Origin of the sequence: Pedobacter nototheniae, from assembly GCF_032678625.1 — a bacterium.
GTDB lineage: Bacteria > Bacteroidota > Bacteroidia > Sphingobacteriales > Sphingobacteriaceae > Pedobacter > Pedobacter nototheniae_A.
The window spans coordinates 1-461,373 of the sequence record NZ_JAVTSO010000003.1; the positions used below are offsets into that span (position 1 = coordinate 1).

423 protein-coding genes and 10 tRNA genes (1 of these 433 only partly in view) are annotated in these 461,373 nt (G+C 36.6%); 180 read left to right on the plus strand and 253 right to left on the minus strand.

The window, feature by feature from the left end:
- Positions 1 to 326: 326 nt before the first annotated feature.
- Both R2Q77_RS10105 and murA read left to right on the plus strand, forming a co-directional pair.
- Positions 327 to 1,019, plus strand: a complete 693-nt coding sequence (locus tag R2Q77_RS10105) for a DUF4290 domain-containing protein (protein ID WP_316803614.1) — start codon at positions 327 to 329, stop codon at positions 1,017 to 1,019.
- A gap of 77 nt (positions 1,020 to 1,096) precedes the next feature.
- Positions 1,097 to 2,422 (plus strand): UDP-N-acetylglucosamine 1-carboxyvinyltransferase, encoded by a 1,326-nt coding sequence (gene murA / locus R2Q77_RS10110; protein WP_316803615.1) that lies wholly within the window; start codon positions 1,097 to 1,099, stop codon positions 2,420 to 2,422.
- 195 nt (positions 2,423 to 2,617) lie between these two features.
- Here the strand turns inward: murA and R2Q77_RS10115 are convergent, their stop codons facing one another.
- The 7 genes from R2Q77_RS10115 to R2Q77_RS10145 form a co-directional block, all read right to left on the minus strand.
- Positions 2,618 to 3,979 (minus strand): pyridoxal-phosphate dependent enzyme, encoded by a 1,362-nt coding sequence (locus R2Q77_RS10115; RefSeq protein ID WP_316803616.1) that lies wholly within the window; start codon positions 3,977 to 3,979, stop codon positions 2,618 to 2,620.
- Between the two features lie 153 nt (positions 3,980 to 4,132).
- Positions 4,133 to 5,221 (minus strand): DNA-processing protein DprA, encoded by a 1,089-nt coding sequence (gene dprA, locus R2Q77_RS10120; protein WP_316803617.1) that lies wholly within the window; start codon positions 5,219 to 5,221, stop codon positions 4,133 to 4,135.
- Positions 5,222 to 5,278: 57 nt separating this feature from the next.
- The gene (locus R2Q77_RS10125; RefSeq protein WP_316803618.1) at positions 5,279 to 5,545 is read right to left on the minus strand and encodes a hypothetical protein; all 267 of its coding nucleotides are present in this window, start codon (positions 5,543 to 5,545) and stop codon (positions 5,279 to 5,281) included.
- Between the two features lie 145 nt (positions 5,546 to 5,690).
- Complete coding sequence (locus tag R2Q77_RS10130) at positions 5,691 to 7,187, minus strand: S41 family peptidase (RefSeq protein ID WP_316803619.1); 1,497 nt, start codon at positions 7,185 to 7,187, stop codon at positions 5,691 to 5,693.
- A 2-nt stretch (positions 7,188 to 7,189) separates the two neighbouring features.
- Positions 7,190 to 7,798: an HAD family hydrolase gene (locus R2Q77_RS10135; protein WP_316803620.1), complete on the minus strand. Its 609-nt coding sequence runs from the start codon at positions 7,796 to 7,798 to the stop codon at positions 7,190 to 7,192.
- Positions 7,799 to 7,800: 2 nt separating this feature from the next.
- On the minus strand, positions 7,801 to 8,280 hold the full coding sequence (locus tag R2Q77_RS10140) for a hypothetical protein (protein ID WP_316803621.1): 480 nt from the start codon (positions 8,278 to 8,280) through the stop codon (positions 7,801 to 7,803).
- 61 nt (positions 8,281 to 8,341) lie between these two features.
- Positions 8,342 to 8,992 carry an ABC transporter ATP-binding protein gene (locus R2Q77_RS10145; protein WP_316803622.1) on the minus strand — a complete coding sequence of 217 codons (651 nt, stop codon included), beginning with the start codon at positions 8,990 to 8,992 and terminating at the stop codon, positions 8,342 to 8,344.
- Positions 8,993 to 9,309: 317 nt separating this feature from the next.
- On the opposite strand from R2Q77_RS10145, the gene R2Q77_RS10150 reads away from it, so the two are divergent.
- The 8 genes from R2Q77_RS10150 (at position 9,310) to R2Q77_RS10185 (ending at position 18,174) form a co-directional block, all read left to right on the plus strand.
- Complete coding sequence (locus tag R2Q77_RS10150; protein ID WP_316803623.1) at positions 9,310 to 9,945, plus strand: hypothetical protein; 636 nt, start codon at positions 9,310 to 9,312, stop codon at positions 9,943 to 9,945.
- A 1-nt stretch (position 9,946) separates the two neighbouring features.
- Positions 9,947 to 10,243: a transcriptional regulator gene (locus R2Q77_RS10155; protein WP_316803624.1), complete on the plus strand. Its 297-nt coding sequence runs from the start codon at positions 9,947 to 9,949 to the stop codon at positions 10,241 to 10,243.
- Positions 10,244 to 10,615: 372 nt separating this feature from the next.
- Positions 10,616 to 12,184: a DUF4173 domain-containing protein gene (locus R2Q77_RS10160; RefSeq protein WP_316803625.1), complete on the plus strand. Its 1,569-nt coding sequence runs from the start codon at positions 10,616 to 10,618 to the stop codon at positions 12,182 to 12,184.
- A 131-nt stretch (positions 12,185 to 12,315) separates the two neighbouring features.
- Complete coding sequence (locus tag R2Q77_RS10165) at positions 12,316 to 12,624, plus strand: hypothetical protein (RefSeq protein WP_316803626.1); 309 nt, start codon at positions 12,316 to 12,318, stop codon at positions 12,622 to 12,624.
- 174 nt (positions 12,625 to 12,798) lie between these two features.
- On the plus strand, positions 12,799 to 13,998 hold the full coding sequence (gene sucC, locus R2Q77_RS10170) for an ADP-forming succinate--CoA ligase subunit beta (RefSeq protein ID WP_316803627.1): 1,200 nt from the start codon (positions 12,799 to 12,801) through the stop codon (positions 13,996 to 13,998).
- A 709-nt stretch (positions 13,999 to 14,707) separates the two neighbouring features.
- On the plus strand, positions 14,708 to 15,568 hold the full coding sequence (locus R2Q77_RS10175; protein ID WP_010601359.1) for an RNA polymerase sigma factor RpoD/SigA: 861 nt from the start codon (positions 14,708 to 14,710) through the stop codon (positions 15,566 to 15,568).
- 98 nt (positions 15,569 to 15,666) lie between these two features.
- The gene (locus R2Q77_RS10180; RefSeq protein WP_316803628.1) at positions 15,667 to 17,115 is read left to right on the plus strand and encodes a glyceraldehyde-3-phosphate dehydrogenase; all 1,449 of its coding nucleotides are present in this window, start codon (positions 15,667 to 15,669) and stop codon (positions 17,113 to 17,115) included.
- A gap of 405 nt (positions 17,116 to 17,520) precedes the next feature.
- Complete coding sequence (locus R2Q77_RS10185) at positions 17,521 to 18,174, plus strand: ATP-binding cassette domain-containing protein (RefSeq protein ID WP_316803629.1); 654 nt, start codon at positions 17,521 to 17,523, stop codon at positions 18,172 to 18,174.
- A gap of 89 nt (positions 18,175 to 18,263) precedes the next feature.
- Here R2Q77_RS10185 and R2Q77_RS10190 read toward each other — a convergent pair whose 3' ends face one another.
- The 18 genes from R2Q77_RS10190 to R2Q77_RS10275 form a co-directional block, all read right to left on the minus strand.
- Positions 18,264 to 19,127: an AMP nucleosidase gene (locus tag R2Q77_RS10190; RefSeq protein ID WP_316803630.1), complete on the minus strand. Its 864-nt coding sequence runs from the start codon at positions 19,125 to 19,127 to the stop codon at positions 18,264 to 18,266.
- Positions 19,128 to 19,309: 182 nt separating this feature from the next.
- Positions 19,310 to 20,548 (minus strand): ATP-dependent Clp protease ATP-binding subunit ClpX, encoded by a 1,239-nt coding sequence (gene clpX / locus R2Q77_RS10195; RefSeq protein ID WP_316803631.1) that lies wholly within the window; start codon positions 20,546 to 20,548, stop codon positions 19,310 to 19,312.
- Entirely contained in the window at positions 20,532 to 21,239 is a 708-nt protein-coding gene (gene clpP / locus R2Q77_RS10200) for an ATP-dependent Clp endopeptidase proteolytic subunit ClpP (protein WP_316803632.1), read from the minus strand. Before clpP ends, clpX begins: the two co-directional genes overlap by 17 nt.
- Positions 21,240 to 21,580: 341 nt before the next feature.
- The gene (tig, locus tag R2Q77_RS10205; protein WP_316803633.1) at positions 21,581 to 22,927 is read right to left on the minus strand and encodes a trigger factor; all 1,347 of its coding nucleotides are present in this window, start codon (positions 22,925 to 22,927) and stop codon (positions 21,581 to 21,583) included.
- Between the two features lie 173 nt (positions 22,928 to 23,100).
- Positions 23,101 to 23,182: transfer RNA gene (locus R2Q77_RS10210), tRNA-Leu, on the minus strand.
- A 361-nt stretch (positions 23,183 to 23,543) separates the two neighbouring features.
- Positions 23,544 to 23,843 (minus strand): hypothetical protein, encoded by a 300-nt coding sequence (locus R2Q77_RS10215; protein WP_316803634.1) that lies wholly within the window; start codon positions 23,841 to 23,843, stop codon positions 23,544 to 23,546.
- A 62-nt stretch (positions 23,844 to 23,905) separates the two neighbouring features.
- Positions 23,906 to 24,703, minus strand: a complete 798-nt coding sequence (locus tag R2Q77_RS10220; protein ID WP_316803635.1) for a helical backbone metal receptor — start codon at positions 24,701 to 24,703, stop codon at positions 23,906 to 23,908.
- Between the two features lie 37 nt (positions 24,704 to 24,740).
- Positions 24,741 to 27,119, minus strand: a complete 2,379-nt coding sequence (locus R2Q77_RS10225) for an ABC transporter permease (protein WP_316803636.1) — start codon at positions 27,117 to 27,119, stop codon at positions 24,741 to 24,743.
- A gap of 23 nt (positions 27,120 to 27,142) precedes the next feature.
- Positions 27,143 to 27,844 (minus strand): ABC transporter ATP-binding protein, encoded by a 702-nt coding sequence (locus tag R2Q77_RS10230; RefSeq protein WP_316803637.1) that lies wholly within the window; start codon positions 27,842 to 27,844, stop codon positions 27,143 to 27,145.
- Between the two features lie 65 nt (positions 27,845 to 27,909).
- Positions 27,910 to 30,333 (minus strand): ABC transporter permease, encoded by a 2,424-nt coding sequence (locus R2Q77_RS10235; protein ID WP_316803638.1) that lies wholly within the window; start codon positions 30,331 to 30,333, stop codon positions 27,910 to 27,912.
- Positions 30,334 to 30,406: 73 nt separating this feature from the next.
- The gene (locus tag R2Q77_RS10240; protein WP_316803639.1) at positions 30,407 to 32,800 is read right to left on the minus strand and encodes an ABC transporter permease; all 2,394 of its coding nucleotides are present in this window, start codon (positions 32,798 to 32,800) and stop codon (positions 30,407 to 30,409) included.
- Positions 32,801 to 33,145: 345 nt separating this feature from the next.
- Positions 33,146 to 35,518, minus strand: a complete 2,373-nt coding sequence (locus tag R2Q77_RS10245; protein WP_316803640.1) for an ABC transporter permease — start codon at positions 35,516 to 35,518, stop codon at positions 33,146 to 33,148.
- A gap of 63 nt (positions 35,519 to 35,581) precedes the next feature.
- Entirely contained in the window at positions 35,582 to 37,966 is a 2,385-nt protein-coding gene (locus tag R2Q77_RS10250) for an ABC transporter permease (protein ID WP_316803641.1), read from the minus strand.
- A gap of 70 nt (positions 37,967 to 38,036) precedes the next feature.
- Positions 38,037 to 40,409 carry an ABC transporter permease gene (locus tag R2Q77_RS10255; RefSeq protein WP_316803642.1) on the minus strand — a complete coding sequence of 791 codons (2,373 nt, stop codon included), beginning with the start codon at positions 40,407 to 40,409 and terminating at the stop codon, positions 38,037 to 38,039.
- A 67-nt stretch (positions 40,410 to 40,476) separates the two neighbouring features.
- Positions 40,477 to 42,846, minus strand: a complete 2,370-nt coding sequence (locus R2Q77_RS10260) for an ABC transporter permease (RefSeq protein ID WP_316803643.1) — start codon at positions 42,844 to 42,846, stop codon at positions 40,477 to 40,479.
- Positions 42,847 to 42,899: 53 nt separating this feature from the next.
- Entirely contained in the window at positions 42,900 to 45,257 is a 2,358-nt protein-coding gene (locus tag R2Q77_RS10265; protein ID WP_316803644.1) for an ABC transporter permease, read from the minus strand.
- A gap of 334 nt (positions 45,258 to 45,591) precedes the next feature.
- Positions 45,592 to 46,290 (minus strand): ABC transporter ATP-binding protein, encoded by a 699-nt coding sequence (locus R2Q77_RS10270; protein WP_316803645.1) that lies wholly within the window; start codon positions 46,288 to 46,290, stop codon positions 45,592 to 45,594.
- A 93-nt stretch (positions 46,291 to 46,383) separates the two neighbouring features.
- Positions 46,384 to 47,628, minus strand: a complete 1,245-nt coding sequence (locus tag R2Q77_RS10275) for an efflux RND transporter periplasmic adaptor subunit (protein WP_316803646.1) — start codon at positions 47,626 to 47,628, stop codon at positions 46,384 to 46,386.
- Between the two features lie 178 nt (positions 47,629 to 47,806).
- Here R2Q77_RS10275 and R2Q77_RS10280 point away from each other — a divergent pair, with 178 nt between their 5' ends.
- The 3 genes from R2Q77_RS10280 to R2Q77_RS10290 all read left to right on the plus strand — a co-directional run bounded on the left by R2Q77_RS10280 (position 47,807) and on the right by R2Q77_RS10290 (position 52,806).
- Positions 47,807 to 49,177, plus strand: coding sequence for a sigma-54 dependent transcriptional regulator (locus R2Q77_RS10280; protein WP_316803647.1), 1,371 nt, complete (start codon positions 47,807 to 47,809; stop codon positions 49,175 to 49,177).
- A 14-nt stretch (positions 49,178 to 49,191) separates the two neighbouring features.
- Entirely contained in the window at positions 49,192 to 50,553 is a 1,362-nt protein-coding gene (locus tag R2Q77_RS10285; protein ID WP_316803648.1) for a HAMP domain-containing sensor histidine kinase, read from the plus strand.
- 81 nt (positions 50,554 to 50,634) lie between these two features.
- On the plus strand, positions 50,635 to 52,806 hold the full coding sequence (locus R2Q77_RS10290) for a bifunctional alpha,alpha-trehalose-phosphate synthase (UDP-forming)/trehalose-phosphatase (protein WP_316803649.1): 2,172 nt from the start codon (positions 50,635 to 50,637) through the stop codon (positions 52,804 to 52,806).
- Between the two features lie 96 nt (positions 52,807 to 52,902).
- On the opposite strand, the gene R2Q77_RS10295 is transcribed toward R2Q77_RS10290, so the two are convergent.
- The 13 genes from R2Q77_RS10295 to R2Q77_RS10355 form a co-directional block, all read right to left on the minus strand.
- Positions 52,903 to 54,687 carry a glycoside hydrolase family 15 protein gene (locus tag R2Q77_RS10295; RefSeq protein WP_316803650.1) on the minus strand — a complete coding sequence of 595 codons (1,785 nt, stop codon included), beginning with the start codon at positions 54,685 to 54,687 and terminating at the stop codon, positions 52,903 to 52,905.
- A 304-nt stretch (positions 54,688 to 54,991) separates the two neighbouring features.
- Positions 54,992 to 56,260 carry a glucose-1-phosphate adenylyltransferase gene (locus tag R2Q77_RS10300; protein ID WP_316803651.1) on the minus strand — a complete coding sequence of 423 codons (1,269 nt, stop codon included), beginning with the start codon at positions 56,258 to 56,260 and terminating at the stop codon, positions 54,992 to 54,994.
- A gap of 8 nt (positions 56,261 to 56,268) precedes the next feature.
- On the minus strand, positions 56,269 to 57,681 hold the full coding sequence (locus R2Q77_RS10305; protein WP_316803652.1) for a glycogen synthase: 1,413 nt from the start codon (positions 57,679 to 57,681) through the stop codon (positions 56,269 to 56,271).
- A 245-nt stretch (positions 57,682 to 57,926) separates the two neighbouring features.
- Positions 57,927 to 58,721, minus strand: coding sequence for a uroporphyrinogen-III C-methyltransferase (gene cobA, locus R2Q77_RS10310; protein ID WP_316803653.1), 795 nt, complete (start codon positions 58,719 to 58,721; stop codon positions 57,927 to 57,929).
- 1,023 nt (positions 58,722 to 59,744) lie between these two features.
- Positions 59,745 to 60,209, minus strand: a complete 465-nt coding sequence (locus R2Q77_RS10315) for a hypothetical protein (protein ID WP_316803654.1) — start codon at positions 60,207 to 60,209, stop codon at positions 59,745 to 59,747.
- Between the two features lie 230 nt (positions 60,210 to 60,439).
- On the minus strand, positions 60,440 to 61,690 hold the full coding sequence (locus tag R2Q77_RS10320; RefSeq protein WP_316803655.1) for a sulfate adenylyltransferase subunit 1: 1,251 nt from the start codon (positions 61,688 to 61,690) through the stop codon (positions 60,440 to 60,442).
- A gap of 67 nt (positions 61,691 to 61,757) precedes the next feature.
- Positions 61,758 to 62,663: a sulfate adenylyltransferase subunit CysD gene (cysD, locus tag R2Q77_RS10325; protein ID WP_316803656.1), complete on the minus strand. Its 906-nt coding sequence runs from the start codon at positions 62,661 to 62,663 to the stop codon at positions 61,758 to 61,760.
- 159 nt (positions 62,664 to 62,822) lie between these two features.
- Complete coding sequence (locus R2Q77_RS10330) at positions 62,823 to 63,539, minus strand: phosphoadenylyl-sulfate reductase (protein WP_316803657.1); 717 nt, start codon at positions 63,537 to 63,539, stop codon at positions 62,823 to 62,825.
- 3 nt (positions 63,540 to 63,542) lie between these two features.
- Positions 63,543 to 65,054 (minus strand): TSUP family transporter, encoded by a 1,512-nt coding sequence (locus tag R2Q77_RS10335; protein WP_316803658.1) that lies wholly within the window; start codon positions 65,052 to 65,054, stop codon positions 63,543 to 63,545.
- Positions 65,038 to 65,808 carry a uroporphyrinogen-III C-methyltransferase gene (cobA, locus tag R2Q77_RS10340; RefSeq protein ID WP_316803659.1) on the minus strand — a complete coding sequence of 257 codons (771 nt, stop codon included), beginning with the start codon at positions 65,806 to 65,808 and terminating at the stop codon, positions 65,038 to 65,040. Before cobA (R2Q77_RS10340) ends, R2Q77_RS10335 begins: the two co-directional genes overlap by 17 nt.
- Before the next feature lie 91 nt (positions 65,809 to 65,899).
- Entirely contained in the window at positions 65,900 to 67,990 is a 2,091-nt protein-coding gene (locus R2Q77_RS10345) for a HEPN domain-containing protein (protein WP_316803660.1), read from the minus strand.
- A gap of 213 nt (positions 67,991 to 68,203) precedes the next feature.
- Entirely contained in the window at positions 68,204 to 68,641 is a 438-nt protein-coding gene (locus R2Q77_RS10350) for an RrF2 family transcriptional regulator (RefSeq protein ID WP_131536836.1), read from the minus strand.
- Positions 68,642 to 68,940: 299 nt separating this feature from the next.
- Positions 68,941 to 69,147 (minus strand): hypothetical protein, encoded by a 207-nt coding sequence (locus R2Q77_RS10355; protein WP_316803661.1) that lies wholly within the window; start codon positions 69,145 to 69,147, stop codon positions 68,941 to 68,943.
- Between the two features lie 103 nt (positions 69,148 to 69,250).
- Here R2Q77_RS10355 and R2Q77_RS10360 point away from each other — a divergent pair, with 103 nt between their 5' ends.
- Complete coding sequence (locus R2Q77_RS10360) at positions 69,251 to 70,105, plus strand: metallophosphoesterase (RefSeq protein WP_316803662.1); 855 nt, start codon at positions 69,251 to 69,253, stop codon at positions 70,103 to 70,105.
- A gap of 51 nt (positions 70,106 to 70,156) precedes the next feature.
- On the plus strand, positions 70,157 to 70,783 hold the full coding sequence (locus R2Q77_RS10365; protein WP_316803663.1) for a M23 family metallopeptidase: 627 nt from the start codon (positions 70,157 to 70,159) through the stop codon (positions 70,781 to 70,783).
- 54 nt (positions 70,784 to 70,837) lie between these two features.
- On the opposite strand, the gene R2Q77_RS10370 is transcribed toward R2Q77_RS10365, so the two are convergent.
- The 5 genes from R2Q77_RS10370 to R2Q77_RS10390 all read right to left on the minus strand — a co-directional run bounded on the left by R2Q77_RS10370 (position 70,838) and on the right by R2Q77_RS10390 (position 76,343).
- On the minus strand, positions 70,838 to 71,221 hold the full coding sequence (locus R2Q77_RS10370; protein WP_316803664.1) for a hypothetical protein: 384 nt from the start codon (positions 71,219 to 71,221) through the stop codon (positions 70,838 to 70,840).
- A gap of 495 nt (positions 71,222 to 71,716) precedes the next feature.
- Complete coding sequence (locus tag R2Q77_RS10375; RefSeq protein ID WP_316803665.1) at positions 71,717 to 74,191, minus strand: PAS domain-containing protein; 2,475 nt, start codon at positions 74,189 to 74,191, stop codon at positions 71,717 to 71,719.
- A 36-nt stretch (positions 74,192 to 74,227) separates the two neighbouring features.
- Positions 74,228 to 74,593 carry a response regulator transcription factor gene (locus R2Q77_RS10380; protein WP_316803666.1) on the minus strand — a complete coding sequence of 122 codons (366 nt, stop codon included), beginning with the start codon at positions 74,591 to 74,593 and terminating at the stop codon, positions 74,228 to 74,230.
- Between the two features lie 171 nt (positions 74,594 to 74,764).
- Positions 74,765 to 75,064 (minus strand): GNAT family N-acetyltransferase, encoded by a 300-nt coding sequence (locus R2Q77_RS10385; protein WP_316803667.1) that lies wholly within the window; start codon positions 75,062 to 75,064, stop codon positions 74,765 to 74,767.
- 76 nt (positions 75,065 to 75,140) lie between these two features.
- Entirely contained in the window at positions 75,141 to 76,343 is a 1,203-nt protein-coding gene (locus tag R2Q77_RS10390; RefSeq protein WP_316803668.1) for an MFS transporter, read from the minus strand.
- An 85-nt stretch (positions 76,344 to 76,428) separates the two neighbouring features.
- On the opposite strand from R2Q77_RS10390, the gene R2Q77_RS10395 reads away from it, so the two are divergent.
- The 3 genes from R2Q77_RS10395 to R2Q77_RS10405 all read left to right on the plus strand — a co-directional run bounded on the left by R2Q77_RS10395 (position 76,429) and on the right by R2Q77_RS10405 (position 78,847).
- On the plus strand, positions 76,429 to 77,271 hold the full coding sequence (locus tag R2Q77_RS10395; RefSeq protein WP_316803669.1) for an AraC family transcriptional regulator: 843 nt from the start codon (positions 76,429 to 76,431) through the stop codon (positions 77,269 to 77,271).
- Positions 77,272 to 77,399: 128 nt separating this feature from the next.
- Positions 77,400 to 77,471, plus strand: a tRNA-Cys gene (locus R2Q77_RS10400).
- A gap of 173 nt (positions 77,472 to 77,644) precedes the next feature.
- A complete protein-coding gene (locus R2Q77_RS10405) occupies positions 77,645 to 78,847 on the plus strand; it encodes a GAF domain-containing sensor histidine kinase (RefSeq protein WP_316803670.1) in 1,203 nt (400 codons plus the stop codon).
- A 5-nt stretch (positions 78,848 to 78,852) separates the two neighbouring features.
- Here R2Q77_RS10405 and R2Q77_RS10410 read toward each other — a convergent pair whose 3' ends face one another.
- Positions 78,853 to 79,215: a PleD family two-component system response regulator gene (locus R2Q77_RS10410; RefSeq protein WP_316803671.1), complete on the minus strand. Its 363-nt coding sequence runs from the start codon at positions 79,213 to 79,215 to the stop codon at positions 78,853 to 78,855.
- 93 nt (positions 79,216 to 79,308) lie between these two features.
- A complete protein-coding gene (locus tag R2Q77_RS10415; RefSeq protein WP_316803672.1) occupies positions 79,309 to 79,695 on the minus strand; it encodes a hypothetical protein in 387 nt (128 codons plus the stop codon).
- Positions 79,696 to 79,867: 172 nt separating this feature from the next.
- Between R2Q77_RS10415 and R2Q77_RS10420 the strand changes: the two genes are divergently transcribed.
- Both R2Q77_RS10420 and R2Q77_RS10425 read left to right on the plus strand, forming a co-directional pair.
- A complete protein-coding gene (locus R2Q77_RS10420; protein ID WP_316803673.1) occupies positions 79,868 to 80,326 on the plus strand; it encodes a DsrE family protein in 459 nt (152 codons plus the stop codon).
- Positions 80,327 to 80,391: 65 nt separating this feature from the next.
- Complete coding sequence (locus tag R2Q77_RS10425; protein WP_316803674.1) at positions 80,392 to 80,910, plus strand: hypothetical protein; 519 nt, start codon at positions 80,392 to 80,394, stop codon at positions 80,908 to 80,910.
- A gap of 255 nt (positions 80,911 to 81,165) precedes the next feature.
- On the opposite strand, the gene R2Q77_RS10430 is transcribed toward R2Q77_RS10425, so the two are convergent.
- Complete coding sequence (locus R2Q77_RS10430) at positions 81,166 to 81,432, minus strand: hypothetical protein (protein WP_316803675.1); 267 nt, start codon at positions 81,430 to 81,432, stop codon at positions 81,166 to 81,168.
- 262 nt (positions 81,433 to 81,694) lie between these two features.
- On the opposite strand from R2Q77_RS10430, the gene R2Q77_RS10435 reads away from it, so the two are divergent.
- The 6 genes from R2Q77_RS10435 to R2Q77_RS10460 all read left to right on the plus strand — a co-directional run bounded on the left by R2Q77_RS10435 (position 81,695) and on the right by R2Q77_RS10460 (position 86,770).
- Positions 81,695 to 83,332: an alpha/beta fold hydrolase gene (locus R2Q77_RS10435; RefSeq protein ID WP_316803676.1), complete on the plus strand. Its 1,638-nt coding sequence runs from the start codon at positions 81,695 to 81,697 to the stop codon at positions 83,330 to 83,332.
- 186 nt (positions 83,333 to 83,518) lie between these two features.
- Positions 83,519 to 84,097, plus strand: coding sequence for a YdeI/OmpD-associated family protein (locus R2Q77_RS10440; protein ID WP_316803677.1), 579 nt, complete (start codon positions 83,519 to 83,521; stop codon positions 84,095 to 84,097).
- Positions 84,098 to 84,166: 69 nt separating this feature from the next.
- A complete protein-coding gene (locus tag R2Q77_RS10445; RefSeq protein ID WP_316803678.1) occupies positions 84,167 to 84,928 on the plus strand; it encodes an MBL fold metallo-hydrolase in 762 nt (253 codons plus the stop codon).
- A gap of 58 nt (positions 84,929 to 84,986) precedes the next feature.
- Positions 84,987 to 85,580 carry a Crp/Fnr family transcriptional regulator gene (locus R2Q77_RS10450; protein ID WP_316803679.1) on the plus strand — a complete coding sequence of 198 codons (594 nt, stop codon included), beginning with the start codon at positions 84,987 to 84,989 and terminating at the stop codon, positions 85,578 to 85,580.
- A gap of 34 nt (positions 85,581 to 85,614) precedes the next feature.
- Positions 85,615 to 86,337, plus strand: a complete 723-nt coding sequence (locus tag R2Q77_RS10455; RefSeq protein WP_316803680.1) for a DUF4386 domain-containing protein — start codon at positions 85,615 to 85,617, stop codon at positions 86,335 to 86,337.
- Complete coding sequence (locus tag R2Q77_RS10460; protein WP_316803681.1) at positions 86,318 to 86,770, plus strand: DUF6326 family protein; 453 nt, start codon at positions 86,318 to 86,320, stop codon at positions 86,768 to 86,770. Before R2Q77_RS10455 ends, R2Q77_RS10460 begins: the two co-directional genes overlap by 20 nt.
- A gap of 31 nt (positions 86,771 to 86,801) precedes the next feature.
- Here the strand turns inward: R2Q77_RS10460 and R2Q77_RS10465 are convergent, their stop codons facing one another.
- On the minus strand, positions 86,802 to 88,271 hold the full coding sequence (locus R2Q77_RS10465) for a S41 family peptidase (RefSeq protein WP_316803682.1): 1,470 nt from the start codon (positions 88,269 to 88,271) through the stop codon (positions 86,802 to 86,804).
- 184 nt (positions 88,272 to 88,455) lie between these two features.
- Between R2Q77_RS10465 and R2Q77_RS10470 the strand changes: the two genes are divergently transcribed.
- The 4 genes from R2Q77_RS10470 (at position 88,456) to R2Q77_RS10485 (ending at position 94,016) form a co-directional block, all read left to right on the plus strand.
- Positions 88,456 to 89,010, plus strand: coding sequence for an RNA polymerase sigma-70 factor (locus tag R2Q77_RS10470; protein WP_316803683.1), 555 nt, complete (start codon positions 88,456 to 88,458; stop codon positions 89,008 to 89,010).
- Between the two features lie 121 nt (positions 89,011 to 89,131).
- On the plus strand, positions 89,132 to 90,112 hold the full coding sequence (locus tag R2Q77_RS10475) for a FecR family protein (protein WP_316803684.1): 981 nt from the start codon (positions 89,132 to 89,134) through the stop codon (positions 90,110 to 90,112).
- Positions 90,113 to 90,193: 81 nt separating this feature from the next.
- On the plus strand, positions 90,194 to 92,908 hold the full coding sequence (locus tag R2Q77_RS10480) for a TonB-dependent receptor (protein ID WP_316803685.1): 2,715 nt from the start codon (positions 90,194 to 90,196) through the stop codon (positions 92,906 to 92,908).
- Positions 92,889 to 94,016 carry a PepSY-associated TM helix domain-containing protein gene (locus R2Q77_RS10485; protein ID WP_316803686.1) on the plus strand — a complete coding sequence of 376 codons (1,128 nt, stop codon included), beginning with the start codon at positions 92,889 to 92,891 and terminating at the stop codon, positions 94,014 to 94,016. The genes R2Q77_RS10480 and R2Q77_RS10485 overlap by 20 nt, the downstream gene beginning before the upstream one ends.
- Here R2Q77_RS10485 and R2Q77_RS10490 read toward each other — a convergent pair.
- Complete coding sequence (locus R2Q77_RS10490) at positions 94,013 to 94,732, minus strand: M949_RS01915 family surface polysaccharide biosynthesis protein (protein WP_316803687.1); 720 nt, start codon at positions 94,730 to 94,732, stop codon at positions 94,013 to 94,015. The genes R2Q77_RS10485 and R2Q77_RS10490 overlap by 4 nt on opposite strands.
- 351 nt (positions 94,733 to 95,083) lie before the next feature.
- On the opposite strand from R2Q77_RS10490, the gene R2Q77_RS10495 reads away from it, so the two are divergent.
- Together R2Q77_RS10495 and R2Q77_RS10500 are read left to right on the plus strand one after the other, a co-directional pair.
- Positions 95,084 to 95,674, plus strand: a complete 591-nt coding sequence (locus R2Q77_RS10495) for a GIN domain-containing protein (protein WP_316803688.1) — start codon at positions 95,084 to 95,086, stop codon at positions 95,672 to 95,674.
- 319 nt (positions 95,675 to 95,993) lie between these two features.
- Positions 95,994 to 96,713 (plus strand): DUF1080 domain-containing protein, encoded by a 720-nt coding sequence (locus R2Q77_RS10500; RefSeq protein WP_316803689.1) that lies wholly within the window; start codon positions 95,994 to 95,996, stop codon positions 96,711 to 96,713.
- A gap of 127 nt (positions 96,714 to 96,840) precedes the next feature.
- On the opposite strand, the gene R2Q77_RS10505 is transcribed toward R2Q77_RS10500, so the two are convergent.
- On the minus strand, positions 96,841 to 97,590 hold the full coding sequence (locus tag R2Q77_RS10505; RefSeq protein WP_316803690.1) for a DeoR/GlpR family DNA-binding transcription regulator: 750 nt from the start codon (positions 97,588 to 97,590) through the stop codon (positions 96,841 to 96,843).
- Between the two features lie 281 nt (positions 97,591 to 97,871).
- Here R2Q77_RS10505 and R2Q77_RS10510 point away from each other — a divergent pair, with 281 nt between their 5' ends.
- Both R2Q77_RS10510 and R2Q77_RS10515 read left to right on the plus strand, forming a co-directional pair.
- Positions 97,872 to 98,201 (plus strand): hypothetical protein, encoded by a 330-nt coding sequence (locus R2Q77_RS10510; RefSeq protein ID WP_316803691.1) that lies wholly within the window; start codon positions 97,872 to 97,874, stop codon positions 98,199 to 98,201.
- A gap of 403 nt (positions 98,202 to 98,604) precedes the next feature.
- Positions 98,605 to 98,862: a hypothetical protein gene (locus R2Q77_RS10515; RefSeq protein WP_316803692.1), complete on the plus strand. Its 258-nt coding sequence runs from the start codon at positions 98,605 to 98,607 to the stop codon at positions 98,860 to 98,862.
- Between the two features lie 107 nt (positions 98,863 to 98,969).
- On the opposite strand, the gene R2Q77_RS10520 is transcribed toward R2Q77_RS10515, so the two are convergent.
- From R2Q77_RS10520 to R2Q77_RS10555, 8 genes are all read right to left on the minus strand, one after another.
- Complete coding sequence (locus R2Q77_RS10520; RefSeq protein WP_316803693.1) at positions 98,970 to 99,335, minus strand: glyoxalase; 366 nt, start codon at positions 99,333 to 99,335, stop codon at positions 98,970 to 98,972.
- A 74-nt stretch (positions 99,336 to 99,409) separates the two neighbouring features.
- On the minus strand, positions 99,410 to 99,979 hold the full coding sequence (locus R2Q77_RS10525) for a hypothetical protein (RefSeq protein ID WP_316803694.1): 570 nt from the start codon (positions 99,977 to 99,979) through the stop codon (positions 99,410 to 99,412).
- A gap of 182 nt (positions 99,980 to 100,161) precedes the next feature.
- Entirely contained in the window at positions 100,162 to 101,796 is a 1,635-nt protein-coding gene (locus R2Q77_RS10530) for an ABC-F family ATP-binding cassette domain-containing protein (protein ID WP_316803695.1), read from the minus strand.
- Positions 101,797 to 101,930: 134 nt separating this feature from the next.
- Complete coding sequence (locus R2Q77_RS10535) at positions 101,931 to 102,854, minus strand: substrate-binding domain-containing protein (RefSeq protein ID WP_316803696.1); 924 nt, start codon at positions 102,852 to 102,854, stop codon at positions 101,931 to 101,933.
- Positions 102,855 to 102,868: 14 nt separating this feature from the next.
- Positions 102,869 to 103,333: a DsrE family protein gene (locus R2Q77_RS10540; protein ID WP_316803697.1), complete on the minus strand. Its 465-nt coding sequence runs from the start codon at positions 103,331 to 103,333 to the stop codon at positions 102,869 to 102,871.
- 8 nt (positions 103,334 to 103,341) lie between these two features.
- The gene (locus R2Q77_RS10545; protein ID WP_316803698.1) at positions 103,342 to 104,379 is read right to left on the minus strand and encodes a c-type cytochrome; all 1,038 of its coding nucleotides are present in this window, start codon (positions 104,377 to 104,379) and stop codon (positions 103,342 to 103,344) included.
- A gap of 173 nt (positions 104,380 to 104,552) precedes the next feature.
- Complete coding sequence (locus R2Q77_RS10550; protein ID WP_316803699.1) at positions 104,553 to 105,206, minus strand: YceI family protein; 654 nt, start codon at positions 105,204 to 105,206, stop codon at positions 104,553 to 104,555.
- Between the two features lie 55 nt (positions 105,207 to 105,261).
- Positions 105,262 to 106,401 carry a two-component regulator propeller domain-containing protein gene (locus R2Q77_RS10555; RefSeq protein WP_316803700.1) on the minus strand — a complete coding sequence of 380 codons (1,140 nt, stop codon included), beginning with the start codon at positions 106,399 to 106,401 and terminating at the stop codon, positions 105,262 to 105,264.
- 196 nt (positions 106,402 to 106,597) lie between these two features.
- Here R2Q77_RS10555 and R2Q77_RS10560 point away from each other — a divergent pair, with 196 nt between their 5' ends.
- Together R2Q77_RS10560 and R2Q77_RS10565 are read left to right on the plus strand one after the other, a co-directional pair.
- A complete protein-coding gene (locus tag R2Q77_RS10560; RefSeq protein ID WP_316803701.1) occupies positions 106,598 to 107,392 on the plus strand; it encodes a winged helix-turn-helix domain-containing protein in 795 nt (264 codons plus the stop codon).
- A 247-nt stretch (positions 107,393 to 107,639) separates the two neighbouring features.
- On the plus strand, positions 107,640 to 108,824 hold the full coding sequence (locus R2Q77_RS10565) for a hypothetical protein (RefSeq protein WP_316803702.1): 1,185 nt from the start codon (positions 107,640 to 107,642) through the stop codon (positions 108,822 to 108,824).
- A gap of 136 nt (positions 108,825 to 108,960) precedes the next feature.
- Here R2Q77_RS10565 and R2Q77_RS10570 read toward each other — a convergent pair whose 3' ends face one another.
- Entirely contained in the window at positions 108,961 to 110,433 is a 1,473-nt protein-coding gene (locus tag R2Q77_RS10570; protein WP_316803703.1) for a serine hydrolase domain-containing protein, read from the minus strand.
- 342 nt (positions 110,434 to 110,775) lie between these two features.
- Here R2Q77_RS10570 and R2Q77_RS10575 point away from each other — a divergent pair, with 342 nt between their 5' ends.
- Positions 110,776 to 111,546: a carboxypeptidase-like regulatory domain-containing protein gene (locus tag R2Q77_RS10575; RefSeq protein WP_316803704.1), complete on the plus strand. Its 771-nt coding sequence runs from the start codon at positions 110,776 to 110,778 to the stop codon at positions 111,544 to 111,546.
- A gap of 334 nt (positions 111,547 to 111,880) precedes the next feature.
- Here R2Q77_RS10575 and R2Q77_RS10580 read toward each other — a convergent pair whose 3' ends face one another.
- The gene (locus tag R2Q77_RS10580; protein WP_316803705.1) at positions 111,881 to 114,250 is read right to left on the minus strand and encodes an outer membrane beta-barrel family protein; all 2,370 of its coding nucleotides are present in this window, start codon (positions 114,248 to 114,250) and stop codon (positions 111,881 to 111,883) included.
- A 123-nt stretch (positions 114,251 to 114,373) separates the two neighbouring features.
- Between R2Q77_RS10580 and R2Q77_RS10585 the strand changes: the two genes are divergently transcribed.
- Together R2Q77_RS10585 and R2Q77_RS10590 are read left to right on the plus strand one after the other, a co-directional pair.
- Positions 114,374 to 115,693 carry a HAMP domain-containing sensor histidine kinase gene (locus R2Q77_RS10585; RefSeq protein WP_316803706.1) on the plus strand — a complete coding sequence of 440 codons (1,320 nt, stop codon included), beginning with the start codon at positions 114,374 to 114,376 and terminating at the stop codon, positions 115,691 to 115,693.
- A complete protein-coding gene (locus R2Q77_RS10590) occupies positions 115,690 to 116,376 on the plus strand; it encodes a response regulator transcription factor (RefSeq protein ID WP_316803707.1) in 687 nt (228 codons plus the stop codon). Before R2Q77_RS10585 ends, R2Q77_RS10590 begins: the two co-directional genes overlap by 4 nt.
- A 411-nt stretch (positions 116,377 to 116,787) precedes the next feature.
- Here the strand turns inward: R2Q77_RS10590 and moaCB are convergent, their stop codons facing one another.
- The 13 genes from moaCB to R2Q77_RS10655 form a co-directional block, all read right to left on the minus strand.
- Positions 116,788 to 117,726 (minus strand): bifunctional molybdenum cofactor biosynthesis protein MoaC/MoaB, encoded by a 939-nt coding sequence (moaCB, locus tag R2Q77_RS10595; protein WP_316803708.1) that lies wholly within the window; start codon positions 117,724 to 117,726, stop codon positions 116,788 to 116,790.
- Positions 117,695 to 118,138 carry a molybdenum cofactor biosynthesis protein MoaE gene (locus R2Q77_RS10600; protein ID WP_316803709.1) on the minus strand — a complete coding sequence of 148 codons (444 nt, stop codon included), beginning with the start codon at positions 118,136 to 118,138 and terminating at the stop codon, positions 117,695 to 117,697. Before R2Q77_RS10600 ends, moaCB begins: the two co-directional genes overlap by 32 nt.
- Before the next feature lies 1 nt (position 118,139).
- Positions 118,140 to 119,225: a ThiF family adenylyltransferase gene (locus R2Q77_RS10605; RefSeq protein WP_316803710.1), complete on the minus strand. Its 1,086-nt coding sequence runs from the start codon at positions 119,223 to 119,225 to the stop codon at positions 118,140 to 118,142.
- 2 nt (positions 119,226 to 119,227) lie between these two features.
- Positions 119,228 to 119,461, minus strand: a complete 234-nt coding sequence (locus tag R2Q77_RS10610; RefSeq protein ID WP_316803711.1) for a MoaD/ThiS family protein — start codon at positions 119,459 to 119,461, stop codon at positions 119,228 to 119,230.
- 6 nt (positions 119,462 to 119,467) lie between these two features.
- Positions 119,468 to 120,643: a gephyrin-like molybdotransferase Glp gene (gene glp / locus R2Q77_RS10615; RefSeq protein ID WP_316803712.1), complete on the minus strand. Its 1,176-nt coding sequence runs from the start codon at positions 120,641 to 120,643 to the stop codon at positions 119,468 to 119,470.
- A gap of 3 nt (positions 120,644 to 120,646) precedes the next feature.
- On the minus strand, positions 120,647 to 121,627 hold the full coding sequence (gene moaA / locus R2Q77_RS10620) for a GTP 3',8-cyclase MoaA (protein ID WP_316803713.1): 981 nt from the start codon (positions 121,625 to 121,627) through the stop codon (positions 120,647 to 120,649).
- Positions 121,624 to 122,214, minus strand: coding sequence for a nucleotidyltransferase family protein (locus R2Q77_RS10625; RefSeq protein WP_316803714.1), 591 nt, complete (start codon positions 122,212 to 122,214; stop codon positions 121,624 to 121,626). Before R2Q77_RS10625 ends, moaA begins: the two co-directional genes overlap by 4 nt.
- Positions 122,214 to 123,323 (minus strand): XdhC family protein, encoded by a 1,110-nt coding sequence (locus tag R2Q77_RS10630; RefSeq protein WP_316803715.1) that lies wholly within the window; start codon positions 123,321 to 123,323, stop codon positions 122,214 to 122,216. Before R2Q77_RS10630 ends, R2Q77_RS10625 begins: the two co-directional genes overlap by 1 nt.
- Positions 123,324 to 123,538: 215 nt before the next feature.
- Positions 123,539 to 123,937, minus strand: a complete 399-nt coding sequence (locus R2Q77_RS10635; protein WP_316803716.1) for a cupin domain-containing protein — start codon at positions 123,935 to 123,937, stop codon at positions 123,539 to 123,541.
- 103 nt (positions 123,938 to 124,040) lie between these two features.
- The gene (locus R2Q77_RS10640; protein WP_316803717.1) at positions 124,041 to 124,436 is read right to left on the minus strand and encodes a DUF2255 family protein; all 396 of its coding nucleotides are present in this window, start codon (positions 124,434 to 124,436) and stop codon (positions 124,041 to 124,043) included.
- Between the two features lie 95 nt (positions 124,437 to 124,531).
- Positions 124,532 to 125,185, minus strand: a complete 654-nt coding sequence (locus R2Q77_RS10645; RefSeq protein WP_316803718.1) for a carboxymuconolactone decarboxylase family protein — start codon at positions 125,183 to 125,185, stop codon at positions 124,532 to 124,534.
- Between the two features lie 100 nt (positions 125,186 to 125,285).
- On the minus strand, positions 125,286 to 125,783 hold the full coding sequence (locus R2Q77_RS10650; protein ID WP_316803719.1) for a cupin domain-containing protein: 498 nt from the start codon (positions 125,781 to 125,783) through the stop codon (positions 125,286 to 125,288).
- A gap of 6 nt (positions 125,784 to 125,789) precedes the next feature.
- Complete coding sequence (locus R2Q77_RS10655; RefSeq protein WP_316803720.1) at positions 125,790 to 126,359, minus strand: DapH/DapD/GlmU-related protein; 570 nt, start codon at positions 126,357 to 126,359, stop codon at positions 125,790 to 125,792.
- A 110-nt stretch (positions 126,360 to 126,469) separates the two neighbouring features.
- On the opposite strand from R2Q77_RS10655, the gene R2Q77_RS10660 reads away from it, so the two are divergent.
- Positions 126,470 to 127,297, plus strand: coding sequence for a helix-turn-helix domain-containing protein (locus R2Q77_RS10660; protein WP_316803721.1), 828 nt, complete (start codon positions 126,470 to 126,472; stop codon positions 127,295 to 127,297).
- Positions 127,298 to 127,488: 191 nt separating this feature from the next.
- On the opposite strand, the gene R2Q77_RS10665 is transcribed toward R2Q77_RS10660, so the two are convergent.
- From R2Q77_RS10665 to R2Q77_RS10685, 5 genes are read right to left on the minus strand one after another with little or no spacing between them, the layout of a single operon-like run.
- Positions 127,489 to 128,115, minus strand: a complete 627-nt coding sequence (locus tag R2Q77_RS10665; protein ID WP_316803722.1) for an ATP-binding cassette domain-containing protein — start codon at positions 128,113 to 128,115, stop codon at positions 127,489 to 127,491.
- Positions 128,112 to 128,783 (minus strand): molybdate ABC transporter permease subunit, encoded by a 672-nt coding sequence (gene modB, locus R2Q77_RS10670; protein WP_316803723.1) that lies wholly within the window; start codon positions 128,781 to 128,783, stop codon positions 128,112 to 128,114. The genes R2Q77_RS10665 and modB overlap by 4 nt, the downstream gene beginning before the upstream one ends.
- A 13-nt stretch (positions 128,784 to 128,796) precedes the next feature.
- Positions 128,797 to 129,582 carry a molybdate ABC transporter substrate-binding protein gene (gene modA, locus R2Q77_RS10675; RefSeq protein WP_316803724.1) on the minus strand — a complete coding sequence of 262 codons (786 nt, stop codon included), beginning with the start codon at positions 129,580 to 129,582 and terminating at the stop codon, positions 128,797 to 128,799.
- An 11-nt stretch (positions 129,583 to 129,593) separates the two neighbouring features.
- Positions 129,594 to 130,100, minus strand: coding sequence for a molybdopterin-binding protein (locus R2Q77_RS10680; RefSeq protein ID WP_316803725.1), 507 nt, complete (start codon positions 130,098 to 130,100; stop codon positions 129,594 to 129,596).
- 1 nt (position 130,101) lies between these two features.
- Complete coding sequence (locus R2Q77_RS10685) at positions 130,102 to 131,226, minus strand: cytochrome-c peroxidase (protein WP_316803726.1); 1,125 nt, start codon at positions 131,224 to 131,226, stop codon at positions 130,102 to 130,104.
- Positions 131,227 to 131,626: 400 nt separating this feature from the next.
- Here R2Q77_RS10685 and R2Q77_RS21025 point away from each other — a divergent pair, with 400 nt between their 5' ends.
- The 5 genes from R2Q77_RS21025 (at position 131,627) to R2Q77_RS10705 (ending at position 135,457) form a co-directional block, all read left to right on the plus strand.
- A complete protein-coding gene (locus R2Q77_RS21025; RefSeq protein WP_410479277.1) occupies positions 131,627 to 131,725 on the plus strand; it encodes an AraC family transcriptional regulator in 99 nt (32 codons plus the stop codon).
- 28 nt (positions 131,726 to 131,753) lie between these two features.
- Positions 131,754 to 131,891 (plus strand): hypothetical protein, encoded by a 138-nt coding sequence (locus tag R2Q77_RS21030; protein WP_410479266.1) that lies wholly within the window; start codon positions 131,754 to 131,756, stop codon positions 131,889 to 131,891.
- A gap of 270 nt (positions 131,892 to 132,161) precedes the next feature.
- Complete coding sequence (locus tag R2Q77_RS10695) at positions 132,162 to 132,635, plus strand: (2Fe-2S)-binding protein (RefSeq protein WP_316803728.1); 474 nt, start codon at positions 132,162 to 132,164, stop codon at positions 132,633 to 132,635.
- Positions 132,632 to 133,279, plus strand: a complete 648-nt coding sequence (locus tag R2Q77_RS10700) for a hypothetical protein (protein WP_316803729.1) — start codon at positions 132,632 to 132,634, stop codon at positions 133,277 to 133,279. The genes R2Q77_RS10695 and R2Q77_RS10700 overlap by 4 nt, the downstream gene beginning before the upstream one ends.
- A 21-nt stretch (positions 133,280 to 133,300) precedes the next feature.
- On the plus strand, positions 133,301 to 135,457 hold the full coding sequence (locus R2Q77_RS10705; protein WP_316803730.1) for a xanthine dehydrogenase family protein molybdopterin-binding subunit: 2,157 nt from the start codon (positions 133,301 to 133,303) through the stop codon (positions 135,455 to 135,457).
- 284 nt (positions 135,458 to 135,741) lie between these two features.
- Here the strand turns inward: R2Q77_RS10705 and R2Q77_RS10710 are convergent, their stop codons facing one another.
- The gene (locus R2Q77_RS10710) at positions 135,742 to 136,005 is read right to left on the minus strand and encodes a hypothetical protein (RefSeq protein ID WP_316803731.1); all 264 of its coding nucleotides are present in this window, start codon (positions 136,003 to 136,005) and stop codon (positions 135,742 to 135,744) included.
- 114 nt (positions 136,006 to 136,119) lie between these two features.
- Positions 136,120 to 136,272 (minus strand): sigma factor, encoded by a 153-nt coding sequence (locus R2Q77_RS21035; RefSeq protein ID WP_410479267.1) that lies wholly within the window; start codon positions 136,270 to 136,272, stop codon positions 136,120 to 136,122.
- A 193-nt stretch (positions 136,273 to 136,465) separates the two neighbouring features.
- On the opposite strand from R2Q77_RS21035, the gene R2Q77_RS10715 reads away from it, so the two are divergent.
- Genes R2Q77_RS10715 through R2Q77_RS10725 form a run of 3 tightly spaced genes read left to right on the plus strand, consistent with a single transcriptional unit; the run spans position 136,466 to position 138,761 of the window.
- Entirely contained in the window at positions 136,466 to 137,212 is a 747-nt protein-coding gene (locus R2Q77_RS10715; protein ID WP_316803732.1) for a DUF1223 domain-containing protein, read from the plus strand.
- A 57-nt stretch (positions 137,213 to 137,269) separates the two neighbouring features.
- Positions 137,270 to 137,998: a cytochrome b/b6 domain-containing protein gene (locus R2Q77_RS10720; RefSeq protein ID WP_316803733.1), complete on the plus strand. Its 729-nt coding sequence runs from the start codon at positions 137,270 to 137,272 to the stop codon at positions 137,996 to 137,998.
- A complete protein-coding gene (locus tag R2Q77_RS10725) occupies positions 137,970 to 138,761 on the plus strand; it encodes a molybdopterin-dependent oxidoreductase (RefSeq protein WP_316803734.1) in 792 nt (263 codons plus the stop codon). Before R2Q77_RS10720 ends, R2Q77_RS10725 begins: the two co-directional genes overlap by 29 nt.
- Positions 138,762 to 138,792: 31 nt before the next feature.
- Here the strand turns inward: R2Q77_RS10725 and msrA are convergent, their stop codons facing one another.
- Entirely contained in the window at positions 138,793 to 139,455 is a 663-nt protein-coding gene (msrA, locus tag R2Q77_RS10730; RefSeq protein ID WP_316803735.1) for a peptide-methionine (S)-S-oxide reductase MsrA, read from the minus strand.
- A 10-nt stretch (positions 139,456 to 139,465) separates the two neighbouring features.
- On the minus strand, positions 139,466 to 139,966 hold the full coding sequence (msrB, locus tag R2Q77_RS10735) for a peptide-methionine (R)-S-oxide reductase MsrB (protein WP_316803736.1): 501 nt from the start codon (positions 139,964 to 139,966) through the stop codon (positions 139,466 to 139,468).
- A gap of 469 nt (positions 139,967 to 140,435) precedes the next feature.
- Between msrB and R2Q77_RS10740 the strand changes: the two genes are divergently transcribed.
- Positions 140,436 to 140,621, plus strand: coding sequence for a hypothetical protein (locus R2Q77_RS10740; RefSeq protein ID WP_316803737.1), 186 nt, complete (start codon positions 140,436 to 140,438; stop codon positions 140,619 to 140,621).
- Positions 140,622 to 140,960: 339 nt separating this feature from the next.
- Here the strand turns inward: R2Q77_RS10740 and R2Q77_RS10745 are convergent, their stop codons facing one another.
- The 5 genes from R2Q77_RS10745 to R2Q77_RS10765 form a co-directional block, all read right to left on the minus strand.
- A complete protein-coding gene (locus tag R2Q77_RS10745; protein WP_316803738.1) occupies positions 140,961 to 142,220 on the minus strand; it encodes a DUF2264 domain-containing protein in 1,260 nt (419 codons plus the stop codon).
- 7 nt (positions 142,221 to 142,227) lie between these two features.
- Complete coding sequence (locus R2Q77_RS10750) at positions 142,228 to 143,424, minus strand: glycoside hydrolase family 88 protein (protein ID WP_316803739.1); 1,197 nt, start codon at positions 143,422 to 143,424, stop codon at positions 142,228 to 142,230.
- A 151-nt stretch (positions 143,425 to 143,575) separates the two neighbouring features.
- Positions 143,576 to 145,078 carry an alpha-L-fucosidase gene (locus R2Q77_RS10755; RefSeq protein ID WP_316803740.1) on the minus strand — a complete coding sequence of 501 codons (1,503 nt, stop codon included), beginning with the start codon at positions 145,076 to 145,078 and terminating at the stop codon, positions 143,576 to 143,578.
- 63 nt (positions 145,079 to 145,141) lie between these two features.
- Positions 145,142 to 146,923: a RagB/SusD family nutrient uptake outer membrane protein gene (locus tag R2Q77_RS10760; protein ID WP_316803741.1), complete on the minus strand. Its 1,782-nt coding sequence runs from the start codon at positions 146,921 to 146,923 to the stop codon at positions 145,142 to 145,144.
- Positions 146,924 to 146,980: 57 nt separating this feature from the next.
- On the minus strand, positions 146,981 to 150,193 hold the full coding sequence (locus R2Q77_RS10765; RefSeq protein ID WP_316803742.1) for a TonB-dependent receptor: 3,213 nt from the start codon (positions 150,191 to 150,193) through the stop codon (positions 146,981 to 146,983).
- Between the two features lie 262 nt (positions 150,194 to 150,455).
- On the opposite strand from R2Q77_RS10765, the gene R2Q77_RS10770 reads away from it, so the two are divergent.
- Positions 150,456 to 154,517, plus strand: a complete 4,062-nt coding sequence (locus R2Q77_RS10770) for a two-component regulator propeller domain-containing protein (protein ID WP_316803743.1) — start codon at positions 150,456 to 150,458, stop codon at positions 154,515 to 154,517.
- A gap of 386 nt (positions 154,518 to 154,903) precedes the next feature.
- On the opposite strand, the gene R2Q77_RS10775 is transcribed toward R2Q77_RS10770, so the two are convergent.
- The 15 genes from R2Q77_RS10775 to R2Q77_RS10845 form a co-directional block, all read right to left on the minus strand.
- Positions 154,904 to 154,983, minus strand: a tRNA-Leu gene (locus R2Q77_RS10775).
- A gap of 91 nt (positions 154,984 to 155,074) precedes the next feature.
- A complete protein-coding gene (locus R2Q77_RS10780) occupies positions 155,075 to 155,386 on the minus strand; it encodes a DUF3817 domain-containing protein (RefSeq protein ID WP_316803744.1) in 312 nt (103 codons plus the stop codon).
- Positions 155,387 to 155,485: 99 nt separating this feature from the next.
- Positions 155,486 to 156,022, minus strand: a complete 537-nt coding sequence (gene hscB, locus R2Q77_RS10785) for a Fe-S protein assembly co-chaperone HscB (RefSeq protein ID WP_316803745.1) — start codon at positions 156,020 to 156,022, stop codon at positions 155,486 to 155,488.
- Positions 156,023 to 156,100: 78 nt separating this feature from the next.
- On the minus strand, positions 156,101 to 157,417 hold the full coding sequence (rseP, locus tag R2Q77_RS10790; RefSeq protein ID WP_316803746.1) for an RIP metalloprotease RseP: 1,317 nt from the start codon (positions 157,415 to 157,417) through the stop codon (positions 156,101 to 156,103).
- A 29-nt stretch (positions 157,418 to 157,446) separates the two neighbouring features.
- Positions 157,447 to 158,607, minus strand: coding sequence for a 1-deoxy-D-xylulose-5-phosphate reductoisomerase (locus tag R2Q77_RS10795; protein WP_316803747.1), 1,161 nt, complete (start codon positions 158,605 to 158,607; stop codon positions 157,447 to 157,449).
- A gap of 390 nt (positions 158,608 to 158,997) precedes the next feature.
- The gene (locus R2Q77_RS10800) at positions 158,998 to 160,497 is read right to left on the minus strand and encodes a GH3 auxin-responsive promoter family protein (RefSeq protein ID WP_316803748.1); all 1,500 of its coding nucleotides are present in this window, start codon (positions 160,495 to 160,497) and stop codon (positions 158,998 to 159,000) included.
- A gap of 50 nt (positions 160,498 to 160,547) precedes the next feature.
- Positions 160,548 to 161,336 (minus strand): hypothetical protein, encoded by a 789-nt coding sequence (locus tag R2Q77_RS10805; protein WP_316803749.1) that lies wholly within the window; start codon positions 161,334 to 161,336, stop codon positions 160,548 to 160,550.
- Positions 161,333 to 162,301: a glycosyltransferase gene (locus R2Q77_RS10810; protein WP_316803750.1), complete on the minus strand. Its 969-nt coding sequence runs from the start codon at positions 162,299 to 162,301 to the stop codon at positions 161,333 to 161,335. The genes R2Q77_RS10805 and R2Q77_RS10810 overlap by 4 nt, the downstream gene beginning before the upstream one ends.
- A 64-nt stretch (positions 162,302 to 162,365) precedes the next feature.
- Complete coding sequence (locus R2Q77_RS10815; RefSeq protein ID WP_316803751.1) at positions 162,366 to 163,316, minus strand: glycosyltransferase family 2 protein; 951 nt, start codon at positions 163,314 to 163,316, stop codon at positions 162,366 to 162,368.
- 183 nt (positions 163,317 to 163,499) lie between these two features.
- Positions 163,500 to 164,039, minus strand: coding sequence for a DUF4199 domain-containing protein (locus tag R2Q77_RS10820; protein WP_316803752.1), 540 nt, complete (start codon positions 164,037 to 164,039; stop codon positions 163,500 to 163,502).
- A 13-nt stretch (positions 164,040 to 164,052) separates the two neighbouring features.
- A complete protein-coding gene (locus tag R2Q77_RS10825) occupies positions 164,053 to 164,721 on the minus strand; it encodes a hypothetical protein (protein ID WP_316803753.1) in 669 nt (222 codons plus the stop codon).
- A gap of 105 nt (positions 164,722 to 164,826) precedes the next feature.
- Positions 164,827 to 166,086, minus strand: coding sequence for a dihydroorotase (locus R2Q77_RS10830; protein ID WP_316803754.1), 1,260 nt, complete (start codon positions 166,084 to 166,086; stop codon positions 164,827 to 164,829).
- The gene (locus R2Q77_RS10835) at positions 166,083 to 168,122 is read right to left on the minus strand and encodes a BatA and WFA domain-containing protein (protein ID WP_316803755.1); all 2,040 of its coding nucleotides are present in this window, start codon (positions 168,120 to 168,122) and stop codon (positions 166,083 to 166,085) included. The genes R2Q77_RS10830 and R2Q77_RS10835 overlap by 4 nt, the downstream gene beginning before the upstream one ends.
- Positions 168,123 to 168,193: 71 nt before the next feature.
- On the minus strand, positions 168,194 to 168,598 hold the full coding sequence (locus R2Q77_RS10840) for a hypothetical protein (RefSeq protein ID WP_316803756.1): 405 nt from the start codon (positions 168,596 to 168,598) through the stop codon (positions 168,194 to 168,196).
- An 18-nt stretch (positions 168,599 to 168,616) separates the two neighbouring features.
- Positions 168,617 to 170,179: a L,D-transpeptidase family protein gene (locus tag R2Q77_RS10845; protein WP_316803757.1), complete on the minus strand. Its 1,563-nt coding sequence runs from the start codon at positions 170,177 to 170,179 to the stop codon at positions 168,617 to 168,619.
- Positions 170,180 to 170,456: 277 nt separating this feature from the next.
- On the opposite strand from R2Q77_RS10845, the gene hisG reads away from it, so the two are divergent.
- From hisG to R2Q77_RS10890, 9 genes are all read left to right on the plus strand, one after another.
- On the plus strand, positions 170,457 to 171,308 hold the full coding sequence (hisG, locus tag R2Q77_RS10850) for an ATP phosphoribosyltransferase (protein WP_316803758.1): 852 nt from the start codon (positions 170,457 to 170,459) through the stop codon (positions 171,306 to 171,308).
- 48 nt (positions 171,309 to 171,356) lie between these two features.
- On the plus strand, positions 171,357 to 172,640 hold the full coding sequence (gene hisD / locus R2Q77_RS10855; protein ID WP_316803759.1) for a histidinol dehydrogenase: 1,284 nt from the start codon (positions 171,357 to 171,359) through the stop codon (positions 172,638 to 172,640).
- 1 nt (position 172,641) lies between these two features.
- Positions 172,642 to 173,682 carry a histidinol-phosphate transaminase gene (hisC, locus tag R2Q77_RS10860; protein ID WP_316803760.1) on the plus strand — a complete coding sequence of 347 codons (1,041 nt, stop codon included), beginning with the start codon at positions 172,642 to 172,644 and terminating at the stop codon, positions 173,680 to 173,682.
- Positions 173,683 to 174,816, plus strand: coding sequence for a bifunctional histidinol-phosphatase/imidazoleglycerol-phosphate dehydratase HisB (gene hisB / locus R2Q77_RS10865; protein WP_316803761.1), 1,134 nt, complete (start codon positions 173,683 to 173,685; stop codon positions 174,814 to 174,816).
- 253 nt (positions 174,817 to 175,069) lie between these two features.
- Entirely contained in the window at positions 175,070 to 175,663 is a 594-nt protein-coding gene (hisH, locus tag R2Q77_RS10870; protein ID WP_316803762.1) for an imidazole glycerol phosphate synthase subunit HisH, read from the plus strand.
- Position 175,664: 1 nt separating this feature from the next.
- Entirely contained in the window at positions 175,665 to 176,414 is a 750-nt protein-coding gene (gene hisA / locus R2Q77_RS10875; RefSeq protein ID WP_316803763.1) for a 1-(5-phosphoribosyl)-5-[(5-phosphoribosylamino)methylideneamino]imidazole-4-carboxamide isomerase, read from the plus strand.
- A gap of 121 nt (positions 176,415 to 176,535) precedes the next feature.
- Positions 176,536 to 177,291, plus strand: a complete 756-nt coding sequence (gene hisF, locus R2Q77_RS10880; RefSeq protein WP_316803764.1) for an imidazole glycerol phosphate synthase subunit HisF — start codon at positions 176,536 to 176,538, stop codon at positions 177,289 to 177,291.
- Positions 177,292 to 177,343: 52 nt separating this feature from the next.
- Positions 177,344 to 177,946: a bifunctional phosphoribosyl-AMP cyclohydrolase/phosphoribosyl-ATP diphosphatase HisIE gene (gene hisIE / locus R2Q77_RS10885; RefSeq protein WP_316803765.1), complete on the plus strand. Its 603-nt coding sequence runs from the start codon at positions 177,344 to 177,346 to the stop codon at positions 177,944 to 177,946.
- A 463-nt stretch (positions 177,947 to 178,409) separates the two neighbouring features.
- Positions 178,410 to 179,309: a WD40 repeat domain-containing protein gene (locus tag R2Q77_RS10890; RefSeq protein WP_316803766.1), complete on the plus strand. Its 900-nt coding sequence runs from the start codon at positions 178,410 to 178,412 to the stop codon at positions 179,307 to 179,309.
- Here the strand turns inward: R2Q77_RS10890 and R2Q77_RS10895 are convergent.
- Together R2Q77_RS10895 and R2Q77_RS10900 are read right to left on the minus strand one after the other, a co-directional pair.
- Positions 179,302 to 180,036, minus strand: a complete 735-nt coding sequence (locus R2Q77_RS10895; RefSeq protein WP_316803767.1) for a carboxypeptidase-like regulatory domain-containing protein — start codon at positions 180,034 to 180,036, stop codon at positions 179,302 to 179,304. The genes R2Q77_RS10890 and R2Q77_RS10895 overlap by 8 nt on opposite strands.
- A gap of 32 nt (positions 180,037 to 180,068) precedes the next feature.
- Positions 180,069 to 180,848: a C40 family peptidase gene (locus R2Q77_RS10900; RefSeq protein WP_316803768.1), complete on the minus strand. Its 780-nt coding sequence runs from the start codon at positions 180,846 to 180,848 to the stop codon at positions 180,069 to 180,071.
- A gap of 109 nt (positions 180,849 to 180,957) precedes the next feature.
- Here R2Q77_RS10900 and R2Q77_RS10905 point away from each other — a divergent pair, with 109 nt between their 5' ends.
- Complete coding sequence (locus tag R2Q77_RS10905) at positions 180,958 to 181,410, plus strand: universal stress protein (RefSeq protein ID WP_316803769.1); 453 nt, start codon at positions 180,958 to 180,960, stop codon at positions 181,408 to 181,410.
- Between the two features lie 118 nt (positions 181,411 to 181,528).
- Here R2Q77_RS10905 and R2Q77_RS10910 read toward each other — a convergent pair whose 3' ends face one another.
- Positions 181,529 to 181,879 carry a 4Fe-4S dicluster domain-containing protein gene (locus R2Q77_RS10910; protein ID WP_131536894.1) on the minus strand — a complete coding sequence of 117 codons (351 nt, stop codon included), beginning with the start codon at positions 181,877 to 181,879 and terminating at the stop codon, positions 181,529 to 181,531.
- A 78-nt stretch (positions 181,880 to 181,957) separates the two neighbouring features.
- Between R2Q77_RS10910 and R2Q77_RS10915 the strand changes: the two genes are divergently transcribed.
- The 5 genes from R2Q77_RS10915 (at position 181,958) to dnaJ (ending at position 185,911) form a co-directional block, all read left to right on the plus strand.
- On the plus strand, positions 181,958 to 182,974 hold the full coding sequence (locus tag R2Q77_RS10915) for an acyl-CoA reductase (protein WP_316803770.1): 1,017 nt from the start codon (positions 181,958 to 181,960) through the stop codon (positions 182,972 to 182,974).
- Between the two features lie 78 nt (positions 182,975 to 183,052).
- Positions 183,053 to 183,256, plus strand: a complete 204-nt coding sequence (locus tag R2Q77_RS10920; RefSeq protein WP_131536896.1) for a fructose-6-phosphate aldolase — start codon at positions 183,053 to 183,055, stop codon at positions 183,254 to 183,256.
- Position 183,257: 1 nt separating this feature from the next.
- Complete coding sequence (locus R2Q77_RS10925) at positions 183,258 to 183,941, plus strand: cell division ATP-binding protein FtsE (protein WP_316803771.1); 684 nt, start codon at positions 183,258 to 183,260, stop codon at positions 183,939 to 183,941.
- A gap of 127 nt (positions 183,942 to 184,068) precedes the next feature.
- A complete protein-coding gene (locus R2Q77_RS10930) occupies positions 184,069 to 184,653 on the plus strand; it encodes a nucleotide exchange factor GrpE (protein WP_316803772.1) in 585 nt (194 codons plus the stop codon).
- Positions 184,654 to 184,744: 91 nt separating this feature from the next.
- On the plus strand, positions 184,745 to 185,911 hold the full coding sequence (gene dnaJ / locus R2Q77_RS10935) for a molecular chaperone DnaJ (RefSeq protein ID WP_316803773.1): 1,167 nt from the start codon (positions 184,745 to 184,747) through the stop codon (positions 185,909 to 185,911).
- A 69-nt stretch (positions 185,912 to 185,980) separates the two neighbouring features.
- Here the strand turns inward: dnaJ and R2Q77_RS10940 are convergent, their stop codons facing one another.
- Entirely contained in the window at positions 185,981 to 186,931 is a 951-nt protein-coding gene (locus R2Q77_RS10940; protein ID WP_316803774.1) for a DUF3829 domain-containing protein, read from the minus strand.
- 104 nt (positions 186,932 to 187,035) lie between these two features.
- Here R2Q77_RS10940 and R2Q77_RS10945 point away from each other — a divergent pair, with 104 nt between their 5' ends.
- The 3 genes from R2Q77_RS10945 (at position 187,036) to R2Q77_RS10955 (ending at position 190,369) form a co-directional block, all read left to right on the plus strand.
- Positions 187,036 to 187,932 (plus strand): ABC transporter ATP-binding protein, encoded by an 897-nt coding sequence (locus R2Q77_RS10945; protein WP_316803775.1) that lies wholly within the window; start codon positions 187,036 to 187,038, stop codon positions 187,930 to 187,932.
- Between the two features lie 3 nt (positions 187,933 to 187,935).
- Positions 187,936 to 189,273: an ABC transporter permease gene (locus tag R2Q77_RS10950; RefSeq protein ID WP_316803776.1), complete on the plus strand. Its 1,338-nt coding sequence runs from the start codon at positions 187,936 to 187,938 to the stop codon at positions 189,271 to 189,273.
- A 181-nt stretch (positions 189,274 to 189,454) separates the two neighbouring features.
- Complete coding sequence (locus tag R2Q77_RS10955) at positions 189,455 to 190,369, plus strand: exopolyphosphatase (protein ID WP_316803777.1); 915 nt, start codon at positions 189,455 to 189,457, stop codon at positions 190,367 to 190,369.
- Positions 190,370 to 190,420: 51 nt separating this feature from the next.
- On the opposite strand, the gene R2Q77_RS10960 is transcribed toward R2Q77_RS10955, so the two are convergent.
- The 12 genes from R2Q77_RS10960 to R2Q77_RS11015 form a co-directional block, all read right to left on the minus strand.
- Positions 190,421 to 190,879: a GNAT family N-acetyltransferase gene (locus R2Q77_RS10960; protein ID WP_316803778.1), complete on the minus strand. Its 459-nt coding sequence runs from the start codon at positions 190,877 to 190,879 to the stop codon at positions 190,421 to 190,423.
- Between the two features lie 218 nt (positions 190,880 to 191,097).
- Entirely contained in the window at positions 191,098 to 191,880 is a 783-nt protein-coding gene (locus tag R2Q77_RS10965) for an SDR family oxidoreductase (RefSeq protein WP_316803779.1), read from the minus strand.
- Between the two features lie 5 nt (positions 191,881 to 191,885).
- Complete coding sequence (locus R2Q77_RS10970) at positions 191,886 to 192,710, minus strand: amidohydrolase family protein (protein ID WP_316803780.1); 825 nt, start codon at positions 192,708 to 192,710, stop codon at positions 191,886 to 191,888.
- A 138-nt stretch (positions 192,711 to 192,848) separates the two neighbouring features.
- On the minus strand, positions 192,849 to 193,178 hold the full coding sequence (locus R2Q77_RS10975; RefSeq protein WP_316803781.1) for an L-rhamnose mutarotase: 330 nt from the start codon (positions 193,176 to 193,178) through the stop codon (positions 192,849 to 192,851).
- 3 nt (positions 193,179 to 193,181) lie between these two features.
- A complete protein-coding gene (locus tag R2Q77_RS10980; protein WP_316803782.1) occupies positions 193,182 to 194,030 on the minus strand; it encodes a fumarylacetoacetate hydrolase family protein in 849 nt (282 codons plus the stop codon).
- Between the two features lie 5 nt (positions 194,031 to 194,035).
- On the minus strand, positions 194,036 to 196,381 hold the full coding sequence (locus R2Q77_RS10985) for a glycoside hydrolase family 95 protein (protein WP_316803783.1): 2,346 nt from the start codon (positions 196,379 to 196,381) through the stop codon (positions 194,036 to 194,038).
- Positions 196,381 to 197,145, minus strand: a complete 765-nt coding sequence (locus R2Q77_RS10990; protein ID WP_316803784.1) for an SDR family oxidoreductase — start codon at positions 197,143 to 197,145, stop codon at positions 196,381 to 196,383. Before R2Q77_RS10990 ends, R2Q77_RS10985 begins: the two co-directional genes overlap by 1 nt.
- A 16-nt stretch (positions 197,146 to 197,161) precedes the next feature.
- Entirely contained in the window at positions 197,162 to 198,799 is a 1,638-nt protein-coding gene (locus R2Q77_RS10995; protein WP_316803785.1) for an altronate dehydratase family protein, read from the minus strand.
- A gap of 6 nt (positions 198,800 to 198,805) precedes the next feature.
- On the minus strand, positions 198,806 to 200,089 hold the full coding sequence (gene fucP / locus R2Q77_RS11000; protein ID WP_316803786.1) for an L-fucose:H+ symporter permease: 1,284 nt from the start codon (positions 200,087 to 200,089) through the stop codon (positions 198,806 to 198,808).
- 19 nt (positions 200,090 to 200,108) lie between these two features.
- Positions 200,109 to 200,711: a lactate utilization protein C gene (locus tag R2Q77_RS11005; RefSeq protein WP_316803787.1), complete on the minus strand. Its 603-nt coding sequence runs from the start codon at positions 200,709 to 200,711 to the stop codon at positions 200,109 to 200,111.
- A complete protein-coding gene (locus R2Q77_RS11010; protein ID WP_316803788.1) occupies positions 200,701 to 202,074 on the minus strand; it encodes a lactate utilization protein B in 1,374 nt (457 codons plus the stop codon). Before R2Q77_RS11010 ends, R2Q77_RS11005 begins: the two co-directional genes overlap by 11 nt.
- Position 202,075: 1 nt before the next feature.
- Positions 202,076 to 202,810, minus strand: a complete 735-nt coding sequence (locus R2Q77_RS11015; RefSeq protein WP_316803789.1) for a (Fe-S)-binding protein — start codon at positions 202,808 to 202,810, stop codon at positions 202,076 to 202,078.
- A gap of 165 nt (positions 202,811 to 202,975) precedes the next feature.
- Here R2Q77_RS11015 and R2Q77_RS11020 point away from each other — a divergent pair, with 165 nt between their 5' ends.
- On the plus strand, positions 202,976 to 203,839 hold the full coding sequence (locus R2Q77_RS11020) for an AraC family transcriptional regulator (RefSeq protein WP_316803790.1): 864 nt from the start codon (positions 202,976 to 202,978) through the stop codon (positions 203,837 to 203,839).
- On the opposite strand, the gene R2Q77_RS11025 is transcribed toward R2Q77_RS11020, so the two are convergent.
- The 11 genes from R2Q77_RS11025 to R2Q77_RS11075 all read right to left on the minus strand — a co-directional run bounded on the left by R2Q77_RS11025 (position 203,832) and on the right by R2Q77_RS11075 (position 212,314).
- Complete coding sequence (locus tag R2Q77_RS11025) at positions 203,832 to 204,515, minus strand: hypothetical protein (protein ID WP_316803791.1); 684 nt, start codon at positions 204,513 to 204,515, stop codon at positions 203,832 to 203,834. The genes R2Q77_RS11020 and R2Q77_RS11025 overlap by 8 nt on opposite strands.
- A gap of 55 nt (positions 204,516 to 204,570) precedes the next feature.
- Complete coding sequence (locus tag R2Q77_RS11030) at positions 204,571 to 205,146, minus strand: hypothetical protein (RefSeq protein ID WP_316803792.1); 576 nt, start codon at positions 205,144 to 205,146, stop codon at positions 204,571 to 204,573.
- Positions 205,147 to 205,209: 63 nt separating this feature from the next.
- Positions 205,210 to 205,779: a Maf family protein gene (locus tag R2Q77_RS11035; protein WP_316803793.1), complete on the minus strand. Its 570-nt coding sequence runs from the start codon at positions 205,777 to 205,779 to the stop codon at positions 205,210 to 205,212.
- Between the two features lie 75 nt (positions 205,780 to 205,854).
- Positions 205,855 to 206,244: a hypothetical protein gene (locus R2Q77_RS11040; protein ID WP_316803794.1), complete on the minus strand. Its 390-nt coding sequence runs from the start codon at positions 206,242 to 206,244 to the stop codon at positions 205,855 to 205,857.
- 103 nt (positions 206,245 to 206,347) lie between these two features.
- Entirely contained in the window at positions 206,348 to 207,178 is an 831-nt protein-coding gene (locus R2Q77_RS11045; protein ID WP_316803795.1) for a universal stress protein, read from the minus strand.
- A gap of 141 nt (positions 207,179 to 207,319) precedes the next feature.
- Positions 207,320 to 207,847, minus strand: coding sequence for an HAD-IIIA family hydrolase (locus tag R2Q77_RS11050; protein WP_316803796.1), 528 nt, complete (start codon positions 207,845 to 207,847; stop codon positions 207,320 to 207,322).
- 77 nt (positions 207,848 to 207,924) lie between these two features.
- Positions 207,925 to 208,167, minus strand: coding sequence for a Fe-S cluster assembly protein IscX (gene iscX, locus R2Q77_RS11055; RefSeq protein ID WP_316803797.1), 243 nt, complete (start codon positions 208,165 to 208,167; stop codon positions 207,925 to 207,927).
- Positions 208,168 to 208,264: 97 nt separating this feature from the next.
- Positions 208,265 to 208,597 (minus strand): 2Fe-2S iron-sulfur cluster-binding protein, encoded by a 333-nt coding sequence (locus tag R2Q77_RS11060; protein ID WP_316803798.1) that lies wholly within the window; start codon positions 208,595 to 208,597, stop codon positions 208,265 to 208,267.
- 39 nt (positions 208,598 to 208,636) lie between these two features.
- Positions 208,637 to 209,401, minus strand: a complete 765-nt coding sequence (locus R2Q77_RS11065) for a Rossmann-like and DUF2520 domain-containing protein (RefSeq protein ID WP_316803799.1) — start codon at positions 209,399 to 209,401, stop codon at positions 208,637 to 208,639.
- 1 nt (position 209,402) lies between these two features.
- Positions 209,403 to 211,871: a heme lyase CcmF/NrfE family subunit gene (locus R2Q77_RS11070; protein WP_316803800.1), complete on the minus strand. Its 2,469-nt coding sequence runs from the start codon at positions 211,869 to 211,871 to the stop codon at positions 209,403 to 209,405.
- A 5-nt stretch (positions 211,872 to 211,876) separates the two neighbouring features.
- Complete coding sequence (locus R2Q77_RS11075; RefSeq protein WP_316803801.1) at positions 211,877 to 212,314, minus strand: cytochrome c maturation protein CcmE; 438 nt, start codon at positions 212,312 to 212,314, stop codon at positions 211,877 to 211,879.
- Positions 212,315 to 212,628: 314 nt separating this feature from the next.
- Between R2Q77_RS11075 and R2Q77_RS11080 the strand changes: the two genes are divergently transcribed.
- The 4 genes from R2Q77_RS11080 (at position 212,629) to R2Q77_RS11095 (ending at position 217,767) form a co-directional block, all read left to right on the plus strand.
- Positions 212,629 to 213,309 carry a hypothetical protein gene (locus R2Q77_RS11080; protein ID WP_316803802.1) on the plus strand — a complete coding sequence of 227 codons (681 nt, stop codon included), beginning with the start codon at positions 212,629 to 212,631 and terminating at the stop codon, positions 213,307 to 213,309.
- Between the two features lie 49 nt (positions 213,310 to 213,358).
- Positions 213,359 to 215,434, plus strand: coding sequence for a hypothetical protein (locus tag R2Q77_RS11085; protein WP_316803803.1), 2,076 nt, complete (start codon positions 213,359 to 213,361; stop codon positions 215,432 to 215,434).
- Positions 215,435 to 215,485: 51 nt separating this feature from the next.
- Positions 215,486 to 216,835, plus strand: a complete 1,350-nt coding sequence (locus R2Q77_RS11090; protein WP_316803804.1) for a hypothetical protein — start codon at positions 215,486 to 215,488, stop codon at positions 216,833 to 216,835.
- Between the two features lie 632 nt (positions 216,836 to 217,467).
- Positions 217,468 to 217,767, plus strand: coding sequence for a GIY-YIG nuclease family protein (locus tag R2Q77_RS11095; RefSeq protein ID WP_316803805.1), 300 nt, complete (start codon positions 217,468 to 217,470; stop codon positions 217,765 to 217,767).
- A gap of 860 nt (positions 217,768 to 218,627) precedes the next feature.
- On the opposite strand, the gene R2Q77_RS11100 is transcribed toward R2Q77_RS11095, so the two are convergent.
- From R2Q77_RS11100 to R2Q77_RS11115, 4 genes are all read right to left on the minus strand, one after another.
- The gene (locus R2Q77_RS11100) at positions 218,628 to 220,049 is read right to left on the minus strand and encodes a Glu/Leu/Phe/Val dehydrogenase (RefSeq protein ID WP_316803806.1); all 1,422 of its coding nucleotides are present in this window, start codon (positions 220,047 to 220,049) and stop codon (positions 218,628 to 218,630) included.
- 133 nt (positions 220,050 to 220,182) lie between these two features.
- Positions 220,183 to 220,401, minus strand: coding sequence for a CcmD family protein (locus R2Q77_RS11105; protein WP_316803807.1), 219 nt, complete (start codon positions 220,399 to 220,401; stop codon positions 220,183 to 220,185).
- A 54-nt stretch (positions 220,402 to 220,455) separates the two neighbouring features.
- A complete protein-coding gene (ccsA, locus tag R2Q77_RS11110) occupies positions 220,456 to 221,118 on the minus strand; it encodes a cytochrome c biogenesis protein CcsA (RefSeq protein WP_316803808.1) in 663 nt (220 codons plus the stop codon).
- A 155-nt stretch (positions 221,119 to 221,273) separates the two neighbouring features.
- Positions 221,274 to 221,939: a heme exporter protein CcmB gene (locus tag R2Q77_RS11115; RefSeq protein WP_316803809.1), complete on the minus strand. Its 666-nt coding sequence runs from the start codon at positions 221,937 to 221,939 to the stop codon at positions 221,274 to 221,276.
- A 256-nt stretch (positions 221,940 to 222,195) separates the two neighbouring features.
- Between R2Q77_RS11115 and R2Q77_RS11120 the strand changes: the two genes are divergently transcribed.
- The 4 genes from R2Q77_RS11120 to R2Q77_RS11135 all read left to right on the plus strand — a co-directional run bounded on the left by R2Q77_RS11120 (position 222,196) and on the right by R2Q77_RS11135 (position 224,282).
- Positions 222,196 to 222,681 (plus strand): methylated-DNA--[protein]-cysteine S-methyltransferase, encoded by a 486-nt coding sequence (locus tag R2Q77_RS11120; protein ID WP_316803810.1) that lies wholly within the window; start codon positions 222,196 to 222,198, stop codon positions 222,679 to 222,681.
- Between the two features lie 3 nt (positions 222,682 to 222,684).
- Positions 222,685 to 223,200 (plus strand): DUF421 domain-containing protein, encoded by a 516-nt coding sequence (locus R2Q77_RS11125; protein ID WP_316803811.1) that lies wholly within the window; start codon positions 222,685 to 222,687, stop codon positions 223,198 to 223,200.
- 44 nt (positions 223,201 to 223,244) lie between these two features.
- Positions 223,245 to 223,619, plus strand: a complete 375-nt coding sequence (locus R2Q77_RS11130) for a hypothetical protein (RefSeq protein ID WP_316803812.1) — start codon at positions 223,245 to 223,247, stop codon at positions 223,617 to 223,619.
- Between the two features lie 159 nt (positions 223,620 to 223,778).
- Complete coding sequence (locus tag R2Q77_RS11135; RefSeq protein ID WP_316803813.1) at positions 223,779 to 224,282, plus strand: lipocalin family protein; 504 nt, start codon at positions 223,779 to 223,781, stop codon at positions 224,280 to 224,282.
- Between the two features lie 19 nt (positions 224,283 to 224,301).
- Here the strand turns inward: R2Q77_RS11135 and R2Q77_RS11140 are convergent, their stop codons facing one another.
- From R2Q77_RS11140 to R2Q77_RS11160, 5 genes are all read right to left on the minus strand, one after another.
- A complete protein-coding gene (locus tag R2Q77_RS11140; protein ID WP_316803814.1) occupies positions 224,302 to 225,339 on the minus strand; it encodes an aldo/keto reductase in 1,038 nt (345 codons plus the stop codon).
- Between the two features lie 255 nt (positions 225,340 to 225,594).
- Positions 225,595 to 226,002: a hypothetical protein gene (locus tag R2Q77_RS11145; RefSeq protein ID WP_316803815.1), complete on the minus strand. Its 408-nt coding sequence runs from the start codon at positions 226,000 to 226,002 to the stop codon at positions 225,595 to 225,597.
- An 86-nt stretch (positions 226,003 to 226,088) separates the two neighbouring features.
- Complete coding sequence (gene gldC, locus R2Q77_RS11150; RefSeq protein WP_316803816.1) at positions 226,089 to 226,424, minus strand: gliding motility protein GldC; 336 nt, start codon at positions 226,422 to 226,424, stop codon at positions 226,089 to 226,091.
- Between the two features lie 93 nt (positions 226,425 to 226,517).
- Positions 226,518 to 226,790 carry a hypothetical protein gene (locus R2Q77_RS11155; protein ID WP_316803817.1) on the minus strand — a complete coding sequence of 91 codons (273 nt, stop codon included), beginning with the start codon at positions 226,788 to 226,790 and terminating at the stop codon, positions 226,518 to 226,520.
- Complete coding sequence (locus tag R2Q77_RS11160; protein WP_316803818.1) at positions 226,790 to 228,136, minus strand: DEAD/DEAH box helicase; 1,347 nt, start codon at positions 228,134 to 228,136, stop codon at positions 226,790 to 226,792. The genes R2Q77_RS11155 and R2Q77_RS11160 overlap by 1 nt, the downstream gene beginning before the upstream one ends.
- Positions 228,137 to 228,390: 254 nt before the next feature.
- Between R2Q77_RS11160 and R2Q77_RS11165 the strand changes: the two genes are divergently transcribed.
- Both R2Q77_RS11165 and R2Q77_RS11170 read left to right on the plus strand, forming a co-directional pair.
- Positions 228,391 to 229,725, plus strand: a complete 1,335-nt coding sequence (locus tag R2Q77_RS11165) for a dihydroorotase (protein ID WP_316803819.1) — start codon at positions 228,391 to 228,393, stop codon at positions 229,723 to 229,725.
- On the plus strand, positions 229,725 to 230,819 hold the full coding sequence (locus R2Q77_RS11170) for a DUF3810 domain-containing protein (RefSeq protein WP_316803820.1): 1,095 nt from the start codon (positions 229,725 to 229,727) through the stop codon (positions 230,817 to 230,819). Before R2Q77_RS11165 ends, R2Q77_RS11170 begins: the two co-directional genes overlap by 1 nt.
- A 41-nt stretch (positions 230,820 to 230,860) precedes the next feature.
- Here the strand turns inward: R2Q77_RS11170 and R2Q77_RS11175 are convergent, their stop codons facing one another.
- Positions 230,861 to 231,442 (minus strand): tRNA-(ms[2]io[6]A)-hydroxylase, encoded by a 582-nt coding sequence (locus tag R2Q77_RS11175; protein WP_316803821.1) that lies wholly within the window; start codon positions 231,440 to 231,442, stop codon positions 230,861 to 230,863.
- A gap of 94 nt (positions 231,443 to 231,536) precedes the next feature.
- On the opposite strand from R2Q77_RS11175, the gene R2Q77_RS11180 reads away from it, so the two are divergent.
- The 14 genes from R2Q77_RS11180 to R2Q77_RS11245 all read left to right on the plus strand — a co-directional run bounded on the left by R2Q77_RS11180 (position 231,537) and on the right by R2Q77_RS11245 (position 244,717).
- A complete protein-coding gene (locus tag R2Q77_RS11180) occupies positions 231,537 to 232,763 on the plus strand; it encodes a glycosyltransferase (RefSeq protein WP_316803822.1) in 1,227 nt (408 codons plus the stop codon).
- Between the two features lie 83 nt (positions 232,764 to 232,846).
- On the plus strand, positions 232,847 to 234,703 hold the full coding sequence (gene hscA, locus R2Q77_RS11185) for a Fe-S protein assembly chaperone HscA (protein ID WP_316803823.1): 1,857 nt from the start codon (positions 232,847 to 232,849) through the stop codon (positions 234,701 to 234,703).
- 182 nt (positions 234,704 to 234,885) lie between these two features.
- Positions 234,886 to 235,734, plus strand: coding sequence for a bifunctional helix-turn-helix domain-containing protein/methylated-DNA--[protein]-cysteine S-methyltransferase (locus R2Q77_RS11190; RefSeq protein ID WP_316803824.1), 849 nt, complete (start codon positions 234,886 to 234,888; stop codon positions 235,732 to 235,734).
- 3 nt (positions 235,735 to 235,737) lie between these two features.
- Positions 235,738 to 235,986, plus strand: a complete 249-nt coding sequence (locus R2Q77_RS11195; protein WP_316803825.1) for an Ada metal-binding domain-containing protein — start codon at positions 235,738 to 235,740, stop codon at positions 235,984 to 235,986.
- Positions 235,970 to 236,578, plus strand: a complete 609-nt coding sequence (locus R2Q77_RS11200; RefSeq protein WP_316803826.1) for an alpha-ketoglutarate-dependent dioxygenase AlkB family protein — start codon at positions 235,970 to 235,972, stop codon at positions 236,576 to 236,578. Before R2Q77_RS11195 ends, R2Q77_RS11200 begins: the two co-directional genes overlap by 17 nt.
- Before the next feature lie 66 nt (positions 236,579 to 236,644).
- Positions 236,645 to 237,208, plus strand: coding sequence for a YdcF family protein (locus R2Q77_RS11205; protein WP_316803827.1), 564 nt, complete (start codon positions 236,645 to 236,647; stop codon positions 237,206 to 237,208).
- Between the two features lie 3 nt (positions 237,209 to 237,211).
- A complete protein-coding gene (locus R2Q77_RS11210; RefSeq protein ID WP_316803828.1) occupies positions 237,212 to 237,844 on the plus strand; it encodes a hypothetical protein in 633 nt (210 codons plus the stop codon).
- Positions 237,845 to 237,856: 12 nt separating this feature from the next.
- Positions 237,857 to 238,414 (plus strand): GNAT family N-acetyltransferase, encoded by a 558-nt coding sequence (locus tag R2Q77_RS11215; protein WP_316803829.1) that lies wholly within the window; start codon positions 237,857 to 237,859, stop codon positions 238,412 to 238,414.
- A 179-nt stretch (positions 238,415 to 238,593) separates the two neighbouring features.
- Positions 238,594 to 240,984, plus strand: a complete 2,391-nt coding sequence (locus R2Q77_RS11220) for a DUF2339 domain-containing protein (protein WP_316803830.1) — start codon at positions 238,594 to 238,596, stop codon at positions 240,982 to 240,984.
- The gene (locus tag R2Q77_RS11225) at positions 240,962 to 242,197 is read left to right on the plus strand and encodes a DUF3999 family protein (RefSeq protein ID WP_316803831.1); all 1,236 of its coding nucleotides are present in this window, start codon (positions 240,962 to 240,964) and stop codon (positions 242,195 to 242,197) included. The genes R2Q77_RS11220 and R2Q77_RS11225 overlap by 23 nt, the downstream gene beginning before the upstream one ends.
- 87 nt (positions 242,198 to 242,284) lie before the next feature.
- On the plus strand, positions 242,285 to 242,737 hold the full coding sequence (locus R2Q77_RS11230) for a DUF1569 domain-containing protein (RefSeq protein WP_316803832.1): 453 nt from the start codon (positions 242,285 to 242,287) through the stop codon (positions 242,735 to 242,737).
- Positions 242,738 to 242,833: 96 nt separating this feature from the next.
- Complete coding sequence (locus R2Q77_RS11235) at positions 242,834 to 243,145, plus strand: hypothetical protein (protein WP_316803833.1); 312 nt, start codon at positions 242,834 to 242,836, stop codon at positions 243,143 to 243,145.
- Between the two features lie 116 nt (positions 243,146 to 243,261).
- Positions 243,262 to 243,687, plus strand: coding sequence for a VOC family protein (locus R2Q77_RS11240; protein WP_316803834.1), 426 nt, complete (start codon positions 243,262 to 243,264; stop codon positions 243,685 to 243,687).
- A 73-nt stretch (positions 243,688 to 243,760) separates the two neighbouring features.
- Entirely contained in the window at positions 243,761 to 244,717 is a 957-nt protein-coding gene (locus R2Q77_RS11245; RefSeq protein WP_316803835.1) for a zinc dependent phospholipase C family protein, read from the plus strand.
- 93 nt (positions 244,718 to 244,810) lie between these two features.
- On the opposite strand, the gene R2Q77_RS11250 is transcribed toward R2Q77_RS11245, so the two are convergent.
- The 10 genes from R2Q77_RS11250 to R2Q77_RS11295 all read right to left on the minus strand — a co-directional run bounded on the left by R2Q77_RS11250 (position 244,811) and on the right by R2Q77_RS11295 (position 254,107).
- A complete protein-coding gene (locus tag R2Q77_RS11250) occupies positions 244,811 to 245,488 on the minus strand; it encodes a DedA family protein (RefSeq protein ID WP_316803836.1) in 678 nt (225 codons plus the stop codon).
- A 69-nt stretch (positions 245,489 to 245,557) separates the two neighbouring features.
- Positions 245,558 to 246,268 (minus strand): DUF4397 domain-containing protein, encoded by a 711-nt coding sequence (locus tag R2Q77_RS11255; protein WP_316803837.1) that lies wholly within the window; start codon positions 246,266 to 246,268, stop codon positions 245,558 to 245,560.
- A gap of 61 nt (positions 246,269 to 246,329) precedes the next feature.
- Positions 246,330 to 247,010, minus strand: a complete 681-nt coding sequence (locus tag R2Q77_RS11260; RefSeq protein ID WP_316803838.1) for a DUF4397 domain-containing protein — start codon at positions 247,008 to 247,010, stop codon at positions 246,330 to 246,332.
- Between the two features lie 83 nt (positions 247,011 to 247,093).
- The gene (gene dnaN, locus R2Q77_RS11265) at positions 247,094 to 248,218 is read right to left on the minus strand and encodes a DNA polymerase III subunit beta (protein WP_131539864.1); all 1,125 of its coding nucleotides are present in this window, start codon (positions 248,216 to 248,218) and stop codon (positions 247,094 to 247,096) included.
- A gap of 33 nt (positions 248,219 to 248,251) precedes the next feature.
- A complete protein-coding gene (gene gldG / locus R2Q77_RS11270; RefSeq protein ID WP_316803839.1) occupies positions 248,252 to 249,934 on the minus strand; it encodes a gliding motility-associated ABC transporter substrate-binding protein GldG in 1,683 nt (560 codons plus the stop codon).
- On the minus strand, positions 249,934 to 250,659 hold the full coding sequence (gene gldF / locus R2Q77_RS11275; RefSeq protein ID WP_316803840.1) for a gliding motility-associated ABC transporter permease subunit GldF: 726 nt from the start codon (positions 250,657 to 250,659) through the stop codon (positions 249,934 to 249,936). The genes gldG and gldF overlap by 1 nt, the downstream gene beginning before the upstream one ends.
- Before the next feature lie 137 nt (positions 250,660 to 250,796).
- Positions 250,797 to 251,453, minus strand: a complete 657-nt coding sequence (locus R2Q77_RS11280) for a porin family protein (protein ID WP_316803841.1) — start codon at positions 251,451 to 251,453, stop codon at positions 250,797 to 250,799.
- 237 nt (positions 251,454 to 251,690) lie between these two features.
- On the minus strand, positions 251,691 to 252,398 hold the full coding sequence (locus tag R2Q77_RS11285) for an ATP-binding cassette domain-containing protein (RefSeq protein ID WP_316804132.1): 708 nt from the start codon (positions 252,396 to 252,398) through the stop codon (positions 251,691 to 251,693).
- Between the two features lie 83 nt (positions 252,399 to 252,481).
- Positions 252,482 to 253,063 carry a hypothetical protein gene (locus R2Q77_RS11290; RefSeq protein WP_316803842.1) on the minus strand — a complete coding sequence of 194 codons (582 nt, stop codon included), beginning with the start codon at positions 253,061 to 253,063 and terminating at the stop codon, positions 252,482 to 252,484.
- A gap of 126 nt (positions 253,064 to 253,189) precedes the next feature.
- A complete protein-coding gene (locus tag R2Q77_RS11295) occupies positions 253,190 to 254,107 on the minus strand; it encodes a glycerophosphodiester phosphodiesterase family protein (RefSeq protein WP_316803843.1) in 918 nt (305 codons plus the stop codon).
- Between the two features lie 285 nt (positions 254,108 to 254,392).
- On the opposite strand from R2Q77_RS11295, the gene R2Q77_RS11300 reads away from it, so the two are divergent.
- The 6 genes from R2Q77_RS11300 (at position 254,393) to R2Q77_RS11325 (ending at position 259,210) form a co-directional block, all read left to right on the plus strand.
- Positions 254,393 to 255,874 (plus strand): glycine--tRNA ligase, encoded by a 1,482-nt coding sequence (locus tag R2Q77_RS11300; protein WP_316803844.1) that lies wholly within the window; start codon positions 254,393 to 254,395, stop codon positions 255,872 to 255,874.
- A 20-nt stretch (positions 255,875 to 255,894) separates the two neighbouring features.
- Complete coding sequence (locus R2Q77_RS11305; RefSeq protein WP_316803845.1) at positions 255,895 to 256,383, plus strand: DUF6252 family protein; 489 nt, start codon at positions 255,895 to 255,897, stop codon at positions 256,381 to 256,383.
- A gap of 101 nt (positions 256,384 to 256,484) precedes the next feature.
- A complete protein-coding gene (locus R2Q77_RS11310; protein WP_316803846.1) occupies positions 256,485 to 256,973 on the plus strand; it encodes a DUF6252 family protein in 489 nt (162 codons plus the stop codon).
- Between the two features lie 22 nt (positions 256,974 to 256,995).
- Entirely contained in the window at positions 256,996 to 257,847 is an 852-nt protein-coding gene (locus R2Q77_RS11315; protein ID WP_316803847.1) for a ThuA domain-containing protein, read from the plus strand.
- A 104-nt stretch (positions 257,848 to 257,951) separates the two neighbouring features.
- Positions 257,952 to 258,359, plus strand: a complete 408-nt coding sequence (locus R2Q77_RS11320; protein ID WP_316803848.1) for an AraC family transcriptional regulator — start codon at positions 257,952 to 257,954, stop codon at positions 258,357 to 258,359.
- A gap of 86 nt (positions 258,360 to 258,445) precedes the next feature.
- On the plus strand, positions 258,446 to 259,210 hold the full coding sequence (locus R2Q77_RS11325; RefSeq protein WP_316803849.1) for an SDR family NAD(P)-dependent oxidoreductase: 765 nt from the start codon (positions 258,446 to 258,448) through the stop codon (positions 259,208 to 259,210).
- 76 nt (positions 259,211 to 259,286) lie between these two features.
- Here the strand turns inward: R2Q77_RS11325 and R2Q77_RS11330 are convergent, their stop codons facing one another.
- Positions 259,287 to 260,489: an SH3 domain-containing C40 family peptidase gene (locus tag R2Q77_RS11330; protein WP_316803850.1), complete on the minus strand. Its 1,203-nt coding sequence runs from the start codon at positions 260,487 to 260,489 to the stop codon at positions 259,287 to 259,289.
- Between the two features lie 139 nt (positions 260,490 to 260,628).
- Here R2Q77_RS11330 and R2Q77_RS11335 point away from each other — a divergent pair, with 139 nt between their 5' ends.
- The 8 genes from R2Q77_RS11335 to R2Q77_RS11370 all read left to right on the plus strand — a co-directional run bounded on the left by R2Q77_RS11335 (position 260,629) and on the right by R2Q77_RS11370 (position 268,346).
- The gene (locus R2Q77_RS11335) at positions 260,629 to 261,315 is read left to right on the plus strand and encodes a CAP domain-containing protein (protein WP_316803851.1); all 687 of its coding nucleotides are present in this window, start codon (positions 260,629 to 260,631) and stop codon (positions 261,313 to 261,315) included.
- Between the two features lie 134 nt (positions 261,316 to 261,449).
- Positions 261,450 to 262,970 carry a catalase gene (locus R2Q77_RS11340; protein WP_316803852.1) on the plus strand — a complete coding sequence of 507 codons (1,521 nt, stop codon included), beginning with the start codon at positions 261,450 to 261,452 and terminating at the stop codon, positions 262,968 to 262,970.
- 494 nt (positions 262,971 to 263,464) lie between these two features.
- Entirely contained in the window at positions 263,465 to 263,851 is a 387-nt protein-coding gene (locus R2Q77_RS11345; RefSeq protein WP_316803853.1) for a GreA/GreB family elongation factor, read from the plus strand.
- Positions 263,852 to 264,011: 160 nt separating this feature from the next.
- Positions 264,012 to 264,521: a GtrA family protein gene (locus R2Q77_RS11350; protein ID WP_316803854.1), complete on the plus strand. Its 510-nt coding sequence runs from the start codon at positions 264,012 to 264,014 to the stop codon at positions 264,519 to 264,521.
- Between the two features lie 185 nt (positions 264,522 to 264,706).
- Positions 264,707 to 266,491: an aromatic amino acid hydroxylase gene (locus R2Q77_RS11355; protein ID WP_316803855.1), complete on the plus strand. Its 1,785-nt coding sequence runs from the start codon at positions 264,707 to 264,709 to the stop codon at positions 266,489 to 266,491.
- 33 nt (positions 266,492 to 266,524) lie between these two features.
- Positions 266,525 to 267,226 (plus strand): SDR family oxidoreductase, encoded by a 702-nt coding sequence (locus R2Q77_RS11360; protein WP_316803856.1) that lies wholly within the window; start codon positions 266,525 to 266,527, stop codon positions 267,224 to 267,226.
- 91 nt (positions 267,227 to 267,317) lie between these two features.
- Entirely contained in the window at positions 267,318 to 267,680 is a 363-nt protein-coding gene (locus R2Q77_RS11365) for a DUF4870 domain-containing protein (protein ID WP_316803857.1), read from the plus strand.
- A gap of 114 nt (positions 267,681 to 267,794) precedes the next feature.
- Positions 267,795 to 268,346: a C40 family peptidase gene (locus tag R2Q77_RS11370; RefSeq protein WP_316803858.1), complete on the plus strand. Its 552-nt coding sequence runs from the start codon at positions 267,795 to 267,797 to the stop codon at positions 268,344 to 268,346.
- Positions 268,347 to 270,419: 2,073 nt separating this feature from the next.
- On the opposite strand, the gene R2Q77_RS11375 is transcribed toward R2Q77_RS11370, so the two are convergent.
- The 4 genes from R2Q77_RS11375 to R2Q77_RS11390 all read right to left on the minus strand — a co-directional run bounded on the left by R2Q77_RS11375 (position 270,420) and on the right by R2Q77_RS11390 (position 274,210).
- The gene (locus R2Q77_RS11375; protein ID WP_316803859.1) at positions 270,420 to 271,022 is read right to left on the minus strand and encodes a YdeI/OmpD-associated family protein; all 603 of its coding nucleotides are present in this window, start codon (positions 271,020 to 271,022) and stop codon (positions 270,420 to 270,422) included.
- Between the two features lie 498 nt (positions 271,023 to 271,520).
- Complete coding sequence (locus R2Q77_RS11380) at positions 271,521 to 271,910, minus strand: hypothetical protein (RefSeq protein WP_316803860.1); 390 nt, start codon at positions 271,908 to 271,910, stop codon at positions 271,521 to 271,523.
- 283 nt (positions 271,911 to 272,193) lie between these two features.
- Entirely contained in the window at positions 272,194 to 273,081 is an 888-nt protein-coding gene (locus R2Q77_RS11385; protein WP_316803861.1) for a flavin reductase family protein, read from the minus strand.
- 130 nt (positions 273,082 to 273,211) lie between these two features.
- A complete protein-coding gene (locus R2Q77_RS11390; protein ID WP_316803862.1) occupies positions 273,212 to 274,210 on the minus strand; it encodes a fumarylacetoacetate hydrolase family protein in 999 nt (332 codons plus the stop codon).
- Positions 274,211 to 274,526: 316 nt separating this feature from the next.
- On the opposite strand from R2Q77_RS11390, the gene R2Q77_RS11395 reads away from it, so the two are divergent.
- Entirely contained in the window at positions 274,527 to 275,693 is a 1,167-nt protein-coding gene (locus R2Q77_RS11395; protein ID WP_316803863.1) for a homogentisate 1,2-dioxygenase, read from the plus strand.
- A gap of 61 nt (positions 275,694 to 275,754) precedes the next feature.
- Positions 275,755 to 276,885 carry a 4-hydroxyphenylpyruvate dioxygenase gene (gene hppD / locus R2Q77_RS11400; RefSeq protein ID WP_316803864.1) on the plus strand — a complete coding sequence of 377 codons (1,131 nt, stop codon included), beginning with the start codon at positions 275,755 to 275,757 and terminating at the stop codon, positions 276,883 to 276,885.
- A 139-nt stretch (positions 276,886 to 277,024) separates the two neighbouring features.
- Here the strand turns inward: hppD and R2Q77_RS11405 are convergent, their stop codons facing one another.
- Both R2Q77_RS11405 and R2Q77_RS11410 read right to left on the minus strand, forming a co-directional pair.
- A complete protein-coding gene (locus R2Q77_RS11405) occupies positions 277,025 to 278,761 on the minus strand; it encodes a thiamine pyrophosphate-dependent enzyme (protein ID WP_316803865.1) in 1,737 nt (578 codons plus the stop codon).
- A 95-nt stretch (positions 278,762 to 278,856) separates the two neighbouring features.
- Positions 278,857 to 279,195: a helix-turn-helix domain-containing protein gene (locus R2Q77_RS11410; protein WP_316803866.1), complete on the minus strand. Its 339-nt coding sequence runs from the start codon at positions 279,193 to 279,195 to the stop codon at positions 278,857 to 278,859.
- Between the two features lie 140 nt (positions 279,196 to 279,335).
- Between R2Q77_RS11410 and R2Q77_RS11415 the strand changes: the two genes are divergently transcribed.
- Both R2Q77_RS11415 and R2Q77_RS11420 read left to right on the plus strand, forming a co-directional pair.
- On the plus strand, positions 279,336 to 280,337 hold the full coding sequence (locus R2Q77_RS11415) for an NADP-dependent oxidoreductase (RefSeq protein WP_316803867.1): 1,002 nt from the start codon (positions 279,336 to 279,338) through the stop codon (positions 280,335 to 280,337).
- A gap of 291 nt (positions 280,338 to 280,628) precedes the next feature.
- On the plus strand, positions 280,629 to 281,483 hold the full coding sequence (locus tag R2Q77_RS11420) for a chitinase (protein ID WP_316803868.1): 855 nt from the start codon (positions 280,629 to 280,631) through the stop codon (positions 281,481 to 281,483).
- Between the two features lie 99 nt (positions 281,484 to 281,582).
- Here R2Q77_RS11420 and R2Q77_RS11425 read toward each other — a convergent pair whose 3' ends face one another.
- The 3 genes from R2Q77_RS11425 to R2Q77_RS11435 form a co-directional block, all read right to left on the minus strand.
- Positions 281,583 to 282,098 carry a DsbA family protein gene (locus R2Q77_RS11425; RefSeq protein WP_316803869.1) on the minus strand — a complete coding sequence of 172 codons (516 nt, stop codon included), beginning with the start codon at positions 282,096 to 282,098 and terminating at the stop codon, positions 281,583 to 281,585.
- A gap of 4 nt (positions 282,099 to 282,102) precedes the next feature.
- On the minus strand, positions 282,103 to 282,564 hold the full coding sequence (locus tag R2Q77_RS11430; RefSeq protein WP_316803870.1) for a redoxin domain-containing protein: 462 nt from the start codon (positions 282,562 to 282,564) through the stop codon (positions 282,103 to 282,105).
- Positions 282,565 to 282,646: 82 nt separating this feature from the next.
- Positions 282,647 to 283,564, minus strand: coding sequence for a DUF58 domain-containing protein (locus R2Q77_RS11435; RefSeq protein WP_316803871.1), 918 nt, complete (start codon positions 283,562 to 283,564; stop codon positions 282,647 to 282,649).
- Positions 283,565 to 283,718: 154 nt separating this feature from the next.
- On the opposite strand from R2Q77_RS11435, the gene R2Q77_RS11440 reads away from it, so the two are divergent.
- Together R2Q77_RS11440 and R2Q77_RS11445 are read left to right on the plus strand one after the other, a co-directional pair.
- Complete coding sequence (locus R2Q77_RS11440; RefSeq protein WP_316803872.1) at positions 283,719 to 284,654, plus strand: DUF3078 domain-containing protein; 936 nt, start codon at positions 283,719 to 283,721, stop codon at positions 284,652 to 284,654.
- Between the two features lie 126 nt (positions 284,655 to 284,780).
- A complete protein-coding gene (locus tag R2Q77_RS11445) occupies positions 284,781 to 285,245 on the plus strand; it encodes a hypothetical protein (RefSeq protein ID WP_316803873.1) in 465 nt (154 codons plus the stop codon).
- A 5-nt stretch (positions 285,246 to 285,250) separates the two neighbouring features.
- On the opposite strand, the gene R2Q77_RS11450 is transcribed toward R2Q77_RS11445, so the two are convergent.
- The 3 genes from R2Q77_RS11450 to dnaE all read right to left on the minus strand — a co-directional run bounded on the left by R2Q77_RS11450 (position 285,251) and on the right by dnaE (position 291,483).
- Positions 285,251 to 286,450, minus strand: a complete 1,200-nt coding sequence (locus R2Q77_RS11450) for a PQQ-dependent sugar dehydrogenase (RefSeq protein WP_316803874.1) — start codon at positions 286,448 to 286,450, stop codon at positions 285,251 to 285,253.
- Between the two features lie 130 nt (positions 286,451 to 286,580).
- Complete coding sequence (gene trxA, locus R2Q77_RS11455) at positions 286,581 to 286,901, minus strand: thioredoxin (protein ID WP_109923776.1); 321 nt, start codon at positions 286,899 to 286,901, stop codon at positions 286,581 to 286,583.
- A gap of 148 nt (positions 286,902 to 287,049) precedes the next feature.
- Positions 287,050 to 291,483 carry a DNA polymerase III subunit alpha gene (gene dnaE / locus R2Q77_RS11460; RefSeq protein ID WP_316803875.1) on the minus strand — a complete coding sequence of 1,478 codons (4,434 nt, stop codon included), beginning with the start codon at positions 291,481 to 291,483 and terminating at the stop codon, positions 287,050 to 287,052.
- Between the two features lie 199 nt (positions 291,484 to 291,682).
- On the opposite strand from dnaE, the gene R2Q77_RS11465 reads away from it, so the two are divergent.
- Positions 291,683 to 292,372 (plus strand): DUF6624 domain-containing protein, encoded by a 690-nt coding sequence (locus R2Q77_RS11465; protein ID WP_316803876.1) that lies wholly within the window; start codon positions 291,683 to 291,685, stop codon positions 292,370 to 292,372.
- 5 nt (positions 292,373 to 292,377) lie between these two features.
- On the opposite strand, the gene R2Q77_RS11470 is transcribed toward R2Q77_RS11465, so the two are convergent.
- Both R2Q77_RS11470 and R2Q77_RS11475 read right to left on the minus strand, forming a co-directional pair.
- A complete protein-coding gene (locus tag R2Q77_RS11470; RefSeq protein WP_316803877.1) occupies positions 292,378 to 292,827 on the minus strand; it encodes a lipocalin family protein in 450 nt (149 codons plus the stop codon).
- A gap of 5 nt (positions 292,828 to 292,832) precedes the next feature.
- Positions 292,833 to 293,300: a lipocalin family protein gene (locus R2Q77_RS11475; RefSeq protein WP_316803878.1), complete on the minus strand. Its 468-nt coding sequence runs from the start codon at positions 293,298 to 293,300 to the stop codon at positions 292,833 to 292,835.
- A gap of 154 nt (positions 293,301 to 293,454) precedes the next feature.
- On the opposite strand from R2Q77_RS11475, the gene mdh reads away from it, so the two are divergent.
- The 9 genes from mdh to R2Q77_RS11520 all read left to right on the plus strand — a co-directional run bounded on the left by mdh (position 293,455) and on the right by R2Q77_RS11520 (position 300,193).
- Positions 293,455 to 294,393 (plus strand): malate dehydrogenase, encoded by a 939-nt coding sequence (gene mdh / locus R2Q77_RS11480; RefSeq protein WP_316803879.1) that lies wholly within the window; start codon positions 293,455 to 293,457, stop codon positions 294,391 to 294,393.
- Between the two features lie 83 nt (positions 294,394 to 294,476).
- Positions 294,477 to 294,902, plus strand: coding sequence for an aspartyl protease family protein (locus tag R2Q77_RS11485; RefSeq protein ID WP_316803880.1), 426 nt, complete (start codon positions 294,477 to 294,479; stop codon positions 294,900 to 294,902).
- A gap of 65 nt (positions 294,903 to 294,967) precedes the next feature.
- Positions 294,968 to 295,411 carry a hypothetical protein gene (locus R2Q77_RS11490; protein WP_316803881.1) on the plus strand — a complete coding sequence of 148 codons (444 nt, stop codon included), beginning with the start codon at positions 294,968 to 294,970 and terminating at the stop codon, positions 295,409 to 295,411.
- Complete coding sequence (locus tag R2Q77_RS11495; RefSeq protein ID WP_316803882.1) at positions 295,392 to 295,793, plus strand: group III truncated hemoglobin; 402 nt, start codon at positions 295,392 to 295,394, stop codon at positions 295,791 to 295,793. The genes R2Q77_RS11490 and R2Q77_RS11495 overlap by 20 nt, the downstream gene beginning before the upstream one ends.
- A 57-nt stretch (positions 295,794 to 295,850) precedes the next feature.
- A complete protein-coding gene (locus R2Q77_RS11500) occupies positions 295,851 to 296,387 on the plus strand; it encodes an SRPBCC family protein (protein ID WP_316803883.1) in 537 nt (178 codons plus the stop codon).
- Between the two features lie 215 nt (positions 296,388 to 296,602).
- Entirely contained in the window at positions 296,603 to 297,280 is a 678-nt protein-coding gene (locus tag R2Q77_RS11505; protein WP_316803884.1) for a response regulator transcription factor, read from the plus strand.
- A complete protein-coding gene (locus R2Q77_RS11510; RefSeq protein ID WP_316803885.1) occupies positions 297,280 to 298,638 on the plus strand; it encodes a HAMP domain-containing sensor histidine kinase in 1,359 nt (452 codons plus the stop codon). Before R2Q77_RS11505 ends, R2Q77_RS11510 begins: the two co-directional genes overlap by 1 nt.
- Positions 298,639 to 298,734: 96 nt before the next feature.
- Positions 298,735 to 299,241, plus strand: coding sequence for a hypothetical protein (locus tag R2Q77_RS11515; RefSeq protein WP_316803886.1), 507 nt, complete (start codon positions 298,735 to 298,737; stop codon positions 299,239 to 299,241).
- Positions 299,242 to 299,266: 25 nt separating this feature from the next.
- A complete protein-coding gene (locus R2Q77_RS11520; RefSeq protein ID WP_316803887.1) occupies positions 299,267 to 300,193 on the plus strand; it encodes a bestrophin family protein in 927 nt (308 codons plus the stop codon).
- A gap of 50 nt (positions 300,194 to 300,243) precedes the next feature.
- Here R2Q77_RS11520 and R2Q77_RS11525 read toward each other — a convergent pair whose 3' ends face one another.
- The 4 genes from R2Q77_RS11525 to gyrB all read right to left on the minus strand — a co-directional run bounded on the left by R2Q77_RS11525 (position 300,244) and on the right by gyrB (position 304,093).
- The gene (locus tag R2Q77_RS11525; protein WP_316803888.1) at positions 300,244 to 300,927 is read right to left on the minus strand and encodes a hypothetical protein; all 684 of its coding nucleotides are present in this window, start codon (positions 300,925 to 300,927) and stop codon (positions 300,244 to 300,246) included.
- A gap of 1 nt (position 300,928) precedes the next feature.
- The gene (locus tag R2Q77_RS11530; RefSeq protein ID WP_316803889.1) at positions 300,929 to 301,591 is read right to left on the minus strand and encodes a hypothetical protein; all 663 of its coding nucleotides are present in this window, start codon (positions 301,589 to 301,591) and stop codon (positions 300,929 to 300,931) included.
- Positions 301,592 to 301,930, minus strand: a complete 339-nt coding sequence (locus R2Q77_RS11535; RefSeq protein ID WP_316803890.1) for a PadR family transcriptional regulator — start codon at positions 301,928 to 301,930, stop codon at positions 301,592 to 301,594.
- Between the two features lie 204 nt (positions 301,931 to 302,134).
- Positions 302,135 to 304,093, minus strand: coding sequence for a DNA topoisomerase (ATP-hydrolyzing) subunit B (gene gyrB / locus R2Q77_RS11540; RefSeq protein WP_316803891.1), 1,959 nt, complete (start codon positions 304,091 to 304,093; stop codon positions 302,135 to 302,137).
- A 401-nt stretch (positions 304,094 to 304,494) separates the two neighbouring features.
- Here gyrB and R2Q77_RS11545 point away from each other — a divergent pair, with 401 nt between their 5' ends.
- The 4 genes from R2Q77_RS11545 to R2Q77_RS11560 all read left to right on the plus strand — a co-directional run bounded on the left by R2Q77_RS11545 (position 304,495) and on the right by R2Q77_RS11560 (position 306,860).
- Positions 304,495 to 305,097, plus strand: a complete 603-nt coding sequence (locus R2Q77_RS11545) for an OmpH family outer membrane protein (protein ID WP_316803892.1) — start codon at positions 304,495 to 304,497, stop codon at positions 305,095 to 305,097.
- Positions 305,098 to 305,173: 76 nt separating this feature from the next.
- Complete coding sequence (locus R2Q77_RS11550; RefSeq protein WP_316803893.1) at positions 305,174 to 305,656, plus strand: nucleoside deaminase; 483 nt, start codon at positions 305,174 to 305,176, stop codon at positions 305,654 to 305,656.
- 91 nt (positions 305,657 to 305,747) lie between these two features.
- The gene (locus R2Q77_RS11555; RefSeq protein ID WP_316803894.1) at positions 305,748 to 305,951 is read left to right on the plus strand and encodes a hypothetical protein; all 204 of its coding nucleotides are present in this window, start codon (positions 305,748 to 305,750) and stop codon (positions 305,949 to 305,951) included.
- A gap of 141 nt (positions 305,952 to 306,092) precedes the next feature.
- Entirely contained in the window at positions 306,093 to 306,860 is a 768-nt protein-coding gene (locus R2Q77_RS11560) for an EcsC family protein (RefSeq protein WP_316803895.1), read from the plus strand.
- Here R2Q77_RS11560 and R2Q77_RS11565 read toward each other — a convergent pair.
- Positions 306,857 to 307,255 carry an RNA-binding S4 domain-containing protein gene (locus tag R2Q77_RS11565; RefSeq protein ID WP_316803896.1) on the minus strand — a complete coding sequence of 133 codons (399 nt, stop codon included), beginning with the start codon at positions 307,253 to 307,255 and terminating at the stop codon, positions 306,857 to 306,859. The genes R2Q77_RS11560 and R2Q77_RS11565 overlap by 4 nt on opposite strands.
- A gap of 178 nt (positions 307,256 to 307,433) precedes the next feature.
- Between R2Q77_RS11565 and R2Q77_RS11570 the strand changes: the two genes are divergently transcribed.
- On the plus strand, positions 307,434 to 308,252 hold the full coding sequence (locus R2Q77_RS11570) for a 2,3,4,5-tetrahydropyridine-2,6-dicarboxylate N-succinyltransferase (RefSeq protein WP_316803897.1): 819 nt from the start codon (positions 307,434 to 307,436) through the stop codon (positions 308,250 to 308,252).
- 80 nt (positions 308,253 to 308,332) lie between these two features.
- Positions 308,333 to 309,451 (plus strand): glycosyltransferase family 1 protein, encoded by a 1,119-nt coding sequence (locus R2Q77_RS11575; RefSeq protein WP_316803898.1) that lies wholly within the window; start codon positions 308,333 to 308,335, stop codon positions 309,449 to 309,451.
- Here R2Q77_RS11575 and R2Q77_RS11580 read toward each other — a convergent pair.
- From R2Q77_RS11580 to R2Q77_RS11590, 3 genes are all read right to left on the minus strand, one after another.
- Positions 309,448 to 310,005 carry a DUF4136 domain-containing protein gene (locus R2Q77_RS11580; protein WP_316803899.1) on the minus strand — a complete coding sequence of 186 codons (558 nt, stop codon included), beginning with the start codon at positions 310,003 to 310,005 and terminating at the stop codon, positions 309,448 to 309,450. The genes R2Q77_RS11575 and R2Q77_RS11580 overlap by 4 nt on opposite strands.
- A 207-nt stretch (positions 310,006 to 310,212) precedes the next feature.
- Positions 310,213 to 311,673 (minus strand): SusD/RagB family nutrient-binding outer membrane lipoprotein, encoded by a 1,461-nt coding sequence (locus R2Q77_RS11585; protein ID WP_316803900.1) that lies wholly within the window; start codon positions 311,671 to 311,673, stop codon positions 310,213 to 310,215.
- Positions 311,674 to 311,683: 10 nt separating this feature from the next.
- Complete coding sequence (locus tag R2Q77_RS11590) at positions 311,684 to 314,932, minus strand: SusC/RagA family TonB-linked outer membrane protein (protein ID WP_316803901.1); 3,249 nt, start codon at positions 314,930 to 314,932, stop codon at positions 311,684 to 311,686.
- A 133-nt stretch (positions 314,933 to 315,065) separates the two neighbouring features.
- Between R2Q77_RS11590 and R2Q77_RS11595 the strand changes: the two genes are divergently transcribed.
- The 4 genes from R2Q77_RS11595 to miaA all read left to right on the plus strand — a co-directional run bounded on the left by R2Q77_RS11595 (position 315,066) and on the right by miaA (position 318,941).
- Positions 315,066 to 315,632 (plus strand): L-threonylcarbamoyladenylate synthase, encoded by a 567-nt coding sequence (locus R2Q77_RS11595; protein WP_316803902.1) that lies wholly within the window; start codon positions 315,066 to 315,068, stop codon positions 315,630 to 315,632.
- A 102-nt stretch (positions 315,633 to 315,734) separates the two neighbouring features.
- A complete protein-coding gene (locus tag R2Q77_RS11600; RefSeq protein WP_316803903.1) occupies positions 315,735 to 317,141 on the plus strand; it encodes a CCA tRNA nucleotidyltransferase in 1,407 nt (468 codons plus the stop codon).
- 109 nt (positions 317,142 to 317,250) lie between these two features.
- Positions 317,251 to 317,898, plus strand: coding sequence for an IS1096 element passenger TnpR family protein (locus R2Q77_RS11605; RefSeq protein WP_316803904.1), 648 nt, complete (start codon positions 317,251 to 317,253; stop codon positions 317,896 to 317,898).
- A 113-nt stretch (positions 317,899 to 318,011) separates the two neighbouring features.
- Positions 318,012 to 318,941, plus strand: a complete 930-nt coding sequence (miaA, locus tag R2Q77_RS11610) for a tRNA (adenosine(37)-N6)-dimethylallyltransferase MiaA (protein WP_316803905.1) — start codon at positions 318,012 to 318,014, stop codon at positions 318,939 to 318,941.
- A gap of 123 nt (positions 318,942 to 319,064) precedes the next feature.
- Here the strand turns inward: miaA and R2Q77_RS11615 are convergent, their stop codons facing one another.
- The 26 genes from R2Q77_RS11615 to rpsU form a co-directional block, all read right to left on the minus strand.
- Positions 319,065 to 319,685: a hypothetical protein gene (locus R2Q77_RS11615; protein ID WP_316803906.1), complete on the minus strand. Its 621-nt coding sequence runs from the start codon at positions 319,683 to 319,685 to the stop codon at positions 319,065 to 319,067.
- A gap of 417 nt (positions 319,686 to 320,102) precedes the next feature.
- Positions 320,103 to 321,383 (minus strand): SGNH/GDSL hydrolase family protein, encoded by a 1,281-nt coding sequence (locus R2Q77_RS11620; protein WP_316803907.1) that lies wholly within the window; start codon positions 321,381 to 321,383, stop codon positions 320,103 to 320,105.
- Between the two features lie 11 nt (positions 321,384 to 321,394).
- A complete protein-coding gene (locus tag R2Q77_RS11625) occupies positions 321,395 to 322,621 on the minus strand; it encodes an OmpP1/FadL family transporter (protein ID WP_316803908.1) in 1,227 nt (408 codons plus the stop codon).
- Between the two features lie 320 nt (positions 322,622 to 322,941).
- Positions 322,942 to 323,253, minus strand: coding sequence for a DUF3467 domain-containing protein (locus R2Q77_RS11630; protein ID WP_269427621.1), 312 nt, complete (start codon positions 323,251 to 323,253; stop codon positions 322,942 to 322,944).
- A gap of 80 nt (positions 323,254 to 323,333) precedes the next feature.
- Positions 323,334 to 324,935, minus strand: a complete 1,602-nt coding sequence (locus R2Q77_RS11635) for a sulfatase (RefSeq protein ID WP_316803909.1) — start codon at positions 324,933 to 324,935, stop codon at positions 323,334 to 323,336.
- 127 nt (positions 324,936 to 325,062) lie between these two features.
- Complete coding sequence (locus R2Q77_RS11640; protein WP_316803910.1) at positions 325,063 to 325,854, minus strand: glycoside hydrolase family 16 protein; 792 nt, start codon at positions 325,852 to 325,854, stop codon at positions 325,063 to 325,065.
- A 5-nt stretch (positions 325,855 to 325,859) separates the two neighbouring features.
- A complete protein-coding gene (locus R2Q77_RS11645) occupies positions 325,860 to 327,593 on the minus strand; it encodes a DUF4091 domain-containing protein (RefSeq protein WP_316803911.1) in 1,734 nt (577 codons plus the stop codon).
- A gap of 237 nt (positions 327,594 to 327,830) precedes the next feature.
- Positions 327,831 to 332,117, minus strand: coding sequence for a DNA-directed RNA polymerase subunit beta' (gene rpoC, locus R2Q77_RS11650; RefSeq protein WP_316803912.1), 4,287 nt, complete (start codon positions 332,115 to 332,117; stop codon positions 327,831 to 327,833).
- A gap of 93 nt (positions 332,118 to 332,210) precedes the next feature.
- On the minus strand, positions 332,211 to 336,014 hold the full coding sequence (gene rpoB / locus R2Q77_RS11655; protein ID WP_316803913.1) for a DNA-directed RNA polymerase subunit beta: 3,804 nt from the start codon (positions 336,012 to 336,014) through the stop codon (positions 332,211 to 332,213).
- A gap of 155 nt (positions 336,015 to 336,169) precedes the next feature.
- Complete coding sequence (gene rplL, locus R2Q77_RS11660) at positions 336,170 to 336,547, minus strand: 50S ribosomal protein L7/L12 (protein WP_316803914.1); 378 nt, start codon at positions 336,545 to 336,547, stop codon at positions 336,170 to 336,172.
- Positions 336,548 to 336,611: 64 nt separating this feature from the next.
- Complete coding sequence (rplJ, locus tag R2Q77_RS11665; protein WP_131539011.1) at positions 336,612 to 337,133, minus strand: 50S ribosomal protein L10; 522 nt, start codon at positions 337,131 to 337,133, stop codon at positions 336,612 to 336,614.
- Between the two features lie 2 nt (positions 337,134 to 337,135).
- Positions 337,136 to 337,834 carry a 50S ribosomal protein L1 gene (gene rplA / locus R2Q77_RS11670; RefSeq protein WP_316803915.1) on the minus strand — a complete coding sequence of 233 codons (699 nt, stop codon included), beginning with the start codon at positions 337,832 to 337,834 and terminating at the stop codon, positions 337,136 to 337,138.
- A gap of 20 nt (positions 337,835 to 337,854) precedes the next feature.
- Positions 337,855 to 338,298, minus strand: a complete 444-nt coding sequence (gene rplK / locus R2Q77_RS11675; protein WP_010601094.1) for a 50S ribosomal protein L11 — start codon at positions 338,296 to 338,298, stop codon at positions 337,855 to 337,857.
- Between the two features lie 210 nt (positions 338,299 to 338,508).
- Positions 338,509 to 339,027: a hypothetical protein gene (locus R2Q77_RS11680; RefSeq protein ID WP_316803916.1), complete on the minus strand. Its 519-nt coding sequence runs from the start codon at positions 339,025 to 339,027 to the stop codon at positions 338,509 to 338,511.
- A gap of 2 nt (positions 339,028 to 339,029) precedes the next feature.
- Positions 339,030 to 339,746 carry a M15 family metallopeptidase gene (locus tag R2Q77_RS11685; RefSeq protein WP_316803917.1) on the minus strand — a complete coding sequence of 239 codons (717 nt, stop codon included), beginning with the start codon at positions 339,744 to 339,746 and terminating at the stop codon, positions 339,030 to 339,032.
- Between the two features lie 220 nt (positions 339,747 to 339,966).
- Positions 339,967 to 340,506: a transcription termination/antitermination protein NusG gene (nusG, locus tag R2Q77_RS11690; RefSeq protein WP_131539009.1), complete on the minus strand. Its 540-nt coding sequence runs from the start codon at positions 340,504 to 340,506 to the stop codon at positions 339,967 to 339,969.
- Between the two features lie 11 nt (positions 340,507 to 340,517).
- Positions 340,518 to 340,715 (minus strand): preprotein translocase subunit SecE, encoded by a 198-nt coding sequence (gene secE, locus R2Q77_RS11695; protein ID WP_131539008.1) that lies wholly within the window; start codon positions 340,713 to 340,715, stop codon positions 340,518 to 340,520.
- Positions 340,716 to 340,808: 93 nt separating this feature from the next.
- Positions 340,809 to 340,882, minus strand: a tRNA-Trp gene (locus tag R2Q77_RS11700).
- A gap of 84 nt (positions 340,883 to 340,966) precedes the next feature.
- Entirely contained in the window at positions 340,967 to 342,154 is a 1,188-nt protein-coding gene (gene tuf / locus R2Q77_RS11705) for an elongation factor Tu (protein WP_123205454.1), read from the minus strand.
- A 127-nt stretch (positions 342,155 to 342,281) separates the two neighbouring features.
- Positions 342,282 to 342,353: transfer RNA gene (locus R2Q77_RS11710), tRNA-Thr, on the minus strand.
- Between the two features lie 77 nt (positions 342,354 to 342,430).
- Positions 342,431 to 342,503: transfer RNA gene (locus R2Q77_RS11715), tRNA-Gly, on the minus strand.
- Positions 342,504 to 342,589: 86 nt separating this feature from the next.
- Positions 342,590 to 342,672 (minus strand) — tRNA-Tyr (locus tag R2Q77_RS11720).
- A gap of 34 nt (positions 342,673 to 342,706) precedes the next feature.
- A tRNA-Thr gene (locus tag R2Q77_RS11725) sits at positions 342,707 to 342,779 on the minus strand.
- 505 nt (positions 342,780 to 343,284) lie between these two features.
- On the minus strand, positions 343,285 to 343,632 hold the full coding sequence (hpf, locus tag R2Q77_RS11730) for a ribosome hibernation-promoting factor, HPF/YfiA family (RefSeq protein WP_131539006.1): 348 nt from the start codon (positions 343,630 to 343,632) through the stop codon (positions 343,285 to 343,287).
- Between the two features lie 14 nt (positions 343,633 to 343,646).
- Entirely contained in the window at positions 343,647 to 344,531 is an 885-nt protein-coding gene (locus R2Q77_RS11735) for a tyrosine-type recombinase/integrase (RefSeq protein WP_316803918.1), read from the minus strand.
- Between the two features lie 136 nt (positions 344,532 to 344,667).
- Positions 344,668 to 344,862 (minus strand): 30S ribosomal protein S21, encoded by a 195-nt coding sequence (rpsU, locus tag R2Q77_RS11740; protein WP_056871296.1) that lies wholly within the window; start codon positions 344,860 to 344,862, stop codon positions 344,668 to 344,670.
- Positions 344,863 to 345,042: 180 nt separating this feature from the next.
- On the opposite strand from rpsU, the gene R2Q77_RS11745 reads away from it, so the two are divergent.
- A complete protein-coding gene (locus tag R2Q77_RS11745) occupies positions 345,043 to 345,429 on the plus strand; it encodes a hypothetical protein (protein ID WP_316803919.1) in 387 nt (128 codons plus the stop codon).
- Between the two features lie 80 nt (positions 345,430 to 345,509).
- Here the strand turns inward: R2Q77_RS11745 and R2Q77_RS11750 are convergent, their stop codons facing one another.
- The 3 genes from R2Q77_RS11750 to R2Q77_RS11760 all read right to left on the minus strand — a co-directional run bounded on the left by R2Q77_RS11750 (position 345,510) and on the right by R2Q77_RS11760 (position 348,205).
- Entirely contained in the window at positions 345,510 to 345,686 is a 177-nt protein-coding gene (locus R2Q77_RS11750) for a DUF6496 domain-containing protein (RefSeq protein WP_316803920.1), read from the minus strand.
- A 158-nt stretch (positions 345,687 to 345,844) separates the two neighbouring features.
- Positions 345,845 to 346,996, minus strand: a complete 1,152-nt coding sequence (locus tag R2Q77_RS11755) for an acyl-CoA dehydrogenase (protein ID WP_316803921.1) — start codon at positions 346,994 to 346,996, stop codon at positions 345,845 to 345,847.
- A 309-nt stretch (positions 346,997 to 347,305) separates the two neighbouring features.
- The gene (locus R2Q77_RS11760) at positions 347,306 to 348,205 is read right to left on the minus strand and encodes a helix-hairpin-helix domain-containing protein (protein WP_316803922.1); all 900 of its coding nucleotides are present in this window, start codon (positions 348,203 to 348,205) and stop codon (positions 347,306 to 347,308) included.
- 98 nt (positions 348,206 to 348,303) lie between these two features.
- Here R2Q77_RS11760 and R2Q77_RS11765 point away from each other — a divergent pair, with 98 nt between their 5' ends.
- The 5 genes from R2Q77_RS11765 to R2Q77_RS11785 all read left to right on the plus strand — a co-directional run bounded on the left by R2Q77_RS11765 (position 348,304) and on the right by R2Q77_RS11785 (position 354,178).
- The gene (locus tag R2Q77_RS11765; protein WP_316803923.1) at positions 348,304 to 350,055 is read left to right on the plus strand and encodes a lysophospholipid acyltransferase family protein; all 1,752 of its coding nucleotides are present in this window, start codon (positions 348,304 to 348,306) and stop codon (positions 350,053 to 350,055) included.
- Positions 350,056 to 350,378: 323 nt separating this feature from the next.
- The gene (locus R2Q77_RS11770; protein WP_316803924.1) at positions 350,379 to 351,200 is read left to right on the plus strand and encodes a lysophospholipid acyltransferase family protein; all 822 of its coding nucleotides are present in this window, start codon (positions 350,379 to 350,381) and stop codon (positions 351,198 to 351,200) included.
- Positions 351,201 to 351,370: 170 nt separating this feature from the next.
- A complete protein-coding gene (locus R2Q77_RS11775) occupies positions 351,371 to 352,522 on the plus strand; it encodes a hypothetical protein (protein ID WP_316803925.1) in 1,152 nt (383 codons plus the stop codon).
- A gap of 117 nt (positions 352,523 to 352,639) precedes the next feature.
- Positions 352,640 to 352,915, plus strand: coding sequence for a hypothetical protein (locus R2Q77_RS11780; RefSeq protein ID WP_316803926.1), 276 nt, complete (start codon positions 352,640 to 352,642; stop codon positions 352,913 to 352,915).
- Positions 352,916 to 353,875: 960 nt separating this feature from the next.
- Positions 353,876 to 354,178 (plus strand): hypothetical protein, encoded by a 303-nt coding sequence (locus R2Q77_RS11785; RefSeq protein WP_316803927.1) that lies wholly within the window; start codon positions 353,876 to 353,878, stop codon positions 354,176 to 354,178.
- A gap of 173 nt (positions 354,179 to 354,351) precedes the next feature.
- Here R2Q77_RS11785 and R2Q77_RS11790 read toward each other — a convergent pair whose 3' ends face one another.
- From R2Q77_RS11790 to R2Q77_RS11845, 12 genes are all read right to left on the minus strand, one after another.
- Positions 354,352 to 357,603: a carboxypeptidase regulatory-like domain-containing protein gene (locus R2Q77_RS11790; protein ID WP_316803928.1), complete on the minus strand. Its 3,252-nt coding sequence runs from the start codon at positions 357,601 to 357,603 to the stop codon at positions 354,352 to 354,354.
- Between the two features lie 403 nt (positions 357,604 to 358,006).
- The gene (locus R2Q77_RS11795; RefSeq protein WP_316803929.1) at positions 358,007 to 359,509 is read right to left on the minus strand and encodes a hypothetical protein; all 1,503 of its coding nucleotides are present in this window, start codon (positions 359,507 to 359,509) and stop codon (positions 358,007 to 358,009) included.
- Positions 359,510 to 359,531: 22 nt separating this feature from the next.
- A complete protein-coding gene (locus R2Q77_RS11800; protein ID WP_316803930.1) occupies positions 359,532 to 362,339 on the minus strand; it encodes a TonB-dependent receptor in 2,808 nt (935 codons plus the stop codon).
- A 112-nt stretch (positions 362,340 to 362,451) separates the two neighbouring features.
- Positions 362,452 to 362,967, minus strand: coding sequence for a DUF962 domain-containing protein (locus R2Q77_RS11805; protein ID WP_316803931.1), 516 nt, complete (start codon positions 362,965 to 362,967; stop codon positions 362,452 to 362,454).
- A 965-nt stretch (positions 362,968 to 363,932) separates the two neighbouring features.
- Positions 363,933 to 365,504 carry a ribonuclease Y gene (gene rny, locus R2Q77_RS11810; protein WP_316803932.1) on the minus strand — a complete coding sequence of 524 codons (1,572 nt, stop codon included), beginning with the start codon at positions 365,502 to 365,504 and terminating at the stop codon, positions 363,933 to 363,935.
- A gap of 338 nt (positions 365,505 to 365,842) precedes the next feature.
- Positions 365,843 to 366,133, minus strand: coding sequence for a cell division protein ZapA (locus tag R2Q77_RS11815; RefSeq protein ID WP_131535801.1), 291 nt, complete (start codon positions 366,131 to 366,133; stop codon positions 365,843 to 365,845).
- Between the two features lie 33 nt (positions 366,134 to 366,166).
- A complete protein-coding gene (locus tag R2Q77_RS11820) occupies positions 366,167 to 366,457 on the minus strand; it encodes a hypothetical protein (RefSeq protein ID WP_316803933.1) in 291 nt (96 codons plus the stop codon).
- Positions 366,458 to 366,488: 31 nt separating this feature from the next.
- Entirely contained in the window at positions 366,489 to 368,888 is a 2,400-nt protein-coding gene (pheT, locus tag R2Q77_RS11825; protein WP_316803934.1) for a phenylalanine--tRNA ligase subunit beta, read from the minus strand.
- A 130-nt stretch (positions 368,889 to 369,018) separates the two neighbouring features.
- Positions 369,019 to 369,858, minus strand: coding sequence for an endonuclease/exonuclease/phosphatase family protein (locus tag R2Q77_RS11830; protein ID WP_316803935.1), 840 nt, complete (start codon positions 369,856 to 369,858; stop codon positions 369,019 to 369,021).
- A gap of 100 nt (positions 369,859 to 369,958) precedes the next feature.
- Complete coding sequence (gene radC, locus R2Q77_RS11835; RefSeq protein ID WP_316803936.1) at positions 369,959 to 370,660, minus strand: RadC family protein; 702 nt, start codon at positions 370,658 to 370,660, stop codon at positions 369,959 to 369,961.
- 71 nt (positions 370,661 to 370,731) lie between these two features.
- Entirely contained in the window at positions 370,732 to 370,986 is a 255-nt protein-coding gene (gene rpsT, locus R2Q77_RS11840) for a 30S ribosomal protein S20 (protein ID WP_131535806.1), read from the minus strand.
- A 129-nt stretch (positions 370,987 to 371,115) separates the two neighbouring features.
- Positions 371,116 to 372,216 carry an AI-2E family transporter gene (locus R2Q77_RS11845; RefSeq protein WP_316803937.1) on the minus strand — a complete coding sequence of 367 codons (1,101 nt, stop codon included), beginning with the start codon at positions 372,214 to 372,216 and terminating at the stop codon, positions 371,116 to 371,118.
- 139 nt (positions 372,217 to 372,355) lie between these two features.
- On the opposite strand from R2Q77_RS11845, the gene R2Q77_RS11850 reads away from it, so the two are divergent.
- The gene (locus tag R2Q77_RS11850) at positions 372,356 to 372,934 is read left to right on the plus strand and encodes a phosphoribosylglycinamide formyltransferase (RefSeq protein WP_316803938.1); all 579 of its coding nucleotides are present in this window, start codon (positions 372,356 to 372,358) and stop codon (positions 372,932 to 372,934) included.
- A gap of 71 nt (positions 372,935 to 373,005) precedes the next feature.
- Here the strand turns inward: R2Q77_RS11850 and R2Q77_RS11855 are convergent, their stop codons facing one another.
- Complete coding sequence (locus tag R2Q77_RS11855; protein WP_316803939.1) at positions 373,006 to 374,406, minus strand: MFS transporter; 1,401 nt, start codon at positions 374,404 to 374,406, stop codon at positions 373,006 to 373,008.
- 75 nt (positions 374,407 to 374,481) lie between these two features.
- Between R2Q77_RS11855 and R2Q77_RS11860 the strand changes: the two genes are divergently transcribed.
- The 7 genes from R2Q77_RS11860 to rodA all read left to right on the plus strand — a co-directional run bounded on the left by R2Q77_RS11860 (position 374,482) and on the right by rodA (position 382,536).
- Positions 374,482 to 374,853, plus strand: a complete 372-nt coding sequence (locus R2Q77_RS11860) for a helix-turn-helix domain-containing protein (RefSeq protein ID WP_316803940.1) — start codon at positions 374,482 to 374,484, stop codon at positions 374,851 to 374,853.
- A 164-nt stretch (positions 374,854 to 375,017) separates the two neighbouring features.
- Complete coding sequence (purH, locus tag R2Q77_RS11865) at positions 375,018 to 376,544, plus strand: bifunctional phosphoribosylaminoimidazolecarboxamide formyltransferase/IMP cyclohydrolase (RefSeq protein ID WP_316803941.1); 1,527 nt, start codon at positions 375,018 to 375,020, stop codon at positions 376,542 to 376,544.
- Positions 376,545 to 376,813: 269 nt separating this feature from the next.
- On the plus strand, positions 376,814 to 377,836 hold the full coding sequence (locus R2Q77_RS11870; RefSeq protein ID WP_010601761.1) for a rod shape-determining protein: 1,023 nt from the start codon (positions 376,814 to 376,816) through the stop codon (positions 377,834 to 377,836).
- Between the two features lie 81 nt (positions 377,837 to 377,917).
- The gene (mreC, locus tag R2Q77_RS11875; protein ID WP_316803942.1) at positions 377,918 to 378,757 is read left to right on the plus strand and encodes a rod shape-determining protein MreC; all 840 of its coding nucleotides are present in this window, start codon (positions 377,918 to 377,920) and stop codon (positions 378,755 to 378,757) included.
- Positions 378,750 to 379,265 carry a rod shape-determining protein MreD gene (locus R2Q77_RS11880; protein ID WP_316803943.1) on the plus strand — a complete coding sequence of 172 codons (516 nt, stop codon included), beginning with the start codon at positions 378,750 to 378,752 and terminating at the stop codon, positions 379,263 to 379,265. The genes mreC and R2Q77_RS11880 overlap by 8 nt, the downstream gene beginning before the upstream one ends.
- Positions 379,265 to 381,277: a penicillin-binding protein 2 gene (mrdA, locus tag R2Q77_RS11885; protein ID WP_316803944.1), complete on the plus strand. Its 2,013-nt coding sequence runs from the start codon at positions 379,265 to 379,267 to the stop codon at positions 381,275 to 381,277. The genes R2Q77_RS11880 and mrdA overlap by 1 nt, the downstream gene beginning before the upstream one ends.
- A complete protein-coding gene (gene rodA, locus R2Q77_RS11890) occupies positions 381,274 to 382,536 on the plus strand; it encodes a rod shape-determining protein RodA (RefSeq protein ID WP_316803945.1) in 1,263 nt (420 codons plus the stop codon). The genes mrdA and rodA overlap by 4 nt, the downstream gene beginning before the upstream one ends.
- A 973-nt stretch (positions 382,537 to 383,509) precedes the next feature.
- Here the strand turns inward: rodA and R2Q77_RS11895 are convergent.
- Entirely contained in the window at positions 383,510 to 384,733 is a 1,224-nt protein-coding gene (locus tag R2Q77_RS11895) for a hypothetical protein (RefSeq protein ID WP_316803946.1), read from the minus strand.
- A 209-nt stretch (positions 384,734 to 384,942) separates the two neighbouring features.
- Here R2Q77_RS11895 and R2Q77_RS11900 point away from each other — a divergent pair, with 209 nt between their 5' ends.
- The 4 genes from R2Q77_RS11900 (at position 384,943) to R2Q77_RS11915 (ending at position 388,120) form a co-directional block, all read left to right on the plus strand.
- On the plus strand, positions 384,943 to 385,524 hold the full coding sequence (locus R2Q77_RS11900) for a thymidine kinase (protein ID WP_316803947.1): 582 nt from the start codon (positions 384,943 to 384,945) through the stop codon (positions 385,522 to 385,524).
- 48 nt (positions 385,525 to 385,572) lie between these two features.
- On the plus strand, positions 385,573 to 386,172 hold the full coding sequence (locus R2Q77_RS11905; RefSeq protein WP_316803948.1) for a Crp/Fnr family transcriptional regulator: 600 nt from the start codon (positions 385,573 to 385,575) through the stop codon (positions 386,170 to 386,172).
- Positions 386,173 to 386,328: 156 nt separating this feature from the next.
- Positions 386,329 to 387,261, plus strand: coding sequence for an NAD-dependent epimerase/dehydratase family protein (locus R2Q77_RS11910; protein ID WP_316803949.1), 933 nt, complete (start codon positions 386,329 to 386,331; stop codon positions 387,259 to 387,261).
- 37 nt (positions 387,262 to 387,298) lie between these two features.
- Positions 387,299 to 388,120, plus strand: coding sequence for an SDR family oxidoreductase (locus tag R2Q77_RS11915; RefSeq protein WP_316803950.1), 822 nt, complete (start codon positions 387,299 to 387,301; stop codon positions 388,118 to 388,120).
- Positions 388,121 to 388,656: 536 nt separating this feature from the next.
- Here the strand turns inward: R2Q77_RS11915 and R2Q77_RS11920 are convergent.
- From R2Q77_RS11920 to R2Q77_RS11945, 6 genes are all read right to left on the minus strand, one after another.
- Positions 388,657 to 388,959, minus strand: a complete 303-nt coding sequence (locus R2Q77_RS11920) for a GIY-YIG nuclease family protein (RefSeq protein WP_410479271.1) — start codon at positions 388,957 to 388,959, stop codon at positions 388,657 to 388,659.
- A 331-nt stretch (positions 388,960 to 389,290) separates the two neighbouring features.
- A complete protein-coding gene (locus R2Q77_RS11925; RefSeq protein ID WP_316803952.1) occupies positions 389,291 to 392,680 on the minus strand; it encodes a DEAD/DEAH box helicase in 3,390 nt (1,129 codons plus the stop codon).
- Positions 392,681 to 392,785: 105 nt separating this feature from the next.
- A complete protein-coding gene (locus R2Q77_RS11930; protein WP_316803953.1) occupies positions 392,786 to 393,655 on the minus strand; it encodes an alpha/beta hydrolase in 870 nt (289 codons plus the stop codon).
- 45 nt (positions 393,656 to 393,700) lie between these two features.
- Entirely contained in the window at positions 393,701 to 394,168 is a 468-nt protein-coding gene (locus R2Q77_RS11935) for a nucleoside triphosphate pyrophosphohydrolase family protein (protein ID WP_316803954.1), read from the minus strand.
- Positions 394,169 to 394,294: 126 nt separating this feature from the next.
- Positions 394,295 to 395,020 carry a LytTR family DNA-binding domain-containing protein gene (locus R2Q77_RS11940; protein ID WP_316803955.1) on the minus strand — a complete coding sequence of 242 codons (726 nt, stop codon included), beginning with the start codon at positions 395,018 to 395,020 and terminating at the stop codon, positions 394,295 to 394,297.
- Between the two features lie 39 nt (positions 395,021 to 395,059).
- Complete coding sequence (locus R2Q77_RS11945) at positions 395,060 to 396,067, minus strand: sensor histidine kinase (protein WP_316803956.1); 1,008 nt, start codon at positions 396,065 to 396,067, stop codon at positions 395,060 to 395,062.
- 327 nt (positions 396,068 to 396,394) lie between these two features.
- On the opposite strand from R2Q77_RS11945, the gene R2Q77_RS11950 reads away from it, so the two are divergent.
- Complete coding sequence (locus R2Q77_RS11950) at positions 396,395 to 398,803, plus strand: outer membrane beta-barrel family protein (protein ID WP_316803957.1); 2,409 nt, start codon at positions 396,395 to 396,397, stop codon at positions 398,801 to 398,803.
- A gap of 45 nt (positions 398,804 to 398,848) precedes the next feature.
- On the opposite strand, the gene R2Q77_RS11955 is transcribed toward R2Q77_RS11950, so the two are convergent.
- The gene (locus R2Q77_RS11955; RefSeq protein WP_316803958.1) at positions 398,849 to 399,331 is read right to left on the minus strand and encodes a GNAT family N-acetyltransferase; all 483 of its coding nucleotides are present in this window, start codon (positions 399,329 to 399,331) and stop codon (positions 398,849 to 398,851) included.
- Between the two features lie 102 nt (positions 399,332 to 399,433).
- Here R2Q77_RS11955 and R2Q77_RS11960 point away from each other — a divergent pair, with 102 nt between their 5' ends.
- Positions 399,434 to 399,670: a hypothetical protein gene (locus R2Q77_RS11960; RefSeq protein WP_316803959.1), complete on the plus strand. Its 237-nt coding sequence runs from the start codon at positions 399,434 to 399,436 to the stop codon at positions 399,668 to 399,670.
- Positions 399,671 to 399,725: 55 nt separating this feature from the next.
- The gene (locus tag R2Q77_RS11965; protein ID WP_316803960.1) at positions 399,726 to 400,328 is read left to right on the plus strand and encodes a hypothetical protein; all 603 of its coding nucleotides are present in this window, start codon (positions 399,726 to 399,728) and stop codon (positions 400,326 to 400,328) included.
- Positions 400,329 to 400,400: 72 nt separating this feature from the next.
- Here the strand turns inward: R2Q77_RS11965 and R2Q77_RS11970 are convergent, their stop codons facing one another.
- The 4 genes from R2Q77_RS11970 to R2Q77_RS11985 form a co-directional block, all read right to left on the minus strand.
- Positions 400,401 to 401,993, minus strand: a complete 1,593-nt coding sequence (locus tag R2Q77_RS11970) for a S41 family peptidase (protein WP_316803961.1) — start codon at positions 401,991 to 401,993, stop codon at positions 400,401 to 400,403.
- Between the two features lie 213 nt (positions 401,994 to 402,206).
- Positions 402,207 to 402,279 (minus strand) — tRNA-Phe (locus R2Q77_RS11975).
- A gap of 83 nt (positions 402,280 to 402,362) precedes the next feature.
- Positions 402,363 to 402,869, minus strand: coding sequence for a GNAT family N-acetyltransferase (locus R2Q77_RS11980; RefSeq protein WP_316803962.1), 507 nt, complete (start codon positions 402,867 to 402,869; stop codon positions 402,363 to 402,365).
- A 155-nt stretch (positions 402,870 to 403,024) separates the two neighbouring features.
- Positions 403,025 to 403,097, minus strand: a tRNA-Phe gene (locus R2Q77_RS11985).
- Positions 403,098 to 403,343: 246 nt separating this feature from the next.
- Here R2Q77_RS11985 and R2Q77_RS11990 point away from each other — a divergent pair.
- From R2Q77_RS11990 to R2Q77_RS12000, 3 genes are read left to right on the plus strand one after another with little or no spacing between them, the layout of a single operon-like run.
- Entirely contained in the window at positions 403,344 to 404,639 is a 1,296-nt protein-coding gene (locus tag R2Q77_RS11990) for a (Fe-S)-binding protein (protein WP_316803963.1), read from the plus strand.
- A gap of 11 nt (positions 404,640 to 404,650) precedes the next feature.
- On the plus strand, positions 404,651 to 405,211 hold the full coding sequence (locus R2Q77_RS11995; protein ID WP_316803964.1) for a TPM domain-containing protein: 561 nt from the start codon (positions 404,651 to 404,653) through the stop codon (positions 405,209 to 405,211).
- 45 nt (positions 405,212 to 405,256) lie between these two features.
- The gene (locus tag R2Q77_RS12000) at positions 405,257 to 406,045 is read left to right on the plus strand and encodes a (Fe-S)-binding protein (protein ID WP_316803965.1); all 789 of its coding nucleotides are present in this window, start codon (positions 405,257 to 405,259) and stop codon (positions 406,043 to 406,045) included.
- A 2-nt stretch (positions 406,046 to 406,047) separates the two neighbouring features.
- On the opposite strand, the gene R2Q77_RS12005 is transcribed toward R2Q77_RS12000, so the two are convergent.
- Positions 406,048 to 406,530 carry a hypothetical protein gene (locus tag R2Q77_RS12005; RefSeq protein ID WP_316803966.1) on the minus strand — a complete coding sequence of 161 codons (483 nt, stop codon included), beginning with the start codon at positions 406,528 to 406,530 and terminating at the stop codon, positions 406,048 to 406,050.
- A gap of 52 nt (positions 406,531 to 406,582) precedes the next feature.
- Between R2Q77_RS12005 and R2Q77_RS12010 the strand changes: the two genes are divergently transcribed.
- Positions 406,583 to 407,062, plus strand: a complete 480-nt coding sequence (locus R2Q77_RS12010) for an ABC transporter ATPase (RefSeq protein WP_316803967.1) — start codon at positions 406,583 to 406,585, stop codon at positions 407,060 to 407,062.
- A 12-nt stretch (positions 407,063 to 407,074) separates the two neighbouring features.
- Here the strand turns inward: R2Q77_RS12010 and R2Q77_RS12015 are convergent, their stop codons facing one another.
- Positions 407,075 to 407,506, minus strand: coding sequence for an energy transducer TonB (locus R2Q77_RS12015; RefSeq protein WP_316803968.1), 432 nt, complete (start codon positions 407,504 to 407,506; stop codon positions 407,075 to 407,077).
- Positions 407,507 to 407,628: 122 nt separating this feature from the next.
- Here R2Q77_RS12015 and R2Q77_RS12020 point away from each other — a divergent pair, with 122 nt between their 5' ends.
- A complete protein-coding gene (locus R2Q77_RS12020; protein ID WP_316803969.1) occupies positions 407,629 to 410,049 on the plus strand; it encodes an AsmA family protein in 2,421 nt (806 codons plus the stop codon).
- Positions 410,050 to 410,130: 81 nt separating this feature from the next.
- Here R2Q77_RS12020 and mtgA read toward each other — a convergent pair whose 3' ends face one another.
- A complete protein-coding gene (gene mtgA / locus R2Q77_RS12025) occupies positions 410,131 to 410,853 on the minus strand; it encodes a monofunctional biosynthetic peptidoglycan transglycosylase (RefSeq protein ID WP_316803970.1) in 723 nt (240 codons plus the stop codon).
- Positions 410,854 to 410,994: 141 nt separating this feature from the next.
- On the opposite strand from mtgA, the gene R2Q77_RS12030 reads away from it, so the two are divergent.
- Complete coding sequence (locus R2Q77_RS12030) at positions 410,995 to 411,696, plus strand: SDR family oxidoreductase (RefSeq protein ID WP_316803971.1); 702 nt, start codon at positions 410,995 to 410,997, stop codon at positions 411,694 to 411,696.
- A gap of 119 nt (positions 411,697 to 411,815) precedes the next feature.
- On the opposite strand, the gene rplI is transcribed toward R2Q77_RS12030, so the two are convergent.
- The 4 genes from rplI to R2Q77_RS12050 form a co-directional block, all read right to left on the minus strand.
- Positions 411,816 to 412,259 (minus strand): 50S ribosomal protein L9, encoded by a 444-nt coding sequence (gene rplI / locus R2Q77_RS12035; RefSeq protein ID WP_316803972.1) that lies wholly within the window; start codon positions 412,257 to 412,259, stop codon positions 411,816 to 411,818.
- Positions 412,260 to 412,270: 11 nt separating this feature from the next.
- On the minus strand, positions 412,271 to 412,534 hold the full coding sequence (rpsR, locus tag R2Q77_RS12040) for a 30S ribosomal protein S18 (RefSeq protein ID WP_131535835.1): 264 nt from the start codon (positions 412,532 to 412,534) through the stop codon (positions 412,271 to 412,273).
- Entirely contained in the window at positions 412,534 to 412,890 is a 357-nt protein-coding gene (gene rpsF / locus R2Q77_RS12045; protein WP_131535836.1) for a 30S ribosomal protein S6, read from the minus strand. The genes rpsR and rpsF overlap by 1 nt, the downstream gene beginning before the upstream one ends.
- 338 nt (positions 412,891 to 413,228) lie before the next feature.
- Positions 413,229 to 413,975, minus strand: a complete 747-nt coding sequence (locus R2Q77_RS12050) for a hypothetical protein (protein WP_316803973.1) — start codon at positions 413,973 to 413,975, stop codon at positions 413,229 to 413,231.
- Between the two features lie 177 nt (positions 413,976 to 414,152).
- Between R2Q77_RS12050 and R2Q77_RS12055 the strand changes: the two genes are divergently transcribed.
- Positions 414,153 to 416,006, plus strand: coding sequence for a DNA polymerase III subunit gamma/tau (locus R2Q77_RS12055; protein ID WP_316803974.1), 1,854 nt, complete (start codon positions 414,153 to 414,155; stop codon positions 416,004 to 416,006).
- A gap of 233 nt (positions 416,007 to 416,239) precedes the next feature.
- Here R2Q77_RS12055 and R2Q77_RS12060 read toward each other — a convergent pair whose 3' ends face one another.
- The gene (locus tag R2Q77_RS12060; protein WP_316803975.1) at positions 416,240 to 416,647 is read right to left on the minus strand and encodes a hypothetical protein; all 408 of its coding nucleotides are present in this window, start codon (positions 416,645 to 416,647) and stop codon (positions 416,240 to 416,242) included.
- A gap of 160 nt (positions 416,648 to 416,807) precedes the next feature.
- Here R2Q77_RS12060 and R2Q77_RS12065 point away from each other — a divergent pair, with 160 nt between their 5' ends.
- Positions 416,808 to 417,170: a ribosomal protein L7/L12 gene (locus tag R2Q77_RS12065; protein ID WP_316803976.1), complete on the plus strand. Its 363-nt coding sequence runs from the start codon at positions 416,808 to 416,810 to the stop codon at positions 417,168 to 417,170.
- A gap of 176 nt (positions 417,171 to 417,346) precedes the next feature.
- Here R2Q77_RS12065 and R2Q77_RS12070 read toward each other — a convergent pair whose 3' ends face one another.
- Positions 417,347 to 419,566, minus strand: a complete 2,220-nt coding sequence (locus R2Q77_RS12070) for an NADP-dependent isocitrate dehydrogenase (RefSeq protein WP_316803977.1) — start codon at positions 419,564 to 419,566, stop codon at positions 417,347 to 417,349.
- Positions 419,567 to 419,872: 306 nt separating this feature from the next.
- Between R2Q77_RS12070 and R2Q77_RS12075 the strand changes: the two genes are divergently transcribed.
- From R2Q77_RS12075 to R2Q77_RS12105, 7 genes are all read left to right on the plus strand, one after another.
- Positions 419,873 to 421,633, plus strand: a complete 1,761-nt coding sequence (locus tag R2Q77_RS12075) for a S41 family peptidase (RefSeq protein ID WP_316803978.1) — start codon at positions 419,873 to 419,875, stop codon at positions 421,631 to 421,633.
- Positions 421,634 to 421,659: 26 nt separating this feature from the next.
- Positions 421,660 to 422,499: an ABC transporter ATP-binding protein gene (locus R2Q77_RS12080; protein WP_316803979.1), complete on the plus strand. Its 840-nt coding sequence runs from the start codon at positions 421,660 to 421,662 to the stop codon at positions 422,497 to 422,499.
- Positions 422,500 to 422,501: 2 nt separating this feature from the next.
- Entirely contained in the window at positions 422,502 to 423,353 is an 852-nt protein-coding gene (locus R2Q77_RS12085; RefSeq protein WP_316803980.1) for a hypothetical protein, read from the plus strand.
- 5 nt (positions 423,354 to 423,358) lie between these two features.
- Positions 423,359 to 423,736 (plus strand): GntR family transcriptional regulator, encoded by a 378-nt coding sequence (locus R2Q77_RS12090; protein WP_316803981.1) that lies wholly within the window; start codon positions 423,359 to 423,361, stop codon positions 423,734 to 423,736.
- Between the two features lie 5 nt (positions 423,737 to 423,741).
- Entirely contained in the window at positions 423,742 to 424,527 is a 786-nt protein-coding gene (locus R2Q77_RS12095; RefSeq protein ID WP_316803982.1) for a DUF2807 domain-containing protein, read from the plus strand.
- 249 nt (positions 424,528 to 424,776) lie between these two features.
- On the plus strand, positions 424,777 to 426,087 hold the full coding sequence (locus tag R2Q77_RS12100) for a sorbosone dehydrogenase family protein (protein WP_316803983.1): 1,311 nt from the start codon (positions 424,777 to 424,779) through the stop codon (positions 426,085 to 426,087).
- A 72-nt stretch (positions 426,088 to 426,159) separates the two neighbouring features.
- Entirely contained in the window at positions 426,160 to 428,211 is a 2,052-nt protein-coding gene (locus R2Q77_RS12105; RefSeq protein WP_316803984.1) for a TonB-dependent receptor, read from the plus strand.
- A 53-nt stretch (positions 428,212 to 428,264) separates the two neighbouring features.
- Here the strand turns inward: R2Q77_RS12105 and R2Q77_RS12110 are convergent, their stop codons facing one another.
- Complete coding sequence (locus R2Q77_RS12110) at positions 428,265 to 428,609, minus strand: single-stranded DNA-binding protein (RefSeq protein ID WP_316803985.1); 345 nt, start codon at positions 428,607 to 428,609, stop codon at positions 428,265 to 428,267.
- 240 nt (positions 428,610 to 428,849) lie between these two features.
- Here R2Q77_RS12110 and R2Q77_RS12115 point away from each other — a divergent pair, with 240 nt between their 5' ends.
- From R2Q77_RS12115 to R2Q77_RS12135, 5 genes are all read left to right on the plus strand, one after another.
- Positions 428,850 to 429,215, plus strand: coding sequence for a hypothetical protein (locus R2Q77_RS12115; protein WP_316803986.1), 366 nt, complete (start codon positions 428,850 to 428,852; stop codon positions 429,213 to 429,215).
- Between the two features lie 245 nt (positions 429,216 to 429,460).
- Positions 429,461 to 429,985, plus strand: a complete 525-nt coding sequence (locus R2Q77_RS12120; RefSeq protein ID WP_316803987.1) for a GNAT family N-acetyltransferase — start codon at positions 429,461 to 429,463, stop codon at positions 429,983 to 429,985.
- A gap of 46 nt (positions 429,986 to 430,031) precedes the next feature.
- Positions 430,032 to 430,244 (plus strand): alkylphosphonate utilization protein, encoded by a 213-nt coding sequence (locus R2Q77_RS12125; protein ID WP_131535847.1) that lies wholly within the window; start codon positions 430,032 to 430,034, stop codon positions 430,242 to 430,244.
- A gap of 96 nt (positions 430,245 to 430,340) precedes the next feature.
- Entirely contained in the window at positions 430,341 to 430,739 is a 399-nt protein-coding gene (locus tag R2Q77_RS12130) for an META domain-containing protein (protein WP_316803988.1), read from the plus strand.
- Positions 430,740 to 430,811: 72 nt separating this feature from the next.
- The gene (locus R2Q77_RS12135) at positions 430,812 to 431,735 is read left to right on the plus strand and encodes a YihY/virulence factor BrkB family protein (protein WP_316803989.1); all 924 of its coding nucleotides are present in this window, start codon (positions 430,812 to 430,814) and stop codon (positions 431,733 to 431,735) included.
- Positions 431,736 to 431,790: 55 nt separating this feature from the next.
- Here the strand turns inward: R2Q77_RS12135 and R2Q77_RS12140 are convergent, their stop codons facing one another.
- From R2Q77_RS12140 to R2Q77_RS12150, 3 genes are all read right to left on the minus strand, one after another.
- The gene (locus R2Q77_RS12140) at positions 431,791 to 432,066 is read right to left on the minus strand and encodes a hypothetical protein (RefSeq protein WP_316803990.1); all 276 of its coding nucleotides are present in this window, start codon (positions 432,064 to 432,066) and stop codon (positions 431,791 to 431,793) included.
- An 83-nt stretch (positions 432,067 to 432,149) separates the two neighbouring features.
- Positions 432,150 to 432,737, minus strand: coding sequence for a porin family protein (locus tag R2Q77_RS12145; RefSeq protein WP_316803991.1), 588 nt, complete (start codon positions 432,735 to 432,737; stop codon positions 432,150 to 432,152).
- A 25-nt stretch (positions 432,738 to 432,762) separates the two neighbouring features.
- The gene (locus R2Q77_RS12150; RefSeq protein ID WP_131535852.1) at positions 432,763 to 433,059 is read right to left on the minus strand and encodes a hypothetical protein; all 297 of its coding nucleotides are present in this window, start codon (positions 433,057 to 433,059) and stop codon (positions 432,763 to 432,765) included.
- Positions 433,060 to 433,193: 134 nt separating this feature from the next.
- On the opposite strand from R2Q77_RS12150, the gene R2Q77_RS12155 reads away from it, so the two are divergent.
- On the plus strand, positions 433,194 to 434,345 hold the full coding sequence (locus R2Q77_RS12155) for a tetratricopeptide repeat protein (RefSeq protein WP_316803992.1): 1,152 nt from the start codon (positions 433,194 to 433,196) through the stop codon (positions 434,343 to 434,345).
- Here the strand turns inward: R2Q77_RS12155 and R2Q77_RS12160 are convergent.
- The 4 genes from R2Q77_RS12160 to R2Q77_RS12175 all read right to left on the minus strand — a co-directional run bounded on the left by R2Q77_RS12160 (position 434,342) and on the right by R2Q77_RS12175 (position 438,219).
- On the minus strand, positions 434,342 to 434,803 hold the full coding sequence (locus tag R2Q77_RS12160) for a DUF4268 domain-containing protein (protein WP_316803993.1): 462 nt from the start codon (positions 434,801 to 434,803) through the stop codon (positions 434,342 to 434,344). The genes R2Q77_RS12155 and R2Q77_RS12160 overlap by 4 nt on opposite strands.
- A 156-nt stretch (positions 434,804 to 434,959) precedes the next feature.
- Complete coding sequence (locus R2Q77_RS12165) at positions 434,960 to 435,547, minus strand: riboflavin synthase (protein ID WP_316803994.1); 588 nt, start codon at positions 435,545 to 435,547, stop codon at positions 434,960 to 434,962.
- An 85-nt stretch (positions 435,548 to 435,632) separates the two neighbouring features.
- Positions 435,633 to 437,117, minus strand: a complete 1,485-nt coding sequence (accC, locus tag R2Q77_RS12170) for an acetyl-CoA carboxylase biotin carboxylase subunit (protein WP_316803995.1) — start codon at positions 437,115 to 437,117, stop codon at positions 435,633 to 435,635.
- 79 nt (positions 437,118 to 437,196) lie between these two features.
- Positions 437,197 to 438,219, minus strand: coding sequence for a GntG family PLP-dependent aldolase (locus R2Q77_RS12175; RefSeq protein ID WP_316803996.1), 1,023 nt, complete (start codon positions 438,217 to 438,219; stop codon positions 437,197 to 437,199).
- 220 nt (positions 438,220 to 438,439) lie between these two features.
- Between R2Q77_RS12175 and R2Q77_RS12180 the strand changes: the two genes are divergently transcribed.
- Positions 438,440 to 439,300 carry an N-acetylglucosamine kinase gene (locus R2Q77_RS12180; protein WP_316803997.1) on the plus strand — a complete coding sequence of 287 codons (861 nt, stop codon included), beginning with the start codon at positions 438,440 to 438,442 and terminating at the stop codon, positions 439,298 to 439,300.
- A gap of 144 nt (positions 439,301 to 439,444) precedes the next feature.
- Here R2Q77_RS12180 and R2Q77_RS12185 read toward each other — a convergent pair whose 3' ends face one another.
- Positions 439,445 to 440,134: an NUDIX hydrolase gene (locus R2Q77_RS12185; protein WP_199157122.1), complete on the minus strand. Its 690-nt coding sequence runs from the start codon at positions 440,132 to 440,134 to the stop codon at positions 439,445 to 439,447.
- Between the two features lie 111 nt (positions 440,135 to 440,245).
- On the opposite strand from R2Q77_RS12185, the gene pfkA reads away from it, so the two are divergent.
- The 3 genes from pfkA to gap are packed head-to-tail and all read left to right on the plus strand — an operon-like array spanning position 440,246 to position 443,086.
- Positions 440,246 to 441,232, plus strand: coding sequence for a 6-phosphofructokinase (pfkA, locus tag R2Q77_RS12190; protein WP_316803998.1), 987 nt, complete (start codon positions 440,246 to 440,248; stop codon positions 441,230 to 441,232).
- A 1-nt stretch (position 441,233) separates the two neighbouring features.
- Positions 441,234 to 442,076 (plus strand): hypothetical protein, encoded by an 843-nt coding sequence (locus R2Q77_RS12195; protein WP_316803999.1) that lies wholly within the window; start codon positions 441,234 to 441,236, stop codon positions 442,074 to 442,076.
- Positions 442,077 to 442,084: 8 nt separating this feature from the next.
- Positions 442,085 to 443,086, plus strand: a complete 1,002-nt coding sequence (gene gap, locus R2Q77_RS12200; protein ID WP_316804000.1) for a type I glyceraldehyde-3-phosphate dehydrogenase — start codon at positions 442,085 to 442,087, stop codon at positions 443,084 to 443,086.
- Positions 443,087 to 443,786: 700 nt separating this feature from the next.
- On the opposite strand, the gene R2Q77_RS12205 is transcribed toward gap, so the two are convergent.
- From R2Q77_RS12205 to R2Q77_RS12250, 10 genes are all read right to left on the minus strand, one after another.
- A complete protein-coding gene (locus R2Q77_RS12205) occupies positions 443,787 to 444,767 on the minus strand; it encodes a type IX secretion system membrane protein PorP/SprF (protein WP_316804001.1) in 981 nt (326 codons plus the stop codon).
- A gap of 17 nt (positions 444,768 to 444,784) precedes the next feature.
- Positions 444,785 to 445,729 carry a gliding motility-associated C-terminal domain-containing protein gene (locus R2Q77_RS12210; RefSeq protein WP_316804002.1) on the minus strand — a complete coding sequence of 315 codons (945 nt, stop codon included), beginning with the start codon at positions 445,727 to 445,729 and terminating at the stop codon, positions 444,785 to 444,787.
- A 34-nt stretch (positions 445,730 to 445,763) separates the two neighbouring features.
- Positions 445,764 to 446,459, minus strand: a complete 696-nt coding sequence (locus R2Q77_RS12215; protein WP_316804003.1) for a hypothetical protein — start codon at positions 446,457 to 446,459, stop codon at positions 445,764 to 445,766.
- A 28-nt stretch (positions 446,460 to 446,487) separates the two neighbouring features.
- Positions 446,488 to 449,382, minus strand: a complete 2,895-nt coding sequence (locus R2Q77_RS12220; RefSeq protein ID WP_316804004.1) for a hypothetical protein — start codon at positions 449,380 to 449,382, stop codon at positions 446,488 to 446,490.
- A gap of 669 nt (positions 449,383 to 450,051) precedes the next feature.
- Positions 450,052 to 450,630, minus strand: a complete 579-nt coding sequence (locus R2Q77_RS12225; protein ID WP_316804005.1) for an MliC family protein — start codon at positions 450,628 to 450,630, stop codon at positions 450,052 to 450,054.
- Between the two features lie 75 nt (positions 450,631 to 450,705).
- Positions 450,706 to 451,590 (minus strand): lysophospholipid acyltransferase family protein, encoded by an 885-nt coding sequence (locus tag R2Q77_RS12230; RefSeq protein ID WP_316804006.1) that lies wholly within the window; start codon positions 451,588 to 451,590, stop codon positions 450,706 to 450,708.
- A 211-nt stretch (positions 451,591 to 451,801) separates the two neighbouring features.
- Complete coding sequence (locus tag R2Q77_RS12235) at positions 451,802 to 452,110, minus strand: sigma factor (protein ID WP_316804007.1); 309 nt, start codon at positions 452,108 to 452,110, stop codon at positions 451,802 to 451,804.
- 172 nt (positions 452,111 to 452,282) lie between these two features.
- On the minus strand, positions 452,283 to 454,247 hold the full coding sequence (glgB, locus tag R2Q77_RS12240) for a 1,4-alpha-glucan branching protein GlgB (protein WP_316804008.1): 1,965 nt from the start codon (positions 454,245 to 454,247) through the stop codon (positions 452,283 to 452,285).
- A gap of 60 nt (positions 454,248 to 454,307) precedes the next feature.
- Entirely contained in the window at positions 454,308 to 456,770 is a 2,463-nt protein-coding gene (locus R2Q77_RS12245; protein ID WP_316804009.1) for a glycoside hydrolase family 31 protein, read from the minus strand.
- A gap of 159 nt (positions 456,771 to 456,929) precedes the next feature.
- Positions 456,930 to 459,821 carry a TonB-dependent receptor gene (locus tag R2Q77_RS12250; protein WP_316804010.1) on the minus strand — a complete coding sequence of 964 codons (2,892 nt, stop codon included), beginning with the start codon at positions 459,819 to 459,821 and terminating at the stop codon, positions 456,930 to 456,932.
- Between the two features lie 186 nt (positions 459,822 to 460,007).
- Between R2Q77_RS12250 and R2Q77_RS12255 the strand changes: the two genes are divergently transcribed.
- A protein-coding gene (locus R2Q77_RS12255) for a penicillin acylase family protein (protein WP_316804011.1) crosses the window boundary here: on the plus strand, positions 460,008 to 461,373 show its 5' portion. 1,067 nt of this gene lie beyond the right edge of the window; only the first 1,366 of its 2,433 coding nucleotides appear in the window; its start codon is at positions 460,008 to 460,010; the stop codon falls past the right edge of the window.

Sequence of the window (461,373 nt, forward strand, 5' to 3'; positions counted from 1 at the left end):
TGGCAATTTTTTATTTACTGAAGCAATCTTTACAACATAGTTTCCCTACAACAAAGTTTGCTTCCTACACTCGCAAGGACGAAATCTCCAAATAGGTTACAGCAACCCGTCATTGCGAAGGCAATTTTTTATTGGCTGAAGCAATCTTTACAACACAGTTTCCAGGCAATAAAGATTAAGATTATACATATTCAAATATTTCTTTATCTTTGAACATACAAAAACGAAATCTGGCAATAGACATTTCGGTGAATTCATAACCTAAACTCCTCTGGTTATTTCATAATTCGTATCGCCGGATTCATTATCTATTAATTTATCCATACATGAATTTTGATTATAACACTACACGCAGCCACCTGATTTTATCAGAATATGGCCGTAATGTACAAAACATGGTGAAGTATATTTGCGAATTACCCACCATTGAAGAACGTAATAAATATGCACAGGCCGTGATCGACCTAATGGGCTTTTTACAACCTCATTTACGTGATGTGGCCGATTTTAAGCACAAACTTTGGGATCACTTACACATCATCTCCGGCTATCAGATTGATGTGGATAGCCCTTATCCAAAGCCTTTAATTGAAAACGCATACGTTAAGCCAGCACATATCGGTTATCCGCAGCAAAGAATTACCTATAAACATTATGGTAAAACGGTTGAAACACTGATTGAAAAAGCCATGCGCGAAGAAAATCCAGAGCAAAAGAAAGCAATGGTACAGGGAATTGCCAACTTTATGAAAATGGCTTATGTTACCTGGAATAAGGACAATGTATCAGACGAAACCATTTTAAAGGATTTGCATGATTTATCGGGGGGACTTTTACGTTTGGAAGAAAATGTAAATTTAGCTAAGGTCGAATTCAGACAACAAAACCCACGTCAGAACAACAACAATAATAACCGCGGTAGAAACAACAATAACAACAACAACAACGGTAAAAACCGTCAGAACAACAATAATAACAACAACCGCAGACCAAACAACAACAATAAACCTAAATATTAATAAATTTTTAATTGTCCTGTTGAACTTGTTGAAATGCAATCTTCGATAAAACAGACGGACATTTACTTAAAAAATATATGAACGCATTTGAAATAACAGGCGGAATTAAATTAAAAGGCGAAATTACTCCCCAAGGCGCCAAAAATGAAGCTTTACAAATTTTATCAGCTGTATTGCTTACAGAAAAAAAGGTAACGATCAGCAACATTCCTGATATTAAAGATGTAAATAAACTGATTGAATTATTGGGTGATCTTGGTGTTATTGTTGAACGCATTGATAAAGACACCTATACTTTTGAAGCCAAAAACATCGATTTAAACTTTTTTGAATCTGAAACTTTTAAAGCTAAAGGTGGTGGCCTACGTGGATCAATTATGATTGTAGGTCCGTTGTTAGCGCGCTTTGGCAGGGCGGCAATACCAAAACCAGGCGGAGATAAAATTGGCCGCAGAAGGTTGGATACACATTTTATTGGTTTCGAAAAGTTAGGCGCTAAATTTGTTTACGATAGCAAAAAAGCGTTTTTTAATGTAGATGCAACCAATTTACAAGGTGCTTATATTTTATTGGATGAAGCATCAGTAACGGGAACAGCTAATATTGTTATGGCTGCTGTGTTGGCAAAAGGTACAACTACTATTTATAATGCCGCCTGCGAGCCTTATTTGCAGCAACTGTGCAAAATGCTTAACCGCATGGGTGCAAAAATTTCGGGGATTGGATCTAATTTATTAACCATTGAAGGCGTAAAAGTTTTAGGTGGTACCGAACATAGAATGTTACCAGATATGATCGAGATCGGATCTTTTATTGGCCTGGCTGCCATGACTGAATCGGAAATTACGATCAAAAATGTTTGCTATGATGAGCTTGGTGTAATTCCTGAAGTTTTTAAAAAACTGGGGATTAAGTTAGAACGCAGGGGTGATGACATTTACGTGCCATCACAAAAACATTATGAAATTGACACCTTTATTGATGGTTCTATTTTAACCATTGCAGATTCGCCATGGCCTGGCTTTACGCCCGACTTATTGAGCATTGTTCTGGTTGTGGCCACACAAGCAAAAGGAAATGTGTTAATCCATCAGAAAATGTTTGAAAGCCGTTTATTCTTTGTGGATAAACTCATTGATATGGGTGCGCAAATTATTCTTTGTGATCCACACCGTGCAACAGTTAACGGTATCGATAAAAAATATAAACTTCGCGGCATCAGCATGACCTCTCCTGATATCAGGGCCGGAGTTTCTTTATTAATTGCTGCATTGTCTGCAGAGGGCAAATCGACCATTTACAATATAGAACAAATTGAACGTGGTTATCAGGATATTGATACGCGTTTACGTGCATTAGGTGCGCAAATTAAGCGTGTAAACGCTGATGCACCAGGCCACTAAATGTTCAAAAACAATAGTAAGATTTAGATAAATCAACTGTCAGAACAATAAAAAATGCCCGGGTAAAAATTTACCCGGGCATTTTTATATTTTTTACTTGCAATAATCGGATTACTAAACTTTTGCATTTGACGAATAGATTGCTTTGTTCTGATGCAATCTAAACCTCCAGCTTGGAATAGTTGTTATTTGCAATTATCCCGAAATGGCGTTAATAATATCATACTGTGTAATAATTTCGATTTTACCAGATTCAGCTTCAACCAAAACAGCTGAATTTTCCTTGTTAATCATTGAAGATATTTTATCAATAGAAGTATTTAAATCAACGAAAGGAAAAGTTGCCGTCATTATCTCAGCAACGGGTGCTGATTTTAAACCCGGGTTTTCCAATAAAGCCGTTAAAATATCACTTTCCGCAATTTTACCAACAATCATGCCCTGCTGGGTAACCGGAATTTGCGATATATTCATCGATTTGATGGTATTAATTGCCTCCAAAACTGTCTTTTGTGCATTAAGAGTAACAATTTCTGTGGTATCCTTTTTAGCTAAAATAGACTTTGCAGTCAGTTTTTCATCCTGTAAAAATCCTCGCTCACGCAACCAGTCTTCATTGTACATTTTCCCCATGTAGCGGCTTCCATGGTCATGAAAAATTACGACAACAACATCTTCAGGCTTTAGCTTCTCTTTTAGTTGAAGCAATCCGGCAATTGCCGCTCCGGCAGAGTTCCCTACAAATATTCCCTCTTTGCGGGCAATATCGCGGGTCATTAAGGCAGCGTCCTTATCGGTTACTTTTTCAAATAAATCGATTACATCAAAATTAACATTGGCGGGTAAAAAATCTTCGCCAATCCCTTCAGTGATGTAAGGATATATTTCATCTTTATCAAAAATCCCTGTTTCTTTATATTTTTTGAAAACCGATCCATAGGTATCAATTCCCCAAATCTGGATATTCGGATTTTGCTCTTTTAAATATTTTCCTGTTCCCGAAATGGTACCACCCGTACCTACCCCAACTACTAAATGGGTAATTTTACCTTCAGTCTGTTTCCATATTTCTGGGCCGGTTTGCTCATAGTGTGCCTGCGAATTCGCCAAGTTATCATATTGATTAGGTTTCCAGGAATTTGGCACTTCACGCTCTAAGCGAGAAGAAACAGAATAATATGAACGTGGATCTTCAGGCTCTACATTGGTTGGGCAAACAATTACCTCTGCACCAAAAGCACGTAAAGCATCAACCTTTTCTTTTGATTGTTTATCTGTTGTAGTAAAAATACATTTATAGCCTTTTATAATGGCAGCCATTGCAAGGCCCATACCGGTATTTCCGGATGTTCCTTCAATAATGGTACCTCCTGGCTTTAATTTTCCACTCTTCTCTGCATCTTCAATCATTTTAACAGCCATACGGTCTTTAATAGAATTACCAGGATTGGTTGTTTCAATTTTAGCTAAGATTGTAGCAGGAATCGATTTCGTTATTGTATTTAATTTTACCAAAGGCGTGTTGCCAATGGTTTCTAAAATATTATTATACCACATGCCACAAAATTAAGCAATGGCATTAAGTATTTTATAAACTAATATTTATTTGAAACATAATTTTGAAAAAATAGAATAAAAAAAATAAAATTTCATAATCTATTATAATGATAGGCATTATAGATTGTTTATTGGGCAAAATCAATTTTTGGGTTATGCAATTTTATAAATTTTGCCTGGTAGCGAAACAATTATACCTTGCATCTCTAAAGTTAAAATCACTATTGCCAGTTTACTTTGCGGTATATTTAATTCAACCGAAAGTTCATCTATTGCGCGTTGCCCTTTCAACAAGGCATCAACAACCTTTTGTTCATTAACGGTTAAGTCGAGCTGTAAAACAGTTTGAGGCTTTTTTTCCACCACCTGATCATCCCAGCCCAGGTAATAGATTAAATCTTTTGCATGGTTAATCAGCCCCGCTCTGTTTGTTTTAATTAAAAAATTACACCCTTCTGAAAATGGATCATTTGTTCGGCCAGGAAAAGCATAAACATCTTTATTATAGGAATTTGCAATTTCTGCAGTAATTAAGGCGCCACCCTTTATTGATGCCTCAACAATAACCGTTACATCTGCTATGCCTGCAATAATGCGGTTTCTTTGAGGAAAATTCTGCCGATCGGGATTGGTGAGTATAGGAAACTCTGTAAGCAAACCACCGTTAAGCACCATATTTTGGGCAATACTTTTATGAATTTTGGGGTATAAACGGTCTAAACCATGTCCTAAAACACCAACCGTAGGTACTTTAGCATTAACACACTCTTTGTGCACGGCAATATCAATACCATAAGCAAGTCCGCTTATAACCAATACATGGTAAGGTTCTAAAATCTCGATCAATTGCTGGCATAAAGCTTTACCATAAGGCGTTGCGTTGCGAGTACCCACAACACTAACAATACGTTGATGGTTTAAATTTGCTTTACCTTTAAAATACAAAAGAATTGGCGAATCAATGCAGTTTTTTAGCCGTTTAGGGTAATTTTCATCCGAAAAAAATAAAACTTCAATGCCATGTTTCTCCACAAATTTAAGCTCTGCCTCTGCCCTTTCCAGTGCATTTGTTCCTAAAATTGCTTCTACAGTTTTTTCTCCTATCCCAGGTATTTGCAGCAATTGCTTTTTGGTTGCCGAAAATACATTTTCGGCACTGCCGCAATAAGCCAGTAAATTTTTAGCTGTAGCCTGACCAACACTTTTTATAAAAGTTAATGCAATTTTGTGGAGCGTACTCATCAATTTTTAAGTTAAGGTAAATAAATGCATGGGATGATTTATTGCCTTAATAACCACTTAAAAATCGATATCGATTAAGCTTTTAAGTGGAATATGGATATTGTTTTTTAACTGGATATATTTTTCTGATACGGCCCAAACTGTAGTATCTACCCGTTTTGGTCCTATTGTGGTATTAAAGGTTATAACAGCTTTGCCTTTAAACTCGTTGCCTAACCTTTCTACTGTTGCTAATTTATCTTTAAATTCTTCTGAATGATCTTCTTTGGCGTTTATAATATTCAAATAACTGATGTGCTCTTTCTCTATTAATTCTACTGGCATGGTGTCTCTTTAACGATTAATGTTAAACAAGCTTATCAAATTTTAATAAGTTATACAACTTTTAAATACTTTAAATTGTAAAATTTATACAACAAAAAAACCCGGACATTTTTTCTATCCGGGCTAATATCTGTTTATGAATAACTTACTTTTTAAGATTAGGCAAACTGGTTTCTACCATACCTTTAAATTCATGATCAGCTAATTCAATACCTGTTAACTGGGCATTTGATACACCTGATTTACTCCCTAACTTGTTGTTATTCTGAATAACGGAAAACTTACTGTTTACACTGTAATAAAGTGCCTGTGCTAATAAGTTTTCATTGGTATCTCCAAAATCTACAGAAAGATCATCAACAACTGTTTTATCAACAGCCATTCCATTAAAATAATCACCAAAATTAACTGAATTTTTGGTTTGAAACTGTGGAATATATAAATCACTTTTATTAATGCGAATGGAGAAAAACCCAACAGGTTTACCATAAGTAGTACTGCCAATTAACTTCACATCCATTACCGGTTTTAAATTATTAATCAACAGCTCGCTGGCTGAAGCTGTATTATTTGTTACCAGAAAATAAACTCTGGCTAAATTATTTACTTCACCGCGTTTTTTAAACAACTCCTGGTTGCCTGCAGCTTGCGTAGGTTTGTAAGAATTATCGAACATAGAATACATTGTACCCTGGTAATAAAACTTTTGGTTTTCTAAAATCGTAGCTTTTCCATCCTGCATTGTTTGATTAAAGTAGGTGGTATACATTACCTTTCCGTTTTGGGCAGGCGGGGCAATCAGATTTGTAAAAGCATTTGCTGTAGCCACCGAACCGCCGCCGTTGTAGCGTAAATCAACAACCAGTTCAGTAATTCCATCTTTGGCAAATGTTTTAAATGCTGCATCTAACTTAGGTAATGCATTTGTTGTAAAGCTGTTAAAAACAATATAACCTATTTTACCTGAACCTACCGTATAGGTTTTGGCAAACAATACCGGATTAATGGCATAGCTTTCACGGGTTATTGTTACATCGAATGCAGTACCGCCCGTAGGCAAAAGTGTTAGGGATACAGAAGGATTTGATCCGAAAATAGCTCCGTTTAAAAAATCAAGATTGCCCTTATCTCTTGAAACATTAGTGCTTCCGTTAACTTTTGTAATCCTGTAGCCTCTTTTTACATTTTGTTTATCCGCCGGAGATCCTGCGTAAACAAACTTTATCCTTAAAACATCATCGTTATCAAAATTAGCAGAAAAACCATAATCGCCACTTACTCCGCTCAGTTGTCCGGCAACAGCACCATCATCGATAAAAGAATATTTATCCTTTTTACCGTTGCTTTGTAAAGCACGGATAGCGGTTACAACATTTTCATTGGAACTGTATTGACGGGGATTAAAATTATCGTAAGAGGGCATGCCAATATTCCAAAAGTAAGTTTGCTTGGCATACAGGAAAATAGAATCCCTTGTCAAAAGGTTTCTATCCGTTGTTGGTGTTTGAAGGTTATTGGTTTCGGGAGTTGCCGGATTATTATCCTCCGGCTGACTGTTATTTTTCTTACATGATGATGCAAAACCCAGAATGACAACTAAAGCGCACAAATAAATCTTTTGTGCAATAGATTTTCTAAACATATTTACCTGTAAATTTCTTGTGACACAATATACGGCAAATTAATTAATTTAGATTGTTGCTCATCTAAATTATTTGCACCAACAATCAATACCTCTTTTTCAGTTAAATTATTGCTACTCAATATGCTTCCAAATATTTGAGATTTCGGTAAATTTAACTCATCGGCAAAGAAAACCGTTAAATACTGTTCTAATCCGTTCCACTCGGTTTGTTTTATTTTATTGAGCTGTTCTTCAGGATTCCCACGGGTTACAATAAAAATTTTCTTTCGCTCTATAACAAGTTCCTGCAAAAACTCCAGCATATTTTTGTACAAAAGGAGTTTTAATGGTAGCCTGGCATTTTGATGAAGTAAATCAAAATTATTGCGATAAGTTTTATCGAGATCAAACTTAGCTGCTGTTTTTTCAAAAACCCCTTCCTCACCTTCATTTTCATAAGCCAAACGCATAAATGATATAATTTCACCTGCATTTTTCTGCTCTGTATATTCTATAAATTGAGCAAAGAGGTAATAAACCTGCAATAAATAATCTTTTGAAGGAAAAAGCACATCATCCAGTTCAAATATGATAATTTTTTTATCCTCTGCATATTGATATCCATCCATATTTAAATCGTAAATAGTTTAAAATTTTTAGTATCGCTATTAAAACCAAATATTCCATTTAAGTCTGACTGTATATTTTCAGGCATAATTTTGTTGGTTGTAAAGATTAGATCGCCATGAATAAAAACGGCTAAATCACCATATTTTACAGCCTCTTTGTTTGTAAAATCATCCAGTTTTTCAAGAGAAGGCAAAAGGACCTGAATGCCATATTCGCCAAATAAAACGGCCGATTTTGCCAAAGGCTCAATTTCATAATCGTGGAGCGGGATAATCGAATCGATAGATTCTGTGATGCAGAAATTTAATAAAATGTGTGCGATACTTTCTTTGTTAAGCGCGCCCAAAGAAGCAAAACCATATTCTTCAGTTAAAATTCCAGGAACATCACCATAATCTGCCAGCAATACAAAATGATTAGGAAAAGCTTTTAATAGTTTTAGTGTTTTGGCATTGTTACCGCCAGTAATCAGTATTTTCAAAGTAAATGGATGAATTTGAATGAGTGAATGAAATTAAATCTTAGCTGTCCGAAGCCTTATACTATACAATTAATCCGTCTTTCATGCTTACCACCCGATCGCTTGTTTTGGCCAGGTGTTCATTGTGGGTCACAATTACGAAAGTTTGCTTAAAATTATCCCTCAAACTTACGAATAACTGATGCAATGCAGCTGCGTTTTCTGAATCAAGATTGCCCGAAGGTTCATCTGCCAATACAATCGAAGGTTTATTAATCAATGCTCTTGCAATCGCCACACGCTGTTGTTCTCCCCCCGAAAGCTGGTTCGGTTTGTGGTCAGCACGATCCTTTAAGCCAAATAAATCTAAAAGTTCATAAGCCCTTGATTCTGCCTGTTTTTTGTTTGCTTTAGCTATAAACGCCGGAATACAAATATTTTCAACCGCACTAAATTCGGGCAAGAGGTGATGAAACTGGAAAACAAAACCTATATTTTGGTTACGGAAATTACTTAGCAAATTACCATTTAATGTACTTATTGTTGTTCCTTTAAGTTCTACAATACCTTCATCAGGTTTATCAAGTGTACCTAATATATGTAATAGCGTACTTTTGCCTGCGCCAGAAGGCCCGATAATACTTACAATCTCTCCTTCTTCTACTTCAAAATTTACCCCTTTCAAAATGGAAAGATCTCCATATGATTTTCGTATTCCTGTGGCTTTTAGCATGGGTCAAATTTACTAAAAAAGCTTAAAGGTGAAAGACTAAAGCTCAGAAGCCGGAAAGCGAATTAAAGCTTGAAAACCAAAAGTAAAACATTGAAAAAACCTATTTTTCGAATCCAGTCCTGAGACGCTTGATTAACCTCAGTTAGAATAAGTTTTCACTGTTGTTATGCGGAATTTATTTCGGATTCTTTCTGAAAAAAATGGGAATGAAAATACATTCAAGCAAAGACTAAAAGCATAAGCATAGTAGATTATTAACAAAATAATTTGCAAATATCATTTTGTTATTTAACTTTGAAAAACAAAGTACTTTTAAAATGAGCAATACAGAGGAACAATTGAATGCGTTAAAAGACATCAGACAAATGATGGACCGCTCATCCCGTTTTATATCCTTAAGTGGTTTATCTGGTGTTTTTGCCGGGGTTATTGCGCTTATTGGCGCCTATTTCGCTAATGATGAGATAGATAAATTTATAAATAAACGCGGTTATGCTTATGGTGTAGGTGGCGAAATAGATTTAGAATTTAACCTGGTTAAACTGGGTTTAATTGTTTTAATTGTTGCCCTGGCAGGTGGTATTTTATTTACTTACCGAAAAAGCCAGAGAAACAATCTACCCATTTGGGATAAAACCTCCAAAGCACTTCTTTTCAATCTGGCCATTCCTTTAGTAACCGGTGGCTTGTTTATTATCGCTTTGCTAATTAACCACCCCAACACTTATAGCATTATAGCACCTTCTTGCTTAATATTTTATGGTTTGGCATTAATTAATGCCAGCAAATACACCTACAGTGATATTCGTTATTTAGGATTGTGTGAAGTAATATTAGGCCTGATCTGCATATTTTACATTGGCTATGGCTTAATTTTCTGGGCCATTGGTTTTGGTATTCTACACATTGTATATGGACTTTTAATGTATTTCAAATACGAAAGAAGCAAGTAAGATGAAGAATCCGATAGCAGATTTAAATAAGATATTTGATAGCAGAATCAGGTTGGGCGTAATGTCTATGTTAATTGTGAACAACGATATTTCATTTAACGATTTAAAACAAATGCTTGAATTAACTGATGGAAATTTAGCCTCTCACCTGAACACGCTTGAACAGGCTGAATTTATTAAGGTGCATAAAGGTTTTATCGGGCGAAAAACCAGTACCACCTATTCTATTACCGAATTAGGCAAACAGGCTTTTAAATTACATTTAGATGCCCTTGAAAAAATGATTAAAAAATTATAGAATATTTTTTTTAACTATTCACTTTGAAATTCAAAGCACTTTTAAAATGAAAAATACAAACGAACCCATTATGATTTACCTGTGCAAACAGGTCGCAGTTTATTCTACAGCAATAGGTACTTTGATTCTGATCTGCTTTTTAATTAGCCAGGCTCAAGGATTAATAGCTTTAGGTCTGACATACATATTTTTTGCTTTCCTTCTTAATTCAACTTTCCTTTTAATACTCCTGTTCGAATGTTTCAGAAACAAAGAATATTGGCGAAAGATTGTTGCAACTATGCTTTTTATGCTTTGCAACGTTCCTTTAAGCATTTTCTACTGCTGGCTGGCACTTTGTGTAAACCCTACAATTTAAATCCACTTATAACCATGAAAACCAAATCCAATTACCTGCTCCTATCTGCTTTTTTAGGTGGCATTTTATTTAATTATTTATTCTGGACAGAAAGATTAGCCCTTAATCTTTTAATCTACAGTGTTTTTATTTTAACCATAACTTACTTTAATAAAGAGGTAAATAAAGGCATCAAATTTAAAATTTATGGTCTGGCTCATTTCATTGCTGCCTTGCTGGTTGTTATCAATAATTCTGCTTTAACCTTAGTTACTTACTACATCAGCCTGCTCCTCTTTGTCGGTTTTAGCCATTATCCAACCATCAGAACAGTTTTTACAGGCATCTTAGCAGCGGTAATTCAAATTATTACCATTCCTTTCGGCTTTATAAATAAATTATCTTTTGTTCAGATAGGTCGTTTCAAGCTAATGCTTTTATTAAGGCCGCTTAAATATATTATTCTTCCAATCCTTATCCTTGTGGTTTTTGCCGGCATATATAGCGCAGCCAATGATGTATTTGCAAATTACCTGGGCATCTTTTTAACCAATATCTCCAACTTCATCTATAATACTTTCAGTTTTATTTTCAAAGATATTAGCTTACCCCGCCTACTTCACATCCTTTTAGGCATTATTTTAACCGGCGGCCTACTTATTACTTTTTATAGCAAAGGCCTGGAAAATGTCGAAGGCAAATGCACAGAACAACTGCTGAGAATCAGGAAGCATTTACAAAAACCAGGCGTATGGCGAGAGCTGATTCAAATTTTCAGCGGAAACATAACAACACGTAAAACAGCATTAAAAACCGAATACATTATTGGAGTTATTTCTTTTGTGGGACTTAACCTCCTGCTATTATGTGTAAACGCCATTGATATGACGACACTTTGGTTTGGCTATAAACCATCCGGTAATTTTTCATCTGATTTGCACCAGGGTACAAACGCCTTAATTTTTAGCATTGTTATGGCGATGGCTGTAATCTTGTATTTTTTCAGGGGCAACCTTAATTTCTACAGCAAAAGCAAATCGTTAAAAATATTAGCTTATGCCTGGATGGTTCAAAACATGATTCTTATTATTTCAGTTTTTATTCGCGATGGTTATTACATCGAATACCACGGTTTAACACACAAAAGAATTGGTGTGCTGGTATTTGCAATTCTATGTATTATTGGCTTGACTACCGTTTATTTAAAAGTTGCGAAACAAAAAACGTTATTCTACCTGTTTAAAGTAAATGGCAACATTTGGTTTATATTATTGTTGGCCTTTAGTACCATAAACTGGGATGTTTTTATAGTGAAATATAACTTTTCACACGCGGATCGTATTGCGATTGATCAGGATTACATGCTTTCCCTTTCAGAAAAAACACTTCCCACTCTGGATCAGAATCGCAAAAGCCTGACTGCCCATGTTAGTAACAACCGAAGCCAGCAGGAAGTTATTATAACTACGCCCGAAAATCAGTTGCAAGAAATATTAGATAACCGAATTGAATATTTTAAAGAACGTTATAAAAAAACAGGCTGGTTATCGTGGAATTTGCAGGATTGGAATACAGCCGAGTATTTTGGGTTGAATAAAAAATAAACATGGGATTGTCAACGTATTTCAAAATTAACCACTCGCCTCTCCCTTCTTGCTGGATTTTAATTTCTCCCGGTGCTTATGGCATCGGGCGGCAAGCTCCTATTACTATAATTACTTAAAATATTAAAATTATGGAAAATCAAAAAAACGTAAATCATTCTAAACATAGAGTTACAATCATTTTAGTTGTAATTGCAACAATTTTAAGCATACCGCTAATTGCGATGTTTTTTACAAACGAAGTAAACTGGACATTGATAGATTTTATCTCAGCGGGCATATTACTATTAAGCGCAAGCTTAGCTATAGAGCTTGTAATTAGATATGCAAAAACGCCAACTTTAAGAACTGTGTTATTGGTTATCATCTTACTTACACTATTTCTGGTTTGGACAGAACTCGCCGTTGGCATTTTCGGAACACCACTTTCAGGAAGTTAATTAAATTTAAGTCGAGTGCAATTCTGTTTATTTATGATTAACAAATTAAAAAGATGCGCCTGAAGCTGGATCGAAATTCCGGATTAACACAAAACATTCATTTTCTGAAAAAATCGGCAATTGCTATTTGTTTAAAGGCTTTAGAATTGTAGCTTTGGGCAAATTTTGTAGCAAATGAATATTCACGAATACCAGGGTAAACAAATATTAAAAAGTTTCGGTGTTAACGTTCAAGAAGGAATAGTTGCCGATACTCCTGAGCAAGCTGTTGAGGCTGCTAAGCAACTGAAAATTGATTACAATTCTGATTGGGTTGTAATTAAAGCGCAAATCCACGCTGGTGGTCGCGGTAAAGGTGGTGGTGTTAAATTAGCCAAAAACCTTGAAGAAGTTAAACAACGTGCTACCGATATTATTGGTATGCAATTGGTTACTCCTCAAACCGGTCCGGAAGGTAAATTGGTGAGCAAAATTTTAGTTGCTCAGGATGTTTATTATCCAGGTGCTTCTGAAACTAAAGAATTCTACATCTCTGTATTGTTAGACCGTGCAAAGGGCCGTAACATCATTATGTACAGTACTGAAGGTGGTATGGATATTGAAGAAGTTGCTGAACATACGCCACACTTAATTTTTAAAGAAGAAATTGATCCTAAGGTTGGCTTACAAGGCTTCCAGGCACGCAAAATTGCCTTTAACCTGGGTGTTAGCGGAGCTGCACATAAAGAAATGGTTAAATTTGTAACTGCTTTATACAAAGCTTACGAAGCTACAGATTCTTCAATGTTCGAAATCAATCCGGTGTTAAAAACATCTGACGATAAAGTAATTGCAGTTGATGCCAAAGTTAATTTGGATGAAAATGCATTATTCCGTCACCCTGATTATGCAGCAATGCGCGATGTGACTGAAGAAGATCCAATGGAAGTTGAAGCAAGTGCTTCTAACCTAAACTTCGTTAACCTTGATGGTAACGTAGGTTGTATGGTTAACGGTGCGGGTTTAGCAATGGCTACCATGGATATCATTAAATTAGCTGGTGGCGAACCTGCTAACTTCCTTGATGTAGGTGGAACTGCAAATGCACAAACGGTTAAAGCAGCTTTCAACATTATTTTAAAAGATCAAAATGTTAAAGCAATTTTAATCAACATTTTTGGTGGTATTGTTCGTTGCGATCGTGTAGCCCAAGGTGTTATCGATGCTTACAAAGAAATCGGAAATATCCCTGTGCCGATTATTTGCCGTTTACAAGGTACAAATGCCGAAGAAGCTAAAAAATTAATTGATGAGTCTGGATTACAGGTTTACTCTGCAATTGCTTTAAAAGAAGCTGCTGATTTAGTAACTAAAGTATTGGCTGAACAAGCATAGTCTTACAAGCTTAACAATATTATATTTTAAAACCTTTCAGTGCAAACTGGAAGGTTTTTTTTATTAAACAAGTCCTTTCTAATTTGATTATTTGTCATTGATGGTAATTTCTTCTGACAGAATTTAAAATTACACTGAATTCATTACTTAGATTTTTCGCTTAGCCCACGCCTCTGCCTTCCTTCCAATCTTTTTAAAACATTCTCATACTAAAGCATGAAGATCTACTTCATCCGCTCACAGATGCTTCGTGCCTCAGCGTGACAGAAAAATTATGACATGTTCTTATTTTTAAGACTTCTATTACTTCTAAATTCTTAAAAATAAGACACACTGTCTACTTACATTAATGACAAAAATATTATTAACCAAAAACGTTCAATTATTTAAGCCACTGTTTTTTAATTTAGAGATTAGAATTTTCATAAAAGTCATAATTTTCTAATTATTATCTTTTATACTGAAAACATATTTTATTATAAATCGAAATATATTTATTGATAAATAATAAATAATAAACGATAAACAGATAATATGATTAAGATCACTTAAATTATGACAAAAAAGTATTTGGAATGATTTTTGTTGTAAGTAAAACTGTAAAAAAAGTATGCAAACGGTAACATTTTCAGCATTTTATCCTTTCGGATTGCTATACAATTTCGTAACTTTGCAAACTCAATAATTAAAGAGCACACAAAAAGCATAAATGAGACAACTCAAAATAACGCAATCTATCACCAATCGCGAAAGTCAGTCTTTAGACAAATATTTGCATGAAATTGGAAAGGTAGATTTAATAACAGCAGAAGAAGAAGTAATTTTAGCAAGAAAGATTCGTGAAGGTGATCAGGCAGCATTAGAGCGTCTTACCAAAACAAATTTACGTTTCGTGGTTTCTGTTGCAAAACAATATCAAAATCAAGGTTTAACTTTAGGAGATTTAATTAATGAAGGAAACTTAGGTTTAATCAAAGCTGCAAAGCGTTTTGATGAAACTAAAGGTTTTAAATTCATTTCTTATGCTGTTTGGTGGATCCGTCAATCTATTTTGCAAGCAATTGCTGAGCAAAGCCGTATTGTACGTTTGCCTTTAAACCAGGTAGGTTCGTTAAGCAAAATCAGTAAAGCTTTCTCTAAATTAGAGCAGGAATATGAGCGCGAGCCTTCTCCTGAAGAATTGGCAGATATTTTAGAAACTACTGTTGATAAAATCTCTGACACTTTAAGCAATTCTGGCCGTCACGTATCCATGGATGCTCCATTTGTTCAGGGTGAAGAAAATACATTATTAGATGTATTGGAAAATCATGAGCCGAACACGGATAGTTCTTTAATTAACGAATCTTTATCAGAAGAAATTAAACGTTCTTTATCTACTTTAACAGAAAGAGAAAGAGAAATCATCGTTTTATTCTTTGGCTTAGGTTCTAACCACCCATTATCATTAGAAGAAATAGGTGAGAAATTTAATCTTACACGTGAGCGTGTGAGACAAATTAAAGACAAAGCTTTACAACGCTTACGTCATACATCAAGAAGCAAAATCTTAAAATCTTATTTAGGATAACCAGAATAATATAATTTTAGAAATAAAATAGAAAAAGATCGGCATACCGCCGATCTTTTTCTATTTTTGCGGCAATTTCTAACCATATTATTCATTTCATGTTACACAAATACCAGACTGAGTTTCAGAGCTGGATTGACAAAGAGAAGCAGGCAATTGAACTTATCAATATTGTCGGCAAACTTTGGTTCGATCGTTCTATTGAATTACTTCTATTTCGGAAGCCTTTATTCGACGTTGGCGGTAGCCAGGTTTTAGCACATCACCAGTATGCAAAATCAATTAGCGGCAAAGACATTTCTATTTATGAAACACTTGAGCTGGCTAAAGCAATTTTAAATTCCAACCTTGCTCCTTCGCGAATTGATTTGGGCAGATTAACAGCCGAATGGCTTGATGAGCACAATAAGTTCGCCAGCATCAATGATTTTATTATTACTAAGCTATCGGCTTACATTGGTAAGGATAAAAAGAATTTAACACCGAAAGATGTTGTTCTTTTCGGATTTGGCAGAATTGGCAGAATAGCAGCCAGAGAATTGATTACGCAGGCCGGCAAAGGCGAACAATTGAGGTTAAGAGCAATTGTAACCAGAACGTACAGCAATGAAGAACTGAGTAAAAGAGCGGAGCTTTTAAGGACCGATTCGGTACACGGAACTTTTGCAGGTACCATAACCGAAGATTATGAAAATCAGGCGTTAATTATTAACGGACAAATGATTTACATAATTGCTGCACAAACTCCTGAAGAAGTTGATTATACCAAATATGGTATAAATTCGGCTTTATTAATCGATAATACCGGTGTTTTTAGAGATCGAACAGAATTGGGACGCCACTTAAAAGCAAAAGGAATTAGCCAGGTATTGTTAACAGCTCCGGCAAAAGGCGATGTACCTAATATTGTAACTGGCATTAATGAAAGTGAATTTGACTTTAAGAAAGAAACTATTTTTTCTAATGCAAGTTGTACCACCAATGCCATTACCCCGGTATTAAAGATTGTTGATGATGCTTTTGGAATTGAAAAAGGGCACATCGAAACCATACATTCTTATACCAACGATCAGAACCTGCTGGATAATTACCATAAAAAATACCGCAGAGGTCGTTCTGCCGCTTTAAACTTGGTGATTACAGAAACAGGTGCCGATAAAGCTGTGGCCAAAGTACTGCCACATCTTGCCGGAAAATTAACCGGAAATGCCGTACGTGTACCTACACCAAACGTTTCGTTAGCCATTTTAAACTTAACATTATCAAAGAAAACGGATAAGGAAAAAGTAAATGAATTATTGAAGCAGGCTTCTTTATTTGGTGATTTATCTGAACAAATAGAATTCTCCATCTCAAACGAGTTAGTGAGTACAGATATGATTGGCAACAGCCACTCGTCTATTATCGATGGACCGGCTACAATTATTTCTAAAGATGGTAAATCCGTTATTTTATACGCCTGGTATGATAATGAATATGGGTATACCCGACAGGTAATCAGGTTAGCTAAAAAGCTTGGTGATGTTGTTAGATTAACCTATTATTAATTCTTTTACTTTATACTGTTGGGGAGAAGAAAATCCTCAGCAGTATAAATTTATCCAGCCTGTATAAATCAATAAAAAAATGTAATTTCCTGCTATAATGCAAGAGAGAAACATTAGAAGAAAAACTTTGATCGTTTATAAGCCAATTATTGCCTGGAATATCCTGGTTAGCTTAGTGGTTTCTTTATTTTTCGTAATCAATGGCTTTAGCCTTGTCGGCCTATATGTTTTTGTTATTTTCTTAAAGTTAATTGGTTACGGAAGTTCAATCGCCTTTAATCAGTTCTTTTTAACCAGCTCTTCTTATTTCTACAAAAATCTTGGCATTAACTTCCGCCGGATTATGATTAATATTATTATTTACGACATTATTGTTTTCATTGCCATTTTAATAATTGCTTTTTCATGCAGGAACTTCATATTGACAGTGTTACCCAAAGTTTTAATAACAAAACCGTATTAAATGGGGTTTTCCTGAATTGCAGAGTTGGTGAAGTAACAGGTTTACTGGGGAGAAACGGATCAGGAAAATCCACCTTACTCAAGGTTATTTTTGGCGTAATAAATCCTCATTTCAAGTATTTGAGGTTAAATGATAAGATTATTGACAAAGGTTATTTAACTGGAAAAATTGCTTACCTACCGCAGGATAATTTTATACCTGGCCATTTAAGAATATCTAAAGCAATTAACCTTTTTTGTAATCGGTATAAAGATCAGCTACTCAAGATTGAGGCAATTTCCAATTTTTTTAATTCTAAGCTGTACGAATTATCTGGCGGACAGAGAAGATTAATGGAATGCCTGTTAATTATTTACAGTGATGCTGATTTTATTTTGCTCGACGAGCCGTTTTCTCAATTATCGCCTTTATTGGTTGAAGAAATCCAAAAACACCTGTTAATTATTAAAGGAAAGAAGGGCATTATTGTCACCGATCACTATTATCGATCTATTTTAAATATTGCAGATAGGATTGTGCTCTTACACAATGGCTGTAATTATAACATCCAATCGGATGAAGATTTAATTTTACATGGCTATTTACCAAATGTTTAAACCATGTTTAACCACTAAGGCACAAAGAACACAATTTGCTTTTAAAAGCGCTGTAATCTTAGTGACTTGTGGTTTTATTATGCTGATGGTTAGAACAATAAGTGTTTAACGGTTAATCCGTTGTTAATTAATTGTTTTAAGGAATCAATACCAATTCTAAGGTGTTGTTCTACATATTGTGCGGTTACATTGCTATCGCTTTCTGCAGTTTTTACACCTTCTGGTATCATTGGCTGATCAGAAACTAAAAGCAGTGCGCCTGCCGGAATTTTATTAGCAAATGCCGTGGTGAAAATGGTTGCTGTTTCCATATCAACGGCCATTGCTCTAAGTGTTTTTAAATACTTTTTAAATTCCTTATCATGTTCCCAAACCCTGCGGTTGGTGGTATAACAAGTTCCTGTCCAGTAATCCCTTCCATGATCCCGAATGGTTGTAGAAATTGCTTTCTGCAATGCAAAGGCCGGTAATGCAGGCACTTCTGCGGGTAAATAATCATTTGATGTTCCTTCACCTCTGATGGCTGCAATTGGCAAGATTAAATCACCCAATTGGTTTTTCTTTTTCAAGCCACCACATTTACCTAAAAACAATACTGCTTTCGGCTTAATGGCCGTTAGCAAATCCATCATGGTTGCTGCAAGCGGGCTACCCATCCCAAAATTAATAATGGTAATGCCATTTGCAGTTACACTTTGCATAGGCTTATCTAATCCCATAATTGGAGCGTTATCATTCCATTCAGAAAACATGCTTACATATTTACTGAAGTTGGTTAATAGGATATAATCTCCAAATTCTTCTAAAGCGCGACCTGTGTACCGTGGTAACCAGTTTTTAACAATTTCGTCTTTTGATTTCAGTCCTGATTTTACAGGAGACTCTACTTCTTTAATTTTTTTAGATTTTTCTACAATCTTTTCATCTTTTTTTACGTCTTTTTCTTCGTTCATATATTTTTATTCTTCAAATAATATAAGCAATTTTTATCAAAATAACAAATCTAATTTAACGTTTGTATCAACGGCGTTTTATAATACCATTAAATTACGGTTGCAAATCAGGTTATTTAGTTTAAAAGCTTACATTTTAAGTGATACAAAAAATCCTCCCGTTTTGCGGGAGGATTTAATTTTTATGCAGCTTGCAACTTTTTAAAGTCGGCTTTTTCAAATTTCTCTACCGCGTAATCGAGGTTAATGTGCAGTTGCTTCACATCCTTTTGTGTTGGCGTATCAAACATGGCATCTAACATAATGGCTTCGCAAATGGATCTTAATCCACGGGCGCCCAATTTATATTCCATTGCTTTATCCACAATAAAATCCAGTACGTCGTTATCAAAAATTAATTCTACATCTTCATAAGCAAATAATTTAACGTATTGCTTAATTAAAGAGTTTTTAGGCGCTGTTAAAATATTCCTTAGTGTTTCTTTATCTAATGGATTTAAGTGCGAAAGAACAGGTATACGACCAATTAATTCGGGAATTAAACCAAAAGATTTAAGATCCTGCGGTGTAATGTATTTATATAGGTTTTTAAGGTCTAAAATGGTTTCATCTTTTTTAACCTTATAACCTACAGCCTGCGTTTTTAAACGGTTGGCTATTTTACGTTCAATACCATCAAATGCACCACCGCAAATAAATAAAATGTTATTGGTATTTACCGGAATCATTTTCTGATCCGGGTGTTTACGTCCGCCCTGAGGTGGAACATTAACCACTGTACCTTCTAAAATTTTTAATAAAGCTTGCTGTACACCTTCTCCCGATACATCTCTGGTAATGGATGGGTTATCGCTTTTACGTGCAACCTTATCCACTTCATCAATATAAACAATGCCACGTTCTGCTGCAGCAACATCGTAATCTGCAGCCTGCAATAACCTGGTTAAGATGCTTTCCACATCTTCACCAACATAACCTGCTTCGGTTAAAACCGTTGCGTCGCAGATACAAAAAGGCACATGTAAAATTTTGGCAATGGTTTTAGCTAAAAGTGTTTTACCTGTTCCAGTTTCTCCAACGAGCATGATATTGGATTTCTCAATCTCAATTTCATCTGCATCGATCTTTTGGTTTAAACGTTTGTAATGATTGTAAACCGCTACCGATAAAACTTTTTTTGCATCATCCTGACCAATTACATATTGATCAAGGTGTGTTTTAATTTCAAGAGGCTTTAATAAATTAATAGCCTCCTGAATATTTTTAGAACCTTTTGAGCCCAATTCCTGCACAAGCAACTGATTGGCCTGGGTTACACATTTATCGCAGATAAATGCATCCATGCCTTCAATTAGCATTAAAGTTTCATGTTTGCCTGAATGGCAGAATGAGCAACGGGATTCTTTATTTTGTTTCGCCATCTTTTTTTGCGTTTCTCGATAATACTTCGTCAACCATACCAAATCCTTTTGCTTCATCAGCAGTCATCCAGTAATCGCGGTCTGAAGCCTTCTCTACCCAGTCGTAAGTTTGGCCAGAATGCTCTGAAATAATATCGTATAATTCTTTTTTCAATTTCAACATTTCTCTCAAGTTGATCTCCATATCTGAAGCTACACCTTGTGCACCTCCTGATGGCTGGTGAATCATTACTCTGGAGTGAGGTAAAGCTGCACGTTTACCTTTAGCACCTGCAACTAATAAAACCGCACCCATTGATGCTGCAATACCTGTACAAATGGTTGCCACATCTGGCTGAATATATTGCATGGTATCGTAAATACCTAAACCTGCATAAACCGAACCACCAGGTGAGTTGATGTAAATCTGAATGTCTCTATCCGCATCTGTTGATTGCAAAAACAACAACTGAGCCTGGATAATATTAGCATTCTGATCGTAAATGGCATCACCTAAAAAGATAATACGGTCCATCATCAACCTTGAAAAAACATCCATTTGAGCAACGTTCAACTGGCGTTCTTCAATAATATATGGTGTCATCGATTGTGGCGACAGGTTTGCTTGCGCAATAAATTTATCTACATGTAAACCGCCAATACCCTGATGTTTAACGGCAAATTTTCTGAATTCTTGTGAATCTATGTTCATATCTTGATTAGGGTTAATTGATTTAGCCATGACCAAACGCAGCTAAACCAACGATAATTTTAATGAATCTTTCTTTCTGTTGGTTAATTTTCGTGCCAATTTATCTAATTTATCGCTATTGCAAATTGAATTGTATTAGATATGACAATACACGTTTATTAAAAGTTATCAAGTTGTTTACTTCTAATGGCCGAAATATATGCAATACTCAATTAACGAGCAAATTATGCAGAAAATTATTAAAAAATAATCATCAGGGGTTTAGATATACAAAGAGCAGCCCTAATGGACTGCTCTTTAATCGTATCTTCAAATAACTGCCAATTGGTCAGTTATATTGCCTATTTGTTTAAAGCAACAAATTTATCGTAGTCGATATCTTTTTGCTCTAATGTAGCTACAGATTTAATGTATTCGAAAGTTTTTAAAGCTTTTACTTCCTCGAAAGTACGGTTAGCATTTTCTTTTTCCTGTAAGAACTGAACAGCATATTGTGCCAACTGATCTTCTGGAAGTGGGCTTGGGCTATACATTCTGAACTGAGCATCGAGTTTTGCTTTAGCTGCTTGTACCACATCTTCGTATTTAATTTCGATGCTGTTATCTTTAATGATTTTATTTTCGATTAAAGTCCATTTAAGGTTTTTAGCGAAATCGTCATAACCTTCTGCCAATTCTTCATCTGTTAACTTTTCGTTTGTTGCTTTTAACCAACGACGTAAAAATTCATCAGGCAATTCGAAGTTGTGTTTTTCAATTAACTGAAGATAGATATCGTTTGATAATTGACGATCGGCATCTTGCTTAAACATGCTTTCTACTTCTTCCGTAATTTTAGCTCTGAAACCAGCTTCATCAGTTACAGTACCTTCGCCAAACAATTTATCAAAAAACTCCTGGTTTAAGTCTGATTCTTCCAAACGGTTAACATTTTTTACAGTTAGTTTGAAATTAGCTTTTAATTCTGCCGCTTCTTCTTCAGAAATGTTTAAGGCTTTAGCAATAACCGCAGCATCTTCAAAAGCTTTTTGAATATCAATGGTTACAACATCATCTTTCTTTACACCAATTAATGATTTAAGAATCTTTTTGTCTTTAACCTGATCTAAGCGTATAGTTGCTGTGCTTGAAATACCACCTTCTACATCAGAACCATCTTCAGCTAACTGAACAAGATCTGTATATAAAACGTCACCATCGGCAGAAACTTCCGGATTTGTCATTTTACCATAGCTACGGCGGATATTTTTGATACGGCTTTCTAAAGTTTCCTTATCTGCTTTAACTACATATTCAGTAAATTTATCTTTAGAAGAGATGTTTACATCAAAAGCAGGTGCTAAACCTAACTCATAATCAAATTCAAATTCGTCTGTATTATCCCATTTAAATTCATTTTCGTTATCTAACATTGGTAACGGCTGACCTAAAACTTCTAATTTTTGCTCAGCGATATAATTGGTTAAAGTATCGTTTAACAGGTTGTTAATTTCTTCAACCAAAATACTTTTACCGTACATTCTTTTAATGTGGGCAGCAGGCACCATACCCTTACGGAAACCAGGTAATTGTGCTTTTTTAGCTTGCTCTTTAATAGCTTTATCTACTTTTTCAGTATAATCTGCAGGTGCGATTTTGATTTTTACAACAGCGTTTAAGTTGCCTGTTTTTTCCTGTGTGATATTCATTTTTTAGATTTGAGTATTGAGATGTGATCAAGTTTGAATACTGAGATATGAGATTTGAGACAAATAACGTATTTCATTTCAAAAAACTCCACATCGATGTTCAATTTTTCTTTATCAATGTTATTAAAAAATAAAACCGTTCCGATTATCTCGGAACGGCCTTTACCTTAGTGTGCGGAAGAAGGGACTCGAACCCCCACGCCGTGAAGCGCCAGATCCTAAGTCTGGTGCGGCTACCAATTACGCCACTTCCGCTGTTAGGATTTATTAAGGACTGCAAAGATAGAAACAAGATTGAATTATCAAAAGGGAAACGCAAAAAAAGTTAAATATTTTTCAGCGGAATATGCTAAATAACTCAGGATTAACGAGAAAGATTTTACAAAATTTTAAAGAAAAATAATGGTGGAGATTAGCGATTGAGCCTTTCCCACCATTTACACTCGAAATAAATGTAAAAAAAGGTATTTCCAGTGTCCATCAGGCCGGGTATTGAGAAACTTTTTTTAAAAAAAAAGAGAAGAAAATCCAGCGAAATGTGAGTATATAATAAAAAACCGCTTTGGCTTCAATTAAATTGAAACCAAAGCGGTTTACAGGGCATAAAATTATTTAATTAATATTTAATGAGTGTTACTTCGATAAGATCCGGGCCACCATCCAAAGGATAACCAATTACTTTTTTCCCCTTAATGGTTACAGGTTTGTTTAAATATGTGTCTAAATTAATTGTTTCGCTTTTTAAAGCATAAGTTTTATTTTCAGTTTTTAACAGGTGCGTGCCGTACTGAAAAGTTGTCATGCCTAATTTTTCAATTTTTCCACTTAGCGCAAGATAACGGCCAGTGGTATTATTCATTGAGCTGCAGCCAGAAAACACGGCAACAAATAGAGATAATGCAAGTATTTTTTTCATAATAATAAAAACGTAATAATTAGATTTAATGCTACAAATTAGCAAAAAATACTTCTAATAAATTAGTAAAGCTCCTTTTGAAATTCAAAAAAATACTGAACAGCTTTAACCAGTCTGCTACCATACCAGCTAAACATTTCCCCGTCAACCAGTTTAATTTTAGATTGGGGTAAAGCCAGTTGGATTTCCTGAATGTGCTTTTCTCCAAAGGGATAAGGTTCTGATGACAACAAGATAATTTCGGGATTTAAAGCTTGGAGTTGTTCAAGGCTTAGTTGTGGGTAACGTTTTGCAGAAACAACATTTGTCATGCCGTTTGTTACAAGTACATCATCAATAAAAGTATTTTTACCGACCGCCATATATGGTTTGCGCCAGATTAAATAGGCTACTTTTTTATCAATGTGGTTTTGAAGGGCGAGTGTTTTTAAATCGGTAAAACCTGCATTGATTAAATGATTTAAATACGATGCTTCCGGAACGCGATTAACCAGCTCTCCTATTTGGCTTATGGTTTTAATGGCATCATCAAGGGTAAAAATATCGCTCATCCAAACCGGAAAAGAAGCTGCGAGCTCTTCTATATCACTTTGTGTATTCTCTTCTTTATTGCCGATAATTAAATCAGGCTTTAAATCTTTAATTAAATCAATATTAAGTTTTTTTGTTCCGCCAACCTTTGTTCGTGCTGCAAATTTCTCGATTGGGTGAATGCAAAATTTTGTCAAACCGATAATCTCCTGATCGAGCCCCAAATCAAACAATAATTCGGTTTGAGAAGGCACAACAGAGACTATTCTTTTTGGCGGAAAGTTTATGGTGATTTCATTTCCCAGTTGATCGGTGAACGATTTTTGCATAAGGCAAAGATAATTCGTTTCTTACATAAAAAATGATTTATTCGTACTTTAAGGCTTCTGCCGGATTTGTTTTTGCGGCCCGGTAGGCTTGCCAGCTTACCGTAAAAAATGCAATAAGCACTGTAGAAAGGGCCGTAATTACAAACATTTCGGGACCAATTAAAATTCGGTAATCAAATTGCATTAACCATTGGTTCATGACCAGATAGCCTATTGGCAGGGCTATTACAATTGCTATAACTACCGCTTTTACAAAGCTGAGCGAAAGCAAAGCAATTATACCAGATACACTTGCTCCCAGTACCTTTCGGACACCGATTTCTTTTGTTCGCTGTTCGGCAGTAAAGGCCGACAAACCAAATAAACCTAAACAGGAAACAAATATAGAAAGACCACCAAACAGGTTAGACAATGTTGTGAGTGTTTGTTCATGTTCAAATTTTTCTGCCACGAGGTTGTCTACAAATTTAATTTCCACCGGAAAATCAGGATTAATTTCTTTAGTAATTTTTGTGATCTGATCTATACTTTCCTGCGTATTTCTTGTTGTATTTAGCCGCATCGTAATTACATCACTATTAAAGGCATTAAATACAATAACCATAGGGTGCTGTGATTTGGTGGGTTCATCCCAAACTATATCATCAAATACACCTACTACAGGTCTTTTTTTTCCATTAAAAAATACTTGTTGTTCTAAGGGATTTTTTAGGCCCATTTTTTTTACCGCCGTTTCATTCAACATCAATGCTGAAGAATCTGAACTCCGGCCTTTTACAAAATCGCGTCCTGCAACAAGCCTGATGTTGTTGGTTTTGATAAAATCGAATGTGGTTTGAATGATATCGAAAGATATTTTTTCTTCGCCTGGCCTCATCCCCTGCCACTGTAAGCCGGAGGTATTAGAATTTTGCCGGGCAATACTACCTGAGGATTGCGCAACAGCAGTAACTGCACCCGATCGCAACAACCTATCCTTAAAGAGATCAAATTTAGGATAAAGGTTGCCCTCATGGGGCATTTCGACAAGTGCCGTTGTGTCATAGCCCAGCGATCTGTTTTTAAGATGCATGAGTTGCTGATATAAAATCAAAGTAGATAAGATCATCACAACAGCAAAGCCAAACTGTATAATAACCAAAATCTGCCTGAAGTTGAACCCAAATTTACGCTGAGATTTCACAGATTTCTTTAGCGCTTGAACTGGATTAAATGAAGACAGAAAAAATGCGGGATAACCTCCTGCAATCAGCCCGGTAAACAATATAAGCAGCAATACGGCCAACCAGTTTAAAAAACTATTATAATTAATCTGTAAGCTGGTATTAAGCAGGTTATTGAAAGATGGAAGAAAAACTTCAACCATTACAATAGCAAAGGTTACACTTATGACGGTCAGGATTAATGATTCGAGTAAAAATAGCCTAATCAGTGAGCTTCGGCTGGCTCCTATTGTTTTTCTAAGTCCTACCTCCTTTCCTCTTTTCTGAGACCTTGCGGTAGAGAGATTCATAAAATTGATGCAGGCGATTAAAAGGATGCTTAGGGCCAATATGATAAAAATACGCACCTGTTCAATTTGCCCTCCATCGGGTAAACCATTTGTAAAATGCCCAAAAAGATGGTACTTTTCAATTGGATATATAAAAGGTGCTGCATCGAGTGTATTGGTGCCTGTATTTTTGGAAATGAAATTTTTAATTTTTTCATTAAAAGCATTGGGATCAGTACCGGACTTAATGCTCATTACGGTGAAATATGAACAGTTACCCCAGTTTGGCGTAGCTGGCCATTCGTTTAAATTCTCATACAGTTTCCAGGGGCTTAAACACTCAAAACTATAAGTAAAATTGGCAGGCAAATCTTTAATTACTCCCGTAACCTTTAGGTTGACCTGATTTTCAAAACGAATCGTTTTATTCAACACTTCTGTTTTTCCAAAAAGACGCCTTGCAGTACTTTCGGTAAGTATTATAGAATTAGGGTCGTCAAAAGCTTTATCGGGATTGCCACTCAAATAATCAAATCTAAAAATCTTCAGAAAATCAGGATCAGCGTAGCGCCCAGCTATTTTAAAAGAATTTTGTCCATTGGCCAATAAACGGTTACTTTCCCATAAGATCCTACTGATGTTTTCAATTTCAGGATTTTGTTCTTTTAAAAGAGGAGGAAGTACATTTGGTGCCTGCGAACCTGTTGAAATCACATTTTTATTTGCACCATAAAAGTTCAACATCAGGTGGTAGATGTTCTTGGTGTTTCCAAACTGTTTGTCAAAATTCCACTGATACTCTACGTAAAGCAATAAAAGAATGCTTGCTGCAAGTCCAATGGACAATCCGCTAATGTTGATTATTGAATTTGTTTTATGCCTCAACAAATTCCTAAACGCGACCTTAAAATTTAATTTTAACACTTCCCTGTAATTTAAATATGAATTTACATACTGCTTTTAAATGTATCCGATACCTGAATATCTTCCTTTACCACGCCATCGGCAATGTGTAAAATTCGGTTTCCGTACTGTGCATTTTTTTCGGAGTGTGTAACCTGTATAATGGTAATGCCTTCTTCTTTATTCAATTTCCTAAAAAGTTCCATAATTTCTTCTGCTTGTACCGATTGCAGGTTGCCTGTAGGCTCATCGGCCAATATAACCGAAGGTTGTGCAGCCAGCGCCCTTGCAATGCCCACCAGTTGCTGTTGTCCGCCCGAAAGCTGGTTTGGAAACAAATCTTTTTTAGCTACAATGTTAAAACGGTCGAGCAAATCGGCAATGCGGCTTTTACGTTCGGAACCGCCAATTTTTTTATATAATAAAGGTGCTTCAATGTTTTCATAAACGGTCATTTCATCAATCAGGTGGTAGGCCTGAAAAACGAAACCAATATGGTTTCGGTATAGCTCAATCCGTTTACGCTCATTCAAAGAGGTTACGTCTTCACCCATAAACTCATATTGCCCGTATGTAGGCTCTTCAAGCATACCTAAAATGTTCAGCAATGTTGATTTTCCTGCGCCTGAAGGGCCCATGATGGAAACAAATTCGCCTTGTTTGATGCTGGTGGTTACATGGCGTAAAACGTAGTGTTTTACACCTTTTGCCGCATAGTATTTTTCTATATTTTTAAGTTCTATCATTTTTAAATCTGGGTTTAAAATTTATATTTTCAATTTATGAACAGGCTTATCCAAATGGTTTAAACCTATTCATATTTTAATGCTTTTACCGGATTTCCTACAGCAACTTTTCTGGCCTGAATGCTTACCGTTAATACTGCTATGATAATCGAAATTATGGTCGCCATTACAAAAGGGAATACAGGCATTTCTATTCGATAAGCAAATCCCTGCAGCCATTTATTTATTAAAATGTAGGCAATTGGCCAGCTGATCAGGTTTGCTAAAACAACTAAAATAAGAAATGATTTATTTAACAAACTAACAATCTGAACATTGGATGCACCTAAAACTTTTCTTACCGCAATTTCTTTTGTTCTTCTTTTTGCCACAAATGTAGAAAGCGCAAATAAACCCAATAAAGATAAGGAAACCGAAACTACACTGAATAAAATAATCATATTCATAAAGCGGTTATTATCTTCCAAAACCTTTCGAAATGCATTATCAATCGTGGTGTACTTTATAATGTAGTTGGGATACATTGCTTTCCACTCTGCCTCTATTTTTTTAACAATCGTTGTACTGTTTTCGGTATTAAACCTAATTAATAGATTGTTTGTTGCAGACATTCCGCCTAAATGAGTGACTTTATATACTGTTGGCAAAACGGCTTTATCAAAGCCTTCATTGTGGTAATCTTTAATTACACCAATAATCTGAAAAGTATAATTTGTAGCTTCATCTTTAATGTGATAGCTTTTACCTACCGCGTTCTTATCTATTAATCTTGCTGCAGCTTCGTTAATTACGACCGTGTTTATGGTATCCTGTTTATATTCTTTAGAAAAGATTCGTCCCTGTAAAACTTTTACTCCAAGTGCAGGTAAAGCATCCATACTTACGGTTACGGTATTGAGCCCTATTTTATTTCCTTTGTAAATAATTTCTTCCGGTACATTAAATACATTTCCCATTATTTGAGTGCTTGTACCCACATACTGTACACCTGGAATTCGCTTTAACTTTTCAACAAAAGTGCTATTATAATTGGTTCTGATATTGATGAGGTTACTGCGATCAAAACCTAAATCTTTATTGCTTACGTATTGGGTTTGCAAATGCATTACTCCAATAGCAATGATAAAAGTTACCGAGATTATAAATTGAAAAACCACCAGTACATTACGTAAGGCAATCCCTTTTAAACTGTTGCCGTAATTGCCTTTCAATACAGAAACCGGGTTATAGTTTGATAAAATCCAGGCGGGATAAAAACCGGCCAATAGCGTTACTAAAACAAAAAGACCAAGCAGTTGTACCACCATATTTAAAAGATGAGGGTTATGCCAGAAACTTAATTCAACATTAAACTGGGCATTGAAAGAAGGCAATAAAACCTCAATTAATATTATCGATAAAAATAAGGCTATTACACTTTGTAACGCTGCTTCTAATAAAAACTGACCTATTAATTGTTTTTTATAAGAACCCAGAACCTTTTTAACGCCTACTTCTTTAGCTCTTTGAACAGATTGTGCCGTGGCCAGATTAACAAAATTTATAATGGATACCAATAATAGAAATACGCAGATTCCAATTATTGGTTTTAATTTTTCTAACCAGCTTAACCGGAATGAAGGATTGCCATGTGCACTGGCTAATGGAATTGCTTTTAACTGTAAGTAATTGCCGTCTTTAAAATAACTCTTATAATCCGTTCCCACAAGTTTGGCTCTTGCCTTTTTAGCCTCGAGATAAACTTTTTGAATATTCTCATTTAGTATATCTGCATTCCCAGATGGATTCATTTTCACATAAACCTGGCAATAATTATTGTTTGTTGGATTTTCGGGATCTTTATCCTTATCGCCGGTACGCATCATAGCACTAAAGCCTGCGGTTTCGGGTGTTTTTGGATCTTCAACCACGCCGGTTATTGTTAAATCTGTACCTTCATCGCCCTGCCACATCACCACCTTAATTACTTTGCCTAATACCTTTTCAGTACCATAAAGCTTTTGAGCAAGGCTTTGTTTAAGTACTACTGATTTTGGAGCATTTAATGCGCTGCTTTCGTCGCCTTGTAAAAACTTATACTTAAAAACATGAAAGAAATTGCTGTCAGCATCTTTCATCCTGTCTACCGTTATAGGATCAGCATGGTCAATTTTAACTGAATTTCCGGTTTTAAAATCCCAATCCGGATCTACTTTAGTAACGGCCAATACCTGCGGAACTTTTTCACGAATTAAGCTGGCAACTCGGCTATCGTTAGATTCCTGCAAATGTTCTTTATTATCAGGCGTAGAAAAACTATGGCGCTCTCTAATCTGATAAACATGATCTAAATCCGTCGACCATTTGTCGTAACTTTCTTCATGGTTAATGTACAAAAGCAGTAATACAAAAGCGGTTAGGCCCAATGCAAGTCCGCCAATATTAATTGAGCCGTAAATCTTGTTTTTAAACAAGTTCCTTAATGCAATTTTAAGATTTAATTTAAACATGCGAGGTTAACTATATGAGTTGTTAAACTGGTTATTACTATTGGAAGCATAAATGATAGGTTACCAAATAAACTTATTCGTATTTCAAAGCATCAATTGTATTGGCACTTGCTGCTTTGTAAGACCTTACACTTACCGTAATTAAGGTAATTAGCATGGAAGCGATCATCGCTAACACAAATGGCCAGATGCTGAGTTCTATGCGATAGGTGAAGCCTGATAGCCATTTTGAAACAAATAAATACGCTAATGGCCAGGCGACTACATTTGCCAGAAAAACCATTAATAAAAATGAACCGTTGAGCATTTTTACAAGTTCCACTGTTGAAGCGCCTAATACTTTTCTAATGGCTACTTCGCGGGTTCTTTGTGTGGCGACAAAAGAAATCAATCCGAACAAGCCAATAAAGGAGATGAACATAATTATACCCGCAAAAACTTTAAATAAAGTACCCATAATCATTTCTGAACGGTAATAATTACTAATCTGTTCATCAAAAAACGAAGCGCCGTAAACGTATTCAGGAAGCACAGAATTCCATGTTTTTTCAATGGCATCCATATCCTGCATGATCATTTTACTGTCCATCTTTACTGCAATCTGAGTAAAATCTCTTTTCCGGCTAAAAATTGCAATAGGTGCTATTTCTTCGTGCAAACTACCATTATTAAAATCTTTAACCACCCCTACTATGGGCCCTTTCGCCCCGTTTAACTCCATAATTTTACCGATGGCATCATTAGGATTCCTTACGTTTAACCTTTTTAAAAGGGTTTCATTTACCACAAAATCTTTGATGGTATCACTTTTTGAAATTCCTTTCCCGGCAATAAACTGCAAACCAAATGTTTGAAAATAACTTTCGTCTGCATACTTGGTGTTGATTTGAAAATCGGCATCCTTCGAGCTGTTATAACGGAAACTGGTTTCGTTATTATTGCTTGATGAAGGTGCAGCGGCGCAAAAACTAACCGACTTTATACCTGGAATTTGCATAATGCGGTTGCGCAGGGTATTGTAACGCAATCCGGCAATGCTATCGCTGGGCACATCAACCAGTGCAATTGCGCTGGCATCAAAACCCAATGGCTTTTCTCGGATGTATTTCATTTGTTTAAGCACAACCAGGGTTCCGATGATTAGAATGATGGTTATGGCAAACTGCACCACGACCAATATTTTTCTTAAACCTAAGCCCCCGGTATTTGCTGTAATTTTATTTTTTATGGCTAATGCCGGACTAAAGCCAGACATAATCATAGCGGGATAAAATCCTGCAAAGAAGCTCACAAACAAAATCATAAGGAGCATAAAGCCAAATATGCTTGGGTGCTGAAAAATACTGAAAGAAATGCTTTGTTTAAAAAGATTTTGCATGCCTGGTAAAGCAGCTTCGGTAAGTACACAAGCAAAAAGCAGGGCAATTAACGATATGGTAAGTGTTTCTGTTAAAAACTGAACGACAAGCTGTTTCCGGCCGCTTCCCATTACTTTTCTAACCCCAACTTCTTTACTTCGGCTAACGGCTTGTGCGGTTGCAAGATTAATAAAGTTAATACATGCCGTTAACAATAAAAACAAACCGATAATGCCGAGCCCGTAAAGTTGCTTTAATGGCATGGTTGAGTGCGCAAAATTACCGTACCTTTCATTGTAATGTATATCGCTCAGGGGTTGAAAAGAATGACTTTCTTTACCCGGGCCTTTTTCTACATAATATTTAGCAATGAATTTTTGTAATGGTGCGTCTAAATTATTAATATCAAAACCTTTTTTAAGCAAAATATAACACTCTGAACCCGATGAACAAGATCCCCAGCGGGTTAAGTTTCTATTTTTATAACTTTTATAAGAGAATACGATTTTTAAAGGGAATGAACTGTTTTCTGGTACATCATCTAATATACCTGTTACCTTAAAAGTTTCATTATTCTGGAAATTGAGATCCTTACCAACGGCATTTTTCCAGTCACCAAAAAACTTGGTCGCCATTTCCTTTGATAAAACTGCTGTATTTGGGGCCGACAGAGCCTGTTTTGCGTTTCCGGAGAGCCATTTAAAACTGAAAATCTCAAAAAAATCGGGCTCCACATAAAATACATCTTCGGCCGTCTTTAACTTTTCTACGCCTGGTGCACTGTTTATCTTAATAATACCACCACTATTTTGAATGGCAGCCACTTTATCGACCAGCTGAGAAAAATCGTTCCGCATTGCCGGTGGCAAAGGACGTGGTGTACCTTGCGAATAAAATTCATTTCCATCGCTATACTTCCAACCTGAAACTACTCTGTAAATCCTGTCATCATTTTTATATCCCTTATCATAGCTTAATTGATAGCGTGTAAAAATGAAAATCAAAATACAACTGGCCATTCCTATAGAAAGGCCGAGGATGTTAATTAAAGTATAGCCCTTATTTTTCCAAAGGTTTCGCCACGCTATTTTCAGATTTAATTTAAACATAGTGTTATGGTTGAAAGGCAGAGGACTGAGGATTGAGGATTTGGCCATTTTGACCTTCGTCTCGCCACCTTATTCCTTCCACCCTATTCGTATTTCAAAGCATCATAATATTTACCAACGATCAGCTATAAGGCCTTGATTTTTAAAAATTTGACCTGGTTTTATCTGATTTTAATTTTAATATAAATCGTTCGTAAATTTCAACATTGGCATACCAATTTTATACCAACCAAAAATAAAAAAACAACTACCTGAAAATCAAATAGTTGTTTTTGTTAAAAATTTAAACATGTTCATTATCGAACAATAATTGTACGTTATTGAACGAATTAAAATCGCTTTAATCTACTCATATTTTAAAGCATCTACTGGTTTAGCTTTTACCGCTCTTCGGGCTTGTAAACTTACCGTAAAAATGGTTAGGATAATGGTAACCAACGCACTGATTACAAAAGGCAGAATTGGAATTTCTACGCGGTATGCAAAGGTATTTAACCATTTATTTGTTAAAATATAGGCAACAGGCCAGGCAATTAAATTGGCTACTATGGCCATGATCAAAAATGAGGTGTTAATTAATTTCATAATCTGAAGATTGCTGGCCCCTAATATTTTACGCACGGCAATTTCCTTAATTCTGCCATTGGTAATGTATTTGGCAAAAGCAAATAATCCCAACACGGCAATAAAAATGGTCAATAATGCCGCAGCAAAAAATATAGACTCCAGCTGCTCTTGTTTTTTAAAAAGCTTACCATATAATTCGTCCAGAAACTGGTAGCGAAAGTTGTCGCCGTCTTTTTTATTAATTTCTGGCCATTGCGATTTTAATGTAGCCAGCACCTGCGCCATTTTGCTCGCATCTATCTTAAGCATAATTTTATCTTTTGGATTTGAGCAGGATGCTTTAATGCTATAAATGGTGGGCTCAACAGGCTTTTCAAAGCCAAGTGTTTTAAAATTTTTGATTACACCTACAATTGTATAATTATCCCCGCAGCCTCTGATTGTTTTTCCAATCGGATTAATTAGCCCATATTTTGCAACGGTTGCTTCATTTATTATTGCGGAGGTTGCTGTATCGGTTTTAAAATTCTGGGAGAAAGTTCTTCCTTCTTTAATTTTAATCCCTAAAGTTTCAAAATAATCGAAATCTACACTCGTAAAAGTCAAATTTTCCTGTACACCATCAACAGTGTAACCCGTAGTTCCGCTATCAGAACCATCCGGAATTTCTGTTGCAACAGTAACTGATTTTACACCTGGAATTTTCATTATTTTTTCCCGAATGGGTTCAAATGTTTTTGCTTTTGAAAAGTAAGCCAGGTTTTTAATATAAACCACTTGATCTGCCTTAAAACCAACATCCTGCGTGCGCATGTATTTCAACTGTGTATTGATAATTAACAGCCCCGTAATAAAAATTACCGCCACACTAAACTGAAATACCAATAAACTATTTCTTAACCAGTAGCTTTGTTTGCTGGTTTGATAATTTCCTTTTAACACCAAGGCAGGCCTAAAACCAGAAAGTACCAGGGCCGGATAAATCCCTGCAATTAATGTAATAAACAGCAAAATTAAAGGCAGTTGCCAGAATAAGGTATTGTTTGCACTCCAGATAGATAAATCGACCGAAAACAGGTTGTTAAACTTTGGTAAAATAAGTTCGGCTATAATTAATCCTAAAATCGTGGCAAAAAGGCATTGAATAAAAATTTCAATCAGGAATTGTATAGTAAGCTGGAAACGATAGGCACCAAGAACTTTTTTAACGCCTACTTCTTTCCCTCTTTTTGTAGCTTGTGCAATGCTTAAATTGGTAAAGTTGATACAGGCAATAATCAAAATAAGAATACCAAGTACGGATAAGGCAATTAAAACTTTATAATTTGCATTATTTCCTGCTTTGGGCCTTAAATGTTGGTTTTCTAAAGGATCAAGAAATGTGGAGGTTTGTTTGATTTTATTGATTGTAGCTGCGTCGGTTTCTCCTTCTAATAATTCAGTTCTATATAATTTTAATATTTTCTGATCCAGATTAGCCATATCTGTACCCGGACGAACCTGAATATACGTATAGTAATTATTGTACCCATAATTTTCATCTCCACCTATTTTATTCACAATGGAAATGGCATCAAAACTGATCGTAGAATGTGGATCGGCATAAACACTGGATTTAAGCTCGCCCTGCATGCCGGATGATTTGCTTCCCAAAACAATCATCTTTGGCTTTTTATCGGTTTTATCCGGAAAGAGAGTTTCAGCGTTTTCACGGCTTAAATAAAATAGATTTTCGGGTCCATTTGGTTTGTCAATCCCATTATCGGGCCTAATGTTAAACATTTTAGCTGCCGCTGTATCCAAGAACAAACATTTCTTTAAAAATACAACTGCGTTAGCGCTATTAACAGGAATTTCAAAATAACTATACTTCATTGTTCCAACAGAAACCACTTCCGGGAATTTCTCTTTAATGGCCTGGCCTAAGGGTGGCGGGGTATAATTGGTTTTTAAGCCCGGCAATTCACGGCCTACGATGTAGATGTTCTTGTAATTTGGATTTTTCTTATCAAAACCGGTTTCGTATGTAAAATACATCATAACCAGGATAAAAGCAGCAATTGCAATAGCTAACCCACCTACATTGATTAAGGTTATGTTCCTATTTTTCCAAAGGTTACGTAATGCGATTTTTAAGTTTAATTTAAACATAATTTTAAGTTTGAAGATTAAAATGCTGTAAGCTTGAAGATTTGGACGTTCAATCCATCAGCCTTATTCATATTTAAGTGCATCAATGGCATTTGCTTTTGCCACTTTAAGGGTTTGTAAACTCACGGTTAATATGGCAATGATTACCGAGATTAATAGCGCCAGCACAAAAGGCCATAAACTAATGCTTGATTTGTAATCATATTTTTCGAGCCACTTGGAAACTGTAATATAGGCCACAGGGATGGCGATAACATTTGAAATGATAACAAGTTTCATAAAATCTTTATTCAACAAAACCAGTATATCCGACAGGTTTGCGCCTAAAACTTTTCTAATGCTGATTTCCTTGCTGCGTTGCTCTGCCATATATAAAGCCAGGCCAAGTAAACCCAGGCAAGAAATGAAGATTGCAAAACCACCAAACAGGTTAGAAAGTACACTCAGCAATCGCTCATTCTTTAATTTTTCGGCCATGCCCTGGCTTACCATTTCTACTTCTACAGGATAAGCTGGATTGAGTTTCTGGCTTATGGATTTAATGGTTTCGATTGATGAAGTGAGTGATTCTTTAGAATTTAGCTTCAATAACAAAACATCACTTTCTTTTACATTATAATAATAAACTGTTGGTTGTACTTTTCCGCCAAGTGATTCATTAAAATAATCTTGAATCACACCAACCACCTTAAATGGTTTTGAATCACCCCAATGAATTATGGCTCCTACCGGATTTTTTAAATTCATAAATTTAACAGCCGTTTCATTTAACAGTAATGATGTTGCGGTATCGGCTGGAAATGATGCCGAAAAATCTCTGCCTTTTAAAATTTTAACACCCACGGTATGTGAAAAATCATAACCCATACTTCTATAACTAACAATCGATACATCATTTTTCGATTTCCCTGGCCATATAAAGTCACTGGTGATGGAACCACCACTTTGAGTAAAGGAGTTTGCATACTCAACGGCAGAAACAATTGCACCAGCATTTTTGAGTTCTTTTTTTAAGATATCCAATTTACCTGGTTTTCGCAACTCTCCTTCCAGCTGGATTTGGGCCAAGGCATTTTGATCAAATCCTAAAGGCTTATTTTTCAAAAATTGAATTTGGTTGTAAACTACAATTGCCGAAATAATCATACAGATTGACAAAGTAAACTGCACCACAACCAATACTTTTCTAATGGACAGAGAGCCTGCTGACCCTTTAAATCCCTTTAAAACTTTTACAGGAATGAAAGATGACAGGTAAAATGCCGGATAACTTCCAGCCAATAAACCTGTAATTAAAATGAGTGAAATTAGGGTGCCCCAGAATGTATATGAGCTGTATTTGATTTGGATACTAATATCCAGCAGATTATTAAAATAAGGCAAAAAGCTTTCTAACAATACAAAGGCTACAAACATTGCTAAAAAAGAAACTAATAGCGATTCGATCAGAAATTGAGACATTATGGTATTTCTTGTCGAGCCTAATGCTTTACGTACACCAACCTCTCTTGCCCGTTTTTCTGATCGGGCGGTAGAAAGGTTCATGTAATTTATGCAGGCAATAAGTAGCACACAAACAGCCAAAAAACCAAATAACGTCACCTGATCTATTCTTCCACCAACGGGTTTACCATTTTGAAAATCATTATATAAATGAAGCTGTTTGAAAGGGAGAAGAAAAGGTTGATATGCCATCTCCTTTAAATCAGGCTCTTTATTAACAATGAAATTGCTTAAAGTCTTATTTGTTGATTCTAAAAGCCCTTTATCTTTTAATTTGACAATGGTAGCACAGGTTATTGCACCCCAGCCATTCTCTTTCTGTCCAGGGTTTTCTTGTTCGAAAAATGCCCAGGGTTGCAAAATATCAAACTGGATACTTTGATTTTTAGGTAAATCCTCAATAACGGCCGTAACTTTAATGTCTTTTTTATTATCCCACTTAATACTTTGTCCAATTGGGTTCTCATTCCCAAATAATTTTTTGGCTGTTGAGGCAGTGATTAGTGCACTATTTGGATCTTTTAAAGCTGTAATAACATCTCCGTATATAAACTTATAACTCAGTATTTTTAAAAAACCAGGGTCTACCTCATTTAACCTAAGCTTGAAATTATTTTGGTTGTGACTAAATAATTTCAAACTGTTGTACATATTTATTCGTGCCGCTATTTCAACACCTGGAAACTCCTGTATTAATGCATCTGCGAGTTTATTAGGTACAGATTCGGTTGTAAATAAATTCCCATTAGATTTTAGATTTAATTTAGCCATGTAAACCTTCTCTACATCCTCAAACTGCTTATCGTAGCTCAATTCGTAGTTAACATACAAAAGCAACATTAAGCAGCAAGCCATGCCAATGGCTAAACCACCAACATTGATTAATGTAAAACCTTTGTTTTTCCAAAGATTTCTAAAGGCTATTTTTAAGTTTAATCTGAACATAGTTTTAAGTTTAAAAGCTTAAAGGTTGAGGGATTGGGTATTTTTGTCTGGAGCGCCTCACCCTTTTGCCTTATTCGTATTTTAAAGCATTTACAGGATTAGAAGTTGCCGTTTTATAGGCTTGAAAACTCAGTGTTACTAAAGCCAGAATTAATGTACCCGCAGCCGCTAACACAAATACCCACAAGGAAATATCGGTATGGAATTCAAATTTTTGAAGCCAGGCATTCATGGCATACCAGGCAAGCGGTACCGCTATAACAATGGATACGGCAATCATTTTTACAAAAGATAAAGACAATAACTGCATCAGGCTAAGTGCCGAAGCGCCCAATACTTTGCGTACACCAAACTCTTTTGTGCGCTGCTCTGCACTGTAAGCAACCAGTCCAAATAATCCTAAGCAAGAAACAAAGATGGCAAGCCCTCCAAAAAGGTTAGATAAAATACCCAGTGTTTTTTCTGATTTATATTTATCCGTATAAAGCGAATTCAGGAAGTTGATCTCCACAGGATAGGCAGGGTTTATGGCTTTGGTTATACTGGTTATCGTTTCTATATTTTGCTGTAAACTGTTGTCTTTATTTAAACGCATGGTAATTGTTCCGGTGCGCTTAGGATCAAAGAAAACGACCATTGGATTGTTAGATTTGTAAGGAGAATCCCAAACGTAATCATCAAAAACACCAATAATATTATATTTATCACCAAATACGGTTACTGTTTTCCCTATTGGGTTTGTATAGCCAAAAGTTTTAACTGCCGAAGCACTTACCATTACGCCCGCCGAATCTGATGCAAAGTTTTTAGAAAAATCTCTTCCTTCTGTTAATTTTATTCCATTTGTTTTAGTAAAATCGTAAGTGGTAGATACCTGATTAAACATCTGAGTATTATCTGGCTGAATCATCCCTTCCCAGGTAATGCCCATAAAATTATGGCCATGGTGAGACAAACTTACCGATGACTGGGACATTGATGTTACGGCGCCGGATTTTAGCAATTGAGTGCGCAAAACTTCGTATTTAGTTTTCAGTTCTCCATCCTGTGGCATTTCTGCAAGCGCATTTACATCAAATCCTACTGGTTTGTTTTTAATGTATTGTATTTGTTTGTAAATCACCAGGGTAGAGATAATCAATATAATGGCAAAGCAAAACTGCCCTACCACTAAAACTTGTCTTAAGCTAACAGAAAAGAAACTGCCTGATTTTATTTTTCTTTTTAAAGTTTGGATTGGATTAAATGCGGAGAGATAAAATGCGGGATAACTCCCGGCGATAAGTCCTGTACCGAATACAATTCCTAAAATACCTACCCAACTGGAGGTTTCGAAATAAGATATATCAAGTTTTATGTTTAAAAGGTTATTGAAGGTTGGCAGGAAGATTTCTAAAATGGCAATTGAAATAATTAATGAGATAATTGTTAACACCATTGATTCGGTTAAAAACTGCAAAATTAATGAAGCCCGATTTGCACCGATTGTTTTTTTGATGCCTACTTCTTTTGCACGCTTTTCTGATTTAGCGGTAGCCATGTTCATAAAGTTGATGCAGGCAATTAACAGAATACCGAAAGCCAATCCCATAAACAAATAAATTTGCTCAATTGCTCCGCCTATACTTTTTCCATTTTCAAATTTCCCATAAAGATGAAGCTTGCTTAATGGAAATAAGAATTGTGCCTGATGGGTGTCGTTTGTGTTCTTTTTCAGTACCCCGAATATTTTTTGATTAACTGCATCTAAATTAGCACCTGTTTTTAACCTGACTAAGGTTAAAAAGCTATAATTTTCCCAGTTTGGAACTTTTACACTTTTATCAATGGTTTCAAATAAAGACCATGGCATTAAATAATCGAATTTATTTGAGCTGTTATCCGGCTGATCTTTAATTACACCAGTAACGTTTAAATCGAGTTGATCTTTAAAACGAACAGATTTGTTTAATACATCGGTAGTCCCGAACAAGATCTTTGCGGTAGATTCTGTTAATATTACGGCATTAGGTGCATTTAAAGCCGTATTGGCATTACCCTGTATAAATTCGTAATCGTACATTTTAAGGATGGTAGGTTCTGCAAACCTCGACATCCGTTTGTATGAATTTTGGCCGTTGGCAATTAAATCCTTACTTCCATAATCCATTCTGGAAGTGTACATAACTTCAGGGATATCTTCTTTAATAGCAGGGCCTAAAGCCGCGGTAGATCCTTCAAAAGTTACGGATATTACACCATGCTCTCCCGGAACATTAGTCATAGTTGTAAAAACATTTTCAGCGTTTTTACCCTGCTTATCAAAATTCCATTCGTAAGAAACATACAGCAACAACATTAAGCAGGCTGCAAGCCCAATAGCCAAACCTGTAACATTAATTAATGAGGAAGTTTTGTTCTTCCAAATGTTTCGTAAAGCAATTTTTAAGTTTAATCTAAACATATTTTTATAGTTTGGCATTTAGCCGTAAGCGTTTCACATTTAAAACGCTTACCGCCAAAAGCAGGTCTTATTCATATTTAAGTGCATCAATTGGGTTTGCTTTTGCCACTTTTACCGATTGTATGCTTACCGTTAAAACGGCTATTAAAATGGATATTACAATAGCCAGTAAGAATGGTATAAAGGATATGGAAACGTGATACTCAAAAGCAGAAAGCCACTTGCTGATAATAATATAAGCCAACGGAAAAGCAATCAGGTTTGCAATAGCAACCAGTTTTATAAAATCTTTATTTAAAAGGGTTAGGATATTACCTGTACTGGCGCCCAAAACCTTCCGGATACTAATTTCCTTTTTACGCTGCTCGGCCATAAATAAGGCTAATCCAAGCAGGCCTAAACAGGAGATAAAGATGGCAAAGCCGCCAAACCAGTTGGAAAGTGTACCCAAAAGTTTTTCGTTCTGGAATTTAACTTCGAATGATTCATCAACAAATTTACGGCGAACCGGATAGTTAGGCTCCATTTGCTTAACCAGTTCATCTATTTTTTCGAGTGAAGAGCTAATGTTTTGATTGGGGTTTAAACGCACTAAAATTACACCAGCACCATCTTTATAACTTGGATAAAATATCATTGGTGCAACTTTTTGATAGGCACTCTCTACCACAAAATCTTTTACTACACCAACGTTGGTAAGTCTTGTACCACCCCAATTAATAACAGCACCAATAGGGTTTTTAAGCCTCATCATTTTAACTGCGGCTTCGTTTAGCAATACAGTGGCCGTATCGTTTGGAAACTGAGTAGAAAACTCCCTTCCGCTAATCAACTCTGTACCAATGGTCTCTACAAAATCATTTCCAATCCCCCTGTTGTTAAATAAAATTGATTCATTAGGATCTTTACCCTCCCAGGATATAGCCGTTGTATTGTTTCCATTTTCGGTCAGATCTTTACTAAAAAAAGTAACATTTGATGCTGCACCTGACTTTATAAACTGGGTTTTAAGTAATTCTAATTTTTTGTTATCCTGCATTCCGCCCTCAACAGCAATTTGAATCAAATTGGTTTTATTATACCCTATAGGTTTGTTTTTAACATACCGGAGTTGCTGATAGATAACTGATGTGCAAACAATAAGGCAAGCTGCAAAAACAAACTGCACCACCACCAATACTTTTCTAACCGAAACAGAAGAATCTGTTTTAATTTTTAAACCTTTTAATACTTTAATTGGTTCGAAAGAGGATAAATACAGCGCAGGGTAACTTCCGGCTATAAATCCGGTAAAAACCATTAAAGCAAACAGTGTAATCCAAAATCCAATATTGGTATAATCTATTTTCAGCTCAATGTTTAGCAGGTTATTAAAATACGAAAGGCTAACTTCCACTAAAACAAACGCCAAAACAGTTGCAAGAAAAGTTACAAACACCGACTCTAACAGAAACTGGCTTATTAATGATTTACGTGTTGAACCAATTGCCTTACGGATGCCAACTTCTTTTGCCCTACGTTCAGAACGGGCGGTTGATAAATTCATAAAATTTACGCAGGCAATCAGCAAAATACAAAAGGCAAGCATAATGAATATTTTAAGCTGGTCTATTTTCCCGCCAACCATTTTTCCATTTTCAAATTCATCGTACAAATGCCATTTGGTTAACGGATGCAGCGAAGCGACGGAGGTATTGTCTTTTTGGTTGCGTTTGTAAATGCCTTTCATGGCTTCGTTTACTTCGGCAAAGTTTTTATTATCCTGTAACTGAACTATGGTTAAACACATATTGCTGCCCCAGTTTGCTTCTTTGGCCCACGATTCTCTCCTTTCAAATAATGCCCATGGCATTAAAGCTTCAAAAGTTATGCTGTTGTTGGCGGGTATATCCTCAATGATGGCTTCTACTTTTAATACATCCTGATTCTCAAGCTTTACTGTTTTATTAATCGGATCTTCATTACCAAATAATTTTTTAGCAAAAGATTTTGTAAGAATTATGGTATTTATATCTTTTAAAACCTGATTTGGATTGCCTTTAATAAACTTATAATCTAATATTTTAATAAAAGACGGATCAGAAAAGAGTACCCTGCTAGTTAATTTATTCTCGCCAACCGTAATTAGTTTTGGACTCGGGTAAGTAGAATGCGATGAATTTTTAACTCCCGGAATCTTTTCTCTCACTTCATCTGCCATCGCATTGGGTGTCCATGCCCAGCTAAAAATTTTACCGTTTGCAGGCGAATGCTGGTAAACGATATAGGTTTTATCAGAATCTGTAAATTGTTTATCGTAGCTCCACTCGTAAGCAACATACAGCAACAAAATCATGCAGCTGGCCAAACCGATGGCTAAACCTCCAATATTTATTAGAGAGAATCCTTTATTTTTCCAAAGGTTTCTTAAGGCTATTTTTAAGTTTAATCTGAACATAATGAGTTACCTGTATATTTTTTTTAATTGCGCTGTTTTAACTACTGATTGAATTATTCGTGTTTTAATGCATCAATGGGATTGGCTTTTGCCACTTTAAATGATTGTACACTTACTGTTAAAATGGCTATTAAAACGGATAAGCCAATTGCCGCTATAAAGGGTAGTGAAGAAATTGAAACCCGGTATTCATAACCTGAAAGCCATTTATTAACGATAATATATGCAAGCGGAAAAGCAATTATATTGGCTATCGCCACCAGTTTAATAAAATCTTTATTCAGTAATGCAAGGATATTTCCGGTACTGGCGCCCAAAACCTTGCGTATGCTAATTTCCTTTTTGCGTTGCTCTGCCATGTATAAAGCAAGGCCCAATAAACCCAAACAAGAAATAAAAATGGCAAAACCACCAAACCAGTTTGAAAGTGTACCCAACAATTTCTCGTCTCTAAACTTGCTTTCAAATTTTTCATCTACAAATTTCCTGTCGATTGGAAAAGCAGGGTTAATATCTTTGAAAATCCCATCAATGGTATTTAAAGACGAGGTTAAATTTTGATTTGGGTTAAGCCTTAAAATCATATTAGACATGCCACCATTCATTGCCATAATTAATGGTGCCGGTTTTTTGTAGGCCGATTCCATAACATAATCTTTTAGCACGCCAATTATGGTTATAGGTCTTCCCCAGGTAATTTGCTTACCTACCGGATCTTTTAAACCCATAACTTTAATCAACTCTTCATTTACAATTACATTTGCAGTATCAGCAAAAGCTGAAGAAAAATCGCGTCCTCGGACCAAAGTCATTCCAGTTGTTTTAACAAAATCGTAACCTGCCCATCTAAAATTAACTAATACTTTTTCATTCGGATCTTTTCCAGGCCAGCTTACACCATAGCCATTATTACCACCTTCGGTTAAAGAGGCACTATATTCTGTTACATTGGTTACTGCGCCTGATTTTAAAAGCTGATCTTTTAGTAATTTGCGTTTTTCAGCGCTATTTAATACGCCCTGAATGGGCACTTCAATTAAATTGTTTTTATCATATCCAATTGGCTTAACCCTGATATAGTTTAGTTGACGGTAGATAAAACCTGTACATACAATTAAACAAGCAGCAAATACAAATTGGAAAACAACTAAAAATTTCCTTACCGATAAAGAAGAACTTCCGGTTAAAGCAAAGCCCTTAAGTACTTTTATAGGCTGAAAAGAAGACAGATAAAATGCCGGATAACTTCCAGCTACAAAACCTGTAATAATGGTTAAGCCCAGAAAAGTTGACCAGAATTTCCAATCACTATAATTAATCTGAAGGGTGATGTGTAAAAGGTTATTAAAATACGGTAAGCTTACTTCAATCAGTACAAAAGCCAATACCATACTTAACAGGGATAATAAAAAAGATTCGAACAAAAATTGCTTAACTAAGCTGGTTCTCGAGGAGCCGATTGCTTTCCTTACGCCCACTTCTCTCGCTCTTTTTTCTGATTTTGCAGTAGAAAGGTTCATGAAATTTACACATGCAATTAACAATATGCTAAATGCAAGCAGCAAGAAAATCCTTAACTGATCTATTTTCCCTCCTACAGAAATTCCATTTTCGAACTTCCCATACAGGTGCCATTTGTAAAGCGGAAACATAAACGCCTCGTTGTTGCTGGTTTTATCCTGGTTACGAAAAAAATTCCTCAGGATTTTATCAGCCGCATTAAAATTACTGTTGTTTTGCATCTGAATTAGGGTCATACAAAAATTGCTGTCCCAACCCACCGATTTTATAAAAGGGTTTTCATTTTCAAATAAAACCCATGGTAAAATATAATCAAATTGCAGACTACTGTTTTTAGGTGCATCGGCTATTACAGCCTCAACCGTTAAAGGCTGGTTGTTGTTGAGTTTAATAATTTTATTGATCGGATCTTCATTTCCGAATAAACTCTGAGCTAAAGTTTCACTAATTACAATACTATTTGGGTTTTTTAATAAGTGATTCTGGTTACCTTTTAAAATTTTATAATCTATAATTTTAAGAAATTCAGGATCTGCAAAAGTTCCGAATTTTTTAAAGTTGTTGTTGTTATAGGTAATTAGTTTAGATTCACCATAAGATAAACGTGTTACGTTTGAAATTCCTGCAATTTTAGTTTTAACCTCATTTGCTAAAACGCCAGGAGTAGCCCCAAAAGTGAAGGTTGTAGTTGCTGTTTTTTGATTATTAAAGACAACATAGGTATTTTTATAATTGGTAAATTGTTTATCATATCCCCACTCATAAGCTACATACAATAATAAAATCATACAACTGGCCAAACCAATAGCCAAACCACCTAAGTTAATTAAGGTAAATCCTTTATTTTTCCAGAGGTTTCGCAGGGCAATCTTAAAATTTAATTTGAACATTTTATTTGTATGGTTAAGTCAATGTAACTTACTGAAGCTTGATTTTGTTAATGGAGCATTTTGTTGTTTCTTTAGGTCTGCCACGAGCTCAAACCAATAAGTAACCATTTAACTAATGGTGTTGGTCATTAACAACGCAACGACCTAAAATGCAGCCTTATGTTATTTTAGTTAAAAAATTAAAGGGCCAATCCCACTCTTCCCATCCGGGAAGATTTTCGGGCTGGCTATCATTAACTAAAACTAAATTCTTGTTTGAAGTTGAAGGAGCAAGTAGAAGGCAGAAAAATTATGACAATTAAATCCATCACCTTAAAACTTACGCCGCCCTTGCTTATATTAGCTCTTCGTTTCTACTTTTATTTATTTTTTCAGAGATCACATGTCCATCTTTTAAATTGATAATCCGGTTAGAAAAGCTGGCGTCATGGCTGGAGTGTGTAACCATCACAATGGTTGTTCCAGTTTCGTTTAATTCGCAAAGCAATTCCATCACTTCATTTCCATGCGAACTGTCTAAATTTCCGGTAGGCTCATCGGCTAAAACCAATTTTGGTTTGGTTACCAGCGCCCTTGCAACGGCCACACGTTGTTGCTGACCGCCAGACAGTTGCTGAGGAAAGTGCCCGCTTCTGTTTACGATATTCATACGTTCAATAATTTCGTTTACCAACTTCTTTCTTTCAGTTGCGGGCACTTTATTATAGATTAAAGGAAGTTCTATGTTTTCAAAAACCGTTAGTTCATCAATCAGGTTAAAATTTTGGAAAACGAAACCCATATTCCTTTTACGAAAATTAGAGCGTTCCCTATCATTCAAGGTTAAAAGTTCTGTATCGATAAACTTGTAGCTTCCGCTTTCCGGTTTATCCAATAAGCCCATAACATTTAACAAAGTTGATTTACCACAACCTGATGGTCCCATAATGGATACAAATTCTCCAGCAGCAACATGAAGGTTAATTCCATTGAGCGCTGTGGTTTCCACTTCTTCAGTTTTGTAAACTTTTTCCAGATTTTCTATTTTAATCATAATTTTAGTATGAAGTATATTTTAGTATTTAGTATCAAGTATCAAAACCTGATTATTATTTTTTCTGATTGTTTATTTTTAAAAACGCTAAACTTATTTACTAATCTCTACCTGATCGTACTGGTTAAACTGATCGTATGAAGAAGTAATTACCTCATCATTTTTTTGTAAACCATCCAATATTTCATAATAAAGGTAATTTTTGCGTCCAATTTTAACGTTTCTTTTGGTTGCTTTACCGTTGTTTACCACAAATACCCACGAACCTCCGGTACTTTGAAAAAACTGTCCCTGTGCTAAAAGCAACGATTTACTGTTGTCAGATAACGTTAATTTTGTTTGTAAGGATAAACCACGACGTAAACCTTCAGGAGAACCATTTTTAAAAACCATTTCTACCTGAAACTGTCCTGCAGTAACCTCTGGAATCACCTTACTAACGGTTAAGTTGTATGTTTTTCCATTAAACTCGCAACTTGCAGTTTGGCCTTCCTTTACCCTGTTAATATAATACTCATCTACACCCGCCTGCAATTTATAACCTTGTAAAACGTCTATTTTTCCAATCATTTCATTGGAAGTATAAGATTTACCGATTACAGGATCGTAAGAAGATAATTTACCCGAAACCGGGGCCTTTATGGTCATGTTCTCAATGTTTTTACGAATCATTTCCAAACTCTCATTCATTTGGCCCATACTCTGGTCTATTTGAGCCAGTTGCATTTTACGGCTTTGATTTTCCTGCTGAATGGCTTGTCTTACAATTTTACGTTTACCCTGATAATACTCATAATCCTGGTTAGATTTTGTAAATTCCTGTGTTGTAATTACTTTTTTCGAATATAAAGCACTGTCCAAACGATATTGTCTTGCGGCAGTACGTAAATTATTTTCAACGTCCAGTAAATCCTGGTTTAACACCCTTTGGTTCTGTTCTAAATCCAATCTCGATTTACGTAACTGGTTAATTTGTTCAGTTGCTGCCGTTTGGCTTGAAGTATAGCTTAACATAGCGTTGGAATTGGAAATTCTTAAAAGTGGCGCACCCTTAACAACAGAAGATCCATTTTCAGTAAAAATTTCTGCTACAGTTCCCCCTTCAGACGAACTTACGATTACTGAAGTAAGTGGTACAACACTCGCATTTAATAAAACCACATCTTCAAAATCGCCAAATTGTACTTTGCTAATCGTTAACTTGTCAGCATCAGCTTTATATACTTTTTTTAATGATAAGGTATAGCCATAAATTACAACGGCAACAAATGCAATTGCCCCGCCTAATATTAGTAAGGTTTTGGTGCTAAATCTTTTCTTTTCTATTTTCTTATCCATTGTTTGTTGGTACTGTTTTGTTGCTTAATAACCAAGCTTGTGCCAAAAGCATAAAACAAAATAAACAACTAAAAATCAATAACTTATAATTTAATCACGCAACGAAATGTTCATTTCCGGACAGTTTATGTGCGAGATCGAACAGTTTTAGTAAATTCGTATTACCAAATTAAAATTTATGTTAGACGCCACAGTCCTGATTATTGATGACGACGACGATATTCTGCTAAGTGCAAGATTATTTCTTAAGCAACAGGTTAAGCAGGTTGTTACCTGTAAATCGCCAAAAGAGATTAATATTTTATTAAGTAAAAATGAGGTAGATATCGTTTTACTGGATATGAATTATCAGAAAGGGGCCAGTGATGGCCGCGAAGGCCTGTATTGGCTGGAACATATCCTTTCTATTGATAAAGATTATGTAGTGATTTTGATGACTGCTTTTGGAAATGTTGAACTGGCGGTGAAAGCCATTAAGAAAGGGGCTACAGATTTTATTCTTAAGCCATGGGAAAATGAAAAACTTTTTGCTACACTTTCTTCTGCATCTAAACTACGCGAATCGACCAGAAAAGTAAAGAAGCTCGAAAAAATTCATTCTTCTTTACAAAAAGACATGACCCGGGGTTTTGAAAATATTGTTGGCGAAGCCGAAGTTATAAAACAACTGCAAAACACCTTGGTAAAGGTTGCACCAACTGATGCCAACATGTTAATTTTGGGCGAAAACGGAACCGGAAAACAGGTATTTGCCTATGAAATTCACAGGTACTCACAGCGCAAGAACCAGGTTTTTATGCATGTAGATTTAGGCTCTTTAAACGAGAATCTTTTTGAAAGTGAGTTGTTTGGATACGCCAAAGGTGCTTTTACTGATGCGAAAGAAGATAAACCGGGAAGATTTGAACTTGCAGATGGAGGAACGATATTTCTGGATGAGATTGGAAACCTAACGCTACCCTTGCAGGCCAAATTATTAAGTGTTTTACAAAACAGAACCGTTACCCGCCTTGGCGAAAGTAAGGAGCGTAAAATAAACGTACGCTTAATTACGGCTACAAACATGCCTTTAAACGAAATGGTGGCTAAAAATACGTTCAGGCAGGATTTATTGTTCAGGATAAATACTGTTGAATTGTTACTTCCGCCTTTACGTAAACGCGGAAGGGATATTTTATTGCTTGCCAACCATTTTATGCAGGTTTTTAGTTCAAAATACCATAAAGAAACCCGTGCGCTAAGTTCGAAGGTAGAAGATGCATTATTAAATTACAGCTGGCCCGGCAATGTGCGTGAGCTTCAGCATGTTTTGGAAAGGGCTGTAATTATGAGCGATGGCACAACAATATCTGAAGAAGATTTACAATTGAGTCCGCAGCGTTTTTCAAATAATAATGCCTTGCCGGATGAAATGGCCTTGGAAGATATGGAGAAAATGATGGTGCAAAAGGCAATCGATAAGCATAAAGGGAACATCTCAAAAGCAGCAGCCGAACTTGGGTTAACACGTGCAGCTTTATACCGCAGAATAGAAAAATTTGGAATATAGTTTATCCTCTAAAAATGTTTTATAAACGCTTTACCTTTCGTTTAGTATTCCGGCTGCTGATCATTAACCTGCTGGGGTATTTATTATTTTACCTTATTAAAAACACACAACTTTGGTTTACCATCATTGGTTTGGGTTTAATTTTTGTTGGTACCATTATTTCCTTATACCTTTATATTAACGAAATCAGGGCAGATATTAAGCGGTTTATTCTCGCCGTAAAAACCCGCGACCATACTTTAAATTTTAAAAACAAAACAACCAAAGGCAGTTTCCCTGAGCTGTACGAATCTTTCAGTGATATTTTACTTGTACATAAACAAATCAGGCTGGAACAGGAAGCTATGTTTCAATTGATTAAAACCATTTTAGAACAAGTTCCTGTAGGTGTAATTGTGGTTAACAATACCGAAAGGCAGCTGAATGAAAACATGGAAATAGCCTTTTTTAACCAGGCTGCCTCCAACTTGCTTGGTGTGCCTGCCTATAAATACTGGCATCGCTTAAAACAACACTTACCTGTTTTTGCCGATGAAGTTGATCAGATTATTGAAGGTGGCAAACGGTTTTTAGAACTCAAAATCCAGGATAAATTTATCCAGCTTTCTACAGAGGTTATCCCTTTAAATTTATATGGAAATAACTATACCATCATTAGTTTTCAAAATATTAAGGACGAAATAGAGCAGAAGGAAACTGAAGCCTGGAACAGGTTAATTGGTGTAATTTCGCATGAAATATTAAATTCAATTACTCCAATCAGTTCGCTATCTGATACCATAAACAGAATGGTTACCGATAAAGAAAATTTAACGGAGGATGAGATGGATGATTTAAAAACTGCCCTGCAAACCATCCAGAGAAGATCTTCGGGACTTTTAGATTTTGTTAAAGATTACCGCTTAATTGCCGAACTACCTACACCAAACCTTGAATCGCATACCATTGGCGAAATATTAAAACACATTAAAGTGTTGATGCAACCTTTTGCAAAGGTTCGCAATGTAGTACTCGATGTGGAACAAACTTCATCCAGAATTACCGTTCAACTCGATTTAAAATTAGTTGAACAGGTATTAATTAACTTAATTACGAACAGTATTTACGCGGTAGAAGAAATGCCTCACCCGCATATACAGGTGAGTTATCGGTTAGAAAGCAATAAATTATACATCGAGGTGATTGATAACGGGAAAGGTATTGAAGCTGCGGATTTGGAAAAAATATTTGTTCCATTTTATACCACACGTAAAACGGGTTCGGGTATTGGCCTAACCATTAGCCGCAACATTATGAAAATGCATAAGGGAAGTATTGAGGCTGCATCAACGCCTGGAGAAGGCACTACTTTTTCGTTGATATTTAATTATGTTTAATCATTTGAATGTTTTTTAAGATAAAAATTCAAACAAAAACATGTTAAAGGGCTTTATTTAATAGATACATCCCAATTTAGCATGAAAACAGTTATAATATCGAATAGACTACCCGTTAAAATTATTGAAGAAAACAATGAATACACTTTTATTCCGAGTGAAGGCGGACTTGCAACCGGACTTGGCGACGTTTACAAAACAGGCAACTCCATCTGGGTTGGCTGGCCAGGAATCGATGTTCCGGAAGAACGGCAGGAAGAAGTAAAACAAAAATTAGCCGCACTCAATTTATACCCTGTATTTTTAACGCAGGAGGAGATTAACCTCTTTTATGAAGGTTTTTCAAACGAAGTTTTATGGCCAGTATTCCACTACCTCGTTACCTACGCCAATTACGAACAAAGTTACTGGGATTGTTATAAATCTGTTAATGAGAAATTTGCCAGTGCCGCTTTACAAGTATTAGAACAAGAAGATAAAATTTGGATACAAGACTACCAACTCCTTTTATTACCTGGAATTTTAAGAAACCATCTACCTGAAGCCACCATTGGCTTTTTCCAGCACATTCCTTTTCCGTCTTACGAAATTTTCAGGCTTATACCCTGGCGGGAGGAACTGTTAAACGGACTAATCGGCGCTGACCTAATAGGTTTTCATACGTACGATGATGTACGCCATTTTATCAGTACCGCCACCCGATTGCTACCAGTTAATTCTTCGTCAAATGTTTTAAACAGCAACGAAAGACAAATTGTGGTAGAAGCTTTTCCAATGGGAATTGATTTTGATAAATTCTCTGCATTGGCTTCACAACAAATTGTGAAAGATAAAGTAGAATCTTTAAAAGAAGGAAAAGAACAGGTTAAAATTATCCTGTCTATTGATAGGCTGGATTATAGTAAGGGAATTTTAGAACGCTTAAAAGCACTCGAAATATTACTGCAACTACATCCTGAATATGTTGGTAAAATAGAGCTGAATATGATTGTTGTACCCTCTCGCGATACCGTACCCCAGTACCGGGATTTAAAAGAGCAGATAGATCAATTTGTTGGCAATCTAAATGCCCGATACAGATCTTTAAACTGGATTCCGGTAAATTATTTTTACCGGTCGTTTCCGATTGAAACTTTATCGGCTTTTTATTCGGCAGCCGACATTTGTTTGGTTACCCCCATGCGTGACGGAATGAACCTGGTGAGTAAAGAGTATGTGGCAAGTCGCAACCATGAGGATGGTATTCTGATTCTTAGCGAAATGGCAGGTGCATCAAAAGAGTTAACAGAAGCTTTAATTGTAAACCCCAATAATTTGGGCGACATTATGGAAGCCATTGTTACAGCGTTGAAGATGCCTGTTGACGAGCAAAAACAACGCATGAAAGCCATGCGGACTATTGTAGAAAAATTCAATGTTAAACATTGGGTTAATAATTTTATTTTAAGGTTAAACGAAGTGAAAGATTCTCAAAAATCATTAATAACAAAACACGCTGCAAATGCAATTAATGAAGTTATTACAGCAAAATATAAAAATACCAGTAACCGCGTTTTATTTTTAGATTATGACGGAACATTAGTTGGCTTTTCGGGCAATATTGACGATGCTTCTCCTGATGCAGAACTTTATGATCTATTAAAACAATTAACAGCCGATGACTCCAACCATGTGGTTATTATTAGCGGGCGCAGGCACGAAACTTTAGAAAAATGGTTTGGACATGTTAAAGTAGATTTAATTGCAGAACATGGGGCATGGCAAAAAACCTACAATGATAAATGGAACTCCTTACCGCTACTTACCGACCAGTGGAAGCAGGAAATAAGTGCACTTTTAGAAACTTATACAGACCGTACTCCTGGTTCTTTTATTGAAGAAAAAAGTTATTCGCTGGTTTGGCATTACCGCAAAGCAGAGGAAGGATTGGGTGAATTAAGAGCAAATGAAATTGTAAGCCACATGAGGGTTCTAGCCGCCGACAAGGGCCTGCAGTTAATGCCAGGCAATAAAGTAATTGAATTTAAAAACATGGAGGTTAACAAAGGTAAGGCTGCATTAAACTGGCTTTACGATAAAACACCTGATTTTATTCTCGCCCTTGGTGATGACCATACGGATGAAGATATTTTCAGGGCTTTACCTGATGATGCCTTTACGGTTAAAGTAGGCAATAACTTATCTGAAGCAAAATATTACCTCAATGATTTTAACGAGGTAAGGAAATTACTCGGATCTTTGGTTCAGGTTTAGAAATCTCATTAAACAGCAGTCGTTATTCTATAATACATAGCTATATTTAAACAAGAAATGCATCTTAAAGGATGCATTTCCTGTTTAATGACCTTTTTACAAAAATACAGGCCGGTCCAGTTTAATGGCAATCCGGTAAGCGGCATTCATTAAGCCAACATGGCTATAGGCTTGTGGGAAATTCCCCCACTGACTACCCGTTTTAGCATCCACATCTTCACTAAACAATAAAAGGTGGTTACAATATTTTATGATGTTTTCAAATTCTTTAATTGCCTCCTCAACCCGGCCAACACAGGCTAACGCTTCTACATACCAGAATGCACAAATTAAAAATGTTGTTTTTGGCTTTCCAAAATCATCTGCATGCAGGTAACGGTAAAACAAACCGTCTTCCGTTTTAAGTTCATTCTCCAAAGCAATTAAATGGTCTTTGGCTTTTTGAGAAGCTGGATCCAAATAGCCCATCATAATCAACTGTAAAGTACTTGCATCCAAATGGTTGCTTCCAACTGCATTGGTGTATACTTTTCTTACAGGATCGTAACAAGCTTCAATATGTGCAGCAGCTTTATCAATCAAAACCTGCGCCCGGTTTTCAAAATCCTGGTTTCCAATTGTTTTCGCCATTTTAAGTGCTGCATTTGCCCCTGCCCATTGAAATAAATTGCTATAACAATGCACATTTGCAATGTTTCTGAATTCCCATATTCCGGCATCTTTTTCGTCAATTGTCCTTTCAATTTTTGATAAAACGCTTTCTATCCATTTAACAGAATCACTTCTTTCAGAAAAAACAAAACGATGATCGGTGTAAAGAGGCAGCATAGAAATCAGTACCTGTCCATAAATATCATTCTGAATATGCTCGTAAGCCTGGTTGCCAATACGAATTGGCTGCTCGCCTTCATAACCCTCCAAATGGTCTAATGTTGTCTCAGTGATTTCCCGTTCTCCGGTTATTCCATACAGCGGCTGATAGCGCTCATCTTCTGCGAAAGAAATATCAGATAAATAATTAAAGTATCTTTCCATCTCTTCAAAATGACCTATATGGTTTAAAGATGTGAGTACATAAAACGAATCTCTTAACCAACAATAACGGTAATCCCAGTTTCGTGTACTTCCAGGAAATTCGGGCAAACTCGTTGTGCTGGCGGCAATAATTGCCCCCGTATCTTCATACTGATGAATTTTTAAAACTAAAGCAGAACGAATAACAAAAGGTTGATAAAAACCTGCAATAGAAGAGTGTTTTATCCACCTGCGCCAATAAGCCACCGTTTCTCTTAAAAAATTTTCTGCCGTACTTACAATTGGCGCTTCCAGGTTATAACCATAAGTTAAAATCAAGTATTTTGTATCATTTAATACAAAAGCCTTTTCATCCAGAATGTAGTTTAAAGATACATTTGTACTCAGGCGTATATTTTCATCACAGCCTATATAATCAATATGGTTACTCCCCTGGCTAATGTTCATTTTGCTCTTACCATAGTCACAAACTGGCTCACATTTTATAGTTACCCGTGGGTTTCCATGCAGTGGCTCAATCTTCCTGATTAACATTAAAGGTTTAAAATAACGTTCGTACAGGTAAAATCTTGGAGCAAAATCGGTAATTCTGTATTTCCCTTCTTCGGTCGTAATTTCAGTTCTTAAAACATTGGTATTTTCAACATAATATTGATGCGAAGTAAATTCTTTTTCAGGACGAATTGAAAATTCGCCACCTTTCTTTTTATCGAGCAGGCTCCCAAAAACAAATGGGCTGTCGAATCTTGGCCAGCATAACCACGATAGATCTGTGTTTTGATTAACATGTGCAATGAAAGCACAATTTCCTATTATTCCGGTTTGATACAGGTGTTTATCTGTCATAAGCAATTTTGTATTTTATAAGTAACAAGTCAATGCCTTAAATGTTGAATAAAATTATAAGGAATGACCTTTTAACCTTAAAAAACTGCAAGGTTTGATGGTTAAGCTCGTCTTCAGACTGAGCTTAATCATTTTTTTGAAATGAAGGGTTCAGCTTCAATAACCTGCTACCGTTTCATGTCCTCATCTGTACTTATTATAGGTTTTTTCACTTGATCAGCTTTAGAAATAATGGAAACTTAGAGTAATAAAAAAAGCCTGCCCCGAAATTGGGGCAGGCTTGTAGTTCATGATAATTTTTATCTTAAATTACAGTTCCGCTTGGAAGAACTGCACCTTTCTTAATTACAACAATCCCGTCTTTAACCGCATAAAGTTCGTAATCACCATCTTCCAGATGATCACCTCCATTGATTTTAACATCATTACCGATCCTGCAATTTTTATCAATAATTGCATTGTTAATATAACACCGATCGCCAATACCAATTAATGCATTTCCGGAATTGGTTTCATTCTGTATTTCTTCCAGGGTTTGGTACCTGTCGCTTCCCATAATATAAGAATTGGTTACCACGGTATGCTTTCCAATTCGTGAGCGAATGCCTAAAACGGCATGCTCCACCCTGCTGGCTTGTATAATACAACCTTCAGCAATAATGGTTTTTTCTAAAGTAGTACCCGAAATCTTTGAGGGCGGAAGCATCCTCGCCCTTGTAAAAATCGTATGGTTACTATCAAACATATTAAACTTAGGTAATTCATCTGTTAAACCTAAATTGGCTTCAAAGAATGATGAAATATTACCTATATCTGTCCAGTAACCTTCGTACTGATAGCTTAAAACCCGATTGGCCATAATAGCTCTGGGTAAAATTTCTTTACCAAAATCCTTTTCTTCCGGGTTCTCATTTAAGATATTAATTAGAAAATCACGGTTAAATACATAAATACCCATCGAGGCCAGGTAATTTCTTCCTTCGCCCTGCATTTCTTCGCCAGTATCCGAAATCCAATCCTCCAGGCCTGTTTTTGGTTTTTCGATGAAAGAGGTAATCATATTTTCTTCATCAGCCTTAAGAATACCAAAATCGGTTGCATCCTTTGCCGTTACCGGGATTGTTGCAATAGATATTTCGGCATTTGCCTCGATATGTTTTTCAATCATATCTTTAAAATCCATCTGGTACAACTGATCGCCAGATAAAATTAAGATGTAATCAAACTCATGCGAAACAATATGATGCATACACTGCCTCACCGCATCGGCTGTACCTTGAAACCAACCTGAGTTCTGCACAGTTTGTTCAGCCGCTAAAATATCAACAAAAGCCGTACTAAAATGGCTAAAATGATAGGTGTTTTTAATGTGTTTGTTTAGGGATGCTGAATTGAACTGTGTTAACACAAACATGCGGTGTATGCCAGAATTTAGGCAATTAGAAATTGGGATGTCTACCAGCCGATATTTCCCCGCAATAGGAACCGCGGGTTTAGATCGTGTTTGTGTTAATGGCGATAATCTGGATCCCTGGCCACCACCAAGGATAACGCCTAAAACTTTGTCGGTCATGTTTAAGCTTATTTTAATATTTGGTACAATTCTATATATTGTTGTGCTGCATTATCCCAGGAATGATCAATTTGCATCATTGTTTTGCGCACAGCTTTAAATTTCTTCTTATCGTTATAAAGTTCAACAGCCCTGCTTATGGCATGTGTAACATCTCCAATAGTGGTTTGATCGTGGCAAATGCCAAAACCCTGATCCCCTATATCAATTACTGTATCTTTTAATCCTCCAACCCTTCTTACAACCGGTACGGTTCCATACCTCAATGCATATAACTGGTTTAAGCCGCAAGGTTCTACCCTTGATGGCATGATTAAAAAATCTGCACCGGCATAAATCTGGTGCGATAGCTGCTCGTTGTATCCGATATATGCATTATATCTTCCTCCGAAGATTTCTTTTAACTGATTTAACCTGCCTTCTACCCAATTATCACCTGAACCCAATACCAGCACATTAATGTTATCGCCATGCTGCTGCAAAGCGGTATAAAAAATATCGGGCAATAAATCTGCGCCTTTTTCATCAACTAATCTACCGATAAATGTAAACAACGGTTTGGAAGGATCTAAACCAAAAACATTGCAAAGCGATGTTTTGTTTGCCAGTTTACCCGCTTCTACTGTTTTAATTGTGTAACTTTTCTCGAGCATAGGATCAGTTTGTGTATCCCAAACTTCGTTGTCAATCCCGTTTAAAATGCCGACAGATTTTCTTCGTTCTTGTCTTAATAAACTTTCCAGTCCGCGCGCATTATAGCTCATCTCCTCTAAATAGCTTGGCGAAACCGTAGTTACCCTCCATGCACATTTAATTGCTGCTGCCAAAGGATTAATATCTTTATTCCATTCTAACAAACCTGATTTCCATAAATCGAAGCCCGGAATGTAATAAAGTTTATCCCACCCAAACTGCCCCTGGTATTGCGCATTATGAATGGTTAAAACCGTTGGTACCGCACTAATAGGTTGATATTTTATAGAATTGGCTACCATGAAGGGAATTAACCCGGTATGGTGGTCGTGACAGTGGATTACATCTGGGCGGTGTTCCCATTGTACAATCCAATCCAATGCAGCAATCTGAAAAGCCATGAAACGTTCGGTATCATCAAAATAACCGTAAACATTTGGCCTGTCTGTTAATCCCTGAATGTGTATAATGTATAAATCGAAACCCAGTTTATTGGTCTTTTCCTTTAGTATTCGATATTGAAAATGGTTATTTCCATAATTGCCCCAAGCATCATAAATTACCTCAAAATTGTTTTCGCGGATAAATTTTGTATCGTAGGCCGGCACCACAACTTTAGCAATATGGCCAAGTTTATTTTGGTATTTTGGTAATGCCCCTACTACATCGGCTAAACCACCAACTTTTGCAACAGGATAACATTCGGCACTTATATGTATTATTTCCATTAAATATTTGGTGTAGATAACCCCGTTAAGTTACTAATTGTTTTGCTGTTTGCAAATAATGCAAAATTTATTTTAAATTAAATATTTATACTTTTCCAATCCACCTGTTTACTAATAATTTAGAACTTATTTGTCGATAATTTAGTTAGAATCTGTTGGTTTTATTTGCATAAAAAAGCCGCCAGGCTTAGGCCGGCGGCTTTAAAACAAAACAAATATATAATTTAGGTTTAGGCTAAAGTGCCTTAATACTCTTCGGCAATAATTTCATAGAAATCGCGAATTGGCTGAAATTGAGGATGCAGCGAAACCACATCACCAAAAACCAATAAGGCTGGTGCATTAATTTTTTTATCTTCTACTATTTCTGCTATAGTATCTACAATACCTACCGCAATTTTTTCATCTGGTGATGATCCATTTTGGATAACTGCAACCGGAAGCAGATTTTTACTTTCTGCCTGAAAAATAGCGGCAATTTCTTTTACCTTTTCTATTCCGTTTAAAACCACAATAGTTGCTTTGGTTTTAGCCGCAATGTATAAATCTTCAGATATTTCTCCTTTTGAATTTGTACCGGTAACCGCCCAGAAACTTTCGCTCAGGTCTTTATAAATCATAGGGATTTTTTGCAAGCTTGGCGCGCCCGTAGCGCTTGAAATACCTGGAATAATTTCTGTAGGAATGCTGTACGATTCGGCCGCATCTATTTCTTCGTAACCTTTTGCAAAGAAAAATGGATCGCCACTTTTTAAACGCACCACATGACCATAGTTTAAAGCATAATCCACAATAAGTTTGTTTACTGCTTCCTGCGAAAAATCTTCATCGTCGGTACGTTTACCTACATAGACTTTCGGAATACCATCTGGCGCATGACACAATAAAGCTTCGTTCACATTTGCATCGTACAAAACAACATCAGCTGTTTTTAATGCCTTAACACCTTTTAAACTAAACAAATCAGGATCGCCAGGACCTGCACCTATTAAAGTAATTCGTGGTTCAATGTTCGCTTTTTCTACTTTATTTAATATCATAACCGAAAAATTTTATACTTGTTCACATTCAATAATAATACAAATATATAAAGTCTATAGATATTGTAGTAATTTATTTTAAAATAAATTTATTATTACCTTTACCGTGTAATCAATAGGTGTTTAGAGCCTTATGGAAATTCGGCTTTGCAAGGAAGAATGACGAAGTAATCTTCCATGTTATTTCTTCCATGGTTTGTGTCTGCACAAACCATCCACTATATTTCTTAGCCAAAGAGTGGATTAAAAAATCCACAGATCAGACGGTCAGGAAAACATTTCCTGACCAACCGCATCTAACGTTTTGTGCCTTTTCGAGAGAGATTCTTCGTTGCACTCAGAATGACAAAATCTCTATAGAAATTCGTCTTTGCGAGGAAGAATGACGAAGCAGTCTTCCATGTTATTTCTTCCATGGTTTGTGTCCGCACAAACCATCCATTATACTTCTTACTCAAAAAGTGGATTAAAAAACCCACAGATCAGACGGTCAGGAAAACATTTCCTGACCAACCACATCTAACGTTTTGTGCCTTTTCGAGAGAGATTCTTCGTTGCACTCAGAATGACAAAATCTTTATGGAAATTCGTCTTTGCGAGGAAGAATGACGAAGCAATCTTCCATGTTATTTCTTCCATGGTTTGTGTCCGCACAAACCATCCATTATACTTCTTACTCAAAAAGTGGATTAAAAAACCCACAGATCAGACGGTCAGGAAAACATTTCCTGACCAACCGGCACAAAAAAGTCTTAGCATTTTGCCAAGACTTTTTTGTGTTATTGTCTAAAATTATCCTTTCAGCAAGTACGTAATTCTCATTTTTTAAACCATTTAAATAAGGTAAAAAAGATTAAGAAACCGATAAACATAAGAATCACATTGCCAATGGTATGGTCGAAATGTAATCCACGCTTATATTCAACATTAAAGGAATAAGTTATTTTTATAAAAATCAAAATAATGATAATACTGGTAATCACTTTTAGACTTAAGGATTTCATTCTGTTTAAGTATTAAATTTTATTTACAGGGAACCGTTTCAAAAATAAATTTTCCGGCGTCATAATTAATTGGTTTTCCTTTTACGAAATACGACCGGCCCATAGTGGTTTCAATCTGTGCAACCCCCATCACCAGTTTACCATCTTTTTTCAAAAATGCCAACGGATTTGTAAACACAGTAGTGGTATCTTTACCTGTATTAAACCGGTAATCTACATACAAAGTATCGCCGCTAAATTTACCAGCTATCTTACCATTATTTTGGGGTTTATTGGCATATTTAATCAATAACGAGCCAGTTACTTTTCCAGATTCCATGGTTTTAACGATTATCGCTGCACTATCTTTTTCAAACGAAGCAGCATAACAGGTTTGATTAATCACAGAGTCTTTTTTTGCGGTATCCGCTTTTTTTTCAGACTGGTTACAGGCAAAAACAAATGGAATGGCCGCAAAGGTCAGGTACAAAAGATTTCTTTTCATGTTGTTTGTAATTAAGGTTTTTTCTTATAATATGTTAATCAGATGAAAAGTTTTAATTATTTCCATAATTAAGATAATAATTTTAAACGAAAAACGGGGCTACCGTAAAACGATGCCCCGCCGAAATTGCTTTCCCCTTAAATCTTGCAATCTAAGGTCTTCATCTTATATTCGGTTGTGTTTTTCTGAATACATTATCCATCGCACATTCCCTATTTTTACATTTACTACTATTCCACTGCCGCTCTGAACATTAATGCACCAACGGTTAAATTGGTACGGCTATCGACCAAAATAGCTGAGCCATTTGCGCGGTTATCATCATATAAATCAAACGCCAAGGCATCAGCCGTTTTAATAATCACCCGACCAATATCGTTTAGTTTAAACTCCTCAGCAGCATGTTTTTCGAGGGTATTAATATCTACTTTGTGCAAAATCTCGCTTATTTTACAACGGGTTACTTTACTGTTATGCTGAATATTGTACATAATAGAAGTATCGAGTGCGCGTGCATCCATCCAGCAAAGATCGGCTTCAATCAGTTTCGATTCTTGCGGCAAAGTCGAAGCATTTACAATGGTATCGCCACGACTAATATCCACATCATCTTTTAAATGGATAATAACCGACTGACCCGCGTGTGCAGCATCAGGTGTTTGATCGAAAAACTCGATTTTCTCAATCGTAGAGCTTGCTCCCGAAGGCAATACACTTACTTTATCGTTTAAATTAAATGTTCCACTCAATACACGGCCTGTATAACCACGGTAATCGTGCAATTCTTCAGTCTGCGGACGGATAACCCATTGTACCGGCATCCGCGCCAGTTGAGATTTATCTAAATTATCGGTATCTACCTTTTCTAAGAAATGTAACAGGCTTTCTCCTTCGTACCAATCCATGCGTTCAGAAGTTTGCGCAATGTTATCACCCTTTAAAGCACTAACCGGGATGTAGGTTACATCATTTAGCTTAAGTTGCTTGGCCAGGATTTTATATTTCTCGATAATCGATGTATAAACCGTTTCGCTATAATCAACCATATCCATTTTATTGATACAAACCACTACGTGTTTGATTCCCAATAAAGAAACGATGTACGAATGACGGATAGTTTGCTCTACCACACTGTTTCGGGCATCAATTAAAATAATGGCTAAATTAGCTGTCGATGCACCTGTAACCATATTCCTGGTGTATTGAATGTGGCCTGGGGTATCGGCAATAATGAACTTACGTTTTTCTGTCTGAAAGTATTTGTAAGCCACATCTATCGTGATACCTTGCTCGCGCTCAGCTCTTAAACCATCGGTTAAAATAGCCAGGTCAATTGTTCCGTCGTCATTTTTACGGTTAGAGCTCTGTAAAGCCTCCAATTGATCGGCTAAAATGGAATCTGTATCGTATAACAAACGGCCAATAAGGGTACTTTTACCGTCATCTACACTGCCCGCTGTAAAAAATTTTAATATATTCATGTTAAAAAATGATTGAATGAATGGGAATTGAATTAGTGAATAAAGCCTAAAGACTCCGAACTCCCGACTAAAAATACCCTCCTTTTTTTCTGTCTTCCATGGCCGCTTCAGATACTTTATCGTCCATACGTGCACCACGTTCCGAAATTTTTGAAGCACTAATTTCCGAAATAATATCGTCAATTAAAGTGGCTTCGGATTCTACCGCAGCCGTACAAGACATATCACCTACGGTACGGAAGCGTACAGTTTTGTTAATCACAACATCCTCTTCATCCATATTTAAAAAGGGCGATGCAGCCATAAGCTGTCCATTCCTTGTAATGCAATCACGGTTGTGTGCAAAGTAAATGCTTGGCAAATCGATCTTTTCTCTACGTATATAATTCCAAACATCGAGTTCTGTCCAGTTGCTGATTGGAAAAACACGCACATTTTCTCCTTTATGTATTTTTCCATTGTAAATGTTCCAAAGCTCAGGACGCTGGCGTTTTGGATCCCACTGACCAAACTCATCACGCACAGAGAAGATGCGTTCTTTAGCCCTTGCTTTTTCTTCATCCCTCCTGGCACCGCCAATACAGGCATCAAATTCATATTTAGCAATGGTATCTAACAGTGTAACGGTTTGCAAAGCATTCCGGCTTGCATTTTTACCTTTTTGTTCAACAACTTTTCCCTGGTCTATCGATTCCTGTACGGAGCCAACAATTAATTTCTCGCCAATCCGCTCAATCATCTTATCGCGATAGGTAATGGTTTCTTCAAAATTATGACCTGTATCTATATGGACTAAAGGAAAAGGAAATTTACCCGGACGGAAAGCTTTTTCTGCCAAACGAACGAGTGTTATAGAATCTTTGCCTCCCGAAAATAATAGCGCGGGTTTTTCAAATTGCCCTGCTACTTCACGTAAAATGTGAATGGCCTCGGCCTCCAGTTCGTCTAAATAATCAAAATTATATGTACTCATTATAAAATGTTGTAATGTTTGATTGTTGAAAGGTTGGAAGATTGCTGCTCGGCGCTGTTCCTTTTTCAACTCTTTATATTTTTGTTGTTATCCAATTGATTTCCTTGCGGAAAGTTTTTTTAATCTGTATTACAGGCTTTTCGATTTAGTCTTTCAGCTTTAGCCTTCTACTTTTACCTCAGTAGCATGCAAACCACATTCTTTTTTACTTTGGTCTTCCCACCACCATCTTCCTGCTCTAAAATCTTCGCCCGGCTGTACTGCTCTTGTACAAGGGGCACAGCCAATACTTGGAAAACCTTTGTCGTGCAAGGTATTGTAAACTATATTATTTGATTTAATATATTCTTTTACATCTTCTAAGGTCCAGGCAAAAATTGGATGGAATTTAATTAGCTGATTGCCTTCGTCCCATTCCATATCATGCATATCTTCCCGATTGGCGCTTTGATCGGCCCTGATTCCGGTTACCCAGATTTCATTTCCTTTTAATGCTCTTTTTAAGGGCTCTATTTTACGGATGTAACAACATTCCTTCCTGTTTTCTACCGATTCGTAAAAACTGTTTGGCCCTTTAGTATTTACCATATCCTGCAACAGCTCGTTTTTAGGATAATAAGCATGAATGGGCTTATTATAAATTTCCAATGTACGGTTCCAAACATAATAGGTTTCAGGAAATAGCCTTCCTGTTTCTAAAGTAAATACTTTTATCGGAATGTTATTGGCAAAAATTAAGTGTGTAATTACTTGATCTTCCCAACCAAAACTGGTCGAAAATATAATTTTACCAGCATATTGTTCGGCTAAAAATTTTAATTTTTCAATGGTATTTAAGCCTTTTAATTGTTCTTTGATCTCCTCTAAATTCCCCATCCCTTAAAATAATTTTAAAATAAACATAACCACACTGCGCAAGCTTACAACCATTACAATAATTCCTACGGCTACCATAATGGTTTTTGCCGAAATTTTGTTAGAAACCCTTGCTGCAATTGGCGATGCAACTGCACTTCCAATAATCAGTCCCAGTACCGCTTCCCAATGTTTACCACCCAACATGGTAAAAAATGTTAAAGAACTTAATGTGGCTATAAAAAAGCGGCTAATTTTTACTGTTCCTAATGAAAATAAAGGATGCCGGCCTCCGGCAATTAAGCTCGATAAAACGATTGAACCCCATCCGCCACCAAAAGCGGCATCGATAAAACCACCTACAAAGCCTAAAAGTCCTATTTTTTTTATTTTCTGATCTGCTTTCTTTCTTTTAATATTAAAAGCTTTCATTAGGATTACACCGCCCAAAAATAAAGTGTACACGGCAACTATAGGTTTTACATAAGAACTGTAATGTTCTAATGACGACAAAATATAGGCACCTAAAACAGCGCCAATAATAGCCGGAATAATTAATATTTTAAATAGTTTCCAGTTTACATTGCCCATTTTATAGTGCATCCAGCCTGCAATACCATTACTCATTACTTCGGAAATGTGAATGGCCATACTTGCGGATGCCGGTGGTAAACCCATTGCTAAAGAAAATGATGCTGAGGTTACTCCATACGACATGCCTATTGCACCATCAATTAGGGCAAATACAAAACCTGCACCTAAAAACCAGTAAAATAATGGGTCTATATTAATGAAAAAAGTTTGAAAAGCTGGTTCGGTATTCCATAAAGTAACACCTGCACTTGCCAATAATAAAATGGCTGCAATCCAGATTAGCCATTTAATATTAGCTTCAAAAAAATTCTTTCGCGGGTTAACCAAACTTTCGGTAACCTTATTTAGTTTTTTAACCTTTGATGTGAAATCACCGTTTAAGGTGTTTCTTAAAGCACTCATGTTTTGCAAAGTAGCATCCAACTCTGCTGGTAAACCTTCATTTAAAATCTGCTTTAAGCGCTTAGCTATAGTTGGCGATTTACCATTGGTTGAAATGGCAATTTTTAAATCACCTTTCTGTACAATAGATCCCAAATAGAAATCGCAAAGATCGGGTTTGTCGGCAACATTAATTAATAAGCCTTTCTCATGTGTTACCGCCCTGATTTCCTCATTTAAAATCTGATTATTGGTTGCTGCAAAAACAATATCAATATCATCTAAATCGCTAACATCAAAGCTTTTTTGCTTTACTTTAATCTGCGAATAATCTTTAATCACTTCATAAATCTCGGGTAAAATAAACTCGGCAACAATTGTAATTTTTGCCTGATTGCTGTTATTTACAATTGCACGAAGTTTTTCCAGCCCGATATTACCTGCACCAATTAATAATGTATGCAACTTATTCAGTTTTACAAAAACCGGAAACAGCTGATTACCTTTTTCTTCTTCAGAAAAGGCCGATTCATTATTTTGTTGGTTAGGCGATAGCTGCATATTGTTTTACCAGTTTTTTAAATGAAGGATGCAAGGAAACCACTTCACCAAAGATAAGTAAGGCTGGTGCTTTAATGTTTTCTCTGCTAACTAAATTTTCAATATTTTCTACGCTCCCAACAACCAGTTTTTCATCCTCAGCCGATCCGTTCTGAATTACTGCTGCCGGTAAATTACTTTTCCCTGCTGCTTTAAAAATCTCTACAATTTGGGCCAGCTTTTTTAAACCCATTAAAATTACAACGGTAGCGTTCGATGCTGCTGCCTGATAAATATCGGCTGATACCGCTCCAGAAGTTGTTGTGCCTGTAATTACCCAAAAACTTTCGCTTAAACCACGGTGCGTTACAGGGATTTGCTGTAAGCCGGGAACGCCGATAGAACTGGAAATACCCGGAATAACACTTACCGGAATGCTGTAAGAAGCCGCATAATCCAATTCTTCATAACCTCTTCCAAACACAAACGGATCGCCTCCTTTTAAACGTACCACATGGCCATAATTAAGTGCATAATCAATCATGAGTTTGTTAATGGTATCTTGCGGATAAGAATGTTCTCCTGAACGTTTCCCAACATAAACTTTAATTGCATTTGCAGGAGCGTGCTCCAACAAAGCCTCATTGGTTAAGGCATCGTACAAAACTACGTCAGCTGTTTGCAAAGCTTTTACACCTTTTAAAGTTAGTAAATCCGGATCACCCGGACCAGCACCTAAAAGGGTTATTTTTGATTCTTTATTCTGATTAATCATCTTTTACTTTTTAATTAGAGCATAATTGGATTTTGAATGTTTTTTGCTGAGTGTTTACTCTTTTTGCAAATCATTCAGTTTCTCCATTCTGCTATCCTTTTATGGCTGCTCTCTTTTCTTTAATCTGGTTTAAAAATTGATTGGCTTCTTCGAAATATTGCTGCGCAAATTCAGCTGTTGGTTCATTTTTATTAATCTGTAAAACCAAATCAGAAAAATTGCTCGTTAAGCTAAATTCTCCGGTTTCTACATAGTGATTATCAAACTCCCGGATAACGCCAACCTGCGTGCTGCTGTTTACCCCTTTATCCAGCAATAAAGATTTCGCTGCGCTAACAAAAGTGCTGTAGGTATGGTAAATGGCATCGGCGTAGGCTTCTTTTTCTAAGTTTTGCTTTGCCCAATCAAATTTTTCATCGGCCTCCAGCAATAAAGTTGCAACTAAATCAATTACTACACCTGCACATTCGCCCACACCAATTGCCGTAACAAACTGTTCTATATGGCCCCAATCTACAAATTCTTCGGTTTGAAGATTGGTTAAATCAGCCAGTGGTTTTAATAATTGATAAAAATGATCTTTACCTTTTCTGTCATAATATTGGTGGAAGTTTTCATCCTCCAGGTTATTGGCTTTAAAATCATTTAAAATAAAATGCAAAACACTTGTTGCTCTTTTAGAAGGCACTTTAATTACCCTTTCGGCTACCCTTCCGAAACCATTTCCTACGGTTCCGCCACCAAGCATAACCTGTACTGCGGGCACTACTTTCCCTTCGGCTTTTACCGAGCTGCCGTGAAAACCAATTTCGGCAAGACCATGCTGCCCGCAAGAATTCATGCACCCGCTGATCTTAATTTTGATATTTTTCTCGTAAATAAATTCAGGAAAATCGGTATAAATTACATCTTCCAAAACCTCAGCTAAAGTCATAGAATTAGAAATACCTAAATTACAGGTATCTGTTCCCGGACAAGTTGTAATATCGGCCAGGCTATCAAAACCTGCTGTGGTAAAGCCAATTTTATCCAAAGCAGCATATAAGGAAGGCAAAGCTTCTTTTCTTACAAATTTCAAAAGCAAGCCCTGATTTTGGGTAATCCTGATTTCGTCGGCAACATGATTCCTTATGGCATCAACCAAAGCACGTGCTTTATCTGTTTTAATATCACCCACTTGCACTTTGATGTAAACGCCGTAAAAACCACCCTGTTTCTGTTCTATTACGTTTGTGGCCCGCCAGTGTTGATAATGTTTTTCATTTTCTAGATTAACCTCCGCATAGTTTTGCGCTAAAGGCAAAGGTGGCTGAGGAACTGTAGTTAAGTCTATTTTAAAAGTTTTTACTTTATTGGCAATTCGTTCTTCGGCAACCAGACGTAAAACTTCTTCCAGACCCAATTTTTGCACTAAATATTTTAAACGTGCTTTATTTCTATTGGTTCGCTCTCCATAACGATCAAAAACCCGTAGAACGGATTCTGTAAAAGGAATTAACTGATCTTCCGGCAAAAATTCGTGCACTGCATTTGCTAAAAAGGGCTGAGCCCCTAAACCGCCGGCAAACAAAACCTTAAATCCGCGTTCACCTTTTTCGTTTAATTTAGGTATAAAGCCCAAATCGTGGATATAACTGTATGCGGTATCTTTATCGCTTGAGGAAAAGGAAATTTTAATTTTCCTGCCCATTTCCTGGCAAATCGGGTTACGCAAAAAATAAACAAAAACAGCCTGTGCATAAGGCGAAACATCAAAAGGTTCGTCCGGATCAATCCCTGCATTTGGTGATGAGGTTACATTACGAACCGTATTTCCACATGCTTCGCGAAGGGTGATATCATCCTGCTCCAGTTTGGACCAAAGCTCTGGGGTGCGGTCTAAGCTTACATAATGAATCTGAATATCCTGACGGGTAGTTAAGTGTAAATTTCCACTACCATATTCATCAGCAATATCAGCAATACGCAATAACTGCTTAAAAGTAATCTTACCGAAGGGCAATTTTATGCGTACCATTTGTACCCCTGGTTGGCGCTGGCCATAAACACCCCGGGCTAAACGTAAACTTCTAAACTTCTCGTCGTGTATGGTTCCGTCCCGAAAAGCCCTGATCTTCTTTTCCAAATCGATAATATCCTGCTCAATAACTGGGTTTTCGAGTTCTGTTCTGAAACTTTGCATGTTTTGTTGTTTTGCTTTTATTCAAAAAATGCTTCCTTTTTTAGTGGGAAGCATCAAATATTTTTATATAAATTATAAGTATAGATCGCCCCTTATGCTACTGTACAGTAACAACACATCAATTGGTTAGACATAAATTTATGATTTACATTAAATTTCATCTGCCAAATATATAAAGTATATAGGAATAGTAGTAATTTTTTATAAAAAATTTTAAATCAGCGTTTTCAGCTTGTCTTCACGGGCAATAACATCAGCAATACTGGTTTCTGCCAAAACCTTTAAAGTCGCATCTCTTACATCAATAAAGGCGCTTCTGATGCCACAGGTTACCTCATCCGTACATTCATCGCACTTGTGGTAAAAGTTTAAACTCGCACAAGGTACCATTGCAATCGGCCCGTCTGTAATCCGCATAACGTGTACAAGAAAGATTTCTTCTGGTTTTTTGTTCAGACTGTAACCACCACCGGCACCTTTTTTACTATATAAAAAGCCGGCGTTACGTAAATCGAGCAGAATTTGCTCCAGGAATTTTTTAGGAATATGCTCCTCCTCTGCAATTTTTGAAATTTGCATGGGTGGTTTTTCTACATTTTTGCCAAGAGCGACTAAAGCCTTAATGGCATATTTTGTTTTTTTGGATAGCATATTTGCACAAAGCTAATAAAAGAATGTAAAATCTAAAACCCGTTTGCTTATAAATCGGGCTTTAAAACACATCCTTTTCAAATTTAGTGCATTATAGACAAATCTTTTACAATGGGGTTCTTGATATTCGTAGATTAATCAAACAATCGTAAAAATAACGGTTGCGTAAAACTTCAAAGTATTTATCTGCGTTTAAAATCTACTTTTACTAAAATTTATATTGAAACACCATAAATGAGAAGAACATTTAAGCTTTTACCTGTCATCCTGTTCGCCCTGGTTTTTTTATTGCTTAATGCTTATATACTATCTGGCCTTAACACCATATTCCACCTGTCGTGGCTGGCACCAATATTCTGGGTTGCAATAATAGGCCTGTGTGTTGCTTTATTTTTTGCAACTACAAAAATGCGTAACTCTGGTGTAAATAGGTTTTTCCTTATTGTTAGCCATATTTTTTTAATCCTCTTAGCATCAGAACTTGTTTTTGGCCTATTTTTAATCATCGGTGATGTTTATCGACTTATCTTTTCGGCAAATTCTAATTTTACAAATGCCGGATTTCACTGGGTCCAAAGAAATATTTACTGGGCAGATTTTTCACTATTTATGTTTGCTATTACCATCGCCCTGTTTGCTTATGGCATAACATTAGGGAAATATGCCTATCGTGTAATTAAACATACCCTGTATTTTGACGATCTGCCTGAAAATTTTGATGGCTTTACCATTACTCAAATTTCTGATGTGCACGCCGGAAGTTTTACCAATCCTATAGCGGTACAAAAAGGAATTGATATGATTAACGCTCAAAAAAGCGACTTATTTGTGTTTACAGGAGATTTGGTAAATAACGCGGCTTCAGAAATTAAACCATATATAGGACACTTTTCTCAGATTAAAGCCCCTTACGGACAGTTTTCCATTTTAGGCAACCATGATTATGGTGATTATATCAAATGGCCAACGGAGGCCGATAAAATTAGAAATTTACAGCAGTTAAAGGCATACCATAAGGATTTAGGCTTTACGCTTTTGCTCGATGAACACGTAGAAATCGTTAAAAACGGGGAGAAAATTATTTTAGCAGGTGTAGAGAACTGGGGAATTGGTTTTGGAGAACGCGGCGATTTACAAAGGGCTTTACAAAACACCGGTATTAATGATTTTAAAGTACTCCTTTCTCACGATCCTTCTCATTGGGATGCCCAGGTGAAGCAATATCCTTCTAAAATTCAACTTACTTTGGCAGGACATACACATGGAATGCAATTCGGTATTGAAGCATTCGGCATTAAATGGAGCCCTGTTAAATACAGGTATAAACATTGGGCAGGCATTAAAACCGAGAATAACCGTTTCTTAAACATTAACCGTGGCTTTGGTTTTTTGGGTTTTTCGGGGCGCATAGGCATATGGCCGGAGATTACCGTTATAGAATTGAAAAAGAAAATAACTAATTAAATAGTTATCATTAAATAATGATTATCTTGTTCTCGGTTAACCATTTTATATATGAAAATAATATTAATTATTTTGTTTACTATTTTCTTTACAGAAACTCCAACGATAGAAAAAGATAAAGACAGATGGAAACCCTATTATACAGATGCAAGTGCAAATTTAGTTGCCGACAATTGGTTTTTACCTTTTGATGTAAGCAACCGAAAAGACATTAAAAACATAAAGATCATCAGTATATTTGGAGATCACCGTGATAGTTTTTATAAAGGCCATATCCATACGGCTATAGACATTAATCCATCAAAACCAAAATCAAAACTTGTTGCAGTTTATCCAATGGCCAATGGCGTGGTATGCTCTATCCATCTTGGAGAAAACCAGCGTACTGTTGTTGTAAAGCATAAATTAAAAGATGGTAAGATTATGTTTACCACTTATAAACATCTTAAAGAGGTTTACGTATCTAATGGCCAGCAAGTAAATCCAAATACAAAATTGGCCCGGTTATTTACACCAGAAGAGAGTAAAAAATATGGTGGCGATTACCACCACCTACACTTAGAAATACGCAAAAAATTTGACGATTATGGTTGTGCAAGCTGGCTAACCATGAACACTACCCAGTTAAACGACCGGTATTTTAATCCCCAGGTTTTTATTAAGCAATATGTTAAATAACTTTTAACGGTATACAAAACCAACTTAACAATTAAGTTGGTTTTTGTATCAGGGTTAATTTACATTGCAATCATCACTCGATACGGCATCAACAGTTAAAATTTTTACTGCATCCGGTCCTTTTGGGCAGCTTTTAATTTCAATATTATCATCAGAATTATAATGATATTTTACATAAAAAACTTTACCCGCAACCTGATAGCTTTCAGGAACATTAATTAATGCGGCCCTGTATTCTATAATTTTTCCATCGCTATTTTTAATAGGTGTTGCATCCGTGTTTTTAGCACTAAAACGCACTAATATGGAGCCATTCTCTTTACAATAATCAGATAGGTAGTTAACCTGGTAGCATTTTGTCTGTCTTATATCCTTTTCGCAGGAAAAAAGAAGGGTAATCATAGCACACGCTAATACTCGGGAGGAGAGTTTCTTCATTAATTAGTTAGGTTAGTTGGTGTAAAGTTATAAAAAGCTTTAAAGCTTACCAGATTAAAATTACCGATAATCTAAAAACCGTGTTGAGTTATATGTTTTCCGTGCTTAGCTCATTCCACAAAAACTAAATAACTTAATTTTGGCTGCTTATTCAGTTATAAAACGTCAGTCCGAATAAAAACGCTACACCAGAAATGGAAAATAGGTCCCTATTAAATACAAAAAACCATACTTGCATATGGTTTTTGTGGAGAGATTAATAAATACAAAACGATTATAATTGATTCCTTTAAACCAACATTGTTTTAGGTTAATTGTAAAGGACTACTTTAGTCTTAAATTATACTTGCTATCGTTCCAGATAACAATGTAAATATGGCATTCAATTATTAAAGTATGCGACCAAATTATTATTCGCTCATTTGTATTTTTTATTCGCTAATAAATCTTAATTATTCGAGTTGATGTTTTGGCCCGAAACACTAAATTATCGTTTTAACCCCGGGGTAATGTGAACCAAAAAGTACTCCCCTCGTTAAGCTCGGTATCAACACCAATTTCACCACCATGCCGTTTTATAATTTCAGCACTGATGTATAAACCCAATCCTAATCCCGAATATTGGGTACCTCCATAATCGGCCCGATAGTAACGGTCGAAAAGGTGTGGAATTTTTTCCTGCGGAATACCTGGGCCAAAATCCTGTACTGAAACTTTAATCTTATCCTTAAATTCTTCCACAATTAAATTAATATCTCGGCTTAAGGGGGCATATTTTGCAGCGTTATTTACAAAATTAACCACAACCTGATCTATTCTTTGTTCATCGGCAAAAATCGTTATGCCCTCGCCTCCTATTAAATTAAGATCGTGCCTGCCACCTATACGAACGTGATTACAACAGCTGTTGAGCATTTCAGCGATATTAAAATGTGTTTTATTGAGGTGTAACTGCCCTTCATTGGTCCTGGTTGTATTTAGCAAATCGTCTATCAAGCCGGTTATTTTAGCTACACTTCCGTTTGATTGCTCTATAAGCCTTGGTACCACCGGATGGCTAAGGTTTTCTTTATATCGATCTAACAGTTGTAAGGAACCTTTTAAGGTGGTTATGGGTGTTTTTAATTCGTGACTGGCAATACTTAAAAAATCATCTTTACGCTGATCTTCCAATTTGCGTTGCGTAATATCCTGTACGGTACCCGAAAAATTTGAATCCGTCAAATTTCCCGAGTCATACAATTTACCTGTTGCCCTGATCCACCGCAATTGCCTGTCGTGAAATCCGATAATCGAAAATTCCATATCATAACTTTCCCCGGTTGCAATTGCATCCTTAATGGCGCGGCTAACTTTAGCTTTGAATTCTTCGCTAATCTGAGCGGTTACGGCATCATAAGGCATTTCATCACTTTCGTAATAACCAAATATTTCCTTTAACCTGTTTGATGCGGTAAATTCTCTGGTTACAGTATCTACATGCCAGGTGCCCAGTTCAGAAGAATCAATGGCTAAACGTAATTTTGTTTCAGCCTGTTCAACCTGTTGCCTTGAAGTTACTTTATCCGTTACATCAATCACCGTTGCAAGTACACTCCTTTGCTCGCCTTTAGCATCCAAAAGTGCCTGGTAATAATAATCTACATAAAACAACCTGTCGCTTCCGTCAGGTCTTTTAAATTTAACTGGTCTTTCCCTATTTATAATCGGTTCGCCTGTTTCTAAAACTTTTTTCCACAAAGCCGGAAATGGCTGGCTCTTTAGCTCAGGAAATACTTCAAGCATGGGTTTGCCCATGACTTCCGCTCTTGTTTTATTCCAGAAATTTAAAATTGCTGTATTGGTTAAAGAGATTATCTGGTCTGGGCCCCGTAAAACCACAATTGGTGTTGGAAGCTCACTTAAAATCTGGTCTAACCTTCCTTCGCTTAATTTAAGGCTTTCATTAAGGTATTGCAAGCGTTCCTGCGACTCACTAAGTTCTTCGTTTATTACGGTAAGCTCTTCATTTAAAGCTTGTATATTTTGCCTGGAAATTACCTGGTCGGTAATTACATTGGCAGTAAGCATAATACTCCTGGTAATGCCATCTTCATCTTTAAGTGGCTGGTAAACAAAATTGGAATAAACTTCTTCCATTTTGCCATTTTGCTCCAGCAAGGCTTTAATTTCATTGCCATAAAATGGAACACCGGTGAGGTAAACTTCATCCAGAATCTGTAAAAAATCCTGGCCAACCAGCTCAGGTAAAGCTATATGTAAAGGCTTACCAATAACATCGTTTGTTTTACCCCAGGCTTCCAATACTTTTTTATTGGCCGATTCGATGATTAAGGCTCTACCCCTAAAAACGGCGATGGCAACAGGCGCATCGGATAATAAATACCGCAAACGATTCTCGGATTTGGAAAGCGCCTGTGTTCTTTCTAAAACTCTGCTTTCCAGTTCTGCATTTAAAAGATCCAGGCGGTCTTTAACCTTATACATTTCCTCGTTAGATGCAGCCAGCTCTTCGTTTAAGCTTTGTTCACGTTGTAAGGCCGATGCTTGTTGCTCGGCTTGTTTAATCGCTTCCTGCCCCAAAACCCTTTCGGTTACATCGGTTGCGGTGTGTAAAATTGCATAAGTTTTGCCCGTTTCATCTTTAACCGCGATATATTCATAATCGAAATAAAATGTTTGTAACCGTCCGCCTACTTCCAGATCTGCCCGAATGGCTTTTCCAATATCGTCCACACCAGTACGCATTACTGCCTGTAGCATCCCCATAAAGGGCTGTTCTTTAATTTCGGGCAAAGCTACTGCAAGTGACTTTCCAATTACAGACCTATCTTTTCCCCAAAAAGAAATCATGGCATCGTTAGCGCTTTCTATTATAATATCATCGCTTGTATAAATGGCTATTGCATTCTTATACCCCGACAGGATGGAGAGAATTTGTTCGTTATTTAATCTTTTCGCTGTGCTCATCAGCTCACTGATTCTTCGTAAAATAAAAGGAATTATTTATTGCTTGTAAACTTGCTGGTTTACACGTTTAACAAGATCGTTAATATCGAATGGTTTTGAGATGAAATCTTCAGCATCACATTCGTTAGACATTTCGTCCATTTTGGAATTCGCTGTCATAATTAGTACCGGAATATTCCTGGTTTTTTCCTGCGATTTTAAATTGCGGCAAACTTCCAGACCGTTTCCATCTGGCAACATTACGTCGAGTAAAAATACATCAGCATCTACATCAATTGCTTTAGAATTAAATTCGCTTACTGTAGAAAATGAAATTACATCAAATTTCTCTTCTTCTAAAATGAAGCCTATTAATTCGCGGATATCGTCGTTATCTTCCAGAACACAGATTTTTTTACTCATTATAAATTTTTAGGGATGAGATGAGTTACCAGATTAATAAAAAATATAACCTGTAAATAACTGAATTGTTTTATTAATTAAGGGATTTTATAAAATAAAAAATAGAGCAATCTGCATAGAAAGCTCTAATATTATAATGTTAGGGCACAAAGAGTTGATGGGTAGAATAAACTACCTCTCCCCTTTGTTCCAAATATCTTCATACAAATCGGGATGGCGTTTAAATTGTGCATGTACATAAGGACAAAGGGCAATTACTTTTAAATTATGCGCCCTAACATAACTTACCATAGCAGCAAGCAGCTCTCCGGCGTAACCTTTTCCAGCCTGGTCTTCATCTACTTCAGTATGATAAACGGTTAAATCTGCGCCTTTAATTTCAACAATCATCTCACCTATCTTTTGCCCTTCATCATATAAATTAAATGCAGCGGGCTCACCATTACCGGTTTCAAATTTTATATCTGCCATGTTGCTATCTTTTTTGTGAGACTAAGATATGGAATAGGAATTCAATAAACATTAGCAAATGTTTATTTTCTGCTTATTAAACTGCAACTTTTACAGATTTATTCCGTTTGTTTACACGCTCTGAAGCAATAATAATTAATAATGCAATTGCACCCCACAACAGCATTTGAGTGGTAGATAAGCTCCATTTACCTAATTTCCAGGAAAGTAAACCAAAAAAGGTACCAACTGCAGCGCCGATAAAATAAGTCGTCATATAAATGGTATTTAACCGGCTATGTGCATGTTCATCTAAACTATAAATTCTTGTAAAGTTTGTAATTTGAGTAGCCTGCACACCAATATCCAGAAAAAATATAGCGATAATGAGCGCAGGAATTGAAAAGGGAAATATTTTAATTAGCAGTAAACTTGCAATAATCATAGAAACTGTAATTAATAAAGATTTATAGGTATTTCCACCATCAGCCAATTTGCCAAAATAAGGCGCTACCAATGCTCCGCCTATTGCAATAAGCCCAAATAAGCCAATTTTAGCGCTATGAAAATTTAGTGGGGCCGCACTTAAATGAAAGGTTAAAGTTGTCCAGAAGGAGCAAAAAATACCGAAAGTAAATGCACCAAGTAAAGCGGCCTGTCTTAAAACACGGTACTCACCAATTAAAGAAACGGTTGATTTTAACAATTTCCCGTAATTCCCTTTAAATTTTGGTGCAATATCCGGCAGGTAAAGTTTAAGTAAAACAACCATGAGTGTAACCATAATTGCAGATATACCATACACATATCTCCAGCCCAACCATTCAGCAATTACTCCACTAATTACCCGGGCGCCCAAAATACCAACTAAAATACCGCTAAATACTTTACCCACAGTTTTACCCCTGTCTGCCTTCGAAATTGTGGCCGCCATCGGCAAAATAATTTGTGCGGGTACAGAAAACAAACCCACCAAAAAACTTAAAATGCATAATAAAAGAAAGGATGAGGTTATTGAAAACAACAATAAACTGAGGATTAAGAGGCAGCATAGCAGTAAAATCAGTTTTTTTCTCCTTAATTTATCGCCTAAGGGCAATAGAAAAAACATACCTAAACCATAGCCTAATTGCGACAGCATAGAAATGCGGCCAATTTCGCTTTCACTTGCATGAACGGAAAGTGCAATTTCTTTTAAAATTGGTTGATTGTAATAAATATTGGCAACAATTACCCCTGCCGCAACGGCCATTAATGGAATAACAACTGCATTGTCTTTTTTTTGATCCTGATTGTGCATCTTTTTAATAAAATATGACACAAACATAGAACTCGTTTCCTTGTGATAATTGTATTTTTGAACAACATAATTGTATTTAACAACGATGCAGCGATTTATCCAGCATGATGCGCTTTTTATTCGCCATTTCAGTACCATGCAGTGGCCATTTCCCGTTCACAACCATAATCATTTTGAACTGGTTTTTATCCATTCGGGTACTGGAACGCACACCTTAAATGATGTTGAAACGAACTATACAGGACCCGAATTATTTTTACTGGCACCAGCCGATTACCATATTTTTAAAATTAAAGAACAAACCGAGTTTACGGTATTAAAATTTACCAATATTTATTTAAATGGTGTCTCCGTCTCGCAGGTTACTGATGATTGGAATAAACTAATTGACCATTTGTTAGCTTTAACATCCGTTAACCATCAAAGTTTATTGAAAAATGCTGTAGAACTGGGGAAAATCAGCCGTTTGATGTATGTAATTGCTGATGAATGGAAAGCCTCACTTAATCCGGGAAACCAGGTTATTTTTTACCTCATCAGGGCTGTTTTTGCACTCATCAGAAAAAACGTAGCTACTTTGGAAATTCATGATGCCCAAACCAACAGCGATTTGTTAACTGCAATTGCAGATTACATTCACCTGAACATAAAAAACCCAAAACTCATTAAACTTCAGGCGCTGGCAGCAGAATTTAAGTTCTCTCCTAACTACTTAAATACATTGTTTAAAAATGGAATGGGACAAACTGTTAAAACCTATATGGATGCTTACCGCATAAAGTTAATTAAAAACAGGCTTAAATACAGTAACCAATCCATTAAGCACATTAGCGAAGAATTTGCCTTTAGTGATATGAGTCATTTCAACAAGTTTGTAAAAAAGCACGCGGGTGTAAACCCTAAAAAAACAGTACAGAACTCAATTTAAGCTACTTTTTTAAGGAATAATTTAAATTTAAAATAAATACTACCAACCCTATAGGTTATATATAATATATTTCTATATTTGTCCTACTTAATGATGTCTGGGTTTACACCTGAATGAATTAAGAATATAGTCATGTGGCCGAGTGGTTTAGGTACAGGTCTGCAAAACCTTTTACGGCGGTTCGAGTCCGCCCATGACGTCAAATTTAGGATAATTTTGGTTATCATATATTTGTTTTGTTGTTAACAAAGCCATTTGGATAAATGGCTTTGTTGCTTTCTACCCTTATATTAAAATAGCATTCAAAAAATCTCCAATTTAAATTGTAAGAATATTTTTAACTATATTTAGATAATTTAAATTAACATCCCACATGATTATTGCTCCCCTGCCTTCTAATGAAAAGGAAAGGATTTCCGCGTTGGAAACCTATAGCATTATGGGTAGCGCACCTGAAAAGGATTTTGATGATTTAACAACACTTGCGGCAGAAATTTGCCAAACGCCTGTGGCTTTGGTTACTATTCTTGGCGAAGAAAAACAGTGGTTTAAATCAAGATTTGGAACCGAATTTACCGAAACCCCCAAAGATCTTTCTTTTTGTTCTCATACCATTCTGGAAAACGGGGGCATCATGGTAATTAACGATACCAGAAAAGATAGTCGCTTTGCCGATAATCCATTAGTAAGTGGTGATACAAAAGTTATTTTTTATGCCGGCGTACCGCTGGTTAATCCCGAAGGTTATGCACTTGGTACCATCTGCGTAATCGACCATAAAGAAAAAACACTTAATGAAAGCCAGATTAATGCATTGCGTATTCTGGGCAAACAGGCGCTTCACCAGCTGGAACTCAGGAGGAAAATGATCCAACTGGAAAACAGCAACATGGCTTTAAGTGAAGCCAATAGTTTTATAGAAAAATTTGCAAGCCGGGCTGCACATGATATTAAAAATCCTTTGAGCAGCATTATTATTTCGGCAGAATCGCTACAGAAAAAATTGCAGGCCGAGGGCAATGAACGCTCTGTAAGGTTAATTAATATTGCCCTTCGATCTGCCAAAAACCTGGTTACGTATGTAGATGACATGCTTAATTATTCTAAAGCACCATCCAGTTTAATTGCAGCGCAAGAAAATTTTGAGTTGGAAACCCTTTTGGATAAGGTAATACAAATGTTAAATGTACCCGAAGTTTATAGCATTAAAATGCCTCAAAATGCATTGGTAAAAAGTTCGAGAATTGCATTAGAACAAATTTTACTTAATCTTTTAAGTAATGCAATAAGATACAATGATAAAGCCGAGCCAGAAATTATAATTGACTTTAAGGAGAATGCAACACAATACCTTTTTAACATTAGTGATAACGGAATAGGAATTGCAGAGGAAGATTTAAGTAAAATTTTTGAAGCGGGTTATGTTTCTGCAGAAAAAGACCGTTTTAACAAAAACGGCAATGGACTGGGATTAGATTCGGTATTTAGCCTCATCAAAAAGCTTAAAGGTGAAATAAATGTTTCCTCAACGTTAGGTAAGGGAACAAAGGTTTCTTTTGGCATTCCAAAATTATAGCCAGTTTAGGCACTTGCCTGATATGCTACACGTGCTACAAAATCTTCTACATCAAATGGTTTTGGGATAAAATCCTGTGCATCACAGGCACATTCTATTTCTTTTGCCTTATAATTTGCACTCATCATTACAACCGGAATATCCTGAGTTAGCTTATCCGATTTAAGGTTCTGGCAAACATCCAAACCGTTCCCATCCGGAAGCATTACATCCAATAAAAACACATCCGGCTGTACCTGTTTATTGCGGTTTAAAAATTCTTTAACGTTGGCATAAGCCAACACTTCATAATGTTCTTCTTCTAAAATAAAACTGATGATCTCGCGGATCATGTCATTATCTTCCAGTATACAAATTCGCTTTACCATAATTTTATAATTTAAAAAATTATGCTGACTATCAACACCTTAAATACATAACCTTTTATTTTTTGAATTGTTTTATGTATTTGTTGTACCTGCTTAATTAAAATGTGTTTTTAAGTGTAAATAGGCGCCAAACGAAAGGATTACAAAAAATGGAATAGCGAAATCATCAAGGGGCATTTGCATGCACGAGTTATCTGCCGGATTATAAACCACCAAAACGCCATAATTACGGATACCGGCCACATCGCAATAACTAAATGGGCTGAAAATGGTGATTTTATTATCCCGTATGCCACAATTTGGATCCTGATCGTAATACCGGAAAGCAATGTATCCGCTATTTTTATAATAGATGTTGCCGGTTGCAGGATTAGTTGTACCCATGCTATTTGGATATAAACCATTATATGTACTGCAACCAACATTTGCACTTACAATCCCTGAACATAAGCACAATAAAATTAACCAGGCGAATTTCATAATTTTTAAATCTTATGAAACAGATACGCCGGCTTATACCCACTGGATTTCAGCACTTTAAATCTTCACCTGTTCTTCATTAAATAAGGACAGATTGTAAATTAATGGTGATAAATATCACATGCAGCGTATAAATTGACGACATTTAAAAATTCATTTCAACCCGCTAAACATGAAAAAAACAAACCTTTTTTTAGTCTTTTCCTTCCTGATCTTTTTAAGTTGTCAATCTATGTATGCGCAGAATCATCCAAAGACTTTTAAGGGTGCCCAGGCCGACCAGAAAAGCTACAAAGCACTTTATGTATTGAACAGCGGTGATGAAAAACATATTGCCGGCACCCTCAGAAATATCAAAAACGCAATGAATGATCCCAGGTTAAAAGGAAAACTGGAGGTAGAACTTATTGCTTTTGGCGATGGAGTAGCCGTTTATTACCGAAATGGAAAATTTATGGAACAACTGGAAGCCCTCCGGGATCTCGGCGTATTGTTAGCCCAATGTGAAAACACCATAAAAGAGCGTAAAATAGAAAAATCGGAATTGTTTGATTTTATCAGTTACGTGCCCAGTGGAAATGGAGAAATTATCATCAGGCAGCAACAAGGCTGGTCTGTAGTTCACCCTTAATCGTTGTAACAACAAACTTGTAGCGTTTGGTTGTTTTTTACCGTTTAAATAGAAAATAACCAAATATGAAAAAATACGCTTCCTTCTTTGTCTTACTCTTTACAGTGATTTTTTTAAACGCGTGTAAAAAAGATCAAATAGTTTACAAAAGTGATTATGCCAAGAGTTACCAGACCTGGCTGGATTTTAAAGCTGCTACAAATAATTCCTACTGGTATCAGGTTGGCACTTATTCCTGGACAGGTTATAGCACGGAAACCACCATAACCGTACAAAACGGCGTAGTTACAAAACGCGCCTATGTTTCTAAAGCCGTGGATCAGAAAACACATGCTATAGTTGTTTTAATAGAATGGACAGAGGACAAGACCAGCTTGAATACGCATCAGGATGGCGCCACAATAAGAACTTTAGATGAAATATATCTGGAGGCTAAAAATAACTGGCTGTTAAAAAGAAAAGACGCTGAAACTTCTTTCGAAGCTAAAAATAATGGCATGATATCTTCTTGTGGTTATGTAGAAAATGGTTGCCAGGACGATTGCTTTACAGGCATTTCTATAAGTTCTATCGAAAAATTATAGGCAAAGCAAAATTCGATAAAAAAGAATGGAGAGGTTAACCACAACCCCTCCATATAATCAACTAACTATAACCTAACTTTTCAAAAGTAAATATTATTTTAAATAAACGCAACAATATTGCATTTATTTTATTTTGTTTATAAACTTATGTTTTATTTAAAAAAAAGCAGCAGTTGCTTTTTGCCAACTGCTGCCTAAGGAGAAATTAAAAGAAAAATCTTTTGCGCAGCCTTTCCCTACGCTGCTTGCAAACCTTTATTCCTTTTTATTGTCTTTTCCTGTTTTAAAAGTCTGGTAAAATTCTCCTTTTAGCCATTGTACTTTATTAACATCGTACATAGCTGGGGCGATAATGTAATTTCCCGTTTCACTATCCAGAATTACCACAACATGATCGTTTATTTCTGTACGGAATCTTCCCCCATTTTGGTCTTGCCCATTTTTGAAACTGATGGCTGTAAACATTAATCCTGCTCCTAAAATCCCAATTAAAAGAGATTTCGTGTCTAATGTAATTTTCATATTCTTAAGTTTTAATTGTGTGTATAGTGAAGATAGCGAGATTTTAGTAAAAGATTGGTTTACAGCCGAAATTCTTTTGTAAACAATAGAATACAATACCTAAATCCTGATTTAAGGGTATTAATGTTAGAGCTTGAAACTAAAAATACATCAACGCTCTATTAGAAGAATGATGTTAATCAATGTTAAATTTTAGAACCTTATGCAACCGATCCCGAAATCAGTCGTCTTTAAACATAGAAATAAATTAAACCTAAAAACAATGCATAACCTCTTATACGTATTCTTGATTTTAATGGGATGTACGGCCCACGCGCAAATAACAATTGAAGGCACGGTAAAAAACAAGGAACAGCATTTTGTTCCCTATTGTTCTATTGGTATTAAAGGTACCCAAGTTGGTGCCATAACAAATGATAAGGGGTATTACAAACTTCTAATCCCAAATCATTTAATGGAAAAGGAAATTGTTTTCAGTTCTATTGGATATGCCGATCAATATCTTCCGGTAAAGGAGTTGAGGGAAAACAGCAACGTGGTTTTACAACATCAGGAAACAGCACTTGAAGAGGTGGTAATTAGTGCAGCAAAAATGAAGGAGAAAGTTATCGGGCAAAAATCACGTCCCTTTCTTACCTTCTCAAAAATGTTTGATCAAAATGTACGCACAATTGAGCAAGGCAGTATTTTTCCGCTTTATCAAAAAACAAAATTGAAATCTTATAATTTCTACATTATTCCCAGCTCTAAATTTGAACAAATCACCTTAAAACTGAACCTTTACAGCATAAAAAACAATATTCCGGATAAATCTTTACTGAGTGAATATATTATTTTTAAGACTTCGGCAACCGGATGGCAAAACATCGATTTATCTAAAAAGAATTTAACTTTTAAAGGCCTTGATAAAATCGCCATTACGCTACAATTAGTCGATTATCAACCCCTTACAGATACAGAATTTGTATTTGGAATTTCAGCTAAAAAATCAATTTCTAAAAATTTGTTATTTAGATACCAGAGCCAGGAAAATTGGGAAGCAAATGACGGCACTTTTATCTCGAATTTAAATATTGCTTATGATAAAGACAGTAAGGAAGAAAGTATTTCAGCAGATCAGGATACTGAATTTAATGATGATGTTAATACAAAAATTTTAGCTACAGTTTACAAAAGCAGGGAGCAAGCACAGAAAACCAGTTACGGGAAAAGCAAGGATGGAAAGTACATAGATTTAGGAGATGCAAAAATATACTACGAGGAATACGGTAAGGGCGAACCTTTGGTGTTGCTGCATGGAAACAATGGCAGTATTGCTGATTTCTACAAACAAATTCCATTTTTCTCAAAAAATTACCGGGTTATTGCTATAGATACCCGCGGACAAGGAAGAAGTACAGATTTAACAGAACACGATTACAGTTATAAAGAATTTGCCGATGATTTATTTAAGCTTATTCAAAACCTGAAATTAAATAAGGTAACCATTTTAGGCTGGAGCGATGGTGGAAATACCAGTTTAATTTTCAATTATGAGCACCCAGAAATGGTAAAAAAACTAATTACAATCGGTGCAAATTTAAACCCTGCAGGTGTTGAAGAAGAGGTAATTAATGCACTTAAACTTCAGGCTTCAGAAAATAAAGCAGGTACGAATCTAAGATTGGTAAATTTAATGTTAAACCATCCGCACATTTCAACGGAAGCCATTGGTAACATAAAAAATCCGGTATTAATTATGGCAGGGCGTAACGATGTGATTAAGGAAGAACACACCAAATTAATCCATAATGCCATTCAAAATTCTGAATTGCAAATTATTGCCGATGCCACACATTATGTACCTTTTGAACAGGCAGAAAAGCTTAATAACCTGATATTAGATTTCCTGAAAAAATAAAAATCAAAGAAAAAGTTTAAAAAAAACACCTGTCCGCGCTTAATTAATCGGGTTTTTATGATTTAATTTTTATGTTGCTAATCTTATTGAATGAACAGATATTTGTGTACACAGCGATCAAAAAACTTAATGTAATTTGGCTAATAATATCTAACCTATTTAAACCTTCAATAAATGAATGACATCATGAATCCCAAAGTCGATTTTTATTTTACCAAGGAAAAAAAGTGGCAGGAAGAAATTAACCAATTAAGAAGGATTGTTCTTGATTGTGGACTAACAGAAGAATTGAAGTGGGGCTGCCCCTGCTACACGTACCAGCAGAGCAACATTGTTTTAATCCATGTGTTTAAATCGTATTGTGCCCTTTTGTTTTTTAAAGGTGCTTTACTAAATAACGACGATGGCATTTTAATTCAGCAAACTAAAAATGTACAGGCTGCACGCCAAATCAGGTTTATCAATATTAAGGAAATTGTGGATCAGGAAAGCGCGTTAAAAGCCCATGTTTATGAAGCCATTGAAGTAGAAAAAGCTGGCTTGCAGGTCAGTTTAAAAAAAACCAACGAATTTGCTGTTGCTGATGAATTTCAGGAAAAATTAGATGGAATGCCAGAATTAAAAACAGCCTTTGAGGCTTTAACCCCAGGCAGGCAAAGGGCTTACATGCTGCATTTTTCTTCACCTAAACAGTCAAAAACCCGCCAATCGAGGGTTGAAAAGTCGATTCCTCAAATCCTTAATGGCAAAGGCATAAACGATTAGCAAGTTTAACCCGCTAAGGAAATAGAATTGCTTATTTCTACAGCAGATAGAATAATTTAACCAAAAACCATGATAGAATTACATCATTTAAACTGTGTAAAAATTGTTTCGCCCATTAACAGCAATGTTTGCGGGCACTGCTTGTTGCTTAAAGAAAATGAGAAACTTTTATTAATAGATACGGGCATTGGTCTTTTAGATGTTCAGAAACCATTAGAAAGAATTGGCCAGCCTTTAATTGATCTTGTTGGTTATCATTTTGAAGCACATCAAACCGCTGTAAAGCAAATAGAAAATTTAGGCCTTGATGCTAAAAATGTGACCGATTGCATTATTTCACATTTGGATAATGACCATATTGGTGGTCTTGCTGATTTTCCTGAGGCGACGGTACATGTGGCGATTGAAGAATTAGAAAATTTTCTCGCTGAGAACCCCAGGTACCTGAAAACACCATTATCGCATAGGCCAAGCCTAAAAACCTATAAAAAATCGGATGCTGACTGGTTTGGATTGGAGGCCAGGAAAGTACATACCGATTTTACTGCCGAAATTTTTCTTATCCCTCTTTTCGGACATACACTTGGGCATTGTGGCATAGCCCTGAAAAACCAGGATAAATGGTTGTTTTATGTAGCTGATGCTTACTATATGCGGATAGAATTGAGTGATGACCAGCATCCTGTAAACGAACTGGCTAAAATGCGCGCTGATGACAACGATTTAAGGCTAAAAACTTTAAATAAAATCAGAAACTTAGTAAATAAGCATCCTGAAATTGAGGTTTTCAGTTACCACGACATAGAAGAGTTTAAATTTTACCAGAATTAAGCCCGTAATTGAATAAGAATTATGCTCAGGAGGCCTTAATATTATAATGCAAGATAAAATGAACCATTACTACGAAACACTTTTTAGATATATTGAGCAAATAATTATAATGCCTGAGCGTGATAAAAATGAGTGCAGACAATCTTTCAGCCCTATACGTGTGACTAAAGATACCTTACTGGAACGGGCAGGAAGTGTGCCTAACCATCATAACTTTATTGTATCTGGTTATATGCGTAATTTTTACAATGATGAAAAGGGCGAAGAGATAACGGTAGATTTAAATGATGGACCACGATTTTTCACTTCTTACTTTCATTTTATGAACCAAACGGTTTCTAATGAGAACCTTCAATGTATTACAGATTGCGAATTGCTAAGAATTACTTTCGATGACGCACAGGCTACAGTTAAAACCAGTATTACCCAAAAGGATTTCACGATAAAATTATTTCAAAAAATACAGGAAGACGACAAGCAAAGAATGAATGATTTAGCTGCGCTTAGCGCAGAACAGCGATATTTGAAACTGGTAAGTGAAAAACCTAATATTATAAAAAATGTTCCACTCAAATATATTTCATCCTACCTGGGCATAAAACCAGAAAGTTTGAGCAGAATAAGGCGCGAATTATTTCCTAACATATGTTAAGTTGAGATAAGTATGGTTGGGGTACATTTGTTAGATGGATCCAAGAAAAAATACGGCAAGGATAGCTGGTTTCCTCTATTTAATGGTAGTGGTATCTGGAACCCTTTATTTACAGTACATCCCTTCAAAATTCAGATTAAAAGGCAATCCCGAAACAGTAGTCCAGAATATTATAAATGCCCGGTTCCAGTTTCAGATGGGCATTATATATGAATTAATCTGTTGGATTTTCTTTTTAATGCTACCTGTTTTTCTTTATAAATTATTTAAACCTGTTCATGAAACCTGGGCTAAACTTATGGTTGTTTTTGCCATAGTTCAGGTTCCAATTGCATTTATAAATTTACTAAACAAATTTGCCGTTCTTTCTCTCACAAGCGGCTCTACGTACCTCAAAGCATTCACGGTACAAGAATTAAATGCCCAGGTATTGTTCCGTATTCATTTATACAATGATGGAAATTTCATAAACCAAATATTTTGGGGCCTTTGGTTATTTCCTTTTGGCTACTTGGTATTTAAGGCTCCCTTTATGCCAAAAATTTTAGGCATTCTTTTAATGGCTGGTTGTTTTGGTTATTTAATAGATTTTGCAGGAACTTTTCTTTTTAGCCGCTACGATAAGACATTCATTCCAAACTACATTACCTTACCTGCCAGCCTGGGCGAAATCGGAATTTGCCTGTGGTTTATAATTATAGGCATAAAGGATAAACCGATACCTAACTCTATAAAAAATGATAAAAGAAACCAATAACTTACAAGACTTTAAAGTGAATATTAAAGTGAAACTATCTGCATTATGGATTTCAGTTATGTTTTGTTATATCTATGGTGATTTTTTTTCATTGTTTGTGCCAGGGCGAATTCAGAATCTGATAAACGGTAACTCTGGGGCAGGACAAACTACCCCTATTGTATTGCTATTGTATGCTATAGTATTATCAATTCCTCCTTTAATGATATTTTTATCTCTAACCTTAAAACCTAAGGTAAATCGCATAGTCAATATTGTAACAGGCCTATTCTTTACTGTTATTATGCTGTTGGTCGTCAGTAACTCAATTAGCAGGTGGATGAGTTTCTATATTTATTTAGGTGTTATAGAAATTATCCTGACAACTTTAATTACAAAATATGCCTGGTTTTGGCCTAAACACAATTTAGCGCAGGCTTTAACCAAAAATTAGTACATCAAAAATAATCAAGGTTTATCCAGATCTATTTTTTCAGCAGCCAGTCTGTTGCTGATTTTAAAACCAGGTCGTCTTTTGCAGTAGATTTAACTATAACATCGGGTATAATTTTGGAACGGTATTCTTTTTTATTTCGATCTGCTACATAACCAACTGCCAGATATAAATATGAGCCATCTGATAGTTTAAATCCACTGTTTGCTGAGGTGAATCCGCCTGTAGGCTCTCCAAATAATTTTGTATTGGCTTTGCCAATAAAAGAAACGGTGGTCATTTCGCCACTGCTTCCAGTGCTTGACCCTACTAAAACGGCCACTTTAGCATTCACATTTTTTAAAAAATATGGATGTTCAAGATCAATTCCCATAGTTGAATTATTTTTTTTGGTTGCAGAATAAGACCATGGATTCATTTTTTTCTTCTCCCCATTGTCCGAAACAAAATAGCCTAATATGCCTGAGCCGGTTAAAGGGCCTAATCCAGCAATCATTGGATACATATTCCCTCCGGTATTTGTTCTTAAATCCACTACCCAGCCTTCGAGGGCATTTTCAGTGTCCAGTTTTTTTATCTGTTCTTGTATCTCATTGGCAAAATCATTCATCGTTTTTTTATCTAACGAGCCAAAACCAGGAACAGATAAATAACCAATATGGCCATCTAATAACTTCGATTTTACCTTATCTGGATTAACATTACCGCTGGCATAACTTTGTGCATTTGTTTTGGTTTGGAAAAAGGAATGGTTATCGCCAGCATCTCTGAGTTTTTGAAGTATATATGCGGTAATAGGTTTAGTCTCTTCAACCGTTTTAAGCCCCATTGATAAATCCTTAACATCAGCATCAATGCTTGTCCAGTTTAACGAATCCTTGTAAATGGAGTTTTGTTTAATAATTGTACTAAAATCATTAACAAATTTTACCACCTCCTTGCTGGGTGGTATTTTAGAAACCTCAACCTCATTCAGTTTAAAATCATCCATCCAAACCGTTCCCGTTCCGGCCAGATACACCCCAAATAATAATTTTTTTGTGTTTCTGGGAACCGTTAAATTCAGTTGGTATTTTTCCCAGTCGCCGGTACCGTTAATTAATGGCTGTTGGCTTTGAATATTTTGAAATCCAATAATTTTATTATCCTTATCCCATACCTGGCACCAAAATGCCACACTCCCCATCACCTCATTTGTTTTTAGATAACCAGAAACCGCAACCTGCCTCAATCCGGCCGGTTCATAAGTAATAAGCTGAGAAATACTCTGAAAAGCGCCTGGCTTAATGCTCTCTTTACCAATTATTTTAAATGATGATTTGCCGGTATGATAAATTGTATCATCCATACCTGCACTGTAACCTTCAATTAATTTGATACCCCAGGCAGCTGGAAGAGCAGCTGAACTCTCACTTCGGTTTTCAAACGAATCATTTTTGATCTGACTAAAAACTGAAAGAAATAAACAGGAGAACAGAAAGGTTAACAGGAGATTTTTCATAGCGTATTATTCGGTTAGCTTAATTCAGATAATTGAAATCAAATATATCTTTTAGAAATTATATAGCAAAGCTATTCTATCAAAACCATTAGTGGTTTCGGCTCTATTTAATTTAAAATAATCAAATGAATTTTTATTTAGATTGATTCCATATAATATTGTAGATTTGACAAATTTTAAATCGGTGATACAAAAAGACTCTTCTGATTTTGATGAAAATATTGTTCAGAACACAATCAATGAGCAAAATTTCGAATGCCTGTATAAAAGTTATTGGAAGAAGGTTTTCGGAATTGTTTATCATTATACTGAAGACAAAGAAATTTCAGCCGAATTAACGCAGGAACTTTTTGCAACTCTATGGGAAAAAAGAGCATCATTGGTTTTTCAAAAAGACATTAAAGCCTATTTATTTAGGGCTGCCAAACTGGAAGCTTTTGATTACATCCGTACCAGTGTGCGCAGAAAGCAGTTATTAGAAAATTTTCCTCCTGCCTACAGCCAAAATCAAAACAGCACGGAAGATGCCCTTATGTATAATGAACTGCGCAACAGGTTAGATACATTGATAGGCAGACTTCCTCACCGCTGCCAGGAAGTTTATAGTTTAAGTCAGAACGATGGGCTGAACAACAGTACCATTGCGGGTATGCTTTCCATATCAGAGAAAACGGTAGAGTACCATTTATATAAAACCATGTCATTTCTACGCGAATCACTTAGCCTGGAGAAAGCATAAAATATATTACTGAAAACCAGCAAATTAAATCAATTCCTGATTTTTATTTAATTTTTTCTTAGGAAAAAACCTTCGTTGTACATCATGATTAGTGAGCGGGCACCTTGCTCCAATCAAATTAATGGAAATTACTAAAGAATTAATCAGGAGATACCATCTTGACCAATGTACGGAAGCCGAAAAATTAGCAGTTGAAGCCTGGTTAGCATCTGAGGATGCTACGATGAGTTATCCGGAAGATTTTGATCTGGTTAACACCCAAGCAAATGGATGGGAAAAAATTTCGGAAAGATATGGCCTTGGGCAAGATCATACAGCTAAACTTCAGGTACACTCAAAGAAAAAAAACTTCTTAGAACGCTTTTGGTTACCTGCCGCAGCCTGCCTTGCTTTTGTTTTTACGCTGGGGATAACGTATAAATTATTCAATAATGATAAACAAGCATCCGTTGCGCCTGCTTACCAAACCATTCGGGTAAAAAAAGGAGAAAAACGATATGTAGCGCTCACAGATGGTACGCAGGTTTGGCTTAATTCGGAGAGTAGCTTAACCTTCCCGAATGAATTTACCGGAATAAAAAGAACTGTAAACTTTACCGGTGAAGCCTATTTCAGGGTTGCAAAAAACCCAAAAAAACCTTTTATCATCAGTTCGCCACGTACAACTACAAAAGTTCTGGGTACGCGGTTTAACCTTAGGGATTATCAAAATGAAGGACAGAGCGAACTGGTGGTTGAAGAGGGAAAGGTTAGTTTTTCGGGCTTAAAAATAAGCGGCAACCTGATTCTTACGGCCAATCAAAAGGGAATTATAGATGTGAAAAATAAATTAAACTTAACTCAAAACATCGGTCACAGTGCAAAATATACGGATTGGAAAGAAAACAAGCTTGTTCTTGACGACCTCACCCTTGAAGAAATTAAGCCCATTCTGGAAAGATGGTACAACATTACAATTGTAATTAGCAGTAAAGAACTGAACAAAGAGCGCTACAAAGGCAGTTTTAACAACCCAAACATTAAAGAGGTACTAAGCAGCATCTGTTTTGCGACCAGATCAGCATATTCCCAGCAAAATAAAACATTTACCATAGGAAAATAAAAAACCCGGTTTCGGTCTGCAAACTTCACTCCGGGCTATTGCAAATCAATTTATCAATTCATTTAAACAACACACAAAAGTATGCACAAAGCATGTACCCCAAAGAAAAAAATCTCAATTATAGTCTTATTTTTTTGTTCGCTCTGTTTTATATCCTTTTCTTCCCGGGCACAACAGGATTCGCCTTTAAATAAAATCATTACCATACAGGCAAATAATACGCCACTTGGCGATGCATTGAATGCCATTGCAGCAAAGGCTGGCATTTCTTTTTCTTACAGCAGTACGCAGTTAAATGTAAAGAGAAAAGTAAGTTTTAACTTCGAAGATAAATCGGTAAGAGATATTCTTACAGCCTTACTTGGCCGTCAGATAAAGCGACTAAGCACCGAAGGACAAAACATTACCATCCAAACCTCTTCAGCAAAAGGGAGTGTTTCCGGAAATGTAAAAACCAGTGATGGAAAACCTGCTGCCTATGTTACCGTAGAAATTGCCGGCTTAAGAGGCACACAGGCAGATGTTAACGGAAATTACAGCATTAAAGAAATAGAGGAAGGAAATTACACCATTGCCGCCAGTTATGTTGGTTTTAACCCACAACGACAGCAGATTAAAGTAGTTTCTTCTAAAAACACCACAATAGATTTCACCTTAACCGAAAACAGTAATGACCTTAATGAGGTAGAGGTTAATGGTAGAAAAAAGAACAAATTCGCCATCCGCAAAAGCGAAACCGTAGCTAAACTGCCGCTCAACAACCTCGAAAATCCACAGGTATATACCACGATTACCAAATCGCTGCTTAATGAGCAAATTACAACAGATTTAACGGATGTATTAAAAAACACACCAGGCGTATTGAAAATGCAAGGCAGTATTGGGAGAAGTGGCGATGGAGCTGTTTATTATAACCTCCGTGGTTTTCCGACAAGGATTTCGATGATAGATGGAATTGCCGGCCAAACCAATGGAGATATTGACCCTGCAAATGTTGAAAAGATAGAAGTTATAAAAGGCCCTTCGGGTACCCTGTTTGGGGGTTCGCTTACAACCTTTGGCGGACTGATTAATGTAGTTACCAAAAAACCGCTTGATACGCTTGGTGGTGAAATTGGGTATACCACCGGAAACTTTAATCTTAACCGTATTACTGCAGATGTTTACGGGCCGGTTAATAAAGATAAAAGTCTGAAATTTCGTTTAAATGCCGCTTATCATAAACGGAACAGTTTTCAGGACGCAGGATTTAGGAAATCAGTTTTCGTTGCACCTGCTATCTCTTATCGCTTTAATGAAAAACTGGAACTTTTACTGAATGCAGAATTCTATGATTATGAGGGCACAAACCCTTCGATAGTCTTTTTGCACCGTACCCGAAAATACATTGCAACTACACCTGCGGCATTAAATTACGATTGGAACCGTTCTTTTACCTCTAATGACATTACTTTAAAAGCACCCGCATCTAACATACACGGTCAGCTTAATTACAAAATTTCTGATCAATGGCGCTCACAAACTAATTTTTCAAGAAACATCAGAAAAACGGATGGAATATACCAGTATGAATTTATCCGTGGCGCTACAAGCGATGACCTGGTAGAGCGAAATGTACAGTATCAGAATTACGAAGGAACATCGACAGCTGTACAACAAAATTTCAATGCTGACCTTAAAATTGGCGGCATGAGACATCGTTTAGTCGCAGGGCTTGATTACCTTAACCAAACTACTTACAACAATAATTCTCCGATTGTAAAATTTGATACTGTAAGTGCCATTAATGGTGCAACAGCAGTTAAATATGGCAATTTAACCCGGGCAAAGGCAGAAGCAAAGATTGCCGCAGTTACTGGTGTTGGTGCAGCCGGCGCCGTTATTAAAAATTATAACTCGAATAATATATACAGTATTTATGCCTCTGATGCGATAAATGTAACAGACCAGTTGGTGGCCATGTTAAGTTTACGTGTAGATCGTTTTCAAAGCCTTGGAACAACAAACTTAGCCACAAACACGCAACAGGCTAATACAGCTTATAACCAAACAGCAGTATCGCCCAAATTTGGTTTGGTTTACCAGGTTATAAAGGAAAAGGTTTCCATTTTTGGAAATTACATGAATGGATTTAGCAATGTAGCTCCCGTTACCCAGCCTTTGGATGATGTTTCGGGCACTTTTAAACCGCAACAGGCAAACCAGATTGAAGGTGGTGTTAAAACAGACTTATTCGACGGACGCTTGTCTTTTACGGCAAGTTATTATAACATTAAAGTTAAAGATGTAACCAGAGAGGAAGTACTAAACAGGAATGGGATAGATTACAATATTGTTGTACAAAATGGAACCCAAACCAGTAAAGGTGTGGAGTTTGAACTGATTGCGAATCCATTAACCGGACTGAATCTGATTGCTGGTTATAGCCACAATGAAAGCAAACTTACTAAATCATCTGTGGCCCTTGAAGGAAGAAGACCTGCTTCGGCCGGGCCCGAGAACCTGGTTAATTTCTGGGCAAGCTACATGCAGCCAAATGGAAAATTAAAAGGTCTTGGTGCAGGATTTGGAGGCAATTATGCCGGAAAATATCTTTCAGGCAATTCACTTACTACCGGGATTTTCACTTTCCCTGCTTATACCCTGTTTAATGCAAGCATATTTTACGATACGCCTCGTTTTCGCGTAGGGCTTAAAGGAGATAATATCAGTGATGTATTGTATTTTACCGGGCAAGGTGTACTGAGTGCTCAGATGCCAAGAACCCTTTCAGCCAATGTTACGGTTAGATTTTAAGAAAACAATAGCCCTTTTACACCTCTGGCTCGGATTAATTTCCGGGCTGGTGGTTTTTATTTTAGGAATCACAGGTTCTATTTATGCATTTTCGGATGAGTTAAAAGAACTTTTTTATAAAGACCGGCTTTGGGTTGAGGTACCTGCCAACCAAAAGAAACTACCCTTTGAAAAAGTGATTGCAGTTGCTGAAGCTGCACTGGGAAAAGATCATAAAATCTCAAGGGCCGAGCTATCCAATGAGCCGGGAAGAACCTACATGTTCAGGGCATTAAAAGTAAACAAGGATGGTATTGGTTACTGGAATTATTACACCTATTATTATAAGGCTTATATCAATCCGTACACCGGCGAACTTGTTAAATTAGAAAACACAAAACAAGAATTCTTTACCGTAATACTTGCAGCGCACATGAACCTGCTTCTTGGCGATAAAATCGGGCACCAGATTGTGCGGTATTGCGTAATTTGTTTCGTGCTTTTACTTATTTCAGGCCTTATATTATGGTGGCCAAAAAACAGAAAAGCGGCAAAAAATAGCTTGAGTATTAAGTTTAGCGCTAAATTTAAGCGTTTAAATTACGACCTTCATAATGTTCTTGGCTTTTATGCAGCAGCAATGCTGATTATGATTTCTTTAACAGGGTTGGCATGGTCGTTTGGGCTGGTGAGCGAGAAAAAATCAAGGGTACAATCTGACACAACATTTGCATCGGGTAATACGCCACACCAGGAAATTTTCACTAAAACCAATGCCCTATCTCCAAAGGCGGCCTATTTACTTTATAATTTTCCTTCCCAAAAAAGCGGAACAGTTAATATAAGTGCTTATATGAGCAATAAGCACCTCTATGAAAAAACACAGTATAAATATGATCGGTATAGTGGAAAATTATTGGAAAAGGGCGCTCCATTTGCTAAACTAAACCCACTAAGTAAACTCAAAGCCCTTAACTACGACCTTCATACCGGAAGCGCTATTGGATTTCCAGGAAAAATTTTAGCCTGTTTAGCCAGTTTAATCGCAGCCAGCTTACCTATAACGGGATTTTTATTCTATGTATTCAAAAAAAAGCCTTTACAGAAGTCTGCTCGCCGCAATAACTAATCGCCCCGTTCGCTAAAAAATATTTTTTTCTTTTGCATAGCTTTTTGCCAACCGTATGGAAAAATAGCATGTTGGTTGGTTACCAATAAATTCATTTTTTCCTTAATGCTTTCCTGTAACTTTATAGGCAAAGCGTAAAAAGCTTGATCAATTGACGTATCTCGTTCATCATCAAGAACTCCATTTTGATGTCTGATCGCAATTTTCTGACCTTTGTAATAAATGATTATTTTAACACGACCATCATCATAATAATTCATTCCCTGTGTTCCGTACACAATTATAGGCGTTATTAAACCATCATTGTTATAATCATTAAACTGTGCATATTTTGTCCAGAACCATATCGATTCTTCACCATGCATTTTGGGGTTTATGCGATCGTTAATTTCCCAGGTTTTGGTAAGGGAACCATTTTCAGATTTAAAATTTATCGCCTTGATTTTATAATTAGTTACCTTGTTGAACGCATCTTTATCACGATTAACCACATCACGGCTTTCGGTTAGCACACAATAATACTGCCCGCTTCTATCATTATATCCGTAAACCCTAAAAATTGGGAAACTGATCCCCAGTTTTTCTCGGGCAGCAACAGGAAGTAAAGATGATACTTCCTGATCCGTCAGGATTTTGGAAGAGATAGTTGATTTAACTGTTTGTCCAAATACAGGAATGAAAAATAGCACAGCGAGAATTGTGAAGATTGTACGCATTGTTGTAGAGTGTTTAATTTATTTTTCACACGTTTTGGTTTCATTTCTTCACCACCGTGTTATACCATCCTGCAATTTACATTTTTTAAATGCCTGTGAAAGAATTATTGGTTTGTACAATTTCTTAATTATAATCCCTAAAGTTATTTAACGAAAAAGTATCTAACAGAAACTGCTTTTGATTAAACCGACTGTTCGATCACGCACATAAGACTGTTCGAAAACGGACACCTGACACAATTGTAAACAACTGACTATAAGGTATTTAAATTATAAAACTCCCTTTGGCACAAGCTTGGCCTATGGGGGTATAAACAATTGATAATTTTTAATCATTAAATAAAGTACACCATGAGAACTTCAATCAAAATCCAACTTGTTAGTGCATTGCTTTTAGCCATTGCAATTATTCCAGCAAACACATTTGCAAAGGAAAAAACACCGGTAACATTATCCGGCAACTCTTCTATCAGAAAAATCGCTTTAAAAGGAAACATAGAGGTAATATTAGTCCAAAGATCATTCGATGGTGTTTCTTATACCGATGATAATACTGGAACTGCAAAAGTTGTGCGGAAGGGCGATGTACTCCAAATAACCGGAACCAGTAAAGAGCCTGGAAAACTTTTTGTGTATGTACAAGAAATTTACAGAATAGAAGCTGAAGATGATGTTGTTGTTAAAACGGAAGACAGGCTGACTACAAAATTTCTCCAAATATTTCTTAAAGGAAATGCCCAGGCAGATATTAATACAAATACGCAGGGATTATTTACTGTTATGCATGACTATGCGAGTTTAAAGTTAAGCGGATCCAGTAACAACCATACCTTGGTGATGAGTAAAAAACAAAAGCTGACTTCTGACAATTTTGTAGCGCTCAATACCGATATTATAGCGCCAGAAAATTTAACTGTTGATAACGAAATTGCTGCTTTTTAATAATCGAGAAACATAAGGCGCTGTGGTATTGATCATGGAGCCTTATTAATATAGAAATAAACTTAACTTCAGGTATTATTTTCCGATCTACCATCACTCATTTATTTTAAAATAAAATTGCAATATCGAGCAAATTTGCATAATATAGAAAAATTAATTCAACGCGTATTTGAAAGCGCTATACGTAAATTCTTTGTTTTGATCCTATGTTTGGATACAATTCTAAGTAAGATACTTTGTTGAAAGTAGGGTAAATATTGTTTAATGTTATCCTTCTATATTTAGAAATCGAATGCAAATAAAAATAAATCTACATTAAATGAGACTTAAAAACTACATGTTTACTGCACTTATAATCGGCGTTTCGATTGGTTCATGTTTAGCCCAGCAAAAAAAGGAAAATGAACTTTCTGCAACGGAAAAAAAAGAAGGTTATAAATTGCTTTTCGACGGCAATACCCTGAACGGATGGCATTTATACAATCAAGGTAAAATTGTTTCCGGATGGGTTGTTAAAAATGGAGAACTTAGGTGTACACCGGGCACAACAGCGGCGCATGGAGACTTAGTTACTGACAGCAAATACGAAAACTACGAGTTGAAATTCGATTGGAAAATCAGCAAAGAAGGAAATAGTGGTGTTTTTATTAATGTGCTGGAACGCAAAGACATTCCAACGGCATGGGCATCAGGACCAGAGTATCAACTCCTTGAACGTTCTAATCCAGACTATAAAATGGAGATGAAAAGACCTGGATGCCTCTACAGTTTTTCTAAACAATTAAATCCGGTCGAACTCAAACCTTTTGGCCTCTGGAACCATTCAGTGATTAAACAACAAAATGGCAAAGTACAATTTTATTTGAATGGTGTTTTAACTGCTGAACAAGACTTTAAAACGGAAGCATGGAAAACTGCGGTAGCCAATACCAGTTTCAAGAATTTTCCTGAATTCGGAAAATATACGAGTGGACAGATTGCCTTACAGGATTGGAACAAGGGAATTGCTTTTAAAAACATTAAGCTTAAAAGCCTTTAATCATCAAAATCTGGGCGCTTAATTTAATTAGGCGCCTTTGATTAAAACTTCAAATTGCCGGATTCTCTGCAAGCACTGAAATCATGGGAAGCAGCAACGATTAATCTAATTGGGCTGAAGAAAGGCATTAAATAATTTTCATATCCTGATAACGCAGCTCGTCTAATTTACGATCGTTACTTGCCAGTTCCGTAACTACTGCATCAACCTTTTCCAGGTTGCAAACTTTAAAAACCTCGTTTTTCCCAATTTTTTTGCTGCTGCTGAGAATGATTACCCTTTTTGCACCTTTCAGCATCGCCTTTTTCACTTGTCCATCCTCTCTAATGGCTGCAGTAACACCGTATTCCCTTGAAATTGCGCAGGTACCCATCAGGTATAAGTCGGCTACAAATTGCTTTGCATCTTCACAGGTTTTCGTACCCACATTGGTTTGTGTATCTCGGTTGTAGGTTCCGCCCAATACAATCAGTTCGATGCCTTTAAAATTGGATAAAATAGGAACTAAAGCCTGGTTATTGGTAATAATACGGAATGAGGAGTTGCTCGGAAATCTTTCTGCAACTGCACAGATTGTTGTTCCGCCATCCATAAAAATGGTCATTCCTTTTTTTAACAAAGGCTGGATTTTAAAAGCTACGGTTTCTTTTTCTGCCGACTGGAATTGTGTCCTGTCCTGAAAGGCAAGCGGATTTTTGTCTGTAGCAATAGCCCCACCCCTAACCTTTGACAACAAGCCGTTTTGATGCAGATAATCAATATCTCTCCTGATGGTATCTTCAGAAACCTGCAAATCATTAGACATGTCCTGATAGGAAATCTGCCTGGCATCTTTCAGGCTTGCAAGAATGTGTTCAAAGCGCTTTTCCCTAATCATAACTACGGCAAATATAATTAATTTAATTTCACCCGAAACATCATGAACGCTACACCTTAACCTTTCAAAACGATCCCACTTTTTACGTACATTCAATACTGCATAAGTTCTCTATTTGTGATTTCACTTTAAAAACAGCTTAAGAACGGAGTAAATCTATAGTGGAAGAAATTTGAAACAGGCGATAACTTTATGGCAACTAAAATTCTTACCTTGTTCTTATTAACTTACAAAGGTTTACATAAAAATAATTGAAACTTAAGAATTAAATTCCCTCTGTTATGGACAAAACATCAGATAATCCTATGAAATGGAGTCATTTTTTAGCTGGTTTTTTTGCAGGTGTATTTTTAACAAATGCAATTCCGCATTTCGTTAATGGTATTTCAGGAATTCCATTTCCAACGCCATTTAGTGATCCTCCGGGTAAAGGGCTTTCTTCTCCCTTGATAAATGTGTTATGGGCTTTATTTAACATCATTATAGGCTACTTACTGTTTAGGTACAGCAAAATAAACTCTAAAAGCAAATTGGGATTATTAGTGTTTTTTTTGGGTATTGTCGCAATCAGCGTAATGAGCAGCCTTGCTTTTGAGGGTAAGCTAAAATAATTATGTAATAAGAGTTAGTCACACAGGCTGGCCCATGTTAATGCATTTTTTGCGCTTGCTTATCCCGAATTTTGAATGGTTTTCTAAAGTTTTTAAAACCGTTGTTTTTAGGATATCCGGGGCTACCGAAATATCCAAAGGCTTGTTAGATTACTTCTCATGTTGTTCGTTGTTGTATTTTGTTATCGAAAAACTAAATACAAAACCTCCTTATAAGGGTTCGTTTTTGTACGGAAATGATTTGTTTTTGTACTGCAAGGAGGAGTTTATCCTTTTTTCGTTAAAAGTGACGTGGAGTTTTTGTGGCAATAACATAATTGTTAAATTTGGCCCCTTATAAAACAAACGGACGCTCTACTAAAAAAAAGCGATCCATAACATCAAATTAATAAGCATAAAATAAATGGAAGAAAACGATTTTGTTTCGATCTGGTTGGAGGAAAGTGGTAACCCGGCGATTGAAGAGCTGACCAAGGTGAACCGTGAAGTTGCGGATAAAATGACCAGGTATTTATTGGAAAAAGGACTTCGTTCAACCGATCTTTCTGTTGCACTCGACATCAATCATGGTGAAATTACCCGATGGCTCCATGGCTCGCATTCTTTTAGTGTAAAGAAACTAAAGGAAATGTCTGACTCACTGGCAGATTACAACATCTAAATATGCTGTTTGTATTTTTTGCTTTGAGGTAAGGAAATGCGTCTGCGTTTGAAGATTTGTTTTTTAAATCATAACAAACGGTAAACGGATACACGCGGAGAGGATTCTTATTTAAAAAATTCGCCAATATGCCAAAGAATACCTGATGGATCATGCAAAAAGCATTCTCTTCCCCAGTGTTCTACTCTAACAGGAACCAACTTTACTTCTTTGTATCTATCGGTTAAGTTTAGGGCAAGTAAATCATCATAAAACCGATTTACGTTTTCCACTTCCATAAAAACCATTGTATTATCCACCCAGTCCTGAACATAGGCATCCTGAAGATAAAAACCCAATTCTCTGCTTTTGAACAAACTCATTTTGCTGGTAAGCACCACTTCCTGGAATCCCAAATCCAGGTAAAAATTCCTGGATAGTTCAAAATTTTTTGCGCCAATAAAAGGTCTTATCGATATTGATCTGTGTTCCATAAACTCAGCTTATAATTTGGTTAAAGATAAGGGTATTAACCCAGGCTTGCACTTGATTAGGATCAAGAAATAGTTTATAGCCTAACAATTTTTTCCCTTACCCGGCTTAATGTTTCGGGCGTCATTTTCAGGTAAAAGGCAATCATTTTTAAAGGAAAAGCCTGTATTAACTGCGGCTTGTTATCCAAAAGGTGCTGATATTTTTCCAATGGCCTTAGGTTATTCTCAAAAAAAGCAACCCTTGATGCTGCATTTTCCATAATCCTATTAAACTGAAGAAAAGCAATTGAATGCCCAATGAGATAGTGAAGCGATTCGATGCTTAGTTCTAAAACGGTGCCATCCGTAAATGCTGTAATGAAACCATCTGCCGGTTGTTGCGCAATAAAACTTTTATGGCTTATTATCCATTCTCTTTCCAAATGGAGATCTGTTATGTTTGGAACATATTGATCTTTAACATTATACTGATAAAACAAACCTTCAAGATTAAAAAAAACCGACTTTGCCACTTCACCTTTTTGCAGCAATACCTCATTTTTTTTCACATGTTTAAGCTTTACTTCATTTTGAAAGAGTGTTTGTTCCGAATCAGAAAAACTGCCTATGGTGTTTAGTACTTCCGAAAACATAATTCTATCCATAAAATAAAGTATTTCCTGATCCTAAATTGGCTTAACCAAACATTAAAACAAAAATAAACAATAGATTGATTTTTTTTAATTGAAAAAGTCGGATGATATACGTCGTCCGACTTTTTATTTGAGATGACCATATTGCTGACAATCCATGTTGGTTTTCAGCAAGGTATATTTGGAGATTTATCTTAGTTTTTTTCGATTTCCTTTAAGTTATCCATTTTCTTATAAGCCAGGAAGCCTTTAATGTCCTCAAAGTGTTCTCGCACTCTTTTATTACCAAATTCGAATACTTTTTCGACCAGTCCATCTAAGAAATCCCGATCGTGAGATACCAGAATTAAGGTACCATCAAAATCCCGGAGTGCATCCTTAATAATATCTTTAGTTTTCATATCCAAATGGTTGGTTGGCTCATCGAGTATCAGCACATTTACAGGTTCCAACAACAACTTAATCATAGCTAAACGGGTTTTCTCACCGCCAGAAAGGACCTTAACTTTTTTAGTGGTATCATCCCCACTAAACATAAAAGCCCCCAAAAGGTCTTTAATTTTTATTGTATTATCGCTCAGCGGAATCTGGTCAATGGTTTCGAATACGGTTAAAGTCTCGTCAAGCAATGCGGCTTGGTTTTGGGCAAAATAGCCAATCTTAGCATTGTGACCCACTTTTAAACCACCTTCAAAGTCGATTTCGCTCATAATGGCTTTGATCATGGTTGATTTACCTTCACCATTTTTACCTACAAAAGCCACTTTTTCTCCACGCTCAATTACCATATTTGCTTTTTCAAATACAACATGGTCGCCATAAGTTTTCGTTAACTCTTCTACCATTACCGGATACTGACCGGAACGTGGCGATGGTGGAAATTTCAACCGTAATGCTGAAGTATCTACTTCGTCGATCTCAATAACCTCGAGTTTTTCAAGCATCTTTACCCGCGATTGTACCTGCAAAGTTTTGGAATAGGTTCCTCTAAAACGATCTATAAATTCCTGGTTATCGGCAATAAAACGTTGCTGCTCTTCGTAAGCTTTTAACTGATGCAAACGCCTATCGGCACGCAATTGCAAATAGTGGCTGTATTTCGCTTTGTAATCGTATATCCTGCCCATGGTAACCTCAATGGTGCGATTGGTAATGTTATCTACAAAGGCACGGTCGTGAGAAATAACCATTACGGCTTTTGCGGAGTTGATTAAGAAATCTTCCAACCATTGTATACTTTCAATATCCATGTGGTTGGTTGGCTCATCAAGCAAGATAAGATCAGGTTTTTTTAACAGAATTTTAGCCAATTCGATACGCATACGCCATCCACCAGAAAACTCTGAAGTTTGACGGGCAAAATCCTTACGCTCAAAACCCAAACCTTTTAGCACCTTTTCTACCTCTGCATCATAATTGATTTCTTCGATAGAATAAAACTGTTCACTTAATTCCGACACCCGTTCGATTAACTTCATGTAGTCATCACTTTCGTAATCAGTACGAATAGTGAGTTGTTCATTCAGCTCATCAAGTTCTTTTTGCATCTGGTTTACTTCTTCAAAGGCTTTCATCGTTTCCTCAAAAACGGTAACCTTATCCTGGGTAAGCAAATGTTGCGGCAAATAGGCTATTACGGCATCCTTGGGCCCAGTTACATTACCAGAAGTAGGTTTAATTGCATCGGCTATGATCTTTAGGATGGTCGATTTACCTGCGCCATTCTTACCCATCAGAGCAATTTTATCGTTCTCGTTTATGGAAAAAGTTACGTCGCTAAACAGGACAGTTCCGCCAAATGAAACGGAGATGTTATTTACATTAATCACAGTATGAAAATTGAATTTTTGGCAAAGATAATGGAACACACCGGATTATAAAGTTGAAAATATGGTTCCACCATAAAAAAGCCGGAGTAAAAACTTTAAAAAGTCATTACTCCGGTTTCTTCCACCAATATGGGTTAATTCGTAGTGAAGCCGTACTTTCTATAAATTTCTTTTCCTTTTTCACTAACAATGAAATCCATAAAATCCTTTGCTGCTTGCGGATGTGGTGCCTTTTTTAATTGTCCCGCAACGTATGTAGCTTCAATATTTTCTTTGTCAGGAATTTGGATTAACTCAATTGGATGGTTTATCATTTTCTGATAATACGCCTCAGAATACCAAACAGGACCTGCATGTGATTCGCCATAAAGTACCCGCATAGGGGTTTGACGGTGATGAATATAGGTCAGGTAGGTTGACTTATCTTTTACTTTTTCTACCATTACCTTATTTTTAAGCGCTTCTCCGCCCGCTTTCACATAAGCTTCTTCTATTCTTTTACCAATTCCTTCCCATTCGGGGTTTGGCATAGCTACTTTAATATTATCTCTCCCAAGGTCGTTTAAGCTTTTTATCTTTTCCGGATTACCTTTCTGTACCATTATGGCCAATTTATTCTTTGCATAAGCCTCTGTTCTGGAAAACCAATCTGAAAATTCAGTAATTTTTGATTTCCCTGCAGTATACACATCCGGCTGATTGGATATCCGCATATTCCCTATGGTTATGGAACCAGTTTGAATCTGTTTCGCAAGGATTCCAGGAGGAAGGGTTTCAGCAAATACCCTTGAATATTGGGGATAGGTTTTCTTGAACGCGCCCAGCAACTCATCAATTACCATAAACTGGTTTCCGGCAAAAAATATTACCAGTTGCGGATCAGTAATGTCGCCAAATAAATCAGGCACATTATCTATTCCCTTAACTGTAAAATTAAGTCCATCGTTAAATGGTTTATTCCAAGGCGGATCAAATCTATATTCCTGTTCCTGCGCTTGCAAGTTTATTGATATACATGTTATAAGTGCCGAAACGAGCACTAAAATGAATGGTTTCATAAAACGTAGATTATTTATGGATGAATAATTGCCCAGCCTTGTGCCTGGCGAATGATCAGTTCTCCATTACCACTTGGTACATAAGAAATAAAAGGTAACAGTTCATCTTTTGAAATATTTCGTTCTTTCAGGGTATTTTCACATTCTGCAAGAATAACACCTTTATTTTTGAGCTGTAAAAATTGTTCCTGGTACGGTGAATCTTTTTTAAATGATATAACACCACCGCCATGAACAACCAGTTCAATTTCTAATTTCCCTTTAAGTCTTGGGTCTTCTAACGCATTATTGATGTTTTTAATTGTTGCAAGAATTTTCTTATCCTCGTCGGAATTAAGCTGGTAAACAGCTTTATATTTTTTTTGGTCAGCAATTGCACCGTGAAAGACTTTGGCAGCAACTGGTTTTTCCTGAGCGGCAAGGTTAAGACTGAACATGATGGCCACTGTTGCCATCAAAAATTTGATTTGTTTCATCATGTTTATATTTATTTTGTTATTGAGTTTTTTATTGGCTCATAAGGGCCAAATTTATGTTGCATTTCCGTGAACTTGTCTGCATAAGGGCCAAATGGAAAATCAACGGGTTTCTTGGATAAGTCTACCCAATCACGTTGCTGATCTTTATGTGGCCGAGGCTGGTCATTCACAAAGGCTGCAACGTCCCACGCCTCCTCATTGCTTAATATTTGATTTTCATATGAAGCACCAAAGGGCATATTGTTTTTTACATAACCTGCAAAATTCGAAATTCTGAAAAGGCCAGCCGCATCGTTATAACTATTTTGCCCCCATAATGGTGGATAAGTATAGCTTTTTTTGTCTTCCGAAATCAATCCTGCCCCTGCTGCTCCATGACAAGTCGCGCATTTTGACTGGTAAATCAGTTTACCTTTCACCGGATCTGCCGCCCTTTCTAAGTAGGCCAATTTTTCTAACCCCGCTCCTTTTGGTACAATACCCTTTTTTACTTCGGTTCCTAAAAACCTGATGTAAGCCAACATTGCTTTTATTTCTTTACTGGAGCTATCAGGCTTTATTCCATTAAGGCTTCTCTCAAAACAGTCTGAAATACGCTTCACTATACTCTCATTTGTTCCTGATCTGGCTCTGAATTTTGGATAAGTAGAATAAACGGCAGAATAATTATTGCCAAATGGTTTGGTGCCAGCATCCATGTGGCAATTTTGGCAATTCATACCATTCGTTAACTTTCCAACTACCCCTTGCGGACCAAAATATTTTGCTGTATTTGCAATTAAATCTCTCCCATATTCAACCAATTCCTTTTCTTGTTTATTTTTCAATAAACTGATTTCCGGAGCCTTCCAGATTCCCGTATTAGAATCCGTACCTGGTTGTTGAGGCTTTTTATTTTCTTTACCCGGGACTTCTGCTTTAGCAAAAAGAGTGGGTTTTGGAATTATACGCATAAATACCAGTGTAATGCTAAGCCCTAATAGCAATACTGTTAAGATTATAACTACTGTTATACCGCGGCGGATTTGTTTTAATAATTGTTCCATTATTTTAATCTTCCCAACTTTAACCCTGAGGTTTGTATTACAAATATGATTGGAAAAAGAGTAAAATAGAAATTCAATTATGTTATTGTCAATAACAAAAAGTTATTAAGAAGTACGCGGCAGATAACCTATAATATACATAGATATTGTATTTTTAATTGGTATTAAGCTATTTATTTTTTTGCTACGATCTTTACAATAAATTCAATGGAGTCTGATATCGCTTGATTTGCTAAAAGACCGTAGAATTTTCCTGATTTATAGCTGACATTCCATTTTGTTCGATCAATAATCAGCTTACCATCCGCTTTAACAATTCCGTTTTTAACTTCCATTTTAGCTGGAAAAGTAACGGGGTGTGTAATACTCTTAATGGTTAGGTTCCCTGTAATCTCCTTATTATTCTCATTTATCGATGTAATCTTCGTTATTTCGATGGTAGAAAAGGGAAATTTTTCAACCTCAAAAAAATCAGGATTTTTTAAATGTTTAATGAGTCCGTTATTGCTTCTATGTTTTTCATCTTCAATTGTATTCATGTCTATTTCAACTGTACCGCCCGTAAGTTGGCCGTTTTCAATCATCAATTCTCCTTTTGATATATAAACATACCCATTATGAGAATTAGAGCCAATTAAACTAAAACCTTTCCATGCCACAACACTTTCCTTCGTATCTATTGTAATATATTTTTCGTTCCCAGTGTGTAAGGATATGGAACCTGCCGGTGCATTATTCTTATTTTCCTTTTTTACAGGTCCACGGCATCCGAAAGCCAAAAGCGTTACAATTATAATTAAGTGATTGATTGATAGCTTACTGTTCATAATATAGAAATAAAATTGATTAATAATAATTGTTTTTTTAATTGAGCAATACACCTCATTGCTGTCCAGTTTTCCTTTTAAAATCCGTGATGTTTTTTCCATCGTAACGATACACGCCACTTTCAGATCCTAAAGCTCCAAACCAAATACTTCCATCGTTAGCTTCCAAAATCCCACAAAGCATTCCTGTTCCTTTTAAAGCCATTATTTCGGTTAACCTGGGTTCTTTATCGTATAATGACTTTTGATCATAACGCGAGAGTACCCAAACCTTCCCATTAGGAGGACTTACCATGCCAGTAGTCCAGATATTTCCTTTTTTATCCTGGATCATTGCAAAGGCACCTCTCTGCGATACCTTGGTGTAGATACGGCCGTCGTAGCGCCAAAGCCCTTCTTCTACAGTCAAAACAGCACCATTATTTAATATTCTTTTTCGATCTTTTATTATCGACCCACCGAACCAAATATTGCCTTTTTTATCTTCAATTATCGCCCAAACATTGTAAAAGGCTTTACCATCTTTATTTCTGAAAACAGTAAATGTTTTGCCATCATAAAAACAGGCATCGCCCCTGGTGCCAAACCAAAACTTCCCGGTTTTGTCTTCCATAATTGTATTGACACCGTTGTTGGGCAGTCCATCTTTAACTGTAAAATTCCGAAAAGATTTCCCATCGTAACGGCTTGCTCCTCCTCCGGTGGCGAACCAAATATGACCAGCTTTATCTTCATAAATAGCCCCAACGCCATTACTGGCGAGTCCTTCCTTAGTTGTAAAATGTTGAAAGGATTTCCCATCATAACAATAAACACCTGAATCAGTGGAAGAGAACCAAAGGTTTCCTTTTCTATCCTCCAGAACATCCCAAAATCTGCGTGAACCTATTTTCCTGGTGAGATTGGTAAACAATTTTCCATCATATCGGAAAACACCACTAAATGAGGCAGCAATCAAAATGTTTCCCTTTCTATCTTGCTTTACATTCCGCACCATACTATTAGGCCCGTATAAAGTGACTGAATCTTTAGTTCCGAACTTAGTATTCTCTTTTGGCAGATCTCTTTTGTTTTGTTTACAGGAAGTGCAAAAAATTACCATCAAAAACAAAGCATATCGGTATACTTGCTTTATCTTTTTTCTTTTAATTAATTTGATAATCAGGTTAAACAGAACGGTTCTTTTATTTTTCATCTCGTCTAATTGGTTCAGCGAAATTACTTCGATACCTTTCCGTGCAGAGAATTTGAATTGTAAATAAAAATGTAAACTTTGTAAATAAAAACTTTACGCTATGCATCTTAGTCAGAATCTCTTCTCCGGAAAACATAAGTACTTGTGCGGATTGATCCTACTCTTGTTTGGCTGTGCAATCTGCGTGGCTTTCAGTATGGCTGGCACTGACGATTTTAATCATGCCAGAAGGGAGGTTTTGCTCCGTAAGATCGGACACGAACTGCTCTTGCAATCGGGCGACAGTACATCAAGGGTACTCCCGGTAAAAAAGATTACTGAAAATGAATACCAGATCAGGTTTGAGAAAGAGCTTACTTTTAAACCAGATTACCTCGTGAGTACAACCCGGCGCTTGTTGGCTAAAGATCCGCTTGCAAGTGATTATGTTGTTAACGTTTTAAACTGTGGCAACGAGAGCGTAGCCTACGGATATGCTATATCTAAAAATGAAAAAGATGATATTGTAGCCTGTAAAGGAAGAGTACAGCCTAAATCATGTTATAGGATCAATATTAAATTTAAATCAATCGATAGAAATACTGCAAAGAGTGGATATCTTCTGGGTAGTTTGCCATTTTTAGCATTTGTTGGTTTTATGTTTTTGAAATCTGTTCAACCGCAAAGTACTCCATCTAATGAACAGCGCAGCAGGCTATTCCATTTGGCTTCAGTTGTGTTTGATCCGCAGCAAAAGCAACTGAAAATAAATAAAGAAACCATAGACCTCACTGGCACCGAAACGCGCCTTTTGCTTATTTTCGCATTGTCTCCTAACGAGACCATAGAGCGAAGCCGACTGCAAAAAGAAATATGGGAAGATGAAGGTGTTATTGTGGGGCGTAGCCTGGATATGTTCATATCAAAACTCAGAAAAAAATTGGAACTTGATCCGAATACCAAAATTGTTGTTGTTCGCGGCAAAGGATACAAACTTCAAATTAGCACTTAATACATACTTTAATCTGGTAGCAGTAAAAATTATTCTCCTCGCTGTTCGAATTCAAAACCATGCTTTCGAACAGAAAGGCTGCATTAAAATATTCACCAAAAAACAAAACTACTTTCAATATTTAAATGACTTTTTATTACTTATTGAGTTTAATTGTAAAGGATTTGAAAGTAAAGGCTTTATATAAATATTGAATATTTATAAAGATTTTGGCTGTAACTTTCCAAGCTAATGTCGTCTAATTGAAATGAAAAAATTATGTATAGTATTATGTGCGCTTTTAAATCTTTTCTGCACATACCGTTCTTTTGCGCAAGATAGTGTAATCACTAACCTTGCAAAAGCTAATGTATCATCCTTTTTGCCTGAAGGGAATTCGTTTTCCGGTTTAGGTTGGACCAAGATTATGGAGAAGGTAAACGGAAGTAATAATGTGCTCATTGGAGAAGATCACTTTACGAATGAAATCCCGTATTTCACTTCTGCATTAGCTTCACAAGTAAAATTTGATAACTTCTTTTGTGAAATTGATCCCTTTACCGCTGGCATTTTACAGCAGAAGATTAAAAATCTATCAGAGGTTGAATTACAGAAGTATGTAAGTAAATATGGAAATACCTTTTCTTTCTATGCTCTTACTCCTGAATTTGCCCTGCTTAAACAGTTGACTAAATCAAACACCCAGATCCATGGAACTGATCAGATCATGGTAGTTGGTGACAGGGTAATATGCAACGAGCTACAAAAAATCACAAAGAATAAAAAAGCTAAAGAGATATATACCACGATAGAAAATAATTCAAAAGTATACTTTGACAATTTTCTAAAGGATCGAAGTAAGCCTCTTTATCTATTCACAACGGACTTTGAAAAAAATATAGAAGAACTATCATTACTCCAATTAAGCCCAAAAGAAGGACAAATAATTGCTGCTTTGAAGCAAAGTGTAAAAATATATAAGTCTCGAAACCATCATTTGCGAATTCAATTGATGAAAAATCAACTCATGGAAGAATATTCAGACTGGGCTGGCAAGAGAAATCTTTTTAAATATGGTGCAAATCACTTAGCAAAAGGCGAAAGTTTGATGGAGGTTTATGATATTGGAAACTTAGTAAACAATATTGATGATAGTAATTACAAAAATTCTTCGCACATCATGATATTAGGTATGTCAGGAACCCAGGCGTCGCCATTTCAAGGAGATCCTGAAGAAAAAGTTAATGAAAACAGCAGTATACTTAAAACATTAAAACCAATAACAAAAGCAATCGACGGGAACCAATGGTATTGTTTTGATATGCTTCCGCTAAGAAAGGCACTGAATGAGGGAAAGATTAGCATCTCCGATATACAGCTATCCAGGATAATAAAAGGCTATGATTTATTAGTCGTTATTCCGAAGGTTACCGCATCTAAAATTGCTTTATAAATTCAATAGGGATCCCGTTCCGGGATCCCTAAGGAAAATGCCCCATGAGCGGGGGTACTTTGATTTTGGTTAAGCTATTTTAAACTGAGGCTGATTTGTTTAACAGTTTCATTCTTTTTAATTCTTATAGCCTTAATCATTTTTCCGTTAATAACTTCAACCGTTCCTTAGCGTGGACATTATTTGCATTAAGTTCTATTGACCGCTGGTAATTTTTTATTGATTCGCTTTTGTGTCCTGCCCCCTCCAATGCCTCTGCGTAGCTATCAAAGACATTCCAGGATTGAGGAAACTCCGCAGTATTAAGTTTGAAGATTTCTAAAGCTGCGGCTTTCTTGTCCTGCGCTAAAAGATAGTAGCCCAAGGTGTTTAACTCGCTCTCTGCAAGATTAAAATCAAATTTTTCGCTTGCCTGTATTTTCTCTTGTCTATAAAATAAAATGCCTTCTTTAACAGATCCATTCAATATTTTCTTTGCCATTGCCTGCACAATCTCGGGCTTTGGCTTTTCATAATCAAGTCCGTTAATCACTGAATAGATTTTGTTACTCATCGAGGAAAGATCTACATTAGTACTTCCTGGCACCAAATTGCTTAAAATAACAATAACTTGCTGCTCGTGGCTTTCCCTAAGAATTATTGAGCGATACCCATTTATAGCCCCGTTATGTGAAGAAAACTCGGAAGTAAATCGGAGTCCGGGAATTTTCATTTTATTTACCTGTATCCCGTAAGCATATTTTTCCATATTCGGTTTAAACATGAGCTGTAGGTTCTTATTGGACAGTAACTTTTCTGTATACAATGCCCTGTCCCATTTCAGAAGATCACCGACGGTGGAATACATCCCGCCTGCCGAAAAGATGACTGCGTAAAGATTGATATAATCAGGTTTCGTATATATCCCATACTGTAGGTTATAGCCTGATGCCTGTTGACTAACCACTTCTTTTCTCATCTCCATGCCAGAGTTGTTCATTCCAATAACATCCAATATTCTTTCTTTAAGTACCTCACTGTACGGTTTAGACCTCAGTGACTCTATGATTGCCCCGAGGATGTAGTATCCAGAGTTTGAATAGCGATAGCGGACACCAGGTTCGGCCTCAAGGTTCTCGCTGCAATATTTTTCTATAAACTCGCGGGGAGCATATTCCGTTTTGCATATTTCCCAAAAATCGTCCCTACTGCCAAAATCACCAAGTCCGGAAGTATGGCTCAACAACTGGTTAATGGTAACTTTTGTACCAATATCCTTTCTGTAATATGGCAGGTAATCCGAGATATACCCGCCCAGATCAATTTTCCCTTCCTGATAAAGCTGCATAACCAACATGGCGGTAAATTGTTTAGTTAGCGAACCAAGTCTGAACTTCGTTTCGGGAGCATTGGCTACATTCCATTCCTGGTTTGCTAAACCATAGCCTTGGCTAAATACAACTTTACCCTTCTTCGCCACCAGAACTGAGCCACTAAATTGGTTAATATCTACAAAGGCCTTTACCAGTTTGTCGATCTTCTGATTTTCATTATCTGCCTGTGCTTTCAATAAACCTGGTAACACGACAAAGATACATACGTATATAAAATGGAATGGTTTAGCTCTCATCAATTAATATTTCTTTTTTTAGAGGACGCTGAAATCATCCAAATGGTTGCACTAATTCCCTTGTAACTTTCACATACTGATTCTCATTCTAAAATGAAAATCAATCAGGCAAATAAAGAATAAATAAAATTGCTCAAAAACAATCTTGATTACTATATTCACAATGCAAAGCCTTTCGATATTGCTGATTTTATGCCAGAAAAAGATTTAACTGACTTTATAAATGGTTGTAGAGAAATAGTCAATGAGCTATCTCCATATTGTTAACTGAACCATTAATTGCTAAACAACAATATGGCCACTGATAAAACCAAGCATAAATCAGATAATAAGCAAATAATAATGAGAAGAACCTATCTAATTTGGGCAATAATCCTTTTTACAGGCGCCTGCAAAAACAAAGAACACCTGCTTATCGAGCCGATAAAAGGAAGGGTCATATCTTCTTTAGATAAAATCCCGATAAGCAATGTAAAAATATATGTAGAGAAAAATGCATTTAATGCCTTTGATACCATCAACACAAAGAATGATGGCCGCTTTTTTATTGATCAGCTATCGGTTAATGGCTATAAAGATATGCACCTGCAAAAGAATCTCTCCTATAACTTATTCATCGAGAAGGATGGCTATAAAAAAATGGTGATAGATATAAGAAAATATAGAAAACAAAGCGCCCCGAAGGCAGGAGACACCACCGATTTGGGCATTATTTATTTAGATAAGTTATTTGTTGAAGCTGAAAAAACTGCGACTGCCCCTATAGTTCAAAAAAACACTTCAATAAATAATAAATGGGAAGGTACTTACGAAGGGTCGTTTTTAAGAATGGAAGAGGAGTCTGGAGACCCCCGGGCCTGGGGAAGGATTACCATCACTATAATTGCTATCGAAAATAAAGTTGCCACCTTCCACCTCGACACTTATATCGAAAATGTACAAAAAGACTTGAAAATTGTGCATGTAAACGACAAAGAAATACAACTTACTGATGTGGACGGCAAAAACCTGATACTAAATCTGAGTTCAGACAAAACTAAATATCTACTCTCGGGTAATTTAATGGAGAAAATTGTAGGCAAAAAAGAAACATACACGCTCGCAAAGAAATAAATATGAAAAGCTTTTTGAGAAATATGGTATTACTACAGTGAATAAACCAATTTGATTAACCTCATTCTGCCAATTTTAGAAAACCCCGAAACAAACTGGTTATCAAGAAGTAATCAAAACTTTATTTTTAACAAAGAGGGGTCAATTGATTTTGGTTTTTCCACCTATTTGCACTATTCGAAGATTTCAAAATTTAGTTAAACAGTATGAAACTGATTAACAGCATAAAACTTTTCACCAGTGTAAGCAGCGGCTTTGGTTTAACATTTGCAACAATAAAGTCCCCGACATCGAGTGTCGAGGGACTTTATTGTTTAATATAAATCGTTAAACTTTATAACCTGTTCTGCTCATCGGTCTTTTGTTTTTGTTCTTTCCCTTTCAGTCCGGCATTACCTAAATTATATTTAAAGGAAATCCGGAAATTCTGCGTGTCGCCATAATAGGTAAAGTAGTTGTGCTGATCGGCATAATCAGAGGTAACTTTCATTTTCTGGCCTTTGTAAATATCATTGAGGCTCAGCGATACTTCCCCATGGTTGCTAAATAATTTCTTTTTTGCGCCGATGTTCAGGCTGCTCATCCCACTCACGGTTGCGGGGCCTTGTAAACCAGCCGTATTAAAATTAAAGCTGACATTGGCTGTAAAGCCTGCCTTTTTGTTTAAGGTCAGTTGGTTATCTGCCGTACCGTTCATACTGAAAACGTTACGTTTGATAAAACCACCCCCACTCAGGGGGAAACTGCTGATGAGAAAGGCGGCGCCAGGGTTTATATCCAACGACCACCAGCCTGCGAGTTGTAAGTTTGTGCTCAAATCGATGCCGTAATACCGGGAACCGGGAATATTGGTCACTTTCTGGATCAGCGTATGGGTAGCATTGTCCTGGAAAGGGAGCTGTATGGTGGGATGCTGCTCATTTATAAAATATAATTCAGCATTGTACCTGCTTTTGTAGGTATACAACAGGCTGTACTGATCCGTCAGGGCTGGTTTCAGGTTCGCGTCGCCCATCAGGTAAGAGTTAGGGCTGAAATAGGAACGAGAAGGATTTAGATAGTTATAAGGCGGCCGGGTGATCCGTTTACCGTAAGAAAGGCCTAACTGATTATCTGGTGATAATTTATTCTGTAAAAAGACTGTCGGAAAAAGATTGAAGTACCCTTGTGCATTAGTTTGCACGGGGCTTATGGAACTGCTGTTGATGTCTGTATATTCACCGCGGAGCCCGGCCTTAAAACTCCAGGTGCCCCAGTCTTTATTCACGCTAATATAACCTGCGGCTACACTCTCCTGGTAAAGAAAGGTATTACTAAGTGCCGGATCGATCACCAAACCGCTGGTAGTATCACGGCGAAAATCCAGGAAGTTATCTGCTTTTACCCTACTAAACTTTGCGCCTGCCTGGACACTAATCACCTTGCTATCTTTACTGTAATCTGCCTGTGCCGAAAACAGCCGGATATGCTGGCGGGTATCGGTAACAAAGCGGCTATTATGCGGATCAACCACCTGGTAGCTCGTTCTAACATCCTGATCGGTGGTACTCTGGTAATTGGTATAATCTGCTGAAAGGCCAAGTTTTTCGGTTGCCGAAAAGCGATGGTCATAACCGAGATTGATATTGACGTTGGTATTGGGTGTAAGGCGGGTATTTTGTGTATCAAAAGCGGATTGAAATGCACCAGATTGATAGATAGTTGTGGGAACACTATATAACGCGTGATTATTTTTAGCAATATAGCCGTCTGTTCCTGCACTGATGGTATTCAGACTATCGATAGCATAATCAAGATTGAGCCTGTAAGTATGTTCGGCATCGCGATAGTTTTTCCGGCGCAGGATATCCACCCAGGTTTGCTGCTGTCCGGCATAGTTGGTTACCTCTTTTATCTCGTTATAGTAAATACCCCTGCCAAAGTTGTAGCTACCAAAAAGAGCCAGTTTCCCTGTTTTATAATATTGGCTGGTGTTGATGTTTTCCTTGGCATAAATACCCTGTGTATAGCCTGCACCAACCGAGCCTTTGTATCCGGGCGTATGGTTTGCTTTCATTTTGATATTAATGACAGCGCTGCCCGAAGCCTCGTAGCTGGCTGGCGGGTTGGTAATAACCTCTACCGATTTGATATCATTTCCCGCTGTACTTTCCAGAAAAGCTTTTAATTCGTCCCCGCTCAAAGTTACTTTTTTATCGTTGATGGTTACGATAATAGACTGACTGCCACGAATCGCGAGCTGGTCGCCTCCAGACTGGACACCCGGTGCGCGTTTAACGATCTCCCAGGCACTGCTGCTCGAAAGCACGGTATTTTCTACATTGAAATCTACCCGATCGATCTTGCGGGTAATAGTCGGCCTTTTTGCCATTACCATCACTTCATTTAGTTCGTTAAGGTCGTTGGCCAGGATGATCACAGGTAGTTGCAAATCAGTTTGCATCTTTATTTGTTGGTTATACATTTTAAATCCAACAACGGTGACCTTCAGGCGATAATCGCCTGAAGGTAAGTTTTCGAAAACGAAAACACCGTCATTATTGCTGAGTGTACTTTGTTTCTTTGAGGTATCCGCTACGTTTTGAACCTGCACTGTCGCGTACGAGACCGGCTTTTGATCACCGTTTAAGGAACCACTGAGTTTGTAATGCTGGGCTAAGCCTGCAAAAGGGATGAATACGAGTAGGCAAATAAATTTGTACATAGTCTTTTAATTTGCTACAAACCTGCCGGTTTGAACTTCGGCTTTTGGTTAAAGCTTTGTTAATGGTTTGTTAACGTCGGCGGATTGCTGCCTGTAATTCCGGTTTACTGGTATCTTTGTTTCATGAAATTGAAAATAAAATACCTGATTTGGGGTTGTACGCTGGCCATACTGGCGTTAACAGCCATTCAAGGGTATTTCATCTATAATACGTTTATCCTGAAGCAAAGGGAGGCCGAGACAGCCGTCAGGGCAGAGCTGATCAAGATGGAGGAGCATATAAACATTGATAAATTGCGCGATGCCTGGTTCGAACAAGTAGAAAACATGGTACGGGAAAACCGACATTCAGAAATTAACGCGCTTACACGCAATGGTTCAGCGGCTATATCCAGGCAGGTTAGTGACTACATCAACCACAACCAAGTGCTTGATCGATACCATACCGCTTATGAGGTTGTAATCCAAAATGCTATACTGATCGATAAACGTTCCGGCTACAAATTGGTTCTGAAAAACAAACGCTGGTTTAATAACGGGAAACGGCTAAACGAACCGCAGATCATTCATGACCTGACGGCAAGTGACGATGCCGCAGCCGGACCGGTGGTGCGTGACTTTAATACCCGCTCCAGTTTTAGTATTAATGACTGGCAACAAAATATACTGGGCCAAATGATCGGCCTGCTTGTTTTTTCGGCGTTACTGCTGGCTTTTGTTATCTTGCTATTTTATTTTTCTATACGGGCACTTATTACCCAGAAAAAGATCACGGATATGCAAACCGATTTTATTAATAATATTACCCATGAGTTCAATACCCCGCTGGCAACCTTAAGCGTGGCGGTTAGCACGGTTAAAAGCCAGCCGGAACTAAAGACGAACCGTATCATTAGCCATTCAGTTCAGGTAATTGAGCGTCAGCACATCCGGCTTAAAAAACTGATTGACCAGGTTATGACGCATACCGCCGGGCCGCAGCAATTGATATTGAAAAAGGAAATGGTACCGATGGAGCACTTCCTCCAAAAAATCATTAGCGATTTTAAAGCGGCAAATCCGGGAGCGGAACTTATCGAAAGGCTGCAATGCGAACCTGTATCCATAGCCATCGACCAGTTTCATTTGACCACCGCAATTGGCAATATGCTCGAAAATGCCGTAAAATACGGGGGGACGCAATTGACTATTAGTACCGCATCTGAAGGCGCGTTCTATCAGATCGTGATCCAGGATAATGGTATTGGGATGGTTAAAGAAGAACTTGAACATATTTTCGGGAAATTTTACCGGGTAGAAAAGGGTGACATCCATACCGTTAAAGGCCTTGGCCTTGGCCTGTTTTACAGCCAGCAACTCGTTACCGCCCATGGTGGCCGGATCGGTGTACAAAGTGTTTACGGCAAAGGAACTACATTTACCATTACATTACCTTTAACATGAAACATATCCTGTTAGCAGAAGATGACCTGGATTTCGCAGGTATCCTGAAACAATACCTGGAGTTAGCCGGGTTCCGCGTAACGTGGAGGAGTAACGGCCTTGAGGCATTTAAGTTTCTGAATTCAGACCGTGTGGATATCTGTGTGCTTGATGTGATGATGCCGGTGATGGACGGTTTCACATTGGCTGCTGAAATCATTAATATTTACCCGGATATGCCGTTCGTATTCCTCACTGCCCGGAACCAGAAAGAGGATAAGCTAAAAGGGCTGAAGCTTGGAGCTGATGATTATGTGGTAAAACCTTTTGAAGCAGATGAATTGGTTTTGCGGATCAGAAATATCCTGAAGCGTACCGAAACTGCTATTGCCCCTATGCCTGAGGTTATCACAGTCGGTAGTTATACATTAGATCGTAGCCGCCTGTTGTTATTGCACGATTCAGGGAACACTCGCTTAACAGAAAAAGAAGCCGAGTTGCTGCTCTATTTTTGTAAGCACCAGAACCGTGTGCTCAAGCGCGAGGAGGTACTTTTGCAAATATGGAAAAGCGATGATTATTTTTCGGGTAGAAGCCTGGACGTTTTCGTAAGCAAACTGCGTAAATATCTGACGGTAGAGCCACGGATCAGCATCGAAACAATAAGGGGTTCAGGGTTCGAGTTCAAAACCAGCATTGATTAATAATAAAAATCCTTGTGCTATATCATAACCAAATACACGGTTCCCGTTAATATGGCGATTATACTACGATCAAGGATTTCTTAGATCAGGCTGATTTATAACCTCATTTAGGAATCGCAAATAAATCAATATCCTTACCATCTTCAAAAAACCGAAACCGATCCTTTTAAAAATTCTCTTATTAAAGTGGATAAACCTGTGTTTCTAACCCCTTTTCGCCAATTAAACAACAAAATGATTTTTAGGCTTTTAAGGCAAATTTATTTTTGGTGAGAGGGGATCAATCAGCTCTGGTTTTTCCACTCATTAAGCCCAACTTGATTTTTAGGCATAGACCATATAAGTAATCCAAAACTGAAGGATGCGATTACGGTAAACAGAGATTTAATTTATAGTGATTTTTGTGTGTACCTAATGTTTTTGCCCTTTATTTATTTTAAATAGATGTAGGATTTGCGGAAATATCGCATCCATACTTTCTTCAACACCGTTTTTAGAACCTGGAAGTGTAATCACTAAGGCTTCGCCAATAAATCCGGCAACGCCTCTTGATAACATGGCATAAGGCATACGTTCTTGTCCGTATCGTCTAACTGTTTCCATTACGCCATCAATCTTTCTATCCAACAAAGGAGTAATGGCTTCGGGTGTTACATCTCGTGGCGATAATCCTGTTCCGCCCGTTAATATAACGATTTGGTTAGTCTTGCAGAGGCTATTCACAACTTTCCGGATCGCAACAATGTCATCAGGAACTACTTCATAGCTTAATGTTTCAATACCCAGCAGCTTCAGTTTAGACATAGCTGCCTTTCCCGATTTATCTTCTGCTTGTTTTCGGAATACGGAATCGGAACAAACTATAACAGCAGCTTTAATTTCTGGGAATTCTAAGTTTTTAAGACCTGATTTTCCGCCAGATTTTTCCAATAACCTGATGCTGTTTATCTCTATGCCTTTATCAATTGGTTTAAGCATATCGTACATAGTAAGTGCTGTTATAGATGCACCATGCATGGCTTCTACTTCTACGCCAGTTTTGTAAATGGTATGTACTTCTACCATAATAATAATATCAAGCCCGCTGGTATCGAAAGTAATGGAGGTAAACTCGATTGGTAACGGGTGGCAATCAGGAATCATATCACTCGTTCTTTTTACACCAAAAAGCCCAGCCGCTCTTGCAAACTCAAAAACATCACCTTTAGGTACTTTTCTTTGCAAAACAGCATCTATTGTTTCCTGTTTCGAAACGGTTACTGTAGCCGTTGCAATCGCAATTCTTAAGCTATTCGATTTCTTTGTGATGTTTACCATATTAAATATTTTCTTTCCATTGATGCGTTTCATCACCGAATATTTCCTTGCCCCAAATGGGCAATTCTGATTTTATTCTTTCCACAAGTTCATCGCAAGCCTGCATGGCCGGTTTACGGTGTTTAGATGAGGTGAATACAAAAAGACAAATTTCGCCAACATTTATTTTGCCCAAACTGTGGTGAACATGCATACAAGTAAGTGGGTATTTACTAAAGATATCTTCTCTAATTTCGTGCATCTTCGTTAAGGCCAAATCTTCGAAAGTGGTATATTCTATTGCGGAAACAAACTTGCCATCTATTTCATCTTTCCTTACCTGGCCCATAAAAATACTGTGCCCGCCAATATCGGTTTTGCTACTGTGATTGGCAATACTTTTGGTTATAAATTCGGGATCTACAGGGCCGTTAATAAATATATTTTTAACTTTCTTCTCGCTCATTTTATGTAGTTGCAAAATGATTTCTCCATTTAGAAATACCACCTTTTAAACTATAAATAGTTTTGGTATTTCCATATTTCTCATGCAGTAATTCTGCTGCGGCAACACTTCTAATACCATGTTGGCAAATCAGTATAATGTTTTCTTCTTCAATTTCTGATGATACAAAGGTACCAAAATCCGACATCGGAGCCTGCCTGTAAATATTCAAATCTAACCTCGGGAATTCGTGTTTTTCTCTTACATCAACTAAAATAGTTAATGGCGATTTTGCCAATTCCAGCATATTTTCTGCATCAATTTCTAAGTATGTTTTTTCTAAATTTGGTTGCTTTCTGCTGTTCACTTTAGTTATTTTGTATGCACTCGATGGTGTAATTTTTATTTCGTATTGTTCTTGATTAAGCAGGTTATATTGTAGCAATTTATTTGCTAACGTTTTGCCTATTCCTGTAATGTGTTTAATAATTTCACCTGCGGCCATGGTGCCCAATATACCAGGCAGAACACCTAAAACGCCATTTTCGGCACAGTTTGGAATTTCGGTAGCAATGGGTTCTACCGGAAATAGGTCTCGGTAATTTGTGCTAAATCCTTGCTCATCAACTGTGTTAAAAACTGCTAATTGACCTTCAAAGCCCGAAACGGCTGCAAATACCAAAGGCTTTTTCGCTAATGTACAGGCGTCGTTAATGATGTACCTCGATTTAAAATTATCCGTTCCATCTAAAATGATATCGTAGTTGCTAATCACTTCGAAAACGGTTTCTGTATCAATAGCAAAAGGAAACAATACAATTTCGACATCAGGATTCATTTCCTTTAACCTTTTTGCGGCAATTTCTACCTTTAGTTCTCCAATGTTTGTTGAAGTAAAGAGCACTTGTCTTTGTAAGTTTGACAGCTCTATTCGATCATCATCTGCGATACCAATTTTGCCGATACCTGCTGCTACCAAGTATTGTAAAGCTGGGCAGCCAAGTCCACCAGCACCAATTACAAGCACGCTCGCTTGTGCTAATTTTGTTTGCGCTACTTCTCCAAACCCCTTTAAAACCGTTTGCCTTTGATACCGTTCTTTATCCATGCCTATCCTCCAGAAAATGGTGGCATTAAAGCAACCGTATCCATATTTTCAATCTTACTATTCTGTTGAACCAGGTTTTTATTCAAAGCAACTTTATATTTCATGTTGGCAAGTGCCGGATATTTTTTTTCAAAAAAAAGACAAAGTTCATCAGTGTTGCTAATATTTTCTATTTCTATATTTTGCTCAGTTACAAATTCTGCTATTTTTCCAAAACTGATTAATTTAATTTGCATAGCTCATTAATTAGGTAAAAGAATAATAGAAACAGTTTCACCAACTTCAAAAAAATCCTGTATTTCATCTAATACAATAAGGCAATTTGCTTGTGCAAACGAACTCAATCGATAAGATTCTTGTGCGCCAAGCGGTGTTGCTTTTCCATCTTCATAGTTTCCTTTTAAAAAATGGGTTAATCCTTTTGGTTTTTTATAATGGTGTGTAAGCGTTGCTTCTAACTGCACTAAATTATTTTCTTTGTTTGATAATCTTTTTAAGCCCGGAAGTACATAATTATAAAAACAGCTTAGCACTGATGAAGGGTTTCCTGGAAGACCGAATATGAGTTTCTCGCCCTTTTTGCCAAAAAAAAGTGGTTTGCCTGGCTTCTGTTTTATTTTATGGAATAACTGTTTTATGCCACAGTTTTTTGAAGCTTCGATTACATAATCATAATCGCCAACACTTACACCACCCGTTAATAATACCACATCGTTACTGTTTAAGGCTTTTTGAAGTATTTCCGTTAAAGTATCGAGATTATCTTCTGCTTCTAAAATTTCAATATTGAAAATCTGTTCTTTATTTAAGGCCGCAGAAAGCGTGTATGAATTTGATTCGTAAACTTGACCAAAACAAAGCATCAAACCTGGCTGCAGCAATTCATTTCCGGTTAGGATAATTGCTATTCGGGGCATGGGAAAAACTTTTACTTTATTTATTCCAATACCGGCTAAAAAGCCAACTGCTGCTGGGGTAAGTAAGTCTCCATTTTTCATGGCAAGTTCGCCAGATTTAATTTCTGAGCCTATTGCCCGAACATTCAATCCTTTAGTTATATTTTCGCTTTCGAAACGAATTATATTGCCAACACGAGTAGTTTTCTCCTGCATAATAACGGTATCTGCACCGTCAGGAAGTGGTGCTCCGGTAAATATGCGGCTTGTTTTTCCTGCTGTTAAGTTGATTTTTTTTTGCGTTCCGGCAGCCATTTCTCCAACCAGGTTAAGTTCGTTTTTATCGCCGAAAATAATGGCATAACCATCCATAGAAGATTGCTTGAAAGCAGGAATATCATAATGAGCATAGATATCTTGAGCCAAGATATGGCCAGCGGCTTCCCTTAAATTTAAGAGAATTGGAGATAAGGTAGCGATATTCTCGCTTATCAGCTTTTTTGCTTCACCAACACTAATCATTAATTATCCTCCAATGGTTATCATACTTCTATTTTTGATGGCGGCGGTATCCAATTTTTCAAAATGGGTAATTAATTGTCCGCCAAGCTCTTTTTTCTTATCCCAAATAGAAGCCTGAATTAAGGGAAGTACTGCCTCTTTATTTCTTAAGGCAGTCAACAAATCTGTTTCATCAGCAGAGAATAAGCAGTTTTTAAGTTTTCCATCGGCAGTTAGGCGCATACGGTTACAGGTACCGCAAAAAGGTGCTGTCATGGTACTTATAATTGCAAAAGAGCCTTCATAACCTGGAATCATAAAACTTTTAGCGGTGTCGTTTAGTGCAGATTTGACCGGTAATATTGTAAAATCTTGTTCTACAACAGCAAGAATTTCTTCGAGCGAGAACATTTTATTGCTCGTCCATTTATTTCCACTAAAAGGCATAAACTCAATAAAGCGCACCTGTATTGGATTGTGTTTTGTCCAATCGATAAAGTCCTTAATCTCATTATCGTTAAGGCCTTTCATTACCACCATATTTATTTTTACAGCAATTTTATGCTGCAATAATAATTCGATATTACTTCGAACCTGATGGAATACATCGCGACGTGTAATAAGCATGAATTTCTCGGGCTGTAACGTATCTAAGCTAATATTAATGGTTTTTATACCGGCTTTAATTAATACGGGCAGCATTTCTGCAATTCTAGTTCCATTAGTAGTAATTACCAATTCTACAGGAAGCTTACCTAAGGCCAATATAATTTCAGCTGCATCTTTACGAACAAGTGGTTCGCCACCGGTTAAACGTATTTTTTTTACCCCTTCATCTACAAAGGTTTTTGCAAGTTCGAGTACCTCGTTTGGTTGCATTAATCTAGATGCGGGTGTAAAATCATAGTCCTCTTCTGGCATGCAATAAAAGCACCTGAAGTTGCAGTTATCCGTTAAGGATATCCTTAGGTAATCATGTACACGTCCAAACGAATCGGTTATCATTTTAGGTTTATAATTTTATTATAATCAGTTTCTGTATCGATATCAATTGCTCCAGCTTCAAAATTAACAGTAGCTAAATCTTCTGGATGATTTTTAATGATTGTTTTTGCACCACTTTGGCCATCCAAATTTAACAATTCTTCGAAATGTTTTTTATTGAACAATGTTGGTGTGCCCGTTGTTTGCGCGTAAGTACAAGTAACGATGCTCTTACCGTTCGATTGATGCTTAACTACCAATTTTTCTAAAACAGTTGAATCTATATATACCTGATCGGCTACTGTTATAATCACATTTTCGGTCAGGATATCATTTTCGAGAGTTTTAGTCACACCTTTAGCAATGCTTGATGACATGCCTTTCTCCCAGTCTTCGTTAAAAACATAAATAACTTCTAAATGGTGATGTTGTTTTCTAATTTCATCGGCGTAAGCACCAAGCACAACAATTATTGGTCGGCATGAGGTTTTAAGTGCTTGGTTAGTTACCAATTCGAGCAAGGTTTGACCATTAAACTTTAGCAGTTGTTTGGGTTTACCCATCCTGCTCGAGTTGCCTGCGGCTAATATGATAATCGCAGTATTCATCAATTGCTTTTTAAATCGTAAAAGTGAATGGGGCTTTTCTTGTTTTTGAGCATTACTGCTGATGCGCCTGAATAAACGGCCTTGATTTCTGCAATAATGGAAATGGCAATTTCTTCGGCGGTTTCAGCTCCTATATCTAATCCAATTGGTCCATGAACCCGTAATTTTTGTTCTTGCTTATTGAGTTCATTAAGCATTTTTTCTAATTTTTTCTTAGGCCCGAGCGTGCCAATGTAAGTGGCTGGTGTGTTTAAAAGGTGGTCAAGTAGTTCGAGGTCGTAATTGTAATTATGTGTCATTAACACAAAAGCGGTTCGCTTATCTATTTGTACCTGCGGCAAAACTTGTAGCGGTTTAGCCACCAAAATTTGTGTAGCATTCGGGAACCTTTGTGCAGTGGCATGTGTTGGTCTTCCATCAGCAACAATGGTTTCCCATCCTAAAATATTCGCCATTTCGGCTAATGGCTGTGCATCGTTTCCAGCTCCCACAATAACCAATTGAATAGGTGGAGGAATAAACTCTAAATAAGCTTCGACCATTTCATTGCCTACTTCATATTCTTCGAAGCGAGAAATTTTAAGCTTTAAAACATCGAAAGCATCATTTTTAATAGCGCCAGAAATTTCTTCAATCGGTTTTTCTAAATAATCTTTTTCTCTGAACAGCATTATCGAGCCCAATTGATGCTTGGCAATAGAAGAAAAGACAGTAACTATAACTGCATCTTCTCTTTTTTGATTTGCAACCATTAATATTTTAATGGGATTTAGTTCATCATCAGCAAAAATAGGCTCGAATAAAATATGAACGATGCCATTGCAACCTAACTGAACACCAAATTTGGCGTCATCTTCGTCGGTAGTATCATAAGTAACCAATTTGTTTTCTTGTTGATGAATCGCTGAAAGTGCTTTTCGTAAAGCATCGCCTTCCAAGCAGCCACCACTAATGGCGCCAGTTAAAATGCCATCCTCGGTAACCAGCATTCTTGCACCCGGGCGTCGATAAGATGAGCCTTCTACCTTAACAACGGTTGCCAGTGCCGTTTTTTTGTCTTCGTTTAAAGCTTTTTGGTAAGCCTTAAGGATGTCATTAATCTCTTTCATCAGAAAAAATCGCTCTTAAATGGTAATTTAAATAAAATAGACCATAGTTTTTGTAGCATTACGTAAAGATAGGCAAAGTGTTTTTCGTATTAATGTTTTCATTTGGAAAAACTAAACTAATTGACCCCCTCTCTCCAGAAATTAATTTAACTTAAAAGGATTTCGTTACTAAATTGGTTAAGAGAGCTAAATGCATTGATTTATCACCCATCTACTTAATGCACAGATTTATATTCTACATCACTTACCGGTTCTAACCAATTTACCTGTTTTTCATCTTTAAAATTAGTGATGGCAATATGAACCATCTTTGTGGTTGCAGTCGCGCCGTGCCAATGTTCGGTGTTTTCGGGAATGTTTATGACATCGCCTTTCTTTATAGATTGGGCTGTTTTTCCCTTTTCCTGATAAAAACCTTTGCCTTCAATAATCAACAAAACCTGACCTTTGGGATGCGTGTGCCAATTGGTTCTGGCTTCTGGCTCGAAAGTGACACTTCCGGCGGAAAAATCATTGTTTTTATCTTGTCCAACCAATAGCGTAAGAAATGCGTTACCTGTAAACCAATCTTTTGATGTTGGTTCGCCTTTAGGGAATATTTCGTTTGTTTCCATTTTATCTTAGATTTTATTTTTTGTTTGAATTTCAAGGATTGAAAGATATCAGTGCAAGAAGGAATTTAATGTGTTTCCTTTTAATGAATTCTGTCAATGTCCCCTATTCTTGTAATTTATTTTTTAGTAAAATTTTTATGGTTGCGGCCTTAGAATGGTCGCTTATCATTGAAGCTAAATAAGGGCTTTTACTGTATTTTGTTCGATAAGCTTCATCAATATTGTTATTTATACTCGCATCCGCTGTTTCAAAACTCACATCCTTTATCATTCCTGAGGTGTGTATCTGTCCTGTTTTTTGCAGAATTGCCGATTGGTACCAGCGGCTTTTTATACCGTTGTAAGCACGAACATATAAATTATCATTCACCACTACCGACCAAATCCAGGTGGGCGTTCCGTAGGTGATTCCGTCAGCTCGGAATGGTGAAATTTTCAAATCATCAGCATTGTTTATTTGTAGCAGTTCGCCCGCAGTAAATTGTTGGTGTTCTGGCATTTTGAATTTATTATGTCAAATTTCATTTGAATAGACAACAGATATTAGAATTTACAGCACGTTCATGATACCCCCTTGGGGTGCTATAGTGTTTACTATGGAGCGAGTGGTTTTCCTATTATTTTTCTAATGGTATTGGCTTGTGCTTTACTGACGGATTTTTCGATTAATGTTGATATTTCTTCCAGCTGATTTTCTGTAATTCCGATATTTTTTCCAAAGGTAATATGAGATTGTAACTGACTCTCAACGCCAGACATTGAGGCCAATGCAGCAATAGTAACCAATTCTCGCTGCTGAAAACTCAATACGTCGCTGGCAAAAATATCGGCAAATAAATGTTCCTTTAAAAATGCATCAATACGAGGTGCAAATTCGCCAAATCCTGGCGCTGGTTTTGTTTGTGGCGTTTTGGTTAATGTTTCCAATACTTTTCTGCCTTGTTCGTACTTGTCTTCCGGGTTATTTTCTACTACGATTTTCTTTCCTTCTTTATCGGATATTCCTTTTGCTTTGCGTTCGTCTAAAACGGTTTTAAAAGTGTTAATGGCGTTCAAACTTCTCGGGAAACCGCAGTAGGCATAAAGCTGCGTTAATGCTTCTTTAATTTCATTGATGCTTAAACCGTTGTCTAAACCTTCGTTCAATTTAATTTTCAGATTTTCGATATTTCCTGTTGCGGTAAGTGCCGAAATCCTGACTAAACCTTGTTCCTGACTATCTAAAGTCGTTTTATCTTGTGCTTTCATTGTGTAGAAATTTGTGAGTATAACAAAAAGTAATGTCCATTTTAGGTATGTGTAGATGTTCATAATTGATTCTTGAATACAGATTTTTATTTTCCATTTTCTATTTCTTTAAACTGGCTGCCGAATATTGTTCATCAGTCACTGCTTCGCCCCATTTTACGATACCTTTATGGGTATCAGAAATGACATAAAGCTGTTGCAAACCTACATCCGTACTCGCTCCGTGCCAGTGGCGTACATTGGGCGGACATTTTATTACGTCGCCTTTTTTTATAATTTCAATTGGTTTCCCTTCTATCTGGTGGTAACCCAGGCCACTGGTTATTATTAAAATCTGTCCAGATGGATGCGTATGCCAATTACTTCTTGCACCAGGCTCGAAATACACATTTCCGATAAGCGTATTGTAAATACTATCCGCACCAACCAAACGTGTACTATACGCATTTCCAGTAAATAAATCCTTTGAACCTTTTTCTCCTTTTGCGAATATGGCTTGCGCTTCTCGTTTTGTATCTGCATTTTCCTTGCTTTGGTTGCATGCAAAAAGTATTGCTATTGCTATTGTAAAGACGGTAATTTGTGCTGGCTTCATCATTAACTTTTAGATAATTGATTTAATGAATTTTGCAGGGATGCCACCCACTACAACATTGTCAGGTACATCTTTTGAAACTACCGCACCTGCTGCTACCACAGCGTTTTCTCCTATGGCTACCCCAGAAAGTATGGTGGCATTGGCGCCAATCCAAGCATTTTTTTTAATATGAATTTTTCCCGGAACCAAACCACCCCTCTGGTTAGGGTCGAGCGGATGGCCTTCGGAAAGCAGGCTAACTTTCGGTCCAATCAGCACATTATCTTCAATGATAATGCCTCCCAAACCTAAAAAAATACAGTCAAAATTGATAAATACATGTTTTCCGATACTGATATTCTTGCCATAATTAATGTACAACGGTGGAAATACGGCTACACTTTCATCGATTTTGGCATCAGTTATTTCGCTCAGTATTTTGGTAATTTCTAATGCATCAGAACTGTTGTTCAGTTTCTGCAATAATTTAATCGTAGCGTATGAAGCTTCTCTTAACTGAGCGCCATCAGGATGGTTCGGCATAATGGTTTCGCCATTTTTTAAACGCTCAAATATTGTTTTATGTGGATTGCTCATCTTGTTGTTTCCTTTATAAACAAATTTAAACAGAAAACGATTCTCTTTTATGACACGATTGTCGTTGTTAATTTCAAATATTACCTATTTTAGCTAACGCGAGACTAAGAATGAAAAATATGATGTTGCCAAAAGTAGTTTACCTGGAAATTTCCAAAGAAAGTGATTTGCCTGGAAACTTTCAAAAGCGGTATCATACACATTTGTATTGCCAAAGAGGAAGTATTGAGTTTTTATTTAACGACCAGAAGATGGTTTGCAAAAGCGGGCAATTTTTGTTTTGGTTTGCTGAAAGCAGATTGTCTGGGTTGCAGTTGTCAAAGAATTTCAAGGCAACTATATTGTTGGTTGAAAAGGATTTCCTGATGGACAATATTCCTGACCAAGGTTGGTCAATCAATGCGCAATTACATTCGAGAATTTATCCCATAAAAAATATTCAAAATGATACAGAGAAAGATAAAATACTGACCAATTTTAAACGGTTGAATGAACGTTTTTTAGAATCAGGCCACCGTTTTTATGAAGAAGCGTTGAAGTTGCAAATGCAAATATTCATTCTGGAAATGTGGCATACGTTTGCAAACGAATACGAACAGCGAAAACACAGCCTGCAAACCGGAACGCTGTACGAAAGGTTTATGCAATTGCTTCAACAGCATTGTTTAACGCATCGGGAGGTGCAGTTTTACAGTAACGAATTAAATATCACCGCAAAATACCTCAATCACCTTAGTAAAATTCATTCAGGTATAACGGCTTCCGATTGGATACAGCGCCACGCCAAAGAACGAATTATACTTCTTTTGCAAAACAAAAACTTCAACATCTCCGAAATTGCCGACGAAATGGAATTCAGCAGTCGTTCGTTTTTCACAAGATATGTGAAAAAATTATTGGGGGTTACGCCTGGCGAATTTAGAGGAAGATTGGAGTAAAAATATAGAAAAATAAATGTATACAGTTTGAGGCTTAAACCCGAAATCTATCTTTAGCTGACGGAAGAGCAACGCTGAGATCTTAAGGTTAGTCTCTTGATAAACTATGGGCTAAGCGGTTCTTATAAACCTGGCAATAATTAAAGGTAACGGTTATTTTTATGCTGGGTGTTGAGTGTTGTATGATCTATTTATTGAACACTTTTCATTTCGAATTCATCACTAATTACGCCATCCAGCTCATTATCCTGATGGGTAACCAGTAAAACGGTGGCTTGCTGTTCAGCGAACAGTTCAGCAAGATTTTTTATAAACCTATACTTTAATTCTTTGTCCATTGCCGAAAAAGGCTCATCCATCAAAAGCAAGCTGGGCTTGGTAGAAAGCGCACGTAAAATAGCAAGGCGTTGTTGTTGTCCGCCGGAAAGTTCTCTTGGATATCTATTCCCGAAAGATTGCATCTCGCCAAGTTCAAGCAAATCCCGGACATAATCTAAATCATCAGTTCCAAATAGCAGATGCTGCTCAACGCTCATGTTAGGAAATAGTGCATAGTCCTGAAATACAAATCCAACCTTGCGTTCCTGCACTTTTTTTGAATATTTTTTACTTCTATCAAACCATAGCACATCATCCACTTTTATCCTTCCATTATCTGGCAAGATCAGTCCGGCAATCATTTTTAAAAGCGTTGTCTTTCCAACTCCGGAGGGGCCCATTATGCGGGTAATTGAATTCGAATGGAATTTAGTTTCGACACGGAGGTTAAAACCGCCGTATTTATTACCAATTTGTTTTTCAATACTAACATCTATCATTCAAACGGACTTTTTATTGCTTTTCTGTTAATTAAAAAAATACCTGTTACGATTAAAAAGGTAATTGCAAATAAAATAAGTGCATAATAATTTGCCGAATCATAGTCCATTATCTCCACCGAATCGTAAATGGCAATTGAGGCTACTTTAGTTTCGCCTGGAATGTTTCCGCCTATCATTAGTACAACACCAAATTCACCTAAAGTATGAGCAAATGTCATCACAGCGGCAGTAAATATTGAAGGACGAATATTTGGCAAAAGCACATAGAAAAAGGTGTGCAGAGGAGATTTTCCCATTACGTAGGAAGCCTCAGCCATTGAGCGTGGTAAATGAGAAAGTGCTACTTTTATTGGGCTAATCATAAATGGCAGACTGTAAATGACGGAAGCAAATATTAACCCTTTGAAGGAAAAAACCAGTTGCATATCAAATTGATCATGAAGCCATTTACCCAAGGCATTGTTGGGGCTAAAGGCAAGCAATAAATAAAACCCAAGGACCGATGGTGGAAGGACCAAAGGCATAGTAATTAAAGCTTCCAGGATAATTTTAAGAAAATTTTGCTTACGCGATAACCAATAGGCTATGGGAATTCCTATAATCAATAATAAAAGGGTTGTAATAAATGCAAGCTTGAGGCTTAGCCAAATTGGTTCCATATCCATCTATAGCTCAGTATTAATTTGGCAAATGATAGCCACTGGTGGAAATGATTTTTCGGGCAGATGGAGAGGAAAGATAGTCATAAAACCGGGTTGCTTTATCAAGTCCGGATTTCTTTGCGTGGGACAATAAGATAACCCCCTGCTCAATTTTTTTATAGCTCTTCTGATCTACCCTCACCCATTTAAATTTAGATTTGTCAATATGCTCATACAAGAAAGCTTCGGTGGTAAATCCAATGCTTACTACTCCGGTTTGCAAATAAGTATTTATTTGTGAAATACTCTCTCCAAAAACCAGCTTTTTGCTGATTTCATCAGTTAACTTATAATATTTCAAAGATTCCTGAGCAGCTCTACCGTAGGGGGCCGTTTTTGGATTTGCAATGGCTATTTTTTCAACCTGTGGGGTAGCAAGAATGGCCTGCCAGTTTTTGATTTCCAAATCCGTTGCGCCACAAACAATCAGGCTCCCTAAAGCATAAACTTTAGGTTTTTTAACCCCATAACCACCGGCATAAAGTTTATCGGGGAATTCTGTATCTGCTGAAAGAAAGATATCGAAGGGAGCACCGTTCATAATCTGGGTAGTGAGTTTGCCTGAGGCTCCAATGATCACCTCCGTTTCTATACCTGTACGTTTTTTAAAATCAAGCTGTAACCTCTTAATTACGCCCTGAGCATTTGCGGCCACCGCAATTCTTACTGTTTGCGCAAGGCAGATAAAATTTAAATTGAACAGTAAAAAAAGCAAAAAACTTATAGACGCAATTTTTTTAGATTTCACCATTCTTAATTTCATATAGTCCTTATTTACTTTGCAAATCCAATCTTAATACTGACCACTTGTTTGATGCACCTTGCAGGTTTTTTATCGTTCTGGACGATAATCCTGAATGGACCATCAGCAGCGGGTAGTGCAATGCCATCAACTGTATCTGCAAGTATAATCTTTTCTTCAGAAAATTCGCTATCCAGCTCAGCGAGGGAGAAAATCACCTGATAACCATCGCTGGCTTCAATTAGCACAAATTTAGTCAAATTTTCACCTCTAAGGTCTTTGCCCATTGTTGCTCCAGCCTGGCCTAACAAATTGGATAACAAAACGCCTGTATACTGATGATCCTTATTGTCCCTGTCTTTTCTGGAAACATCAACCCGTGGCATTAGCCTCATTTGTTCTAAGGAGAGGGAGAATGGCTTTGTTAATTCTCCGGCAATCTTGACAACTGGCTGGGTGCTTTGCTGGGCATGTGCAAGCGAAAAAGTAAAAACTGACAGCGCTATGAAAACGAAAGTTTTGATTATGTATTTTCTCATTTTAAGGTTTTAAAAAAGGGTTCGAGAATTTAGGATTAGTTAAAAAAGTAGAGTCGGTTAACGTGTTCAGAAAAGCGATTAGATCTTTCTTTTCATCAGGATATAATTTTATTGGTATCGATCCTTTTATGTTCGATTCGTTTTTAAGGAAAGCGCTTAATGCAGGTGAATTTTTGATGTGCTCGCTGTAATGATCAATTACTTGTTCCAGTGTAGCGAATCTCCCATCGTGCATGTAAGGTCCGGTTTGAGCAATGTTGCGTAAGGTTGGCACTTTAAATCGGCCATGGTCAGTCTTAAAACCACTTATAGCTTCAATACCCCTGTCTTTATAAATGCTATCAATACCATTGTTATGAAACAGCTCGAGGTAGTTTTTCGCTCCCCCGTGGCAGTGTGAACAATTTGCGCCACGAATCCCTTTATCCGGATTAGGTGCGGTATTAAAAAGCAACATACCCCGCATCTCGGAAGCCGATAATTTAACTGTGTTGCTAAGGTACTGATCATACCTGGAATTACCGGATATCAGGGTCCGTTCAAATTGAGCAAGTGCCTTAAAAATACGGTCTCCGGTAATCCTGTCATCCTTAAAAACACTTTTAAACAATGCAGGATAATAGCTGGTCGACTGGAGCTTTTTTACGGAGACAGCAATTCGCTGACCCATTTCATGGGGATTTTCCATTGGAAAACTTGCCTGTTGTTCTAAACCAGGCGAACGGCCATCCCAGAAAAACTTTCTGGTCCATAGTAAATTAACCAATGACATGCTATTTCTATCGGTCAGCGCCTGGTTTACGCCTTTACTTAATTTTTCTCCATCCGTAAATGCCTTATTCTGTATGTGACAACTTCCGCAAGAAATGGCATTATTCGCAGAAAGGCGAACTTCATAAAAGAGCCTTCTTCCAAGATATACGCCTTCCTTTGTCGTGGGATTATCTGATGGAATATTAATCCGGTTGCCAAAATAACTTGGATAAGTAAACAGGTAATCTACTTTCACTAATTCATCTTCTTCTTTCTTTAACGAAGAAAGAGAAAACAGCATTAAAAATAGCAAAGGGATACCCGTTATAAACAGGTAACCCCTTTTGCAATTTTGTCTTCTGCGATTCTTCATTTATTTACCGGGTGAAAATGAGGCATTGCATTTATCTAAAAAGGAAAAAAAAACCATAACTGATCTCTTGGATAAGATTTTGAACGAAATAAACCAAAACGTTGACCAACACAGCAAGATACTGATTCTTTCCAATATTGAGCTTTTTTTGAATTATTGTTCGAGATTTTACAACCGCCAATTTATTACGCGAAACCATGTTAATAAAGACATTCTTGTTAGATTCGAAACCCTTATGCTTAATTATTTCAAATCCGGACTTGGTTTGCAGCTTGGACTTCCATCTGTTTCCTATTTTGCTTAAGAATTAAACCGGAAATACAGCATTGGATTACATACAATCAAAAATAATAGAAGAAGCAAAAAAGAGCGTATTTGACCGGTCGAAAACTTTTAATACATCGCTAACAACTTAGGCTTTAAATACCAGCAGCATTTTACCAGATTATTTAAGCAAAAAACAGGCATGACGCCAAGACATTCAACGATAAGGGCGTAAAAAAAACCGTCTGACGGGTGGAGCGCCATTGGTTAGAAAGGATGCTGGCGAGATTATCCTTGCACTTTCTAAACTTCCTGTTGAACTGGTAATTACGACCAATGGAACGCGGGTAGCTGAAGTGCTACCAATCTTGTTAGAATCCGGCCTGAAAAGTTTATGTTGATTACCCGTCGTGATATTTCTCATCAGATTCGGGACAACATTGATTTGCTTCTTGTCTATAATATAAATGTTAAGATAAATATGGCGGTGATGAAGGAATTGCTTATTATATTTATGTGACAGAAAAATTTCGAATAAAAACATCATTTGAAAATTTTAATTAGTATTTTGAGTTTCCTTATGATTTTAGTGCAGTGATAATTAACTTTATTTGGATGCTGTAATCAGATAGCCTATTCCAAAAAACAAACAAAACATAACCCTTCATAATATGATTTCTTTGAACATTAACCAGAAGACATACCATATAGATGCCAGTCTAGATATGCCATTACTTTGGGCGATAAGGGATTTGGCGGGTCTCACTGGTACAAAATTCGGATGCGGTGTTGCTCAATGTGGCGCATGCGTGATTCATCTAAACGGCGAAGCGGTCCGCTCTTGTGTGACCAAGGTTGGAAGGGCAATCGATCAGCAAATCACCACAATTGAGGGCCTTTCAAAAGAGAATGACCATCCATTACAACTGGCTTGGGAGGAAGAAAATGTTCCACAATGTGGCTATTGCCATTCTGGACAGATTATGTCTGCGGCAGTTTTATTGAGGGAAAATGCTAACCCGACCGATGCTGACATTGATTCAGCCATGTCTGGAAACATATGCAGGTGTGGAACCTACCCTCGAATCAGAAAGGCCATTCACGCTGCCGCTGAGCTGCAAAAAAGAAAGGGAGCAGCTAAATGAGTTATAGAAACAATTTAACTAAAAAGGCACTAAGGTCATATAAATCTTTTAGTATTATAACCCTTTTACTTGGTCTGGTTACGCTAATGGCTTTTTCTTTGGAACCTGAATCTGAGCTTAAGGCATCTACCCCAACCAATCCTATCATCAAAAAGGATAGTATTGCCTCAGTAAAAGCATTTAAGCAGGTTTTTGCCGTACTCAAGAGCCCAAGATGTATGAACTGCCATCCATCAGGTGACATCCCCCTTCAGGGAGATGACAGCCATTTACATGCAATGTCTCCTAAAAGAGGTTTGGATGGAAAGGGCCTATATGCGATGAAGTGTGCGAACTGCCATCAATCGACCAATACGCCAGGCCTTCATACGCCTCCTGGAAATCCAAACTGGCATCTTCCACCAGCAAACATGAAAATGGTATTCCAGGGACGCAGCATGAACCAGCTGGCAAAACAGCTAATCAACCCGAAGTTAAACGGAAACAAGAATACCCAGCAATTGATCGAGCACGCGGATGATGGATTAGTATTAGCAGGATTCAATCCTGGAGAGGGAAGGAAACTTCCACCAATGAGCCATGCTGAATTCAAAAAAGCATGGATTACCTGGATTACCACTGGTGCATATGCGCCAGCTAAATAAGGAATTTTAATAGAATGATCGATGAGTAACGAACAAGTATCAAGGAGGAATTTCCTGAGACTATCAGGGTTGGCCGGAACGGCACTTTGTTTGGGATTTTATTTCCCTACCAATGCCAAGGAGTCACAAATAATAAACGCTGCAGAAAATGAAGCTTCAAATATTGAACTGAATGCATGGATTCATATCGACACGAATGGAAAAGTGACCATTTTTAACCACCGGGCGGAAATGGGACAAGGCTCTTATCAATCCGTACCGCAAATCATTGCAGAGGAGCTTGAGGTCGATCTGAAGGAAATTATAGTTGCCTCTGCCCCTGGCAACAATACAAAATTTGGAAATCAGATCACCGGGGGAAGCTCTACAATCAGGGGCGGCTATAAAAACTTATTGAAGCTCAGTGCTTCAGCCAGGATGATGCTGATCTCGGTGGCGGCTAAAAAATGGAATGTAAATGATGAGGCATGTTTTGCCGAAGCGGGTCACGTCATCAATAGGGCTACAGGTAAAAAATTCCATTATGGAGAATTGGTTGAAGAAGCCGCTAAGCTACCTGCGCCAAAAACTGTAGTATTAAAGAAAATATCAGCGTATAAATTGATTCGTCAGCCCTTGCATCGGATGGATACGCCATTGAAGACAAATGGTACTGCCGTTTTTGGTTTGGACAAAAAATTACCAAATATGTTATATGCGGTAGTGGAGCGAAATCCAAGGCTTCGTGGGGTAATCAAGAGCTATGACGATACCGAGGCGCTAAAGGTTCCCGGAGTGAAGCGGGTATTTAAAGTTAAAATGTTGGTATGGAAAAATATGCGGGAGGGCGTTGCTGTAGTTGCGACCTCTACATGGGCTGCTATGCAGGGTAGAAAAGCGTTAAAGGTGGAATGGGACGACACTGGCTTTGAACATATTAATTCGGCTGATGTATATACCAAACAGCTCACAGCGTTAAAAAGTGATGCTGGTTTATTGTTAAAGAAAGTTGGTGATCCTGATGGTGCGATTGTAGGGGCTTCAAAAAAGATCGATGTTGTCTATCAGACACCTTATCAGTCTCATGCACCCATGGAACCATTAAACTGTATTGCCCATTACCAAGAGGACAAAATTGAAATCTGGGCACCAACCCAGGCACCAGACTGGGTACAGAGTACACTCAGCGAGCAGACAGGAATTGCCAAAGAGAAAATCACAGTTCACATGACATTTCTTGGGGGCGGTTTTGGGCGAAAAGCCCTAACGGATTTTCCGCATGAGGCGACCATGATCTCGAAAGAAATCAAAGGGCCTGTTCAGGTTGTTTGGACCAGAGAAGATGAAATGACCCAGGGTCCTTTTCGTCCGGGCATGTCTTACAGGTGTGAAGGCGTTCTTGATCAAGGCGTTGTCAAGGCCTTAAGATTCAGGATGGCGGGTCAGAATACCAATCATTGGATGAGCGGAAAGACCAATCAAGCAAACCCAAGTACTTCCGAAGGATTTTTAAAACCCTACTTCGATTCCATTCCAAATGTAAGTTTTTCGGAGGTGCAGTTTGAAACTCCGGTCCCAGTTACCTTTTGGCGTTCGGTTTATGCTTCCACAAATGGCTTTGCCTATGAGAGCTTTTTAGATGAATTAGCTCATGAAGCAAAAAAAGATCCTTTGGAATTTAGAAAAGAGTACCTGAAGGAGGAAAGGTGTCAAAAACTTATTGATAAACTTGAAGCGGTGTCGGGATGGAACAAAAGGAAGAAAAATGAAGGTTATGGTGTTGCCATTACAGAATGTTTTTCAAGTACGGTTGGTCAGGTTGTGAAAGTTTCCAGAGGGGGAAATGGCAAATTGAAAATTGATAAGGTTTGGGCGGTAATGGACTGTGGATGGTATGTAAATCCCGACATTATAAAGGCACAGGTTGAAGGTAGTATTATAATGGCATTGGGTGCTGCAACAATGCATGAGATTACATTCAAAGATGGACTTGTTCAGCAAAAAAACTTTTATGACTACATTATGCCAAGGATTGCAGATATTCCTGAAATTGAGGTTCACATCATGGACAATGATGCGGATGCAGGTGGTGTAGGTGAACCGGGCTTACCTCCATTCGCTCCTGCTTTGACTAATGCGATTTTCGATTTAACGGGGAAAAGAATACGCAAGCTACCATTTGAGATGGAAAGTATATAAAAATCTAAATTAAACTATATCCCAAACAAAAGCAGCTTTCAAGCCAGTTTTTGTTTGGGATAGCATTAGCAAAAAATATTTGAGAGCTGTATTTCGAAATTTTTGATTTTAATTGACTAAAGATTGGTAAAATCCGAAAAATTATACTTGCAAAACCATCTGCTTAGCCAAACTTGCCAAGCCTTTTTGTGCATTTGCATTAAACCCCAGCACAAAAAATAGTATAATTCTTTTCATTACTTATAAATTTAGGCAGGAAAAGAAAACCCTTTCCTGCCTGTTTTCTACATTTTTCCTTTAGACATTTTACTGCCAGACATTTTTGACTTTTCCATCTTGGCCTTTTTCATCGAGTCCGTCTTCATTTTGGACATTTTACTTTTCTCCATCTTATCCATTTTCTTCTTATCCATTTTATCCTGTTTCATTTTGGACATTTTTTCTTTCTCCTGTTGTGGAGCAGTTGCAAAAGCTGATGCGGAAAGACTTACCATTACCAGGGCAGTAAGAAAAAGCTTACTTGCCGATTTTAAGATGTGATTTTTCATATTATTGTGTTTTTGTTTCCCTCTTAGTCGGCTGACCAGAGAACTCCTTACAATAAAAATCAATTTTTATTCATTTCTTTTTCAATGCGCTCCTGAAGCCTCATCTTAAAGCCATCATCGAGCTCGGGTCAGCCATATTTTTTCACTGCTCTTTCCCTCAAACCTGGAAACCTGCTGCAGTGCTGCCAGAAAAGTATCCTGTACCAAATCTCTTGCGATCTCCTCATCGCGGAGCCTGGAAAAGGCAAAGTGATAGGTAGTTGGCATACTGTTGAACCCAGCTAACCGGATCGTTCTTTAAAGGGCTGTTTCTTGCAGTCTTTTCCTCTTCCATTTTTTTGATTACATTGTATAAATATAGTACTTAAGCATTTAGTTGCTAAAAAATTAATTCCTTACATTTTTTTATTTTTTGTAAGGAATTCACAGGAAAAGCGACTAATGGTAAAAAAATAAGCTTATGTCCAGAAAAACAGTATTGCTCTTCATCTCAATATGCGCTATAAGTCTTGCTTTCACCATTAAGCGCAAGGAACCGGTTCAGAACGGTTTTGCGGTGGTGGAGCTTTTTACCTCAGAAGGCTGCTCGAGCTGTCCACCTGCTGATGCACTGGTTGCCAGGATAGAGAACGAAAACAAAGGCAGGCCTGTTTACATCCTGGCCTATCATGTTGATTATTGGGACCGTTTGGGATGGAAAGATACTTTTAGCGACCGCATATTTTCACAAAGACAGGATCAATATGCTAAATGGTTAAACTTGAGCAGCGTTTACACGCCACAGATCGTAGTCAATGGCAGTAAAGAATTTATCGGTTCTGAAGAAAAAACACTGCGGGGCGCCATTGCATCCGCATGTGCTAAAGCCACCGATACAAAACTTGAGATATCCCTTTCAGAACAGACCAGTAAAAGTTTGACCTTAGCCTACCAGACCAACCAGCCAACCCCGGGTTATCACCTACAGGTTGCGCAGATAACACCCAATGCAAGCAACAAAATTGAACGCGGGGAAAATAAAGGGAGAATACTTTCGCATGTACAGGTTGTGCGCAGCCTGGAAAATTTAAGCCTGAACGGGAAAGAGAAAGGAAGCGTAAATTTTCTTGCTGCAAAAGGGATCCAGAAAGGTAGTGCCGAAATCATTGCCTTATTGCAAAATGACAAAACGGGACAAATAACTGCAGCGGCCAAAATTAAATTTTAAAGCTGGAAGGTCAGATCTTTTACAGGCAGAATTTCGTTAATGATATAAAATATTCCGATGAAAGAAATCAAGGAAAAGCATGCACTTCTGATGCGCTGGACACACTGGGTAAACTTCCCGGTGCTAACGGTAATGATCTGGAGCGGTTTATTTATTTACTGGGCAAATGATGCCTATGGCATTTCTATTTTCGGCTTTACCCTGATCAGATTTTTTCCCGAATGGTTTTATAACTATTTTCACATTCCCCAGCGGCTTGCCGAGGGTATGGCTTTCCATTTTCTTTTTATGTGGTTCTTCTTTCTCAACGGGCTGCTTTACATTAGCTACACTCTATTTTCTGGTGCATGGAGGGAGCTTATCCCTAAAAAAAACTCGTTCAAAGAAGCCTGGCAGGTACTTCTTCATGACCTGCACATCAGAAAAACAGTTCCACCCCAAAAAAAATACAATGCGGCGCAGCGGATCGCCTACAGCGCCATTATATTAATGGGGGTAGGTTCAGTAATCACGGGACTGGCAATTTATAAACCGGTACAGCTTTACTGGCTATGCTGGCTTTGCGGGGGCTATCATTTCGCAAGGATCATTCATTTTGCGCTGACCATTGGCTATGTCCTCTTCTTTCTCATACACATCCTGCAGGTGGTACTCGCCGGATGGAACAATTTCCGTTCTGTCGTCTCTGGATTCGAAGTTGTAGAAACCGGACCACAGATCCGGGAAGAAAAAACACTAACAGCAAACAACACAGAAAATGAAACCAACGGATCAAAAGAAAATTAAAAAACCGCTTACCATAGAGCAAAAAATAAAACGGAGGAATTTTATTTCCTTCGGTGCTTTCTTTGCCCTGGGCGGTAGCGCGGTGACTGGCTGGAAATGGCTGCTTAACTCGCCGGAAGAAAATGCCGGTATTACCGGTGGAGCCAAGGCACCGCTTAGAAGGGCCCTGAACAAGACGGAGCTTTTCTTCCGGAACTTTTTCAGCAATAACCATTTGGTAAAAACCTATCCAATGGAAAGGGCGGCAAATACGGTAAGGGTCAACAGTCTGATTGGCATAGAGGATGATGAGGAATTCGATATCAGAAAATGGAAACTGGAAGTTAAACTCAGTCAGCGCGAATCCTTAAAAATCGGCATTGAAGAAATCAAGGCTTTACCGAAGACTGAAATCATATTCGATTTTAAGTGTGTGGAGGGCTGGGACCAGATCCAGCACTGGGCCGGGGTTAGGTTGAGCGATTTTTTATTGCATTATAAACTGGATAAACTTGCCGAGAAAAACTATATGGGACTGGAAACCCCAAACGGCGAATATTATGTTGGGCTGGAAAGGGACAGCGTCCTCCATCCCCAGACCATTTTAGCCTACGAGATGAACGGGAAACCGATAACTACTGATCATGGTGCGCCTTTGAGGTTGATTATCCCGGTAAAATACGGCATCAAAAACCTTAAGAGAATTGGACTAATGTCCTTCAGCGACCAGCGTCCTAAAGATTACTGGGCAGAACAGGGTTATGACTATTATTCCGGCCTATAAAAAATGAAGACCGGAACAATCCCCCAGTTCATCAGATTTTATCCTTAAACTCCGCCTTGATCATTGAATTCATGCTTTTCCTGAGCTTCAGCACCTTGGGTCTGGAAACCTCCTGGATATAACCATTATCCGGATTTAGCCTATAGTAGTTCTGGTGGTAATTTTCTGCCGGATAGAATACTTTAAAGGGCACTAATTGCGTTACAATTTTATCGCTATAATGATGACTGGCGTTTACCCTGGCCATTACCTTTTCTAATATTTTCTTTTCTTCAGGGTTTCTGTAAAACGCAACAGAACGGTAGTCTTCTCCTTCATCAGGCCCCTGCCGGTTCAGCGTAGTTGGATCATGGGCATTAAAAAAGGCCTCCGTGAGCTGGGCATAGCTGATTACAGATGGATCATAATAAACCTCGACAGACTCGGCATGGCCTGTATTATCTGAACAGACCTCTTGATAGGTCGGATTTTTTACAGTTCCCCCAGAATAGCCTGACACAACTTTATCCACGCCTTTCAGTTCGCTCATGCCCTCGGCCAATGCCCAGAAACACCCACCGGCAAAGGTTGCCACCTTTTGAGTTGCCCTTGGTGTGGGTAAATCTGCAAAGGCCTGCTGATTCTTGCTGGTCTGAGCATCCGTGCATGATGCGAGAAAAACCAGTCCAGCCAGCCATAATCTATATATTTTCATGATTGTTTAATTATTTTGATGGAATAAATTTCAGTGCATAGGAATTCATGCAGTACCGCTGACCGGTCGGTTCCGGGCCGTCATCAAATACATGTCCAAGATGGAGGCCGGTGCTTGCCTCGACAACTTCATCCCTAACCATGCCGTCAGATGTATCACGGACAATTTTAACCGCTTTTGGATCAATAGGTTTAAAAAAACTTGGCCAACCTGTGCCTGATTCAAACTTAGTGTCCGAACTGAAGAGTGGTTTTCCCGTAGCGGCACTTACGTAAATCCCTTTTTTGTGGTTATTCCAAAAGGGGTTTTTGTATGGCGTTTCCGTTGCACTGTTCACCATGATATCATAAGCCTGTGCAGAGAGTACCTGCTTCCAGTAAGCTGATGTTTTTGCTCCGGGATATTTTTTGATATCTCTTGACATTGTTTGTTTATCGGTAGGTTTATTCTGACCACAGGCATTCAATGCCAGTCCCAGAAACAGTATGCTTAATAATTTTAAATTTCTCATATCTCCATTGGTCGTTAGAAAACTTAAATCCTTACAAAAGCCCGCGGAATATTTTTATCTAAGGGGCTCAGGTAATTTAATTTACGCATAAAACGCCCGGCTGGTTCTTCATGGGATTGTAAGTATAAACCATATCCAAGTGGCTCCCTCCTCCGACAATAAATTCCGGATAAAAAGGGAACCAAATTGGTTTTTACAATAAATGCTGAACCCGTTGAATATAATCTGAAATTAAGCATTAGAAATCCCTTAGAATTTCAAAAAGCCTTGAGGCTACGCTTCCAGAAAAAAAATGTTGCCAGAGAAGAAGACCAGAGTTGAGGAGCGGAATATACTATAGGAATATAAAGTTTATTAAACAGGCAATTTAGAATTGCAATGGAAAAGTAGAGACATTTTAGGCAGCTTCTATTTTATTTTTCATCATTACCTTTTCGGCCTGCACTGGGGTTAAATAATCGAGGGCTGAATGCCTTCCTTTTCTATTGCACCAAACCTCGTTTCAAAAATACAAAGAAGAAAAGACAATACTCGAGAGTATTCATTAAGCGGAAATCAACCATCTAAAATCCGAAATGAGGATGAGCTTATTGACCGAATTTTACCAAACCTACGAACCAGTACAAGTGGCTTGGATGCACATTGGAAAATATAATTGGCCATAAGCCACAAGAAAATTAAGACCTGTATCCACAGAACTTTAAAAATATAAACGGTTTATCAAATATGCACTTTACAGGCTGCATACGATAAAATTTATGTTGGAGCAAATAAACAAAGATGAAATGATTTTTCGATAATAGAATGAAATCATCATGTAATACATTTATATTGGATAAGTCGATCTCAATTGATCCAAGTATTAAAATAATCTATCCCTACTGACATTCAAATATACTAACACCTACGGCCACAGCCGCTGGCACTACCCTATCCTCAATATTAAAAAATCATCAAAGTAAGTTTTTTCATAAAAGTTCAATTAAATAAGACCCTAAAAATCAACATGATAATCTTTAGGGAATATTTTAGCTGACCAAGCTTTTTTTGCTGTCCAATCTGCTGGGGCCGTCGACCAGAACTCATCATTAGCTGGAAGTCCTAATGGTAAGAACGATAATGTTGCCATATATAAACTACCCGTGGAAGTGTAATAATCTGCTATTTCAGGTTCATAGCCACAAAATCCCAGTTGAAGCCAGCCCTGTTTATCGAAAGTTCCAGGTGTTTCGTACATATTTTGCTTAACCTTAGTTAATGCCGACCGCACTTGAGCGGGTTTTATCGTTTCGGGTAGTTTTTTCATTAGTGCAACTTGACTAAGTGCCTGAAATGCCCCTGTTCTATAAGTAATTGAACGCCCAATTGGTGGGTAGGTTCCTTCTGGCGAAATCATTCTTTCCAGGCCGATAGCATATCTCTGCATCCGTTCTACGGCTAAATCGTATCTATCCTGCTTAATTAATTTTTTATTTAGCATAACGGCGAGCGAATCAACCATCATTGGATGAATAACAAAGGAATTATAGTAATCAAAAGCTAAATTAGGGCCATCTCCATACCAACCATCTCCTTTATACCATGCTGCAAGCTGATCTACACCTTCATTTAAACGGCTTTCGTCATGTGGTTCATTAATAGATAATAAAAAGGCTTCGGTAATAGAACCAAATAACAACCAATTACTTTTAAAAGGTTTTAGCTTTCTTAAAATCTTAAATGATGCAATAATCTCTTCCTTGGTCTCAGCTTTTAGCGGCTCCCACAGTGCTTTCGGAGCCCTCAAAAATGCTTGAGCCAAATAAGCAGCATCTACAATGGGCTGATAATCTTTGGTAAAATTTAATTTATCGGGGCTATTGGCCGAGAAACAACTATCTAAACCTTTAATTGCCTGTAAACGCATTTGTTTTCTCAATATGCCTTCTTTGCTATTATCATCAGGCAAACTGATCCAGGGTGCAATTCCTGCAAAGGTTCGTCCTACAGCCTCTAAGTAAGATACCGTTGGTGATCTGGAATCAAATGTTGGTGAGGTAATTAATGGCATATTTTTAACTAAAGTACCATTGGCCAAATTTGAAATTACAGGATCAGCAATTTTATATAAAAGCTGGGCCCAGTATTCCCGATCATTCATCTTTAAATTAAGTTCATTAGGAAGTACTACTTCCACCGCTAACAGTTTTTTAGGATTTATTGCGCTGATAATTCCAGTTAGTGACAGTGCACTTAAAAAGTTTCTTCTTTTCATACAATGATTATAAATACCATTTTTTGTATCGCATTAATGCCTCCAAAAAATAATAATCGGCATAAGTTAAGGGTACATCTATTTCAGATTTCAGGGGTAAAGCACCCGTGCTGTGCATAAGTATAAAACCTCCATTTTGGCCATTTTTTGCCCTGTAAGCATCAGAAGATAGAGAAACCATCATCTTTTCGGCGTTGGTTAGATATATTTTTTGTTCCTTTTTTGTTGAATATTGTCCTAATTCTAATAATGCGGAAGCAATAACTGCCGCAGCAGATGCATCACGATAAGTATTCGGAATATTTGCTGCATTAAAATCCCAATACGGAATTCCATCCACAGGTAAATTGGGGTTATTAATTATAAATTCAGCAATATGTTTTGCCTGCTTTAAATATTCCTGATTTTTAGTAAAACGGTACATCATAGTATAACCATATAAAGCCCAACCTTGTCCGCGGCTCCAGGCCGATTCATCAGAAGCACCTTGAGCAGTTCCCCTTTTAAGTACCTTTCCAGTACTCATATCATAATCAACAACGTGATACGAGCTATAATTTGGCCTGAAATGGTTCTTCAGGGTTACATTAGCATGGTTAATTGCAATTTCTTTATACTTTGGATTTCCACCATGATCGCTTACCCAAGCCAATAGTTCCAAGTTCATCAAATTATCAATAATTACAGGCCCTTTCCATTGTTTATTTGCATTCCACGATTGGATAACTTTAGCTGCTGGACGATATCTGCTAATTAGCGATGCCGCTGCCGTATCAATTGTAGGTTTATAAATTGGGTTCTTGGTAATTCTGTAAGCATTTCCAAAACTGCAAAACATCATAAAACCAAGGTCGTGATTTCCTGTATAGTGTTTTTCCTTTTCTAAAATATTGAGGCGTTTTTCTGCCTCTTTTAGTATAGCTGTATCTTTCGTATACTCATAAATATACAACAATGAACCAGGATAAAAACCGCTGCACCACCATTTTGTATCACTTGTTTCAACCTTATTACTTTTTAAATAATAGGTTTTCGGCATTACATCTGCCGGAACATTTTTGGCTAACACTTTATATTGCTCTTGGGCAAATTTAAATTGAGCATCAATTAATTGTTTCATCTGGTTTTTTTTACCATTTGCTTTCTGCCCATTGGCCATTGCTGCTACAACCAGAAAGCATATAGTAAACAATAATTTCTTCATAGTTTTTGTGTATTTAAATCGTCCAATTTAAAATCAACCTTAGTGTTATAAGTTTTTGATTTCTAAATTGAAGCAAAACTGTGTTAGTACTTATTTAAAAAAGAGTAGAATTCTAAAGGAATAGTTAGAAAATTCGATAGAATATTTCCATTTACATCTTCGCTTCCATTAGTTTGGCAGATTTTGATTTAGGCGTAACTAAATTCATTTTAATTACAAATGCACTTGTTATTAGGAAATCTTTTGGAAGTATTACATCATAATAAGTGTTCTTATCTAAATCTAATCCAATATCTGATTGTTTCAGTTCCAATTTCTGGCTATTGATTAAAAGCGCTGCTGTACCAGGAACTTGCTTTGCATTTTTTGGCACCGCAATGCGAACAACATTATTAACAGGTTTATTAAAAACTGTTAAATAAAGATGATCTGCCTTTTGCGTAAAGTAGCCTAATTTAGAAGGGGTTAATGCGGCGTGTTGAACTCCATAAACCGCTTCCGAATTTAATTTCATCCATTGGCCAATTTCTGTTGCTATTTTACTCTCTTCAGGATGCATATTTCCATTACCATCGGGACCAAAATTTAAAACAAAATTACCCCCCATAGATACCGAATGCATTAACATCTCTACTAAATCATCAGTGGTTTTGGTATAAATACCAGACCAATCTTTCATATAGCCCCATCCATTTGGTGGAATTGTCATTACCGCATCCCAGTCATTGCCGTTTAACCATTCAAATTCTGCAGGTAATTTACGCTCCCAACCTTGTTCATAATCGCCCAAAATATTGCCGTTCGAATCAAAATGTCGTGAACCATGTTCATCGTTACGGAAACGTGATCCGATGATTAAACCTGGGTGTTTTTCGCGTAGCTCTTTCTCTAAATTATATGTAAACTCATAAGCGCTTTTCCAAGAAGCATCCCAGGTCCCATCAAACCAGAAACCCTTAATCTGCGGATAGTTTTTCAACAACTCTAATAATTGATTTCGAGTATATTGTAGAAATTTATCAAAGTTTTTCCGCTCTTCCTCCGTTTTTGGTGCCTTACTTACATAGTTAGGATTATTCCATTCCAAAACTGAAAAATATAAATACACGTCAATGCCTTCGGCAGTATATGCATCTACTATTTGCTTAACAATATCCTTTTTGTAAGGAGATTTAGAAATATTATAGTCTGAATATTTTGTAGGCCAAAGCGCAAATCCATCATGGTGTTTAGTTGTAAAGATTACATATTTTGCCCCCATGTCTTTGGCTTGTTTAGCCCAGCGTTTAGCATCAAAATCCTTAGGATTAAACTGTTTATATAGATTATCGTAGGTTTTTGTCCAATCTTTAGGTGCTGTTGGTCCACTCCACGAACGAATCCATTCTGATGCAGCCGCTCCACTTCTGGCGCTTACGCCATTCCATTCGTTACCTGCAATAGAATAAATTCCCCAGTGAATAAATTGTCCTAATCCGTAACCACGAAAAGCTTGCATATTGGCATCGGTACGATGCATTGGAGTTAACGATCCAAATTTAACTTCTACTTGTTCAGAAGGTTTTTTCTTAGGACCCGTCCATTGTGCAGCTGCATTATTTATAGCCGCTAATGCAAAAATCGCTGTTAATGTATATTTTAATATGTTTTTCATCAGAGGACTAATACAACTTTTAAATATTTCATTAATTCTTTGTTCTACAATAGTTCAAAACCCCTACCAATTGGGGTTTTGAACCAGGTTTTTATTAAGCAATAAATCCTCACTTGGAATCGGGAATAAATAAGCTTTGGTTTCATCAAATTTACGCCCTGTAGGGATTGTTTTTGCATAAGGCAAAATATATCCTTCGGTACTTAAATAAATGTCCTTATTTACGACCACCGTTGGAAACTGTGTTTGTACAAACTTAATTCCTTCTACAGGTACATCTATAAGTTTCCCTGTTTTCCAACGCATCAAATCATCCCAGCGTGTATTTTCAAAGGCCATTTCAACACGTCTTTCTCGGCGAATCTCTCTAAGTAATGGCGCAATTGTTTTCCCTAAATAAGTTTGGTAAATGGCATCTAATCTTGGATCCAATGGTTCGTTGCCTACAGTTAAACGTGGCATACCAACACGATCTCTTAATTTATTAATGGTTTGATCAATTACGGTTTGATTGGCTTCTCCGAGCTCATACTTTGCCTCTGCATAATTTAATAATATCTCTGCAAAACGGAAAACTGGTGCTGCCTGTTGGCCACTGGTTACCCTATCCCAATCAATAGGGCTATTATAAAACCATTTAGCTAGGCGATAACCTGTAGGGCATTTATTTCCGCTAAGGCCTGGTATATTTGGTAATGGCGCATTGTTGGCACCTTGTATGGTTGTATTGGCCAGTGCGTAGGTTCCAAAATTACAGATGGTTTGACTCAATCTTGGATCTCTGTTTTGTAACTCCGTTTGAATGGAACCTTTTCCCTGAAACAAAGAACTTGTTGAAATACTTTGTCCATCGGTACATAAATAATCATCTACAAGACTCCGTGTAGCACCAAACTGATGTCTTAGGTTTTGAGCAAAATAACGGCTAAATGCAGCACCATAATTTAATGTTGCAGAATATTCTCTCCAAAGTACCACTTCGGTATTGCTACGGTAGCTTTCGGTTGCAAACAAACTGTTATAGACCGTGTTTTTATCGCCCTGTACTAAACTATATTTATTCAAAAGTGCTTCTGATGCTTCAGTTGAATACTTTAAAAATTTATTAACATCTAACCCTAATTCATTATGGTATTTTCTATATGTCCCTTCGTACAAACCAATTCTTGATTTTAAAAACAGAGCCATATCTTTATTAACACGATTGCTTTCTTCTGCTCCTTTAGCTGGAAGATAGATAATGGCTTTATCTAAAATATTGATAACCGAATCCATAACCTGTGCTCTTGGAGTTCTTGCTGCCGTTAACTCTGGGGAGTTTATGTTAAGCGAATGACTTAACCAAGGCACATCACCAAACAGTTTAACTTTTTCAAAATAATCCCATGCTTTAAAGAAATAAATTTCGCCTAAATATTTATTGGCCACATCGGTTGATACTTCTGCTCTTTTATAATTATCTAAAAAAAAATTGAGCTGCTTAATCCCTTCAAAGTTCCATCCGCCAGAACCACTTCCGCCAGAAAGATAACTGATGTATTCATTTGTGCCCACTTTAGAATAGGTTAGGGGTGCAGCATTATCCGTAATTACATCTCCGTATACCAAAGTATTTACATTTACACCGTAAGGCTGAACTGTTCCGTCGGCATAGTCGGTTCCAAAACCAACAATATACCTTGGATAAAAGCTATTGGCATACAGCTTTAAATCATTTTCATTTTTCCAATAATTTGAGTCAACAATATTATCCAATGGATAACGATCGAGGAAGTCTTTTTTACAGGCAAATAAGGTTAGCATACATAAAATGCCACTTATATATATTTTTAAATTAGTTTTCATTGTTGTAGTTTTTATGAGTTCAATCTTTTATCAATGATCATTTCTTGTGTTATGCCTTTAAAATATAGCTTGTAAACCAAATGCATACGAGCGGATAATTGGATAGGACATACTAACCACTTCTGGATCGAAAGTATCGGGAACATGTTTGAACTCGAATAAGTTATAGGCCGATGCAGTAAGTCTGATTTTTTGAAAGCTTATTTTTTTAACCAGGCTTGTTGGCAAATTATAGCCTACAGCTAAGTTTTTCAAACGTAAATAGGCTCCGTTTGCTAAATACCTGGTTTGTACTTGTCTATTTCTTGGAGCATTTTTATAGGCTGGATAAAAAGCATCAGTTCGCTCTGATGTCCATGAATTATTATAGGTTTCGAAAGTACCCGTAGTTCCTGCACCCCAATACAAGTTATTACCAATCCATAAATCACGTTTTCCAACACCTTGAATAAAAAAGTTCAGGTCAAAGTTTCCATAACGGAAATTTGAATTTATACCGTATTGATATCTTGGCGTGCTATTTCCAATAATTTTTCTATCTCCAGAATTCCCGACAGTATTATTTCCAAAAGCAATCTGGCCATCGCCATTAATATCTTTATAACGCACATCTCCAGGGAACCATAAACCTGATGAAATTAATTTTTGTGATGGCGCAGCAGTAATTTCTTCCTGCGATTGGTAAATACCATAGGTTTCATAACCCCATATTTCGCCCATTTTCTGCCCTTCGTAAAGGGTTGCATCACTAATAAGTTTGTTTGGGTTATTATCAAATTTAACCACCTTCGATTGATAATCGCCTAACGTTAAAGCTACATCGTAACTCAAGCCAAAATCTGTAGAGTTTTTATATTTCATAATCAACTCCCAGCCTTTGGTATCAATTGTACCCGAATTAACCTGTGGCGATGATGCGCCCAAAACTGCAGGATACTTTAAACCATCCGTCAGGATATCAGTTGTTCTTCTTCTGTACCAGTCAAAATTAATTTCGAAATTTTTAAGAGCCACCATGTCAAAACCAAAATCTATGGTGGTTGCGGTTTCCCAGGTAAGATTTGGATCAATTAAATTTGGAGGGGTAATTCCAACCGGCCTTATGCCGTTTAGAAGGTATAGAATTTGAGAAGTAGTGCCGTAATTTGATATATATAGATAATTTCTAACATTTTGATTTCCTAAACTACCATATGAAGCTCTCAGTTTAAAATCATTTACAACAGGTTTCATCCATTGTGCAAAAGATTCTTCACTTACACGCCAACCTGCCGAAAAAGAAGGAAAAAACTTAAAGCGTGTTGATGAAGGGAATTTTGAGGTCCCGTCATAACGTCCATTCGATTCGAAAAGGTATTTACCATTATAATTATAAGTTAAACGATAAAATAACCCCTGTACTGCCCAATGCGATTCACTATCGCCAACCGTACGTTCTCCTTGCGCTTGCCCAAGCGTTGGTACATTAACATTAATGCCATTACGCTGAGCAGATACACTCTGATCAATATACCATTCCTGATTGTAACCTAACAAGCCACTAAAGTTATGCTTACCACCAAAAGTTTTGGTGTAATCAGTATATAAATTCAAGGTGTATTTATCTGAGTTAAAGTTATACCGATATATATAATCTGGATTGGTTTGAACAGTTGTAGTTGAATTTCTCGTCGTTTCTAATCGCTCTAAAGTTGGCAGAATGGTTTTCTGAATAAAACGATTATTTAAATAAGATATGTCTCCCTTTACCGACCAAGATTTACTTAATGTTATCGTTGGCGAAGCGGTTAAAATCATATTTGAAGTTGCCTCCTTATTCGAAGAACCGTAATCCATAAAAGAAAGTATATTATCGGTATACTTTGATTTTACCCCTAACGATGAGGGCACCAACATTGGCATACTTACATTACGCCCAGGCTCTTGCGACATTGCAGTCCACCAGCCACCTTTACCCGATGGATTTACCGGCTCGGTGTAAGTTGAGGTATTGTAACCCGTTTTAAAGTCTATCTTAAACCAATCATTTACCTGTGATGATACATTAAGCAAAGCGTTGTATCGTTTAAGTACATCTGTATTTATTTTGTACAATCCATCCTGGTTTTGGTAGCCAAAAGATCCGTAATAAGAGTTCTTCTCATTTCCTCCAGAAATGGAAAGATTATGTTTCTGCATTGGCGAATAATCAAGTAAAGCTTCTTTATAAGGGTTTACATTTCCTATCCAGATAATATTGTTTTTCTGCAAATCATTATCCGCAAAATAATAAGGATCACGATGGGTTGGATCATCCATGTATTCCTTAATTTTTTGGAGCTTAAGTATCTCATTTGATCCTGCCGATGTGTTTTCTAAAGCAGCAGCTTTAATGATGGCATCCTGAATTGTATAGGCATCCAAAATATCCGGAATTGCTGTTGGTGTACTCCATTGGAAAGAATTGGAATAGTTTACCATCGATTTCCCTTTTTTACCAGATTTGGTTTTGATTAATAAAACACCAAAGGCACCTCTTGCTCCATAAATTGCAGCAGACGCCGCATCTTTTAATAAAGTAACCGATTCGATATCTTCAGGGTTTAAAAGGTTAGGGTCCATTTCTATGCCATCTACCAATATGAAAGGAGAACCAGCAGAAAATTTGATCTTATTTCCATCATTGGCATCTTTAAAGAAAGAAGTTCCACCCCTAACATTATAACTTGGTGTTGCATTGGGGCTACCATTTGAAATGCTAACATTAAAGTTGGGCATTAGGCCTTGGAGTGCTTGCCCAAGATTTCCAGTTGGTCTGTTTTCCAGCATTTTCGAATCAATCTGACTTATTGCCCCCGTAAGGTTTGCTTTTTTCTGTGTACCGTACCCAACAACAACAACCTCACTCAGCGATTTCTGATCAGATTCAAGAATAATGTTTAAAGAAACGCCACTAACTGTCACTTCTTTTGTTAAATAGCCCACACTGCTAATAATTAGTATTGAGCCGTTGGCTTTTACGTTTATAGAGAATTCACCCTGTCCATTTGTAACTGCTCCGCTTTTTGTTCCCTTTTCTACAATACTTACACCTGGAATAGGTAATCCTTCAGAATCCTTAACCACGCCTTTAACTAATACTTGTTTTTTAAATAAGGAATTTAAAGTTATTGTGAAACCTTGCGAGTGGCCAAGTACAGTTACACTTGGGAGCAATAAGCACATTAGTAACAATAACAGCTTTTGGTAGCCCTCCAAAAAGTAACACTTTTGAAGTAGTTGTTTTTTCATAATCATTTAAATTTGTTTAGTGGTTATAAGTCGGCAAGAATAGCCCTACATATAACTGGTTAGTTTATTGATTTTGCATAATCAAGCCTAACTTGATTACACATATTGGTTAAACCAAAGCTGGAATATTAAACACAAAAAAAAGATGAAAATTCTAAAAAATAAGGTAGAAAAATCGATAACATATGGTTAAAAACCAATGATTAGCAGATAAATGAGGATAAATAAAATGATATTTACATATTTGTGTACGGACTTGAATATGAGCTATAATAAACATGCCTTATTGCTATTTTATCTTTTTATTTTCTTTGCTTCTCCTCCCGCAAAGGCTCAGCTTTCCTCATCCAGTCTTACCGTAGAAAATGGCTTATCACAAAATTCTGTAATTTCTGTAGCACAGGATAGTGCTGGGTTTATCTGGCTCGGCACCAGACAAGGACTTAATCGTTACGATGGCCATTACTTTAAAATTTACAAAAGCGCACAAAAAAATTCTTCGAGCATTTCTTCTGGAGAAGTTACATCCTTGTTAACTGATGCCAAAGGAACGCTTTGGGTAGGTACATCAAGTGGTTTAAATCAATACAACAAACAAAAAGATACTTTTTCTCGTATTAAAGAACTCGGCAGTAATAGCATTGAAGTTCTTTATCAAGATGATGCTAAAAATATTTGGGTTGGTACTTTAAATGGATTAAAACTTCTGCTCAACAAAGAAAAAAACTTATTCAAAACCTTTCTGTTTAGCCCAATTGTTACAGACCCGATAAATAGCATTTATGCGCTTTTTAAAGATAAACATGGAAACCTTTGGATTGGCACAGGAAATGGTTTAATTGTTTTAACCAATAAAAACGGCAAATACCAATATAAAAAGATAGATACTTATTTATCGTTACCTTCCAGTTATATTACTTCAATCGCGTCCGATCTTAACGGAAATATTTGGCTCGGTACAGCAAACGGCTTATGTAGGTTCGATTACTCAAACCATACATTTAAAATCTTTCAGCACGACAATAACAATTCAAATTCAGTTATTCATAATGATATTAGGGAAATAAATATAGACAATAAGGGTTTATTATGGATTGGCACTCAGGATGGCTTAAGTATTTTAAATCCCAACAATGAAATCTTCTCCAATTACCAGCATGATCCAGAGATTAATAGCACCATAAGCCATAATTCTATTCATAGCATCTTCACGGATCGGAATCTTAATACCTGGATAGGTACCTATTTTGGTGGCGTAAATATCATTTACCCAATATCGACTAAGTTTAAGATTTATCGCAACAGCAAATTTGTTCCAAGCATAAGTGGAAATGTGTTAAGCTCAGTTTTAGAAGATAAAGAGCATAATTTATGGATTGGAACTGAAGGTGGTGGACTTAACTATTTTAATCGGAAAACGAACTCATTTAAAAGTTACAAAACCAATCCCGCCGATTCTTTTAGCATTAGCTCCAACCTTGTTAAAATTATGCGGAAGGAAGGGCCGGAAAGTGATAATCTTATTATTGGAACGCACCGAGGCGGAATTAATATATTCACCCCATCTACTGGAAAATTCCGACACATTAAAAATGTAAAAGATTCTTTAGGTACAATAGGAACCGCAGAAATTATTGCACTTCAGGTTGATAAAAAGGGTACAATATGGATAGGCTCTGCCAGCGGCCTGACCACCCTAAAGAAAAAGAATGGCAACTATCCAGATAAAACAAGCAAAAGTATTTTAAATCGATACATGCATAACAGAGGTGTTTCAAGCATTTTTGAAGATAGTCAGGAAAACATTTGGATTGGCACATATGCAGGGTTGTATCGATATAACCCGAAAACGACAGAACTCTCCTTATTTAGAAAAAACGAAACAAGCAGCAATACACTTCAATCAGATTATATTAATTGTATAACCGAAACCAGAGCAAAAGAAATCCTAATCGGAACCTATTTTGGTGGCTTAAGTATATACAAACCTAAAACAAATACTTTTAAAACGTATAGAGAGAAAAACGGTTTAATTAATGATAACGTTCTGGGCATAATTGAAGACGAGGACCGCAACTTATGGATCAGTACCACTAACGGTTTATCAGAATTGCATCCAGGCAGCGGCCGATTTAGAAACTATACTAAAAGCGATGGTTTAGCAGGAAATGAATTTAATGCCCGATCGTATTTTGTGGATAGTAAAGGCGAAATATTTTTGGGCGGCATAAACGGGCTAACCTCTTTTTATCCTAAAGATATTCAATTGAACAATTTTATTGCGCCTTTAGTATTCACTGGACTAAAATTATTTAACCAACAAGTAGATATAAATGGTCAGGATGGTTTATTGGCTGAACAACTAAATGAGGGAAAAACGCTAATATTTAATCATGAGCAAAATCAATTTACCCTTGATTTTGCCATTTTAAATTACATAAAGCCTGATAAGAATAAATACGCGTATAAACTTGAGGGCTTTGACAGAGACTGGACTTATACCTCAACACCAAGTGCTACTTATACCAATTTACCTGCTGGCAAATATCAGTTTATAGTTAGGGGTGTTAATAATGATGGTATTCCTGGAGAGAAAACGGCTTCTGTAAAAATTCTTATACGCCCAGCGGTATGGGCCAGTTGGTGGGCTTATTTGCTTTATGCATTATTATTTGTTGCAGCGCTATTCCTTATTATTCGCTATTTGTTTATCCGTGCTTTATTAAAACGTACGGAAGACGTACAAAAAATGAAACTGCAGTTTTTCACCAATATTTCGCACGAAATCAGAACTCCCTTAACCTTAATACTTGGCCCTTTAGAGAGCTTATTAAAAAGCACCAAAAATTTACCTGAAATAAATAAGCAGGTTGCCCCCATAAAACAAAATGCCGATCGCTTAATGCGTTTGATAACTGAACTTATGGATTTTAGAAAAACAGAAACTGGAAACCTAAAACTGCATGTAGAAAAACTGGATATTGTTCAGTTTACGCAAGATATTTTCAATTCTTTTGAACATTTAGCCAAAACCAGAGAAATTGAATACATCTTTAATTACGATGGACAACCTATTGAAATTTGGTTCGATAAAGAACAAATGGAAAAAGTATTCTTTAATCTCCTTTCTAATGCATTTAAATTCACCAATAACAATGGCAAAATTAGTGTTTTAATTGAGGAGGCTAAAAAAGATGTTCGAATACTGATAAGCGATAATGGCATTGGTATCCCCGAAGAAAGTCAAGATAAATTGTTTGTTGATTTCTTTCAGGTAGATACCCCTGATTTTGTTCATATTGGCTCGGGTATTGGCTTGGCTTTATCTAAAAGCATTGTAACTGCACACGCAGGAACAATTCTAATAGAGAGTAGGCCAAAAAATGAAACAATCTCAAGAAATACCTGTTTTACCGTTCTTTTGAAAAAAGATGATACCTGGCTAAACAAGCTGGAACAAAACCCCTTAAACGAAAGTAAATACACAAGCATTGCGTTTTCAGAACCTGTACCAGCCCCAAATGTTTTAGCTCAGGAAATAGTATTTAGTAAAAAGCGTACTGAAACGATACTACTTGTAGAAGATAATCCTGAAATCAGACAAATGCTTAACAGTTCTATTGGATCAGTTTATCAAATCCTTGAAGCTGAAAACGGACAAATAGGTTTAGAAATTGCCACGGAACATTTGCCCGACCTAATCATTTCGGACGTGGTAATGCCAGTAATGAATGGATTAGAGTTATGCAAACAGTTAAAAACAGATGAGCGAACTTCTCATATACCTGTTATCTTATTAACGGCTCGGGCCTCATATCCTCAACAAGTTGATGGATTGGAAACTGGTGCAGACGCATATGTAACCAAACCGTTCGGAATAGAATTACTGATGTTAAACATTAGAAATCTATTGCAATCTCGAGAAAACATAAGAAAAAAGTTCAGTGAGCAACCAAATCTTAAACCTGGCGAAACAACTGTAAATGCTATCGATCATGCCTTTATGCTAAAAGTTATTCAATTCATCGAACAACGAATGGTTGATCAAGATTTTGGGGTACCGGAACTGGCTAAAGAAGTTGGCATGAGTCAACCTATTTTATATAAAAAGATACGGGCAATAACAGATTTATCTGTAAATGATTTTATTAAATCTATCCGTTTAAAAAAGGCTGCCATTCTACTCGAAGATAGAGTGCACAACATCTCTGAGATATCATTTCTAATTGGATTTAATGATCCAAAATATTTTAGCCGCGAGTTTAAAAGACAATATGGTTACACACCAAGGGTTTACCGTAATAATTCTGAAAAAACCAAATAATTTTTTTTGCTTAAAATTTCTTCAACATCTTTTGCAATAAGGTTTTCTGTTGAACTCAATTCATAAATATGCTGATCCACTTGTGAGAAAGCAGGGTTTAATGGAAAAACCAATCCAATTGGTCCCCTCTCCGCCAAAACATTAACATGAAGACAAGCAATAATTTACATTGAATTTATTTCTGATGGGACAGGGTCAGTTTATTATGGTTTATCCAAAAAATTGTCTAATCCTAATTTCTAAATAATATGGTCATTTAATCAATACTATCCAAAATGACGATATTTTGTATTAAAAATAAAAGAGACACTCTAAATTAGGTTAGCATTTCAATAGAACTTAAAACAAAAATCGTTCGTAATCCCTATCGGTGTTACGAACGATTGTACCCAGCGCCGGAGTCGAACCGGCACGGTTTCCCACAGGTGTTTGAGACCAGCGCGTCTACCAATTCCGCCAGCTGGGCATTTGCTTATTCAGCGGGATGCAAATGTATATAACGAAAGGCAAAATCGCAAAATTATTTTAAATTAGATTTAAATAATCTGATAAGCGACTTAAATACTGCCGTTTATGTTTTCAGGACGTTCGTCTTTCAGCTTTCTATCAACCACAAATGGTGCAAATGGCAATAATGAAGCTACAAAAATTAAAACAGCTTTACCAAATTTCCACTTTTGCTCTTGCCAGGCCAATACCAAAGTTGCCACATAAAGCACAAATAATAAGCCGTGCGCCCACCCCGTATATTTAACTGCCAAAGGCATATTGGCAAAGTATTTTAAAGGCATAGCAACAAATAATAAAAGAAGATAGGATATTCCTTCAGCAACGGCTACTTTGCGAAAAATGGAAATTGAACTGTTCATAATCTGATTGTTTTGCTCCGAAAGTAAAACAAAGGTTTTACCAAACAAAAACTAAAAAATGATTTGACAATACAGTGTTTTAGAACTAAAATCTTCTATTTATTTTGGTAAACGTTCTCTTATCCTGCTAATGTATTTCTGACGGTAAAAAATATCTTTAATAGTGCTTAACTGTTGTGCGGCGTCCGGATGGTTTTCACTATATGCACTTGTTAAAGTTAATAAATCAGCATTTAACTTCTGTTCAATGGCATCTACTTCCTTACTCACTTCTAAAAGCTTATTTGCATCAGGTTCAAACTCCAAGTCCATTAATGCTTCATTTACGTCCATCATTTCCATTAAAAACGATTGAGGCAACTGGTAGCCTTCATCGGTCTCTACAATACCTTTTAATTCAAGCACATATTTTAAACGCTTAGCCGGATTGCTTAAAACCTGGTATGCTTTATTATTTAAGGTAGAAAATTCTAAAACTTCCTGCTGTTTTTCCTCACTTTCATTCGCATAAAAATCCGGATGATATTTTTTACTAAACGCATAAAACCTGGCCTTTACAGCATTTAAATCAGGATTAAACTGAACCGGCAATTCATAAAATTCAAAATAATCAGGTAATTCTCTTTTTTCAGTCATGCTTATATTTATTAAAAAAGCCGCAGTTGTACTCATTGAAAGCAATGGAATACAGCTGCGGCCAATATATAAATTTGTTTATTTACCGAAAGATTTTAAGATATCGTTTCCGAAAGCAAATACCATTAAACCAATCAGGATTACGAAGCCAACCATTTGCGCCCTTTCAAGCACTTTTTCGCTTACAGGCTTCCGTTGTACCATTTCAATTAAAAGAAACACAACGTGCCCACCATCTAAGCCTGGGATAGGCAATAAATTCATAAAAGCTAAAGCCATAGAAATTAATCCGGTTAAGGTCCAGAATTTAATCCAGTCGAAGTTACTTCCATAAGCTTTGGCAATACCAACCGGACTGCTGATGTTTCTGGCGCTTACCTTACCTGTAATCATTTTACCAATGCCTTTTGCATTATCTGCAAATGTACTCCAGGCCATATTGGCACCTACCGGAAGTGCCGCAAAGAAACCATAAGTAGTTGTGGTACGTTTAATTTCTTTAAAATTACCTAAATAACCAATTGTACCTGTAGTATCTACATTTACAGTCAATTCCATAGGTTTTCCTGCTCTGATTACAGAAAGTATAGCACTCTTGCCCTTTTTCTTTGCAAGAATTGGCTTTACTTCATCCTGGTAAACAACCGGGATGCCATCTACATTGGTTACCTTATCGCCTATTTTTAAGCCGGCTTTTTCAGCAGCGCTCCCTTTTAAAACCGTATCAACAATATTTTTTACACGAGGTTCAACAAAAAGCGCTTTACCATCTTTTAATTGGTCTAAAAAGTTATCAGGAACTTTAATTTCAAGCGTTTTATCGCCACGGATGATGGTTAGCGTGGTACCGCCCATTAATACTTTAGAGCCTTTAATTTCTTCAAACTTGATTACCTTGGTACCATTAATGGCTAAAATCTTATCGCCATTTTTAAGCCCGATATCTGAAGCCACTTTACCTACCTGAATTCCGTTTACAACGGCACTGTTTGGAGTAAAAGTTTCTCCATATTTAAAGGTAAGCATCCAGAAAATAAGGATACCCACAATAATATTTACAATAATACCGCCCAGCATTACAATTAAGCGTTGCCATGCAGGTTTAGAGCGAAATTCCCATGGTTGCGCGGGCTGAGCCATTTGCTCGGTATCCATACTCTCATCAATCATTCCGGCAATTTTAACATAGCCACCTAAAGGCAGCCATCCCACACCATACTCTACATCACCTTTTTTGAAGCTGACCAATTTAAAACCCCATGCATCAAAAAACAAATAAAATTTTTCTACTTTAATACCAAACGCCCTTGCCGCAAGGAAATGCCCTAATTCGTGTAAGATTACTAATAAAGACAATCCGAGCAAAAGCTGCCCCGCCATAATCAATCCATTCATATTCTCTTATAAAATTTTTATGTTAGATGTTAAACTATACTTTTTGTTACTAATTGTGCCGCTAAGATACGGCTATGTTTGTCAGTTTCTAAATAATCACTCAATTGCGGTTTCTCTAAAAATTCAATTTCTTCCATACACTGCTGTATTACATCACTCATTTCAAGGAAACCTATTTTATCTTTTAAAAATGCTTCGACTACAATTTCATTAGCTGCATTTAAAATACAGGGCATATTACCACCTTTTTTTAGAGATTTAAAGGCTAAATCTAAATTTCTAAAGGTTTGTTGGTCGGCTTTTTGAAAGCTAAAGTTTGGATAATCCAGAAAGTTAAAACGCTTAAAATTGTTTTTTAGCCTGTTTGGATAAGTTAAAGCATATTGAATGGGCAATTTCATATCCGGAACGCCCATTTGCGCCTTCATAGAGCCATCTGTAAATTGAACAATAGAATGTACAATCGACTGTGGATGCACAATTACATCAATTTGCGCTACATCAAGGTTAAAAAGCCATTTGGCTTCGATTACTTCTAACCCTTTATTCATTAGTGAAGCCGAATCAATGGTTATTTTTGCACCCATTACCCAATTAGGATGTTTTAAGGCTTGTTCTTTTTTAACCGTAGCAAGAAAATCCTTGTTTTTCCCTAAAAAAGGGCCTCCTGAGGCAGTAAGGTAAATTTTCTCAATTTCATTCTGCTCCTCTCCTGCCAAACACTGAAAAATAGCCGAATGTTCTGAATCTACCGGAAAGATTTTTACCTGATGTTCTGCCGCCAGTCGGGTTACCAGTTCTCCCGCAACAACTAAGGTTTCTTTATTGGCTAAAGCGATGTTTTTACCAGCCCTGATTGCAGAAATGGTCGGTTTTAAACCTACAGAGCCCATTAAAGCAGTAAGTACAATTTCACCTTTTGGGTAAACTGCAACTTCTGTAAGGGCATCCTCTCCTGCTAAGACTTTAATATCAAAAGAGCTTAAAGCACTTTTAACTTCAAGATATTTGCTTTCATCGCAGATTACGACAACCTCAGGCTTAAATTCTTTTGCCTGTTGGATAAGTAATTCTGAATTTTTTAATGCTGATAATACAGAGACTTTAAAGATTGCAGGGTTATCCCGAACAACATCGAGCGCCTGTGTACCTATGCTACCTGTAGAACCTAATATTATAATGTTTTTCAATTCTTTTTAATAAATGCTCCTTAAAGGAAATAAATTTTAATGTTGGTTTTCTTTATTTCGAAAAGCAAATTAGTGCTTCTCGGCTCCGAAAGTCCCGCTGTACGTTTCAATCTTTTTTAACTACTGTAATGATGAAAATTAAAGCATCTGTTTCATCGTTTGCAGATGCTTCGTGCCTCAGCATGACAATTTATTCATTGGTTTGCTGCAATAAAAAAGTATTTTCACTTCCATCTGGTTTAGCCTGCAAAGCAAACATTCAAATGCTTATTAAAGCCAAACCCCTTAATCATTACATTAAATTTAGGCTTTTCCACCCAACTATGCCTAAGCAATGTTTCTACGTTCTACTTTAATCCGGCCTAATAAATTTTCCGGGCAATGACGTGATTAAACCATATACTTCCCTAATTCATCCGCCAATTTCCGATCATTACTTAACCTTGGTACTTTATTCTGTCCACCCAGTTTACCTTCACTTCTCATATAATTTACGAAAGCATCTTTCTTTAAGGCACGAATAATAAGTGGCTGTAAAATACGCCCCTCAATAAGGTCAAAATAGTAAATATTTTTCTTTTGCAAAGCTTCATCAACCTTTTTACTAAATGCACTTAAATCTTTTGGTAAGGATGAAAACTCTATAAACCACTCGTGGTACGGCAAAGCATCATCTTTAGGGTTAATTTGTGGCGCTACGGTAAACTCTGTAATTTCAATATTTTCATCGTTGGCGACACTTAAAAGTGCATGTTCCACTTCTTCGCCAATAACATGTTCCCCAAAAGCCGAAATAAAGTGTTTAATGCGCCCCGAAACCATAATTTTATATGGATTTTTGGAAACAAATTTAATGGTATCGCCTATGCTGTAACCCCAAAGCCCCGCATTGGTGTTCATAATCAACGCATAATTGGTCTCCAGTTCTATTTCACCCAATGATAACCTTGTTGGATTATCGTTATAATATTCATCTGCAGGTATAAATTCGTAAAAAATACCCGCATCCGCCAGTAAAAGTAAACCCTTATCTTTTTGAGCATCCTGATAAGCAATAAAACCTTCTGAAGCGGGGTAGGTTTCGATAGAGTCGATCTTTTTGCCAATACTCTGTTCTATTTTTGCCCGGTAAGGCTCAAAATTTACACCGCCGTAAATAAACAAACTAAAGTTTTTAAAAATTTCCGAAATCTTCTTCCCTTTGTTTTTTTCAGAAAGCTTATCGAAATACATTTGAACCCATGGAGGAATACCCGAAATTAAGGTCATGTTTTCGTGCATCGTTTCCTCTACAATAGCATCAACCTTTTCTTCCCAATCTTCTATACAATTAGTTTGATAAGATGGCAGGCGGTTTTTTTGCAGATAAGCCGGTACATGATGGGCAACAATTCCTGAAAGACGCCCAATGTTAACCCCATGCTTTTCGGTTAAAATAGGACTACCTTGTAAAAAAATCATTTTCCCATTCACAAATTCCGTTTTACCTGTTTCATGAATATAAGTTAAAATGGCATTTCTGGCAGCCTTAATATGTTCAGGCATGGATTCTTTAGAAAGCGGAATATATTTAACCCCTGAAGTTGTACCGGACGTTTTTGCAAAATAAAGTGGTTTCCCTTTCCATAAAACATTTTCTTCGCCTGCAACCACACGATCTACATAAGGTTTTAAATCCTCGTAATCACGAATAGGAACCTGCTTTTTAAAGTCTGCGTATGTTTTTATGCCCTCAAAATGATGGTCTTTCCCAAATGCAGTTGCTGACGCACTTTTAATTAATTTTTGAAGGATTCTATGCTGAGTTTCAACGGCATTATATTTCCACTTATTAATTTGCCTAACTGCAAATGCTGCAAATGGTTTACTTAATGCTGCTTTTAATCCCATATATTAATAATTAAATTTTAGATCATTGCCTGATAGAATATTATTTTCTATTAAACAATATTATGTAAAATATCCGGATGTTCATCGCCTTTATACTCATCCATTAACTTGCGGTACACAACCGTTAAAGCTACAGATGATAATGGAACAATGATAAATGAACTTAATATGTTTACAATAAAAGCCACCAGCGGCCATTGCAAATAATTTAACAATAGGTAGATCAGGTATCCGCCACCTAAAATTACAAGAAGCAAAAGTATTTTTGTGAAATTTCCTTTTGTAGTGGCTAAACTTAATTTTATAGATTCAAAAGGCTTTGCATTTTTATCAATGATAAAAAAAGGGAAGAACGAAATTCTTAACCAGGTAATAAAAATAGCAATAATACCAACTGAAATGGCAACATTTTTAACGATTTCTAAATTAATGCCGGTGTAAATAAAAGGAAATGCAACCAAAATAACAATCAGGTAAACTCCAAATATGCAACCAATAAAATATAATGTGGCCACTAAAAACCTAATAATTTGTTGTCTTGTTGGTAATGTATCTACAATTTTCACATCACCCTGCTCATCGTCCATCAAATGGAAAATATATTTAAACAATGAAAGGTTGATGGTAAAATACAGCATAATAAAGATAAACACCATTAAAACACTTAATACCTTACTTACGTCTTTAATAAAAAAAGCCATTAAACTTGATGCACTCGCCGTAATAAACATTAAAAAACATAGCGTAGCTATAGAGAAATAATGCTTTTTGGTAATGCCCCAGGCCTTACGAATTACTTCGTTAACGGCAAATGTACTTTCTTTTAGATAACTGATCATTGTTGTTTTAATAGCACTCTTTTAATTAAATCCTGCATAAATCCTAAACCATAAGCGGTTAATTGGATAAATGAAGAAATAATGCTCAAAAATGCAACTTTTAAAGATTTATTTACCGACCAGGAGTGAAAAAATATTAACAAAAAGTAAATAAGGACAAAGAAATTGCAAATAACGGCTAATGGCCAGTAAAACAGGTTACATAGAAGGGTAAATGCAAACCCTAAAGTAAAAGCCGCAGGAAAAAAATGCACAAATTTTAGTTGTGATGGAAAATGTTTATAAATATTGATCCTTGCCCGGCCAAAAAAATGTAATTGCTTATAAAACTGGCTAAAACTTGTTCTCCTTTTATGATATACTTTGGCTTCAGGAATTAAACCAATTTTGAAACCGTTCTCATGGATGCGAATACTGTATTCAATATCTTCGCCCAAACGGGTTAAAATAAAACCACCAACTTTTTCCCAAACCTGGCGTGAAACTCCCATATTAAAACTGCGGGGATGAAACTGGCCAATGTGCTTGGCATTGCCCCTGATTCCTCCAGTTGTAAATGGCGAAGTCATGGCGTAGCTTATGGCTTTTTGTACTGGAGTAAAGCTATCATGTGCGGCATCCGGGCCGCCATAAGCATCCAGGTGATGTTCGTATAAATAGTTTTTTACAGTTTCCAGGTATTCTGACGGAATTAAACAATCGGAGTCGAAAATAACAAAATAATCACCTGTAGCCCTTTCAAAGCCAAAATTGCGGGCAAAACCCTGCCCTGCATTTTCTTTAAAGAAATATTTTATATCAAGCTTATTTGCATAACGTTGCACAATTTCTTTGGCATCGTTTTTTGATCCATCTTCAATCACCAAAACCTCAAACTGTAAATAGGTTTGCTTGGTTAAAGTGTTCAGTAATTCGTCAATTTCCTGTGGACGGTTATAAAGTGGAATTATGATGGAGAAAAACATGTTTTAAAATTGAAGATTGAGGATGATGGCGTTTGGATGAGGCATAAAACCTTAAACCCCTGGCTTATACCCTTTTCTCTATTAAATACTGATTTCTTTCTGGTGCATTTCGGGTAACCAATTCGGCAACAAAACCTGTTAAAAACATTTGCGAGCCAACTACAATGGCAACCAGCGCAATATAAAACAAAGGTTGATCTGTAATTTCTCTTCTATAGGCAATGTGCGCCGCAATATGGTATAGTTTTTCACCAATCATCCAGATGGCTATAAATGTTCCAATCAGGAAGCTTAACACGCCTAATGAACCAAAAAAGTGCATGGGGCGTTTTCCAAATTTACCGACAAAGAAAATAGAAAGTAAATCTAAAAAGCCATTTATAAATCTACTGAACCCAAATTTGGTGGTGCCATATTTACGGGCTCTATGTTCAACAACCTGTTCGGCTATTTTACTAAAACCAGCCCATTTTGCAATTACAGGAATATAACGATGCATTTCGCCATAAACTTCGATGGTTTTAACCACATCGCTTCGGTAAGCTTTTAATCCGCAGTTAAAATCATTTAATTCGATACCGCTCATTTTGCGGGTTGCGGCGTTAAACAATTTTGTTGGAATGGTTTTCGTAATCGGGTCGTAACGTTTCTTTTTCCAACCTGAAATCAGGTCTAACTTTTCTTCTTTAATACGACGGTACAATTCAGGAATCTCGTCAGGACTATCCTGTAAATCAGCATCCATGGTAATTACAACATCTCCTGCTGTGGCTTCAAAACCAACATTTAAAGCCGCCGATTTACCATAATTCCTTCTGAATTTGATTCCTTTTATGGCATTATTTTGTAGTCGAAGGTTTTCAATAACTTCCCAAGAAGCATCTGTACTGCCGTCATCAACCAAAATAATTTCATAACTAAAATTATTTTCGTTCATTACTTTAGCAATCCAGGCCGTTAATTCGGGCAAAGATTCATCTTCGTTATATAAAGGTACTACAACTGATATATCCATTTTTGAGTATTACCGCCGTTGCGGGGAAGAACAATGAGGGAATTTGTAGGGAAAAATTGCTCCCTGCTTGCTTCCCATGTCTTGTTAGCAACAGCATTTTATTAAAAACGTGCAAATTTCATCAAATTAAATGATAAAACCCACACGTTTTAAATTTTATGTTTTTGTTATTAATAACCTGTGTTAGTACAAAGGACGTTCTTTTTTTACAACAGCCGCCGTAATTAAACTGATGATTAAACCAAAAAGGGTGTAGGTAAGGGCCGATCCGAATGCAATCATCAGGGTCATATACTTACTCATCATTTGCACACCTTTTACGGCTTGCTCATTATCTCCGGCAGCTTTAATTTGCATATCAATAATATCCTGAAGCGCAGAAGGATCAATAACTTTATAATAAAGAACCATTAACAAACCAATAAACAAACCTGCATAGGCCGCAACTTTAAAACCAGTAGAAAATGCCCGGGCATAAGTTACATAGCCGCCTAAATCTTGTTTGTGTTTATTTTGCGCGTAATATATAGCAATTATAAAGGTACCATAAGACAAGATCATGGATAATGCCTTTTGCCAGATCGGAGCATCAACACCTTGCGCACCCATACCGATAAGGTTAAGGATAAATATAAGTGCAAGTGTATAAAAAGCAAAAGCTATAGCAACCTGAAAAGCCAATAAATTAGGTTTTTTTTCTTCCTGGATAATTTGTTGTTCCATAATAGGGTTTAATTTAGTTATTAATAGTGGTTATTAATGTATAAGTAGCTACATCGAACGATTTGTTACCACTAAACTGAATTAATTCTTTTGTCGTTTCTGCGCTGCCTTCTACATCAAGGAAAAACACCATAAAGGGAACAAATAATTCCTGCATTTCATCACTGATGTTTAAGGTTGGTGCTGTTTTACAAATTTCTTCCACACTACTTTCTGCCAGTTGCTGGTTGCTGATCAACTCTTCATAAATTTCAAATTCATCCTGAAACTCATCATCCTCAACCAATAAAAATTCTTTTAAGAAATCGCTTAGTTCAGGGTCTAAATCCTCATCATGACACTCTTTAATGTACAATAAAAGGTTTAACAACTCGCTTCCCCTATCGATGGTTTCTTCTTCGATATTTGCCCATTCCTCACTTTCCAGATAATCTTCTTCTAATTTCTGAACATCGCTTGAGAAAAAATTTACCATAAGCAAATCAAAATAAACTTCTCTTAATTCTTCAAATTTTGGATTTGAATCAAATACTTCATCAAAAGCCTCAACTTTATTCATGAATTTTGCATCCAGTTCGAAAGCCGCGATTAATTCTTTTTCGAATGTACCAGATGCAACAGCTGATATTTCAGCATATTTATTGATTGATGCGCTTAGCGCTTTTTTTACTCTATTGTCCATAATTAGGATTTTTATTTACAAACATAATGCTGAAGTATGGAATTACCCCGCATAATTATTTCCATTATTTTATCAGCCGGGGTTTTTGATCCCTTTTGGATGACATTAGTTATTAATTTGATATTGATTGTTGTTGTAAACCAATGTTACTTTACCGCTTAATTCAGTACCCAGCAGTGGCGAATTAGCAGATTTTGAATAGTTATTGGTTGTTGTATATAACCATTTCTGATCTGCTGCAAAGACCGTAAAGTTGGCTTCTGCACCTTCTTCAATTACCGGAACATTTAAATTTAGCAATTTCCGTGGGTTAACCGCTAATTTTTCGGCAATGAGTGATGGATCTAAACCTGCTTTTAAAAGTAATGGTAAAACGGTTTGCAAAGCAATAATGCCATAATGTGCAATTTCAAACTCTACATTTTTAAACTCAATTTCTTCCGGCCGGTGTTGCGAGGTAATGGCATCTATTGTTCCGTCTTTTAAACCAGCAATTAAAGCTTTAACATCGGCTTTGCCCCTTAATGGTGGTTTTACTTTATAATTACTGTCAAAATCGTTTAAAAGCTCTTCGGTAAACACTAAATGATGTGCAGTTACATCACAGGTTATTTTTATGCCATCTTTTTTCGCCTTGCGGATTAATGCAACTGAACCTGCAGTAGAGATGTTGCTGATGTGGATTTTGGTTTCATTATAAGCGGCCAAAAAAATATCGCGGGCAATGTGCATTTCCTCAGCTAAAGCAGGTAAACCCTTCATACCCAAAAGCACGCTGGTTTTACTTTCATTAACCTGGGCTTTGCCTGCAATTGATTTATTTTCGGGATAAACCATCAGCAAAGCATCAAAACCTTTTGCATATTGAAGTGCACGGCTCATAAAGCCATCATCCTGCAAAGCTTTATCTCCATCAGAGAATGCCACTGCTCCTGCTTGTTGCATATCAAATAACTCAGCCAATTCTTTTGCTTCTCGGTTTTGACTAATTGCCCCAATAGGCAAAACATCTACCAGGTTATTTTTAGCTTTATTGAGGATGTATTCTACCTGCGATTTGGATTGTACCACCGGGCTTGCTTGTGGTAAAAGTGCTAAACCGGTAAAACCTCCTGCTTTTGCAGCGGCCGTAAGGGTATATATATCTTCTTTAGTTTCGAAACCCGGATCACCCGCCACACAATTTAAATCAAAAAAACCGGGGGTTAAGAAGGCTCCTGCTGCATCAAATTCAATTTCATTTTTTTCGGCAGTTAAATGGCCAATGCTAACAATTTTACCATCTTTAATTCTAATATCGCTACGTTTTTTATCGAATTTACTTTGCGAATCAATAATATTGGCATTCTTAACTAAGAGATTCATATTGTTTTTTTAGGGTTATTCAAAAATCGGATGAGCAAAATTTCTGCTGCAATAAAAATCAGCGACAAAATTAGACAAAGTTTCCATAAAGATTGTCCGATTTTGTTCTCGCCCGAAATTAATTTAACAGCATCTTTATCGGTATCAAATATTTTCAAATTGTTTTTTCCTGCCATATTCTCCAAATCAGTCTTGCTTAAGTAGTGCATATCTGATTCTGAACGGCTATTGTTAAAACTGTAAACTGATAAGGTAGAGTCTGCCTGCTTCAAATTGTAAAAGCCTGGCGCTTTAACCTGGTCTGCTACATAAATTAGAGTTTTTCCATTGGCCTGGCGCAATTCCGGAATCGCCTCAAAATGAAGGGCAGTAAGTTTTAGGCTTTGGTTTTTTGCCAAGGTAATTTTTTGGCTTTGTAACGCATTATCTTGCCCGATGGTATAATACAAAGGTTGTTCTAAACCTCCGCTGGTTGCCAAACGATACATTAAAGGAACAAAAACAGGATGATGTGCAAAATTGCTGTCTTTAGCGTTTAATCCGGAAGCACATACATAAACCTGCCCCCCGCCAATATTAAATTTTGCAAAAAACAACTTATTCCCAGGGAGCTGGAGAATGTTTTCTTTGTTTTGGCTGTTATTTTCGATAAAGGAGAAATATCGGTTAATTTCAGGCAAATCTAAATTTTTGGGCACTTCTTCAAATACAGTTTTAAATATCGGGTGTTGTAAATCTATTTGATCTACCCGGATGGTATTTGCATTTAAAGCCTGGATTTGAGGTAAAGACAATGCACTTAAAAATAAGTTGTAGTTTTTAATATCAGCGTCCAAATCGGGAAATAAAACCACCGTACCGCCATTGTTTACATAGGTTTTAATTTGTTGCGCCAAACCACTTGAAGGGTCCGTAAGTCCGTTTAATACAATTAAGCCATACCCGCCAAAGTTGTTGTAATTTACATTACTTTCGGTATTTTCGGTTAATTTAAAGTAAGGATCAGCCGTAAATAGCGCCTTAATGTAGTTTCCTTCAACTGCTCCGTTTACAGCAAGCACCGGAAGGTTTTGTTCTACTTTAAAACTAAAAGATAGAGTATCGTCAAAGGTTACCGGAAAATCTTTAATGCTAACTATGCCCTTCTGCCAGCCCGATTTTAAGCCCGAAAAGTTCAAGGTATCTTTTTTTACCTTTCCAGCTGGAATGGTAACTGAACTCAGCCCTTTTTGCTGGTTATTTAAAGTAAGTTTTAAGGGAATATTTTTTGCATCTTCATCAGAATAATTCCGAATCTGAACCACCAATTTCTCGCCCGCTCCGGGCTGGTGGTTGGGAGAAAGTGTCCAGATACTATCTACTGCAACATTTGGTAATGTAGTTGCATTTAATTTCATAAAGGCAAACTGTACATCAGGTTTAGTCTGAAGGTTTTTCTGGCTGGAAATATTTTTTTGAAAATCGGAGATCAGAAAAGCGTATTTATTGATAGGACCAGTTAAAACATTTTGCTGACGGTTGATAATTTGCTGCAGATTTCGGTTAGCGGCCGATATTTTAACATCATCAAGCGCCTTCAAAAACTCTTCAGCATTAAGCAATCGCTGATGTTTCCCTTCAAAATCATTTGTTAAAAGCTGAAAACGATCATTCAATCCAAATCCCTTTACCAGCTCTTTTGCTCTTCTCTTAGCTTCATCGAGCAAATTCCCATCTTTATTGATGGCTTCCATGCTGTAAGAATTATCAACATAAATGCTTACCACATTATTTAGTGTGCTTGTTTTTTTATCGTTAGATGGAATATAAGGCTGGGCAAATGCTAAAACCAAAAACACAATCGCTAATATCCGGCAAAGCAGAATAAGCAGATTTTTTAATTTCTCTTTTGATGAATTTTGTTGTTCTACTTCCTTTAAAAGCTGAACATTGGAGAAATAAACTCTTTTAAATTTCCTGAAATTGAATAAATGGATAATAACCGGAATGGCAACCGTTAGTAGTGCAAAAAGAAAGCCCGGATAAAGGAAATTCATTAAAAACCAAAGATAGAAAAATTATGGAAAGTAGCGAATTTCAATTCAAACAAATCATGATATTCCTACAATCAATACGCAAAACCCGGAAATTCGATATTTACAATCTTCCAGCTACCGTTTTGTAATCCGAAATAAAGTTTGAAAGGTCCGCTTACAATTTTCGATTGTTTTTTCACTACAGCTCTAAAGCCGGCAACGCCTTCTACAAAGCCTATTCCCTTCCCTTCACCATAAATTTCAAAATTTGAATCAATAATATCGAACCGGCCGCCCACATATTCATCGGATTTGCCAAAAATCCCTTTCAATCTGGCGATAATAACATCTCTGCCCATTATTTTGTTTCCAGGAAGAATAAAGAAATCACTTAACTCATCAGTAATTGTTTTAGATTGCTTAAACCACGAATTGATAAATCTAATCGCACTGTTAACAATATCGGCCTGATGATTGAAAGTTGGTTTTTCCTGCATTTTGCAAATCTACGGCTTCTATCTAAATTTCTTCATAGCTACCCACAATTTATCATCCATTCCGTAAACATCAGGGCGATATTGAATTTTATCATCTTGAGACCAGGCAGTTATATACGTAATAATTAATGGAACTGCTTTTTTAGGACCGAACCACGCTGGTTTTAATTGAAATGCATTTAAAGTATCTGCTTTTTGTGCCATGCGTTTTTTATACCACTTCATATGCGTACTGTCAACAGGTGGTAAATCAACTTCAGCCCTTAATTTATCGTAGGTGTATGGATCTTTCACAAGCAGCTCAGCAAATTGTAAAGGTTTTTCTATCCGTACACAACCATGGCTAATGGCACGGTTGGATAAATTGAAGCCATTTTTATTATTGGTATCGTGCAAATAAATACTGGAACTGTTATCAAAAATAAACTTGAATTTGCCCAGTGCATTTCCCCCGCCAGAGCCTTGTTTAAATTTAAAAGGCAATTTATCTCTCGAATATTTATTCCAGTTAATCGTATCTGGTTCGTTAATTAATTTATCCTTGTAGTAAACTTTAATGTTACTGTTTGATAAATAATACGGATCTTTTCTGGCCATCCAATAAATTTCACTTTGTGCAATACTAACCGGAATATTCCATATTGGATTGGCCTGTATAGAATTTATTTTGCTAAAAAGCATTGGCGTTTCATGGTTCTTCGGCTTATCATCCAGGTTCCCCGATTTAGCAAAAGCCTTCATCTTTTCTTCGTAACCTGCCTCGCGTTTTCCACCAACACAAACCTTCATAGAAATTACAGTATCAAGCTTATTTAACCAGGTTAATTTAAAGTCGGGAATGTTTACCTGAACATAACTGTCGCCAGTTTCAGGAAGCTTCCAGCGAAAGCGTTCCATGTTTAACAAAAGAATCCTTTTTTCATCTTCAGCTGTAGCATTTAGATATGCTTTTTGTAATGCTTTGTACTGAATCGATTTTGGTTGAACTGCCTTTAAACTATCTAAAATATTCGCACTGTTTAAGAGCCCTGAAATGGATAAACTATCCGGCCTTTTTACTTTGATATAATACCTCGAAAATATGTTTCTGGGATTTACAATTCCGTAATTTAAGTAGTTAAAATAATTAAGGTAAGCATTAGCAGATAAAAGCTCCAGTTTTGCAATTACCGGATAACTTTCCTCAACTTTCTTAAAGTTATTGGCATTTAATTCGTCGAGTAAACTTTTTATCTCTTCTGTTCCAAATATTTTTGGATTAAAGCCATGTATTTTACTGTTTTGTAAATAGGCTTCTAATGAATCTAATCCACCATTAATATAAAATTTGGTCACCATATGCGGCGTAGAATTATTAGCGGCATAAAAAGCTTTCATCAATTTAGGATTGGCAAAACCAGCAGATAAGCTGTCCATTGTTCTTACAAAAACACTGTCATACGCTACAGTATCAAAGTCTTTATACATTTTATTTTTAAAATGCTCAGATAAGGCTTTACCGATTTCAGGAGGTGTTTTAAACCAGTTACAGGCAGCAAATGTTAAAATAAGAGGTATAATCAGAAAGCGAAAATTTTTCAAGATGTACTATAATTTAGGTGAAAACCGGGATATTATGTTAAAAAATCAATAAAGGGCAAATTAAGTGCCATAATTTTTTGTTTTATCAATTGTATCTTTATATTTGCCCTTGCTTATCAGCTAAAGTATTGATACAGGCACAAATAATTTTATGAACTTAATTTTGAACCATCACTTACATTTACACCATCGCCGATAGGCGATATGATATGTTTGTTTTGTACTTCAAAACTTTTTTTCCGTAAAATAATTTCCTGTTCACTCTATATTCAATACTTTGAAAACACTTAAAATCGCTATCCAGAAATCGGGTAGGCTAAACGAAAAATCTGTAGAAATTTTAAAAAACTGTGGCTTATCTTTCGAGAATTATAAAAGCTCTTTAATATCAACGGTTACCAACTTTCCTTTGGAGATACTTTTTCTTCGGGACGACGACATTCCGGAATACGTTCAGGACGGAATTGCCGACCTTGGAATTGTTGGTGAAAACGTAATTACAGAAGCGCAGGCAGAGGTAGCTTATCTGCAAAAATTAGGCTTCGGAAAATGCACGTTAAAAATCGCTGTCCAGGCCACAAGCAGCATCTCAAAACTGGAAGAATTAAATGGCAAAGCAATCGCTACATCCTATCCGGTAATCTTAGAAAATTTCTTAAAATCAAAAGGGATAAATTCAGACATCAGAACCATTTCCGGGTCCGTAGAAATTGGCCCGGGATTAGGTTTAAGTGATGCCATTTTCGACATCGTTTCCACTGGCGGAACATTGAAAAGCAACGGACTAAAACCCTTTGCAGATGTAATGCAATCTGAAGCTGTTTTGATTGGAAATAAATCCATTTCAGACAATCCGGAAGTTGCCGAATTGCTGCAAAGAATCCGTTCGGTACTCAGCGCAAAATCAAACAAATATGTAGTACTAAACGTATCAAAAGATAACCTCCAAAAAGTTGTCGATTTATTGCCAGGTGTTAAAAGTCCAACCATTGTTCCGCTATTTGAAGAGAACTGGGTTGCTGTACATTCTGTAATTGCAGAGGAAGATTTTTGGGACAAAATCAATAGTCTTAAAGCCGCAGGTGCTGAAGGTATTTTAGTGATGCCAATTGAGAAAATAATCACATAAACGACCTAAAACAACATTAACTATTAGTTAATTTAAAAACATAAAACATTGAAAATCTACAATTATAGAGATTTATCTAAATCAAAAATTGAAGAACTGTGTTCGAGACAAATTGAAGACGATAAACTGATTGAAGAACGTGTTTTTTCGATCATAAATTCGGTTAAAAAAGAGGGAGATAAAGCCCTCTTAAACTTCGCAAGCACATTTGATAAAGTTGATTTAAATAAACTATTTTTAGATGTAGAAGCCCTTAAAGAAATTGCTTCTACAATTCCGGATGATGCAAAAAATGCAATTGATATTGCTTATCAAAACATCAAAACCTTTCATCATGCACAATCTAAAACAGAAGATAAAATTGAGACCATGCCTGGCGTTATGTGCTGGCGGGAGGCTCGTGCCATAGAAAAAGTTGGGCTTTACATTCCCGGAGGAACGGCCGTTTTGCCAAGTACTTTTTTAATGCTTGCAACACCTGCGATTATTGCGGGCTGTACTGAAATTGTGGTCTGTTCTCCGCCGCAAAGCGATGGCAAAACAAATTGCTATTTAGCCTACTGTGCCTTGCTTCTGGGTATCGAAAAAATTTATCTGATTGGTGGTGCGCAAGCCGTAGCTGCAATGGCCTATGGAACAGAGACGGTACCTAAGGTTTATAAAATTTTTGGCCCGGGAAACCGCTACGTAACTACAGCCAAAACAATGGTACAGAATACTACCGCTATAGATATGCCTGCAGGCCCATCGGAGGTTTTAGTTGTAGCAGATGAGACTGCCATTCCGTCATTTGTGGCGGCTGACTTACTTGCGCAAGCAGAACATGGCACTGATAGTCAGGCAATTTTAGTTTCAAACTCTATTAAAACAATAGAAGATACATTAAAAGAGATTGAAAAACAAATAGATAAACTACCCAGAAAAGAGATTGCTGTAAAAGCAATACAAAATTCTTATGCTGTTTTAGTGGATAATTTAGATGCTGCAATGGCTTTTTCCAATGAATACGCCCCTGAGCACTTAATTATGGCAACAAATGATTTTGAAAGCCTTATACCACAAATTGTTAATGCCGGATCTGTGTTTCTGGGCAACTTAACACCTGAAAGTGCAGGGGATTACGCATCAGGAACCAACCACACTTTACCAACAAGTGGCTTTGCAAAGGCCTATTCGGGCGTTTCGCTGGATGCATTTATTAAAAAAATCACCTTTCAGCATTTATCTGGTGCTGGTTTAAAGAATATTGGACCAACAGTAGAAATTCTTGCAGCGGCCGAAGGCTTGCAAGCACATAAAAATGCAATTACGATTAGATTAGAAGAGTTATAAGATGGATATTAACGATTTAGTAAGAGAAAACATTAAGAACCTACGCCCCTACTCTACGGCGAGGGACGAATTTAAAGGCCAGGCATCTGTATTTTTAGATGCAAACGAGAACAGTTATGGCTCTCCTTTGCCTGCAAATTACAACCGCTATCCTGATCCTTTACAATTGGATTTGAAAGATGCAATCAGCAAAATAAAAGGTGTACCGATTGAAAATACTTTTCTTGGAAATGGGAGCGATGAAGCTATAGATTTATTATACCGCGCCTTCTGTAACCCGGGGAAAGACAACGTAATTATTCTGCCGCCAACTTATGGAATGTACGAAGTTTCGGCTAACATAAATGATGTAGAAATCCGCAAAGTAAACCTGCTTCCAAACTTCCAGTTAGACCTTGAAAAAATTGCAGAAACGATAGACAAAAACACCAAAATAATTTTCATTTGCTCGCCAAATAATCCAACCGGAAATTCAATAAACCGCACCGATATTGAAACCATTTTAGCCAACTTTAAAGGCATCGTTGTGATTGATGAAGCCTACATAAATTACGCCAGACAAAAGACCTTTATTCAGGAGTTAACGGAGTACGGAAACCTGGTTATTTTGCAAACTTTTTCTAAAGCCTGGGGGCTTGCGGCTTTACGCCTGGGCATGGCATTTTCATCTACAAAAGTGATCGATGTTTTAAACAAAATAAAGCCACCTTACAACATCAATCAAGCTACGCAAGACTTAGCTTTTGAAGCACTAAAAAATATTGCACAAGTAAACAATTGGATTAAGGAATCTGTAGCCGAACGCGAACGTTTATCTAAAGATTTAACCGCACTTGAAATTGTAAATAAGGTGTACCCATCTGATGCAAATTTTATTTTAACTGAGGTAAAAGATGCACTTAAAATTTACAATGTTTTAGTGGAAAAAGGAATCATCGTTCGCGACCGTTCTAAAGTTACCCTTTGCGAAGGATGCCTGAGAATTACAGTTGGGACCAAAGAAGAAAATGACAAATTATTAAACGTTTTAAGAAATTTATAAATGAAAAAAGTATTATTTATTGATCGTGACGGAACGTTAGATATTGAACCGGAAGATGAGCAGGTAGATAGCTTTGCGAAGCTACAGTTTTATCCAAGGGCATTGTACTATCTTTCTAAAATCGCATCCGAATTGGATTACGAATTGGTGATGGTAACCAATCAGGATGGATTGGGGACACCTTCAAATCCTGAAGAAAATTTTTGGCCGATACACAATTTTATCCTCAACACTTTTGAAGGTGAAGGTGTACATTTTGATGAGGTGATTATTGACCGGACTTTTGCAAAAGATAATGCCCCTACCCGTAAACCGGGAACCGCACTTTTAACAAAATATTTTGGAGAAGATTATGATTTGAAAAATTCTTTTGTGATTGGTGATCGGTTAAATGATGTGGTTTTAGCAAAAAACCTCGGTGCCAAAGCAATTTTCCTTCGCCAGAATGATGCCCTGGGTTCAACGGAGGCGTTAGACAAACATGAGACATTGCTGGATGTAATTATTTTGGAAACCAAGAAATGGGAAGATATCTACAATTTGTTAAAAGCCGGAAGCCGAAAAATTAACCATGTACGCAAAACAAATGAAACGGATATTACCGTTAACCTGGATTTAGACGGGACAGGAAAAGCTAAGATTGAAACAGGTTTAAACTTTTTTGACCACATGCTGGATCAAATTGCCAGACATGGAAGTATAGATTTAGAAATAATTGCCAAAGGCGACCTCCATATTGATGAACACCACACAATTGAAGATACTGGAATAGCCTTAGGCGAAGCTTTTGCTAAAGGTTTAGGCAATAAGCTGGGAATAGAGCGGTATGGTTTTTGCCTGCCAATGGACGATTGCCTGGCACAGGTTGCTATTGATTTTGGAGGTAGGAACTGGATTGTTTGGGAAGCCGAATTTAAACGTGAAAAAGTTGGTGACGTACCTACAGAGATGTTTTATCACTTTTTCAAGTCCTTTAGCGACGCGGCAAAGTGTAACCTGAATGTTAAGGCAGAGGGCCATAACGAGCATCATAAAATTGAGGCTATTTTTAAAGCTTTTGCGAAAGCAATAAAGATGGCGATAAAACGTGATGCAGAGAAAATGGTTTTACCGAGTACAAAGGGAATGTTATAAGAAAGCTTGAAGGCTGAGGGTTTTGATGTACAAACGATGTTAAATAAACCCGATAGTAGTGGAAAGTTTTTCTTTGCTGCAACCTTGAAAAACTGTTAGGCTGAGGCACGAAGCATCTGCAACGATGGAACCGATGCTTCTTACCTTAACACAACAGAAGATAAAAACTTGTAACAAATAGCGGGACCACAGCAGCCATGAAAACTGGCTTTCATTTTCAAATTCAAATAAAAAAGAAGCTGAACCATTAAATATGATTGGAATAGTAAATTACGGAGCGGGCAATATTTTTTCTTTAGCGGCCGCACTTGAGCGTTTAAACATTGCTTATGGTATGGTAAATACGGAAAATGACTTGAAAAAGTATAGCCATATTATCATTCCGGGGGTTGGCCATGCAGGGGCAGCAATGGAAAAACTTAAAGGAACAGGTTTGATTGAGGCCATTAAGAATTTAAACAAACCGGTATTAGGGATATGTGTAGGTATGCAGCTTATTACCGAACATTCGGAAGAAGGTAATTCTGCGCTTTTAGATATAATTCCTGTAAAGACTAAAAAATTTGATAAAGCATTGAATATCAAAATCCCACATATGGGCTGGAATGCGATACAACCAGCTGATAATTCGTTATTTAAGGGGATTGAAAATAATGAACAATTTTACTTTGTACATTCTTACTTTATTGAATATAACCCTATTTTTGACATCGCATCTGCCGATTATGGATTAAAGTTTTCTGCAGCAATACAAAAAGATAATTTTTATGGCGTTCAGTTTCACCCTGAGAAATCAGGAAAAGCCGGCGAATTGATATTAAAAAATTTTTCAAACTTAAGCTTATAAAATGTACATAATACCTGCTATTGATATTTTGGATGGAAAAGTTGTCCGTCTGCGTGAAGGCGATTACAACCAAAAGACAGAGTACGACGTCTCTATCGCAGAAATGATTGAAAGATACCGCTCCAACGGCACAGATTTTATTCACATTATTGATTTAAATGGTGCAAAAGGTGATTTCAGCAATCAGAAATCACTTTTTGAAATCATTAAGAAAACCGAAATGAAGGTGCAGTATGGCGGCGGAATCCGTACCATTGAACAAGTTACCAATTTACTTGACGCAGGGATTCACCGTGTAATTGTGGGAACGCAGGCCATTACCAATCCTGAATTTTTAGAACAGTTGAGCGAAGCTTTTGCTAAAAAAGATAACTACGCAAATCGTATTGTTATCGCTATCGATGTTTTAGATGAGGTAATAAAATATTCAGGCTGGATGGAAAGCTCTCCAATAAAATTAATGGATTATGTGGATAAATGCCTTTCTCTTGGTTTCTTCCGTTTCTTATGTACCGACATTAGTAAGGATGGGAAATTAGGTGGTGCAGCCATTGAATTGTATAAAAAACTGCTTGAACATTCTCCAATGATAAAATTAATTGCATCAGGAGGTGTAAGTTCTATGGATGATATTTATGAACTGGCGAAGTTCCCAATTAGAAGTGTAGTGGTTGGAAAAGCAATTTATGAAGACCGTATTACCATCGAAGAAATTAAAGAGTGGAATTTGAAAGCTTTGAGTTCGATTTAGAACGAAAATATTAAAAATAATTTTAACTCATTGCCCTAAGCGATCGTTATGCTGACAACCGCCTAAAACTAAAGCATTAAAATTGCTTCAGACTTCGAAATGACGAAAACCAAACAAAAACATGCTTTCAAAAAGAATAATCCCATGCCTGGATGTTAAAGATGGCCGTACCGTTAAAGGCGTAAACTTTGTCGATCTGCGTGATGCCGGCGATCCGGTGGAGCTGGCGGCCCAATATGCACAGCAAGGTGCCGATGAGTTGGTTTTTTTAGACATTACCGCTACGCACGAACGCCGCAAAACCATGATTGAAATGGTTAAATCGGTAGCACGACAATTAAATATTCCTTTTACCATCGGTGGTGGAATTTCTGAAATCGCCGATGCCGAGGCTTTACTAAATGCCGGAGCTGATAAAATTAGTATTAACTCGGCGGCTGTTAGAAATCCTAAATTGATTGAAGAATTGGCAAGGGCATTTGGTGTTCAGTTTGTTGTTTTAGCTGTAGATACCAAATATGTGAATGGTAAAAATATGGTTCACCTAAATGGAGGAAGACTAATTACTGAGCTGGAAACCGAAAACTGGATTAAACAGGCCGAAGATTTGGGCGCAGGTGAAATTCTCTTAACCTCAATGGATCATGACGGGACGAAAGCGGGATTCGATTGTGGATTATTGGGGAAAATTAACAGCATAATCAACATCCCGATTATTGCATCTGGAGGAGCCGGAAGCATGGATCACTTTACAGAAGTTTTTCAGAAAGCAAATGTTGATGCGGCTTTGGCTGCATCAGTTTTTCATTACGGAGAAATATTAATCCCTGATTTAAAACAGGAATTAAAAAGAAATAACATTCCGGTAAGGATTTAATAATACACTCGTCATTGCAAGGCACGAAGCCAATGACGGTAATATCATAAAAATGAACATCAATACATCATCCCTTGACTGGGATAAAACAGGCGGTTTACTTCCTGTAATTATTCAGGACTATAAAACTTTAGAGGTTTTAATGCTCGGCTATATGAATGCTGAAGCCTTAGACAAAACACAGGTCGAAGGAAAGGTAACTTTTTTTTCGCGCTCTAAAAATCGCCTCTGGACGAAGGGAGAAACCAGCAATAACTTTCTTTATGTAAAGGATGCGTATGTAGACTGCGATAACGACACCATCCTGATAAAAGCTGAGGCAGTAGGCCCAACGTGCCATACGGGTAGCAGAAGTTGTTTTAAAACAGACTTTAATCAAAATTTTATTTTCGAACTGGAAAACATCATTGCAGATCGTTATGAGCATCCGGTTGAGGGTTCGTATATAAATAAAATGCGTAAAAAGGGCTTGAATAAAATTGCGCAAAAAGTTGGAGAAGAAGGTGTTGAAACTGTAATTGCTGCATTAGCCGAAACAGAAGAAGAGCTTATTGGCGAGGCCTCAGATCTTGTTTTTCACTTATTATTCTTGTTAAAAGAAAAAGGTTTATCTATCCAAGATATTGCTAAAAATCTTGAGAAAAGACACAAATAAAGAAAAAATCTAAGCGATAGATAACAAGACGCTTGCTAATTTGACCTTATTAAATTATAAGAACATGCTTAAATATATTAGTTATTTAAATCTTTTTTTAGGTATAATATTCATTGCTATTTTAAAGAGTAATGGAAATTATCTTGATTTGGCTTTAATGGTTCCAGCTCTTTTTTTTAATTGGATTACTTTATTCCATTTTATTAAAAATAATCTAAGATTTGAAAAGTGGCATATCTATATTGGTTTTTTAAATGTTTTTTTCTCTATCATTTCCACATTCTTAACATTTCAATTAATAATTGGAATATATTCTAACAACGCCATAATCTTTGGCCCTCCATTTTTTTTAATAGTAATAAAACAGATTTTAGACTTTTCAATAATTTTTCAATTTATTATTGCTTTCAGGGCAAACAAAAATATATTGAATTTAAATTCGATCTAAGAACTAAGACGAAAAATGCTTAAACACTTACAAACCTTTTCCGGTCATCAAAACCCAGTATATGCTTTATGTAGTTCAAATCATAAAGATGTTTTTTATAGCGCCGGAAACGATAAGGGAATAGTAGAATGGTCATTGGAAAAGATGGCTTTTGTAAAGGTTAAAATGCCCGTACAAAGCTCTGTTTATTGCTTACATTATTATAAAAACCAACTATTTATAGGCGAACGAAGTGGTGCATTTAGTGTTTACGATTTAGAAAGAGAAGAAATTATTGTTAGGATCAATGCACACTTAAAACCCATTTTCGATATTAAAACAGTTCAGTCTAAAAATGAATTGATTACGACTGGCGAGGATGGAACAGTTGCGATTTGGTCTTTAGATGGCTACAAAGAAATTTACCGGTTTCAAGCGGCCTACGATACCGTTAGAACCATTGCCATATCACCAGACGAAACTGAAATAGCTTTTGGATGTAAGGATCACCTGATTAGGATTTATAATCTTTCAGATTACAGTTTAAAGCAAAAATTAGAAGGACACTCTTTACCTGTAACTTCTTTAGCTTACCATCCAGCAGGAAAGTACCTGATTTCGGGCAGCAGGGACGCACAGTTGAAAATCTGGGGGCTACCAGATTACGGACTTAAGGAAACCATTCCTGCGCACATGTTTACCATTTACGATATTGTTTTCCATCCAACGTTACCCTATTTTGCTACAAGCAGTCAGGATAAAAGCATTAAGTTATGGGATGCAGAAAATTTTAAATTATATAAAATCCTAAGCTTAGAAAAATCCGGAATTGGCCATACTCACTCCATTAACAAAATAATCTGGTCAAATGATGGTAAATACCTAATTTCCACTGGAGACGATCGCAAGATTATGATTTGGGAATTGATCATTTGACTTTTTTACTGAACAATTGCCTTAGTCGTTCCCAAATTGAAGGATTTCGCACATACATAATCTGTGCACCACCAAGCATTTCCGTACTTGCGCATAGTTCGAGGTTTATTGAATCAGCTTGCAATAAATTAATTGATGAAGTCATTGATTTATAGCCAATATAATTTATGGTAATTGAGCACTCATTTTTATTAAAATCTGCGGGAACTCTGATCAGAAATTCTCCAGTAGAATTGGTCGTTGTACGATAATCTGTTCCTCCCAAAGAAATACTAACGCCAGGTAAAGCCGACTTATCATCCTTATCAATAATTTTCCCTTTTATTAACCTTAAAGAATCGGTAGCGGGTTGGTTATTTAAATTTTTTAACTTAAAATTAAGTTTTTGATTATTTTGGTAAAATGAAGGTTTTTCAACAGCCCTGGCTTCGCTCAATTTAGAAAAGCTTAGCAAAGTGAATATTGATGCTGCGATTAAACCCGGCCTAAATTTTCTTGTAGAAATTTCCGGATCAACGAATCGCCCCAATTGCTCTGGTCTAAATCTTCCGCAACCTTTTCCTTGATTTTCTATAAACCAGTTTCTTAGATCCTGATCATTAAATCCTGTAAAATCGATAACAGATTTCTGGCATGAATCACAAAACCTCCCCGCTTCATTAGCAGTCATATCATTCCATCTCTCATTGCAGGATTCTGGAATTATTATTTTAAACTGAGGTTTCATAAGCATTTTATTAATAGATGCAACAAAGCATATTATTCCACAAAACGTTTTATAATTCTAAGCTTGTGCGTATATTTTCCTAGTTCTTTATTAAAAATACCCTGATCATCAATTGGATCTATGCGCACTTTTGCAGAGGAATGGATAATTTCGCTATTGTTTAGCATAATGCCAACATGCGTAATCTTACCCTCTTCATTATCAAAAAAAGCAACATCACCAGGTTTACATTCTGCTAAAAAGCCAACCAATTCGCCTTGTTCCGCTTGTTGTGAAGCATCTCTTCTTAATTTAATACCCAACAACTTAAAAACCAACTGAACAAAACCAGAACAATCTAAACCGAATAAATTCCGCCCGCCCCATAAATAAGGAATGTTTTGGAAAAATTTCGAAACAGAAATAATCTCGGTATTAAAATTAACTGATGAATGTGGTTCAAAATTTAACTTAAACCGCTCTGCTCCGGCAAAGCAATATCCGTTATTATAAAATGGAAGATTACTACCAGGGCTCAAATGATACAAACTCCCATCCTCACTTGTAAGTACATTATTAAAATTTAATGGCGCATAGAATTTACAGTCGTGCATATCAGCAAATTCATTTTGAGAAATTGGCGCTAATTGTCTAAAATCCAGCCAGCCTTCATAGCCATCATAGCCGTTTTGAACCAGCCACCAACGTTCTTCTTTCTGAATAATTTCTACATGCTCGCCAAATAATAACTGCGAAACAATTTCTGCTCTATCTGATGCATCTGCTCTTAAAGGCGCAACAGCTACCCTGCAAATGCCGTATTGATTTTCCATTAAATATTACCAGTGAATGTTTCGTAAAACTAATAAATTCCCTTAACAGCCTAACATTTTAGGCTTAAAATTGTTATTTTTATGATAATTACATTTAAACCTGCAAACCATGAACTTTAAGAAAATATTAATCGCTGTTGACAATAGTACCTGCTCAGAAAAAGCTGCTAAGGCGGGCTATGATATGGCTGAAAGATTTGGTGCTGAAGTAGCCCTGGTTAATATTGTAGAACCAGTGCCTGCAAATGTAAATCCGGATTTAACTTTAGCGCCTGTTTTTTTGGAAACTTATGATAATAGTGAAGAAAACAGCCATTTGTTATTAAAAGAAATGGAATCTAAATATGGCAAAGGCATAAAAACAGCCTATTTAAGTGTTGTAGACACCGCAGCACATGGCATTATTCAACAATCTGATGAATGGGGTTCTGACTTAATCGTAATTGGTACTTACGGACGGACGGGTTTATATCATTTTTTAATGGGCAGCGTTGCTGAACACGTTGCAAGAAAATCAGCTTGTCCTGTTTTAATTATTCCTAATAAATGTGATGTTGATTAATTAAATTAAAAACTTGGATTTGCTCCAATTAACAATAATAATAGACTTATTTAAACTAAAAAAGTCCTGACATTCATCAGGACTTTAATTATATTTTTTGTACTTCTACAATAGCTTATTAACCTTCCTGATGTAACCAGGCTTTCTTAGCTAATAATTCTTCTTCTGTTTCACGGATATCTTCATCATCTACACAACAATCTACCGGACAAACCGCAGCACATTGTGGTTCATCATGAAAGCCTTTACATTCTGTACACTTATCTGATACTATATAATACACTTCATCAGAAACTGCTTCCTGTGTTGCATCAGCCTCAATCTGCTGATTACCAAAATCAATGATACCTTCTAAATTCGTTCCATCAGAAAAACGCCATGCAGTACCGGCATCGTAAATTGCGTTGTTAGGACATTCCGGTTCGCAAGCCCCACAATTTATACACTCATCTGTTATTTTAATCGCCATGTTATCGTCTAATTCTTTTGCTTAGTTTACCTTTGCGATGCAAATATAATACATAATCACTTAATAATAATTCTAAATATGTCAGCACTAACACATGATAAAGTAATAAATGCCTTTAAAAAGCTGGGCACTTTACTTTCTAATCCTACTGATGTACTGGAAAATACAATTTTTGCCGCTCAAAACAGCAATGCATGGTTTACTACGGATAATGTAAAAAAATCAATTTTATCCTTTTCAGAAATGTTAAATGAGGTGGATATAGATGCCTGGTTTAAGTCTGTAAATTTCACAGCATCTTCTAAAAAAGTGGGTTTAATTCTTGCCGGAAACATCCCTATGGTAGGATTTCATGATGTTTTATGTGTTTTGGCCACAGGAAATATTGCTTTGATTAAATTGTCATCTTCAGATGATAAACTTTTAAAAACAGTGCTGGCAGAGTTGCTTAAAATAGAACCTGCTTTCGAAGATAAAATACAATATGTAGAAAGACTGAAAGATTTTGATGCCGTTATTGCTACCGGAAGCAACAACTCTTCCCGGTATTTTGATTACTATTTCAGCAAAGTGCCTAACATTATCAGAAAAAACAGAAACAGTGTAGCCGTTTTAACCGGGAATGAAACCAAAGAGGATATACAGAACCTGGGGGCTGATATATTTGATTATTTTGGATTGGGTTGCAGAAATGTTTCTAAATTATATTTTCCTGCCGGTTATGATATTGCAAATTTCTACGAAGGCATTGAAAATTACCAGCCCATTATTAACCACTTTAAATACAATAATAATTACGACTATAATAAATCTATTTACCTGGTAAATGCGGCAAAACATTTTGACAACGGTTTTCTGCTTTTAAAGGAAGATGATAGTTTAACTTCTCCTTTAGCTGTTTTATTTTACGAGGAATATCAGCATCTTGAAGCGGTAGAAACAATTTTAAAAGATAAAGAAGAACAGATCCAATGCGTAATTACAAAGGCTGATTTAAACATGCATACTTTTAATTTTGGAGAAAGCCAGCATCCAAAACTTTGGGATTATGCAGATAATGTAAATACAATAGATTTTTTAAACCAGTTAAATTAATATATTACCCATCAAGCAATCAGATAAAAAAGCGCGCTTGCTTTCGCTTATCGATTGGAAATGCTATTTTTGGACACAATGTATATCATTAAAGTTAAAGGCATCGCCAAAATACCTGACTATGTTCAGCTGAGAGATGATAAATTTACTTTGCTGGCTTATTTCAGGGTAGACAGACCTGATAAATCTTTGGATAAATTAGGACTTGGAGACAAACTGGAATACATTATGCAAATGGTAAAAGATTTGCCTTTTGGGCAGATTGCTAAATTAGAAATATAAAATGGCAGAAAACGCAGTAATTCATTTAAGCAATGTTGATGTATTTCAACAGAAACACCTGGTACTCTCAAACGTAAATCTACATGTAGAAAAAGGCGAGTTTGTGTTCTTAATTGGGCAAACCGGATCGGGAAAAAGTAGTTTACTCAAAATTTTATATGGCGATTTACACATTGGTAATGGTAATGGTGATATTGCCGGTTTTGATCTTAAAAACCTGACCGAAAAACAAGTTCCTTTTTTACGTCGTAAACTTGGGGTTGTATTTCAGGATTTCCAGTTATTAACCGACCGTACCATTGAAAAAAACCTTGAATTTGTTTTAAGGGCTACAGGATGGAAAGATGAGAAACTGATAAATGAACGCATTAAAGATGTTTTGGATAAAGTAGGCCTGCGTTCTAAAATAAAGAAAATGCCACATGAAATTTCCGGTGGAGAACAGCAGCGTATTGTTATTGCAAGGGCTTTATTAAATGATCCGGAGATTATTTTAGCCGATGAGCCTACAGGAAATCTTGATCCTGAAACCTCTTCGGAGATTGTGACCCTTTTAAAGCAAATCAGCCAGAATGGAACTGCTGTTTTAATGGCAACACACGATTATCACATCATCAGAACATATCCATCACGCATTATAAAATGCGATAATGGTATTGTACATGAAGACGCACAAATAGCATAAAACGCCTGACATCCGTCAGCTAATCAGCCAATCTGTTCAGTTAATTTTAAATAAAACTGACAGCTTGGCTGATTTCCGTTTATGGCAAAATTGTTGAGATTAACAGAAAAAAATTCAGCCTAATATTATGTTTAATAAGAAGAAAAATAACGATAAAGAAGAAAATATAATGAATACTGAAAATACGTCAGAAAATACTGCAGCAGAAAATGTAGAAAATTCTGATGCGGTTACGAATGAAACTGAACAAGCGGTTGAGTTATCTGCTGAAGAAAAATTGCAGGCAGAAGTTCAACAGCTTAACGATAAATATTTACGCTTATATGCTGAGTTTGACAATTATAAACGTCGTACTCAAAAAGAACGTGTTGAGTTATTGCAAACGGCTGGTAAAGACGTAATTGTATCTTTATTAACGGTATTAGACGATTTTGACCGTGCACTTAAAGCAATGGAAACTGCTGCCGATGTAGAGCCGGTTAAAGAAGGTGTACTTTTGGTACACAATAAGCTAAAAAATATTTTGGCCCAAAAAGGTTTAAAAGATGTAGAAAGCATCAGCAAAGAATTCGACACAGATTTCCACGAAGCAATTACCAATATACCTGCCCCTACTGCTGATCTTAAAGGAAAAGTAATTGACGAGGTAGAAAAAGGTTATACTTTAAATGATAATGTTATCCGCTTCGCCAAAGTTGTAGTAGGTGCATAAAATAATTTTGAATGAGCAAGTTTAAAAGTGATGGAATATTCAAAACTATTCCTTCATTTCATCATTTAGTCATTCAATCATTAATATAGAAATGAGCAAAAGAGATTATTACGACGTATTAGGCGTAACCAAAGGCGCAGCAGCAGATGAGATTAAGAAAGCTTATCGTAAAATGGCTATTAAATATCATCCTGATAAAAACCCAGGAGATAAAGCTGCTGAAGATAAATTTAAAGAGGCTGCCGAGGCTTACGAAGTTTTAAGCAACGCTGAGAAAAAACAACGTTACGATCAGTTTGGCCATGCCGGCGTTGGCAGCAGCGCTGCTGGTGGTTATGGTGGTGGCGGCAACATGAATATGGATGACATATTCAGCAATTTTGGTGATATTTTTGGCGGACATAATCCTTTCGAAAGTTTTTTTGGAGGTGGTGGCGGCGGTCAGCAACGCGGTGGCCGTAGGGTAGCTAAAGGTTCCAACCTTCGTATAAAAGTTAAATTAACCCTTGAAGAAATTGCTCACGGTGCTGAGAAAAAAATTAAGGTTAATAAACTTATCGTTTGTAAAACCTGCGATGGTTCTGGAGCAAAAGATAAATCATCAGTAAGTACTTGTGGTACTTGTGGTGGTAGTGGCCAGGTACGCAGGGTAACCAATACTATTTTAGGTCAGATGCAAACTGCATCCACCTGCCCTACCTGCAACGGTAGCGGTCAGCAAATTACTTCGAAATGTACTGTTTGCCATGGAGATGGTGTAGTACGCGGAGAAGAGACCATTACCATTAATATTCCTGCTGGTGTTAGCGAAGGCATGCAATTAAGTATGAGTGGAAAAGGTAATGCAGCACCAAATGGCGGTATTCCCGGCGATTTAATCATTTTGATTGAAGAAACCCCACATGAAGTACTGAAGCGTGAAGGCAATAATATTGTTTATGATTTACATTTAAACTTTATTGATGCAGCTTTAGGACTAAGTATTGAAGTGCCAACTATTGATGGTAAAGCAAAAATTAAAATAGAGCCGGGTACACAAAGCGGAAAATTATTACGCTTAAAGGGAAAAGGTTTACCAGAAGTAAATTCTTACCATAGAGGCGATGAAATTATACACATTAACATCTGGACACCAAAAGCTTTAAGCAGTGAAGAGCGCAGTACTTTAGAGAAGTTGCGCGAATCGCCTAATTTTAAGCCACAACCGGGTAAAAACGACAAGAGTTTCTTCGAAAGAATGAAGGAATACTTTGAGTAATCAGATATAATCCACAAAAAAACCGATACCATAAAGTATCGGTTTTTTTGTGTTCGAGATTTTCAGAAACTAATCTACAAAACTATTATAGGCAGTGCGCATATAATCTTGTTTTCTAACTAAGTTTTCACCATCACTCTGGCTTATTTTTCCTGAAGTAGAGGCATCTCTCATTACTTTCCTGGCTTCAACTAAATAATCATTAAAAGCTTCGTTAAAACGCTTAAAAGAATCACCTTGTCCTGGAAATTCTTTAGCATTTGGTGCTGGCATTGCACTGTGTTTTCCACGTTGAGCTTCTAATGCAGCATAAGCAGTTTTAATTTTTGGTTCGGCTGCTTTATACTTTTCAGCACTTTCGCCCAGTAAACGGTTAAAATCGTCTACTGCTTTTTTATCATCCTTTAAGGCAAAAATATATTCTTTTAACGGGTGCGACTTTAATATAATCCGCTCTGCATCATCTCCGATTACTTCCAGCTTGGCCAAAATTTTATCGTCGTACGCATAATAATTTTTACTCATTGAATAAATAGAATCTACCAAAAGCTTGCCTTTAGCACTTTTATCATCTTTCCAATCTTCGGCTTTAATATAATCGTTTAATGATTTATAAGTATCCTTTATTTTAGTCATTGTACTGTTTAAACCAGCTACATTTTCTTTAAAGAATTTTTGGTCGTCACTACTCAAAGCAGAAGGTGGGGTTTCGGGTTTTATTTTCGAATTGCTATAAAAAGGAATGGAAATTGGATTAATTATTCCTGAAAAGGCGAATTGATTATTTGGGTTTTCCAAACCTCTGCTAATGGTTTTCAAACCATTCTCCAGGCTTTTCAGGTAATTGTTATTTTTATCGGTAAAACTAACCAACACATTGTTGTACTCTACAATGTCATTTGCATCATCTTTATTGGATTCTGCATATTCTGTTTTAGCGCCTTCTTTTTTACCACCACCTTTACAAGCGGAAAATGATACTGCGAAAGCAAGTGCAATTAATTTAATCGTTAATTTCATGTTTTTAGGTTTTAATAATCTGATATTTTTTCAAAGCAATATTCGCACCAATAGCTGTAACGTTTGGCATCTTTTGTATTCTAACCATTACTAAAACTGTAACTATGCTCATTGTTAAAAATATTGTTAAGCAATATTCCAACCATCGTGCGCTTGATGATGTAAGCCTGGAGGTTGAAGAAGGAAAGATTTTTGGTTTGCTGGGTCCTAATGGTGCAGGAAAAACATCGTTAATCAGAATTATTACCCAAATTACAGCTCCCGATAGTGGCGAAGTTATTTTTAACGGAGAAAAACTAAACGCAAGCCACATCAACCGAATTGGTTATTTACCCGAAGAACGTGGATTGTACAAAAAAATGGAAATTGGTGAGCAAGTTCTTTACTTATCCAAATTAAAAGGCTTAAGTACCGCTGAAGCAACCAAAAGAATAAAATTCTGGTTCGAAAAATTAGAAATGGGCAGTTGGTGGAATAAAAAAGTGGAGGATTTAAGCAAAGGCATGCAGCAAAAAGTACAGTTTGTGGTTACTGTGCTGCACAACCCGGAACTTATTATTTTAGACGAACCTTTCTCTGGTTTTGATCCTGTTAATGCCGACTTAATTAAAAATGAAATTTTAGAGTTGAACAAACAGGGTACAACCTTTATTTTTTCTACACATAGAATGGAAAGTGTAGAAGAACTTTGTGATAATATTGCTTTAATTGATAAATCGAAAAAAGTGTTAGATGGCGCTGTGGAAGACATCAAAGCATCCTACAGAAACAATACTTATGTAATTGAGTACATTGGCGAAAGTAATTTTGAAAGCAACTGGATGTTTGACATCCTGCATACAGAAGTATTAAAGGACAGTAAAAGCATAAAATTTAAACTTAAAGATGGCTACACCGTAAACGATGTTTTAGGAACGATGTTACCAAAAGTTAAGATTAATCATTTAGCAGAAGTTATTCCGAGTATGAACGATATTTTTATCGAGAGTGTTAAAAAATAAGCCATGAACAAGATTTTACTAATTATAAAAAGAGAATATTTATCAAGGGTAAAAAAGAAATCGTTCATTATTATGACGTTTTTAACGCCTTTGATTATTGCCGGTTTCTATGGATTGATTATTTATTTCAGTATTAAAGGAGTTTCTGATAAATCGGATAAAATTGCTGTAATAAACGAAAATAAAACATTAACGGAAAAACTCGTATCGAACAAAAATTTAACTTTTGTTTACAAAAAAGACTCTTTTGAACATTTAAAAAAGACTTTAAGTGAATCTGGTTTCGATTACATTTTGTACCTGCCTGATTTTAATATCGATACTCCAAAAGGCATCCAGTTAATTGGAACCAAGCAAGCGGGTTTATCTTTAGATGGAAAAATTTCTGATGCCATTGAGGATTTAATAAGGGATTATAAACTTAAAAAATCAGGCATTTCTCAGGAAGACCTCAATAATTTAAAAAGTACGGTAAATATTGATGTTAAAAAGATTAATGATACCGGAAAAGAAGAAAATTCGAGTGCAGGTGCCAGTACCATTATTGGTTTTATTGCAGGCGTACTGATGTTTATGTTTATTATGTTATACGGTGTGCAGGTAATGCGTGGTGTAATCGAAGAAAAAACCAGTCGTATTATTGAAGTCATTATATCTTCTGTTAAGCCATTCCAACTGATGATGGGTAAAATTATTGGTATTGCTATGGTTGGTTTAACGCAGTTTTTGCTATGGATTATTTTAACCGTATCTATTTCTACGCTGGCAGTAAGTTTATTTGTAAATAAAGATGATGTAAAAAATATAGCCGCTACTTCTTCAAAAATCCCTACAGTGAGTGCTGCATCGCAAACTCAAATAGCCGCTATGAACGATGGACCAATGGGTGATGTACAGAAGAGTTTAGAGGGGCTTGATTTTGGTAAGATTGTGACCGTATTTATATTTTACTTTTTAGGAGGCTATTTATTTTATAGTGCTTTATACGCAGCAATAGGTTCGGCGGTCGACAGTGAAACTGAGACACAGCAGTTCATGATGCCCGTAATGATGCCTTTGCTGCTCAGTTATGCACTTTCTTTAAGCGTTGTAAACAATGATCCTTATGGTTCTTTAGCTTTTTGGCTTTCCATGATTCCTTTTACCTCCCCTATTGCCATGGTGGTGCGTTTACCTTATGGTGTTCCTGCCTGGGAATTGATTTTATCAATGGGTATTTTAATAATTGGTTTTATTGGAACGGTTTGGTTTGCTTCAAGAATTTATCGTGTTGGTATTTTAATGTATGGTAAAAAAGCAAGCTTTAAGGAGATGGTAAAATGGTTTTGGTATAAAAGTTAATTGCCTTTATCATTTAAGCGCTTAAATGTTGTATCCTTAAAAAGGAAATCATTAAGGTACAGGACAAACGACGGTATTCGCTTTCTTTGTAGCCTTGAATTTAGAAAAAACAGTCCTGATTTTTTTGTTTTGCTTTTGTGGTTAATAACATTTACACCGATATTTATCGAAATTTAAAACTATGCGTACAGCTGCCATCGATTTAGGAACAAATACCTTTCATTTAATTATTGCCGAAAAAGAAAATGATGAGCTTAAAATCATTTACAAAACCAATGCACCGGTTAGACTGGGTGAAGGAAGGTTAAATGACAACCTGATTATTGATGCTGCTTTTAAACGTGGCGTTGATCAATTAAAAATTTACAGTCAGACTTTACAAGAATATGGTGTTACCAACTTTAAAACCACGGGAACATCTGCTATACGTAGCGCAAGCAACGGAAAGGATTTTGTAGATGCCGTGAAGGCTGAAACCGGGATTGAGATTGAAATTATTTCCGGGGAGGAAGAAGCGGGATTAATTTATCAGGGCGTAAAACTAAGTGGGGCTGTAGAAGATTTATCCTTAATTATGGATATTGGTGGCGGAAGCGTTGAATTTATCCTGTGTGATAAGAATGCCTTAATTTGGAAAAAAAGTTATGATATTGGTGCCGCCCGCTTAATGCAAAAGTTTTTCAAATCTGATCCTATTTCTGATGAAGACCGAAATTCTATTTTAGTTCATGTACAGGAACAACTAAAAGATTTATTTGAGGTTTGCGAAAAATATCAGCCCAAATTTTTAATCGGTTCGGCTGGTGCTTTCGAAACTTTTGCAGAGCTGATTATCAAAAAGAACAATCTGCATACGGATATCAAAACAGCTAAAACCTATAAATTTGATTTTGATGAATATATTTCAATAGCCAGCAAATTAATTAATGCAACGCATGTGGAAAGAGCAGTAATGCCCGGCATGATTCCTTTAAGGGTAGATATGATCGTAGTTTCTGCTTTAATAACCAATTATGTTTTGGGTAGATTAAAAATCAATAATCTGACCCTTTCTACTTATGATTTAAAAATGGGTGTTTTATCAATCCTAAATTAATCAATCAAACTTCGCAGGTTTTAAAAACATGCGAAGTTTATCTGTTGGGACTTAAATTTCCATTCTCATTTCTAACAAATTAGGTGTAAAGCCTGCTTTAGCGTAAGCTTTTTTGGCGGCTATATTTTCCTCATAAACTTCGAGTCTTATTTCAGAAATACCTTTTTCTTTTGCCCAATTTAGAAGCGCGTTTAATATGACTTTATTAATGCCATTGCCGCGAAATTCGGGTTTTACGTACATAAAGCCTAAATATGCAAATTGAGTATGCTTTAAATAAGGCTTGGCCGTTAAAATTTTAGCGTAGCCAGATCCTACAACTTCGCCATTGATTTCGGCTACAAGAACCTCGGCTTCTGATAATTTTATTAATTCTAAAAGATCATAATAATGAATTTCTCCAGGTTTTAGTGTACTATCATAAGGACGTTCTGCTGCTACAATTCCTTTTTCAAATTCGAGCAATGTATCTATTTCCTTCTCTTGCGCCTGTCTAACTGTGATTTCCATTTTAAAACTATATTTTCTTGTTACTTACAAATATGTTGAAATAATTTGAGCATGAGGAAGAAATGGTGTTCAAAAACAGTCTTAGATAATTTAAACCCGACAGTAGCGGCATCCCGATTTTTCATCGGAATACAGCAAATGGCGGGACTTTCGGAAACGATAAGAAGGCGGAGTTTGCTTTTCTAAATAATAGAAACCTGCATTTAAGATTGGATTATTTATTCAATTGCCCTATCCAGGTGAACATAACCACCGTCTACATGAATTAATTGCCCTGTAGTATGGCTTGACCGATCGGAGAGTAAAAATGTAACCATATCCGCGATTTCCTCTACTTTGGTCATTCTTTTTTCGAATGGAATTTTATTGGTAATGGTTTTCAGCTTCTCTTCCGGGTGATCGAAAGTACTAATCCATGTTTTATAAAGTGGTGTCATAGCCTCGGCTACAATAACTGCATTAACCCTGATTCCAAATGGGAGTAGTTCTACAGCCCATTCGCGCGTTAAAGCATTTCTTCCTCCGTTTGCTGCTGCATAACCAGAGGTTCCACCCTGCCCTGTTTCGGCTGTTTTACTGCCAATATTTACAATTGCACCTTTGCTCTTTTTAAGTGCGGGTAAAGCATGCTGAGCCAGTAAGTAATAATGAACCAGATTTTTATGCAATGATTCCATAAAGCCCTGATAAGTGCCATTTTCGAGTCCAACACCATCATTTACACCTGCATTGTTAACTAAACCGTCTATACGTCCGTACTTTTCGATCACCTCATCAATAACTTTCTTGCAAGCCTCTGGCTGAGTTAATTCTGCGATGACATAATCACCGCTTAAACCCAGTGCTTTCAATTCTGAAAGTAACTTTAAATTATCTGCTTCGCTACGTCCTACAATTACCGGAAATGCTTTTTCTGTTGCCAATGCTTTAACAATAGCTTCGCCAATACCTTTGGCACCACCACTAACCACAATAATCCGATCGCTTAAATGAAGATCCATTTTTATTAAATTTTATAAAATGCTTTTGTATTTTCCGAGAAGAAATTATTTCTTTCCGTTTCTGTAAATTGTTTGGTGTATGATTTTAAAAGCTGAAGCCAACGGGGATAGTTTCCGGCAAGCAGCATAACGGGCCAATCGCTTCCAAATAACAACCGATCAATGCCGAAATAGCCGAAAACGACATCCAGACAGTTAAAAATTTCCTGTTCATTCCATTTATTCCAATCTGCTTCGGTTATTAACCCTGAAACTTTACAGCAGAGTTTAGGGTTTTGAGCCAATATTTGCACCTGTTCTTTCCAATCCTGTATGTTTTTACCTTTAATATCAGGTTTGCAACAATGATCTAAAACAAAAGAATGGTCTGGTAATCTTTCCAACAACCTTATTCCATCACCTAACTGATCTGCCTTTAACAAAATATCATAAGTAAAATTATACTTGTGGAGTAACTTTAATCCTTCAATAAACTCATTTTGGAGTAAAAACCCTTTTGGCTCTGCCTGTGCAATATGCCTGAAGCCTTTAAGTTGTGGAAATTGACTAAAATAGTTTAACCGCTCTTCCACATTCGGGTTAAGCAAATCAATCCAGCCAACTACCGCCTTAATCATTGAATTATTTTCGGCCTCTGCCAGCAAAAAGGCCGTCTCCTTTTCACTTTGATCTGCCTGTACTGCCACGCAACCTTCTACCTGATGCTCTGTAAAACAAGATTCAAGATCCACAGGCAAAAAATCTTTACGAATCACATCCATCTCAGGCGTAATCCAGTTGTCTTTTACAGGATGGTAATTCCAGAAATGTACGTGTGCATCTATAATCATTTGGTTAGTTTAAAAAATCCGGAAGTCAGAAATCTGGCCTCCGAAGATTAAATTTTATAGGTTATATGGGTAATAGAACCACAAATTTAGTTTTGCTTGCCATTACCGTAATTTAAGCCTTATGTCTTTTTAATTTGTTTATAACGAAAATATTTTGTCCATCAACATCCACTTTTCGCCTGGTTTTGCTCCGGGTAAAGCTTGTTGATAATTCCACATTAAAGTTTCCCATTTTTGAACCATGGGATTGGCTGCATCAGCTGCACCTTTTGCTTCAAAAGAAAAGCTTTCGTTAACCTCCATAATCATAAAAAGGCGATTTCCTTTGCGGTAAATTTCAAGGGTATAAATTCCTGAATTTTTAATGCTTTCCAGGATTTCTGGCCAAACAGCTTTATGGTGCTGCTCATATTCTGCAATGCGCTTTTCATCATTGATTAAATCCAAAGCCAAACAATACCTTCTCATATGTTATTGATAAGCTTTTACATGTTGTTTACTGCTACCTAAGCCATCTATTCCCAACTCCACAACATCGCCTTCCTTTAAATACCAGGGCGCTGGCTTTTGTCCTAACCCTACGCCTGCCGGTGTGCCTGTGGTGATTACATCGCCAGGTAAAAGTGTCATAAACTGGCTTACATAGTGAATTAAAAAAGGAATATTAAAAATCAGGTTTGACGTATTTCCATCCTGCAAAACTTTATCATTTACTTTGAGCCATAATCTTACATTATGAATGTCCTCTATCTCATCCTGGGTCGCTATAAAGGGGCCGATTGGCGCAAAAGTATCGCAACTTTTCCCTTTCACCCATTGTCCGTTACGTTCTATCTGAAAAGCTCTTTCACTATAATCATTATGCAAAACGTAACCTGCAATATGATTTAATGCATCCTTTTCTTCAACATAACTTGCTTTTTTACCAATAACAAGAGCAAGCTCTACTTCCCAATCCGTTTTTGTGCTGTTTTTTGGTATTACTAAATCATCGTTAGGACCAACAATAGCCGAAGTTGCTTTAAAAAACAAGATTGGCTCCAGCGGAATGGCTGCATTTGTTTCTGCCGCATGGTCTTTATAATTTAAACCAATGCACACAATTTTAGAAGGTCGTGCAAGCGCAGGTCCTAACCTTACGTCTTTATTTACTTTGGGTAAATCTGTATTTTTTATTTGTTCTTTAAGTTCTTCCAGTGCATTACCGGCAAAAAAGGCTTCATCATAATCTTTTACCAGGGCAGAAACATCATAATACTCTTCGTTGATAATTACACCTGGTTTTTCTTCTCCGGCTGCGCCAAATCTTATTAGTTTCATTGTATTTAAAGTTTAAGCTTTTTGTTTAATTGATAAGTTTGATTTGCTTTTGTTTTTAAACGGATAATTGTGTGGCCGTATTTGATTTTACAATCATTACCTTTTTTCGATAAAATTTCTGCGTTCACCAGTTTACCAGCCTCCCACTTCATTTTTATTTCGAATCCACCACGGGCAAGCAAGCCATTTACTTCTCCTTTGTTCCACTCGGCAGGGATTGCAGGCAAAAGCTCTATATAATCATTCTGGCTTTGTACCAGCATTTCGGCAATACCGGCTGTTCCACCAAAGTTACCATCTATTTGGAATGGCGGATGGTTATCGAGCAGATTATTTAAGGTGGATTTTTGTAACAATGCTTGTACATTTTGCCAGGCTTTTTCTCCATCCAGTAATCGGGCATAAAAATTAATAATCCAGGCACGGCTCCAACCCGTATGCCCTCCGCCATTGGCCAACCTTCTTTCGAGCGTTTTCTTTGCCGCTTCAAATAAGGCTGGTTTAGAAGGGTTAATTACTTCTGCAGGATATAAACCCAGTAAATGAGAAATATGCCTGTGTCCAGGTTCTGCTTCTTTATAATCCTCAATCCATTCCTGAATGGTTCCTGTACGTTTGCTGATTTGAATTGGCGGTAATTTAGTTAGTGTTTCACGTAAGCCCTTCAAAAATTCGGGATCATCATTTAAGAGTTTTCCGGCTTTTAAACAGGCGTCGTATAAACTCTGGATCAGTTCAATATCAATTGTTGGCGAATAAGTAAGCTGATCTTCCTGGCCGTTAGGAAGAATAAAAGTGTTTTCGGGCGACATTGATGGTGCAGTTACCAAATAACCGTTTTTATCCTTAATTAAAAAGCTTTGTACAAATTCTGCTGCTTCTTTCATAATCGGATATGCTTTATTCCTTAGGTAATCCGTATCGGAAGTAAAACGATAATGATCCCAGAGGTTAAGACAAAGCCATGCTGAGGCTAACGGAGAAGTTCCCCAATGTATGCCCGACTGAATGCCTGTTTTTCCAAAAATATCGGTCGCGTGATGGATTGTCCACCCTTTTGCACCATAAGTTTCGACTGCAGCCACGCGACCGGGTACACGGTTTTGATCTACAAAATTTGCAAAAGGAACCATTGTTTCTGAAAGGTTAGCCACATCAGCCGGCCAATAATTCATTTGAATGTTAATATTGGTGTGGTAATCTGATTTCCAGGGTGCTTCATATAAATCATTCCAAACGCCTTGTAAATTAGCAGGCAAAACACCTGGAAACCTCGAACTGCCCATTAAAAGGTATCTTCCATATTGAAAGTATAGCGATGTTAATTGCTTATCTACTGCCCCTTTACGCACATTATCCATTCTTACATCCGTTGGTAAGTTCGATAAATCATCACCACCCAGATCCAATTTAACCCGATTAAATATGGGTTGATAATCCTCCAAATGGCGTTGTAATATGGTTTCATAGGTATAGGCTGATGCTTTGGCAATAATATCTTCGCAAGTTTTTTTGCTATCTATTGCCCTGTCAAAATTTAATTTGCTTAAGTTATAGTCGGTAGCCGCGGTTATTAAAATGGTTACATCAGTAGCATCGGTAATCATAATGCCATTGTTAGCAGCTTCTGTTTTTCCTGAATTGGAAATAACCTTCACAACCGCATTAAATTTCATGTCCATTCCACCCTTACCTACATCATCAGATGGTAAATCCATAATCTGCCCGCTAAGCAGCAAGGTATTGTTGGAAACAGCATTAACCGCAGCATCCAACTCTCTCGACAATGAAACTTTAAAATTCAATCCTTTTGGCTGGTCTGCTATAAGGTGTACAACAATCGCATTATCAGGTGCTGAAGCAAAAATTTCTCTTTTGTAATTTGAGCCATTGGCATTATAGTTTACAGCTGCAATGGCTGTTCCCAAATCAAGGCTACGCTGATAATCTTTAACATTAGTGCTATTTGCAAATTCTAAACGAAGGTTACCCAAGGTTTGATAAGACCTGAAATTAGGAGGTGTAGCCAGCAGGTATTTAGTAGCCAGCTCATGTGCTTCATTATTTTTTCCATCTAAAAGCAGCTGTTGTATTTCTTTTATATGCGCTAAGGCTTGCGGATTATTATCATTTGATTGGTTACCTGCCCATAAACTTTCTTCATTTAACTGGATGGTTTCGCTCCCGACTTTACCAAAAACCATAGCACCCAGCCTGCCATTTCCAACTGGCAAAGCATCATTCCAAATGGCAGCGGGTTTTTTATACCACAGTTTTAATCCTTGCTGTGCATTTGCCTGGATAAAAACAAATGTCAGTAAAATTATAATCCGGAATTTTAACTTCATCATTAATTGTTTAAAGTTGTAAAGCCTCCGTCAATAGGGTAATCGCAGCCGGTTATAAAAGCAGCCTCATCGCTGCACAGGTATAACGCCAATGCAGCAACCTCTTCTGGTTTTGCCATACGGCCAATGGGTTGTGTTTTTGATAATTTATCAAACATTTCGGGGATATTATCCGGATAGTTATTTTTTAAAAAGCCATCTACAAAGGGTGTATGTACCCTTGCAGGAGAAATGGAGTTGCATCTGATATTTTCGCTGATGTAATCTTTTGCAACACTCATGGTCATGGCTTTAACAGCACCTTTGCCTGCGCTGTATGCAAAACGATCGGGAATACCAACCAATGCTGCTATAGAGGCCATATTAACAATTACACCTCCACCAGATTTACGCAGCTGGGGAATTGCAGAAAACAAGCAATTATAAACTCCTTTCACATTTACCTGCATTACACGATCAAAATCGCTTTCTGCAGTGGTATCCGCTTTACCAATATGGGCTATTCCGGCGTTATTGACTAAAATATGAATGGCTCCTATAGATTCGAAGATGGCTGCCACTTGTTCATGATCTGCAACATTACAGCCATGTGCAAAAGCTTTTTTACCCGCTTCGTTTATTACTTTTAAAGTTTGTGCAGCATGTTCGGCTGTAAGTTCAATAATATGCACTTCGGCTCCTTGTTTAGCCAAAACAACGGCTATTGCCTGGCCAATTCCACTTCCACCACCGGTAATTACCGCTTTTTTATTTTCTAATTTAAACATCTTAAAAAAATTAAAATTATAAACTTACTCCTCTTTTCCAGGGAATAAAATCATCCTGATTTAATTGAACTGCTTTAGGAATTTCCTCTCCGCTGGCAACTTTAATACAATATTCCAGAATATCTTCGCCCATTTCTTCAATATTTTTCTCTCCGCGAATCACAGGGCCCGTATCAATATCGATAATATCAGCCATTCTTTTGGCCAATGCAGAATTGGTGGCCACCTTAATGGTAGGACAAACCGGATTACCCGTTGGCGTACCCAAGCCTGTTGTAAACAAAATAAGCGTTGCACCAGATGCAGCTTTACCCGTTGTGGCTTCCACATCATTTCCCGGCGTACAAACCAAACTCAAACCTGGTTTAGTTGCTGGCTCCGTATAATCAAGTACGTCAACCACAGGCGAGCTCCCAGCTTTTTTGGCTGCTCCGGCCGATTTAATAGCATCGGTAATCAGCCCATCTTTGATATTACCCGGCGAAGGGTTCATGTAAAAACCCGACCCGACTTTATGTGCTAATTCATCATATTCTGTCATTAAACGGATAAATTTTTCTGCCGTAACCTGATCAACTGAACGATCAATCATTTCCTGTTCTACACCACACAACTCAGGAAATTCGGCAAGCAAAACCTTCGCCCCAAGCCCAACCAGTAAATCGGCGCAATGACCAACTGCAGGGTTAGCCGAAATGCCACTAAAGCCATCGCTACCGCCACATTTTACACCCACACACAATTTGCTCAAAGGCGCATCCGTTCTTTCAATCTTATTGATCGTCATTAATCCTTCAAACGTTTGCTGTATCGCCTGTCTAACCAATTCTTCCTCACTTTGTGTTTGCTGTTGTTCAAAAACCAGTAAAGGTTTATCAAATGACGGGTTTCGGGTAAGCAAATCTCTTTTAAAATCGGCCACCTGCAAATGCTGGCAACCTAAACTTAAAAGGGTAATTCCTGCTACATTAGGATGGTCGGCATAAGCCGCGAGTAAATGGCTTAAAACATCTGCATCTTGCCTGGTACCGCCACAGCCTCCGTTGTGGTTAAGAAACTTAATTCCATCAACGTTTTTAAAAACCCTTGAGGCTTTTGCATCATTTAATGGATCGAAAGATACCTGTTTTAGGTCTTCGCCGTTCTTTAACGCATCAGCCAGTTGATTGGCATAATGTTTATATTTATCATCAACGGCATAACCTAAAGCATTGTAAAGCGCATCTTTTATAATGTTAAGGTTTCTATTTTCGCAAAATACCGTTGGTATAAACAACCAGTAATTGGCCGTACCCACTTGTCCGTTGCTACGGTGGTAACCTTGAAAGCTCCGTTCTTTAAATTTCGTAACATCGGGAGCCTGCCATTTATAATTTACATTACGATAAGCATAAGGTTCTGCCGCATGTTTAGTGTTTTCGGTATTCATAATACTTCCTGCAGCTAAGTCATGCTGGGTTTTACCTACTAATACTCCATACATAAAAACTTCTGAGCCTGAATACATATCCTGCATAAAAAATTTGTGCTTGGCAGGCACATCACTTTGCAGGGTATAATTTATACCGTCATAACGAATCACATCACCCCTGTTTAAATTTGTAAGGGCAACCAGCACATTATCGTGGTTATTTATTTTAATTACTGTGTTCATATAAAATTAATTTTGCAACGGCTTATATCCTGATTTACCAAAGTAGAAAACGACTAAAAAACAAACTAAAGGCACTACGTAACCATATTGTATGCTGCCTGTAATATCTGAAATGTACCCTAATGCAAGTGGCAAAAATGCACCACCAACAATGGACATTACGATTAACGAAGAAGCAATTTTAGTGTCTTTTCCAAGACCTGAAATGCCCAGTGAAAATATAGTTGGAAACATAATAGACATAAAAAACGCAACTCCTATTAGTGCGTAAACAGTTATTACTCCATGAGCAAAGATGGATACGATTGTAAGCAGTGTACAAATTATAGCATACAGCATTAGTAATTTATTGGGGGCCATAAAGCGCATAAAAAATGTACCTGCAAACCTGCCCAACATAAATGCTAAGCCCGCCGCTCCCGAATACCAGGCTGCAGATTCTAAACTTATGCCGGCAGAAACACCAATAAAACGGACAAAAAAACTAAGTATACATACCTGTGCACCCACATAAAAAAACTGTGCAATTATACCCCAACGCAATTGTTTAAATTTTAGCGCATCAAAAATGCTTGATTTTTCTTCTGTTTCACTTGATTTTATATCGGGTAATTTGGTAAATGCAAACAAGATAATGACCAATACAATGGCAAAACCTAAAAAAGTATAGGGACCTTTAACACTTGCGGCTTCTGCAGTTACATAGGTGTTATAAGCGGCCGGTGTCATCGCTTTAATCTGCGCTTCAGTTTCGGTAGAGCCCGTAAAAATAAATTTTGACCCAATAATTGGTGCTAAAAAGGCTGCTAAACCATTAAAAGATTGTGAAAAATTTAAGCGTTGAGTGGCTGATGCTGAAGGGCCAAGGATGGTTACATAAGGATTTGCGGCTGTTTCCAGAAAAGCTAAACCGCAGGCAATGATAAATAATGCACCTAAAAAGTAAATGTAAACTTTGGTATCAGCAGCCGGAATAAATAAAAATGACCCTATCGCAAATAGAATTAAACCTAAAATAATACCACTTTTGTAACCCCACCTCCTCATTACATAACCAGCAGGTAAAGCCATGGCAAAATAGGCAATGAAGATGGAGAAATCCACAAAAGAAGACTCTAAATCATTCAATTTAAATGCCTTGCGCAGGTGTGGAATTAAAATAGGATCTAAATTATGTACAAAACCCCAAAAGAAAAACAAACTGGTAACCAGTATTAATGGAAACAGGTAATTTCCTGGCTGTTTTTGGTTTTCGGATAGATTAAACTGTTCTGTTGTTGGGTGGCTCATTAGTTTAGTTATGTTTTGGTTAGTTATTTTGTATCAGAAATATTTCAAGGCTCCTTGCTCCATGGGCTCCGATAACCAGCGATTGCTCAATATCGGCAGTTTTAGAGGGCCCTGAAATAAAAACACCATAGTTGTAATCCTTCGTGCCTATTTTTTCATAGGCCTGGTTCATTGAAGTTACTATTTCATTTTCATTTAATACAAGAATGAGGTGCTGGGTTATAAAAGGTAAAACCCGGTGCATTAAAAGTTCTTCTGTAAGCCACAAAGCTCCATTTTCTGAAACCCCAAAATGAGCTTTTAAAATCGCCAAATCTATATTTTCGAGATTATGGGGATCTTCATCTTCAGAAAACTCTACCTGCTGTCCCTCAACATCCTTTAATCCTGAAATTGTTGTTAAAACCCGGTTAGAAGATGAAAAATTTTCTTTTATGTGTTTCTTTAATTCGGTTAAATCTGTTATTCTGTAAACCCTGCTTCCATTTAACGAGGCAGAAGCAATAAACTTATAAAGTCCTATTTCTGCATCCTGATCAAAATTTAAATCTGGTAAGGGTACAATTGTTTTGGGTTTATTTTCGGCAATGCCCTGTAAAATACTTGTTCTGCTATCCATCATTCTTTTTTCTGTTTTGATGATACCATGTTTTAAAAGATTCCTTTGGCACTTCGGGCATTTCCCTGTTTTTATACCAGGGGTTTAACTTATTATTGATCGCAAAAGGAACATATTTCAAAGTTAAACGCATGGCTTTGCCTGCAAAATCAAATCTGCCCGACGAAGAAAGCGTAAAAGCCATTCCCTTCATAGCAAGCGTTTTAGCCGCATCAGTATATCCATTTTTAACTATTACTTGCCTCCATTTATACAGCTGCTGGTGAATATCAATTTTTACCGGACACACATTTGTACAGGAGCCGCATAAAGTGGATGCAAAAGGCAAATCCTTATACTTTTCCATATCCAGGTTTGGGGCCAAAATAGAACCTATCGGACCAGCAATGGCCGTATGGTAGCTATGCCCACCACTTCTTCTGTAAACCGGGCAGGTATTCATACAAGCACCACAACGAATGCATTTAAGGGAGTTTCTAAAATCTTCGCGACCTAACTGGGTGGTTCGGCCATTATTTACAATTACAATGTGAATTTCCTTGTTTTTAAGTGGTCTTTTAAAATGGCTTGAATAGGTGGTAATGGGTTGCCCTGTTGCGCTTCTTGCAAGCAATCTTAAAAATACGCCCAGGTGTTTCCTTTCGGGAATAATTTTTTCAAAACCCATGCTGGCGATGTGTATATCGGCCAAATGAGCCCCCATATCTGCATTTCCTTCATTGGTGCACACCACAAACTCTCCTGTTTCTGCAATGGCAAAATTTACGCCCGTTAAGGCTGCCTTTCGGGTGAGGAATTTTTCGCGCAGGTTTTGTCGCGCAGCCTCTGTTAATTGCTGAGGATCTGAAAGCCCTTTCGGTGTTCCTAAAAACTCATGGAAAATTTCGCCTATTTCTTCTTTTTTCTTATGGATACATGGCAAAACAATATGGCTTGGTGCTTCATTTGCCAACTGAACAATCCTTTCCCCTAAATCGGTATCAATTACTTCAATGCCGTTTTCAATCAGGAATTCATTTAAATGGCACTCCTCGGTAAGCATGGATTTACTTTTAACCATACTTTTAACTTCGGCCTTTTTTAATAAGGAAAGGACAATATGATTGTGTTCCACGGCATCGGCTGCCCAATGCACAATTATGCCATTTTGTTGTGCATTTTTTTCAAACTGGATTAAATAATGATCCAATTCAGAAAGTACATTATCTTTTATCTGGGATGCTGCGTTACGCAAAGCTTCCCAATCTTTAATTTCTTTGCTTACCTTATCCCTTTTCTCCCGAACAAACCATAAGGTATCATCGTGCCACGATACTCTTTCTTCATCTTTATTAAAAATGCCTGCTAACGTTGCGTGATCTTTCATATTATCCGGCATTAAGGATTTCTGCAATGTGGATTACCTTAACGCTGCTGTTGGCTCGTTTTAAAATTCCTTCCATATGCATTAAGCAAGACATATCTGCTGCTGTAATATACTCTGCATGGTGATCGATGTGATCTTTAACCCGGTCTTTTCCCATTTTAAACGAAACAGCTTCCTCTGTTACACAAAATGTTCCACCAAAACCGCAACATTCATCTTTTCTTTTTAGCTCAACCAAATCCAAGCCCTTTACCATTTTTAATAAAGTTTCTGGTTTTGAAAATTGAGTTTCATTTAACTCAGTCATGCTTGATAATCTTAAACCCCGCTGCCCGTGGCAACTTTGATGTAAGCCAACTTTATAAGGAAAATTAGCGGTTAAACCTTCTATTTTTAAAATATCGGTTAAAAACTCAACGAGTTCATAAACATTATTTCTTATTTGTTGCGTCTCTTCAGTTTTACCGGTACCAAGTAAATGTTCTTTAATGTGCAATACACAACTTCCGGATGGGGAAACTACATAATCGAAACCTGCAAAATTTTCAATAAAGCAATTGTTTACTGGCTGGGTAAGGTGTTCGTAACCTGAATTTGCAAGTGGTTGGCCGCAGCAGGTTTGCTTTTCGGGATAATATACATCCACACCAAATTTCTCCAGCAACTGCAAGGTGGCAACACCCACCTGGGGATAAAACTGATCTATATAACAGGGTATAAATAATCCAACTCTCATAAAAAACGGCAAATGGTTAGATGCTATTGAACATACAAATAAAACTTTTAAAGCATATTTAAAAGTTTGCTCCATTGCCTTATTATTAAGCGATATTGGAATATATATTACTTTTAACGATCTTTATTGCAAATTGAATTAAATTTTAACCAAATATTCCGGAAAATGAAACCTCATCTATTAAAAGTTTCGCCTACCTCTGCACAATCTTTTAGTGCCAGAAGAGACATGATGCCTGATGTGAATAACAGATGGCACTACCATTCTGCGCTTGAATTAATTTATTTCAAAAAAGGAAGGGGAACCCAGTTTATTGGAGATAGTATTAAAAATTTTGGCGATGGCGATGTTGTTTTAGTCGGCAGCAACTTACCGCATTACTGGCGTTTTGATAGCGAATATTTCGAAAACACCAACCAAACAACCGCAGATATTTATGTTGTACATTTTGAAGAGAATTTTTGGGGCAGTGGTTTTTTAAATTTACCTGAGAATACAGAGATAAAAAAAGTAATTGAACAATCTAAACAGGGCATTCAGATTACAGGAAATTCAAAATCCATTATCGGCAAGCTCATTGTAGATATTGTTGAAGCTACCGGTACAAAAAAGATTCTGTCGCTTTTAGAAGCTTTAGTAGAAATTAGTCACCGCAAAGAAATTAATCACCTGGTTTCTTTAGGTTTTCAATCTAATTTCCAGGATGCGGAGAAAGACCGCATACAAGCGATATACAACTATACCATAACCAATTACAAAAAGAAAATAGATTTAAAGGAAATTGCCGAAATTGCTAAAATAAGCCCGAATTCTTTTTGCAAATTCTTTAAATCCAGAAGTCGAAAAACATATACTCAATTTACAAATGAAATCAGGATTGGTCAGGCCTGTAAATTACTGATTGAAAACCAGATGAGCGTTAAGGAAATCTGTTATGAAAGCGGCTTTTATAATTTCGCCAGCTTTCATAAATGTTTTAAAGATATTATGGGTAAAAGTCCGTTAAAATATCAACAGGAATTCATATAACCCTAATTGGTTTTCGTTCAATATTCACTTTGCCCATTATCATGGGTTCATATTGCATTAAAACTAGGTCTTTTTGCTTAGAGGTTGAATAATCAATTTTTAAGGCAGATTGGTTTCTTGTATTTTCTATAATTAAACGATTGTTTTTATAATCAAAGCTTTTATCTAACTTAATCTCATACCGGCCTTTTGCATCAGTAAAGGCAAAGCTATTGGTATTCTCAATAGTTACCCTGATGCCTGCAGAAACCGGTTTACCTTCTTTAAAAACATAACCATAAATTACTTTAACAGGCGCTGGCGTGGGATCGTCTGCACCGTTCCTGGCAGCAGAAAATGTTGTTTCTACTTTCGGGGAAGCTGATACCTGAACGCTTTGCAGGAAAATACTTGCTCCAATGGTTAATGCACCTAAATATTTCATCCAGTTTCTTTGGCTTGGCGCAACAACTAAATGATATGAAAGCTGGTTTAACTGGTCCTGGCTTAACCTTCCGCAAACTTCTGTAGTTGATTCGGATAGTGCTTTAATAATTTCAGCATTGGTATAAGTAGAAAAATCGATGACACATTTACGACAAGATGCACAAAAATTATGTCCCTCTCGTTTTTCCATTTGTTCCCAGTTTTGAGCACAAGGTTCGGCAATTGATATGGTTGTGATGGTGGTTTTCATGTTTAATAATTTTAATACATGATGTAAACCGAGAACCTATTCCATAAAACCGTATTTATTTTCTCAACTGATATTTATAAATCTCTGCTTCTGAAGTTAAAAGCCGCACAACACTTGGATATTTGGGAGAATATACAATCGGCAATTCCTGATCGAGATAATAATTATCGAATGCATATTTAGAAATCGATACGTCCTGAGTTGTATTTAAACCATTATCCAGTTTAAACATCACCCTTATTTTGGTCATATCTAATCTCCTGGTGGAGTAAGAATCGCCACCAGTTACTTTAGCTACGGTAAAAACACCATTTTTATCCAGTTCTTCTTCAACAAGGGTAGTTTCTCTATAGATGAATAGAAATCCTCCGCCAAATAAGCCGATCATAAAAACGGCAGCCATAAAATATCCGGAAACGCCAGGATTTGATTTATCCCGGCCATTACGATCTTCTATCAGAAAAATTATTCCACCAACAAACAATGCGCTCGAGATGGCAATGCTTATTGCACCAAGCAATGCTATAAATGTAGTGAACGACTGGTAAAGGTTTACAGGGATTAAATAATAAAATAGTACGAAAAGGAACGCGGTTAATGCGCCCCATATAAGAGTTCTTTTAATAAGCATGGAGATGAAACGTTAATTTATATACTCGAAGATATAAAAAAACTGGAACATGATTATAAAAGCCTATTTACTAAACTTTAAAAGTTCATTATAAAGTTTTTCGGTAGGCAGGCCCATCACGTTGGTATAAGAGCCCTCTATTCTTTCCACCACCACTATACCCCACCAATCCTGCACGCCATAGCTTCCTGCTTTATCATAGGGTTTAAAATTATCAATGTAAAAATCGATTTCTTCACTGCCTACCACTTTACAATAAACTTCTGTACGGTCGTAAAACGAAGCTATTTTATCTCCTAAAACCAAGGTAACACCTGTATACACTTCATGCTTGCTTCCAGATAGCTTATGCAGCATTTGCTGCGCATGCTCACGGTTTTCTGGTTTCCCTAAAATTTCCCCGTTTAAAGCTACAATTGTATCTGCTGTTACCACAATCTTATCATCAGAATGAAAAGCTTTGGCTTTCTTTTCAGAAATATATACAGCAATTTCTGAGGGACTTAAACCCACTGGATAACTTTCATCAACATCTTTTAATTCAATGGAAAAGTTTAGTCCCATTAACTTTAGAAGTTCTTGTCTGCGGGGCGATTTTGAGGCTAAAATAACTGGTGGAAAATTGAACGGCATAATTTTATTTTTTGCTAAAATAACAAAAGCGGCCAATAGCCGCTTTCATTATTTATTTTTTTACTGGTGGGCTGGTTATTTCCCACCGCCGCCGCCCTGGCGATTCTGCATTGCTGCTTTTTGTTCGTCTTGCCAAGTTTTGTAAGCCGTTTTTTGATCATCAGTTAACAACGCTGTAACTTTTTCATCCGTTTCTTTTCTCAATTTCATTGATTTTTCACGCATTGCATCACGATCGCCGTTAGCTTCTTCTCTGATTTTAGCCATTGCTGTTCCCTGTTCGGTGTAAATAGCAGTAACCTTTGTTTTTTGATCGTCGTTAAGTTTTAACTTTTCAGTTAACATATCAACCATCTTTTTTGCCCGTTCTTCGGGTGTACCGCCCATACGACCGCCACCTTGTTGCGCATTTGCATAAGTTATTACTGAAAATAACAAAGCGCAAATCATCATTAATTTTTTCATGTTGTTGTTTTTGTTGAATTATTATTCTTGGAGAACAAAAACAGATTAAAGTTTAAAAGAAGAAATGTAACATCACCGTTGCAAAATTAAATAGTTTACCATGCTAATCCTTTAACAATAAAACCGGGATATGCGACTTAACCGTTAATTTATGCGAGACACTTTGGTGCAACAAGCCTTCAAAAAAGCTGTATTTTTTTGGCAGGGCAATAATAATTTGTGCCTCTTCAGCCTTAGCAAACTTTACAATCCCTTTGATGGTATCGTCATGATCTGAATAATGATACTGGGGATTATAATCTTTCAGCATATCCCTTAAAGTAACTTCTTCTTCCTGGTTAACCTCATGAGCCGGATTAATGTTCAACACCAATAACTCTATTACATGTTTGCTTAAAATTTTCTTCAAGGCATTAACCGGCACCACTTCTTTTACTTTTTTAAAATCGCAGGCTAAAATTCCTTTTCTAATCGATTGATAATTGGCCTTTGGTGGTACAACCAACACTGGAACAGGACTTGCTTTAGAAATTTTAATGGCATTTGAACCTATATCACTTTCATCTTTTGCTCTTTTTCCGTTGCTGCCAATTATAATTAAATCAACCTCTTCTTTGTTCACCCGATCAACTATAGACCTGAGAATGGTTTCCCTGGAAAGGGAAATTTCCACATCTGCATTTGGATTAATTTCCAGTAAAATATTTTTTAACTTATTAAGCGCATCCAGCCTGCTTTCTATTTCATCGGCAATGCGATCGTCTGTTGTTACAATTAAATCTGGTGTAGGTAAAATACTTTCATATTCAGAAACATAATAAGAATTTAATAAAATCAGCTTGCAATCAGTCATTGTCCAGCTTAATCTGGCTGCGTATTTGGCTGCATGTTCTGCTGTTTTGGAAAAATCTACAGGTATTAAATAGGTATTCATATCGTTAAAATTACATGATTAAGAAACAAAAATATTAATCAATCGATTGATTAATATCTATATGTAAATTTCGGATATAAACTCATTTAATGCAAGTTTTTAATGTCTGAATTTTATAATCTTATTAAGGCCGGAGCATTATTATTTGCCTGAATCGGCAGCATTAGGATTTTCATCGTGCCATTTAGATTGGACTTTCATTACCTTTTCGATAATGTCCCTAACCGCGGTTTTTCCACCTGTATAAGGTGAAATAAATGTAGAAATGGCCTTAATTTCTTCTACTGCATCCGCAGGACAAGTGGCTAAACCTACCAGTTTCATTACTTTTAAATCCGGAATATCATCTCCCATGTACAATACCTGAGTAGCAGAAATTCTTTTATCTAAAAGGTATTGTTTAAAAATTTCGACTTTATCACCTGCACCTAAATAAACATCCTTCACACCCAGGCTTTCAAAGCGTTTTTCCATCGCCAAACCTTTTCCGCCTGAAATGATGCAAACATGATAGCCCCTTTTAACGGCAAGTTGTAAAGCGTAACCATCTTTAATGTTAAAGGTGCGTAAAGCCTGCCCATTATCTGTTACCTGCACCGAACCATCGGTTAGTACCCCATCAACATCAAAAATAAAGGTGGTGATTTCTTTTAGCTTTTCCAGAAACATATTAAACTTTGAATTGCGTGTCTGGAGTTGGAAGCGGAGAGAAAATGCTTTCCCTAAACTTAAAACTCCAAACTAAATTACTGATTATCTCTCCACTCGTAAACCCAGGCGGATTGAATTTGCTCTAAATGGCCTTCAGAACTTTCTTCGCGTGTACCTTTAAAGTTTGGCAGTTCTAAAACCCATTCTAATAATTCGGTAAAACGGATGCGATAGATTTTGGTTTCAGAAAAATCATCACCAAATTTCTCATATAAAGACATCGCAATATCTTCATAATCATTCCAGTAAAAAGGTAATGCGAATTTATCGTTATTCATGTTTTGTTTAATTGTTTAACTCGTTAATTGTTTGATTGCTTAATTGTTCGTACCGGTTAACGGGTTTCAGACGAAGGATTTCGAGCTCAAGACTATCTTAGTGTCCCATAAACCCAGATTGATCTGGAATAGTTACTTCAATATCTCCGTTTAAAACCACGCACTGACAGCCTAAGCGTGAAGTAATTTTCGGGCGAACGGCTCTATCAATAAAATCCTCTTCCTTATCTGAAATTTCCTGAATATTATCCATTCCTTTGGTTACGTAAACGTGGCAGGTACTGCAACCGCAAACTCCACCACAATTGTGTTGTAACTCGATGCCATTATCCAGGCAAACATCTAAAACAGATTCTCCGGCAGCTATAGGCAATTCTATTGGCTCGTGATCTGCTTCTTCAAAATTTATTTTTAGTTTATAAATACTCATAATGTGTTGCAAAAGTAATAAGCAAAAGCGGCAATTATACTATTTGTATGTTAATTTAATGCTATCGCTCAGGGTTTCATAAATGTTATGCAATTCAGGCATATCTTTTAATCTGCCCAAATGTGCCTCTATCGTACTTTCATCGTGCCTGATAGCCGGACCTGTTTGTACATTTTCCGGCAAATCATCTTTAATTTTATCTGCAGTTTCTGCAATTAAAGGCCTGATGATATCGAAATCTAATGCATTGGCTGATAAAACTTCATGAGCCAATGTGTATAAGTGATTGGTAAAATTACAGGCAAAAACGGCTGCAAGGTGCAAAACCTTACGTTTGTTCCCATCCAGTTTATAAACCTTATCACTTAGTTTGTTAGCCAGCTGGTTTAAAATATCCAGTTGTTTTTGATTGTTTGCTTCAATACAAAGCGGTATATTTTTAAAATCTACAGCCTTATTTTTCGAAAAGGTTTGCAGCGGGTAAAATACTCCCGTATGGGCAACATGTGTTGATAGTACTTTAATATCAGTTGTTCCGGATGTATGAACAACTAAACCATCAACATTTTTTAAGCCAGCGGCAACTTGTTCAATTGCGTCATCCTTAACAGAAATAATGTATAAATCGGCTTGTTGCACAATTGCTGACAAATCTTGTACAGCAACTGCGTTAACCTTTTCTGCAAGACTGGTAGCATTTATTAAGTTAGGGCTGTAAACCTGTACAATCTCTTCTCCTTGGGCTTTTAAAGCCTGGGCTAAGTGTGTGGCTACATTCCCCGATCCTAATAAAACAATTTTCATTTTATGCCGTTTTAGCTTCTTTTCTTCTCCTGAAAATAGAAAGTAAGAAACCAATAACCATTACAATTGTTCCGGCCCAGTATAAATTAATGAAAGGGAATTCTATCGCTTTGAAAACAACCCAGTCTTTAGCTTGTTGTGGTTTCTCAAAAATTTGTAATTCTACTTTTTTCTCTTCAGGTAATACTTTAGAGAAACGAACTTTTAAATCTAACTCTTCAACTTTGCGGGCAAAATCAAAAGTATTATTTCCTTTAATCAGGAAAATAGGCTCAGTATTGTAAATTTTACCTGCCGAATTAATTTCTAAAGGTAAACCAACTGCAAAATCGCCTTTGGTTAAAACTAAATCTTTAGCTGCTGGCTTATTATTTAAAGCTTTAACGGTAATAATACCACTTGAGGTGTGAATGGTATCGCCGGCTGATACTTTTACAATTCTTGGTTCCTTATAATTTTCATCATCTGAATGCCCTTCATGATCTTCGTGATCTGCTTTTTTAATGGCAGCACTTGTAATGTGCGTATACACATCATACGTTAAATAGTGTTTGGTATCAGGAGATGCAATTAAGCCCATTTTCTCGTTATCCTGTACATGAGGATGCAGGTTGAAATCTTCCTTAACTTTTCCGGTTTTCTCATCATATACCTTAAAATTAAGTTCGTATGTTGTATTTGGAGCAACCGTGGTATCGCTAACATAAGTTACGGTATACTTACCCATTTTCTTAGGCTCGTTTTTATACAACATAATATTTTCACCAGGTTTCTCTGTTTTTTCAAAATCCTTTACAGGAATAAAGTTATTTGCATTAAGGGAAATTGGTTTATTTGTAGCAGCAGAGATTAAAGCACCTAATATTAAAAGGGCAAAACCTATGTGCGCAATGGCAGAACCGGCCAGTTTTGCTTTGCCTCCAAATGCCTGGTATAAAACAGTGGCATTGGATAAAATGGCAAACAAACAGCTAAACGTAATCAAGATATACATGGTATTGGTATAAATATCGGCTATGTATACCAAACCTGCAGTTAACACAACAGCAAAAACAATGGCTGAAACCAGGCTGCTGTAGAATTTACGTGGATCTGTTCTTTTATATTTTAAGTACTGAGAAAAACCAGAAATTAGAGTAATTAATACCGCGAATGGGGCTTGCCACTGGTTGTAATACTTTACTGCATCAATAGGTGGAGAAAATTTGGTTCCAAAAGCTTTGTTAAATACGGGAACCGAGGTGGAGAAAATAACCTGAATACAAGCTATTGTAACCACTAATGCGCCGATAAACATCCAAAACTCGCGCGAATACGTTTCCTCATCTTTACTGGTAATGGGTAAATCTTTCCAGCGGATTACAATAAAGTAAATGGCCAATACAGCAAACACTACATTATATAAAATTAAGTGTCCAAACATGCCCATATCGGTAAATGAGTGAACGGAGGTATCGCCTAAAATTCCGCTTCGAGTTAAAAAAGAAGCATATAAAACCAATAAGAAACTTAAAAAAACCAATGCAATTGCAGTGAAATAAGCATGACCGGTATTTTTATAGGCAATCATTACGTGTACGGCACCAATTAAAGTTAACCACGGAATTAAAGATGCATTTTCTACAGGATCCCAGGCCCAGAAACCACCAAAGTTTAAGGCTTCATATGCCCAGAAAGAACCCATGATAATACCTGTACCTAAAACCATTACCGCAAAAAGCGTCCATGGCATGGCTGGTTTAATCCATTCTTTATATCTTTTTTGCCACAAACCGGCAATACCGTAAGCAAAAGGAACCACCATACTCGCAAAACCTAAAAACAAGGTTGGCGGGTGAATCACCATCCAATAGTTTTGTAAAAGCGGGTTTAAACCACGTCCATCTGTAATAAACTTCAGGTAATCCTTAAAATTTTCAGGGTTTGCAAAAACTACAGGAGCCATTGCTTTTAAGTCAACAGCATCTCTTAGCAGGATGAATGGAGAACTACCAATACGTTCGCCAAAAATTTCAACGCCCAACATCATGGAGGTTAAAAATACCTGAGAAAAGGCAACAACGGTCATAACCGGTTTTTCCCAAGTTTTGGCTTTCCAGATTAAAATTCCGCCTAAAAGTGATTGCCAGAATGCCCAAAGCCAGAAACTCCCTTCCTGTCCTTCCCAAAAAGCAGAAATAATATAGTAAACAGGCAGCTGTTTTGAAGAGTGGAAATAAACGTAATTGTATTCGTTATAATGGCCTAATATTAAATAAAATAAAATGGCACCAATACCAATAATACTAAACCAGTTAACCAAAAAGCCTATACGGCCAAGGTTTCGCCATGATTTATCTTCTAAATTTTTATCCTTACTGGCATAAAAATATGCTATGGTTGATAGCAATGATGCACTAAATGCCAATACAATAAAAAACTGTCCGATTTTACCCGGCAACAGGTTTTCGCCTACAAATTGAATATCCATTAAAATTAATTATATTTTTGAACCTTGCCGTCTTTTCCTACTGACTCAACCTTACCGTCTTTATTTACTTCAACAAGGTTATCGTTATATTTAGAAGGGCACTTCATTAAAATTTTCGAAGCGTAGAAAGTATCTTTATCCATCTTACCGATCAGAACTAATTTTTCTGAACGTTCAAAATCCTGAGGTTTTGTTCCGCTGTAAACCACTTTACGTACCTCTCCTTTTTCATCTTTCATATGGAAAGAGAAATGATTGGCGTCTTTAACAGCGTCGTAGTACATTCCCTGAGATTTTTCCCAGTAGCCCATTACATGTTCCTCTTTTTCAGATTTGGAGGCTTGCGTAAAATTAGAGTAAGTATCTGTATTCGCATTTAAGCTGAATAAAATTCCTACGGAAATTGCTATTGTGATTAGCCCAATGATTGCACTTTTCTTCATGGTTATATTAATTGTAAAAGCTGGCAACAAAGATAGAAAATTAGGCATAGCAGAGCCTCTTTTACATTTTTCTTGTCTTTATATTGACAATTAACTGATAGTTTTGACACAAATAAAATAAACCGCGCAGCTATTTATAATTGTTCTTTTAAAAAAATCATTTTTGATAACAATTTTTAACCAAGTTTGTTGTTTGAGTAATGCAATCCATTAACGATTAAAGCAAAATGATTTGACACTAAAAAATTCGGTTTAATTGTTAAATTTGACCTGCAGATATAATACCTAATCATAAAACATAATCCTAAATTAACATGAACCTTAAGCAGTTCTACACGCTTTTATTATTTATTTTTTTAATCCCAACATTAAGTTCCTGTTTCCAGGTTATTGAAGAAATTACCATGAGAAATGACGGTACAGGCGATGTTGTGCTCACTATAAATTTAAGTCAGAGTAAAACCAAAGTAGCTTCTGTAATGCTTTTAGATAGCGTGCAGGGCTACAAAGTACCCAGTAAACAAAAAATACAGCAAGAATTGAATGAAGCTGTAGCTTATTTAAAAAAATCTGAGGGTATTTCTAATGTTAAAAGCACCACCGATTTTAACAACTTCATTGCTACAATAAGTTTTTCGTTTAAAGAAGTTTCAAATATCAACAACATTACGAAGAACATACTTACCCAACATAAAATAAAAGCAACCAACAGTTCTTCTTATAGTTATAATAAGTCTACCGGACTTTTTAGCAGAAAATACCAGGCCGTTAGCACAACGAAAACCGAATTCAACAAACTAAAATCGCAGGATAAAGCGGTTTTTAATACCGCAAGTTATACCAGTATCTATCGTTTCGAAAAACCTGTTGAAACAGTTAGTAATCCTGCAGCCAATATTTCAAAATCAAAAAAGGCAGTGATGCTTAAAAGCAGTATTATGGACTTAATTAATGGAAAAACCAACGTTTCCAATCAAATACAACTATCTAAATAAAAAACGCTGCGCTTACAGGCGTAAACTTATTACATCTAAAAAATACCCCATGAAAAAAATCCTAATTGCAATCTCATTTCTCTTCCTAATAAAAACAGCATCAGCACAAGATTTAGTCAAAAAAATACCTGCCAATGCATTTACCGTAGCCACAATAAAAGGCGATAATGTTTTTAAACTCATGTTTGTCAAAGATTTTAACGAATCTTTTTTGGGTAAGAAACTTTTAACTGAAACATCTAAATCATTAGACAAAGATTTTAACAGTATAGAAGATTTTGGAATTAACCTCGAAAAAAGCATGTACTATTTTAATCAGTTTACCGATAGTGTTTATTACAACTGCTTTTTAATTCCTTTAAAAGACGCTGCAAAATTTGAAAACCTGATTAAAGATAAAAACGAAAAGGTAAGCACTAAAGGTGAGGTAAGTACCTTGACTTTGCCCGACAGCACCAGCTTGCTGATGTGGAATAAAAGCATGATGTATTTCGTTACCGGAACCATTAGAAGTTCTTTTTTTGCAGATTCTTTAAAAGCAGCAAAATATGGAATAAAAGACATCAGGTATCAAAACAATTATGATACCTTAACTGACAGCGCTGTGGTAGCGGTTGATTCTACTTATGTAATGGATGCCGCTGCAACAGCAGCTCCAGCTTATGATGACACAGAAAAACCAGCTAAAAAGACCATTCAAAAGAAAAAAACAGGAAAAAAGGCGGTTGCTAAAAAAGGTACCAAGAAAAAAGTAGTTAAGAAAAAAGTAATAAATAAACCTAAAAGATCTGATATTATAATTGATGAAGAACCGCCAAGATTAACGACTGCGGCAGATTCTGCTGCTGAGGCTGCATATGAAGCAGCAAATATGGCTGTAAATGCGAGTAATACATCAGATTCGGCCTTCCACGATCATTACGATGAATATCAGGGTGAACGTAAAGAACAAGAAGATAAAAAGAAAAGACTGGCTTATCTTTGGATGACCGCGCAGGCCGATATGATTTTTAATGGCAATTATGAATCTATTACAAGTAACAAATCTTACACAAATAGCTTGGACGATCAGGCTATTGCCAGTATTTGGGTATCGAGTTTGCAGGATGTTTACAACATGTTAACACCTGAACTTAGTACATACAGTGCTTATGGAAGATCGGGAATTATGAAAGGTTATGGCAGTTTAAGTTCAAAATTATTTATGGATAAACAGAGTTTCCGCATTTCAGCTCAATTAGAACTTGCGCAGGAACAGGCAGATTCATATAAAAAGATTATGAACAGAAAGTTGAATAAAAACTTCCTTAAATATGTAAATAGCGAAAAAGCGATCGGGTTTTTAGGCTATTCTATAGATACCAAAGCTTATCTCGAAGAATTCCCTAAGTTAATGAAGCAAACTTACGGCTCTATTTTAGGTGGTAAAATGGATGAGGAAATAGAATTAGGAACTGATTTATTCTCTCTTTTATTAGATGAAGAAGCCGTAAGCAAAGTAGTTAAGGGCGATGCTCTTTTTGTAATTAACGGATTAAATACAAAAGATGTAAACTATACCAGTTATGATTATGATGATGATTATAACCGTACCGAAGTTCAAAAAACAAAAAAAGAGACTTTACCTGATTTCCTTTTCATGTTCTCCTCTGAAGACACTAAGCTGTTTCAAAAACTGATTAAATATGGCATAAACAAAAATTATGTTGTACCAGAGCAAGGAATTTATAAATTAAAAGAAGGAAAAAGCCCGATGGATATTTATTTCATGATTAAAGATGGAATTGTATTTTTCGGAAATTCATTAACTGAAATGCAAAGCATTTACAATAATCAGTTTAATGCCACTATAAGTAAAAAGCACAAGGCGCTTTTGGCCAAAAACAACTTCAGTATGTTGTTTAATCCCAAAAACATAATTGGCAAAGTACCTGCCGATGAACTTGGTGGTACAGAAACTGCAGAAAAGTTTAATGAAACATTAAGCAAAATGGGTGATGTATATATGAAATCGAATCCCATTAAAGGCAATATCGTTTCAGGAGAGATAAGTGCAGAAATTCCTAATGGACATGAAAATGCTTTGAAATACCTCTTCTCATTAATAGAAAATGCAACAAAATAATTCAATTTTCAATTGATCGATTAACCCATTCAACAATTAACCTTAATCGGTATGGTCAAATTTTTAAAAATAACAGCAGCAATATTTGTATTGCTGCTTATTTTTTTTGTCGGCACTTTCAAATACAGGCAATACAAAGGTAACCGATTGCTGATACCGGCCAATGTAAGTGGTCTTATAAAAATCAATACAGATGAGATTTATAAAAGCATTGGCCTAAATATGGTCTCCAATTTGGGCTATTATTTAAAATCCGGCGAAAAGAAAATTAGCAATATTGAAGCAAAAAATTTTGATACCGGCCTGGATGTACCAGCCGCCTTATATTTTTATACCATTGCGGGTAAATCAAATGATCTTCTTTTTAGCCGTCTGGAGATTAAAGATTCTGTTGCTTTTAAGAATTTCATCACCAAAGCTCTAAGTTTAAATCCAGTAAAAAATATTGGAAATGGAACTTACACGACCAGTTCTAAAGACAATCGCTTAAGTATTTCTTACAACAAAACGGCTGTTGCTCTTTCCTACTCCTTCAGAACTGAAGATTCGGAGCAGTTGCGTTTAGATATTCTGAACCAAAAGAATTTTATAAAAGTAAGCCAGAGCAATTTTAATAAGGTAAACGATTACAGAGATCATATTCTCTTTACAAATCAAGAAAACCTGTCGAAGTTAAATTTCAATAGCGGAAATATAGATTTTAGCCATGAATTTACGACCAAAATATTAATACCGGGTGAAAAACCAAGTCATAGGGTATTCAATACAGATAATACGATGACTTTTTGGCTCAACGCAAGGCTGGAAAAAACCGGGAACAAATTATTTAAACTAAATGATTTTACGGTAGAACGCGATAGTATTCTAAAATATTATAAAGACTATCTGGATGTAGAATGGACAAATTCGACACAACAAGTTGATTCTGTTATTACTTACGACTATAATGATGATTTTGAAAAAGTAGAAAAAATAACTTTGCAAAAGCACGATGTGCCTAATCTTATTATAAATATTGCAGCAAATCCAAATGGATTAAAAAATTATTTACAACAGCAAAATTTTATTATAGCTGATCGTAATATTGTAAATAAAGCTGTATTCCCACTCTACAAGCTATTTGTGCGAAACGAACGTAAAAACCTCATTTTCAGCACACAGAAAAACCAGAGAATTATTTTTGAACAAGCTCAAGCTTCAGACTTTTTTTACCTGAATGTTAATTTTACTAAACTAAATAAACAAATAAGTTTGCCTATTTTCTCTAATCAGGTAAAATCCGTGAAAACGCTTGAGGTTAAAGGAAAAGCTATGGGGAACAACAAAGTAAAAATTGAAGGGGAACTAAAACTTGTTAATCAAGACATTAATGCACTATATCAATTATTAAAACTTTTTTAAAAAGCCTCATTTGAACGGATCCTATTTTGGGGTATCAATTAATGCAGCCTTTATTTTTCCAATAAATGTTTTAATAACTTATTAGATGGGGTGTTTGTTAGCTGGGATGCTTCGTTCCTCAGCATGACAGAAAGTTATTATTTGTCATCCTGAGGAACGAAGGATCTCAAAGAAATCTTTGAACTTTTGCCGAAAGATTTCTCCGCTATGGTCTAAATGACGGCACCTTACACAAAGATTTCTTTACGAGAATAGAACCTAATCCACCCGTCTTTTCGAGCGGAGTGCAACGAAGTCGAGAAATCTTTTAAAAGAATAAACTAAGATCATGTTAAAGATTTCTCCACTACGGTCGAAATGACGACACCGTTTACAAAGGTTTCTTTACGAGAATAGAACCTAACCCACCCGTCTTTTCGAGCGGAGTGCAACGAAGTCGAGAAAGCTTTTAAAAAAATAAACTAAGATCAAGTTAAAGATTTCTCCGCTATGGTCGAAATGACGAGATCGTACACAAAGATTTCTTTACGAAAATAGAACCTAACCCACCCGTCTTTTCGAGCGGAGTGCAACGAAGTCGAGAAATCTTTTAAATTTGATAACTGAAATAATTTTCATTTAAATTCACGAATATGGAACGGGGAGGTTGTATATACATAATGACCAATTATCAAAAAACAACATTGTACATTGGGGTAACCTCCGATTTAAGAAACCGCATTCATGAGCATCAAAATAAAACCTATCCTAACTCATTCACAGCGAGATATAATCTGATCTTTTGCATTTACTATGAAATTTATCCATCAATAGAAGAGGCAATTAATCGAGAAAAACAATTAAAAAAATGGAATAGAGCAAAAAAAGAAACTTTAATTAATAGTTTCAATAAAAGCTGGGTTGATTTGAGTAGCATTATTAACGAATGGTAGTTCCGCCCACTTGTCCCAAAGTCAGAAATCAGGTATTAAGATTTCTCCACTACGGTCAAAATGACGACACCGTTTACAAAGATTTCTTTACGAGAATAGAACCTAACCCACCCGTCTTTTCGAGCGGAGTGCAACGAAGTCGAGAAAGCTTTTAAAAAAATAAACTAAGATCAAGTTAAAGGTTTCCCTACAAAAGTCGAAATGAGGACATCGTACACAAAGATTTCTTTACGAAAATAGACTTAACCCACCCGTCATTTCGAGCGGAGTGCAACGAAGTCGAGAAATCTTTTAAAAGAATAAACTAAGATCAAGTTAAAGATTTCTCAGATACAGTCGAATTGACGACACCGTACACAAAGATTTCTTTACGAGAATAGAACCTAATCCACCCATCATTTCGAGCGGAGTGCAACGAAGTCGAGAAATCTTTTAAAAGAATAAACTAAGATCAAGTTAAAGGTTTCCCTACAAAAGTCAAAATGACGACATCGTACACAAAGATTTCTTTACGAGAATAGACTTAACCCACCCGTCTTTTCGAGCGGAGTGCAACGAAGTCGAGAAATCTTTTAAAAGAATAAACTAAGATCAAGTTAAAGGTTTCCTCACTAAAATCGAAATGACAACACCGCTTACAAAGATTTCTTTACGAGAATAGAATTAACCACCCGCCATTTCGAGCGGAGTGCAACGAAGTCGAGAAATCTTTTAAAAGAATAAACTAAGATCATGTTAAAGATTTCTCCACTACGGTCGAAATGACGATTTAGTGGGGTGAAATGATGATATCTTATTATAAAACAAAAATCCCTGCAAATTTACATCTGCAAGGATTTTCTATTTTAAGATTTTTGCTATTATGGCCAAACGCCTAAGTTCATATAAGAAACAGCAATTTTATCAATTGAGTTTACAAATGCAGCAGTTCTCAATGTTTGAGTACCTGGTTTGTTTTTTAACGTTTCTCTGATCTCGTGGTAAGAATGAATCATTGTATCTTCTAAACCAGAATTTACCAATTCCATCTCTGAAGCACCTTTAACAATCATTAAGCGGTGTTCAGGTAAAATGGTTTTACCCGTTAAGTTTTCTAAGGTTGCAATTAAGTTCGCGTTTGAATTTGCTGCATAACGATTTTCCATACGTCCAAAAGCAACGTGTGAAAGGTTTTTCAACCACTCAAAATAAGATACAGTTACACCACCAGCATTACAATACATATCAGGAATAATGATACCACCCATTTCTGTAAAAATGGTTTCCGCCTCTGGCGTTGTTGGTCCGTTTGCACCTTCCGCGATAATTTTTGCTTTAATGTTACGGATGTTTGCTTCAGTAAACTGATTTTCTAAAGCAGCAGGAACGATGATATCGCAATCTTGCTCTAAACCTTCCATTGAGTTTTTGAAATCTGTAGCACCCGGGAAACCTAAAATTGATCCTGTATTTTTACGGTGTGCAAAAACCTCATCAACATTTAAGCCATTAGGGTTATATATTGCGCCTTCGAACTCACAAAGACCAACAATTGTGGCGCCAAATTCGGCAAGGAATTTAGCTGAATGATAACCCACGTTACCCAAACCCTGAACAATTACTCTTTTATCACCTAAACCAGCTTTAAAACCGATTTTAGCCATATCTTCTGCAACTTCTACACACTCACGTACGGCATAAGCAACGCCACGGCCTGTAGCTTCCTTACGGCCACGAATACCATGTAAAGCAATCGGTTTACCGGTAACACAACCTAAAGCATCTAACTGACCAGGATTCATGGTCATATATGTATCGGCAATCCAGCTCATCTCACGTTCACCTGATCCATAATCCGGAGCAGGAACATCAATACCAGGACCGATAAAGTTTTTCTTAATTAATTCTGTAGTATAACGACGGGTAATGGTTTCCAATTCAGCAACACTGTATTGTTTAGTGTTAATTTTAATACCACCTTTTGCACCGCCAAAAGGAACGTTTACAATCGCACATTTATAAGTCATTAATGCAGCTAAGGCCATAACCTCATCTTCATTAACCATTTCACTATAACGGATACCACCTTTTGTTGGGCTCATGTGATGCGAGTGCTCTACGCGCCATGCGTCAATTACTTCAAAACCGTTTCCGCGGCGAATAGGAAATTGGAAACGATACACACTGTTACATGTTTTAATCTGGTTCAACAAACCTTCTGGATGGTTGGTAAATTGAGCCGCACTGTCAAAGTTTTTACAAACATCTGCAAAAAACTTGTTCTCGTCTGCTAGATTAGCCATTATATAATTTTTATGAATTTAGTATGCTGCAAAATTGCCTAAAAAAACCGCATATATGCAAATTTAAAAAGACTTAGTGTACAGCTAACACATTTGGAGGATTAAACTAAAAATAGGTTTAAACTGTTTAAACCTATTTTTTAGTCGTATTTTCTTTTTCAATTTTTTTTAATCTTTTATCTAACGAGAACAGATAAAGGATTAAACCGATCAAAATAATCACAATACAAAGCACAACAACGTAGATTTTACCGTTGCTGCGTAAAGTATCAGCCATTTCTACACCATTATCCTGTGCAAATAATTGCAGGGCGGTCATCATTAATATTAAAGAGAAAGTAATTTTTTTCATTGCTATATTTATTTTCAATGCTGTTAAAAAGATGTGGAGCGTTTACAGTACTTTTTAGTTTTGTTGTTGTTTGTTTTCTAAAGTGCGTATTCTGAAACGGATTGTATATACCCAATAACCTATTAATATCCAGCCTAAACATGCCGGATAAAATACCATACGCATGCGGCTGTCTAAATCGTAACTATTAAAACCCGGATTACCGCCGTTGCCGGGGTGTAAAGAATCTTTCAATCTTGGCAAAACGAATAATAAAACCACCATCATCGGAAAAGCAAAAATATTGTATATGGCAGATAATTTTGCTCTTTTTTGTTCTTCATCAATCGCATTCCGAAGAATCAGATAAGCAAAATACAAGAGTATCGATATTGCTGCAAAATTTTGCTTTGGATCGAAACTCCAGAACTGACCCCAAGTGTATTTAGCCCAGATTGCCCCGGTTATTAAACCTAAAATACCAAAAATAATACCTGCATTTACGCTTTCTACTGCTTTTAAATCATCAATTTCACTTTTGCTGCTTAACGATTTTATACTGTAAAATACAGAGATTGAGAAAAGTACAATCATTGCAAACCACATTGGCACATGGAAATACAGGTTACGAATGGTTTCATTTAAAATGGCTAAGTGTGGTACGCCTAAAAGTAAACCGGCAATTGCAGTGTAAATTACTAAAACTGCACCTAAAATTTTCCACCAAGTTTTACGCATATATATAAAATTATTAAGTTTTAAACGATTGAATTACCAAGCACTACATGAGCTCCATAAATCAGCTATCCATTTTTTTATTATTTAAATTGCCGGGTTTAAAATGAGTTAATTTTGCAAACCATCATTATTTACCCCTGTTATTCAATGCTTATTTAATCCCTCCAAAGGTAGGGAAATAACAATAATGATGCAGCTACTGTCATTACGTTAACAATGATGAGCATTCCAATATCGTCCAAACTATTTTCCCAGGGTAAACCATCAACCGCATTTTTAGCCAGTTTAATCAGTAATATCAATACAGGGATAATAATTGGAAAACTTAAAATAGCCATCAACATGCCTCCGTTTCCTGCTTTACTCGCAATAGCCGATACCATGGTAAAAACCGTTGAAAAGCTAATGGCACCTAAAATTACAGCTATGTAGTACATCGCTAAATCAGGCGGTGTAAATGTATCAAAAACCAAGGCGTAAAAACCCAGCGCAACGGTAGTTAAAACCAGCATTAATAAAGTATTATAAATGGTTTTTGAAATTAATATAGCGGCCGGACTTGCTAAAATATAGCTGTAGAGCTGTTGTCCTTTGTTTTCTTGCAAAAAACTTTTAGATACACCGTTAATAGATGCAAAAAGCATGATTACCCAAAATAAAGCATTCCAGGTTAATTTATCGCCCAGGCTTACAAATGATAAATAACAGGTAAAAATGGTGGAAACCACATATAATAAAACTCCGTTTATGGTGTATTTGGAACGCCATTCTAACAGTACTTCCTTGTGGATTAAATATTTAACCTCTTTGGCCAATTGCATAACCGCAAAGATACTTTTATTGTTGAATTGTTGTAATGTTATAATGTTGAATTGTTGTAATGTTTTAAGGCCTTGGTTATTGTCAAATTGGAATATTACAGGCTCCAAGTGGGTTCATTTAATCCAAAATATACAATGAGTATTCCAATCACTTAGTTCCAAGATCAAACTTCAGCGCATAGCTTTTATTAAGCCAACTGTAGTTTTCCAACGCTGGCCTTTCCAACGTCCATACTAATGACTAATATTGTATATTATGGAAAGCAGGTATGCATCAACGATAGAATCGCCTGTTGGCAAATTAACCATATTTGCTGATGAAGAAGCGGTGTACGAAATTTCTTTTGAAGGTAAAGATGCTGGCTTAATTGAAGAAAATGGATTAACCGTTAAAGCTGCCGGACAATTAAAAGCTTATTTTGAAGGAAATTTGCAAATCTTCAACTTCCCGATGAAGCAAAAAGGAACTGAATTTCAGCAGGAAGTTTGGCAAAATCTATTAAAAATCCCTTATGGCGTTACAACTTCTTATGCTAAATTCTCTGAGCATAAACCTTTAGCCATACGTGCTATTGCTTCGGCAAATGGTAAAAATAACTTAGCCATTGTTGTACCTTGCCACAGAGTAATTGGTAGCAATGGCAAATTGGTAGGTTATGCCGGTGGTTTATGGCGCAAACAGTGGCTGTTGCAACACGAACGGGAAGTGATGCACACAGGACAAACAGAATTAAAGTTTTAAATCATGAATCCATTTTTAGATATCGCTTTACGTAGCGCAGCAGTATATATTTTTATGCTTGTTGCCATAAGGCTTACGGGTAAAAAAGAACTTTCCCAGTTAAATACAACTGATGTGGTTTTAATTTTGCTGATTAGTAATGCCGTTCAAAATGCTATGGTAGGCCCTGATACCAGCCTTTTAGGTGGTATTGCCGCAGCTGCAGTCTTATTTATCCTTAATTACATTCTGAAAAAGTTTCTTTTCAAAAGTCAGAAACTGCGTGACCTGATTTATGACAAACCACAAATTTTAATCCACGATGGTAAAATGGATTTTACCATGTTGAGCAAACTCGGCATTTCTAACGAGGAGCTGCAGGAGGCTATGCGTGAACATGGCGTAGACCATTTCAGAGATGTTAAATTGGCCATGCTGGAAGTTGATGGGAACATCAGCATTATAAGCGGAGATAAAAATTTGAAACAAACCCACTGGAAAAGAAAACGACAGCATAAAACATTGGGTTTAAACAATTAAAACCTTTATAATTTACGATCCTTTTTAATCAAGACAATTCCTTCATGACAAACGACAACGGTTACTTAAAAGCAATTCGCTTAATAAATATAGAAGAAGAACAATGCGCATTCGAACTTGGAAAAATTCCAGTGAGGCAACATATAAATGTAAATTACTTTTTTGCGCAAACCGCAGTTGATGCTTATGAGAAAATCCCCCATCCTGCCCCACGCAGGCAATATGTAATTACGATAAAGGGCAGATTAAGGTTTAAAGTAAGTAATGGCGAAACTTTTATTGTAGAGCCTGGCATTATTTTAATTGCGGCCGATACCGCGGGGTCCGGACATACCTGGGAACTTATTGATGGCGAAGAATGGCAACGGCTGTATATTCCGCTTGAAGAAAATGCCGAGGATTATTTTATTGCAGATTAAATATGGGAAAAACCTGATCTGCAAGTGAAAAAGATAGAATGACAAGCTTAAGTTAGGAGAATAATAGTTTGTAATTATCTACAATTTAATAATTTTAGCCCTCTACATAAATCCGTATTTTAAACCACATCGTAAATAACATCAACCTAAAATGATGTTATGAAAATTCTTTGCAGTCTATTTTTTGTTGTATTAAGTTTTTTGCCAATGGATAAAAACGTTCCGGTGGCAAAAGTTGATTTAAAAAAGTACGCAGGCACCTGGTACTCTTTATACTCAATTCCAACTGTATTTGATAGAGGCAGCAGAGAAACCACTACAAGGTACTCTTTAAACAAAGAGGGCTATTATAATGTAGTTACAACTTATAAAAAATCCGGTGATGAGAAAGTCTATTCCCGGAATTCGAAAATGTTCCCCCCGGAAGATGGTAAAAACGGCGAGTTGCATGCACAATTTATATGGCCCATAAAAATTGATTACTGGATTATAGAGCTTGCAGAAGATTATTCATACGTGGTGGTTGGGCATCCCGATCATAAATTTTTATTCATTATGAGCAGAACCCCAAAAATGGATAAGAAAAAATATGAAGAAATAACTTTGAGGTGTAAAGCAAAAGGATACGAGGTAAACAAGCTTACCGCTCAGTTTACCCCGTAAAACATGCTAAACCTTTAGCTTAATAAAATTTCGGTAATGGGTTTAAACTTGTGTTTTGACGTTGATGCCAATATGGATAAATGGTTGGCACCTCGCTTGCTGCATCAAGTTTTTTAATTTGCTCCACTGTTAACCTCCAACCTGTAGCGCCTAAATTTTCTTTTAGCTGCGCTTCATTTCTGGCTCCAATAATGATACTTGAAACCGTTGGCCGCTGCAACAACCAGTTAAGCGAAACCTGGGCAACAGTTTTCCCGGTTTCTTCAGCAACTTCATCCAGCGCATCGGTTATGTTGTAAAATACCTCTTCGTTAAAAGCTGCTTCAGGCACCGGACTTCCGCCCTGCGCTACCCTACTCTCTTGTGGCACTGGTTTATTTCGTCCGAATTTACCACCCAAACGTCCGGCAGCCAATGGGCTCCAGATAAATGCACCCACATTTTGGTCTACACCTAAAGGCATTAATTCCCACTCATATTCTCTGTTGGCAAGTGAATAATAAACCTGGTGCGCAACATATTTATTCCATCCGTATTTTTCAGAAATGGCTAAAGATTTCATCAAACCCCAGCCCGAAAAGTTTGAGCAGGCAATATACCTTACTTTTCCACTTTCAATCATATCATCAAGCGTTCTTAAAGTTTCCTCAACAGGTGTATTTCCATCAAAGCCGTGCATGTGGTAAATGTCAATATAATCTGTATTTAAACGCTTTAAACTTCCTTCCAATTGTTTTAAAAGGTGAAAACGAGACGATCCCTGGTTATTTGGACCTTCGCCAAAGGTAAAAGTTGCTTTGGTCGAAATTAAAACTTTATCTCTAAGCCCGGCAATGGCCTTTCCTAAAATTTCTTCCGATAAGCCATCAGAATAAATATCGGCAGTATCAAAAAGATTTACACCTGCATCAAGGCAAAGATTAACCATTCGGGTTGCTTCATCGGCTTGCGTACTGCCCCAAGCTTTAAAAAAGTCGTTGCTTCCACCAAAGGTTGCTGTTCCAAATGTTAATGCGGGTACAAAAAGTCCCGAAGCACCTAATTGTCTGTATTCCATATTATAATTTTATTTATTTAAAGCTGGATAATTCAAGTCTTTATTCATCCTATCACTAACGATTAAGATGATTAAAAATGCCAACTAAGTTTCTTTAAATTAAAATTAATTGAAAAAAGGATAAGGAAAAGACAATTAGCCTTTATAAGAAATTGCCAGGAGATTTGGCCTCGAGCATGCTAATTAAAAAGATTATGACACGATTTGTTGCTAAATAAAAAAGGGCTAAAAATCAATTTTAGCCCTTTAAATTATTTATAAACTTTCCAGTTTTGCAGGTTTTAATTTAGAGGTACTAAAAAGCATAAATAACACGCCAACCAACAGTACAATCCATCCCCATTGGAAATGTACTACTTTACCAATAAGCTTATTGGCGAATCCATATTTGGTGTAGTTATGGGCCGTAAAGTAAACTGCTATAACGCTTAAAATGTACCAAATAGCCATTACAAAACTCATAAATTTAAAGGCTCCAACTTTTCTTATAAAAAGAATAAGTATAGAAATAACTATAAGTGCGTAAGTAATTAAAAAAAGACGCGCATCAGATTGATACAGATTCCAGTTGCCTTTTATAGGCACTTTTAACATGGGACAAAAACCTGCAATTACACACAGCAGAATGCCAAGCCAGGCATAAAATTTATTTAGTACTAACATATTTTAAGATGGTTAACTGTTTAAATTGATTTGTTGCTAAACTAAATTGTTAACACGATTGCCGTTTACAATAAACGTCTAATGTCCTATTGACCTTCTATAATACCCATTTTATCAGCAAAATGAGCACAATAATCGCGTAAATCTTCAACAATTAAATTTTCGCCTGTAGCTTTTAAAAAGCTATCGCCCATGGTTTGAAGGGTTTCGTAGAAAAAACGTTTCATCTCATCAACAGGCATATCTTTTGTCCAAAGATCAATGCGCATTGAATTTTTATAATTGTGATCCCAAAGTGCTAAAATCATTGATTTAACAGGTACCTGATCTTTCGTTTGTGCATCAGTACTTTCCCAAAGAATATTCTCTGGCATATTATTATCATCTAACTCTACTGTTATTTTTATTTCTGCTTTTCTCATTTTAAAATTGATTTCACCGTTTTAAGGGATTCCTTTTATACTTTATTTTGCGGCTGCAAATATGCTTAATTTAAAAGGTAATTCTAATTGGTTTTAAGTTACTTTTTGTAAAATTAACATCAGAACTGCAGCAATGAAAATAAATACGACTTCTACAATCCATATTCTTTTCAGGTCTTTTAGCGTAAAACGAAAAATTAAATCTGTTATAAAAGTAACCACAATTAAACAGCCTAAAATAAGTAGGTAAAAACGGCTGAAATCAACATGTCTTGGTGTATGTTCGTTGTTAGAAAACAGATTTACGATAACCAAAGCCAGGCTGGCTGCTCCAACAATATTTAATGGGGTAACTCGAAATTTCATTACTTTTTCTTATCGAAGCGTTTGCCTTTTTTAAATGATTTTATGGTTTTACCAGCTTTTGCCTTCGCTTTATCACGTTCTTTTTGTTCAATAGCTTTAGCATGTTTTTTTTCGTGGAAAGCTCCTTTAAAATCAGGATCTTCCTTACGTTTTTGCATGTCTATTTCTTTAGCAATATGCTGGCGCTCTTCGTATGGCGTTTCATCTATAAATACCTCAGCCGGAATTTCGGCAACTGGAATGTACTGACGGATTAGTTTCTCAATTTTCCGGATGTAATATTTCTCCGCATCTGTAGCGAGGGTAATGGCATCGCCCTTGGCAAAGGCTCTTCCTGTACGGCCAATACGGTGTACATAATCTTCGATGATAATGGGCACATCGAAATTAATAACGTGGCTTACATCGCTTACATCAATACCCCTGCTTGCAACATCTGTAGCCACCAAAACCCGTATACTGCCTTCCTTAAAACTGTTTATCGAATTAATTCTGGTATTTTGTCCTTTGTTGGCATGGATTACACGAACATTTGCGGCACCATACCTGCGCTCAATAAAGTTGTAAATATTATCGGCTACGGTTTTAGTTTTGCAGAAAATAATCAGGCGGTTAAAGGCCTCATCATTTTTCAACAAATGCTGCAATAAGTTAATTTTGGTTTTAAAATTAGGCACATAATACAGTGTTTGGGTAACGTTTGCTGCTGGTGTAGCTTGTTGAGAGGTTTCTATTATCGTGGGATTCTTTAAAAAGTCGCCGGCAATTTTTTGAACCAGCTCACTCATAGTTGCCGAAAAAAGCAAATTCTGACGCTTGCGGGGTACAATTTCCAAAATCCTGTGGATAGAACCAATAAAGCCCATATCCATCATTTTATCGGCTTCATCGAGCACTAAAAACTTAAGACTTTGGGTATTAATGTCTCCTGATAAATATAAATCTAAAAAGCGTCCCGGGGTGGCAATAACAATATCAACCCCTTTTGCAATTTGTTCTTTTTGTGTTTTAGGGCCAATGCCACCAAAAATAACCACAGAACGGATGTCTGTATAAACCGAGAAACGTTTAACTTCCTCAGCAATTTGCATGGCAAGCTCACGGGTTGGCGATAAAATTAAAGCTCTTGGATGATCGCCTTGTGCATATTTCAATTGCATTAACATAGGCAATACAAATGCTGCAGTTTTTCCGGTACCGGTTTCGGCTATCCCGAAGATATCTTGTCCTGATAAAACCGGCGCAATTGCTTTTTCCTGTATAGGCGTTGCAACCGTGTAGCCTGCTTCGGCTACTGCATTTAATATTTGCCTGTTTAACTTAAATTCTTCAAACGATTTTGCCATAGCGTACAAAGATAGTTTATTTGAGCCGAAAAGGCTTAAATAGTCAGGAGTTCTTAGTGTTTAGCATGGCGTTAAAACCCAGGCTTTACCTTTTAAAATATCCTGCAGTATGGTTATTAAATCTAAAACATTCGTTTTTGGAATGCCTAATTGTATTTTAATTTGATTTCGGATTGTTGAAAAACTAAACTTTTTGAATTCAATTAATCAATTTTACAATTAAACAGTTAACCCAATTTACTACCTTTGAAACCATGAACACTTATCTGATAAAAGCGGCTACAATAGTAAACGAAGGCCAAAAATATATTGCTGATGTTTTAATTAAAGATGGAATGATCGCCAAAATAGGGCAGAATTTAGCTGCAAATGGTGCTCAGGAAATAAATGCCGAAGGACAATACCTTTTACCCGGCATGATTGATGACCAGGTTCATTTTCGTGAACCGGGATTAACACATAAAGCAGATATTTTTACAGAAAGTATGGCTGCCGTAGCCGGAGGAATTACCTCTTTTATGGAAATGCCCAATACCGTACCCAATACTTTAACACAAGATTTATTAAAAGATAAATACGATATTGCCTCGCAAACCTCATTGGCTAACTATTCATTCTATATGGGGGCCAGCAATGATAATATTGAAGAGGTGCTAAAAACAGATGCTAAAAATGTATGTGGAATTAAGGTTTTTATGGGTTCATCAACCGGAAATATGTTGGTTGATAATGAAAAAACTTTAGAGAGCATTTTTAGCAAGGCTCCGATTTTGGTGGCCACACACTGCGAAGACGAGGCAACCATCCGCCACAACCTTGCTACCTTTAAAGCCAAGTACGGCGAGGATTTAACGATTGATATGCACCCATTGATCAGAAGTGCAGAGGCTTGTTATAAATCTTCATCAATGGCTGTTGAGCTGGCTAAACGCCATCAAACCCGTTTGCACATTTTACACATTTCTACAGCTAAAGAAATTACATTATTCGACAACACAATACCTTTAAAGGATAAAAAAATTACGGCAGAGGCCTGTGTACACCACCTTTGGTTTAACGATACGGATTACGCTGAAAAAGGAAATTTTATTAAATGGAACCCAGCGGTAAAAACTGCTGAAGACCAGGTTGGCGTTTTACAAGGTGTTTTGGATAATCACATTGATGTGATTGCTACAGATCATGCCCCACATACTTTAGAAGAAAAGCAAAAACCATATTCACAAGCCCCTGCAGGCGGGCCATTGGTTCAACATGCATTGCCTGCTTTGTTTGAAATGCACTTACAAGGTAAAATCTCACTCGAAAAAATTGCTGAAAAGACGGCACATAACCTGGCCATTTGCTTTGATATTGAAAAACGTGGTTTTATACGCGAAGGTTATTGGGCCGATTTAGTTTTGGTAAACCTGAACGATCCATGGAAAGTAACTACACTTAATAATTTTTATAAATGCGGCTGGTCACCATTTGATGGGCAAACTTTTCAGGCCAGTATTACACACACATTTGTTTCAGGTAATCTGGCTTATTTAAATGGTCGTTTCACCACAGATCAGATCGGAAAACGCTTGACATTTGTTCGATAATGCTTAAAAACTTAAAAAAGATTCTTTTTAAAACCGGCGCCCTGCTTGGTGCAGGTTTGTTGATCTTTTTATTTGGCTTATTTCCTGCACTTGTTCAAAAATATTATTCTACAGGACTTTACCTGTATATATCCTCTGCCTTACGTTTTATTTCGTCGATCTTTCCTTTTGCCATAGGCGATATTATTTATGCCCTGCTCCTTGCATTTGCAGTTTATAAAATTGTTAAATTCTTTAAAAACAGGAAGAAACTTAAAAAGCAAAACAGACTGATTGCCCCATTGCAAGTGTTTAACTTTTTTCTAATTCTTTATATTCTGTTCAAAATTGTGTGGGGATTAAATTACAGCCGCCCAGGTATTGCGCAAGAATTGGGTGTAGGCAATAAAAAATATGATGTTAAAGAGCTGGTTTTATTAGGCAACTATTTTTTAGAAAAAACAAATGCCTTAAAACTACAAACCGTTAAACAAGGTAAAGTTCCTGTGTATACGGTAAAAGAACTGGAAACAAAATCTGCAGCTGCTTATGCGTTAATGGCTGCGAAAAACAGTGTTTTCAAGTACCGTAATCCATCGGTTAAAGCCGTGTTAAGCCCATGGCTAACCAGTAAAATGGGTATTGAAGGTTATTATGCTCCCTTATCGGGCGAAGCCAATATCAATACAAATTTGCCTGATTTTGTTAAACCCTATGTTACCTGCCACGAAATTGGCCACCAATTAGGAGTTGCGTATGAAGACGAAGCCAATTTACTGGGTTATTTAACTGCTGCAAACAGTACAGATTTAAATTTCAGGTATTCCGCCAATTACGAAATGTTGCGGTATATTTTATTCGAAATCCGAATGAAATCGCCTGATGATTACACTATACTTTACAACAAGCTTTTGCCGCAGGTTTTGGCCGATTTTAAAACAGAAAAAGAATTCTGGCGTAAATACAACGGCGAAATGTTTGGCTATATGGACGCTGCTTTCGATCGTTTCTTAAAACTAAACAATCAGAAAAAGGGTATCGATAGTTATCAGGATATTGTAATCTGGCTTTGGAATATCCATAAAAACGAGCTGAACATACGATCAAAGATTTGAGCTACCCGTTTTCACACTAATTTTTACCGTTTACGTAACGCCTATCCATGAATGGCTTCTTTTGTTCCAAAACTCTGAATCAATTCCCCTTCAAAATCCAGCCACTCTTTCCAGCGTTTATCCACATCAACATCGGTACTGTATTTGCGCGCAAAATTTAAAAAAGTAGTATAATGGCCCGCCTCCGAAACCATTAATTCATGATAGAATTTAGCCAGCGCCTCATCTTTGATGTTTAAAGACAATACGCGAAAGCGCTCGCAGCTTCTGGCTTCAATCATTGCAGCAAATAAAAGCCTGTCGATAAAAGCCATATTACGGCTTCCGTCTTTCTTGCTGAATTTAACCAAACGCCCAACATAATCATCTTTGCGTTCGCGGCTTAAGGTGTAGCCACGTTGCTTTATAATTTCAATAACCATCTGAAAATGCTGCATTTCCTCAATAGCAATCGCTGTTAATTCATCAACTAAATCCTGGTGTTCAGAATTTTGCGTTATTAAAGTAATGGCGTTACTCGCCGCTTTTTGCTCACACCAGGCATGATCAGATAAAATTTCTTCTAAATTAGATTCGGCAATATTTGCCCAACGCGGGTCTGTTAATAATTTTAATCCTAACATGGTTATTCAAAATTCGAATGCCAAAATTAGAAATAATCGGCACGCTTTTAAAATTGTGTAGCAAAAACAGCTTATTTTGCACAAAATTTAAATCATGGATGCAAAGAAATTATTAATTATTGGATTCGTTTGGCCAGAACCAACTTCATCGGCAGCTGGCACCAGAATGATTCAATTGGTTGATTTATTTCTGAAAAAGGGTTATAAAATCACCTTTGCATCTGCCGCCTCGAAAAGCGATTTCAGTTATAATTTCGCTCAGGGAGCAGTTATTGAAAAAGAAATTAAACTAAATGATGAAAGCTTCAATTCATTTTTAAAAGATTTAAATCCTGAAATTGTCTTATTCGATCGCTTTATGGTTGAAGAGCAATACGGCTGGCGCGTACAACAAGAATGCCCAAATGCCCTAAGGATATTAGATACCGAAGATTTACATTTTCTGCGCAGCGCCCGACAGCAAAGTACTAAAAAGCAGGAAACGTTAAATTTATTTAATGAGGTGGCAAAACGTGAAATCGCTTCAATTTTACGATGCGATTTATCCTTGATTATATCAGAAATAGAAATGAAGATCCTTCAAAAGCAATTTAGAATTGATTCTTCTTTAGTTTACTACCTGCCCTTCCTCGAAGCGGAAATTACAAGCAAAGCCATTCAAAACTGGGTTCCATTTGAAGAACGGGCCGATTTTATTTTCATCGGAAACTTCCTTCACGAACCAAACTGGAATACCGTTCAAACTTTAAAAACTAAGGTTTGGCCCATACTGCGCAAAAAACTCCCACAGGCAAATATGAATATTTATGGTGCATATGCATCGCAAAAAGTTTTGCAGCTGGCGAATAAAAGCGAAAGATTTTTTATCCACGGAAGGGCAAAAAATGCCCGCGAAACCATTGCCAAACATAAAATTCTACTCGCACCTATTCAGTTTGGCGCCGGCGTAAAAGGAAAATTTATTGATGCCATGCAAGTTGGAACGCCATCTGTAACTACTAATGTTGGTGCTGAGGCCATGAAAGGCCAATTAGACTGGAATGGTTTTATTGAAGATGATTTAACTTTTTTTGTAGAAAAAACAGCCGAATTGTATCAAAATAAAACCTTGTGGTGTACGGCTCAGCAAAACGGTGTACAAATTATTAATGAGCGTTACAACGCCGCGGCTTTTGCCGATTTTTTTATGTTAAAGGTTGAGGAACTGTTGCTGGGGCTGATCAAACACCGTCAGAATAATTTTTTTGGACAGATTTTAAACCACCATACCGTACAAAGCACCAAATACATGTCGCTATGGATACAAGAAAAGAACAAATAACTGTTTTCAATATTGGAGCGGAACAAATTTCAACTTTACAACATTCCAACAAATTTCAAAAACAAAGTATGTAAATTCGCCCCATGGCAAAAATATCAATTAACCTTGCTACAGGTTCGTTTCAAAAAGAAGAAATTATAGTCGGTATAGATTTAGGTACAACCAATAGCCTGGTTGCTTTTATCAATCCGGATAAAAACCCGCAAGTTATAAACGATACCGGAAAAGGGCTTTTAGTTCCTTCTGTGGTCTATTTTAATAGCCAAAACGATGCCATTGTAGGTAATGAAGCTAAAGAATATTTAACAACAGATCCTGCAAATACAATTTTCTCTGTAAAACGTTTATTGGGGCGATCATATAAAGATGTTGCTGAACATTCCGCAATTTTCTCATACAAAATAATTGATGACGATACGGATGCACTGGTTAAAATCCAGGCTGGAAATCGTTTCTACACCCCCATTGAACTTTCTGCCGAAATTTTAAAAGAATTAAAGGCGCGCGCAGAGCACGCATTAAAAACACCAGTAAATAGAGCTGTAATTACCGTTCCGGCTTATTTTAACGATAGCCAGCGCCAGGCAACCCGCGATGCAGGTAAGCTGGCCGGCCTCGATGTAATGCGTATTGTAAACGAACCAACTGCAGCCAGTTTGGCCTACGGAATTGGATTAGATCCGGCTCAGCAAAAAACCATTGCCGTTTATGATTTGGGAGGTGGTACTTTTGATGTATCTATTCTTCAGATACAAAACGGAATATTTGAAGTTTTGGCCACAAATGGAAATACTTATTTAGGTGGAGATGATTTCGACAGGGCTATTTTAAACCATTGGTTCGAAAAAAATAACCTGAATACATCGGAAGTAGCCCAAAACAACATTTTAATGCAAACCCTGCGTTTGCAGGCAGAAGCGGCAAAAAAAGCATTATCTACTCAAAACCTGTATAATGAACAGGTTGGCGAAATCTGGTGTACATTAGATAAACAAACCTTTGAGCAATTAATTTCTGCCAAAGTAGAAGAAACCATAACGGCCTGCAAAAATGCCTTAACAGATGCTGGCTTAACGGCAGCAGATATTGATGAAGTTATTTTAGTCGGCGGCTCTACCCGTACACCTTTCGTTAAACAACAGGTAGAAAATTTCTTTGGCAAAAAGCCACAAGACAATATCAATCCGGATGAGGTGGTTGCTCTTGGAGCCGCCATACAAGCCGATGTACTGGCCGGAAACCGTTCTGATATTTTATTGCTTGATGTTACCCCGCTTTCTTTAGGCATTGAAACTATGGGCGGTTTAATGGATACCATTATTGCCAGAAACAGCAAGGTACCAACCAAAGCAGGCAGACAATACACCACTTCTATTGATGGACAGGTAAACATGAAAATTTCTGTTTTTCAGGGAGAGCGCGATTTAGTAAAGGAAAACCGTAAACTGGCTGAGTTTGATTTAAAAGGGATTCCAGCGATGCCTGCAGGCTTACCCAAAGTAGATATTAACTTTTTGCTAAACGCGGATGGTATTTTAACTGTACAAGCCGTCGAACTTCGCTCGGGTGTGAAACAGGAAATTGAAATTACGCCGAGTTATGGCTTAAGTGATGATACTGTTGAAAAAATGTTAATTGACAGCATTACACATGCTAAAAGCGATGTGGAGCAACGCATGTTAATAGAAGCCCGCAGCGAAGGCGAACAATTGCTTTATACTGCCGAACGTTTTATAGAAAAGCACGCTGAACATTTAACAACAGCAGAAATTACCGAAACAAAAACTCATATAGAAGCCCTTAAATCGGCTTTGGCAAGTGCCGAAAAAGATAGCATTCTTAAAAAAGCCGATGAATTAAATGAATTTACCCGTCCTTTTGCGGAGCGCGTAATGGATGCAGCCATTTCTACTGCAATGAAGGGTAAAAAGATTGAATAAATAAAGCCTTGCCTCAGGCAATATTTATGAGAAATTAAATAAGGACATTTGTAGCTACAGGTGTCCTTTTATTTTAACAACATCTGGTAATTTTAAGCACTATGGCTAAATCAAACATCAGCAAGTTTCGGATTTTATAACCGCCCACTTCAACTGATATTTGTCAGGTAAAATTTAAGCAAATGAATGAGCAGAATCAAATCAACTATAATCGCATTGCAAGCGCTATCGATTATATTAAAGCAAACTTTAAAAGCCAGCCAAGTTTAGATGAAGTTGCCGAAAAAGTACATTTAAGTCCATTTCATTTTCAGCGCTTATTTAGTGAGTGGGCCGGCACAAGTCCTAAAAAATTCTTGCAATACATAAGCGTAGAACACGCCAAACAACTTTTAACCCACACCCAAAGTACTTTATTTGAAACGGCTTACCAAACCGGGCTTTCAGGCACAAGCCGCTTACACGATCTTTTTGTTAATATTGAAGGTATGACGCCTGCCGAATACAAACAGGGTGGCAAAAACCTTCAGATAAATTACAGTTATGCAGAAAGTCCTTTCGGAAATATAATTGTGGCCTCTACCAGCAAAGGTGTATGTTATATGGCTTTTAATGAATCTGAAAAACAAGGTTTTGAAGATTTAAAATTAAAATTCCCAGAAGCTTTATTTAACAGAAAGTTAGATTTACTGCAGCAAAATGCACTATTCATCTTTCAAAACGACTGGAGTAAACTGCCTGAAATAAAATTACATTTAAAAGGAACTGATTTTCAGCTCAAAGTATGGGAAACTTTATTGAAAATTCCCATGGGCCAGCTTTCTACCTATGGCTCAATAGCCAAAAAGTTAGAAAATCCAAATGCTTCAAGAGCTGTAGGTACCGCCATTGGCAGTAATCCCATTGCTTTTTTAATTCCCTGCCATCGGGTTATCCAGTCATCAGGAAATTTTGGTGGTTACATGTGGGGAAATACACGCAAAACGGCCATTATTGGCTGGGAGAACGCTCAAACCCAGACTTCTGGTTAAGTGATGATTTTGCATAAAAATAGCTCCGCTATTGAATTAAAAAAAGCCCTCAAACAAAAAGAAGTTTGCTATGGAGGGAATTTAAAATTAAAGATTTACGGAACTTTGCACTGTAAATCGGGCAAAAGAATGAAAGTTGTAAACAGGGTTTTCTTTTCATCAGAAATGGAAGCTTTACAAAATGGCTTTCGCCCCTGCGGTAATTGTATGCCCGTAAAATATCAAAATTGGAAAAATGGACTTATTCAATAACAAAAAAACTGAAGATATTAACCTGTTGCCAGAAGATGGCACTGTAAATTACTATGGCAGGTTATTCTCTATAGCAGAGGCAAATCATTATTATGATGTTTTGTTCAGTAACATTGAATGGAAAAACGACGAGGCAATTATTTTTGGTAAGCACATTTTAACCAAACGTAAAGTGGCCTGGTATGGCGAAAAACCTTTTGAGTATACTTATTCAAACACGACAAAGCAGGCCCTGCCCTGGACAATGGAATTGCTTGAATTAAAAGCAAAAATTGAACAACGAACTGGCGAGACTTTTAATTCTTGCTTACTTAATTTATACCACAATGGCGATGAAGGTATGGCCTGGCATAGCGATGGAGAAAAGGATTTAAAGAAAAATGGCGCCATTGGTTCGGTAAGTTTTGGTGCTGAGCGTAAGTTTGCATTTAAACACAAACAGAATAAAAAAACCGTTTCCATGGTGCTGGAGCATGGGAGTTTACTGGTCATGAAAGATACCACACAAACCCATTGGCTGCACCGCTTACCGCCAACTAAAACCATTAATAAACCGAGAATTAACCTAACTTTCAGAACGATTGTTGGCTAACAATTTGCAGTCAATTCTTATTTATCATCAGATGTTTTAACTTTACCTAACCGAAAGCTGATCTTAATGAAAGCCAAAAAGCTGCTAAAAACAACATTTATTCTTTTAGTTTCCTCGTTTGTGTTGCACATTGTTTTTACCGTGGTTGATGGCCTTAAAAATTCAAAAACCAAGGCAGATGCAGCCGTAATTTTAGGCAATAAAGTAAACCCTGATGGGACACTGTCAGCTCGTTTAATGCAACGTATGGATTGTGGTCTGGGTTTATATAAATCAGGACAAGTAAAAAAAATTATTGTAAGTGGCGGGCTTGGAAAGGAAGGCTTTTTCGAAGCTGAAAAAATGAAAGCATTTCTGGTCAAAAATGGCATTCCCGATTCGGTTATTACAGTGGATAATTATGGAGATAATACGCTTAAAACCGTACAAAACACGTTAGCTTTAAAAAACAAACTTCATTTTAAGAGTTTGATTGTCGTTTCTCAATACTACCACATTAGCAGAATCAAAATGCTTTTCAGAAAGAATGGTTTTAGTAACTTGGGCAGCGCAAGTCCGAGGTATTTCGAATGGCGCGATTTATATTCACTAATCCGTGAGTTTGTGGCTTATTACAAAGAACTAATTTAAACTATGAACATTAAGAAATCCTTATTCCTGCTATTTTTTATGGCCTGCTCCTATTATAGTTTTGGACAGAATTACATTTTCTTTTTACACAATAAATTTGCAGAAGACCATCCACTTACAGAGGCTCATCCCGAATATGGAAAAACAGCTTATAAGGAGATTTTAGATAAATTCAATGCAAATGGTTTTCAGGTAATCAGTGAAAAAAGGCCTGCCAATACGGATGTTGGAAAATATACTAAAAAAGTAATCTCACAAATAGACAGCTTACTCAAACTCGGGATTAAGCCAAATCACATCACCGTAATTGGCACTTCAAAAGGTGGCTACATTGCCCAATATGTTTCAAGCAACTTAAAAAATCCGGATGTAAATTTTGTTTTCATTGGCTGTTACCGTGATAAAGACCTTACTTCCTTCCCTGGAATTAATTATTGCGGAAATATATTAACCATTTACGAAAAATCAGACGAATTTGGCGTTTCGGCTCTTAAAAGAAAAGAAACTTCCAACCTGAAAATCAATCATTTTAAAGAAATTGAATTAAATACCGGGCTAAAACATGGTTTTCTATTTAAGCCTATGCAAGAATGGATGGAACCGGCAATGCAATGGGCAAAGCAACAATACAATTAGTTTTTTCAATTTATGATACAGTATAAAACTGCTCAGACAGAACAGGAGCTTTTAGCGATTTTGGCATTACAAAAAGCAAACCTGGGCATTAACTTAACAGCCTCCGAAGCAATGGAACAGGGCTTTGTTACCGCATATCATACCTTAGCCGAGTTAAATAAACTTAATCATATTGAGCCACATATTATCGCTGTTGACAACGGAAAAGTAGCGGCGTATGTACTGGCCATGACAGCGCAATCCAGGTTTGACATCGCCATCTTGATACCCATGTTTGAAATGTTTGCTGAAATAACTTATCAGAAAAAATTTATTACAGATTATAATTACTTGGTTGTTGGACAGGTTTGTGTAGATAAAAATTATCGTGGCCAGGGAATTTTCGATGAAGTATATAACGCTTACAAAAAACAATACCAAAACAAATATGATTTCGCAATTACAGAGGTTGCCACCAAAAACCTGAGATCAATGAAAGCACATAACCGCATTGGCTTTAAGGAAATCCATCGGTTTACTGCTCCAGATGGTATAGAATGGAGTGTGGTATTGTGGGATTGGCAAAATTGATAAAAAATCTTTCATCCGGCTTTTATCCCGCCGCACCTTTTTAAAACCCGAGTAAACTGTTTTTATTTCCCTGATTATTTTGTTACAAACACAATCTGGTTCATAATTTGCAGCGCTTATAAAAATTGATGCTTATATTTAGTAAGAATCAATTTTAAAGCTCTATCTAAATTATAAGAATGGATAAATCCGAACAGTTAAACCTGCTTTTAGTTAAGCTGGAAAACCTATTACTGAGACAGCAGGATTTCGAGGCCGAAATTACTGCTTTACAGAAGGAAGTAAGGCAGTTACAATTTCCTGGTGCTGTACCTGAAACGCCTGCACCAAGTTTAAAGGTTGAACCACAAACAGTTATTTTTCCACCAAAAAATATGCCTCCGGTTTACGCCAGTCAAAATATTCCAGCTCCGCAACCCCAGCCAAGATTTCCAAGAACGCCGGATGCAGGCAACTTTTCAGCTAATTTCAAGAGAGAAAATATCGGAAAGTCAGATTTCGAAAAATTTATTGGCGAAAACCTCATCAGTAAAATTGGCATCTTAATTTTAATTATTGGTGTTGCAATTGGTGCCAAATATGCCATAGATCATGATATGATAAGTCCATTAACCCGCATTATTTTGGGTTATGCCGTTGGTGCAGGCTTAATGGCATTCGCAATTAAACTTAAAGAAAAGTACGAAAACTTCTCTGCCGTGTTGGTAAGCGGGGCCATTGCCATCATGTATTTTATTACCTATGCCGCTTACGATTTTTATGCCCTTATTCCGCAGGCACTGGCCTTTATTTTAATGGTTGTTTTTACCTCATTTACTGTTGTAGCCGCAATAAAATACAATAAACAAATTATTGCACATATTGGATTGGTTGGTGCGTACGCTGTTCCGTTTTTACTCAGTGATGGATCAGGAAAAGTAGTTGTACTCTTCAGCTACATGGCAATTATAAACATTGGGATTTTGGTATTAAGCTTTAAAAAATACTGGAAACCCCTTTTTTATCTTTCATTCGGTTTAAGCTGGATTATTTTTGGTTCCTGGTTAATGGATTCTTTCGATGTTGTACAACATTACACTATTGCCTTAATTTTTAGCACCTTATTTTTCTTCATTTTCTACATCACCAACTTAGCCTATAAAGTAGGCAAAAAAGAGCAGTTCGGTTTTACAGATGTCATTTTACTCCTGCTTAACTCATTTGTTTATTATGGCATTGGTTACTACATATTGCAAACCGAAAAAACCGGTGTACAGTTATTAGGATTATTTACCCTCGCAAATGCCGTTATCCATTTTGTAGTGAGCCTTGTTATTTACAAAAGGCAATTGGCAGATAGAAATTTGTTCTATTTAATTTTAGCCATGGTTATTACTTTCATAACTATGGCTGTACCTGTGCAGCTAAATGGTGGCTGGGTAACTATATTTTGGGCAGTAGAAGCCGCTATATTATTTTATCTCGGAAGAATTAAAAACATTGCCATCTACGAAAAATTATCTTTCCCGATTATCTTTTTGGCTTTTCTAAGCTTATTACAAGATTGGAATGTAAATTATGATTACGGTTATTACGACTACAACAACCAATATAAAGCCTTGACACCGTTTTTAAACGGGGGATTTTTAACCGCAGCAATTTTCATCGGCGCCTTTAGCTGGATGCTAACCATTAATAGAAAAGACAATGAAAACCCTGAACGCTGGTTATGGACCAAACAGGTTTTAACTTATATTATTCCGTCTATTTTGTTATTGGTTACCTACATAACCTTTAAGTTAGAAATTGAGCGTTATTTTAATAATTTATATCATGCAACAAAGATTAATATTAATCCGGGTGCAAAGGCGAATTACGAATCATTCAGGTATAATTATAATATTTTATCGCTAAAAACCAGCTGGATATATGTTTATACTTTATTTTTTGCAACAGCACTTACCTGGATCAATCTTAAAAAGATTAAAAATCAGGCACTAACAGTTACAACTATTGCAATTAATGTAGTGGTAATATTAATATTTCTAACCCATGGCCTGTGGAATTTAAGTGAATTAAGAGATGCTTTTAAAGCTCAAAATGATCCGTACTTTACTGTTCCCCCCGTTAATATTATTGTAAGGTATGTTTCTATTGCATTTTTTGCCTTGCTCATTGCTGCGTGCTATCGTCTAAGTCAATTAGATTTAGTTAAGAAAAAGCATAAAACTGCTTTCGATTACCTTTTTTATATTTCTTTACTGTGGATCATCAGCAGTGAATTGATTAATATTTTAGAGTTATCTAAACAAGATAGCGGGCACAAACTTGGTTTAAGTATTTTATGGGGTGTTTATGCTTTATTTATGATTAGCATAGGCCTATGGAAAAACAAAAAGCACTTACGTATTGGTGCTATTGTTTTATTTGGCTTTACACTGATTAAATTATTTGTTTATGACATCTCTTATTTAGATACCATTGCTAAAACCATTGTTTTTGTATCCTTAGGCGTGTTGCTTCTTATTATTTCATTCCTTTACAACAAGTACAAACACTTAATTACAGATGATGTTAAAACCGAAATTTAAGCTGTTTATCCTGTTGCTGTTTTTGGCTGGAACTTTACAAGCTCAGGTTAATCAATACCAATATAAACGAAATATAAATGGTGTAAAAAGCACCTGGCATAATATAGAGTTGCCAGTACAAATTTTTAAAAACTTAGCGCCCGGTTTCGAAGATATCAGGATATACGGTTTTAATGGTAAAGATACGGTTGAAGTTCCTTACCTGTTAAAATTACAATCCAGCCAAACCAGTCAAAAAGAAATTCCTTTTAAACTGATTAACCAAAGTAACAACCAAAACGGCTTTTATTTTACACTACAGGCTTCAAAAATCAGTACCATTAATCAAATCGATTTAAGCTTTAAACAAAATAATTTCGATTGGAAAGCCACATTGGAAGGCAGTAATAATGGCACCGAATGGTTTACCATTTTAAAAGATTACCGCATTTTATCCATTAAAAATGATAACACCGATTATCAGTTTACCAAGCTTAACTTTACTGATGCCGCCTATGCTTACTTCCGCGTACAAATCAAGGGCAGCGTACAAGCGGCATTATTATCGGCTAAAACGTTATTAATCGATACTGTTAAAGGAAATTATCAGGATGTAAAATATACTGGTTATCAATTAAAAAATAACAATAAAACCAAGCAAAGCACCATAGAAGTTACCTTGCCAAATGCAACGCCCTTAGCCAGCATACAAATAAATGCGCAAAGTGATTTTGATTTTTACCGTCCGATAAAAATAGAATTGGCCACGGATAGTTTCAAAACAGATAAAGGCATACAATATAATTACACCAGCGCTTATAATGGGATTATCAGTTCTTTAGAAAAACCTGTGTTTAACTTTGAAAACACCATCACTTCTAAATTAAAGATTACAATTGAAAATTACGACAACAGGCCTTTAAGGCTTAATACAATAGAGCTTAAAGGAAATGTATACAACTTAATTGCACGTTTTGAAAATCCTAAACTTAGTTATATTTTATATTACGGCAATGATAAAGCGGTAAAAGCAGAATATGACATTGCCAATTTTGAAAATAAAATACCCGCAAAACTAACCACGCTTACACTCGATAAAGAAGAAAAAAATGCAAACTACAGAACTACTTTGGCAGAGCAACCCTTATTTAGTAATAAAAACTGGTTATGGGCATTAATGATTATCATTATTGCACTTTTGGGCTGGTTTTCTTATAAAATGCTAAAAAATTAAAACCAAAAAGAATACAGTAAAATATGCCTGATGATGGTTATAAAAACTAAAAAAGATTTTAATTTAACGCTATAATTAGCAGAATAAATGAAGAATATATTTAGTGAAGAAGTTGCAAACGAAGTTATAGACAGAATAAACAAACTAAACCCTTCAACCGCAGCTGTTTGGGGTAAAATGAATGTTGCGCAAATGCTTGCCCATTGCAACATAAGTTATGAAATGGTATATGATGACATTCATAAAAGACCAAATGCATTTATGAAATTCATTTTAAAAAACCTGGTCAAAAAGAAAGTTGTAAGTGAAACACCCTATAAACGAGGTAATCCAACTGCTCCTCAATTTATCATCAAGGAAGAAAAAGATTTCAAAAATGAACGCACCAGATTGATTGATTACATAACAAAAACGCAACTTTTAGGTGCGCTGCATTTTAACGAAAAAGAATCACATTCCTTTGGTAAATTATCCACTTCTGAGTGGAACAATATGTTTTACAAACACCTGGATCACCACTTAAATCAATTTGGTGTTTAGCAATCTGTTTTCATAAAAAATTCAACCAATAAAATATTAATATAGTATAATGCATACTGCTGTAGAAGCAAGTATGTACACAAATAGAACTTTACAATGGCCGAACCAAAAACTAAATCAAAATCAACGCTGAAATACGGGAAATACGAAACGCAATACAATCATTATACTGCATTAGCGGCTGGAACAGTAACCGATTTGCAAGCTTTTAGCTGTCCAAATGGAAATGCTTTTATGGGCATGAAAATGTGGGTGAAATCTTTTGAAGATTGTGTTGAGTTGTTTCAAAGTGTGGGCATGCAAATTGGTTTTAGAATTGCTGATGAAATAGAAATTTACGAAACAGAACCAATAGAGCCTCCTACAGAGGATCCATATGCTTACGACATCAATTTTAACCCTTTTTAATTTAATTCAATAACAGTCCGGATTGCCCCTTAAATATGTCGTTTCCATACCCCACCAAATTACTGAAGGTTGCTTAAACTTGTATAACAATTAGTTAAAGATTTAAACGATAAAAAATGGCAAATCCGATAACAACCTGCCTTTGGTTTGATGGACAGGCAAAAGTAGCAGCAGATTTTTACTGTACAGTTTTTAAAGATTCTAAAATTACAAGCAATACGCCAATGGTTGTAACGTTTGAAATTAACGGGAGTAAGTTTATGGGGTTAAATGCAGGCCCTCAATTTAAGTTTGATGAAGCAGTTTCATTTCTTGTAGAATGCGAAAATCAAGAGGAAATAGACTATTACTGGGAAAAATTAACTGCTAATGGTGGCGAAGAAAGTGTATGCGGTTGGTTAAAAGATAAATTTGGTGTATCATGGCAAATTGCTCCTGCCAATTTGGGCACGTTAATGTCTGATCCTGAAAAAGCTGAACGCATGATGAAAGCGGTTATGCAAATGAAAAAAATAGATTTCGATACGCTTGTAAATGCTTAATTTATATTGTGCACATAGCGTAGTTTCGGCAGAAAATATTCTGTGTGTGCATTAATTTTCTGTATATTCATCTATGAAAAGATTAACGATTTACGCTGCGTTAATCATCCCAATATTACTTTGCACTTCATGGGGATTTTTTGCCCATCAACGCATAAACAATCTCGCTGTTTTTACGCTTCCTGCAGGCATGATCTCTTTTTATAAAGCCAACATTAAGTACCTCACAGATCATGCAGTAGATCCTGATAAAAGGCGTTATGCAGATACGCTCGAAGCTCCGAGGCATTATCTTGACGTAGAAAACTATGAGCAGGATATAGATAGCATTCCTGAAAAATGGAATGATGCCCTGGCGAAATATGGATTGAAGAAGTTAAATACAGACGGGATTCTTCCATGGCAAATCCAGCGCACCTATTACAGCTTGGTTAAGGCCTTTAAAGCGCACGATTCACTTAAAATACTAAAATACTCTGCCTATTTAGGTCATTACATTGGCGATGCGCATGTGCCCTTGCACACTACAGCCAATCACAATGGTCAACTCAGCAATCAGGTTGGCATTCACGCGTTTTGGGAAAGCCGCTTGCCCGAATTATTTTCTATAAAGTATAATTATGTAGTTGGTAAAGCCATTTACATTGAAAACCCCTTAAAAGAAGCCTGGAAAATAATTAAACACAGCCATAACCTGGTGGATACTGTTTTAAAGCTTGAAGCTGAATTAAACAAAACTTTTCCTTCAGATCAGAAATATAGTTTTTCGGAAAGGAATAATACCATATTAAAACAATATTCGGTTCCCTATTCAAAGGCTTATCATGGTCAGATGAATAATATGGTTGAAAAACAAATGCGCAATGCGATCCTACAAATAGGTTCTTTCTGGTATTCGGCATGGATTGATGCCGGCCAACCGGAGCTTAAAAATCTAAAATTTGTAGAAGGGCTTCCAAATGAAGTTACAGCAGAAAAGGATGTTGAAAAGAAGTTTCAAAATGGTCAACTCATTGGCAGAGAACTATGAACTCCTTTTTCTTGCTTATTATAACTTTAAAAGCGATAAAATAAAAAGGGGTTCATTTTATTGAACCCCTCCTAAAAAATATCTATTTGCCTTTTATTTTTCAGGCTCTATCATCTTTTCAACTTCTTTCGGTTTTAACCGGCTTTTAATTGCCGCCCAAACTGCTGGTACAAAAGTAACAACCGCTATAAATATAATAACCAATTCGAAATTGTTTTTGATTATAGGAATTTGTCCGAGTAAATAGCCACCAATTAATAAAGCAATAATCCAGGTTACACCGCCAATAATATTGTAATACGTAAAACGGCCGAAAGGCATTTTCGCGATACCTGCAACAAAAGGAGCAATGGTTCTAAAAATGGGTAAAAAACGACTTAACATGATAGCCTTACCACCATGTTTTTCAAAAAACTCGTGTGATTGATGGTAATATTTAAGTTTTAAAATTTTATTACTTTCTTTAAAAACACCTGCGCCCAGCACACTTCCCAACTTATAATTTAAAGTATTGCCTAAAATTGCCGCTACAATTAAAATAATCATCATTATCCAAATGTTTAAGCCTGTTTCGTGTTCACCGGCAATTAATGCCCCCATTGCAAACAATAAGGAATCACCAGGTAAAAATGGTGTAACCACAAAACCAGTTTCAGCAAAAATAATCAGGAAAAGAATCAGGTAGGTCCAGGTTTGATAGTCATTAACAATTTGTGCCAAATGAACATCAATGTGTAGAATAAAATCTAAAAGTTGTTGTAGTAATTCCAAGTTATCTAATTTTGAACAAAAGTATGAATATGAAAACGATTAAGGGGTAATTTTAAATATAAATTGACATTAATTATTACCTAATACTCTTTTAAGCAGGCGGCCTGCTTTATCAGAATCGATTAAGATGGTGTAAATTTTGCCTTTTGAGAAACTTGTACCTGAAATGGTATCAATAATCATTGCCGAATCTAAATTATTCATATAGATTTTAGCTGCTGTAGGATCAATTGTTATAAATTTATAATCTGTTTTTTCATTATAACCTAAAGTTGCTTCATAGGTTGTATTTGCATCCCTGATGTAAACTTTATTGCTTAAGTTATAGCCTAAATTTAAAAATATTAGTTTGGCTTTATCCGGATCGGGCTTTACATTATCTTCATAAATAACCAAAAGAGAATCTTGTTTACCACCTACCAGCTTTGTTTTTGTGTAGTAGGCAGAATAGTTTTTACCGACCTGAATAAGCTGTTTGGCTGCTCCGGGCAATGTACCCGATTTAAGCGTATTTTTAACTATAAAATTATATGTCTGCCCGTCGGGGAAATTATTAACAGGTACAACGGTATAACTCACACTGCTGCCATAACTTACGTTACTGGCATATCTGCCACTATCGAGGTAAAAATCCTTTGCTACGCCGGTATTTACAAAATTGAAAAATTTAATTTTTGCATCGCCTGCAATAAGATTATTGTTCTTAATGCAGGAACTGATTATCAATATAAAGCCAAATAAAAAACTAAGTTTTACAAGAACAAAAGATGGTTTTTTCATAAAGAATTTTACTTTACTATTAAAACGTAAAGATAGCAGAAAGCTTTTGAGTTTACTGAAATTAATTATCGGTTATGATATGGGAATCGAGCGTAGCTATTGTTGTTCCGCTAAACCAGATGGTATAAATTTTACCGGCCTGTAAATCGGCACCTGCAATGGTTTTAATAGTGCCCGAACCCACTACATTAAAACGCAAATTAACGCCTGCATCAACTGTAAAATAATTAGAGGCTTCTTTATACATTAAACTATTTACAAACTGTGTTCCGGTTTGTACACTTACACTAATTCCGGTATTAAAATAAGGAGTTAAGTTTATCAATTTAATTTTGGCTTTACCACTTTCCGTGTTGCTTAAATTATCTTCGAAATTTAATACTTCTTTTTTCCCTGTTCTGTCGCTAATCAAAAAAGTGGTGTAGGTTATAGAAGGTACAAAGTTAATCTCAGCTGTTGTAGTAACATTACTCTCTCCCATAAAGGCTACTTTTCTATTACCGGATGATATTTTTAAATATTCGCTGGTTTCACCAAATGCTAATGAAGTAATGTTAACTTTCTGGTCATCAACATAAAGATCATGAGCTGATTCTGTTTGAACAGCATTTACAATTTTAACTTTGGCTTCTCCATTTACTACTACACCGGGAGTGTTTTTTTTGCAGGAAGAAAAACTAAAGATTATAAAGAATAGTAAAATGAAATGAAATGACTGAGTATGTTTTGTAGAGCTGCGCATATTAGAAATGTATTTGGTTTAAAACAACAATGGCTCGGTCAAAAACCAAGCCATTGTTTATAATAAACTAAATTTTTAGTCAGTTAGTAACTGTTATTTAACATTACTGGCATCACAAGCATTAAAACGTCTTCATTTTCATCATTGGTTTGAGGAATTAAAAGACCAGCTCTGTTTGGAGTCGAAAGTTCTAAAGTAACTTCATCACCACTCAAATTGCTCAGCATTTCAATTAAAAAACGGGCATTAAAGCCAATTTCTAAATCTTCACCATCATATTGGCAGCTTAAGCGCTCATGTGCTTCGTTTGCAAAATCCAAATCTTCAGAAGAAATATTTAACTCGCTGCCGTTAATTTTTAATCTTACCTGATGTGTTGTTTTATTTGCAAATATAACAACACGACGCAATGTGTTCAAAAACAATCCCCTGTCTATAATTAACTTATTTGGATTATTAGTTGGAATTACCGCCTCGTAATCAGGATAGCGCTCGTCTATTAAACGACACACTAAATTTATATTTTCAAATTTAAAGAAGGCACTTGTAGCATTATAATCAACAGATACATTAATATCAGTAGAAGGTAATGCCGCTTTTAAAAGCGTTAATGCTTTTTTAGGCAGAATGAATGATGTTGCTTTATCTGCTTTGCTATCCATACGGCGGTAACGAACCAGTTTATGAGCATCTGTTGCAACAAAAGTAATGTGCTCAGGAGATAACTGGCAGTAAACACCTGTCATTGCCGGACGCAACTCATCGTTACTTACCGCAAAAATGGTTTTGGTTATCGCTTCCGTTAAAACAGATGCAGGCAAGTTTACAGAAGAAGCGTTTTCTACAACCGGAATTTTTGGAAAATCGTCTCCATTCTCTCCGCTCAATTTATATTTACCATCGCCTGCACTAATTTCAATAGCAAATGAAGCATCATCAATATTGAAAGCGATTGGCTGATCAGGTAAAGTTTTAAGTGTATCTAATAAAATTTTTGATGGAACAGCTACTTTACCTTCTTCTTTTGATTCAACAGGCAAAGAAGTTGTCATACTGGTTTGCAAATCGGTAGCCGATATGGTTAAATTACCGTCTTTAATTTCAAACAGGAAATTTTCCAATATAGGTAAAACTGTACTGCTGCTTGACGCACCATTTACAGTTTGCAGGTGTTTTAATAAAGTTGATGTGGATACAATAAATCTCATGATATCATTTAGTCTTCTTCAAAAATATAAAAATTATTTAGCGTACTTGTACTTACGGTAATAATGTTGAAAAATTGCGAACAATATTAACAATAGCAATGGAGCAATAATATTAACCATTTGCCAGGTTGTCTTTTCCAATTTCAATTTAGCCTTATCTAAAAGCCTGATTTTAACCTCTTTATTACGCAAAGCAATTAAATTATCGTCATCAGTAAAGTAATCGACAATATTTAACAGTAAAGCCTTGTTTCCATAAGTAATTTTAGAATATCGGTCGTAACCTAATGGTAATGGCGAACCATCTTTCTCAACAACCTGATTTTTAAACACATCTCCGTCTCCGATAACGATCATTTTTGATGGTTTACCAATATTGTTGGTGCTGTATGCGGCAGCAATTCCTGGAGGCAAGGGCCTTCCGGCAAATACTGAAGGGAAATTTCCTTCAAGCAACAAACCTACATTTTTTGGGGTATGATGAAAACTCCTTGGATCAGGCTGCTCTGCCACCATTTGTAAAGAAAACAATTTTGGCACTTCAAAAACCTTGTTAAAAGCCGAGGTGGTTAAAACATAAGATTTAGCAATCCCCTTTACACCAATGGAATCAACTGTGCTCGGAAACTCAGCTTTAATCCCATCCAAGTTTTTAACCATGCTATGCAAGGTATCGGGCAACAATATAGGATAATACAGCCAGGGCACCATTTGTATCTGGCTCTGCCCCCCAACACGGCCAGTAGCTACTGGAATTTCAGCACAATTTGCATCAGCAATTACGTTGTAATTGATCCTGGCGCCATACATAAAAAGCATGTCGTCAAGATTTAGGTTGCTATTAAATACCATTTGGCCGCCACTTCCCCTCAAACTATCTAAATCTGCATTTACCTGATCAATGCTCCATACCACCCGGCCACCATTCAATATAAAATAGTTTATTTTATACTTTTCAGCCTCGGTAAAAGCTTTTTTAGGTTTGGCAATAACCATTAAGTTTAATTTATCGAGCCCCGCTTTATCAATGCTGTTCAAATTAATGCGCCCCACTTCATAACTGTTGGATAAGGTGTGAATGGCATCGTTTAACTGCAAATCTGATAATTCGCCATTTACCTCGGTAAATCCAATACGCGGATTTTTACCGGTGATTACCTTTTTAAGGCTGGAAGTAAAAGTATATTCCAGGTTTTCAATGGAGTTATTTATATTTTCTTCGTAACTACGTCCGGGGTCAAGGTTTTGGAAAAGTTTAACTGGTAATTGCTTTCCGTCACTTTCTATCATGGCCATTGGGAAAACAATTTTCTGTGTTAAGCCACTTTCTGTTTTAACACTTAAGCTGGTTGCTTCAATTCCATTCAGGAATAAATTATTAATTACCGTATCCTGATCTGCCTGGTTTAAACCAGCAACAGGATCCACAAAAACAATCTTTAACTCTGTTTTTGAGTAGGCTTTATAGTCAGCAAGTAAATCTTTAACGGCAGCTTTTAGTCGTTTAAAGGCAGGAGGAAGTTCTCCATCTAAAAAAACGGTAATTATAATTGGTTTATCCGTAGATTTTAAAATCTTTTTTGTTTTGTCGTTTAATGTGAACCGTTTATCCGCAGTAAAATCGAAACGGTGGTAAAGGTATTGTCCAGCTATGTTAAGCACTAACAAAGCCATAATGACCAACGCTACATTTACCCATTTGCTTTTATTGTTCATTATTTCCTCCCTCCCGTTGCTAATTTGGTAAACAATAAAAAAAGGATGGAAAAAGTAATGAAATAGATCAAATCACGCGTATCCAGTACTCCCCTGCTTATCGATTGATAGTGTTCATTGATCCCTAAAGCGGTTAAGTTGGATTCGATAGCTTGTAAACTGATCATTTTACTGACCGAATCAAAACCGCTAAAGCATACAAAACAAAGGAATACGGAAATGGCAAAGGCAATAACCTGGTTTTTAGTTAGTGAAGATGAAAAAATTCCGATGGAGGTAAAAGCTGTACCTAACAGAAATAAACCCGTGTAAGAACCAATTACAGCGCCCGAATCTATATTTCCTTTTGGAAACCCTAATTGATAAACAGAATAATAATAAACGATTGTAGGTATTAAAGCAAAAAGAACCAATACCAAACTGGCCAGGTATTTAGCACCAATAATCTGCCAAAGGGTTATTGGCCTTGTTACTAACAGTTCGTAAGTTCCTTCGCGTTTTTCTTCTGCAAAAGAACGCATAGTAATAGCCGGAATTAAAAACATAAATAAGTAAGGCACCAGGCTAAAAAAACCGCTTAACTCGGCATAACCATAATCTAAAACAGAAGTATCAGGAAAAAACCACAATAAAAGACCGGAAACCAGTAAAAAAACACCAATGGTAATATAGGCGACCATGGAATTTAAAAAACTGAATAATTCGCGTTTAAAAACTGCGTACATAGATAATCAAAAGGTCGAAGTTAATTAATTATTCGTGCAAAATAAACTTTATAAGTGGAAGCGAAATAATAATCCGGAAAAATATTGAACAAAAAAAATCCCGGTAAAACCGGGACTTTTTAAAAATTTTATGGGTTTTAGAAAGAAAAACCAACACCTACAGAAATAACACTATTTTTTAATTTAACATTGCCATTTCCTTCAGGAAGAATGTTACTTAAACCTAAACCATATCCAGCGTGAATATTTAAACCGTTATTCAATTGGAAACCGCCTAAGAAATTCACACCAAAATCCCCACGTCTTAAACCTAAATCGTCTTCACCTAAATTGTCCTCAGACTTACCGAATTTAATATCAGCAGATTGATCTCCAACTTTCAGTTTACCACTTATAGCCATCGCATAATAAGGACCAGCGCCGATAAAAACTTTACCTGCATCACCTGTTTTAAAGCTTACAACGGCATTTACAGGAATTTCAATATACATGGTATTGATCTTAGCCGATAATGTTGTACCGGCCAAATTTGATTCTTTACCACCTTTACCGATTAATGATAAACCTGGTTGAACAGAAAACATTTCACTTACAGGAATATCTACTGTACCGCCAACGTAAAAGGAAGTTGTTGATTTGTTAAACGCAGTTTCACCTCCAGCATCAGAGCCTGATGTTGTCAATGATGGAAAAGTTACACCGGCTTTTACGCCAAATTTAACCGGACTGGTTTGAGCTGAAGCTGCAAGACCAAGTCCTGCAACCATTAATAAAGATAACGTTAATTTTTTCATCTGATTTTTTTGTAAAAAATTGTTTTTAGTTAGGTGAATAGACACCATAATTTTACAAATGTTACAGATAAAAATTAAAAACTAACAAAATAGTTAAAACGAGTAGTTGTAAAGATGGCTGCTCAGCAAAAAATGCCTCAATTATAAAAATTCAGCCCGATTTACTTTTCTAAAACCGAAGAGTATATTACCCACAAGAATCTAAGGTGTTATTCTGAATTTGGTTTGCAATTTGGATCAGGCAGTAAGTTTTCTGAAAATATCTTCCAGCGAAATTCCCTGATGTGCTTCTTTAATCCCTTGCAATGAATCAGAAGCCACAATTTTCCCTTGGCTGATAATAATAATGTCATCGCAAATGGCTTCTACTTCCTGCATAATATGTGTAGAAATAATTACTGTTTTAGCGGCCCCTAAGGTTTTAATTAAAGCCCTGATATCAACCAGCTGATTAGGATCAAGGCCTGAAGTTGGTTCATCCAGAATTAACACTTCAGGATCATGAATAATGGCCTGTGCTAAACCTACTCTTTGACGATAACCCTTCGATAACATGCCAATTTTTTTATGTTGTTCGGGCGTTAAGCCCACCAACTTAATTACCTCTTCTACACGGGCTTGCAAATTGGCTATTTCATAAGTCTGCCCAACAAAATTTAAATACTCCTTTACATACATATCTGTATAAAGTGGTGTATTTTCAGGAAGGTAGCCAATATGTTTCTTAGCTTCTATTGCTTGTGTTTGTATATTCTTGCCATAAATTTCAGCCCTGCCCGAAGTTGGTTCAAGGTAACCGGTCAGCATTCGCATGGTTGTGGATTTACCTGCACCGTTTGGACCTAAAAAACCTAAAATACGACCTGGATTTGCCTTAAAGCTGATGTCATTTACGGCTTTTTGACTGGCAAAATGTTTTGATAATTTATTTACAACAATACTCACAGTCAAATATGCAATTATTTAAGGCATAAAAAAAGGATACATAATTGAATGTATCCTTTTTTGACAATAGATTAAAGCTCTAATTAGTTAAAATCTTTCTGTACTTTTTTAGCCGTTGATTTACCTGGAAGATAAATTTGGAAACCAACACCTAAGTTAAGGTTGTGTGCATATGCACTGCTACCGAAACCTACAACACCCTGGTATTTTAACAAAGTTTCTAAACCAACGTTTCTGGTAACAAAGTAAGTAAAACCAGGACCAAAGCTAAAACCTAAACCATTGGTAGAACCACCGCCAGATAAGTTTCTTCCAGAAATACCTACAGTAGCTTCACCAAAGAAACGGCTGTGATTAGCCAGTTCATTAGCGCCTTTTGATCCATAATAACGACCTAAAGCACCAACGCCATAATTAATGGTTGTACCAAGGCCTTTACCCGGTGTTTCTACGCCAAAAGAAACATCACCACCTAAAGCTAAACCATCCTGAATAAACCAAGCTGCTTTTGGGTTAAGGGTTAAACTGAATGCATTTGGTTTATCTAAAGCGAAATTGATGTTTGATAAGTTTGCACCGATCATAACATCTCCTTTTGAAATTTGAGCTTTTGCTGATAAAGTAACTACTGACGCTGTTAATAATGTAATTAATAGTTTTTTCATAATGTAAATGTGTAATGTATATAATTGTTTATTAGTAAGCTTAAACTATTGGCTTTGTAGCCAAATTAACATTATGGGATGCTGTACTTACTTTTGCTTAGGGGGCACAAAAGTAGTATTTAAAACTTAATTAACAAATGGAGACGAAATATGTTTGTTGTATCTGAATTTATTTAGTTGCTCTGCGGTTTGGGCTAAATTATCGCCCGATAAAATATCGGCACCATTATTAACTAAATGATAGTAAACCATTTTTGCCGGGCTTGCCTTGGCGCTTTTATCAATATTGCCCATTGTGCCCAAAATTGTGGTAATGCCCTTATCATGAAGGTATTTATAAAAATCCTTATCAGGTGCAGAAACGCCTACAAATGCAACAATACGGTTATTTGGAATGCCCAAACTATTTAAACGTTTCAGTTCTGATTTCTTTTGTACAGAAGCCGAAATCATTAAATCTGGTGCCAGCTGATGAACTTCCTGTGCCTGATTGGCGGTATAAGTGATTATAATGGAATTGCTTTCAACCTTATATTGCCTTACTTTTTCGATCACCTTTGCATACGAAACCCCTTTCTTTAAATCTATAGTAAGCAGCACTTTTCCTTTAGACCAGCTGAGCACACTATCTAAAACCGGGATTTTAAACTTCGTTTCATTTCCTTCGTTATCTTTTAAATTAAAAGCTTTTAATTCTTCATAGGTGTAATTTCCAATTGGCCCTTTTCCGGTCGAAGTTCTGTCCAGGTTGTCATCGTGCATAATTACCATTACCGAATCTTTACTGTAAGCAATATCAAACTCTATAACAACAGGATTATAAGTTGTTGCATGGTCGAAAGTTTCAATACAATTTTCAGGAAAGCCGGGCATTGGGCCACCACGGTGGGCGCTGATTAATGGAAAACGCTCCGGGGTCCAGTTTAAGAATGTGTACAATTCGCCAGTGCTTTTAAAGTTGATGTAATGATGGACCACTTCTCCCTGTTTACAAGAAGCCAAAGCAAACAGTAAAGCTAAAATGATTAACCGTTGAAATTTCATGCTTCAAAAGTAAGGTAAATTGATTAATTGTTGTATTGCTTAATCATCGAAATATTTATTGTGGCTGGACAATCTTAATGGTTTCCCCTGCCTTGCCATTTAAACCCGATTGCAGCACCCCAAGAATTACAGTCATTGCTTTTCTAAAAATTTTTAAATCCTACAAGGCATTTAAGCTCATGCGTTACTCACAAAATATTAAAATCAATAATCCTTAAATCCTGTTTAAAAACCTTCAGTCTTATACCTTTAAACCCTCCGCCTTTTTATTATATTTGCTGCATTATGGCAAAAAGTAACGACGAACAATTTAAAAATGTAATATCACACGCTAAGGAATATGGTTTTGTATTTCAAAGCAGCGAAATATACGATGGCCTTAGTGCCGTTTATGATTATGGCCAATTGGGTGCCGAATTAAAAAACAACATTAAAACATACTGGTGGAAAGCCATGGTGCAAATGCATGAAAACATTGTAGGCATTGATTCTGCAATTTTTATGCATCCTAAAGTGTGGAAGGCCAGCGGGCACGTTGATGGTTTTAACGACCCGATGATTGACAATAAGGATTCGAAAAAACGTTACCGCGCCGATCAGTTACTGGAAGATAAAATTGCCCGTTATGAAAAGGATGGCAAAACAGAGAAGGCTGCAAAATTGCAGGCAGATATGGATACAGCCTTAACTGCGGAGGATTTACCTCAGTTAAAAGTTTTAATTGAAGAACATGACATTGTTTGCCCGGTAAGCGGTACAAAAAACTGGACCGATGTACGCCAGTTTAACCTGATGTTTAGCACACAGTTTGGTGCAATGGCAGAAGGTAGTGATGAGGTTTATCTTCGTCCTGAAACTGCGCAGGGTATTTTCGTAAACTTTTTAAATGTTCAGAAATCGGGAAGGATGAAAATCCCTTTCGGCATTGCCCAAATTGGAAAAGCATTTAGAAACGAAGTAATTGCCCGCCAGTTCATTATGCGTATGCGCGAGTTTGAACAAATGGAGATGCAATTTTTTGTTCGCCCAGGTGAGGATAAGAAATGGTTTGAATACTGGAAAGAAGCACGCTTAAAATGGCACCAGGCTTTGGGTACTTCTCCTGATAAATACCGTTACCACGACCATGTAAAATTAGCGCATTACGCCAATGCTGCAACTGATATTGAATTTGAATTCCCGTTCGGGTTTAAAGAAGTTGAAGGTATCCACAGTCGTACTGATTTTGACTTGAAACAACACCAGGAGTTTTCTGGCAAGAAAATGCAATATTTTGACAACGATTTAAACGAAGAAGGCAAACCATATGGCAACTATGTACCGTATGTAATTGAAACTTCGATTGGTTTAGACCGCATGTTCTTATTAACCATGATTAATGCATTTGAAGAACAGGATTTAAGCACTGCGGATAAACAGGACAGCCGTACTTTATTACGCCTGCACCCTGCCCTTGCGCCAGTTAAGGTAGCGATATTCCCATTAACCAAAAAAGATGGTTTACCGGAAAAAGCCCGCGAGATTATGGACAGCCTGAAGTTTGATTTCAATTGCATATACGAAGAGAAAGATGCGATTGGCAAACGTTACCGCCGTCAGGATGCTGTAGGTACACCATTTTGCATTACAGTAGATCACCAAAGCTTAGAAGACAATACAGTTACCATTCGTCATCGCGACAGTATGGAACAGGAACGTGTTGCCATTACCGATTTAGAGAAAATTATTGGCGATAAGGTAAGCTGGAAAACTTTATTATCGAATTAATTGATTTTTAAGATGTAATCATGAGAATTTTCAAAACGTTTGCCTTGTTTGTATTTGTTGCTGCGATTGCACTAACTTCTTGTAAAAAGGACATCAACTATCATCCTGAATGGGATAAACCGATAGTGGCTGATGCTGCAATGAGTGCAAAAGTTGATGGAACTTATACTGCCTTTACAGCACAGGCTACGTTAATAACAGGAAGTCCTTTGGGTAAAACACTAACCATTATAGGCAAAAACGGAGATAAAATAATAACAGTGGCCATATATGATTTTAAAGGTGCTGGTGTATATAGTATTGATGATCTTGCTCAGGCATCTTACAATCAGGACTTAACACCAAGCGGTTCATTTATGTCATCAACAGGAAGTGTTATTGTTACCAGCTCTACCGGCACCAATATTAAAGGTACGTTTACTTTTGTTGCGCCAAATGAAGATTCTCAAATCAATACCACTAAAACAGTTACAGAAGGCAGTTTTAACCTTGCCTACTCAACCATGTAATTGTTTTTTCAAATTATACAGCCGCAGTTTAGTAAACTGCGGCTGTTTTATTTTTCAAAGTTTATTATATCTTCGGAAAACAAATCTCTATTAAGCACCTCATGCAAAGATTCAAATTCTCTATTTTAACCCTATCTATATTTTGTTTATCATTTTCTGCCTGTAAAAAAGACATCAACTACCATACTGAATGGAACAAACCCTTGCCTGAAACCGAATCTTTAAGTGGCAAAATCAATGAAATCCAGTTCGAAAGCACACTTATAACAGCCCAGCTCTATACTACTACACCAAATTTAACGATGCAGATTATGGGCATGAAAAATGCCTCCGGCTTTAGCTTAATGCTGAATAATTATCACGGTGCAGGCGATTACGCCATTGAAAAAGATGAGGCAATTTGCTCATTTATAGACGTGCCTACCGACCCTTACAATGCGGCTTATATGGGGGAGAGCGGCACTGTAAAAGTAATTTCCGTAACGGATAAAAACATTAAAGGTACTTTCCAGTTTATCGGAACAAGTTTCGGTGGCAGTTCAAAAACAATTACTGAGGGTAAATTTTCTGTAAACTATATGAAATTTTAACGTACAGCTAAATTACCCGAACATGAATCATTCTAAAAAAATTGCCACAGTCATTATCCTGATGCTTTTTTCATGCTTAGCTATTTTCGCGCAGCAAGCACAAAAAACAAAATTTAATGTAATTGCTTTTTACACGGCTAAAAACGATCAGGCACATATTAGTTATGTACACGAAGCCAATAAATGGTTTCCTGAAATGGCTAAAAAATATCACTTCAGTTACGATTCTACAGCAAACTGGAGTAATTTAAATGCCGGGTTTCTGTCGAAATACAAGGTGGTTTTGTTTTTAGATACCCGCCCTGAAGAACCTGCCCAGCGTGAAGCTTTTCGAAAATACATGGAAAATGGCGGTGGTTGGATGGGCTTTCATTTTTCGGCTTTTGCATTGGAAAAGTCTGCTTACGATACAAACTGGGATTGGTACCATAACATTTTTTTGGCTTCTGGAGCTTATGGCAGTAATACCTGGCGGCCTACTTCGGCTACATTAAAAGTAGAAAACAGAAAACATCCGGTGACTAAAAGTCTGCCCAAAACATTTAAAGCACAACCAAACGAATGGTACAGGTGGCAAAATGATTTAAGGAAGAACCCAGATATTGATATTTTACTTTCCATAGATTCAACAAGCTTTCCATTAGGAACCGGACCCAAAGAACATGAAATTTGGCGCAATGGTTATTACCCCGTTGTTTGGACCAATAAAAACTATAAAATGCTTTATGTAAATATGGGGCACAACGATATTGATTACGAGCACAAATTTGATAAAACCAACAAAACACTATCGTATACCTTTGATAACAAGATCCAAAACAGAATGATTATGAATGCATTAATCTGGCTTGGTACAGGGAAAAGAATTAATTAATATACGAATAGGTAATCATTTAGTCACAAAAGCCCAAATGCGCCAACATATTCCCTGTTTTTTTCTTTGAATATTATATTTGTTTAAAGTCCATAATCACTGATATGAAAATTCCACAGAAGTTTTTTGCCCGTCAACACGAAATTGCAGCAGATTTTTTGAAAGAATTGGATAAACATTTGGACGATGTTGTTTCTGGCAGAGCCACAGAGATGTTTGAGGTTAGAGATTTTGCAGCGCTTATCCATGTTCATCCAACACATCTAAGTAATACGATTAAATCGGCCACAGGGCATTCTCCATGCTTTTTTTTCGAAGAGCGGTTAATGGATATTTCAAAATCCATGTTGCAAAACGTAAGTATGCCCATTTCAGAAATTGCAAGGATTCTTACTTATGACCCATCAAATTTCACTAAATTCTTTAAACATTTCTCGGGGCAAACTCCAAAACAATATCGTGAAGCTTATTTCCAATCTTTAGCACAAAAAAAGGAAGTTGTCACCATATAAAACTTAAACTGTCACCATTTTAACTTAACTACTCACCATTTTAATCCTTAATTTGGACATACCTTTGTTTATCAAATTAATAGAAAATGGAAACACAAAATAAAATTGCCCTGATCACCGGTGGTAGCCGCGGGTTGGGAAAAAATGCGGCTTTAAAAATCGCAGCTAAGGGTATTGATGTGATTGTAACTTATCAATCGAAAAAAGAAGACGCCGAAAATACTGTCGCAGAAATTAAAAAATTAGGTGTAAATGCTGCTGCTTTACAATTGAGTGTAAACGATGCCACATCTTTTGATACTTTTTTTACCGAAGTTAAGTCCCTTCTAAAATCAGCTTTTAACGCAGATAAAATAGATTTCCTGGTAAATAATGCAGGAGTTGGTACCCACGCATCATTTGCAGAAACCACTGAAGAACAGTTTGATAACTTAGTAAACATTCACTTTAAAGGGCCTTTCTTTTTAACACAGAAAGCATTAGCGCTATTAAATGATGGTGGCGGCATTATTAATATTTCAACCGGTTTAGCAAGATTCAGCTTACCTGGATATGCAGCTTACGCATCAATGAAAGGCGCTATGGAAACTTTAACAAAGTATCAGGCTAAAGAATTGGGAGCAAGAGGCATCAGATCTAATATTGTAGCACCTGGAGCAATAGAAACCGATTTTAGCGGCGGTGCGGTTCGCGATAACGAACAACTAAACAAAATGATTTCGGCACAAACCGCTTTGGGCCGTGCAGGTGTACCTGATGATATTGGTGGTTTGGTTGCTTTTTTATGTACCGAAGAAGCAAGATGGATTAATGCACAACGCATTGAGGCATCGGGCGGTATGTTTTTATAACCAAAAAAACACAAAAGGCATTAAATTTAATGCCTTTTGTGTTTTATAAAAATTTTTCACATTCACGGCCAGCCATTTACAACCTGGTTCCATACCACTCATGTTGATCTACCCGGGTAATTTCGGGCTGACCAATTTCCGTAAGCAGCCTTCGCGCACCTACCAAGGTAAGCGTTTGGTGTTCATCATAGTTTGCTGCACTGGGTACAATGCTATTAACTCTAACCATACCAGCCGCCTGTATAAATATTCCATTGCCCATGTAAATAGCTGTATGCGTAACCCTGCCGCCACTTATGCCTCTGCGTTTTGCAGCTGAAAAGAACATTAAATCGCCTGGTAATAAATTTTTAAGGCATTTAGCCACGCTAATGGTATCGTTTTCCAAAACATCAATTTCCTTTCCAATTAAAGCTTGTTGCGATGCATCACGTGGAATAATGATGCCATTTAAAAAGTAACTTGTTTTTGTAAAACCACTACAATCCACTCCTTTTATTGAAGTACCGCCCCACAAATATGGCACGCCTATTAGTGTTTTGGCTGTTGCTAAAATGGCATCTGCAGCGGGATTAGCCCTTTTTTCCCAATCAGAAAGCACCATGGCTTCCTGTTTTTTAATGTAACCCAACCGCTGATCGGGAAAAACCACTTTATAAAAACCTTTTTCCTCGCCGCCTAAAACTAAAATATTACCCTTCACCAAATCAGAAACGCGATCTGACCCCAAATTGGGCTTCGAGAAAGCATGTCCAAAATCTGCTATATAAATAATCCTTTTAGCACTTTTCCAATGCTCAAAGCCTTGTTTATCCATTAAACTTACAGCAGCACCATCAGTCCAGGAAATATAGCCATCAGGGGTACGAACTAAGTAATAACCTGCTTGTTTTTTCAAAACCTGCACCGGTGTGCCTAAAATCATTTGCGTCATCATTTCTGCCGAATTTTGAGGAAAAGCCCTGTTGTTGCAAACGGATAGATTTGCCAATCCATATTCATATCCGTTTAACAATGTAGAAGGCAATAACTGCGTGGTGCCTTTTAATCCTGGGAGCTCTTTTGTTCGCTTATTAAATTCCTGTAAAGCTTTTTCTGAAGTGCTTTCTACCAGAACGCTATCATCTTTAATACGAACATTAAAATAAATGCTGCGCTTATCTGGTGCATATTCCTTTTGAACCTGTTTGGCAATTGTTTTAATTAAAGTGGTATCTGTTTGTGCTTTGAGGCCAAAACAGTAAAGCAGGCACAAGAAAACAATAAATATTTTTTTCATAATTACAGAAGCTAAAATACACATAATCTAAGTTCAGCAGCTTTAAGTTGCTGTAACTAATTGCTTACGGGGATCTTGTGTTAAAACCAAACTTGAAAAAATAAATAGTTTTAAATTGCGTTATGCATAAAAAACAATCATGTTGCGCCATTTTCTTATTCTGATTCTCATCACCTTTACTTACCCAGCATTTGCTCAGGACTGGACGGATGCAGAAATTAAAAAGGCCAATACGGCTGAAAAAGCAAACTACCTCAGCACGGAGGAAAAGAACGTTATTTTATACATGAACCTCATCCGTTTAGATGGGGAAAAGTTTTATTACACTTTTTTGGAAGATTATATTAATGCTTATAATGCCAACGTTAAAAAGTACAGAAATTACAACGAGCTTAAAATCGCCGGGAACAATCCATATTATCTCTCCCTGCTCAAAAACCTGAAAGGCATTAAAAATCTTCCGCTTTTCTATCCGGATGAGAAATTAACTTCTTTAAGCAAAAGCCATGCGATGGATTTAAACCGAAACAACAGCGATACACATGAAAGCAGTAATGGCGAAAAATTTTCTAAACGTTTATCGAAGTACTTCCCCAATAAAGCCATGAGCGAGAACATAGATTTTGGTTATTCAAAAAGCCTGGATATTGTTTGCCACCTGCTTTTAGATTGTGGTGTTCCTGCCCTGGGGCACCGCTACAATATCCTGGATCAAAAATATAAATTAAATACTGTTGGCGTAAACATTCAGCCACATCCTTCGTTTAATTATTGTACAGTTATTGATTTTGTTGCGCAACCAAATTTTTACGCCCGCAACCAATAATAATAGTTAAATTTAATTGGAAATTGTTTAAAACTATATCAATAATATCTATGTAGAGATAGAAAATAACAGTTTGCGTGCTAACTAAAATAACCTGATTTTTATAATCGCAAAACACTAATAAAAACATAAACATGAGCGAAAAGAAAAAACTAACAAGCGCATCTGGCATTCCGTATGCGAATAACGAAGATAGCATGACAGTTGGTCCAAGAGGACCAATATTAGTACAGGATTTCATTTTACATGAAAAAATGTTTCACTTTAACCGCGAACGTATCCCTGAGCGTGTGGTACATGCGAAAGGCTCTGGCGCTTATGGTACTTTTACGGTTACGCACGACATTACTAAATATACTAAAGCCAAGCTCTTCTCAGAAATTGGCAAGCAAACCAAAACCTTTTTGCGTTTTTCTACTGTTGGTGGAGAAAAGGGCTCGGCCGATAGTGAACGTGATCCAAGGGGTTTTGCACTAAAATTTTATACGGAAGATGGCAACTGGGATTTAGTAGGAAACAATACGCCCGTTTTCTTTGTAAAAGACCCTAAAAAGTTTGGTGATTTTATTCACACACAGAAGCGCGATCCACAAACCAATACAAAAAGTCCAACCATGATGTGGGATTTCTGGAGTTTAAATCCCGAAAGCTTACACCAGGTTTTAATTTTAATGAGCGATAGGGGAACGCCATTTTCTTACCGCCACATGGATGGTTTTGGCAGCCACACTTTCTCTTTCTATAATGAGCAACATGAACGTTTTTATGTGAAATTTCACTTTAAAACCAAACAGGGCATTCAGAATTTCACCAATGATGAAGCGGTAGATATGAAAGCACAGGATCCGGATCATGCACAACGCGATTTATTCGAAGCCATTGAAAGAGGCGAATTTCCAAAATGGACTTTATCTGTTCAGATTATGCCTTTTGAAGAAGCGAAGAATTACCATTTAAACCCTTTTGATTTAACTAAAGTTTGGCCACACGGTGATTATCCTTTAATTGAAGTTGGGGAGTTGGAATTAAATCAAAATCCGGATAATTATTTTGCCCATGTAGAACAAGCTGCTTTTGCACCTGCGCACGTAGTTGATGGCATTTATTATTCACCAGATAAAATGTTACAGGGACGAATTTTATCTTACCCGGATGCACAACGTTACCGTTTAGGTGGTAATTACGAGCAAATCCCTGTAAACCGCTGCCCGTATATGACCAACAACTATCAACGCGACGGACAAATGCGCATTGACGGAAATGGTGGTTCAGCACCTAATTATTTCCCTAATAGTTTTGATGACATTGAAGTGGACCAAAGTTACGACCAGCCGGCATGGCCATTAGACTCATTACTGGCAGACAATTACGATCGTAATGCTGAAGGCGAAAACGATCATTATACCCAACCAGGAAATCTTTACCGTTTAATGGATCCACAAGCTAAAGAAAATACTGTAAAAAATATTGTAGGTGCTATGGGAGGCATTAATGGAGCGAAGAAAGATGAAATTGTTAACCGCCAGTTGTGCCATTGGTTCAGGGCTGATATGGGCTTAGGGCTTGCAATTGCAAAAGGACTTGATTTAAACCTTGATCAGGCAATGGAAGGCATGGTTCACCCGGATCCGGCACATAAAGCAACAAATAAATAATTTAAATCACAAAAAAGCCCGGTTAATCAACCGGGCTTTTTTTGATTAACCCAGTCAAAGAATAAGCAGGTATAAATACAGCTAAAAGAAATTCTGGGACGTAGTATTACTTCTTTTTCTCTAATAACCTTCAACATACATCTTATGGTTTAATTTCTGCATTTATCATAAATGTATCATTTATGTGGTTATACTTTGTTTTTCCATAAATGAACTGCACATTTGTTTATATGCAAAATTATAAAAACCTGTTTACCAACCCCATTTGGGCCTTTATCATAAAGGATCAGGATTTTGCTGTGTTTCGCCGATTTTATGGAGAAAACTATTCATTAGGTTTCAGCTTCCAAATTTCCAGTAAAGACTTTATTAATTAAGCCCCGGTTAGATTATTCTTTTTTTAACTCCGGGGGATAAACCTCCGCCGGCTTTGCCTTATGTGTTTTTTTCAAAACGCAATTATACTTTCATTTTATTATTTAAAAATATATACCATGAACAAGAAATCTATTTTGTTATCCAAAAGTGATTACAAGTTTTTAAACACACACTTGGAGAAATCCGCCCTCAGCAATTACAATAAAGAAAAATTGATGGCAGAAATTAAAGAAGCTACAATATTTAATGATGACGAACTGCCTGAAGATGTGGTTTGCTTAAACACTGAAGCTAAAATTATTAATACGGACAATAAACAGGAATTTACCTTTAAAATTGTTGAACCGGGAATGGCTGATATTAAAAGTCAGAGAGTATCTGTTTTTGCCCCCATCAGCATCGCGCTCTTTGGCTATCAAACCGGAGACATTATTAACTGGGAAATGCCCGATGGAATTAAAGAGTTTAAAATACTAAATGTTAAAAAACTTTCTGCCGCCTAAAACCATCATAAACAGTTACATTGAGCCTGTCGAAACGATTTAACCAGATTTAATAATCTTCGGCAGGCTCAATAATAACAAATCTAAATTCAGGGATGCAACCACATAAAAATTTAATTGGTAAATTGCACCAAAATATACTAAAGCACCAGTTTAAACAATGCGTAATGCAATTTTAGCCTTCATCGATTTTTTCCATCCACCATTTAAAAAATATATTTCGCAGCATAATTTCCGTTACCTGGTTACCGGGGGTAGTTCTGCCGCATTAGGAATATTAGTATATGCCATTGCTTTTAAATATATTTTTACGCAACCCGAAATAGGCATTCTAAATATTGTTTTAAAACGTGATACCGCAGCGCTTATTGTAGATTTTGCAGTGGTTATTCCTTACAGTTTCCTGATGAACCGCTATGTTATTTTTACCCACAGTGAGGTGCGCGGAAGAACTCAGCTGCTCCGCTTCTTAAATTTAAACTTCATAAATATCCTGCTAACCACCATTCTGCTTAAGTTCTTTGCAGAGATTTTACACATTTACCCTACCGTTTCAAGGGTAATTGTTACTGTATTAATTGCTGGCTTTAGTTATCTGTATCAGCATTACTTTACTTTTAGTGTTAAAAAGGTAGCCAAGCGGGAGAAAAAAACAAAACCCCGGTCTTAACCATTTTCCTACACAATTAAAACGCTTTTGTTGTTTCTACATTCTATAACCAAACTTTAATGGCCTTGCCTAAACAGTTGCGTTAAATGTTTATTTACATCGGTATGTTAATTAATGCGGCTGCTTTATTTGCTTAGATAAAAGCAACATCATAACTTAGCTGCCGACCAACTTATTTTCATGATATGAGCGATTTTAATGATTTTGGCAACGCACAGGTTGCTAAATTGCCGAGGCATTTAAAGCAATTTATTGTTGCGCAGAATTACGAAAAATACACCCCGATAGACCAGGCCGTTTGGCGTTATGTTATGCGCCAGAACTATAGTTACCTCAAAAATGTGGCTTACTATCCGTATATAAAGGGTTTAAACCGGGCAGGGTTAAGCATTGAGTATATTCCTGATTTGCAGACCATGAACGATAATTTGGGCAAAATTGGATGGGGTGCCGTTACTGTTGATGGATTTATCCCTCCTGCCGCTTTTATGGAATACCAGGCCTATCGGGTATTGGTTATTGCGGCTGATATCCGCCAGATTAATCATATAGAATATACACCGGCGCCTGATATTATACACGAAAGTGCAGGTCATGCGCCCATAATTGCTGATACAGATTACAATAATTATTTAAGTTACTTTGGCTCCATTGGTGCAAAGGCCATGTTTTCTGCCAAAGATTTTGAGCTTTATGAAGCCATCAGAAAACTTTCCATTTTAAAGGAAGCTGCTGATGCTAAAGAAGCAGATATTGCAAAAGCGGAGAAAGAACTTCGCTACATCAGCGAAAATATGGGTGAACCGTCAGAAATGGCTTTATTAGGTCGGTTACACTGGTGGACCGTTGAATATGGCTTAATTGGCACATTAGAAGACCCAAAAATTTATGGTGCGGGTTTATTATCATCTATTGGTGAAAGCGCAAGTTGTATGCAGAGCGATGTAGAAAAATTGTGGTATAATATTGATACCTTAAATTATCAGTATGACATTACCAAACCGCAACCGCAGCTTTTTGTAACTGAAACCTTCCAAAACCTGATTGATGTTTTAGAGGAATTTGCAAATACCATGGCTTTCAGGCGGGGTGGCACCGAAAGCATTATGAAAGCCATTGCTTGTAAAAATGTAGCAACAGCCGTTTACAGTTCGGGATTACAAGTTAGCGGCATTTTTACCGACATTGGCGTAAACACCGTGGATGGACTTACTTTCATTAAAACAACCGGTTCATCAGCTCTTGCTTTTGCAAATAAACAACTTCCCGGACATGGGAAAGAATATCATGCAGACGGCTTCTCCTCTCCTGTTGGAAAATTAAAACACCATGCTAAACCTCTGGAAAATTATACTTCGGCAGATCTACAAGCTGCTGGAATAATTACCGGAGAAAAAGCAGAACTTATTTTTGAAAGTGGAATTAAAGTTAGTGGAAAAATCAAAGACATCACTGTAGAAAATGATCAGGTGGTGTTAATTGCTTTTACAGATTGTACGGTTATCGAAAGTAATGGAAACTACTTATTTAAGCCCGAATGGGGCATATACGATATGGCTGTTGGCGAAAAAATCGTCTCTGTTTATAATGGTGCTGCTGACAAAGATGCTTATGAGGAAATTTCTTTAATAAGTCAGGCTAAAACACATCAAAACAACTATGACGAAAAAACGCTTCAATTACATAACCTCTATAAAACTGTAAGGGAGATTAGAAAAAGCGGTGAAAGATTGGATCAGCTTCTTGCTATTTTTGATGAGCTTAAAACGAAACACAGAAAAGATTGGCTTTGTGCCTTGGAAATACTTGAAATTATTTTCCATAAAAAACAATACCATCAGTTGGAAAAAGAAATTACAGTTTACCTGGAGATTAAGGCAGGAAAAGAAGCCGATCATACTAAACTAATAAACGATGGGCTTCATGTAATTAAAAATCCGGTTAGCCAGTTGGTTATTGAAAATGACTAAATTTGCCTCGCATTTAATTTACGACAATACAAAATGAATATTATAATAACTGGTGCCAGTAGCGGAATAGGTTTTGAAACGGCTTTAGAATTTAGCTTACATAAAGAAAACAAAATTGTTGCCATTGCGCGCTCAGCAGATAAACTACGTAAACTTTTAGAAATAGCGAAGGGCATTAATCCCGATTGCACCATCCTGCCGGTAGAATTTGATATTGTAAATGATGATTATGCGGCCTTAGTTCCATTTTTAAAGGAGCGCTTGGGTAAAATAGACATCTTAATTAATAATGCGGGTTCGTTAATTAACAAACCATTTTTAGAAACAACAGAAACAGATTTAGGTGAAATGCTGCAGAGTAATGTCATCAGTCACTTCAGGATGATACAAAATACCTTGCCATTAATGCACGGGGGCAGTCACATTGTAAATATAGGCAGTATGGGTGGTTTTCAGGGAAGTGTTAAATTTCCGGGACTATCTGCTTACTCTTCAAGTAAAGCTGCACTGCATACTTTAACCGAATGTTTGGCATTTGAACTGGCCGAAACGGGGATTAAAGTAAACTGTCTGGCATTGGGCTCAGCCCAAACAGAAATGCTTGAAGCGGCGTTTCCAGGCTATCAAAGTCCGGTTATGGCTTTTGAAATGGGTAAATATGTGGCAGATTTTGCAAAAACAGGAAATAAATTTTTTAACGGAAAAATACTGCCCGTTGCAGTAACAACACCATAAATAAATTTTTGATTACAGTTTTTTTTTCATTACTTAGATAAACCTAAACTCTTTATTCTCTAATCGGATAGGAAAACTAAAATCTAAATATATGGAAACAAACAACAACATCATTACAACAGACGACGGTAAAAGCGCTGCAATTGTTAGCTACATTACGCTTATTGGTTGGTTAATCTCTTATTTTGCAATGTATAAAGACAATAAAACAGCCTTGTCTACTTATCATTTGCGTCAATCACTTTTACTTCATCTATCTATTATTGTAATTAATATTGCTTTAACAATAATTATTATGATAATTCCGAGCGTTATTTTGGCCTATTTAAGTTATGTAATTTATTTAGTCTATATCGTTTTTGTAATTATAGGTGCTGTTAGTGCAAGCAACAGTCAAAGAAAGCCTTTACCATTAATTGGTGAGAAAGCGCAAACGATGTTCCCATCGATCTAATTTAATCTAAAAAAATATTTAAAAGCCTGGGCATAAGCTCAGGCTTTTGTGTTTAAACTCATTATCAACATTTTAATTCACTTAAAATATTTTTTCTATATTTGGCGCCAACATATGAAGAAAATATTAGTTGCAATTTTGTTTTTCATTTTGTCTGCAACAGCAGGAAAAGCACAAACCATTCTACCGATTCAATATCAGGAAGTTGTTAAAAGACTTCTTGCTAACTTACCTAAGAGCAGTAAAGATTTGTCATCAGTTACAAGCTCAAACACAAACTCTGCCACATTAATTGATTTTGCTAAATCCATGCTGGGTATTCCATATCACTATGCCACAAGCAACCCTAAAATTGGTTTCGATTGCTCTGGTTTTGTGAGTTATGTATTTGGTAATTTCGGCTTTAAGGTGCCTCGTTCATCGGTAGAATTTAGCAGTGCAGGAAAAGAAACTACGCTGGAAAATATTAAAGTTGGTGATGTATTAATCTTCACAGGCTCAAACCCACGAGTAAGGAGAATTGGGCATGTTGGTATAGTCTATTCAATAGATCCAGATGGGATTAAATTTATCCATTCTACTTCCGGCAAGGCACATGGAGTAACCATTACTGAATTTAATGATTATTACAAAAGTCGTTTTATGAAAGTGGTATCTATCCTTTAATCAGAAACCGAACATCATATTTAGCATAGTTCGAATTATTATTGATTTTATTGGAGACTTAGGTATACTTTTGTTAAAGGCACGAAGCTTTTTAGTCGAAGATTATATTAGCTATCCGCTCGCCGCGGGGGCTTCTTTTCTTTGGGCAACCAAAGTAGCAAAGTTGCCGGCTCGAAATCTTTCTGTTAAAGTTAGTGGTAACGCTGACCCAGTGCCAACCGAAACATTGACCATGCCGGTTTAAAAGCCGAACGGAGAAATAGTGATTTGGCCTTACTGGGCATAAATAGCAATTCCTACATCAAGCTAAACAAACCTTAAATTTTCACGTCTCTAACCCAAGCACGCATCCGGCATAGCAGCATTTCGTAGAAAAGCACATTAGAATTCTTGCAGAAACTTTGATATCCCCCGAATAACCAAGGGAATATGCAGCGGGCGTAGGCATTGTGAAAAGGGCTAAGCCTCATATTACCGCCATCAGAATTCTGATGATGCTATTCAAGAAAGGATGCAAGCCTTGATTTTTGTTTCTTTTTATCAAGAAAAAGAAAAAAGCCCGTCTGGCTAAGACAATACTATCCGCTCGCCGCGGGGGCTTCTCTTCTTTGGGCAACCAAAGAAGCAAAGTTGCCGGCTCGCAATCTTTCTTTTAAAGTCATTATTAAGGCTTATTTAGTGCTTACCGAAACATTGACCATGCCGGTTTAAAAGCTGAACGGAGAAATAGTGATTTGGCCTTACTGGGCATAAATAGCAATTCCTACATCAGCTAAACAAACCTTAAATTTTTCACTTCTCTAACCCAAGCACGCCTCCGGCATAGCAGCATTTCGTAGGAGAGCATATTAGAATTCTTGCAGAAACTTTGATGTTGCGAATAACCAAGGGAATATGCAGCGGGCGTAGGCATTGTGAAAAGGGCTAAGCCTCATATTACCGCTATTGGAATTCTGATGTTGCTATTCAAGAAAGGATGCAAGCCTTGATTTTTGTTTCTTTTTATCAAGAAAAAGAAAAAAGCCCGTCTGGCTAAGACAATACTATCCGCTCGCCGCGGGGCTTCTTTTCTTTGGGTAACCAAAGTAGCAAAGTTGCCGGCTCAAATCTTTCTGTTAAAGTTAGTGGTAACGCTGACCCAGTGCCAACCGAAACATTGACCATGCCGGTTTAAAAGCTGAACGGATAAATAGTGATTTGGCCTTACTGGGCATAAATAGCAATTCCTACATCAAGCTAAACAAACCTTAAATTTTCACGTCTCTAACCCAAGCACACCTCCGGCATAGCAGCATTTCGTAGGAGAGCATATTAGAATTCTTGCAGAAACTTTGATATCCCGAATAACCAAGGGAATATGCAGCGGGCGTAGGCATTGTGAAAAGGGCTAAGCCTCATATTACCGCCATCAGAATTCTGATGCTGCTATTCAAGAAAGGATGCAAGCCTTGATTTTTGTTTCTTTTTATCAAGAAAAAGAAAAAAGCCCGTCTGACCAAGACAATACTATCCGCTGGCCGCGAGGGCTTCTCTTCTTTGGGCAACCAAAGAAGCAAAGTTGCCGGCTCGCAATCTTTCTGTTAAAGTCATTATTAAAGCTTATTTAGTGCTTACCGAAACATTGACCATGCCGGTTTAAAGCTGAACGGAGAAATAGTGATATGGCCTTACTGGGTGGAAATGGTAATCGCAACATCATGCTAAACAAACCTTAAATTTTTCACTTCTCTAACCCAAGCACGCATCCGGCATAGCAGCATTTCGTAGGAGAGCATATTAGAATTCTTGCAGAAACTTTGATATTCCGAATAACCAAGGGAATATGCAGCGGGCGTAGGCATTGTGAAATGGCCTAAGCCTCATATTACCGCCATCAGAATTCTGATGATGCTATTCAAGAAAGGATGCAAGCCTTGATTTTTGTTTCTTTTTATCAAGAAAAAGAAAAAAGCCCGTCTGGCCAAGACAATATGATCCAGCCGCTAGCCGCGGGGGCAACCAAAGAAGCAAAACCGAGCATTTCTGCGAGCTCATTGATGAAAATAAAAACATAAACAAAATCCAACCCTTAAATTACTTTTTATATTTCCACATCCGGGTTTTCCCCTCACCTATCCACTCTACTGCTGTTTCCAGCCGTTTTTGCTTTGTAGTTTCTGTTTTGGCTTCTTCAAGCCAGGCCACATATTCTTTTTTATTAGAGGGACTAAAATTTTGAAAAACACTTAATGCTACCGGATCTTTTTGTAATTCTTCCAGAAAGTATTGAGGCACTATAACTTCTGTCTTAATAGTTTTAGGCTTTGGAGGGAGTTTTTTCCCTTCTTCATTTAGTTGAATGGCCTGCTGAATATAAGCAATTATAATTTCATCCGCAGGAAGATCAGAAAAAGACCTGATTTGTCCCAACCAGCCCATCGCTTCCGTACGTTCTTTAAAAATTTTATAATGATCTTCCATTATTGCCCCTTTCCAAAATCCAAATGCGCAATGATTTTTAAATGCAGCCATATGGCAAACGGTTCCTTTAAAATCAAAAAAAGGCATTCCCCATTTTATCTTTTCTTCCACGCGGGCATCGGCCTGATGAACCAATTTCCTTAAATGTGTTAATATTGGAATTGCAAATTCGGCGGCATTTACAATGTACTGATCTATTTGAACAATGTTGTGCATAACTACAAAATTACCATATTATATTTCCTGAACTCTTCAATTTGATAAGATCAATTTTTATATCTTTATTTAAGATATTGATTATCTTTTTAAAAGCACTTACCCTCAAATTGACTTTAAACTCATTTTGAATATTACGATTGCTACTCAACAAGATTAGAAGATCATAACACCTTCTTAAGAAACTAAGGTAACCTAATCTCCTATCGTCAAACGGGTCATAAAAGCCTCTTGCATAATCAAATCTATTAAATGTATGCAGGTTTAAAGTAATATCCTTATTCCAAGGGAAAAAGTAAAAGATTTTCATTTCGAAAGCATCGTTTATCTCAATTTTAGCACTATACCTTGAAAAGAAAATATAAAATAAAACAATAAATATAGGCAAATAAACAAGCAAGCCCCATAAATTCAGTTCATACTTAATTGAAAGTAAAAGGAATATAACCGGTAAAAGGAAAAGTAAATAAATGCTAAAAGGATAATTAGATTTATAAACTAAATGTTGTAAGGACGGCTCTTTTGGCATAATTTTGAAATTTCATCTTTTGTAGACTCAATTATTTTATCAGAATCAATAATAGATGGGGATCCTGCACTTAAAACATCATAATAAATTAAAGCTGTCCCTAAAAAATCTAATGCTATTCCTGATTTCTTCATTACTTTTCCTGAAAACTTCGCTATTTTCGAAAATGCAGTGCCTTTGCTTAGATAACTAGCTGTTCTTATCAACTTATCAGGTCTATCATTTAACCAGTTAAGGTATTTAGCCCACTCCATTTTAACACCTATTTCGGCACCTAAGGAAAAACCTATAGAGCCAAAACTTTTTAAAATAAAAGGCTTAAATTCATCAATTGTATAATTTACGCCTGCTTTAACCATCTTTAATAATATTCCAGGTTCGTTATTCTTCGGATTTATTAAATAAGTAACAATTTCTGTCTCCCTTCGGTCAGTATGTATATAATTGTTAATAATTAAAAAATAAGCTCTACTTCTCTCTCTGGTCTTCTTTCTGGTATCCAAGATGTAATTTCATTGGTACTTGGAATTTGTCTACGTATTTTTTATAAATGACAGAAATGTACCTTTCATTTAATGAAAAATTGCGCATAATAATTTTAACTTAAACACCAATATAGCAAATACTTATATTTAATAACGTTTACAGTAAAACAATTTTCAGTGCAATTTCTACGCCACCTTTAGCTAAAAAAGACTTTGCCAATTCGTGCAATTCTCTTTCTCTATTGGTTGCATCGCCTATGGTGGCATCCAAAACTTCTTTTACTTCAGGTAACTGCATAATTAAATCAATTTCCTCATCAGTTGGCAAATGTTCTACATTACCCAGCATACCCAAATCATTTCCTGTTAAAACTTTCGAATACCTTACTGGTTGCGGCAAAGAATCAACGCCAATTCCCAGCTTAGCAAGAGGTTTAGCAACCTTAAACAAACTGTCTTTAGTAACCCTGCAATACCAATCGCCGCCTAAACGGGCAACCAGATCTATTTTTTCCTGATCTATTTTTCCTTCCGCATCTAAAATAGCTTCGTTTATATGGATCAGTTTTATTTCAGCTAAAATTAAATTCCCTGCACCATGACTTTCTCCTAACGGGATAACCTGGTTAATTACACACTCAAATTGTACAGGTGCTTCAGCAACTCTTGGAGGCTGTACAAAATCAGATTTAAGCATGGTAAAACCGGCCTTTTCAAATTCATTTATGTCTTTTGCATATTCTGTACTGGCTAAACTCATTTGCTGCACCATACTATAATCTACAATATTGATTACACATTCCTTAACCTGTAACACATTTTCGAGCGTATGCTTTGTTGTGTTATCGCGAACCCGTCTTGCAGGCGAAAAAATACAAACCGGTGGGTTTGTACTAAACATGTTAAAAAAACTGAAAGGACTTAAATTGATCTGTCCTTCAACATTTATCGTAGAAGCAAAACAGATTGGCCTTGGTGCAATGGCATATTGCAAATAATTTTGTAATTGAACGGGAGATAAATCGGATGTTTTTAGAGTCAGCACGTGCCTTTGAATTTAAGTTTGAATATTGAGCTGCAGCAAATTAAAGATTAATATGAATGCCTCGATTGTAAAAGAAAATGTTCCGGAAACTAATGTGTTTCCGGAACATTCCAGCCTTTAAACCATGTGTCTATTTCTTTTTCAGTGCAAGAATTGAAAAATCGGTATCAACTTTTTTAATGGTATTGCTTAATGCACCCAATCCGGTGATTTCCATTTCAACAACATCGCCTGGTTGTAACCATTGCACCGTATAACCAGGATCATTTAATAATCCTGTACCATTTAACTCTAACAGGCAACCTGTACCTACCGTGCCCGATCCAATTACATCACCCGGTAGAATATCAACACCATATGCACAACGCTCAATAATTTCAGCGAAAGTCCAGTCCATATCCGCCATGTTTCCGTTAGACAACTCAACACCGTTAACCCTGCATGTCATTTTTAAGTTATACGCCGCACCAACATGCCCTTTTTTAGCCTCAACTTTATAGCTTGCCAGTTCATCTGGTGTAACCAGCCAAGGTCCAATTACCGTAGAGAAATCTTTTCCTTTTGCCGGGCCGAGATTTAAAAGCATCTCTTCCATTTGCAGGGTTCTTGCACTCATATCGTTCATCACCATATAACCTGCAATATATTCATCTGCCTCGGCAGCTTTAATGTTTCTTCCTTTTTTGCCAATCACAACCGCTACTTCGAGTTCAAAATCCAGCTTCTCAAAATGATCTGGCATACACTCAATTTCTCCAGGCCCTTGAATGGCATTATGATTGGTAAAATAGAAAATGGGATACTGATCAAACTCAGCAATCATTTCTACTTTCCTATTACGGCGTGCTGCCGCTACGTGTTGCCTGAAAGCATAACCATCTCTGCAGCTTGCCGGATGCGGAACAGGTGCCAGCACTTCATAAAAAATTTCTTCTTTAGCCTGCAGGCTTCCATCTTTAATCTGTACATCAACCTTTTTTGCACGGTCCATCAATTCTTCACCACCCTGCAAAAATTCGTTCATATTATTTGGCAGAAGCTTATCGCAACTGTTTAAATTGTAGATGTGACCGTTTATAAAAACGCCTAAATGTTCTCTGTCTTCAGTTTTATACGATACTAATTTCATAAGATTTGGTTAAAATTCGGGGTAAAGCTACGAATTAGCTATAGCTTAAAACTAAGTAATTTATTTTTTTATTAAAGGGTTAAAATTTCATCTTATCAATAAAATGCCTACTTTAGTACTTTCAAAAGCATGATCTTAAAAGCATTACATATTAACTTAGTAAACGATGCCATTGCAGCACGTCGTTATAAGATGCTATCCAAGCTGATCATGGCTCAATATTCTTAATATTTTTCGTGCTTTTCCTTAATTAAAACGCAATGCCGTTTTAATTGTTTATTTCTATAGATTTTTCTAACCACAAATCATTTTAATTATGCCTGTTTATCATAAATTGGGGCAAATACCAGCAAAAAGACATACGGTTTTTCGTAAACCCGATGGAAATCTTTATGCAGAAGAACTGGTATCCACCGAAGGCTTTTCCAGCCTTTATTCCCTTGTTTACCATTGCCACCCGCCAACTATTGTAAAACATTTGGGTGAGCCATACAATGTTGAGCCTAAAATTGCACGCGAAAAGCATTTAAAACACACCAGCTTAATTGGTTTTAAAATTAAGCCTGAAGATGATTATTTAAAAAGCCGTAAACCTGTTTTAGTGAACAGCGATTTACACATTGTTTTGGCTGCACCAAGAAAATCAATGACAGATTATTTCTATAAAAACAGCCAGGCTGATGAAATGATTTTTGTACATGAAGGCTCTGGTAAATTAAAAACCGGTTTTGGCGAAATTAAATTCGGATATGGCGATTATCTCATTATTCCGAGAGGCACCATTTACCAGATGGAATTTGATACTGAAGACAATCGTTTATTTATTGTTGAAAGTTTCAGTCCGCTGCGCCCGCCCAAACGTTATTTAAATCAATACGGGCAATTAATGGAGCATTCGCCGTATTGCGAACGCGATTTAAGGTTACCAGAAAATCTGCAAACCCACGATGAATACGGCGACTTTAAAGTTCTGATTAAAAAACAAGGCCTCATTTATCCATACACTTACGGAACACATCCTTTTGATTATGTAGGCTGGGATGGCTATCATTATCCATACGCATTTTCAATCCACGATTTTGAGCCAATAACCGGCAGATTACACCAACCGCCACCCGTACATCAAACTTTTGAAGGGCATAATTTTGTTGTTTGTTCTTTCGTTCCCCGGAAATACGATTACCACCCAGATTCTATTCCTGCTCCTTATAACCACAGTAATGTAGATAGCGATGAGGTACTCTATTATGTAGATGGAGATTTCATGAGCCGTAAGAGCGTTGTTAAAGGACAAATTACCCTGCATCCAGGCGGCATACCACACGGACCACACCCTGGTACGGTAGAAAAATCGATTGGCAAGGAAAAAACTGATGAACTTGCAGTAATGATTGACCCCTTTAAGCCTTTAATGCTCACACAGGATGCATTGGATATTGAAGATGAAAACTATCATAAAAGCTGGCAGATTAACGTAGAATAGCTCAGAAACACTTAAAATTTTATTATAACACATTAATACTACAACAAAACATAAAAACACAATGGAAACATTAACATTTGCAGAAAAGATATCGAAAGCGCAGGATTTTTTGCCAATTAACGGAACCGACTATATAGAATTCTACGTGGGTAATGCAAAACAGGCTGCACACTATTATAAAACAGCTTTTGGTTTCCAGAGCCTGGCTTATGCCGGACCTGAAACTGGCGTTCGTGATCGTGCTTCTTACGTATTACAACAAGGCAAAATCAGATTAATTTTAACAACGGCTTTAAAATCAGATCACCCTATTGCAGAACATGTAAAAAAACATGGCGATGGCGTTAAAGTTTTGGCCCTTTGGGTGGATGATGCATACAGCGCATACGAAGAAACTACAAAACGTGGTGCAAAATCTTATATGGAACCGCAAACTTTGACTGATGAACAAGGCGAAGTAAAAATGAGCGGAATTTATACCTATGGCGAAACCGTTCACATGTTTATCGAACGCAAAAACTATACAGGGGCTTTCCTTCCGGGTTACCGTGTTTTGGAAAGCGATTATGCACCTGCCGATGCCGGACTTTTATACATTGACCATTGTGTAGGCAATGTGGGCTGGAACCGAATGAATGAAGCCGTTAAATGGTATGAAGATGTAATGGGTTTTGTAAATATTCTTTCTTTTGATGATAAGCAAATTAATACCGAATACTCTGCATTAATGAGTAAGGTAATGAGTAACGGAAACGGTTTCTCTAAATTTCCGATTAATGAACCCGCAGAAGGCAAAAAGAAATCACAGATTGAAGAGTATTTAGAATTTTACGAAGGCGAAGGTGTGCAGCATATTGCGGTGGCTACAAAAGATATTGTTAAAACTGTAAAAGAGCTAAAATCACGTGGTGTAGAATTTTTAAGCGCTCCACCCGAAGCTTATTACGATATGATGCCAGAACGTGTTGGCGTAATTGATGAGGAAATTAAAATTTTAGAGGATTTAGGTATCCTGGTTGATTGTGATGAAGAAGGTTACTTACTCCAGATTTTCACCAAACCAGTAGAAGACCGTCCGACGTTATTCTTTGAAATTATACAGCGTAAAGGCGCACAAAGCTTTGGTGCAGGAAATTTCAAAGCCCTATTTGAATCTTTAGAGCGTGAACAAGAATTAAGAGGTAATCTTTAATCTATATTGCGCTTATCCCAAACAAAAGCCGGAACATTCCGGCTTTTGTTGTTTATAATAATTGCTAAAAGCCCTAACTGAAATTTCTTATTCCAGACCAGCATCTTGATGAAGTATTCTCTTTAAAATTTATCCAGGTTTATAAAACTTCTCCAAGATGTTTGTAGTTAGATTTTATGGTATCCAAAACCTCATCCATTTTACCACCAAGCATTAACTTGGCCATCGAGGCAGTCATTCCTTTTATCTGTGCCCACTCAACTTTTGGCGGCATTGCCAACGCATTAGGATTAGTTAAAACATTAACCAAAACTGGCCCGTTTTCAGCAAAAGCATTCGAAATAGCTTGTTCTACCTCTTTTGGTTTGCGAACAGTTACCCCTTTAAAGCCCATAGCTTGCGCAACCAAAGCAAATTCGGGATTAATCATATCCGTTTCATTATCGGGTAATCCATCTACCTCCATCTCAAGTTTAACCATGCCGAGCGCCCTGTTGTTAAAAACAATCAGTTTAATTGGTAAATTGTATTGTTTAATGGTTGCAAGGTCGCCCAATAACATGGATAATCCACCATCACCGCATAAAGCAACTACCTGTCTTTCGGGATGGCTTAACGCTGCTCCGATGGCCATAGGCATAGCATTAGCCATAGAACCATGATTAAAAGAGCCCAACATTTTCCTTTTGCCAGTTCCTTCAATAAACCTGGCGCCCCAAACACAGCACATGCCTGTATCAACTGTAAAAATAGTATCCTGGTTGGCTAAACGATTAATTACATCTGCCACAAATTCTGGCTGAATTTTATCCTCCGAACCGTTATCATCTATATAGGTTTGTTGCTGAGATTTAACCTTTTCATAAAATTCCAGCTGGCTTTTAAGGAAATTTTCATCTTGGTTGCCATCCAGTAAAGGCAACAGCGCTTTTATAGAATCTTTAATATTGCCACATAAACCCATGGTTAATTTCGCTCTTCTTCCCAACCGCTCAGGTTTTTCATCAATCTGTATAATTTTATTTTTTTCAGGCATAAAATTATAATACGGAAAATCGGTTCCGAGCAACAATACAACATCAGCCTCGTGCATGCTATGATAGGCAGATGGCTGCCCTAAAAGCCCGGTCATACCAACTTCGTAAGGGTTATTATATTGAATGCTCATTTTACCGCGGAAAGAAAAACCCACCGGTGCTTTTAATTTTTCAGCCAGTTCTATAACCTCATCATGCGCTTCGGCGGCACCTATCCCACAGTACAACATTATCTTTTTTTCGCTGTTCAGTAAAGTTGACAAAGCGTTCAATTCTTCATCAGCAGGGCGGATAACCGGATTATTTCTAAATAACTGCATGGAAGTAACACTTTCTACTGCCGGCAGTTGGGCAACATCGCCAGGTAAGCCAAATACCGAAACACCTTTTTTATGAATGGCATGTTGCAAAGCTGTTTGGAACATTCTTGGAACCTGTTCTGCCGTGGTTGCAACCTGGTTATAATAGCTGCAATCGTCAAATAATTTTATGGTATTGGTTTCCTGAAAAAATTCCATACCAAACTCATTCGTTGGAATGGTTGAGGCAATTGCAATCACCGGAACATGAGACCGGTGTGCATCGTACAAACCATTTATTAAGTGTACGTGCCCAGGCCCGCAGCTACCTGCACAACAGGCAATACCATCCAGTTCCGCTTCAGCAGCAGCAGCAAAGGCCCCAACTTCTTCGTTACGAACATGTATCCATTTAATTTTACCGTTTTTTCTAACAGCATCATTAAAATAATTCAGGCTATCGCCTGTTACCGCGTAAACTCGCTTTACACCAACTTCAACCAGCATTTCAACCAATTGTTCTGCAACATTTTTACTCATGAAATTTATCTTTAAAAATAAATATTGATTTAAATACCTCAAAAAGCAACAAATTGTTTTAGCCCCACTGTCATGTAAAAACCATCAAACTGAATCTATTTAGTATCGTACCATTCAGAAAGATTAGTCAGAATGGGCATTAATGCCAGTCCTTTTTCAGTTAAATGATAATCTACCCGCACTGGTACCTCAGCAATAATTTCTTTGATAAGCAACCGATCTGCCTCCAGTTCTTTTAACTGTTTACCCAAGGCCTGATCGGATATAGAGGGCAATACATTTTTTAACCGGCTGAAACGGTTTACACCTTCAAAAATATGAATCAGGATTAATGCTTTCCATCTACCCGAAATCACATCTAAAGCGCCATTTATGCGGCATGAATTTAATAAAAATGCCTTATTTAATGCATTTGAGGAATTTTCTTTCACCATAACTCACTTCTTTTTGAGTAACTCCAAATAAAACAAGCCATTGCCTGGCAAGTTTTATTAAATCAACTTTGACTAAGGTATAAAAACAAAAAATGAAATTATTCACCGCCTGATCATAAAAAAGGCATATTATAATATCCATGAAAGCTATTACATTACAAGCGTTTGGAAGTTCAGATCATTTTGAATTAGTAGATATGAGTGTACCCAAACCTACAGGAGACGAAATATTAATCCGGTTAAAAGCAACGGCCTTTAACCCCATAGATTATCAGATGCGCCTTGGCAAAAGAGAAAGCGAGTTGATGAATTCGCCCGTTTTAGGTCGTGAACTTGCAGGCATTGTAGAACAAATTGGAGAAAAGGTTAAAAATTTTAAACCGGGCGACGAAATTTATGCGGCATCCGGAAGCAGCGGATCAAATGGAAGTTATGCCCAATACATGACGCTCACAGAAAAAAAGGCAGCACAAAAGCCAAAAAATTTAAGTTTTGAACAGGCTGCTGCCATTCCTTCTGCAGGTTTAACTGCCTGGCAAACTTTTAAGCGCCTGGACATTAAAGCAAATCAAAGCATTTTTATAAATGGAGGAAGTGGCGCTGTGGGCTCCTTTTTAATTAAATTATTAAAATCCAACCACATCAATAAAATTATAACCACGGCTGGAAATATCGAAAGTATTAAAGCCATTAAAAATATGGGGCTTAATGACGATCAGATTTTAAACTATAAAAACCCTGATCTACAAAACAGAATATTAATGGCAAACCAACAACAACATTTTGATTTTGCAGTAGATCTTGTCGGTGGTCAATCAGCAGAAATTGCAGCATCTGTTTTAATGGTAAATGGTACCTATGCAGATATTACCTTTTTAGCGACAGAAAAAACAAGGGAAACTTTATTTGATAAAGGTGCCACCATTTTAAATATTTCAAATTATGCATTTACTTTAAATAATAACCTCAAATGGTATGGAGAAACACTTAACCAGTTAAAAGATTTGATTGAAGGCAACAAATTAGATACAGCTGCAATTAATATTGTGGGTAATTTCTCTGTAAAAACGGTACAACATGCTCATAAGTTAATGGAAGACAATTTAACAAGAGGTAAAAAATTAGTGATGCGCATAGATTAGTGTAAGATGAAGTTAATCTTCACTAAAACTTCATAATTGAACTGCACCTTTGAAACAACAAAACATAAGAAGCGATTTCCGTTTTGTTAAATTCTAAAAACTCATAATTAGTTTTTTAGTTTTCCGGTTACCCTTATCTGATCCCTCATGTATTGTTAAAAATATATGAGGGTTTTTTGTTTATATTTATCCATACATTCTCCTATGAGGCTTAAACATTTTAATTCTGCCATTTTACCCCTTTTGCTTATTCTTTTAATGTCAGGTTTTAAGGCTAAAAAAAGTAACCTGATGAAACCCATTCTATCAGAGAAAGAGTTTAACCTTTGTTTTCCAACCAGAAATAAGTTTTACAGTTACAGTGCCTTTGAAGCAGCTTTTAATGAAATGGCTTCCATTAAAATAAAAATTGAAAAACGTGGAGACTGGATTTATAAAATTAGCCGAAAAGATAAAAAAACAGGAAAAATAACCGTTGTAAGGCAGGATAAAGATTGGGAAGAAAATTGGGCGAAACAAAAACCTTATCAAATCACCGATATTGATTATGCAGATTTTTGCACCAGCAAAAAAGAGCTTGCCGCAATATTTGCACACATGGCGCACGAAACCAGAAATGGAATGAACAATAAATTTAATGATGGTTTAATGCTGGTTCAGGAAGCAGCAACAGACTCTGCTTATATTAGTCAAAATGTAATTTACCCTGCAGTAAAAGGAAAAAAATATTATGGTCGCGGTCCTTTGCAGCTAAGCTATAACGGAAATTATGGTTTTGCCTCTGATTGTATTTTTGGTGATAAAAATATTTTATTAAATAACCCTGATCTGGTAAGTTCGGATGCAAAAATTGCCTTTAAAACAGCAATCTATTTCTGGATGACGCCCCAGAGCTTAAAACCTTCGGCCCACGATGTAATAACTGGTAAATGGAAACCAACTGCTGCCGAAAGTCAAAAAGGTTATACCTCAGGTTTTGGCATGACAATTAACATTATTAATGGTAAACTCGAATGTGGTAAAGGCCAAAATGTACCGGCAATGAAAGATAGAATTGGATTTTATCAACACTTTTTAGAAATATTTAAAATTAAAGATGTTAATTGTAGCTGTTCATGTGCACAAATGCAACCAGCTGGCACATAAACTCAACAAATCCAGCTAACGAAAGATGATTTAGGCCTTAATCTAAAAGGCAATTAACCATTGCCGGTTTCACAGATTAAATTTAAACGCAACAAATTTTTATTCTGTGCTTTCTTTTAGCATTTGATATAAATCAGTTACACCGCCGTCAAATTTTTCGCCGTTTACATAAAATGATGGCGTTCCATTTACGCCACTTCTAACGCCACTTTCAAAATCAAATTCTACTCTTTGCTCTAAATTAGTGGATTCAATATCTTTTTTAAACTGATCAATATCGAGTCCCAATTGTTCTGCAAGTTCTTCAAAAAGATCATTATCAATTCGATGTTGATTTTCATAAAGTGCATCGTGCATTTCCCAGAATTTATCCTGCAAGGCCGCAGCTTCGGCAGCTAAAGCAGCAGGAAAAGCGTATTCATGCGATTCGGACAAAGGAAAATTCCGAAAAACGAAGCGAATCTGATCACCAAAAGTCTCCTGGATTTCCTTTATAATTGGATAGGCATTTCCACAATGCGGACATTCATAATCGCCATATTCTACTATTTCTATTGAAGCGGAATCATCACCCTGAACATGATCCTGACTGCCTACTGCTGGTTTCAAACTCATAAAATTAACCTTTATTTATTTCTTCTAATGCATCCAAAATACCATCTGCTCCCGGATTAACAGCTGTTGGTGATAAATAACTCCAGGCAATTTTGCCATCTTTATCAATTACAAAAAGGGCTCTTTTGCTCTCGCCTACTTCTTCATCATATACACCATAAGCTTTAGATACGGCGCCTTTGGGTTCAAAATCTGCCAGTAAAGGAAAGTGTAACTTTCTATCATTTTCAAAAGCTAAATGACACCATACGCTATCCACAGAAATGCCAAAAATCTGCGCATTTTGTTTGGAAAAATATTTGAGCATTTCGTTATAAAGTGCCATTTGATCACTGCATACAGGGCTCCAATCTGCCGGATAAAAGGCAAGAATTACATTTTTCCCTTTAAAATCTTTAAGTTTTATCTTTTGGTCAGGGGTTGCATTCAATTCAAAATCTGGTGCTGTTGCGCCTTTCTTTAACATATTTCTGGGTTTAAATGATGATTATTTTATTAACAGTATAAACGCTTTCTTGTTTGTAACCTCAGGACTAAATCTGAATTAATTACCCCATTTTCTGTCTTTTAATCAGATAAGATTGTAACACGGGATAAAAACCATCTGCCATATCAGCCTCTATCAAATCTATTTTATACTGTGTGCATTTTAGGGCTATTTGTTGCCGGTAATCGGTTATAGCTTGTTTATAATTAGCTTTAACCTGGCTGGTATGTACTTTTATACTTGCTCCCGTTTCCATATCTATAAACTGATAAGGACGGTTTTCAAATTCAAAATCGACTTCTTTTGATTGATCAACTACATTAAACACCACAACTTCGTGTTTATTAAACTTTAAATGTTGCAGTGCATCAAAAAACTCATCTGTTTTTTGTTGATTGGTTTCTGTGTTAAATAAATCACTGAATATAATAACCAGCGATCGTTTATGAATTAATTCGGCAACCTGGTGTAGCGCTTCACTTAAATTTGTTTGTGCATTTACTTTTGGTTTTTGCAACAAATCTTCCAGTTGTGCAAATAGGAATTTTTGATGGACTGTAGTGGATTTTGCAGGAGCGTTTAACAGTATTTCATCTGTAAATAAACTTAAGCCAAATGCATCTCTCTGCTTTTTTAACAAATACATTAAAGAAGCGGTGGCCTGAATAGAAAAACTAAGTTTATTATAAGCAGGCTCTGGAAAGTACATGGATGAAGATGCATCAATTACAAACTGACACCTTAAATTCGTTTCTTCTTCAAATCTTTTTGTGTATAATTTATCTGTTTTAGCAAATAGTTTCCAATCAATATTTTTAACATTATCGCCAATGTTATATTGGCGATGCTCTGCAAACTCTACCGAAAAACCATGAAAAGGACTCTTATGTAAACCTGTTATAAAACCTTCAACAACCTGCTGGGCAAGCAACTCTAAATTACCATACCCCGTTTCGTTGCCATAATTAATTGTGTGCATACGTAAAGCTAAACAAAGTATTTTATTCTTTTATTGAATAGTAAAAATCAGCATCTACTTATTAATGCTTTGCATACAGCAACTGTATCTATATAACACAGCGTAGGTGCGAAAGTTATTTTTAATTATTAGTTTTATAAAAAATCTAATAACCATGAAAAAATACCTACTATTAATTTTATCATCCCTGATAAGTCTTTATAGTTTTGGACAAAGTGTTAAAAACGGTAAAGTAGATACTGAAAGTGCCAAACTGGCGAGTAAACTGGATACTGCAAAAAAGCAGGAAGGTTGGACAGTTCGTGGTACAAACACATTTTTATTAAACCAGGCGGCATTCTCCAATTGGGTTGCAGGCGGGATAAATTCTGTAGCATTAACCGCCAGGGCTGATTATGAGTTTAACCTTAAAAGAGGAAAAAACCTTTGGGAAAACCGCATTTTAATGGGCTATGGTTTACGTTCTGAACAAAAAAGCCAAACCACAAAAGTTGAAGATGTGATAGACCTTACCTCTAACTATGGTTACCAGATTAAACAAAGCAATTGGTATGCTGCTGCTGGTTTAAACATTAAAACTCAGTTTAGCAAAGGTTACGATTACAGCAAACCAGACCAGGGCTATTTATCTAACTTTTTATCTCCTGGTTATTTAACCTTCGGGCTGGGAATAGATTATATTCCAAACGATAATTTTCAAATCAATATCCGTCCTTTAACATCACGCTTAACTTTTGTTCAGGATGATGCCGTTTTTGACCCGGATCATGATGGCATTTTAACCCAGGCATTTGGTGTCGATCCCGGTAAACATTTCGTTTATCAGTTTGGCGCCTATGTTGGTGGCCGTTATAAAACAAAGTTGATGGAAAACATTCTTTTAGATAACCGTTTTGGCATATTCAGCAACTACTTGAAAGATCCGCAGAATTTAGTATTAGCTTATTCAGCCATATTAGACCTTAAAGTTAATCGCTTTATTTCTACGCAAATTACAGCAGATTTATTTTACGACAATAACCAGATTGGGAAATTACAGCTTAAAGAAACTTTGGGTGTAGGCTTAACCTATAAATTTGGGAAATACTAACCGATTTAATTGAAACATAACACGATCTGGACAATAAAATATTGATAAACCCCGTAGATTTTAGAAATCTACGGGGTTTGTTTCTTATAACTGGATTTCATACTTTAGTAAAAAACCTCGCTCCAAATGACTAAAAAAGAAAATTTTATTACCTATACCATATTAATCGTTAATGGATTAATTATAAATACAATTACAGTTAATTTGGTTTTTAATGTACTAAAAATCTTAAAACAAGATCACAATACTGAGGATTTGTTTAGGAACCTTTTTTTATTGACTGCACTACTGATATTTTTCCTAAAATATATGGTTCTAAAAATTGAAGGTTCTGAAGAACTTAATAAACTTTTAAAAAGCATAAAAATAATCATCTGGCCAGCATCAATATTTTTTATACTGCTTAGCATTTTACAAATCGGCTTTTTATTGGGCTTTTATACAGAACCAGTTCCAACATTAATTTATGCAGTCAGCATTGTATCCGTTCCATTTTTCTTTTTTTCTATTAATTTCTTGAAAAAATTATTAAAAAAACAACTAATAAAGGAAGAGCTGTTACTTCAGGAAAAGGAAAATTACGCTTTTTAAAGCCCTTACTTTTTAGCGATTCTGTATAAATTTCCATTATCGGTAATGGCATACAACGCTCCATCCTTACCTTCAACAAGATCCCGGAAACGTTCGCCCTTACCTTCTAAAAATCTTTCTTCGCCAACAATTTTATTATCATTAATAACTAAGCGAATGATGTGTGATCCGCTGAGTGCACCAACAAATAAATTACCTTTCCATTCAGCTATACTGTTGCTGTTATAAAAAGCAATGGAACCTGGAGATATGCTGGGGTTCCAGTAATAAACTGGTTGTTCCATACCTTCTTTTTGCTGGATGCCATCACCTACTTTTTTACCGCTATATTCGGTTCCGTAAGTAATAATTGGCCAGCCATAATTTTTACCTGGTTTAATAATATTAATTTCATCGCCACCCTTAGGCCCAAATTCTGCTTCCCACAAATCGCCAGTTTGCGGATTAATGGCTAAACCGTCAGGGTTACGCAATCCATAAGCATATATTTCTGGTCTTGCATCTGTCTTGCCTGCAAATGGACCGTTTGCTACTGGTTTTCCTTCAGGTGTTAAATGAAGAATTTTACCTAAAGAAGAATTTAAATATTGTGCCTGGATTCTGATATCGTTGCCCGAACGCTCGCCAGTGCTTACAAACAGGTTTCCATTTTTATCAAAAACAATTCTCGAACCATATTGCAGTTTACCCGAATATGCTGGTGTAGCGCGATAAATAATCGTTTGATTTTCTATAGAAGTTTCATTTGCAGATAATTTGCCTTTTGCAATTGCCAGTAAAACGCCCTTGCTCTGCGCTTCCGAATATGCCCAGTATACCATTCGGTTTTTAGCAAAATTAGGATCAAGCGTTACATCCAGCAAGCCGCCCTGCCCTGAAGGATCAACCTTTGGCAGGCCAGTTATTTTTTTACTTAACTTTCCATCCGCGGTTAGAATAACCATTGTTCCGGCTTTTTGAGAAATTAAAAAACCACCGTTAGGAAGATTAGAAATGCCCCAGGGATTTTCTAGTTTCGAATTGATGATGGTAATGTTTAATGCGGTATTTGTTTTTACACCTTTAATTCTGGTTTGTCCGGCAAAAGCAGGTTTAAAATCTGCTGAAGGCTCCTGAATTTCGACCGGGCTTTGAGCAAGTGCAACCACACTTAATAGGCAACCGGCTATTAGTAAATTCGATGTTTTGTTAGTGAACAGTTTCATAAGGAAAATGATTATTTGTTTAAAAGAACAAAAAAATTATCTAATAAAAAACCCGGTATCCAATAATCGAACCCGGGTTTTAAATATGTTACAAGCCTTGAGGCTTTAATCTTTTTTGTTTTTAAATTAATTAAGCTAATTGCTTGTTTAATTTTTCAGCCAATACTGATTTCGGAACGGCTCCAACTTGTTTATCAACAACTTGACCATCTTTGAAGTATAACAAAGCAGGAATGTTTCTGATTCCAAATTGCATAGAAATTTGAGGGTTGTTATCAACATTCACTTTTCCTACGATTGCTTTACCATCATATTCTTTAGCGATTTCTTCTACTACAGGACCAACCATGCGACAAGGGCCACACCATTCTGCCCAAAAATCTACTAATACGGGTTTATCTGATTTTAATACAAGCTCCTCGAAGTTTGCATCTGTGATTTCTAATGCCATAATTATTTTTTTTATGTTCAAATATATGTATTCAATTCTAATGCCAGCTATAACGTAATGCCAATTTGACATTATTCTGAGGGAGAGCGCTTAAAGATAGAAGGCATATGATTAGGCGTTTTCACCTTTAAACTTTCTGCCTTAAATCTTAGTTTAACTTATAATTTACAACATGTAACCCAATCAATTGTTCTAAAAACCTGTTGTTTGGATTTATTTTAAGACTTTTAGATGGTAAATCTAACATAATTTCCTTTTCTCTATCGTAAATAGCAAAATTCAACTGGCAGTTTTGCTGCTCAGAATTCGCCTTATTGTCTGCTAATATGGCCTCAATTTGTCGCATCAGCTCATCATTAATCCGTTCAATAGGCACCTGGATGGTAATACTTTTGGCTAACTTATCGCGTAAATCAGATAGCAAATTAATGGCTGTAATTTTAAATTCCCAATCTCCGGCTTTACCAAAACGTTCTCCTACCCTCCCTCTGATTTGAAGGAAATAACCTTCCGTTAAAAAGGATTTGAACTTAATAAAATCTTCCCCAAATAATGCCATTTCACAAGCGTCATCATAATCTTCAAAAACAAAGGTTCCAAACGGTTTTCCGGTTTTAGTTACCCTTTGCGAAGCCGTTACCACTAAACCACCCACACAAAGTTCACGGTTTTTCAACTTGTCAAACTCGCCCAAAACCTCTTCGTTTGTATCACCCATCCGCACTTTATTGATAATACTAAGCTGCTTAACATTATGCGTACAGAAACGATCGAGTTCTAATTTATAATTATCAAGTGGGTGGCCTGAAAGGAAGATTCCAATCGCATCTTTTTCGTATTTTAAACGATCAATCAAAGCCCATTCAGGCGAAACCGGAAGTGAAGGTTCCAGAATTAAATCGGCTTTTGATCCACCAAACAAAGAAGCTTGAGAGGTACTTTCATTGTTCTGGAAATCGTTGGCATATTTGATGATTTTTTCGATGCCATTCATTTTATCATTTGGCCCAATATAGAAATACTGTGCCCTATGCCCGCCAAATGCATCAAAAGCACCACTGTACACAAAACTTTCGTAAGCCTTTTTATTTACAATCCGGGTATTTGATCTTTTAGCAAAATCGTAAACGTTTGCAAAATTGCCATTAGCCAAACGTTCTTCAATAATACTCTCTACCGCCTTTTCTCCAACGCCTTTTACCGCTGACATACCGAAACGAACTTCACCTTTAGTATTTACAGAGAATTTCAGGTCTGATTCGTTCACATCAGGTCCTAAAACCACAACCCCCATCTGGCGGCATTCCTCCATAAAAAAGGCAACCTGTTTAATATCACTCATGTTGTTCGAAAGTACCGCAGCCATATATTCTGCAGGGTAATGCGCCTTTAAATAAGCGGTTTGATAAGCAATCCAGGCATAACAGGTAGAGTGCGATTTATTGAAAGCATAGGATGCGAATGCCTCCCAATCTTTCCATATTTTTTCTAAAGTTGTTGCATCATGGCCTTTTTCTGCAGCCTGCTTAACAAATTTAGGCTTCATTTTATCCAGTACATCTTTCTGCTTTTTACCCATCGCCTTACGCAGAACGTCGGCCTCACCTTTGGTAAAACCAGCCAGTTTTTGCGATAAAAGCATTACCTGCTCCTGGTAAACCGTAATTCCATACGTTTCTTTTAAATATTCTTCGCAGGCATCTAAATCGTACTTAATGTCTTCTTCACCATTTTTCCGGCGCACAAAACTTGGAATATACTCCATTGGTCCCGGACGGTATAATGCATTCATGGCAATTAAATCGTCAAAAACCGTAGGTTTCAACTCTTTCATGTATTTCTGCATACCCGGACTCTCATACTGGAAAATACCGATGGTTTCGCCCCGCTGGAAAAGCTCATAAGTCAGTACATCATCAATTGGAAAATTATCCGGATCGAGGTCTATATCATGTCTTTTCTTAACCAGTTTAACCGTATCTTTTATTAAGGTTAGGGTTTTTAGGCCCAAAAAGTCCATTTTTAATAAACCCGCGCTTTCTACAACAGAGTTATCAAATTGGGTAACATATAAATCAGAATCTTTAGCGGTAGCAACCGGAACGAAATTGGTAATATCACTCGGGGTAATAATTACTCCACAGGCATGAATACCGGTATTGCGTAACGATCCTTCTAAAACTTGTGCCTGCTGAATGGTTTCGGCACTTAAATCTTTTAAAAGGCCCATAGCCTTCAGTTCAAGTACGCGTTCATACTCATCAGGGCGTAAAGAATCCTTTAAAGTCTTTTCATCAAGGTTAAAGATTTTGGCCAGCTTCATATTTGGAATCAGCTTGGCAATTTTATCTGCCTCAAAAAGTGGCAAATCCAATACACGGGCAGTATCCCGAATAGATGATTTTGCCGCCATAGTACCATAGGTGATGATTTGCGCTACCTGACTGGATCCGTATTTATTAATTACGTATTCCATAACACGGCCACGGCCCTCATCATCAAAATCAATATCAATATCGGGCATGGATACACGATCGGGATTCAGGAAACGCTCAAAAAGGAGATCGTACTTAATCGGGTCAATATTGGTAATCCATAAACAGTAAGCCACTACTGATCCGGCTGCCGAGCCACGGCCTGGCCCAACTGATACATCTCTTCGGCGTGCCTCAGCAATAAAATCCTGTACAATTAAGAAATAACCCGGGTAACCCGTTTTCTCAATGGTTTGCAGTTCAAAGTCCAGTCGTTCGGTCACATCTGGCGTAAGCACGCCATACCTGATCTTTGCACCTTCATAAGTCAAGTGGCGTAAATATTTATTTTCACCACGCTTCCCTCCGTCTTCTTCATCTTCGGCAACCAAAAATTGCTCCGGAATATCAAATTTAGGTAAGAGTACTTCACGGGCAAGTTTGTAGATTTCAATTTTATCTACAACCTCCTGTATATTTAAAATTGCTTCAGGCAAATCGGCAAAAAGTGCCTTCATTTCCTCCCCATTTTTAAAATAATACTCCTGATTTGGCAAACCGTATCGATAGCCTCGGCCACGACCTATTGGCGTAGCTTGCTTTTCGCCATCTTTTACACACAGTAAAATATCGTGGGCATTTGCGTCCTTTTTATTGATGTAGTAGGTATTATTGGTGGCCACCATTTTCACCTCATGCTTTCTGGCCAGGCTAATTAAAGCAACATTTACACGGTCTTCATCTTCCTGGTTGTGGCGCATAATTTCGACGTAAAAATCCACACCGAATTTCTCTTTCCACCAAATTAAAGCTTCTTCGGCCTGGGTTTCGCCCATGTTTAAAAGCTTGTTCGATACTTCGCCGCCAAGGTTACCCGACAAAACAATAATATCGTCTTTATACTGCTCTATCACCGCCCTATCGATACGAGGAACGTAATAAAAACCCTTTGTATAAGCTATAGATGACATTTTGGCTAAATTATGATAGCCATTTTTATTTTTCGCCAATAGCACCATCTGGTAACCGTTATCTTTAACAGTTTTATCCAAATGATTATCACAAACAAAAAATTCGCAACCTACAATAGGTTTCATTACAATTTCTGTAGGACGCTCTCCGGCTTCAATTGCAGTTGCATTTTTTGCTTCTGCCGCTTTGTTGTGGTTTAAAACATGGTTTACAAAGTGAAATGCGCCCATCATATTGGCATGATCGGTCATGGCTACAGCCGGCATTTTCTGTGCCGCAGCAGCTTTTACCAGGTCAGGGATACTGATGGTACTTTGTAAAACAGAAAACTGGGTATGGTTGTGCAGGTGTACAAAAGTAGCTGCAGCAAGTTCTTGTTTATTTTCGGCAAGTGCTTGTTTTGAAACGCCTCCGCCTTCGGCTTTCTGAATGCGTTTTCGAATTTCATCCGATGCCGATTTTAGGTTAACATGTTGTATTCCAAAAGTTCCGATTTCACCGGGATTAAGCTCCCTGAAACGTGGAAAATATTCAACATCAACTAATAATTCTTCTTTCTTAAAAATTTCTCTTTTAACCAGCTCTAAAAAACAACGGGTTGTGGCTTCCACATCGGCAGTTGCGTTATGCGCTTCACTAAAAGGAACACCAAATAAATAAGAGTGCAGTTCAGTTAAAGTGGGTAGTTTAAAACGGCCACCCCTACCTCCAGGCAACTTCAATAAATCGGCGGTTATTTCCGTACAGGTGTCTAATACCGGCATTTCTGCCATGCGATTGGCAACCCCAAAGCGGTGAAACTCGCAACCCATAATATTTACATCGAAACCAACATTTTGGCCGACAATAAATTTGGCTTTATTTAAAACTTCATTAAATTTCGCCAGCATTTCGTCAAAACCAATTCCCTGTTCGGTAGCCAGTTCGGTAGAAATACCGTGAATTCGTTCCGCATCGTATGGAATATTAAAACCCTCAGGCTTAACTAAATAATCCTGATGCTCAACCAATCTCCCCATCTCATCGTGCAGTTGCCAGGCAATCTGAATACAACGCGGCCAGTTATCCGTATCGGTAATGGGTGCATTATAATTGCGGGGCAAACCAGTGGTTTCAGTATCAAAAATTAAGTACATATGTTGCAGTAAAGAATTAGCCGTTTGGGAATATAAACGGTTCTTCAAAAATAAGAAATTTGGTGCCGGAAGTTGTCAGTAAATTATCAACATAAATTAACATGGCAACGATTTTTTTTCAATCCTTGTTTGTTAAAAAAAGTTAAAGCAACATAAATCTACGGAATATTCGTAGATTTAAAATATTAAACAACTCGATATGAAAATCTATTCTTTACTTTTATTTATGATTTTTAGCGCTGTTGCAACTTTAGCGCAGAAACCTGTTCATTTAAAACTGAAAGAACAACTTGATTCAATCTTGCAGACCGACCAGGGAATACGGGAATTTGTTGATTCAGAAACCTCAGAAAAAAGAAAAGATACCCTCGCGCAATTTTTTAATTACCCGAAAGAGGAACTTAAAAAACATGCCTGGAACATCATGCCGAAAATTGATTCGGCTAATCTTAAAAAAGTAGAAATTATTATTTCTAAATATGGTTATCCAGGCAAAACCTTAGTGGGTGAACCTGCAAACACTGCAGTCTTTTATGTAATCCAACACAATCCAACTAAAATTTCAGCGTATTACCCATTGATAGAAAAAGCTGGTAAAAAGGGCGAATTACCCTTTAAATATGTAGCCATGATGCTGGATAGAAAGTTGACTCAAAAAGGAGAAGACCAAATTTACGGCACCCAGGTATATGGCCTAATGATTAATAATCCCGGCACCGGTAAAAAAGAATTTTTCCAGTACGTGATGCCGATTAAAGATCCTAAAAATGTAAATAAACGACGCAAAAAAGCTGGTTTTGATTCTACAGTAGAAGCAAATGCACTTAGATTAGGGGTGGTTTACAAAGCTTATACTAAAGCAGAGATTGATAAAATTATTAAACAATAATTCTGTTAATGTTCCTGACTGGTCAGTTCGCTCACATCGTACCCTTTTTGCCTGCATCGTTCGATAATATGAACCAATAAATCGGCTTCCATTTTCGGTTCCCGAGACATGATAAACAGGTACTTCTCATCAGGATGCCCAACAACAACATAACTATAATCTTCAGCAATTTCGATAATCCAGTAACCAATTTTAAAAGGCCATAAAAACTGTGCCTTCATATCGCCATCAGGCTTATCCTGCTTAAAAAACAATTTCGAGCTTATTGATTTTTCCTCAGTTTTACCCTCTTTATGATAAGTTGTGCACACATCAAAATAATCGTCATCCTTCAAAGTATAGGTCTCAGTAGTTTGTTTCCAGTGTTTATCCATTAATGTAGGAATGGAATATAAGGAATACCATTTGCCTTCAAAGGCCTTATAATCTATATTGTTTAAGGGTTTATTTTCCATAATGCTTATTTCTTAATTTTAAAATGCTCCTGGCTTACCAGCTTTTCGGTGTTGTAGCCTCGTTGTTTACATCGGTAAATAATTTCGTTCAGCAAACCGGGATCCATTTCTGGCTTACGTGCCATAATAAAAAGGTACTTAAACTTAGGGTGGCCAACTACAACGTAACTGTAATCTTCTGCCAGTTCAATAATCCAGTAATCAATCTTAACCGGCCATATAAACTGCGCTTTTAAACGCGAATTGCCACTTTTGGCAACCACCGTTAATTTAGAACGCATGTATTTTTTCTTCCTTTCGCCAACAACATTGTAAGTGGTAAATACCGCATAGTAACCATCCGGGTGAATCACATAAGTTTCTACAGTATGCCGCCAGTGCGCATCCATAAATGTAGGTATGGAATATAAAGAATACCACCGCCCTGCAAAACTTAAAACATCTACATGTATATCTATTGGTTTGTTTTCCATATTCTTCTTTCCACCCTTCAATACTGATCTAAATGAATGATTACACTAACTAAACCGTCAATAAATTATAAAGTTTTGAAAAGGATTTTTTAAGCCTATATTTATTTATAACTTCGATTGATAATTAATACAGCAAACCAATAAAATAAGATATATGAAAGTTACGGTTGTAGGTGCAGGCGCAGTTGGCGCAACATGTGCAGATAATATTGCCCGCAAAGAATTGGCAAATGAATTAGTGTTATTGGATATTAAAGAAGGTTTTGCCGAAGGTAAAGCCATCGATATGATGCAGACTGCTACCCTTTTAGGTTTCGATACAAAAATTACCGGTGTAACCGGCGATTACAGCAAAACAGCTGGTTCTGATGTTGTTGTAATTACTTCTGGTTTGCCCCGCAAACCGGGAATGACCCGTGAAGAACTGATTGGCATAAACGCAGGTATTGTTAAAGGTGTTGCCGAAAATATATTAAAATTCTCTCCTGAAGCGATTATTATTGTAATCAGCAACCCGATGGATACCATGACTTATCTTGCACTTAAATCTTTAGGCTTGCCTAAAAACCGCATTATTGGTATGGGTGGTACTTTAGATAGTTCAAGATTTAAATTTTATTTATCTCAGGCTTTAGATTGTAACCCTAACGATTTACAAGGTTTTGTTATTGGCGGCCATGGCGATACCACTATGATCCCTTTAACCCGCCTGGCAACTTACCAAAGTTTACCTGTAAGTAATTTATTAGATAAAGCTACACTTGATAAAGTGGCTGCTGATACCATGGTTGGGGGCGCAACGCTTACCGGATTAATTGGTACTTCTGCCTGGTACGCACCAGGTGCTGCCGGTGCTGCTTTGGTTGAAGCCATTTTACGCGACGAGAAAAAACTTTTTACCTGCTGCGTTTCCTTAGAAGGAGAATACGGACAGGAAGATATTTGCTTAGGTGTTCCGGTAATTATTGGCCGCAGCGGCTGGGAAAAAATTATTGATTTTAAATTAACAAATGAGGAGCAGGCTGCATTTAACAAAAGTGCCGATGCGGTTAGAAATATGAATAGTGTACTGGCCGAAATGAAATTGGTATAAATTTACTTGCCATGTTAAGATAAAAAGTATTTGCAACCAATAAAACAGATACTCCGTACCTCAGCATGGCAGCTTGAAAATCAATGAAAACAATTTCAATCCCACTTAAACTAATTAATTTACAAGATGACGGCTTCCATCTTTTGATGGAAGTTGTTGTTTTTAAAAAAAAGCATTTTGCCGTGCTGGATACCGGAGCATCAAGGAGTGTATTTGATAAGGCCCTGATAGAACAACACCTTGCCGAAACTTTGCAGGTAAGCGATGAAATTAATGCAGCCACACTTTTTACCACCACCACCACCATACAGGCTACTATACCAGAATTAAAAATTGGCAAACTTAAAATTAAAGATTACCACGCAGTAGCTTTCGATTTGCAATCGGTAAGCGAAACCTACCAGCAGTTTGGACACCCTCCTATTGCCAGCATTATTGGCGGCGATATTTTAACGGAATATCAGGCAACTATAAATTATGCTACCCTTGAATTGACGCTGTATAAATAATATCTTTTGGTTTTATGACTAAAATCATTTTTTAAAAGTGTTTTAAGCTGATATTTGTTTCTTAAATGAAAAAGTATTTAGCAACATTTTGTATTATTTTCTGGTCTGGCCTTATTGCAGGAATTAGCTTTTTAGAAGCACCTTTAAAATTTCAGGCACCCGGTATTACCATTCCATTAGGTTTAGGCATTGGCCAGCTGGTTTTTCAGGCCTTGAATAAAGTTGAAATTGTTTTAATACTGGTTATCATAGTTTGCCTATACGATTTCAAGTTAAAATCGTTTAAAGGCTTGTTACTCTCCTTAATTTTGGTTTTGCTATTAATGGATACTTTTTGGCTTTTACCCATTTTGGATGAAAGCGCTAAATTAGTCCTGAGCGGAAAATTTATTCCAGAAAGCATTCATCATATTCTATACATAATTGTAGAGGTAATTAAATTCTTGTTGCTGATTACGCTTGGCTTTTTAAACCTTAAAGATTTAAAACATGAAAAAAGATATTCTTAATCGCCAGGATATTATACTACTGGTTGATACTTTTTATAACAAGGTTGAACAAAATACTCAAATCGGGCCAATATTTACTGAGGTTGCAAAAGTAAACTGGGCGCATCATTTACCTAAGATGTATGATTTTTGGGAAAGTATTCTTTTTGGTAAAGCAATTTACAAGGGCAACCCAATGCTTACCCATTTTGCACTCAGAGAAAAGACCAGTTTAAAAGAGGAAGAGTTTAACGCCTGGAAAAGCCTCTTTTATCAAACCGTTGATGAATTATTTGAAGGCAAAAATGCAGATACCATTAAACAAAAAGCACAATCTATAGCCGATTTAATGCATTTCAAATTAAATGCACCTAATCCCCACATTACAATTAAAAACCAATAGTATTTTATATTCTTTCTGAGTTTATCGTTAACTTTAAGTAACTAAAACAAACCAAATATGAAATTTCTTAAAGTTTTACTGTGGATAATCGTTATCCTGGCAATCATAATTTTCGGTGGAGGCCTTTTTTTACCCAAAACATTTTCAGTTGCGCGCAATATAGAAATTAGTGCTCCTGATAGTGTAATTTATAAGAATATTGCTGATTTTAATGAATTTACGAAGTGGAATACATGGTCCAAAATGGAACCCACAGCCAAAATAACAATATCTGGCCCGGTTGCTCAACCCGGTAGTTTATACGAATGGGCTGGTAAAGAAACGGGACAGGGTTCGATGAAAATTACGGAAGCGAAACCAAATAGCCTTGTTAATATTGAATTAAAATTTATAAAACCGTTTGAAAGTTTGGCCAATACCAAATTTGATATTCAACCAGAAGGCAGCGCACAAAAAGTAACCTGGACCATGAGCGGCAATAACAATCTGATTCAGCGATGGATGTGCCTTTTCATGAACATGGATAAAATGGTTGGTAAAGATTTTGAAAGCGGTTTAAAATCACTCAAAGAAAAATCGGAGAAAGGAATTTAGCCTTTCAGCCTTAAATAAATAGCCTTTCGAAATCAGTTTTTGAAAGGCTATTTTTATTTTCTACTTGCTTAATAAAAATAAAGGAGCTCCTTAATATTCGCTTATTTTGAGTACACCAAACAATTATGTCTTCGTTACGTTAAAATAACATTCAATTTTAAATTGATTTGATTAAGATTTTGTTATTTCATGTTTTTTAGATTACTTGCCCTTTGATGAATTTATTGTTAGTAGAAGATGAGCCAAACGTTGTGTCTGTAATCAAACGTGGATTAACAGATGAGGGTTTTACCGTGAGCATCGCGCCTGATGGATTAATTGGCGAACAAATGGCTAAGGAAAATAATTTCGATCTGATTATTCTCGATATCATGTTACCTGGAATAAATGGCCTGGAACTTTGTAAGATTATTAAAAGCGAGAAGCCAAATGTACCTATTATTATGCTTACAGCACTCGGCAGCACAGAAAATGTGGTAAACGGACTGGATAATGGTGCAGACGATTACCTGATTAAGCCCTTTAAATTTGCCGAACTTTTTGCCCGGATAAGGATGCTTTTAAGGCGTTATAGCGGAGTGGTAATGAATGATCAAATGATTAACATCAGCGATTTGCAAATTAACTTAACAGCCAAAACCGTTAAAAGAAATCAAACCGAGATTATATTAACTGCTACTGAATATCGTTTGCTGGAGTTTATGGCCAAAAATAAGTCTAAAATCCTGTCGAGAATTGATATTTTAGAAAGTGTTTGGGATATTGATTTTAATTTAGGCACCAATGTAGTTGATGTTTATGTAAATTACCTGAGAAAAAAAATCGATAAAAACGCTGACATTAAACTGATTCATACTGCAGTTGGGTTAGGCTATGTTTTAAAGGAAAAATAATGTCTATTGCAAAAAAAATAACCCTTCTGTTTGCCATTCTTTCTGCCATAATTATTTCTTTATTAAGTGGTTTTGTTTGGTATTTTTCTAACGAATTTGCTTTCGAAGATTTTTATAAACGATTAGAAGCCCGGGTAAATATTGCGGCACAGATTAAGGTTTACCAGGACGAAAATAACGATATGTATGCCAAAATGCGTAATCGTTACTTAGAAAGGCTTCCATCAGAAAGAGAATACATTATTAAAACGGATAAAAGGGTTAAGCAAAAATTAATCACGGATATTGAATTGCCTGAAATTTTTTACGAAAAAATTATTTCGGGTAAAATGGCCCGTTACCGTAAGGAAAACCATTTTTATGCAGGCAAATATTTCGAAAGCCCGCAACAGGGTTATATCGTAATTATATCGGCAAATGATCCATTTGGATTTAGAGAATTAAAAGATCTTCAGAAAATTCTATTTGCAGGTTTTTTCCTTTCTGTGGTACTATCCTTTGTAGTGGGCTGGAAATTTTCCGGTTACATGTTGCGGCCGCTGCGTAACATTATTAAAAGTGTAAAGAAAATTAAGGCAGAAAACCTGCACCTGCGCCTGGATGTACCTGGGGCCGATGAAATGTCGCAATTGGCACAAACGTTTAACAATATGCTTAACCGCTTGGAAACTGCCTTTGAAACGCAAAACAACTTCATCAGCAATGCATCCCACGAATTGCGTACGCCTTTAACCATTATTAACGGCGAGGTTGAGCTGGCACTTATGGCCAAACAGGATACAGAAAAGCAAAATGCAGCGTTAAATAAAATAAAAGATGAAGCTGAAAGATTAGAGCATATTTTAACAAGTTTGCTCGGGCTTGCGCAATCTGGCTTTAATGGAAAAAACCAGCCTTGGGAAGAAGTTAGGATTGACGAATTGATATGGGATGTAGTTGCCTCTGTTAACCAGGTGCACCCAGAAAGTAAAATTGAAATAGATTTTAACAACCTTCCTGAAAACGAAGAACACCTTAACATTAAGGTAAATAAAAATCTGATTAAGCTTGCCATAACCAATATAGTAAGCAATGCCTGCAAATATTCTAATAATATGCCGGTTAGCGTTAGAGTAGAAAGTAAGCTGAATATGATTTCGATAACCGTAACAGATTTAGGAATCGGCATACCGCAAAATGATGTTCAACATATTTTTGAGCCTTTTTACAGGGCATCAAACACCAATAATTATAAAGGTTATGGAGTCGGGTTGCCACTTTCTTTAAACATTATCAGACTGCACAGAGGTAGTATAGCCATTAAATCTCAGGAAATGATTGGGACCGAAATTAAAGTTTTATTACCAACCAGCATGTAAATTCTAATCTCATTCTAATCTCGTTCTTATTTCGTTATAATAACCTTAGGCTATTCTTGTATAAATATTTAATTATTCATTTAACAAGATCAGGTTATGAAAACAGTATTAGTTCCAACAGATTTTAATCCGGATGCAACCAAAATTATTGACGCACTGGTTTTAAACCAAAAAGAAGAAAAATTAAACATCATTTTTGTACATGCGTTTAAATTATCTGATTCTATAACAGATATGCTAATGCTGAGCCGCCGGAGTCGCGACTATGAAAATGTTAGCGACACTTTTTACCTTAAACTCAATCAATATAAAACGAAATATTCCAATCAATTGGGTTGCGTGGGTATAGAATATTTTTATGGCAGTACGGTTGCTGCTTTTAAAAACTTTATTGATGCATTTGATGTGGATTGTGTTGCCTACCTCAAGGATTACGACTTCCAGAAAATTAACAAATACAGTATCGAACCTAAGTATTTAACTGAACGTTGTGGCTGCCAAACACTCGAATTGGATAGTGCCCCGCATCAGATTGAAAATAATTCAGAATACTTAATGGATACAAAAATTCACGAAAACAGATTGCAAACTTCTACTGTTTAGCCAATCTTATTAATTTAATTTTATTATGCTGTTACGAAACAATATTCCCCTTACTTATATTTTTGGAAAGATCAAAAAACAACTGATTTTTGTTATTGCCTACTCCATTGGCATTGTTGTTCTTTACGAGAATTTCCATGTTACACGCATCTCCATTCCTGTTGCTGTACCAGCGCTTTTAGGCACAATTATTTCATTATTACTGGCTTTCAGGTCAAATCAGGCTTACGACAGGTGGTGGGAAGCCCGAATTTTATGGGGTGCAATCGTTAATGATTCCAGGTCATTATCAAGACAAATATTATCATTTGTAGAAAATCCTTATGGGCTGGATGAAATAGAGAAATTTAAAGAGAAGTTTATTAAACGACAAATAGCCTGGTGTTATGCTTTAAGCCAGTCACTACGTGGTTTTTCTGCTCACAAAGGCCTTGAAAGATACCTAAGTGCGGATGAAATGACTTTTATAAGTAAACGTAGAAATGTAACGGTTTCTATTTTAGAGTTGCATGCCATGGATTTAAAAAAGGCACTGAACGAAGGCTGGATTAATAAATATCAACAGATAGAGATTGATAAAACCATAACAGCTTTATGTAACCATATGGGTGGATCGGAAAGAATTAAAAACACTATTTTTCCGGTCACCTACAGTAAATACATCAACATGTCTATCCATTTATTTATTGTGATGTTGCCTTTTGGCTTAATTGAATATTTCGGTTATGCAGAAGTGCCTGTTGTAATTGCAATTGCCACTTTTTTCTTACTGGTCGAAAAAATGGCCGTTCATTTACAAGATCCTTTCGAAAATAAACCTACTGATACACCTACCACAACCATTTGTAGAAATATTGAAAGAGATCTTTGTCAGATGCTGAATGACAATAAGCTTTACGAAGATAAGCCACAATCAGAACTGGCTCCTGTAGGTTCTTATTATATTTTATAGACGTAAAAAAAGCCCCTCCAATAAATCTGGAGGGGCTTTTTAGTAAAAAGTTAATGGTATAAAAGTTTTAATTTATCGGCTATGGCTTTACTCTCTAAAGCACCAGCCTTTACTGTTTTAAGGGCCGCACTGTAGTACAACCCAAAAAAGGTAATCAAAACAGACACAACCAGATAGCTTTTATTTAAGCCAAATAACATGCCTGTTGATGGTTTATTTATAGCCTGAAATACAAACATTAAAAATATACCGACATAGGCTGCGTACGAACCTGAAATTTTATAAACCATAAATTTTTTATAACCTACAGCCTTAAAACCTCTATATGCCAACGCAGAGAAAAGTATAATGATTGCGATAATAAATACGGTAAAAAAATTATCCTGATTAGCAATTAAATTTTGCAACTGGTACAAGCCAAAACCTGAGAGTATTACAATCCAGAGAGAACTAATATGGAAAAATGAGCAAAAATGTCGCAAAAAAAGCTTCCAGTATTTCTTACCCAACCCCTTTATAATTGATTTTTCAATTTTGGTAAAGCCTGCTTTGCCGAACGAAGTTTGCGTTTGGTTTACAGCATCTTGAAATGTTAAGGCCGGATTCTCAGTCATCTTTTCTTCCACTGCGGAAGCCACATGATCCAAAATCTCCATTTGAACATCAATGTACTTAAATCCGATCTCTTCAAGGTAGATTCTTATTTTATTTAGTTGTATTTTGGTTAGGTTCATATCAGGCTGTTAATATTTTAATTTTTTGGTTGTAAAAAGTTATGAAAGTTCTTACATACATGCTGCAAAAAAAGAATAATACAAGCATTGTAATAACTTTACTGTTTTGGCTTAAATCAATTAAACTGTCTTTAGTAAGAAACCAATACAAAACAAAGTTCCCCATAAACAATCCAACCGAAGCTAAACTCCCTAATGAATTATCTGTAATAGAATATTTTTGTTCTTTTCTCTTCCCAAGCAGGATTTTGCTATAAACATAAAAGGCGACAACAATAGAGCATAAAAAAATAGCTATAATCATAGGCTTCATGTTAAATGGAGCTGTTTTGCTGCTATAATAAATGCACGTGCATAAGGCTAAAATTGTGAGGTTACTTAATATGCCTGGCCATTTAAATGTAGTGGCTAATTCTGACAGAAAAAGTCTCGCATATTTCTTATTAACCTGTTGCTGATAAAGGGCTTCCTGTTTTTTAATTTCTTTAAAGCTTCCAAAATCAATATTAATTATTTCTGCAACCAGTTCTAAGCTGTAAGGTTCCTGTACATCTGCAAGTGCATTTAACATATGGTCGTAAACCTCATGGTAAGTTTCTCTGTATTTTACAGCATCAAAAATATAATCCTTAATTTCCTGAATTTGTTGTGCAGTTAATACCATTTAAATTGCAGGTTTTAAGTTTAACAATAATTGCAGTTGGGCAATAAAATCTTTCGCTTCCTGTAATTTATTTACAACTTCTTTCTCACCATTTTTTGATAACGAATAATATTTCCTTAATCTGTTCTCAACCACTTCTGTTGTTGTTTCCAATAAACCATCAGCCTCTAATTTATGCAATGCAGGATATAAGGCGCCTTCCTTTAACATCAGCTCGCCCTGTGTAATTGATTTTACCTTCTGCGTAATTTCATAACCATACATCCTTTCATTCTCTGATAAAAGATTAAGAATAATGGTTTGTAAAGTGCCTTTAAATAATTCATTATTTACTGCCATGGTTCAAATATATATAAATTTTACATACATAAGAAAACTATGCATATAAAATTTAAGGCAAGTATTAATTGGCAAAATTATATCACATGTGAAATAATTGGTTGTCGTACAGAGAAACAGACTCTAATTAAAACAAAAACCCCTTCAAGATTTAACTTGAAAGGGCTTATATATTTTCTAAATCCTGTTTAGGGAATTTAGTTATTATGCATCAATTTTGGCATATTTTGCATTACGCTCTATAAATTCCCTGCGTGGTGCAACTTCATCACCCATTAACATAGAGAAAGTATGATCGCACTCTGCTGCACTTTCGATTGTAGCTTGCAATAAGGTACGCGTAGCCGGATTTAAAGTAGTATCCCAAAGCTGCTCAGCATTCATTTCACCCAAACCTTTATAACGTTGGATGTGTACGCTATCTTCCTTACCATTTCCTTTAATTCGCTGTACAGCGGCATCGCGTTGTACATCATTCCAGCAATATTCAAAATCTTTACCTTTTTTAACCTGATAAAGTGGCGGAGATGCGATATAAACATATCCCGCTTCAATTAAAGCCCTCATATAACGGTAGAAGAAAGTTAAAATCAAAGTAGTAATGTGCGAACCGTCGATATCCGCATCCGTCATGATTACGATTTTGTGATAACGTAATTTCGTCATATTCAAAGCCTTATCATCTTCCGGCGTACCAATACTCACCCCAATTGCGGTGAACATATTTTTAATCTCGTCGTTTTCGTAAATTTTGTGCTCCATCGCTTTTTCTACGTTCAGAATCTTACCTTTTAAAGGTAAAATAGCTTGAATGTTTCTATCGCGACCTTGTTTAGCGGTACCACCCGCCGAGTCACCCTCAACTAAATAAATTTCACATTTTTCAGGATCACTGTCAGAGCAATCGGCCAGTTTACCAGGTAAGCCTGATCCGCCCATAACGCTCTTACGTTGCACCATTTCACGGGCTTTACGTGCTGCAGCACGGGCTGTAGCCGCTAAAATTACTTTGTTAACGATCATTTTAGCCTCTTTTGGATTTTCTTCCAAATAAGCACCCAATGCCTCACCAACAGCAATATCTACCGCGCCCATTACCTCACTGTTACCCAGTTTGGTTTTAGTTTGCCCTTCAAATTGCGGTTCCTGTACCTTTACCGAAACTACTGCTGTTAAACCTTCTCTAAAGTCATCACCAGTGATTTCCATTTTCAGGTTTTTTAACAAACCAGATTTATCTGCATAGCTTTTTAACGTACGCGTTAAACCTCTGCGGAAACCAGCAATGTGTGTACCACCCTCATGCGTATTAATGTTATTTACGTAAGAATGGACATTTTCTGAATAACTGTCGTTGTACTGGAAAGCCAACTCAACTGGCACACCATTTTTAATACCATCAATATAAATTGGTTCAGGCAAGAAAGATGCTCTTGTACCATCTAAAAAAGAAACAAATTCTTTTAAACCACCTTCTGATTGAAAAACTTCTGATAAGAATGTTCCATCTTCTAAAGCTTCGCGCTCATCCGTTAAGGTTAATTTAATCCCTTTATTCAAGAAAGCTAATTCGCGCAAACGAGCCGCTAAAGTATCGTATTTGTACTCTGTTGTTTGGGTAAAGATGGTAGGATCCGGCGTAAAGGTTACAATTGTACCGCGTTTATCTGTAGTACCAACTTCCTTTACATCGTATTGCGGAACACCAATTTTATATTCCTGCATCCAGATTTTACCTTCACGGTGTACTTCAGCTTTTAAGTCTGTAGATAATGCGTTAACGCAACTTACCCCCACACCATGTAAACCACCAGAAACCTTGTAAGTATCTTTATCAAATTTACCACCTGCGTGTAAAACCGTCATAACGATTTCAAGCGCCGATTTATTTTCTTTTGTATTGATCCCGGTTGGAATACCACGCCCGTTATCTTCAACCCTGATGGAGTTGCCTTCTAAAATTCTAACGTCAATTGTATCTGCATGACCAGCCAAAGCTTCATCAATGGAGTTATCCACAACCTCATAAACTAAATGGTGTAAACCTTTAACACCAGTATCGCCTATATACATCGAAGGGCGCTTACGCACCGCTTCTAAACCTTCTAAAACCTGTATATTATCTGCCGAATAATTTGACTTTAAATCCTGTTCTTCGCTCATATTTTAATTAAAAACAATAATTATCAAAAATACGCATTTTTCGGCAATTAACCCAATATGTGGAGAAGTTTTAGGCATTAAAAGTAAGGGGGTAAGGAATGCTAAAAGACTAAAGCTAAAAGGCTTTACGATGCACTGTACAGGATTTTGAAAAGCAAAGACGATACAATGTTTTGGAGCTTGCACATGCTTTTTATGTTAAGATTCAAATACCTTCCTTATAGCCCGCTTTTAATTGGTTATTTAAACCATTCATTTGTTATACACATAGCGAAGCAGAAAAACAAAGCCTACTTAAACCTGCCGCTATTGTTTTAAAACTGCTTATAAAACACAAACTTGATGTTAAATTGCATATAAAAACTAATTTATATAAGTTTGCTAAAATTTATTAAACAATAATGGAAAGAAGAACCTTTAAAAACCTTGGTTTACTTGCAGCCGCAGCTATAATTACAACATTTTCTGCTTGCCAAAACAAAGAAGCTAAAACGACTGAAACAACAAAGAAAACAGATAGTACAGCAGCTGTATCTGCTAATGAAAAAATCGTATTTGTTAACCAAGACTCTTTATTAACCAAGTACGAATACTATAAAGACCTTAAAAATAAATTTGAGAAAAAAACCAAAGATGCTCAGTCTGACATGCAGGCTAAAGGCCAGGCTTTCCAAAGAGAAGTAACTCAATATCAGCAAAGTGCAGGCACTTTAGCTGCCGACGTACGTAAAACTACTGAAGAGCGTTTAGCCCGCAAGCAACAGGAATTACAAACTTATCAGCAAAATGCAGGTGGTGCTTTACAAAATGAGCAGGCTGTAGAAACTGAAAAACTTTATGATAAAGTTGCCGGTTATTTAAAAACCTATGCAAAAGATAAAGGTTATAAAATGGTTTTATCTTACACTAAAGGCAGTACAATTTTATTTGCCGATGAGAGTTTAGACATTACTACTGATGTAATTAAAGGCTTAAACGAAGATTATACAAAAACAAAAAAATAAAATTACTGTTAATCCTATAGCACACACAAAAAATGCCTCAAAATTTGAGGCATTTTTTGTGTTTAATTTTTTTATCATGGAAGAGAATAAACAACACGAAACATTTATGCGAATGGCGATAGCCTTATCTGTGCAAAATGTGAGTGAGCAGGTTGGCGGTCCTTTCGGCGCCGTAATTGTTAAAGATGGAAAAGTTGTTGCGCAATCGGCCAATAAAGTAACTTCTACAAACGATCCAACGGCACATGCTGAAGTATCGGCTATACGCCTGGCTTGTACCGCATTAAATACATTTGATTTAAGTGGCTGCATAGTGTACACCAGTTGCGAGCCTTGCCCTATGTGTCTTGGAGCCATTTATTGGTCGAGGATTGAAACCATTTATTATGCAAACACCAAAGCCGATGCCGGTAAAATTGGTTTTGATGATAAATTTATCTACGATGAGCTGGATAAACCTATGGAGAAAAGATCCTTACCTGTTGTTCAATTATTAAGAGACGAAGCACAGGAAGCCTTTAAACTTTGGGAAACTTCGCCTATGCGAATAGAATACTAACACAACAATCTGTTTTTCAAATATTTAAACTTTGTTACCATTGTTTTTTTTATTATTTTAGGGATATACTTAACACAAAACTCTAATCATTATGAAAAACTTTAAAGCATTAACCAGAACCGAGTTAAAAGGAATTTTAGGCGGTAAAAAAGAGCTTACACAATTTGAACCGCAAGACTGTTACTGCACTGATGGAGGCAACAGTTTTGGTTGCGTTACGGATTCAGGATGCGACAACTTAACCAGTTCTCTTTGTTCAAGCGGACAATCCATCTGCGTAACAAGAACAACTTAATTCAGTATGCAAATCGTTTAAAGTGTTTAACTTTAAACGATTTCTTCTACCTACTAAATTCACTCCGAGTATTTTAAACAAAAGCGCACCTCTGCCGAAACAAAAAGAATGGTATTAACGTCTAACTAAATATCACTTTTTATGACTTACGAGCAAAAAATAGGTAGCGAACTTGATTTCTGGAAATTTAGAATTTTACAAAAACCTTCACTTTTTAGTAAGGTTACCGATAAAGTTCAAAGAAAAATCAATACCTATATCCCTGATAAAGTACACAGTGCAATTACTTCCGCTATTAAGCAAATGGTTAAAGGGGTACTTTTGGGCTCTACCTTTACCACAGCCAAACCCGCTTTAGATTTAACATTAATGCACCGCGAAGCTTTAATTAAACAAAAAATAGAAAATTATAAAAAAACTGGTGCTGCAGAGGGTGGCATTACCGGAGCAGGAGGCTTTTTAATGAGCCTTGCCGATTTTCCATTATTACTTGGCATTAAAATGAAAATGCTTTTTGATGTTGCGGCCTTATATGGTTACGATGTAAAAGATTACAGGGAACGTTTGTTTATTCTACATATTTTCCAGCTCGCTTTTTCAAGTAAGGAAGAAAGTAAAAATATCTTTATGAAAATGCAAAACTGGGATGATAAAGCGCACACACTCCCCTCAAATATTGATGAATTTGACTGGTTAACTTTTCAGCAGCAATACCGTGATTATATTGATTTAGCCAAACTTGCCCAAATGCTTCCTTTTGTAGGCGCAGCAGTGGGTGCAGTTGCAAATTATAAACTAATAAACAGGCTTGGCAAAACCGCGATGATGAGCTATCGTATGAGAGTTTTAAGCTCGGGGTTGAGCGTTTTGAGCCCGACTTCCACCTTAAAACATCCTGCTTCAAACTAATCTTCCTCGAACATCCCGCCTATCAGGTCATCCGTTTCGCGCCTGTCTTTTTTAGTAGGGCGGCCAGTACCACGGTCACGCTTTAAACTTGGCGAATGAAACATAGATTTAAAAGCATGTGTTTCTTCAACCGGAGTTAAATCTTTATATTTTGTTATGGCTGTTGGAGAATCGGTACGGTTATATGACAACTCTACCACCTCAATAATTTTCTTCTCTATTCCTTTAGATACCTGATAAACATCGCCCACTTTTACAATAGCCGAAGGCTTAATGTTCTGCCCTTTCAGCTTCACCCTACCTGCCTTACAAGCATCTGTAGCTAAACTTCTGGTTTTAAACAACCTAATGGCCCACAAATATTTATCGATTCTGAGTTTTTCTGCTTCTGTCATAAAACCCAAAAATACAAATTAGTCAGTAAAGACACGAAACCCTTGGGTTGATGTTAAAAGATTGGGCGGAGAAAAGGTTAAAACAATGTCCCATTAAGGCTGTTCAACAATTTTTATCAGCAGAAAAAGCCTGTCTTTAGATAAAATTGATTTATTTTGCGTAAAATTTAAAAACATCATGTATTCAGATTTAAAGAAACTAATTGAAGCCGCCTGGGAAGACAGAAGCCTTTTAAAATATAGCAACTATTGCGAAGCCATTGAAGCCGTTATTATGGGTCTTGATAAAGGCGAAATTCGCGTTGCGGAACCTGTATTAAATTCCTGGGGCATTAATGAGTGGGTTAAAAAAGCTGTGATTTTATATTTTCCTATTCGTGAGATGAAGGAAATTAAGGTTGGGCCTTTTGTTTACCATGATAAAATGGAATTAAAAACCGATTATAAAGCAACCGGAGTTCGTGTTGTACCAATGGCAAGTGCCCGTTATGGCGCATTTTTAGCTAAAGGTGTAATTATGATGCCTTCTTATGTAAACATTGGTGCTTATGTTGATGAAGGTACCATGGTTGATACATGGGCTACTGTAGGTTCTTGTGCGCAAATTGGCAAACGTGTTCACTTAAGTGGTGGCGTTGGTATTGGTGGTGTTTTAGAGCCGGTACAAGCAGCACCTGTTATTATTGAAGATGATTGTTTCTTAGGTTCGAGAGCGATTGTTGTAGAAGGTGTAAAAGTAGAAAAAGAAGCTGTTTTAGGTGCTAATGTGGTTTTAACTGCATCAACAAAGATTATCGATGTTACAGGCCCTGAACCAATTGAATATAAAGGTATTGTACCTGCACGTTCTGTAGTAATTCCGGGTAGCTATACCAAAAAATTCCCTGCCGGAGATTATCAGGTGCCTTGCGCTTTAATTATTGGCAAACGTAAAGAAAGTACAGATAAAAAAACTTCGCTTAACGATGCGTTAAGAGAAAATAATGTAGCCGTATAAATGGCTTAAAGGCATAAAGTTAGGGTTACATTTAATCCAAACCTTATGCCTTTTACCTTACACCTTTTACCCCACCCTTAATGAAAATTGGTTTCGATGGCAAGCGGGCTGCAAATAATTTAACCGGACTTGGAAACTACAGCCGTTCTTTAATTGAACATTTGGCCAAACAGTTCCCGGAAAACAAGTATTTTGTTTATTCTCCAAAAGTTAAACCAGCCAGGCAAATTGATGCTTTTTTTCAAAAGGAGAATGTCGAACTCAAATTACCGCTACATGGTCGTTTTCTGTGGAGAAGCTTAAATATTTTAAAAGATTTAAGTCGCGATGGGGTGCAGATTTTTCATGGTTTAAGTCACGAAATTCCTTTCGCCATTCAACATACCCGGATTAAATCGATTGTAACCATTCATGATTTAATTTTCCTGCGTTTCCCTCATTATTTTAAATATATAGACAGGAAACTATATCTTTTAAAAAGTAAGTACGCCTGTAAACATGCCAATCAAATTATTGCCATCAGCGAAAAAACCAAATCAGATATTATAGAGTTTTATAATATTGATCCGGATAAAGTCAAGGTAATTTACCAAAGCTGTGATGACAGTTTTAAAAAAGCATTTGCGAAGGAAAGCCTCAGCAGAATAAGCGCAACTTATAAACTTCCTGAAAAATACATTCTGAATGTTGGAACAATTGAAGAACGTAAAAATCTTAAATTAATCGTTCAGGCATTGGAAAAGGTAAATAAAGATTATAAACTGGTCGTAATTGGAAAACCAACCAAGTATTTTAAATCTGTAGAGAAAGAAATAGAAAAACTTGGTTTAAAAAGCCGCATTGTTTTCTTAAAAAACATTCCGTTTGCAGATTTACCAGGTATTTATCAAATGGCGTCTGTTTTTGCCTATCCTTCATTTTACGAGGGCTTTGGCATTCCTATTATCGAAGCATTATATTCAAATGTTCCGGTGGTTGCCGCAACAGGATCTTGCCTGGAAGAGGCCGGCGGACCACACAGCTTGTACGTTTCTCCAACCGATGCCGATGCTTTGGCAAATGCAATAAATCAAATTCTTTCGTCGGAACAGCAGCAGCTCGAAATGAAAAAAAAGGGCTTCGAATTTGTTCAAAAATTCAATAGCCCTTTAGTTACGCAACAATTAATGGATTGCTATAATCAGCTAAACTCCAACTAATTGTTTGTTGATGCATTTGGTGGATATTGACTCAAAATTTCTTTTACACCAGTATTCATTCTTTCTTCTCTTTTTCTGAAATTATCCAGGTTAAAACCGCTACCACGGCCATGCCATACTAATGTTTTGGTTTTTGGATCCAGAAAATCAATTATGATGGTACCTTCCATATATTGATCGATGTAATTTGCGCCGCCACTCCAAAATGGTGATCTCCAGCCCCAGCCCCAACCCCAGCCTGGTCCATAAAAACCAGATCCGTAAGCATCAACTCTTTCTCTTGCTACCACAACCAGGTTAACTAATAAGTCTGGGTTTTCAGCTTTGGTAAAACCTTTAGTTGTCATTTCAGCATCAATAGCCGAAAGCATCCTTCGCTTATCCAGATCGTTTAATTTTAATCGGGTTATACCTTTATCATAAAAATTATAAGTTTTATAATTAGTAAAACTTACTTTTTTATCGTAATCTGAAGCGGTACGCAATGTACTACATGCCGATAATGCCATTACAGCTACTGTAAATAGCACTAATAATTTTTGTGTTGTTCTCATATGACTTATTTGTGTGTATTTCCCCTAACTGAAATCAATATAAATATACTTTCAAAAAATAGCATATCCAATTGATTTAACACTTTTTACAATTAAATTGTATTAAGAATACGACCTTTTTCAATGCATTATATTAAAAAAATTCCCGGCCACCTGATGCAACCGGGAACTATAAATAATGCAATTAAATGTGACGGATTGATTTTATTAGTTTACATCCCAGAAAATTTTGGTTGTCACTACATCACCACCTATTGCAGCTGCTGCCGCTGAACGATTTGCGCCATTTAGTGTTTGCTCATTAAGCGGATAGATTAAACGTACAGGAATTTGTAATCCGGCAGGTGCTGATTGGCCCGGAGGGGCATTATCAGGACTCGGCGGAATTAATACAGGAAAACCTAAACGCTTCCATTCTACCCAGGCATCATAACCTCTATTGTTAAATGCAATCCATTTCTGGATGCCAATTACTTCTTTATAATTTGATCCTGCAGTTGCATAAGCTACATCCGGACGGGCAAGATAAGTTGTGGCATCTGCATCGCTGGCGCCCCAATATAAAATCGATGCCCTTACGGCTTTATTATAATGCTCGGCCGGTGATCCGTTTACATTAAAACCCCGTGCACTTGCCTCTGCTAATGCAAATTCTACCTCAGTGTAATCAAGCAGCAAAGCTTCAAAATCCAAAGCACTAATTTTTGAACTTATATTGGAGTAATTTGCTGAAGAATTGCTGAACCCATAAAATCCGCCGATATAGCTTCCATTAACAGTTGTAAAAAACGCTGATCTCCGTGGATCATTCAAGGCATTTAATTTATCAATAAATGCCCTCGAGCCTAAATAATCTTTCCGCTGAGTTCTTGCAGGATTGATTGCCTCCGAAACCGGGTTATTATTCGGTGTACTGTTCAGGTACCTGAACCTGGCGTTATCATCATTACTGGTAAAAACATTTGCTGCTGCTGCTTCAACAATCGTTTTTGCTTTGGCTGCATCTAAATCGGCCAGGATTAACCCTAACCTTAATTTAAGAGAATTACCAAACTTTAGCCATTTTGAAACACCACCTTCTTTATATAAAAGATCAGCAGATTCAAAACCAGTAAATGAAGGATTGAGTTTAGCCAGCGCAGCATCCAAACGCACCAATAAATCATTATAGATGGTTTTAGCATCATCATATTTCGGTTGAACATTGTTAATATCAAGCGCATCTGTATAAGGAACGTTACCGAAAGTATTGACTAAACTGGACCAGGCCATCACCTCCATAATCTCAATTTGTGCCGTTTGATTGGTTTTAATCCCAGCGGCTAAAAGAGGATCGGCGTTAAGTATTTTTTTCGATTCTTTTAAATCCATCAGTACATCCCGATACACGGCTTGCCAAAATGCCTGTGGTATGGGCCGGGCTAATAAATTATATCTGGGTTCATCCAAATATTCTGTTGTCGTCCATTGTTGAACATAAAAGCGGAATACATTAACATTTACACTCGGAGAGGTTAAAACATCTGCATAACTTTTTAGGGCTGCAGAAAATAATGTTGCAGCAGGTACAACACTCGGTTGTTTCACATCTATATTATAATCACCCTTATTTTTAGCACAAGCGCTAATCAACAGAGAAAGAATTAATAAACTATATATTTTTTTCATAACTGTTTTTCTATAATTTGAACCTAACATTAAAACCTATATTCCTTACCGTAGGATAGGCACCGCCCTGATAACCTTGAAGATTTCCGGAACTTAAACCATCTTCAGGATCTGCATATGGCACATTTTTGTGAATGATCCATAGATTTCTCCCCAATAAGGAAACATCAATCCCTTTAAAAGCACGCATTTTTGACACCCATTTTTCTGGCAGGGAATAGGTTATCGCAACTTCTCTTAATTTAACATAACTCGCATCGTAAATGGTTGAGGCTCTGGGAGGATTATTTGGATATCCATAAGGGGATGTGCCTGATGTTGACATGTCAACCCGGATATCATTTGGTAAGCCATTTTGTTTAACACCAGGTAAAATTACACCACCGCCATCGCTTAGTTTATTTCTTTTAGGGTTGCCCAGATCATTTAGCCCGGCCGTTTCAGGATAAAGCCCTGTCCCTTGACCATACCATTGATCTAAAGAAAATAAGCTTCCACCCTGACGAATGTCTACTAAGAAATTTAAAGACACATTTTTATACTTAAATGTATTTGAAATTCCGCCCATCCAGTCTGCATTTGGATCACCAATAATAGCATTTGAGTTTGTTGTGAGGTAATATCCCTGAGCATTAACCGTCTTTTCTCCGTTAGTGTACACATAATCGGTACCCCGAATAATGCCATATGGCTGGCCAACTGCTGCGTTCATGGTTACAGAACCCGGCAGGTTTAATGGATTTAGCTGAAGATTTTCTACCCCCTGATACAAGGATAATACTTTACTTCTGTTCCGTGAAAAGTTAACGTTCATGGTCCAGGAGAAATCCTTACTTCTTACGGGAATTATAAACGCACTTAATTCAATCCCCCGGTTTCTCACTTCACCAGCGTTTACAAATAACTGTGTATATCCTGTTGCTGAACTTACGGAAACAGGTGTAATCTGATCTATCGTATTGGTGTTATACCAGGTCAGATCAAACCCAAAACGGCCATTTAAAAATGTAGCTTCCAAACCGGCCTCTACACTTTTGGTACGTTCTGGTTTAAGGTTAATGTTATTCCTGATACTGGGTATGGAGAATAAAGGTACGGAACCAAAACCTGTGGGTTTAAAATAAGTATCGTAAAGACTAAGTACCGGTGCATCTGAACCTACTTCGGCATAATTTAAACGTATTTTAGCGAACGTTAACCAGGGAGTGTTTTCTTTTAACACATTAGAAAGCACAAAACTTCCTGAAACTGCCGGGTACCAATACGCATTATTACTTGTTGGAAGGGTTGTTGACTGGTCTCTCCTAATTGTTGCATCTAAAAATACAAATTCTTTATAGCCAAAGGTTACGCCAGCAAAATAACCATCAATTGCCCGTCTGGTATAAGTTTCAAGGGGTGCTTCGATTGGATTAAGAGAATTAGATAAAGAATAGAGGCCGGGTACAACCAAACCTCCGTTGGTTTGCGCTCTTAAAGAAGAGGCGTTCTCTCTGCGTAAGTTTGCACCGATTAACCCTTTAAAAGATATGTCTTCTGTAATATTCTTATTAAAATTTGCTATTAAATCGTAGTTTGTCTCTGTAAAATCGCGGTTAAAGCGTTGGTAGGCTGATGGATCTGCACTTCCAACGGCTATCCGTTGTTCCTGAAAATCAAAAGTACCATTGTAGGCTATGCGCCCCATTACATCAACCCAGCTATTTATTTTCCAGGCTAAAGTTGCATTTCCAAAATAATTATTCCTGGTATCATTTTCATAGTTCTGGTACCTTGAAAAATAAGGATTGTCAGAATAAATAGGGCCTGTTGCATTTTGATCCGACCAATTCCAGGTTACATTTTTTTTATTCCTGAAATAAGCTTCTTTAAGTTCCTGAACATCAACATTGGTTTGCCAGAATTGTCTAAACTGCTGATTTGGATTTAAACCATCATAACCAGTCCCATAACGGCCCAAGCCTTCAATTCTTGAATAATTGGCAGATACACTACCGGTCAGATCTTTAACAATTTCGTATGACGCCCCCGCATTAAACAGGTTTTTAATAATTTTACTATTCGGCAATACACCAGTTTCATCATTACGGGTATAACCGAATTTAAACGTACTTTTTTCGCCGCCGCCGTCAATGCTTATACTTTGACTTGAATTTACTGCATTTTCATAAAAAGATGCAGGGGTATTTTGTCCAGCCAGCCAGGGCGTTGCTTTTAAATAATTAGGAGAAGCAGGATCTAAAGCAGACCACTGATAAACCAATAGGTTTGGATCGAAACGAGGGCCATAAGAAGCATCTGCCGTAAATTGTGGCATTAAATCCATTTTACCATCGCCATTAATATCTCTGTACCAAAAGCCTGGAACAGGAACTACATTACCGTCACCATCTTCGGCCGGGCTGTTGTAACCTGCTCCATATTCATTTTGATATTTTGCAAAAGTACTTTTATCAATTTTTCCAAAACTTACACCACTATTAACGGTGATGTTTGTTTTTGAATTTTTCTGCCCTTTTTTGGTTGTGATCATAATGACACCATTGGCAGCTCTCGAACCATAGAGTGCAGTTGCAGCAGCACCTTTTAGCACCGTTATGGACGCTACGTCATCAGGGTTAACATCAGATGCGGCATTACCGAAATCATAACCACCACGGCCATTTTGCTGATCGGCTGTGTTATTATTTGCATTGCTAACAGGAACACCATCTACTACAAAAAGGGCTTGGTTATTTTGCAGAAGCGATTTATTTCCACGCATTACAACGTTTGTTGATCCGCCCATGGCATTGTTCCGCTTAATATCAAGTCCGGATACTTTTCCACCCAAAGAGTTTACCAGGTTATTATCCCTTGTTCTGGTAATTTCATCCGATTTAACTTCCTGGGCAGAGTAAGGAAGCTCATTTTTCTTTCTGGTAATGCCCAAAGCAGTAACCACCACCTGTGCCAGCTCCTGCGCATCCGTGCTCATGGAAACATTAACCACATTAGATGAGGTAACCGGAAGGCTCTGCGCCTTGTAACCAATAAATGTAAATTCGATCGTTGTGGTGTTTTCAGGAACGCGAAGGGTAAACTTTCCGTCGGTGCTGGTTACGGTACCAATTTTAGTTCCCTTGGCCAGCACACTTACACCTGGAAGTGGTAGACCGTCTTCTTTTGAGACAACCGTGCCTGTTACTGTTTTGTCCTGCGCAATAGCTGAGGCAGCAAAAAACAGCACAAAGCACAAGCTTTGCAATAGTTTTTTCATAGATTTTAGATTAGGTATAAATGATTAATAAAATCTAATATATAAAATATTTACTTTTAAGTAGAACTTAACTGTCTTCTTGTGTCGGTTTTTTGGACAGATTTAATATCCCAATTATCTTTTACCTTTGTGTATGCTTAAAGAAGAAATAAACAAGGCTCTGGAAGTTTTAAAAGCGGGGGGAATAATCCTCTATCCTACCGATACCATTTGGGGTTTAGGATGTGATGCTACCCACGAAGAAGCCGTTGAAAAATTACTTAAAATAAAAAACCGCCCTGCTGAAAAAAGTCTGATTGTTTTATTGGATACAGATAATAAACTGCAGAGTTATGTTTCGGAAGTGCCTGACGTTGCCTACAGTTTAATTGAATATGCAGAAAACCCATTAACCATCATTTTTTCAGGAGCCAAAAACCTGGCTAAAAACGTAGTTAACAGCGATGGCAGCGTAGGCATTCGTGTGGTGAAGCACGATTTCTGTACACAACTTATCCAACGTTTCCGAAAGCCCATTGTATCCACTTCTGCAAACCTAAGCGGAGAGGCTTCACCCAAAAATTTCGATGATATAAATGAAGCGATTAAAGAAGCGGTAGATTACGTTGTAGACTTTGAGCAGGAAAACAGATCTAATAAAAAACCTTCTACCATCATGAAATTATCTCCTGGCGGACAATTTGAATTTATTCGTAAGTAATTTTATTACTTTTGTAATTCTTATTGTCGCCCTGAGGCACCAAGGATCTGTTTTATAGCTTACAGATGTTGTTCTCTCATTGGCGGCAAAATAATCAAGTTCATGCAACAACACCTACAAAATCCAGTATTTAAAACCTTATCTGCTATTGCCGATAAAACCGAAACCGAAGCTTATGTAATTGGTGGTTTTGTACGCGATTTGTTTTTGAAACGTCCATCTAAAGATATTGATGTAGTGGTTGTAGGCAGCGGAATAGATTATGCTGAAGCAGTTGGAAAAAAACTCAACACTAAAGTTGCTGTATTTAAAAGCTTTGGCACCGCAAATATAAAATACCATGATTTGGAAGTTGAGTTTGTGGGCGCCAGAAAAGAATCGTACCGTGCTAATTCCCGCAAACCAATTGTTGAGGATGGCACTTTAGAGGATGACCAGTTACGAAGAGATTTTACAATTAATGCCTTGGCCATTAATTTGAATGCAGCACATTTCGGAGAGTTGCTGGATCCTTTTAATGGAATTGAGGATTTGGAAAATAAACTTATCCGCACTCCGCTTGATCCGGAAATTACCTTTTCGGACGATCCGTTAAGGATGATGCGAGCGATTCGTTTTGCTTCACAACTTAACTTCAATATAGATCAGGCAGCAATAAATGCTATAAAACTTCAAAAACAACGCATTAGCATTGTTTCTAAAGAACGCATTACCGATGAAATGAATAAAATCATTTTATCTCCAAAACCTTCAATTGGTTTTAAACATTTATTCGACACGGGCCTGTTACCTATCATTTTCCCTCAAATGGCACAGCTTTATGGGGTAGAAACTATAAAAGGCAAAGGGCATAAAGATAACTTCTATCATACTTTAGAAGTTTTAGATAACATTTGTGCAGATACGGATGATTTATGGTTGCGCTGGGCTGCAATTTTACATGATATTGCCAAACCCGCAACCAAACGTTTCGAAGAAGGACATGGCTGGACTTTTCATGGGCATGAGGATAAAGGGGCCAGAATGGTACCTAAAATTTTTGCGCAATTAAAATTGCCACTCAATGAAAAAATGAAGTATGTTCAAAAATTGGTGCAATTGCATTTAAGACCTATTGTTTTAGCGCAGGATGTGGTAACCGACTCGGCGGTAAGGCGTTTACTTTTTGATGCAGGAGAGGAAATTGAAAGTTTAATGCTGCTTTGCAATGCCGATGTAACCACTAAAAACGAGTATAAAAAAACTAAATACCGCAATAATTTTGAACTGGTTAAACAAAAGCTAAAGGATGTGGAGGAACGCGATAAAATCCGCAACTGGCAGCCTCCTATTTCCGGCAATGATATTATGGAAACTTTTGGGCTAAATGCAGGCAAAGAAGTTGGAATAATCAAAAATGCCATTCGCGAGGCAATACTGGAAGGCGAAATTACAAATGATTATACGGAGGCATTTAATTTTATGCTAAATCAGGCAAAACAAATGGGTTTAAATCCTGTTAATAAATAATTTAAATGGAAATAATTAAGCTGTATAGCAAAACAAACAGCTTTTTGTGACATTCTCCGCTTTGCGGTAATATAAATTAACTTTATTTTTACGGTTCCAAAATACAATAATGGCTATTTATAAATTTAAAATTACTTTCGAGGATTTTGATGATGTTGTAAGAGAAATCGACATTAAATCAAACCAAACGTTTGAAGATCTGCACAAGGCTATACATAAGTCTACGGGTTACAACGCAGAGAAACCCTCGTCATTTTATGTGAGTACAGATAACTGGTTAAAAGGGGATGAAATTGCCTATTTGCCAAGTGAAAGAAAGAAAGACCGTGTAGTTTTAATGGAGAACTCTAAATTGAGTGGTTTCATAGAAGATCCGCATCAAAAGTTCTATTATATTTATAATTTCGATCGCCCTTATGATTTCCATGTAGAGTTGATTAAAATTATTTTGGATGCCGACCCGCATATTGAATATCCTTTTTTAGCTAAAAGTACTGGTGAAGCACCAAAAATAATGGAGCAAAACAGCCCTCAGGCAGTTGATCCCCGCGGCGCAGTATCCAGCAGCGAATTTGATTTCTTAAATGAGATGAATTTTGTTCCTGAAGATACAGATGAACTGGAAGCCATGGGCGAAATGGGCATTAACGAACAGGAACGTGATGAAGAAGATGAAAGCGAAGAAGGAGATGAATTTGGAGATGAGTTTTCTGATGGCGATAACTTCGAAGATGATAGCCACAAAGATGATTATTAATCTGCTCTTTAGCCATCAGGCTGGGTTTATTTCAGCAACTGATTGCACAAAATTGTAATTCAAAATATATTAAGTCAGGTGTATACATCTGACTTTTTCTTTTAAAAAATAGTATGTCTACTGCAAATCAAACTGTTAAAACCCCCAAAACATTAATTGTTGTTGTTGGCCCCACTGCAATAGGTAAAACAGCTTTAGCCATAACACTTGCCAAACATTTCGGCACAGAAATTATTTCAGCAGATAGCCGGCAGTTTTTCAAGGAAATGGCGATTGGTACGGCAAAACCCGATGTAGAAGAACTGGCAGCAGCCAAACATCATTTTATAGATTCACATTCGGTTACCCAGCTTTTTAGTACCGGTGATTTTGAAGTTGAAGCTTTAAAAACAATTGACACTATTTTTAATCATCACAACACGGCGATTATGGTGGGTGGTTCAGGATTATACATTAACGCTGTTGTAAACGGGCTCGATGAAATGCCCGAAATTGATCTTTCCATCCGTGAAAAACTGAACAAACAATTTGAAAGCGAAGGCATTAGCGTGATTCAAACGCAACTTGCGTTGCATGATCCCGAATATTTCGCTAAAGTTGACCAGCAAAACCCACAAAGAATGATCCGGGGACTCGAAGTTTTCCTTTCGACCGGAAAAAAATTATCGTCGATGTTATCTGCGACTAAGAAACAAAGACCATTTAATATTATTAAAATTGGCTTAAATACCGATAGGCCTATTTTATATAACCGAATTAACCTCAGGGTTGACAAAATGATGCACGAGGGCCTGCTTAATGAAGTAAAATCACTTCAGTCTTTCAGAATGCTCAATGCATTAAATACAGTGGGTTACGCGGAGTTATTCGACTACTTGGACGGAAAGATTACTTTGGAAGAGGCAATAGCCGCCATTAAACAAAATACCCGTCGTTTTGCTAAAAGACAATTAACCTGGTTTAGGCGAGATGAAGAAATAAAATGGTTCGAACCTGAAGCGGCTAAAGCAGTAATTGAGTTTCTAAACCCAAAAATTTTTTAAATCAAAAGCGCCACAGAGATTAAGTCCCGTGGCGCTTTTTTTTGTGGTTAAATCTTTTATTAATTCGGAAATTTATTTATTCTGTATTTGAAATATCAAGTATAGAACGATTAGCGCTCTGAACTATTCATTTATAGCTTCGAGAAGTTTTTTCCCTGCAACTGAGTTCTTCAATCTATCAGATAAAACATTAAAACAATTTATAAAATCTATACTCAAGCTAAAATTGGGCATCTTTTTCATCGGTAGCATTGCTCTAAGAAAAACCAGCGATATTGGCGTATCAGTATGCGTTGGAAAATAATCCTCAATTTTATTTGTGTTTATTGAGACATACATTTCATCAAGATCAACATTTAATTGACTGCCATGAACAATAGACTCTTTTATGTCTGGCGTAATATTTATTGATAAATTTTCTAACACGATGGGTCGGTATTCCCTGTTGATACCTGACAAGTAGACTTCTCTATTATCAATAAATTTTTGATTAGAATCTAATCCTAAAAAAATTTGTCCCAATTCTGCATTCGTATCTATAGAGTCTGTCTTACCCTCAATAACAAATAAATGATTTGAAATTGGGGCACGCTTAAGTTCTTTTGATTTATGGCAGTACAAATAAGCATATTTATACGGTGTTTCATCTTTAATTACGCCCTCAATTTTAAAAACTTTTGTTTGTCCAAGAGCAATAGATGATGAAATAAAAAATAACACGCCAATTATAAGTGATACTTTCATGGGTAGATTTATCAAATTTCTAAATTAATACAAATTAAAATTATTGGGATCTTGTTACTCAACAAAAAATATTGCCTTTTATAAAGGCATGGGATGAAACATTTTATTAAAAATATTAACTACAGAATGTTAATTTTCAATAAAAACAGGAATGAAGTAATTCATAATACGTAAATTATAGATTACTATATAACACATATACAACTACTTTTTACGTAAGCAAATTACAATACAAATTTGTCTTTAGCAAATTTATATTAATCTAAAAAATCACTTTCCACTCAAATAGAACAATTAGTAAAAAATAACTCATTTAGGTCATAACCTAATTGACTTCTCTAAAATTCATTTTATAAAAAAACGGCAATTTTCATATTGAAAATTGCCGTTTTGGTTTTAATCTATTCTTGCTAAAATTTAATTCGGAAATTTAGTTCCTCTATATTGTGAAATATCAACTACTGGAATAGTAGAACCATATTTATTGTTAATGGCATTAATGAACAAGTTAGCCATAGCTGCATTTCCTCTGGGCGTTAAATGCACACCATCTAAAGAAAAAGCACCGCCCTGGATAAATCTTGCATCAATAGGAATTCCATCAAGTACAATGCCTGTTTTAACCTGATTCAAAAATGTATAGGCATCCGCTACTGCAAGGCCTTTACTATTGGCTAAAGATTTAATCGTGCTGTTGTAGCTCAATACATAATCTTTTACCTGCGCTACCTCATCCTTATCTAACACCCATTTACTTTCGATAGGGTTTGCGGGGTGAAAACCATATGGAGCACCAAGCCCATTTGGTTTACCCAATAAAAGCGGAGCTTCCGTTTGAAAAGATAAGGTAAACAAATCTTGACTCGTTGCAACCCTGGATCCGGCAGCAGTTTGAATATAAATTGGTGTAGTTAAAGGTAATTTTGAAGCAGTTAATAAAGCTGGAATAGTAACCGTATTAAAGAAAGGGATTGAAGTTACATCTGGAATGGTTGCAACTACACCTTTTTGACCACCTGCAGTAAGAATATTTAACATATTGGTATAAAGAAACGAGAAAGTAGATTTATCCGTTAATTTATTCGTAGCATCTGTTGTTACGCCACCATTGGTTGCATAACCTAAAACATCATTGTTACCCAGCCATAAAGAGAAAAAAGTATGGTTCCTGCCTTGTATAAACTGAGAATAATTGGTTTTTCCAACTTGTGCATCAGTTAACAAACGTTCAAAATAAATATTAGCGGCGCTGAATGTAAAGGTTGGATCAAAAGCCAAATCTAAACGCATTCCAGGAATACCAAGGTTCTGGATTTCACCAGAATATTTTGTTAATTTACCATTACTGAGTGCTGCTCCTGTTACCGGAGTAATTGTTGGAACACCATTTACCAATGCGGTTAGTTGCAAATATCCTGATCCGCTGGCTTGGGCATCTGTAAAAAATGGAGAAGTAAAACTTCCGCCACCAACAGATTTCATTTTATCCGCAATCAGGTTAGGGAAAGCTACTTTTTGTCCTTCCAAGTATAAACCATTGTCGGCATAACCTGAAGTTAAGGAGTTACCAACTGCAATGTACTTCGCAAAGTTGGCCTGGCCTGCTGTTGTTCCTGCCGGCGAATCTATTTCTGGCTTACAAGATGCTGCAAATAATAAAGTGGCAGCAATTAAACTATTAAATATATATTTTTTCATTTTTAACTCTCCTACCATTTATATGTTAATGAAATACCCGGTGCATAAACTAATGTTTTAAATGTACCATCTAAATTAGTTTCAATATTTTTCTGTTTACGAGATTTTACATCTTCGAAAAAGAACGAAGCATTTACTTCGAATTTAGAAGTAAAAGAATAACCTGCACCAGCACTTAAAATATAACGGTCGGCATCAGGCGCTTCAGGCGTTACATAGCCATCCTGCACTGGAGAAAAAGCATAACCTACACCAGCTCTCAAAGCTAACTTTTCTGTAGCCTGGTGATTAACACCTAATTTAAATGATGATCCATCACGGTAGTTACGTGGTGATTTTGTATCTGGCAAACCGCCTGGAGGATTAATTGCATAATCAAAAGCCAGCTCTTTATACACATGCCATTGTACCCAACTTGCATCAAAAGCTAACTTGGTACTTTTTGATAAAGGAATGCCAATACCTAAAGAGGTAGTAGCCGGTAAAGGCAACTCAGCATTGAATGTATTGCCTCTTGGGAAAGCTCCTCTTAATGATTCTGGCACATCAAAGTTTGCATCACCCCCATCTAATTTAGTAATAACTTTAGATTTATGGGTAATAGCAAAAGTAACATCGCTCAGGGTTTTAATATAAATACCCGCATTCCAGCCATAACCTTTACCTGTACCTTTTAATTGTGCCGAAGCTGATTTTCCATCAGGGAAATCATATGGTATTGCTTTTTGAAGATCTACCTCTCCATGGTTGTATACAAAACCTGCACCTATACCAATCGCATCGGTAATTTTAATACTTAAAGTTGGTTGAAAATAAATTGCTTTAAGATTTAAAGAAGTTAAAGAATATTTACCCGACCAGTTATCTCCCCAATCTACCAGTCCACCAAACGGCGTATAAACACCTAAGCCTAATTTCCATTTACCGGATTTTGGGCCCCAAACGGCATAAAATTCAAACGGAGGAGCAATTTTATTTTTAACATTCTCCGTAATATTAGAACCTGAAAGTTGAAAAGCTGATTTAAATAGTAAGGGATTAATACCCCCGGAAATGGAATTCTTCTCGAGAAAAGTAACCGCTCCGGGATTGAAAAATACAGAAGCCTCATCTAAAGCAAGTGCTGACCCGGCTCCGGCCATCCCTATTTGCTTTTGTCCTTGCAGGTTAACCTGAAAACCTTGCCCCAATACCCATAAAGGAGCCGCAAGTAATACGCTTAATAAAATTTTTTTCATGCTTATAAATGGTTATACACAAATATATACTATGCTAACATAGTAAACAAGTATTTATTTGCGAAATTGTGAATTGTTACATTGCATAACACCCGCCTGCCTAAACTTGTTTTGGTGCCTTATTAAATCGTAATTTATTTTAAAAACAAGGCCACAACAACGTCGTATACAAAGAATTACCTTGTATGCATTATAAATTTAAGGAAAGATTTACCTAAAAAGTTAATTTGAAAAACATCTTTTAACCTATAAAGAGGATAAAAGATGTTTTTATAAACAGGAAAGTTTGAGTGAATGGAAAAGCTTAAAGAAATAAAAAATTAAGCTTGCGCGGTTGGCCCGCCAAATCCCATTGGAAAAGGAGGTTCCTCTTGTGTTTTAATACGGCCATTTACACCTTCAAACTTACTTATATTATCTTCTAATGCCGATAATAAACGTTTTGCATGTTCTGGAGTTAAAATAATACGGGATTTAACTTTAGCCTTTGGCACACCTGGCATTACACGAATAAAATCTAACACAAACTCGGTGTTGGAATGTGTGATAATCGCCAGGTTAGAAAAAATTCCTTCAGCAATTTCTTCTGATAATTCTATATTTAATTGGTTTTCGTTTTGTTGTTCTTCCATGATAATCAAAAGTAAAAAAATCTTCGGTTATGTATTGGCTAATGCTTAAATCTTTGTAAAAAAAATCGCTCCTCCGGATGCTATAAATTTTGATTAAAAACAGTCAGGGCTTCTTTATCGTCGTAAGCTACAATTAATGACTTTAGTTTATTTTTAAGGTCATTTTTAACTGCGATATAATTTTTATCCTCAATTATATTTTTTAGTTCCTGAGGGTCTTTTTTCAGGTCATACAATTCCCAGGCTTCAGTACCCTTATAAAAACGGACTAAAACATAATTATCGGTTCGAATACCAAAATGCGGAGAAACATAATGTGGCCCAGGGTATTCATAATAATGGTAGTATGCCCCTTCTTTTGACCAGTTTTTCACTTTTGGATTTTCCAATACAGGTAAAAAAGACTTGCCTTGCATAAAGCCTGGCTTTGCAACACCCGCAAAATCCAGAATGGTTGGTGCCCAGTCTACATTAGATATGATTTGATTTAGTTTTTTATCTTTCATTTGCGAAAGCTGGGGCATCCGGATTATAAATGGCGTCCGAAGTGATTCTTCATAGATGAAACGTTTGTCAAACCATCCGTGTTCACCCAAATAAAAACCCTGATCTGAAGCATAAACTACAATAGTATTTTCGCTTAATCCGTTGTGATCAAGGTAATCCAGGATTTCACCAATATTTCTGTCTAACGATTTTGCCGTAGCATAATAATCTTTCATGTACCGCTGAAACTTCCATTCTTTCAGGGCATTACCTTTTAAGTTAAGTTGCTCAAATTCTTTAGAAAGTTTACCGTAATAGGCACGATAGGCTTTGCTTTGCAAGCTATCCATACGCCCATATTCTCCCTGCTGATAATAACGCATCATTGATTCTTCAATCTGCTTACCTTTAACCGCTGGTTTTACAGCTTGGTTATTCAGCATTTTTTCTCCGAAGGGCTGATTGATTTTTAAATCTGTTTTAAGCGTCATTACCTCTCCTATACTCATTAATTGTTTGGATGCGGCAACTCTTCCTTTATAATCATCGTAAAATGTGGCAGGTAAAGGAAATTTCACCGAGTCATACGCACCAAGATCTTGTAAATCGGGTAACCATTCTCTATGCGTTGCCTTCTCGCCAACCACAAGAAAAAAAGGTTTATTCGGGTCTCTTTTGCTTAAATAATTTTTTGTTAACGCTGTAATAACCTCTGTTACATAGCCATGATATAATAAGGTATCATTTTTTTGGTTAATAAAATCAGGATTAAAATAATGCCCCTGTACTGGCATTACATTCCAATAATCAAAGCCATGAGGTAAACTTCCTAAATGCCATTTTCCTATCCATGCGGTTTGATAGCCATTTTCGCTTAATATTTGCGGCAAAAAACGCTGATTGGTATCTAATACACCATCATTTACTTTGTAACCATTTTTATGACTGTATTGTCCGGTTATAAATGCCGCCCTGCTGGGACCGCAGATGGCATTTGATACAATTGCATTATTAAACAAAGCCCCCGATTTTGCAAGCCTGTCTATGTTAGGTGTCGTAATCACTTTATTGCCATAAGCGCTTATTGCCTGATAAGCATGATCGTCTGAAAGTATAAAAATGATATTCGGCCGTTTATTTTGAGCAAAAACCAGGCAATGCAGACAAAGAAATAGAAGGGTTAAAAAGCTTTTCATAAAATATGTATGGATAATTTAATTAAACCAGTGCGTTATAAACAACGTAAATATAATTTCTTTTTGTTTCGAAATAAGATCAGTGTAAATACTTCAGCTTGTATTTACAGCCAAAAGCAAGCGAATATTATTTTGTATCTTTTTTAAACTTATGGAACTTTACCCAATCAATCTCCATTTCAACAGGCAGGTTTGCATCATTTATTTCCCCAACCCAACTCCCACCCAACTGCATATCAATAAGTAAATAATGTTTTACATTTTGAAATGGAAACTGGCTTTTCTCAGTTGTTTTTATCTTCGGATAGGTAAAAGTTCGTTTGTTGTTTACAAAAAACACCAAACTGTCAGGATATTTTTCAATGGCATAAGTATTAAAATCTTCCGGCTTAATTTTAGCTGTTGCGCCTGACCTGGGGTTATCTTTTATTTTAAGTGAAAGTGTATAATAGCTGTGAATGGTTTGATAAGCAATAGAATCGAAATTTAAGCGCTCCATTATATCAATTTCTCCACCATCAGGCCACTGACTATTTTCTGCAAGCATCCAAAATGCAGGCCACGCGCCTTTTGCACCTTTTAGTTTCGCTTTAATTTCCAATCGTCCGTAACCAAAAGCAATCTTATCTTTAGTGTAAATACCACCTGTTAAATAGCCAGAAGTATCTTTAGAAAAATCATTGTTCTTTATTCCCCGAAGAATCATTTTGCCATTTTTCAAAGCGTAACATCTTTCATCATCGCTCATGTGCCTGTTCCAGTCGGCTCCTCCCCGAGGTATCTTCGACCATTTTTCAGCATCAAATGTATGTTGTTGATTGAAATTTTCTTCCCATGACGGATGCCTGTTATAGTTTTTCTTTATTGTACAAGCGCAAAATAAGCTAAGCAATAAACTAAAGAAAACATACCTTTTCATATTGGTTATTTGTTTAGTAATGGTTTTACCTGTTCTAAAATTTCATTAGCCGGAACAGTTGATAAAGACTTAATATTGAAATTTTCCAATGCTTTATTTAGTTCAGCAAGTGCCGTGCTATTATTACTGTTGGTGTATTGTAGTTTCAACTGCTTAATTTTCTCAAAATCCTGTGCTCCTTCAATCAATTTTTCAAACCTGACAGAGCTTAACGGCCCTGGATAAACCTGATAGGTATCACCTGCAGGCCAGGCCGTAAAACGGGTATCGGTTAACGGGTTTTTAGTCCAGCTGTTATAAGCCCAGCGTAAATAACCATCCATATTTTTACTGGCGGTGTACCAGCCTATCCAAACCGATTCTGCAGGAGAGGAAAAGCTAAAAGAATTTGGATAAGCTTCAGTACAGCAAGTATACCAAGTGCTTATTTTCCCTTGTTTATTACGTTTTTCTAAAATATCTTTTGGAAATTCCCATTTTGAGGCAATGCAATAATTATCAATATCTTTTTCAATTTCTGGATGATATTCGCCCGCAAGTGCAATTTTCCAATTGGGATCAATGCTCTTGAGCAAATTTATTACGGCCTGCATAGACTTCATTGGGCGTTCATCCATCGCTATATAGGTTTTGGTAAACCATTTTTTTGATTTTAAATGCCTGGTGAAATCAACGAGCATAGTCTTCCAGAATGCATTATAACCCGGTGTTCCAATTGCTTCCGTAAAAACAGCTTCCTTTTGTAGGGCATCATCCCAATAGGTAAAAGCAATTTTCCATGGCACCATACTATAACAGTTAATATGCTCAGTAATTCCCGTGCTCATTACAAAAGATACATATTTATCAAATAAACTATAATCGTAAACCCAGCTGCCATCTTTCTTCTTTATCCATTTTATCAAACTTGGGTAATCGTCGTAGGTTTGATGTCCCCAGGGTTCGTTTACAATACTTGCCGTTATTGTTTTTTGCCCTGCGTTTGCCAGCATTACATAATATGGTTTCATTAAAGCAAAATGCGCATCACTCCATAATTTTACATCGTGGGTTCGGGCAATGGCGGCCGGATGTTGCCATAAATCCAAATCATAACTCCAGTTAACCGGTGCAGATAAAACTTTATCAATTACCTCAATTTTAACGGGTAAGCTATATTCCTGATCTGCTATTATTTTCACTGTTCCAGCATAGTTTCCGGCTTTTGCGTTGGCTGGGATTTTTATACTTAACCAAACCGGCTGCGTATTTTTAGCAGTAATGTTAATATTATTAATTTTTGTATCTATGAGGTCAGCTACATACGATGAATCAAAGTCTGCAGCTTTACGATAGCCACAGCCATCTCTAAATTCATCAGTTATTACATATTTAATAAAGCCAGAAGTTATGTTTTCTTTTTGAATACTATTCCCTTTTTCATCTTTCAAATCAGAAATCTGTACAGTCAAATTAGCTATATTGCTATTTGCCCAAAGCAATAGCTGAGTATGTATTTTTTCTCCTTTCCAGGCAGAAGTGTTCCAGGTAGTTTGGATAGAAATGGTTGGCGGTAACTCTTTTGCAAACCTTACATTACTGTTAGCAAAACTGATATTTAATCCTGCCGGAGCTTTGCTCCAGTTGTGATCGATTATTTGCTTAGCTGGTAGTTTTGTTTTTTGAAGGGCTAAACTTACGTCCTGGGCTGCGCTTGCCAGGCTAAAACCTAACATTAAAAATATGGTTAAAAACTTCATAAACCTAAGTTAATCAAACTTGGTAAAGTAAGATTAGGAGACCGGATAAGAGTTTTTACGCAAACGTTTGACAGATTGTAACGATATGGATAGGAAGGAAAGAATTAGAGCTTGGTTAAGCTGAGCGGATAAATTTTTAAGAGCACATTTGCGCTAGCTAATCTCATTAAAAAATCTACTTCAAAAAAAAACTCCTTCACTAAGTGAAGGAGTTTTGGAATCAATTATGAGAAAATATTAAGCTTCTACTTCTTCTTGTTTAGAAGCTAATAATTTATCGTATTCTTCTTGAGATCCTACAATGATACGCTCGTAACCACGCACACCAGTACCTGAAGGGATCAAGTGACCAACGATCACATTTTCTTTCAAGCCTAACATGTTATCGCGTTTACCCGCAATAGCTGCCTCATTTAATACTTTCGTAGTTTCCTGGAACGAAGCCGCAGAAATGAACGATTTAGTACCTAATGATGCTCTTGTAATACCTTGCAAAATTGAACTTGCAGTTGCTGGTCTCGCATCTCTCACCGTGATTTGTTTTAAATCTTTACGTTTCAATTGAGAATTTTCGTCTCTTAATCTACGTAATGAAACAATCTGTCCTGGTTTTAAGTCGTTTGAATCACCTGCATCTTCAACAACTTTCTTGTCGTACATGGCATCGTTCTCGTCGGCAAAATCCCAACGATCAACGGCATTGTTTTCTAAGAAAATCGTATCACCTGGATCCTCGATGTGAACTTTCTGCATCATCTGGTGAACAATTACCTCGAAGTGCTTATCATTAATTTTCACACCTTGCAAACGGTAAACCTCTTGAATACCATTTACTAAGTACTCTTGAACCGCTGCTGGTCCTTTAATTGATAAGATATCTGCAGGAGAAATTGAACCATCTGATAAAGGCATACCTGCTTTTACAAAGTCATTATCCTGCACAAGGATGTGTTTAGATAATGGAACAAGGTATTTTTTAACTTCACCATCTTTAGATTCAATAGTAATCTCACGATTACCACGTTTAACGCCACCTAAAGTTACCACACCATCAATTTCGGTTACTACAGCCGGGTTAGATGGGTTACGTGCTTCGAATAATTCCGTTACACGTGGTAAACCACCTGTAATATCTCGGGTTTTACCAGTAGCACGAGGTATTTTAGCGATAATCTGACCCGTTTGGATTGCTTCACCTTCATCAACTGAAACGTGGGCACCTACCGGAATGTTATAGCCTTTAATAAACTCGCCTTTTTTGTCGACGATTTGAACTGAAGGGTTCTTAGTTTTATCACGTGTATCGATAATAACTTTTTCACGGTGACCAGTTTGCTCATCTGATTCTTCACGGAAGGTTACACCTTCAATAATGGCATCAAATTGTGCTTTACCGGCAAACTCTGAAATGATTACCGCATTGTACGGATCCCACGAACAGATTTTATCACCTTTAGTTAAACGATCACCTTCTTTAACAAATAAGAATGCACCGTAAGGAATATTGTTGGTTACAATGATACGACCTGTACCAGGTTCAACAATTTTAAACTCACCAGAACGACCTAATACAACTTGTACTTTTCCATCTTCTGTTTCTGTATCAACCGTACGGATATTTTCGAACTCAATAACACCATCAAATTTAGCTACGATGTTTGATTCTGCAGCAATGTTTGATGCAGTACCACCCACGTGGAAAGTACGAAGTGTTAACTGTGTACCCGGCTCACCGATTGACTGTGCAGCAATTACACCTACAGCCTCACCTCTTTGAACACGTTTACCAGATGCTAAGTTACGACCGTAACATAATGCACAAACTCCACGTTTGTTCTCACAAGTTAATACCGAACGTATTTCGATACCTTCTAACGGAGATTCTTCGATCAATTTAGCAACATCTTCGTTGATATCTTCACCAGCACTTACCAATAATGTGTTATCCAAAGGATTGTAAACATCATGTAATGAAGTACGGCCTAAAATTCTGTCGTATAAAGGCTCAACAATATCTTCCTGATCTTTTAACGCAGTGGTGTACATACCTCTTAAAGTACCACAATCAACCGAGTTAACAATCATATCTTGAGCAACATCATGTAAACGACGGGTTAAGTAACCCGCATCCGCCGTTTTTAACGCCGTATCCGCCAAACCTTTACGCGCACCGTGAGTAGAGATAAAGTACTCTAATACCGATAAACCTTCTTTAAAGTTTGATAAGATCGGGTTTTCGATGATATCACCACCTGAACCTGATTTTTGAGGCTTAGCCATCAAACCACGCATACCGCAAAGCTGACGAATCTGCTCTTTAGATCCACGTGCACCTGAATCAAGCATCATGTAAACTGAGTTAAAACCTTGGTTATCTGAAGATAACTGAGTCATAACGAAAGTAGTTAACCTGTTGTTGATACGGGTCCAGATATCGATAATCTGGTTGTAACGCTCGTTGTTGGTAATGAAACCCATATTATAGTTGTTTCTTACCTCTTCAACTTCTGCAGCCGCTTGTTCTAATAATGTATGTTTTTCTACCGGAATGTTTACGTCTTGTAAGTTGAACGATAAACCTCCTTGGAATGCCATACGGAATCCTAATTCTTTAATATCATCCAAGAAACGGGAAGCGCGAGCCATACCAGTCATTTTAACTACCTCACCGATAATATCTCTTAACGATTTCTTAGTTAATAATTCGTTGATATAACCAACTTCCTCAGGAACCATTTGGTTAAACAATACTCTACCTACAGTGGTTTCAGTTAACTTATTAACGATAGAACCGTCGTTTTGCTTAACATTTACTTTTACTTTAATAAATGCGTGCAAATCTAATTGTTTCTCGTTATAAGCAATGATTACCTCTTCAGGAGAATAAAAACTTGAATCCTGTCCTTTTACAACACGGGTTTCATCTGTTCTACGGCCTTTAGTAATGTAATAAAGACCCAAAACCATATCCTGAGATGGTACTGTAATTGGTGTACCATTTGCAGGGTTTAAGATGTTGTGTGCGGCTAACATCAATACCTGGGCTTCCAAAATTGCTGCATTACCTAACGGTAAGTGGACAGCCATCTGGTCACCATCAAAATCGGCGTTGAATGCAGTACACACTAATGGGTGTAACTGGATTGCTTTACCTTCAACCAATTTAGGCTGGAAAGCCTGAATACCTAAACGGTGTAACGTAGGTGCACGGTTTAATAATACCGGGTGACCTTTTAATACGTTTTCCAGGATATCCCATACTAAAGGATCTTTTCTATCAACAATTTTCTTGGCTGATTTTACTGTTTTAACCACACCTCTTTCGATCATTTTACGAATGATGAATGGTTTGTAAAGCTCAGCAGCCATATCTTTTGGTAAACCACACTCGTGTAATTTAAGGCTTGGCCCTACAACAATTACAGAACGGGCAGAATAATCCACACGTTTACCTAATAAGTTTTGACGGAAACGACCTTGTTTACCTTTCAGGATATCTGAAAGTGATTTCAAAGCACGGTTACCTTCAGTTTTAACCGCGTTAACTTTACGTGAGTTATCGAATAACGAATCTACAGCTTCCTGCAACATACGTTTCTCGTTACGTAAAATTACCTCTGGTGCTTTAATCTCGATCAAACGTTTTAAACGGTTGTTACGGATAATTACACGACGGTATAAATCATTTAAATCGGAAGTTGCAAAACGACCACCTTCTAATGGAACTAAAGGACGTAATTCTGGTGGAATAACCGGAACGATTTTAACAATCATCCACTCTGGGTTATTCTGAATACGTGTATTAGCACCACGGAAAGCCTCAACAACTTGTAAGCGTTTTAAAGCTTCGTTTTTACGTTGTTGTGAAGTTTCGTTTGCAGCCTGGTGACGTAAATCGTAAGATAAAGTATCTAAGTTAATCCGTTTTAATAAATCTTCTAATGCTTCAGCACCCATTTTGGCGATGAATTTATTAGGATCTTTATCATCAAGGTATTGGTTTTCTTTAGGTAATTTATCTAAAATATCTAAATATTCTTCTTCTGTTAAGAAGTCCATGTAGTTGATGCCTTCTTCAGCCATTAGGCCTGATTGGATAACAACGTAACGTTCGTAATAGATGATTAAATCTAATTTTTTAGTAGGTAAACCTAATAAATAACCAATTTTGTTAGGTAATGAACGGAAGTACCAGATGTGTGCAACAGGAACCACCAAAGCGATGTGTCCCATACGCTCACGACGTACTTTCTTTTCTGTTACTTCAACACCACAACGATCGCAAACAATACCTTTATAACGGATACGTTTGTATTTACCGCAATGACATTCGTAATCTTTTACCGGACCAAAAATACGCTCGCAAAACAAACCGTCACGTTCAGGTTTGTAGGTACGATAGTTAATGGTTTCTGGTTTCAACACCTCACCGCTTGAACGCTCCAAAATAATCTCCGGAGACGATAAGCTAATGGTTATCGATGTGAAATTGCTTTTTAATTTATTATCCTTTTTGTAAGACATATCTCTTGTATAAGGTTAAAGGCCGAGGGTGGAAAGGTGGAAGGTCTGGGCGTTTAAACCCTCAACCTTCTACCTTTATACCTTCTACCTTAGTTAATCTAACGTAATATCTAAACCTAAACCGCGTAACTCATGCACCAATACATTAAATGATTCTGGTACACCAGGAGTTGGTAAGTTTTCACCTTTTACAATGGCTTCGTAAGTTTTTGCTCTTCCGATTACATCATCCGATTTAACGGTTAAGATTTCCTGAAGAATATTAGCTGCACCAAATGCCTCTAATGCCCAAACCTCCATCTCACCAAAACGCTGACCACCGAACTGGGCTTTACCACCCAATGGTTGTTGTGTAATTAATGAATATGGTCCGATTGAACGGGCGTGCATCTTATCATCAACCATGTGACCAAGTTTCAACATATAGATAATACCTACAGTTGTAGTCTGATCGAAACGATCACCCGTTAAACCATTGTATAAGTAAGTTTTTCCTGAAGCAGGAACTCCTGCTTTAGCGATCCACTCTTCAACCTCGTGGTGAGTAGCACCATCAAAAATAGGAGTTGCAAATTTAACGCCTAATTCCTGTCCTGCCCACGCTAAGATAGTTTCATAGATCTGACCAAGGTTCATACGTGAAGGTACACCCAATGGGTTCAACACAATATCAACCGGAGTACCATCCGCTAAGAAAGGCATATCTTCATCACGTACAATACGTGCAACAATACCTTTGTTACCGTGGCGACCCGCCATTTTATCACCTACTTTTAATTTACGTTTTTTAGCAACATAAACTTTTGCCATCTGTACGATTCCTGAAGGAAGCTCATCACCTACACTGATAGCAAATTTATCGCGTTTATAAGCTCCAAGTTCTTCGTTAACACGGATACCGTAGTTGTGAAGCAACATTTTAATCATCTCGTTCTTATCCTCATCAGTAGTCCATTTGTTAGGGCTAATGTGATTATAATCAAGTTCTGCTAAAATTTTCTGAGTAAACTTAGCGCCTTTAGCCACTAATAATTCTTTGTAGATATTGAATACACCCTGAGATGTTTTTCCATTTACAATAGTGAATAATTTGTCAACTAATTCTGCTTTTAATTTCTCAGTGATATTGTTATATCCTTTGTCTAATTTCTCAATTGCCGATTTCTCTTCAGCTTTTGTAGTTTTCTTAGCACGGCTGAATAATTTAGTATCAATTACCACACCCTGGATTGAAGGAGGAGTTTTTAAAGACGCATCTTTAACATCACCTGCTTTATCACCAAAGATTGCACGTAGTAATTTCTCTTCAGGTGAAGGATCAGACTCTCCTTTTGGAGTAATCTTACCAATTAAAATATCACCTTCTTTTACATCAGCACCAACGCGGATAATACCGTTTTCATCAAGGTCTTTGGTAGCCTCTTCTGAAACGTTAGGAATATCTGGTGTTAATTCCTCTTCTCCACGTTTAGTATCACGTACTTCTAATTCAAACTCTTCAATATGCAATGAAGTGAAAACGTCATCACGAACAATACGTTCGTTAATTACAATCGCATCCTCAAAGTTGAAACCTTGCCAAGGCATAAATGCCACTTTCAAGTTTCTACCTAAGGCCAATTCTCCGTTTTGAGTGGCATAACCCTCGCAAAGTACTTGTCCTTTAGTAACTTTCTGACCTTTTTTAACAATCGGTTTTAAGTTGATACAAGTATTCTGGTTGGTTTTCTTGAATTTGATTAAACGATACGTTTTACTATCCCCTTCAAATGAAACTAAACGATCATCTTCGTTACGCTCATATTTAATAGTGATTTCATTGGCATCTACATATTCAACAACACCGTTACCTTCAGCATTAATTAAAGTTCTTGAGTCACGAGCTACACGACCTTCTAAGCCGGTACCAACAATTGGAGCTTCAGGACGTAACAAAGGTACAGCCTGACGTTGCATGTTGGATCCCATTAGGGCCCTGTTCGCATCATCATGTTCTAAGAACGGGATTAATGAAGCAGCGATTGAAGTAATCTGGTTAGGTGCAACGTCCATTAAGTCTAATTTCTCAGGCTCAATAATCGGGAAGTCACCCTCGTAACGTGCTTTAACACGTGGCGTTGTAAACACACCTTTATCATCATACTCTGCGTTAGCCTGAGCGATGGTTTTACCATCTTCATCTTCAGCAGAAAGATAAATAACATCTGAATCTACAACTACTTTACCATCTTCAACACGTTTGTATGGTGTTTCAATGAAACCTAAATTGTTGATTTTTGCATGCACACAAAGTGATGAAATCAAACCAATGTTTGGTCCCTCTGGAGTTTCAATAGTACATAAACGACCATAGTGAGTATAGTGAACGTCACGTACTTCGAAACCAGCACGCTCACGTGATAAACCACCTGGACCTAAAGCCGATAAACGGCGTTTGTGTGTAATCTCTGCTAATGGATTGGTTTGATCCATGAACTGAGATAACTGGTTAGTACCAAAGAAAGAGTTGATAACTGATGATAACGTACGGGCGTTAATCAAATCAGTTGGTGTAAACACCTCGTTATCGCGAATGTTCATACGCTCACGGATTGTTCTGGCCATACGGGCCAAACCAACACCAAATTGTGCGTACAACTGCTCACCTACCGTACGTACACGACGGTTAGATAAGTGATCAATATCATCCACTTCTTCTTTTGAGTTGATCAATTTGATCAGGTATTTAACAATTGCAATAATATCTGCTTTTGTTAAAACTTTTACATCATCCGGCGTATTCATTTTCAATTTACGGTTGATGCGGTAACGACCAACATCTCCTAAATCGTAACGTTTATCTGAAAAGAATAAACGATCAATGATACCACGTGCAGTTTCCTCATCAGGTGGTTCTGCGTTACGCAAAGCACGATAGATGTTTTCAACAGCCTCTTTTTCAGAGTTTGATGTATCTTTTTGTAATGTATTATATATAATGGTATAATCGGCCTGGCTTGCACCATCTTCTTTAGATAAGATAATGGTTTTAACACCCGCTTCGATAACCATATCGATGTGGTCGTCTTCAAGAACAGTTTCTCTTTCAAGAATCACTTCATTACGATCGATAGAAACTACCTCACCAGTATCTTCATCTACGAAATCTTCAACCCATTTCTTTAATACTCTTGCAGCAAGTTTACGACCGATATATTTCTTTAAGCCTGATTTACTAACTTTTACTTCGTCAGCAAGATCAAATAACTCTAAGATATCCTTATCAGAATCGTAACCAATAGCACGTAATAAAGTGGTTACCGGGAATTTTTTCTTACGATCGATGTAAGCATACATCACGTTGTTAACGTCTGTAGCAAACTCAATCCATGAACCTTTGAAAGGAATAACACGTGCAGAATACAATTTGGTTCCGTTTGTGTGACGGCTTTGGCCGAAGAACACGCCTGGAGAACGGTGTAATTGCGAAACGATAACACGTTCTGCACCGTTGATCACAAATGTACCTTTTGGTGTCATGTAAGGAATAGTACCTAAGTACACATCCTGAATGATGGTTTCAAAATCTTCATGTTCAACATCATTACAAGAAAGCTTAAGCTTTGCTTTTAATGGAACATTGTACGTTAAACCACGTTCGATACACTCATGTATATCATAACGCGGAGGATCCACAAAATAATCAAGAAATTCTAAAACGAAGATATTTCTTGAATCTGTGATTGGAAAGTTTTCAGCAAACACTTTAAACAAACCTTCGCTTGAGCGATCGTCTGAAGTTGTATCTATCTGGAAAAACTCTCTGAATGATTGCAATTGCACATCCAGAAAATCCGGATAGTCTATAATGTGCTTACTCGTTGCAAAATTTACTCTTTGTTCGACTGTCTTTGCCAATGGACTAAAAGATTTTAGTTTAAGAATAAACTATTTGTTTGGCTTTGGTTATAGCATCTCATCAACCAAACAAAATGAGATGTTTATAAACAGGTAAAGACACCGACATTTTCAGTCGGTGTCTGATACTTTTTTAGCGAAGCTAAATTAAGTGATTACTTAATTTCAACTACTGCTCCAGCTTCTTCTAATTGTTTTTTAAGAGCTTCTGCTTCGTCTTTAGTAACACCAGCTTTTAATTCTTTTGGTGCTCCGTCAACTAAGTCTTTTGCTTCTTTCAAACCAAGGCCAGTTAGGTCTTTAACAAGTTTCACAACTGCTAATTTAGCGCCACCAGCTTCTTTTAAGATAACATCAAATGATGTTTTTTCTGCAGCAGCAGCAGGTGCATCACCACCAGCAGCAGGACCAGCAACTACAGCAGCAGCTGCAGGCTCGATACCATACTCGTCTTTTAAGATTTGAGCTAATTCATTAACTTCTTTAACTGTTAAGTTTACTAATTGCTCAGCAAACGCTTTTAAATCTGCCATTTTATTAAGATTTTAAAAATTTACGTAAAAATAATTTTGTTTAATTGCGAACTTAAGGTGTTCGTTAACCTTCTCTTTCTTGTAGAGTTTTAACAATTCCTGCAATTTTACCACCGCTTGATTTAAGGGCAGATACAACGTTTTTAGCTGGTGATTGTAATAATCCAATAATATCGCCAATAAGTTCTTCTCTTGATTTAAGACTTACTAAGTTATTCAATTGGTCATCGCCAACATAAACTGATGAATCTATGTATGCCGCTTTAAGCAATGGTTTTTCAGATGTTTTTCTCAAAGCTTTAATCAACTTAGCCGGAGCATTAGCTGTTTTTGAGAATAATAATGATGAAGAACCTTTTAGGGCTTCGTATATCTCAGAAGCATCGCCTTCTAAACCTTCAATCGCTTTGCGAATTAAAGAGTTTTTAGCAACCTTCATTACGATATCACCTTCAAAACATTTGCGACGGATGTTATTAATCTGCTCAACAGAAAGGCTTGAGGTATCAGCAATATAAAAATTGCCAAACTCTTGCATTTGTCCTTGTAGTTCTAAAACTACTTCGTTTTTTTCTTCTCTGTTCATGATTAAATCCCCGCTACTGATTTAGTTTCAATTGCAATCCCAGGACTCATTGTAGAAGACACGTGAATGCTTTTAAAATAAGTTCCTTTTGCAGCAGATGGTTTTAATTTAGAAATTACAGAGATAATCTCCATTGCATTTTCATAAATTTTATCTGCCGGGAATGATACTTTCCCTATTGAAGCGTGTATAATACCGCTTTTGTCTACTTTAAAATCAATTTTACCCGCTTTAACCTCAGTTACAGCTTTACCAACATCGTTAGTAACTGTACCTGATTTTGGATTCGGCATTAAGTTCCTTGGACCTAAAACACGGCCTAATTTACCTACCTTAGCCATACAAGCTGGTGTTGTGATAATAATGTCTACATCGGTCCAACCACCTTCAATTTTAGCCACATATTCGTCTAAACCTACGAAGTCTGCGCCAGCTGCTTTTGCTTCTTCTTCCTTATCAGGAGTTACCAAAGCTAAAACACGTACAGTTTTACCTGTTCCGTGTGGTAAAGTAGCAATACCACGCACCATTTGATTGGCTTTACGTGGATCTACACCTAATGAAACATCAATATCTACTGATGCATCAAATTTAGTTGTAGTGATTTCTTTTACCAAAGCAGCAGCATCTTTCAAAGTATAAGCTTTGCCAGCTTCTAATTTAGCATGTGCCTTTTTTTGATTTTTAGTTAATTTCGCCACTGTTGTAAACTGTTTTTTAATTAATTGTTCCAGGGTGCGTCACCAGAAACGGTGATTCCCATACTGCGTGCTGTACCGGCAACCATACTCATTGCAGATTCGATTGTAAATGCATTTAAATCAGGCATTTTATCTTCAGCAATAACTTTAATCTGGTCCCAGGTCACCGATCCAACTTTTTTACGGTTAGGCTCAGCAGAACCACTCTGTAATTTAGTAGCATCTTTTAACTGGATAGCTACAGGAGGGGTTTTGATGATGAAATCGAATGACTTATCAGCATAAACAGTAATTACAACTGGCAATACTTTACCTGCTTTATCTTGGGTACGAGCGTTGTACTGTTTGCAAAACTCCATAATGTTAACACCCTTAGCACCTAATGCAGGTCCTACTGGTGGCGATGGATTTGCCGCTCCGCCTTTGATCTGTAATTTGATCATTGCACTGACTTCTTTTGCCATTTTGTGTTTTTTGTTTATTTAAAACTCAATGTTAAATATTGGAAGCATGTAACATTTAAATTCCTTTCAGTTTCTACAAAACCAAAAGGACTGCAAAGATATGGATAATCTTGCACTACCACAATAGATTGGAGAAAATATATTTTATTATTCACCACTTAATTTTAAATGGAATATATATCTTCTTCGATTGGTCAGAAATTGATGAGGTTATTTTGAATTTAAAATATTTACAATCTGTTTTACTTCTTGCTCTATCTCTTTGTATGGCAATACGGCTGAACCCACTGGTTTAGAAATCGATTTGACTATTTTTTTCTCATTTATATAATACCGGGTTTCGATTGTACTTTTAACTTTAAAATCTTTCTGGTACATAGGTTTATCGTAAAAAATTTCTCTTTTATATAAAAAGAACAATCCCTTTTCATTAAAGTAATAATCAACCTCAGCCTTTCCCATTTCACCATAATAAATACAATGTACCTTTTTCAGCGTACCTTTATCATAATAACCGGTTACATCCCCCCCTTCAGCCGACATTTCGAATGTTTCCTTGTGCTTCTTTTTATAAAATTTTAAACGCGAATTGATATTTACAAAATCAGTCTGTATCTTTTTTATAATATTAGGTGTATCAATTACGGCTTTGCTTAAGTTATTATTACCCGTGCAATTTCCATTATTAAGGCCTAAAAAGCATACAAATAGGATCAGAATTACTTTCATATCTATTTTTTATTTTGTAAATCCCTAATACTCTGACCAAAAGTCATTTGAAAATGCGGGTAATCTTTAAAGCCCTTCCAGGTGCCACCCCATTCGAAACCCAGGTCCTCACCTATTTTAACAACCTCTTTAGGTAAAATTGTCCAAACAGCCTGTCCCTTCTCTATCATTACAACATCCATCGCTAAAGCATAGTTATGATAACTGGTGCCTCCCTTAGCCTTGGTTACAATAGCGCCAGGCGTAGTCCTGCCTTGATTGTACAAAGCATTTTGTTCAGCAATAGTCCTTAATGCCTGCACAATCCTCAACTGTATCCCTAATTCTTCTTCAACGGTATTAATAAATGCTCTTGCCGGATTTTGTAATCTTTTATCCAATGTCAGAATCCGTTTATTTGTAACCTCATCCCAGGTTGGCCGTAAATGATTTGGAAGACCGTTTTCGATTAGCAAAAGCAGGTTATTGGTTTTCTTATTGTATTTCACCTTCTTCCTTTTGTCCCAAAAAAAAGTTGGATCAAGTATGTAATAATCAATGTCTATACCACCTTTAATGGATATTTTTTTGACCTCATAATTTTTATGAATAGCATCAATGACTAAAGGGATTGATCCGGGTGAAAACGACACACTATATGTATATTGTGATAACCTAAACGGATCGTAAAAAGAAAATAAAATCCCTGCATTTCTTTTTTCTTTTAAAGAATATTCCATTGTTAGCGTTATTTAATGATTTAATACTAAACCTTTTAGATCTCAATAAATAGTTGGTATATTTTAAAACGCAACAATAAATGTGCCATTAGTCAATCCTTAATTATGTACGGAATTAAGGATTTTTTTTTAGAAAAACCTGCGGCAAAAAAAAATCCGCGTAATGTTCAAAATTATTTGAATCACTACGCGGATTTTAATATATCTTAAAAATAATTTCTTATTCTTTTTCTACTTGCATATAGTTAAGTTCAAGAGGGGTTTTACGACCAAAGATTTTAACCATTACTTTTAATTTTTTCTTCTCTTCGTTTACCTCTTCAATAATACCTGAGAAACCGTTGAAAGGACCATCCATTACTTTAATGTTCTCTCCAACATAATAAGGAACATTCATGGTTTCGCCTTGCTCACTCATTTCATCAACCTTACCTAATATACGGTTAACTTCTGCCTGGCGCATTGGAATTGGATTACCAGCCTTATCGCCTAAAAATCCAATAACACTGTTTATCCCTTTAATGATGTGTTCTAACTCACCATCTAACGTGGCTTCAATTAAAACATATCCTGGATAATAGTTACGCTCTTTTGCAATTTTTTTTCCATCTCTCATCTGATAATATTTTTCCATAGGGATTAATACCTGCGGAACCAGATGAGAAAAACCTAAACGGCTAATCTCAGCATCAATATACTGTTTAACTTTCTTTTCTTTACCGCTAACAGCCCTTACCACATACCATTTTAGATCGCTCATTATCAGTAAAATTAATTAGAAAGTGATTTATAAAAAGTATCTAATACAAATGTAGAGCCTTTATCCATTGCAAAAATAACTAATGCAATAATTAAAGAAGCCACTAAAACAAGAATTGCTGAACTTTGAAGCTCTCCCCAGGTAGGCCATGTAACCTTCTGAGTCATTTCATCGTATGATTCTTTTATAAATTGAACTACTTTAGCCATATTTATTATAATGATTAAATGATTGAGTTAGTGAGTGAGAGCATGTAAAATACATCCAATCATTAAAACATCCACTAATTCAATCATTATTTTTGGCACGGGAACAAGGATTCGAACCCTGATCAAAGGTTTTGGAGACCTCTATTCTACCGTTGAACTATTCCCGTAATTAGAAAGCAAAGTGTTTAAGCGTGCTCAAACACTTTGCTTTTCTTATTTTTTCTTAAGCTCCGAATAATCGGATTTAAGATTTATTTTACAATTTCAGTTACCTGACCAGCACCTACTGTTCTACCACCCTCACGGATTGCGAAACGTAGACCTTTTTCCATTGCGATTGCGTTGATCAATTTCACAGAAATTGTAACGTTATCACCTGGCATTACCATCTCAGTACCTTCAGCTAATGAAATCTCACCAGTTACATCTGTAGTACGGAAATAGAATTGAGGACGGTATTTGTTGAAGAATGGAGTGTGACGACCACCTTCTGCTTTTGATAATACATAGATCTCAGCTTTGAAATCAGTGTGAGGAGTTACTGAACCTGGTTTACAGATTACCATACCACGACGGATATCAGTTTTCTCAATACCACGTAATAATAAACCTACGTTATCACCAGCTTCACCATAATCTAAGATCTTACGGAACATCTCAACACCAGTAACTGTAGATTTTAAGTTCTCAGCACCCATACCTAAGATTTCAACTGGATCTCCAGAGTTGATTACACCACGCTCGATACGACCAGTTGCAACAGTACCACGACCAGTGATCGAGAATACATCTTCAACAGGCATTAAGAATGGAAGCTCAGTTAGACGTGGAGGAATTGGAATGTAGCTATCAACAGCATCCATTAATTCCATAATTTTTCCAACCCATTTAGCATCACCGTTCAAACCACCTAAAGCAGAACCTTGAATAACAGGAATATCATCACCAGGGAAATCGTAGAACGATAATAATTCACGAACTTCCATTTCTACTAATTCTAATAATTCTGGATCATCAACCATATCCACTTTATTCATGAATACAACTAATGAAGGAACACCAACCTGACGAGCCAATAAGATGTGCTCACGAGTTTGTGGCATTGGACCATCAGTAGCAGCAACAACGATAATAGCACCATCCATTTGAGCCGCACCTGTAACCATGTTTTTAACATAATCCGCGTGACCTGGACAATCTACGTGTGCGTAGTGACGGTTTGCAGTTGAATACTCAACGTGCGCAGTATTAATTGTAATACCTCTTTCTTTTTCCTCTGGAGCAGAGTCAATTGAATCGAATGAACGTGCCTCAGATAAACCTGCATCAGCTAAAACTTTTGTAATAGCTGCTGTTAAAGTTGTTTTACCGTGATCGACGTGACCGATGGTACCGATGTTTAAGTGCGGTTTACTACGGTCAAATTTTTCTTTTGCCATTTTATTTATAACTAATTAGTAGGTTAACTTTTTATTATTTTTTTATTTATTGTTTTGATGCAATGCAACACAAAAAACTTTGTCTACCCTGCATATTAAACAGATTTAACAAAGCTTTATTATCCTGAGCCAACTATGGGAATTGAACCCATGACCTCTTCCTTACCAAGGAAGTGCTCTACCGCTGAGCTAAGTCGGCTTTTAGTTTTCAGTTCCAGCCTTTCAGTTTTCAGTAAACTTCCAACCGATACTTTAAACTGCCCACTTTAATTTTAGAGCGGAAGACGAGGTTCGAACTCGCGACCTATAGCTTGGAAGGCTATCGCTCTACCAACTGAGCTACTTCCGCTTTTTAAAACTAATGATTGATTTGAATGAAAGAATGAGAGATGTATTCTATCATTAAAACATTTGGTCATTCATTTATTTAAAGTGTGGGGAGAGAAGGATTCGAACCTTCGAAATCTTGCGATAACAGAGTTACAGTCTGTCCCATTTGGCCGCTCTGGAATCTCCCCAACTTATTTTAAAATGTTAACAATTAAAATAAAGAGCCTCCTATCGGAATCGAACCAATGACCTACTGATTACAAGTCAGTTGCTCTACCAGCTGAGCTAAGGAGGCTTTTAAATTTGCTGCAATGATACGAAAAAACTTCTTTTTTTATACCATTAACGTGTTTTTTTAAATTTTTATCTTTTCACAGAACTTATCCTTTTCTTCTTTGCTTAACGCCGTTTCCGAAAGGGAATGCAAATATACACACTTATATTTCTATTCAAAATAAATTTGAAAAAAAATGAAAGGAATTTATTCTCTCCAATAGAGATTGTTTTATTTCAGAAAATACTCGCTTAATAATCAGATATTTCTGAATGGTTTTTAAAGGGCATTATTTTTAATATTTTTTTTAGTTTTTTTTCAAAAGGTTAAAATCAGAAGCTTTAAGCGCATTAATTTTTCTTAAACCTGAAGAAAAATAATCCAAAATAAGTTTCAATTTTTATCATCTGACTTATTTTTTCTAAAATCCGCTCTATTTTTTTTTGAAAAAATAGTTGAAAAAAAGTTTAGAAATAAAAAAAATCGACCGGATACCGGTCGATTTTATGAAAATATTTAATGTGAATTAAAAATCCGATACTTCGCTTTCGCTTAAAATGGCTTTATGTTCACTTAATTTTGCACGTGTTTTATCTTTGTGCTTCGTTATTTGCTTTCTTAAAGATTCAATTGCCAGGTCTGTGGCTTCTTCAAATGATTTACATTGTTCTTTAGCGAATAGTGTTCCACCCGGCACAATTAACTTAATCTCGCTAATCTTATTGGCTTCGTTATCTACATTCTCCAATTTTAAATACACTTCTCCGCTTATGATCTGATCAAAAAACTGATCAAGCTTATTTGCTTTCTTCTGTATAAAATCTAACAACTTACTGTCTGCGTTGAAATGGATTGACTGAACTCCGATTTTCATTTTTCCTCCTTTTTTTATGCCTTTGGATGGGCTTGTTTATAAATTGTTTTTAATCTTTCAATTGAGTTGTGCGTATAAACCTGGGTGGCCGCTAAACTTGCATGCCCTAAAAGTTCCTTAATCGCATTAAGGTCTGCCCCTGCATTAAGTAAACTGGTGGCATAACTGTGACGTAATACGTGCGGACTTTTTTTATCATTTGTGGTGATATGGTTTAGGTACGTTGTAACAATACGGTATATTAATTTCGGATATGCCGCTGTTCCTGTATTGGTAACGATTAAGTTAAGCAATTTGTTATTAAAGTTTTGCAACTTTTTTAAATCAATATAGGTATTTACCTGATTGATAAGCTGTTTATTTACGGGTATAATCCGTTCTTTATTTCTTTTACCCAAAACTTTAATCGTTCCGTTATATAAATCTATATCTGTATCCTTTAATTGAATCAATTCAGTTAAACGAATCCCGGTCCCGAAAAGCATTTCAATTACCAAATGATCGCGAAGAGATGCAAAACTATCATCAAAATAAAGATTAGCATCCAGTAAGTGATTTAATTTATGGTCTTCAACAAAAACAGGCAAACGCTTAGCAACCTTGGGTGCTTTGATTAAAAGCATAGGGTTTTGGGTAGTTTTTCCTTCCCGCAGTAAGAATTTATAAAAACTGCGCAGTGTAGATATTTTTCTGTTGATGGAAGATTCGGAAGTTTTCTGCTCCATCAAATTAACCATAAAACTTCTAACGTGTGTATGTTTAATTTCGAGGAAACCCAATTCAAAGGCTGTACTTATAAAAGCTTCAAATTGATTAAGGTCTGTTTGATAGGAAACAATTGTATGTTGAGAATAACGTTTCTCGTGTGATAAATAGGTTAGGAAACTGTTTAGCAACATTCAAATGTAATTTAGCCCTGCATTGATATGAAGTTACAAATAGTTTTGATAGAATGAAATTCTAAGATTTTTTATGACAAAAAAAATGCCTCCGGGAAAAATCCTGGAGGCATTTAATAATTTATATAGTCAACAACTATACAGTTGTGTCTTGATTCATGTTCTGAATGTAAACAGCATGTTTAATTTCTGTACGGCGAGCAACGGATTTTTTCTCGTATGCTTGGCGACTACGTAATTCTCTCAATACTCCTGTTTTTTCAAACTTTTTCTTGAAACGTTTTAGGGCTTTATCTAATGATTCGCCGTCTTTAATGTTGATAATGATCATAACGCTGAAATACCTCCTCTCGTGTTTTTTTAAATACTCCCTCTTATCGGGGATGCAAATGTAAGTAAATTATTGAAAATGAGAAAGGTTTTTTCGCGAATTTTATAAAAAACATTATCCGCTTATCTGTGTTAGTTATTGATTCTAAAAACATAACTTAGTTTAACAAAAGAAAAACATATGACACCAGGAAAAAAAATAATCACCATTATTATTGTTATAGCCATATTAATATTAGGTGGCTTAGCTTATTACCGATATTTCTTCGTTTTTGGTGAAGGGGTAAAGGCCGGCGAATTAAATTATGTGGTAAAGAAAGGCTATATGTTTAAAACCTATGAAGGTAAGCTTATCCAAAGTGGGGTTAAATCGCGGCAAACAGGTACTTTACAAAATAATGAATTCGAATTTTCGATAGCCAATAAAGACATTGCCGATAAAATGATGGCCAATAGTGGCAAATTTTATGAACTTCATTATAAAGAATATAAAAACACATTACCCTGGAGAGGATTTAGCGTTTATGTAGTCGATAGTATTGTTTCGTCTAAAGACGTACCACAGTAACAATAGCGGAATGTTTTGAATGAGGGGATATTTGATCAATAATTCTCTCATTCAAATTCTATCCTTTTGCGATCAAGCATTTACTCTTTTTTTCTGGGTACTTTTGCCCCTTCTTTTCTCGCTTCTGATAAACCAATTGCAATTGCCTGCTTTTTGGAGGTTACTTTTTTACCTGATCCGCTTTTAAGTTTACCCTCTTTCATTTCATGCATGGTTTTTTCTACTTTTTCGCCTGCTTTTTCTGAATACTTTGCCATATTATTAGGTATTAATTACTCAACAAGAACAATGCGAAACAGAGATTGGTTTAAAAAAAAGGGCAAAAAAAATCCGGAGGCGTATCATCGTCCGGATTACTCATAGTATATTTGGTTATTTGTTATGCTTCGACCCTATTAAATAGGGTCTTATATTTTTAGTTAAGGATTTCCCTTGCAATTACAATCTTTTGGATTTCGGATGTACCCTCTCCTATTGTACATAATTTACTATCGCGATAAAATTTCTCCACTGGAAAATCTTTGGTATATCCATAACCTCCAAAAATCTGCACCGCTTCAGTTGATACCCTCACCGCTACTTCAGAGGCAAAATATTTAGCCATAGCAGATTCTTTGGTCATAGGTAAATGTCTGTTTTTTAAATCTGCAGCTTGACGAATCAATAACTCTGAAGCTTCAATTTCAGTAGCCATATCGGCCAGTTTAAAACTAATCGCCTGAAAACTCGAAATTGGCTGTCCAAACTGATGACGTTGTTTAGAATATTCAACCGCAGCATCAAAAGCACCTTTAGCTATCCCTAATGATAAGGCAGCAATGGAAATTCTTCCTCCATCTAAAACCTTCATCGCTTGCTTAAAGCCTTCGCCTACATTGCCCAAAATATTTGCTTTAGGGACACGGCAATTATCAAAAATCATTTCAGTGGTTTCTGAAGCACGCATGCCTAATTTATTTTCTTTTTTACCTGCTGAAAAACCTGGGGTACCTCTTTCTACAACAATAGCTGAAATTCCTTTCGAGCTTCCGCTTTCTCCTGTACGCACCATTACTACGGCAACATCGCCGGTTTTACCGTGGGTAATCCAGTTTTTTGCACCGTTTAATATATAATCGTCACCATCTTCAACAGCAGTGGTCATCATACGCAAGGCGTCAGATCCAGTATTCGCTTCTGTTAAACCCCATGCACCAATCCATTCGGCTGTAGCCAATTTTGGCAACCATCTTTGTTTTTGTTCTTCGTTACCAAAGGCTAAAATATGTCCGGTACAAAGCGAATTATGTGCAGCAACCGACAAACCTATTGAACCACAAACTCTGGCAATTTCCACAATAACATCAACATATTCCTGATAACCCAAACCTGAGCCACCATAATTTTCAGGTACCAAAACCCCCATTAAGCCTAAATTGCCTAACTGTTTAAATAACTCTACAGGGAAATGTTGTGATTCATCCCATTCCATAATATTCGGACGGATATTTTTTTCTGCAAAATCACGAACCATAGCCCTAACACTTTGCTGGGTTTCTGTTTCTGAAAAGTTAAAACTAACGCTCATTAATATTTATATTTTATACTGGTTTTCGGCAATTATAAACATTTATTTGATAGTTACTTATAGTTAAAAAAACACCTGTTTGTAGAATGAAATGGTATTTGGTTCAATTAGTTTACACCCGATTTTTAAAGGCTGTAAATGAGCTTAAAAAGTTTTTTCAATTTTTTAAGCTTTTTATTGTTAGCCCGATGGCAGAATCAAAAAAAAGAAGAGAATTAAAATTATATTTCGCTTAAGAGCCTTGTTATTTTAAACAAAATCTGAAGTTTTAAACAAAACAATTACATCATTCTGAATGATGCACATATTTTAGAATGTAATATAGCGGCTAATTTTTTCTATAACCTGCGGAGTTAGAATGCCAATTTTATTTAAATCTGCAATTCCCGAATATTTGCCATGTTGTTTACGGTACTGTATAATGGCATTCATTTGTTTATAAGTAAGGTATGGGTTACTTTTCAAGTCATCAAATGCTGCAGTATTGATATTTATAATCTTAAACTTGCCTTCGCTCAATGTAATCTGCCCTTTTATTTCGTTGTACTTAACAGAGTCGATGCCATAAACTTCCATTAATTGTTCTTTTTTATAAAAGCCGCCTAAACGTTCCCGGTATTTTAAAATCCGTGCCGCAAATGCAGGCCCAATTCCTTTTATCTCATCCAACTGGGCAGAATCAGCTAAATTAACATCTACGATAGTCAATGACTTTTTGATAAATTCTTTTTTCTGTGGCTGAAGTTCTCTTTTCGGATAAGTATTTACCAGATTTTCAATCTGTACATAAGGCAAAAGCCGCTCGTACATTTGAGGAGATATGGTGTACATTTTCTGCAAATCTTCTGCTTTATAAAATTTGCCTCCCTTATTTCTATAGTTAACAATCGATTCTGCCTGTTTTACCGATAAACCTAACGCCTGCCAGCCCGCGGCATCTATGCGGTTGGGGTCGAAGTTGAAAAGTTTTCCTGTCTTTTTATGCTGAGTTTCTATGCGTTTATTCGGCGTATAACGAAAAGCTTCTTCATTTGTGGTTTCTATTTTTTGGATTTGAACCAAAAGATTAGGCTCATCTTTTTCAACAGGCTTTAAATAACCATATATAAAAGGTATCAATTTTAAAATTACCAGGATTGAAATTAACAACACCAGTCCATTGAACTCACTTTTACTAAAACCGAAGTATTTATTAAGCCAAGTTCTCATCGATACATGTTATGACATTTATATTTGAATATAAATCTTATTTTTGGGATTGCAAAACAGAGATGCTTTGCAAAATGCAACAACCTAATAATTTTTATATGAAGATCATTACTACCTCTGAATTTGCGAAGGCGACGAAGATAGATAAACTGGGTGTTCCGGGATTGGCCGGCTTGATGATGGAAATCATGAAGCTGAATGATATTAATGATGTATTCTCTCAAAACCAGCACTTTAAAGGTTTAGAGTTTGTAGATAAAATACTGGAAACCATTGGCGTTTCTATCGATTTTGATGAGGATGATTTAAACAGTATCCCTAAAACAGGGCCATTTATTGCTATTGCAAACCACCCCTATGGCGGTGTTGAAGGTTTGGCTTTGGTTAAACTTTTATGTACCGTTAGGCCAGATGCTAAGGTAATGGTTAACTTTATTTTGAAGAAAATACCCAATCTGGATGAATTTTTTGTTGCCGTTAACCCTTTCGAAAACGTACAGCACTCATCAAGTATCAGCGGTTTAAAAACTACTTTCGATTTATTAAGAAACGGAATTCCGATCGGAATTTTTCCGGCTGGCGAGGTTTCTACCTTTAAACTCGATGCCCAGCAGGTAACCGATAGAATGTGGCATCCGGTTGTGGGCAAACTTATTGCCAAGGCTAAAGTACCTGTTGTACCCATTTATTTCCATGGCAACAACGGCGTTTTCTTTAACATTTTAAGCTTTATACATCCTACTTTGCGTACGGCAAAACTGCCCTCAGAATTTTTAAATAAACATGGACGTACCATTAAGGTTAGGGTAGGAAAACCAATTGCTGTTTCTGAAATATCACACATGAACAGCAGCAATAAGTTAATGGACTTTTTAAGGGCCCGTACTTATGCCCTGGGCGTGGGTTTGGATACAGAAAAGAAACTATTTAATCCATTAAAACTATTTAAAATTAAGAAAAAACCTGCTGAAATTATTGAGGAAACATCAAGAAACTTAATTAAGGACGAGGTGGAGACCCTGGAAGATTTTAAAGTGTGGACAGAGAAGAACTATGAAGTTTATATTGTTCCAACACTAAAAATTCCTAACATTTTAAGAGAAATTGGTCGTTTACGCGAAATTACTTTCAGAGAGGTTGGCGAAGGAACCAATAAAAAAATAGATTTAGATAATTACGATATTTATTACAGCCATTTATTTATTTGGGATCGGGATTTAGAAAATATTGTTGGGGCTTACAGAATTGGCAAGGGTGATGAAATTTTAGAAAGTATGGGCAGCCGCGGCTTCTATCTTTCTGAATTGTTTAAAATGAAAGACCAGTTTTACCCAATGTTAAAACAGGGTATTGAATTGGGCAGATCCTGGATTAGAAAAGAATACCAGGGCAAACCACTTCCTTTGTTTTTACTCTGGAAAGGAATTTTAAAGTACCTGATTGATAACCCGCAATACCGTTATATGTTTGGTCCGGTAAGCATTAGCAATAACTTTTCTAAATTTAGTAAGGCTTTAATTGTGGATTACATTACCAAAAACCATTTTGATTATGAAATGGCTAAATACGTAAAACCAAAAAATAAATTCAAAGCCGATTTGCTCCCCATCTCTACTGATACTTTAGTGGATAGCAGCGATTCTTTTAAAGATTTAGATAGCTTAATCGGTGATATTGAAAATTCACACATTAAAGTTCCGGTGTTACTAAGACAGTACATGAATTTGAACGCAAAAATCATTTCTTTTAATATAGATCCTAAATTTTCGGATTGTCTGGATGGCTTCCTTGTGGTGGATACACATAATATCCCACCTGAGATGCTGGAAAAACTTGGTAAGAATCTCTAATTATTTTTAAATAAAAAAACCCGGACATCCATCCGGGTTTTTTATTATCAACTAACCTAAACTTTATAAATACTAACCAAATATTTATACTGCAAAAGTAAAACCGACATGTTAAGTATCTGTTATGTGAAGGTTATTTATTGATTATTTAACCTAAGCCTACGCGCTGCAATAAATACTTTGCAGTTAACATTATTGTATTATCTTTAGCTACTCTGTATGAGTCTTGTTGAGCGATAACTTTAAAGCTTCCCTCCTTATATATAGCTTATTTATTTCAGTATAAAAATTAATAAAATGATGCTGAAATGTAAACACCCTATATGACAATTATATCTAAAGCCGATTTTTCCAAAGCAACGGGAATCTGCAAACTACCTTTTCCCGGATTGGCGGAAATGCTCATGAAAATGATGAAAATTAATGCGCTTAACCGTATTGTTAGCGATGCGGAACAACTTGAAGGTGCAGCATTTGCAAATTATCTGTTGGATACATTGGGTGTTATTATTGAAATTGATGATGAAGACCTGGCTAATATTCCGGAGAACGGGGCATTTATTTCAATCGCAAATCATCCTTATGGCGCTATTGAATCGCTGGCTTTATTAAGCACATTAACCCGGAAACGTCCTGACACCATGTTTATGGGAAACTTCCTGCTTAAAAAAATTCCGAACTTAAGTAAATGCATTATTCCTGTAAATCCTTTCGAAAACGTTCAGGATACTTCAAGTATCAGTGGTTTAAAAACAACTTTTAAGACTTTAAAAGAAGGGATTCCGGTGGCCATTTTTCCTGCCGGGGAGGTTTCCTCGTATAAATTCAAAAAACTTCAAATCACAGACCGAGACTGGCATCCTGTAGTTGGTAAAATTATATCCAAAGCCAATGTACCGATTTTACCCGTTTATTTTTTTGGTAATAATGGGTTTCTGTTCAGCTTACTTCGGTTAATCCATCCATCCTTACAAACGGCCAAACTCATTTCAGAATTATTTAATAAAGAAGGTCATGTGCTTAAAATTAAAATAGGCAAACCCATTTTGCCGAAAGAAATTCCTTCAGCCTGTAATTTATCAATGCTAAAATATCTTAGAACAAATTTATATGCGCTTGGTAAAAAACCGTTAAAAACAAATTAACAATTGTTCCAGGTTACGTTTAGGTTAAGTTTTCGCACAGGGTTCACATAAAGAAATTGTTGCTTTTATATTAATTATAGGTAAATTTAATGTAAACAACCACGTTTATATTGAAAACTTCAGTGATTAGGTACCACAAGCTTTTACTTGGGATTATACTGTTTATGAGTATGATACCTAAAGCCGGTGCACAAAATTTTGAGTTTGATTTTTATGCCGGAACTTTTGAATTCGAGGCAAAACCTGAAGTGATTATTCCTGTACCAAAAGAAGCCTCTGCTACGGCCGTTCATGATTTTTACACCCAAATTAATTTAGTAAACTATCAAGCTATTATTACTGCCTTAATTAGTTACAAAGAAAAATATAAACTAAACGATTGGATTTACTATCAATTGATTAGAAAAACTGCGGAACAATTAAGCCCTAAAAACGAAAATTATTTTCGTTACACTTTGTATAAATGGTTTTTACTAAATAAAAGTGGATACGACGCCAGGCTTGCTGTGGGTAATGAGCAAATTATATTTTATGTTAGAAACGAGGAAGACATCAGCGACATTCCTTTCTTTACCATCGATCATAGAAAATACATGTGTTTAAATTATCATGATTATGGCAAACTTTTTAACATGGCTGTTGCTTACAAGCCTGTAGACATTTTTATGCCTGAAGCTACCCATTCGTTTTCCTATAAAGTTACACGAATGCCCGATTTTAAACCTGAAAGTTATGAAGAAAGAGATGTTGAATTTAGCTATCGTCAAAAAGTTTATCACTTTAAGCTTAAAGTAAACGATGATGTGTTGGCTATTTTCAAAAATTACCCTGGAGTAGATTTTGAAACTTATTTTAACATTCCGCTAAGCCGTGAAACCTACAGTTCGCTAATTCCGGCGCTTAAAGAAAATTTAAAAGGCATGGATCAAAAAAAAGGCGTTGATTACCTGATGCGCTTTACCCGTTATGCATTTCTTTATGAAAATGATGAACAAAATTTTGGGATGGAAAAAAGATTATCGCCCGAACAAACTTTAGCCAATAAGTATAGTGATTGTGATGACCGTGCAGCTTTATTCTTTTACCTGGTTAAAGAAATTTATAATCTGCCAATGATAGCACTCCTCTATCCTACTCATTTAACAATGGCTGTACAGTTTGACAAGCCTGTTGGGAGTTTTATTACCTACAAGGGCAAAAAATATTCGTATTGCGAACCCACTCCGCAGCTACAGGATTTAAAAATTGGCCAGCTTGCTACACAGCTTAAAAACATTAAATACGAAATTGTATATGCCTACGATCCTGTAAAGCATTATTAAACCTGTTTTTCTTAATTTATATTAAATTAACGTTAACTTAATATTATCATACCAACAACAGGCAGTATAAATCAGTTTTTCAGGTATTTTTATGCCTAATATAAATCTAAAGAAACTATGCCGGCCACTATTTACACCATTTTAAAAGAGTATTTTGTAGAAATTCATGCGCACGGGCTTAAGGCAAGGATTATGTCGCCTATTTACGATCAAAAAACTTTTACTTTCCAAACCAATTTACATTACAGAAGTAAAAGCCACCCTGAAGGAAACAAACCGGCTTCTACATTTAATTCTTTTGCAACTGCGGAGCGTCATTTATTACAATACATTGAAGAATTTCAAAACACATTAGATTTAGGTGGCGATGTAATTCCTGGTACTAATATTTAGAAACGGTTACTCCTTTTTATAACCAAACACCGCTATATATTTCAATTTCTTAATCAATTTGTAAGGTTAAGCACTATTCTCCCTTAGTTTGCTGAATGCTCACTTAACTATCTGAAGCATTAAAGTTCCTTTCGCATGATGTTGTTATTGCAATTAACACCCAGCAAGGCCAAAGTACAATTTCTTCGTTCAGCTTTAAACCAGCATAGTCAATGTTTCGGTTGGCACTGAAAAAGCCCAACCACTAACTTTAAAAGAAAGATTGCAAGCCGGCAGTTTTTGTTTCTTTTTGCTGTCAAAAAGAAACAAGGCCCGCGGCCAGCGGAATAATTGTCTTAGCCAGACAGGCTTCGTACCTTTTTCTTAACAAAAAGGTACCCAAATTCAAGGCTTGCATCCTTTCTTGAATAGCAACATCAGAATTCTTATTGCGGCAATATGAGGCTTAGGCCTTTTCTCAGCCCTGCGCCCGCTGCAGATTCCCTTGGTTATTCGAAGCATGAAAGGGAATACAAGAATTCTAATGTGCTCTCCTACGAAATGTTGCTATGCCAGAGGTGTGCTTGGGGAAATTTGCAGAAAATTAAAGCTGGTTTAGCATGATCATCCAGCAAGGCCAAAGCACGATTTCTTCGTTTAGCTTTAAACCGGCATGGTCAATGTTTCGGCTGGCACTGAAAAAGCCCTATTACTAACTTTAAAAGAAAGATTGCAAGCCGGCAGTTTTTGTTTCTTTTTGCTGCCAAAAAGAAAACAAGCCCCCGCGGCCAGCGGAAAAGTTAAGCAGAAAGGCTTTATACCAAAAGATAACTAAAAACCAAGACCCGTACCATTTCTTGAACAGCAGCATATGAGTTAAACAAACAGCTACTAAAAAACAATTTGATGTTAAGCGTTTTCGATAGACTTAACAAAAGGATAATATTAATTTAATTTTATGATCATATATCTTTGAGGGAAATGAAAAAGAAGAAATCAAACGCCCAGAATCGTTCCGTAAACAAGAAGTTAAAGAAAGAGTTATCGTTAAAATTAGTAACTGCTTTTGAAGAAGTGGTAGGCCAATATGGTGAAGCGAAGAAAAGCAAAAAGATTATAGAAAACTTTGCTAAACAATTGGCAAAAAAACTATCTAAAAACCCCAAAGCTATTGAAGTTAAACCCGTTGTTGAAGCGCCATTAGTGATAGAGGAAGAAGTTAAGGCTGTAGAACCTGCACTAAAAGAAACTAAACCCAAACGTTTAGCTAAACAAAAGGCTTAGTTTAAACATCTCAAAGATTAGAAAACATATTCCGCACTGAATTTGCTTTATAGTGCGGGCCTAAAAGGCTTATGATTATTCTATAATCTGAATTAGATTTTCCTGAATATTACAAAATTAAAAAGCCCCCAGATCTTAATTGACCGGGGGCTTTTTAAAATATTATTTAAGGTTTAGAAACTATATCTTAAACCCAATTGCATTTGATAACGTGATGCAAAGAAATCTTTAGAATAAGAAGTTACATCTTTTTGAGCAAACGTATAAACAGGGTAAGAAGTTGGCGTACCTGCAGTAGCCACTTTTAAGCCAACGTTAGCCATTGAATTGTATGTGTTTGGTGAAAAATACTGGATTCCCCAATCTTTATTCAGCAAGTTTGTTAAATTAACAATATCGTAAGTTAAGGTTAATACATGCGGGTGTTTACCTTTTGCAACCTGTATATCTTGAGAGAAACGGAAATCTGCTTGTACATTCCAAGGCGTACGTGCGCCATTACGTTCTGTAAATTGTCCTCTGCGGGTACTTAAATATTTATCTGCATCAACATAAGCATCAAACGCGGCAGCTTGTGCCTGATTGGCTGCTGAGAAGAATTTAGAAGTTTCGCCAGCTGCTGGAATATAAACCAAACTTACGGTTTGCCCTGTATTATTGATGGTTGAGTTAACAAACCCTAATGAATAAGGCGCTCCTGATTGTGCACTGAAGAATATAGAGAAATTACTTACATATTTACCATTTTTAGCCCAATCTAACTTATAATTTAAGGTAGAAATAATACGGTTACGAATATCGAAGTTAGAATATGCCAATCCAGGGTTGTTTGGACTTAAAGCCTGGTTTAACTGCCAGTTAGATTCCATAGAGTTACGGATTCCGTTTGCAATATCTTTAGACTGACCGTAAGTATAGGCTACCATCACGTCTAAACCAAAAGGTAAAGATTTACTCACCTGGCCAGTTAACGAATATTTATAGCCTTTGTCGGTATTGGATAAAAGATAAGCATTAGTATACTTATTATTAATTTTTCCATTCCCGTATGCGCCAGAAGTAGTGCTGTAAATTGGTTGCTGGTGTTGTGTATCGTATACCATGTAGCTTGGGTTATCTACATAGTTAATTTGCTGAAAAGCTACGTCCTTAATAACTTTACTGTAAATACCTTCTAAGGTAAATTTCCAGTTGTCTTGTGTTCTGAAATCAAAAGCTAAATTGCTTCTCCAAGCCTTTGGCATTTTGAAATTATTATCCACCAAATCCACTTGGGTTGCGCCATTGACATCCTTAATATTCACCCCTTGCTTTGCTGCATATCCTGCTTCACCATTTCCACTTAGGGCATCTCTAATAGGATCGCTACCCGGCACTTGTGTAACCACTTTATTGCCACTGGCAGGTTTCAAATCGTATGCTCCATAGTTTACGCCATTGTTATAATAAGCATAACCTAACCATGCAAAAGGAACACGGCTGGTAAATAATCCACTTCCACCACGTACAATTAAGCTTTGATCGCCAAGGGCATCAAAATTAAAACCTAATCTTGGCGAAACCTGAATTTTATTTAAAAATTTGTTGTTAATGGTTGATGGCTGCGTATAACTGTATGTAGTACCATAGTTCGGATCAACAGGAGAATTTATTGTTTTGTCGCTTAACGTTGGCATGGTTGGTAAATCAGCCATATCAAAACGCAAGCCTAAGGTAAGCTTAAATTTATCACTTAAACGCATTTCGTCCTGCCCATATACACTGTAAAGGTTAACATTAAATTTAGCTGTGGGATTAGCAATAATGTTATCGCGGGAATTATCAGCATAATCAAAACTGGTACGTACCCTTTTCGGCTTGTTGTTTAAAAAATCATCAACGGTATCGTAAGCTACCCTTCCATTCCACGCGTTTACAAAACCATAGTTAATTTTGTAAAATTCGTTGTGCGTACCAATGGTAAAATTGTGTATTCCTTTGCTGAATGAATAGTTATCTGTTAATTCGAAAGTATTTTGTTTCATATTAAAAATACTTGCTTCTCTATCCGTACCTAAAAAGATTGTGCCTCCATTTGAACCAATTTCGATTTGAGGAATTGCCGGATCAGATAGTGGGTCGCGGAAATCATGAACGGTAGAATAACCCAGAATTAAGTTATTGGTAGCCGAGTTGTTAAATCTTGTTTTTAAATCGGCAACTGTAGAACTTTGATTATTGTTTTGCTTAAAATCTATACTACCAAACCTAAAGTTAGACTGATCTCTTTCTAAGTTTGTTGCTTTAGAGATAATCGTGTTGTTTCTGATGGTTAACTGATTGTTCTCGTTAATATTCCAATCCAAACGGTTAAAGAATTTATTCGATTGAGAATAGATATTATAATCGCCATAAGCACCGGCATCTAAACCGTAAGCAGTTTTCATTCGATCTGAAATTGCCTGCGCCTGTGCCAAAGTAATAATACCATCAGGTGAGCCCGCTCCTAAAATAACCGGATCTTGTCTTCTGGTAATTTCCTCATTGGTGAAGAAGAATAATTTATCTTTAATAATTGGGAAACCTACACGGAAGCCCGTTTGATAATCGTGAAATGCGGATGGTTCTTTTGAGTTATCGCCAATTTTATTTCTGCCAATTAAAGCAGCATTACGACCATATCCATAAACAGATCCGGTTAAATCGTTTGTACCACCGCGGGTTACAGCATTAATACTTCCACCTAAAAAGTTACCAATTTTAACATCATATGGAGCAAGTAATACGGTTACATCCTGAATGGCATCCAAAGAAACCGGATTGGTACGTGTACTACTTCCAGGCATACCAGAACTACCACTCTGTCCACCTAAAGAAGGGCTGAACCCAATGGCATCATTGTTTATTGCACCATCAATGGTTACGTTATTGTACCTGAAATTTGTACCACCGAAGGTATTGTCTTTACTTCCCTGAGGAGTTACACGGGTAACATCCTGCAAGCTACGGTTCATGGTAGGCAGGTTTTTAATCTGTGTTTCGTTAATATTAGTACCGGCACCAGATTTAGTCGGGCCTTTTTGTCCCTTAACGTTTACCTCGGCAAGTTGGTTTCCCTGCTCCTGTAAATCAATATCAATTTTTTGATCGGCACCAAGTGTTAAGTATATATTTTCCTTAACAATTGGGGTATAGCCAATATAGGTTACCGTGATTTTATAAGGACCACCCGGATTTAAATTTCCAATGCGATAAATACCGGCTTCGTTAGACGATCCTTTAGAAACAGTACCAGTTGGAACATGTACAATGGCAATTGTAGCGCCGGGAATAATTCCTTTGGCATCCTTTATTTTCCCGTTAATACCTGATGTAGTAACCTGTGCCTGCACCAATGTTACAAACAACATAAAAACACCCAGTAGGGATAGTAAACGTAATTTCATCTTTTGTGATTTTAATTTGCCACAAAAAAACAGCCTTAATGTTAATTCAATATTAAGTGTAAATTAAGTTTAACGGTATTTTAACAAAAAGAAAATAAATATGAAACAATAAGAAAATACAAGCTTAACACCTTTTACGATGGCCTGTATACAGTCAGAATTAATTCATAAAAATCACTATTAAAGATGAAGATTTGATGAAGTTTTCTTTAAACATCTAAAAAAACCTCAATTAAATAAATTGTTTGCCTTGGTGGAAAAACTTGGCTTATGCAAAAAATTGAAGCTTATTTTTAATTCGCCACAATATGAAATGATATAAACTGGCTGTTGATTTAAAAACAAAAAAGCCCGGAAATTAATTCCGGGCTTAAGAAAAGAATATTATTGTTTATCGAAACGATTAATAGATATTTTGCTGAGGTGTAAAGCTTGTCCAATTCGAAGACCAATCAATTGTACCAAACGCACCTCTGTAGGTTACAACTTCAAATCCGGTTAAGCCGGTAAAGCTTGCGCCAGCCAATAAAATAGAACCTGTATTTGGCAATAATTTTGGTGTAGCACCTACATCGAAAATACTTCCATCAATACCAATGTCCTGCCATTTAGGGAAAGTTTGATTAGCAAAAGCAGGTGTCTTAAACCAGTCTTCAGCCGTTTGCGAACCAACGTTTCCTGTTCCTTTAATCTCTACACCAATCGGGTTAGGGAAAGTAGGCGAACCACCTGTACCATAACCGTTTGTACCCCATCCATCTACACCAGCAAGTACATTATTTTTCAATACAAGTTCGCCTGCAGCCGCATTGGCTAAAGTTACAGATCCATCAATAAACAATCCGTTAGGAAAAGCTGTAAATACGGAGTTGTATATTTTAATCTTATTGCTTCTTCTTAAATGCATTGCATTTTGGAATTGAATGGTTATGGTTTTGTTTTTATCTTTTTTCGGACCGATAATGGTCATATTTGAAAACTGACCAGAAGTAAAAGGTGTAGCTGTAGTTCCGTTACCATCGTTATCTACCTCAAAACCATTCGATCCGGATTGATCTGCTAAGTTGGCATCGCGAATGGCTAAACCAAATTGTACTGTTCCGTGGAATCCATAATCCACATCAAAATCATCATCCAAACTACGGTAAGAAATTAAGTGTTTGGCATTTACAGCACCACCAAACCATTCAAAAGAGTCATCCAATCCGTACGAACACTGAACATAATCAATAACTGTTCCGCTACCTACAGAGCCCATTGTTAAAGAGTTTACCTCCTGGTTGGGGTTAATCGGCGTACCAGCATAATCAATTCTAACATACTTTAATATGCCTGAGTTATCAGCATCATTTGTACCACCATGCCATCCTTCATATCCACCTTCTAACTGCGCTTCGCCACCTGGTTGGTTGTTGGTTGCTTTACCACAAATTACAACACCACCCCAATCGCCCGGCTCACGAAGTCCTGGTGTTCTTTCTGATGTAAAAATAATAGGAGCAGTTGCAGTACCTTCAGCAATAATTTTATTCCCTCTTTGTACAACTAAAGTTCCCTGGCTTTCTCTATCGCCAATAATAACTGTACCCGCTTCAATTTCTAAAGTTATGCCTTCTATAGCTGGTAAACCTGCCAGGTTTTTAATATCCCTGCCAACTCTTACCATACCATTTAAGCGGTATATATTACCTTTTGTCCATTTGGTATTTGCAGAGATGCTCCCAGGATTTACCTCAATAATTGGCTTGGTTGGATTTGTTGTTGGCGGAGTAACTACACCACCACTTTCGTTATACTCAATAATGGTTGTTTTTTTACACGAGCTCACAATCAATGTTCCGGCTAAAACAATAGCCATCATTTTGAAAGATAAAGAACCAAATTTTGGCTTGTAATGTTTTTGCATGTTCATATTTTTTTATTAGATTTTAGAATAATTTATAAGATAATGTTAAGCCAATTTGACGGCCTGTTTTAAATTGAGAAATGATCTGATCTTTTGAAGCATCAAACTTTCCATCGCCGTTTCCATCCTGTAACAGGGTTATATTTTGATTCAGCAGATCATTAAAATTTGCTTTTAATGAAATCCTGTTCGAAAAGGTTTTCGTTACCACTAAGTCTATTACATTTTTCGGCATTTCATACATATCCGGAATATTTTCAGTACCAACATAGGCTATTCGTTTTCCGGCAACATTGTATAATAAATTAACCTGCAACTTGGATTTGATGTTGTTGTAAAATAGTGCTGCATTTATAATATATGGCGACTGCCCTTGCATTGGCCTGTTGTTAGATTGACCTATGGCATTAATTCCGGTAAATTCTACTTTACTATTGATATAGGATGCATTAAGTAATACCGTAATATCATCTATAAATTTCGAACCGGTTAAACCTGTAAGTGTTTTACGTAATTCGAGTTCAACACCTATATTCCTTACTTTTTCAGCATTTTGAAAATCAAAAGATTGCAAATTGCTCCCTACAATGGCATGAGATTCAATGGCGTCCTGAAAGCGTTTGTAGAATGCGGATAAACTGATTAATTCTGAAGTAGAAGGATAAAACTCATACTTCAAATCATAATTATCTATTTTAGCTGTTTTTAGTTTTGGGTTTCCGCTGATGGTAAAGTTTTGATCGAAATCGTAGAAACTAAAAGGAGCCAATTCTCTAAACTCAGGGCGGTTTAATGTTTTACCGTAAGCTAAACGGAATAAAGATTTTTCGCTTAAATTGTAGGTAAGGTTTGCAGATGGCAATACCCTTGTAATATCGTTGTTTACGTTTACAGGTAAACCTTGGTCTGCGCTGTTTAATTTTTGTAAGTTACTTTCCACCCTTGCCCCTGCAACAAGTGTAAGTTTATTTTTAAATGGTAATATAAAATTTGCGTATCCTGATAAAAGCCTGTTCGAAGCATCGTAATTATCTCTGTCGTTAGATTTCTCATCGAGCTTTACGCCATTGGTTAAATTTATATTTTCCCAGTTAAACAATTGGTCTATTGTACCATTCAATAAATCTGTATTAAACAAATCACTATTTGCTCTTACATAACCAAGATTACGGGAAGTGAACGTACGTTTTTTATCTTCATAATAACCACCAACTTTTACACTTGGCTTAAAAACGGTACTTTGTGGATTTAAATTTTGCTCCAGATTAAAGCTGCCTGTTTTAATGTCTTCGTCCATTCTTGAATAAAAACGGCCTAAAAACTCAGGCTGTGCACCACCAGTAGGTACAAATAAGGTATATGCGCCGTTGCCTGTGGCATCTGTTCTGTAGCGTTTATAATCTGGCTGATCGCGGAATGATTTGCTGTAACCCGCTACCCAATCAAACTTGGTATTTTCGTTGTTAAACTTATGCGTTCCTGCAAGTTGACCGGAATATATCCCTCTATACAATACATTTGATGCATAGTTAGAATAACTTGCCTGATCTTCTGTTCCTATACGGTTAATATATTGCGATGTACTTAACTGGTTGTATAAATTTTTAAACTCGAAAGTATTATTGTTGTCTAACTTAAATGCCCAGTTGTGTACAATACCCAAGCGTACGTTATAATTGTACTGATCGTCGTTATACCTGTAAATTTCTCTTGACTGTTGTGCAATAGGATCATACTTATCGTAATTTCCTCTTAGTACGGCATTGTGCGTTTTGCTGTTGCTATAGCTTATTGCGGTAATATTACCCAGCAATTTGTTATTGATGTTAAAACGCTTACTACCGAAGATGTTTAGCTTCTGATCTAAGTTTGCCGTATTGATTTCGGGAATCCAGTTGTTATTTAAAGCATGACCAGCCGCATTTAATTTACTGTTGGTAACGCTTTTAAGCGATGATGGAAAATTAACCGGAAGATCGTTATCGCCGGTATTAAAACCTGTAAAATATAAATCACCAGTTGCCGGGCGTTTAAAATCCTTAAAGGTAGCGTTTTCGCGATAGTTAATACCGTAATCGATCGTCAGCTTATCTTCATCTGGTATACTTTTAAGGTATACTTTAACAACACCACCTGCAAAATCGGCTGGCAAATCTGCCGATGGGCTTTTATAAACCAAAACCTTATCTATCTGGTTGCTCGGAATTAAATCAAAAGAGAAAGATCTTACATCGGTTTCTAAACTTGGCGCAACCACATTGTTTAACAATACGCTGTTATATCGTTCTGATAAACCACGGATATTAATAAACCGGTTATCTACAATGGTAATCCCTGGAACACGTTTAACAACTTGTGCAGCGTCAGAATCCCCTGATCTTTGAATCGTTTGACTGGAAACACCGTTAGCTATTGATTGAGATTTTTTAAGTTCAGCTAAAACAGAGGCTTCTGTACCGCTTTTTCTTACTCCCGAAATTACTACATCATTAAGTGTTGCTTGATCATCTTCCATAATCACATCAACAGATGTTGTTTTACCTGAAGTTACTTTTACATTTGGAACAACTTGTTTTTTAAAAGAAATGAATGAAAAAACAACCTTGTAAGTACCTGGTTTAACCGTATTTAAGACGTAATTACCGTCAGCATCACTGGTGGTACCAATTGAAGTTCCTTCTATCAATACAGATAAACCCACAAGCGTTTGCCCGGTTGACTTGTCTGTAACTTTACCAGAAATTTTTCCGGTTTGTGCATACGAAAGCACACTAATCGTCAAAGCAAACACAGTAAGTGCCGCTCTTTTAAAAGAGTTTAGTAAATCCAATTTGTCCTTATTTGATAAGGGCAAAAGTATTACCACAGTGTTAACTACGCGTTACACATTAATTAAGATTTGTTTACGTTAAGGTTAATTAAAGGTTAACAGTTTTTACAATTTAATATCTGATACCCATTTTTTTGCAAATGAAGTGCAATAACCAAATCGGTCCAATTAACAAGAATTTAACATCATCTAAAAACGATGGCTTCTTACCTTCTATTTTATGACCGATAAACTGCCCAACCCAGGCCGCTACAAATATTACAGCATAAATGGCATAGGCCGTTCCACTCCCTAAACCAACAGCCTGCTCTATTTTTACAATGGTATAACTCATTAAACCAATAACCCAAATCATTAAGAAAAACAACACGGGCGATAAAGTATAATAATAATATAAACTAAAGGCCAAAAGAAAGGAAGCCCAATTGAAATAGCCATTATAGCTACCCAAAAAACCAATATGTGGAAAGGGAATTTGCCAGATCAAACCCAGTAAACTGAATACAATTAATGGAACGCAAACCCAATGCACCAATTTATTTGTTGGATTTTGATGGCTTTCAGCGTACTTATCAAAAAGTACATCTACAGGTCGTTTTGGTTCGATTGTTATGGTTTGCTTGCTCATTATGTAAAAATAAAAAAAGTGATGGAATATTCATCGCTTATATTTGTTTTATGGTGCTGAGTATAGAAAATGTCATGATTATAATAACTGAGGGCGTAAACTTATAAATATTATAGTTTTGATTAAATAGCATTTACTCTAAAAATGCTGACCGTTTTAGAATAGTGCAGATTTGTATCCAACAAAGCCAAACCACCATTTCTACGTTCAGCTTTTAAACCGGCATAGTCAATGTTTCGGTAGGCACAGAGAAAGCCTACCTACTAACTTTAAAAGAAAGATTGCGAGCCGGCGGTTTTTGTTTCTTTTTGTTGTCAAAAAGAAAAGAGCCCCCGCGGCAAGCGGATAGTATTGTCTTAGCCAGACAGGCTTTGTACCTTTTTCTTAACAAAAAGGTACCCAAAAGTCAAGGCTTGCACCCTTTCTTGAATAGCAGCATCAGAATTCTTATTGCGGTAATATGAGGCTTGCCTCTTTCACAATCCAACGCACGCTGCATATTCCCTTGGCTATTCGGAACACTAAAATTCTGCAAGAATTCTAATATCCTATTCAGCGAAATGCTGCTATGCCGGTGGCGTGCTTGGGTTAAAACAGTAGAAAATTTAAAGTTGTTTAGCATGATTTAGCAACTGCAATCAACTCCCAACAAGGCCAAAGCACCATTTCTACGTTCAGCTTTTAAACCGGCATGGTCAATGTTTCGGCTGGCACTGAAAAAGCCTCACCAATAACTTTAAAAGAAAGATTGCAAGCCGGCAACTTTGCTTCTTTGGTTGTCCAAAGAAGAGAAGCCCCCGCGGCAAGCGGAATAATTGTCTTAGCTATACAGGCTCCGTACCTTTTTCTTAAATAGTAGTATCAATATGAATCCTTTTGCACAACCAAACATAAGGCCCATAAAATAAAAAAAGCGATGGAATATCCATCGCTTATATCAATCTTTCAGACCAAAGTCTTTTATCCTATTTAGCAAACGCTACAGAACGTGTTTCTCTGATTACAGTAACCTTAATTTGGCCCGGATAAGTCATTTCCGTTTGAATACGGGTTGAAATATCAGCGGCAAGCAATTCTGCCTGAGCATCTGTAATTCTTTCACTTTCTACAATAACACGTAATTCTCTACCGGCCTGTATCGCAAAAGTTTTCTCTACACCTGGGTAAGATAATGCCAGTTCTTCTAAATCTTTTAAACGTTTAATGTAACTTTCAACAACCTCTCTACGGGCGCCCGGACGAGCACCAGAAATTGCATCACAAGCCTGTACAATTGGAGAAATCATAGAAGTCATCTCGATTTCATCGTGGTGAGCGCCGATAGCATTACAAATTTCAGGATGCTCTTTATATTTTTCGGCCAGTTGCATACCTAAAATTGCGTGTGGCAATTCAGGATTATCATCAGGCACTTTACCAATATCATGTAGTAAACCTGCGCGTTTGGCCATTTTTGCATTTAAGCCTAACTCTGCAGCCATTGTAGCACAGAAATTAGCAACTTCACGGGAGTGATGCAGTAAGTTTTGTCCATAAGATGAACGGTAGCGCATACGTCCCACCATACGAATTAGTTCAGGGTGTAAACCATGGATACCTAAATCGATAACGGTACGTTCGCCAATTTCTACAATTTCATCTTCAATTTGCTTTTTGGTTTTAGCAACAATCTCTTCAATACGTGCCGGGTGAATACGACCATCCGTTACCAAACGGTGTAATGCCAAACGTGCAATTTCCCTTCTAACCGGATCGAAACCGGATAAAATAATGGCTTCAGGTGTATCATCAACAATAATTTCAATCCCTGTTGCAGCTTCTAAAGCACGGATATTACGACCTTCTCTGCCAATTACACGCCCTTTAATTTCATCGCTCTCAATATGAAAAATAGATACTGAATTTTCTATAGCAGCTTCTGTTGCTGTACGCTGGATGGTTTGAATCACTACTTTTTTAGCTTCTTTACTCGCTGTTAATTTAGCTTCATCAACTATATCCTTTACCTGCATCATCGCCTGAGTACGTGCTTCTTGTTTCAGGTTTTCTACCAATTGATTTTTGGCTTCTTCGGCAGATAAACCTGCAATAGTTTCCAATTGCTTAAGGTGCTGGTTCTTTAAAACTTCTACTTCATCTTGTTTTTTTACTGCAATTTCGGTTTGCTTTTCAAGATGACTTTTTTGCTTATCAAGCTCCTGCTCTTTTTTATTAAAATTTTCCATACGCTGATTAACAGATTGTTCTTTCTGTTTCATCGTGTTTTCGCGTTGATTTATATTATTGTTTTTCGCATTAACTTCTTGTTCATGCTCAGCTTTCATCTGCAAAAATTTCTCTTTTGCTTCTAAAAGCTTATTCTTTTTTAAAATCTCTGCATTATTCTCTGCATCTTTTAAAATCTTCTTTACTTTGGTTTGTGCAGCAACTTCCTGCTGTTTAAGTAAATTACGCAGCAGGAATCTTCCTACTACTACGCCGACACCTAAACCGACTATTAAGGCAAATACGTATCCTAATATTTCAACTATTTCCATTTTGTTTTTTAAATAAAAAAACCGCAACTAATTTTTAAAGTCTCATACATTTTAAACCTCAACTAAGCATAATTAGGGTTTAAGCCATTTTCAGGTGCCAAAGCAGATGAAATACGCCCTCTTAACCCTATAGATATTGAAGTGTTAAGTTTTATAAAATTTGAAACTCAAAAAATAGCTGCGGCTATATTTTTGTGCTAATATCGTTATCTGTCATACTAAAGGGCAAAGCAATGGTGGCTAAAGACACCCAACATGCTTATATGCTTGAAAACTGGTTTTTCTTCCAGATTTTAATTGCATTTAATAGGACAAAAAATATAAAGAACGAACCTTTTTTATTTTGAAAAGAAACCGTTTAAAATAACATCTAATTCTTCAACTTTATCAGCAACTGCAGTATCCTGGTTTTGTGCCTTATTCTCCGTTCTCAATACTGCTGTTGCATAATGCAATAACGACATAGAGAGTAGATCCTGCTTATCTCTGACTGCATAATTTTCCTGATAGTCTTTTATGCGTTCATTGATCATTTTTGCTGCCCGTCTCACAATTTCTTCCTCTTCCATATTAACCTTTAAAGGATAAATACGGTCAGAAATGGTTATTTTAATCGAGATTTCTCCCATTTGTTTAGCTTAGTTTCTGTTTTTTCGCTTCACTTATTTTTTAAGCAATGCGATACTCTTATCAATCTCTCTCACAAAATCGTTAATTTTTTGTTTAATGTCAACAGACTTTTCACTGGTACCTTCAATACTTTTAGCCAATTTCAAAACCCGCATTTTTTCTTCGAGTTCTGCACTTTTGCCTTTTGATGTATCGAAAGCAACTTTTAACGATTGATTTTCAAGCCTTAATAAATCATTTTCTTCCTGCAAGGCATTGCACAACTCGATTAAACGCGTTGTTTTTTGTATTACCTTATCTAATTGATCTGCAACAGAAGTCATGAATTTATTTCTAAAAATACGAATTTATATTTTATTTCCTAATTTCTGCCCCTGCTTGTTGGGTTAAATTAGCAATTAACTTCTGCATGGTTTGCTCAATTTGCTTATCTGTAAGGGTTTGCTCCTCATCCAGCAAAATAAAGTTTAGTGCATAAGATTTTTTTCCTTCCGGTAATTTATCGCCTTCGTAAACGTCAAAAACGTTTACTTCCTTAATTAATTTTTTATCCGTTTTAAACGCAATGCCTTTAAGCAATTCAAAGGTTACATTTTTATCAATCAACATTGAAAGATCGCGACGAACCTGAGGATATTTTGAAATGTCTTTATTTACAATTTTATTTTTCTTAATAATATCCAACAAAGCACTCCAGTCAAAGTCTGCATAATATACTTCTGCATTTACATCAGCCAGTTTGCGATCTGCTTTGGTTGCTGCACCAAAACTTACCAATACTTTGTCACCTCTGAAATACTTAATGCCGTAAGCAAAGTTTTCATCATTTAAAACATCGCTTTGATAACTCGAAATGCCTAAACGGGAGATAATGGCATCAACTGCAGCCTTCAAATTGTAAAATGTTGAAGGTTTAGTACTTTGGTTCCATTGCTCGGTTTGTTTTGCCCCTGATACTAAAAGCAATAAACGAGGACGTTCAATATATTTTTCGTTGATTAAGCTATACGTTTTTCCAAACTCATAAAACTTAACATCTGCATTTTTACGATTTTGATTATAAGCCACGCTTTCTAAAGCAGGCATTAACAAACTTTGACGCATCACATTTAAATCACTACTTAACGGATTTAAAATGTGAACAGCTTCGTCCAGGTTTTTAGAGTAAGCAGATTTAGTTAAAGAGTTGCACCAAATCTCTGCATAGCCATTTGCGGTAAGCATATCTGCAATTACATTTTGCGTATTTTCCTTGTCAGGTCTTTGACTATAAGATAAGGAAGCATTTACCTTAGTTGGAATTTCGATATTGTTATAACCATAAATACGCAAAACCTCTTCAGTAATGTCGCACTCCCTGGTTACATCAACTTTAAAAGCCGGAACTTTTAGCGATAATCCTTCAGCACTTTCGTTTGTTGCTTCAATACCTAAAGCCAGAATAATTTCTTTTATCTCGGTTGAAAGAATATTTGCGCCGATGAGTTTGTTAATGTTATTGTAATTTACATCAAACTCAAACGGCTGAACCGGATTCGGGTAAATATCTGAAACTGCTGATGAAATTTTACCACCTGCCAGCTCTTTAATTAATATCGCCGCATATTTTAAAGCGGTAATGGTAATTTCCGGATCAGTACCACGCTCGTAACGGAAAGAAGCATCTGTTTTTAAACCATGTCTTTTAGCCGTTTTACGTACCGAAACTGAATTAAAATAAGCACTTTCTAAAAAGATGTTTTTAGTATTGGCATCTACTCCTGAAGATTTCCCTCCAAATACGCCGGCAATACACATTGGCGATTCTACATTACAAATCATCAAATCATCGGCACTTAATTTACGCTCAACATCATCTAAAGTTATAAAAGTTGTTCCTTCTGCTACTTTTTTAACAATCACCTGCCCACCAGAAATTTTATCTGCATCAAAAGCATGTAAAGGCTGGCCCAGGCCATGTAAAACGAAATTGGTAATGTCTACAATATTGTTAATCGGGCGTAAACCAATTACTTTTAATTTATCCTTTAACCAATCTGGAGATTCTTTTACTTCCACGCCAGAAATGGTTAAACTGCTGTAACGCGGACAGGCGTCCTGATCTTCTACAGTTACCGGAATATTTAAAGTTTCTTCATCAACTTTGAAACCTGAAAGATCAGGGGTTTCAAAACTGGTTCTGAAATAAGCGGCTAAGTCTCTTGCTACACCCAGGTGCGAAGCTGCATCAGCGCGGTTTGGGGTTAAACCTATTTCGAAAAGGAAATCATCTTCCATTTTGAAATGATTTTTAGCTAAAATACCAATTTGGGTATCTTCTGCCAAGATCATGATTCCATCATGAGATTTACCTAAACCAATTTCATCTTCCGCACAGATCATCCCCTGCGAAACCTCTCCCCGGATTTTAGATTCTTTGATTTTAAAAGGTTCGCCTTCTAATGGATAAACCGTTGTTCCAACCGTAGCCACAACAACTTTCTGTCCGGCAGCCACATTTGGTGCACCACAAACAATCTGAAGATTTTCTGCACCGCCAACATTTACGGTAGTTACACGTAAACGATCGGCATTTGGATGTTGGGTACAAGTTAAAACATGCCCAATAACAAGCCCTTCAAGTCCGCCGGCAACCGATTGAACTTTATCTATGCTTTCCACTTCTAAACCAACATTGGTTAAGATTAAGGAAAGTTCCTGAGGGGTTTTGTCTATTTGTACAAACTGCTTTAACCAGTTATATGATATTTTCATGTTGCCGTATCGAGTAGCGAGCACCTGGCATCAGGATTTGTATTCTGGCCGTTGCTCAAAATTTATAAAACGCAAAGATAATATTTAAAGCCGAAAGGCTGAAGTATGGAGCGGTTTTATAAACAGTTTTTTACTTAAAAAACAGCTTAACCAAAACCGGCAAATGATCTGAATAATAACGCTGATCTTTACTGTCTGTTAATACGGCAAATTTCTGAACACTAAAACCTTTGTTAACAAAAACATAATCAATCTTATCTTTCAATTCGCTGTTAAAATTAAAATTATTAAAGGTACCCGTAGGGCCATAAGGCGGCTCTACAGTTATGTCTTTAGTATCTGAAAGAAATGATTTTATAGTCGAGATGGCCTCTGTTTCAGGCGTAACATTTAAATCGCCGGTAAGAATAACCGGTAGCTTTGGTGCAATTTCCTGAATCTTCCGTTTAATTAATTTGGCTGATTCTATTCTGGCTTGCACACCGATGTGATCGTAATGGGTATTAAAAACAATAAATTCTTTCTTATTTAATTTATCATAAAGCTTAACCCAGCTGCAAACCCGGTTTAAAGCTGCATCCCATCCTTTAGAAGGCACATCTGGTGTTTCAGAAAGCCAGAAAGTACCCCCGTCCTTTTTTATAAATCTTGTTTTATCAAAATATACGGCAGAAAATTCGCCTTTGCGTTTTCCATCATCACGCCCCACACCTACTACGTCAAAATTAGAATTTTCCAATAACGCATCAAATTGCTCTGGTAATGCTTCCTGAACACATAAAATATCTGCATCATGAAACTTAACTAAAGCCTTAACATTATCTTTACGATTTGGCCATGCGTTTATACCATCAGAAGCAACATTCAAACGAATATTATAAGTAATTACATTTAGGGAATTTTCTGATTTTTGAGCAAAAGTAGCTACAGAAATTAGTAAAAAAAGATAAAATAATTTTAGGGTTTTCATCCCGGCAATTTAGGAAATTATTTAAAAACAGAACAAAACCCGTATGTTAGGAAATTGTTAAGCCCGGCTTCAGATAAATCTTTAAATCGGAAAACAAAAACTAATCAATCAGGTGATCGTCTTTAAAACTGTAATAACCACTATTGGTAAAAATAAGATGATCAACCACCAGCAAACTCAATAAACGTCCTGAAGCAACCATATCTTTAGTTAATTTAAGGTCATTATCACTGGGTTTTCGGTTGCCAGAGGGGTGGTTGTGTGCTAAAACGATATTAGCGGCATTATTCTCTAACGCAATTTTAAAAATAACCTTCGGGTCTGCAACGGTGCCTGCCTGCCCACCCTTGCTGATTAAATATTTGCCCAAAATATGGTTTGACCGATTGAGCAGAATTACCCAAAATTCTTCGTGACTTAAATCTGTTAGCGTACTTTCAAGATACCTGTATGCATCTATGGAACTGGTTATTTTAACTATTTCATCGTCGATAGTTTCTTTACGCCTTAATCCGAGCTCTAAAGCAGAAATAATGGTTATGGCTTTTGCTTCACCAATCCCCTTAAACCGCGACAACTCCTGTATACTGGCGCGCCCTAATTTAGCTAAGCTATTATCATAAAAAGCAAGAATGCGTTTGCTAAGATCAACGGCAGTTTCGGTTCTGTTACCGGAGCCTATTAAAATGGCAATCAGCTCTGCATCTGTTAAATACCTTTTGCCATGAAGCAAAAGTTTTTCCCGTGGCCTGTCCTCTTCAGCCCACAACTTAATTCCAAGTTTGTGCGTATAGTTTTCCATTTTTTTCAGATAAAAAAAAAGCATCCCAACTTTTGGTTGGGATGCCGTTCCTAATATCGTAAAAAAACAGCTTAATTTAAACCGTTAACAAATTTAGTTAATTTCGATTTGTTGTTTGCCGCTTTGTTTTTGTGGATAACATTCTTTTTAGCTAAACGATCTAACATAGAGATCACTTTAGGCAATAATTCTGATGCGGTTTTTTTGTCCTCAGCAGCGCGTAGTCTTTTAATAAAGGTACGTGTAGTTTTTGCCTGATATCTGTTACGTAAACGTTTTGTAGCGTTTGCTCTAATTCTCTTTAATGAAGATTTATGATTTGCCATTTCTATTTAGCCTTTTATTTTTCTTATTCGTTTCCTATAATTCGGGTTGCAAATATAGGATTAATATTTTCAAATTACAAAACACTTTTACTTTTTTTATTTCAATTAAATATTCTGTGTTCCAATCTTTTAATTTTTGGTTGCCAAACCTGGTTTCTTTTTTCTTAATCTTTTAATTTGCCCCATGTGTTCGGTTGGGATAGTATCACCTAAAAGTTTGCCCCAGGGCTTCAATCCGTCTATCCTATCGAAAACAATTTTCAGCACGGCTATAAACGGAATAGACAAAAACATTCCGGAAACGCCCCACAAGGCGGCACCCAATAACACAATAACAATAGATATAAGCGCATTAATCTGCACTTTTGACGACACAATTCTTGGTACTAAAATATTATTGTCTATAAACTGGATTAAAGCATAGGCGCCAACAATTAAAAGCTGGGTGGTAAAACCATCTTTGGTTAAAGTAGCCATTAAGATGGGCAACGCAATTGCAATAATGCCCCCAATATAAGGCAATAAATTAAGTATGGCACCAATTACGCCAATTAATATGGCGTTTTGCACACCCAATATAAGCAAGGCTGCAGAGTTTAAAACGGCAACAATTGATGTTTCTATTAATAAACCAACAATATAACTTTGAATGGCGGATTTAGTTTCGCCGAGTATTTCACCAACTTTTTTCTGGTTTTCTTCGGAGAATACTTCGTAAAGAAAATTCAAAATCAAAGTTTTATAAAGCATAATCAGGAAGGTATAAACCGGAATTAAGAAAACCACACTTAAAACACCCAATACGCCACTCAGTGTTTGTCCAATCATGGCCTTACTACTATTTGCTGCATCATTTAAAATTTGTACTTGCTTTTTTGTAGATAACCCAAACGTATTTTGCAACCACACTTGCAGCTCGTGCAGCAACAAGCTAAACTTTTGTTTTATGGCATCAAGATCATCAAAAAAATGCGCTACCTGCCAGGAAAGAAAGTACATTAACGCAACAACTACAATTAAGCCAATAAGCATGGTTAATAAAATTGAAACTATTTTTGGCAGTTTTCGCTGGAAGCGGTTAGCTAATGGATTGAGCAGAATTGCAATTAATGCTGCGAAGGCAAGCGGAACCAAAACATCTTGTAATACATTTAAAATAAAAACGGTGATTACAAGGCCCAATAAAATTACCGGCGCTTTAATGTAGAATGGAAAAGGTGTTTTAATCATTAGAATAGTAGCAAAACATTTGTTTGTAAACAGAAAATTACAAAAATAGTTTTACTAAAATCGGGATAGCTACAGAATTAAGATTCTTATTTTAGGATAGCACATTAAAAATGTTATTTTTGGGGAAATCGAATTTTTAGTGAAAAAGAGAATCGCCATATTTGCTTCAGGTTCCGGATCCAATGCCCAAAAATTAATGGAGCATTTTAAATCTAACCCTGAGATAGAAATTTCCTTGGTTTTAACCAATAATGCAGATGCTTATGTATTGCAACGGGCTGATAATTTTGAAATCCCGAGCCATATTTTCGATAAGCATGAATTTACCAAAACGGATAATATTATCGACCTGCTTAAAAACCTGGATATTGATTTTATTGTATTGGCTGGTTTCTTATGGCTGATTCCTAAAAATCTGATTGATGCGTACCCAGGCAGGATCATAAATATCCACCCGGCTATTTTACCAAAATTTGGCGGCAAGGGCATGTATGGTGATCATGTACACAATGCCGTTATGTCTTCAGGAGAACCTGAAGGCGGTATAACCATCCATTATGTAGATCAGAATTATGATGAGGGTGAGTATATTTATCAGGCTCGTTATAAAATCGATAAAAACGATAATTTAGAAATGGTAAAATTTAAAGGGCAGCAACTGGAACATTTGCACTACCCGAGAATTGTAGAAAGCCTGGTTAAAAAAATCAAAAAATAGTTTCCTAAAAAACTGTCTTTATTAAATCAACCAGGCATCACCTCGGTTATAATTTTTTAGCGATGGGTATATTAATCTACCCGTTTATCCGTTTTGGGCATAAGCAGCAATAACACAGCAACAACGGCAAGAAAGCCAACATTGAGGAGTGTGCCCCATTGGTAAGCACCTGAAAATGACTTTAATGCAGGCGGATTACCCAACTGCTGAAAAAATACACCACCGACTAATGCAACACCTATCGCAACCGAAATTTGCTGCAATGTTAAATAAATGCCTGAGGAGGATCCCAGCATATCTTCGGGAATACTTTTTAATGAAATCGTCATTAAAGAAGGTAAAATTGTACCACAGCCCACTCCATAAACAAATAATACAGCAGCAATACATAATGATTGTGTTTCTTTACCAATAACCAGAAGGTGCAACAAGAGTGTTGAAATCATAATTATTGCACCGGTAAGTGATACGTACTTACCATAGCTTGATACCTTTGACGTAAAAAATACAGAAGCAAGCACATAACCAATTCCCTGGCAAACAAAGTAAACACCGGTATGGGCAGAACTAAAACCCAACCCATTTTGCAGCATAACCGTATTAATCAGGAAGTAAGAATCCTGAACTAAATAGTAAAATAGGGAAACTAAAAGTCCAATTCTAAAATCAAAGTTCTTAAAAATGGCGATGTCAATTAAAGGCCTTAAACCTTGTTTAAGGCTGTTTTTTTGATGGAAGATAAAGATTAAAAGCAAAATAAACGATAACACCAGGAGTTCAATACTCCAAACCGGCCAGCCCATTTCCCTACCTCGAATAAGTGGATAAATAAAAGCTGTTAAAGTGAGCATAAGTAATAACCCGCCTTTATAATCAAACTTTTCAGTGGTATTTGGAGCAAATTCTTTAAGGTATTTAAGGCCTAAAACCATCGCCACCAGCCCTACAGGTATGTTAATTAAAAAGATTAAACGCCAGCTTTCAGAGATAATCGTCATATCCGGAATAAACCCACCCAAAAACTGCCCCACTACAGAAGCAATGCCTGCAATGCTACCATACACCCCCAACACCTTTACACGCTCCCGGGAATCCGGAAATAAATCGGGTATAAAAGCCACGCCTTGAGGAACCATAAATGCAGCACTTATGCCTTGAATAAAACGGGCAATATTTAATTGTGTTGCCGACTGAGAAAGTCCACAAATACAAGAAGCAATGGTAAAAATGAACATACCTGTTAAAAACACTTTTTTCTTACCAAAATACGCTCCTGCTCTTCCTCCTGTAATTAAAAAAGAGGCATAACCTACTATATACATTACAATCACAAGCTGCATATCGGCATCGGTACCTTTAATTCCATTTTTTATAGACGGAAGGGCTACATTTACAATAAACAAATCAATTACAGATAAAAATATTGCCGAACAGACGATCAGAAACAAGAACCAACGTTTATCTTTTTTCATAATTTATTATATTTAATTTTTAAAGAAAGAAAACGCTTCAACAGTAATCAAGTAGTCTTAAAAACCGTACTTAGTATGCAAAACAGTACCAATAATGAGTGTAAAGCAGTTACAAATACAGAAAATGAGGATTTATTTTTAAATGACTCATCGTTGACAAGTGTATTTAAGGTAATTGGTGGTAAGTGGAAAATTATACTCATTAAAGCCATCGCAGCACAGTGCCCTAAGCGGTTCGGTGAACTTAAGCGCGAAATTAATTTCTTAAGTCAGGGTATGCTTACCACACAATTAAAAGAAATGGAACGCGATGGGTTGATTCTCCGCGAAGCTTTTGCTGAATCTCCGCCACGTGTTGAGTATAAACTAACCAGTGCTGGCAAAACGCTCATTCCGGTAATTGATGTTTTAGAAGATTGGTGGACAAGTTTTCAAGCGAACAAATAAGCAAAAAGAAGCTTTTGAATCTGTAAATGCAGTTGAAAAATACAGTTAAGGGAGAAAAAATAACCACCAAAGAAAAATATACAAATAATTTCATTTTTATTGGTTTGTGCGGCTAAATAAATGCCCTTGTTTTACTACCTTTGCGGCTCAAAATTTCCAGTAGAATGAGTCAATCCATTAAAATCAAAAACGCTTTAATCTCAGTATATTATAAAGATGGTTTAGCACCATTGGTAAAATTGTTAGCCGAACAAGGTGTACAATTATTTTCTACCGGTGGCACCGAACAATTTATTAAAGATTTAAACCTGCCGGTAACAGCGGTTGAAGATTTAACGGGTTACCCTTCAATTTTGGGCGGTCGTGTTAAAACCCTGCATCCAAAAGTATTTGGAGGCATTTTAAACAGAAGAGGTTTAGAGGGCGATCAGCAACAAATTGCGGAATACGAAATTCCTGAAATTGATTTGGTTATTGTAGATCTTTACCCTTTTGAAGAAACGGTAAAGGCTGGTGGTACGGCAGATGAAATTATTGAAAAGATCGACATCGGTGGAATTTCATTAATTCGTGCCGCGGCTAAAAACTTCAATGATGTCGTAATCATTGCTTCAAAAAACGATTACCCGACTTTACAGGCACAACTAAAAGAACAAAATGGCGAAACTACTTTAGCACAGCGTAAAGCTTTTGCGAAAAAAGCCTTCCACACTTCTTCTCATTACGATACTGCAATTTTCAATTATTTTAACCAGGAAGAACCACTTGATGTTTTTAAACAGAGTGTAACCGAAGCTAAAACTTTACGTTATGGCGAAAACCCACATCAAGGTGGTGTATTTTATGGCGATTTAGAAGCTATGTTTACCAAATTGAACGGAAAAGAACTTTCTTACAATAACCTGGTTGATGTGGATGCGGCTGTAGCCTTAATTGATGAATTCGAAGATCCAACTTTCGCGATCTTAAAACATACAAACGCTTGTGGCATTGCCTCACGCTCAACGGTTAAACAAGCCTGGATGGATGCATTGGCCTGCGATCCTGTTTCGGCATTTGGCGGCGTATTAATTACCAATGTTGAAGTTAACTTAGAAACTGCCCAAGAAATTAACAACTTATTTTTTGAAGTGCTGATTGCCCCGTCTTACCAGCCTGAAGCTATTGAGTTATTCAGCAAGAAGAAAAACCGAGTTATTTTACAACGCAACAATGTTGAGTTAAGCAAAAAACAATTCAAAACTTTATTAAATGGCGTTATTGAACAGGATAAAGATTTAATTATCGAAGGCCCCGAGCAAATGACAACCGTTACAGATAAAGCACCTACTGAACAAGAACTAAAAGATTTATTCTTTGCTAATAAAATTGTAAAGCATACCAAATCAAATACCATTGTTTTAGTTAAAGATGATGTTTTAATTGCAAGTGGTGTTGGTCAAACCTCACGTGTTGATGCTTTAAGACAAGCCATTGAAAAAGCGGCTTCGTTTGGATTCAGTGTTAAAGGCGCTGCAATGGCATCAGATGCATTTTTCCCATTCCCTGATTGTGTAGAAATTGCAGCTGAAGCGGGTATTACAGCAGTTTTACAACCAGGCGGTTCAATTAAAGATGCAGATTCTGTTGCAAAAGCAAACGAAAAAGGTATTGCAATGGTTACCACAGGCGTTAGACATTTTAAACACTAAAAAGATAAAAAGCTGACGTGTTAGGTAGAAAGTTTGTCTCCATGCCCTCATTGCAGAGCGTTGTCGCATTAAGATTGCTTCGTGCCTCGCAATGATGATCGTTTAAGAATGATTTACCTTTGACATTTTGAGTTTCATTTCCTAAAACATTTTATTTGGTTTAAAAAGAATTTAATGGACAAAGAAATAAAACTTAAAACAATAAAAAAGCTATTTTTACATTAGGAATAGTATAGATTTAACAAAAAAAATTAAAACATACCTCATACATGGGATTATTTAACTGGTTTACGCAAGAAGTTGCCATTGATTTAGGCACAGCGAATACCCTGATTATACATAACGACAAAGTGGTTGTAGATGAACCGTCTATTGTGGCTTTCGATCGTACAACAAACAAAGTAATTGCTATAGGCCGTCAGGCGATGCAAATGGAGGGCAAAACCCACGACAACATTAAAACTGTTCGCCCATTAAAGGATGGTGTAATTGCCGATTTCAACGCTGCAGAAGCGATGATTAAAGGTATGATCCGTATGCTTAATGGCGGTAAAGGCTGGATGTTTCCTTCTTTACGTATGGTAATCTGTATCCCATCGGGCATTACCGAGGTAGAAAAACGTGCCGTACGTGACTCTGCAGAAATTGCAGGCGCAAAAGAAGTTTATCTAATCCATGAGCCAATGGCTGCTGCTGTAGGTATCGGGATTGATGTGGAAGAACCAATGGGTAATATGATTATCGATATAGGTGGCGGTACAACTGAGATTGCTGTTATTGCTTTATCTGGTATTGTTTGCGATCAGTCTATCCGCGTTGCGGGAGATAACTTTGACTCTGATATTGTAAATTATATCCGCCGCCAGCATAACATTATGATTGGTGACCGTACGGCTGAAAAAATTAAAATTGAGGTTGGTGCGGCTTTGCCTGAGTTACAGGATGCACCTGCTGACTTTGCTGTTCAGGGACGTGATTTAATGACAGGTGTTCCAAAACAGATAACAGTTTCTTATACAGAGATTGCGCACTGTTTAGATAAATCAATTTCTAAAATTGAAGAAGCGATTTTAAAAGCTTTAGAGATTACACCTCCAGAACTTTCGGCTGATATTTACCAAACAGGTATTTACTTAACCGGCGGTGGAGCTTTATTAAGGGGCTTAGATAAACGTGTGGCGGCTAAAACTAAATTACCTGTTCACGTTGCCGAAGATCCGCTTCGTGCCGTAGTTAGAGGTACGGGTATTGCCCTTAAAAACATTGGTGGCTATAAATTCTTAATGCAATAACATTTAGTTTGAAGTTTGGGGTTGTGAGCTTGGAGTTTTCCACTCAGACCCCAAACTTTTAACTCCCAACTCAATACTCGAATGCGTAACCTTTGGATTTTCATAAGCAGATACAACGCATTTTTCCTGTTTATCATTTTTTTTATCCTGGGTATTTCGCTCACGTTAAAAAATAATGCCTATCAAAGAAGTGTAACCTTAAACTCCAGCAATGAAGTGGTGGGCACAGCTTATGAGCGCCTGAATGTTTTTAAAAGGTACCTAAACTTAGGAATGGTAAACGATAGCCTGGCCGCTGAAAATGCAAGGCTCAAAACAAATTTATTGGCCCTAACCACTGTTGATTCGGCTAAAGAAATTAAGGTAATTGATACTTTAACCAAACAACAATACACTTATCTGGCCGCTAAAGTAGTTAAAAACTCAGTTACACTCCGCAATAATGTAATGACGATTAACAAAGGTACTTTGGATGGAATTAAAAGCGGAATGGCTGTAATTGCCCCACAAAGAGGTGTTGTTGGCTTTATCAGGGATGTTTCTGATCATTTGGCTACCATCCAATCTTTATTGCATAAAGACACTAAAATAAGTGTTATTGTTAAAAAAAGTCAGGCTTTAGGATCGTTGGTTTGGGGAGATGGAAATTTTGATATCCTGAAAGCTTTTATTAAAGAAGTACCCAACCACATTAAAATGAATGTTGGCGATTCTATCGTAACTTCAGGATATGGTTCTTTTCCTAAAGGCATTTTGGTGGGCAGAATTAGTAAAACAAATGTTGCAACAAATGATAATTTCCTCTCAGCAGAAATAAATTTATTTACCGATTTTAGCACATTGCAATATGTATATGTAGTTAAAGATAAAACAGCTGAAGAGCAAAAAGCTTTAGAAAGCCTGGTTAAACCAAATGAATAGCAGAATTATAATTGTAAATATTATCAGGTGGGTTCTACTCCTTTTTGTGCAGATTTTCCTGCTCAAAAACATGGGCTTTTACGACCTCTCTACACCATTTATTTACGTATTGTTTTTGTTGCTTCTTCCTTTTGGCATTCCTAATATTTTATTATATCTGCTGGCTTTTGGAACTGGCTTAACTCTTGACGCCTTTTACGATACAATGGGCGTACATGCTACCGCTTGTGTTGTGCTTGCATTTGTAAGGATATCTTTTATTTCCATCAGCTTAAACCGGGATGCAATTGACGATCCTGAACCTTCTTTAAGCTATATGGGCTTTCAGTGGTTTTCTTTATACACATTGCTTTGTGTTTTAGCCCACCACCTGGTTTTATTCTTTTTAGAAACGTTTAGGTTAACAGAAATTGGTTATACCTTAATGCGATGCGGCTTAAGTTGTATCTTTACACTGCTTATTATTTTATTGGTAGAGTTTATATTCTATAGAAGAACATCCCGCTAATGGAGCAATTATTCAATCGAAAATATATCATTCAAGGATTATTTATTGTAATCGCCCTGATTTTATTGGGAAAGTTATTCTATATCCAGATCATTAGTGATAAAGCTTTTGCTTCGGCAGAAAGTAATGTTTTGCGTAAGGTTTATAAATATCCCGCCCGCGGTGCAATTCTTGACCGAAACATGAAGGTTATTGTACAGAATGAGCCTGTTTACGATTTAATGGTTATCCCCAACGAAGTTAAACCATTTGATACCCTGGCCCTTGCAAATGCACTGGGGATTACCCCTGATGGAGTTCGTAAAAGACTAAACAAAGCAAGAATTCAATCTAATTACCAATCGACCTTTTTTGAAAGACAAATATCGGTGGAGAGTTATGCGCGTTTGCAGGAAATTATGTACCGCTTCCCAGGATTCAGAACGCAGGACAGAACGGTAAGACATTATCCGGATAGTGTTGGCGGACAATTATTTGGATGGGTAAAAGAAGTAAGTCAGGAGGATATTGATAAGTCTGAAGGTTACTATAAACCCGGAGATTTTATTGGAAAAAGTGGTCTTGAACGTTCATATGAAGATTTTCTTCGTGGAGAACGCGGTGTAATTAATACCCTGTACGATGCCCGCAATGTGGCACAGGGAAGTTACGCCGGAGGAAAATACGATATAAATGCGGTTTCAGGTGAACGCCTAATTTCTTCATTGGACATTAGAATCCAGAAATTGGGTGAAGAGTTGATGCAAAATAAAGTAGGCGCAATTGTTGCCATCGAGCCTGCCACAGGCGAAATACTGGCTTTTGTAAGTAGTCCGGGTTTTAATCCAAATAAATTTGTTGGAAAAAACTGGGGCAATGGTTATATGGATTTGATGCGTAACCCTTACCGTCCGCAAATAGTTCGTCCAATTCAAGGTTTCTACTCGCCGGGTTCGTCTTTTAAACCTGTAGATGCATTAGTTGCTTTACAGGATGGCGCCATAGATCCTTCCACTACGTTCTTCTGTCCTGGTTATTACATGGCCGGCAATCATAAAGTTAAATGCGAACACGTTGATGGTACCATTAACATGCAAAGGGGTATTGCCAGAAGTTGTAATACGTATTTCTGCCATGTTTTTCAAAATATTATCACCAAAAATGGCATGAAAAACCAACGCCAAACCTTTGCGCACTGGCACGAACAAATTGCTAAGTGGGGTTTTGGCCAGAAATTAGGTATTGATATGCCTTTTGAAAAGGGCGGTATTTTCTACACAGGAGATCACTTTGATAAAATTTATGGAAAGCGCTGGGGTTATACCACGGTTATATCTCAGGCCATCGGACAGGGCGAGATCACTTCTACCCCACTACAAATGGCTAATGTTATGGCTGCGATAGCAAACAGAGGCTATTATATTAAACCACATTTGATTAAAGGAATTGGCGACAAGAAAATGGTTAAGAAAGAATACGTAACCAAAAATTATGTTGGCGTTGATGAAAAATATTTTACTCCGGTTATTGAAGGGATGCGCGATGCTGTAAACAGTGCATGGGGAACGGCAAAACAATCTCAAATTCAAGGCATTACCATGTGTGGAAAAACAGGAACAGTTCAGAATCCTCATGGTAAAAACCACTCGGTGTTTATTGGTTTTGCGCCTATGGACAATCCTAAAATTGCCATTGCGGTTATTGTAGAAAATGGCGGTTTCGGTGGAACCTACGCGGCTCCAATTTCAAGTTTTATTGTAGAAAAATATTTAACGGATAGCATTAAGCCAAGATCGAACGGTTATACCGTAAAAGCTTTCGCAGAAACAAATCTTTTACCTGCAATTATTGAAAAGCCTAAAAAGATTAAATTAACTAAATTAGATAGTCTCGCTGTTAAAAAAGCTGACTCTATTAAAAGAATAAAAGACAGCTTGAAGGTGAAGACGGTTAAATTAACCCCACCCCTTTCATCAAAACCTAAAATAGCTGGCACTGCCGTAACGACCAAACCCGCAACTCAAAAAAAATGATTCAACAACAGGGAAATCGCTTCTTTTTTAATGTAGACTGGATCACGGTATTGATTTACATCGCCTTATGTGCGATAGGTTTTGTTAACATTTATGCATCTATTCCGCATAAAGCCGCAGCAGGTTTTGATTTTGCCAGCAGCTACGGCAAGCAACTTATTTATGTAATTACAGGATTAATCCTGGGCCTGTCTATCCTTTTATTTGATGGACGCCTTTTTAATGTTTTTGCCCCCTTCATTTACGGCATGACCTTGGTTTTATTGGTTGTTGTACTGTTTGTAGGCCGAAATGTTGGAGGTAACCAGGCCTGGATTCCCTTAGGCTCCTTTAGGTTGCAGCCTTCTGAATTTGCTAAATTTGGAACCGCATTGCTTTTGGCCAGATATGTAAGCACCTTCAATCCTAAATTCAGGGATGTTAAATCGATATTAATTGCAGCCCTTATTGTTTTAGCTCCGTTAATGCTGATTATGCTGCAACCAGATACGGGTTCAGCACTCGTGTTTCTGGCTTTCATGTTTCCGCTGTACCGCGAAGGACTATCAGGCTACTTCCTTTTAATTTTCATGGGCATGATTGTGTTATTCGTAGCAGATTTCCTTGTCCCAACTTATATCCTGATTCTGATTTTATTGGCCGTAGCCGGTCTGTTTATTTACGCAAATAAAAGAAAGCAAAAGATAATTATTTCTACGGTTTTAGTAACCTTAGTCGCCATTGGATATTTATTTCTGGTTAAGGTTGCTTATACTAAAGTTTTAGAACCACATCAGCGTACCCGTATTGAATTAATGCTGGGCCTTAAAACAGATAATAAAGGTGCGGGCTACAACGTAATCCAATCGCAAATTGCTATAGGTTCTGGTCAGGCTACCGGCAGAGGGTTTTTGCAGGGCACACAAACTAAATATGGTTATGTACCCGAGCAAAGCACCGATTTTATTTTCTCTACCATTGGTGAAGAATGGGGCTTTGCAGGATGCTCAGTTGTTATTGGATTATATGTTTTTCTGCTTTTAAGATTAATTAACCTTGCTGAACGGCAACGATCTACCTTTTCTCGTGTTTACGGTTACAGCGTTGCCTGTATCCTGTTTTTTCACGTTTTTATCAATATCGGAATGACGATTGGCATTATTCCGGTTATAGGTATCCCATTGCCCCTGATAAGTTACGGAGGTTCTTCGCTCTGGAGTTTCACCATATTGATATTTATATTCCTTAAACTGGACTCTAACAGAATGGGCTTTATTTAGTTAAGCGGTTTAACTACTTAATACGTCACCCTGAATTTATTTCAGCGTCTTTCCGGCTTAAAAGGATGCAAGACAAAAAGTATGAAGAGTAATTTCCTTTAATTAATGACAACACCGATCAAAAGCTGGGGCTATTAAAATAATTAGGAAATGAACATTGGTAATCCTTAGGAAGTTGTAGCCCCGCTCCCGTTGCTGCCCGATGAAAAATCATGGCATCCACTCAGATCGGGTTTAGGCACAACGTTAGTTCTTTAATGCACTGTTCTTATATCTCTAAACCTGATTGAAGCGGCATTCCGATTTTTTCTATCGGGATACAGCGTAAAGCAGGAACAAAGCCTCCGAAGCGCTACAGCCTTTACTTTCCTAAAACAAAAAAATTCACTTGATTGGTGACAACACCAACCAAAAGCTGGAAAAAGTAGGATCGTCACCCTGAATTTATTTCAGGGTCTTTATTGCTTAATAAGATGCTGTAATAAATTCAGCAAGATGAAAAGCATGAAAAATAACTTTATCTGAATTCTCCTTTAGCTGGTGTTTTCACCGGCTAATTAATTTTATTTTATTGATGACAACATCGACCCAAAGTTGGACCTATTAAAATAATTAAGAAATGAACATTGGTAATCTTTAGGAAGCTGTAGCCCCGCTCCCGTTGCTGCCCGATGAAAAATCGGGGCATCCACTCAGATCGGGTTTAGGTACAACATTAGTTCTTTAGTGCACTATTCTTATATCTCTAAACCTGATTGAAGCGGCATTCCGATTTTTTCTATCGGGATACAGCGTAAAGCAGGAACAAAGCCTCCGAAGCGTTACAGCCTTTGCTTTCCTAAAATAAAAAACCACTTGATTAGTGACAACACCAACCAAAAGATGGATCCTCACCCTGAACTTATTTCAGGGTCTTTCCCGCTAAAAAGATGCTGTAATAAATCCCAGCCTAACGCTAAACAATGAAAACCGGCTAAGAACTAAACCTTCTGTTCAGCAACTCATAAAACTGATCGACTGTAGCTTGTTTTGCTGCCCAGTTATTTTTAACAGCATAATTATTTTGTAAAAAGCTATCTGCTGCTTCAAAACTGTTCATCCGGTTCACTAAATCTATAGCTTCAGAATATGCCATATTGTAACCGCTGAAAAGATCTTTAATAAACAGCAGTTTCTCGTTTAAATTTATGCCTTGTTTTAAATCCTGAATTGGGGCTTTTACCTGTTCAGTTTGACTGTTATTTGTTTTAGATAAGAGATCGTTTAAGGTCGGTACAGGCTTTTCTGAAATTGGCTGTACAGGAGGTTTAACAGGAATGGCTTCTGGAATAAAAATTGGGCGTTCATCAACTGGTGGAGAAATAACAGGTTCATCTAAATCTATCCCTTTTAATTGTTCAATGGGCTCCTCTAATTTTTCTTCAATAACCGAAACTTCTATTTCAGGTACTATTGCCTCTGGGGCTTTAATTTCTTCCTGTTCCTCAACCGAAATTAAAAATGGTTCAGGGCCAATTTCATCCTCATCCGCAACAGAAATTTCATTTTCTGCTTTTACCGGCGCATCTTCTTTTTCATGAATCTTTTTCTTCTGCGCCAAGATTTCTTCTTCCTCTTTACTTAAAGGCCTGTCGAAAATTTGCTCTACAGATTTTTCTTCATAATCAAACTTATCATCTGCATCATCCTTGCTCAAAATAAATTCAAAAGGATGATCTTCCTGATCTGGTTTAAAGAAATCTTTTTTCAGGAAAGTTTCGGTCGTTTCTTCGTGGATTTTCTCCTCATCAAAAACTTCCTGTTCCGGTTTTATATCTATACGTTCTTCCTCTTCTTCGGCAGCAGCTATTTCGTTTAAATCTAAATCTGAAACCTTGGTTTCTTCAATAAAGTTATTTTCAGCAGGTTTAAACTCGTTAACCACTTCGGTTTTGGGTGCAGCAGTAAAAATGTTTTCAATTTCTGCTTCTTCTAAAACAGGTGTATTTAAAACCGCCTTAGGTTTGTTTTCAACTTTAGTTACATTAAGTTTCTGAACAATATGAACATGATCTGAAAGGAAATTGGCATTCGCCAGAAAGAGTTCAACCTCTAAATCGTTTAATTTATCGGGATTTTGAGCAAGAAATTGATATTGCTCATTCAATTCTGTTAAAATGTTTCCTATTTTTCTAAAAATATCCTGTTGATTCATCATAAAGTTAAAACGAAATTTTAGCCGATTTATGTTGGTAACTAAGTCTTCAAAAATAACACATAATTATGATATTTGTTCGGTTTAAAAATTATAGTTCGGCTTTGAAAAAATCAAGTTTCAAACCGGCTGATACATCTTCATTTCAATAGGGCATTAAAAAAAGTGAACCATTTCACTTTAGTCTTAAAATGAATATTTAAATATTGAGCATGTTATTTAGCGAACAAAATTTTAGAAGAAGAGGCGAATTCTCAGGAAGCATAGAAGTAGTTTGTGGTTCTATGTTTTCGGGTAAAACAGAAGAATTAATCCGTCGTTTAAAGCGGGCACAGATTGCTAAATTGAATGTTGAAATTTTTAAACCGCGTACGGATACACGTTATCATGAAACGGCAGTAGTTTCCCATGATTTAAATTCAATTCCTTCAACACCTGTTGAGAGTGCTTCGGCTATTTTACTTTTAGGAACCAATACCCAGGTGGTTGGCATTGATGAGGCACAATTTTTTGACAATGAGTTACCGGATGTTTGCAATAAACTGGCCCTAAAAGGCATTAGGGTAATTGTGGCAGGGCTGGATATGGATTTTACAGGAAAACCCTTTGGCCCTATGCCTGCATTAATGGCCATTGCTGAGCACGTAACAAAAGTTAATGCGGTTTGTGTTTGCTGTGGTAATCCTGCGCTGTTTAGCTACCGTACTGTAGCCAATGATTCTACAGTTTTACTTGGCGAAAAAGAAAGTTACGAACCAAGATGCAGGGCTTGTTATAACCTGGGCAAGGGTTAACCTTCTTATCGATTAATCTGTATCTTTAATCAGCATTTTATTTTTGATATGGACAAGCAATTTAAAATCGACGCTTTTAGAAGCGGTTTAACCCCTTTTATAACTTTTAACGAAGCTGAATGGGAGATATTTACCCGGCACCTGAGTTTTTCTACCTTAAATAAAAAAGAGCATTTTGCAGTTGAGGGAAAAGTGTGCGACTACATGGCCTTTATTGTACAGGGTGCAATTCGGTATTACCATGTTAAAGACGGGGAAGAGATTACAGGTTATTTCAGCTTCGAAAATGAATTTGTAAGTGCTTATAAAAGCTTTTTAAAACGCATACCCAACACCAATTTTATTCAGGCTTTAGAAGAAACGGAGCTGGTGCTTATTTCTTATCACAACTTGCAGGAAATGCTAAACCATCCTCTATTGGCTTTGAAAATGGAGCGTTTTGGCCGCCTAATTGCCGAGCATTATATTTGTTGTTATGACGATAGGCTAACTGCTTTTATTACGCAAAGCCCCGAAGAGCGTTATACTGCACTCGAAAAAACAGCCAGAGATATCTTTCAGCGGGTTCCGCAGCACTTTATCGCCAATTTTTTAGGCATTACCCCGGTTTCTCTTTCGCGTATCCGCAGAAGAACGCTGATGCACTAAAATACTCTATTCCCACAGATTTCGCAGAGAAGAGACGTAGATTTAAGTAATCGTCATCTTATCTATTTAAAGTTGACAATTCGAAATCATTATCTTTTGTTAACGTTTTCAGTCCCTGGTACCGCATAACTTTGAGTCAATCAAAAAAGAAAAAATATGCATACTATATTAGGAGCCGGCGGACCAACAGCAAACGCATTAACCAGAGAATTAACTGCCCACAACGAAACTGTTAGATTGGTAAGCAGAAAACCAGTTGCGACTACTAACCCCAATGTAAGCTGGGTTAAAGCCGATTTGTTAAATGAAGAAGAACTCTTTGCAGCATCAGAAGGCTCAACCGTAATATACTTATGTGCCGGTTTGGTTTACGATGTAAAAATATGGCAGGAACAATGGCCAATCATTATTCAAAATGTAATTAATCTTTGTAAACGCACAGGCGCCAGGTTAATATTTTTCGATAATGTGTATATGTATGGGCTGGTAAATGGCGCCATGACAGAAAACACCCCCTACAATCCATGTAGCTTAAAAGGCGAAGTTAGGGCAAAAGTGGCTAAACAACTAATGGCCGAAAGTAATGCCGGCCACATTAATGTAACCATTGCCCGTGCTGCAGATTTTTATGGCGCCGATTCGATGAACAGTTTCTTCGATACGATGGTGCTCGATAAATTTGCCAGGAATACGAGTGCACAGTGGATTGGAAACCCGAATACTTTACACAGTTTTACCTACGTTGAAGATGCGGGCAAAGCAATGTTTTTATTAGGGCAAGCCCCAGAATCTGGTAACCAAATTTGGCATCTACCTACTGCTGCACCTTTAAAAGGAAAAGCATTGCTGGAAATGACTGCACAGATTTACGAAACCAAACCCAGTTATTCTACCATTAATAAACTGATGCTGCGTTTAGTTGGCCTCTTTAAAAAAGTAGTAGCAGGAACAGTAGAAATGTATTATCAATACGATCACGACTACCATTTCGATTCTACAAAATTCGAAAAAGCATTCAACTTTAAGCCAACAAGTTACCACGACGGTATTTTAAAACTCTCTAAAACCATGTACAAGAAACAGAATTGACGGGAATTTGACGTCAGAACTGCCTATCTTTAGCGAAATGATTTCAAATTCTGCAGCACATCAAAATACAATAAAGGAAGTTTCTATTTTGGGCTGTGGCTGGTTTGGTTTTGCCCTTGCCAAAACATTGGTAGCACAGGGTTATCAGGTTAAAGGATCGACCACCACAGCTGCCAAACTAAATTTGCTTTCAGCAGAAAACATAAAGCCTTACCTGGTTAATTTTACAGCGGAGCATATTGATGCCGAAGCTACTTTTTTTGAAGGTGATGTTCTGTTTATCTGCATTCCGCCAAAAAGAAACTCCTCAGAGCTGAATGATTATCCAAAAAAAATAAAACTGATTTTAAATGCTGCGAAAGGTAAAACAGCACAAATTGTACTGATTAGCTCGACCAGTGTTTATGCGGACGAAAACCAATCTGTAAACGAAGAAACACTCACCTGTCCCGATACCGATTCGGGCAGGGTTGTAGTGGCTGCCGAGGAAATTTTAAAAGAAGAAAACACCAACCACACCATTATCCGCTTTGCAGGATTAATTGGACCTGACCGTAATCCGGGAAGGTTTTTTGCCGGAAAAACAAATGTTCCGAATGGCCTGGCACCAGTAAATTTAATACACCAAAAAGATGCAGTTGGGATTGCAATCCGCTTGCTTGAAAAACAAGCTTTTGGTCGCATTTACCACGCTTGTAGTCCTTCTCACCCTACAAGAATGGATTTTTATACAAATGCGGCTAAAACATCCGGCTTACCCGAACCTGAGTTTATAGCAGAAAAAGAGAATTGGAAAATTGTAGAAAGTGTATGTGTTCCCACTCTTTTAGAATATAAGTTTGAGAAAAACCTCCTGTAACGCTGCGGAACGAAGCATTTGTTTTAATTGGCAATAACAAATAAAACCTATAATTAATACAGCAGGATTATTTCCTGAGATCCTTCGTGCCTCAGGATGACAAATAAAACGCCTTGTCATGCTGAGGAACGAAGCATCTGTTTTAATTGGCAATAACAAATAAAACCTATAATTTAATACACCGGGATGTTTTCTTGAGATCCTTTATGCCTCAGGATGACAAATAAAACGCCTTGTCATGCTGAGGAACGAAGCATCTGTTTTAATTGGCAATAACAAATAAAACCTATAATTTAATACAGCAGGATGTTTTCTTGAGATTCTTCCTGACCCAGGAAGACAAATAACAACTTCTTGTCATGCTGAGGAACGAAGCATCTGTTCTGATTAGCAATGACCAACATAAAAACCTATAATTTAATAAAGCAGGATTACTTCTTGAGATCCTTCGTGCCTCAGGAAGACAAATAACAACTTCTTGTCATGCTGAGGAACGAAGCATCTTCTCAAAGTTTACAAAATTAGAGGCAAAAAAATTAAGCATTTAGAATCTCGTTATTTAAAAAGTTCCATTCTTTATTTTCAAGTTCAATCAAAGCATTTTTCTTTGCTCTGGTCCATCCCTTTATTTCTTTTTCACGCTCTATAGCATGCTGAATATATTGATACCTTTCAAAATAAACTAAATAATAACAATTATACTTTTTGGTAAAGGCAAACTTTCCACCCGTTCCCTCTATATGTTGACTAAGTCTTACAGCTAAATCATTTGTTACACCAGTATATAGAACCGTTTTATTCTTATTAGTTAACATATAGACAAAATAATTGTGGTTCATATAATTATTTGCTGGTTATCCCTAAAAATAGTATTATTCTTTGAGATCCTTTGTGCCTCAGGATGACAAATAAAACGCCTTGTCATGCTGAGGAACGAAGCATCTGTTCCGAGTAGTAATAACCAGGATAAAACCTATAATTTAATAAAACAAGATTATTTCCTGAGATCCTTCGTGCCTCAGAATGACAAATAAAACGCCTTGTCATGCTGAGGCACGAAGCATCTGCTCCGATTAGTAATAACCAGGATAAAACCTATAATTTAATACAGCAAGATTATTTCCTGAGATCCTTTATGCCTCAGGATGACAAATAAAACGCCTTGCCATGCTAATCAAGGAGACCCAATAATTCTTTCTTAGTCAGACTCTTAAATAAACTTCCGTCTGTTTGAATTAAATCTTTTACCAGATCTTTTTTAGTGGCCTGTAACTTCATAATTTTTTCCTCAATCGTATCGGGACAGATTAACCGAACAGCCATTACATTTTTATGCTGCCCAATCCGGTAAGCCCTATCGATAGCCTGGTTTTCTACAGCAGGGTTCCACCATGGATCGACCAGGTAAACGTAATCTGCTTCGGTTAAATTAAGCCCAATTCCACCTGCTTTTAAGCTGATAAGAAAAACAGGAATATCAGCATTACGCTGAAAGGACGTTACCACCTCACCTCTTTTTTTCGTTTGTCCACTTAAATACTCATACCTGATTCCACGGCTTTCCAGTGCTTTTTTAATTAAATCAAGCATGGTTACAAACTGAGAGAAGACCAATATTTTATGATTGCCAACTTTACGCTCCAATTGCTCCATCAAAACCTCAATCTTCGATGAAGCCTGCAAATAAGATTTACCATCGGCCAGTAGAGCGGCAGAATTACAAATTTGCCTCAACCGGGTAATACTTTTCAAAACATGCATGGAGCTTTTAGGCAATTCATCTTCCGATTTGCCTAAAATGTAATCCTGGATTTCTTTCTTATTTGCTTCGTAAACCTCACGCTGCTCATCTCCCATCTCGCAATAAAGAACAATTTCTGTTTTATCAGGAAGCTCTTTCGCAACCTGTTCTTTAGTCCGCCTTAAAATAAATGGCTTAATTTTTCTTTGAAGTTCCAAAGCCCGTTTACTGTCTTTAAACTGATCAATTGGTGTAGAATACAGATCGGCAAATTGTTGTTTACTACCAAATAAACCCGGACAGGTAAAGGACAGTTGTCCGTATAAATCAAAGGTATTATTTTCTACAGGTGTACCGGTAATGGCTACGCGGTTACGGGCCTGCAACATCCTAACGGTTTTATATCGTTGCGACTCAGGGTTTTTAATGTTCTGAGATTCATCAAGAAAAATATAGTTGAAACGATAATCCTTTAAAAAGCGAATGTCTGATAACAATGTACCATAAGAAGTTAAGATAATTTCATAATGCACAAAACCTGCCGTACTTTTTGCGCGATCGGCACCATAAATGGTTTTAATCTTGATTGATGGTGCAAATTTTTCTACTTCAGCCTTCCAGTTAAAGATTAGTGATGCCGGAACAACAACTAAATTTACATTGTGTTTAACCTTTTTCCGCTGCGTTAAAATAAAAGCTAAAATCTGTATGGTTTTACCTAATCCCATATCGTCAGCCAAGCAGGCGCCAAAATTAAAATCATCCAGAAAATTAAGCCAGTTTAGCCCATCTTTTTGGTAATGCCTTAATTCAGCATTTAAACCTTTTGGCAATTCAACTTCCTGAATAGAATCCGGTCCTTCAAATTTCTTTTTAAAAACCTGTAATTCCTTCTGCACCTCATTATTCAGCAGCGCATCTTCGTAAAGCTCGTTTATAGATGCATATTTAATTTTATGCGTAAGTAAACTCTCTTCAACAATTTCGCCGGCACTAAAATACCCGATAAATTTCTCTATCCACTCGGCAGGCAAAATACCTTGCGTGCCGTCATCAAGCGTTACAAATTTATTTTTATTGCGAATAGATTTATGCAAGTGTTTTAAGGAAACACGCTGTTTACCAAACTTTACTTTTACCTTGGTTTCGAACCAATCCGTTCCACTTAAAACCTCTATATTAATTTCAGCCTTATGTGGATTAAGCTTATTATTTTTAAGTTGATTAAACCCTAAAATATGAATATCTTTTGTCCTCCAGGTTTCAAATGCGTCTAAAAACCAACCTTCTTCCAAAAATCGTTTCCGGTGCAGGTAAAAAGAATCATTGGTTTCCTGATCGTAAAAATGTGGATGCTGTTTTAAAATACTGGCTATAAACTGCAATTCCTTTTCTTCCTCGCGATGCAGCGTAAAAAGATTCCCTAATTTATCCTGCGCCTGAATTTGTTTTTTAGATAATACCGGAATTTCGATGTTGCCATAACGCATGACAGGCGTAATGAGGATATAATCTTCAGATTCGGACAGGTAAACCAGTTGCTCATTCTCCAAATCAAAACCTTTTTCTTCAATCTGGCTTTTTGTAGCCGGTTTCAGATAAGAATAATCTACATGAATGCTTCCCTCCAGCTGGATAAGGATATTTTTCTGGAATTCGGTATATTTGGTTTTATGCAAAACCAAACGGTTGCTTTGCTTCTTAAAGAAACCAATAACCCTTACAAAATCTGCCCGGTTTATAAAGTAAAGTGTATCTTTTAATTGTACAAAATAATCATGCTTAACTACTAAATTATCCAGTCCATAAGTATTTCCTTCAATCATTAACCGCCCGCTAATGTCGAAATAATCTCCTTTTTGGGCTACCGACAATCTTAAATCGGTATCCAGTACTTTAATTTGTACGGGAATGATAGACGATGCCTGAACATTGGCAGATTTCTTTGCATCGTGCAGGTAAATTGAAAGGTTTAATGGGTTTTTAACAATGGCTTTTAAAGCATCAAGCTCAGCCTCGCTTTGTTCGGCATTATAATTTTGCTGAAACTTAGTTACGCCGCTATAAAATTTCAATTCATCGCGCTCATTAGTTTTGAATACCAAAGTAGAAGGATGAACATTATTTAAAGGATTTTTAACCTTCCCAGTTTTAGTTGTTTCAGCTTGATATAACTCAACAGTAAGGTTATTATAATAACGATGATAACCTAAAACCACAATCATTTTAAGCTGCTCCGCGTGATCACTTTTTGCCGTCTTTTTAGCTTTTGTTTGCGGCAATAAAATTGATGAAAGTATTTGTTGTGATTCCTTATCGAAAGGTTGGAGGGCATCCATTATGGGTTTAATTACAGCAAGCCCATCCTTGTAATTAACCTTAAAAAGAGTATCCAGTTCTGTTTCATGCTCTAAACCATAATCGGCAGCAACTTTTCTTATTTTTTCTGTTCTAAAATTTTCATCAAAAAAAATCTGCAGTTCGGGGCGCTTTAAAATATTATACAAAACCTGTGCCTGGTGTTCGCAAAGTTTATTTTTTGGTGCAGTACACCTGCAGGAAAGTTTAACATGATTTTCACTTTGCTGAACCTGAACAATTGGAAATGGTAAAGCTGATGTGTCGTGACTAAAGGCACCAAAATCTATTTCTATCTGCACCGGAAAAAGATTATAAAAACCTTTTAAATCAGTATAAATTTGTTGGTTAAGGTGTTTTAAAATATACAGGTTGCTCAAATCCTTCAGGTTAAAATCCTTTAAAATATAATCGTAAGGATTTCCTTCTGTTGGTTGATTTTCGGCAAACTGTCCCTGCATTTATGCTAAATTATTTAGGGAATAAAAGTAAGGATTTATAAAAATTAATAAGATTTTTAGTGGCAGTTTTTTTGGACATTATTTAAGTCTTAGTACTCTACCGGATTATTTGTTTAAGGCGAGATTCTGTTTAATCTTTTCAACAATATCATCAATTACCGCTGGCGACTTTAAAATTTTATAATGCCCTATGTTCTCGTACGAACGGGATTGTATTGTTGCATTTGCATCTAAAAACTCTTGCAGGTACGGCAAGGGCGAAATGTGGTCTTCAGGATCAAATGCCAAGAAATGATTCGGGTTTTTGTCCGAATGGTATAAATCAACCAGGTTAAAATAATCTGCTGAAACCGGAAATTCGTTACTAAAGTTTTGAAAAAATATTTTCTGAACGTTTTGCTCAATATTTATAGAATTTAAGCTTTGTTCAAAGTTTTCTTTCAACCTGATTAATGGCGCAATACTGATTAAAAGCTTGGGTTTAATTCCGGTTTCCTGGATGGCTAAAACATTTGCCATTCCGCCAAGAGAATGGCCGATTATAATATCAGGTTGGGCATAGTTTTTTACTATTGCCTCAACTGATTTGGCGTACAACATTAAATTAGAAAATTCAGAAACGGAACTTCCATTGCCGGGCGCATCAAAAGTGATGATTTCCACATCATCAATCTTTCTTAATTCCGTAATCAGTTCAAAAAAATCTGCTGCTTTTGATGCCCATCCATGGGTTAACAATACTTTATTCTCTCCTTCTCCCCAACTAAAGCAATTTATGGTTAAATTGGTTTGGGTAAAATAAGTATCGTACACTTCGAGGCTAAATTTCTTAGCTTCATCCAATAAGTTTTGCTGATGCAACCTTAAAGGCATTTTTGGGGCATAGAAAACAAAACTCCGAATTAATTTATCCGCATTGATATTTTGCAGGTGAGCATGATTTATATCTGCTACGATTTGCTTTAACTTTTTCAACCGATCCGGATAAATTAATACAAGTTTAAATATTCAATTAAAATGTTAAACCAATAAGCCCTTTAAATCTGCGGGAGAATAGTTTATTGATTTCAGTGTCTTATCGTCTGATGTTCTGAAAACTAAAAACAATCCGTCTATTTCTTTATAATAAGATTCCGTTTGGTCTTTATCCATATAAAACTGGATGGTTTGCTCTGCTTCTTCAACTGTTTTACAAGCTTTACTCATATTTGAACGGTGAACCTCATCAAACAATGTTTTAAACTTGCCCCCTAATCCAAATTCGTGGATAGCGCCAGCCAAAACGTACTGTAAATCGCACAAAGCATCTGCTACTTCAACCAAATCATCATTTTCTACGGCTTCCTGCAATTCTTTTAATTCTTCAGCTAAAAGAGAAATACGAAGATTAGCTCTTTGTTTTGAAGGGATTACCGGATTAGTTAATATTGGATGTTTAAAGGTTGTATGAAATTCAGCAACCTGGTTTAATGAATTCGTTTCTTGCATAACAAATGTTTGATTTTATTGTTGGCAAACTTAAAAAAATCAAAGTAAATAATTTCGTTAATTTATGCACACAAGACATAAACGACATTCATATAAAAATTTATGGTCGTTAAAAAATAGCCTGATTTATTTATTCTCTCTTATGATTTTAAAAAAATCTTCTTTGTAAGTTTCTCCAACCGGAATTGCCTGATCGTTTATAAAAACCGTATTTCCATCAATCATTCTAATTTTTTCGATAGAAACAATGTAAGATTTATGAATACGGTAAAAAGGAGGCTGAGGCAGTTGAATTTCAAGTTCGCGTAAAGCCTGGTAGGTTACTATCCGTTGGTTTGCAGTATAAACAGAAACGTAATTCTTTAGCCCTTCAATGTATAAAATCTCATCGTAATTAACTTTGATAAACTTATTCTTGGTATCCCCTTTAATAAAAATAAAATCATTTGTTTGAGCAGTTGCCGTGCTTACGTTCCCGGCTTGAGGAGATACAACAGGCTCTAATATTTGCTGCGCTTTTGAGGCTGCCTTATAAAAACGTTCATAAGAAATTGGTTTAAGCAAATAATCCACCACATCTAAATCAAAACCTTCCAAAGCGTACTCAGGATAAGCCGTTGTAAGTATTACTTTGCACTTCCCTCCGCAAATTTTAAGAAACTGGATTCCTGTTAATTCGGGCATCTGAATATCCAGAAACACCAAATCAATTTTCCCTTCCTGAACCAGGTTTAAAGCTTCAAAAGGACTTGTTGTTGTTCCAACGAGCTCCAAAAATGGCGTTTTATGGATAAAGGAAGCGATAATATCTGACGCATAAGATTCATCATCAACGGCAAGGCAGCGGATCATATTTTGGAATTTAGGTTATTCAAAACTAAGAGAAAAGAATTATAGATTTATAATTAACGTTGTTTTATACGTGTTGCCATTGTTAGAAATTAACAACTCGTGTTTTTCAGGGTAAATTAAATCCAGTCGCCTGTGAATATTAACTAAACCTACGCCACTGGAGTGATCTTTTTGGGCATGACTGATTTTATTGCTCACCTCAAAGCTTAATCTTTTATTCTGAACTTTTAAATTAATGCGCACAGGTTGTGCCTGGTCATTCACAATACCGTGTTTAAAAGCATTTTCAACAAAAGGAATTAGCACCAAAGCAGCCACTTTCTGATCAGAAACACCTTCAGTATTAAATTCAACAAAAAATTTTGGTTCAAAGCGCATTTTAAAAAGTTCAATATAGCTTTCCAGGTAATCTACTTCTTTATCAAGTCTTACTTGCCCGTCAGGACTTTCAGTTAACGTGTACCGCATTAAATCAGAAAGACGAAGCACTGCATTTGCCAGCTTATCAGAAACTGGAATGGCGAGCGAATACACATAATTTAAGGTATTGTATAGAAAATGTGGGTTAATTTGCGATTTTAAAAAGGCCAGCTCTGATTTTACCACTTCATCCTTGAGCTTTAGATTAGTACGCTCAGTTTCGAAACTTAATTTTGCTCCATATATAGCCGCTGGCACTACAATAAAAGCTAAACTGAAATAAATATTATCAGTTATGTAGTACCATATGGGCGTATCATCAGAATAGTTATGCCTATTAAACCATTTTAAGAACAAAACCTCCTCAATAAGGTAGCGCATTGCGATAAATATACATATGGCTAACAAAATGCCTCCTATGAGTTGCAGGCTTTTTCCACGTTTTAAAAATTTTGGGTATACCCAAAGGAAACAGATGTAAAATTCTGCTATCTGAGTAAAATTCATCGAGTAACTAAATATAGCCTGCTTAAATGGAACTCCGTTGATAATATCGGAGCCATAGAAGTATCCTAATACAAGTACCCAGCAAATGATGTGGATTAAAACAATGCGTGTTTTTTTCATGGTCTAAAACTATCAAAAGCTTTTTCAACTACCTATTTTCTTATTCCAAACTTGTAAAAAATTATCCCAACACCCGTTTTTTCTATTCGAACCCAAAATTAACCTCAATTAAGGTTTGGGATAATATTTTGAGGGGTTGAGATTATTTAATTCCCGGGCTTGTGCCAAGCCTGCACCTTTGAATCATAATCAAAAACAATATTATGAATTCAATTATGAAACCTTTCCCATTAACTCTTACTCCATTAAAGCTTATAATTCCATTAAAAGCACAGACGCAAAAACAAGTATCTAAATAAGATTATCTAATATCAATAACCAGACATAATGAAAATTCTACTAAAATTAAGTTTCTCAATTACCCTGATGTTTTGCCTGCAAATTGCGAGGGCACAAACCATTAAAGTGAGCGGCAGCGTAACCGATCAAAATAAAAAAGCATTAAGTTATGCATCGGTATCCCTTATTCATCTGCCAGATTCTGCCGTGATTAATTTAAGGGCAACCGGCGAGAATGGAACCTATGAATTTAAGGCTAAGGCCGGAAAGTATTTAATTAAAGCACTTACAGTAGGTTATCAGAAAAATCAAACACCAGCTTTCGAAATTACAGGCAGCGATATTAACGTACCGGCAATTGCACTAACGGAGATTAGCCAACAGCTAAAAGAGATTACGATTGCATCTAAAATGCCAGTGATCAGTCAAAAAGCCGATCGGGTTATTGTAAATGTTGAGCAGATGAATACTGCTGGCGATAATGCACTTGAAGTGTTAAGCAGGGCGCCAGGGGTTAGATTAGATAAAGACGATAACATTATATTAAAGGGTAAAAGAGGGATTAATGTGATGATTGATGGCAAAATGAGTTACATGAGCGGCGCAGAACTAACTACTTACTTAAAATCGTTACCCGCAACGGTATTAAGTAAAATAGAACTCATATCCAACCCACCAGCTTCTATGGATGCTGCTGGAACGGCTGGTGTAATTAACATTAAATTGAAAAGAAATACCATGCAAGGATTCAATGGCAGTATGAACCTGGGTGGAGGGTACGGTAAATATGAAAAGGTGTATGGTGGAACCAACCTCAATTACAATATTGGTAAAGTAAGCACATATGTTCGTTTAAATGCCGGACATTATAATTCTTTCAACCGCTTAACTTTAAAGCGCACAATTGAAGATGAACAATATAATCAGGTAAATTTCTGGCATCCGGTTACAAACAGCCTGGATTATTCTACAGGGGCCGATTATTTTGCAAGCAACAAACATACATTTGGCATAATGCTTAAAGGCAGCACCGGGCCTTATAATACCAAAGTTAACAGTACTTCTGTAAATTATAATCCATCAGGCACCAAGGCTGGTGGCACAGAAATGTTTAACCCTCAAACTAATAAAGAAAATAACCATGCCCTGAATTTAAATTACCGCCTAAAAACAGACAGTGTTGGTGGTCAGCTTGGTTTTGATGCGGATTATGTTAGGTACAACAATGGAAAAAATGAAACTTTTACCAATACCTACCTAAATGCCACCGATCAAATTATTGGAAATCCTGTTGATTTGAGAAGCAATGGCATGGGCAACGTTTCCATCTATTCAATAAAGGCTGATTATACCCTTAATTTTTCTAAAAACTTTAAAATGGAAGCCGGATTAAAAAGCAGCTGGGTGCAATCAAAAAGCGACATTGGTTTTGATTCTTTAAAAACCAATGGCTGGATGAACGACCCACGCAGAACAAACAAATTTCAGTATAAAGAAAATATAAATGCAGGTTACATTTTGCTTAATAAAAGTTTTAAAAATTTTGAAATAAACGCAGGTCTGCGTGCCGAACAAACTTTGGGCAACGGCAGTTCTTCAGGAACCAATACGTTGATAAACCGCAAATACTGGAAACTTTTCCCATCTGTTTTTGCTTTATTAAAAATAGATTCGAACAACCAGGTAACAGCCGCCTACCGCAAAAGTATTAACCGCCCATCATACAACAGCTTAAACCCTTTTACTTTTTATACCGATCCATACACGGCGATACAGGGAAATCCATTTTTACAGCCATCTTACTCAAATAGTTTCGAGATTAATTATTCATTTAAAAATTTCAGGCTGTTAACTTTAAGTTATTCGCGCGGAAACCAGTCGATATCTGAAGTTATCTATCAAAATGATATAACCAAAGAAAGTATTACTCATCCTGAAAATTTAAGCAGCACTACAAATTTTTATGCCGCCACAGGAAGTCCTTTTGATGTAACCAAATGGTGGAATAACAGTAGCGAGGTTTCTTTAGCCTACAATAAAACAGAATCGCCAATACAAGGAAATGGGTATAACAATTCATCATGGAGTTGGTTTTTAAACACCGATAACACCTTTACTTTACCAAAGGGCTATAGTTTATCTTTATATGCCTATTACGACTCTCCCTCTGTATCGGGCATGTTTAACAATTTAGGAAGCTATCAGGTAAATATTGGCGCCAAAAAAATCTTCTGGAAAAAGAATGCAACATTGGCTTTTAAGGTAAATGATGTTTTTAAAACAAGTGCATTCAGGGCTAACCTGATATACAACAACGTTAACACTTATTGGAAAAACGAATGGGAAAGCCGCAAAGTTTCATTAAACTTTACCTATAAATTCGGGAATACGAAAATTAAAACGGCCCGCAACAGAAAAACAGGTACAAGCGATGAAGAAAGTAGAGTTGGAAATTAAGTTTCCAACTCTACCAGGAATTACTGCAATTTTATGTGCTGTTATTTATAAAACCAATAACATCCAAACGTTGCAAGCAAAATGACCTGAATTACCTAAAGGGCCGGATAAAGCTTTAAATCCGGCCTTTTCATATAAACCAATTGCTGTGGAGAGTTCAGGAAAAGATTCCAGGTAAACTTCATTATAACCCAATTGTTGCGCAGATTCTATGCTTTTTTCCATCAGTTTTTTACCAATTCCCTTTCCTCTTGAAGCAGGAGAAAGGTAAAATTTCACCAGTTCTACGCAGCCATCAGGTAAACCTTCTGTTGGGAAAATGCCGCAACCACCCAATAAAACACCATCCTCTTCTGCCAGCCAATAAGCAGCTTTGGGGTTTTTAAATACCTCAGATAAATGATCAGTTGTGGGGTCAGAATAAACCGTTCCTATTTTTTCGATATTAAATTCCTCAAATACATTTCTGATCAATCCAGCAAGTGCTTTATTATCTTTTTCTTCTATTTTACGAAAAGTAATGCTCATAATTGTTTTTTAGTAAAGTTACAAAATTCAGGTACAGCTTATTAAAAAGTTCAAACAAAATGTGGTCAAAAATTCTTTAATAAGAGTAAAACAGATCACAATATGGAAAACGAGAAAAAAACAACTGAGGAAACTCCAAAAAACCCAGCACATCCAAAACCTTCTGATGAGGTACAATTAGATATTGAAACAGTTACACCCCAAACCGAAAAAAATGCAGGCCAAGCTAATCCTAAAGCAGATCAGGTTAAGCCCGATAAACCTAAAGAAGAATCTGCAGCAAAGAATCCTGAAAAAGACGAAGATAAAGGAGAGGATATTGAAACGGTTACGCCATAAAAAACATCTTATGGCTCAACTGAAATAGTTTTACTATTTTGGCGTTATGATTAACATGAAACAAAAAATATTGCTTTGCCTTTTAACAATTTCCATGTTCGGATGTGGAATAAACAGGCAGGCACAACAAATAAAAGCGCTGGAAGACTGCACTTATAAAATTACCAGCGTACAGCAGGTTTCCATTGCAGGCACTGATATTAAACGATTATTAGATCAGCAGGATTTTAGTTTAACGAGCTTACCTGGAGTAGCACTGGGTTTATTGAGAAAAGATATTCCTTTAAGGGCAAACCTTAATCTCGAAATTTCGAATCCTTCTACAAAATTAGCTGCCATTAATCAGTTTGAATATAAAATTTTAGTGAACAATACGGATTTGGCCGAAGGCATTGTAAACCAAAACGTAAGTATTGCACAAGGTCAAACGGTAACCGTTCCGGTACAACTTAACAGTAACATTTACGGACTAATTTCTAACGGAAATATGTTTAATGATATTATTAAAGCCGCGAAGAGAGGAAGTACATCTAAAGATGAAAAACTGGGCTTGCTGACGATCAAAATCAGACCAACTTTTATGCTTGGAAATACGCCGGTTAAATATCCGGGTTACATTACCATTAATAAAGACATCAGCAGTAAAATTTTACTGTAAACCAAAAAGGGCCATCTAAACAGATGGTCCTTTTTGGTTCAGGTTTAAAATAATCAAACCAGCTATATATAATTAAGGCTTTCTCTTTGATTCTCTGATCATTCCATTGAAGTTGTGCGCATCCAGGCTGCTCGAAACATGTTTAGCTTCATCATCAGATAATTTCTCTGTTATAGCTGATGAACCAACTTTTAAACTTGCAATTTTACTTGTGGTGGTTGGAAAACTTCCGGTTTTAGCATAACCCAAGGCATAACTTAATAAAGTTTCACTCTCATCTCCCCAGGATTTAGTCAGGTCTTCTGAACCTACTTTATCCACCGTTAAACCTGAGTAATAGCCCCCAACACCCGCCTTATTTTTAGTTTCAAATTCAGGAATGTATAAATCCAGTTTATCGATTCTAACCGGGAAAAAGCCAACAGGTTTTCCGTAGGTTGTAGACCCAATTAATTTAACATTCATAACTGGTCTTAAACTGTTAATGGTTAACTCGCTGGCAGAAGCGGTAGCACTTGTAACTATAAAATAAATCTGGCTTAAATTTAATGTACCCTGTTTCGAAAATTTCTCTACGTTTTCACTTGCGGCAGGTGTATAATCAACATCCGCGTAAGTGGCATATTTGCCGTTTATAAAATTACCGGTTTGTAACTTCCCGTTATCATCTAATAAGGGCTGGTGTATTAACACAGATGCTTTTCGCTGTGCGTTTGTTAAATTCTGCAGGTAAGAACTGTAATAATAAGTAAACATGGTATTACCTGTTTCCACAGCTGGAGCAGCCAGGTTTACAATTTGCGCAGCGGTTGAGATGTAACCTCCTCCGTTATAACGTAAATCTACAATGAGTTCTGTTACGCCCTGTGCAGCAAAATTTGAAAAAATTGTATTTAAAGCTGCGGTTTGATTATTGGTAAAGCTGTTAAAAACAATATAACCCACTTTTTTTGCATTAACGGTATAAACATTTGTAAACAATATAGGGTTTACCGTATACGAACTGTTGGTTACTGTAACACTTTTAGAAACGCCGTTTAAATCAGTAAAAGTTATGGCAATACTGGTGTTGCTGCCAAAAAGTGCGCCATTAAGAAAATCGACGTTTGAATCGCTATAAGCTAAACTGGTACGCCCGTTAATACTGGTAATTCTGCAGCTTCTGGTTAAACCTTGCTGGGCTGCCGAAGAATTTGCATAAACATATTTAACATATAAATTTGCACCCGTTAAATCGTATAAAACTGAGAAACCAAAATCACTTTCTGTGTTTATATCTGCTTTTAATGCACCTGTTTTCCCCGCAGTACTTAAATAATCAATAAATGAATATTTTGGATTGGTAGACCTGGCTACATATTCATAGGGCTTTCCTGTGGCCGGATCATTAGAAAACTGTGTAATTGCATACAATTCCGTTTCATTGGATGCATAACTCCTTGGGTTAAAAGCATCGTAAGTTGGTAATGATGTATTCCAGTAATAAAGTTCCTTTGAATATAAAAAGATAGAATCTTTTGTCAATTCACTTCGTGTACCCGAGGGCGTAACAGTACCACCTGTTGTTGGATCGTCGGGCGTAGTTTTATTTTTTTTGCAGGAAAATAATATCCCCACACAAAGCATTAAAGCAATGGATAAGGCATTAATTGTATTGTTTTTCATATAGAGGTTTAGAATATTTTTTATAGATATACGTAGTAATCCACTAAAAAATTGTGGCACAGCTAATTTATATATTAAACCAATATAATTTTAAAAAAAATATTTATTAAAAATGTATCGTTAAACCAGATGTATTTAACGATAAAAGCACATGGAAGGATGCAAAAAGGTTAAAAACCAAAAAAGCCTCTCATTTCTGAAAGGCTTTGGAAGTGGTGCCACCTGGATTCGAACCAGGGACACAAGGATTTTCAGTCCTTTGCTCTACCGACTGAGCTATGGCACCATCCGTTTGGGATTGCAAAGGTAGTATTATTTTTTAAACATCCAATTCTTCATCATTTTTTTATTAAAAAAATTTTGAGCAGATTAATCGTCGGTAACATTCTTCAAAAAAACATATTCCAAGCCATCAACCTCGTCCATGGCTTCACCAATTTTTATAAATCCCAATCCCGAAATTAGTTTAAGCGAATCTTCATTATCCGGAGAAACTGATGCGATAAAATTCAGAACACCAAATGTTGCCTTCGCCCAATTTACAACAGCAATTACAGCCTCGGTTGCATAACCCTTCTTTCTATAATCCTCAAATATTCGATAACCCAACTCAACAGCATTATTTGCATACTCTTTTAAATATTCCGGATTTGGCTGGCTATGAAACCTAACCAAACCTACCATTTGGTTCTCTTCTGGAAGTATAATTGCCCGGGCGGCCCAAGGCAGATAATGTTCATCAGCTTCAAACTGTTTTAAAGCATACTTCAAACTGCTCGGATGATCAAACATTTCGGCTGGAATTTTAGCTTTTAATAACTCCTCCGCTCCCATTCCATCCTTTTCAAGACAATCAGAAATAACTTCCTTGTTCATTAAGCGCAGAATTAGTCTCGAAGTTATAATATCATCGGTAGGTTTATCCATAAAAGCAAAAGTGCTAAATACTTAGCAAATAATACCATACCTCAGGCAGGAATAAAAAAGGTTAAAAACCAAAAAAGCCTCTCATTTCTGAAAGGCTTTGGAAGTGGTGCCACCTGGATTCGAACCAGGGACACAAGGATTTTCAGTCCTTTGCTCTACCGACTGAGCTATGGCACCATCCGTTTGGGATTGCAAATGTAGTGTTCTTTTTTAAAATGCAAAATTTTTTATTCAAAAAAACCGCCAATAAAGCATCCCAATACTGATTATCAATTAATTAATTTTTCAATCACAATTGAAATGTACTTTTTTCTTACTTAGAATCAGTACAAACTAATAATTTTAAGGATTTTTTTATGCATGCATAGCAATTTATTTAAATTAAATATCCTAATTTAGCGTTTAAACAATCATTATAATTGTATGGTGGCTCAAATTCTATTTCTTATACTTACACTTGCTGCAGTTGCGTTGTTTACGGTTAATTTCCGTAAAATCATTCGCAATATCCGCTTAGGCAAATCGCTTAACCGGAATGATCAGCCACAGAAAAGGCTTATGACAATGATCAGAGTTGCATTTGGCCAGTCGAAAATGGTGGTTCGTCCTATCCCTGCTTTCCTCCATTTTTTTGTATATGTAGGTTTCGTTATCATCAATATCGAAGTACTTGAAATTATGATTGATGGTTTATCTGGTACACACAGGATTTTCCATGGTTTAGGTGGCATATATAATTTTTTGATTGGTGCTTTTGAACTATTGGCTTTAAGTGTTTGGCTATCGTGTGCCATTTTTTTAATCCGGAGAAATGTTTTAAAACTTAAACGCTTTAGAGGGGTAGAAATGACAAGCTGGCCTAAATCTGATGCAAACTATATTCTAATTACTGAAATATTATTAATGTCGGCATTTTTATTAATGAATGCCGCCGATGCAAAACTTCAGGCTTTGGGCATAGGCCATTATGTTAATGCAGGTTCTTTTCCGGTAAGTCAGTTTTTACAAAATTTATTACCCAGCTCAGAAAACGCACTGGTTTACATAGAACGTGGATGCTGGTGGTTTCACATTATTGGTATTTTAGCCTTTTTAAACTACCTGCCTTACTCTAAACACTTCCACATTCTTTTTGCCTTCCCGAATACTTACTTTTCAAACCTGGAGCCCAAAGGAGAGTTTAACAATATGGCATCGGTTACCAATGAGGTTAAAGCCATGCTCGATCCTGCTTTCGTGCCTGAAGAAACAGCGCCTGGTAAATTTGGAGCAAAAGATGTGACCGATTTAAGCTGGGTAAACCTGATGAATGCCTACACCTGTACCGAGTGTGGCCGTTGTACTTCAGTTTGTCCGGCCAATATTACCGGAAAATTATTGTCGCCAAGAAAAATTATGATGGATACCCGCGACAGGGTTACCGAAGTAGGTAAGAATATCGACAAACATGGAGCTGAACATCAGGATGGAAAATCGTTATTAGATGATTACATCAGCAGAGAAGAAATTTGGGCATGTACCAGTTGCAACGCCTGTGTACAGGCTTGCCCTGTTAATATTGATCCTTTACAAATTATAATGGAATTGCGCCGTTATGCCGTTATGGAAGAATCGCAGGCGCCAGGAAGTATTAATGCCATGCTGGGTAACATAGAAAATAACCAGGCGCCATGGAAATATTCGCCTGCTGATCGCTTTAACTGGGCAGAAGGAAACTAAAAATTAATTTTGTGAAAATTCAAAAACTTTATTTCCTTTCCCTATTGATGGTGTTTTTCAGCTTAACTAAGGCAGAGGCACAAACAATAAAAGAAACTTCACAAAAAAAGAAATTAGAAGAGTACAGACAAAGGTTCTGGGATAACATTCCTGCTCCGACCGGATGGATTAATGATTACGAAAAAGATTTTAATCAGCAGCAAATTACCACGTTAAATAAGTTGATTACCCAATTTAAAAATGAAACCAGCATTCAAATTGCCATTGTTACCATTGATACTACAATGACTGACAAAGAAAAATTTAACAACCTGGTTTTAAGAATTGCAAAAAAATGGGCCGTTGGAGAAAAAGGGAAAGATAATGGAATTGTAATTGGTTTCTCGCGCTTACACCGATTGATTAGGATTAGCAACGGCTACGGAATTGAAAAATTAATTTCAGATAAAGAAACTAAAGGAATAATAGACCAGTACATCATCCCCAATTTTAAAAAGGATGATTATTACACTGGTACCTTTAAGGGCTTAACGGAATTGATGAAACTTTTAAAAACGAAAATTAAAGATTAAAAAACGTTCATACTCTGCAAAGGGTTTGTATAAAATATAAATACAATGGAATTTAAAGTACCTACAATGGCCGAATTGATGGCCGCAGGTGAAGAGCCGGAAATATTATTTTGGGTTGGCTGTGCTGGAAGTTACGATGAAAGGGCACAAAAGATTACCCGCGACATTTGTAAAATATTACATCATGTGGGTATAAAATACGCAGTTTTAGGTACCGAAGAAAGTTGTACGGGCGACCCGGCTAAACGTGCGGGCAACGAATTTTTATTCCAGATGCAAGCGATGACCAATATTGAGGTTTTGAATGCCTATAATATTAAAAAAATTGTAACAGGCTGTCCGCATTGCTTTAATACCATTAAAAATGAATACCCTGGTCTTGGCGGCACTTACGAAGTTATCCACCATACGCAACTCATCCAGGATTTAATTAATGAGGGCAAGCTAAAAGCAGAGGGTGGTGAAAGTTTTAAAGGCAAAAAAATCACCTATCACGATCCTTGTTATTTAGGTCGCGGCAATGGGATTTATGAAGCACCAAGGAAAGCCCTTGAAGTTTTGGATGCCCAACTGGTAGAAATGAAACGTTGCAAAAGCAATGGTTTGTGCTGTGGTGCCGGAGGTGCGCAAATGTTTAAAGAACCTGAAAAAGGCAATAAAGATATAAATGTAGAAAGGATAGACGAAGCTTTAGAAACCAATCCTGAGGTTATTGCGGCAGGTTGTCCGTTTTGTATGACCATGCTTAGTGATGGCATTAAATTGAAAGATAAAGAGCAGGAAGTAAAAGTATTGGATATTGCAGAAATTACCGCAAGAGCAAACGGGTTATAGGGCTAAGGCTTTATAATTTGTGTTTCTGGCGCCAGCTTTACCAATGTTTCCCTGATCTGGTTAAGGTCTTCGGCTTCGATATTTTTAATGGGGATAGTTACACAAGTCCCCATAGAATCTACATCGCCACCTTTATCATTGTACGTTTGCACAATTACATCATCATTTTTGGTATGCAGGTAAAGCTTACCCGATGTTGTTGATCCAATGTAATCCATAGCTTTAAATTTAGCCAGTTTAAAGGCAAAATATTCTATCTTGCCGTTATTAAAATAACGCTTATAACGGCAAAAACCATTGTTGGTAACATTAAGTTCGTACTTTTTAATTTGATTGCTTTCCTGGTTAAAATCATAGTGATCGGTAAAGCTTTTTTGGAGGTAATTAACATATTCATCTATAGAATCGAAGGAAACAAAAGCACATAAAAACAGGCTGAAAGCCAAAATAAAAGGCAATTTCAAGCTTAATGTAAACTTTTTCATAAGGATGAAGTTTTAGATAGAACCAAATTAATTAAAATATTAAATTTGTAATATGAGTTTTTCTCCACAATCAAGAGTTTGGATCTACCAAAGCGACAGAAAATTTAGCACAGCTGAAGAAACCGAGATTCTTCAAAGCCTATCTGCATTTACCAACCAATGGAAAGCACATGGCAACGAGTTAATGGCTAAAGCAGAAATTCGCTATGGCTTTTTTATTATTTTAACTGTTGATGAAAACCAGGCAAACGTAACCGGCTGTTCTATCGATAGCTCTGTTCGTTTAATCAAGGAAATAGAACAGACATACCATGTAGATTTGTTTAACCGGTTTAACATAGCCTATAAAGTTAACGATGAAGTTAAAGTACAGGGTAAAGAAGATTTTGAAACACTTGTAAACATTAAACAGGTAACCCCTGAAACAATTGTTTTCAATAACATGGTTCAAAACCTTACTGAGCTGGAAAATAAATGGGAAGTTCCTTTTAAAAACAGCTGGCATTCTACTGTCTTTGCCCATTTGCTATAAATTAACTTTGGGCTAATCACCAAAATAAAAAGCAATTGGTTGTTGGAAAATTGTTTTAACACTTCCATTCTTACTTTTTGCGGGAATCCATTTTGGTGATTTTTGTATTACTTTTAAAGCTTCGTTGGCAACGGCCGGGCTTACTTTGTTTTTATTGACAATTTCAAAATCGCAGAGGCTTCCATCCTCACATACCATAAACTTAACAATTGCCATTTGCCGCATTCCATATTTTGCAAAACTAAGGCTGTCCTGTGCTTCAGCTGCCCGCGAAGCATCAAGGTTTTTTCTTAGAAAATTTCCCCAGGCCTGCAAACCACCTTCAAATTCAGATTGCTGATCAACAGTGCTGCTTACTAAAGGCTTTTTAGCGGCAGCAGATTCAGCCTTTTGTGCTTTTAATAAAAAAGGACAAAATAGCAAAAGTAAAAGCGTGTATTTCATAATACAAATATAAAACAATTCATTTCCACTGTTTTACCACTATTAAAAGAAAAAAATAAATCGACTATTTCAAAAACAATTATGCCATTAAATGTATTATATTGTTCAATCAAACAAATTGTATGGCCCGGTGGTTAAAAATTTCACTTAAAATTATTGCGGTTTTTGCTGCCCTTATTATTCTAATTTGGGTAGCTGGATCATTTTACATTAATCAAAATAAAAAACAGGTACTCAACACCATACTGGAGCAGCTGAACAAAAACCTTAATGGTAAAATTACTGCCGGCAGTATGGAGCCAACACTATTAAAAGGTTTTCCAGGAGTTTCTGTTTCTTTAAACCAAGTAGTTCTACGAGATAGCTTATGGACAAAACATAAACACGATCTTTTAAATGCCCAGGATATTGATGTTTCATTAAATGTTTTCTCACTTATCGCCGGCGATGTAAAAATCAATCGAATTTCCATCAATAATGCGGCTATTTATGTATATACGGATTCGGCCGGCTATAGCAATACAAGCATATTTAAAAGTAAAGAAACAGATAAAAAGAAACCCGCCTCTAAATCAGCACCATTAGAAATCAGCAAGATTGATTTTAATAAGGTTAGTCTTATTTTAGACAATCAAAAACGTTTTAAACTCTTTAATTTCGACATCGATCAGATTCAGGGCAGAATTGAATATCCGGATAGTGGCTGGACGGGGAAAATTAAGCTAAAAACCTTTGTAAAAAGCTTTGCTTTTAACACTAAAAAAGGAAGTTTCTTAAAAGATAAAACATTAGAAGGCACACTTTCGGCACATTATAGTAAAGCAGAAGATGCCGTAATTATTAATCCTGAAATATTAAATATTGGTGGTGCGCCTTTTAAAATTGGTGCTAAAATAGATTTAGGCAAATCGGCCTTTGCCATTAGTATTGCAGTTGATAAAATTCTTTTTAAAGATGTAGCCCTCCTCTTAGCGCCAAATATATCCTCTAAATTGTTAAAATTTGGAATAGAAAAACCCGTTGATATTCGTGGTCATATTATTGATGATGGCAGTGGAAAATACGGAGATCCCTTAATAAGGGTTGGCATGACCGTTAGAAATAATGTAGTTTCAATGCTTCCGGCAATCAGGTTAACAGAGTGTAACTTCGATGGCTCTTTTACCAATCAGGATACCTTAGGTGGAATTATTGGCGACGAAAATTCAATTATCAGGTTGTTAAAACTTAATGCTAATTACTTTAATGCCCCCATTAAGATAGATACCTTTTTGGTTACCAATTTATCGAGGCCAATTGCAACAGGCCTTGTAACGTCTAATTTCCCCTTATCCAACCTCAATAATTCTTTAGGTGGCGAAAACTTCGATTTTAAAAATGGAACTGCTGACGTAAAGCTATATTGTAAAGCAGATATTGATAATTTTAATTTCACAAAACCTGTTGTATCGGGTAAAGTACGCGTTATTGATGCAGATATTATGTATCTGCCTCGTAAACTACACCTCGTTAAAAGTGCCCTCGATATTAATTTTACGCAAAATAATTTGTCCATCCAGAATGGGCATTTCCAACTTGGAAAAAGCATTTTAAATTTAAATTGCACGATAGATAATTTCCTGAATTTATATTACACCGCTCCTGATAAAATCCTGGTAAACCTGAAGATGAGCAGTCCGCAACTTTACCTGAATGAATTTTTACCTTTTTTAGGCCCACGTGAACGGAAGAGTAAGTCTAAATCAAAAAGTTCGATAAAGGAAACCACTGCACAATTAAGTAACGTGCTGGAAGTTTCGAAAATGAATATTTTATTAAATGTGGACAGGGCGATTTACCAGAAGTTTGTAGCCAAAAACCTCAATGCAGATATTTCATTGCGTAGCGAAGGAATTTTCTTTAATAAGATAAATGTAAGCAATGCCGGAGGTACCTTAACGCTAAACGGAAATGTTAAGCAGGAAGGAAATTCGAACCGATTTACACTTAACTCTAAAATCAGCAATGTAAGCGTTAAAGACTTCTTTTATTCGTTTGACAATTTTGGACAGAACACCATTACAAATAAAAACCTGAATGGCTACCTTTCTTCGCTGGTTAATATATCAGGAAGGATTTCCAATACAGGCACCATCCTACCCAGATCAATGGATGGCAAGGTAATTTTTAATTTAAGAAATGCTGCATTGGTTAATTTCGGTCCTATTGCCGATGTAGGTAAATTTGCTTTCCCAAGAAGAAACTTATCTAATATTCAGATACCAAAATTAGACGGCACTTTAACCGTAAAAGGTGATAAGGTGATTATTAGCCCGATGCTGGTTAATTCTTCGGCTTTAAATTTTAACGTTAAAGGCATTTATAGTTTAAGCACAGGCACAAATATTGCCATGGATATTCCTTTAAGAAATCCAAAAGGTGATGAAAATTTAGATAACCAGCAGAAAAAGGATGCCCGGATGAAAGGTATTGTACTCCACCTTAAAGCCGTTGATGATGAGAAAGGTGGTGTAAAGATCAGATGGAATAAGGATCACGATTAGGAGAAGTTATTAAGTTTTTCAAGATTAAATAAATAACGATTCAATCTTGAAAAACCCACAAGTTCGATTAACGTGCAAACATTAAAAGTCAAGTGGGCCCAACCTTCTCATGTTTCTTAAAATCAAATACTGACGATGTCTGATATAGGGCGTTGCGTTTTTTGGAGTCCAGCGAAGCGGATTAGGAAAGCACGCCGCAATTAAAGCCGCCTGATTTTTAGAGAGGCTGGTACAGGATTTTCCATAATATTCCTGTGCTGCAGCTTCGGCACCATAAATACCATCGCCCATTTCAATTACATTTAAATAAACTTCTAAAATGCGTTCTTTACTCCAGAACAATTCTATCAATAGGGTAAAATAGGCTTCAAATGCTTTTCTGATGTAAGACCTCCCCGGCCATAGAAATACATTTTTTGCGGTTTGTTGCGAAATTGTGCTCCCACCCTTAACTTTCTTTCCTTTTGCGTTGCTTGCAAAGGCCTTTTCAATGGCTTTAACGTCAAATCCAATATGCTTTAAAAATAATTGGTCTTCTGCAGATACCGCAGCACGTTTCATATTATCCGAAATATCATCAAATTTGACCCATTTTTTCTCTGTTTTAAAAGGTTTGCCATCCGATTTGCGTTCAATATTACGTAAAACCATCAATAAGGTTATTGGTGGATTTATAAATCGCAATGCAATAACCCACACCACCGAAACCAATAAAAAATAAATAAATACTTTAGAGGCAATATTGGTTATTTTCTTTAATAAAGGACGTTTGGTTTTCGTTTTGGATGATCGCGCTTTAGCCATGGCGCAAAGGTAATAAAATCTTTAATCTCCTGCCAGAGCGGATAAACCTATGTTTTTAGATAGAATGACATTTTTTTAACTAAAAACGATTTTCATTTAAACATATTTGTTTTCTATCCGTTACACTAAAAAGAAATCGATATGAGTATAAAAGTAGCCCTCATTACCGGAGGAAGTAAAGGAATTGGTTTTGGAATTGCAGAATCACTTTTAAAAGAAGGTTATAAAGTTGCCATTACCAGTCGCTCAAAAAAAAGCGCCGATAAAGCTGCAGAGGCTTTAGGAAATTCTGCAGATGTATTGGCTTTGGAAGCTGATGTTAAAGATTATGCATCGCAGCAAAATGCATTAAAAAGCGTTATCGATCAATGGGGCCAACTGGATGTTTTAATTGCCAATGCGGGTGTCGGGCATTTTCAACCAATTGATGAAATGGATATTCAGCTTTGGCAGGAAACTATAGATACCAATTTAACCGGTGTATTTTACAGCATAAGGGCCTGTGTAGAAGAAATAAAAAAATCTAAAGGCCACATATTTACCATCTCCAGTTTGGCAGGAACGAACTTTTTTGCCAATGGATCTGCCTATAATGCCAGCAAATTTGGTTTAACAGGTTTTACCCAATCCGTTATGCTTGATCTTCGTAAGTATGGCGTAAAAGTGAGTACAATTATGCCAGGATCGGTGGCGAGCCATTTTAACGACCATCATCCAAATGCTGCAGATGATGCATGGAAAATCCAACCTGAGGATATGGGACAGCTGATTGCTGATTTACTTAAAATGCCTGCCAGAACGCTTCCAAGCAAGGTAGAGATCAGGCCAACAACACCGAAGTAATACATGCAGGAAAAATTTAGCAAATAAAATAAACCTTTTCCTGCTGTTCAATAACTCATTAACAAAAAAAGGGTTTTGCAAATGCAAAACCCTTTTTTTATGACTCTTAAAAAGAATGCTTATTCAGCTACTACTTCAAAAGGAACCTGAACTTTTACTTCTTTGTGTAAGTTTAAGTTAGCTACATATTCGCCAACAAATTTAGGTTCAGTTTCGAAAGTAATACGACGACGGTCAACATCAAAGCCTTGAGCTTTTAATGCTTCAGCAACCTGGATGGTATTAACCGCTCCGAAGATTTTACCGCTTTCGCCAGCTTTAGCACCGATTGATAATTTAACGTTAGTTAAACGCTCAGCGATACCTTCAGCATCTTTCTTAATTTTATCTTGTTTAAATGCTGCTTGCTTTAAGTTTTCTGCTAATACTTTTTTAGCAGAAGAAGTAGCCAAAGTAGCAAATCCTTGCGGAATTAGATAGTTACGGCCATAACCAGCCTTTACTGTAACGATATCATCTTTCTCGCCTAATGATTTAATATCTTGTTTTAAAATAATTTCCATATCAAATCCTCCTATTTTAATTGGTCAGCAACGAAAGGTAACAAACCGATGTGACGGGCACGTTTAACAGCCTGTGACACTTTACGTTGAAATTTTAACGATGTACCAGTTAAACGGCGTGGTAATAATTTACCTTGATCGTTAATAAATTTTAACAAAAAGTTTGCGTCTTTGTAATCGATATATTTAATACCATTTTTCTTAAAACGGCAATATTTTTTACGGTTATCCTCTACTTTAGGGGCAGTAACGTATTGTATTTGTTCTCTTGCCATTACGCTGCAACCTCCTTAGTTTTTTTGTTAAAAGCACCACTACGCTTTTTCTCATTGTAAGCAATAGCGTGTTTGTCTAACCTGATGGTTAAGAAACGTAACACACGCTCATCGCGTTTTAATTCAAGCTCTAATTTGCTAATCAACTCTCCTGAAGCTTTGTATTCAGTTAAGTTGAAGAATCCGTTTGTTTTTTTGTCAATCGGATACGCTAATTTTCTCAAACCCCAATTATCTTCTTGGATAATTTCGGCTCCGCTACCAGTAATGATGTTTTTGAATTTAGCTAATGCTTCTTTCGCAGCTTCATCTGATAACAACGGGGTTAGAACGATAACAGTTTCGTACTGATTCATTGTTATTTAATTAATTTTTTTGTTTATTTCCGATATAATTCGGGCTGCAAATGTAGCAATATATTTCTTAAAATCAAATGATTAATCAAGAAAAACATGAATTAACAAAACCTGCAAAGCAAAAAAGCCGGCATTATACGCCTGCTTTTCTTATAACTAAAGGATACAAGCCGGAAAATTATTTTTCCTAATCGAGTCTGGTCAACATTAAACTCTATTTGTTTTGCATTAGTATTAAAAAATGTGGCTCTATAAAAAGTTTTTGCCTTTTTGAGTTGTAATATAGAGGCCCGATCCTCCGGATATGAAGCTGAATTTAAACTCAATAACGAATAGCCTTAGTATTGTTTAACTTTTATCCTGTAATTGCCTTTATAATATTCTTTCATTTTGATTACCTCTTTAGATTTCTCGGTTAGCCAAAAAGTAGCATAGCTTTCTTTATTATAATCAATTTTAAGCAGCCAGCACTTTACCTTTGTATCGTTGTTCAAAGTTAAATCTTCTTTTCCTGTTACTTCATATCTATGATAGGTAGCTACTTTTTCGTTCGGATCAAAAAAGGATATATCAAACTTCTGCCCTATTTTCTTAATGGGCAATAAAGGATAGGTTTCCAAATCAAGCTCCCAGCTTATAATCGGTATATCTAATTTTACTTTACCTTTTTTTATGGCTTCATTGTTATTTACAGAGTCAGATGGAATCATAAAGCCATCCCTGTAATCGTAGGCAAAAACCCCTCTCTTTTTATAATCTGCTTTATGATAAATGGGTGCCAAAGTTTTATGGTCGCAAATATTCAGGATGTTTGCCATTACAGTATCTGCATGAATCCATTTCCAATCGAATGCGACAGCATCAGTTCCGTTAATTTTAGTAAATTTTGTACTTCTTTCCCATAAATCGCCAATGGTTCTTTTCTTTTCGAGCGAATCTGTAAAATACACGAGATAGGCATTTTTACCTTCTTTAAGGTTTTCTATTTTTAACTTGTTGTTACCCGCATTAACGGTATCTATTTGTGCTTTCGCATAAATCCCAAAAGAACAGAGCGCTATTGTAAGCAGAATAAAATTTTTCATCTTTGTTTAAAGTTAAATTTAGGTTTATAATTACGCTTAAAATAAGTTAGTTACCGTTTAGATCAGGACTTCCGTTAAATGTTACGGCATAGCGCCCCATGCATCTTAGATTTAATTTTTCCACAATCAAACAATTCTGTAACCTAACATCTAACAAAAATTCCTATTTTCGTGGCGATGGAAAATTTTATTGTTTCTGCCCGCAAATACCGTCCAGCCACGTTTGAAACCGTAGTTGGCCAGCAGCATATTACGGGTACGCTTAAAAATGCCATCAAAAACAATCAACTCGCACAAGCCTTTTTGTTTTGCGGGCCACGTGGAGTTGGTAAAACCACCTGCGCACGTATTCTTGCCAAAACCATTAACTGTACTAATCCTACAGCCGATATGGAAGCTTGCGGTACTTGCGACAATTGCCAGTCTTTTCAAAACGGGCATTCTTTTAATGTACACGAATTGGATGCGGCATCAAACAACTCTGTTGATGATATCCGCAGTTTGATTGAGCAGGTGAGAATACCGCCACAAGCCGGAAAATATAAAATCTATATTATTGATGAGGTGCACATGCTTTCGCAAAGTGCATTTAATGCTTTCCTTAAAACATTAGAAGAACCACCTTCGTATGCCATATTTATCTTAGCTACAACGGAGAAACATAAAATTTTGCCAACCATTTTATCGCGTTGTCAGATTTTTGATTTCAACAGAATACAGGTTGAAGATATTGCCAGTCATCTGGCTACTATTGCACAACGCGAAAATATTGCATTTGAATCAGACGGTTTACATATAATTGCCCAAAAGGCAGATGGTGGCTTGCGCGATGCCCTTTCAATGTTTGATCAGATTGCCAGTTATGCCAATAAAAACATTACCTATCGTGCGGTAATTGATAACCTGAATATTTTAGATTACGATTACTTTTTCAAACTTACCCAATATTTAACCGCAGCCCAGGTTAGCGAAACCTTGCTTTTGTTTGATGAAATATTAAACAATGGCTTTGATGGCAATAATTTCATCAATGGCTTATCAAGCCATTTCCGTAATCTGCTTGTAGGTAAAGATGCCGCAACCATTAAATTATTAGAGGTTAGCGAAAACATTAAGCAAAAGTATTTAGAGCAATGCAGGCAAACAGAACTTTCTTTTCTGTTAACTGCTTTAAACCTGGCCAATACTTGCGATTTAAATTATAAAAACAGCAAAAACCAACGGTTACAGGTGGAGCTGGCACTCATTAAGATGTGTCATATCCGATCCGTAGTGCAGCTCGCACAACAACCTCTAAGCCCGGCCTCAAATACAGCAACTGACCAAGATCAGGATAAAAAAAAAACTAATTTAGTCGGCGTAAATAACGAAGACCATAAAATTGAAAATACTACGTCGGTAGCGCAAAACGCGTCTAATCCTGTAGTTTCACCACAATCAAATGCTTTAAGTGAAACTAAAACCGAGCTTCCTAAACCTATTCAGGTTGAGAAACAAGCCGAAGCGCCAAGGCCAGCTTTAGCCTCATCTGCTACAACAATTAAGATTAATATTCCAAAAACCAATGCAGGAAGCATCTTAATTCCTTCTTTAAACGACCTGGATCGTGTATCAAGCAGTGATGAAGCCAAAGGACCACAAACTGTAACCGGAGAAGCACGTGAAGATTTTACGTACGAAAGGCTATTGGAAGTTTGGAGTAATTATGCAGAGAAGCTAAAGAGAGAAAATAAAATCAACCTCTATACCATTTTAAACAACTTTGCCCCAGCCTTAAAAGGAAAAGAACATATTGTAATTTCGGTAGAAGGTAAAGCCCAGGAAGATTTTGTGCAGGGAGAATCGGTAGAATTAATGAACTATCTCCGTAATAACCTGAAAAATTTTGGTGTCGAAATTTCTTATAAGCATGCTGAACGGGCGCATGAGAAAAGATTATACACCTCAAAAGAACGTTATGATTACCTGGTTAATAAAAATCCTAAACTGGAAGATCTGCGCAGAAAATTCGGTTTGGATCTTATTCCTTAAGTAATCCCTTATAAAGTAATCCAAACTTCACTCCTTATAATTTCATCATGGAGAGAAATACCGACGAAGCAACCTAATTGATACGGAAAAATACTACAATCAATTTACCTGTCTTTGCGCTGATGCTCCTTTTTCGTCATTGCGAGGAGGGACGACGAAGCAATCTGATTGATTTACATAAGAAACTAAAGCATAAGAAAACCATGCAACTAAGGCTGCATGGTTAATATATTTTATTTCAATGGCCTGTCATTAACTGGATAGCCTTCTTCATCCAAATCATCACGATTATCTTCAGGCGTACGGGCTAAAATTTCATCTTCAGCACTTAGCTTAACACTTTCACCGTTATCAACATGCATACCCAATTCTTCTAAATTGTCATTGGCAATGTCATCATTATTAGCATACTCATCGCCCACATACGGATTAGCTTCATCATAAGTAGAGTCGTCATCCTTTGCCCCGGCAGCTACTGTTTCGTAACCCATCGGGTGATCATAATCTTTATCAGTACCTTTTACATCGAGCTCGTAACTTTCTTTAGTCTCATCATAAGATAAGTTTTCGTTATTAATTTCACTACTTTCTGTTGTACTGTGTAATTTATCTTTTGCGGGTTTGTTTTCGTTATTTGCCATAATAATATCTCCTGTTTCGATTATAAAGTTATAACAAACTGTTTTGAATATGGTTTCTATTGTGGTCAAAAATATTTCAGAAGTATATACGAAGTTAACAGCGCTTAAACATTTTGGCTTTACTTCTGTAAAGTTGTAACTTGCTTATAACCCGAACCCTATGAAACAGATTAAAAAAATAACCATAAATAACCAGGAAGTTGATGTTTCCGAAATCATGGAACTTATCCATAAAAATAAAAAATTAGAAGCCATTAAAGCGTTGAAAGCGCAGATAGATATTGGCCTTAAAGACGCAAAAGACCTGGTGGATAACATGTCGTCTGGCAACTATGCAACGAATATTATGAACAACAATGGAGCAACAAATCAACGTGGCCAGCCGTTGAACACCAACCGAAAAGCAGATGCTTCGGATTCTGTATTTATCAAAGAAAGGCCCACAAACATTAAGTTCTACATTGCATTGATAATCATAGCTGCGCTGGTAGGTTACATCCTCTACTACAAAATGTTGATCTAATTGTCAGATCTAATAAATACTTAAAAAACAGAATTCGATTATAAATTCGGAGCATCACCTGAATACCTGCCTGTAGCCCAAAATACCAGCAAAATTATAATCTAACTCAGGTTAGAAAGCAAAAAACCCTGACTGAAATAAATCGGTCAGGGCTTTAATATTTATTTTGCCTTCGCTTATAAACTTGCCAGAGCCGAATTTAAAGTTGCACTCGGACGCATTGCTGCACCTGCCAATTCATCATTAGGGTTGTAATAACCACCGATATTCTGAGGTTTGCCTTGCGATCCGATTAATTCCTCATTAATTTTGGATTCATTTTCTGCTAAAGCTTTTGCCAATGGTGCAAATCTTGCTTTTAAATCTGCATCCTTTGTTTGGGCGGCCAAGGCCTCAGCCCAGTATAAAGCTAAATAAAAGTGTGAACCACGGTTATCGATTGTACCAAGTTTTCTACCTGGAGATTTATCGGTTGCCAGGAATTTGGCATTGGCTTCATCCAGTGCATCAGCTAAAATCTGCGCTTTAGTATTATTTTGCGTTTGTGATAAATGTTCTAAAGAAGCTTGAAGTGCTAAAAACTCACCTAACGAATCCCAACGTAAATAACCTTCTTTTATAAATTGCTCAATGTGTTTTGGAGCCGAACCACCCGCACCGGTTTCAAATAAACCACCACCATTCATTAACGGAACTATAGATAACATTTTAGCCGAAGTACCCAGTTCTAAAATCGGGAATAAATCGGTTAAATAATCACGAAGTACGTTGCCAGTAACCGAAATGGTATCTAAACCTTTACGGATTCTTTCTAAAGTAAATTTAGTGGCTTCTATCGGTGATAAAATGCGGATGTCTAAACCCTTTGTATCATAATCAGGCAAATATTTATTCACTTTTGCAATGATTTCCCTGTCGTGTGCCCTGTTTTCATCCAACCAGAATACTGCCGGTGTATCAGATAAACGAGCTCTGTTTACAGCCAGTTTAACCCAATCCTGAATGGGTGCATCCTTAGTTTGACACATGCGGAAAATATCTCCTTTTTCTACTTTCTGATCAAAGAAAACTTTTCCATCAGCATCCGTTACACGAATAGTTCCATTTCCAGTTGACTGGAAAGTTTTATCGTGCGAACCGTATTCCTCAGCCTTTTGAGCCATTAAACCTACATTAGGAACAGAACCAATAGTCGTTACATCAAAGGCACCATGCGTTTTACAATCATCAATAGTTGCGGTATAAACGCCAGCATAACTGCGATCCGGAATTAAAGCAATTGTATCCTGAGCTTGACCAGCTGCATTCCACATTTGCCCCGAAGTACGGATCATTGCCGGCATAGAAGCATCAACAATTACATCCGAAGGAACATGAAGATTGGTAATTCCTTTATCAGAATTCACCATCGCTAAAGCCGGGCCATTTTCAATCGCTGCTGCAATTGCTGCTTCAACTTCGGCTTGTTTAGGGTTACCTGCAATTTTAGCGTAAACATCACCTAAACCATTTCTGGTATCAACATTTAATGAAGCAAACAGATCGGCATATTTGGCAAAAACATCAGCAAAATAAACTTCTACAATTGCGCCAAAAATAATCGGGTCAGAAACCTTCATCATGGTTGCCTTTAAATGCGCAGACAATAAAACACCTGCAGCTTTCGCTTCAACAATTTCTTTTGCAACAAAAGTTTTCAAAGCCGCTAAACTTAATGCAGAACTGTCAATTACTTCGCCCGCTTTTAAAGGAGATAATCCTTTTAATTCAGTTACAGCACCACTTGCATTTACAAATTCTATTTTAAACTGGCTTGCATCCGTTACGGTTACAGATTTTTCTGAACCATAAAAGTCGCCTTCACTCATACTAACAACTTTAGTTTTAGAATCAGCTGACCATGCACCCATTGAATGAGGATTGGTTTTAGCATAATTCTTAACCGCTTTAGGTGCTCTTCTATCTGAATTACCTTCACGTAAAACAGGATTTACAGCCGAACCTAAAACTTTAGCATATTTAGCTTTAATTGCTTTTTCTTCTTCAGTTTGCGCATTATCAGGATAATTTGGAATTGCAAAACCCTGAGATTGTAATTCGGTAATTGCACCTACCAACTGCGGAATAGATGCTGAAATATTAGGCAATTTTATAATGTTCGCCTCCGGAGTAGTGGCCAATGCGCCTAACTCAGCTAAAGCATCACCAATTTTTTGATCGTCTTTTAAGTATTCAGGGAAGGTTGCTAATATTCTTCCTGCTAAGGAAATATCTCTGGTTTCTACATCAATACCAGCTGAAGCGGTAAAAGCTTGTACAATAGGTAAAAATGAATAAGTGGCCAGCATAGGCGCTTCATCTGTTTTTGTATAGATGATTTTTGATGTGTTTGACATATATTAATTTTTGCTATTAAGTTAATTTATCAATAGGCTTGTATTTAAACCATCGATTTCAAAATCGCCTAAAGATAAAATAAACGAACGAATTAAGTAACATACGCAGGTTAAATTAGTTCGATGATACTCGTCATTTTTACAATTAAATATCCATTCTATAAACAAACTCTATCCGGCAGAACTAAAAATATTTATCACCATTATTTTGCAGTTACCAGAATTAAAATTTATAATTGCAGTGTACTATCATACTAATACACTTAATCTGATTATAAGTTTCAGCATAACTAAATATCTCTTAAAATGAAAAAGTTACTTCTTTTAATCTCGTTTTTTTTAATCGTCGTTTATGGCTTTTGTCAGGATTCTGATCCAACTCAGGACAACAAACCCTCTAAAGCAAAACTGGATACTGCATTTAACGCGGGCTCCAAAATTTTTATAACTCATATCTCTCCTACCCAAATTGAAGACCTTACTGCTTTAGGAAAAGTTTGGGGATTTTTAAAATACCACCATCCAGCCATTTCAACCGGAAATTATAATTGGGATTATGAATTGTTTAGGGTTATGCCAAAAATATTAAACAGTAAATCAAAAACGGAAAGAAATGAAGTATTATCAAAATGGATTAACTCATTAGGCACCTTTATACCTGCCAGTAAGGTTACCAATAAAGCCGAAGTAAGGTACAAGCCAGATTTTGGCTGGTTTAATACTTCGGGATTTGATCAGACTCTAATTGCCCAGCTAAATACCATTAAAGCCGCCGAAAGACCGGATGACAATTACTACGTAAAATTATACGATGAGGAAACACCCGCCGCGATTTTTAAAAATGAATCGCCTTATTTAGAACCAACCTATCCCGATGCAGGATTTCGCATTTTAGCCTTATACAGGTTTTGGAACATATTCGAATACTTTGCACCCTACAAAAGCTTAACCGATAAACCGTGGAGCAGTATTTTAAAAGAATATTTACCCAGATTTATTGCAGCCAAAGACGAGCTTAACTATAAATTAGCCATCTCGGCTCTAAATTCAGAAATTCAGGATACCCATTCTGATGTGAGGCAAAATAACGTAACCCTAATTGCCTATGATGGCCTGTTTAAACCCAATATTGAGCTTGTATTTATTAATAAAAAACCTGTTGTTAAATATAGCAATGATGAAATTATTGGTTTAAATGATGCTTTAAAGAAAGGAGATGTGATTGAAAAAATAAATAATGTTCCGGTGGATGAAGTAATAAAATCGAAAATCCAATACATTACAGCATCGAACTATCCAACGTTACTTAGAAAACTTGCGCCAAAATTATTAAGAACAAACGATTCTACCCTTAACATAAGCTATTTACGTGATAATAAAGCTGGAAGTACGATTGTAAAATGTTATACGGTATACAAGATTAATTATAAAAAACCCGCTCAACCGATTGATACTGGATTTAAAATTATTAATGATATCGCCTATATAAATCCAGGTATTTTGGATGTAAAACAAATTCCGTTGATTATGCCTCAGGTGGCAAAATCAAAAGCCCTTATTATAGATTTAAGAACCTATCCAAAGCAAACGATGTTTGTATGGGTAATTGGCAAATATCTTTTTAGCCAGCCAATGGATTTTGCCAGATATACGGCTGCAAGCGTTAAAACACCAGGATTATTCACGTATCTATCTGATGATTACATGAAAAACATCAGAATTGGTGAAACTAAAAACGATAATTATAAAGGTAAATTAATTGTTTTAATTAATGAGGAGACTCAGAGCCTGGCAGAATTGTCGGTAATGGCTTTAAGAACCAGGCCAAATACCATAGTTATTGGCTCTCAAACTGCTGGAGCGGATGGATCTGTTGGCATGCAGATTCCATTTCCCGGTGGATTAAGCACCGCTTTTACCCAAATAGGTGTTTACCACCTTAATGGAAAAGAAACACAAAGAATCGGAATTATTCCCGATATTGAGGTACATCAAACCGTTGAAGGCATTAAAACAGATAAAGATGATGTACTTGAAAAAGCACTTTCATTAGCCACAAAAAACTAAGAAAAGATTCTTGATAAAATTAAACCATGATTCGAATTAAAAATTTAACCTTCGGTTATCAAAAACAGGAAACTGTACTCGAAAACCTAAATTTAGAAATAAAGCCCGGCCATATTTATGGTTTATTAGGGCCTAACGGATCAGGAAAAAGCAGTCTTCTGCATCAAATTTGTGGTCTAATTTTCCCTAAATCCGGTTACATTGAGGTTATTGGTGAAATTCCTTCCAAAAGAACAACGTCGTTCTTGCAATCTATTTATTTACTGCCGGAAGAGGTGGATACACCACAAATTTCTATCAAAAACTATTTAAAGATCAATAAGCCGTTTTATCCTGCTTTTGATACAGCTTTATTTAACAAACTCCTTACTGAATTTGAAATTTTTCAAAGTGCAAAGCTCCATCAGTTAAGTTATGGGCAACAGAAAAAGGCAATGATTGCATTTGCCATTGCTGCACAAACTAAAATATTAATTATGGATGAGCCCACAAACGGCTTAGACATTCCTTCCAAAAGGCAGTTCAGAAAAATTATGGCAGGGATTCTACAAGAAGACCAAATCATCATAATCAGCACTCACCAGGTTCGGGATTTAGATCAGCTTATCGATTATGTTTTAATCCTCGACGATAAGAAAATCCTGCTTCATGAATCTGTAGATGCCATTACTGAAAAACTGGTATTTAAACAGGTTATGAAACTGGATGATTTTAATAAACCTTTTTACGTAGAAGGTGGCTTAAAAGGCTACGTTATTGTAACTAAAAATATGGAACAGGAGCATTCAAAACTGGATATGGAGCTTTTCTTCAATGCCGTTTTATCGGAAAAAAAACAAATTCTCCCAATATTTAACCGCCAATAACTATGCAATTCTCTTTTCCTCGTTTTTTTAATCTGTTTACCAAGCAATGGTCAGAAAATAAAAAACTTTATTTTCTGAGTATAATTGCGCTTCCTGTTATTTTGGCTACGCTTACCCTTCTATTTCCTATAACGGATAGTCGGTTGACCAGCGAAGTACAAAACATGATTTTTAGTTTCGGACTTTTTATTATTGGTTCCATTTTTACGAGTTCGCTATTAAGTGTATATGCACCAAAAGCAACAAGTATTCGCAATTTAATGTTGCCCGTTTCTCCGCTCGAAAAACTTTTAGTTGCAATTGTATATGGCATCATAATTTTCCCATTAGTGTACTTTGCTCTTGGATATCCTACTATGCAACTTGTTCATAAAATAGATACCGAAGGTTTTGGAAACCTCAATAAATCGCTTTCGCTCAATACAAGGAATATAAAAATTATGCTCTGTATTTTTTTAATGGCTCAATCGTTTGTTTTACATTGCTCTTTATATTTTAAAAAGTTCATATTTCTAAAAGTGTTTCTTTCCTTTGCCATTATTATTTTAGTTTTTAACACCTTAAATGGATTGATGATCAAAAGCATCTATTCTAACGAGCAGCCTACCGAGTTCTCTGCTTTATACAAGAAAAAAACTGGTTTATCAGATGCGACCCTTAAAAAAAGTAATTTTGAAAGTGATGCTGATAATGGCACTTTATTCTCTGATCTTGTTTTTAAAAACAAGTACGCAGACAACAATAAAATTAGGGTTGATGATAAAGACAGCTGGATTCCTGCTTCTTTATGTATTATTATTTTCACATTATTGCTCGTGGCAACTTTATTTAAGTTGAAAGAAACTCAATTGTAAGGCGCATGGATTTTAATAATACACAAGCAATTTACCTGCAAATAGCAGATTATGTTAGCGATCAGATTCTGGTTAAAAAGTGGCTGCCTGACGAAAAAATTCCATCGGTTAGAGAATTGGCTATAAATCTTGAAGTTAACCCCAACACCGTAATGCGATCTTACGAGTACCTGCAAAATTTAAACATCATTTATACAAAAAGAGGCATGGGCTATTTCGTTCATCATCAGGCTGCAGAATTGCTTAATAAACTTAAAAAAGAACAGTTTTTAAAAGAAGAACTTCCAATTTTTTTTCGCAAAATGTATGTAATGGGTATAGAATTATCTGATCTTGACATTGATTTTGAAAAATTCAAACAACAAAACAAGACTACAAAATAGGCCTTATGAAAACGAGCTATAGAATATTAATTGTGCTTATTATTTTAATTGTGCTGAGCTTATCAGGATTTAACTTGCTGATGAAATCAAAGTATAAAAAAGGAGATTTTGCAGAAGAATTGTTGCCGCAAAAAAATGGATGGAAAGCTGAAATGACATTTAAAGAAGTACCTGCTTTTAAACATCTTGTTATTAATGGCGCTATACAGACATCAGAAAACAAAGAAATGCTATGGAATCCGATTTACTTAGTTAACAGCAGTGCCAATCAAAAAAACTCGATTGGCATCCTTAAATTTCTTGAACCCCTTTTGAAATACCAGATAAGTAGCGATACCTTATACCTAACTTTAGAAAAAAACAGGATTAATGAAAAAACATTGTCCAATACAATTTATGACCCAACGTTTTTTTTAACTGTACAATCACTTCAATCCGTAACCATAAAAAACGGTACTTGCAGAATTGATTCTTTAGTTGCAAATCAATCTTTTAAAATCAACACCCAGAATAACTCTAAATTCCTGATCAACTATCTTAAAACAGATAATCTTTATCTGGATGCAAGTGGAAATTCGGGCATTACCATTAGCAATACCTGGCTACTTCATAATCCTATTACGCCAAAGCAGAAGCAATCTTTTTTCATAGCAAATCTCTATTACCATGTGAAACGTCCGGCGGCTGTTTATGTAGAAGACACTAAACGATTCGGAAAAATTCTTTCAACGGGCCCAAAAGGAAATCAACTTGAAATCAGAAATGAAAAATTGAAAATAATCGAGGAATAAAAATCTCCGTTTTTAATTGCTCTAATATCTTAATCGTAGCCACGAATTGATTCCTGGTCTATTCCAAAAGATTCAGTAAAGCCTAAAATGATGAACACCTTATTTTTTTTAAGATTTAGGTTACTTATAAGACTAACCATTCAACATTCTCAAAAGGTTTATTCTGGACGCGCCTAAAACTTCTTTTTGTTTTCTATGTTATAAATTTTATGCTTGGTGGCATAATCTCAAACCTATAACTATACACCTATGAAAAATCAGATTTTATACGCTTCCTTATTTTCTTCTGTAATTTTATTAAGTTGTCAATCAAACTCCAGTTCGCAACAACAAACAGCAGTAAAAACGGAGACTGGAGAATTAAACCTTCCTGCACCCGATACAAAAGCTTCCAAAAACAAATTCAGTAAGGTAATTGGCTGGCCAGACGGTAAAACACCTGTTGCTCCTGAAGGCTTTGTGGTTACAAAGTTTGCATCGGGCATTAAAAGTCCTCGAAATATGATTATTGCCCCTAATGGAGATGTATTAGTTGTATTGTCAAACTCTGAAAGAAGTAAAGCCGAAGCGGCTGTAAATGCAATCTCTGGCAAATCGAAATCAGAAGTACCCGGACAAAGTGCTAATACCATTTTGCTATATCGCGATGCAAATAAAGATGGCGTGCCAGAAACTACAACTACATTTTTATCAGGCTTAAATCAACCTTATGGAATGGCCTTTATAGGAAACTCATTTTATGTTGCCAATACAGATGGTGTTTGGCAGTATCCCTATACAACTGGTGAAACTAAAATCAGCGGAACGGGTAAAAAGATTTTAAGCTTACCTGCCGGAGGTTACAACAACCACTGGACACGTAACTTAATTACCAATGCCGATCAGACAAAAATTTACGTAACCGTTGGTTCTGGCAGTAATGTGGCAGAACATGGCCTTGAAAACGAAGTTAGAAGAGCCAATATTTTAGAAATAAATCCGGACGGCAGCGGAGAAAAAATTTATGCCAGTGGTTTACGAAATCCTGTTGGGGTAGATTGGGCACCCGGCACGAATACCTTATGGACAGCAGTAAATGAACGTGATGAACTTGGCGATGACCTTGTTCCTGATTACATTACCAGTGTTAAACCTGGAGCATTTTATGGCTGGCCCTTTTCTTATTACGGCCAAAATGAAGACCCGAGGATGAAAGGAAAAAATCCCGAAATGGTAAAAAAAGCCATCGTTCCTGATGTTCCGGTTGGTGCACATACAGCCTCTTTAGGATTAGCGTTTTATAAAGCCACTAAATTTCCGGCAAAATATCAGGGTGGAGCTTTTATAGGGCAACATGGTTCCTGGAACCGATCAGAGATTTCAGGCTATAAAGTAGCCTTTGTCCCTTTTAAAGATGGGAAGCCAACAGGCAAACCGGAAGATTTTTTAACAGGATTTGTGGCTGATGCGGATAAAGCAGAAGTATACGGCAGACCAGTGGGCGTAACCTTAACACAAGACGGGGCACTATTAGTAGCCGATGATGTAAGCGGGGTGATTTGGAGAATTTCAGCTAAATAGAAAACAGTAATAAATTTACAATATTTCAGAATGCATACCTTTATAGGTATGCATTTTTTTAAAAGCCCTATTTTGAAATCGACCTTCATATTACTCTTCCTGGTTTTTTGTTTATTTAATGCGTTTTCTCAAAATATCCCATCAGATACGCTGAAATTAAACGAGGTTACGGTTAAAGGGTATTACAACAAACAACCCATCCTCCGATCGGTATCCGCTGTATCTGTGGTGGATAGCAATTTAATCAGAAATCAACAAAACAGCTCTTTAATTGGTGTTTTCAGTACTGTACCCGGCGTTAGAATGGAAGAACGTTCTCCAGGCAGTTATCGTTTATCTCTGCGTGGGAGTTTGCTAAGGTCTCCCTTCGGCATCAGGAACATCAAAATTTATGTTAACAATTTCCCTTTAACCGGCGCAGATGGGAATACCTATTTAAATGCTTTAGATGTAATTGCTACCGGCACTTTAGAAATTTATAAAGGACCAGAAGCCAGTATTTTTGGGGCTAACACTGGTGGGGCTATTTTAATTTCAACACCTGATTTAACTCAAAATAAAATGGAGGTGTCTTTAACTGCCGGTTCCTTTGGTTTACTACACCAAACCGCGAGTATCACACGTAATTTTAAAAATTATCGGTTTAGTTTTACTCAAGGCTACCAGAAAAGCAATGGTTACCGAGAAAACAGCGCTTTAAACCGTAAATATTTTCAAACTACGCAACAATGGAAATACAGCCAGGCGGGAACTTTAGATCTCTTTGCCTTTTATAGTGATTTAAGTTATCAAACTCCGGGCGGATTAACAGCGGAACAGGTAGCACAAAATCCGGAATTAGCACGACCTGCAACATCCAAAATACCGGGTGCCATCACTCAACAGGCGGCTATTTATAATAAAACAACGTTTGGAGGCCTTTCAAACACTTATCAAATCAGCGACAAATTTAAACATGTTATCTCATTCTTCACCTCCTATACCGATTTCAAAAACCCCTTTATAACCAATTATGAAAAAAGGTATGAAAGTACGTTGGGGCTTAGAACTTTTTTAGAATTTGCAACAACCGGTCAAGATATGAATTGGAATGTGCAGGCAGGATTGGAAAGTTCAGGTACAAAAAGCCAGATTAAAAATTTTAATAACAATGCTGGTTCTCCTGCTGCAATGCAAGCATATGACCATTTAAAAGCCAATCAGGATTTTGCCTTTATACGTGTAAATTTCGATCTGAACCGTAAGCTATTAATTGAGTTATCATCCAGTCTAAATTTCTTTAACTATAAATATGAGCGTTTCTACCCTGTTTCTATAGCAGTAAAACAAAGAAAATTCAGGGAGCAGTTTATGCCTAAAATCGCAGCTTCTTACCTCATCAATCCCGAATTTTCTGTAAGAGCATCTGTGAGCAAGGGCTACTCTCCTCCTACCACGGCAGAAGTTCGCCCGTCAGGCAATGTTATAAATAATGATTTACAGGCCGAATCTGGCTGGAATTATGAAACAGGTCTAAGATTTAAAACATTATCTAACCGTTTTTACGCCAATGTAAATATCTTTCAATATGAATTAAAAGATGCAATTGTAAGACGACAAAAGGATGTTGATACAGAATACTTTATAAATGCAGGAGGAACAAAACAGCAAGGTTTAGAGTTGGAGACAACCCTATTAATTTTCAGAAATACGAATGTTTTTCTAAATAATTTATATTTCAGAAATGGTTACACTTATTCGCATTTTAGGTTTAGGAATTTTGTAAATGATACCGGAAATTATAGTGGAAATAAATTAACCGGTGTTCCTGAACATACTTTGACAAGCAGTTTAGAATTTCAATTTAATAGGGGCATTTATTTTTTCGCACAGCATAATTATACTTCTGCAATTCCATTAAATGATGCAAATACAGTGTTTGCCAACCGATACCATATTGTAGAAATGAAGGCGGGAATAAGATCATTGAAAATTGAAAAAGCCCAACTTGATGTTTTCGCCGGCATTAATAACCTATTTAATGAAAAGTATAGTTTAGGGAACGACCTGAACGCAGCAAACGACAGATATTTTAACCCTGCTGCAGGAATTAATTTTTACACCGGTTTTTCTATAAAGCTATAGTTTTAACTAAAAGAGCCTGATATTAATCTATCGGGCCCTTTTAGCAATTCTTTTTAATTTACGATTTCAGGTGCTTTAAAAGAAATCTCCTGAACTATAATTTCTGTGGTGTATCGCTTGCTGCCGTCTTTAGCTTCATAGCTGCCACATTGTAACCTACCTTCGACTGTGATTTTTGTACCTTTTTTAATTTGCACTTCAGCTAAATCAGCTTTAGCATTCCAAAAGATTAAGGTGAACCATTGCGTCTTTTTTACTTCTTCGCCCGAAGAATTTTTGTAATTTTCGTTTACAGCGAGATTTACCCTCGCCAGTTTTAGGTTTCCTGTAAGTTTTTTCACTTCTACGTCTGCTCCTGCAAAACCACTTAATACTACTTTGTTTGTTGCGCTTCCCATGATCTTTTAATTTAAGTTTCTAATTATTTAACGACCAGTAATTCTCTTGACTACCGACATTACAAAGGTGGGGAGGAACCAAAAAGTTACCCGTATAATAAATAGTTATAGTCGTTTATAAACGTTTAAAAACGGAAAACATACAATTACAGCGTTAAAACGAAGATTTTTTTTCTAAAAAAGAAAAATATTTTTACTACTTTTAGGGCATCCCATAGAATATAAATAATTGTATATATTATGGATCGCTTATGCCTTGATTGCGCATTACCTTTGAAAGGCCGTGCTGATAAAAAATTCTGTAACGATTTATGTCGCAATAACTACAACAACCGTTTAAAAAGCGGTGATAGCGCCATATTGAAAAGAATAAACTTCATCCTTAGAAAAAACCGCACTATTCTTTCAAAGCTCAACCCTAAATCAAAAATTAAAATTCAAAGGAAAGAATTATTAACTGCTGGATTTAATTTCGATTATCATACCCATACCTATCAGGCTCAAAATGGAAATTTCTATGTATTCTGTTACGAATATGGTTATTTATCAATAAGCCAGGAAGAATTTTTACTGGTTAAAAGAGAAGAATCTTTGTGGTTGTCTTAATTCAGAAATTCACATGTCAACAGATAGATTTATCCTATTTTTGGCTAATCCAACTGTCGTTTAAATAAAACAGCATTAATCAGCATTTTCGGTAAAAATTATTAATTTTCTACATCGGTTTCATCGATGCTATTTTTGATCTTTGATACAGCGTTTGATAAAACTTGACCAAGTTGAATTAACGAAACCATTTGCCTCCCCATAAACACAAGATAATTGGGTAACCCTTAAAAATAATTATACGGATGAAAATATATGCTGAAACAGAAAGACTACTATTAAGAGCGTTACAGCCAGAAGATGCAGAAGGAATATTCGAACTGGATTCTGACCCTGAAGTGCATCAATACTTAGGGAAAAAGACGATAAAAACTGTTGAAGAGGGCATGCAAAATATTGATTATATCCGCAAACAATATATAGAAAACGGCATTGGCCGCTGGGCAGTTATTGAGAAGGAAACCAAGCAATTTATAGGTTGGTCGGGATTAAAACTCATTACAGAATTAACCAACAATCATATCAATTATTACGATTTAGGCTATCGGCTAATGAAGAAATATTGGGGCAAAGGTTACGCAACAGAATCGGCTGAAGCTTCGATTAATTACGCCTTTAACAAGCTGAATATCAATGAAGTATATGCAATTGCTGATATTAATAACCAGGCATCTATTAATGTACTGGAAAAAGTTGGATTACAGCGGATCAATACTTTCGACTATGAGGGTGAGCCTCATTATTGGTTAAAGATTGAGAAACATAAATAGTTTATTAAATATATATTCTAATTTTGGCGTCTTAAATACATCAGATATGGAAGTAAAAGATAGCAACGGTAATATTTTAAACGAAGGTGATTCAGTAACTGTAATTAAAACCTTAAAGGTTAAAGGAATGGCATCCGACATTAAAATGGGAACTGCTGTAAAAAACATCAGGTTAACTAATGATCCCGGTGCTATTGAAGGCCGTGTAAACGGCACTGTTTTAGTTCTTAAAACCATGTTCTTAAAAAAGAAAAACTAATTATAGCCCAAAAACATACCATTATTTATTTGTAAAGCCATTTATACCCCTGGTATTGGATTAATTTTTGCTGATTAAAAGCAAAAATCGTTAACTATGAAAAATCTATTTATCTGTGGGCTTATCATTTGCTTATTTAGTGCCTGCCTCGAAAAAATTGATCCTTCTACATTAACCAATACCAAATGGGAATTGGCAGAATTACCAGGTAAAAAATTACCAGAAACAAAAGCAACTCTAAATTTTGGTGAAGGACTAAAAATTAGTGGAAAATCGTTCTGCAATAACTATGGAGGCCAGGGCGAAATAACAGACAATAAATTTGTGCTTAAAAATATTTTTGGAACAAAAATGTTCTGCCAGGAAACGGATGATTTAGAACGTGCCTATTTAACAGCACTGAACGAAACAACTCATGCAAAATTAATAGATGGCAAGTTGCATTTATTAAATGGAGACAAGACGATTTTAGTTTTTAACAAATTAGCACCGTAAATTAACATTATAATAAGCCCGCGACAAACTATTTTTAGTATTTTCGGACTTTTTATGTTTACCTAACAAAGGATGCAATTATCAATTAAAAGAGATTTAAAATTCTTTTTCTCTACCGCAAGAAAGGCCTTTATTTTATTCCAAAAAAACGACCCCTTGCGTTTAGCTGGTGCAACAGCTTTTTTTACCAACTTTGCCCTTCCTCCTATTTTAATTATCCTGATCCGATTGTTTGGAATGTTTACCGACAGGCGCTTATTGGTGACTCACCTTTTTGAACGCCTGGCAAATATTTTAGACGATAGCAGTATTGCGCAAATCAGGCTTACGTTAAGAAATATTAGGGGAATAGACCAAGCCTGGTATGTTACTTTGTTTAGTTTTATCTTTTTTCTATTTGTTGCCACCACATTATTTAATGTGATTAAAAATTCGTTAGAACAAATCTGGAATATAGGTAAAGAGGGGGGCAAAGGGATTTTAGATACGCTAAAATCAAGGGCAATTTCTGTTACGATTATTTTGCTTGCCGGGATTTTATTTTTTATTGGTTTACTTGCCGATAGTGTACAGGCAATTATTGGTTCTTTTATTAATACAAATTCCAGATCTTTTGAATTGGTTATGACATCCGTTATCAACCAGCTTGTTTTTGTGGTTATTGTAACCACCTGGTTTACCATTTTATTCAGGTTTTTAACCAATGGAAGGCCAACCTGGAAAGCTGCTGTATCAGGTGGATTACTAACGGGCTGCCTTTTTACTGCAGGAAAATACATCCTGCGCATTTTACTTCCTTTAAGCAATATTGGCAACATCTACGGATCAGCAGGGTCTATAATTGTAATTATGCTTTTTGTATTTTACTCTTCATTGATCTTTTATTTCGGAGCTTCTTACATTAAGGCGTTAAGTGAGCAAAAAGAAACGCCAATTGTTCCAAAAAATGGAGCCTTTGCCTACGAATTAACCCAAATAGAACACGAGGTTAAATAAATAAAAAGCGGGCAAACCATGTTATTGATTTGCCCGCTTTATTTTAACTGTTGCATTACTTTAATGCATTTACTTTTTCGTAACCCTGCATTTCAAATACAGCCAGTTTATTTAATAAATTGTAATGTAATGTACCAAACAGGTTTACCAAACCTTCGTTACTTTTGCCTTCTATCCACACCGTTTCTTTAACCACTTCGCTGTTTTGATGAGATTGATTATTAAAAATTGTTTCCTCATCTTTAATAATCAAATCATTTACATCAATCCGGAATTGATTAAGCAAGGCGATAAAATTCTGGCCTTTTAATAATAATTCTTTTAGATTCATAGGGCTGACATTTTGATTAGATTTATTTTGTTAAATACAATAATTAGTCCAAATCAGCTCTACAGATTCAAAATGTTGATAACTTACAAAATCCTGTAACCCAAACCTATAGTAAATAGATTTAGTTTAGTACCAGGATAACCTGCCTTATTTATTTTAGATAATCCAAGTTCGTAACGGGCATCAAAACTGAGCTTTTTTATATCCAGTCCAGCACCAAATTGCCACGAAATGCCTTGGTCTTTAAAGTCGGCCTTAAAAACATTTCCTGCCGCCTGGCTAAAACTTTGTTTATCATCTAAAATTAAGGAGAACATTGGTCCGGTGTTTAACCTTAGTCCAATTCCTGCAGCTCCAAATTTAGTACCGATTAACAAGGGCACATCCAAACTTGTAAAACGAACAGAGTTAACCTGACCATTTGCATCTACCAAATTTGTCTTTTTGCCAGATACATATAATTCAGGCTGGAAATAAACACCAGCTGCACCTACCCTTGCCCAAAGCCCACCATAAAAACCTGTCCGGTTATCGCTGCTAAAAGTGTTTTCTGTATCAAACTTCGAAAAATTTGCTCCGGCTTTAACGCCCAGTTGAAAAGTTGGTAAAATCTGCGCGCTTGCACAGAAGCCTATAAATAAACAGGCAAGGGTGATGTAGATCGATTTCATAAATTAAAATGTTTTGGTTTAATAATTAACTCGTAGCGTCGTTAATAGCTTGTTGCTCTTTTAAGGCATCTACGTTGTTCTTATCACCAAAGTTACTCGTTTTATCTGCAAAATAATCTAAAATCGAAACAATTGTATCCAGGTTATCTGCCAAACGCTGGTGCATATCTGGTAAATCTTTCTCCAGTCTTTTATCACCAAGTTCGATATTATCTACTTCTATCTTACCGATTTTTTGAATCAGTGCTTGCTGAGAGTTCTGTAAATCTTCCAATTCACGCACAATCTTTTCCATTAATTCAAACTTTTTTAAAGTATTCATAAGTTTCTGTTTTAAAATTTATACTAACAACAGTAACCAATAACCCGGCCAATTTGTTTTTTTCCATAAAAAATCCATCGATAAATTTGGATTCCACGAAAACAACTAATAAATTAGTTTAAAATTATACGAATATGAAAACGCCCTTCCTATTGTTGTCTTTCTGGTTTTTAGTCCTTTCTGCCCTCGGCCAAACCAGTACAAATGTTGATAAAGAAAAACTCTACGACTTTTATCAAACGCAACGTTATGCTGAAGCTGCACAATATTTAAAAGCAATTTATGGTGAGGAAGTAACCGATTTTAAGGCCATTACACAATTAGGTTACTGCTTTATAATGGCTGGCAATTATGTTGAAGCTGAAAAGTATTATTCTAAAGCATACCAGCAACAGCCTCAAAATCTTCCCATCTTATTTAGTATGGCGAGTATAAACTCCAGGCGGGGTAATAACGACAAGGCCAAAACATATTACAAGGAAATTGTTAAAATAGATAGTAATAATTTTAATGTTTATAAGCAACTGGCTAATTTATATCCTGTAGCTACCGATAGCTTACGTTTATTATACCTGCAAAAGGCAAATAAGCTAAACCCCGTGGAAGGTGATGTTGCTTACGACCTTGCAGATTCTTACCAAAAGCTAAAAAACAACCTGATGGCCTATAATACACTTAATACCGCAATTGCAGCCGATTCAGGAAACCTGATTTTACAAAGAGCAAAGCTTCCTGTTGCCAATGCATTAAAAAAATATGATGAAGTTATTAAAACAGGAGAAAAACTGTTAAAAGATGGTGCTGATGGTAATGTACTGAAAGATGTAGCTATGGCTTACTACTATACCAAAAAATATGAGAAAACCATTAGTATGCTTAAACTTTTAGAAACCTTCAGTATGCAAAATGAAGCAACCTTATACTATACAACTCTAAGCTACAGAAAGCTTAAAGATTATAAAAATGCGGGCACTTATGCAAAGAAAACCATCGAAGAGGGCATTTCAACCAATACATCAAACTATTATGATTTACTTGGGCTTATTTACGATGAAAATAACCAGCTCAACCTGGCCACCGCTGCATACAAAAAGGGATTGCAATACAAGGTAAATCCAAGCATTTATTATCATTTAGGTTTACTTTACGACCTTAAATATAAAAACAAGAAAAATGCTTTGAGTTATTATAACCTGTACCTTAAAAACAAACCCGATGTTGAAAGAGATGCAGAGGAAATTAAATATACCAGGGGCCGAATTGATCAGCTAAACCAAACCGATTAGCTTAAATTTTCAAATACAGGTTTAACATTATCCCAAAAATCATCCAGGGCTATTATTCTTGGTTTAAAGAAAGAGATAAGCTCGGGCCAGTGTTGCCTGTTGTAGATATTTACGCCCTTTAATTCAATAAAAATCTGGCTTACGGTTTTTCCGTATTCATCAGTAAAATTTAGGCTCCAATCCCATTCTTCGTTCATGGTATTGGTTAGCATAAGTTTAAATTCTTCAAACTGATTGAAAATCAGATGGCGAATCCCTTCATCAGGATGCGCAAGCTGAATGGCAATAGATGCTTTTTTTTGATCTACATCCATTTTAAAAAAAATGTGCTTAACCCCGGTTTTGTAATTCATCCAGTTCACGGTAGATCCGCTTGCCGAAGGAACGGGTTTCATGTATTGCCCAAAACTAATCCAGAATTGCTGACGTAATCTTGCGGCTTCTTCTTTACTGTACATTTAATCTTATTGAATTTGAAACTGGAAACTACATGCTGGTATAAGCCTGGGTAAATTAAAGGGATTGCAACGGCATCCCGATTTTTCACCAGAAATAGCGGGAACTCACTTTAATTGAAAAACTGCATTTGCTTTTCAAATATAACCATGCATAAACTATTTGTTTCCCATTAAACGGGCAACATATTTACCAATGATGTCAAACTCAAGGTTTACCGTATCACCAACCTCAACTTCGTGTAAATTGGTATGTTCAAAAGTATATGGAATAATAAACACTGAAAATTCATCGGTAGCAGAATTTACAACCGTTAAACTAATACCGTTAACACAAGCAGAGCCTTTTTCTACAGTTACATTACCTGCAGAGGCATCGTACTTAAAGCGATATTCCCAGCTGCCATCCAGTTCTGCTCTTTTTATGCAGGTTGCAGTTTGATCTACATGTCCTTGCACAATATGACCATCCAAACGGGCATTCATTTGCATACAACGTTCTAAATTAACTTTGCTGCCTACTTTTAAACTGTTTAAATTAGTTTTATTAAGGGTCTCCTCTATAGCTGTAACGGTATGCATATCTTCCGTTAAGGCCACAACCGTTAAACAAACACCATTATGTGCAACACTCTGGTCTATTTTAAGCTCGTGGCTAATGGCTGATGAAATGGTGTAATGAACGTTGGTATGTTCATTTCTGATGGCAGTAATTTCACCAAGGGTTTCTATAATTCCGGTAAACATGTTATTTATGGTTGGTTCATTAAAGTAAAGACCGACCTTTATAATTGATCTTTGAAAAAGCCTTCCTGCAATGACGTAATGGTTATTAGTACTTTAATCTATTTTTTCTCCAGTCTGATGAGTTTTTAACCACCTGATTATTAACTTTCAGGCCATCGTCTTTCTGAAATAATTTTGCGGCAATTACCGCCGCAATTAAAGCTTCGGTTTCATCTTCAGCTTTTAAACTCCCTGCGTTGAAATACTTACTTACAAAATGAGTATCAAACCGGCCTGTTTTAAATGCGTCGTGCTGCATTACAAAAGTACCAAAACCTAAAGTAGTTTCTATCCCGGTAATCTCATATTCTTCAATTGCCCGCACCATACGCTCAATTGCCTCTTCCCTATCTTTGCCAAAAGTGATCAATTTTGCAATCATCGGATCGTAGTAAATCGGAATTTCCATGCCCTGCTCAAAACCATCATCTACCCTTACACCGTTTCCTTTGGGGGTTTTATAGGTTTGCAAAGTACCTATATCCGGCAGGAAGTTATTATTCGGATCTTCAGCATAAACCCTTAGTTCAATAGCATGTCCGTTTATTTTCAGATCTTCCTGGCTAAAACTTAGCGGTTCGCCCGAGGCAATTTTAATCTGTTCTTTTACCAGGTCTATACCTGTTATTAATTCGGTAACCGGATGTTCTACCTGCAAGCGCGTGTTCATTTCCAAAAAGAAAAAATCCAGGTTTTCATCCAGGATAAACTCCACCGTTCCTGCTCCGGTATAATTTACAGATCGGGCAACATCTACTGCACACTTACCCATTTCCTGCCTGATTTTTTCTGTAAGTACCGATGATGGAGCTTCTTCAATAACCTTTTGATGCCGGCGCTGAACAGAGCATTCTCTTTCAAAAAGATGCACAATGTTACCATGATTATCTCCTAAAACCTGAATTTCGATGTGGCGGGGTGAAGTAACATACCGTTCGATAAACACAGAACCATCGCCAAAAGCAGAAGTTGCTTCACTAACGGCCAGTTGCATTTGTTCTTCAAAATCCTCCACTTTTTCAACAATGCGCATACCCTTACCACCACCACCTGCGGCCGCTTTTATTAAAATAGGAAAACCCACCTCAACTGCTCTCTCCTTGGCTTCGTTTACATTGGTAATGGCTTCTTCGGTACCCGGAACCATTGGAATATTGTACTTTAAAGCCGCTGCTTTCGCCGAAAGTTTATTACCCATAATTTCCATCGCCTGGGGCGAAGGGCCAATTAAAATCAGTCCGGCATCTGCCACCATTTTAGCAAAACCTGCATTTTCAGATAAAAATCCGTAGCCCGGGTGTATGGCTTCTGCGCCCGTTTGTTGGCAGGCTTCAATAATCTTTTCGCCAAGTAAATAAGATTGATTGGACGGTGCCGGTCCAATGCAAATCGCTTCATCTGCATAACGTACATGCAGGGCATTACGATCGGCTTCAGAAAATACAGCAACTGTTTTTATATTCATTTCGCGGGCCGAGCGCATAATGCGTAAGGCAATTTCTCCGCGATTGGCAATCAGAATTTTTCTCATAATTAATTAACAGGTACAATGTAGATAACTTAATGAAAAAATCAAAAAGAAGATTGTTTATTCGAACTTACGCTCTTAATTAAGCATGTGTTATGATATTAATAGCCTGGTCAATCATTTCTGCACTAATATCCAAATGCGTAACCAAACGAATGGTGCTGGCGCTGGTGGTATTACAGCGTAAACCTTTATCCATAAATTGCTGAACAATTTTTGATGCCGTACCATTGGCTACTTCAAAAATAACAATATTGGTTTCAACAGGCATTACCGATTTCACGTAACTGGTTTTAAGTAGGGCGTCTGCCAAAACTTGTGCATGCTGATGATCTTCTTTTAATCGTTCTACATGATTATCCAGTGCGTAAATTCCAGCTGCAGCCAAAAAACCTGCCTGACGCATGCCTCCACCAAATGCTTTCCTTATTTTAGTCGCTTTCTTAATGGTTTCTTTACTTCCTAATAACACCGAACCTACCGGAGCACCCAACCCTTTTGATAAACACACCGAAATGCCATCAAAATATTGTCCGTAATCGTGTGCCTTATCTCCTGTTTTAGCAAGCGCATTAAAAATCCTTGCCCCATCTAAATGCAATTTGAGTCCTTTTATGTTACACAAATGATGAATTGAGGCAATTTGATTTAAAGTATAGCAGCTACCACCACCTTTGTTTACTGTATTTTCGAGTACAACCAAACTCGAATTTGGATAATGAATATTGTCTTCGTTAATTTCGGGTTCAATAAGTTCGGGGGTTAAAATACCGCGCTCACCATATAACAACCTAACAGAGGCTGCCGAATGAAAAGCAATTCCGCCAATTTCGTAACGGTAAACATGCGCAGTCTGATCGCAGATAACCTCATCCATAGGCTGCGTAAAACATTTAATCGCAATTTGATTGGTCATGGTACCCGAAGGACAAAACAAACCAGCTTCCATATTGAATTTTGCAGCCAGTTTTGTTTCGAGTTCATGTACCGTTTCATCCTCTCCAAAAACGTCATCACCAACTTTTGCATGCATCATGGCATCCATCATTCCGGCTGTTGGTTTAGTTACCGTATCGCTTCTAAAATCTAAAAAATCGTTCTTCATTTTTTGTATGAATTGTAAAAAGTTTTTGATGTTCAAAAAAAAGACCAATGCCTTTTCTGGTATAATTTTAAGGTTTTTGGGCATTTAAACGCCCTATATAGTGTATTTTTTACACACTTAATTTTCAACAACAACAAATTGTTAAAAAATTATTAAAAAAAAAGATACAAAATATAAGAGTTTTTATACTTTTATCGTGCTAAAACCAAAAATAAATAAAATGATAGTAATTGCAGACGGCGGATCAACCAAAACAAATTGGTGCTTGATTAACGAGGCCGGCAGAAAAATTTATTTTAATACAGAAGGTTACAATCCCTATTTCTCAAAAACGGAGTACATTGTAAAATCATTAAATGAGACTCTACCAGACCACTTGGAAAGAGAGAAATTAACGGGTGTTTATTATTATGGTGCCGGTTGCTCTACTCCTGCTAACGTAAAAATTGTAGCTGATGCTATTAAACAAATTTTTACAAATGCCAGTGTTTTTGTTGGTCACGATTTGCTTGCCTCTTGCAGGGCTTTACTTGGTAACGAGCCAGGTTTTGCCGGAATATTAGGTACAGGAACCAATTCATGTTTATATGATGGAACTGACATTACCATGAACATCGATTCTTTAGGTTACTTTTTAGGCGACGAAGGAAGTGGTTCTTATATTGGTAAGCGCATTTTGAGCGATTACATGAAAGGTTATATGCCTAAAGGTTTACGTGAGGCTTTTTACGACAACTATGCTTTAACCAACGAAGATATTTTTGACAATATTTATAACAAACCACTGCCAAACCGTTTTTGTGCAAGCTTTAGTAAGTTTTTATACGATTTTAAAGAAAGTTACGAAGATTATACCTTCAGTACCATTGATTATGCATTTACCGCATTTTTCGAAAACCTGGTTATCCACTATCCAAATTACAAAGATCATAAACTGAACTGCGTAGGTTCTGTAGGTTATAGTTTCCGTGATATTTTAAGTATTGTTGCAGACCGTTACGAAATGGGCGTTGGAAAAATTATCCGCTCACCTATAGATGACCTGGTACACTACCATTTAGAATTGGCTCCGAAAGCGTAGTGCCGAGTTGAGAGTCCTAAGTCAGGAGTCTGATCACGGTAACAAAATAAAACGCATAAAAAACCCCGGTTTGAAATTTCAAACCGGGGTTTTTCTTTTATAACTGTAGCAGTCGCTTTAGTCTTTCCGCTTTGGTCTTTAGTCTTAAAAAGATATTTCTTTACCAAAAAGCTTAGCGTATTTGCGTTTATCAAACCGGTATAATGTGGCGGCACGGTAAGAAACACCTTTTTGTTTTTCATCAAGCTCTTTTAAAACACCAAAACTGGTAATCTTTTTCCTGAAATTACGCTTATCCAATTTTTTACCCAAAACAAGTTCATAAACATGTTGCAACTGTGTTAGTGTAAATTTTTCTGGCAGCAATTCAAAAGCAATGGGTTGGTGCTTAATTCTTCTTTTTATTTTTTCTAAACCTTTATCATAAATCTTTTGGTGATCAAAAGCCAGTTTAGGCAAATCAGAAATCGGCAACCAGTTGGCCTGTTTTGCATAATTACTAATCGGGCGAAGTTCTTTATCACCACCCAAACGAATTAAAGCATAATATGCTAAAGTAATTACCCTGCCCTGCGGGTGCCTGTGCGGATCGCCAAAAGCGTAATATTGCTCCATGTATATTCCGCGCAAACCAGTAAGTTCATACAAAATTCTCGATGCAGATTGGTCCAAACTTTCATCATGACCAACTATATTGCCGGGCAAAGCCCACCAATCTTTAAAAGGTTCTTCATTCCTTTCGATAAGTAAGATTTTTAATTCTTTCCCATCAAATCCGAACAACACGCAATCTATGGAGAATACAGAATCTAAATGTGGTAAAATTTGTTCCAAGGTAAAATTTCGTTATTTTAAGCAGATAAAGGTAGTACTTTCAATATTAAGTAAAAAAAATAAAAAAAATTACTTAGTGTAAAAATTACACACTATATTCGTATTATAAAGATGAAGCCAAATATTAAAAACATAGCTGTACTTACTTCTGGCGGAGATGCCCCGGGAATGAACGCTGCGATTAGAGCAGTAATTCGGACGGGCATTTACCATGGACTAAATATGTTCGGAGTAATGCAAGGTTACCAGGGTCTAATCAGCGATAATATAAAACCAATGGACGCCCGTTCTGTAAGCAACATTTTACATTTGGGCGGAACCGTGTTAAAAACTGCACGCTGTTTAGAATTCAAAACTCCTGAGGGCATGGAGATTGCCTACAATAATTTAAAAAAGAACGACATTGATGGATTAGTTGTTATTGGTGGTGATGGCACTTTTACAGGCGCAAAACTTTTTTCGGAAAGATTTGGCGTCAAAGTAATTGGTATACCAGGCACAATTGATAATGATTTAAGCGGATCGGATTTCACATTGGGATACGATACAGCTATTAATACGGTTATAGAAGCCATTGACAAAATCAGGGATACGGCTGATGCACATGACAGATTATTTTTTATAGAAGTGATGGGCAGAGATTCTGGTTGTATTGCCTTGAGAAGCTCTATAGCCAGCGGGGCCGAAGCGGTATTATTACCTGAACGCGCAACCAGCATTGATGAGTTGATTAGCAAGCTGGCATTAGGTGCTTCGACAAAAAAAACATCAAGTATTGTTATTGTAGCCGAAGGACATAAACAAGGCGGTGCTTACGATATTGCGAAGAAGGTTAAAGAAACTTTTGACCATTATGACACCAAAGTAACCATTTTAGGCCATTTACAAAGAGGTGGAAGCCCGAGCAGTTTCGATCGTATTTTAGGCAGTCGTTTGGGCTATGCCGCTGTAAATGCATTAATTGCCGGAGAAACCGAAAAAATGGTTGGCCTGCATGGTAACGAAATAAAGTTAACCAGCATTAAAGATGCCTTAACTGCACATACCTTTAAGCTGGAACCCGATTTGATGGAAATGACAGAAGTACTTTCTATATAATATGGTAGCGGTTGTTTATAGCGGATCGAGAACTGCATTTTGGAAACTGACCCAAAATGGACAAGTGGTTGGGCATTGCAATACAACTGGCATTAATCCATGTTTTGTAGATTCTAAAACCATTCTTCAGATTTTAAACAAGAAAGTGGTTTTGGTAAACAATGCAGAAAGTATTAAAAAGATTTATTTTTTTGCTGCCGGAGCTTCATCTCCTGAACGTAAAAAAGAATTGGCCGATACTTTATCTTCATTTTTCAGGTACAGCAAAGTTGTTGTAGAAGATGATTTATTTGGTGCGGCAAAAGCCGCCTGCTACAATAAACCAGGCATAGTGGGTACATTAGGGAGTGGCGCACACTGCGCTTATTTCGATGGTAAAAAACCAGCAGCCAATAACTTTGGTTTAGGTTACATTTTAGGCGATGAAGGATCAGCAAATTATTTAGGTAAAACACTGCTGAAAAATTTTCTGAGCAAAAAATTACCGCCAGATCTTGATGCCAAATTTACCAGAACTTATAACCTGGACCGCCCTCAAATATTAGAAAGGATTTACAATAAGCCACAGGCGAATATATTTCTGACTTCCTTTTTTGATTTTTTTACACAAAACATAGAACATCCTTACCTCACCAAGATGATTGATGAGGGATTTGAAAAATATTTCCAGATTTATATTTTACCTACAATAGAAAAATATGGTCACCAGGATTTACATTTTGTTGGTAAAGTAGCTGCAGAATTGGAAGGCAGACTAAAACTTACCGCGGCCAGGCACAACCTGGAGATTAAAACAATTATAAAAGAACCAATACTAAATTTATTAAAACATTACACTAATTAACAAAAACAATGAGCAAAATTGGAATAAACGGCTTTGGCCGTATCGGCAGACTGGTTTTCAGAGCTGCATTAAAAAGAGGATTAGACATCGTAGCTATAAATGACTTAATTGAGCCAGATTACATGGCTTATATGTTAAAATATGATACTACCCACGGCAAGTTTGATGGTACAATTGAAGTTGTTAATGGTAATTTAGTTGTTAATGGCAAAACTATTCGTGTTACTGCAGAAAGAAATCCTGCTGACTTGAAATGGGATGCTGTTGGTGTTGAAGTAGTAATTGAATCTACTGGTTTATTTTTAACACGTGCTGATGCAGAAAAACACATCGCTGCCGGTGCTAAAAAAGTAGTTTTCTCTGCGCCTGCTAAAGATAGCGACATTCCTACTTACGTAATGGGTGTTAACCATGATAAATTAACGGCAGATCAAACAATCGTTTCTAATGCATCATGTACTACAAACTGTTTGGCTCCTATCGCTAAAGTTCTAAACGATAACTTCGGTATTGTAGAAGGTTTAATGAGCACAATCCACGCTGTAACCGCAACTCAAAAAACAGTTGATGGTCCATCTGCTAAAGATTGGAGAGGTGGCCGCGGTGGTTTCTCTAACATCATCCCTTCTTCTACCGGCGCTGCCAAAGCTGTAGGTATGGTTCTTCCTGAATTAAAAGGAAAATTAACAGGTATGTCTTTCCGCGTTCCTGTTGCAGATGTATCTGTAGTTGATTTAACCGTACGTTTAGAAAAACCAGCTACTTACGAGCAAATTAAAGCGGCTATGAAAGCAGCTTCTGAAGGTGAATTGAAAGGCGTATTGGCTTATACTGAAGACGAAGTTGTTTCTTCTGACTTTATTGGCGACGATCACGCTTCTATTTTTGATGCTAAAGCGGGCATCTCATTAAACGATAACTTCGTTAAAGTGGTATCATGGTACGATAATGAGTGGGGATATTCTTCTGCACTTGCTAAATTTGTAGAATACTACAGTAACTTAAAATAGTAAAATAGCTGAATAAGCATTTTTATAGTTTTTAAAGGCATCATTACTAAAATAATGATGCCTTTTTTTCATAAATCCAATTTTAAGAAAATTCTTACAGTAAAATTCTTTACGAAAAGGCATTTAGCTTTTAAAAAAATACAAAATGACAGAATAAAAATAAAAATTAATGACTTTTAGCAGAAAAAATTAATAAACAGATAACATTAAATTAAAATTGAGACAATTTGAATATAAAAGTTAATTATTTGACAATATTTAACAATTCTGGCACTATTTTTTATACTATATTTGCATTACAGTTGTTTTTAAACACCAAATACTTCTAAAAAAGTTTTGCAATTAAAAAATGACAAAAAAAATACGTAAAATTTTCTTAGTGTATTTTTTACACTATCATTTTTTTTCCTATATTTGTAGAGTAATAAACAGCGAGATTGTTTATTCAAGATTAAAAAAGATAAATCATTTCTTACAGAACGCAAGTTTTGGATAGAAATTTAAGACAAAGCCTGGCTCATAACAGGTTTATATTTGGTTAGAAAAAAGAGATACGTCTGGATGGAGTATCTCTTTTCTTATTTAAGGGTTATTTATAGCAAGTATCAAGATGCATTGTTTCCTGAAATATCTATACTTGTTTCAATATGGTTTTGGTCAAATTCATTCTATTAAGCTTGGTCAAAGAAACAAACTGTTGTTAAAAATAACACTTCGGCCTTCTGCTCTTCTTCGTAACGATGTAATAACCTACAGAAATTTCGTGCGAACCGTAATCATAATTACTCAACTTATTCAAGCTGTAATCGTAGCCATAGCCAAGCCTTAGGTTTGACCGCACAAATAACTCGCTGATAAAACCAACCGCAGCCTTATTGGTCAAATCACTCTGCAGGTTTGCTTTAGGATATACCTTAACCGATGTACGGTACACGGCACCAATCCAAAAGCGTTCCTTTACTAATAAAAAAGCATTTAAATCCAAAGAAGTTGGGCCATGCAGATCATCTTTGATTAAAAAGGTAGGCTTAAAAACGAAATCATCATTTAATGGAAAAGCCATGCCTGCGCTTAAATAAAAATGCGGCTCTACTTTAACATTAAGCGATTCATAATCCTTAAATACAGACAGGGCTTTAGACAAAAGATTATCTGCTGAAAAACCAATGTAGAATTTTTCATTTGAATAATGGATCCCCGCCCTGACATCGGGCATAATCTGGCTTACAAAACCAGCCGGAATGCGATTGTCGCCTTGTTCAATCGGATCAAGCAAATTTCCATTTAAGGAAGTTTGCATTACACCAACACCTAAGCCAAAAGCCAGAACATTGGTTTCAGTACGGTCGAGTTTAATCCTATAAGCCAAATTTGCAGAAGCATTTAAAGAACTCTGCGCACCAATTTTATCTTTAGTTACAATCAGTCCTATGCCGAGGCTTTCGTTATTTATGGCTTCATCTGCCGATATTGACAAAGTTTGTGGCGCTCCCCTAACACCAGTCCACTGTGCCCGGGCAAATGCCTGCACATACAATTCTTCCTTATAACCGGTATAAGCCGGATTAATATACATTCCATTAAAAACATACTGCCCGAATTGCGCATTCTGCTGTGCAAAAAGTTTAGTTGATGTTATAACCATCATTAAAACAAAAAATATCCTTTTCAAAATCTTCATGCCCATTTTGTTTTTTTTTACCTGATAACTGTTACATAGCCTTTATACTCCAGCCAGGCCGATGTTCCGTTCTTAACTTTCACGATATAGAAATAAGTTCCATCACTTAATCCGGAAGCCGTCCAATCATTGAGGTAGCTTTTAGATTGAAAAACGGTGCTACCCCAACGGTTAATTACAGTTACTTCATTTGATTCAAAAGAGCTCAGGTTTTCGATATAAAAACTGTCGTTTTTGCCATCCCCATTAGGCGTAAATACATTTGGTATTCGTAAACCCGAGATCTCTTTATTGTCGGTTGAAGTGTTGTTGGATAAGTTTGGATCGTGCTCATTAGCTGTTACTGTGGCGGTATTGCTCACCGTTCCGGGCAATTTAGAGCGCACTTTTATAACCAGTTCGGCAAATTTCTGATTGGCTAAAAAGGCAATGTTCCAATTAATTGTTCTGGTAGCCGTATTGAAAACGGCAGTACCATCTGTTGGCTCCCCAAGGCTTTCAAAATCTAAATTATCCGGTAGTACATCTTTCACATTAATCTGATTGGCATCATCTATACCGTTATTTCTAACATTCAGATAATAATCAAAAACCTGGTTACTTAATACTGTCCTGGTTTCCGATCGTTTGGTTATGGATACATCAGCAGAAATTTCAGGCAAAATGACCAGTTTAATTTCGTCGGAAGCATCAGAAGAACATCCAAAACTATTAAGACCTACCACCTTATAAATGCCCGCCGTTGCCGTAATGAGCATCAGTTTATTTTGCCCTTTTATTAAAACACCATCCTTAAACCATAGGTACGAGCTTGCCCCTGCCGAATTTGCACGCAAAACTGCCGACGATCCTTTTCTGATCGTGACGGTTTGCCGCTCATTGGGCACTGTTTGGCTAAATCCAGCCGTTGCAAAAAACAACAGGAACACCAAAAACAGGAAGGAACAAAGCCTTTGCCTCATTTATAGATTTACCTTAATAAAACCTAAACCTATTTTAAAAAGTAACAGCCGCAGCAGTTCCGTTAGCCGTGCCAACAGTAATGGTTGGTTTGCCTGGTTTAGCGGTGATTACCACATCGTGATCTACTATTTGAGGGCAATATTTATTGCCATTAATTACGTAGCCAACTTTTAAACGATAGGTTGTTGTACCTACACTTGGCGAAGCTGGCGTATAACTTAGGCTGGTTGCACCTGCAATTATAGTTTCAGTAGTACCCGAAACTGTATACCATTGATAAGCAAGTGTTGTAATGGCTGGGTCTTCAGGATTGGTAACTGTACCCACTTGCGGCAAAGGCGTTTCAACACAGAAACCTGCAGGTGTAAAAGCAGGAACCAGTGGTTTAAGCACATAAACCGGAATTTCCTGCATAGATGATTCACAGGCTCCGACCGCAGTTGATTTAGAACTTAAATAATAATAGCCCGTTTTTAAATCGGTTGATGAAATTTTATTGCCCGCAGCCAAGGTGATACCTGTTGTAGGCGTAGTTGTTTGTGTAGGACTATACTTTACAATCCAGTCTTCACCCCCGGCGGGCGCTGGTAAAGTAAGTTCTGAACCCTGGCAAAATAAATTCACACCGGTTGTTGTAGGTGTTGGCGCAGCTTGAGCCGAAACGCGATAAATGTTGCAGATAAGCAAGAAAGCTACCGCTAAAATTGTTTTTGAAATTGTACTGTTCATGGGGATAATTTTTAGTTTATTTAATTTTTTAATATTGTGAAGTTGGATGCACCAGCACATGTGGCGCCGGTGGTTTTGGAGTAATTTTTACGCTAAAATTGATTTGATTACTGCAGCCTGCAGTATTTTTAATAGTTAAAACACCATTATAAGTGCCGGCCACGGCATTTTCGGGAATATTAAACGGAATAGTTCCAGCTGGCAAAGGCTGATCAAGAATAGAATCAAAGCCACCATTAAGCCAGGTAATGCTGTAAGTTGAAGGATTATTAACTGCATCGGCATAAGTAAGTGCCGAGCTTGCCGAACCTGCACAAACTTCCGGATCGGCACCAAGAGTTAAGCTTGGCAAACCACTTACAAGCACTACAAAATCCTGCTTTTTCTCTGTACACCCAGTAGCCGTTGCTGTTATGGTAGCAGTACCAGAAAAAGTTGCAGACCAGTTAACCACACCGGTTGAAGCATTAATTACACCAGCCCGAAGCGGCATTATCGAATAAACAATTCCACTGGTATTGCTGGCCGTTGCTACATAAGTATTTGTTCCGGCACCAATACAACGCTTATCGACCAGCCCAGTATTAAAAACAGGTGTGCTTACATTATCATTTACCGTTATTTTTCCATTAATAGTTAAAGCTGTACCCTGGGTAGCCGAAACGGTATAAGTCATTTCTGCCGAGGGCGCTGTGGGTGTTCCGCTAATGGTTAATTTTTTAGTACCCGTATCATAATTCCATGTAATACCCGCTGGCAAACCGGTTACCTTAACATTTGTAGTAGAAGGCTGAATAGCATAAACAATAGGATTCATTAAAGTATTTACACAAACCACGCGATCTCCCGATCCGGTTGTAGTAGACACAGAACTTTGGTCGTTGCTACTTACCTGGTCTGGCTGAGAACCTGTTATGCTTGCTGTATTTACATTTACACCTGTTTGAATAACCTTAGCTGTAATCTTTAAAGTTGAAGAAGCCGCGCCAGCCATATCGCCAATGGCCCATACACCAGAAACAGGATCGTATGTGGTACCTGTTGGCGCCACATGAGAAACATAACTATATCCTGCCGGAAGTTTATCAGAAACCGATACTCCAACAGCATTGCCATTACCTAAATTCTCTGCCTTTAAAGTGAAAACCACATTGGTATTAAGCTCAGGATAAGCAATATCCACTGTTTTAATAATCGACCGGTCTATATTACACAGTGAAATGCTAACAGGCAATGATGGCGCACTAACCCCGCAATCCAGCTGGGTTACCACCGTATAGTTCCCTGAAGTAGTAGCCACATAGGTGTTGGTAGTGGCTCCATCTATAAGCATTCCGTTTAAATACCATTGGTATGGCCCCGCATTCGCCGTTGCGGTTAATGTTGCAGCCGTACAATCAGTTTGACTCGTTAAGGGTTGTTCTGCTTTCTCCGGGAACCGGGAAATAAAATTGGACATGGAAAATGCATTACTTTGCTGTACCATTGAAACGGTAAGCCTGCTTGAACTGGTTATAATAATTGTACTTGGCGAACCAATATTTGTATTTGTAAAACTAACTAAGGACAAGCCTGTACTGCCCAAACTTTTACGGGTGCCAATACCGGCTATGGTTTCTATATCGCGGTTTGGATAGGGAGGTGTACCATTTGCCGTCAGAAAAATGCGATCTGCACTTCTGGTAATGATGTAACCAAAGTAATCCAGATTGGTGGTTGGCACATAGGCCGTAAACTTTGAGGTTTCTACCCGCTTTGATCCCGAGCAACTTGATATTGGAACCAGCGTAGCCACATCCACTTCGCAACCGGCACCACCTGATGCACCCGCTGTACCTGAGAAAACTCCAATATTTTTTGTCGCTAAAATCCAGGTAGAAGAATATCTTCCGGTATTATTTACCGGGTCGTATGCTCCATTAAGATACCCATGATTAAAGGTTTGCTTATCTCCTGGTTGTGCTAAAACATAAGTAGTTGTACCTTTCTGAACACCATTTTGATCAAAATTCACCACTGTAAAACTGGTATTTGCTTCAGTAGCAATCACCGTAGTTTGCTCTGCAGTTATATTACCTTCTCCTCTTACCACCACATATTCCTTACCCAATGAAGCAATTGGAGGAATAGGATTGTATGCCCCGTCGCCGCATCCGCCAGGCGCATCTAAATCTGCAGAAGTATTCATAACTGCTGAGCCAGAAGATTCGACTAAAGTTCCAATGGGTGCATGGAACAAATAACTCTGACCCGCATTTAAGGTAGCTGTAGCCACCCCTCCTATTTTAACAATGGTATTATTTTCCACTGCCATAATGCTATAAATCGGTAGATGTGCGCTACCCGCCAGGTTTCCGTCGCGGTAATATCCTACCCTAAAAGAGGTTCCGATTGCCGCATCACCAAAACTAAAAAGAGAAGCATTTCCTTTAATATTGTCGTCGCTGCCATCGCTACCTAAATTATCTGAAGCTACGTTTCTTAAGTTTACAGAAATAGAACCTGTTGCTTGAACAATTAAACCTGCTCCATTTAATACGGTGTTTAAAGCATATGCTAAAGCATTTTTAGGTAGTCCATCAAAACGTTTAACATAGGGAGTACCTTCAACACAGGTAAAATTAAACAATAAGGTACCATCACTTTTAGATATGGTTCCGGTAACCGTTCCTGCATCTGAAGTAATTACAAGTTCGTTTGCCTTACTCCAGTATTGCCATGGAGCTGGCGCGATATAATGTTTTGAATAGCTTGGAGGGCTAAGCTTGCTTTTATCGGCTCCAGAACTAAAGCTGTTTTCAGCTGTTAAACCAGAAGAAATTTCAGTCTTAGCCACCTCGCGCGCAAAGGCCATATTTACTGTAAACAGCAATATTAAAACCAGTAGTACGTTATATAGAAAGCTAAGTAGATTTTTAACCATAAGCAATTGATCAAACCCCATAAATTGAGCGATTCTATGCTTAAAATTTATGCATAAGCAATACGCTTATTGTACAAATCCAACACAACAAATTACCAATCAAAAAAATTAAATTTAGTAGTTGTTATTTAGCTTAAAACAGTCAAAACAGGGGATTTTTCAGTCGAAAATAATCAAAAATCCATTAATAAAAATGCACGGAACATTAAATTTAACAACAACATAACTTGCTGTTTAATAAACATTTACACAAAAAAATAATTCTGTATTTTTACTTATACAACAATTAAGCATAATTGTTTTTAGCTTTTTTAAGCAGCCAAAAACAGCTTATTTTCAAACCACCTAACAACTAACCCTTTAGCTAAAAAATAAAGTTCAAAAGGCAAAAATCAGGCGCCCGATCTGGGCTTGTTTTATTTTTTAACACTCCAATTAAAAATAAAATCATTTTTTAACTGAATTATTTGTTTTTTGCTAAATCCTTTTACCTTAAACGGGTTTTAAGGCAGTTTTTAACCTTCAAATCCCTGTACTAAAGGTTTCAGTTTTAAGGATAAGAATTGGTTAATTTCTAAGCAATATAGGGAAAATTACGCACCTTAAAAACAAAAAAAGTTCGTCATGTATGCCATCACGAACTTCATTTCATTAAAGTTTAAAATACGGTTATTTTTTTATTTCAAATATGATTTTACCGTCTTTCTTTAGTTCCATATTTCCCTGATGCTCCGTATAAATATAATTTTGATTATGGTATTGGATACCCGAACCGGTTGTATCTCCTTTTAAATCGATTGTTTCTCCATCAAGTAGAAAAGTAGCCTTGTTTAACGTATTATTGAAAGACATTTGCAGTTTTTTCCCATTTTTATCAATCACTGTACTTTCTACTACATCATCTTTATGGCTAAAAACGACTTTACCATCTTTAGTCAATTCTAAATTCCGTCCCTTTCCCCTCAATTCATAATGGTCATTTTTGTACCAAATGCCCGAAGCAGCTTTTTGTCCTGTTAATTCTATTTTCTCCCCGCTTAAAACCAAAGTTGCGGTATTTTTACTGTTGTTGAAAACCATACCAAGTTTAGAACCATCTTCATTAACCAAAGAATCGGCTACAATTTCCTCTTTAGTAACGGTAGTAGTACTATCTGTACTACTGGTTTCTTCTTTTTTTGAGTTGACATTACAAGCTGTTAAAAACAAACCGGCCATAATTACTGCTGTATATACTTTTTTTACCATAATAAGTTTTCATTAATTTATGTGGTTGTTCAATAACAAAAACATGACCAAAAATTCGGGTTGTATATTAAGTTTTTATTTCCAGCGCCTGTGCGACCATAACCATTGGGCAGGTTCAGAACAAATACGCTCCTCAAGTTTACAAATAAACGATTGTGTAATTTCATTTTCCCCCATTCGTTCCGTACAATCGGTAATTAATGAAAACTTAAATTCATAGCCATTTCCATGTTTATTAATGATCTCCAGATATAAAACAACAGAATTGCTTACTTTAGCCAGTTTTTCGGCACCGGTAAATAAGTTTGTGGGTTGGTTCATGAAATTCAAAATGCATTTTGCATCTGCTCCCGGAAACTGATCTGCCAAAAACAAAGTTAACCTGGGCTTATTGTTTTTTCTTAAAAGGATTCTTAATGCACGGCTGGCAGGAAGCATCTGCATGCCAAACCTAGTTCTTAACTTATAAATCAACTTTCCCATAACTTTATTCGTCAATGGTTTATAAATTGCATTTACTTCGTAAGGGATCATTCCGGGCAAAATATTCAGGTATTCCCAATTCCCATAATGTCCAAGCATAACAATAACATCACGTTTCTGCTGGTAATAATAGGTTATAATTTCAGGGTTGGTTATTTCTACATTTCTCAACATCTCTTTTTTAGAAACACTAAACAGTTTGACCGTTTCTATGATAAAAACAGATAGATGAACATAAAAAGCAGAAGCGGTTTGCTTAATGGCTTCGTAAGATTTTTCAGGAAAACAACGCGATAAATTTTGGATAATTACGGGATAACGGTATCGAAAAATAGAATAACATAGTTTATATAGAATTTTACCCAGTGTGTTTTTTAAAAATTTTACGGGCAACAAACTTATTAAAACCAGAAGTGTGTAAATGGTCCAGAATGCAAAAAAGCGGAGCATCCGCTCAGGGAATTTAGCGATAGGCATAATAATAAATAAGGATTTAATATTTTGCCTCTTCAGTATCGTGAAGGCTGTTTACAACCGGATAAATGGCTAAAAAAAGGATGATTAGAACAACTAATCCAATAGAACCTAACATTAAAAATATTTCAGAACAAACCATAGCATTTCATTTAAAAATGAGACACGGTGACCTTACTTTACCCCTACGTAATGATTGAATAAGTTTGGTTGCTTAAGCAAATTTACTGCACTGTGCTTTTGCGATTTTATTTAACCAAGTAAAAATTTTGCTTTTAGACTCATCAAAAGTGGTGATGTTGCTCCAGGCTTCGAAAAAAGTCTGTTCTAAAATATGTTCTGCATTTAATGCATCTGGCAACGTTCTTAGGATAGAACCGTATAATGCCGCAGCATAAAGTTGATATAAGTTTTTAAAGGCTTTTGCATCATGGGTCCTAAGTTGGTTAAAAAAGAGTGTTTCATCAGATAACCAAAATCCTGAATTTGACTGTTCATTATGATTTGTGTAAATTTTAACCATGCAAGCAATTTTCGTTATATATCGTTCAACCCTATTTTAGCAATAATTGTTTGACATTTATCTAACAATCAAACAACTACAAAGAATAAAGGAATTACAATTGGTTCAACAAAAAAATAGCCTTAAAATTAGAATTACTAATCTTTAAGGCTAAGCTTTACAGGGTTATGTTTTATTTTGTTTTAAAGACAACTACAGCTAAAGGTGGTAAATCTACCTTAATCGAAAATTGCTGGTTATTATAAGGTTCTTTATCCGGTACAATATCGCCCGCATTTAATTTACCGCTGCCATAAAATTCTGTGGCATCGCTATTAAATAATTCTTTCCATTTAGTTTGGAACGGAACGCCTATTCTATAATTTTCACGAATAACCGGTGTAAAATTTAAAGCGATAATCAAGGTATCCTTTGCTTTCGGTCCTTTACGCATATACACAAAAACAGATTCGTTGCTGTTGTCGGCATCGAGCCATTCAAAACCTTCGTAGCTAAAATTAAAATGATACAATGCAGGTTCTTTACGGTATAAAAAATTCAGGGCTTTAACTGTTTCCTGCATACCTTTATGGGGTGCATATTGCAACAAATGCCAATCTAAGGACTGGGTAAAATTCCATTCGTTGGTATCTCCAAATTCGTTACCCATAAACAAAAGTTTAGCCCCGGGATGTGTAAACATATACCCATACAATGCTCTTAGGTTAGCGAATTTCTGCCATTCATCTCCAGGCATTTTATACAGCATCGGCGATTTTCCATGTACAACCTCATCGTGCGAAAATGGAAGCATAAAATTCTCTGTAAAGGCATAAGTCATGCTAAAACTGAGCTGATTTTGATGGTGTTTTCTATCAAGCGGATCAACTTTAAAGTATTTCAAAGTGTCATTCATCCAGCCCATCATCCATTTCATTCCAAAACCAAGTCCACCTGCGTAAACCGGGTGGGTTACACCAGGGTAAGTACTGCTTTCTTCGGCAATGGTTTGCACGCCCTCAAAGTTTCCATAAACGGCTTCGTTTAAATCTTTTAAAAATTGAATGGCGCCCAGGTTTTCACTTCCTCCGTATTCATTTGTTGCGGCATCGGCCTCTTCTCTCGAAAAATTAAAGTAAAGCATAGAAGCAACAGCATCTACCCTTAATCCATCTGCATGGTACTGATCTAACCAAAAGAGTGCATTGCTGATTAAAAAGGACCTGACTTCGTTACGGTCGTAATTAAAAATATAAGATTTCCAATCGGGGTGGAAGCCTTTGCGCATATCAGCGTGTTCATATAAATGTGTACCATCAAACTCATACAATCCATGCCTGTCGCCAGGAAAGTGCGACGGTACCCAATCTAAAATAACGGCAATATTTGCTTTATGGAGTTCATCTATTAAAAACATTAAATCCTGGGGCGAGCCATACCTGGAACTGGCTCCGAAATACCCTGTGATTTGATAACCCCAGCTAGGAAAATATGGAAACTCCATAACCGGCATAAGCTCTACATGCGTAAAACCCATTTCAGTGATGTAAGGCACTAAAGTTTTAGCAATTTCCCTGCAGTTTAAAACTCTTTCAGGATTTTCAGGATCACGTTGCCATGAACCTAAATGCAATTCGTAAACAGAAATTGGCTGATCTAAAGCATTTAACCGGGGTCGTTTTTTAAGCCAGCTTTTATCCTTCCAGTCATAATCGGTATCCCAAACTATTGATGCCGTTTGTGGAGGATGCTCCCATTTCTTAGCATAAGGATCTCCCTTCTCATGCTCTGACTCATCGAAACCTTTAATAAAATATTTATATACCTCTCCTTTATCCACATCGGGAATAAACCCTTCCCAAATTCCAGATGCATCCCAACGTTTATTTAGTATATGACTTGTACGATTCCAGCCATTAAAATTTCCAACTACCGTAACTTTTATGGCGTTGGGTGCCCAAACAGAAAAATAAGTGCCTTTTTTATTTTCTACAGTTAAAATATGGCTGCCCATCTTTTCGTATAAACGAAAATGTTTCCCTACCAAAAATAAGTCGATATCGTAATCACTAAGTAAACTGTAAGCCCAAACCGCCTGGCTTTGATCAATTTGTGATACGACTGCTTTTTTTACAGGAACTTTTTTTACTGCTGACATATTTTTCTTGGTTAGATAATTTAAACCCCAAATACTAAACAGCATTTGGGGCTAAAAGATTTACAGACTGAAAATCTGTATTTCGGAGAAGTTTTTATTGCATTTAAACTGTACACAGTTTTTATCGTCAGTGTAGAATTCTTTGATTTCTTTATCATCAACCACAACTTTTCTAACCTGGAATTTAACCCCCATTAACTTACAAGCATATAACTCATAATTAGGTGTATATAAACCTTCGCTTAATTGGGTAATTTTTAGATTTTGAGTATCGCCCTTTACCGTAAACTTCTTTTCTAAATAAATATCCTGCTCATAGGCAAAAGTATCCCCATGATCTTCGTACATAAACGAATTTACTTCGTAATCACTATAATAAATATTTAAAGTTACTTCAGAAATTGCTTTTTCATCTACGTACTGCATTACAGGGTATTCGGGAATAACCGAACCTGCTCTTACAAAAATAGGCATGCTGTCTATTTTGGCCTCAACCGTATGCTCGCTTTCTCCGGCAAGCACTTCGTTGGTCCAGTAATTATACCAGCTGCCTTTGGGCAGGTAAACGACTCTTGAAATTGCACCTTGTTCTAAAACCGGGCAAATTAAAAGTTTATCACCATAGGTAAATTCGTCCTGGCGGAAATGATTACTAATATTTTCCTGCTCGAGCATAACCAGCGGCCTTAATATTGGAAAACCATAACGGTGATGCTCCCAAAAAACGGAATATAAATAAGGCATTAAACGATACCTTAATTCGATAAACTTGCGGTTAATGTCTTCAAAAAAAGCACCAAAACTCCATGGTTCACGTTCTGCAGTATCTCCGGCAGAGTGTGCACGCATAAAGGGTGAGAAAGTTCCTAACTGAATCCAGCGGGAGAATAATTCTCCATCCGGTTCGCCACTAAAGCCGCCAATATCGGTACCGCAAAAAGGCACCCCCGAAACCGACAAGCGCTGGCATTGAATGTTTCCAATTTTTAAATGCTCCCAGGTGGCAATATTATCGCCTGTCCAAACACTGGCATAACGCTGCATGCCCGAATATCCGGCCCTGGTAATGGTAAACGGTCGTTTATTTCGCATCAGTTTTTTTAGGCCTTCGTAGGTAGACCGAACCATTTGCATGCCATATACATTATGTGCCTTACGGTGCGAACCGCGGAAACCATCATAATTGTGGCGTACATCATTTGGAAAAGTTCCGGATCCAAATACTGCTGGCTCGTTCATGTCGTTCCAAAAACCTGCAACTCCCATTTCGACCAACTCTTTGTACAAGTTACCAAACCAGGTACGCACTTTAGGATTTGTAAAATCAGGAAACTGGCAACGGCCTGGCCAAACATGCCCTTCCATATAATAATCATCGCTTCTGCGACAGAAAAATCTTTTTTCTTTACCTTCTTTAAAAACCCAGTAATCATCATCTACCTTAATTCCCGGATCAATCATCACAACGGTTTTAAAGCCATCATCTGAAAGTTCTTTAATCATCCTTTTAGGATCGGGGAAATATTTTTTGTTCCAGGTAAAGCAACGATAGCCGTCCATGTAATCTATATCTAAATAAATGGCGTCACATGGAATTTTACGGTCTCTAAACTGTTTTGCAATTTCTTTAACCTTGGTTTCAGGATAATAACTCCAGCGGCATTGCTGATAGCCTAATGTCCATTTTGGAGGCATTGGATGTGTACCCGTTAAACTTGCATATCTTTTAACCACATCCATCATGTGGGGTCCATGAATATAATAATACTGCAACTCGCCACCATCGGCCCAGAAACTGGTTTTATTTACGTCTTCCCCACCAAAATCAAAGTAAGATTTAAAAGTATTATCGAAAAATATACCATAAGCCGCCTGGTTGTGGATACCCATGTAAAATGGAATGGTCCTGTACAAGGGGTCCTGGTTCCAGCCAAATGAATAAGCATCGGTATTCCAGTTTTCAAACCTTCGGCCGCGCAGGTTAAAGTTGCCCGATTTATCGCCCAGGCCAAAGAAATTTTCTTCAGGATGGCATTTTTTCGTTGCAAAAATATAATAACCTCCAAAATCTACATTTTCCTCCCAATGCATTGAATTGGCTTCATCAACCATCAATAAATTGGTAATATTATCATGGAAAGAAATATGAAAGTTAGCTTTTTCAATTTTACAGGTTACAGCGTGTGTAGATACGGTATAACTGTCGTCATGTTCCTGCATTTTAAACAAGGATACCTTTTGATCTACTTCCGGCACGGCATAAGAAAAATCATCCAGAAAAACACCATGTGGCGCAAGGCGAACCCGGATAATATCATCACTCACCACCCTGATTTCGACGCGGGCATCTCCATCAGAAAAATAGAATCTATTTCCCTCCTTCTTTACTTTCTTTACTTCGCCAAGGTATTGTTTTACAATTGGCTTTACAGATATATCTACCGGGTTATTTAAGTGCTGTATTTCCTGCTCTTTCTCAATTAACTCATTGATTTCGTCTTGTTTGTCGTTTTGCGATTCCATCCTACTTTTTCAAAAATTTAAAAACATCTTACTCTCAAACCGGGATGTGCTTAAGAAAGTACTATAATACAAATATTTTATAAAAGCAGCTTAGTAAATCATAAAAAAAGCCTTCGATACTTTAAAAGTACGAAGGCTTTAGAGAGAAAAAAAGAAGTTTTAAGGGTTAAATGTAAAACCTAAATAATAAATAGCACCGGCTTCAGGGTTACCAAAAGAAGTGTTGTAATATTTGTTTAGCACGTTTGAACCGCCTAATTTAATTACAGACATTACCGACGGAACCCTTAAGCTAACCTGCGCATCCAATGAGCTGTATGCCGGAACATCGCCAGCTGCAAAAGAAGAATTCCAATAGAATTTATCCTGCCATCTGTAAGAAACATTGAAACCAAAGTTTTTAATAATTTCTTTATTTCCTAAACCCAGGTTATAACGAATTTTTGGGGTGTTGAAATCGTTGATGTAATTATCAGGCAAATCGCCAATTTTATTATAAGAAACATTACCACTGATATTGTATTTACCAAGTAGATAATCAAGACCCAAAGCGGCACCATACGACGTTACTTTGCCTGTTGCATTTACCGGAACACCGTATTTAACATAATCTGTAGTAGCGCCTACCTGCTGGTAAACATTTACCGAGGTGATAAAATCTTTATATTGATTATAATATGCATAAGCATCAATCAAGAATTTTGGACCTAACAAACCTTTATAACCTACTTCAAAAGCTTGTACGCTTTCTGGCCTTACACCTCTGCTGTCAAAAGTATATTTCTGCAATATTCCTGCGGTAGGTACTCCAGTAACCTGTGCCGTTTGAAAAGCCCTGTAACTGCTCTCCGTGTATCCTTTAGTAGCCTCAGTACCTAAACCGTATTTGGCCAAACTTTCTGGCAAACCGCCAATAAGTCTTTGAGAACCACCACCAACAGAAAGATCGATATATTGATTTTGAGTGGTTGGATTACGATAACCTGTTTGATAAGACAAACGGATGTTATTGTTTTTTGCTACAGTAAATACACCTGTAATTCGTGGTGTAAAACGTCCATCAAAATTGGTACTCTTATCATAACGACCGGCTACGGTAAGTTTAAAGAATTCGCCGAATTTTTTTCCAGCCTGTGCAAATGCACCATATTCATTGATGTCAATTTTACGGTTTAAATCGTCAAATATTGTTCCTGCAGATCTTAACTGATATAACCTTGACGATGCACCTACCTGAAATTCAATCACATTGTTAAAGGCATTTGTAAAATTATACATTCCTTCATAATGATATAAATTTGTTTTATCATCAAACTTGGCTCCATAAACACCAGTGGCAAAATTTGTAGCACTAATGTTGGTATTCATAATGGCTTGTTTAGCCGTTTCAAAAGCAGGCGTGCCTGGTAAGGCCCTGTTTGCATCAGCAACTGATCTTGCCGCCGCATTTGCCGCCACATCAGAAGCGCCCTGGGCTTTGGCTGTGGCATAAGCTACGGTGTAAGTTGGAAACCAACCTGTTCTTGAAGGGTTTGTTTTTTCATTAATGTAACTACCCAATATGGATGATATATAAGAATCGCCCGAACGTTCCTGGGTTGTATAAGCTTTAACAAAGAAATCCTGTCCTTTTAATTCCAGTTTATATTGGCCGATATTAAAATTTCTCAAAGAGTAACGATCCGATCCCGTATAAACAGATGTACCGGTTCCCCAGTTAGCCTGGGCTACCAGCTGAATGGTTGGTGTAAAATTATAATATAAACCACCAGATGCTTTCATCGATTTGGTATCATAATCAACCAAATCGATCTCGTTATATCCTGTACGCGATACCGATTGGTTGGAAATCAGACCTTTATTCATTCCATAAGCCAAACCAAGATAAGGCAATGCCGGCCTCAGCTGCGCATACGTAGGGTTTGAACTAATTAAACTAACCAAATTGTTGTATGTTAATGATGGAGCAGCATTCATAATGTTATTAAACCCCGCAAAGGCCGGAGCCAATTGTGGATTGGAAGCCACTCCGGCAGCCACAAACCGAAGATTTGCATTAACCTCATCGCCATAGCTATTTACGCCGTCGTAATTTGGATCAGAATTACGGTCGCCGGGTTTAACGCTATTGGCCACCCTGTCGTAATTTGAATAATTATTGGCAAACCAATCTTTAGCCTGTAAAAATGAGAAAGCCGCTTTTACGCCAAATTTATTGTTCCACGATTTTGCCAAACGTACATCCAACTGGTTAAAAGGCTGCACACTGCTGCTTGCATCATTTACGTGGTTAACGCCTGTTTTATATTGAAAACTTGCACCCTGATATTTAAACGGATCTTTTGAGGTCATTAATAAAGTTCCATTTATACCACCCGCGCCATATAAAGCCGAAGAAGCACCCGGCAAAAGCTCAACATTATCAATATCTAATTCTGTAATCCCTACAATGTTACCAACAGAAAAATTAAGGCCCGGCGCCTGGTTATCCATTCCATCAATGTATTGATTAAAACGGGTATTTCCGTTTGAGTTAAATCCACGGGTATTGATTGATTTAAAGGTTAAACTTTGCATACTGGTTTCCACACCTTTCATATTACTCAATGCATCATAAAAAGAAGGGGCTGCAATTTCTTTTATAGATGCAGCACTTAACCTTTCAATAGAAACCGGCGATTCTAAAATGCGCTCTGGTGTTCTGGATGCAGAAACAACTACATCTCCTCCCAAAACAACGGCAGTTTCCATTTCTATATTAATATTAGCAGTATTACCTGTAACCTCCTGCTCTACCGTACCATAACCCACCGAAGAGGCAACTATGGTAAAGGGAACTTTTGCAGTAGTTGTAAAAGAAAATGTACCATTACCATTTGTAGCTGCGCCACCAGATTGTCCTTTTATGGTAATACTAATCCCGGCCAATGCCTCTTTTGATTGCTTATCTTTAACGGTTCCGCTTACCGTAATGCTTTGTGCGTGTGCCACAACACCGGTTGCGCATACAACAAAAAGCACAAAGAAAATCTTTGTGAAAATTCTGCTCATAAATATTATAGTTTGGTTATTGGTTTTTAGTTATATAAACTTAATTGCTTTTTTCCATTTTAACAAATTATGTATGCATAATAATTTGAAAATCGAATTTTATTTTAGATAGATATTTTTTTGTATTTTGCAGTTTATATCCATCCGCGCATAATAAAATGCTGCCTGGATTTTTCTGCTAACCATATGAATAAAATTAAAGCTGTCTTTTGCATCATTATCCCAATCGCAATAGCTTTCCTCTTCAATACAAAAATTGGCAGTACGCCACCCTTGCTTAAATTTCTTAATCCTTTTATGGGTTTTTGGCAAAATGCCGAGAATAATCATTTTATGTTTAACCATAAGGCAAAGATTAAAGGAGCAATTGCAGAGATTGAGATTGTTTTTGACGACCGGATGATTCCGCATATTTTTGCCCAAAATGACCACGATCTTTATTTAGCCCAAGGTTATGTTACTGCTATGCACAGGCTGTGGCAAATGGATTTTCAAACGCGTTTTGCTGCTGGAAGAATTAGCGAGGTTGTTGGCAATAAAGCCATAGAAGTAGACCGCTATCAACGCCGTATGGGCATGGTATATGGTGCGGAAAACTCGTTAAAAGGTATGATGGCAGATCCAAAAGCCAAAGAAATGATTAATGCCTATACCGAAGGGATTAACGCCTACATTAAAACCCTGAACCAAGCTAATTATCCAATCGAATATAAAATCCTGGATTTTAAACCTGAAAACTGGACGCCCGTAAAATGTGCTTTATTACTGAAGCAAATGTCGGCAGTATTAGCAATGGGATCTGATGAATTTTATATGACCAATATTTTGAGGAAGTTTGGTCCTGAAGTAACCAAGGATCTTTTTCCGGATTATCCTTTCCGTGAAGACCCGATCATTCCGGTAGGCACAAAGTGGGATTTCACTCCCCTTCCAATACCAAAAACACCCGAATCTTTTACCAAAGCCATTACTGGCGATGTAAAAACTAAAGAAAAGGTAGAAGGCATTGGCAGCAACAACTGGGCCTTATCCGGTTCTAAAACAAAATCAGGTTATCCTATACTGGCAAACGATCCGCATTTGGATTTGAGTTTACCATCCATTTGGTACCAGATACAACTGCATGCGCCAGGTGTTAATACCTATGGCGTTTCGCTTCCTGGTGCACCTGGTGTTATTATTGGTTTTAACCAGAAAATTGCCTGGGGCGTTACCAATGTTGCGGCTGATGTACTTGATTTTTATCAGATTAAATTTAAGGATAGCTCTCACAACGAATATTGGTACAACAATAAATGGAACAAAACCACTAAACGTTTAGAAACCATTAACATTCGTGGTGCCCGACCAGAAGTTGATACCGTTTATTATACACATCATGGTCCGGTTGTTTATTTCCAGAAACCGAAATACAGCAGGGCAAATAATGTTCCTGTTGGCGATGCACTAAGGTGGATTGCGCATGATGAATCAAACGAGTTGATGACTTTCTATTATTTAAACCGCGGCAAAAACTACAATGATTACCGCAAAGCTTTAACTTTTTACACTG

Bases quoted from the DNA above. Each gene is read 5' to 3' on its own strand.
- R2Q77_RS10165 (WP_316803626.1), top strand. From the start codon at position 12,316: ATGGAAAATCAAAAAAACGTAAATCATTCTAAACATAGAGTTACAATC.
- R2Q77_RS10125 (WP_316803618.1), bottom strand. From the start codon at position 5,545: ATGCCAGTAGAATTAATAGAGAAAGAGCACATCAGTTATTTGAATATT.
- R2Q77_RS10360 (WP_316803662.1), top strand. From the start codon at position 69,251: ATGTTTGCTATTACCATCGCCCTGTTTGCTTATGGCATAACATTAGGG.
- R2Q77_RS10680 (WP_316803725.1), bottom strand. From the start codon at position 130,100: ATGAGAAAATACATAATCAAAACTTTCGTTTTCATAGCGCTGTCAGTT.
- R2Q77_RS10960 (WP_316803778.1), bottom strand. From the start codon at position 190,879: ATGGAAATCACAGTTAGACAGGCGCAAGAGAAGGAAATAGATACATTG.
- R2Q77_RS11490 (WP_316803881.1), top strand. From the start codon at position 294,968: ATGAAAAAGTATTTAGCAACATTTTGTATTATTTTCTGGTCTGGCCTT.
- radC (WP_316803936.1), bottom strand. From the start codon at position 370,660: ATGGAAAACTATACGCACAAACTTGGAATTAAGTTGTGGGCTGAAGAG.
- pfkA (WP_316803998.1), top strand. From the start codon at position 440,246: ATGAAGCCAAATATTAAAAACATAGCTGTACTTACTTCTGGCGGAGAT.
- R2Q77_RS11010 (WP_316803788.1), bottom strand. From the start codon at position 202,074: ATGAAAGATCACGCAACGTTAGCAGGCATTTTTAATAAAGATGAAGAA.
- R2Q77_RS10405 (WP_316803670.1), top strand. From the start codon at position 77,645: ATGATTATTGCTCCCCTGCCTTCTAATGAAAAGGAAAGGATTTCCGCG.
- R2Q77_RS12000 (WP_316803965.1), top strand. From the start codon at position 405,257: ATGGAATTTAAAGTACCTACAATGGCCGAATTGATGGCCGCAGGTGAA.
- R2Q77_RS11440 (WP_316803872.1), top strand. From the start codon at position 283,719: ATGAAAAAATACCTACTATTAATTTTATCATCCCTGATAAGTCTTTAT.
- R2Q77_RS10945 (WP_316803775.1), top strand. From the start codon at position 187,036: ATGCTCATTGTTAAAAATATTGTTAAGCAATATTCCAACCATCGTGCG.
- R2Q77_RS10645 (WP_316803718.1), bottom strand. From the start codon at position 125,185: ATGAAAGCACAAGATAAAACGACTTTAGATAGTCAGGAACAAGGTTTA.
- R2Q77_RS11620 (WP_316803907.1), bottom strand. From the start codon at position 321,383: ATGAAAAAATATATATTTAATAGTTTAATTGCTGCCACTTTATTATTT.
- R2Q77_RS11080 (WP_316803802.1), top strand. From the start codon at position 212,629: ATGAACCTTAAGCAGTTCTACACGCTTTTATTATTTATTTTTTTAATC.
- clpP (WP_316803632.1), bottom strand. From the start codon at position 21,239: ATGAACATAGATTCACAAGAATTCAGAAAATTTGCCGTTAAACATCAG.
- R2Q77_RS11345 (WP_316803853.1), top strand. From the start codon at position 263,465: ATGAACAAGAAATCTATTTTGTTATCCAAAAGTGATTACAAGTTTTTA.
- msrA (WP_316803735.1), bottom strand. From the start codon at position 139,455: ATGAAAATATATAGATTATGGCTGGCTGGACTGGTTTTTCTCGCATCA.
- R2Q77_RS10245 (WP_316803640.1), bottom strand. From the start codon at position 35,518: ATGTTTAAATTAAACTTAAAAATCGCATTACGTAACCTTTGGAAAAAT.
- R2Q77_RS10290 (WP_316803649.1), top strand. From the start codon at position 50,635: ATGAAAACAGTTATAATATCGAATAGACTACCCGTTAAAATTATTGAA.
- R2Q77_RS11060 (WP_316803798.1), bottom strand. From the start codon at position 208,597: ATGAGTATTTATAAACTAAAAATAAATTTTGAAGAAGCAGATCACGAG.
- R2Q77_RS10235 (WP_316803638.1), bottom strand. From the start codon at position 30,333: ATGTTTAAATTAAATCTTAAAATTGCATTAAGGAACTTGTTTAAAAAC.
- R2Q77_RS10545 (WP_316803698.1), bottom strand. From the start codon at position 104,379: ATGGAACAATTATTAAAACAAATCCGCCGCGGTATAACAGTAGTTATA.
- R2Q77_RS11245 (WP_316803835.1), top strand. From the start codon at position 243,761: ATGAAAAGATTAACGATTTACGCTGCGTTAATCATCCCAATATTACTT.
- R2Q77_RS11030 (WP_316803792.1), bottom strand. From the start codon at position 205,146: ATGCTTATTAAAAGAACTCTTATATGGGGCGCATTAACCGCGTTCCTT.
- R2Q77_RS11040 (WP_316803794.1), bottom strand. From the start codon at position 206,244: ATGAAAAAATTAATGATGATTTGCGCTTTGTTATTTTCAGTAATAACT.
- moaCB (WP_316803708.1), bottom strand. From the start codon at position 117,726: ATGAAACGCATCAATGGAAAGAAAATATTTAATATGGTAAACATCACA.
- R2Q77_RS10390 (WP_316803668.1), bottom strand. From the start codon at position 76,343: ATGCACAATCAGGATCAAAAAAAAGACAATGCAGTTGTTATTCCATTA.
- murA (WP_316803615.1), top strand. From the start codon at position 1,097: ATGAACGCATTTGAAATAACAGGCGGAATTAAATTAAAAGGCGAAATT.
- R2Q77_RS11220 (WP_316803830.1), top strand. From the start codon at position 238,594: ATGGATAAATCCGAACAGTTAAACCTGCTTTTAGTTAAGCTGGAAAAC.
- R2Q77_RS10430 (WP_316803675.1), bottom strand. From the start codon at position 81,432: ATGAAAATTACATTAGACACGAAATCTCTTTTAATTGGGATTTTAGGA.
- dnaN (WP_131539864.1), bottom strand. From the start codon at position 248,218: ATGAGATTTATTGTATCCACATCAACTTTATTAAAACACCTGCAAACT.
- R2Q77_RS12135 (WP_316803989.1), top strand. From the start codon at position 430,812: ATGCAATTATCAATTAAAAGAGATTTAAAATTCTTTTTCTCTACCGCA.
- R2Q77_RS10665 (WP_316803722.1), bottom strand. From the start codon at position 128,115: ATGATAGATGTTAGTATTGAAAAACAAATTGGTAATAAATACGGCGGT.
- R2Q77_RS10355 (WP_316803661.1), bottom strand. From the start codon at position 69,147: ATGATTAAAAATAGGCCAAAAACAAGTTCTGATGCTAAGAGGATTAAA.
- hpf (WP_131539006.1), bottom strand. From the start codon at position 343,632: ATGAAAATCGGAGTTCAGTCAATCCATTTCAACGCAGACAGTAAGTTG.
- R2Q77_RS12085 (WP_316803980.1), top strand. From the start codon at position 422,502: ATGCAATTCTCTTTTCCTCGTTTTTTTAATCTGTTTACCAAGCAATGG.
- R2Q77_RS11015 (WP_316803789.1), bottom strand. From the start codon at position 202,810: ATGAGAGTTGGATTATTTATACCCTGTTATATAGATCAGTTTTATCCC.
- R2Q77_RS11420 (WP_316803868.1), top strand. From the start codon at position 280,629: ATGAAACCCATTCTATCAGAGAAAGAGTTTAACCTTTGTTTTCCAACC.
- R2Q77_RS12065 (WP_316803976.1), top strand. From the start codon at position 416,808: ATGAAACAGATTAAAAAAATAACCATAAATAACCAGGAAGTTGATGTT.
- R2Q77_RS11925 (WP_316803952.1), bottom strand. From the start codon at position 392,680: ATGCAGGGACAGTTTGCCGAAAATCAACCAACAGAAGGAAATCCTTAC.
- R2Q77_RS12145 (WP_316803991.1), bottom strand. From the start codon at position 432,737: ATGAAATCGATCTACATCACCCTTGCCTGTTTATTTATAGGCTTCTGT.
- glgB (WP_316804008.1), bottom strand. From the start codon at position 454,247: ATGTCAGCAGTAAAAAAAGTTCCTGTAAAAAAAGCAGTCGTATCACAA.
- R2Q77_RS11355 (WP_316803855.1), top strand. From the start codon at position 264,707: ATGAGCGATTTTAATGATTTTGGCAACGCACAGGTTGCTAAATTGCCG.
- R2Q77_RS10760 (WP_316803741.1), bottom strand. From the start codon at position 146,923: ATGAAAACTAATTTAAAAATATATATAAGTGGCATTTTATGTATGCTA.
- R2Q77_RS12100 (WP_316803983.1), top strand. From the start codon at position 424,777: ATGAAAAATCAGATTTTATACGCTTCCTTATTTTCTTCTGTAATTTTA.
- R2Q77_RS10285 (WP_316803648.1), top strand. From the start codon at position 49,192: ATGTTTTATAAACGCTTTACCTTTCGTTTAGTATTCCGGCTGCTGATC.
- R2Q77_RS11320 (WP_316803848.1), top strand. From the start codon at position 257,952: ATGAAAATTCCACAGAAGTTTTTTGCCCGTCAACACGAAATTGCAGCA.
- R2Q77_RS10185 (WP_316803629.1), top strand. From the start codon at position 17,521: ATGCAGGAACTTCATATTGACAGTGTTACCCAAAGTTTTAATAACAAA.
- gap (WP_316804000.1), top strand. From the start codon at position 442,085: ATGAGCAAAATTGGAATAAACGGCTTTGGCCGTATCGGCAGACTGGTT.
- R2Q77_RS12225 (WP_316804005.1), bottom strand. From the start codon at position 450,630: ATGGTAAAAAAAGTATATACAGCAGTAATTATGGCCGGTTTGTTTTTA.
- R2Q77_RS12175 (WP_316803996.1), bottom strand. From the start codon at position 438,219: ATGAAGAACGATTTTTTAGATTTTAGAAGCGATACGGTAACTAAACCA.
- R2Q77_RS10160 (WP_316803625.1), top strand. From the start codon at position 10,616: ATGAAAACCAAATCCAATTACCTGCTCCTATCTGCTTTTTTAGGTGGC.
- R2Q77_RS11170 (WP_316803820.1), top strand. From the start codon at position 229,725: ATGCTTAAAAACTTAAAAAAGATTCTTTTTAAAACCGGCGCCCTGCTT.
- R2Q77_RS11415 (WP_316803867.1), top strand. From the start codon at position 279,336: ATGAAAGCTATTACATTACAAGCGTTTGGAAGTTCAGATCATTTTGAA.
- R2Q77_RS10180 (WP_316803628.1), top strand. From the start codon at position 15,667: ATGTTACACAAATACCAGACTGAGTTTCAGAGCTGGATTGACAAAGAG.
- R2Q77_RS10755 (WP_316803740.1), bottom strand. From the start codon at position 145,078: ATGAAAAACATATTAAAATATACATTAACAGCGATTTTTGCATTAGCG.
- R2Q77_RS11615 (WP_316803906.1), bottom strand. From the start codon at position 319,685: ATGAAAGTATCACTTATAATTGGCGTGTTATTTTTTATTTCATCATCT.
- mtgA (WP_316803970.1), bottom strand. From the start codon at position 410,853: ATGGCTAAAGCGCGATCATCCAAAACGAAAACCAAACGTCCTTTATTA.
- glp (WP_316803712.1), bottom strand. From the start codon at position 120,643: ATGATTAGTGTTGGTGAAGCAAAAAAGCTGATAAGCGAGAATATCGCT.
- R2Q77_RS11295 (WP_316803843.1), bottom strand. From the start codon at position 254,107: ATGAAATTTCAACGGTTAATCATTTTAGCTTTACTGTTTGCTTTGGCT.
- hisF (WP_316803764.1), top strand. From the start codon at position 176,536: ATGCTTTCAAAAAGAATAATCCCATGCCTGGATGTTAAAGATGGCCGT.
- R2Q77_RS12155 (WP_316803992.1), top strand. From the start codon at position 433,194: ATGAAAACGCCCTTCCTATTGTTGTCTTTCTGGTTTTTAGTCCTTTCT.
- R2Q77_RS11940 (WP_316803955.1), bottom strand. From the start codon at position 395,020: ATGATCCGCTGCCTTGCCGTTGATGATGAATCTTATGCGTCAGATATT.
- R2Q77_RS11640 (WP_316803910.1), bottom strand. From the start codon at position 325,854: ATGAAAAGGTATGTTTTCTTTAGTTTATTGCTTAGCTTATTTTGCGCT.
- R2Q77_RS12165 (WP_316803994.1), bottom strand. From the start codon at position 435,547: ATGTTTACCGGAATTATAGAAACCCTTGGTGAAATTACTGCCATCAGA.
- R2Q77_RS12050 (WP_316803973.1), bottom strand. From the start codon at position 413,975: ATGAAAAATTTTATTCTGCTTACAATAGCGCTCTGTTCTTTTGGGATT.
- R2Q77_RS11600 (WP_316803903.1), top strand. From the start codon at position 315,735: ATGCAACAACACCTACAAAATCCAGTATTTAAAACCTTATCTGCTATT.
- R2Q77_RS10905 (WP_316803769.1), top strand. From the start codon at position 180,958: ATGAACTTTAAGAAAATATTAATCGCTGTTGACAATAGTACCTGCTCA.
- R2Q77_RS12245 (WP_316804009.1), bottom strand. From the start codon at position 456,770: ATGGAATCGCAAAACGACAAACAAGACGAAATCAATGAGTTAATTGAG.
- R2Q77_RS12010 (WP_316803967.1), top strand. From the start codon at position 406,583: ATGAGTTTTTCTCCACAATCAAGAGTTTGGATCTACCAAAGCGACAGA.
- R2Q77_RS11240 (WP_316803834.1), top strand. From the start codon at position 243,262: ATGGCAAATCCGATAACAACCTGCCTTTGGTTTGATGGACAGGCAAAA.
- R2Q77_RS11555 (WP_316803894.1), top strand. From the start codon at position 305,748: ATGAAAAACTTTAAAGCATTAACCAGAACCGAGTTAAAAGGAATTTTA.
- R2Q77_RS11075 (WP_316803801.1), bottom strand. From the start codon at position 212,314: ATGAAGAAAAGTGCAATCATTGGGCTAATCACAATAGCAATTTCCGTA.
- R2Q77_RS10150 (WP_316803623.1), top strand. From the start codon at position 9,310: ATGAGCAATACAGAGGAACAATTGAATGCGTTAAAAGACATCAGACAA.
- rplI (WP_316803972.1), bottom strand. From the start codon at position 412,259: ATGGAAATTATTTTAAAACAAGATATTAAATCATTAGGCGAGAAAGAT.
- R2Q77_RS10480 (WP_316803685.1), top strand. From the start codon at position 90,194: ATGCACAAAGCATGTACCCCAAAGAAAAAAATCTCAATTATAGTCTTA.
- R2Q77_RS10705 (WP_316803730.1), top strand. From the start codon at position 133,301: ATGAGTAACGAACAAGTATCAAGGAGGAATTTCCTGAGACTATCAGGG.
- R2Q77_RS11770 (WP_316803924.1), top strand. From the start codon at position 350,379: ATGACAATTATATCTAAAGCCGATTTTTCCAAAGCAACGGGAATCTGC.
- R2Q77_RS10270 (WP_316803645.1), bottom strand. From the start codon at position 46,290: ATGATTAAAATAGAAAATCTGGAAAAAGTTTACAAAACTGAAGAAGTG.
- tuf (WP_123205454.1), bottom strand. From the start codon at position 342,154: ATGGCAAAAGAAAAATTTGACCGTAGTAAACCGCACTTAAACATCGGT.
- R2Q77_RS10805 (WP_316803749.1), bottom strand. From the start codon at position 161,336: ATGATCAGTTATCTAAAAGAAAGTACATTTGCCGTTAACGAAGTAATT.
- R2Q77_RS12205 (WP_316804001.1), bottom strand. From the start codon at position 444,767: ATGAAGATTTTGAAAAGGATATTTTTTGTTTTAATGATGGTTATAACA.
- R2Q77_RS11140 (WP_316803814.1), bottom strand. From the start codon at position 225,339: ATGGAATACAGACAATTAGGTGCTTCGGGACTTTTTGTACCCGCATTA.
- R2Q77_RS10800 (WP_316803748.1), bottom strand. From the start codon at position 160,497: ATGGGATTAAAAGCAGCATTAAGTAAACCATTTGCAGCATTTGCAGTT.
- R2Q77_RS10625 (WP_316803714.1), bottom strand. From the start codon at position 122,214: ATGAATACTGCGATTATCATATTAGCCGCAGGCAACTCGAGCAGGATG.
- R2Q77_RS10605 (WP_316803710.1), bottom strand. From the start codon at position 119,225: ATGGATAAAGAACGGTATCAAAGGCAAACGGTTTTAAAGGGGTTTGGA.
- R2Q77_RS11765 (WP_316803923.1), top strand. From the start codon at position 348,304: ATGAAGATCATTACTACCTCTGAATTTGCGAAGGCGACGAAGATAGAT.
- R2Q77_RS10970 (WP_316803780.1), bottom strand. From the start codon at position 192,710: ATGATTATAGATGCACACGTACATTTCTGGAATTACCATCCTGTAAAA.
- R2Q77_RS10520 (WP_316803693.1), bottom strand. From the start codon at position 99,335: ATGGAACACAGATCAATATCGATAAGACCTTTTATTGGCGCAAAAAAT.
- R2Q77_RS11410 (WP_316803866.1), bottom strand. From the start codon at position 279,195: ATGGTGAAAGAAAATTCCTCAAATGCATTAAATAAGGCATTTTTATTA.
- R2Q77_RS12220 (WP_316804004.1), bottom strand. From the start codon at position 449,382: ATGGTTAAAAATCTACTTAGCTTTCTATATAACGTACTACTGGTTTTA.
- R2Q77_RS10105 (WP_316803614.1), top strand. From the start codon at position 327: ATGAATTTTGATTATAACACTACACGCAGCCACCTGATTTTATCAGAA.
- R2Q77_RS11820 (WP_316803933.1), bottom strand. From the start codon at position 366,457: ATGACTTCTGTTGCAGATCAATTAGATAAGGTAATACAAAAAACAACG.
- rplL (WP_316803914.1), bottom strand. From the start codon at position 336,547: ATGGCAGATTTAAAAGCGTTTGCTGAGCAATTAGTAAACTTAACAGTT.
- R2Q77_RS11565 (WP_316803896.1), bottom strand. From the start codon at position 307,255: ATGACAGAAGCAGAAAAACTCAGAATCGATAAATATTTGTGGGCCATT.
- gyrB (WP_316803891.1), bottom strand. From the start codon at position 304,093: ATGAGCGAAGAACAGGATTTAAAGTCAAATTATTCGGCAGATAATATA.
- R2Q77_RS11990 (WP_316803963.1), top strand. From the start codon at position 403,344: ATGGTGGCTCAAATTCTATTTCTTATACTTACACTTGCTGCAGTTGCG.
- R2Q77_RS11390 (WP_316803862.1), bottom strand. From the start codon at position 274,210: ATGAAATTAGTATCGTATAAAACTGAAGACAGAGAACATTTAGGCGTT.
- accC (WP_316803995.1), bottom strand. From the start codon at position 437,117: ATGAGAAAAATTCTGATTGCCAATCGCGGAGAAATTGCCTTACGCATT.
- R2Q77_RS10415 (WP_316803672.1), bottom strand. From the start codon at position 79,695: ATGAAATTCGCCTGGTTAATTTTATTGTGCTTATGTTCAGGGATTGTA.
- R2Q77_RS10990 (WP_316803784.1), bottom strand. From the start codon at position 197,145: ATGTTTAAATTAGAAAATAAAAAAGCGGTAATTACCGGTGGTGGAAGT.
- dnaE (WP_316803875.1), bottom strand. From the start codon at position 291,483: ATGTACTTAATTTTTGATACTGAAACCACTGGTTTGCCCCGCAATTAT.
- R2Q77_RS10130 (WP_316803619.1), bottom strand. From the start codon at position 7,187: ATGTTTAGAAAATCTATTGCACAAAAGATTTATTTGTGCGCTTTAGTT.
- R2Q77_RS12210 (WP_316804002.1), bottom strand. From the start codon at position 445,729: ATGAGGCAAAGGCTTTGTTCCTTCCTGTTTTTGGTGTTCCTGTTGTTT.
- R2Q77_RS11570 (WP_316803897.1), top strand. From the start codon at position 307,434: ATGTATTCAGATTTAAAGAAACTAATTGAAGCCGCCTGGGAAGACAGA.
- R2Q77_RS10510 (WP_316803691.1), top strand. From the start codon at position 97,872: ATGGACAAAACATCAGATAATCCTATGAAATGGAGTCATTTTTTAGCT.
- R2Q77_RS10955 (WP_316803777.1), top strand. From the start codon at position 189,455: ATGCGTACAGCTGCCATCGATTTAGGAACAAATACCTTTCATTTAATT.
- R2Q77_RS11325 (WP_316803849.1), top strand. From the start codon at position 258,446: ATGGAAACACAAAATAAAATTGCCCTGATCACCGGTGGTAGCCGCGGG.
- hisC (WP_316803760.1), top strand. From the start codon at position 172,642: ATGGATATTAACGATTTAGTAAGAGAAAACATTAAGAACCTACGCCCC.
- R2Q77_RS10515 (WP_316803692.1), top strand. From the start codon at position 98,605: ATGGAAGAAAACGATTTTGTTTCGATCTGGTTGGAGGAAAGTGGTAAC.
- R2Q77_RS10240 (WP_316803639.1), bottom strand. From the start codon at position 32,800: ATGTTTAAATTAAATCTGAAAATAGCGTGGCGAAACCTTTGGAAAAAT.
- R2Q77_RS10460 (WP_316803681.1), top strand. From the start codon at position 86,318: ATGATAAAAGAAACCAATAACTTACAAGACTTTAAAGTGAATATTAAA.
- R2Q77_RS11830 (WP_316803935.1), bottom strand. From the start codon at position 369,858: ATGAAAACCCTAAAATTATTTTATCTTTTTTTACTAATTTCTGTAGCT.
- R2Q77_RS12095 (WP_316803982.1), top strand. From the start codon at position 423,742: ATGAAAACGAGCTATAGAATATTAATTGTGCTTATTATTTTAATTGTG.
- hisIE (WP_316803765.1), top strand. From the start codon at position 177,344: ATGAACATCAATACATCATCCCTTGACTGGGATAAAACAGGCGGTTTA.
- R2Q77_RS10445 (WP_316803678.1), top strand. From the start codon at position 84,167: ATGATAGAATTACATCATTTAAACTGTGTAAAAATTGTTTCGCCCATT.
- hscB (WP_316803745.1), bottom strand. From the start codon at position 156,022: ATGACTGAAAAAAGAGAATTACCTGATTATTTTGAATTTTATGAATTG.
- R2Q77_RS10440 (WP_316803677.1), top strand. From the start codon at position 83,519: ATGAATCCCAAAGTCGATTTTTATTTTACCAAGGAAAAAAAGTGGCAG.
- R2Q77_RS10555 (WP_316803700.1), bottom strand. From the start codon at position 106,401: ATGAAAAATAAAAGAACCGTTCTGTTTAACCTGATTATCAAATTAATT.
- R2Q77_RS10465 (WP_316803682.1), bottom strand. From the start codon at position 88,271: ATGAAAAATCTCCTGTTAACCTTTCTGTTCTCCTGTTTATTTCTTTCA.
- R2Q77_RS10435 (WP_316803676.1), top strand. From the start codon at position 81,695: ATGCATAACCTCTTATACGTATTCTTGATTTTAATGGGATGTACGGCC.
- R2Q77_RS10315 (WP_316803654.1), bottom strand. From the start codon at position 60,209: ATGAAAAGAAATCTTTTGTACCTGACCTTTGCGGCCATTCCATTTGTT.
- ccsA (WP_316803808.1), bottom strand. From the start codon at position 221,118: ATGCGTAAAACTTGGTGGAAAATTTTAGGTGCAGTTTTAGTAATTTAC.
- R2Q77_RS12015 (WP_316803968.1), bottom strand. From the start codon at position 407,506: ATGAAATACACGCTTTTACTTTTGCTATTTTGTCCTTTTTTATTAAAA.
- R2Q77_RS11210 (WP_316803828.1), top strand. From the start codon at position 237,212: ATGAACATTAAGAAATCCTTATTCCTGCTATTTTTTATGGCCTGCTCC.
- R2Q77_RS11465 (WP_316803876.1), top strand. From the start codon at position 291,683: ATGAAAATCTATTCTTTACTTTTATTTATGATTTTTAGCGCTGTTGCA.
- R2Q77_RS10940 (WP_316803774.1), bottom strand. From the start codon at position 186,931: ATGAAATTAACGATTAAATTAATTGCACTTGCTTTCGCAGTATCATTT.
- R2Q77_RS11175 (WP_316803821.1), bottom strand. From the start codon at position 231,442: ATGTTAGGATTAAAATTATTAACAGACCCGCGTTGGGCAAATATTGCC.
- R2Q77_RS11105 (WP_316803807.1), bottom strand. From the start codon at position 220,401: ATGAAAAAAATTACTTTCTCTTTAATATTAATGATGACCGCCCTGCAA.
- R2Q77_RS10985 (WP_316803783.1), bottom strand. From the start codon at position 196,381: ATGATGAAGTTAAAATTCCGGATTATAATTTTACTGACATTTGTTTTT.
- R2Q77_RS11005 (WP_316803787.1), bottom strand. From the start codon at position 200,711: ATGATGGATAGCAGAACAAGTATTTTACAGGGCATTGCCGAAAATAAA.
- R2Q77_RS10740 (WP_316803737.1), top strand. From the start codon at position 140,436: ATGCCTTCCTTTTCTATTGCACCAAACCTCGTTTCAAAAATACAAAGA.
- R2Q77_RS11590 (WP_316803901.1), bottom strand. From the start codon at position 314,932: ATGAAAAAACTATTGCAAAGCTTGTGCTTTGTGCTGTTTTTTGCTGCC.
- trxA (WP_109923776.1), bottom strand. From the start codon at position 286,901: ATGGCATTAGAAATCACAGATGCAAACTTCGAGGAGCTTGTATTAAAA.
- R2Q77_RS11980 (WP_316803962.1), bottom strand. From the start codon at position 402,869: ATGAACAAGGAAGTTATTTCTGATTGTCTTGAAAAGGATGGAATGGGA.
- R2Q77_RS10215 (WP_316803634.1), bottom strand. From the start codon at position 23,843: ATGAAAAAAATACTTGCATTATCTCTATTTGTTGCCGTGTTTTCTGGC.
- R2Q77_RS10250 (WP_316803641.1), bottom strand. From the start codon at position 37,966: ATGTTCAGATTAAACTTAAAAATAGCCTTTAGAAATCTTTGGAAAAAC.
- R2Q77_RS10395 (WP_316803669.1), top strand. From the start codon at position 76,429: ATGCAGCGATTTATCCAGCATGATGCGCTTTTTATTCGCCATTTCAGT.
- R2Q77_RS11435 (WP_316803871.1), bottom strand. From the start codon at position 283,564: ATGCACACAATTAATTATGGCAACGAAACGGGGTATGGTAATTTAGAG.
- R2Q77_RS12150 (WP_131535852.1), bottom strand. From the start codon at position 433,059: ATGAATACTTTAAAAAAGTTTGAATTAATGGAAAAGATTGTGCGTGAA.
- fucP (WP_316803786.1), bottom strand. From the start codon at position 200,089: ATGAGCCACCCAACAACAGAACAGTTTAATCTATCCGAAAACCAAAAA.
- R2Q77_RS10840 (WP_316803756.1), bottom strand. From the start codon at position 168,598: ATGCAGGAAAAACCAACTTTCAATCATCAGGCCGATATTGTTAACAGT.
- R2Q77_RS11505 (WP_316803884.1), top strand. From the start codon at position 296,603: ATGAATTTATTGTTAGTAGAAGATGAGCCAAACGTTGTGTCTGTAATC.
- R2Q77_RS10635 (WP_316803716.1), bottom strand. From the start codon at position 123,937: ATGGAAACAAACGAAATATTCCCTAAAGGCGAACCAACATCAAAAGAT.
- R2Q77_RS12195 (WP_316803999.1), top strand. From the start codon at position 441,234: ATGGTAGCGGTTGTTTATAGCGGATCGAGAACTGCATTTTGGAAACTG.
- R2Q77_RS11915 (WP_316803950.1), top strand. From the start codon at position 387,299: ATGATTTCAAATTCTGCAGCACATCAAAATACAATAAAGGAAGTTTCT.
- R2Q77_RS11935 (WP_316803954.1), bottom strand. From the start codon at position 394,168: ATGCAAGAAACGAATTCATTAAACCAGGTTGCTGAATTTCATACAACC.
- R2Q77_RS11970 (WP_316803961.1), bottom strand. From the start codon at position 401,993: ATGAAAAACAATACAATTAATGCCTTATCCATTGCTTTAATGCTTTGT.
- R2Q77_RS11560 (WP_316803895.1), top strand. From the start codon at position 306,093: ATGACTTACGAGCAAAAAATAGGTAGCGAACTTGATTTCTGGAAATTT.
- R2Q77_RS12090 (WP_316803981.1), top strand. From the start codon at position 423,359: ATGGATTTTAATAATACACAAGCAATTTACCTGCAAATAGCAGATTAT.
- R2Q77_RS11625 (WP_316803908.1), bottom strand. From the start codon at position 322,621: ATGAAAAAAATTTTATTAAGCGTATTACTTGCGGCTCCTTTATGGGTA.
- R2Q77_RS10380 (WP_316803666.1), bottom strand. From the start codon at position 74,593: ATGAGTAAAAAAATCTGTGTTCTGGAAGATAACGACGATATCCGCGAA.
- R2Q77_RS10965 (WP_316803779.1), bottom strand. From the start codon at position 191,880: ATGGATCTTCATTTAAGCGATCGGATTATTGTGGTTAGTGGTGGTGCC.
- R2Q77_RS11470 (WP_316803877.1), bottom strand. From the start codon at position 292,827: ATGGAAAATAAACCCTTAAACAATATAGATTATAAGGCCTTTGAAGGC.
- R2Q77_RS11485 (WP_316803880.1), top strand. From the start codon at position 294,477: ATGAAAACAATTTCAATCCCACTTAAACTAATTAATTTACAAGATGAC.
- R2Q77_RS12005 (WP_316803966.1), bottom strand. From the start codon at position 406,530: ATGAAAAAGTTTACATTAAGCTTGAAATTGCCTTTTATTTTGGCTTTC.
- R2Q77_RS11380 (WP_316803860.1), bottom strand. From the start codon at position 271,910: ATGGTTAAAGCAGGCGTAAATTATACAATTGATGAATTTAAGCCTTTT.
- R2Q77_RS11340 (WP_316803852.1), top strand. From the start codon at position 261,450: ATGAGCGAAAAGAAAAAACTAACAAGCGCATCTGGCATTCCGTATGCG.
- gldC (WP_316803816.1), bottom strand. From the start codon at position 226,424: ATGAGAAAAGCAGAAATAAAAATAACAGTAGAGTTAGATGATAATAAT.
- R2Q77_RS10525 (WP_316803694.1), bottom strand. From the start codon at position 99,979: ATGGATAGAATTATGTTTTCGGAAGTACTAAACACCATAGGCAGTTTT.
- R2Q77_RS11165 (WP_316803819.1), top strand. From the start codon at position 228,391: ATGAACACTTATCTGATAAAAGCGGCTACAATAGTAAACGAAGGCCAA.
- R2Q77_RS11870 (WP_010601761.1), top strand. From the start codon at position 376,814: ATGGGATTATTTAACTGGTTTACGCAAGAAGTTGCCATTGATTTAGGC.
- R2Q77_RS10350 (WP_131536836.1), bottom strand. From the start codon at position 68,641: ATGCTATCCAAAAAAACAAAATATGCCATTAAGGCTTTAGTCGCTCTT.
- R2Q77_RS10580 (WP_316803705.1), bottom strand. From the start codon at position 114,250: ATGTACAAATTTATTTGCCTACTCGTATTCATCCCTTTTGCAGGCTTA.
- R2Q77_RS11070 (WP_316803800.1), bottom strand. From the start codon at position 211,871: ATGGATATTCAATTTGTAGGCGAAAACCTGTTGCCGGGTAAAATCGGA.
- R2Q77_RS12160 (WP_316803993.1), bottom strand. From the start codon at position 434,803: ATGTACAGTAAAGAAGAAGCCGCAAGATTACGTCAGCAATTCTGGATT.
- R2Q77_RS11760 (WP_316803922.1), bottom strand. From the start codon at position 348,205: ATGAGAACTTGGCTTAATAAATACTTCGGTTTTAGTAAAAGTGAGTTC.
- R2Q77_RS10780 (WP_316803744.1), bottom strand. From the start codon at position 155,386: ATGAACAGTTCAATTTCCATTTTTCGCAAAGTAGCCGTTGCTGAAGGA.
- rpsT (WP_131535806.1), bottom strand. From the start codon at position 370,986: ATGGCAAATCATAAATCTTCATTAAAGAGAATTAGAGCAAACGCTACA.
- R2Q77_RS12070 (WP_316803977.1), bottom strand. From the start codon at position 419,566: ATGTCAAACACATCAAAAATCATCTATACAAAAACAGATGAAGCGCCT.
- clpX (WP_316803631.1), bottom strand. From the start codon at position 20,548: ATGGCGAAACAAAATAAAGAATCCCGTTGCTCATTCTGCCATTCAGGC.
- R2Q77_RS11545 (WP_316803892.1), top strand. From the start codon at position 304,495: ATGGAAAGAAGAACCTTTAAAAACCTTGGTTTACTTGCAGCCGCAGCT.
- R2Q77_RS10600 (WP_316803709.1), bottom strand. From the start codon at position 118,138: ATGAGCGAGAAGAAAGTTAAAAATATATTTATTAACGGCCCTGTAGAT.
- R2Q77_RS12180 (WP_316803997.1), top strand. From the start codon at position 438,440: ATGATAGTAATTGCAGACGGCGGATCAACCAAAACAAATTGGTGCTTG.
- R2Q77_RS12235 (WP_316804007.1), bottom strand. From the start codon at position 452,110: ATGGTTAAAATTTACACAAATCATAATGAACAGTCAAATTCAGGATTT.
- R2Q77_RS11475 (WP_316803878.1), bottom strand. From the start codon at position 293,300: ATGGAAAACAAACCAATAGATATACATGTAGATGTTTTAAGTTTTGCA.
- R2Q77_RS10745 (WP_316803738.1), bottom strand. From the start codon at position 142,220: ATGAAAAGAAGAAACTTTTTAAGTGCACTGTCACTAACTGGAATTATC.
- R2Q77_RS11090 (WP_316803804.1), top strand. From the start codon at position 215,486: ATGGTCAAATTTTTAAAAATAACAGCAGCAATATTTGTATTGCTGCTT.
- R2Q77_RS11095 (WP_316803805.1), top strand. From the start codon at position 217,468: ATGGAACGGGGAGGTTGTATATACATAATGACCAATTATCAAAAAACA.
- R2Q77_RS11425 (WP_316803869.1), bottom strand. From the start codon at position 282,098: ATGAGTTTGAAACCAGCAGTAGGCAGTCAGGATCATGTTCAGGGTGAT.
- R2Q77_RS10410 (WP_316803671.1), bottom strand. From the start codon at position 79,215: ATGGTAAAGCGAATTTGTATACTGGAAGATAATGACATGATCCGCGAG.
- R2Q77_RS10830 (WP_316803754.1), bottom strand. From the start codon at position 166,086: ATGAATCTCTTAGTTAAGAATGCCAATATTATTGATTCGCAAAGTAAA.
- R2Q77_RS10280 (WP_316803647.1), top strand. From the start codon at position 47,807: ATGTTAGACGCCACAGTCCTGATTATTGATGACGACGACGATATTCTG.
- R2Q77_RS11595 (WP_316803902.1), top strand. From the start codon at position 315,066: ATGCTTAAAGAAGAAATAAACAAGGCTCTGGAAGTTTTAAAAGCGGGG.
- R2Q77_RS11735 (WP_316803918.1), bottom strand. From the start codon at position 344,531: ATGTTGCTAAACAGTTTCCTAACCTATTTATCACACGAGAAACGTTAT.
- R2Q77_RS11860 (WP_316803940.1), top strand. From the start codon at position 374,482: ATGCAAAACAGTACCAATAATGAGTGTAAAGCAGTTACAAATACAGAA.
- R2Q77_RS11130 (WP_316803812.1), top strand. From the start codon at position 223,245: ATGACAAACGACAACGGTTACTTAAAAGCAATTCGCTTAATAAATATA.
- R2Q77_RS10930 (WP_316803772.1), top strand. From the start codon at position 184,069: ATGTTTAATAAGAAGAAAAATAACGATAAAGAAGAAAATATAATGAAT.
- R2Q77_RS11780 (WP_316803926.1), top strand. From the start codon at position 352,640: ATGCCGGCCACTATTTACACCATTTTAAAAGAGTATTTTGTAGAAATT.
- R2Q77_RS11550 (WP_316803893.1), top strand. From the start codon at position 305,174: ATGGAAGAGAATAAACAACACGAAACATTTATGCGAATGGCGATAGCC.
- R2Q77_RS10950 (WP_316803776.1), top strand. From the start codon at position 187,936: ATGAACAAGATTTTACTAATTATAAAAAGAGAATATTTATCAAGGGTA.
- R2Q77_RS10915 (WP_316803770.1), top strand. From the start codon at position 181,958: ATGTCAGCACTAACACATGATAAAGTAATAAATGCCTTTAAAAAGCTG.
- R2Q77_RS11330 (WP_316803850.1), bottom strand. From the start codon at position 260,489: ATGAAAAAAATATTTATTGTTTTCTTGTGCCTGCTTTACTGTTTTGGC.
- dnaJ (WP_316803773.1), top strand. From the start codon at position 184,745: ATGAGCAAAAGAGATTATTACGACGTATTAGGCGTAACCAAAGGCGCA.
- R2Q77_RS10630 (WP_316803715.1), bottom strand. From the start codon at position 123,323: ATGAAAGAGATTAATGACATCCTTAAGGCTTACCAAAAAGCTTTAAAC.
- R2Q77_RS11900 (WP_316803947.1), top strand. From the start codon at position 384,943: ATGTTATTTAGCGAACAAAATTTTAGAAGAAGAGGCGAATTCTCAGGA.
- mrdA (WP_316803944.1), top strand. From the start codon at position 379,265: ATGGAGCAATTATTCAATCGAAAATATATCATTCAAGGATTATTTATT.
- R2Q77_RS11375 (WP_316803859.1), bottom strand. From the start codon at position 271,022: ATGCACAACATTGTTCAAATAGATCAGTACATTGTAAATGCCGCCGAA.
- R2Q77_RS10175 (WP_010601359.1), top strand. From the start codon at position 14,708: ATGAGACAACTCAAAATAACGCAATCTATCACCAATCGCGAAAGTCAG.
- R2Q77_RS11180 (WP_316803822.1), top strand. From the start codon at position 231,537: ATGGATGCAAAGAAATTATTAATTATTGGATTCGTTTGGCCAGAACCA.
- R2Q77_RS11805 (WP_316803931.1), bottom strand. From the start codon at position 362,967: ATGAGCAAGCAAACCATAACAATCGAACCAAAACGACCTGTAGATGTA.
- R2Q77_RS10335 (WP_316803658.1), bottom strand. From the start codon at position 65,054: ATGCAGCTATCGCCTAACCAACAAAATAATGAATCGGCCTTTTCTGAA.
- R2Q77_RS10770 (WP_316803743.1), top strand. From the start codon at position 150,456: ATGAGCTATAATAAACATGCCTTATTGCTATTTTATCTTTTTATTTTC.
- R2Q77_RS11530 (WP_316803889.1), bottom strand. From the start codon at position 301,591: ATGGTATTAACTGCACAACAAATTCAGGAAATTAAGGATTATATTTTT.
- R2Q77_RS10920 (WP_131536896.1), top strand. From the start codon at position 183,053: ATGTATATCATTAAAGTTAAAGGCATCGCCAAAATACCTGACTATGTT.
- R2Q77_RS10565 (WP_316803702.1), top strand. From the start codon at position 107,640: ATGAAAAAATTATGTATAGTATTATGTGCGCTTTTAAATCTTTTCTGC.
- R2Q77_RS11020 (WP_316803790.1), top strand. From the start codon at position 202,976: ATGAAACCTCATCTATTAAAAGTTTCGCCTACCTCTGCACAATCTTTT.
- R2Q77_RS10145 (WP_316803622.1), bottom strand. From the start codon at position 8,992: ATGCTAAAAGCCACAGGAATACGAAAATCATATGGAGATCTTTCCATT.
- R2Q77_RS11225 (WP_316803831.1), top strand. From the start codon at position 240,962: ATGATGTTAAAACCGAAATTTAAGCTGTTTATCCTGTTGCTGTTTTTG.
- R2Q77_RS10495 (WP_316803688.1), top strand. From the start codon at position 95,084: ATGAGAACTTCAATCAAAATCCAACTTGTTAGTGCATTGCTTTTAGCC.
- R2Q77_RS10650 (WP_316803719.1), bottom strand. From the start codon at position 125,783: ATGATGAAGCCAGCACAAATTACCGTCTTTACAATAGCAATAGCAATA.
- R2Q77_RS10575 (WP_316803704.1), top strand. From the start codon at position 110,776: ATGAGAAGAACCTATCTAATTTGGGCAATAATCCTTTTTACAGGCGCC.
- modA (WP_316803724.1), bottom strand. From the start codon at position 129,582: ATGAAATTAAGAATGGTGAAATCTAAAAAAATTGCGTCTATAAGTTTT.
- R2Q77_RS10535 (WP_316803696.1), bottom strand. From the start codon at position 102,854: ATGAAACCATTCATTTTAGTGCTCGTTTCGGCACTTATAACATGTATA.
- R2Q77_RS10975 (WP_316803781.1), bottom strand. From the start codon at position 193,178: ATGAGAAGGTATTGTTTGGCTTTGGATTTAATCAATGATGAAAAGCGC.
- R2Q77_RS10500 (WP_316803689.1), top strand. From the start codon at position 95,994: ATGAGACTTAAAAACTACATGTTTACTGCACTTATAATCGGCGTTTCG.
- R2Q77_RS10275 (WP_316803646.1), bottom strand. From the start codon at position 47,628: ATGGATAAGAAAATAGAAAAGAAAAGATTTAGCACCAAAACCTTACTA.
- R2Q77_RS11955 (WP_316803958.1), bottom strand. From the start codon at position 399,331: ATGAGCATTACTTTTCGTAAAATAGAAGAAAAAGATAATAAAGCACTT.
- dprA (WP_316803617.1), bottom strand. From the start codon at position 5,221: ATGAGTACGCTCCACAAAATTGCATTAACTTTTATAAAAAGTGTTGGT.
- hisH (WP_316803762.1), top strand. From the start codon at position 175,070: ATGATTGGAATAGTAAATTACGGAGCGGGCAATATTTTTTCTTTAGCG.
- cysD (WP_316803656.1), bottom strand. From the start codon at position 62,663: ATGAGTACATATAATTTTGATTATTTAGACGAACTGGAGGCCGAGGCC.
- R2Q77_RS11200 (WP_316803826.1), top strand. From the start codon at position 235,970: ATGGACTTATTCAATAACAAAAAAACTGAAGATATTAACCTGTTGCCA.
- R2Q77_RS11215 (WP_316803829.1), top strand. From the start codon at position 237,857: ATGATACAGTATAAAACTGCTCAGACAGAACAGGAGCTTTTAGCGATT.
- R2Q77_RS10190 (WP_316803630.1), bottom strand. From the start codon at position 19,127: ATGAACGAAGAAAAAGACGTAAAAAAAGATGAAAAGATTGTAGAAAAA.
- R2Q77_RS10295 (WP_316803650.1), bottom strand. From the start codon at position 54,687: ATGACAGATAAACACCTGTATCAAACCGGAATAATAGGAAATTGTGCT.
- R2Q77_RS10570 (WP_316803703.1), bottom strand. From the start codon at position 110,433: ATGAGAGCTAAACCATTCCATTTTATATACGTATGTATCTTTGTCGTG.
- R2Q77_RS11025 (WP_316803791.1), bottom strand. From the start codon at position 204,515: ATGAAAACCACCATCACAACCATATCAATTGCCGAACCTTGTGCTCAA.
- R2Q77_RS11300 (WP_316803844.1), top strand. From the start codon at position 254,393: ATGGCAAAAAGTAACGACGAACAATTTAAAAATGTAATATCACACGCT.
- R2Q77_RS11315 (WP_316803847.1), top strand. From the start codon at position 256,996: ATGAATCATTCTAAAAAAATTGCCACAGTCATTATCCTGATGCTTTTT.
- nusG (WP_131539009.1), bottom strand. From the start codon at position 340,506: ATGAGCGATCTAAAATGGTATGTGGTAAGGGCTGTTAGCGGTAAAGAA.
- R2Q77_RS12055 (WP_316803974.1), top strand. From the start codon at position 414,153: ATGGAAAATTTTATTGTTTCTGCCCGCAAATACCGTCCAGCCACGTTT.
- R2Q77_RS12060 (WP_316803975.1), bottom strand. From the start codon at position 416,647: ATGGCAAATAACGAAAACAAACCCGCAAAAGATAAATTACACAGTACA.
- R2Q77_RS11790 (WP_316803928.1), bottom strand. From the start codon at position 357,603: ATGAAATTACGTTTACTATCCCTACTGGGTGTTTTTATGTTGTTTGTA.
- R2Q77_RS12120 (WP_316803987.1), top strand. From the start codon at position 429,461: ATGAAAATATATGCTGAAACAGAAAGACTACTATTAAGAGCGTTACAG.
- R2Q77_RS11685 (WP_316803917.1), bottom strand. From the start codon at position 339,746: ATGGAATATTCTTTAAAAGAAAAAAGAAATGCAGGGATTTTATTTTCT.
- rpsF (WP_131535836.1), bottom strand. From the start codon at position 412,890: ATGAATCAGTACGAAACTGTTATCGTTCTAACCCCGTTGTTATCAGAT.
- R2Q77_RS11190 (WP_316803824.1), top strand. From the start codon at position 234,886: ATGAATGAGCAGAATCAAATCAACTATAATCGCATTGCAAGCGCTATC.
- R2Q77_RS11365 (WP_316803857.1), top strand. From the start codon at position 267,318: ATGGAAACAAACAACAACATCATTACAACAGACGACGGTAAAAGCGCT.
- R2Q77_RS10925 (WP_316803771.1), top strand. From the start codon at position 183,258: ATGGCAGAAAACGCAGTAATTCATTTAAGCAATGTTGATGTATTTCAA.
- R2Q77_RS11745 (WP_316803919.1), top strand. From the start codon at position 345,043: ATGACACCAGGAAAAAAAATAATCACCATTATTATTGTTATAGCCATA.
- R2Q77_RS10320 (WP_316803655.1), bottom strand. From the start codon at position 61,690: ATGAATATATTAAAATTTTTTACAGCGGGCAGTGTAGATGACGGTAAA.
- R2Q77_RS11235 (WP_316803833.1), top strand. From the start codon at position 242,834: ATGGCCGAACCAAAAACTAAATCAAAATCAACGCTGAAATACGGGAAA.
- R2Q77_RS11205 (WP_316803827.1), top strand. From the start codon at position 236,645: ATGAAAGCCAAAAAGCTGCTAAAAACAACATTTATTCTTTTAGTTTCC.
- R2Q77_RS11645 (WP_316803911.1), bottom strand. From the start codon at position 327,593: ATGAAGTTTTTAACCATATTTTTAATGTTAGGTTTTAGCCTGGCAAGC.
- rplK (WP_010601094.1), bottom strand. From the start codon at position 338,298: ATGGCAAAAGAAGTCAGTGCAATGATCAAATTACAGATCAAAGGCGGA.
- R2Q77_RS10815 (WP_316803751.1), bottom strand. From the start codon at position 163,316: ATGGATATATCAGTTGTAGTACCTTTATATAACGAAGATGAATCTTTG.
- R2Q77_RS11395 (WP_316803863.1), top strand. From the start codon at position 274,527: ATGCCTGTTTATCATAAATTGGGGCAAATACCAGCAAAAAGACATACG.
- R2Q77_RS10980 (WP_316803782.1), bottom strand. From the start codon at position 194,030: ATGAAACTAATAAGATTTGGCGCAGCCGGAGAAGAAAAACCAGGTGTA.
- R2Q77_RS10115 (WP_316803616.1), bottom strand. From the start codon at position 3,979: ATGTGGTATAATAATATTTTAGAAACCATTGGCAACACGCCTTTGGTA.
- hscA (WP_316803823.1), top strand. From the start codon at position 232,847: ATGGCAAAAATATCAATTAACCTTGCTACAGGTTCGTTTCAAAAAGAA.
- R2Q77_RS11085 (WP_316803803.1), top strand. From the start codon at position 213,359: ATGAAAAAAATCCTAATTGCAATCTCATTTCTCTTCCTAATAAAAACA.
- R2Q77_RS11755 (WP_316803921.1), bottom strand. From the start codon at position 346,996: ATGAGCGTTAGTTTTAACTTTTCAGAAACAGAAACCCAGCAAAGTGTT.
- R2Q77_RS10345 (WP_316803660.1), bottom strand. From the start codon at position 67,990: ATGCAAAGTTTCAGAACAGAACTCGAAAACCCAGTTATTGAGCAGGAT.
- R2Q77_RS11775 (WP_316803925.1), top strand. From the start codon at position 351,371: ATGATACCTAAAGCCGGTGCACAAAATTTTGAGTTTGATTTTTATGCC.
- rpsU (WP_056871296.1), bottom strand. From the start codon at position 344,862: ATGATCATTATCAACATTAAAGACGGCGAATCATTAGATAAAGCCCTA.
- R2Q77_RS10370 (WP_316803664.1), bottom strand. From the start codon at position 71,221: ATGAAGAAACTCTCCTCCCGAGTATTAGCGTGTGCTATGATTACCCTT.
- R2Q77_RS12140 (WP_316803990.1), bottom strand. From the start codon at position 432,066: ATGAATCTAAAAGAATTATTATTAAAAGGCCAGAATTTTATCGCCTTG.
- R2Q77_RS11585 (WP_316803900.1), bottom strand. From the start codon at position 311,673: ATGAAAAAAATATATAGTTTATTAATTCTTTCTCTGTTGATTAGCGCT.
- R2Q77_RS12250 (WP_316804010.1), bottom strand. From the start codon at position 459,821: ATGAGCAGAATTTTCACAAAGATTTTCTTTGTGCTTTTTGTTGTATGC.
- R2Q77_RS10550 (WP_316803699.1), bottom strand. From the start codon at position 105,206: ATGAACAGTAAGCTATCAATCAATCACTTAATTATAATTGTAACGCTT.
- R2Q77_RS11145 (WP_316803815.1), bottom strand. From the start codon at position 226,002: ATGTTAGTACTAAATAAATTTTATGCCTGGCTTGGCATTCTGCTGTGT.
- R2Q77_RS11160 (WP_316803818.1), bottom strand. From the start codon at position 228,136: ATGGCAAAATCGTTTGAAGAATTTAAGTTAAACAGGCAAATATTAAAT.
- R2Q77_RS11510 (WP_316803885.1), top strand. From the start codon at position 297,280: ATGTCTATTGCAAAAAAAATAACCCTTCTGTTTGCCATTCTTTCTGCC.
- R2Q77_RS10810 (WP_316803750.1), bottom strand. From the start codon at position 162,301: ATGTTTTTCTCCATCATAATTCCACTTTATAACCGTCCACAGGAAATT.
- R2Q77_RS10540 (WP_316803697.1), bottom strand. From the start codon at position 103,333: ATGATGAAACAAATCAAATTTTTGATGGCAACAGTGGCCATCATGTTC.
- R2Q77_RS10695 (WP_316803728.1), top strand. From the start codon at position 132,162: ATGATTTCTTTGAACATTAACCAGAAGACATACCATATAGATGCCAGT.
- R2Q77_RS10825 (WP_316803753.1), bottom strand. From the start codon at position 164,721: ATGGACAATAGAGTAAAAAAAGCGCTAAGCGCATCAATCAATAAATAT.
- R2Q77_RS10420 (WP_316803673.1), top strand. From the start codon at position 79,868: ATGAAAAAAACAAACCTTTTTTTAGTCTTTTCCTTCCTGATCTTTTTA.
- R2Q77_RS10450 (WP_316803679.1), top strand. From the start codon at position 84,987: ATGAACCATTACTACGAAACACTTTTTAGATATATTGAGCAAATAATT.
- R2Q77_RS11335 (WP_316803851.1), top strand. From the start codon at position 260,629: ATGTTGCGCCATTTTCTTATTCTGATTCTCATCACCTTTACTTACCCA.
- R2Q77_RS11580 (WP_316803899.1), bottom strand. From the start codon at position 310,005: ATGAGAACAACACAAAAATTATTAGTGCTATTTACAGTAGCTGTAATG.
- rny (WP_316803932.1), bottom strand. From the start codon at position 365,504: ATGGAAATAGTTGAAATATTAGGATACGTATTTGCCTTAATAGTCGGT.
- R2Q77_RS11260 (WP_316803838.1), bottom strand. From the start codon at position 247,010: ATGCGCAGCTCTACAAAACATACTCAGTCATTTCATTTCATTTTACTA.
- R2Q77_RS10330 (WP_316803657.1), bottom strand. From the start codon at position 63,539: ATGGGGAATTTAGAGGAGATCAAAGAACAATTAAAAGGCTTAAATACC.
- R2Q77_RS11050 (WP_316803796.1), bottom strand. From the start codon at position 207,847: ATGTTTCTGGAAAAGCTAAAAGAAATCACCACCTTTATTTTTGATGTT.
- R2Q77_RS10475 (WP_316803684.1), top strand. From the start codon at position 89,132: ATGGAAATTACTAAAGAATTAATCAGGAGATACCATCTTGACCAATGT.
- R2Q77_RS11635 (WP_316803909.1), bottom strand. From the start codon at position 324,935: ATGAAAAGCTTTTTAACCCTTCTATTTCTTTGTCTGCATTGCCTGGTT.
- R2Q77_RS10585 (WP_316803706.1), top strand. From the start codon at position 114,374: ATGAAATTGAAAATAAAATACCTGATTTGGGGTTGTACGCTGGCCATA.
- R2Q77_RS10365 (WP_316803663.1), top strand. From the start codon at position 70,157: ATGAAAATAATATTAATTATTTTGTTTACTATTTTCTTTACAGAAACT.
- pheT (WP_316803934.1), bottom strand. From the start codon at position 368,888: ATGAAAATATCATATAACTGGTTAAAGCAGTTTGTACAAATAGACAAA.
- R2Q77_RS10220 (WP_316803635.1), bottom strand. From the start codon at position 24,703: ATGCAAAAATCGTTCACCGATCAACTGGGAAATGAAATCACCATAAAC.
- rodA (WP_316803945.1), top strand. From the start codon at position 381,274: ATGATTCAACAACAGGGAAATCGCTTCTTTTTTAATGTAGACTGGATC.
- R2Q77_RS11450 (WP_316803874.1), bottom strand. From the start codon at position 286,450: ATGAAACTGTTCACTAACAAAACATCGAATTTACTAATAGCCGGTTGC.
- R2Q77_RS10685 (WP_316803726.1), bottom strand. From the start codon at position 131,226: ATGAAGAATCGCAGAAGACAAAATTGCAAAAGGGGTTACCTGTTTATA.
- R2Q77_RS11880 (WP_316803943.1), top strand. From the start codon at position 378,750: ATGAATAGCAGAATTATAATTGTAAATATTATCAGGTGGGTTCTACTC.
- rpsR (WP_131535835.1), bottom strand. From the start codon at position 412,534: ATGGCAAGAGAACAAATACAATACGTTACTGCCCCTAAAGTAGAGGAT.
- R2Q77_RS10375 (WP_316803665.1), bottom strand. From the start codon at position 74,191: ATGAGCACAGCGAAAAGATTAAATAACGAACAAATTCTCTCCATCCTG.
- R2Q77_RS12075 (WP_316803978.1), top strand. From the start codon at position 419,873: ATGAAAAAGTTACTTCTTTTAATCTCGTTTTTTTTAATCGTCGTTTAT.
- rseP (WP_316803746.1), bottom strand. From the start codon at position 157,417: ATGAATGGATTGATTATGGCGGGGCAGCTTTTGCTCGGATTGTCTTTA.
- R2Q77_RS11920 (WP_410479271.1), bottom strand. From the start codon at position 388,959: ATGAACCACAATTATTTTGTCTATATGTTAACTAATAAGAATAAAACG.
- R2Q77_RS11525 (WP_316803888.1), bottom strand. From the start codon at position 300,927: ATGAACCTAACCAAAATACAACTAAATAAAATAAGAATCTACCTTGAA.
- R2Q77_RS11815 (WP_131535801.1), bottom strand. From the start codon at position 366,133: ATGGGAGAAATCTCGATTAAAATAACCATTTCTGACCGTATTTATCCT.
- hisB (WP_316803761.1), top strand. From the start codon at position 173,683: ATGAAAAAAGTATTATTTATTGATCGTGACGGAACGTTAGATATTGAA.
- R2Q77_RS11895 (WP_316803946.1), bottom strand. From the start codon at position 384,733: ATGATGAATCAACAGGATATTTTTAGAAAAATAGGAAACATTTTAACA.
- R2Q77_RS10900 (WP_316803768.1), bottom strand. From the start codon at position 180,848: ATGGAAAATCAATACGGCATTTGCAGGGTAGCTGTTGCGCCTTTAAGA.
- R2Q77_RS11750 (WP_316803920.1), bottom strand. From the start codon at position 345,686: ATGGCAAAGTATTCAGAAAAAGCAGGCGAAAAAGTAGAAAAAACCATG.
- hppD (WP_316803864.1), top strand. From the start codon at position 275,755: ATGGAAACATTAACATTTGCAGAAAAGATATCGAAAGCGCAGGATTTT.
- R2Q77_RS10260 (WP_316803643.1), bottom strand. From the start codon at position 42,846: ATGTTCAGATTAAACTTAAAAATAGCCTTAAGAAACCTTTGGAAAAAT.
- R2Q77_RS12125 (WP_131535847.1), top strand. From the start codon at position 430,032: ATGGAAGTAAAAGATAGCAACGGTAATATTTTAAACGAAGGTGATTCA.
- R2Q77_RS11535 (WP_316803890.1), bottom strand. From the start codon at position 301,930: ATGGCAGTAAATAATGAATTATTTAAAGGCACTTTACAAACCATTATT.
- R2Q77_RS21035 (WP_410479267.1), bottom strand. From the start codon at position 136,272: ATGCCAACTACCTATCACTTTGCCTTTTCCAGGCTCCGCGATGAGGAG.
- R2Q77_RS10560 (WP_316803701.1), top strand. From the start codon at position 106,598: ATGGCTGGCACTGACGATTTTAATCATGCCAGAAGGGAGGTTTTGCTC.
- R2Q77_RS11305 (WP_316803845.1), top strand. From the start codon at position 255,895: ATGAGAATTTTCAAAACGTTTGCCTTGTTTGTATTTGTTGCTGCGATT.
- moaA (WP_316803713.1), bottom strand. From the start codon at position 121,627: ATGATAACCGATTCGTTTGGACGTGTACATGATTACCTAAGGATATCC.
- R2Q77_RS11045 (WP_316803795.1), bottom strand. From the start codon at position 207,178: ATGAATACCTATTTAATACCTGTAGATTTTTCCAAAACAGCAGAACAT.
- R2Q77_RS11310 (WP_316803846.1), top strand. From the start codon at position 256,485: ATGCAAAGATTCAAATTCTCTATTTTAACCCTATCTATATTTTGTTTA.
- R2Q77_RS11195 (WP_316803825.1), top strand. From the start codon at position 235,738: ATGATTTTGCATAAAAATAGCTCCGCTATTGAATTAAAAAAAGCCCTC.
- R2Q77_RS10655 (WP_316803720.1), bottom strand. From the start codon at position 126,359: ATGAGCAATCCACATAAAACAATATTTGAGCGTTTAAAAAATGGCGAA.
- R2Q77_RS10715 (WP_316803732.1), top strand. From the start codon at position 136,466: ATGTCCAGAAAAACAGTATTGCTCTTCATCTCAATATGCGCTATAAGT.
- R2Q77_RS11445 (WP_316803873.1), top strand. From the start codon at position 284,781: ATGACTAAAAAAGAAAATTTTATTACCTATACCATATTAATCGTTAAT.
- R2Q77_RS11100 (WP_316803806.1), bottom strand. From the start codon at position 220,049: ATGGCTAATCTAGCAGACGAGAACAAGTTTTTTGCAGATGTTTGTAAA.
- R2Q77_RS10720 (WP_316803733.1), top strand. From the start codon at position 137,270: ATGAAAGAAATCAAGGAAAAGCATGCACTTCTGATGCGCTGGACACAC.
- R2Q77_RS11500 (WP_316803883.1), top strand. From the start codon at position 295,851: ATGAAATTTCTTAAAGTTTTACTGTGGATAATCGTTATCCTGGCAATC.
- R2Q77_RS11370 (WP_316803858.1), top strand. From the start codon at position 267,795: ATGAAGAAAATATTAGTTGCAATTTTGTTTTTCATTTTGTCTGCAACA.
- tig (WP_316803633.1), bottom strand. From the start codon at position 22,927: ATGAATATCACACAGGAAAAAACAGGCAACTTAAACGCTGTTGTAAAA.
- R2Q77_RS11960 (WP_316803959.1), top strand. From the start codon at position 399,434: ATGGAAAACGAGAAAAAAACAACTGAGGAAACTCCAAAAAACCCAGCA.
- R2Q77_RS10765 (WP_316803742.1), bottom strand. From the start codon at position 150,193: ATGAAAAAACAACTACTTCAAAAGTGTTACTTTTTGGAGGGCTACCAA.
- R2Q77_RS10835 (WP_316803755.1), bottom strand. From the start codon at position 168,122: ATGAATTTCCTTTATCCGGGCTTTCTTTTTGCACTACTAACGGTTGCC.
- R2Q77_RS11290 (WP_316803842.1), bottom strand. From the start codon at position 253,063: ATGAAAAAACTATTAATTACATTATTAACAGCGTCAGTAGTTACTTTA.
- R2Q77_RS10890 (WP_316803766.1), top strand. From the start codon at position 178,410: ATGCTTAAACACTTACAAACCTTTTCCGGTCATCAAAACCCAGTATAT.
- cobA (WP_316803659.1), bottom strand. From the start codon at position 65,808: ATGATTAATCAGAATAAAGAATCAAAAATAACCCTTTTAGGTGCTGGT.
- R2Q77_RS10710 (WP_316803731.1), bottom strand. From the start codon at position 136,005: ATGAAAAATCACATCTTAAAATCGGCAAGTAAGCTTTTTCTTACTGCC.
- R2Q77_RS11520 (WP_316803887.1), top strand. From the start codon at position 299,267: ATGCTGTTACGAAACAATATTCCCCTTACTTATATTTTTGGAAAGATC.
- R2Q77_RS10490 (WP_316803687.1), bottom strand. From the start codon at position 94,732: ATGCGTACAATCTTCACAATTCTCGCTGTGCTATTTTTCATTCCTGTA.
- R2Q77_RS10660 (WP_316803721.1), top strand. From the start codon at position 126,470: ATGAAAAATATGATGTTGCCAAAAGTAGTTTACCTGGAAATTTCCAAA.
- R2Q77_RS10155 (WP_316803624.1), top strand. From the start codon at position 9,947: ATGAAGAATCCGATAGCAGATTTAAATAAGATATTTGATAGCAGAATC.
- R2Q77_RS11605 (WP_316803904.1), top strand. From the start codon at position 317,251: ATGGCTATTTATAAATTTAAAATTACTTTCGAGGATTTTGATGATGTT.
- R2Q77_RS11515 (WP_316803886.1), top strand. From the start codon at position 298,735: ATGAAAACAGTATTAGTTCCAACAGATTTTAATCCGGATGCAACCAAA.
- R2Q77_RS11910 (WP_316803949.1), top strand. From the start codon at position 386,329: ATGCATACTATATTAGGAGCCGGCGGACCAACAGCAAACGCATTAACC.
- gldG (WP_316803839.1), bottom strand. From the start codon at position 249,934: ATGAACAATAAAAGCAAATGGGTAAATGTAGCGTTGGTCATTATGGCT.
- modB (WP_316803723.1), bottom strand. From the start codon at position 128,783: ATGGATATGGAACCAATTTGGCTAAGCCTCAAGCTTGCATTTATTACA.
- R2Q77_RS11905 (WP_316803948.1), top strand. From the start codon at position 385,573: ATGGACAAGCAATTTAAAATCGACGCTTTTAGAAGCGGTTTAACCCCT.
- rplJ (WP_131539011.1), bottom strand. From the start codon at position 337,133: ATGAACAGAGAAGAAAAAAACGAAGTAGTTTTAGAACTACAAGGACAA.
- iscX (WP_316803797.1), bottom strand. From the start codon at position 208,167: ATGAATAACGATAAATTCGCATTACCTTTTTACTGGAATGATTATGAA.
- R2Q77_RS10485 (WP_316803686.1), top strand. From the start codon at position 92,889: ATGTTACGGTTAGATTTTAAGAAAACAATAGCCCTTTTACACCTCTGG.
- R2Q77_RS11155 (WP_316803817.1), bottom strand. From the start codon at position 226,790: ATGAAATTTCGAGTTACCCCATTAAATATTGTTGGAGCAGCCAGCCTG.
- R2Q77_RS10725 (WP_316803734.1), top strand. From the start codon at position 137,970: ATGAAACCAACGGATCAAAAGAAAATTAAAAAACCGCTTACCATAGAG.
- purH (WP_316803941.1), top strand. From the start codon at position 375,018: ATGAGTCAATCCATTAAAATCAAAAACGCTTTAATCTCAGTATATTAT.
- R2Q77_RS10505 (WP_316803690.1), bottom strand. From the start codon at position 97,590: ATGATTAGGGAAAAGCGCTTTGAACACATTCTTGCAAGCCTGAAAGAT.
- R2Q77_RS11065 (WP_316803799.1), bottom strand. From the start codon at position 209,401: ATGAAAATTGTTTTATTAGGATCGGGGAATGTAGCCACACACTTAGCC.
- R2Q77_RS10700 (WP_316803729.1), top strand. From the start codon at position 132,632: ATGAGTTATAGAAACAATTTAACTAAAAAGGCACTAAGGTCATATAAA.
- R2Q77_RS10820 (WP_316803752.1), bottom strand. From the start codon at position 164,039: ATGGAACAACAAATTATCCAGGAAGAAAAAAAACCTAATTTATTGGCT.
- R2Q77_RS11950 (WP_316803957.1), top strand. From the start codon at position 396,395: ATGAAAATTCTACTAAAATTAAGTTTCTCAATTACCCTGATGTTTTGC.
- R2Q77_RS10425 (WP_316803674.1), top strand. From the start codon at position 80,392: ATGAAAAAATACGCTTCCTTCTTTGTCTTACTCTTTACAGTGATTTTT.
- R2Q77_RS12030 (WP_316803971.1), top strand. From the start codon at position 410,995: ATGAGTATAAAAGTAGCCCTCATTACCGGAGGAAGTAAAGGAATTGGT.
- R2Q77_RS11795 (WP_316803929.1), bottom strand. From the start codon at position 359,509: ATGCAAAAACATTACAAGCCAAAATTTGGTTCTTTATCTTTCAAAATG.
- R2Q77_RS10300 (WP_316803651.1), bottom strand. From the start codon at position 56,260: ATGACCGACAAAGTTTTAGGCGTTATCCTTGGTGGTGGCCAGGGATCC.
- msrB (WP_316803736.1), bottom strand. From the start codon at position 139,966: ATGAGAAATTTAAAATTATTAAGCATACTGTTTCTGGGACTGGCATTG.
- R2Q77_RS11575 (WP_316803898.1), top strand. From the start codon at position 308,333: ATGAAAATTGGTTTCGATGGCAAGCGGGCTGCAAATAATTTAACCGGA.
- R2Q77_RS11360 (WP_316803856.1), top strand. From the start codon at position 266,525: ATGAATATTATAATAACTGGTGCCAGTAGCGGAATAGGTTTTGAAACG.
- R2Q77_RS10135 (WP_316803620.1), bottom strand. From the start codon at position 7,798: ATGGATGGATATCAATATGCAGAGGATAAAAAAATTATCATATTTGAA.
- R2Q77_RS11280 (WP_316803841.1), bottom strand. From the start codon at position 251,453: ATGAAAAAATTAACGTTATCTTTATTAATGGTTGCAGGACTTGGTCTT.
- R2Q77_RS10385 (WP_316803667.1), bottom strand. From the start codon at position 75,064: ATGGCAGATATAAAATTTGAAACCGGTAATGGTGAGCCCGCTGCATTT.
- R2Q77_RS12020 (WP_316803969.1), top strand. From the start codon at position 407,629: ATGGCCCGGTGGTTAAAAATTTCACTTAAAATTATTGCGGTTTTTGCT.
- R2Q77_RS11115 (WP_316803809.1), bottom strand. From the start codon at position 221,939: ATGCAATTGGCCAAAGAGGTTAAATATTTAATCCACAAGGAAGTACTG.
- R2Q77_RS10265 (WP_316803644.1), bottom strand. From the start codon at position 45,257: ATGTTCAAATTAAATTTTAAGATTGCCCTGCGAAACCTCTGGAAAAAT.
- mreC (WP_316803942.1), top strand. From the start codon at position 377,918: ATGCGTAACCTTTGGATTTTCATAAGCAGATACAACGCATTTTTCCTG.
- R2Q77_RS12110 (WP_316803985.1), bottom strand. From the start codon at position 428,609: ATGGGAAGCGCAACAAACAAAGTAGTATTAAGTGGTTTTGCAGGAGCA.
- R2Q77_RS11125 (WP_316803811.1), top strand. From the start codon at position 222,685: ATGAATCCATTTTTAGATATCGCTTTACGTAGCGCAGCAGTATATATT.
- sucC (WP_316803627.1), top strand. From the start codon at position 12,799: ATGAATATTCACGAATACCAGGGTAAACAAATATTAAAAAGTTTCGGT.
- R2Q77_RS10230 (WP_316803637.1), bottom strand. From the start codon at position 27,844: ATGATAGAACTTAAAAATATAGAAAAATACTATGCGGCAAAAGGTGTA.
- R2Q77_RS10255 (WP_316803642.1), bottom strand. From the start codon at position 40,409: ATGTTTAGATTAAACTTAAAAATTGCTTTACGAAACATTTGGAAGAAC.
- R2Q77_RS10640 (WP_316803717.1), bottom strand. From the start codon at position 124,436: ATGCCAGAACACCAACAATTTACTGCGGGCGAACTGCTACAAATAAAC.
- R2Q77_RS11945 (WP_316803956.1), bottom strand. From the start codon at position 396,067: ATGAAAAAAACACGCATTGTTTTAATCCACATCATTTGCTGGGTACTT.
- secE (WP_131539008.1), bottom strand. From the start codon at position 340,715: ATGGCTAAAGTAGTTCAATTTATAAAAGAATCATACGATGAAATGACT.
- hisA (WP_316803763.1), top strand. From the start codon at position 175,665: ATGTACATAATACCTGCTATTGATATTTTGGATGGAAAAGTTGTCCGT.
- R2Q77_RS11035 (WP_316803793.1), bottom strand. From the start codon at position 205,779: ATGCCGTTCAATTTTCCACCAGTTATTTTAGCCTCAAAATCGCCCCGC.
- R2Q77_RS12215 (WP_316804003.1), bottom strand. From the start codon at position 446,459: ATGAACAGTACAATTTCAAAAACAATTTTAGCGGTAGCTTTCTTGCTT.
- rpoC (WP_316803912.1), bottom strand. From the start codon at position 332,117: ATGTCTTACAAAAAGGATAATAAATTAAAAAGCAATTTCACATCGATA.
- gldF (WP_316803840.1), bottom strand. From the start codon at position 250,659: ATGTACGCAGTTTTTAAACGCGAATTATTCAGTTTTTTAAATTCCATG.
- R2Q77_RS10750 (WP_316803739.1), bottom strand. From the start codon at position 143,424: ATGAAGAAATTATTGTTTACTATATGCTTTCTGGTTGTAGCAGCAATG.
- miaA (WP_316803905.1), top strand. From the start codon at position 318,012: ATGTCTACTGCAAATCAAACTGTTAAAACCCCCAAAACATTAATTGTT.
- R2Q77_RS10995 (WP_316803785.1), bottom strand. From the start codon at position 198,799: ATGAACACAGTAATTAAAATAAATAACCACGATAATGTGCTGGTTGCC.
- R2Q77_RS11350 (WP_316803854.1), top strand. From the start codon at position 264,012: ATGCGTAATGCAATTTTAGCCTTCATCGATTTTTTCCATCCACCATTT.
- R2Q77_RS10895 (WP_316803767.1), bottom strand. From the start codon at position 180,036: ATGAAACCTCAGTTTAAAATAATAATTCCAGAATCCTGCAATGAGAGA.
- R2Q77_RS11855 (WP_316803939.1), bottom strand. From the start codon at position 374,406: ATGAAAAAAGATAAACGTTGGTTCTTGTTTCTGATCGTCTGTTCGGCA.
- R2Q77_RS11135 (WP_316803813.1), top strand. From the start codon at position 223,779: ATGAAAATTCTTTGCAGTCTATTTTTTGTTGTATTAAGTTTTTTGCCA.
- R2Q77_RS11230 (WP_316803832.1), top strand. From the start codon at position 242,285: ATGAAGAATATATTTAGTGAAGAAGTTGCAAACGAAGTTATAGACAGA.
- R2Q77_RS10305 (WP_316803652.1), bottom strand. From the start codon at position 57,681: ATGGAAATAATACATATAAGTGCCGAATGTTATCCTGTTGCAAAAGTT.
- R2Q77_RS10910 (WP_131536894.1), bottom strand. From the start codon at position 181,879: ATGGCGATTAAAATAACAGATGAGTGTATAAATTGTGGGGCTTGCGAA.
- R2Q77_RS11255 (WP_316803837.1), bottom strand. From the start codon at position 246,268: ATGAAAAAACCATCTTTTGTTCTTGTAAAACTTAGTTTTTTATTTGGC.
- R2Q77_RS11965 (WP_316803960.1), top strand. From the start codon at position 399,726: ATGAAACAAAAAATATTGCTTTGCCTTTTAACAATTTCCATGTTCGGA.
- cobA (WP_316803653.1), bottom strand. From the start codon at position 58,721: ATGATATTAAATAAAGTAGAAAAAGCGAACATTGAACCACGAATTACT.
- R2Q77_RS12115 (WP_316803986.1), top strand. From the start codon at position 428,850: ATGGATCGCTTATGCCTTGATTGCGCATTACCTTTGAAAGGCCGTGCT.
- R2Q77_RS11785 (WP_316803927.1), top strand. From the start codon at position 353,876: ATGAAAAAGAAGAAATCAAACGCCCAGAATCGTTCCGTAAACAAGAAG.
- R2Q77_RS11630 (WP_269427621.1), bottom strand. From the start codon at position 323,253: ATGGAAGAACAACAAAACGAAAACCAATTAAATATAGAATTATCAGAA.
- R2Q77_RS12230 (WP_316804006.1), bottom strand. From the start codon at position 451,590: ATGCCTATCGCTAAATTCCCTGAGCGGATGCTCCGCTTTTTTGCATTC.
- R2Q77_RS11845 (WP_316803937.1), bottom strand. From the start codon at position 372,216: ATGATTAAAACACCTTTTCCATTCTACATTAAAGCGCCGGTAATTTTA.
- mdh (WP_316803879.1), top strand. From the start codon at position 293,455: ATGAAAGTTACGGTTGTAGGTGCAGGCGCAGTTGGCGCAACATGTGCA.
- R2Q77_RS10610 (WP_316803711.1), bottom strand. From the start codon at position 119,461: ATGCAAATTAAATTAATCAGTTTTGGAAAAATAGCAGAATTTGTAACT.
- R2Q77_RS12130 (WP_316803988.1), top strand. From the start codon at position 430,341: ATGAAAAATCTATTTATCTGTGGGCTTATCATTTGCTTATTTAGTGCC.
- R2Q77_RS11495 (WP_316803882.1), top strand. From the start codon at position 295,392: ATGAAAAAAGATATTCTTAATCGCCAGGATATTATACTACTGGTTGAT.
- R2Q77_RS11430 (WP_316803870.1), bottom strand. From the start codon at position 282,564: ATGTTAAAGAAAGGCGCAACAGCACCAGATTTTGAATTGAATGCAACC.
- R2Q77_RS11405 (WP_316803865.1), bottom strand. From the start codon at position 278,761: ATGAGTAAAAATGTTGCAGAACAATTGGTTGAAATGCTGGTTGAAGTT.
- R2Q77_RS10590 (WP_316803707.1), top strand. From the start codon at position 115,690: ATGAAACATATCCTGTTAGCAGAAGATGACCTGGATTTCGCAGGTATC.
- R2Q77_RS10455 (WP_316803680.1), top strand. From the start codon at position 85,615: ATGGATCCAAGAAAAAATACGGCAAGGATAGCTGGTTTCCTCTATTTA.
- R2Q77_RS11680 (WP_316803916.1), bottom strand. From the start codon at position 339,027: ATGAAAGTAATTCTGATCCTATTTGTATGCTTTTTAGGCCTTAATAAT.
- R2Q77_RS11120 (WP_316803810.1), top strand. From the start codon at position 222,196: ATGGAAAGCAGGTATGCATCAACGATAGAATCGCCTGTTGGCAAATTA.
- R2Q77_RS12080 (WP_316803979.1), top strand. From the start codon at position 421,660: ATGATTCGAATTAAAAATTTAACCTTCGGTTATCAAAAACAGGAAACT.